At 34.1% G+C, this 332,395-nt stretch carries 290 protein-coding genes, 7 tRNA genes and 1 riboswitch (1 of these 298 only partly in view); of the genes, 184 read left to right on the forward strand and 113 right to left on the reverse strand.

Annotation, left to right across the window (positions count from 1 at the left end):
* The 23 genes from Q0893_RS06425 to Q0893_RS06535 form a co-directional block, all read left to right on the forward strand.
* Positions 1-911, forward strand: the final stretch of a protein-coding gene (locus Q0893_RS06425; protein WP_299273551.1) for a tetratricopeptide repeat protein. It extends 1,186 nt beyond the left edge of the window; only the last 911 of its 2,097 coding nucleotides appear in the window; its start codon lies beyond the left edge, outside the window; it ends in the stop codon at positions 909-911.
* Position 912: 1 nt separating this feature from the next.
* Positions 913-1,539 (forward strand): response regulator transcription factor, encoded by a 627-nt coding sequence (locus Q0893_RS06430; protein WP_299273554.1) that lies wholly within the window; start codon positions 913-915, stop codon positions 1,537-1,539.
* Between the two features lie 185 nt (positions 1,540-1,724).
* The gene (locus Q0893_RS06435; RefSeq protein ID WP_299273557.1) at positions 1,725-2,507 is read left to right on the forward strand and encodes a hypothetical protein; all 783 of its coding nucleotides are present in this window, start codon (positions 1,725-1,727) and stop codon (positions 2,505-2,507) included.
* Between the two features lie 12 nt (positions 2,508-2,519).
* Positions 2,520-3,479, forward strand: coding sequence for a caspase family protein (locus Q0893_RS06440; RefSeq protein ID WP_299273563.1), 960 nt, complete (start codon positions 2,520-2,522; stop codon positions 3,477-3,479).
* The gene (locus tag Q0893_RS06445; protein WP_299273566.1) at positions 3,479-4,045 is read left to right on the forward strand and encodes a toll/interleukin-1 receptor domain-containing protein; all 567 of its coding nucleotides are present in this window, start codon (positions 3,479-3,481) and stop codon (positions 4,043-4,045) included. The genes Q0893_RS06440 and Q0893_RS06445 overlap by 1 nt, the downstream gene beginning before the upstream one ends.
* Before the next feature lie 5 nt (positions 4,046-4,050).
* Positions 4,051-6,759: a hypothetical protein gene (locus Q0893_RS06450; protein WP_299273570.1), complete on the forward strand. Its 2,709-nt coding sequence runs from the start codon at positions 4,051-4,053 to the stop codon at positions 6,757-6,759.
* Positions 6,760-6,761: 2 nt separating this feature from the next.
* A complete protein-coding gene (locus tag Q0893_RS06455; protein ID WP_299273573.1) occupies positions 6,762-7,952 on the forward strand; it encodes a hypothetical protein in 1,191 nt (396 codons plus the stop codon).
* A gap of 225 nt (positions 7,953-8,177) precedes the next feature.
* On the forward strand, positions 8,178-9,227 hold the full coding sequence (locus tag Q0893_RS06460) for a toll/interleukin-1 receptor domain-containing protein (protein WP_299273576.1): 1,050 nt from the start codon (positions 8,178-8,180) through the stop codon (positions 9,225-9,227).
* 12 nt (positions 9,228-9,239) lie between these two features.
* Positions 9,240-9,980 (forward strand): hypothetical protein, encoded by a 741-nt coding sequence (locus Q0893_RS06465; RefSeq protein ID WP_299273580.1) that lies wholly within the window; start codon positions 9,240-9,242, stop codon positions 9,978-9,980.
* 249 nt (positions 9,981-10,229) lie between these two features.
* Positions 10,230-11,498 carry a ThiF family adenylyltransferase gene (locus tag Q0893_RS06470; RefSeq protein WP_299273583.1) on the forward strand — a complete coding sequence of 423 codons (1,269 nt, stop codon included), beginning with the start codon at positions 10,230-10,232 and terminating at the stop codon, positions 11,496-11,498.
* Between the two features lie 11 nt (positions 11,499-11,509).
* Positions 11,510-11,779, forward strand: coding sequence for a ubiquitin-like domain-containing protein (locus Q0893_RS06475; RefSeq protein WP_299273588.1), 270 nt, complete (start codon positions 11,510-11,512; stop codon positions 11,777-11,779).
* Positions 11,780-11,781: 2 nt separating this feature from the next.
* Positions 11,782-12,315, forward strand: coding sequence for a ubiquitin-conjugating enzyme E2 (locus Q0893_RS06480; RefSeq protein WP_299273593.1), 534 nt, complete (start codon positions 11,782-11,784; stop codon positions 12,313-12,315).
* A gap of 2 nt (positions 12,316-12,317) precedes the next feature.
* Entirely contained in the window at positions 12,318-12,917 is a 600-nt protein-coding gene (locus Q0893_RS06485) for a hypothetical protein (protein ID WP_299273596.1), read from the forward strand.
* Positions 12,914-14,539, forward strand: a complete 1,626-nt coding sequence (locus tag Q0893_RS06490) for a Mov34/MPN/PAD-1 family protein (RefSeq protein WP_299273600.1) — start codon at positions 12,914-12,916, stop codon at positions 14,537-14,539. The genes Q0893_RS06485 and Q0893_RS06490 overlap by 4 nt, the downstream gene beginning before the upstream one ends.
* Complete coding sequence (locus Q0893_RS06495; protein WP_299273604.1) at positions 14,540-15,544, forward strand: hypothetical protein; 1,005 nt, start codon at positions 14,540-14,542, stop codon at positions 15,542-15,544.
* A gap of 732 nt (positions 15,545-16,276) precedes the next feature.
* Positions 16,277-21,283 carry a hypothetical protein gene (locus Q0893_RS06500; RefSeq protein ID WP_299273609.1) on the forward strand — a complete coding sequence of 1,669 codons (5,007 nt, stop codon included), beginning with the start codon at positions 16,277-16,279 and terminating at the stop codon, positions 21,281-21,283.
* A 428-nt stretch (positions 21,284-21,711) separates the two neighbouring features.
* Positions 21,712-22,791 (forward strand): MotA/TolQ/ExbB proton channel family protein, encoded by a 1,080-nt coding sequence (locus tag Q0893_RS06505; protein ID WP_299273614.1) that lies wholly within the window; start codon positions 21,712-21,714, stop codon positions 22,789-22,791.
* A gap of 12 nt (positions 22,792-22,803) precedes the next feature.
* Positions 22,804-23,550 (forward strand): hypothetical protein, encoded by a 747-nt coding sequence (locus Q0893_RS06510; protein ID WP_299273617.1) that lies wholly within the window; start codon positions 22,804-22,806, stop codon positions 23,548-23,550.
* Positions 23,540-24,103 carry a hypothetical protein gene (locus Q0893_RS06515; protein ID WP_299273620.1) on the forward strand — a complete coding sequence of 188 codons (564 nt, stop codon included), beginning with the start codon at positions 23,540-23,542 and terminating at the stop codon, positions 24,101-24,103. The genes Q0893_RS06510 and Q0893_RS06515 overlap by 11 nt, the downstream gene beginning before the upstream one ends.
* Positions 24,104-24,112: 9 nt before the next feature.
* On the forward strand, positions 24,113-29,758 hold the full coding sequence (locus tag Q0893_RS06520) for a hypothetical protein (protein ID WP_299273623.1): 5,646 nt from the start codon (positions 24,113-24,115) through the stop codon (positions 29,756-29,758).
* A gap of 166 nt (positions 29,759-29,924) precedes the next feature.
* The gene (locus Q0893_RS06525) at positions 29,925-30,449 is read left to right on the forward strand and encodes a hypothetical protein (RefSeq protein ID WP_299273626.1); all 525 of its coding nucleotides are present in this window, start codon (positions 29,925-29,927) and stop codon (positions 30,447-30,449) included.
* Positions 30,446-31,177: a C39 family peptidase gene (locus Q0893_RS06530; RefSeq protein WP_299273629.1), complete on the forward strand. Its 732-nt coding sequence runs from the start codon at positions 30,446-30,448 to the stop codon at positions 31,175-31,177. The genes Q0893_RS06525 and Q0893_RS06530 overlap by 4 nt, the downstream gene beginning before the upstream one ends.
* Positions 31,178-31,689: 512 nt before the next feature.
* A complete protein-coding gene (locus Q0893_RS06535) occupies positions 31,690-32,550 on the forward strand; it encodes a zinc-dependent peptidase (RefSeq protein ID WP_299273632.1) in 861 nt (286 codons plus the stop codon).
* Here Q0893_RS06535 and Q0893_RS06540 read toward each other — a convergent pair whose 3' ends face one another.
* The 5 genes from Q0893_RS06540 to Q0893_RS06560 all read right to left on the reverse strand — a co-directional run bounded on the left by Q0893_RS06540 (position 32,551) and on the right by Q0893_RS06560 (position 39,280).
* Positions 32,551-33,132 (reverse strand): hypothetical protein, encoded by a 582-nt coding sequence (locus Q0893_RS06540; RefSeq protein WP_298900427.1) that lies wholly within the window; start codon positions 33,130-33,132, stop codon positions 32,551-32,553.
* An 82-nt stretch (positions 33,133-33,214) separates the two neighbouring features.
* Entirely contained in the window at positions 33,215-34,285 is a 1,071-nt protein-coding gene (locus Q0893_RS06545) for a nucleotidyltransferase family protein (RefSeq protein ID WP_299273637.1), read from the reverse strand.
* Positions 34,286-34,338: 53 nt separating this feature from the next.
* A complete protein-coding gene (locus Q0893_RS06550; protein WP_299273640.1) occupies positions 34,339-35,478 on the reverse strand; it encodes a hypothetical protein in 1,140 nt (379 codons plus the stop codon).
* Between the two features lie 14 nt (positions 35,479-35,492).
* The gene (locus Q0893_RS06555; RefSeq protein WP_298900423.1) at positions 35,493-35,654 is read right to left on the reverse strand and encodes a hypothetical protein; all 162 of its coding nucleotides are present in this window, start codon (positions 35,652-35,654) and stop codon (positions 35,493-35,495) included.
* Between the two features lie 80 nt (positions 35,655-35,734).
* Positions 35,735-39,280 (reverse strand): T9SS type A sorting domain-containing protein, encoded by a 3,546-nt coding sequence (locus tag Q0893_RS06560; protein WP_299273644.1) that lies wholly within the window; start codon positions 39,278-39,280, stop codon positions 35,735-35,737.
* Between the two features lie 282 nt (positions 39,281-39,562).
* Between Q0893_RS06560 and Q0893_RS06565 the strand changes: the two genes are divergently transcribed.
* From Q0893_RS06565 to Q0893_RS06665, 21 genes are all read left to right on the forward strand, one after another.
* Positions 39,563-40,642 carry a DegT/DnrJ/EryC1/StrS aminotransferase family protein gene (locus Q0893_RS06565; RefSeq protein ID WP_298900421.1) on the forward strand — a complete coding sequence of 360 codons (1,080 nt, stop codon included), beginning with the start codon at positions 39,563-39,565 and terminating at the stop codon, positions 40,640-40,642.
* Positions 40,643-40,664: 22 nt separating this feature from the next.
* Positions 40,665-41,534, forward strand: a complete 870-nt coding sequence (locus tag Q0893_RS06570) for a sulfotransferase (protein ID WP_298900420.1) — start codon at positions 40,665-40,667, stop codon at positions 41,532-41,534.
* Positions 41,535-41,545: 11 nt separating this feature from the next.
* On the forward strand, positions 41,546-42,739 hold the full coding sequence (locus Q0893_RS06575) for a glycosyltransferase (protein ID WP_299273649.1): 1,194 nt from the start codon (positions 41,546-41,548) through the stop codon (positions 42,737-42,739).
* Positions 42,736-44,160 (forward strand): lipopolysaccharide biosynthesis protein, encoded by a 1,425-nt coding sequence (locus Q0893_RS06580; protein ID WP_298900418.1) that lies wholly within the window; start codon positions 42,736-42,738, stop codon positions 44,158-44,160. Before Q0893_RS06575 ends, Q0893_RS06580 begins: the two co-directional genes overlap by 4 nt.
* The gene (locus tag Q0893_RS06585) at positions 44,160-44,999 is read left to right on the forward strand and encodes a nucleotidyltransferase domain-containing protein (RefSeq protein WP_299273652.1); all 840 of its coding nucleotides are present in this window, start codon (positions 44,160-44,162) and stop codon (positions 44,997-44,999) included. The genes Q0893_RS06580 and Q0893_RS06585 overlap by 1 nt, the downstream gene beginning before the upstream one ends.
* Complete coding sequence (locus tag Q0893_RS06590; RefSeq protein ID WP_299273655.1) at positions 44,996-45,958, forward strand: hypothetical protein; 963 nt, start codon at positions 44,996-44,998, stop codon at positions 45,956-45,958. The genes Q0893_RS06585 and Q0893_RS06590 overlap by 4 nt, the downstream gene beginning before the upstream one ends.
* Before the next feature lie 59 nt (positions 45,959-46,017).
* Positions 46,018-47,097 (forward strand): glycosyltransferase, encoded by a 1,080-nt coding sequence (locus tag Q0893_RS06595; protein ID WP_299273658.1) that lies wholly within the window; start codon positions 46,018-46,020, stop codon positions 47,095-47,097.
* A 94-nt stretch (positions 47,098-47,191) separates the two neighbouring features.
* Complete coding sequence (locus tag Q0893_RS06600; RefSeq protein ID WP_298900413.1) at positions 47,192-47,866, forward strand: class I SAM-dependent methyltransferase; 675 nt, start codon at positions 47,192-47,194, stop codon at positions 47,864-47,866.
* An 83-nt stretch (positions 47,867-47,949) separates the two neighbouring features.
* The gene (gene asnB, locus Q0893_RS06605; RefSeq protein WP_299273662.1) at positions 47,950-49,848 is read left to right on the forward strand and encodes an asparagine synthase (glutamine-hydrolyzing); all 1,899 of its coding nucleotides are present in this window, start codon (positions 47,950-47,952) and stop codon (positions 49,846-49,848) included.
* 7 nt (positions 49,849-49,855) lie between these two features.
* Positions 49,856-51,130: an O-antigen ligase gene (locus Q0893_RS06610; RefSeq protein ID WP_298900410.1), complete on the forward strand. Its 1,275-nt coding sequence runs from the start codon at positions 49,856-49,858 to the stop codon at positions 51,128-51,130.
* Positions 51,127-52,236, forward strand: a complete 1,110-nt coding sequence (locus Q0893_RS06615) for a glycosyltransferase family 4 protein (RefSeq protein WP_299273667.1) — start codon at positions 51,127-51,129, stop codon at positions 52,234-52,236. Before Q0893_RS06610 ends, Q0893_RS06615 begins: the two co-directional genes overlap by 4 nt.
* A 5-nt stretch (positions 52,237-52,241) precedes the next feature.
* A complete protein-coding gene (locus Q0893_RS06620; protein ID WP_298900408.1) occupies positions 52,242-53,393 on the forward strand; it encodes a glycosyltransferase family 4 protein in 1,152 nt (383 codons plus the stop codon).
* Between the two features lies 1 nt (position 53,394).
* Positions 53,395-53,811 carry a DapH/DapD/GlmU-related protein gene (locus Q0893_RS06625; RefSeq protein WP_298900407.1) on the forward strand — a complete coding sequence of 139 codons (417 nt, stop codon included), beginning with the start codon at positions 53,395-53,397 and terminating at the stop codon, positions 53,809-53,811.
* Positions 53,812-53,818: 7 nt separating this feature from the next.
* Positions 53,819-54,991 carry a hypothetical protein gene (locus tag Q0893_RS06630; RefSeq protein ID WP_299273672.1) on the forward strand — a complete coding sequence of 391 codons (1,173 nt, stop codon included), beginning with the start codon at positions 53,819-53,821 and terminating at the stop codon, positions 54,989-54,991.
* A 74-nt stretch (positions 54,992-55,065) separates the two neighbouring features.
* Positions 55,066-57,204, forward strand: coding sequence for a bi-domain-containing oxidoreductase (locus Q0893_RS06635; RefSeq protein ID WP_299273675.1), 2,139 nt, complete (start codon positions 55,066-55,068; stop codon positions 57,202-57,204).
* The gene (locus tag Q0893_RS06640; protein WP_299273679.1) at positions 57,194-58,399 is read left to right on the forward strand and encodes a delta-aminolevulinic acid dehydratase; all 1,206 of its coding nucleotides are present in this window, start codon (positions 57,194-57,196) and stop codon (positions 58,397-58,399) included. Before Q0893_RS06635 ends, Q0893_RS06640 begins: the two co-directional genes overlap by 11 nt.
* Positions 58,389-59,087, forward strand: coding sequence for a WecB/TagA/CpsF family glycosyltransferase (locus Q0893_RS06645; protein WP_298900403.1), 699 nt, complete (start codon positions 58,389-58,391; stop codon positions 59,085-59,087). The genes Q0893_RS06640 and Q0893_RS06645 overlap by 11 nt, the downstream gene beginning before the upstream one ends.
* 24 nt (positions 59,088-59,111) lie before the next feature.
* Complete coding sequence (gene wecB / locus Q0893_RS06650; RefSeq protein WP_298900402.1) at positions 59,112-60,206, forward strand: non-hydrolyzing UDP-N-acetylglucosamine 2-epimerase; 1,095 nt, start codon at positions 59,112-59,114, stop codon at positions 60,204-60,206.
* Positions 60,207-60,321: 115 nt separating this feature from the next.
* Positions 60,322-61,434, forward strand: a complete 1,113-nt coding sequence (locus Q0893_RS06655; RefSeq protein ID WP_298900401.1) for an MraY family glycosyltransferase — start codon at positions 60,322-60,324, stop codon at positions 61,432-61,434.
* A gap of 90 nt (positions 61,435-61,524) precedes the next feature.
* Positions 61,525-62,286: a polysaccharide biosynthesis/export family protein gene (locus Q0893_RS06660; protein ID WP_298900400.1), complete on the forward strand. Its 762-nt coding sequence runs from the start codon at positions 61,525-61,527 to the stop codon at positions 62,284-62,286.
* A gap of 2 nt (positions 62,287-62,288) precedes the next feature.
* Positions 62,289-64,634: a tyrosine-protein kinase family protein gene (locus tag Q0893_RS06665; RefSeq protein WP_299273684.1), complete on the forward strand. Its 2,346-nt coding sequence runs from the start codon at positions 62,289-62,291 to the stop codon at positions 64,632-64,634.
* On the opposite strand, the gene rpe is transcribed toward Q0893_RS06665, so the two are convergent.
* The 7 genes from rpe to Q0893_RS06700 form a co-directional block, all read right to left on the reverse strand.
* Positions 64,635-65,294, reverse strand: a complete 660-nt coding sequence (gene rpe, locus Q0893_RS06670; protein ID WP_299273687.1) for a ribulose-phosphate 3-epimerase — start codon at positions 65,292-65,294, stop codon at positions 64,635-64,637.
* Between the two features lie 318 nt (positions 65,295-65,612).
* A complete protein-coding gene (locus tag Q0893_RS06675) occupies positions 65,613-66,476 on the reverse strand; it encodes a sigma-70 family RNA polymerase sigma factor (protein WP_091423042.1) in 864 nt (287 codons plus the stop codon).
* 94 nt (positions 66,477-66,570) lie between these two features.
* On the reverse strand, positions 66,571-66,945 hold the full coding sequence (locus tag Q0893_RS06680; RefSeq protein WP_298900397.1) for a hypothetical protein: 375 nt from the start codon (positions 66,943-66,945) through the stop codon (positions 66,571-66,573).
* A gap of 58 nt (positions 66,946-67,003) precedes the next feature.
* A complete protein-coding gene (locus Q0893_RS06685) occupies positions 67,004-68,287 on the reverse strand; it encodes a porin family protein (RefSeq protein ID WP_299273692.1) in 1,284 nt (427 codons plus the stop codon).
* On the reverse strand, positions 68,277-68,840 hold the full coding sequence (locus tag Q0893_RS06690) for a sigma-70 family RNA polymerase sigma factor (RefSeq protein ID WP_298900395.1): 564 nt from the start codon (positions 68,838-68,840) through the stop codon (positions 68,277-68,279). The genes Q0893_RS06685 and Q0893_RS06690 overlap by 11 nt, the downstream gene beginning before the upstream one ends.
* A 173-nt stretch (positions 68,841-69,013) precedes the next feature.
* Positions 69,014-69,427, reverse strand: a complete 414-nt coding sequence (locus Q0893_RS06695; protein ID WP_298900394.1) for a hypothetical protein — start codon at positions 69,425-69,427, stop codon at positions 69,014-69,016.
* A gap of 60 nt (positions 69,428-69,487) precedes the next feature.
* Complete coding sequence (locus Q0893_RS06700; protein WP_298900393.1) at positions 69,488-70,456, reverse strand: hypothetical protein; 969 nt, start codon at positions 70,454-70,456, stop codon at positions 69,488-69,490.
* A 117-nt stretch (positions 70,457-70,573) separates the two neighbouring features.
* Here Q0893_RS06700 and Q0893_RS06705 point away from each other — a divergent pair, with 117 nt between their 5' ends.
* Genes Q0893_RS06705 through Q0893_RS06715 form a run of 3 tightly spaced genes read left to right on the forward strand, consistent with a single transcriptional unit; the run spans position 70,574 to position 73,359 of the window.
* A complete protein-coding gene (locus Q0893_RS06705) occupies positions 70,574-71,206 on the forward strand; it encodes a hypothetical protein (RefSeq protein ID WP_299273698.1) in 633 nt (210 codons plus the stop codon).
* Positions 71,207-71,216: 10 nt separating this feature from the next.
* Positions 71,217-72,314, forward strand: a complete 1,098-nt coding sequence (locus Q0893_RS06710; RefSeq protein WP_299273701.1) for an acyl-CoA desaturase — start codon at positions 71,217-71,219, stop codon at positions 72,312-72,314.
* A complete protein-coding gene (locus tag Q0893_RS06715; RefSeq protein WP_298900390.1) occupies positions 72,304-73,359 on the forward strand; it encodes a fatty acid desaturase in 1,056 nt (351 codons plus the stop codon). Before Q0893_RS06710 ends, Q0893_RS06715 begins: the two co-directional genes overlap by 11 nt.
* A 3-nt stretch (positions 73,360-73,362) precedes the next feature.
* Here Q0893_RS06715 and Q0893_RS06720 read toward each other — a convergent pair whose 3' ends face one another.
* Positions 73,363-74,361, reverse strand: a complete 999-nt coding sequence (locus Q0893_RS06720) for a hypothetical protein (protein ID WP_299273704.1) — start codon at positions 74,359-74,361, stop codon at positions 73,363-73,365.
* A 135-nt stretch (positions 74,362-74,496) separates the two neighbouring features.
* On the opposite strand from Q0893_RS06720, the gene Q0893_RS06725 reads away from it, so the two are divergent.
* Positions 74,497-75,240 (forward strand): hypothetical protein, encoded by a 744-nt coding sequence (locus tag Q0893_RS06725; RefSeq protein ID WP_299273707.1) that lies wholly within the window; start codon positions 74,497-74,499, stop codon positions 75,238-75,240.
* Positions 75,241-75,245: 5 nt separating this feature from the next.
* Positions 75,246-76,040 carry a hypothetical protein gene (locus Q0893_RS06730; protein WP_299273710.1) on the forward strand — a complete coding sequence of 265 codons (795 nt, stop codon included), beginning with the start codon at positions 75,246-75,248 and terminating at the stop codon, positions 76,038-76,040.
* Between the two features lie 67 nt (positions 76,041-76,107).
* Here the strand turns inward: Q0893_RS06730 and Q0893_RS06735 are convergent, their stop codons facing one another.
* Both Q0893_RS06735 and rpsO read right to left on the reverse strand, forming a co-directional pair.
* Positions 76,108-78,360 (reverse strand): polyribonucleotide nucleotidyltransferase, encoded by a 2,253-nt coding sequence (locus Q0893_RS06735; RefSeq protein WP_298900386.1) that lies wholly within the window; start codon positions 78,358-78,360, stop codon positions 76,108-76,110.
* 197 nt (positions 78,361-78,557) lie between these two features.
* A complete protein-coding gene (gene rpsO / locus Q0893_RS06740; protein WP_298901508.1) occupies positions 78,558-78,827 on the reverse strand; it encodes a 30S ribosomal protein S15 in 270 nt (89 codons plus the stop codon).
* A gap of 179 nt (positions 78,828-79,006) precedes the next feature.
* Here rpsO and Q0893_RS06745 point away from each other — a divergent pair, with 179 nt between their 5' ends.
* The 3 genes from Q0893_RS06745 to Q0893_RS06755 all read left to right on the forward strand — a co-directional run bounded on the left by Q0893_RS06745 (position 79,007) and on the right by Q0893_RS06755 (position 81,000).
* Positions 79,007-79,840 carry a hypothetical protein gene (locus Q0893_RS06745; RefSeq protein WP_299273713.1) on the forward strand — a complete coding sequence of 278 codons (834 nt, stop codon included), beginning with the start codon at positions 79,007-79,009 and terminating at the stop codon, positions 79,838-79,840.
* A gap of 180 nt (positions 79,841-80,020) precedes the next feature.
* Positions 80,021-80,551 (forward strand): cupin domain-containing protein, encoded by a 531-nt coding sequence (locus Q0893_RS06750; protein WP_298900384.1) that lies wholly within the window; start codon positions 80,021-80,023, stop codon positions 80,549-80,551.
* Positions 80,548-81,000 carry an SRPBCC family protein gene (locus tag Q0893_RS06755; RefSeq protein ID WP_298900381.1) on the forward strand — a complete coding sequence of 151 codons (453 nt, stop codon included), beginning with the start codon at positions 80,548-80,550 and terminating at the stop codon, positions 80,998-81,000. The genes Q0893_RS06750 and Q0893_RS06755 overlap by 4 nt, the downstream gene beginning before the upstream one ends.
* Here the strand turns inward: Q0893_RS06755 and Q0893_RS06760 are convergent.
* Positions 80,989-81,861 (reverse strand): LytTR family DNA-binding domain-containing protein, encoded by an 873-nt coding sequence (locus Q0893_RS06760; RefSeq protein WP_298900380.1) that lies wholly within the window; start codon positions 81,859-81,861, stop codon positions 80,989-80,991. The two genes, Q0893_RS06755 and Q0893_RS06760, sit on opposite strands and share 12 nt — an antisense overlap.
* A gap of 273 nt (positions 81,862-82,134) precedes the next feature.
* Here Q0893_RS06760 and Q0893_RS06765 point away from each other — a divergent pair, with 273 nt between their 5' ends.
* Positions 82,135-83,154 (forward strand): T9SS type A sorting domain-containing protein, encoded by a 1,020-nt coding sequence (locus Q0893_RS06765; protein ID WP_299273717.1) that lies wholly within the window; start codon positions 82,135-82,137, stop codon positions 83,152-83,154.
* Positions 83,155-83,169: 15 nt separating this feature from the next.
* Entirely contained in the window at positions 83,170-85,596 is a 2,427-nt protein-coding gene (locus Q0893_RS06770) for a choice-of-anchor D domain-containing protein (RefSeq protein ID WP_299273720.1), read from the forward strand.
* Positions 85,597-85,809: 213 nt separating this feature from the next.
* Here the strand turns inward: Q0893_RS06770 and accD are convergent, their stop codons facing one another.
* The 3 genes from accD to Q0893_RS06785 form a co-directional block, all read right to left on the reverse strand.
* Complete coding sequence (gene accD, locus Q0893_RS06775; protein ID WP_298900376.1) at positions 85,810-86,667, reverse strand: acetyl-CoA carboxylase, carboxyltransferase subunit beta; 858 nt, start codon at positions 86,665-86,667, stop codon at positions 85,810-85,812.
* 36 nt (positions 86,668-86,703) lie between these two features.
* A complete protein-coding gene (gene fbaA, locus Q0893_RS06780) occupies positions 86,704-87,771 on the reverse strand; it encodes a class II fructose-bisphosphate aldolase (RefSeq protein WP_298900375.1) in 1,068 nt (355 codons plus the stop codon).
* 125 nt (positions 87,772-87,896) lie between these two features.
* Positions 87,897-90,377 carry a BamA/TamA family outer membrane protein gene (locus Q0893_RS06785; protein ID WP_298900374.1) on the reverse strand — a complete coding sequence of 827 codons (2,481 nt, stop codon included), beginning with the start codon at positions 90,375-90,377 and terminating at the stop codon, positions 87,897-87,899.
* A gap of 197 nt (positions 90,378-90,574) precedes the next feature.
* Between Q0893_RS06785 and Q0893_RS06790 the strand changes: the two genes are divergently transcribed.
* Positions 90,575-91,300, forward strand: a complete 726-nt coding sequence (locus tag Q0893_RS06790) for an RNA methyltransferase (RefSeq protein WP_299273727.1) — start codon at positions 90,575-90,577, stop codon at positions 91,298-91,300.
* Here the strand turns inward: Q0893_RS06790 and Q0893_RS06795 are convergent.
* The gene (locus Q0893_RS06795) at positions 91,287-92,000 is read right to left on the reverse strand and encodes a porin family protein (RefSeq protein WP_298900372.1); all 714 of its coding nucleotides are present in this window, start codon (positions 91,998-92,000) and stop codon (positions 91,287-91,289) included. The genes Q0893_RS06790 and Q0893_RS06795 overlap by 14 nt on opposite strands.
* A 33-nt stretch (positions 92,001-92,033) precedes the next feature.
* Positions 92,034-92,765 carry a bifunctional demethylmenaquinone methyltransferase/2-methoxy-6-polyprenyl-1,4-benzoquinol methylase UbiE gene (ubiE, locus tag Q0893_RS06800; protein WP_299273730.1) on the reverse strand — a complete coding sequence of 244 codons (732 nt, stop codon included), beginning with the start codon at positions 92,763-92,765 and terminating at the stop codon, positions 92,034-92,036.
* Between the two features lie 123 nt (positions 92,766-92,888).
* Here ubiE and trkA point away from each other — a divergent pair, with 123 nt between their 5' ends.
* The 5 genes from trkA to Q0893_RS06825 all read left to right on the forward strand — a co-directional run bounded on the left by trkA (position 92,889) and on the right by Q0893_RS06825 (position 96,863).
* On the forward strand, positions 92,889-94,235 hold the full coding sequence (gene trkA / locus Q0893_RS06805) for a Trk system potassium transporter TrkA (protein ID WP_298900370.1): 1,347 nt from the start codon (positions 92,889-92,891) through the stop codon (positions 94,233-94,235).
* Between the two features lie 6 nt (positions 94,236-94,241).
* Positions 94,242-95,735 carry a TrkH family potassium uptake protein gene (locus Q0893_RS06810; protein WP_299273734.1) on the forward strand — a complete coding sequence of 498 codons (1,494 nt, stop codon included), beginning with the start codon at positions 94,242-94,244 and terminating at the stop codon, positions 95,733-95,735.
* Between the two features lie 161 nt (positions 95,736-95,896).
* Entirely contained in the window at positions 95,897-96,151 is a 255-nt protein-coding gene (locus Q0893_RS06815) for a hypothetical protein (protein ID WP_298900368.1), read from the forward strand.
* Positions 96,152-96,320: 169 nt separating this feature from the next.
* Positions 96,321-96,581 (forward strand): hypothetical protein, encoded by a 261-nt coding sequence (locus tag Q0893_RS06820; RefSeq protein ID WP_298900367.1) that lies wholly within the window; start codon positions 96,321-96,323, stop codon positions 96,579-96,581.
* A gap of 12 nt (positions 96,582-96,593) precedes the next feature.
* Positions 96,594-96,863: a hypothetical protein gene (locus Q0893_RS06825; protein WP_298900366.1), complete on the forward strand. Its 270-nt coding sequence runs from the start codon at positions 96,594-96,596 to the stop codon at positions 96,861-96,863.
* Here Q0893_RS06825 and Q0893_RS06830 read toward each other — a convergent pair.
* Positions 96,860-98,044 (reverse strand): pyridoxal phosphate-dependent aminotransferase, encoded by a 1,185-nt coding sequence (locus Q0893_RS06830; RefSeq protein WP_299273740.1) that lies wholly within the window; start codon positions 98,042-98,044, stop codon positions 96,860-96,862. The genes Q0893_RS06825 and Q0893_RS06830 overlap by 4 nt on opposite strands.
* 15 nt (positions 98,045-98,059) lie before the next feature.
* Positions 98,060-99,157 carry an acyl-CoA desaturase gene (locus tag Q0893_RS06835; protein ID WP_298900364.1) on the reverse strand — a complete coding sequence of 366 codons (1,098 nt, stop codon included), beginning with the start codon at positions 99,155-99,157 and terminating at the stop codon, positions 98,060-98,062.
* A gap of 145 nt (positions 99,158-99,302) precedes the next feature.
* Between Q0893_RS06835 and rsmG the strand changes: the two genes are divergently transcribed.
* Complete coding sequence (rsmG, locus tag Q0893_RS06840) at positions 99,303-99,932, forward strand: 16S rRNA (guanine(527)-N(7))-methyltransferase RsmG (RefSeq protein WP_299273744.1); 630 nt, start codon at positions 99,303-99,305, stop codon at positions 99,930-99,932.
* Between the two features lie 44 nt (positions 99,933-99,976).
* Here rsmG and Q0893_RS06845 read toward each other — a convergent pair whose 3' ends face one another.
* Positions 99,977-101,653, reverse strand: coding sequence for a DUF6029 family protein (locus Q0893_RS06845; protein ID WP_299273747.1), 1,677 nt, complete (start codon positions 101,651-101,653; stop codon positions 99,977-99,979).
* A 25-nt stretch (positions 101,654-101,678) separates the two neighbouring features.
* A complete protein-coding gene (locus Q0893_RS06850) occupies positions 101,679-102,164 on the reverse strand; it encodes a TlpA disulfide reductase family protein (protein WP_298900360.1) in 486 nt (161 codons plus the stop codon).
* A gap of 164 nt (positions 102,165-102,328) precedes the next feature.
* Between Q0893_RS06850 and Q0893_RS06855 the strand changes: the two genes are divergently transcribed.
* Entirely contained in the window at positions 102,329-103,648 is a 1,320-nt protein-coding gene (locus tag Q0893_RS06855) for an Omp28-related outer membrane protein (protein ID WP_298900358.1), read from the forward strand.
* Between the two features lie 75 nt (positions 103,649-103,723).
* Here Q0893_RS06855 and rpsU (Q0893_RS06860) read toward each other — a convergent pair whose 3' ends face one another.
* The 4 genes from rpsU (Q0893_RS06860) to Q0893_RS06875 all read right to left on the reverse strand — a co-directional run bounded on the left by rpsU (Q0893_RS06860) (position 103,724) and on the right by Q0893_RS06875 (position 108,382).
* The gene (gene rpsU / locus Q0893_RS06860; RefSeq protein WP_230933958.1) at positions 103,724-103,918 is read right to left on the reverse strand and encodes a 30S ribosomal protein S21; all 195 of its coding nucleotides are present in this window, start codon (positions 103,916-103,918) and stop codon (positions 103,724-103,726) included.
* A gap of 29 nt (positions 103,919-103,947) precedes the next feature.
* Positions 103,948-104,811 (reverse strand): RNA polymerase sigma factor RpoD/SigA, encoded by an 864-nt coding sequence (locus Q0893_RS06865; protein ID WP_298900357.1) that lies wholly within the window; start codon positions 104,809-104,811, stop codon positions 103,948-103,950.
* Positions 104,812-104,955: 144 nt separating this feature from the next.
* Positions 104,956-107,589 (reverse strand): AsmA family protein, encoded by a 2,634-nt coding sequence (locus tag Q0893_RS06870; RefSeq protein ID WP_298900356.1) that lies wholly within the window; start codon positions 107,587-107,589, stop codon positions 104,956-104,958.
* 88 nt (positions 107,590-107,677) lie between these two features.
* Positions 107,678-108,382, reverse strand: coding sequence for a queuosine precursor transporter (locus tag Q0893_RS06875; RefSeq protein ID WP_298900355.1), 705 nt, complete (start codon positions 108,380-108,382; stop codon positions 107,678-107,680).
* 71 nt (positions 108,383-108,453) lie between these two features.
* Between Q0893_RS06875 and folK the strand changes: the two genes are divergently transcribed.
* Positions 108,454-109,593, forward strand: a complete 1,140-nt coding sequence (gene folK / locus Q0893_RS06880; protein ID WP_299273755.1) for a 2-amino-4-hydroxy-6-hydroxymethyldihydropteridine diphosphokinase — start codon at positions 108,454-108,456, stop codon at positions 109,591-109,593.
* 32 nt (positions 109,594-109,625) lie between these two features.
* Here the strand turns inward: folK and Q0893_RS06885 are convergent, their stop codons facing one another.
* A complete protein-coding gene (locus tag Q0893_RS06885; RefSeq protein WP_299273758.1) occupies positions 109,626-110,294 on the reverse strand; it encodes a methyltransferase domain-containing protein in 669 nt (222 codons plus the stop codon).
* A 5-nt stretch (positions 110,295-110,299) separates the two neighbouring features.
* Positions 110,300-110,833 carry an RNA methyltransferase gene (locus Q0893_RS06890; protein WP_298900352.1) on the reverse strand — a complete coding sequence of 178 codons (534 nt, stop codon included), beginning with the start codon at positions 110,831-110,833 and terminating at the stop codon, positions 110,300-110,302.
* 122 nt (positions 110,834-110,955) lie between these two features.
* On the opposite strand from Q0893_RS06890, the gene mutS reads away from it, so the two are divergent.
* The 8 genes from mutS to Q0893_RS06930 all read left to right on the forward strand — a co-directional run bounded on the left by mutS (position 110,956) and on the right by Q0893_RS06930 (position 123,204).
* Positions 110,956-113,568: a DNA mismatch repair protein MutS gene (gene mutS / locus Q0893_RS06895; protein ID WP_299273763.1), complete on the forward strand. Its 2,613-nt coding sequence runs from the start codon at positions 110,956-110,958 to the stop codon at positions 113,566-113,568.
* Positions 113,569-113,671: 103 nt separating this feature from the next.
* Positions 113,672-113,743 (forward strand) — tRNA-Gly (locus Q0893_RS06900).
* Positions 113,744-113,765: 22 nt separating this feature from the next.
* A tRNA-Leu gene (locus Q0893_RS06905) sits at positions 113,766-113,849 on the forward strand.
* A 249-nt stretch (positions 113,850-114,098) separates the two neighbouring features.
* A complete protein-coding gene (locus Q0893_RS06910) occupies positions 114,099-117,515 on the forward strand; it encodes a hypothetical protein (protein ID WP_298900327.1) in 3,417 nt (1,138 codons plus the stop codon).
* Positions 117,516-117,526: 11 nt separating this feature from the next.
* A complete protein-coding gene (locus tag Q0893_RS06915; protein WP_299273766.1) occupies positions 117,527-121,462 on the forward strand; it encodes a DUF6443 domain-containing protein in 3,936 nt (1,311 codons plus the stop codon).
* A gap of 38 nt (positions 121,463-121,500) precedes the next feature.
* The gene (locus tag Q0893_RS06920) at positions 121,501-122,067 is read left to right on the forward strand and encodes a hypothetical protein (protein ID WP_298900324.1); all 567 of its coding nucleotides are present in this window, start codon (positions 121,501-121,503) and stop codon (positions 122,065-122,067) included.
* Positions 122,068-122,282: 215 nt separating this feature from the next.
* Positions 122,283-122,708 (forward strand): hypothetical protein, encoded by a 426-nt coding sequence (locus tag Q0893_RS06925; RefSeq protein ID WP_299273771.1) that lies wholly within the window; start codon positions 122,283-122,285, stop codon positions 122,706-122,708.
* A gap of 109 nt (positions 122,709-122,817) precedes the next feature.
* Positions 122,818-123,204, forward strand: a complete 387-nt coding sequence (locus Q0893_RS06930) for a hypothetical protein (protein ID WP_299273774.1) — start codon at positions 122,818-122,820, stop codon at positions 123,202-123,204.
* 99 nt (positions 123,205-123,303) lie between these two features.
* Here Q0893_RS06930 and Q0893_RS06935 read toward each other — a convergent pair whose 3' ends face one another.
* Entirely contained in the window at positions 123,304-123,687 is a 384-nt protein-coding gene (locus Q0893_RS06935) for a hypothetical protein (RefSeq protein WP_298900321.1), read from the reverse strand.
* A gap of 108 nt (positions 123,688-123,795) precedes the next feature.
* Positions 123,796-125,028 (reverse strand): glycosyltransferase N-terminal domain-containing protein, encoded by a 1,233-nt coding sequence (locus tag Q0893_RS06940; RefSeq protein WP_299273778.1) that lies wholly within the window; start codon positions 125,026-125,028, stop codon positions 123,796-123,798.
* Positions 125,029-125,109: 81 nt separating this feature from the next.
* On the opposite strand from Q0893_RS06940, the gene Q0893_RS06945 reads away from it, so the two are divergent.
* The 3 genes from Q0893_RS06945 to Q0893_RS06955 are packed head-to-tail and all read left to right on the forward strand — an operon-like array spanning position 125,110 to position 128,581.
* Complete coding sequence (locus Q0893_RS06945) at positions 125,110-126,264, forward strand: DegT/DnrJ/EryC1/StrS aminotransferase family protein (protein WP_298900319.1); 1,155 nt, start codon at positions 125,110-125,112, stop codon at positions 126,262-126,264.
* A gap of 7 nt (positions 126,265-126,271) precedes the next feature.
* Positions 126,272-127,294 carry a UDP-glucose 4-epimerase GalE gene (gene galE / locus Q0893_RS06950; protein WP_298900318.1) on the forward strand — a complete coding sequence of 341 codons (1,023 nt, stop codon included), beginning with the start codon at positions 126,272-126,274 and terminating at the stop codon, positions 127,292-127,294.
* A 9-nt stretch (positions 127,295-127,303) separates the two neighbouring features.
* Positions 127,304-128,581, forward strand: coding sequence for an amidohydrolase family protein (locus Q0893_RS06955; protein WP_299273783.1), 1,278 nt, complete (start codon positions 127,304-127,306; stop codon positions 128,579-128,581).
* Positions 128,582-128,631: 50 nt separating this feature from the next.
* Here Q0893_RS06955 and lspA read toward each other — a convergent pair whose 3' ends face one another.
* The 3 genes from lspA to Q0893_RS06970 all read right to left on the reverse strand — a co-directional run bounded on the left by lspA (position 128,632) and on the right by Q0893_RS06970 (position 131,685).
* Positions 128,632-129,150 (reverse strand): signal peptidase II, encoded by a 519-nt coding sequence (lspA, locus tag Q0893_RS06960; protein WP_298900316.1) that lies wholly within the window; start codon positions 129,148-129,150, stop codon positions 128,632-128,634.
* Between the two features lie 5 nt (positions 129,151-129,155).
* Positions 129,156-130,049 (reverse strand): ACP S-malonyltransferase, encoded by an 894-nt coding sequence (gene fabD / locus Q0893_RS06965; RefSeq protein WP_299273787.1) that lies wholly within the window; start codon positions 130,047-130,049, stop codon positions 129,156-129,158.
* Positions 130,050-130,125: 76 nt separating this feature from the next.
* Complete coding sequence (locus Q0893_RS06970) at positions 130,126-131,685, reverse strand: NAD(P)/FAD-dependent oxidoreductase (protein ID WP_299273790.1); 1,560 nt, start codon at positions 131,683-131,685, stop codon at positions 130,126-130,128.
* Positions 131,686-131,930: 245 nt separating this feature from the next.
* Here Q0893_RS06970 and Q0893_RS06975 point away from each other — a divergent pair, with 245 nt between their 5' ends.
* The 5 genes from Q0893_RS06975 to Q0893_RS06995 all read left to right on the forward strand — a co-directional run bounded on the left by Q0893_RS06975 (position 131,931) and on the right by Q0893_RS06995 (position 140,540).
* Positions 131,931-133,478 (forward strand): AraC family transcriptional regulator, encoded by a 1,548-nt coding sequence (locus Q0893_RS06975; RefSeq protein WP_299273793.1) that lies wholly within the window; start codon positions 131,931-131,933, stop codon positions 133,476-133,478.
* 614 nt (positions 133,479-134,092) lie between these two features.
* Positions 134,093-137,206 carry a SusC/RagA family TonB-linked outer membrane protein gene (locus Q0893_RS06980; RefSeq protein ID WP_298900312.1) on the forward strand — a complete coding sequence of 1,038 codons (3,114 nt, stop codon included), beginning with the start codon at positions 134,093-134,095 and terminating at the stop codon, positions 137,204-137,206.
* 10 nt (positions 137,207-137,216) lie between these two features.
* Positions 137,217-138,692 (forward strand): RagB/SusD family nutrient uptake outer membrane protein, encoded by a 1,476-nt coding sequence (locus Q0893_RS06985; protein ID WP_298900311.1) that lies wholly within the window; start codon positions 137,217-137,219, stop codon positions 138,690-138,692.
* A 19-nt stretch (positions 138,693-138,711) separates the two neighbouring features.
* Positions 138,712-139,554: a hypothetical protein gene (locus Q0893_RS06990; RefSeq protein ID WP_299273801.1), complete on the forward strand. Its 843-nt coding sequence runs from the start codon at positions 138,712-138,714 to the stop codon at positions 139,552-139,554.
* An 11-nt stretch (positions 139,555-139,565) separates the two neighbouring features.
* The gene (locus tag Q0893_RS06995) at positions 139,566-140,540 is read left to right on the forward strand and encodes a hypothetical protein (RefSeq protein WP_299273805.1); all 975 of its coding nucleotides are present in this window, start codon (positions 139,566-139,568) and stop codon (positions 140,538-140,540) included.
* Between the two features lie 448 nt (positions 140,541-140,988).
* On the opposite strand, the gene Q0893_RS07000 is transcribed toward Q0893_RS06995, so the two are convergent.
* The 8 genes from Q0893_RS07000 to Q0893_RS07035 form a co-directional block, all read right to left on the reverse strand.
* Complete coding sequence (locus Q0893_RS07000) at positions 140,989-141,918, reverse strand: dihydrofolate reductase (RefSeq protein WP_299273809.1); 930 nt, start codon at positions 141,916-141,918, stop codon at positions 140,989-140,991.
* Between the two features lie 115 nt (positions 141,919-142,033).
* The gene (locus Q0893_RS07005) at positions 142,034-142,579 is read right to left on the reverse strand and encodes an energy transducer TonB (protein ID WP_299273812.1); all 546 of its coding nucleotides are present in this window, start codon (positions 142,577-142,579) and stop codon (positions 142,034-142,036) included.
* Between the two features lie 25 nt (positions 142,580-142,604).
* Positions 142,605-143,429, reverse strand: a complete 825-nt coding sequence (locus tag Q0893_RS07010) for a thymidylate synthase (protein ID WP_298900306.1) — start codon at positions 143,427-143,429, stop codon at positions 142,605-142,607.
* 152 nt (positions 143,430-143,581) lie between these two features.
* On the reverse strand, positions 143,582-145,327 hold the full coding sequence (locus tag Q0893_RS07015) for a nucleoside transporter C-terminal domain-containing protein (RefSeq protein ID WP_299273816.1): 1,746 nt from the start codon (positions 145,325-145,327) through the stop codon (positions 143,582-143,584).
* A 10-nt stretch (positions 145,328-145,337) separates the two neighbouring features.
* On the reverse strand, positions 145,338-145,946 hold the full coding sequence (locus tag Q0893_RS07020; RefSeq protein WP_298900304.1) for a bifunctional nuclease family protein: 609 nt from the start codon (positions 145,944-145,946) through the stop codon (positions 145,338-145,340).
* 115 nt (positions 145,947-146,061) lie between these two features.
* Positions 146,062-147,024, reverse strand: coding sequence for an electron transfer flavoprotein subunit alpha/FixB family protein (locus Q0893_RS07025; protein ID WP_298900303.1), 963 nt, complete (start codon positions 147,022-147,024; stop codon positions 146,062-146,064).
* Between the two features lie 21 nt (positions 147,025-147,045).
* Positions 147,046-147,792 (reverse strand): electron transfer flavoprotein subunit beta/FixA family protein, encoded by a 747-nt coding sequence (locus Q0893_RS07030; protein ID WP_298900302.1) that lies wholly within the window; start codon positions 147,790-147,792, stop codon positions 147,046-147,048.
* A gap of 27 nt (positions 147,793-147,819) precedes the next feature.
* Positions 147,820-148,554 (reverse strand): hypothetical protein, encoded by a 735-nt coding sequence (locus tag Q0893_RS07035; RefSeq protein ID WP_299273821.1) that lies wholly within the window; start codon positions 148,552-148,554, stop codon positions 147,820-147,822.
* A gap of 329 nt (positions 148,555-148,883) precedes the next feature.
* On the opposite strand from Q0893_RS07035, the gene Q0893_RS07040 reads away from it, so the two are divergent.
* Complete coding sequence (locus Q0893_RS07040) at positions 148,884-149,861, forward strand: pyruvate dehydrogenase complex E1 component subunit beta (RefSeq protein ID WP_298900300.1); 978 nt, start codon at positions 148,884-148,886, stop codon at positions 149,859-149,861.
* Positions 149,862-150,016: 155 nt separating this feature from the next.
* Positions 150,017-152,527 (forward strand): DUF5686 and carboxypeptidase-like regulatory domain-containing protein, encoded by a 2,511-nt coding sequence (locus Q0893_RS07045; RefSeq protein ID WP_298900299.1) that lies wholly within the window; start codon positions 150,017-150,019, stop codon positions 152,525-152,527.
* 3 nt (positions 152,528-152,530) lie between these two features.
* Here the strand turns inward: Q0893_RS07045 and Q0893_RS07050 are convergent, their stop codons facing one another.
* The 13 genes from Q0893_RS07050 to Q0893_RS07110 all read right to left on the reverse strand — a co-directional run bounded on the left by Q0893_RS07050 (position 152,531) and on the right by Q0893_RS07110 (position 161,467).
* On the reverse strand, positions 152,531-153,355 hold the full coding sequence (locus Q0893_RS07050; protein ID WP_299273826.1) for a cyclase family protein: 825 nt from the start codon (positions 153,353-153,355) through the stop codon (positions 152,531-152,533).
* A 98-nt stretch (positions 153,356-153,453) separates the two neighbouring features.
* Complete coding sequence (locus Q0893_RS07055) at positions 153,454-153,897, reverse strand: DoxX family protein (protein ID WP_299273829.1); 444 nt, start codon at positions 153,895-153,897, stop codon at positions 153,454-153,456.
* A gap of 10 nt (positions 153,898-153,907) precedes the next feature.
* Positions 153,908-154,360: a carboxymuconolactone decarboxylase family protein gene (locus tag Q0893_RS07060; RefSeq protein WP_299273832.1), complete on the reverse strand. Its 453-nt coding sequence runs from the start codon at positions 154,358-154,360 to the stop codon at positions 153,908-153,910.
* Positions 154,361-154,437: 77 nt separating this feature from the next.
* Positions 154,438-155,010 carry a Crp/Fnr family transcriptional regulator gene (locus tag Q0893_RS07065; protein ID WP_298900295.1) on the reverse strand — a complete coding sequence of 191 codons (573 nt, stop codon included), beginning with the start codon at positions 155,008-155,010 and terminating at the stop codon, positions 154,438-154,440.
* A 15-nt stretch (positions 155,011-155,025) separates the two neighbouring features.
* On the reverse strand, positions 155,026-155,814 hold the full coding sequence (locus Q0893_RS07070) for a GNAT family N-acetyltransferase (RefSeq protein ID WP_298900294.1): 789 nt from the start codon (positions 155,812-155,814) through the stop codon (positions 155,026-155,028).
* Positions 155,814-156,353, reverse strand: a complete 540-nt coding sequence (locus Q0893_RS07075) for a TetR/AcrR family transcriptional regulator (protein WP_299273836.1) — start codon at positions 156,351-156,353, stop codon at positions 155,814-155,816. The genes Q0893_RS07070 and Q0893_RS07075 overlap by 1 nt, the downstream gene beginning before the upstream one ends.
* A 355-nt stretch (positions 156,354-156,708) precedes the next feature.
* Complete coding sequence (locus tag Q0893_RS07080) at positions 156,709-157,044, reverse strand: hypothetical protein (protein ID WP_299273839.1); 336 nt, start codon at positions 157,042-157,044, stop codon at positions 156,709-156,711.
* On the reverse strand, positions 157,041-157,889 hold the full coding sequence (locus Q0893_RS07085) for an FkbM family methyltransferase (protein ID WP_299273842.1): 849 nt from the start codon (positions 157,887-157,889) through the stop codon (positions 157,041-157,043). Before Q0893_RS07085 ends, Q0893_RS07080 begins: the two co-directional genes overlap by 4 nt.
* 118 nt (positions 157,890-158,007) lie before the next feature.
* Positions 158,008-159,270 carry a T9SS type A sorting domain-containing protein gene (locus tag Q0893_RS07090; protein ID WP_298900290.1) on the reverse strand — a complete coding sequence of 421 codons (1,263 nt, stop codon included), beginning with the start codon at positions 159,268-159,270 and terminating at the stop codon, positions 158,008-158,010.
* 93 nt (positions 159,271-159,363) lie between these two features.
* On the reverse strand, positions 159,364-160,002 hold the full coding sequence (locus Q0893_RS07095; protein WP_298900289.1) for a hypothetical protein: 639 nt from the start codon (positions 160,000-160,002) through the stop codon (positions 159,364-159,366).
* Between the two features lie 274 nt (positions 160,003-160,276).
* Positions 160,277-160,495: a hypothetical protein gene (locus tag Q0893_RS07100; RefSeq protein WP_298900288.1), complete on the reverse strand. Its 219-nt coding sequence runs from the start codon at positions 160,493-160,495 to the stop codon at positions 160,277-160,279.
* Positions 160,496-160,502: 7 nt separating this feature from the next.
* The gene (locus Q0893_RS07105; RefSeq protein ID WP_299273847.1) at positions 160,503-160,928 is read right to left on the reverse strand and encodes a hypothetical protein; all 426 of its coding nucleotides are present in this window, start codon (positions 160,926-160,928) and stop codon (positions 160,503-160,505) included.
* Positions 160,925-161,467 (reverse strand): RNA polymerase sigma factor, encoded by a 543-nt coding sequence (locus tag Q0893_RS07110; RefSeq protein WP_299273850.1) that lies wholly within the window; start codon positions 161,465-161,467, stop codon positions 160,925-160,927. The genes Q0893_RS07105 and Q0893_RS07110 overlap by 4 nt, the downstream gene beginning before the upstream one ends.
* A 198-nt stretch (positions 161,468-161,665) precedes the next feature.
* Between Q0893_RS07110 and Q0893_RS07115 the strand changes: the two genes are divergently transcribed.
* The 4 genes from Q0893_RS07115 (at position 161,666) to Q0893_RS07130 (ending at position 166,381) form a co-directional block, all read left to right on the forward strand.
* Positions 161,666-162,193, forward strand: a complete 528-nt coding sequence (locus tag Q0893_RS07115; RefSeq protein ID WP_298900285.1) for an inorganic diphosphatase — start codon at positions 161,666-161,668, stop codon at positions 162,191-162,193.
* Positions 162,194-162,309: 116 nt separating this feature from the next.
* Positions 162,310-164,694, forward strand: a complete 2,385-nt coding sequence (locus Q0893_RS07120; RefSeq protein ID WP_298900284.1) for a sodium-translocating pyrophosphatase — start codon at positions 162,310-162,312, stop codon at positions 164,692-164,694.
* A gap of 82 nt (positions 164,695-164,776) precedes the next feature.
* Positions 164,777-165,328 carry a hypothetical protein gene (locus tag Q0893_RS07125; protein WP_298900283.1) on the forward strand — a complete coding sequence of 184 codons (552 nt, stop codon included), beginning with the start codon at positions 164,777-164,779 and terminating at the stop codon, positions 165,326-165,328.
* Positions 165,329-165,370: 42 nt separating this feature from the next.
* On the forward strand, positions 165,371-166,381 hold the full coding sequence (locus tag Q0893_RS07130; protein ID WP_299273856.1) for an App1 family protein: 1,011 nt from the start codon (positions 165,371-165,373) through the stop codon (positions 166,379-166,381).
* Between the two features lie 2 nt (positions 166,382-166,383).
* Here the strand turns inward: Q0893_RS07130 and Q0893_RS07135 are convergent, their stop codons facing one another.
* From Q0893_RS07135 to Q0893_RS07195, 13 genes are all read right to left on the reverse strand, one after another.
* Positions 166,384-167,175, reverse strand: coding sequence for a hypothetical protein (locus tag Q0893_RS07135; RefSeq protein ID WP_299273859.1), 792 nt, complete (start codon positions 167,173-167,175; stop codon positions 166,384-166,386).
* Between the two features lie 4 nt (positions 167,176-167,179).
* On the reverse strand, positions 167,180-168,208 hold the full coding sequence (locus Q0893_RS07140) for a Rieske 2Fe-2S domain-containing protein (RefSeq protein WP_299273862.1): 1,029 nt from the start codon (positions 168,206-168,208) through the stop codon (positions 167,180-167,182).
* On the reverse strand, positions 168,208-168,621 hold the full coding sequence (locus Q0893_RS07145; protein ID WP_298900279.1) for a hypothetical protein: 414 nt from the start codon (positions 168,619-168,621) through the stop codon (positions 168,208-168,210). The genes Q0893_RS07140 and Q0893_RS07145 overlap by 1 nt, the downstream gene beginning before the upstream one ends.
* Positions 168,622-168,623: 2 nt before the next feature.
* Positions 168,624-168,836 carry a hypothetical protein gene (locus Q0893_RS07150; RefSeq protein WP_298900278.1) on the reverse strand — a complete coding sequence of 71 codons (213 nt, stop codon included), beginning with the start codon at positions 168,834-168,836 and terminating at the stop codon, positions 168,624-168,626.
* Between the two features lies 1 nt (position 168,837).
* Positions 168,838-170,787 carry a thiamine pyrophosphate-binding protein gene (locus tag Q0893_RS07155; RefSeq protein ID WP_299273867.1) on the reverse strand — a complete coding sequence of 650 codons (1,950 nt, stop codon included), beginning with the start codon at positions 170,785-170,787 and terminating at the stop codon, positions 168,838-168,840.
* Positions 170,787-172,022, reverse strand: a complete 1,236-nt coding sequence (locus Q0893_RS07160) for a sodium:proton antiporter (protein WP_299273870.1) — start codon at positions 172,020-172,022, stop codon at positions 170,787-170,789. The genes Q0893_RS07155 and Q0893_RS07160 overlap by 1 nt, the downstream gene beginning before the upstream one ends.
* The gene (locus tag Q0893_RS07165) at positions 172,022-172,768 is read right to left on the reverse strand and encodes a hypothetical protein (RefSeq protein ID WP_299273873.1); all 747 of its coding nucleotides are present in this window, start codon (positions 172,766-172,768) and stop codon (positions 172,022-172,024) included. Before Q0893_RS07165 ends, Q0893_RS07160 begins: the two co-directional genes overlap by 1 nt.
* Before the next feature lie 3 nt (positions 172,769-172,771).
* Entirely contained in the window at positions 172,772-174,385 is a 1,614-nt protein-coding gene (locus Q0893_RS07170) for a glutamate synthase-related protein (RefSeq protein ID WP_298900274.1), read from the reverse strand.
* Positions 174,382-175,062 (reverse strand): Crp/Fnr family transcriptional regulator, encoded by a 681-nt coding sequence (locus Q0893_RS07175; RefSeq protein ID WP_299273877.1) that lies wholly within the window; start codon positions 175,060-175,062, stop codon positions 174,382-174,384. The genes Q0893_RS07170 and Q0893_RS07175 overlap by 4 nt, the downstream gene beginning before the upstream one ends.
* 330 nt (positions 175,063-175,392) lie before the next feature.
* On the reverse strand, positions 175,393-176,007 hold the full coding sequence (locus Q0893_RS07180) for a deoxynucleoside kinase (RefSeq protein WP_230937068.1): 615 nt from the start codon (positions 176,005-176,007) through the stop codon (positions 175,393-175,395).
* 2 nt (positions 176,008-176,009) lie between these two features.
* Complete coding sequence (locus Q0893_RS07185; protein ID WP_298900272.1) at positions 176,010-176,792, reverse strand: hypothetical protein; 783 nt, start codon at positions 176,790-176,792, stop codon at positions 176,010-176,012.
* Between the two features lie 88 nt (positions 176,793-176,880).
* Positions 176,881-177,558 carry a response regulator transcription factor gene (locus Q0893_RS07190; RefSeq protein ID WP_298900271.1) on the reverse strand — a complete coding sequence of 226 codons (678 nt, stop codon included), beginning with the start codon at positions 177,556-177,558 and terminating at the stop codon, positions 176,881-176,883.
* Positions 177,551-179,092: a HAMP domain-containing sensor histidine kinase gene (locus tag Q0893_RS07195; protein ID WP_298900270.1), complete on the reverse strand. Its 1,542-nt coding sequence runs from the start codon at positions 179,090-179,092 to the stop codon at positions 177,551-177,553. Before Q0893_RS07195 ends, Q0893_RS07190 begins: the two co-directional genes overlap by 8 nt.
* Before the next feature lie 124 nt (positions 179,093-179,216).
* Between Q0893_RS07195 and Q0893_RS07200 the strand changes: the two genes are divergently transcribed.
* The 5 genes from Q0893_RS07200 (at position 179,217) to Q0893_RS07220 (ending at position 185,335) form a co-directional block, all read left to right on the forward strand.
* Positions 179,217-179,585 (forward strand): hypothetical protein, encoded by a 369-nt coding sequence (locus Q0893_RS07200; RefSeq protein WP_299273883.1) that lies wholly within the window; start codon positions 179,217-179,219, stop codon positions 179,583-179,585.
* A 9-nt stretch (positions 179,586-179,594) separates the two neighbouring features.
* Complete coding sequence (locus Q0893_RS07205; protein WP_298900268.1) at positions 179,595-180,443, forward strand: GLPGLI family protein; 849 nt, start codon at positions 179,595-179,597, stop codon at positions 180,441-180,443.
* Between the two features lie 168 nt (positions 180,444-180,611).
* The gene (locus Q0893_RS07210; protein ID WP_298900266.1) at positions 180,612-181,502 is read left to right on the forward strand and encodes a GLPGLI family protein; all 891 of its coding nucleotides are present in this window, start codon (positions 180,612-180,614) and stop codon (positions 181,500-181,502) included.
* 59 nt (positions 181,503-181,561) lie between these two features.
* A complete protein-coding gene (locus Q0893_RS07215; RefSeq protein WP_298900265.1) occupies positions 181,562-184,300 on the forward strand; it encodes a TonB-dependent receptor in 2,739 nt (912 codons plus the stop codon).
* Positions 184,301-184,513: 213 nt separating this feature from the next.
* Positions 184,514-185,335 (forward strand): GLPGLI family protein, encoded by an 822-nt coding sequence (locus Q0893_RS07220; RefSeq protein ID WP_298900264.1) that lies wholly within the window; start codon positions 184,514-184,516, stop codon positions 185,333-185,335.
* A 66-nt stretch (positions 185,336-185,401) separates the two neighbouring features.
* Here Q0893_RS07220 and Q0893_RS07225 read toward each other — a convergent pair whose 3' ends face one another.
* From Q0893_RS07225 to metK, 4 genes are all read right to left on the reverse strand, one after another.
* Complete coding sequence (locus Q0893_RS07225; protein ID WP_298900263.1) at positions 185,402-187,228, reverse strand: hypothetical protein; 1,827 nt, start codon at positions 187,226-187,228, stop codon at positions 185,402-185,404.
* A 56-nt stretch (positions 187,229-187,284) separates the two neighbouring features.
* A complete protein-coding gene (locus Q0893_RS07230) occupies positions 187,285-189,123 on the reverse strand; it encodes a carboxypeptidase-like regulatory domain-containing protein (RefSeq protein ID WP_299273889.1) in 1,839 nt (612 codons plus the stop codon).
* Between the two features lie 81 nt (positions 189,124-189,204).
* Complete coding sequence (locus tag Q0893_RS07235; RefSeq protein ID WP_299273892.1) at positions 189,205-190,008, reverse strand: hypothetical protein; 804 nt, start codon at positions 190,006-190,008, stop codon at positions 189,205-189,207.
* Between the two features lie 96 nt (positions 190,009-190,104).
* Complete coding sequence (metK, locus tag Q0893_RS07240; protein ID WP_298900260.1) at positions 190,105-191,358, reverse strand: methionine adenosyltransferase; 1,254 nt, start codon at positions 191,356-191,358, stop codon at positions 190,105-190,107.
* Positions 191,359-191,614: 256 nt separating this feature from the next.
* Positions 191,615-191,736, forward strand: a riboswitch (SAM riboswitch).
* Positions 191,737-192,020: 284 nt separating this feature from the next.
* Between metK and Q0893_RS07245 the strand changes: the two genes are divergently transcribed.
* From Q0893_RS07245 to Q0893_RS07280, 8 genes are all read left to right on the forward strand, one after another.
* Entirely contained in the window at positions 192,021-193,196 is a 1,176-nt protein-coding gene (locus Q0893_RS07245; RefSeq protein ID WP_298900259.1) for a PLP-dependent aspartate aminotransferase family protein, read from the forward strand.
* Positions 193,183-194,265 (forward strand): aspartate kinase, encoded by a 1,083-nt coding sequence (locus tag Q0893_RS07250; protein WP_298900258.1) that lies wholly within the window; start codon positions 193,183-193,185, stop codon positions 194,263-194,265. Before Q0893_RS07245 ends, Q0893_RS07250 begins: the two co-directional genes overlap by 14 nt.
* 5 nt (positions 194,266-194,270) lie before the next feature.
* Positions 194,271-195,272, forward strand: a complete 1,002-nt coding sequence (locus Q0893_RS07255) for a homocysteine S-methyltransferase family protein (protein WP_298900257.1) — start codon at positions 194,271-194,273, stop codon at positions 195,270-195,272.
* The gene (gene metH / locus Q0893_RS07260) at positions 195,272-197,950 is read left to right on the forward strand and encodes a methionine synthase (protein ID WP_299273899.1); all 2,679 of its coding nucleotides are present in this window, start codon (positions 195,272-195,274) and stop codon (positions 197,948-197,950) included. The genes Q0893_RS07255 and metH overlap by 1 nt, the downstream gene beginning before the upstream one ends.
* Before the next feature lie 172 nt (positions 197,951-198,122).
* Positions 198,123-199,079: a methylenetetrahydrofolate reductase [NAD(P)H] gene (gene metF, locus Q0893_RS07265; RefSeq protein WP_299273902.1), complete on the forward strand. Its 957-nt coding sequence runs from the start codon at positions 198,123-198,125 to the stop codon at positions 199,077-199,079.
* Positions 199,080-199,142: 63 nt separating this feature from the next.
* On the forward strand, positions 199,143-201,254 hold the full coding sequence (locus Q0893_RS07270; RefSeq protein ID WP_299273905.1) for an AAA family ATPase: 2,112 nt from the start codon (positions 199,143-199,145) through the stop codon (positions 201,252-201,254).
* Positions 201,255-201,297: 43 nt separating this feature from the next.
* Positions 201,298-202,395 (forward strand): acyloxyacyl hydrolase, encoded by a 1,098-nt coding sequence (locus tag Q0893_RS07275; RefSeq protein ID WP_299273908.1) that lies wholly within the window; start codon positions 201,298-201,300, stop codon positions 202,393-202,395.
* On the forward strand, positions 202,392-203,141 hold the full coding sequence (locus Q0893_RS07280) for a head GIN domain-containing protein (protein WP_299273911.1): 750 nt from the start codon (positions 202,392-202,394) through the stop codon (positions 203,139-203,141). The genes Q0893_RS07275 and Q0893_RS07280 overlap by 4 nt, the downstream gene beginning before the upstream one ends.
* A 92-nt stretch (positions 203,142-203,233) precedes the next feature.
* Here the strand turns inward: Q0893_RS07280 and gldA are convergent, their stop codons facing one another.
* Entirely contained in the window at positions 203,234-204,127 is an 894-nt protein-coding gene (gene gldA / locus Q0893_RS07285; RefSeq protein ID WP_298900252.1) for a gliding motility-associated ABC transporter ATP-binding subunit GldA, read from the reverse strand.
* Between the two features lie 280 nt (positions 204,128-204,407).
* On the opposite strand from gldA, the gene Q0893_RS07290 reads away from it, so the two are divergent.
* From Q0893_RS07290 to Q0893_RS07305, 4 genes are read left to right on the forward strand one after another with little or no spacing between them, the layout of a single operon-like run.
* Entirely contained in the window at positions 204,408-205,235 is an 828-nt protein-coding gene (locus tag Q0893_RS07290; protein ID WP_298900251.1) for a prephenate dehydratase, read from the forward strand.
* Entirely contained in the window at positions 205,232-206,377 is a 1,146-nt protein-coding gene (locus tag Q0893_RS07295; protein WP_298900250.1) for an aminotransferase class I/II-fold pyridoxal phosphate-dependent enzyme, read from the forward strand. The genes Q0893_RS07290 and Q0893_RS07295 overlap by 4 nt, the downstream gene beginning before the upstream one ends.
* 3 nt (positions 206,378-206,380) lie before the next feature.
* Entirely contained in the window at positions 206,381-207,232 is an 852-nt protein-coding gene (locus Q0893_RS07300) for a prephenate dehydrogenase (RefSeq protein WP_298900249.1), read from the forward strand.
* 8 nt (positions 207,233-207,240) lie between these two features.
* The gene (locus Q0893_RS07305; RefSeq protein WP_298900248.1) at positions 207,241-208,323 is read left to right on the forward strand and encodes a bifunctional 3-deoxy-7-phosphoheptulonate synthase/chorismate mutase type II; all 1,083 of its coding nucleotides are present in this window, start codon (positions 207,241-207,243) and stop codon (positions 208,321-208,323) included.
* Between the two features lie 32 nt (positions 208,324-208,355).
* On the opposite strand, the gene Q0893_RS07310 is transcribed toward Q0893_RS07305, so the two are convergent.
* From Q0893_RS07310 to Q0893_RS07340, 7 genes are all read right to left on the reverse strand, one after another.
* Entirely contained in the window at positions 208,356-208,793 is a 438-nt protein-coding gene (locus Q0893_RS07310) for a phosphate-starvation-inducible PsiE family protein (protein ID WP_299273916.1), read from the reverse strand.
* Complete coding sequence (locus Q0893_RS07315) at positions 208,790-209,230, reverse strand: hypothetical protein (RefSeq protein WP_299273919.1); 441 nt, start codon at positions 209,228-209,230, stop codon at positions 208,790-208,792. Before Q0893_RS07315 ends, Q0893_RS07310 begins: the two co-directional genes overlap by 4 nt.
* A 123-nt stretch (positions 209,231-209,353) precedes the next feature.
* On the reverse strand, positions 209,354-210,115 hold the full coding sequence (locus Q0893_RS07320) for a LytTR family DNA-binding domain-containing protein (protein WP_298900245.1): 762 nt from the start codon (positions 210,113-210,115) through the stop codon (positions 209,354-209,356).
* 6 nt (positions 210,116-210,121) lie between these two features.
* Positions 210,122-210,811 carry a sensor histidine kinase gene (locus Q0893_RS07325; RefSeq protein WP_298900244.1) on the reverse strand — a complete coding sequence of 230 codons (690 nt, stop codon included), beginning with the start codon at positions 210,809-210,811 and terminating at the stop codon, positions 210,122-210,124.
* Between the two features lie 646 nt (positions 210,812-211,457).
* Positions 211,458-212,117, reverse strand: coding sequence for a hypothetical protein (locus Q0893_RS07330; RefSeq protein WP_298900243.1), 660 nt, complete (start codon positions 212,115-212,117; stop codon positions 211,458-211,460).
* Between the two features lie 365 nt (positions 212,118-212,482).
* Positions 212,483-213,211, reverse strand: a complete 729-nt coding sequence (locus tag Q0893_RS07335; protein ID WP_299273926.1) for a hypothetical protein — start codon at positions 213,209-213,211, stop codon at positions 212,483-212,485.
* Between the two features lie 17 nt (positions 213,212-213,228).
* Complete coding sequence (locus Q0893_RS07340; protein WP_298900240.1) at positions 213,229-213,882, reverse strand: DUF6515 family protein; 654 nt, start codon at positions 213,880-213,882, stop codon at positions 213,229-213,231.
* A gap of 252 nt (positions 213,883-214,134) precedes the next feature.
* Between Q0893_RS07340 and Q0893_RS07345 the strand changes: the two genes are divergently transcribed.
* The 11 genes from Q0893_RS07345 to rlmN all read left to right on the forward strand — a co-directional run bounded on the left by Q0893_RS07345 (position 214,135) and on the right by rlmN (position 225,227).
* The gene (locus tag Q0893_RS07345) at positions 214,135-214,797 is read left to right on the forward strand and encodes a carboxypeptidase-like regulatory domain-containing protein (protein ID WP_298900239.1); all 663 of its coding nucleotides are present in this window, start codon (positions 214,135-214,137) and stop codon (positions 214,795-214,797) included.
* Between the two features lie 70 nt (positions 214,798-214,867).
* Complete coding sequence (gene rsgA, locus Q0893_RS07350) at positions 214,868-215,818, forward strand: ribosome small subunit-dependent GTPase A (protein WP_298900238.1); 951 nt, start codon at positions 214,868-214,870, stop codon at positions 215,816-215,818.
* A 65-nt stretch (positions 215,819-215,883) separates the two neighbouring features.
* On the forward strand, positions 215,884-216,147 hold the full coding sequence (locus Q0893_RS07355) for a hypothetical protein (RefSeq protein WP_298900237.1): 264 nt from the start codon (positions 215,884-215,886) through the stop codon (positions 216,145-216,147).
* On the forward strand, positions 216,147-216,599 hold the full coding sequence (gene dtd / locus Q0893_RS07360; RefSeq protein ID WP_298900236.1) for a D-aminoacyl-tRNA deacylase: 453 nt from the start codon (positions 216,147-216,149) through the stop codon (positions 216,597-216,599). Before Q0893_RS07355 ends, dtd begins: the two co-directional genes overlap by 1 nt.
* Positions 216,599-217,126, forward strand: coding sequence for a metal-dependent hydrolase (locus Q0893_RS07365; protein WP_298900235.1), 528 nt, complete (start codon positions 216,599-216,601; stop codon positions 217,124-217,126). Before dtd ends, Q0893_RS07365 begins: the two co-directional genes overlap by 1 nt.
* Positions 217,127-217,214: 88 nt before the next feature.
* Entirely contained in the window at positions 217,215-219,116 is a 1,902-nt protein-coding gene (locus Q0893_RS07370; protein ID WP_298900233.1) for a DUF3857 domain-containing protein, read from the forward strand.
* A gap of 15 nt (positions 219,117-219,131) precedes the next feature.
* On the forward strand, positions 219,132-221,150 hold the full coding sequence (locus tag Q0893_RS07375) for a hypothetical protein (RefSeq protein WP_299273933.1): 2,019 nt from the start codon (positions 219,132-219,134) through the stop codon (positions 221,148-221,150).
* 2 nt (positions 221,151-221,152) lie between these two features.
* A complete protein-coding gene (locus Q0893_RS07380; RefSeq protein ID WP_298900231.1) occupies positions 221,153-221,479 on the forward strand; it encodes a nucleotide pyrophosphohydrolase in 327 nt (108 codons plus the stop codon).
* A 29-nt stretch (positions 221,480-221,508) separates the two neighbouring features.
* Entirely contained in the window at positions 221,509-222,735 is a 1,227-nt protein-coding gene (locus tag Q0893_RS07385; protein WP_299273937.1) for a 3-phosphoshikimate 1-carboxyvinyltransferase, read from the forward strand.
* Positions 222,736-222,870: 135 nt separating this feature from the next.
* Positions 222,871-223,920, forward strand: coding sequence for a tRNA preQ1(34) S-adenosylmethionine ribosyltransferase-isomerase QueA (gene queA, locus Q0893_RS07390; protein ID WP_298900229.1), 1,050 nt, complete (start codon positions 222,871-222,873; stop codon positions 223,918-223,920).
* Between the two features lie 266 nt (positions 223,921-224,186).
* Complete coding sequence (gene rlmN, locus Q0893_RS07395; protein WP_298900228.1) at positions 224,187-225,227, forward strand: 23S rRNA (adenine(2503)-C(2))-methyltransferase RlmN; 1,041 nt, start codon at positions 224,187-224,189, stop codon at positions 225,225-225,227.
* A gap of 48 nt (positions 225,228-225,275) precedes the next feature.
* Here the strand turns inward: rlmN and Q0893_RS07400 are convergent, their stop codons facing one another.
* Complete coding sequence (locus tag Q0893_RS07400; protein ID WP_298900227.1) at positions 225,276-226,532, reverse strand: T9SS type A sorting domain-containing protein; 1,257 nt, start codon at positions 226,530-226,532, stop codon at positions 225,276-225,278.
* A 157-nt stretch (positions 226,533-226,689) separates the two neighbouring features.
* On the opposite strand from Q0893_RS07400, the gene Q0893_RS07405 reads away from it, so the two are divergent.
* The 4 genes from Q0893_RS07405 (at position 226,690) to Q0893_RS07420 (ending at position 230,265) form a co-directional block, all read left to right on the forward strand.
* On the forward strand, positions 226,690-227,667 hold the full coding sequence (locus tag Q0893_RS07405; protein WP_298900226.1) for a polyprenyl synthetase family protein: 978 nt from the start codon (positions 226,690-226,692) through the stop codon (positions 227,665-227,667).
* A gap of 105 nt (positions 227,668-227,772) precedes the next feature.
* The gene (locus Q0893_RS07410; RefSeq protein ID WP_298900225.1) at positions 227,773-228,339 is read left to right on the forward strand and encodes an RNA polymerase sigma factor; all 567 of its coding nucleotides are present in this window, start codon (positions 227,773-227,775) and stop codon (positions 228,337-228,339) included.
* Entirely contained in the window at positions 228,326-229,168 is an 843-nt protein-coding gene (locus Q0893_RS07415; RefSeq protein ID WP_299273943.1) for a hypothetical protein, read from the forward strand. Before Q0893_RS07410 ends, Q0893_RS07415 begins: the two co-directional genes overlap by 14 nt.
* A gap of 26 nt (positions 229,169-229,194) precedes the next feature.
* Entirely contained in the window at positions 229,195-230,265 is a 1,071-nt protein-coding gene (locus tag Q0893_RS07420) for a hypothetical protein (RefSeq protein WP_299273946.1), read from the forward strand.
* Positions 230,266-230,339: 74 nt separating this feature from the next.
* Here the strand turns inward: Q0893_RS07420 and Q0893_RS07425 are convergent, their stop codons facing one another.
* Positions 230,340-231,992 (reverse strand): HYR domain-containing protein, encoded by a 1,653-nt coding sequence (locus tag Q0893_RS07425; RefSeq protein WP_299273950.1) that lies wholly within the window; start codon positions 231,990-231,992, stop codon positions 230,340-230,342.
* Positions 231,993-232,116: 124 nt separating this feature from the next.
* Between Q0893_RS07425 and dnaG the strand changes: the two genes are divergently transcribed.
* Positions 232,117-234,084 carry a DNA primase gene (gene dnaG / locus Q0893_RS07430; protein WP_298900221.1) on the forward strand — a complete coding sequence of 656 codons (1,968 nt, stop codon included), beginning with the start codon at positions 232,117-232,119 and terminating at the stop codon, positions 234,082-234,084.
* On the opposite strand, the gene Q0893_RS07435 is transcribed toward dnaG, so the two are convergent.
* Complete coding sequence (locus Q0893_RS07435; protein ID WP_298900220.1) at positions 234,081-234,710, reverse strand: response regulator transcription factor; 630 nt, start codon at positions 234,708-234,710, stop codon at positions 234,081-234,083. The two genes, dnaG and Q0893_RS07435, sit on opposite strands and share 4 nt — an antisense overlap.
* Before the next feature lie 136 nt (positions 234,711-234,846).
* Complete coding sequence (gene nadE, locus Q0893_RS07440) at positions 234,847-235,635, reverse strand: NAD(+) synthase (RefSeq protein ID WP_299273955.1); 789 nt, start codon at positions 235,633-235,635, stop codon at positions 234,847-234,849.
* A 105-nt stretch (positions 235,636-235,740) separates the two neighbouring features.
* On the opposite strand from nadE, the gene gldB reads away from it, so the two are divergent.
* Positions 235,741-236,700 (forward strand): gliding motility lipoprotein GldB, encoded by a 960-nt coding sequence (gldB, locus tag Q0893_RS07445; RefSeq protein ID WP_299273958.1) that lies wholly within the window; start codon positions 235,741-235,743, stop codon positions 236,698-236,700.
* Complete coding sequence (gene gldC / locus Q0893_RS07450) at positions 236,700-237,038, forward strand: gliding motility protein GldC (protein WP_298900217.1); 339 nt, start codon at positions 236,700-236,702, stop codon at positions 237,036-237,038. The genes gldB and gldC overlap by 1 nt, the downstream gene beginning before the upstream one ends.
* Here gldC and Q0893_RS07455 read toward each other — a convergent pair.
* Positions 237,025-237,219, reverse strand: coding sequence for a hypothetical protein (locus tag Q0893_RS07455; RefSeq protein ID WP_299273962.1), 195 nt, complete (start codon positions 237,217-237,219; stop codon positions 237,025-237,027). The two genes, gldC and Q0893_RS07455, sit on opposite strands and share 14 nt — an antisense overlap.
* 134 nt (positions 237,220-237,353) lie before the next feature.
* Between Q0893_RS07455 and Q0893_RS07460 the strand changes: the two genes are divergently transcribed.
* Positions 237,354-237,968, forward strand: a complete 615-nt coding sequence (locus Q0893_RS07460) for a DUF4230 domain-containing protein (protein WP_298900215.1) — start codon at positions 237,354-237,356, stop codon at positions 237,966-237,968.
* On the opposite strand, the gene Q0893_RS07465 is transcribed toward Q0893_RS07460, so the two are convergent.
* Positions 237,963-238,268, reverse strand: a complete 306-nt coding sequence (locus tag Q0893_RS07465; RefSeq protein ID WP_299273966.1) for a rhodanese-like domain-containing protein — start codon at positions 238,266-238,268, stop codon at positions 237,963-237,965. The genes Q0893_RS07460 and Q0893_RS07465 overlap by 6 nt on opposite strands.
* A gap of 10 nt (positions 238,269-238,278) precedes the next feature.
* On the reverse strand, positions 238,279-240,024 hold the full coding sequence (locus Q0893_RS07470; RefSeq protein WP_299273969.1) for an aromatic amino acid hydroxylase: 1,746 nt from the start codon (positions 240,022-240,024) through the stop codon (positions 238,279-238,281).
* Positions 240,025-240,139: 115 nt separating this feature from the next.
* Between Q0893_RS07470 and Q0893_RS07475 the strand changes: the two genes are divergently transcribed.
* From Q0893_RS07475 to Q0893_RS07565, 19 genes are all read left to right on the forward strand, one after another.
* Positions 240,140-240,709, forward strand: coding sequence for a TetR/AcrR family transcriptional regulator (locus tag Q0893_RS07475; protein WP_298900212.1), 570 nt, complete (start codon positions 240,140-240,142; stop codon positions 240,707-240,709).
* Between the two features lie 69 nt (positions 240,710-240,778).
* A complete protein-coding gene (locus tag Q0893_RS07480) occupies positions 240,779-241,852 on the forward strand; it encodes a 2Fe-2S iron-sulfur cluster-binding protein (protein ID WP_299273972.1) in 1,074 nt (357 codons plus the stop codon).
* Positions 241,853-241,923: 71 nt separating this feature from the next.
* Entirely contained in the window at positions 241,924-242,880 is a 957-nt protein-coding gene (gene paaA, locus Q0893_RS07485) for a 1,2-phenylacetyl-CoA epoxidase subunit PaaA (protein ID WP_298900210.1), read from the forward strand.
* A gap of 10 nt (positions 242,881-242,890) precedes the next feature.
* Positions 242,891-243,178 carry a 1,2-phenylacetyl-CoA epoxidase subunit PaaB gene (gene paaB / locus Q0893_RS07490; protein ID WP_298900209.1) on the forward strand — a complete coding sequence of 96 codons (288 nt, stop codon included), beginning with the start codon at positions 242,891-242,893 and terminating at the stop codon, positions 243,176-243,178.
* Positions 243,178-243,933 carry a 1,2-phenylacetyl-CoA epoxidase subunit PaaC gene (paaC, locus tag Q0893_RS07495; RefSeq protein ID WP_298900208.1) on the forward strand — a complete coding sequence of 252 codons (756 nt, stop codon included), beginning with the start codon at positions 243,178-243,180 and terminating at the stop codon, positions 243,931-243,933. The genes paaB and paaC overlap by 1 nt, the downstream gene beginning before the upstream one ends.
* Before the next feature lie 54 nt (positions 243,934-243,987).
* Complete coding sequence (gene paaD / locus Q0893_RS07500; protein WP_298900207.1) at positions 243,988-244,488, forward strand: 1,2-phenylacetyl-CoA epoxidase subunit PaaD; 501 nt, start codon at positions 243,988-243,990, stop codon at positions 244,486-244,488.
* 110 nt (positions 244,489-244,598) lie between these two features.
* Positions 244,599-245,384: an enoyl-CoA hydratase-related protein gene (locus Q0893_RS07505; RefSeq protein WP_298900206.1), complete on the forward strand. Its 786-nt coding sequence runs from the start codon at positions 244,599-244,601 to the stop codon at positions 245,382-245,384.
* Positions 245,385-245,386: 2 nt separating this feature from the next.
* Positions 245,387-246,541 carry a 3-hydroxyacyl-CoA dehydrogenase NAD-binding domain-containing protein gene (locus tag Q0893_RS07510; RefSeq protein WP_299273979.1) on the forward strand — a complete coding sequence of 385 codons (1,155 nt, stop codon included), beginning with the start codon at positions 245,387-245,389 and terminating at the stop codon, positions 246,539-246,541.
* Between the two features lie 92 nt (positions 246,542-246,633).
* Entirely contained in the window at positions 246,634-247,044 is a 411-nt protein-coding gene (locus tag Q0893_RS07515; protein ID WP_298900202.1) for a hotdog fold thioesterase, read from the forward strand.
* The gene (locus tag Q0893_RS07520; protein WP_298900201.1) at positions 247,037-247,558 is read left to right on the forward strand and encodes a hypothetical protein; all 522 of its coding nucleotides are present in this window, start codon (positions 247,037-247,039) and stop codon (positions 247,556-247,558) included. Before Q0893_RS07515 ends, Q0893_RS07520 begins: the two co-directional genes overlap by 8 nt.
* Before the next feature lie 6 nt (positions 247,559-247,564).
* On the forward strand, positions 247,565-248,773 hold the full coding sequence (pcaF, locus tag Q0893_RS07525; protein ID WP_298900200.1) for a 3-oxoadipyl-CoA thiolase: 1,209 nt from the start codon (positions 247,565-247,567) through the stop codon (positions 248,771-248,773).
* Between the two features lie 114 nt (positions 248,774-248,887).
* The gene (locus Q0893_RS07530; RefSeq protein ID WP_298900199.1) at positions 248,888-249,490 is read left to right on the forward strand and encodes a short chain dehydrogenase; all 603 of its coding nucleotides are present in this window, start codon (positions 248,888-248,890) and stop codon (positions 249,488-249,490) included.
* Positions 249,491-249,499: 9 nt separating this feature from the next.
* Positions 249,500-252,037, forward strand: coding sequence for a phenylacetic acid degradation bifunctional protein PaaZ (paaZ, locus tag Q0893_RS07535; protein WP_299273985.1), 2,538 nt, complete (start codon positions 249,500-249,502; stop codon positions 252,035-252,037).
* Between the two features lie 3 nt (positions 252,038-252,040).
* Positions 252,041-252,793 carry an enoyl-CoA hydratase/isomerase family protein gene (locus Q0893_RS07540; protein ID WP_299273989.1) on the forward strand — a complete coding sequence of 251 codons (753 nt, stop codon included), beginning with the start codon at positions 252,041-252,043 and terminating at the stop codon, positions 252,791-252,793.
* A 2-nt stretch (positions 252,794-252,795) separates the two neighbouring features.
* Positions 252,796-253,392 carry a transferase hexapeptide repeat family protein gene (locus Q0893_RS07545; protein WP_298900196.1) on the forward strand — a complete coding sequence of 199 codons (597 nt, stop codon included), beginning with the start codon at positions 252,796-252,798 and terminating at the stop codon, positions 253,390-253,392.
* Positions 253,393-253,412: 20 nt separating this feature from the next.
* Positions 253,413-254,510, forward strand: a complete 1,098-nt coding sequence (locus Q0893_RS07550; protein ID WP_299273993.1) for a hypothetical protein — start codon at positions 253,413-253,415, stop codon at positions 254,508-254,510.
* 42 nt (positions 254,511-254,552) lie between these two features.
* Complete coding sequence (locus tag Q0893_RS07555) at positions 254,553-255,860, forward strand: dihydrolipoamide acetyltransferase family protein (protein ID WP_299273996.1); 1,308 nt, start codon at positions 254,553-254,555, stop codon at positions 255,858-255,860.
* Positions 255,861-255,895: 35 nt separating this feature from the next.
* The gene (locus tag Q0893_RS07560; protein WP_299273998.1) at positions 255,896-257,947 is read left to right on the forward strand and encodes a thiamine pyrophosphate-dependent enzyme; all 2,052 of its coding nucleotides are present in this window, start codon (positions 255,896-255,898) and stop codon (positions 257,945-257,947) included.
* Between the two features lie 58 nt (positions 257,948-258,005).
* Positions 258,006-258,377, forward strand: a complete 372-nt coding sequence (locus tag Q0893_RS07565) for a hypothetical protein (RefSeq protein ID WP_299274000.1) — start codon at positions 258,006-258,008, stop codon at positions 258,375-258,377.
* Positions 258,378-258,430: 53 nt separating this feature from the next.
* Here Q0893_RS07565 and Q0893_RS07570 read toward each other — a convergent pair whose 3' ends face one another.
* From Q0893_RS07570 to Q0893_RS07585, 4 genes are all read right to left on the reverse strand, one after another.
* A complete protein-coding gene (locus tag Q0893_RS07570; RefSeq protein ID WP_299274002.1) occupies positions 258,431-260,110 on the reverse strand; it encodes a SulP family inorganic anion transporter in 1,680 nt (559 codons plus the stop codon).
* A 127-nt stretch (positions 260,111-260,237) separates the two neighbouring features.
* Positions 260,238-260,789, reverse strand: a complete 552-nt coding sequence (locus Q0893_RS07575) for a DUF4136 domain-containing protein (RefSeq protein ID WP_298900190.1) — start codon at positions 260,787-260,789, stop codon at positions 260,238-260,240.
* Between the two features lie 17 nt (positions 260,790-260,806).
* Positions 260,807-262,807, reverse strand: coding sequence for a urocanate hydratase (locus tag Q0893_RS07580; protein WP_299274005.1), 2,001 nt, complete (start codon positions 262,805-262,807; stop codon positions 260,807-260,809).
* Positions 262,807-262,968, reverse strand: coding sequence for a DUF5522 domain-containing protein (locus tag Q0893_RS07585; RefSeq protein ID WP_298900188.1), 162 nt, complete (start codon positions 262,966-262,968; stop codon positions 262,807-262,809). Before Q0893_RS07585 ends, Q0893_RS07580 begins: the two co-directional genes overlap by 1 nt.
* A gap of 131 nt (positions 262,969-263,099) precedes the next feature.
* Between Q0893_RS07585 and Q0893_RS07590 the strand changes: the two genes are divergently transcribed.
* The gene (locus Q0893_RS07590) at positions 263,100-263,339 is read left to right on the forward strand and encodes a hypothetical protein (protein WP_366915870.1); all 240 of its coding nucleotides are present in this window, start codon (positions 263,100-263,102) and stop codon (positions 263,337-263,339) included.
* Between the two features lie 2 nt (positions 263,340-263,341).
* On the opposite strand, the gene Q0893_RS07595 is transcribed toward Q0893_RS07590, so the two are convergent.
* From Q0893_RS07595 to Q0893_RS07605, 3 genes are all read right to left on the reverse strand, one after another.
* Positions 263,342-267,475, reverse strand: a complete 4,134-nt coding sequence (locus tag Q0893_RS07595; protein ID WP_299274008.1) for a CUB domain-containing protein — start codon at positions 267,473-267,475, stop codon at positions 263,342-263,344.
* Positions 267,476-267,503: 28 nt separating this feature from the next.
* Entirely contained in the window at positions 267,504-267,935 is a 432-nt protein-coding gene (locus Q0893_RS07600; RefSeq protein ID WP_299274010.1) for a hypothetical protein, read from the reverse strand.
* 321 nt (positions 267,936-268,256) lie between these two features.
* Positions 268,257-272,633 carry a GEVED domain-containing protein gene (locus tag Q0893_RS07605; protein ID WP_299274012.1) on the reverse strand — a complete coding sequence of 1,459 codons (4,377 nt, stop codon included), beginning with the start codon at positions 272,631-272,633 and terminating at the stop codon, positions 268,257-268,259.
* 198 nt (positions 272,634-272,831) lie between these two features.
* Here Q0893_RS07605 and Q0893_RS07610 point away from each other — a divergent pair, with 198 nt between their 5' ends.
* From Q0893_RS07610 to hemL, 3 genes are read left to right on the forward strand one after another with little or no spacing between them, the layout of a single operon-like run.
* Positions 272,832-273,722, forward strand: coding sequence for a 1-aminocyclopropane-1-carboxylate deaminase/D-cysteine desulfhydrase (locus tag Q0893_RS07610; RefSeq protein WP_299274014.1), 891 nt, complete (start codon positions 272,832-272,834; stop codon positions 273,720-273,722).
* A gap of 5 nt (positions 273,723-273,727) precedes the next feature.
* Positions 273,728-274,540 carry a glucosaminidase domain-containing protein gene (locus Q0893_RS07615; protein ID WP_298900182.1) on the forward strand — a complete coding sequence of 271 codons (813 nt, stop codon included), beginning with the start codon at positions 273,728-273,730 and terminating at the stop codon, positions 274,538-274,540.
* A gap of 1 nt (position 274,541) precedes the next feature.
* Positions 274,542-275,828, forward strand: a complete 1,287-nt coding sequence (hemL, locus tag Q0893_RS07620) for a glutamate-1-semialdehyde 2,1-aminomutase (RefSeq protein ID WP_299274018.1) — start codon at positions 274,542-274,544, stop codon at positions 275,826-275,828.
* Between the two features lie 57 nt (positions 275,829-275,885).
* Here the strand turns inward: hemL and Q0893_RS07625 are convergent, their stop codons facing one another.
* The 3 genes from Q0893_RS07625 to Q0893_RS07635 all read right to left on the reverse strand — a co-directional run bounded on the left by Q0893_RS07625 (position 275,886) and on the right by Q0893_RS07635 (position 278,399).
* Positions 275,886-276,215 carry a hypothetical protein gene (locus Q0893_RS07625; protein WP_298900180.1) on the reverse strand — a complete coding sequence of 110 codons (330 nt, stop codon included), beginning with the start codon at positions 276,213-276,215 and terminating at the stop codon, positions 275,886-275,888.
* 110 nt (positions 276,216-276,325) lie between these two features.
* On the reverse strand, positions 276,326-276,787 hold the full coding sequence (locus Q0893_RS07630; protein ID WP_299274021.1) for a hypothetical protein: 462 nt from the start codon (positions 276,785-276,787) through the stop codon (positions 276,326-276,328).
* Positions 276,788-276,887: 100 nt separating this feature from the next.
* Complete coding sequence (locus Q0893_RS07635) at positions 276,888-278,399, reverse strand: hypothetical protein (RefSeq protein ID WP_299274024.1); 1,512 nt, start codon at positions 278,397-278,399, stop codon at positions 276,888-276,890.
* Positions 278,400-278,550: 151 nt separating this feature from the next.
* Between Q0893_RS07635 and Q0893_RS07640 the strand changes: the two genes are divergently transcribed.
* The 10 genes from Q0893_RS07640 (at position 278,551) to Q0893_RS07685 (ending at position 284,712) form a co-directional block, all read left to right on the forward strand.
* Complete coding sequence (locus tag Q0893_RS07640) at positions 278,551-278,709, forward strand: hypothetical protein (protein ID WP_298900177.1); 159 nt, start codon at positions 278,551-278,553, stop codon at positions 278,707-278,709.
* A 1-nt stretch (position 278,710) separates the two neighbouring features.
* The gene (locus Q0893_RS07645; protein WP_298900176.1) at positions 278,711-279,178 is read left to right on the forward strand and encodes a hypothetical protein; all 468 of its coding nucleotides are present in this window, start codon (positions 278,711-278,713) and stop codon (positions 279,176-279,178) included.
* A gap of 39 nt (positions 279,179-279,217) precedes the next feature.
* A complete protein-coding gene (locus Q0893_RS07650; RefSeq protein WP_298900175.1) occupies positions 279,218-279,700 on the forward strand; it encodes a hypothetical protein in 483 nt (160 codons plus the stop codon).
* Between the two features lie 116 nt (positions 279,701-279,816).
* Positions 279,817-280,140 (forward strand): hypothetical protein, encoded by a 324-nt coding sequence (locus tag Q0893_RS07655; protein ID WP_299274029.1) that lies wholly within the window; start codon positions 279,817-279,819, stop codon positions 280,138-280,140.
* 30 nt (positions 280,141-280,170) lie between these two features.
* The gene (locus tag Q0893_RS07660) at positions 280,171-280,449 is read left to right on the forward strand and encodes a hypothetical protein (RefSeq protein ID WP_298900173.1); all 279 of its coding nucleotides are present in this window, start codon (positions 280,171-280,173) and stop codon (positions 280,447-280,449) included.
* Positions 280,446-281,141 carry a CPBP family intramembrane glutamic endopeptidase gene (locus tag Q0893_RS07665; protein ID WP_298900172.1) on the forward strand — a complete coding sequence of 232 codons (696 nt, stop codon included), beginning with the start codon at positions 280,446-280,448 and terminating at the stop codon, positions 281,139-281,141. Before Q0893_RS07660 ends, Q0893_RS07665 begins: the two co-directional genes overlap by 4 nt.
* Before the next feature lie 6 nt (positions 281,142-281,147).
* Positions 281,148-282,437: a DUF2157 domain-containing protein gene (locus Q0893_RS07670; protein ID WP_299274033.1), complete on the forward strand. Its 1,290-nt coding sequence runs from the start codon at positions 281,148-281,150 to the stop codon at positions 282,435-282,437.
* 3 nt (positions 282,438-282,440) lie between these two features.
* Positions 282,441-282,998, forward strand: a complete 558-nt coding sequence (locus Q0893_RS07675; RefSeq protein WP_299274036.1) for a GDYXXLXY domain-containing protein — start codon at positions 282,441-282,443, stop codon at positions 282,996-282,998.
* 51 nt (positions 282,999-283,049) lie between these two features.
* Positions 283,050-283,928, forward strand: a complete 879-nt coding sequence (locus tag Q0893_RS07680) for an alpha/beta fold hydrolase (RefSeq protein WP_298900169.1) — start codon at positions 283,050-283,052, stop codon at positions 283,926-283,928.
* Entirely contained in the window at positions 283,888-284,712 is an 825-nt protein-coding gene (locus Q0893_RS07685) for an alpha/beta fold hydrolase (protein ID WP_299274040.1), read from the forward strand. Before Q0893_RS07680 ends, Q0893_RS07685 begins: the two co-directional genes overlap by 41 nt.
* Here Q0893_RS07685 and Q0893_RS07690 read toward each other — a convergent pair.
* From Q0893_RS07690 to Q0893_RS07735, 10 genes are all read right to left on the reverse strand, one after another.
* Positions 284,687-285,181 carry a hypothetical protein gene (locus Q0893_RS07690; protein WP_299274043.1) on the reverse strand — a complete coding sequence of 165 codons (495 nt, stop codon included), beginning with the start codon at positions 285,179-285,181 and terminating at the stop codon, positions 284,687-284,689. The two genes, Q0893_RS07685 and Q0893_RS07690, sit on opposite strands and share 26 nt — an antisense overlap.
* 89 nt (positions 285,182-285,270) lie before the next feature.
* On the reverse strand, positions 285,271-287,757 hold the full coding sequence (locus Q0893_RS07695) for a zinc-dependent metalloprotease (RefSeq protein ID WP_298900166.1): 2,487 nt from the start codon (positions 287,755-287,757) through the stop codon (positions 285,271-285,273).
* A gap of 161 nt (positions 287,758-287,918) precedes the next feature.
* The gene (locus Q0893_RS07700) at positions 287,919-289,178 is read right to left on the reverse strand and encodes a hypothetical protein (RefSeq protein ID WP_299274047.1); all 1,260 of its coding nucleotides are present in this window, start codon (positions 289,176-289,178) and stop codon (positions 287,919-287,921) included.
* A gap of 122 nt (positions 289,179-289,300) precedes the next feature.
* Positions 289,301-290,173 carry a hypothetical protein gene (locus tag Q0893_RS07705; protein ID WP_299274050.1) on the reverse strand — a complete coding sequence of 291 codons (873 nt, stop codon included), beginning with the start codon at positions 290,171-290,173 and terminating at the stop codon, positions 289,301-289,303.
* Positions 290,174-290,184: 11 nt separating this feature from the next.
* On the reverse strand, positions 290,185-291,621 hold the full coding sequence (locus Q0893_RS07710; protein ID WP_299274053.1) for an MBOAT family O-acyltransferase: 1,437 nt from the start codon (positions 291,619-291,621) through the stop codon (positions 290,185-290,187).
* Positions 291,622-291,880: 259 nt separating this feature from the next.
* On the reverse strand, positions 291,881-292,714 hold the full coding sequence (locus Q0893_RS07715; protein ID WP_298900162.1) for an endonuclease/exonuclease/phosphatase family protein: 834 nt from the start codon (positions 292,712-292,714) through the stop codon (positions 291,881-291,883).
* A 337-nt stretch (positions 292,715-293,051) separates the two neighbouring features.
* A complete protein-coding gene (gene lysS / locus Q0893_RS07720) occupies positions 293,052-294,743 on the reverse strand; it encodes a lysine--tRNA ligase (RefSeq protein ID WP_299274056.1) in 1,692 nt (563 codons plus the stop codon).
* Positions 294,744-294,846: 103 nt separating this feature from the next.
* Entirely contained in the window at positions 294,847-295,737 is an 891-nt protein-coding gene (locus tag Q0893_RS07725; protein ID WP_299274059.1) for a hypothetical protein, read from the reverse strand.
* Between the two features lie 123 nt (positions 295,738-295,860).
* Positions 295,861-296,268 carry a DUF1573 domain-containing protein gene (locus Q0893_RS07730; RefSeq protein ID WP_298900159.1) on the reverse strand — a complete coding sequence of 136 codons (408 nt, stop codon included), beginning with the start codon at positions 296,266-296,268 and terminating at the stop codon, positions 295,861-295,863.
* Positions 296,269-296,377: 109 nt separating this feature from the next.
* Positions 296,378-297,436: a helix-turn-helix transcriptional regulator gene (locus tag Q0893_RS07735; RefSeq protein ID WP_298900158.1), complete on the reverse strand. Its 1,059-nt coding sequence runs from the start codon at positions 297,434-297,436 to the stop codon at positions 296,378-296,380.
* A gap of 121 nt (positions 297,437-297,557) precedes the next feature.
* On the opposite strand from Q0893_RS07735, the gene Q0893_RS07740 reads away from it, so the two are divergent.
* The 3 genes from Q0893_RS07740 to lipB are packed head-to-tail and all read left to right on the forward strand — an operon-like array spanning position 297,558 to position 299,246.
* Positions 297,558-297,716 carry a YqaE/Pmp3 family membrane protein gene (locus Q0893_RS07740; protein WP_230936973.1) on the forward strand — a complete coding sequence of 53 codons (159 nt, stop codon included), beginning with the start codon at positions 297,558-297,560 and terminating at the stop codon, positions 297,714-297,716.
* A 38-nt stretch (positions 297,717-297,754) separates the two neighbouring features.
* Complete coding sequence (locus Q0893_RS07745) at positions 297,755-298,543, forward strand: hypothetical protein (protein WP_298900157.1); 789 nt, start codon at positions 297,755-297,757, stop codon at positions 298,541-298,543.
* Between the two features lie 4 nt (positions 298,544-298,547).
* Positions 298,548-299,246 (forward strand): lipoyl(octanoyl) transferase LipB, encoded by a 699-nt coding sequence (gene lipB, locus Q0893_RS07750; protein WP_298900156.1) that lies wholly within the window; start codon positions 298,548-298,550, stop codon positions 299,244-299,246.
* Here lipB and Q0893_RS07755 read toward each other — a convergent pair whose 3' ends face one another.
* Both Q0893_RS07755 and Q0893_RS07760 read right to left on the reverse strand, forming a co-directional pair.
* A complete protein-coding gene (locus Q0893_RS07755; protein ID WP_299274066.1) occupies positions 299,247-300,074 on the reverse strand; it encodes a M23 family metallopeptidase in 828 nt (275 codons plus the stop codon).
* 39 nt (positions 300,075-300,113) lie between these two features.
* Entirely contained in the window at positions 300,114-300,632 is a 519-nt protein-coding gene (locus Q0893_RS07760) for a lipocalin family protein (RefSeq protein WP_298900154.1), read from the reverse strand.
* Between the two features lie 115 nt (positions 300,633-300,747).
* Between Q0893_RS07760 and Q0893_RS07765 the strand changes: the two genes are divergently transcribed.
* From Q0893_RS07765 to Q0893_RS07890, 26 genes are all read left to right on the forward strand, one after another.
* Positions 300,748-302,019: a DUF2851 family protein gene (locus Q0893_RS07765; protein WP_298900153.1), complete on the forward strand. Its 1,272-nt coding sequence runs from the start codon at positions 300,748-300,750 to the stop codon at positions 302,017-302,019.
* A 15-nt stretch (positions 302,020-302,034) separates the two neighbouring features.
* Positions 302,035-302,262, forward strand: coding sequence for a PspC domain-containing protein (locus Q0893_RS07770; RefSeq protein ID WP_298900152.1), 228 nt, complete (start codon positions 302,035-302,037; stop codon positions 302,260-302,262).
* 32 nt (positions 302,263-302,294) lie between these two features.
* Positions 302,295-303,305: a TrkA family potassium uptake protein gene (locus Q0893_RS07775; protein ID WP_298901507.1), complete on the forward strand. Its 1,011-nt coding sequence runs from the start codon at positions 302,295-302,297 to the stop codon at positions 303,303-303,305.
* A 97-nt stretch (positions 303,306-303,402) separates the two neighbouring features.
* The gene (locus tag Q0893_RS07780; RefSeq protein ID WP_298900151.1) at positions 303,403-304,998 is read left to right on the forward strand and encodes a sodium:alanine symporter family protein; all 1,596 of its coding nucleotides are present in this window, start codon (positions 303,403-303,405) and stop codon (positions 304,996-304,998) included.
* A 6-nt stretch (positions 304,999-305,004) separates the two neighbouring features.
* On the forward strand, positions 305,005-305,886 hold the full coding sequence (locus Q0893_RS07785) for a helix-hairpin-helix domain-containing protein (RefSeq protein WP_299274072.1): 882 nt from the start codon (positions 305,005-305,007) through the stop codon (positions 305,884-305,886).
* 21 nt (positions 305,887-305,907) lie between these two features.
* On the forward strand, positions 305,908-307,074 hold the full coding sequence (locus tag Q0893_RS07790; RefSeq protein WP_299274074.1) for an acyl-CoA dehydrogenase family protein: 1,167 nt from the start codon (positions 305,908-305,910) through the stop codon (positions 307,072-307,074).
* Between the two features lie 50 nt (positions 307,075-307,124).
* Positions 307,125-308,552: a carboxypeptidase-like regulatory domain-containing protein gene (locus Q0893_RS07795; RefSeq protein ID WP_299274077.1), complete on the forward strand. Its 1,428-nt coding sequence runs from the start codon at positions 307,125-307,127 to the stop codon at positions 308,550-308,552.
* A 119-nt stretch (positions 308,553-308,671) separates the two neighbouring features.
* Positions 308,672-310,048 (forward strand): alpha-amylase, encoded by a 1,377-nt coding sequence (locus Q0893_RS07800; RefSeq protein WP_299274080.1) that lies wholly within the window; start codon positions 308,672-308,674, stop codon positions 310,046-310,048.
* Positions 310,049-310,143: 95 nt separating this feature from the next.
* Positions 310,144-310,338: a 30S ribosomal protein S21 gene (gene rpsU, locus Q0893_RS07805; protein ID WP_230936960.1), complete on the forward strand. Its 195-nt coding sequence runs from the start codon at positions 310,144-310,146 to the stop codon at positions 310,336-310,338.
* Between the two features lie 119 nt (positions 310,339-310,457).
* On the forward strand, positions 310,458-311,348 hold the full coding sequence (locus Q0893_RS07810; protein WP_298900146.1) for a tyrosine-type recombinase/integrase: 891 nt from the start codon (positions 310,458-310,460) through the stop codon (positions 311,346-311,348).
* Between the two features lie 27 nt (positions 311,349-311,375).
* Complete coding sequence (gene raiA, locus Q0893_RS07815; protein WP_298900145.1) at positions 311,376-311,678, forward strand: ribosome-associated translation inhibitor RaiA; 303 nt, start codon at positions 311,376-311,378, stop codon at positions 311,676-311,678.
* A 101-nt stretch (positions 311,679-311,779) separates the two neighbouring features.
* Positions 311,780-311,853, forward strand: a tRNA-Thr gene (locus tag Q0893_RS07820).
* A gap of 54 nt (positions 311,854-311,907) precedes the next feature.
* Positions 311,908-311,989, forward strand: a tRNA-Tyr gene (locus Q0893_RS07825).
* 158 nt (positions 311,990-312,147) lie between these two features.
* Positions 312,148-312,220: transfer RNA gene (locus Q0893_RS07830), tRNA-Gly, on the forward strand.
* Positions 312,221-312,278: 58 nt separating this feature from the next.
* Positions 312,279-312,350: transfer RNA gene (locus Q0893_RS07835), tRNA-Thr, on the forward strand.
* Between the two features lie 58 nt (positions 312,351-312,408).
* A complete protein-coding gene (gene tuf, locus Q0893_RS07840) occupies positions 312,409-313,596 on the forward strand; it encodes an elongation factor Tu (protein WP_298900144.1) in 1,188 nt (395 codons plus the stop codon).
* 63 nt (positions 313,597-313,659) lie between these two features.
* Positions 313,660-313,732, forward strand: a tRNA-Trp gene (locus Q0893_RS07845).
* A 15-nt stretch (positions 313,733-313,747) separates the two neighbouring features.
* On the forward strand, positions 313,748-313,942 hold the full coding sequence (gene secE, locus Q0893_RS07850) for a preprotein translocase subunit SecE (RefSeq protein WP_298900143.1): 195 nt from the start codon (positions 313,748-313,750) through the stop codon (positions 313,940-313,942).
* A 15-nt stretch (positions 313,943-313,957) separates the two neighbouring features.
* On the forward strand, positions 313,958-314,515 hold the full coding sequence (gene nusG, locus Q0893_RS07855) for a transcription termination/antitermination protein NusG (protein WP_298900142.1): 558 nt from the start codon (positions 313,958-313,960) through the stop codon (positions 314,513-314,515).
* A 74-nt stretch (positions 314,516-314,589) separates the two neighbouring features.
* The gene (rplK, locus tag Q0893_RS07860; RefSeq protein WP_298897373.1) at positions 314,590-315,030 is read left to right on the forward strand and encodes a 50S ribosomal protein L11; all 441 of its coding nucleotides are present in this window, start codon (positions 314,590-314,592) and stop codon (positions 315,028-315,030) included.
* A gap of 12 nt (positions 315,031-315,042) precedes the next feature.
* A complete protein-coding gene (rplA, locus tag Q0893_RS07865; protein ID WP_298900140.1) occupies positions 315,043-315,729 on the forward strand; it encodes a 50S ribosomal protein L1 in 687 nt (228 codons plus the stop codon).
* Between the two features lie 20 nt (positions 315,730-315,749).
* Complete coding sequence (rplJ, locus tag Q0893_RS07870; RefSeq protein ID WP_298900139.1) at positions 315,750-316,271, forward strand: 50S ribosomal protein L10; 522 nt, start codon at positions 315,750-315,752, stop codon at positions 316,269-316,271.
* Between the two features lie 59 nt (positions 316,272-316,330).
* Complete coding sequence (rplL, locus tag Q0893_RS07875; protein WP_298900138.1) at positions 316,331-316,708, forward strand: 50S ribosomal protein L7/L12; 378 nt, start codon at positions 316,331-316,333, stop codon at positions 316,706-316,708.
* A gap of 124 nt (positions 316,709-316,832) precedes the next feature.
* Positions 316,833-320,645, forward strand: a complete 3,813-nt coding sequence (gene rpoB, locus Q0893_RS07880; RefSeq protein ID WP_299274091.1) for a DNA-directed RNA polymerase subunit beta — start codon at positions 316,833-316,835, stop codon at positions 320,643-320,645.
* Between the two features lie 62 nt (positions 320,646-320,707).
* Entirely contained in the window at positions 320,708-325,009 is a 4,302-nt protein-coding gene (rpoC, locus tag Q0893_RS07885; protein ID WP_298900136.1) for a DNA-directed RNA polymerase subunit beta', read from the forward strand.
* Between the two features lie 131 nt (positions 325,010-325,140).
* Positions 325,141-325,455, forward strand: coding sequence for a DUF3467 domain-containing protein (locus Q0893_RS07890; protein WP_230936948.1), 315 nt, complete (start codon positions 325,141-325,143; stop codon positions 325,453-325,455).
* Between the two features lie 195 nt (positions 325,456-325,650).
* Here the strand turns inward: Q0893_RS07890 and Q0893_RS07895 are convergent, their stop codons facing one another.
* Together Q0893_RS07895 and Q0893_RS07900 are read right to left on the reverse strand one after the other, a co-directional pair.
* Positions 325,651-325,878 (reverse strand): (4Fe-4S)-binding protein, encoded by a 228-nt coding sequence (locus Q0893_RS07895; protein ID WP_298900135.1) that lies wholly within the window; start codon positions 325,876-325,878, stop codon positions 325,651-325,653.
* Between the two features lie 145 nt (positions 325,879-326,023).
* Positions 326,024-327,613 carry a peptide chain release factor 3 gene (locus Q0893_RS07900; protein WP_299274096.1) on the reverse strand — a complete coding sequence of 530 codons (1,590 nt, stop codon included), beginning with the start codon at positions 327,611-327,613 and terminating at the stop codon, positions 326,024-326,026.
* A 436-nt stretch (positions 327,614-328,049) separates the two neighbouring features.
* Between Q0893_RS07900 and Q0893_RS07905 the strand changes: the two genes are divergently transcribed.
* The coding region (locus tag Q0893_RS07905) for a hypothetical protein (RefSeq protein WP_299274099.1) at positions 328,050-332,395 on the forward strand (4,346 nt) is incomplete at its 3' end.

Genomic DNA, 332,395 nt, shown 5'->3' on the forward strand with positions numbered 1-332,395 from the left:
AACATATATATGATGTCTCAAAAAAAGCAATTATTAGTAATTATGATTATGAAGAAGAACAGCTAGAAAAAAAAGCCTTGGAAAAGGATAAACTAATAGCCCAACAAGAACTGGAAAAGACCAAAATGAAAAACTATGCCCTTATTTTTGGACTTTTTTTGCTCATATTGCTTTTACTTGCGATCTTGAGAGGAAACAAACAAAAGCGTAAAGCCGATAGAGAGCAGATAGAAAAGCAGAAAGTTCAAGAGTTGCTCAAAAATCAAGAGTTGAAATCAATAAACGCAATGATAGAAGGCCAGGAAGGAGAACGACAGCGCATAGCAAGGGATTTGCACGATAGGCTTGGTAGCATGCTCTCAATGGTAAAAGTCCATTTTAAATCGGTTGAAGAAAACATTGAGAAACTTAAAGCTTCCAACAGAAGCCAGTATGAAAAAGCCAATACATTGCTGGATAACGCCTGTGACGAAGTTAGAAAAATATCACATGACATTGCATCTGGTGTGCTTACCAAGTTTGGATTGGTGGCTGCTTTAGAAGATCTAAAGGAAACATTGGAGGAAAGTAATAGAGTAGAGGTTGAGTTTATTGCCCATGGCTTCGATGCGAGACTGGATAATAATATTGAAATTACGATTTACCGAATCGTTCAGGAACTTGTGAGTAACATCTTGAAGTATGCACAGGCAAAACACATTACCATACAACTGATAAATAATGACAATAGTTTGCATATTACCGTGGAAGATGATGGTATTGGGTTTGATTACAACGAAAGTAAAGATAAAGGTATGGGCTTGACCAATGTTGCTTCAAGAGTGTACTCTCTCGATGGGGAACTAAGCATAGATTCAATGCTCAATAAGGGAACAAATATTTCGATTGATATTCCATTAAACAATATATAAAATGATTAAAATAGTTATAGCAGATGACCACGAAATAGTCTTAGATGGATTAACTTCATTAATTAGTCCAAATGATGGTATTGAGATTGTGGGAAAGGCCAATAATGGAAAGGATGTCATTCCTATAATTAGGGAAAACGATATCGATGTCGCTGTGCTGGATATAAACATGCCCAAGATGGATGGTGTTGAACTTACCAATTATATTAGGAGTGAATTTCCCAACGTTAAGATCCTTATCCTTACCATGTACAAGGAAGTGAAGTTTATTAAAAGAGTATTGGAAGTTGGAGCTCACGGTTATATTCTTAAGAACAAAGGAAAAGAGGAGCTGGTAACAGCAATACAAACTGTTTATGAAGATGGAGAATATATAGGTGATGACATCAAGGATGCCCTTATCTCTAGTTTAAGATCTACCAATGTTTATGGTCAAATCAGACTTACTCAAAGAGAGAAAGAAGTTCTTAAACTCATCGCAAAAGGACTGTCTACTCCAAAAATAGCAGCACAGTTGAGCAGGGCTGAGTCTACAATTAATTCCCATAGAAAACACCTTATCGAAAAAACAGGCGTAAAAAACTCAAAGGAACTTATCATTTTCGCCATAGAAAATGGATTAAATTAGTTCTACTGCCTAAATTCAAATGACCATCTTTTTGGTAAACTCCCAACAGTTGTAAACTGTACTGATACTGTGGTGTTAAAACCCATTTATCCCTACTTCTAATGATACGAATATCAATAGTACTACTGTAGTAAATCGTTAGTTTTTAGCAAATATTTGTGATGTTAATTTTTAAAACTCACAAGATGTCAAAACTACAAATTCAGTATTCAAAAGAGCTTGCAAAAGCATTAGGTAAAATTGCGGTTTACCTTCCCGGCGAGCATGTAGAGGTCGGAGACATAATTACGTTTCCTTTTGGGAAATCAATTTTCGGAAAAACCAAACCAATTGGTTCTTTCAAGAAAATCACCAGTTTGGATAAAATTGGCGTGCACTATGAGAAGCCAAAGTTCTCTAACAATCCAGATACCTACCATTTCACAAGTAAAAAATCTATATCATTTGATGTCAACCTAGATACCAATATGGCTCTAGGTGGAAATGGACTACCTGAAAGCGATAATCTCATCGATGTGCAATTTTCATCAGAAGGCGCCATTTACTTTTTAGGAATAGATTGTGACAAAAAAGAGTTGAGCGATCTAATATCACTGGAAAATGAGATCAATGTAAAAGGAAAGCAGATGCTATGGGAAGATACCTACTTAGTGACATCGGTTACAATAGCGAAAAAGGCATTGATCATGCAATCGAGAACCAAATCTTCCAGTCTGGTTTTGGAAGGTAACGTTAAGGGCGTCAAATCAGGGGCAGTTGACGCATCTGGTGGCGCAAAATTTAGTATAAAGAGGCAAAGAGGCGATGTTTTTATCAAGAACTGGTCGGATGATGTCACCGTCTTTATGGATGTCATGAAGTTTGAAAAAGAAGTGTTTAGTAGTGAATCCTACAGAAGTACAGAAGATTTGGAAACTTTTAAGATCAAAATGAACAAGGTCAGCGCAAATGAGCTATTGACCGATTAAACTATAATTATTATGGGGAAAAAAGCACTATTGGTAGGCATAGATCATTATAATCATCATAAGAACCTCAAAGGAGCTGTGAATGATGCGCTCAAGGTCAATCATGCTCTTCGTAGAAATGATGACCATACCCGAAATTTCGGAATTAGGTTGCTAACCGCTACTAGCAAGGATGATTGTATTTCAAGGAAAGACCTAAGAAAGCAAATAGAAAACCTGTTTAACGACAAGCATCAAGAAACGGTTTTATTTTATTTTGCCGGCCATGGACACCTTGGTGCTACTGGGTCTTTTTTAATGACTTCTGATATTGAAGATGGAGAAGCAGGGGTGGCATTGGATGAGGTTTTAACATTGGCCAATGCATCACCCTCAAAAAATAAAATCATAATTCTGGACTGTTGCCATTCAGGGAACGCAGGAACATCCATCGATCTTGGAGGAAAGGCAATCTTGGCAGAGGGAATGACTGTGTTAACTGCATCAGCTGCAGAACAGTATGCAGCCGAAATCAATGAATCTGGAGTGTTCACAACATTGCTCGTAGACGCCCTAAATGGTGGTGGGTCAAATCTGTTGGGACAAGTTACTCCAGGAAGCATATACGCACATATAGACCAATCATTGGGCGAATGGCAGCAGCGCCCTATTTTTAAGACAAATGTTGAACATTTCATCTGTTTAAAAACCACCAAACCTTCAATCGAGCTCACGGATTTGAAGCGTATCACTGCTTTGTTCCGAAATAAAACCGATGCGTTTGCACTCAACCCTACGTATGAGCATATCTCAGAAACAATGATACCAAAACATTCTGAGGAATTTAGAGTTTTGCAGCGCTATAATAGGGTTAATTTATTGATTCCCGTCGGTGCCGAACACATGTTCGATGCGGCCATGCAAAGCAAGTCATGTAAATTAACCGTACTTGGACAACATTATTGGAACTTGGTACATAAAGAGATTATATAATGAAGGAATCTTACAAACACGATGTCGCCATTTCATTTACTGGGGCAAACAGGGATATTGCTCTTTGCATTGCCCAAGCCTTGAAATTGAAGTGTCCAAAAATTCGAACATATTACTATCCAGAGCGACAAGAGACCATGTTGGGAAAGCTTCTAAAAAAGCGCCTGTTGAAAGTGTTTCAACATGAATCAAGGCTAGTGGTCATCATCGTTTCCAAGGATTATATAAATAAGGACAATGCCTTTGTTCAAACAGAAATAGAAGCCTTCATCCCAAGGTATCTAATGGAAAAAGACATGGGTACCTATGTTATTCCAGTAATGATTGATGACACGGATATTTCAGAAGTGCATGAAGCATTGAAAGGCATGACTGGATTCCAATGGAAACACAATCCAGATGAACTAGCAAGTGAAATACAAAAGATACTTGGCATACCCAAAGGAGATAAACAGAACGATGCTCAAAACACTAAAGGAGAAACTGAGAAAAAGACAATCATATCCAACAACAACATAGAAAGGGATGGCATTTTTGGTAATGGTAATACAATCAATAATAATTAGGGGTAATGGAAGTAAGCTATAATGAGGCTGAACAGTCACACGACAATGATATTGATGCTAATGTTCACGATATCAATACTGCTAATGGCGAGGAACAAGAAGACGCAGACAATGCTAATGAAAATAACGTTGAGAATGGGGGAAATGAGGCTATGGATGGCAATGACAACGATAATGATAGTTCAGAACCTAAAGATCCAGTAAAAATTGAAGTTAAGAACAACGATATTGGAAGGGATTTATTTCTTGGAGACAACAATACTGTTACTAATAATAACGATATTGGAAGGGATTTTATCTCCGGAGATGGCAATACTATTAATAATATTAACCTTGATGACAATATTCGTCCAAGACCATTCACTTTTGCTGATATCATATTTGATGTTGAAGAGATCGCAAAGCACCATATAGAGGTTTTACTGGACGAAAACTTTCTTATCATTAATTGCTCCCATGATGGTATTGCAGAAAGTATCAGGCAAGCTATAGCTCAAAATGACAAGCTTAACGCTTTCAAAAAACAACAGATCATATTTGATACCCATACTAAGGATAAACCAGATATAACACATCTTATCCAGAACTGCCGGAAAAAAGATCTAAATGGGAATAACGATAAACTGTTGTTATTTGTTGATGATAACAACATAGATAATCCTTTACTATTACGCTTGTTATCAAAAAAGGGAACCAAGGCAAGAGAAGATATTATTGACAAGTTAAGGGACGATATGTGTATTGCCTATATCACATATCACGAAAACAAAGATTTTTTAGAGTATTCATCCTTTGATTTTCAAACGGTTGATGCCTTTGGGATATACATAAAAAACTATGACATTTCCATGTCTACAAAGGATATTATCCTGAGGGATCAAAATGATGGATACTGGGGAGAAGGTGAAAAAGCGTTACTCAATGATTTGGATAAGATCATAAATGAGTCTAATGTTGAGCAGATCATTATAAACAAGAGGAAAGAAGGAATAAAAGGAATAGAAGACTTTGTAAGGATATTTCAAGATGAGAACAGCCCATTGGGAAAGTATGTGTTGTTTATTGCCTCATTGTTCTCCGAATTGTCATTGGATGTTTTTGATAGCTACCTCAAAGCTTTGATAATAGGCCAGTCTAAAGTATTAATAGGTAAAAAAAAGTGGGCTCTACTCACTTTGTGGGAGGCTAATTCTGATACGATATTACACCAATGTGGTTTGCAGACCTATTTTAAGGACAATCAAAATCAATATTTCATAGATTTTAAAAACACAAAAGAAGCTATTAATTGTAAGAAGGCACTATTGAGGAGCATGACCTTTTTTACAAATCAACAAGCACGCTTGTTTATTGAGAAGCAAGCGCTTTTTAGTCAAGGGTCACCTCGGGAATTGCACGATCAAATCCACCCTGTGATTGCAGATTTAAGCACTAGTTTCAAGAACTACTTTGGAAATGAGATTTTGAAAAATTGGTTGTTGGAATTTGAGCCACAACGCAAAACCCTTGTAAAACTTAAAAAAGACTTTGAACGCACCAAGGCAGATAGAAAGGCAGTCTCCAATAAAATAAAGGAGTTTCAGGACATGAAGGCTATTGAAAATAAAGAAGAAGAACTAAGATTTTTAAAGAGGAGCTCTGCAATAGATTTTCAGCAATTACATCAAGATTGGTTGGAAGAACTGCAAATGGTCAAGTTTTTATTTCATAGGCAAGAAGGTCTACCAGAAGGGGCTTCTGTGACAAGTATTCTAAATCAATTGTATGATCTCGATAATAAGTTCTATAGAAGATTGGTGGATATCAACAACGAGTATGTACCTACACATTATCATCTCGATAGCAATATTCGTCTTTTTGTAAATCTGTTGACAACCATATATGAGCATGGAAGGGACAAAACAGCACAAATTATCAAGGATTTTTTTGAGGACAGGTTTAGGTTTGTTCATCAGCACTATGTGCTATTTGATATACTCACCAAGTTTTATATCAAGAATGAAGACTATATCTCCCTTGAATTCTATTGGCAATGCATAGAGCACAATAACAAATCGATCCACGAAAGTGCCATGGATGCGTTGTGCGAATTGTTTCTAGAACAACCGTATGAGATACAAAAAAGTTTCATTCAAATAAAGCAATGGTTGTCCAATTCTCCAAGTGAAGATAAAAATGTTCAAATCATTATTATTTTCTTCAGGGTTTTTAAGGAGCTACAGTTGAAGGAGCGTAAAATTGAAACCGAGCCCAAGGACAGTCATACGTTTAAAATGTTGTTTGAAAGTAACGAACCCAAACCCAATGCAAAATGCCTTCAATTCATTTTTGAAGGCATGCTCCAACTCTACGATATTAAGAATGACAATACTGTTTTTTATAAAACCTATGGCAATACACTTAATGAATACATTTCCATGGAAAATAGAAATTCCCATTTGCCGATAGATACCATTAAGGAATCTATTGTCACCTTGATATTTCATTGGTATGGCATTGTTGATCATGCTGGTCATGAAGGTAAGCAATTGCTTCTGGATACCATTTTGAAAAAGACCACATCAGCTCAATTGAGAAGCATTATAAAGCACCTTGAAAACTATCGCTTGCTTTTTAACAAGAGACTCTCCAAAATCAATGATAGAAAAGAAAAGGATAAGCTAATAGCCAAAAGAGCAACGCTTGTAGAGCTGACAAATTCATTAAAACTATAGTCATGCAAAAAAAATTCTCTGTTAATTCAAAACAATTTTCTATTAATTCAAACGACACTCTGATGGACACCAGTATATTTCAAAACATCATTCGCCAGGTTGATCCAAAACAGACAGACTTGGACGAAAAATATGAGCAATTGATTATCATTAATGATAAAACAGGAGCGCCTTTTTACCAAAAGAGTATCAATATTAAGTTCAGTACATTTTTGGGGCAAAAATATAGTCACTACATCATTAACTATATCCGGTTTTCAAAGGTTGATGATCTAATGTGCGAATTAAGTGATCCCAGAAATGGTAAGACCATTACCCTAAAACTATCATTAGAAATAAGCTGTATAAAAGAAAAAGGAGTAGAGTTGATTCAATTTCTAAGGAAAAACAAAAGTGCTTTGGAAACCATCCATATCGTTATTACCAGATGGATAAGAAACTTCTTGGAGCTTCATCCTAACTTTATTCATGATTTTTTTATGCTGGAAGGACAACTTCGGAACCATATCATAAGTGAAGCCGAAGATATAGGACTCAAGTTCAGCGCTGTATATTTTAATCCTATTGCTCTCGGTAGCGTCTCAATAACCGATCTAAAAGAGCGCTTTGCAAAGTTGGAATCTAAACGTGGGCTGGTTAAGATTGAAGGTAAATCAAAGAACATCCATTATGATATTAAGTATGGCTTACTGGCTGTTAACGATTGGTATGTCTTTCATAAGAACCATATGGAATATAGTGATAATACTAAACTAGAGTACCAAAGTATAAGTGAATATATGAAGAATGAAATAGAAAGAGAAATCAAATGCTTGTCAGTTGCACGTATAGCAACTATTAGTCCTGGAAATTTAGACGCTATTATCATGGAGTTCTATAATAAAGCCAAAAAGGTTATAAAAGAAGAATTTGGACTAGAGTTGGACAAACCAAGGCTAATAAGAATTTCCAACTTAGATAATGACGACGATGAGATATTGGTAAAAGCACTTCTTAAAAAGCGAAAACAATTGGAAGTTGATTTAAGCAACGCCATAATGGGAGACGATGATGATGACCTGATAGACCAATTAACGGAGAAGTTGAAAAAAATCAAAAAACGCCTGAAGGATATTTCTGGAGCGAGTAATATTACAATCAAGACCTACCTAAATTCAAGCCCAAGATTACCCGAAGGTGGTGAGGAAGAGTGATCAAGCCCATTACAATGTACACATGTTAGTTTATTGTATTTCAAAAGAATTCGGTAGCTATTCAACCTAAGCATAATGGCTAAGTAGCTATTGTGATGAACTCGAGTAGAAATAAAAAGATTTTACCTTTTATCCTTAAAACTAGGGAGAAGAAAATCAATACAATTTGCGACTGTACAAACAATGCTAAGAGTGATATTTGACTAATGGTTTTTATGAGTTGTTATGCATAAACTTAATTATAAATATGATGTGGCTATTTCATTTTCTGAAGCTCAAAAGGATGTTGCTTCAGGGATATATGTAGCCTTGGAAAAACTAAACATTAGACCATACTATTATCCCTATAATGAGGAAGAAAATGCAGGAGCTAATCTCAAGGATAATTTGATAAAGTTCTTTGAAAGTTCTGCAAAACTGTCTATTGCCATAATTTCAGAAGAATATTTGGTAAGCGATTACGCTAGGTTAGAGTTGGAGGTCATTTTGAAAAGACTCGAGAGGGAACCCAATTGCTTTATCCCTATAATATACAAAGAGGTTGAGCTTCCAAATAGCATAAAGGACCTAGCCTATCTAAAATGGAAATCTGACCCAAAGGCAATTGCAGATACCATTTCTAAACGATTATCAAAAAAAAATGATACAAGGCATCTCCCCAAAATAATGGAAGCGCCTAATGTTATAAAAATAGAACGGATAAAACATGAGTCATTTTTGGCAGACCATAGAACAGACCCTATAAGTAAAGGACTTATTAAGGCTGGTGACGAAGTTGTTGTTTGTAAGTCTTGTAAGACTGTTTTTTTCAAAGACATATGGATCATAGCATTAAAAGGGATGCACTGTAACCAAACAAAAACACTTCGCAGTTTACCTGTAGTCAATTTAGATGATGCAAAAGCCATTGTGAGGCGTATTAACCAAATGGCGTCCTATATCGGTTTTGAACTTAATATCAACAGTCAAAATCCGGTATTCAATAAAGTAATTCTGGGGGCAGATAGATTGATTTTTAAGCTCCAGGAAAAGAGTCTTAAGATTATTACTGTGGTTGTTCATCTTGGGCTTTTAAACAAAAAGAACTGCAAACTGGTGTATCGATCTAATAGAGAAGCAGCATTGTTAATGGAATCCATGACTGGCAAGGATGCTATATTCCTTAACGCCACTCCACAAGGAAAGATTGGATTTGTACTAAGTTTTAATGGCGAAAACCTAACAATGTTTAAACAGTTTAACAGTCTAATAATAAGGTTGATAAATAAAGTGTAAGAAATATAAATTATGGGGATTTTATCGGATACAATTACAGTAATAAGGGAAGATTTAAAAAAAGAACAAATCAGTTTTTCCGATGACTTGAACCAAGATATTGAACACTATATTTCAAATAAATTAACAGACAAGGTGAAAGGAAAACAAATCATACAAAATATAATAAGTGAAATGATTGAACATGGAAAAGTACAAATTGATCTTCTGAAAACAGGTGACCGCACCATGTACCGCGTGAGTCAAGAAATTGAAGATTTGAAGATCTTGCTGAGACCTGAGCGGAAACCCTTTCAAAAGGATATGAGAAAATATGGTAACCAGTTTTGGCTGTTTTTTGCTCTTACGATTCTTACAGTATTGGTTTTAGTTTATCTTTTGGTACTACCAGTTATACATAAGGGTTTGATAGAGCATAAGTTGGCTACCCAACTCATTTATCGCATTTCAATCTTAATTCCATTTAGTACCATCATAGCACTACTAATTTATCAATACCAAAATGCTCTAAAACATTACCACAAGGCTTGTGAATCAATTCATGTAATGGGAAGTTATCCAGCAATAATCAATACAATTTGTATGAACCAAAAAGAGAAGGAAAGAGCAAATTCAAGGCTGTTTGATATCCTATTTGGCTGGAATCCACGTCCCAGTGGTTGGAGCTCCAAGGACAAAAAAACACCTGATATAGAACAAGTCCTAAAGCATATGGTAAATAACAACAAAAAGAAAAAAACAAAGGGAAAATAAATTGAATTTCATAACACACATATGGTCCAAGATTATAGGTTTTTTTTCCTCAAAGGAACCAGAACCTCCATTCCAACGTATCGAGACCAGAAATAAAAAAAGATTTGTAATAAATGAAACGAGGCGAGTAAATACCTCAAAAATGAGAGTCATTAATAGCAGCCGCCCAAGAAGCTGCCCACTTTGCGGCTCCACAGGGACAATAATAAAGTATAATGGAAAATGGAAATGCGATACTAATAAAAGAGGATGCGGACACGAATGGTAAAACAAGAATCAATGAAAAGTTTTAATATCATACATACAAAAAATTTCGAAGATAATCCTACCGATAGGCAAGAACGCATTGCCTGGTGGAGTCAGGAAAAATTGAAAAAAGCCAAGGTTATGGTGGTTGGAGCTGGCGCCATAGGCAATGAAACACTTAAAAATCTGGCACTGCTCGGTATAGGAAACATCTTTATAGTTGATTTCGATATAATATCCACATCCAATTTGAGCAGAACAGTACTGTTTAGAAAAACAGATGTGGGCAAGAAAAAGGCTGAGATAGCTGCTAAGCGTGTAAAAGAGATGGCTTTTCACGATGATATCAATGTGGAATGGTTTCATGGAGATCTTGTTTGGGATTTGGGAACTGGTGTTTTTTCGGAAATGGATATTGTATTGGGCTGTTTGGACAATGTCGAGGCCCGAATGGCCATAAATAGACAATGCTGGTTGGCTAAAACCCCTTGGGTGGATAGTGGCATGTACGAACTTGGATTGCGAGTGGAGTTCTATAACCCACCACAAGAACCGTGTTACGAATGTAACTTAACGCCAACGCAAATACAAAACTCAAATAAGCGCTATTCGTGCGATTACACCAAACTCAAGGCTTTTAACGAAGACAAAATGCCTACAACGCAAATAACATCAGCAATTGTCTCTGGTATTCAGGTACAGGAAGCTGTGAAGTTTATCTGTGGAGAAAAGGTGCAAACAGGTAAGCAGATTTATTTTCAGGGAAAGACAAATGACTTCGATATATTTTCAAAACGAGCAAATGCTTCCTGTACGGCACATGCCAGCTATCCTGATGTGACCGAAATTCCGTTGGATGTTTATTGTACCCTGAAACAATTTCTGGAATTCGTCTCTCAACAGCAGTATGCTGGGACCAATGCGACTCTGGATTTTAGAGGTGACCGCACTTTTATAAAGACGGTGTCTTGCCGAACATGTCACAAGACTATCGAGCTCATGAGACCAGTATTTAGAATTGAAGCAGATGAGTTTATTTGTAAGAGCTGTAAAACAGAAGGAGAGTCTTTTTCCAATACAAATACCAATCTAGAAACCGAAAAAGTTGTACAGGACACCTTCAACATTGAAAATACGGATGAAAGCCTATTGAACTTCACCTTATACCAATTAGGTGTGCCCCACATGCATGTCCTGTCTGTGCTGGATTCAAACGGTACCTATAAATATTTCAAATTAATAGATAAAACAATTTTAAAATCAATTCATTAAATACCAAAATTATGGCAGATGTTACAATAAATTTTATGCACCCAACAGATGGAAGAGTAATCAGTGTTACACTAGATAATACGATGACTGGACAAGAAGTTATAGCTGAGTTAATAGCTAACGATTTTGTCCCAGCTAGCAATGAAGGCTACAATATAGCTATCAAAGGTGGTGAACAACTCGAAAACGAAAAGACCTTACTTCAGAATGGTGTTGAGGACAATCAAACAATTAGAGTGATCCCAGCTACTGATGCGGGGCTGTTAATTTTTAAGTCATAGTGATGAGTCCACAAGAAATTAGAAACCTGAGATTGAAAAATGACTATCGGGAAATGGTCAATATTAAAGGAGAGGTCATTTCCTGGGAAGTCTTAAAAGGGACTCCTCCTTATGTAGAGTCCTATAAGGTGACTCTTAATATTAAGGGAGTCATTGGTGAGGGGCCAAGATATAGAGACACACATGTTGTTCATGTAACAATGCCTGCCAATTATCCCAAGGCAGCTCCAGATGTAAGGATGAAATCCACTCCTTTTGTATACCATCCAAATTGGTACAAGGATGGCAAATGGTGCTTTGGCACTTGGCTAATGTCCGAAGGGCTGGGACACCATGTTACCAGGATGGCAAGAACAATTCAATATGATACCGAAATCACAAACGAAAAAAGTCCAGCGAATAGAGATGCGAATGCTTGGTATAAATCTAAGAAGCGTAAAGGCCTGTTTCCATGTGATACAAAAACGCTTCCTGATCCTACAAAGGATAAGATAAGCTTTGGGAGACCTCAAAAAAAGAAATTTGATATCAACTAGATATGCCCAAGCGATTTAAAATAAAGGGAATCACCGATAGTTACACATTAAGGCCAGTAAGTGAAGTAAATCTTCACCTAACAGAAGATTGTATTCTGTCCAATATCCAAATTTTGGAAACTGCAAACAAGCTGTTTATTTCTGATACGGCAAGAAGTACCATATTTGACCATATAGGTTGGTCGGCAAGCACAGGCCAAAACAATGTAGAACAAGGCGGGCTGCTTATAGGACATTCTTACGTGGATGAAAGTGACAGTTCGGTTTTAGGGTTTGTGGAGTATGCCATACCTGCTTTAAGCGCAAAAGGCTCTATGGTTTATTTAGAGTTCAACCATGATTCATGGAAATCTATGATGGACCAATTGGATGAGATGAATGCCACAGTTCCCAATCATGCCGAATTGCAAATAATAGGATGGTATCATACACATCCTGGAAGATTGTCTGTGTTCATGTCTGGTACAGATTTAAATACACAGCGAAAAATGTTTTCAAAGGATTGGCAGTACGCCATAGTCTTAAATCCTCAAAAGCAAGTATGGAGAGCTTTTAACGGAAAGGACTCCAAAGAATGTAATGGGTATATCTTAAAACAATGATTATGCAAAAATTCGATTTAAAACACCACGAAAATAATTTGAAGGCGTTCTTCAAAAAACATGGAATAGAGTTTTATGTTGCTAAGGAGCAGCCGAGTAGACTAGAGATTTTCTTTACACTAAAAATAAGAAGCTTTGTTTCCGAAAACCAACTGTATAATGAATTCAAGTTTGCCATTGATATAGCAAAGCATAGATATAGCACAGCATATGATATATACATTAAAAAAGGAAGCAAAATCCCTTTTCATCCACATTTTCAATCCTATGGTGTTTTAAATCATTTTGCACTATTTGAGAATAAAGCAAAATGGGTCGATTTTATACAAAAGAATGGGGATATAATGACTTATATAAAACGTATGATCTTATCTCTAGAATTTAATGCGAACTATATTAACCCTAATGAAAGTGTAAACAAAAAAGCGCTCATTTGGTATCTCAAAGAGCGGCATTCTGAAGCTTCCAACTTTCCCACAGATTCATTTTTTAGAAGGGTTTCTTCAGAGGGCTCAAAAGTGGGTCAGAAAAAGAAGTTTGACGTAGGTGGAAAGGAAGGTAGCTCATCAACGACAGAACAACGTCCTGGAAGTAGAAGAAAGTTCAACATTATTAAAAAAAAAAGTTATAATGCAGAATCAGGATTGCTAGAGGACAATGATTTTGAGGTTGACTCTGCCTTAAATGCTGATATTGGGAACCTAAACTCCAATTCCATTCTTTATATTGGTACTAAGGCAAAACAGCAAATATGGGATCATGTTCAATGGGGAATCAGCGACTCCAAAATCAATAAAATAGAGCAAGGAGGGATTTTATTGGGGCGTGTTTTTTTTGATAAGCAACAACAAATTCAATATGGAGTAGTGGAAGAGGTGGTCCGTGGGGAAAATGCCAAAGGAAATGCTACATATTTAGAGATGTCTCACCAAATTTGGTCTCAAATGCTCAATGATGCCGATGAAATTATTGATCAAAGGGACAATGATAATATTCAAGTTATTGGATGGTATCACACGCACCCAAATCAGTTGGATGTTTTCATGTCAGGAACGGATCTGAGAACTCAACGAGGCTTTTTTAATCAAAACTGGCACTATGCGATTGTTATCAATCCACATAAACAAATATGGAAAGCTTTTGTAGGTGCCGAAGCCAAACAATGCAATGGGTTTATTCTAAAGGATAGTAACATTGAAGTCACCAAGACGCCACTTGATGATACTGCCTCAAAAAAAAAAGATCGGAGCAAAAAAAATCTGATACTGGCACTGATCCTAGTTAGCATCTACGGGATTTTACAGACTTACCTTACCCAAAGAGTAAAGAGGAATGAACTTGAACTTAAGGAGAAGATATCTCAATATAACAACAACATCATTTGCCTACAAGATTCATTAGATAATACTCAAAGAAAGAATCCCAGTAATTATTTAATGACACTTATAGAACAAGTGGAGCAAAATGAAACATTTGAAAGTAATGAACTTCTGTCTGTTCAGAATGGCCATATCTATTACAACGATTCAATTCGAGTAAAATTTATTATGAATGCTTATAAGCTTGATACGATTGCAGAAAAAATGATAAACTTAACTTTTGAAGGTAGACTATTGAATTAAATGGGTAAGTCTGTAATAATAAATAGGAAAAGGCACGTATCTGTATTGGCCGATCATAGGTTGGATCCAGTTACAAAGCAACTTTTAAAAGTTGGTGATGAAGTTTGTGTTTGTAGTAAATGCAAAACGATATACCTTAAGGATGTTTGGGTTAATCTAAAAAATGGTAAGTGTTGTCATCAAAGCTCAACGTTGTCCGATATACCTAATTTAGAGTATGGCACCAATCCACAGCCAGTTTTAACAAGTAAAAGCTTTAAAAACAGTTTCGTTTTTTTTCTGTTATGTACTGTCATTTTAGGTAGCTTGTCCGTCTATTGGTACTATACTTATGAAAAAGAACATGCAAAGAAGAATAGGCTTCAGTATATTATAAAAACAAAATATATTGGTTTTCAAGACAGAATTGATGAAATAAATAAAAAAGTAGATGAGATCAATTCTGATAAAAAAGATCTTAAATATCAGTTACAAAAGGAAAAATTAACTACGAAAAGATTAAATAATAGTCTATATGAGGTAGAGTTTAATATTGGTAAAAAACAAGGAGATTTTCGAGGATTGTCATATGACAATAATCCAGCAGGTTATGTTTCAGGTTATAAAATGTATTTTGATGTAAAAATGCCAATAGTCATAAAACAACTGTCAATTTTTCCTGAGCGTTCAGGTTATATTACATTACAGTTGTTTAATAGTAATGACGAATTAGTGAACGATTTAAAAAATCATCAAGTAGTGGCATTATTAGATGATTCCACTTTCGATCCCAAGCCAAATATTATTCCATCTTTAAACTTTAAAATAGAAGAAAAAGGGAGGTATTATTTAACAGTTAAGGAAGATGTTGACTTATGGTACGATGCTGTAGAGGGCAACTATGATTATTGCAAAAATGGAATTGTTGAGATTATTGGATGTAGCTCAGAAGGCTATTTTTATGACAAGGATTATTATGCTTATTTTTATGATATTAAGTATTCTTTAAATATTAGTATAGATTAAAACTTAATTATCGAATCAAATTTCCCAGTTTCATATCTGTATATTAAATATTATTATTAACAGATACAATTTAGGATTATAGATGATATAGTTCTAAATTTATTTCAATTGAAAACATTTTTTCATTCTCCTTAGCTTTTGTATCAATTCATTTGTAAGGTTTAGAATAGTTATAGTTTGATTATTTTAGATTTTTAATTTATTTGAAACTTGTAATAAAAAATTAACGTTTCATTATTGTTTCACCAAATCATGAGAATAGCATTAAGGGGTTATAAAGCTTGGGTTTTGAGTTTTGGTTCAAACCTGTCGCGATAAAATTGAAAAAGCAATTCTATTTTTTTAGATTATCTCAGCTCACTTTTACTCATTAAATTATTTTAATTTCATATAAATTCAAAATTCCCCTCTTCTTACTAATAAGAAAAACATTTGTTAAAAAATCTGTTAATCAGTGTGTTACGATTGTTTTTTTTTCTTATATTTAAATTCTCCCTATAAATAATTAGTAGTGTCGTTAGATCAACTAGCACTTTACAGGCTATTAAATTATTTGATTTTCAATTCCTATTGATTTCTCAATATACTCACAATAGAGTCAAAGCTTCTACGTGTTATTTGATAGAATAAACAACATTGATCATAATTAAAATTCTTACAAAACAATTTTTTGTGATTTACATTACATAAGACTTAAGTTAATAGGATTTATTGATTTTTTAGATATTATAAATGAAAAATAATAATAAGACTCTGGTAGTAATTGCTACTTTTCTAAGTTTAAACCTAGCTATTTGTCAATGTGTTAAACCAGTAACTAATACAAATAATGTGTCACAGTGGGATGACTTAATCAATTATAATGTCTCTGGTCAGATAAATAAAAATATTCAATTTGTGCAAACAATAGATGGTTATGGAGAAGGTGATGTTAATATTGATTTTTATTCCATTACAATAGATCGTCCTAAAAATATGACCAAATTTTTGGATGCAATGAGAAAAGATTTAAATCACATCATTTTTAGTCATTCCCAAATTAAAACCTTATTTGGATCATTTAAACCCTACTCTGAAGAGGATAAAGTTAAATGGAATTCCGACAATCCTGAAGGAGCATTAATGTCATTTACTATGGCAAGTGCTGGATTTGCATCAAGAAGGGGTTCTGTGGTGCTATCTTGCCATACACCTAACCAATGGATTTTTACAACCGTTACCACCAATAATGATGGATTTCATCCTGTAAGTGGAAACAGAGCATTTGGGTTTATAGAAAATAATGACAATACTATCACTATTTATACTAAAGCTGCAGATAGGGTTGCTGTTGTAGATCCACTGCAAGAACTCATAGGAGGAGCTTACACAGTTGATGGACCAATTTTTTATTTTGGTAGTAATATATGGAGTTCATTCTTAACAGGATTAGAGCTTAAATACAAAGACTATAAAGTGCATGAAGGCAAAAAGGTTGAATTTAGAAAAGTGATTAAGTATAAGAAACCAAACTCACCTGTGTCAACTGGTGCAACACTGAACCTAAAGGATAATATTCCATTAATGCTTGATAGTCAAAAAGAGGCTTATTTAGAAGGAGTGACCAGTTATCAAGAATTAGATTTGATGTTTGATGAGGCATTGGATGGAGCACAATTAAAGAATGAAATTGCTAAGGCAATAAAGGGAAAAAATGACACACTAATAGCATATTATTCTGGACATTACTTTTCATATTCCCTTAAAAAGAATATATATAATGCCATTAATATCTTAAATACCAACGCTCGGTTTGATAAAAATAAATTAAAATTTGAGTTTGATGGTGATCTTGCCAAATCAATATTTATCAATGAATTAAGAGCGAATTTCAGCAATGGAATGAACCAATCTGTTCTGGATAATTTTACCGGTTCAGAAACCAGTATTTATGGATACAAGGCTAATGCGATAATAGAAATACTTAAAAATCTCAATGAAAATCAGTCTTCATTCAATGATGTTATCGAAGCAATTGGTGAAACTGTAGAAAGCGGTGTAAAGGAAAGCTTAGAAGCAGAAATTGAAAAAATTGAAGATGAATTATTGACCATGGGCTACGATTATTTTAAGGCTCAATTAGACATGGACGATGAAACTGTAGAACAAATATTAAATCTAAATGACTTAATAAACAATAAAATTTCATGGGAAGATTTTGAAACTCAAATGATCCAGAATATTGATCAATTTATTTTTAACGCAGCATTGACAAGTGGTAATTGTCTGTGTAGTCCTCCTAAATGTTCTTACTTTGAAGCTATTTGCACGGGTTATTATTTGAAAAATAGAATTTATGATTGGGATTTGTCATTGAATAGTGTAATAGAACTGTTAGCTGATTTATATCCTGCACTGGATAGTTTTAGGGAAGGTTATGAGTATTATAACAAATTAAAAGAGTATGTTGACGAAATTGAATTTGCTCTTGATTTATATAGAAAAACAGAAAACCTTAATAAAATTGTCAGAGCATTTAAGAATATAAATGAGAATATTGAAGAAATTGGTGATTTGAACCTGAGAGACGCAATTGATGCCGATATAGCTTGGCGATTAGAAAGAAGTAATAAAATATTAAGGGATCCTTCCTTGGGACAATTAGATTTATTCAAATGGAAAATATATAAAGATGATACCAGATTTCCATTAACGAATTTTATGATAGATTTTGAGAAGAATTCAGCAGGTTTAGTTCAAAATTTGCAGATACTGGAATTAGAATTTGCAGATTTTCCTACCATAAGTGCATATCTAGGTAAAATTTCTATCAGTATTTCCAAACTATTGAGCTATATTCAAACTGATGTTAAGCCTTTGTTTGACACCTATAATCGAGAAGTTAATAGAATTGATGAGCTATTATTGAATGGTATATCTGAAGCTAACGATTTGTATGAAATTGCTAAAGATAAAAACCAAATTAACACTTTGAAGAATGTGAGCTTTCTGGCGTTTGAAATGGCTAACGGTGATGTTATGAACCTTTTAGATTCTATTAATAATAGTAATAAGATAGTGATTGATCTACCTGCCAAATTAAATAAACTTAGTGTTAACAGATTTGAATTTGAAAATGTAGAAACTTATAATAAATCGTATTACGCAATTCTTCAAGAATTGGAAAAACTTTACGATTTTCAAGATGAAGAACTTATTAGAAGACGATTAAATGAAACTACCTATCCTTTCTTTTATTTCAGACAATTTCCGCCTTATTTCTATCGGATGTCGTTGGATCAAATGAAACTAGAACCTTCGTTGCAGGATTTTTTAAAATTAACAATGACTTATAGAGGCTTGATGATGGGAGATGCGCATCCTCAAAACTTTGGGACTGTACTGCCTTTAGTTAAAGGAGATACTTTAAAACTTGTTGCGAATGATCCTGATGATGGTGGAGAAGGAAGTTTGTTTTTGGATTTTTTCAGATTTTTGGTTGGCGCAGAATTACTGGAAGAAGAATTGATTAGTAATAATATAGATTTAATATTTGAGTCGTATGTAAAAGGATTAAAAAATGAAGATCACGATTATAGTCAAGCAACAAAAGATTTAATCACCAATATGGATTATTATAAGAATCGTTTGGTTAATGAGCCCTCAAAGATAGAAGGTTCTAAGTTTAGAAAAGATAAATATTTGGTGCCACATTATTTAACCAATCCATTATCAAGTGAAGAATTGGATTTTGCCGAATCTGAGATTAAGAAGTTCTTTCATAAAGAGGCCTTAGTGGAGGATCACTATAAATATAGAAGATTTAAAGGAGGATCTGGAGGTAATTTAAGATGGGAAGTGCTTGTATCATTATCTCAAGATAACATTCGAAACCACTCTTTAAAAAAGAATTACTACTGGATAGAGTTTAAAATGTTAGGAGTCATACCTGGGAATTATCCAGCCAGTTCAATTGATTACTCGGCAATTCCAGAGGATCAATTAGTAGATAATGCAATCAATAGATATAGAACCAATTTAATCATTGGTCAGGGTATAGATGCCATGCCGTTATACCGATTTGTTAAAACTACTGATGGTCCTGCTATGATGAGATACCGATCAGAAGGGAATCAATTTTATCCAATAGAATTTTATAAAGCATTTAATAAAGATTTACTTGAGGAAATGATTCTTGATCAATCTTATCTTCTTGGTAAAGTACACTTAAAAGGTCATGACTTATGGAAAAAAGAAGCAGATAAAAATACGATTGGTGATTACGTTAACTCTTTGAAAAATCTTGATACTAAAGCCTTAGAGACATTTATAAAAAAAATAAAGTCTAACCTTGTAGCAGATTTTATCAAGATAAAAAACTATGATGATGAACTCTTGACCAACTATTTAAGGCTAACACAAATACCAAATGAAAAAGTAGCTCAACTTAAGAAATTAGTAGTCAAGGAGTATTTTGATGCAATGGATAAAGATGAACGGAATGAACTCAATGTTTATGAAAGAGACTATTTAGATACTATATTAAACTTTAAAGATGCTGTCAAAATGTTAATTGTAGTCGAGGAGAAACGTTTAAAAGCGAGTAAAAATCAAAGAAAATTAAAAGAGAATAGTCCAGAATCATTATGTGTGTATGAAATTAATTCGCAACCAGCTAACATTGTTTATGATGAAAAGGAAAGGGGTTGGAGTAAATCTGATTTTGAATATGTACTTATGGCTAACATATCTGGCGACACTATCAATTCAACAGGCTTAAAATTTACGGATGGGATCAATCATGAGTTTAAAGACGATATTGAAATTCCTAAAGACGAGTTTATACTTATAGCGGGAGATATAGAAGCCGTAAAAATGAGATATGATTTCTCCGAAATAAAGATAGCATATGAAGGAGAGTTTGAAAATATTTCCAGTCTCAACAAAACAGGTGAGTTATTAGCTCTCAAAAGAACTTTGATTGATGATTACGGAAGAGAATTAGAAACTACTTATATACAACAACACTATGACCATTCGAATTTTAATAAAAGCGATAACTCAATATTACTAAACACTACATTTCAAAACAATTTAAAGAGTGAAACAAATGTAGATTATTGGATTAGTAGTAATAGAAAAACGCATTATGGGATGTTTACTGATTTGGTTCCGGTGGCAATAAATTATAATGGAGGAAAGAATAAATATGACTTCATCATTTTGAGAAACATAAGTGACAAAACGCTTGATACTAGAGGGCTAGTTTTTTCAAAAGGAATCAACTATATATTTAAAACAATTTTGGCACCTTCAGAAGAGATAATGTTGAAATCAGATACTTCTATAAAGTTACCTGATTATAATTACGCAGATAATGTATTTCAGTATGAGGGTAAGTTAAGTAATTCTCAAGATGAGCTTAAATTAGCAAGCATTTTAAATCAGGATGAACGTAAAATATGGAGATTAAAGTATGATAAAAGTTGGTTTGTCAAGGCTAATGGAAATGGCAATTATATTAAGCCAAAAAATGTGTGTGATAATCTTAGTTTAATGATGGAGCCTTTAGGATGGGAAGAGGCTTCACATTCATCAAGTATGAATAATATTAGTGTCAATTGTGAATACCAAGTGCGCATTAATTTATGCGGCGGTAAAGAAGTAAATGACGTTTGGATAGAGGAAACCACTAAAGGAAGTAAAATGTATAAGTGTATTAAAGATGGAGATAAAGTTTATCCTGTTTCGCTTAACTAATTTAATGTTTTTAATAGGAATACTATATATTTAGGAGTAAAACCGAATCTTATTTATAAATTTTAAATGGTTAGAATACAAATTATAAAACCTTTGCTAAATCACATCTTATTTAGTCACCTAAATATATTTTATGATATGTATTTAATGTAATTTAACCCTACTATTAAAATAGTTTGCGATTATTTAGAGGTCACTTAATAAGAATTTTTTGATCTAATAGGCTATTTTTCATATATTTATATGTTTCCCTGTATTAATTAATACGCTATTATTTCGTTATATTCACTTCTTTGAGTTTTGTAAGAGGTGTAAATATTGTAATAAATTTAATTTTGAAATTTTCGAAAGCTTTTAAGTTAAATATGCAATGCTTATTTAATCAACATTTATATTAACTAAAGGGCATAATAATTAATTAATCAGCCATGACTAAAAAATTCCTCTCTAGTCCAATTTTTCATATTTTACTTTCAATTTTAATTTATCTCTTCTTTGTTTTCATATTTGATCGCTATTTAGATACTGAATCTAATCCATTTTTAAAAAAAGAAGTCAATTGGACAGGTTTAAATGTATTAGATAAAGATGTTATTCCTGGCATTTTTGCATTAATAAATGCCATTGTAAAAGGAATTGTAGATAGCCATATTATAATAATCTTTATGTTCTTTTACATTTTTAGTTTTCTTTCTAAAAGTCATGTTTACAGGAAATTAGCACTAGAACGAAAATTAGATTTATCATATTTTTATAAAGAGTCCATTCGTGAAAGCAAAACAGATGAACGTATTCTTATAGAGGAGGAAAACATCTTTGATAAGACCGAATATGATAAAATTATAGAAACAGTTTCCAAGAGCAAAAAGAACAAGGATAAGAGGTTTGAAGAACGCTATAGTGATCTATATAATAAATTAAACGACACACTTGATAAAAGTAAGGATGAGGCCAGAAAAAGAGTTGAAACGAAAATAGAATCTACACAAAAGACCAAAGAGAATGGGATCGAAACGTTCTCGCATTATCAAAATATGATTGCCCTTTTTGGGTTTTTAGGTACTGTACTTGGACTTATATTGGCAATAGGACTAACTGAGAATATTTTTGGAAAGGAAGTTAGCGCAGATGCCACAACAGAATGGATGCCCAAAATTGTAAAGGGCTTGAGTGTTGCATTTGTGACTACTGCATTCTCTCTAATATTTACTAAAATAATATTACTCTCTAAGAGAAAATTTGAATTTGCACACGATGAATATATAAGAATATATCACTTACAAGCGTCTACAAAAATTGATAAAGAACCAATTCCAGACCATCAAAATATACAATACAAGTTGAGAAAAGTCTCTGGTACGCTAAAAAATATAACAGATCAATTGACCTTCTTAGGGAAAAAGCTTGGAGGTGTATTTGAATGCGCAATAAGCGATCCATTAGATGAAGTAACTGAAACCATTTCGACTTTAAATAGTGAAATTAATTCACTAAATGATTCCGAATAATGATTGCATCAAATGAAAAGTACAAGCAAAAAAAAAGAAATTGAAAATGCCAATCGACAGGATGGATTTATAATTGAGCTTGTACTTGGAGTCACAGGTGCACTTTTTATGATCATGGTGTTTTTTCTGAATGATAAAAAAAGTGAAATTGGGAAAAACTCAGATGAATCAAACTTTCAGCTTATTAGTATAATTTCAACAAACGATTATAGCTGTAACAATTGTGAAATCTTAAATAAAAAGGTTTTAAATAAAGGCACTGAAACTTTTATAAAAAAGAAAATTAATGATACTCTTTTTGTCCATTCAATCGATAAAAAAGGTATAATGGAATTTAGTGTTATCGATCATGTAAATAATACAGATAGACCTCCAGAAAAGAATGTTTATAGTTTAGTTATTACTAAGGATACTATACAAATTTATAATCTGAATAAAGAGAAGCAGAGTTATAAATATCTTAAGCTTAATGCTAATCTGAATGAAAGTATTGAAATAAGTTTTGAGGCAGATAGTAAAATAGACGATGTATTTGAGTTTTATTTTAATCAGGATTTAAAAGGTAAGCTGGAATTAGACCCAAATGGAAGCACATCTTTCAATGTAAGATTTAATAGAAAAGCTAACACTATATTTTTAAAAAATGTAAAAGACAGAAGTAGCGGTTCTATTCAACATTTAACTATTGGTGATAAAAAAATTATATTAACAGATAGCCCTAATAATATTGATCATATAATTATTATAGATGTTAAATAAGTATTTACAAGATGTCTTTTTTGGTGTGTTAGGTACAATAGTTATTCTAATGCTATTTGCCTATATTTTGATGTTTAGTGCCATTCCTGAAAAAAAAGTGTTAATGGCATCTATGAGTACCGAAAATGAAGAACTACAAGATTATATTTCGAAATCCTTTATAAGCTTTGGGTATAATGGCGAGTACATTGACGAAATAGAGAGAAACGATAGTCTATGGGCATTTTATGGAGGTGGTCAAAAAAACAATGAAACAGATCGCTCTATATTATTTATTAACGATACTACAGATCATGCAACTACCATTCATATTTTGAGTGAAAACCGATTATCACTTCGCTCTCCAGAACAATTAACCGATAAGATAAATATAAAACTAAGCTTGTTGGCTGGCGAAATTGAGCATGATACCATATTTAATATATCCATAGAAGATGTTATTAAAACACAAGACTCAATGATTTTAGGTAAGAGTAACAAACTACATTCATTATTTAATGTAGGTCTTGTGAGAATAAGTAACGATAAAATCAAAATAATTAAAAAAAAATGATCGTATAAAATGCGTTATTATCTCATAAATATAGTTGCTGTCGTACTCTTTTCCTCCAATGCTATCGCACAAGATAATTTGTACTTAACTATTTATGATAAAAACCCTAAAATATCTGTTTCAAAATCTCAAATAGACAAGTTAAACGGATTACTAATAGAAGATACTGAAGTCTTAGAAAAAATTAAATGGCTAGATGAATCTATACCTCTTGATGAGATCGAAAGCTTGTCTTATGATTTATTAAGAGAATGCGAAGGAGAGAATGCAAAATGTATTATTAACTTTTTTAAAAGTAAGGTACATGCTTTAGACTCCTTACGAAAAAACCTCTTCAAAAAATATCCTACAATTATTGCCGAGTCATTGCCTTTTAAATACGATTCTCAAGACAAGATTAAAGAAATTGGTTCTGTCATTTCTAGTATAGAATTACTATACAGAGGAATTCTAAATAAATTACCCAACGAATTAAAATTTAGTGAGTCTAACAGTGGGAGTAAAGCAGATCTTTCTAAAGGTCTCAAAGAACTGGATACTCTTAAAGATGACGATATCACAAAAATAAAGACCGTTATAGATCAAATCAAAGCTAAGCTAAAAAAAATGTCGATCAACTCTAATAAAGATGCTGGAATACAAGATGTTAAGGCTCTTTTTGATGAGATAAAGCAAATAAATGTCACAAAAGATAACATAGATGTTTTAATAAAACTCTTAGGGAATCTAATTGAAAAGCACAAAATCTTACTTTGGGAAAAAATAAAAGAGTTGCACCAGAAAGAGCTGGATAAAACCCTTCTAGATGAATACAAATCATTATACGATTCTACCACACATAGTGCAGAAACCTATAAGTCGTTTATAAAAAAACAATACTATTCTATACGAAACTACTTTGAATCTATAGGAATAGATAGTTCTAAAGTTAAAAATGACACTACAATTGTAGAGGTAGATTTAACAGATGCGTCAATAGAAAAGTATGGAGATTTACTATTTAAAAGATGTAAAAATAAAGAGGGTTTAATTTCAAATGCAGAATCTGTTTTTGATGTTTTACATCAAGATTATAATACAGATTCAACAGGAAATAAAATAAGAACGTACTATGACAAGTTTTTAGAAAACAGTGTAAGCGATGACCTTTATAAATTTTTAAAAGAACATTCCGAAAAGGAAATGTCAAAAGCCTATTTAAATGCGCTTAAAACCTTAACCAAGAAGAATTCAATAGTTTATAAAGATTCGCTATATAATATTACCATAGCAGAAGTTCCTACAGAGTTTGATATTACTAAAGATACTATAAGTAACGATTGGATCATTAACAGAAAGTCTATTTTACAGTTAAATATGACACTTCTAAGTGGACGTTCAAAGGTTGAAGGCACTGATTCAATCGTTCCAATTTATTGGAATATTAAAGTCGACACCTTGTTTTCTGAAGTTAAAACAATAAAGTCAAAATTGAATCTGCAAAACATTGAGGGTGCTTTAGAACAGTTAGATTCTACGATGACTAGGATTGCCAATTTTGAAGCAAATCAAAAGAAGACCATCAACAAGTTTTTTTCTGATAAGGTTAAGGAATATGGCTTAGATATTGTTCAAGAAAAGGTTGATGAAATCAGAAGAACTTTTAAAGATTATATTGTTTTTACTACTGAATTTAGTGACGATCCAATAGTAATATATTGGAAAGATGAACCTCAAATTAAAGGTGAAAAATTTCATATTGAAGAGATTGCTAAGAAAATTCAAGATGGTTCATGGAGTGACGCATTATTTAATTTAATTGAGCAAAGATTAAAAAAAGAGTTCCAACGTGAAGTTGAAACTGTAGTCAAACCATATATGGCTCAATTTGAGCAAGCTATTAATAGCTTCTCAGAAAAATTTGATCATTTACAAATAGGTAAACTAAGATTCAATCCAGAAAACACATTCGGAATAGATTCAGTTGCAGTTAATTACCAAGTCTATTACGATAGTCATCATATTGGTTATATAAAAGGTCAGATGAGTTATGGTATGAAGGCACCTTACTTAAATGATCATATCGATTATGAAAAGCTTTTTTATGTGGCTATTGGTCGTAATCTCAAAAAGGAGAGTTTTATAGTTTTAGAAGATTATAAAGCTGTAGAAAACAAAGAATCGTATGAAGTTTACTTACAATATAAAGGCATAAAAGAGCATTTTGCAACCTTAATAATTGCAGATGATACTATTGAAGTCTCTTTGGTTGATGATCTTAAAATTGCCTTTTTGGGCTACGAATTTCTGATTAAAAATTTTGAATATAAATCAAATAAAGTCATACTAAGCGGTAATGTCTTTGAAAGTGGTTCAAGTGTTGGAGAGCATGAAATGAAAATTGGTGAAGACCTACAAATATCATTGACAAATATAAGTGAGGTTTATTTAACAGCGCTTAACAAAAATTTCCACATAAATGTAACAGACATTATAGATATTAAAGAATTAAGTATAAAACGTAATACACTTCATTACAAGTTTAAAATTAATACCGAAAAAATAAACAATACAGATGTTATCGAACTATTAAGTATACTTGGATTAGATGAAACAAGCTTCTATACTTTAAGCGATATTGAAAATGCTTGGGATGCCAATAAAGAACAAGTCTATAAGAAGATCTTAAATAAAGCAGAACAAAAAGGATTAGAATTGTTAATGGCGTATTTGTCAGACGAATTTGATTTTAATATCGATAACTGGGAAGGTCAAATAACATCAAATTTAAGACTAGAATTCATAAATAGTGATTCGGACGATTCCATTACCTTAGCCATATTTATTGATAATTTAACCTCAGGAAGCGACACAAATTGGTTATTAAAAATTACACGTTCTGCTTCTAATCCAGAAGATGTTGATTATAGTGTAAATAATGCGCTTCTATATGGTTTTATGGATGATAATATGCCTGACCTAATTAGCGATTGCCCTTGTAAGTTAGATTTTAAGGACAGTAAGTTTTTTTTAGATATCAATGAAGTTCAATTAGGCGATAATAAATACGATTTAAAATTTGAAATTACTCTTGAAGGTAAAATAACATTAATTAATCAAGATGAGGTAGCAAGGCATATAGCTACTAATGGAATTGATCTGTTATTTATTGAGAATCTGTTTCCAGATTATGGGTTTATCATTAATAACTTTAGACCTAATGCTATTGAGAAGTCTGCACTTTTTGATCTTACTGTGAAATTTGATGATGAATGGTTCAATATCAAGAATATTTCTATTAATTCTGATAAAAGAATCAATTGGAGTAGAGCTGTTTTTAATTTTGACGCACTTGAAAGAAAAATTAACAATCTAGATTTTGTTGAGGAAGGCTCAACAAGAATTAGTCATGTCAAGTCAAAAGAAGAAAATAACCCTGGAGATTTATTAATTGACTATAATATTGTTCTGTTAGATTCAAAAATTCCAGTACGCACCATACTGTCACTCAAAAGTGGAGACGTAGATTTATCTTCGTCTATAATCGATGTGTTATTTAAAAAGATTAAAAGTAGTTTAGATGAACGCAAGAAGGACCTTAAGTTTTTGTTTGGTGATTTTGTTTTAGCGTATAGTAATTCTGAATTAAAAGATGATGGTCTTAAAGTTGACTTTTTATTATCTAATACTGGCTACGATAATGATATTATTGGATGTTTCAGTAGTCTAAAAATCTCTCAAGATATTAGTAAAGAAGGAAAAATTGAAGACCCATCAATAGACTATTCTGAAAAAAGTGTAAGAGAATGTGTCGAAGATTCACTTAAAGGTGAATTAGCAAGTATTATGGAGAAATATCTCGATTTCATAGATCAAAAGTGGGTAAAAATAACAAGTATTGAACCTATCAAAACAGAGGGTAATATACCAACTGGCTTTAAAGTAAATGCTCAGGTTAATGTATTCGAATATTTCAGTATTGGCATTCCACCTGTATTCGTAGATATTAAGAAAGGTATTACAACAGGAGATTTAGATAGAATTTCGTTTACACTAAACCAATCAATACCTATTCCTCCATTTTTGTCTTTGACGGACTTGGGGGGAGAGATATCTAAAAAAGAGATTACTGCAACTGGTAAAATTGTCCCAGTAGATGGTAATCTTAAGAAAATAATTCATTTAAAAGGAGATTTGACAATCCCAATTAAGGAGGATTTTTATATTACACATGAAGGGTCATTAGTATTACTCAATACAATTAGTTTAATGAATAGGCGTGACTCTTTAAGGATTAATCCTTTATATATCAAATCTGAATCAAGTACAAATAAAACCTTTGAAGATATTTTTTATTTCTCGACTAATTTGGAACTAGTTGAAAAATCACTTAAAGGTGATTTGCAAGGTAAATTTCTTAAATACTTTACTATTGATGGTGATTTTGAGGTAGATATAAATAAAAAAGAAATAAAAGCCTCAGCTAATGGTGAGTTAATTATTGCCAATGTTAAAGGCGATCTAATAATAGCTCCGAAGGGTAGCTCATTATATGCAAAGCTTTCAGCAGAAATGAATCTTAAAGTTGGAGATCAAAAGATTTCTAGTGTAAAAACATTTGTAGAACCTAATGCAGCTGGAGTTAATTTTAAATTTCTTGGATTAAATCTTGGAGCTGTTGTTCCGTCTCATCATTCGTTAGACAAAGATTTAATTTGGAATTTGATTAAAGATTTACTTACAGTAGATCTAGACGATATACCTAAACTTATAGAAAGTGTCTTAAAAGGAAATCTTAATATTAACCCTTTTGGAGATTTTGGTTCTGAAGGAGATGGTATAAGTGCTAATAAAAAAAGAGGAGGGCAAGAAGGTTCTGGAGCTAAAGCAAACTCTAATGGAGGAAATAATGGCTATTACCAACAAAATATGAATCATAGTTTTGAAGGATCAGGAATAGATCAAATATCTGCTGGTCAAATTGCATACATGAACAAAACAATGACAGAAAAAGACTTTGAAAAAGCTTTTGAAAACCCAAGTAAAGAAAAAGATGGACTTGCCCAGCAATTGGAGAATGGGATAAAAGTTGAAACATATGGAGGAACTGCTCCTGGTCCATATTATAAATTTAAATATCATAAAGGTTCAAAAACATGGAGTGCAAAAGCTGAAGGCGATGCTACCATAAAAGATCTTTTAATTGATAATAGTATTTTAAAAGTCAACGAAGAATATTTACCTAAGAGATTTAAACGAATCAGACGAAAAGTGAATTCTGGCGTTGTTGCATTTTATGATGCTAATACACTTTATTTCTATTCTGAAAAAAACCCAAAAGGGGTTAAGATACCTGTAAATCTAGTTAGTTGGAGAGCTAATAAAACCAATCCGTTTTGGCTAATTTATGACAATGGTTTAGAAGATTTTATTGCAGACATAACCATTCCTGATAAGCATGATTTTTTTCCAGTCAATGAAGATTATTTGGTGTATAGAGTTTGCGAAAATGAGGATTCAACAAAATGCTATAGTTTTATCTTGAGTAATGATTTGAAAGAATTTATATGTCCTTATGAAAAAAATGTTGATCAACCAAGATTTGAGCCTATGAATAAGGAAAAGTTCAAAGCTGACTTTATTAGAATTTTAGAAAAAAGAGAAAAATGTAAATAAGCGAATTAGTTTGATAAGAATAGGTTTCATATTATTTTTTTGTTTTAGCTCTCTATTATCGTTTGCTCAAAAATGGGATATTTATTTAGATCAATTGTATAAGAATGGCGATCAAGTAATTTATAATTCAGTAATTGTTGATAGCAATATACCTGACAGTGTCTGGATGAATCCACTTATTCAACAACATTTAGATAAAATCTGTGAAACTTATAATTGTGGAGAAGATTCTTATGACGAAAAAACTAATGAAGGTATACTAAAGTATTATTCTGAGCAACGCTTTGTAGAGAAATGGAAAGATAATGTCGCTTTAGTTTTAATAGATGATAACAAACTTGATTATTTTGTTATACCAAAGAATTATGGCATGATTGATGAAGTTCTTGATTTAAAGATTGAAGATGGGATATTTTATAATTCAGATATTATTCTGTATCCTTTTGATGAAAAAATTTACTTTTTAAAAGTAGAAGTTCTAAAGAAAATGCTGAATCATACCGATTATGATGAGATTAAAGAATTTATTGCTAAACTAAAATTAGTTTTTGAAGATAGAAATATTAATACTATTCCAAAAGCGATACCAAATAAAAATAGGGTTTCTTGGCAATCTGTAATTAGATATGCCAGTAAAGAATATCAACCTATAGCATTAAAAAGAACATTAGAAAACCCAAAAGAACCATGAGAATTAAATTATCTATTATTTTAAGTTTTGTTTGTATCTTTTCATTTGCACAAGACAAAAAATCTAAAGTATTGCAAGTGCCTTATTATACGCAGCCTAATGCAGATACATGTCAATCTACCTGCTTAAAAATGTTAGCACACTTTTTGAACGTCCCAGGAAAAGACGATCCTATAACTCAAATTTACGATATTGTTAATTTTCACAATGATCGACCAGACCAAAAAGTTTGTAAAGATGAGAAAGGAAATATTGAAGGATGTAATAGATGGAATAATATTATTTGGTGGTGGAATACACGTTCAGGCTATTATGCAGATAAGCCTAAAGAACCCAAACTGAAAATGAAATGGAGAATTTTAGATGATCAAGCTAAAACTATTGAACATATAGTTTCGAGTATAGATAGTGGTGTTCCATTGTTGGTTAGCGTTAGCAATTCTAATACAACAGGACATTTTGTTTTAGTTGTTGGATATCAAAACTATTTAAAAAATCAATCGTCGCCAGATTTTAATATTGTTTGTCATGATCCTTATGGAGAATTCTTTCCTGAGCTTCAATCTAGATTATTTGGGAAAAAACGATATGAAAAAGGATTTACCAAAGCAGATGGTAGCGAACATGCAGTTGGAGCAGGGGTAGAAATTGGAATTGATAGTTTGGCAAAGTTTAAGGCTAATGATGGAGAATACAAAGACCAGTTTGTTTTGTTCGGTGCTGAGTAATTTTACTTCTAGTTTGTTTTTTAAGGTTTTATAAATAACGAAGTTTAATAGACTAAAGTTGCATAAGAAGTGAATCCTAAATTAGCCTCAATGAGAGAATAGTCTCATGAAGTAGGACAATAAAATTAGTATCTATGTCATATCTGTCCTTTCTGATATTGAATTAAAAAAAGACTCTTATTTTTTTCTTTATTATATTTACCACCAGTAATGAAAAATTGACGTTTCGCTATGGTTTCACCAAGCTTTTTAGAAACGTGGTAAAAGCCCATAAAATATAGTGGTTTCGTAAATAGGTTTAAACCCTCTCGAGGTCACGAATACATCAAAAACCCAAGTGTTAAATCAAGCTCGCTTGAATTTATAATCTTGGGTTTTTGATGTTCAAAGCGGAGCGCTGAGGAGGAGCGACGCTAGGCACTAATCCTGATGTTCAAAGCCACTTAATGCCTCATATTAAAGCACTATTTCCTTCTTATCACCAAGAATGTAATTTTCAGTATATTTAGGCAATGATATTAGCCCTAACTCAAGAAAGCTTGACCATTTCCCCAGGTGCACGTATTGCACTTCTTTCCATTTTTTTTGTGGGTATGGCAGCGGTTGTATTATCTCGCTTTTATAAGTTTTTCGAGCAGCAGTATGCCAGTAAATATAAACGCCCATTTTTTGTTCATTTTTATTTAACAAAAAAGACTTTAGGTAAAGAAGAACTTGGTGTTTTAAAACGAGAATTTAGTTTTTATCGGAAATTGAACACCGTTGAAAAACGACAATTTGAACATCGCATTGCACGATTTATTGATACCAAACATTTCGTAGGAAGAGAGCATTTAGTGGTGACCACAGAAATGAAGATTTTGGTTGCTGCGACATCCGTTATGCTTACTTTTGGTTTTAGAGATTATCAAATCGATTTAGTACATAAAATTATAATTTACCCTGGTCCATTTTACTCAAACGCAAATGAGACTTATCATAAAGGAGAACTTAATCCTAGGTTAAATGCTTTGGTGATTTCGTGGGCAGATTTTTTAGATGGTTATGATGATGAGAACGATAATATTAACTTAGGCATTCATGAGTTTACACATGCTATTCATCTCAATAGTTTAAAAAACAATGATGTAAGTTCTATAATCTTTAAAACTGCTTTTTCAGAGCTTACAGATATGCTTTCTTCAGATGAGAAATTGCGACAACAACTTATAGCATCAAAATACTTTAGAGACTATGCTTTTACCAATCAGTTTGAATTTATTGCTGTGATTGTAGAGACATTTATAGAAACTCCAGAGGACTTTAAAAGGCAATTCCCTAGATTATATCTTAAAACAAAAGCTATGTTGAATTTTGACTTTGCTGGTTATTAGTTACAGTTTAAACACAGCCTGTAACATATACTGGAAGTGATTATTGTCAAATCGATTGTCTTTATGGTTAAAGGCAAATTTACCAACACATTGCAATCTAATACCAAAACTTCCATTAAACCAATAAGCTCCACCAAGTGCGAAGTTGGCCGAAGTATTAAGTTCATCTATAGAGAAAACACCTAATCCCGCTCCAGCATATAAATCAAGCCATAAAGCTTCAGGAAATATTTCATCCGAAAAAAAGTACTTAACATAAGTGTTAGTCGAGTAGTAATTAAATTCTTCAGGAAGCGAACCATTGTCAATGCGAGATGTAATCTTAAATCTATTCATGGTGAAATCTTGTTCTACCGATAAATATCTAGACCACCTATGTTGAATAGCGAATGCAAAGGGACGATTAAATTCAAACTCACTTAATTTTTTAAGAGGATTCCTCGTTCCTAAACTTCCAACAGCATTTACTCCAACACTAATTGTCCATGATTCAATATTTCTTATATCTCTCTTACTTACCTGAGATTGACTATCATAACTAAATAGAGCAACTAATATTAGGAATAGGGTTATCTTTTTCATGATTCAATTATATTGGGTTAATTCAAAGATATACTTTGAACAATAATATTGCAAATAATCGTCAAAGTTATTATATTTTATGTTAGGGCTTAATAAATTTTGATTTTAATTCGCTCCAGATGCGGTGTCTGTCGTTATAAATGGCTTGCCTATATGGTCTACTTACAATAAAAGTGCTTAAACGAGATGGCAACTCACCTATTAGTGCAAAAAAGTGTAATTTTTTCTGATGAAACGAATGACGACGATATGACTTTAGTCTAGATTCGAAAGCGTTTATTCTTGATCGATTCAATTTTACATCTATAAATTCCTTGAAAAACACAGAATTTAAGGAGAAATAAGATGTATGATAACTACTATTTGTTGGTTTTAATAATTTTGGAAATAGCTTTATAAATACCAAAGTATCATAGGTAGAACGCATGCTAATTTTTGAATAATAGTGCGCCTTATCATTAATTTGAAAATTTAAAATATTGTGATTAAAAAGGTCTTCTTCGTGTAAAATATATACCTCATTGATAATTTGTCTTCTACTAAGGAGATTGTTGGTGTCTAATACATGCCGTTTCGAACTATTCAGTAAATACTTATGTAGTTCTACTGCGGCCAACTCATCTTTTAAGGCTAATCTATCTAAATGTTTGTGTTCAAAAAAGCGCGCTTTAATACTCGACGGAAGCCTTGTGTAACCTTGATCTTTTAATAATTTAAAAGCATGTTCTATTTGATCTTCTTTTACCAATATATCAATGTCTCCAATCATGCGCTCTCCAATATCTTGGTAGATGTTTTTAATTAAAAAAGCAGAGCCTTTTACAAAAGCATAGCTGATATTGTGTGCATTAAAAATTCGAGCGATCGCCTTTGATTGTTCAATTAAACTGAGGTTTCGGTTTGTGTTAATTGTATTAATATCTTCAAGGTAATAGGCTAGATCTTTCGAAATGAATTCAAGTAATTGTTTCTGTTTTAATCTGCAATATACTGTTGTCAATACTAAATGATCACTCGCCACTTTTACAAGAGCTTCTTCGTCAAACGATTCATTTAAAAGTGTTTCTTTTAAATCTGGGACATGATGCTCAAAACTTAAAATATTAGCAATAAGTTGTAAGGTGTTTTTATATGTGGATTTTAGTTCTAACAAAAGCTATAATTGAATAGTTCAAAAATAAACAAAGAAAATCCGAAACCGTATTATTAGGAATTAAATAGTGAATTAATACTAGAAACAGCAAATGCATTATCGCTATAATTTAGGTCATAGCATTTTATTTGACCAAGCCAATCTAAAAAAAGACGTGCATGTTTCTCATGGGAAGAAATCCATGAATCTGGTATTAAAGTTTCTAATATTTTTTCTACTGAAATGTTCTTAATATAGGATTCACTGTCTTTATTATAGGTGACATAAACAATATGACTGCATTGACAATGAAACTTAGAATTTTTCGTCCTCGACGTTGGAGGAACATATTTTAGGTTTACTTTTTTCGGACCAGTCTTATGTGTCTCCAAATCTTTAAAGCCATCAACAAGAGGTTCTAAAGTTGAGAAAGCACCTTTTTTAATCGAAATAGATGCTGGATAACTATAGAGGTTCAAATCCTCATATAAGGGTGTAAAATCATCTGCTAGCAAATCTAGTCCGCTAGCCATTAATAGGGCCGATAGCGTACTTTTACCATTTCCAGAATCACCAACTATCATGATGGAAGTCTTTCCATTAGTAATTGTAGAGCCATGAAATGTTGCAATCCATTTTTCGATATCAAGATTGTGAATGGCATTGGTGAGTTCTAGAGCAAATTTACCTTGTAGAAAATGAAACTTTTCAGTTTTATAACTACCAATGTGTTTATTATTCTTTAGAAAATGTAAGTCGTCATTTGTTTTGAAAATAGCGAACCTTATGTCTGGATTCGAAGCAGTATCAGTGTAATGATGAGCTATTTGAGGATGTATTAAACTTTCAATGATTGGAGATTCAAAATGTACGGTTACAATTGTATTATCAAAACGATAAGAACGTTCAATAGATAGCGATGATTTATGTGATGGACTAACCGTTTGATTTATGTGATCTATCGAAGATACTGTATTAGCATCTTCCAAAAAAAATGAAATTTCATTAAAAATATCCTTTCCTTTTAAAGGATCAATGTGCAATGTTTGATCCAGTGCATTGATAAATGCTTTTTTATCTGTAGAATTAAAGTATAAAGTAATTAACGTATATAAACTCTCAGATACGACAACATATCTATTAGACCTATGAAACCACAATATTGCAGTATCATTAATTTTATGCGCGTACTTCGGAGATAAACCCGTTTTCAAAATAAAAATAGAAATTAATCAAAAGGATTTCCTCCTGGATCTGGCGGAGAAGATGCTTGTGCTTTCTTAGGGTTAAGTATAAGAAATGTACCGATCGCTGTAAGCGCAGCGTACTTACCCATTTTTTGAAGGGCTTCCTTACGTGTAATTTGATTTTGAGGACTGTTTTTTTTCATTATGTGCTTTAACGAATGGTCAAAATTAATAAAATATTATTATGTGATTGACAATATCGCGTTTTTAATTTCTGTTACAGTTATTTAATTATCACTTTTTGAGCTCGTTGTTGTGAGTCATTGGTTAACTTAACAACATAAATTCCTGAAGTAATATTAGAAATATCAATAGCATTGGTAATACTTCTACTGTCTAGTTGAGTTGATAAAATCATACGACCTTGAATATCAAATAATTCGGCTTTCGTTTCGTTGTTTAACTCACCTTTGATCACCAATGTTTTTGGTGTTTTTGTCGTGTAAATTTGTATAGAACTAAAATCTTCCTCTGGTGTAGATAGCGCTTCTGCAGAAAACCTTAGGAAGAAACGTCCTGTTCCAGATAAGGTTGTCGATGGCGTAAATACGTAATCAGAAGTATTCAATAAAGTAAAGGTATTAGTTACATTATCTTCTAAATAAACGTCTATATTATCTGGGATGTCGGTATCTAAAATACTAACCGTTAACTGTTCTCCTTCATTAGCATTAATTCCAAGTGGAATGATTACATTATTAAGCGCGTCGTACTGCACAGATTGAACAGCTAAGTCTGCATTATTGTTGTTTTCTACCAGATGAGAATAGATAGCGAAATTAGGTGTATAGTTATTAAACATAACGGCATCGTATCCAGTATCCATACTCAATGAAGCGTTATTATTAAAATAGAAATCAGTATTGAATAAAGAACTTCCGTTCGACATTTGAAGTTTTAAGTGCGCTAATAAACTTGGATCTGAAAATCGTCCAGGAATGAAATCATCATTAGTACCAATAGAACGAGAAGCGGCATTAAAAGTAATTGTACCTCCTCCAGCTTTTGATGATACAAAGAAACCTTGTCCAGGGGCAATAACAGCATTTGGATTGGCATCAGAATAGGCTTGATTCCAGATGGTAAACCCATTGGTTAAATCGCCATCATAACCATAAATTCCAGAGGTAGTAATGTTAAATTCGCTAGAGTTATCAGCCAAGAAGTTAGAAAGCAATATATAAGAAGGATAAGGGTTTCCTATAAGATTGAAATCACTATTTGTTCCTACAGTGATAGGGACAAGATTGTTAGTGGTTTCTACATTACCTACAAACCTGAACGTAGAGCCAGCCGCTGCAGTAGAGGCTGTTCTGTATCCAGTTCCTGCAACGATAAGAGAAGGGTCGTCTGAAGTTGTGTAATTGATATAGTCATTTGCATTGTTATCAAACGGTCCAAATAAGAATGAAGGTACACCTCCAATGGTTCCAGATGGAATATCTGCGTTAGCTGTTCTCAAAGCTAAAAATGTTTGGTCACTATTAGTTACTGGTGCTGCAACTAAATCATTAAAACCAGTGGTAGAGCCCGTAGATGCAAACTGATTGACATGGCGGTTATAAGCAATGTTACCTTCAACACTGTTCGCAATTAAGCTAGAGTATGATGTTGACACCGAATTTAATTCAAACGTACCTCGGTTAACTAAACCAGAATTTGCAGTGATAGATTGTCCTGCTGAAATATTAGTGGTAGCAATATCGCTTACATACATGTTATTCACTTGAATATTAGTTGCAACATTGTAAGTTCCATCAAGAACATAAGCATTGTCAGCACCTGTAGTGCCAGATGGAGGATTAGGAGACCATCCATTATCTACATAGAGTAAACCATCAAAAACACTTACTAATTTGAAGTTGTCAAATCCTGAGAAACCTAAGTTTCCATTGTTTCTAACTCTAATTTCTAAACCTATAGTAGAGACCGTATCTGATATATCTACAGTTACAGTTCCTTGATCTGTATCAATTGCGCCATTTCCGTCTAAAAGAAAAACAGCCGCTTGAGTTACGCCATCAAGAATTAATCTGTATTGAGCGTCATCACTGTTATTTACATAACCATGAACATCCCAGTCAAAAGATAGTTTTACACTTTCAAAGTTGCTGATGTCAACTGTTGCTAATGTCAAGGTTGCAAAACCAGTTGTACCATTATCTCCTTCATCGTTTAAATCGTTCTCTCCAAAAATATTATTAGAAAAAGAAGGATTATCCAATGGAGATGCACTAGCAATATCTATAACGCCATAATAACCATCTGTACCCCAACCGTTGTCAAATGTTGCAACATCGGTAGTGTATGTCCATTCTGGTGTAGCTCCATCAAAGTCCTGAACTGCAATGGTAATTAACGGGCCATTAATGTCAAATGCGGTACTTACCGCAGCAATTAATCCGCCTCCAAAAGTAATTAGCGTCGTTGCAGTTTCTTCTTCATTAAACACAATAGTATCTAATGTGGCTAAACCGTTAGTAATAGTATAATTAATTAAACCAGGGTCTAAAGATCCACCAGAAACAACAGAAACAGTTCCATTAAAATCTAAGTCTTGGTTGTTATTTGCATCAACTGTAATAATTGTAGGAGCAGGGCTCATCGTTTCAAATTGAAATGAATCTACAGGTTCTTGATCAAAAGCTAAAGCTGTAGCTACAACTTCAATTCTATTATCATCACCAACAATTGGTGTTTGAGCACCTCCAGCATTAAAGGTTGTAAAACCTGATCCGCTACCAATGTCTGCGGTTGCAGCACTTATTGTTAATTGAATTTGTTGATTGTCAACGACTGTTGAATTAAATGTTACATAAACATCAAAAGTTTTTGATCCATTATCTGGAGCTGTTAAGCCAGTAAGTCCAACAAAGTTAACCGTACTTGAAACAGATGTGATTTCAGCAATATTTGTGGCGCCATCAAAAATAGCTATGGCAGCAATATTATCACTATTACTTATGTCAAATCCTAAATCGGTAAGTATAGTGTCAACGGTATCGGCGTCTGTAAGGTCGTCTCCACCATCTTGAATTGTAAAATCACCAACTTTAATAGCATTTGCTGTAGTTAATCCTGATGTTGCATTATAAGCGTTATAGTCAATATTGTCTGATGGATCAAAAGTAGATGCGATAATGTTAGACTCTATGTCATTTGTAGCTGTTGTAGTAATGTCTCCTCTTAATCTAAGCCCAGGAAGTGCAATACCAAAATCAGACCATGATGCCTGACCTCTTACACGTAACCAACCTCCATTTGTAGCTGCTCCCCAAGCATATAATCTAAACGTAATGGTTCCGCCAGTACCAGAGTCTATGTTAAGCCCAGTAATATTAGTCACCACATTTGTGTTCTCCGGAATAGCCACAGCTGTATTAACAGCAACTCCTGCAGTTGCAAAATTGTCTAAACTATAAAATAATTGCCAATTGGTTGGACCATTAGGGTTTCTTCTTAATCTTATATCAATACGTTGAATTTCTATATCGTTAATGGCACTAGCAGATGTAGACCATTCCATGTAATCGTCATTAGTTTCAGCATCAGCTTGGGATGTACCTGTCCAGCTGTTTGAAGAAAAATCTGTACCAGCTCTTAAAGCTACACCAGCACCTCTAGTGAGACCTACAGATGAAATAGTTGGATCGTTTCCAGTAGTCGTTGGCCCAATGATGTTATCTCTGTCAATGGTCACAATTGGAGTTTGAGAAAATCCAAATGAAAACAAAAGTAGTGTTACTGCTGCTAAGTAAATTTTTTTCATAACAATAATAATTTAATTTTTTTTCTTAAATCACTTATTTTAAATTCGATCTAAAGCAAATTGAGGGAATTGTCAAAGATAATAAAAGATATGAGTGATAAAAACTAATTCTATGGTTTTTGTACTAATACACTGCAAAAGTTATACCTTTAAGTTAAGTAATTTATGCCTAATAAGAGGCTCTTTTGATAAGAAATAGTTCTTTTTGTGTTACAGTCCCTATTAAATTTTAGAATATATTTGCACACTTACATGTATTAATTAAGATTGCTTAATAACTCTATGATTACTGTTACTAAAACTTTTTTCCCTCCAATTGAAGAATATAAAGCTTATGTGGATGCCATATGGGAAAATAAATGGTTGACAAATAATGGAGACCTTACGCAAGAATTAGCGCGTAAGTTAAAATCACATCTCGACGCAAATCATCTTATATTGATGACCAATGGAACATTACCCATTCAAATTGCTCTAAATGCCTTTGCCGATGAGGGAGAGGTAATTACTACACCATTTTCTTATGTAGCAACAACATCGAGCATTGTTTGGGAAAAATGCACACCTGTTTTTGTAGATATACATCCAGATTATCTTACAATTGATGAGACTCAAATAGAACAAGCAATTACCAGCAGAACAACGGCAATTTTGGTAACGCATGTATATGGTAACCCTTGTGATATAGACGCTATAGATGTCATAGCAAAAAAGCATAACTTAAAAGTTATATATGATGCGGCACACTGCTTTGGTGTAACTTATAAAGGAAAACCTATATTTAACTATGGAGATGTTAGTGTGTGTAGTTTTCATGCTACCAAACTATTTCATACAGGTGAAGGAGGCGCGTTATTTTGTCAAGATGAAGCGACTTATCATCAAATGCTCTATAGACATAAATTTGGACACGATGGACCCTTAAGATTTCATGGTATCGGTATTAATGCTAAAATAAGCGAGCTCCAGTCGGCCATGGGGTTAAGTGTTTTGCCATATATTGACGATATAATCGCCGATCGAAAACGGGTTTGCGATTTATATGATAATTTATTAGATTTTAAAAAACTTAGAAGACTTAAAATTAGAGCGCATACAGAATGGAACTATAGTTATTATCCCATTATTTTTAATTCTGAATCAGATTTGTTAAAAACCGAAAAATTACTGAATGCTAATGACATTATGCCTAGACGTTATTTTTATCCAATTTTGTCATCATTAGATTATGTAAATAATACAAATAACGTCAGTGTTTCGGAAGATATCGCTCCTCGCATTTTATGTTTACCGCTATATTACGGTTTAGAGAATGAGGATGTTAAGAGAATATCAGAACTTGTTTCAAATTCGATTGGATAACCTTAGTTAATAGTAGTTCAGGATGACATATCAAAACGTATTTATTATTGGTAGCCCTAGATCTGGCACCTCATTGTTTAGAATGATGATGAGTAGCCATTCATCTATTGTGGTGCCTCCAGAATGCGGATTTATCCAGTGGTGGTATGAAGACTATAAAGACTGGAATATTGAAAATACACAATCTATTAAGGATGTACAATCTTATATTTCCAACTTAAAAACATCAAAAAAGATTGAAACTTGGAATTTGGATTACCTAGCCTTGGAGACTTTAATTAAAACGAAACAACCCAAGTCTTATCAAGAATTAACATCGCTGGTCATACACCAATATGGTATTCAAAAAGAAAAAGGAGCGTCTATGGTCTTAGGGGATAAAAACAATTACTACATAGATCATCTCGACTTGCTTAACCACATTTACCCCAATGCCAAGTATTTAATTATTGTTAGAGATTCTAGAGATGTCGTTTGCAGTTGTTTAAAAGTGAATTCACTCGCAACAGATTCTAAATACAAGCCAAAATTTCCTGAAACTATCAAGGATATAAGCCTAGATTGGCTCCATAAAAATGAAACTATATTAAGTTTTTTAGAATCTATTAGCCCATCAAATTATGCGCTTATTAGATACGAGGATTTATTGAATGAACCACAAATAGAATTACAAAAGTGTACCGAAGTGCTCAATTTACAGTTTGAAGATCAAATGCTGGATTACTATAAAAATAAGATGGAACCATCTGCGCTTTTAGATTGGAAAAAGAAAACTAATGAGCAATTAGATAAAAATAACACCCAAAAATACCTCGAACAATTATCTGCAGCACAGATTGATGAAATTATGTCTGTTTCTGGACATTTAATGAGTAAATTTGGTTACCATTAGACATTCTTCGCATGGATTCATCTAAAAGTCAAATTAAAAAACTGTACTATATTTCTCCTAGAGATATGCGAAAAAACAGAGCCGATGCTGTCCATATGATGTACAGTTGTGCGGCTTTTTCTAATCATGGTATTGATGTGGAGTTGATTACACCAAAGGTTCAACGCAAGGATTATACCTTGGAGAATAACGATATTTTTAGCCTCTATGATGTTCCTGAAAATTTTAAAATAACAGAATTAAATACAAAAATAAGAGAGGTTAATAATAAGTCCTCGGCTATAGTAGTCTTAATGAATAGGTTTGTGTTTAATTTTATGTTTATACTACAACATCTTTCGGTCTTTAGACATAAACATGTTGTCGTTTATAGTAAATGCTATACGTCTGTTATTCCTTATATTATTCTTAAGTTTTTTGGACTTATAAGATGTAAATTAGTATTCGAAACCCCATTTTTGAGTAATAACAATTATCATAAGTTCATAATGAAACGAATGCATGCTATTGTTGTCATGACATCGCATGTTGAGGAGTTTTTAGTGAATACCTTTAAAATTCCTAAGGAAAAAATAATAAAATCTCCAGTTCGGTTTCAAACAGATTACCAAGATCCAACAGATATTAATAAAGCGAAACATCGCAACTATTTAAACTGGGAGAATGATATCAAATATGTCGTTTATGCTGGGAAGACAGGAGAAAATTTAAAGCGAATACAAGTTTTCGCAGAGGCGTCTGATGCTTTTGAAAATACAAAATTTGTTATTGTTGGTGCTACTGAAGGATTACAAAACGAATATAAAAATAAGGACCATAAAAATCTAATTTTATACCCATTTCAAACGTATCCAGAATATTTGAAATTTGTACAAGCAGCGGATGTTTTAGTCGCTACCTATGAAGATACATTTTATAACAGATATACTTTGAGTCCAGGTAAAGGCGGTGCTTATTTGCAAAGTGAAAATCCAGTAATTTTTACAGATTTACCATGTTTGAAAGAACGATTTCCTAATGACCTAGTATCATTTGTTGCACCCGATGATTCTCAAGATTTAATTGAAAAAATAACCCACATACTCGATCATTATAAAACCTATAAAGAGCAGGCAAAGAAAGGAGCAAATTTTGTATCAAATAAGACATTTACAGATGCTTCTGCTCATATATTGAAAAAATTAAATTATATTCTTTTTAGTTGAGTAAGAGTAAAATCATAAAAGGAGGTTTTTACCTCACAATCGTTAATGTATTATCGCAATTATTGGCTATTGTCGTTAATATTGTATTAGCGCGTCTACTGTTACCTGAAGATTTTGGTTTGGTCGCCTTAACAATGACTTTTATTGGTTTTATAATCTTGTTTACAAGCATGGGATTTGGAGCCTCTATAATTCATGAACGCGAAACAACTCAACAAAAACTATCCTCTATTTATTGGTTGAATTTTGGACTAGCCATTCTTTCGTTCATTATAATTATTTCAACCGCTCAATTTGCTGCAGATTTTTATGATGAGCAGCAATTAACATCAATAGTTTTTGTTGCGGCCATTAATATTTTGATAACGCCTCTTTTTATTATCCACTATAAACTTTTAGAAAGAGATTTAGAGTTTAAAACAATTAGTAAAATAAACCTGTCTGGTACTGTAATAGGTTCTATTGCCGCTGTGATAGGTGCCTATTTAGGTTTGGGCGTCTATGCTCTTATTTTACAATCCTTAGTGTCGTCCTTTATAAGATTGATATTAGTTTTACTTTTTAAGAGATGGAGGCCAAATCTGTATTTTAATTTTAAAGAAATTAAAGGAATGGTATGGTACTCATTAAAATTTAAAGCATCTAGTACGGCATTGTATTTTGAGAGAAATATCGATTATTTAATTCTAGGTAAATTCTTTTCTAGCGTAATTTTAGGATATTATGCATTTGCCTATAATATTATGTATACACCAGTAAAGCGGATTTCGTATATATTTAGCGAGGTGTTATTTCCGTCGTTTTCTTCTTTTAAAGATGATAAAGAAAAAATTATAAATGGATATTTTAAGTCGGTACAGCTTATAGCTATGGTGTCTATTCCCGCTATGACAATCCTAGCTTTTAATGCCGAGTTAATTATCCAAACCGTGTTTGGGCAAAAATGGGATGCTGCAATTCCTATTGTACGAATTCTTTGCTTCGCTGGAGCCATCCAATCTATAAGCCAATTTGGTGGTGTTATTTTTTCTAGTATTGGTAAGCCCGAAGTGACTATGTATGTCTCTATAGGAAGAACTATTTTAACGGTATTAGCCATTGTTATTGGTGTGCAATATGGTGTGCTGTGGGTGGCCTATTTATTGGTTGCGGCTAAAGCAATTGCATACCTGTTGTTTTTGGTTGTGTTAAATCATCATATTCCATTTAAAGGAATACAATTACTAAAAAGTTTGAAAGGACCTATCATTTCATTGGTGACGCTTGCCGCGATTTATATTTTATTCTATTTGCAATATTTAAATGTTGGCGAATGGTCTCTTTTAGGAGTAATGATGCTAATGTCCTTGATCGTTTTATATGTATTTCATAAACAGACAATTATTGATATTTTTAAAGTGTTAAAATCGAAAGCAAACTAATGCAATCAACTAATGAACATCAAGTAATAATTCCTTTATATGATGGGGCGCTTCCATTGGTAAGTCGTATTTCCAAATTGGTCGAATCTAAATATTCTGAAGTTTTTTATGCCGTAATTGTGCATGGTAGTGTTGCTACCAATGAGGTTATTCCATATAGCGATTTTGACGGATTACTCATTGTAAAGGATCAATTTGTAAATTCGAAAGCACTAGAAACGTTTAAAAGAGAAAGTATGGAAATGATGTTGCGTTTTGATCCCTTACAACATCATGGCTGGTTTCAAATTAAAGAAAGTGATCTAGGTAGTTATCCAGAAGATTACCTTCCAGTGAGTACTTTAAGCTATTCTAAATGTATATTTCCGAAGATGTCTAACCTCAAGTTGGACCTCAAGTTGCGCCATGAAATTGACTATAAAAAGGCTTTGGTCAATATGCTAAACCAGTTTGAGTGGCGATCTAAGCATAATTGGAAACCCAAAAATAGTTACCAGTTAAAAAGTATGCTCAGTCAGGTGATGCTAATACCTTGTTTATATTTTTCAGTAATGCATAATGATGGAATTTTTAAAAAGGATAGTTTTAAGGCGGTACAAGAAGATTTTAGTTCTAGCGAATGGATGCCAATAGTGATCGCAACAGATGTAAGGCAGCATTGGGTGTATAAAATGAATGGTTTTCAAAAACTGTTATTGCAACAACCAAATACCCTTATAAGAAAAATAGCAACGCGTTTCTTTGCCCCAAAAATTGCACCACAGATACAAGAAAAATTAGATAATACGTTCTATAAAAACCTTATGATTATGGTTGAAAAAATAAAAAGAGAGGTATGAGGTTAAACTATATAGATCATCCTGTAAGTATACCTGTGACTCAATATGAAGCACTCAAAACAAAATTGGTGAAGACCTTATTGGCAAATGATGCCGTATTGAGTGTTTATCAAATGGGTTCAGTAAAACATCCTGGGATATCAGATTTGGATATTATTTGTGTCTTTAAAAAAGGGGGGCAATGTGCAGCTAATTTGAGACCAGAACTAAATGCAGATGAGCAAAATATCCTCACACATGGTGTGTTTGGTGTTGAAGAGCCAGATTTACAGCAAAGCATGTCCTTCAACCTTATTTCTAATTTGAAGCATTTAGGTGGAAAGAATCTAAATTTAAGCGATAATAATTTAAACACCAGCGAAGATTTAAAAAGGCAAATAGCTCTAGAGTATCTTGTAAAAATGCTCATTACAATTGATGCTCAAGTTACCATGAAGATCATTAAACTTCGTGCATTTTTATTACTTGCAAAGGCCATCGAATTCGATTTGCAATTATTAAATGTTAATCAAGGGAAACTCTACGATTTGGTTCAACAAGTGATTCAATATAGGAACGATTGGTACGCAAATAAACCAAATCAAGACGATGTTTCAAACTTAATTTTAAATTTTAATATTGAATTAAGACAGTTTTTGAAAAAGGAGTTGCAACATGCTCAACTGTACTTGCCAAGAACACTAGTGAGGTTGCCAGGTAACTTCTCCATACAACAACATAAGATGTTTTCAATAGAGCATAAAGGCATGGTGTTACCATATCAACTTAGTTTTTTAGGTAGAAAATATATTAATCTTCAAAATAGACTTAATTCGTTTACCTACAAATTACCTTTTGAAATTCCAGCAAGTGGCTCTATTCATGAAGAACGATTTCAGTTTAGTGAAAATATGGTTGCTACCAATAGAGCGCGTTATCCTTATTTTCTGCCCTTAACAACAAGCTTGGGGATCTATTGAGATTAAGGCATCGCAAAAACAATTAATATATCTACTTTTACATATTATAAATTAAGTTATTGAAAGTAATTCATTACATAGGAAGCTTGGCATTTGGCGGGATTGAACGTTTGGTCTATGATTTGGTATCACAGCAAACTAAACAGGAAGTGATAGAGGTTTCTATTGGAGTTGGTTGCTTAAACGGAGAATTTAAAACACAATTCGAAAGCCTCGATGCCACACTAATTAACCTCAATTTAAAGTCTGGTTATGATCTAAACCCATCAAAGATTTTAAAGATTTCAAAGCAATTTAAATTGTTTGATGTTATTCATCTTCATGCATTTCATCTCAGTATTGTGTTGGCGGCACTTTTGTCTGGAAAAAAGATTGTTTACACGGAACATGGTAATTTCGGATTTGGGAGGACCATAAAAACGTCAGATAAAATTAGTTTTTTTTTACGCAAACTATTTTTTAAAACTACTGGAGTAAATATTTACTGTAACTCAAATTTTACAAAGCGTTATGTTGAATCCCATTTTTATGGCGGAAAACGACTTCATTTATTGTATAACGGAAGCGCATTAAATTATTCAATACATCGAAATCTACTAGCCGATTTGAAACGTAAATATGAAAACAAATACGTTATTGGAACATCATCGCGATTGGCTGGTTTTAAACGAATCGATCGGTTAATTACTGTATTTTCAACCTATGTTAAAACTAATCCTTCGTCAGTATTAGTTATTGTAGGAGAAGGGGTCGAGCGTCAAAATTTAGAACAGCAAGTTTCAAATTTAAACTTAGAGAATCATGTAGTTTTTGAAGGGTTTCAGCAAGAAGTAGCTACTTATCAATCTGTTTTTGATGTATGTGTGTTTTCTTCTACAAATGAGCCTTTTGGTTTAGTAGCTGTAGAATGCTTTAGTAAAAAGAAACCTGTGTTAGTATTTGAAGATGGCGGCGGAATTACCGAAATTGTAGATAAATTTCAACCTAAGGATATTTGTAAAGATACTCAGGCCATGATTAGTAGGCTGGATTACTATAAAGAACATGCTTTTGCTTGGAGTCAACATCATGATGAACAATTGACGTTCTTTAGTTTAGAACGTATGGAAAAGGAATACTATAACGCGTATTGCAAATAACATAAAAGCCCCAAAATAAAATACTATGTTAGAGTTAAGCCATAAAAATAAAAATTACTTTTTTTCAATTTTTCACCACCCAGTATCAAGGGTAATGAAATCTGAACTCTTTATAAAATACATTAAACTAGTTGATAAACGTACATCGGTTCTAGATTATGGGTCTGGTGATAGCCCTTACAAGGTTATGCTCAATGAATATTTTAACGAGTATGTGGCTGCAGATTATCAGGTAACCAATGAAAAGCATAGTGTAAGACCAGATATATTTATTGATGATAATCAACATGTAAATGTTGCTGACCAACGGTTTTCTTGCGTTGTAGTCTCAGAAGTTTTAGAACATATCTATAAACCTCACGACGCACTTCAAGAGTTTAAACGCATTCTAGAACCTAACGGATATGTCATTGGTACAGTTCCTTTTTTTATGTGGGAACATGAACGACCTTACGATTTTCATCGTTATACTTACTTTGGATTAAAACGTATGTTTGAAGACAACGGATTTGAAATCGTTAAACTCGACTATGTCGGAGATATAGTAGGCGTTTTCACCTATTGTTTTAGTAAACTTTTTGGAGTCTTTATTAAACCATTTAGAAAAATTAAACCTTTGTTTTTTGTGCTAAAAACTATTATAAAAATCCCATCTTTGCTATATTATTATGTTGTTAAGATAAAAGCGGTGAAATCGTTTTTTAAGAAATACTTTGGCGAATATCCATTTGGGTTTGTTTTTGTATTGAAAAGCAAATCGAAAAACTAGTATTATACTTTTGTCTATACATAAAATGGAGGTATTTATGATTATTTCTGAAACATCTATAACCAATCTAAAGCACTAATTACATGTGTGGCATAAACGGAATATTTCAATTGTCGTTGGGCAATTTACATTTGAAAGATGCGGTGTCTGGAATGAACGGTCAATTGGCGCATCGTGGACCAGATGATAATGGGATTTGGATTGATGAATCTCATAAACTAGCCTTGGGTCAAACACGATTGAGTATTTTAGATTTGTCTAGTGCTGGGCATCAACCCATGCACGATCATACTGCTAAAAACACCATTGTTTATAATGGTGAAGTGTTTAATTATCAGTTGCTTAATAATGAATTTTTAAAAGAGGAGACTTTTAACTCACATTCTGATACTGAAACAATCTTGAAATTGTATCGAAAATTTGGTATTGACATGCTTAAACATCTCAACGGCATGTTCGCCTTTGCTTTATGGGATGCCTCGCAAGAAGCCTTAATATTAGCTAGAGATCGGTCGGGTAAAAAGCCATTATACTTTTCAGAAATGAATGGTAATTTTTCGTTTTCGTCTGAGCTTAAAGCACTTTTCCAGCTTCCTTGGATTAAAAAAGAAATTGATGATAAAGTATTATATGATTTCCTAACATTTAATTCGGTAGCGACACCACATACCATGTTTAAAGGTATTTCAAAATTTAAACCAGGACATTATATGGTTGTTACCAAATCTGGGATAAAAACCTATGAGTCGTTTAATGATTTAAAGTATAAAAAACTCGAATTTTCTTCTGAGAAAGAGCTTGAGGATATTGTGTTTAATAAGCTGGAGGAATCGGTTAAATTACGAATGATTTCAGATGTTCCTGTTGGTGCATTTCTAAGTGGAGGAGTTGATTCTTCGGCCATTGTGGCTCTCATGAGGGACAATACGCCTAATGCTATTAAAACATTTACCATTGGTTTTGAAGATCAACCCAATTATAACGAGCTTCAATATGCCGATAAAATTGCCAAGCGTTATAACACAAATCACTTTGTAAAAACAGTAACGCCTAATGACCTCTTAGATTTTATTCCTAAAATCACAGATATCTATGATGAGCCTCAGGCCGATACTACCGCAATTCCTATTTATTTTATTTCACAATTGGCAAAAGAAGAAAACATAAAAGTGGTCTTAAATGGTGATGGCCCAGACGAATTGTTTAGTGGCTATAGTAATTTTGAGAAATACGTTAAAACATATCAGTATTTTAAATTGGCAAATAAAGCACCCAAATTTATCAAAGGGATTGCCAATACAGTTATAGATACCATGATGCCAGATAGTCCACTTTCTGAAATGACAAATAGACTATATCATAAGCAAGATTTTTATTGGCCTGGAGCTGCTGGGATGAAAGAAGGTGTTAAACTAGATATCTTGTCAAAGGGGTTCAAAGAAAAAGTTAATGGCCATTCATCGTATAACTACGTAAAACAGTTAAAACAGGAATATCTTAAATTTTTGGATGGCCAAAATTTTGACTATGTCAATTGGTTATGTTATTCGGGCTATAGACATGCGGTGACAGAGCGATTTCTTTTTCGAGCAGATCGATTAGGGATGGCAAATTCTATCGAAGCTAGGAGCCCGTTTTTGAATCATGAAATGGTGCAATTGGCATTGTCAATTCCCGGAGAATACAAAATTAAAAACGGAGTTAATAAGTACATTCTTAAAAAATCTTTAGAACGCATCTTACCAGAAGATATCCTGTATAGAAAAAAAATGGGTTTTAATTTACCTATAAGAGAGTGGGCTAAAGAAACCATTTATAATGGTGTTAAGGATAATATTAAGAGTTTTAATAAGGACACTAATTTGTTTAATTTGGATGAGGTAAACACCCAATTGCGATTGCTAAAAGATGGAAATGATAAATACACTAATAATATTTGGACTATGTATTTCTTGATTAATTGGTATAAAAAGTGGTTTTAAATTAGCGTTGGAAGCATCTGTAAATCATATCTATTGGAATAAAGCGATCTATAAAAAATGGTTTAGCTCAAGACCTATTGGCTATAAGTGGATGCTTATGGTGATTTTAGTTTTTCCAATTTTCGCCTCTACCTGGGAAATGAAAAAAGCAGCTGGATTCTCTCCACTGCAAGTATTGGGTCTATTAGTATTTGCTTTTGCCTTTATATCTAATATTAGAAAAAAAGCTAAGGGAGGAAAACTTATTTTTACACTTTATGTCTTTTTGTTACTGCTATTTTTCAATCTTATTTTAGTACTGCTGTTTGAGTTTTCAATGTCTCAATTTGGAAATAGCATTCGCACACTGTTGCCTTTTTTACTCTTCTTCTATTTTAGAAAGTACATCAACACCAAGCGCGATTTAGAAGGGTTTATGATCACTTTTCTAATTGCATCCATATTTCCATTCGCAACCTTGTATTATGAAATTTTAGTGGCCCCAATTAGAGAAGTTAAACTCGCTGAATCTAGAGGTGGCGGATTACGATTAGGGGGTTTTTATGCAGATTTGTTTGGGTATATGAGTCATATCATCTGCGTATTGCTTACCTATTTATACTTTTATATAAAAACACTTAATTATAGAAAACGACATTTCATTTATAGCAACTATGGTTTTGCTATCGTTTTATTGGTTTGTCTTATTGGTGTTTATAATTTAAGACATCAGGCATCATGGGCAGTATCATTAACCTTATTGCTTATATTTTTTCATTATATCCGGAAAAACATTACTAAATTTCAAATGTTCGTTTTTGTAGCAATGTTTGCTATTTTAGGGGCCTATTTTTACTTTGAAGTTTTTCAAACACTGTACGCTAAAGATATTAACGTGTATCAAGGTGAAGCTCAAGATTCGGCAGCATTAAATGGTCGAATGTGGATTTGGCAACGTTATTTCGCACATTGGGCAGATTTTAAAGTGGTGTCTCAATGGTTTGGGGTTGGGCTAGAGCAAAGTTCTCTTTCTGCTATTATGATGAGCGGCGGAATGCATAACGACTATATTAGATTTTTCTTCTCGACAGGTATAATTGGCTTTATATGTTATTTTTCGTTCTTAATCTTTTTAATTATTAATGCCTTTAAAATTAAAATAAAAGAAATTCGATTTTTAATGCTGTGCACTCTGGTGATAATTATGTTATATGGTATTAGTGCCTTACCTTTATTAGCATCAGGAGCATTAATGTATTTTACCTTAGCCGTACTTTCATTGACTAAAAAAAATATAATATGACAAGGATATTATGGTTGGCACCAAGTTTTAATCACTATAAAGCAAGGTTTTTAAATCGATTAGCAGAAGAAAAAGATGTTGAATTGACCATCCTAGCAGGAACTGGACGTCAAGGTCAAGGGGATTTAGATTTAGATGAGAATTGGAACTTTAACTACCAAAAACTAATGGTTTCAAAAGCTAAATTTGGAGGTTCTAAAGAGGTACGTGCCTATATAAGGAAACACCTTAGTGCTTTTGATTGGATTTTGATTCCTGCTGAAAAAAAGAACCTTCTTCTTTTTATGTTTAGTATGCGCCTAAGAAAAAGACGCAAGTCAAATGTTAAACTGTTTTCTTATAACCATCCATTACTAAAATCCAAACGTGGTAGGTTTAAAGCCATAGACAGAGAGCTTACTAAGTTTTTTTATAAACATTTGGATGCGGTTGTTTTTTATACTGAAGCCAGTTATCACTTGGCTATTGAGGAAAATCTTGTAGACCCCAAAAAAGCCTATTGGGCTAATAATACTATTGATACTAAGGAAATAGATACGTTCTATTCGTTTGTGTTGCCTCCAAAAGATAAGCTAATTCTATTATTTATAGGGCGACTTATTCCATCTAAACGAGTAGACTACTTTTTAGAGTATACAGCCCAACTCGAAACGAAATTGAAACAAGAGATTTTTATTGAGATTATTGGAGATGGACCAGAAAGGCATCATGTTGAAACAGCCTTAAAACAACGAAAAAACGTGACATGGCATGGAGCCGTTGTGGATGAACAGATTATAAGCCCAATCATGTCTCGCTCAAGTTTAATATTTATGCCTGGATTATCTGGGTTATCAATAAATCACGCCTTGGCTTATGGAAGACCCTATGCTACTCTTGAAGCCGAAAGACATGGTCCTGAAATTAGTTACCTAAGGCATAATCATAATGGTTTTATTTTGCCAGAAAACGTAGACCAAGCTAACGCCATTCTTGTGCCTTTTTTATCGAGCCAAGAACAAATTAAGAAGTTTTGTGAGCAGGCAAAGAAAGATAATGAAACAGTGTCCATAGATCTATGGATAAAAAAAATGAAGTCCAATTTATTAATTCAAGCTAGTTCGTAATTACTTTGACACCTAAAAAGAAAAAAATACTGTTTATTGGTCCGTTACCACCACCATATTCTGGCCCAGAATTGAGCACGCAACAACTGTTAAACTCCCCTTTGGTCGATATGTTCAATGTTAGCTTTATTAATACTAATGTTAGAAAAGATAATGTGAAAAAAGGAAAGGCAGATATGACAGCATTACTCGCTGTAATAAAATTTAATATTGCCTTAATAAAAAAACTAATTGCTCACAGACCTCATGTGGCCTATCACTTAGTAACTCCAACTCAAATAGGATGGCTAGGAAGAGATATTTGGTTCTTGTTTTTTTGCTGGTTGTTTAGAACAAAAAGTGTGATTCATTTTAGAGGAAGTCATCTTAAGTTAAATTACAGCAACTTTAATCCAGTTGTAAAGAAGATTATCAAAGTATTATGTAAAACAGTAGACAGGGCTGTGGTACAATCTAAATCATTAACCAATCAATTTGAAGGCTTAGTTCCTGAAGAAAAAATAATGGTCATACCTAATACCATAGACGATAGCTTTTTTGAGTTAGAACGTGACGAATTATCAACACCTCAGTTTTTGTTTTTTGGACATCTTACTAAAGCAAAAGGCTATGTAGATATTGTAAAAGTTATTCCAGAAATTGCAAGAAAATATCCTGATGTGAAGTTTGTGTTCTGCGGAAATATGAAACGCGGTGAGCCAGGCGTAAAATACAATCAGTATTCTGGAGAACGCATTACGTATGAAGATCCGTTTGAGATTGAAAAGGATATCTTAAACTCTCCATTTGCTAAAAATTATTTGAACTATGGCGTTATTTCAGGTCAAGAGAAATTAGATGCTTTGTCACAATCTTGGGCTTTTATTTTACCATCGTATTCAGAAGGGTTCTCAAGGTCTATTTTAGAAGCAATGGCTTCTGGGTTGCCTGTTATTGCTACACCTGTTGGTGCCAATAAAGATTTTATAGAACATGATAAAAATGGTTTGGTAAATTTACCTGGAGATTTGAAACAACTAGAACAAAATATTTTAAATATTTTAGAGTCTAAAGAACGACGTGATTATTTGTCGAAGCAAGCAAAAGCTACTTTAAAAAGAGAATTCGTTGAAGCTATTGTCATTCAAAAATATATAACACTATTTAACACTATATGATATGAAAACTGTAATTAGAAAACTTGTGTTTTATGCAGGTCAAGTGATTCGATTTATCTATTATTCTTTTCTTAGATTTAATGGTGTTGAAATTGGAAAAAACACATTTATTAGCCTTGGAGCAAAGATTGATACACAGTTTGGAAAAGTAGTCATTGGTGATAACGTACATATTACTTCTGGATGTGTATTATTAGCTCATGATGGTGCTTTAAAACAAATGGACCCTTCGGCAAACCCAAGAGGGAAAATTGTAGTTGAAAACAATGTCTTTATTGGTGTAAATTCTGTGGTTTTAATGAACGTTACAATTGGTGAAAATAGCGTTATTGGGGCAGGTTCTATTGTGAACAAGGATATTCCTAAAAATTCACTTGCCATTGGTAATCCTGCAAAAGTAATTAGAAGTTTAGAGTAGTTGAGATATGTTTAAATTCTTAAGAAAACTTGTTTTAGGTCCTGCATATTTTTATCATGTCCATCTGATTAAAAAATCGAAACGCTGGTCTCGTTCAAATATTGAGAATTATCAAGCACAAAAAATAACAACTTTAGATGTCGATTTTACAACGAAAGATGATATTAGAAATAACCCTGATATGTATCTTCGGAAATCTCTTTTCGTTCCTATTAGACAAGTACGAACAGGAGGTACATCTGGCACTCCCTTCAAGTTTTTTCAAGATTTGTTCTTTACAAGACAAAAGGAAAGAGCCTATCTTTTTGATATTTGGCGCGATGTTGGATATAAAGGTTTTGATTATAAAATAGTTGTTAGAGGCAATATGCCCAAAAAAGCGATTGCTTATGATATGATTAATAATTCGTTGGTTATTTCCCAAAATTATTTTGTGGAAGAACATAGAGCACATATTGTTGAGTTGTTTAGCAAAAAGGCATGCTTTCTTCACGTATATCCAAGTACCTTACTGTTTTTAGTAGAGTTTTTTGGAGATGATACGTTTCAAAAATTTCCAATAAAAGGTGTGTTGGCTGGTTCTGAAGCATTTCCCATTGAGCAAATGACATGGTTTAAAAAGAAGTTTGATGTGCCTATTGCGCACTGGTATGGACATAGCGAATATGCAATTTTGGCTCGTTTCTGTCACAACTGTAAAGAGTTCCACTTTTATCCCACTTATGGTAAAATGGACCTTTTAAAAGAAGATCATGACTACAAGATTTTGGCTACTGGATTTCAACGTTATGGTACGCAGTTTAGGCGTTATTTTACAGGAGATTTTGCAAAACCATCCCAAAACGACTGCCAACTTGATAACTATAACAAAGTGCATGCTATTGTGGGTAGAGAGCAAGATTTTATTTTCGATAACAAAGGAGTAAAACGTGCGTTTGGTCCCTATCTTTTTGGTATACATAATGAATTTTGGGATTACATTCTGGATATTCAGTTTATTCAAAAGACAAAAGGAAATATTGAGGTCAAATTTGTAGTTTCTAAAGAATTCAATGAAATAGCCTTTAAAACTATTATTAAAGATAGGTTTGAACTATATAACGTTCAATTTATAAGGGTTGAACAGATAGAAAAGACCGTTTCGGGAAAACACGTTTATTTTAGGCAGCAAGTTCAATAATTAAACTCTTCTTATTATAATTGTTTCTTAAGCAATAACCCTCTATTTTTGTCCCATATAACTTATTATAACACATGCAACAACTCACTCAAAAATTAGGTTCTGGAGATATGATAATTCAAGACGTACCTTATCCTCAATTGGGAAAAGGAATGATTATCGTAAAAAACCACTATTCTATTATAAGTGCAGGAACAGAAGGTTCTACAGTTGTTGCTGCCCGCAAAAGTTTAATTGGAAAAGCAAAAGAACGCCCTCAACAGGTAAAGCAAGTTGTTGATACCTTAAAAAAGCAAGGTCCTATTCAGACGTATAGAGCCGTTATGAAAAAATTAGACGCCTATTCTCCTTTGGGTTATAGTTGTGCTGGTGAAGTGATTGAAGTGGGTGATGGTGTTACAGAATTTGAAGTTGGAGATAAAGTGGCTTGCGCTGGAGTAGGCTACGCTAATCACGCAGAGATTGTTTCAGTGCCTACAAATTTATGTGTAAAATTAGATGAGAACGCAAACCTTAAAGATGCTGCGTATAACACTTTAGGCGCAATTTCTATGCAAGGTGTACGACAAGCAGATATGCGTGTTGGAGAGTCGTGTGTGGTTATTGGACTTGGTTTGTTGGGTCAGTTAGCAGCATTAATACTAAGAGCTTCTGGTGTTACGGTTATTGGTGTAGATGTTTCTGAAGCTGCGGTAAAGCAGGCAGTTGATCATTCAGTTGTAGATCTCGGATTAACTAGAGATGCTTCTGGTATTGAAGAACAAATACAACAAGCAACACAAGGTTATGGGGCAGATGCGGTTATTATTGCTGCGGCAACATCAAGTCTTGACCCTATTAATTTTGCGGGAGCTATAGCTCGAAAAAAAGGAAAGGTTGTAGTCTTAGGTGCGGTTCCTACAGGTTTTGATCGTGATCCATTTTGGTATCGTAAAGAATTAGAATTAAAAATGGCTTGTTCTTATGGGCCAGGACGTTATGATCTCAATTATGAGGAAAAAGGAATTGACTATCCGTTGCCTTATGTACGATGGACGGAGAAACGAAACATGGAAGCATTTCAACGATTGATTGCAACAAAAAAAATTGATATAAATTACCTTACAACACACGAATTTGATTTTGAGAATGCCAAGTCGGCTTTTGATTTGGTGGTTTCTAAAACTGAACCTTTTACAGGAATTGCCTTAAAATACAATATAGATAAAACGGTTTCAAAAGCTAAAATTTCTACATCAGAGAGTTCTAAACCGGGAAAAATTAATGTGTCTTTTATAGGAGCAGGGAGTTATGCTCAAGGCAATTTACTTCCTAATATTCCAGAAACTAATGACATAGGAAGAATAGGGGTTTTAACCAATACAGGAACTACATCGAAACGCGTTGCGGAAAAGTTTAAATTTCAGTTTTGTGCAACGCAGGAAGAAGATGTTTTAGACGAAAAAACAAACACTGTTTTTGTGGCTACACGTCATGACTCTCATGGACCATATGTTTTAAAAAGCTTGGAGGCTAAGAAGCATGTTTTTGTAGAAAAACCACTATGTCTTTTGGAATCAGAACTCAATGCAATTATAGCGATGCAGTCTTCTGTAAATAGAGCGGTTATGGTTGGTTTTAATAGACGATTTTCCCCTTTAACAGAAACCTTAAAGAAAGCGATTGGTAATAATCCAATGACGATGATATACCGAATTAATGCTGGAGCGATTCCTGGTGATAATTGGATCCAAGATTTAGAAATTGGTGGAGGTCGCGTTTTAGGAGAGGTTTGCCATTTTATAGATTATCTTACATTTCTTAATGGCAGTCAACCAATAAAAGTATCGGCAACTGCGCTTCCAGATGCTAACCAATTAAATGATACGTTAAATATTCTTATTCAGTTTGAGAATGGCTCATCTGGAGTTGTTGCTTATTATGCTAATGGCTCAAAGTCTATGGCCAAAGAATATGTTGAGGTGTTTTCTGCAGGATTATCTGCAACGCTCAACGATTTCAAAGAATTGAAAATTTACGGAAAAGGAAAACCTAAAAAGACTAAAATTTTTAATCAAAATAAAGGACAAAAAGAAATGGTTAAGGCATTTGTAGATGGCTTACTTAAAGATGGTAATGCACCAATACCATTTAGCGATATTGTTGCTGTAACCAAAGCATCTTTTAAAGTTTTAGAATCTGTAAAACGTGGAGGGCAACAAGTTGAGATATAAGGTAGCATCAAGTTTTTTAAAACTCAGAACCTATTGTGAGGCTGAAGATTTTAAAGGTTGGGATCCTTACGATGGTCTAAATTCGAAAGTGTTCCAGGCACTACCATTTAAACATTGGGATTTAGCAAGGTTAGCATGGATACAAGGGTTTAAAAGAAGTCCAATAAATTTTAGAAGTTTACTTTTAGTACCTAAAGAGCATAATGCAAAAGGTGTCTCTTTATTTCTATTGGGTTATTGTAGGCTATATCAATTGGCCGAAAATGGCTGTGAAGATTTTGGAACTAAAGCAACTATTTTAGAGCGTATCAATAGCATTACGAAGCTACTATTAAGTTTACGGAGTCATGGATACTCTGGTTCTGCTTGGGGTTATAATTTTGATTGGCAAGCTAGGAGATTGTTCTTATTTCCAAAACATACACCAACTGTTGTTGCCACTTGTTTTTGTGTTGAAGCGTTGTTAGAAAGCTATAAAATCACAAAAAATGAAACTGTTTTAAAAGAAACCTTATCAGCGGCAGATTTTGTTGTCAATGATTTATCTAGAACACCTCATGGTAACGGTGTTATATTTTCATATAGTATTAAAGATGGAAATAATACAGTAATCAACGCGTCACTTTTAGGTGCTAAAATATTGAGTTATTCGTATAAATATTCTGGTAATACCTCTCATGCCAATTTAGCGAAGCAGGCTGTAATTGCAGCATGCGACTTGCAGGAAGAAGATGGTTCTTGGATTTATGGTTTGTTGCCTATTCAGTCATGGAAGGACAGTTTTCACACAGGATTCAATTTAGATGCGATTGAAACGTATCAGCAAAACACTGGAGATTTTACATTTCAGAATAATATAGATAAAGGACTTAAATATTATATCGAAAATTTCTTTGAAGATAATGGTATGCCTAAGTATTACGATACTAAAACCTATCCAATAGATATCCATTGTCCGGCTCAAGTGATTGTAACCTTGTCCAAACTAAATCAATTTAAAAACAATGAAGATTTATTGGCTAAAGTTTTGGATTGGACTATAGATAATATGCAGGATAAAAAAGGCTATTTTTATTATCAATTAAAAAAGGGGATGAGCTCTAAAATATCATATATGAGATGGAGTAATGCATTTATGTTTAATGCGATGGCACATTTCTTGTTAGAAACTAAATCTGGAAATTGTGGAAGCTAAATCTTTAAATGGTGTTATAACCTATGCACCAACATCTAGAGAAGCGTTAATGAAATACGCCTTTGACAACCATAAAATAATGGTCGCTGTGAATGCTGAAAAAATACTTCATGCCACAGATGAAAGTCGCAAACTGATTAATAGAAATTTAGGTTACCCAGATGGAATTGGTGCTGTTTGGGCGCTTCAAAAAAAAGGCGCAAAAGATGTAGTTAAAATACCAGGATGTGAACTTTGGTTGGATGTTGTTGGACAGTATTATACAACGAAATCTTTTTATCTGGTAGGGGGAAAACAAGAGATTATTGAAGACACAGTGACTCAGCTGAAATCTCAATTTGATGGGATTAATATCTGTAATTTTAGGAATGGATATATTAAGACAGATGCTGAGGAGTTGGCATTGATTGAAGATATTAAAATACACAAACCCGATGTTGTATTTGTAGCTATGGGCTCACCTAGACAAGAGAATCTAATGGAGAGAATCCAAAAAGAACATCAAGCTGTTTATCAAGGCTTAGGTGGTAGTTTTGATGTTTACACAGGTCATGTGAAGCGTGCACCAGAATGGTGGGTGAAAAACAATATGGAATGGACTTACAGGTTATTAAGTCAGCCATCAAGAATAAAACGTCAAATACACTTAGTACGTTTTTTTATTAATTTGCATTTAAATCGTTATTAAACGATATTTTAACTAAAAATGAATATGTATAAAGTTACTATAATTGCTGGGGCTAGACCTAATTTTATGAAGATCGCGCCAATTATTCATGCCATTCAAAAAGCAAGACAAGATGATTTTGATATTGATTATAGATTAGTTCATACTGGGCAGCACTATGATAAAAATATGTCTGGAAGCTTTTTTGAGCAACTTGGAATACCAGAACCGCATGTAAATTTGGAATGTAGCGGAGGTACTCAGGCTGAGCAAACAGCAAATATTATGGTTCATTTTGAAAAAGAATTGATGGCCAATCCAGCAGATTTGGTACTTGTTGTGGGAGATGTAACTTCTACTATGGCGTGTGCTCTAGTGGCCCAAAAAATGCATACAAAAGTAGCTCATGTTGAAGGAGGAATTAGATCGGATGATTGGACGATGCCAGAAGAGATTAACCGATTGGTTACCGACAGTATCACTAATTATTTTTTTACGACTTCAGATACTGCCAATTCAAATCTAAGGTCTAGCGGTGTTGATGAAAATCAGATTTTCTTTGTTGGAAATACAATGATTGATACACTGCTAAAGCAACGTCCAAATTTTAAACAACCTAAAGTTTGGAATGATTTAAATCTTAATCAAGGTAATTATATTGTAATGACTCTTCATAGACCCGCCAATGTGGATGAAGAATCTCAATTAAAGGACATGATTGATGAGATTATTGCTCATACACAAGATTTACCTCTGGTATTTCCAGTGCACCCTAGAACGGCAAAGATTTTGGAACGACTGCAAGTGAGCCACCCAAGACTCCATATGGTTGAACCTTTAAGTTATTTAGAGTTTAATTTTTTAGTAGAGTGTGCTAAAGCTGTAATTACAGATTCTGGAGGAATTACAGAAGAGGCGTCAATACTACGTGTTCCATGTTTAACACTTAGAGATAACACAGAACGACCTGAGACGATTACATTAGGCACGAATGAATTGGTAGGTACAGATCCTAAAAAACTAAAACCATATTTAGATATACTTTTTTCGGGACACTGGAAAACTGGTCAAGATATTCCTTTATGGGATGGACAAACCGCAAATCGTATTGTAGAATGCCTAAAAAACCTTGAATCTTAATTTCCATTTATTGCCCCAAGAGAACCTTACGCCATTGAAAGTCAAATGCTTTGGCTTTTTAATTTGTATCTTGCATACAAGAGATGGATCGTTTTAATAATATATCAACTTCCCGATGATAGAAACACTACTTGAAAATTTTAATCCTAATAATAACGCAATTGCGTGGTTAATTTCAGCATTTGTCTTAGCATTTATTATTGCCCAACAAACTTTTCCTACCATTTTATATGTAGCCAAGAAAAAGCACTTAATGGACGAACCAGATAGCAGAAGTATGCATACTAATAATACTCCTACCCTTGGTGGTATTGGGATTTTTCTGAGTCTGGTTGTTGTAATGACCATTGTTGGAGCCATGTTAAACACGAAGGTTTTACTCCTTGTTATGGGCGGATTAACCATTTTGTTTTTTTTAGGGTTGAAAGACGACTTAACAGTGTTGTCAGCAAGGAAGAAGTTTTTGGGTCAATTGTTTGCGGCTTTATTACTTATTGTATTTACAAACACTAGAATTATAGGTTTCTCTAAAATATTAGATATTGATGTTTTGCCATATTGGGTGTCTATCTTTTTTACGCTTTTTGTTTATGTCTTAATAATAAATGCCTATAATTTAATTGATGGCGTTGATGGCTTAGCTGGTAGTATCGCTCTATTGATAAGTGCTATTTTCACCTTTCTATTTTATAATTCTGGAGCCTTAAGTTTAGCTACAATTTCGGTAGCATTAATAGGAGCTTTACTAGCTTTTTTAAGATTGAATTTTTCAAAAAAGAATAAAATTTTCATGGGAGATACAGGGTCCATGATTGTAGGATTTTTGTTGGCTTTTTTTACTATCAGTTTTATATCTCAATCACAAACAACCATAAGTTCTAGGTTTTTTAAGGCATCTCCTGCTCTTGCTTTAGCTATGTTGTTTTATCCGTTAATGGATACTTTTAGAATATTTGTTATTCGAATTTTTGTTTTAAAAAAGAGTCCTTTTGAAGCAGATCAAAATCATATACACCATCGATTTATTCAATCAGGATTTACACATAAGCAAACTACCTTACTTATTGTTTTAATTAACTTTGTGATTATGGCAATAGCCTTTAATATGTTGCATTTAAATTTAAACACACAAATAGGGTTATTGCTAATTTATGGATCTGTTTTATTCTATATCCCTTTTCTATTAAGACGAAGAATGAATAAAACAAATGAAAAAATTAAGGTTTAACTCAATTTTTTAACTGTTAATCCTAACCTGACTAAGACACGAGATTGCCGCAAATACGTTATATTTGCGTCTTCATTAATTAATAGACATATGAAAATTAAGTTTTTAGGATTATTATTACTTATTGTACTTTCATCTTGTGCTTCAAAAAAGCAAGTTTTATATATGCAAGATGCTATGCAAAATAGCAATTCGGAAATTACTTATCAAACGGCAACAATCCAACCTAACGATATTTTAAAAATAACAGTTGAGAGTTTAGTGCCAGAGGCAGCCATTCCTTATAACAGAGGAGCAAATAGTGGTGTTCAGGTAAACTCTTTAGAACTTATAAAACTGCAAGGATATCTCGTGACAAATGAAGGAACGATAAATTTTCCAATTTTAGGTCAGATATCAGTTTCTAATTTAACAACCTTAGAGATTGAGGAAAAAATAAAAGGACTTTTGGTCGATGGAGGTCATTTAAATAATCCAACATTAGAAGTGCGATTAGTAAATGCCAAGATAACCGTATTAGGAGAAGTGAAAGCTCCTGGGACTTACAATTTCACTGAGCAAAATATTACCATTCTTCAGGCTTTGGGGTATGCAGGAGATCTTACTATAAATGGAAAAAGGGATGACATAATAGTAACTAGAGATGTTGATGGTGTTAGAAAGATAACGCACATAGATTTAACATCAACAGCTTTTATGAATAGTGAGTATTATTATATAAAGCCAAATGATGTCATCATTGTTAACCCTAATAATCCTAGAGTTAAGAATGCTGGTTTTGTAGGTAATGTTGGAACCGTGCTTACTATTGCGTCTTTAGTATTAAGTTCAATTATTTTACTGTCTCGATAATTATGGAACCTACACCAAATAACCCATACACATTTTCAGAAGAAGATAATGTAGATTTAAAGCAAGAACTGAGTAAATATCTAAGATATTGGCCTTGGTTTATTATCTGTTTGGCAATAGCTTTTATTGGTGCTTATATTTATTTAAGATATGCACCTAGAATCTATCAAACGACAGCTAAAATGAAAATTTTAGATGAGTCTGAAGGACTAGAATTGCCTACTTCGGCATTTGTTTTTAAAAGAACGAATATCAATTTAGAAAATGAAATCGAAATATTAACCTCTTATCTTATTCTAGAAAGAGTTGCTAAAACATTACAACTTAATACACGTTTTTTTGAAGAAGGAACCATTCAAACTGCTCAAATAGGTGAATTACCATTTACCTACGAGCAAATTATTGACGCTGATAGTATTACATCTCCATTGTCTTACACGATTCAAGTCAAAGAAAACAGCTTCGATATCACTAATGCCAGAACAGAGAAGACTTTCAATATTCCTAATCATAATAGCTTTGAAGCCGATCATAATTTGCCATTTCATTTAAAAATTGAAAATGAGAGACAGCTAAATCAAAATGTAGGTAAGACGTTTATTATTAAGTATGGCCCTTTAAAGAGTGCTGCTTTAGGTTTAAAATCTAGTATTAAGGTTGAGGCTATTGGAGAACAAAGTGATTTATTGAAAATGACCATTAAAGGTGAAAGTAAAGAGCGCTCCGAATGGGTTTTAAATGAATTAATGAATGTTTTCAATAAAGATGGTATCAATGATAGACAGCTTGTGTCTAAGCGAACTTTAGAATTCATTGATGATCGCTTTGTCTTTCTGGCAGAAGAATTAGACTCTATTGAAATAGATAGAAAAGAATTTAAGCAACGTAACAATCTAGTAGACTTGGCTGTAGATGCAGAGTTAGGGTTGCAACAACGCTCTAAATCTGATGAAGAGGTATTTCAAATTGATAACCAATTAACTTTAGCTAATTTACTTCGAGATGCACTTAATTCTAATGCAGATGGCGGTTTATTACCTGCGAATATTGGATTAGATAGTGGTAATATTAATGCGCTTATAAAAGAATATAACACAGCAATACTCGATAGAGATAAATTGGCGAGTAGTGGAGGAGCAAATAATCCAACAGTACGATTTGTTCAATCAAAAATTGACGATTTAAGATCTAATATTACAAGATCACTTAATTCTTATAATCAGCAATTAAAAGTTTCTCAGAGCCAATTGAAGGGAAGAAACAGGAAGTTTATTGGGCAGGTGTCTCAAATTCCTGAAAAAGAGAAATTATTAAGAGCCATTGAACGTCAGCAAAAAATTAAGGAAAGTCTATATCTTCTTTTACTTCAGAAAAGAGAAGAAGCAGCTATAAATTTAGCAATTACGGAGCCGTCAATAAAGGTTGTAGATTATGCGCTTTCGAGCTCAAGCCCAATTTCTCCTAAATCTAATATCGTATATGCTGGTGCAATTTTAGGTGGCCTGCTAGTGCCTTTTGGACTAATGTACTTGTTTTTCATGTTGGATACCAAGATTCATGGTAAAGAAGATATTTCAAAAGGAAATAATAGAATACCTATTATTGGTGAGATTCCAGATATTAAAAAGGAAGAAAGTCGTGTTTTTAGTAATCCTAATGATCGTTCAGCTTTGGCTGAGTCATTCAGAATTTTGAGTTCTAACGTTAATTATCTCTTGCCTTTGAAGGAGAATGAGAACGAGGTAGATAATGAAGGAAAAGTTATTTATTGCACGTCTACTATTAAAGGAGAGGGCAAGACTTATATTAGTATTAATTTGTCACTCGCACTATCTAGCCTTAATAAAAAAGTGTTGCTTTTAGGTGCAGATTTGAGAAACCCTCAAATTCATACACAAATTAATTCTCAAAAGGATGCCTTAGGTTTGTCTAATTATTTACATGATAAATCTTTTGACTGGAAAAGCCACTTGGTGAAAGGTTTTGATAAACATCCTAATCATGATATTTTATTGTCGGGTAGTATTCCTCCAAACCCTTCGAGTTTATTAACCAATGGACGATTTAAAAAACTTATAGAAGAGGCTAGAACTATTTATGATTATATTGTTGTAGATACTGCACCAACGATATTAGTCACAGATACGATGCTTATTTCACAACTGTCTGATGTAACTGTATATATTGCTAGAGCCAATTTTACCGAGAAAAAACTGTTGAGTTTTTCTAAAGATTTATTTGAAACAGGAAAACTTAAAAATATGGCTTATGTTATTAACGGGGTTGGAAACAATAAGTCCTATGGATATAACTATGGATATAACTATGGTTATGGTAGTAAAGGCTAACTAATTGGCCACAGTTTTTAAGTGTTTAATAGTTTCCGTTTGGTTATCACTTTTAAAGATATAACTACCAGCAACTAATACATCTGCACCAGCATCTACCAATGCTTTTGCATTTTTATCTGTAACACCACCATCAATTTCAATGCGCGTATTTAGACCTTGGTCATTTGCCATTTTACGCAATTTTTTAACACGATTATAGGTCATTTCTTCAAATTTTTGACCTCCAAATCCAGGATTAATAGACATTAATAATACCATGTAGCATTCCGGTAAAATGTCTTCTAGAACAGATACAGGAGTAGTAAGATTAAGTACAATTCCGGCTTTACAACCTGCGTCTTTTATTTGCCTCAGTGTTCTGTGTAAATGCACAGTTGATTCGTGATGAACGGTTATAATATCTGCGCCAACTCGAGCAAATTCTTCAATATAGCGCTCAGGTTTTTCAATCATTAAATGCACATCAAGAGGTTTTGTGGCATGTTTTTTAATGGCTTGAATTACAGGCATGCCGTAAGATATATTCGGAACAAAATGCCCGTCCATAACATCAATGTGAAACCAGTCTGCTTCACTGTTGTTTACCATTTCTACATCACGCTGGAGGTTACCAAAATCGGCAGCTAGCATTGAGGGCGCTATAAGAGTTTTAGACATGTTAAAATTATGCTTGGTTTGGGCAAAGATACAGTCTTATTTTGTAATGACTTTATAATTTGCGATATTAGTTTTATGGATGAAAAGATAAAATTATTTTTTACAGAATTGTTTAAACTACTAATACCTTCATTAGTTGTTTTGATTATCGCAACAGGTGTTTTGTTTGGTTTATTTAAGTTGTTTGGTTGGATGTAAGACCTATATAAAAGTGAACCCACGGTAATCAGCCGTGGGTTCTTTCATCAATCAAAAAACGAACAGTTATGTGTAACTGTTTGTTGCTTTAATTTAGTCGTAATTTATATCTAAAAATTACTATCCTAAATATGTCTTTAATATTTTACTACGAGACGTATGTTTTAATCTACGAATCGCTTTTTCTTTAATTTGTCTTACACGTTCACGTGTTAAATCAAATGTTTCTCCAATTTCTTCTAAAGTCATTGGGTGTTGATTTCCAAGACCAAAGTATAACCGAATGACATCAGCTTCACGAGGAGTCAATGTCTCTAATGCACGTTCAATTTCCGTACGTAAAGATTCGTGTAATAAATCTTTATCAGGATTTGGTGATTCTCCACTACGTAATACATCGTAAAGGTTAGAATCTTCACCTTCAACTAAAGGTGCATCCATTGATACATGACGTCCAGAGTTTTTCATAGACTCTTTAACATCGTTAATTGTCATGTCTAACTCTTTTGCAATTTCTTCTGCACTTGGTGGACGCTCATGGCTTTGCTCTAAAAAGGCAAAGGTCTTATTAATTTTATTAATAGATCCAATCTTATTTAAAGGTAAACGTACAATACGCGATTGTTCGGCCAAAGCCTGAAGAATCGATTGACGAATCCACCATACGGCGTAAGATATGAATTTAAATCCACGTGTCTCATCAAAACGCTGTGCAGCTTTTATTAAACCAAGATTTCCTTCATTAATTAAATCAGGTAAAGTTAATCCTTGGTTTTGATATTGCTTGGCTACAGACACCACAAAACGAAGATTGGCTTTAGTTAATTTTTCTAAAGCTAATTGATCTCCTGCTTTGATACGTTGAGCTAATTCTACTTCTTCATCTGCAGTAATTAAATCAACCTTTCCAATTTCTTGTAAATATTTATCTAACGATGCAGTTTCTCTATTGGTAACCTGCTTCGTAATTTTTAGTTGTCTCATTTAATTATCTCCTTTTTTAATTTGAGTAAATGTATAATACTATATAGTTATACGTAACACCAGGTAAAAATGTTACAAGAAAACTAAAAATAATTTAAATTTTGATTAATTTTTTGTCACTCAGGTTAATATCATCTAACATTTCATTTGTAAATTTAAAATGCCCACGCGTAGTAATTAGTCTAAAATGATGTGACTTTAAGTTACTTAACGTGTTTAAAAATATCCATTTAGATTTTAAAAGATTTGGTTGATCACTTTTAAGACTTATGTCGAAGTAATGTTTTCTGCCTTCTTTTTCAGCAACAATATCTGGCGTGATACTAATATTACTTCCTTTTTTTGTGAAAGATTTAGGAGTTTCATAACCCTCGGTATCGGCTTTGATATTTTCAAAACCATGCTGCTCTAAGTAATCTACAGAACTGTTTAAAATGTCTTTATATTTCTCTTTGTCTGAATATATCATAACTTGTAATATACCAATAAATACTGATATATCCAAGTTTTGTTTGAGTGCCTGAGTTTTAGAATCTATACTCAATACCTGTATTAATGGAGAAAATGAAAGGGTTTATGTCGTTATTCTGATTGAATGGTTTTAGTTGATAATTGAAGTTTGGTTCTATGTTGAAATAGAATGTGCTAAATAGTCTAGTCTCTACACCGAGACCTAGATTAAAAGATACCGTAGCTTTGTAATCTAAATTGTTTGTATCACTTGTAACTGCTTTTTGAAGATTGAAATAGCTTAATCCTCCTGTAATGTATGGGTTGATTTTCTTTTTAAATGGAACGTATTTAATATCTAATGGAAACTCAAGATATTCTACTCGCTTTTCTTGTCCGTCAATGGTTTGGTTTAAATCCAATTTTCTTACACCAATGCGTAAATAAGTGTAGTTGGTCATCCGATAGCTTGCTAGAACCCCATAATTAACAGAGAAGTTCTCTGTAGTTTTTGCATTAAAAGCACCATAGGTTGACAAAGAAAGCTGAGGCGTTATACTCCATCTCGATTGGTCTTCAAGTATAGTACTGTCTTTTATTGTTTCTTCTTTAAGGTCTTCTGAAACCAACTGCTTAGATTGACGCTGTTTTTTAATAGAATCTCTTATCTGTGCCCTAATAGCCAACATGCTATCGCGTTGCGCTACTGTTTTTCGTTTAATCTCGTCTCTTGTATTTGCAGTTATAGATGTTGACTTAGTAAGTTTTATACTTGGGTCTTCTGTGTTGTTTTTTGACTTGTTACTTTCTGAAATTTGATGATCGTCATGATGTGTGGTTTTTAATGAAGTAAGACCCGTGGTTCTGTTGCTTTTTGAACTTGCCTTGGCAGATATTGGACTTTGTGCTGGTGTTAATGGGTTTTTGGGATTATGATAATTTTTAGTGTTAACCGTTTTTGTTGTACCGTCACTTTGAGCCGATTCTTTTCTATTGTCTAACGTTCCTTTCTCAAGGTTTTGTTCGTTCTTTAGTGCATTTGAATTCTCCTTTAATTCTGGTGTTTCCTGATCATTAGAGTTAACAATGTTATTAGAATTAGATGTATTACTTCTATGCTCCTCAACCGTATTATTCTCAAAATGTTCAGTGCTGTGAGCGGAAGAATTTAAAGGATTAATCAACCATAACATTGACAATATTAGAGCAAATCCTAGCCCTGAAAACCAAATGATAGCTCTCCTTTTCTTTTTCTTCTTTAATTCGATCTCAATAGTGTCCCAAACCAAATTGTCAGGAGTATCCTTAAAATCTTGTAATCTGTTTTTCACAGCTGCTCCAATATCTTTCTTAGTGTCCATTAGACGTCATGTTTTTATGAGATACATTGGTTGATTGCTGTATCTTGGTTTGTAATATGCGTTTTGCTCTGTGTAAATTTGACTTAGAGGTATTTACGCTTATTTTTAAAAGCTTAGCGATGTCTTGATGAGAATAGTCATCGAGTTCATATAAATTAAATACTATACGATATCTTGGTGGTAAATCTTGAATGTATTTTAAAATTTGATCTAATGGCATACTTTCAATTATGTTAGTCTCAACTAATGAATGATCCCTAAGGATATCATTATTGATAACAATATTTAAATACCTTTCCTTTTTGTATTTATCTATGGCTTTATTAATTGTAATACGTTTCATCCATCCTTCAAATGATCCAGAACCTTTGTACGACTTTATTTTACTAAATATTTCCAAAAAGGCATCTTGTAAATTATCTTGAGCCTCTTCGCGGTTTTTGCAATATTTTAGACATAGTACAAAGAGGTCGTCCTTATATAATTGGTACAACTGGCCTTGGGCTTTTAAGTTTTGCTTTTTACAAGCTTTTATTAGTTGTTTTTGAGTCAAACAGTTTTGGTTGTTTTGATATGTGGTTTAATAATACGGTTTATATTGTTATTCGGCTATGCATTCTTGTGTGAATCTGGCAAAAACAAAGCTTGCGCAATGGTTTTAAAATAGCTTGATTGCTTATAATTACTAACATTCATAGAGTTTCACATCATAGATTCTTTTAAGGTTTAATTATACAACGCAGCCTTGAGCTCTTTTTTATTGTGTATAGTAGAGATCTCCCCAGATTCAATAGTTTTAATAATTGGGAAGTTCATACTAATTGTAAAATTAACGTTCAAGGTTCCCAGCAAATTTCGGAATTCTTCATTCTTTCTAATCGTTGAAGTGTAGAGATATACATCATCTTCGTCAAACACAAATAGTGTGACAGGATAGATAAAATCAAGGCAAACCGAATTTTCATTTAAGCAATCATCGTTGTAAGCAATTTTTTTTAAGTTATCAAATAGTTCTGAATCAACCCTTATTGCTTGATGCGCTTCAAGAGTAGGATCGATAGTCGAACTTTTATTAAGGTTATGAGCACAAGAAAGCATCAAGAAGCTCAGTACAAATAACGTGAGTTTTGAGATATTCATGGTGGTTAGTTTCCCTATAGTCTCTAGAATCTTAAAAAGGTTGCGTACTAAAACAAAAAATTATTCGAAATCTAAAACTTGAGTCGCTTCAATAAGTTGTTTTAATGCGTCGATTTTAGAATTAATACGATTAAAAAAAGTGCGCTTTTCCTTTTCACCAGAGGTGTTGAGTAATTTTGAATGTTGTAGTTGTTGTTCAAGATACGCTCGAGCTTGTTGACAAGTTAAAGCATCGCTAGTTAGATAGTAAGAAAGAATAGAAAAAGGAACATATAATGATTGTTGATGTGGTGTAGAGACCAAAACATTGTTATTCATAAGTAGCAACTCATTATAATATAATTTATAATGTGCTGCATTGTTATCAACTCTATTTGAAATGCCCTGAATTAATTTTTTTAAGGCTTCGCAGAGATTGAGAGCCGCCGCATTGGTAACTTGTCCGGCTTGATTATAAAAATGAATTTGTTTTAACGTGCTATTTATTGTTGTGATATCCCAAATCTCAATAGTGTTTAAATCTTGATATAAACTACTAAGGTTTTTTGCCGATTTTATGAGTCCGACACTTGGTGAAAACGCTTCAAATGTTTTACTATTAAAAGTGTTGTCGAGCAACTTTAGCCAAACATAGATTTTAAAACGACTTAAAATGTCATCTCCAATCGTATAAAATAAGGGAATGTCTTTCGCTGAATATAAAATTTGGCTTTCCTCTTGTTTCAACAAAGGCAATAGCGACTCATATGAATTTATGAAATAAGCCTCAAGCTCATCTTCATTGTGGATGTGCTTTGTTTTTTCTACTGAAACATAACTTTTGTCTGTAGTTTCAAATAAACTATCTAGCGCAATATGATGAGTTTTGGCAAGAATAATACATTCATCTATAGACAGTTTGCTTTTTAGACTTGTGCGTCTGTGAGCCGCATCATAGCTTATATCTAGGGTAGTGGCAATGGCATCAATTAATGACGTGTTCTCTGGTAATTGTGATTGTATTTCTTTTAAAAACTTAGACTGAAACATACTCTAAAGATATTCTAATTTGTGATTATCGCAAAAAATAATTCTAAAACTTGTATATACAGCAACGAAAAATGTGATTATAGCAATAATTTTGAATTGAATTTAAACTTTAGTATGATGAATTGTTATTTCTGGACTACCATTTTATTCTTTTTCTGTTTCTCGCTATTTGGACAAGAGCAGCACGACATAAACCAAGAAGATTCAATACCAACTAAACATATTATTGGATTTTCGCCATCAAAAGCTCAAAAAGTGAACGGGCTAAATATTAATTATTGGTACAATAAATCCCCATCTGTAAGTACAAATGGAATTGAATTGGGCATCCATCCATTAGGTATTCCGTTTACACTATTAACAATAACTCATCCAGTAAAAATGATTTCTAACGCATGGTCTGAAATGGATAATCCTGAAAAGAGAGGCTTAAATAGTCCAGGAAAGATTAACGGCATTCGATTAGGTATTGCATTTCTAGATTACAAAACAATTAATGGTATAGAATTAAATTTAGCTGGTAACTATGCTACTACAGTGAATGGAATCTCTATGACTCCCTTAGTAAATGCGCACTATAATGTTAATGGGCTAGGGCTTGCAATTTTTGGAAACATTGATGCTAGAGTTAATGGAATTCAAATTGGTCTATTCAATAAGTGTAAAAAACTTAGAGGCCTACAAATAGGTTTATGGAATAAAAACGGAAAGCGCTCTCTTCCATTTTTTAATTGGCAATTTAAAGGATAAATATAATATTATGAATAAACTCAAATTCACAACAGACAATGGATCGGCTTTCTATAAAGAATTAAGGCAAAAGATAGATCTACATTTTTTAGTTAATAGAATTGACAAAACAGGATCAAAAAAAATGCTGTTTAAAATTGTATTGTACTTTTCATTAGATATATTATTCTATGTATTAATGATTACCAGTACGTCATTAGTAAGTTTTTACGCCTTTTACCTCTTAATGGGCTTATCCATACTCTTAACAGCATTTAATATTTCTCATGACGCTGCTCATGGTGTTGCTGTGAAAAGTAAATTCTGGAATAGATTTTTGTTTTCTCTTAGTTTCAACTTGCAAGGAAACAATGCCTACGTTTGGGGTAAAAATCACAACGAGTCTCATCATTTATATACAAATGTTGAAGGAAGCGATATCGATGTTTTAAATAATCCTTTGTTTAGAATGACAACCTCACAACCATTAAAATGGTATCATAAGTATCAACAGTATTATGCCCCATTTTTGTATCTCCTGTATTCTATAAATTGGTTCTTATTTAGAGAAACCTTAATGCTTGTTAATTATTCTAGTAGGACTATAAAAATTGAGATACCAAAAGAAGAAGTTGTAAAACTAATCGTTTACAAAATGTTATACATAGGTTATATGATTGTACTACCAATCTATATATTACCATTCGATTGGACGATTATAATTTTAGCTTTTGTGTTTAATCATTTCGTAGTGTCTTTAATATTTGTAGGTGTTTTAGGGGTTTCCCATTTATCTGACTTTGTAAAGCATCCAAAAGCAAACTCTGATAATACCTTGGATATGAGTTGGCCAATGCTTCAAATGTGTACTTCTGTTGATTATAATGCCAACAGTACATTTTTTAATTGGACATTAGGTGGGTTTAATGCACATGCTCTGCACCATTTATTACCCAATGTTAGCCACGTTCACTATTTGGATATTTTACCAATTTTTAGAGAAGTTGCGGAGAAACATAATATAACTTATATGGAAATGTCTTACAGAAAATCCCTCGCGGCACATTTCAGGTTTTTGAAAACTATGGGAACTCAAACTCAATTTATTCCGAGGCCTTATGAAAGATAAACATATTAAAAAAACAACTGACAGTCAACTGCTTGAACTGCTAACTGCTCAAATGAAAAGGTATGTTTCAACGAGTAAGATAAATGTGTCCAGACATGTTATATTGAAATTTTTGTTTTACGGGGTCTTGGCCACTATAGTCTATTCATGCTTATTTATGGTGAATAACCTCTATGTGTTTTTATTGTGTTATGTGGCATACGGATTTATAACCTTACTGTTTGCATTTAATTTCTCACATGATTTGTCACACAATACTGTGTTTAAAAGTAGGAAAGTAAATAATTTGTTTTACATCCTATCATTCACAATTGTTGGAGCTCATGCAGAAGCCTGGAAAAAAAGACATATAAATTCTCACCATTATGCGCCAAATGTTGAGGGCTACGATTCCGATTTAAAAATTACAAAGTTAATTAGGGTAATCCCTAATAGCGAATTTTATTGGTTTCACAGATTTCAGTATGTCTATGCTCCTATAGCGTATATGAGTTATTCTTTATTTTGGATTTGTATTAAAGATCTTGTAATTCTCTTTTCAAAAGACAACTTTAGAAGAAAGAAGAATATAAAGTATTATGCATCCTTTTGCTTACAAAAAGGGATTTACATCATTATAACATTGCTGTTGCCTTTATTATTTTCACAACAGATGTGGTACGCTGTTGTATTCGGTTTTTTAATTATGCACATGACATTGTCTCTTTTTTTATTGTTTACTTTTTTTATGACTCATCATGTAGAATCTACTTTATATCCAACAGTTAATAAAGACGGTTTAATTAATACGTCATGGCTAATGAACCAAATTGGAAGTTCAAACGATATGCATCCATTTAGTCATATCGCAAATTTTATTTTTGGAGGTTTCAATAATCATGTTGCACACCATTTATTTCCGCATATTCATCATGTACACTATCCTAAACTCAATAAAATACTTTATAAAGTGTTAATTGAAAACGGTATTACACCAAACCAAACGTCCTATTTTGGAGGTGCTATATCGCATTTAAGATTACTCAAACGAATGGGTAAGGCTTAAAGGTTATTCAAACCCAGACGGATTGTCGATACTGATTTGGTTTCTAAGTTTATTGATTTTTTGTAACATTTTATTAAAAAACAGTGTGCGATCTTTCTCTCCAGAATGAACTAATAACTTAGAATTAGTCATTTGTCTGCTAAAAAAATCATCCATAATCGCGCAAGTTTCGTCATGTTCAATTTTTAAATACTCTAAAACTGTATAAGGCACAAAAAATGCCTTTTTATGTGTGGTCTTAACCATAATGATGTTACTCATTGTCAATAAATCACTCTTATATAAGTTGTATGAAGCATTGTTTTTTGAATTTATTATACTCTGCTGAATGGTTTGTTTTTCTACATGATGGATTATGTCTTCTAAATCATCACAAATTTTCAACGCGATGCGCTTAGATAAAAGCTGAGATTCAAAAAAGTAGACAATTTGTTGAAGCGTGCCGTTAATGGTATTGTCATTCCAAAATTCGGTAATATTTATATAATTGTAGGTTTGTCCGAGTTCAAAAGCTTGTTCTAATAAAGATGTAGGGATTGTACTGATGAAATCGTCAAAAGATACTTTGTTCTTGGTCATCTCTTTATTTGTGAGTTTCAGCCAAACGTAAATTTTATAACGTGTTATATAAGAGTCCTTGAGTGTATAAAACAACGGAATATCTTTAGCAGAATATAAAATAGACGCACTTTTAAGCTGTGTAAGAGGCTTTAAGTTTTCTATAGATTTTCTAAAATAATCTTCTAAGTCAGATGCATTGGAAATGATAGGCGATTTTTCAGTTAAAATGGTGTTTTGACTCCCAACTTCATATAGCTTATTGAGCGAAATTTTGTAAAACTTCGCCAATGTAATACTCTCTTCGAGGCTTAAATTTGTTTTCATCGTAACACGTCTATAAGCGGCATCATAACCAATGTCTAAAACACTAGCCACTTCATCAACAAATGAAGTTGCGCCAGAGCTTTTGTCTTTTAGATAGGAGATGAATAAATCTTGCATATAATGAGATTTTGTATGGTGTTATTGTCTAATTATTGTAAAAAATACAAAAAAAATACAATAATCTCGACATTTTCGTTAGACTTCACTTAAATATCACAAGTAATTTTAAGCATAATCTAAAAATAATGACTTATGAAAAAATTATGCGTAAAGATTAATTTGTTACTAATATGTGCTTGTTTCGTTTCAAGTTGCAGTATTGATGATGACTCTTATCAGGATGTTCGCCTGAGGGTTATTAGTGAATTTACAGGCGAGCCTGTCTCTGGGGCTGAGGTTCTAATTTTAGTCCAAGATGTAAGAGGATCTGGTCTTTTTTCAAGTACTTATGACATTAGCAGGAAGATTGTCAGAACAGATGATAATGGTTCCATAGATACGATTCTCAAATATGAAAACACGAATAACTTTTTCACAATTTATGTCATTGATGAGGAAATTTGTACAGACATTATAGCACATGTCAATAGTTTTTTCTTTGAAGAGATACAATCGGAAATTCCCTTAGAACTTAAAGTTAGAAAATACTTTCCAATGGAAGTAACGGTCAAGAATATAAACCCTTTCGATGAGAATGATCGTATTTCTGTGAGTTTTTACCATGTTGGTTCTAACTATCATAGCGCTCCGCTATATCATATTGAACACAGGGGAGATGTAAGTGAGCCTTATACGACTCCTAGTGTTGGAATAGATGGTTTACAGCCTTTATGGATAAGTGATAATGTTGACTCAACAATTTTTAAGAGGGTTCAAGAAGGTACTGAGGCGAGGATAAGTTGGACAGTAACTAGAAATGGTGAGGTGTCTACGTTCGAATCAGAATTTATACCAACTGTTCAAGATGGAGTAACCTATTATGAAATTAATTTCTAGAAAAGATGAAAAATAATAAGCAATTAATCAAGTCAAAACGGCATGCAATAGTCGTTGCTATTCTTGGAGTTTTTATGCTAAGTTCATGTGGAAAACGTGTTTATACCAGCGGAACTTATGGAGCCATAAAATCATACACAGCAAAGCCAGAATTTAGAGGAGAAAATGATAAAGGAACTTATGTTTCTATTGATTTAAGTAGGGGAAGTCAAGAGGTTACAAATAACATAACCGACAAAAAAGCTCTAATTTCAATAAGAGGACACAAGAGTATTACCCGTAAATATTTTAATTTTCATTATGGTTTGGGTGGAACATTTGGAAATTATAAATTTGGAGGCCCCATCATAGATGGTGTCAACGATGATTCTAAAGCGTTCTATAGTCTTAATACAAAAACAGGAATCAATCTAAACCTTCCAACCAAAAGGATGGATTGGCGCGTAATTGGCGTAGAACTTGTATACAACTACGAATTTGGACCTTATCAAAATACCTTAGAGAAGGTTAAAAATAGTAGTGAAGATCCTGCTTTATTAATATTCAATAAAAAATCAATATTCTCTTATAATTTTAGTTCTGAAGCTGTTTTTAAGCTCAATAATGATAGGGCATTAGGTTTAGGATTTTATATAGGTGATATACTAAATAAAACAGGAAACTTAAAAGGTGAAAACTCCGAGTTTATTGGTGTTTTTATGAGTTTTAGATTTAAAAAATTTACGTTTATCGTGTTAAATGAAAGTGCCAAGGAAGACATTGGTACATCAAAATTTGGATTAACCTATCAATTATTTTAATGTGACGTATTCATATAAAAAAAGCCTCACTAAATCTAGTGAGGCTTTAATCTATTTAGAAAAGAAATTAATCTTTCTTGTCTTCTCTTGGCTTACGATCATCACGACGATTATCACGTCCGCGATTATCTCTACCTCTATTGTTATCACGTCCACCACGACTGTTATTGTCTCTTGGAGGTCTTGGTTGCCAACCTTCTGGTTTTGGTAAAATAGCTTTACGAGATACTTTCTCTTTACGAGTTCTAGAATCTACACCAAAGTACTTCACATCAAAAACATCTCCCATGTTTACAACATCAGATACATTTTCCGTACGTTCCCAAGCCAACTCACTAACATGTAATAATACTTCGTTTCCTGGCGCTTCCATATATTCTACTACAGCACCAAAATCTAGCATCTTAATTACTTTTACTTCGTAAACACTTCCAACTTCAGGTTTAAATAATAAAGAATCAATTTTTGCCATAACAGCATCAATACCTTTGCTACCAACACCTAATACTTCAACAATACCTTCTTCAGTTACAGGATCTTCATTTATTACGATAGTTGTCTCAGTTTCTTTTTGTAATTCTTGAATTACCTTTCCACCAGGACCAATTAACGCACCAATAAATTCATTTGGAATACGTCTCGTTACCATTGTAGGAGCATGTTCCTTAACTTCTGCATTTGGAGTAGCTATAGTGTCAGTTAATTTTTCTAAGATATGTAGACGACCATCACGAGCTTGTTTTAGTGCATTTACTAAAATCTCATATGATAATCCTTTTACCTTAATATCCATTTGACAAGCCGTAATACCATCTGCGGTACCAGTCACTTTAAAATCCATATCACCTAAGTGATCTTCATCACCTAAGATATCAGATAAAACAGCATACTTTCCAGAATCTGCATCAGAAATTAATCCCATGGCAATACCAGAAACAGGTTTCTTTAATTGAACACCAGCATCCATTAATGCCATTGTTCCAGAACATACTGTTGCCATAGAAGATGAACCATTAGATTCTAAAACTTCAGATACAACTCTTACCGTGTAAGGACATTCTTCAGGAACCATTCCTTTTAAGGCACGTTGTGCTAAGTTACCATGACCAACTTCTCTACGAGATGTTCCTCTTATTGGTCGAGCTTCTCCTGTTGAAAAAGGAGGGAAATTATAATGTAAATAGAAACGTTCTTCACCTTCGTAAGATGGCATATCAATTTGATTAGCTTCTCTAGAAGTTCCTAATGTTACTGTAGCTAAGGCTTGAGTTTCCCCACGAGTAAAGATTGCCGAACCATGAGTTGAAGGTAAGTAATCTACCTCACACCATATGGGTCTAATTTCATCAGTTTTACGACCATCTAAACGCAAACCTTCATCTAAAGTTAGGTTTCTAATAGCTTCTTTTTGAGCTTTCGCAACATATTTATGAATTAGTTTCCCTAAGTCTTCTTGCTCTTCTTCAGAGAACGACTCGAAAACTTCTTCTTTAATTTCACTAAATGCCGCTCCACGTTCGTGCTTTGCGGAACCAGCTTTTGCAATGGCATAGGTTTTATCATAAACCATATCGTGAATTTTCTTTGCTAAGTCTTCATCAGAACGTTCAGGATCGTACTCTCTAACGTCTTTCTTACCAAAGGCTTCTGCTAATTTAACTTGAGCTGCACATTGCACTTTAATAGCTTCATGCGCAAACTTAATAGCTTCTGCCATTTCTTCTTCAGAAATTTCATCCATTTCACCTTCAACCATCATAACAGAGTCGGCCGAAGCTCCAATCATCATATCGATGTCAGATTCTTCAAGCTGCGCTCGAGTTGGGTTGATGATAAACTCACCATTAATACGACCAACTCTAGCTTCAGAAATTGGGCATTCAAATGGGAAATCTGATAATTGAATAGCTGCCGAAGCCGCTAATCCTGCCATAGCATCTGGCATTACGTTTTCGTCATGAGACATTAACTGAATCATCACTTGAGTTTCAGAGTGATAATCTTTTGGGAATAGTGGACGTAATACACGGTCTACTAAACGCATTGTTAAGACTTCACCATCACTTGGTCTGGCTTCTCTTTTGAAAAAACCTCCAGGATAACGTCCTGCTGCAGCAAATTTTTCTCTGTAATCTACTGTTAATGGTAAAAAGTCTACATCTGCTTGATGATAGTTGGAAACAACTGTACATAATAACATACATTTTCCAGATTGCACCACAACACTACCATGTGCTTGTTTTGCAAGTTTTCCAGTTTCAATAGAAATTTCTCTACCGTCACCTAGGTCAATGACCTCTTTAAAAGTTTTTGGAATCATAAATTTTTAATTCTAGTTCTAATGATATAACATATTAGAACAATGTTAAACAATGGTCGTTGTGTTGTTGTAGTTGTTGTGTGACAATTAAATGTCTTGACCAATGAAAAACTGTAATTAGCTTCTTATTTACGACTGTTATACTCTATCGTAAGAGTTAGTTATATAAAAAAAAGAGGCACGAAGCCTCTTTAATATTATTTTCTTAATCCTAATTCTTTTACTATCGCACGATATCTTAAGATATCCTTCTTAGTTAAGTAATCAAGTAAAGCACGACGCTTACCTACTAATTTTACTAATGAACGCTCTGTGTTATAATCTTTACGATTCTTTTTTAAGTGTTCTGTTAAGTGGTTAATTCTGTAAGTAAATAATGCAATTTGACCTTCTGCTGTTCCAGTGTCTTTGACATCTTTACCGTGTTTTTTAAAGATTGCTTCTTTTTCTTTTTGATCTAAATACATGCTAATATTATTGTAAATGATTTTTATGTACGTTGAAAGTCTTTCTTTCAAGCGGCAAATATAATAATTTTTAATCATTTACAAGGTTTTATAAGCTCTAGTTTTATTTTTTATTCTGAAAATTAAACGTTTTCATTTTTGGATAGTCTTAACATCATATTAACATCAAATATTCAATTATGAAAGCAAGAACAAAATTTATGTTAACCTTAGTGGTTTTAGGTTTAACATTTACAGGTTGTAGCAATGAAGATACTGCAACAGAAGAAGAACAAAATGTAGAAATTTCCGAAGTTAGACTCTCTTCAGATATTGATACAGCGGCAAGTGTTATAGGCGATATTATTATCGATGCCTATGAAGGTGAAGAGTCTAATGCTTTAGATAGAACATCGGAACAATCGGGATTACCAGATTGCGTTACAATTACTGTTGTTGCTCAACAAGGGTTTAGAGAAGTTACCGTAGATTTTGGAACAGAAGGTTGTATGGTTCATGGTCATTTACTTAAAGGACAAATTGTATTTTCATACACAAGAAACCCCGAAGCTCAACAGGTGTTAATTACATATGATTTAGTAGATTTTTTCTTTGATGCTAAGCATATTTTAGGAAGCAAGACACTGCTGAAAGAACTATCAAATGAAAATGGAAATCCGCAATTTACTCATACGTTAGATTTAACTGTGATTTGGCCTAATGGTGCACAAGCGAGTAGAGAAGGACTTAAAATTAAGGAATGGGTTGAAGGATTTGGAAGCGGCGTTTGGAGTGATAATGTTTTTGAAATTATGGGCTATTGGACAACAATATTTGTTAATGGCAATGAACATAGTTATGAAGTCCTAACGCCATTACGACGTGAAGTAATTTGCTTCTATTTTGTGAGTGGGAGTGTGGATGTACAACGCACTAACTTTGGAGGGATCTTTGATTATGGATCTGGAGATTGCGATAATCAAGCTACGTTTACTACCAATAATGGAAATGTGATCGATGTGACTTTGAACTAAGTATTTAGTAGATTAAGTTAGTTTTTAAAGCTCCAGAATTTTCTGGGGCTTTTTTTAGTGGTATTAATAACTATCGTGATACCATTCGTCACAAAAAATCATATTAGTTTCCTAATTTGATGTGTTGTAATTAACTTTCCAATACATTAAAACATCTTGTTTACTATTGAGATTATGCTTATGAACGAAGTGATAAAAAATCAGGCCACTGGAGATTGCATAGAATTTCTTCAAACAGCAAAAGAAACGAAAGGCAGAGTTTCAGAATTTATACTCACTCTGGCTCCAAAATCATCATGGGCCAAAACCCCAAGACACAGACATCCATTTCAGGTAGAAACATTTCAGGTTCTTACTGGTGAATTGCATCTCACTAAAGGTGACGAGTATTTCGTTTTAAAACCTGGAAGTAACAAGGTTATTGTAGATAAATTGATGCTCCATAGTTTTTGGAATGAATTGGATACAGAGACCTCCTTTAGAGCAGAAATATTTAATCCGAGGCATATTGAAAAAGGACTTCGATTAACATACAAGTTATCTCAAGAGGGTAAGATTAGTAAGAATAATATTCCATATAACCCATTTTATACATTCATTCTGATGGATTATTTCGATTCTTATTTTAGAATTGTACCTTGGAGACTGCAACGATTTATGTTTAAAGCGGGTTCGTTACTGTCTCAACTATTTGGATATCCTAAGGCATGAAAAATACAATTACTATAAGTCAATCTTTAATCATTAATGCTTCTCAAGAGGCTATTTGGAATTATACCCAAGATTTTGACAACAGACCTGAATGGGATACTGCAGTAATGGAATCTGAGGTGATTCAAAAAAAACCATTCAAATTAGTTCATTTAAAAATGAAGGGCGGACTTCAAACAGACTTAAAATATAAGTTATGTCGTCGCCCATTAAAAACAAGTCTTGTTATGACTAATACAAAGTCGTTGTTGTTTTCGGGCGGAGGTGGATCTTGGGTCTATAATAACGAGGGAGAAGTTGTGGAGTGGATTCAAACAAACACATTAATTGTAAAACACAAGTTTATATATTGGTGTTTTGGTAAATTGATTAAACAAATGATGCATAAACAGACGAAAACTGCAATGATGAAGGCTAAATTAATTATTGAACAGAACTTAAGTACTTAAAATAGCCGTTTTAATCGTTTTTGTATAACTACGAGATACAGGTATGCATTCAGTTACATTTTTAAACCTTAACTGGTAACCTTGCAAGTTCCCTGATACCTTATCAATTTTATCCAGATTAATAATGTAAGAGCGATGGCATCTTATTATGTTTTTGAATTTTTTAAGTTGCTGTTCAACTTTTGATATGTTATTACGTAGTAGCTTTTTTTCAATGGTGTCATCATTTAAAAAATAGAGCTCTATATAGTTTCCAGCTGAAGCAATAAAGATGAAATCATTATTCTTAATTTCTATAACCTCTTTGTTGTTTTCTGAAGTGATAATTAGTTTTTTTTGAGGCACGACGTAATTATACGATTCATTTTTGGCTATAATCTGTGAGTCTAATTGAGCTACTTCTTTCACAATTTTCTTATACACAAAAAGCTGTTTATATAGAATAATAGTTATCGCTGGAATAACCGCAATAACAACAGTACAGGTAAATACGAAAAGAAAAATCTTAAAATTAAATGCATATCCAGCATTAAAAATATAGCCAGAATAGAAGTAGTTTGCAATGGCAAGGGAGAGATTAATTAGTAAAATCCATAGTATTTCTTTATAAATTTTCCAGCCTTTATTTTGTAAACTGTCTTTAAAGATTAAGGGAAGAATAACGATGTATAACCCGCAAACCAAGAAAGAAACTAATCCATATCCTAATCTGCCAGAGGAGTTAAGTTTGTCTAAACCAAAAGGCATAAATAAGTAACAAAAAACAGCTATGAATAGACCTATGGAGAATGAAATTTTAAAGCCTTGTTTTGTGTTTTCATAGAACGGGTAAGGGTAGTTTAAAAATCTTAATAGACGCATTATCTTTTGGTTGATTGGTGGTAAACTTTTCTATTAATAAAACAACTAAGGTGTTCAATTTCCTGACAAGATAATTGAAATTTTCATGATGTTTTAGACTCAAATCAATGCATTTCGTACCAAATCATATGCTGTTAGTACCTACAGTCTTTAAACCACAGTTTTTAGTTTATGGTATTCATCACAAACAGCAATCTTTTTGTACCAATTTTAAATATAGGAAAGATAACATACATCCCGTAAAGTAGATTTGATAAACCAAAAAATCTACTAATGAAAATCTGGCTTCCTTTTTTAACTTTAATTTTTACAACTTACATTCAAGGACAAACAACAGCAATACCTGATCCTAATTTCGAACAACGACTCATAGACATGGGTTACGATTCTCCACCAATTGATGGAGTAGTGCCAACAACTAACATTAATACCATTACGTCTTTAGTAATTCCTTTGAGCAATGTTAGTGATTTAACTGGTATTGAGGATTTTGTTGCTTTAGAAAATTTAGATACTTCTGGTAATCCTATTTCAATACTTGATTTAAGTAATAATACTGCTATGATTAGCATATTTACTGGGCAAAATGAACTTAGCAGCATTGATGTTACAAATTGCCCAGCACTTGAAGTTTTGGTTTGCTCTGGATCATTACTTGGTAATATAGACTTAAGTAATAACACGAACTTGAGACTTCTCAATTGTGTTAACAGTCAGCTAACAGATTTAGATTTAAGTAACAATATCCAGTTAACCCATTTGTCGGCAAATGAAAATTTATTTACATCATTAGACCTTAGTAATAATATAGCTCTAGAAGCATTGGTTTGCCGAAATACACCTTTAACAAGTTTGATCTTAAGTAATGGTAATAATATGGCTTTAGAACATGTTGATGCGAGATTCAACAGTAACCTATTGTGTATACAGGTAGATGAAGAGAATGATGCTAATGCAGAAAATGGAGTATATGCCAATTGGTTAAAGGATGATATAGCCACCTATTCTGAAGATTGTGCTGCGACCTTAAATTTAGAAAATCCAATTTTTGAAAAGCAGGAAGTAAGTATAAATCCAAATCCAAATAAAGGCCAATTTATTGTACGCTGTAACGACAATCTGAAGCTAAAGGCACTACAACTATTAGATGTAAATGGGAAAGAAATTTCAATGATAAATATCCATAACACACATTTTTATCCTGTATCAGTCAACCTTGAAAGGGGTATTTATTTTTTAAAAGTAAAAACCAATAATACTATAACCACCAAAAAAGTAATCATTAATTATTAACCTAAAACATACGTTATGAACATAAAATTATTTTTTATATCCTTAATTTTTACAGGATTATTACAAGCACAAACAACGGCAATTCCAGATGCTAACTTTGAACAAGCATTAATTGACTTAGGGTTTGATGATGTTATTGATGGGCAAGTTTTAACCTCAAACATTGAAAATGAAACTTTCTTAAACTTAGCTTCTACTACTATTGCTGGTTTTATAACAGACTATACTGGGATCGAAGGTTTTAATTCACTTCAACACCTAAATTTAGGCGCTGTAGCAGCAACGGCCTTAGACCTAAGTAATAATGTTGATTTAATTAGTGTTGAAATGACAGAGTTTTACCAAAATAATGCTTTAACATCCATCAATTTAACTGGATTGACAGATTTACAGATGTTTACATGTAGAAAGAGTCAATTAACACATATTGATTTTTCTACTAATTCAGCATTAAATGAAATTTATTTAGGGCAAAACTATCAATTAGAGAATATAAATGTAGATAACTTGAATGGACTTAGATCGCTTAATTGTTTTACAAGTAAGTTATCGAGTATTGATTTAAGTGATAATATTGCTTTAGAATTCTTGAATTTAAGCTTTAATGATCTTACAACAATAGATGTGTCTAGTAATACTTTGCTTGAAATAATAAATGTTAGTGAAAATGAAATCTCTAATATTGATTTAAGTTCTAATACGCTTTTAGATATTCTTTATTGTAATGATAATCCTAATTTAAACGCACTTGATCTTAATAGTAATATTAATTTAACTCAATTGGATTGTTCCGATTCTCCATTAGGGACAATAGATTTAAGTAATAATATAAACTTGGAGATTTTGAGAGTTTTTCGTAGTCAATTAACAACACTTGACGTATCAAATAATCCCGCTTTAATCGAAGTCCATTGCTATTCAAATCATATAGTAAACCTTGACTTAAGCAATTGTCCTTTATTAACAACGCTTAACTGTTCTGTGAACTATGGTCTCTCAATGTTGGATGTAAGTAACAATGCTTTATTAGAAACTCTTTCAGCAACTTTATGCTATATAAGTTCAATTGATTTAACTAATAATTTGAATTTGAATTCTTTAGCTCTGGGAACTAATCCTCTTACAAATATTGATCTTCATACTAATAATTTATTAACTCATATATATCTTCAAAATACACCTGTTTTAGAATTTGTCAATTTAAAAAATGGTGCAAATGATTTAATTTCAAATTTTAATATAACGAATAGTCCAAACCTAAATTGTTTGCAAGTCGATAATGAGGTAGATGCTAATGCTGGTAATGGGATTTATGCAACATGGTTAAAAGATAGTACTGTAAGTTATGGGCAACACTGCCTAGACACATATGTTCCTGATGATAACTTTGAACAAGCACTGATAGATTTAGGTTACGATACAGGAGCTTTGGATGACTATGTACTAACTTCAGATATAGAACCTATCTTATCATTAAATATCGAAAACGAAAGTATTATAGACTTAACAGGTATTCAAGATTTCAGAGATTTAGAAGAGTTGCGTTGTAGAAATAATCAAATTGTAGATTTAGATCTATCTTATAACACCAACCTGACGTTTTTACGTTTAGAAGACAATTTACTAGAGACTTTAAACCTTAAAAATGGCAATAATACCATTTTAACAACAATGCGCGCCCAGGACAATAACCTCTTATGTGTTGAGGTAGATGATGAAATTGCCGCAAATGCAGGTACAGGTTCCTATAGCAGTTGGCAAGTAGATAATGGTGTGGTGTATTCAGAACGTTGTGGTGGCTGTCCTGAAATTAATTTACTCGGAAATGGGATGTCTATTGCTAATGGCGATGATACTCCCGATACAAATGATCATACCGATTTTGGTCTAGTCGATTTTGGAAATTTTGTAGAATATACATTTACAATTGAGAATATAGGAATTGCCGATTTATTATTATCTGGTGCTCCTTTAATTACAATCACAAACAGTACAGATTTTGAAGTGGTAGAACTTCCAGAAGCCACCATTATGGCAAATGGAGGTACAGCATCATTTACAATTCGTTATACACCGAGTATGGTTAATACCATAAATACAGCAACTGTTTCTTTTATGAGCGATGATTGTGATAATGCAACTTATACGTTCGATATTATTGGTCAAAGCCAAGAGGCCTTAAGTGTTGATGTGAATTCGTTAAAAGATGACTTACGCGTGTACCCTAATCCTAACAATGGCGTTTTTGTGTTAGGGTATTCTGGGGATATCCAGTTAGAACAAATGATAGTTTGTGATATCACAGGGAAACAATTGCAGCGTATTCCTTTATTAGATTTTAATCATCAGAAAACACTCAAATTGAAACTACCAACTGGTTTTTACTTATTCAAGATTCAAGCTTATAATCAAAGTATTGTAAAGAAAATTATAATTAATTAACACATTTATAATCATGGAAAACCTATTAAAAAAATACAAACTCGAAGTATTTCTTTGGATATACTATGTGCTGTTAGGGTTTTGTGTGTATCAGTTCTTGATTTAAAATAGTTGGTTGGCCTTATGTTACGTATAGGTTAATAGTGTAACACTTTAAGGCAGAAAAGCGAGCCGTTGGGCTCGCTTTTTTTTATTTAGCTCTGATAAAGCGTATTATGCTCTTACTGGTTGATTTGTAATCAAATCGATATACAAATTCACTTTGTTTTTTAATTCTTTACGATGTGTAATAAAATCTAAGAAGCCATGTTCTAATAAAAACTCAGAAGTCTGAAATCCTTCTGGCAGTTCTTGACCAGTGGTGTCTTTCACAACACGCGGTCCAGCAAATCCTATAAGTGCTCCTGGCTCACTAATATTAATATCTCCTAACATAGCAAACGACGCTGTTGTACCACCCGTTGTTGGATCTGTACATAATGAAATATATGGAATTCCAGCATCTGCCAATTGTGCTAATTTTACAGAGGTTTTAGCCAATTGCATTAGCGATAATGCGGCTTCCATCATACGTGCACCTCCAGATTTAGAAATAATCATAAAAGGTTTTTCATTTTTTAAGGCATAATCTGCAGCTCTCGCAATTTTTTCACCTACAACGCTTCCCATAGAACCTCCAATAAATGAAAAGTCCATACAAGCAATAACAAGATCTTTACCTTTAGACTTTCCAACAGCTGTTCTTACAGCATCTTTAAGTTTGGTTTTTTCTTGAGCGGCTTTTAATCGGTCTGGATACTTTTTTGTATCCTCAAATTTTAATGGATCTTTAGATAGAAGTGATGCGTCTAATTCTTCAAATGTATTGTCATCAAATAAAATCTCAAAGTATTCCTTACTTCCAATTCTAACGTGATAGCCATCTTCTGGACTCACATAAAAATTCTGCTCTAATTCTTTCGTATCAACAATTTTACCTGTTGGAGATTTGTACCACAACCCTTTGGGTGTGTCTTTCTTCTCTTCTGTAGAGGTTTGTATTCCCTTATCTTTCCTTTTAAACCAAGACATTAAACATAGTTTTAATTAGTAGTTAGTAGTGCAAAGTTATAAAGTATTTACATTATTAAGGTCTTCGAACGCCTTTTTTAAGCGTTCAACGAATGCATTTTCACCTTTTCTTAGCCAAACTCTTGGGTCATAATACTTTTTATTTGGAACATCATCACCATCCGGATTTCCAATCTGAGCTTTTAAATATTCAGATTTTTCTCCCATATAATCACGAACACCGCTCATAAATGCATATTGCATATCTGTGTCAATATTCATTTTTATTACACCATAACCTATGGCTTCTCTAATTTCTTCAACTGTTGATCCAGATCCTCCATGAAATACAAAATCAATATGATTATGTGGTAAATTATGCTTTTGAGATAAGAATTCTTGAGAGTTTTTAAGAATTTTAGGTGTTAGTTTTACGTTTCCAGGTTTGTATACACCATGAACATTTCCGAAGGCTGCAGCAATGGTAAACTGATCACTCACTTTACTCAACTCTTCATAGGCATAAGCAACCTCTTCTGGTTGTGTGTATAATTTTGAATCATCAACATCTGTGTTATCTACACCATCTTCTTCTCCACCAGTGATACCTAATTCTATTTCTAGAGTCATGCCCATTTTGCTCATGCGTTCAAGGTAAGACTTGCAAATCTCAATATTTTCCTCAATTGGCTCTTCAGAAAGATCAATCATATGAGAACTATATAATGGCTTTCCTGTGTCTTTGAAGTGCTGCTCACTTGCGTCTAATAAACCGTCTATCCAAGGTAATAATTTCTTCGCACAATGATCTGTATGTAAAATTACTGGAACACCATAAGCTTCGGCCATTAAGTGGACGTGTTTTGCACCTGCAACAGAACCTGCTATAGCAGCTTTTTGGTCGTCGTTGCTTAAGCCTTTTCCTGCATTAAATTGTGCTCCTCCATTAGAAAATTGAATAATTACTGGAGCATTTAACGTTTTTGCAGTTTCTAAAACACCATTTATAGAATTAGATCCAATAACGTTTACAGCTGGCAGAGCAAAGCCTTTTTCTTTTGCGAGGTTAAAAATATCTTGTACTTCTCGCCCTGTAGCAACTCCTGCTTTTATGTTGTGACTCATGTTTGTTTTTTAGTTGAAAATTAAAAGCCAAAAATACGTAAAATTTGACTAATATTTGGGGTTTTTAAAACTTTGAAACAGCTAAAATTAACGAAAACGTTATCGCTATTGAACAAAAAAAGAGCTTAGAATGGATAGTTAACCCCTATATTATAAACGGCATTACTGAAGTTGTAATCTTTAAACCACCTATTGCCTAATTCCCTAGATGGATCATAGGTTTTAAAACCTATATCACCTCTTAAAACGAAGAATCCAAAATCATAACGAATACCAAATCCAGAACCTACAGCAATATCTTTTAAGGATCCAAAACCATCAAATGTGGCTTTGTCGTCTTCAACGTTGTCAAACACATTCCAAATATTTCCAGCATCAATAAAAACAGCGCCATTAAAACGACCTAAAAGATTAAAACGTTGCTCAGCACTCAACGTTATTTTCATGTTGGCTTCGTTGAATTCGTTAGTAGACAGAGAGCTTCCTGGGCCGAGGTTGTATGCTGTCCAAGCACGAACATCGTTAGGTCCTCCTGAAAAGAAACTTTCTGCAAATGGGATACTGTTAGAGTTTCCATAAGGTATGGCAATTCCAAAATAGGTACGAATAGCCAATTCATTTTGCCTTCCCAAATTCCAGTGCTTTACATAATCGATTTCAGTTTTTACATACTGAGAAAAAGGCACCCCAAAAACTTCATATCTACCATCTGCATTTCTTGGTAAATTGAAAGTCTTTGATAGATTAGATAATAAATTTCCTGCTAATTCTAAACGGAACCTTACAATAGAGAAATCTTTATCAAACAAATTTTCTCTTCGATTTTTGACGTAATTAAAACTAGAAGAGAAAATAAGGTTGTCTTCGGTTAGTCTATTTTTACGTTGGTTAATGTTATTAATATCTATGTAATCATTATCACCTGGCATAAGAGAAGTGTTGTTGTTTAAAACATCACTTATAAAGGTATCTGCTGGAGAAAAATCGTTTTGCACGTTTGGGTTTTCTAAACTTTCGTCATTTCCAATGTAACCAATATCGCGTGCAATAGAATTTAACCTATCAAACGACGTTGTATAAACCCCAAAATAATTGCCTGTATTAAGATTTTTTACAAACTGAACATTAAACAAATCAAGATTATTAGTCACTTTTCGTGTAGGGTACCAATTATAGTTAACCGTTCCGGTAAACGCTTGTTTGTCTAATCCGATATTTGTTTGACTCGTAGCACTTAGTGATATTCTTGTGCTTGGAGACATGTATTTTGGTATTAACTTTTCGGTATTAAAGGGTAGAAAAAAACGAGGAATGTTAAGTCTCAAATTTCCACCTAACTCATTAATGTCAAAAAACTGATCTTTTGTGTCAGAGGCATCTCTTGAAGATCCGATGGCACCTAACGCCGAAATTTCTAAAGTTTCTGCACCTCTAAAGATGTTTCGTATAAGTAAACCAGTATTAAAGGCAAAACCCACCGTTTGAATATTACTTTGTGAGATTTCAAAACTGGTGGTAAGTTCAAATTTTTTCTTAGGGACTAGATATACATTTGCGGTTAAAGTGGTATCGTTTTCATTTTCTATATATTCAATTCTTGGATATCTGAAGGCCTGTAATTGACTTAAATAGCGGTAAGTTCGTGTTCTGTCTATGTCTTTAAAAACATCACCTTTATTTATAAAAACGGCGTCGGTAATAGCCTTTGGTCTGTATTTCATTTCGTCAAAACTGTATAAGTTGTAACCTTTAAATTTTACAGAATCACTAATCGTAGAATTTCGATTTTCATTTTTAAAATCGGTGAAAATATTAACCTCTTTAACTTTATATACCTTAAAAGGAACACGTCTAATCGAATCTTCTGTTCTAACAGCTCTGTTGGCAATTATTAAATCGGTTGGCATTTTTTTATTGGTGCCAATAGTGTCAATAGCAAACGTAATATAATCTTGTCCAAAATGATAAAAACCAGAGTTTCTCAGTTGTTCGGTTAATCGGTCGCGTTCAGCAGAAAAACTGGCTTCATCGTATTGTTGCCCTTCTTTTATAAGTGAACCTTGCTTTAAGTGTGCCGTGTATAAGGAGTCAATTATTGGTGTCTTTATGTTTTGTGTTATAGAGTCTAAATAATAGGGATCTCCTGTATTGACTTTGTAAGTGACTCTAGCTCTTTGATTGCTATCTTTTTCAGTTTCAAAAGCAGTTTCAACGTTAAACCATCCTTTGCTGAAGTAATATTTTTTTAGAGCGTTCGCTGTTTTTTCGGCTCTGGCCTCATTGTAAATGGCTGGCGCTTCTCCTGTTTTTTTTAACCAATTGTTAAAGTTCTTTTTCGATTTTACAAAGGCTTCATACTGTTTTAATGAGAGTAAATTTTTAAGACCAGTTCTAGGGTTTTCTGGATTCCTATATTTCTGATTGAGTATCGAATCTATATTTGGACGCGCCAAATTGTATATGTGAACTCGTAAAGGAATTCCTAATAATGTACCGTTTGGCTTTTGATAGATAAGATTATTGACGGTTTCTGTCGTATTTTTTTTGTCATTAACTAAAACCGTATTACTCGTCAATAAATGCTCATTCTTTTTAACGCGCTTCATCACGTTACACGATAAAGTAGTGCATATCAAACCGCAGATTAGTATCTTGGAAAAGTGAAATTTCAAAAAAGAAAGTGTTTGCATTTAAGTTCTATCCAAATTTACAGTTTTATTGTGGTCTTATCATAACAAATAATAGACCAAAAAAGTATTACTTTGTATTTTAGTTAAAACATCACAAAAGTAAATACATTTTAATGTTAACAAAGAGCCACATAAAATTAATTGCTAGCTTGAGTCAAAAAAAGTTTAGAATCCAACATCAGTTATTTGTGGTTGAAGGTATAAAAGGTATTGAAGAGTTTTTGAATTCTAGCTTTGAGTTATACCAATTGTTTTCAACAGAAGACATTTTTAATACTGAAACCGTTTTGATTTCAGATAAGGAGCTTCAAAAAATAAGTCGACTTAAAGCACCTAATACAGCTCTTGCAATGTTTAAAATTCCGCAAAATGAAGATATACCTCATACAGGATTGATTTTAGCGCTTGACGATGTTAGAGACCCTGGAAATCTCGGCACAATTATTAGACTTTGCGATTGGTTTGGTATAAAACATTTGATTTGCAGTAAGGCAACTGTTGATTGCTATAACTCTAAGGTTGTACAGGCTACGATGGGTTCATTGACAAGAGTACATTTGACGTACGTTAATCTTGAAGATTATATTAAAGATAGCGATATGAATGTCTTTGGAACGTTTATGGATGGCGATTCCATTTATACTAATAAGATGCCTAATGCAGGGATAATTGTTATGGGTAATGAAGCCAATGGAATTTCAGATGCTATTGAAGCCCTAGTTACCAAGAAATTAAGTATTCCTCGATTTGGAAATTTAAAAGCGACAGAAAGTTTAAATGTAGCAACCGCCACGGCAATTGTTTTAAGTGAATTTAAACGGAATTCTATTGAAATGTAAAATTTAAGAAGATACCTCTTGTTTTCATGGTTCTTATATTGCTTGTCCATGGACTATTAGGGTCTTCGTCTCTAATGAGTTCATCATTTAATGCAAATACACCCCGAATAGAAGGTGTAAACTTAAACCACTGGTTATAGAAATCGATGCCAACACCTAACTCATAAAAAAGAACATTTTTCTTTGTTCTAAATTGACCAGCAGCATTGTCATCTGGATTTTCCTCATTACTTGATAAGTTGAGTGCCATAGATAAACCACCTATAATAAATGGTTTAAAGTTATTCAAACGTTTTGTAGAGACTTTCAGTAGTAGTGGGAAATGAACATAAGTCGATTTTACCTCTCTTAGCAAATCGGCATCAGTAGATTCAAGACCAACGAAGTAACTTGGGTCATATTGTATGCTTCTCGTGGTAATAAATAAGCCTGGTTCAAACCTCAGATCTAAATGATCGTTTATTCTCAGATTAGAAACCAAGCCAACACTAAAACCTAAACTTGTTTCAACTAGAATTTCTTTAAGATCTCTTTCATAATTAAACTGATAATCATAACTGTTAAGTCCAAGATAAAAACCCCAACTGAGGGTTTTTTTATCGAAATTCTCAATATTTTTTATTTTTTCTCTACTAAATAATTGGGCAGAAACACTCTGCGACATTATAAGTAAGGTTAAAACGATAAGTATTTTCTTCATAAATATCACGATAATGACGTGTATAAACCTTGATTAAGCTTTAGAGGCTACATAAATTGTTGCGACACCTAAAGTTTGAGGTTTGTCTTGCACGTTAATAAACCCAATTTTACGTAAAATATTGTTTAAAACCTCACCATATGGAAAAACAGATGCAGATTCACATAAATAAGAATAGGCAGATTGATCTTTCGAGAAGAGTTTTCCGATGGCTGGTAAAATGTATTTGGTATAGAACTTATAGCCTTGTTTAAAAGGGGTTTTAGTAGGTACAGAAGTTTCAAGAATGACAAACGTTCCGTTAGGTTTTAAGACCCTAAAAATTTCTGAAAGTCCTTTTTCTAAATTCTCAAAATTTCTAACCCCAAATGCTACAGTAATGGCATCAAAGCTATTGTCTTCAAACGGTAAATTTTCAGAATCACCAATTACCATAGAAATAAGGTCATCTAAATTTTTACTTTTAATTTTTTTTCGCCCTACTTCGAGCATACCGTCACTTATGTCTAATCCAACAATTTTTTTGGCTTTGGTTTTTGCCAGACTAATGGCCAAATCTCCTGTGCCTGTTGCAATGTCTAAAATACGCTCAGGCTTATTTTGAGCTATAATATCAACAACCTTATTACGCCATTTAATATCGATTCCAAAAGAAATAACACGATTTAAACCATCATATTCTTTTGAGATATTATCAAACATTTGAGTGACCTGCTGCTTTTTATTCAAATCACTGTCTTTATATGGAGTCACTTTTGACGACATTCTTTTTTTTTGCAAATATACTTAAAACTAATAGCTTTAAATAATTTGAGCCTTACTTTTAAGAGACTCTCAATCACATAATAATGTAGTATATTTGTATGTTTTTTTGAATATACATAATCAATGAAAATAATTATTGCGGGAGCAGGAGAAGTAGGATTTCATTTGGCCAAATTATTGTCTTATGAATCTCAAGAGATTACTTTAATAGATACAGACAAAAATAGTTTAGCTTATGCCAATGATCACTTAGATATTAGGGTCATTAAGGGTGATGTGACGTCGATAGCCATTTTAAATGAAGCGAGAATTAACACATCTGAGTTATTTATTGCTGTGACATCTTCGGAAACGACAAACATTACTGCATGTGTTCTTGCAAAAGAATTAGGTGCTAAACAAACCATAGCTAGAATCTCTAATTCTGAATTTTTAGATCAAACGGAAGTTGGGTTCACAAAATTTGGAATTGATGAATTGATCTCTCCTGAAACTTTAGCGGCTGCCGAAATTGAATTGCTGCTTAATCAATACGGATTTAATGATTCGTACGAATTTGAAGAAGGTAAATTAACAATGCTAAGTTTACGCTTATCTCGAACAGCTAGTTTTGTTGGAAAAACCGTTAGAGAAGCAGCTCAAGTGTTTCCAGAACTCCATTTTGTACCAATTGCTATTCAGCGTTTTGGAACACAATATACCATTATACCTAGAGGTGATACAGAGTTTAAAGAAGGAGATAAGGTCGTTTTTATGACTTCTAAGGGTGGCGATGAAGAATTATTTCAACTGTCTGGAAAAGTGAGAACAGAGCTTAAGAATATTATGATTTTGGGTGGTAGTAAAATTGGTTACAAAACCGCTAGAGATCTTTGTGAAGGCAGATTTAAAGTAAAACTTATTGAAAGTGATAAAGAGGTTGCTTTTGAATGCGCCGATGATTTGCCTAATGCCCTTGTTATTAATGGAGATGGTAGAAATGTGGAGTTGCTAGAGGAAGAAAATATAAAAGAGATGGACGCTTTTATTTCGGTAACCGGTAATTCAGAAACCAATATAATGTCTTGTTTGGTAGCTAAATCTAAAGGAGTGAAAAAAACCATTGCTTTAGTCGAAAACATGGACTACTATCAGCTGTCTCAATCTATAGGTATTGATACGTTAATCAATAAAAAACTTTTAGCAGCCAATAATATTTTTAGATACATAAGACGAGGTGAGGTGTTGGCAATGACCAAACTTAGCAATATGAATGCAGAGTTACTCGAATTTGAAGTCACTTCAAAATCTAAAATTACTCAAAAGGTTATTAAAGACTTAGATTTTCCGCGCTCAGCTATTATTGGTGGTGTTATTAGGAATGATATAGGAATTATTCCTTTAGGGGATTTTCAAATAGAAGTAGGAGATAAGGTTGTGGTATGTTGTTTGCCAAGATCTATAACAAAAGTAGAACGATTCTTTTTCTAATAATACGTGAGACTTAATTATAAAATAATTTTTCATTTTTTCGGATTGCTATGTTTGTTCAATGGTGGTTTTATACTGCTATCTACACTTATTAGTTTGATCTATAAAGACGGCGTAACCTTAGATTTACTCAGCGCAGGTTCTATTGTGTTATTGCTTGGTGGAGTTGCCATGTATCTTACGAAGGAACACAAAAAGGAACTCAACAAAAGAGATGGTTATATTGTCGTGGCTTTTGGTTGGATTGTTATGGCCTTAACAGGAACTTTACCTTATCTAATTACAGGCTCGATACCAAGTTTTACGAATGCCTTTTTCGAAACCATGTCTGGTTATACGACCACAGGAGCAACGATTTTAAATGATATAGAGTCGATTCCTAAAGGCGTATTGTTTTGGAGAAGTATGACACATTGGATAGGTGGAATGGGGATTATTGTACTTGCCATTGCTATTTTGCCCTTACTTGGAATTGGAGGAATGCAGTTGTTTGCAGCCGAAGCACCTGGACCAAATGCCGATAAGCTTCACCCCCGAATTACAGATACAGCTAAGCGATTATGGCTCATTTATTTTGGTTACACTGCAGCAGAAACTATCTTACTCCAAGTAGCTGGAATGTCATTTTTTGACGCTATCAATCATTCGCTATCTACACTATCTACAGGTGGATTTTCTACAAAAAATGCTAGCGTTGCTCATTGGAATGGGCAACCTGTTATTCAATATATTATTATGGCATTTATGTTCTTGGCAGGAACAAATTTTATACTCAGTTATTTCGCGTTTAAAGGACGTGTTCAAAAGGTGATACGTGATGAAGAGTTTAAACTGTACTTTAAGTTCATTGCGTTGTTTACTATAATCGCGGCATTGATCATTTACTTTAGAGCAGATTTTTCAATTTCCTCAATAGATCATCCAATGACATTTGGGAAGGCCGAAGCATCTTTAAGACATGGACTTTTTCAAGTCTTAGCTATTATTACAACTACAGGTTTTGTGACAGCAGACTATACCTTGTGGACGCCTTTCTTGGTGGTGTTTTTTTTCGGACTAATGTTTTTAGGTGGTTCTGCGGGCAGTACTTCGGGAGGTGTGAAAGTTGTGAGACATATGCTAATGATTAAAAATGGTTTCTTAGAATTTAAACGGGCATTACATCCTAACGCCATTTTGCCTGTTCGCTACAATAAAAAATCTGTTTCTGGAGATATTGTTTTTAATATTCTTGGTTTCTTCATTCTTTACATGCTTTCTTTTATTATTGGGGCATTGGTGTTTTCTATGTTTCAGATAGATTTTGAATCTGCAATAGGTTTATCTGCTTCGAGTTTAGGAAACGTTGGGCCTGCTTTGGGTAATTATGGACCAGTAAATAACTATGCCGAATTGCCAAATTTAGCTAAATGGTGGTCTGCGTTTTTAATGCTCATTGGGCGTTTAGAATTGTTTACAGTTTTGATTTTGTTGACGCCTTTCTTCTGGCGAAACAGATGATTTAATAAAAATTTTTAAAAATATTTTTCATTCTGAAATATTAATATTTATAGGTGTTTCGGGAATTTTGTATTGGTTTTTAAAGGGTTACAGAAGATGGTAGTTGTAACAAATACCTCGAATGTACGTCTTATTGGTATAATCAATTAAATTAATCAATCATGGAATTAGTATTAGCATCTCAAAAATTAGAGCCTTCGCCCAAACGTAGATTAGCAACAGAATTTGTTAGACCTGAAGGTCTGTTAAATTCGAACTACAAGTCTGTAGTAAAATGTAATTTAAACAACACAAAGTCAACTTCTATCTTTGGTATTAAGCAACGTGTAAAAAGCAGACAATATCAAATTACTTCAAGTATCGATACTCTTTTAAAACTGTCTGTTTTTGTAACAGTACTGGCTTTTATCTTATAAGCTGGTCCTAATAGACCTTTTTTAACTGATACTACTGAGATTACCCTCATATTATCTTTTACATTTTTAAATTCATACAATTTTGGTAAATATAGATGCCAAAAGGTTTGATATGCTTTAATGTTACCTGTTGGATTTCTGATACGATTTCAGAATAAATAAAGATATTATGGGAATCTCATCAATGAATGCTTCTATTAATTATAATAGGAAACAATTAAAAAACGGGAAACGTAAGCCATTCACTAAAATGAATGGAGGATCTCGCCATAAGAAAGCGTATAAACCTTATATATTACCAGAGGTACCACCTCATGTATTAAGACGTGTAAGAATTAAAACCAAAAGAGAAAATAGACGCTTACTTATTAAGAAAAGCATCATCGGTTTTATAGTTTTAGTAATTCTATTATATGTTATGTATTTTTAATAAAAAAGAGATATGCCATTAGGAGAGTCTATGATAAGCTCGTTAAAGAGTAATAAAAGTATAAGACTTGATAAATCATCAAGGTTTAAAAAAACGCTTGGTGGTTATGGGAAAAACGCAAAAAGTGAATTTGACTTTCCAGAGGCTAGTCCGGAATTATTACATCAAATAAAACAAAAAGCAAAAAAGGATCACAAAAGACATCAAGTGATTTCTTTAGTGTCTTTTATCATCCTTTTTGGTATTGGAATCTATGTGTTAATTTATTTCAATATTATTTAGCTTACAGCGTCTTTAATTCGCCTTATAGCCTCAATAATTTGCTTTTGAGACGCAGCATAAGAAATTCTAATGCAGCTAGGATTTCCGAAGGCAATACCAGTTACAGTGGCAACGTTAGCATGTTCTAATAAGAATAAAGAAAAATCTGTTGCGTTTTCTATATATTGCCCTTTAAGCGTTTTTCCGAAGAAATGTGATATATCTGGAAATACATAAAAAGCACCTTCAGGTACATTTGTTTTAAAGCCTTCGATGTCATTAAGTAACCCTAAAATAAGTTCACGCCTTAGCTTGAATTCATCAATCATATATTGAACACGGGAAGGTGATTCATTGAGGGCAGTAATTACAGCGCGCTGTGCAATGCAGTTTGCGCCACTAGTGATTTGGCCCTGCATTTTGTTACAAGCTCTGGCAATAGCCTCAGGAGCGCCAATGTAGCCTATTCTCCAACCAGTCATTGCAAACGCTTTTGATACACCATTTACGGTTACTGTTCGATCAAACATATCATCAAACTCAGCCATACTAGAGTGTCCGCCAATAAAGTTAATATGCTCGTAAATTTCATCTGAAACCACAATAATGTTTGGATGGTTTTGTAAAATATCGGCAATAGCTCTTAATTCTTTTTTGCTATATACAGATCCACTTGGATTACAAGGTGAACTATACCAAATCATTTTGGTCTTTGGAGTAATCGCCTCTTCTAATTGCTGAGGTGTTAATTTAAAGTCATTTTCAATGGATGTTTTAACTTCAACAGGAACACCGTCGTTAAGTTTAACAATGTCACTATAACTAACCCAATAAGGGCAAGGTAGTATCACTTCATCACCTTTGTTTAATAGTACAGCAGCAATATTTGCTAAGGCCTGTTTAGCTCCAGTAGACACTACAATTTGTGAAGGTGTATAGCTAAGGTTGTTGTCTCTTTTAAATTTTGTTATAATGGCATCTTTCAGTTCACCATAACCATCAACGGGAGTATATGAATTATAGTTGTCATTTACAGCTTGAATTGCTGCTTCCTTAATAAAATCAGGAGTGTTAAAATCTGGTTCCCCAAGACTTAGTCCAATGATATCTTTTCCTTCTGCTTTTAATTCTCGTGCTTTCGCCGCCATTGCTAGAGTGGCAGACGTTGCCATGTTGAGAACTCTATCTGAAAGTTGTGTCATTTAAAATAGATCGTTTTAGCTCATCGCAGGTTTCATTCCCATTTGCTTTAAGAATTTAAAATGGGCGATAATCGCTTTTCTGGTGGTTTTGTATTCTTTATAGGGTAAATTAAATTCTTTAGCTGTTTCTCTAACAATTTTAGAGATTTTTCCGTAGTGAACATGGCTTATGTGAGGAAAAATATGATGCTCTACTTGATGGTTAAGACCACCAGTATACCAGTTGATTATTTTACTTTTTGCCCCAAAGTTTACCGTTGTTTTTAATTGATGAATAGCCCAAGTGTTTTTCATGGTGCCATTTTCTTCAGGTAGCATCATTTCGGCTTCATCCATAACATGAGCTAGCTGAAAAACAACGCTTAAAATTAAGCCTGCCACATAATGCATAATAAAGAAACCAAGTAAAATTTTCCACCATGAAATGTCTAATACAAGCATTGGAATAACAATCCAAATAGATACATAAATGAGTTTAGAGATGACTAATTTACTCCAATTCACTACAGGATTTGGTAATTTACCATAAGACAACTTACGTTTCATATAGCGATACATTTGCTGAAAATCTGTTGTTATGGCCCAATTAATTGTTAGTAAACCATAAAGTAGAACTGAATAGTAGTGTTGAAATTTATGATGTTTGTGCCATTTTGCATGTTTAGAAAAACGTAAAATACGCCCAGCTTCTAGATCCTCATCATGACCATGAATGTTAGTGTAGGTATGATGCAGAACATTGTGCTGAACTTTCCAATTGTATACATTTCCTGCAAGAATGTAAATACTACTTCCCATCAAACGATTAACCCATTCTTTATTAGAGTATGAGCCATGATTACCATCATGCATCACGTTCATTCCAACTCCAGCCATGCCAATACCCATAATTACGGTAAGCAATAATTGAAGCCATCCAGGAATGTCAAGAGTTAAGATTAAAAAATAAGGCAGAAGAAACATGGTAAACATAACCACTGTTTTTAACCAGATTTTCCAATTCCCTGTACGTTTTATATTATTCTCTTTAAAATAATTGTTAACACGTTTATTTAGCGTTCTAAAAAATTTTGCAGAATCTGTTCTAGAAAAAGAAAGTGCTTGCTTTGTCATTGAATTGCTATTTTTCAATTGTAACGTAAAAAATTACATTTTTAATATTTGAAGAGCAAAGATATATAATTAATGCTCCCATTATACCAAATATTTGCTAAAAATATCCACATAAAAATGTCTACTTTTGTGGAAATTTAGATAAATGAATCTTATACAGGACTATTTTCCAGATTTATCAGTAGAACAAATCCATCAATTTGAACAATTAGAAGGGTTGTATAAAGATTGGAATCTCAAAATTAATGTAGTGTCTCGCAAAGATATTGATGAGCTGTACCTGAGGCATGTACTGCATTCTTTGGGTATTGCCAAAGTGGTACAATTTTGTCCTGGCGCTTCTATATTAGATGTTGGAACGGGTGGAGGATTTCCAGGTATACCGTTGGCCATAATGTATCCCGATTGTGAGTTTCATTTGGTGGATAGTATTGCAAAAAAATTGAAAGTTGTTAACGGTGTTGCCGATAGTATTGGGCTAACAAATATAAAAACGACCCATAGTAGAGTGGAAGCTATTGACGAGCAATTCGATTTTATTGTAAGCAGAGCTGTAACGGCGATGCCATCTTTTGTGAAATGGGTAAAAGGAAAAATTGGTAAAACGCAGAAGCATGATATAAAAAATGGAATTTTATATTTAAAAGGAGGTGATTTAACTGAAGAGCTAGAGTCGTATAAAACAACTACAATTTACCCTTTAAGTTCTTATTTTAAAGAAGATTTTTTTGAAACGAAAAAAGTGGTGCATTTACCACTTAAGTATAGAGGATAAAAAAAAGCTCCATTATAATGGAGCTTTTTTTATTAGTTTTTATATTAGAAAGACGTTGATACACTTAGTGAAAACCCGGTGTTTTCAGGTACGAAACGACAAATACCTCCAACACAAACAAGGCCTCCTCTTTGTCTTCCATAGCTTGCCATAACTCGTGTTGCACCTTTAGTGAAACTTCCGCCAAATGTATAGTAATGGATTTGACGATCTTCGTCAGGATTTCCATAGTTCCATATGTCTGTAGCATACACACTAAGTCTACTATTGAAATTATATTCAATGGTACCACCAGCCCAATCATCTGCTCTTTCTGATGTTTCATCATCTGAGAATAAATGAGAAAGTTCTAATCTTAAGGATTTACTGCCTTCAAATTTACGAGTGACTTCACCAACAATCGCTGTCGCATTGACCTCTCCAATTCTGTCCTCAACAAAACGGGCATTATAAAAAGTATTGACAACCGTAAAAATTGAAGCCCACTTTGGGGACCATTTTTTTCTTGCCTCTAAACTAAACTCTTCGAAGTATTTTTCCCCGAATCCTAAGAAATCTGTGTCTTCGTATGATCTTTCATTGATGTTGAAGTTTCCTTTTAAGCCAGACCACGTTGAATAATTAAAAGCCAATTTTGTTCCGTACTTACCACCAAGAGTAGACCCTTTTTTGATGTTGTAGAAAATATCAACTTGTCCGCCTATTTCACCCGATTTAAAAATAGGGTTAAAACTTAATCTCGGTTGTGACTGATATACATAGATATTGGTTAAACCATAATCATGTTGTTTTGTGAGTGCTGGAATAAAGTTGATGTAATTTTGATTAAATACATTTGCCGATTCATCTCGTTCTGAGAAAAATGCCATATTTTCCATACGTCTAAATGTGGCGTCAATTCCTAAACCAGATTTTGCATATCCAAAATTGAAAAGCAATGCACTACCATCAAAATATCTGTTTTCAATAATATTACCTAATTCAGAATAAACATCTTCCCCTTTTTTTACATATTCAATAGATGAATAAATGTTACCTTCAGAGAAATCTAATCGTGCTGAAAATGAATTCGTCAATGATTCGAAATTAGGGTCACTAATATTTAGGTCCTCATCTCTACCTACATAACTTAGGCCAAGATCTAACCCAGTACTTTCAAATTTAAACAATGAGGATAAGCCAATTTCAGCATTAAACCCGTAAATAGAGCCATCTGATACTTCAAAGCCATCACGCTGTCTGCCATACAAAGCCGAAAATTCTAAGGCATTGGTTGGTCTGTATTTCACGTTTGCTCCGCGTATTGAGTTGTTTATTCCTAATTGTCTGTCTTCCCATGACCGAAGGATAAGTCCGCTTCCAAATTGTTCATAAAAATGCCCAAGCGTCGCTTCAAATTTTGAAGACTTGTAACCTACTGCAAAAGTTCCAACATCTGTCCCTTTATATTTTGGATAAAAATTTAGAATAGCGTTGGGTTCGTAAGATTCAACCTGAATATGAGCAAACCAATTCTTGTAATCATAGTTTAATCTTAAGTAGTTATTGGATCTGAAGGGATCGTCTTCTTCAAAATCTCCAGTTTTAGAGTCGTCGATATAATACTGAGAGTTAGATTCTATACCTCCGCTAAGAGTTCCATAATCTTTTTTGCCTTCGTCTTGTGAAAACACAAATAAGGGTGTGCATAGCAATAGTGCTATTAATGTGTAGCGATTCATTTAGTTGTAGTTGTTGGTTTGTGATTTATTTAGAAAATTCTTTGATTTTTTCGTAAAGTTCATCTTCACTTCCAGGTGTGTAACCCGAATGTCTGTATAAGATTTTATTGTTTTTAACTAATAAAGTTAGGGGGATTGTTGGAGCGTTCAATTTTCGTTTTAAATCACTGTTGGTGTCTAGTAAAATGTCAAATTCCCAACCTTTACCACTTACTAATGGTTTTACGCGCTTTACTGTTCTTGAGTCGTCTACTGAAACGGCATATAATTTAACGTTTGTTTCATCGACCCAGTCATCATAAACTTCGCTAATAGCGTCCAATTCATTTTTGCAAGGAACACACCAAGTGGCCCACAAAGAGATAACTACGAGCTGGTCATCACTGGAAATATCTTCTAAGTTAATGTTAGAGCCTTTGAGTGTTTCAAGTTGCATTTTTGGTAAAACATCTTGGGCAAAAGCGGTTGTGGAAATTGTAAGCGTAAGTAGTAGTGAAATTAAAGTTTTCATCGTTAGAAATTTAGGTTTTTTTTGGGCAAAGTTAATTTATTTTAAAAAACACAGTCAATTATGTTGATTTTTTTGCAAACTATGTGCCAATTTGGCAAAAAAATATGAAATATATTTTTATATTCGCAAATCTTAAAATTTTAACATTTAACAACTTAACTATTATGAAAATTAAAAATTACACTAAGGTTTTTCTTTTCGTCGTGGCGGCTGCGCTATTCTCATGCAGTTCATCAGAAGACGGAGGGAATGGCGATGGTAATGGAAACGGAAATGGAGGACCTAACTCCATAACAGTCAATGCGAGCTCATTTTTTGTTGATTTAGGTGAATCTGTAACCTTTACCGTAGCTACAAACGAAGGTGATGATGTCACTTCACAATCTACTTTTTATGTAAATGGGGATCCTATTTCTGGTACTACTTACACGGCGACATCAACAGGATCGTTTTCTATTACTGCCAAGTATGAAGATTTAACAAGTTCTGCAATTACAGTTCAATTTTTAGCTGTTGTTGAATCCATTTCAATGACTGTAAATAATACTGCACTTAATTTAGGTGATAGAATAGAATATACAGTAATGGCAACAGATACTCAAGGTAATGAGTTTAACGTGACCAATGTTGCAAATATCTATATTAACGACCAACAGTCTGTAACAGGAGGTGTTTATATACCTGATGCAACAGGAGATTATAATGCCTATGCTGCTTATGAAACATTTACGACCGAAACAATTTCTGTAACAGTAGCTGATAATGCAGTGACACCTGCAAGTTATAACAGAAGAGCTTTAGTTGAAGATTACACAGGTGACTGGTGTGGATATTGTACTAGAGTATCAGTGGCTATTGAAATGGTTCAAGAGGCGAGTGATGATGTTGTGGTTGTAGCTACACATTTATTTAATGGAGATCCTTATCAAAATCAATATGGTGTTGAAATGTCGAATCATTTAGGAATCACAGGTTTACCTACCGCTTATGTAAATAGACAAGAAGAATGGAATTTTCCAGAAACTAATAATGTAGATCAAGTAACCGATAAGGCGGAAGGAACGATTGGAAGCGGATTAGCAATTAACTCTACGATTAAAGCTAATAACCTTTCATTTATGGTTAGCGTTGGATTTAGTGAAAATCTTAACGGATCTAAATTGGTAGTATTTTTATTAGAGAATGGTTTAGTGCTAAGTCAAGCAAACTATTATCCAGAATATTATGGTGGTCAAAACCCAGTGCCTAATTTTGTTCATAATCACGTTTTACGTCACTCGTTTACAAATGTGTTAGGTGATGCTATTCCAGCAGGTCAGGCAGTTGCAAACAATACTTACAGAGTTAAGTATGATTACACTGTGCCTTCAGGAAACATTGGTAACCCTGCAAACTTAGAAATTGTAGCGATGTTAGTAAACTCTAGCAATGCAATAATTAATGTAAATAAGGCAAGTGCTAATTCGCATGCTGCATTTGATTAATGTTAAACATAGCTTATAAAAAAAGCCTTTCCAATTGGAAAGGCTTTTTTTTATAATTGTAGTGAATAAAGACTATTATATATCTTCTTGATTTCTTAAATCCTGGATATAACTAGCTTTTTGAATTTCACGTCTTCTTTTTACTGATGGCTTAGTGAAAAATTGATTCTCACGAATGTTTTGCATCGTTTTTACGTTACGGTGTTTTCTTTTGTAACGCTTTAAAGCACGTTCTATGCTTTCTCCTTCTTTTACTAAAATTTTAATCATTGTAATACTTGTGGTTATCTATTTTAGGGCTATCCTAAATACGTTTTTAATATTTTACTTTTAGAATCTTGACGTAAACGTTTGATCCCTTTTTCTCTAATTTGTCTCACACGCTCTCTAGTTAAATCGAACGTAGCTCCTATTTCATCAAGTGTCATAGGTGGCTCATTACTTAATCCGAAATTTAATCGAATAACATCACTCTCTTTTTGAGACAATGTGTCTAAGGCTCTGTTAATTTCAACATTGAGCGACTCTTTCATTAAATCTCTATCTGGATTTGGTGATTCACCAGATTTCACAACATCATATAAACTTGATGTTTCTCCTTCTTTTAAAGGTGCATCCATTGATAGGTGTCTCCCAGAATTTTTCAATGACTGCTTCACTTCTGTAACAGTCATGTCTAACTCTTGTGCTATTTCCTCTGCACTAGGAGGTCTTTCATGTGTTTGTTCCAAGAAAGAATATGTCTTATTGATTTTATTTATTGAACCAATTTTGTTCAAAGGTAATCTAACTATTCGAGATTGTTCTGCTAAAGCTTGTAAAATTGCTTGTCTAATCCACCAAACAGCATACGAGATAAATTTAAAACCTCTAGTTTCGTCAAAACGTTTAGCTGCTTTTACCAATCCAGCATTACCTTCATTAATTAAATCTGGAAGTGTTAATCCTTGGTTTTGATATTGTTTTGCAACAGACACAACGAAACGTAAGTTAGCTGTCGTGAGTTTGTCTAAAGCCAATTGATCACCCTCTCGTATTCGTTGGGCGAGTTCAACTTCTTCTTCAGCAGTAATCATAGGCAGCTTACTGATGTCTTGTAGGTATTTGTCTAGAGATTTAGATTCACGGTTGGTAACTTGTTTGGTAATCTTTAATTGCCTCATGTATAAATGTGTATTTTAAAAAGTTTGCAAGAGTACAACATAACTTTTAATTTGACAAAAGCAAATTATTATGCATTTCTTTGCAAAAAAGATTCGAAATCGACTAATTTTTAGTCTTTTTTTAACGAATTGGGCGGTTTGCTGTTAGTTTTTGACCGTATCTTTCTTTTTCTTTCTGTTTTTTAGAAGTCCTCCCAATAAATCTTTAACACCTTCTTTTAATGGATCGGTTGTTTTAGTTGTATCGTTTTTTATCTCGGGAGAATTTTTTGGGGTGTCCTTTTTTGAGTCACCTAATATACCACCTAAGAGATCATTGATTTTATCTTTTCCTTGATTTAAAAGTTTTTCTTGTTGGATTTCAAATAGCTTTTTAGTCAAATTTGAAACTGCACTAGTTAAATCTGTTTGTACCTGAGGATTGGTATAACTTCCTGTGATATTTGCAGATACAGGAATGGTAATAGTGTTAACTTCGGGGTCATTTATTTTACCAATTAATTGGTTTACATCACTACCTAAGTATTTTGCAGGAACATCAAAGACAAGGTTATAATTCAAACTTTTATCAAAACCATGTGATCCAGACACGACAATATCAATATCGTCATATTTCAAATTAAATGGTTTTACGTTAACCATTCCATTAGAGAAATCTAATCTGGTTTTAAGAGCTTTTAAATCGAGTTTATTGAAATCAATAAACTTTAAAGCGTTACTTAATTTGCCTAGTATGGCTTCGTTTTGTGTAATGTTAGATGTTAATAATTCTGCAAAAGCATCTCCCGAAATTGTGTTTAGATTTGGTGTAAATTCATGATCTAATGTTCCTTGCAGCTTTATTACAGTGCTGAGTTTTCCTTGTAAAATTTTAGCAATAGGCGCTAAATTTTGCAACAATTCTAAGTCTTTGAATGATTGAGAGATATCAAAATCTTCAGCGCCCAAATTAAGATCAAAAACTGGTATATCGGTTTTAGTAGATACTTTTCCTGTTAGTGCCATAACCCCATTAAATAGGCTCGACGTTAGATTTTTTAAATCGGCTTCTTGATCTTTTATTAATAAGGTCCCGTTGACGTCTTTTAGTGTAAGATTGTCATAGACTACAGTTTTTGCATTAGCATTAATTGTGCAGTCTAAGAAATCAGGAATTTTGAGTGATTCGCTATCAGCTGTTGTTTTGTTAGAATTTTGACTGGCGGTTTCATCTTCAACCATAAAATCACTCACCACAAAAGTGTTAGAATTTACATTAAACTGTCCTTGCAGATTTTTATCGCTCAATAGGAAACCTAATAAATTTTTAATCGTACCGGTTGCTTTAAAGTCGCTTGTTCCTGTTTTTGCATCAAAGCTATTAAGTTTTACATTACCTGGATTAAAGGTCATATTCGCATTATTAATTTGAATGGGATTTACAATGTCTTCCGAAGAAAAAACAAAATCACTTATACTAACGCTACCTGTGTTTTTAATACGTTGATAAGCATTGGTTTCAATGGCATTCATGTCAAATGACGTATTGAGTTTTCCTTTTAATATACCACTTAGTTGTTTGTCTAATTCAATAGGGTAAGCCTTGGTTAAATTAGCAAGATTTAAAGTGCCATCGACATAGGCGCTAACAAGCATGTTCTTGGCAAGATTTCGTATTTGAGCACTAGATTTAAAGACATCATTGTCAATTTTAAAGTTGAGGGTTTTGATGTCTATATAGGTGTCGTCAGAATTTCCTGTGGTATTTTTTATTGCCGTATTAATGGTAATATTATTGACGCGTTTAGGTAAATCGGGATATTTAAACGATGCGTTGTTAGATGAGATGTTTATATCTAAATGAGGAATTGTTGTTTCTGTTACTTTTCCTTTGATGGTACCATTAACTTTGAAATCGCCCGAGGTTTCTACGTTATCTATATTTTTCGAGTATGCTTCTGGTATGACTGCCAGAAAATCTTTAAACGATGATTCTGGGTTTTCAAAAGTAATAGCAATATCCTGTCCGTCTTCTAATTGCTGTATATAGCCATCAAAAACGAGAGGAAGTTGATTGATAAACCCTTTGTTTTCCATAAATGTATATGTCTGTTCTTTTAGGTTAAGTCCAATAAGAGCATCGAGTTTTATGGTATTCTGATTCAGGTATTGAGTACTATCAATACTCATGCTTACATGGGCTGTAGTATGCGTGTCGAGCTCAGATTTTTCTTCTGAAAAGGAACCGTTGCCAGAATGGTTAAGTTCAGAAATATAAATTTGCGTATTAGATTTTTCGTCTAAAAATGTAAAAGCGCTATTATTAATTTTGTAATCTTCAATATTGAAAGCAAAACCGTTTTCCGAATCTGTCGTTGCGGTAGAGTTGTCTTTTTCCTTGGTAATGTCATAATTGTTATTGCCTAAAGGATCTGTTTTTAGTGTTAAAAGCGCTTGATCTATGGCAATAGAATTTACAACAATGGGATCGTCGTTTGTGTTTTTAAACAATTCTTTCACAGACATTGTAAAGGCTATATTTTTTGCTGTCGCGAAGGTTTCGTTTTCAAAAGGTTTGTAATTTGTAATTACCAAATCATCTACACTCACGTGTGCTTGAGGAAAACTCCTTATGAAACTTAAACTTACATCGCTAAACTCAACTTGGGCGTTTAGATTCTCATTGATAAAGTTTTTCACCATGTCCTTTATCTGGTTTTGAAATGCAAAGGGAATGGCAATTAATAAGAAAAATATGATGAGTAATGTTATTCCTGTAATCTTTAGAGCTTTCTTCATGTGATTGTTTTGTAGTCTATATACGTACAGAATATAGTTTAAGTCTTATTCATTCAAAAGTTTAATAAAACTTTAACCCATTTGATGTTTAAATGAGTTCAATTTCTTCATTTACTTTTAGGTTAAAACGTTTTCTAAAGAGAAAGACACCTAAGTATAAAAACGGAGTGTCAAACAAAGCAACCAGTACCTTAAAAAGAAATCCAGCAACTAATAATCCGCTAAATCGTTCCCAAGCAATAATATCAAAAGAGCACAGTAACAATAAAATGGTCATAGTATCTACAAACTGAGATAACCACGTAGAGAAATTATTACGTAACCATAAGTGCTTGCCTTTAGTGAGACGTTTCCAGAAATGATAAATTTGGATGTCTACGAATTGCGCTAATAAATAGGCCATCATACTTGCAAAGACAGCAATAGAGGTATTACCAAAAACAGTAGAAAACATTTCGTTTCCTACAGGAGACCAAGAGGTGGCGGGTACAGCATTAGACACATAAACGATTAGTAATGAGAATAGCGAAGCAAAAATACCGGCAACTACAACTTGGTTAGCGCGTTTCTTTCCATAGATCTCACTAATTAAGTCGGTTATTAAAAAGGTAATTGGGTAAGGTAAAATACCGACTGAAATTTCGAAAAGTTTCGCACCAAAAATTTCTACATCAACTGGATACCAATAAAAAAACTTTTGAAAAATAAGATTAGAAACCACTAACGACGTAATAAAAAGTGCGGCTAAAAATAAATAAATACGTTGGGCAGCGAGTTTGTCTTTTAAGGTCATAAATTGTGAATAAAAACTTACCGTAAATATACGTCAAAGTGATTTTCTTTTCATTATTTTGACAACTCAATATGAATTCTATTAACCACGTTTACATCGCTCTTGGTAGCAATAAAGGTGACAGATTAAAATATCTGCAGGATGCTGTGGATTTAATTTTCTCTGAAATTGGTACTGTCAATGGTATTGCTAAGGTCTATAATTCGCCAGCTTTTGGGTTTGAAGGCGCCGATTTTTTGAATACCTGTGTTTTCATTTCAACCAGATGTGATGCTGCAACTGTACTTAGTAAATTGCAACATATTGAAACCAAATTAGGTCGTGAAAAAACGAAGTCTGAAACCTATGAATCTAGAACTATAGATTTAGATATCTTGTATTTTAATACCGAAACTTATAATCAAGACCATCTGATTGTTCCGCATCCCGAACTTCAAAATCGACAATTTGTACTGCAACCACTTAGGGATTTAGCATCGAAGTTTGAACATCCTAACTTAAAAAAAACTACCGAAGAATTATTGGAGGAGTGTGAAGATAAAAGCGATTTAGAGACCATTAAAATTTGGTTAAAAAACCCATCTAAACAGTTTAATTTTTCGAACTACAGTTACATTGCGATTGAAGGAAATATTGGCGCAGGAAAAACGAGTTTAGCACATCAGATTTCTAGTGATTTTAATGCTAAACTTATTTTAGAACGTTTTGCAGATAATCCATTTCTTCCCAAGTTTTATGAAGAACCCCAGCGTTATGCTTTTACTTTAGAAATGTCTTTTCTGGCTGACAGGTATCAGCAAATAAGTGATGATTTGTCGCAATTAGATTTGTTTAAAGATTTTATCGTTAGCGATTATGATATCTATAAATCGCTTATTTTTTCTAAGATTACTTTACCAGAAGATGAGTTTAAACTCTACCGTAAGTTATTTTATTTAATGTATAAAGATATCGCTAAGCCAGAGTTGTATGTGTATCTCTATCAAAATACAGAACGTTTACAAGAGAATATTAGGAAGCGAGGTAGGGATTATGAACAAAACATTGACGATGAATATCTGGAGAAAATTAATTCTGGATATTTAGAGTTTTTGAAAAATCAATCAGAACTCAATGTAAAGATTATTGATATTTCAGATAAAGACTTTGTTAATAATCGCAGCGATTATTTATGGTTACTTGGTGAAATTTGCGACGCTGATACTGCCTAAATTTTGAGTTACTATTTAAAGATAAGAAGTGCTTAATTATTTGTTTTAAGCGTATAAAGGATTGTCCTAATCTCACTCTTGTTTTCGTCTGTCGTGATAGTGTTTAAAATACGTTCTTCGCGATTTTTTATATTGAATGGCGGGCACAATAAGTTAACACCACTTTGATGTTTTAGTCTATTCCCTTGTCCTGAGATGATATCTTTATTTGGCGTGAATGTTCTCGATGGAATATGTTCGGTTAAAATGATGTATTTATAATTGTTTAGTTTTTTTACAATGTTTAGAATTTCGGCATTTGATAAATGTTGAAGCACTTGTCTTATAATAACACAGTCTGCTTTTGGAAGTTGGTCTTCTGCAATATTTAAACAATGAAACTCGAGATGATCTTCTTTAAATTGATCTTTATTTCTTTCAATTAGGCTATTTACAATATCAACCCCAATATATGTTTTGGTATAACTGGTTAGGTGTTTTCCTATATTGAAATCGCCACAACCTAAATCGCAAACTGTTAACTTGTTGTTGTGAGATTTTAGAAAAGAAATTACAGCTTCTAAATATGGTTCTGTGATTTTTGGATTATGAGAACCTTCTCCCGAATAAAAATCAAACGTCTTTCCGCCCCATAAATGAGCTTCATAAATTTGATTCATGACATCTTTTGTTGGCCAAGGCGTTTTGTTTTTTTTAGCCAATTGTTTTAGGGTTTTAAGAGCTTACTAAACATATCCCAAACAACCACACCACAGCTTACTGATATGTTCAATGAATGTTTTGTTCCAAATTGTGGGATTTCAATCACAATATCACTGGCGTCAACAACGTCTTGAGACACACCTTTCACTTCATTGCCAAAAATGAGTGCATATTTCTGGTTCATTTCAGGTTGGAAAGTGTTGAGCATGGTTGCCTTTTCAGCTTGTTCAATGGAAATCGTTTTGACGTTTTCAGATTTAAGCATGTTAATAACGTCTAAAGTGTTTTCGGCATAGACCCAATCTACGGTTTCAGTGCTACCCAATGCTGTTTTTCTGATGTCATTATGAGGTGGCGTTGCCGTAATACCACAGAGGTAAATTTTTTCAACCAAAAAAGCATCACTAGTTCTAAATACTGAGCCAATATTGTTTAAGCTTCTAATATTATCAAGGACGATTATTAATGGTGTTTTTTTTGCGTGCTTAAATTCATCGATGTTTAATCGGTCTAGTTCGCTGTTTTTTAGTTTTCGCATGTTAAAATCTTATGCTTTTTGTAAATAACTTATAGGTTTTACGCTTTATAAAACTTCAAATTATAAGTACTTTAGCAGTCTTACAGTTTTGACAAAAATACTATTTAAAAAAGATAAATCCGTTGGCAAAAAAAGCAAAAAAAGAAACACCGTTAATGAAGCAGTATAATACCATCAAGGCTAAATATCCTGATGCGTTATTATTATTTAGAGTTGGTGATTTTTATGAAACCTTTGGTGAGGATGCGGTTCGGGCCTCTAAAATTTTAGATATTATTTTAACCAAACGAGGCGCAGGTAGCCCAACAGAAACAGAGTTGGCTGGGTTTCCGCACCATTCTTTAAATACCTATTTACCAAAACTGGTTAAAGCTGGAGAGCGTGTGGCTATTTGTGATCAACTTGAAGATCCTAAACAAACTAAAACCATTGTAAAACGTGGTGTTACTGAGCTTGTTACACCAGGAGTCGCACTCAATGATGATATTTTACATTCTAAAACTAATAATTTTTTAGCCGCTGTTTGCTTTGGAATAAAAACAATAGGCGTATCATTTCTTGATGTTTCAACGGGAGAGTTTCTAACATCTCAAGGTAATGAGGAGTATGTTGATAAACTGCTTCAAAATTTTAGACCGAGTGAAGTGCTAGTCTCTAAGCCTAATCGAAAGAAGTATAATGATGCTTTTGGAACCGACTTTCATGCATTTTATTTGGAAGATTGGGTGTTTCAAGACGATTATGCCAATGAGGCGCTACTCAAACATTTCAAGACCAAATCGTTAAAGGGATTTGGTATGGATGATTTGTATGAAGGTATTGTGGCTTCAGGAGCTGTTTTGCATTATTTGAATGAAACCCAACATCATAAATTAGAGCATATTACATCGATTCAACGTTTGTCTAAAGGAGAACATGTGTGGATGGATCGTTTTACTATTAAAAACTTAGAGTTATACCATTCTACGAATCAGAACGCCGTGACATTAGTAGATGTTATAGATAAAACGATTTCTCCAATGGGCGGGAGATTGCTTAAGCGTTGGTTGGCTTTACCGCTAGTAAATAGCGAGAAAATTAAACAACGACATGATGTCGTTGAATATCTTAAAGAAGATGCCGAGCTACGTCAAAAGTTTCAGCATCAACTCAAACAAATTGGAGATATTGAACGTCTTATTTCGAAAGTGGCAACAGCAAAAATCACACCTCGAGAAGTTGTTCAGCTTAAAAATGCCTTAGAAGCTATTGTTCCAATAAAAGCTTTGGCAGTTCAAACAAAAAATAAAGCCTTACAGCACTTAGGAGAGCAAATGGATGCTTGCGAGACTTTGCGTGAACGTATTAAAGCGACGCTAAATGAAGACGCACCAGTAAATATTTTAAAAGGTCAGACGATTTCATCTGAATTCTCTACAGAATTGAAAGAATTGAGAGATCTTTCGGCTTCAGGAAAAGATTATTTAGATAAAATGCTGGAGCGTGAGAGCGAACGTACAGGAATCACCTCGCTTAAAATAGCATCAAATAATGTATTCGGTTATTATATTGAAGTACGTCATACGCACAAAGATAAAGTTCCTGAAGAATGGATAAGAAAACAAACGCTTGTGAGCGCAGAGCGCTATATAACCGAAGAGCTTAAAGAGTACGAAACCAAAATATTAGGTGCTGAGGAGCGTATTTTATTAATAGAGCAGCAGCTTTTCTCTGAGTTGGTACATTGGATAGGTCAGTTTATTAAACCCGTTCAAAACAATGCGGCTTTAATAGCGCAATTGGATTGTCTTACAGGTTTTGCGCAATTGGCAACCGATAATAATTACACAAGACCAGTGCTTGGTGATGGTTATGAATTAGATATTAAAAATGGTAGACATCCTGTTATAGAAAAGCAGTTACCTCATGGCGAATCTTACATCGCTAATGATGTGTATTTGGATCGAGAGCGGCAACAGATTATCATGATAACAGGACCAAATATGTCGGGTAAATCAGCAATTTTGCGTCAAACAGCACTCATTGTTTTATTGGCTCAAATGGGTAGTTTTGTTCCTGCGGAAATGGCAACTATTGGATTAACCGATAAGATTTTTACTAGAGTAGGAGCCAGTGATAATATTTCGATGGGAGAATCGACATTTATGGTTGAAATGAATGAAACGGCATCTATTTTAAATAATATATCAGACCGAAGTTTGGTATTGCTAGACGAAATCGGACGTGGAACAAGTACTTATGACGGAATTTCTATTGCTTGGGCTATAAGTGAATATTTACATGAGCATCCAAGCAAAGCAAAAACGTTATTTGCTACGCATTATCATGAGCTGAATGAAATGTCTGAAACATTTGAGCGTATTAAAAACTTTAATGTTTCTGTAAAGGAATTAAAGGATAATGTGTTATTTCTAAGAAAACTGGTAGAAGGAGGTAGTGAGCATAGTTTTGGAATTCATGTAGCAAAAATGGCTGGTATGCCTCAGCAAGTTATTCATCGTGCCAATAAGATATTAAAGCAACTGGAGAAATCACATTCTAGTGAAGAATTAACAGATAAGGTGAAAACTTTAGATAATGAGATGCAATTGAGTTTCTTTAATTTAGATGACCCATTATTAGAGCAGATAAAAGAAGAGATTGTCAATACAGATATTGATACACTAACACCTGTTGAGGCGCTTATGAAACTCAATGAAATTAAACGTATGTTGCTGAAAAAGAAGCGTGCATAAAAAAAGTGTATTTTTTTTATTAAAAGGCTTTGCATTTCTAAGAAAAGTCTTAAATTTGCGCTCGCAATTACAACAAAACGTTCATTTAAATAATTGCTATAATGCGAAAGTAGCTCAGGGGTAGAGCATCACCTTGCCAAGGTGAGGGTCGCGGGTTCAAATCCCGTCTTTCGCTCTACATCTTAAAAATATACCAAGCTGAAGTGGTGGAATTGGTAGACACGTTGGACTTAAAATCCAATGTCCATTAGGACGTACGGGTTCAAGTCCCGTCTTCAGTACAGATGAAAAGCCGAAACGAAAGTTTCGGCTTTTTTGTTTTCAAAAGTGTTGGAAGTTTGCTTCTCAAATGATATAAATCATTGAAATTTAAAGCAAAAACCTTTAACATTTAAAGCAAAACCCCCAATCGAAGTCCTTTTTTAGTCACTAGATTTAATGACCATAAAATAGTTAACAAATTCAGTTACAGTCTTTTCTCAAATCAGGCTATTGATTTTGTTTTTAAGTAACCATTAAATCTAATTTCGATGAAAAATTTTGTAGCTCCCGCTTTAACCGTTCTAACGGTTATGATGTCCATGATGATGTTTGGACAAGAACTCCCAGAAGTCATTCCACCTTCTCCCACTGTAGCTAATTTGATGCAGTTTGAAGAAGTACCTGTAAGTTATTACACAGGGCAACCCAATATTTCAATTCCAATCTATTCTAAAGTATTGGCTGGTGATTTAGGGATGAATATGTCTTTAAATTACAATACCCAAGGGGTTCAAATAAATAATAGATCGGGTTGGACAGGAACCAGTTGGTCCCTTATGGCTGGAGGTTCGGTTTCTAGAACCGTAAGAGGAATTCCAGATGAGAGTACACCCAATGATAAGAAAGGCGCGCTTCATCTCCCCGAATTTTGGAATTATGATAATCTTTCCATTGAAGATAAAAAGCGATTTAATTGGAATTCTGTTGGTAGTAGTACCAATAAGAATGATACTGATGTAGATTTGTATCAGTTCAGTTTTTTAAACTATTCTGGAAGATTTGTTATTGTTATGGAAGGCGGAATTCCAACTCCTAAACTAATTTCAAAGAATGAGAATTTCGATATTACCTTTAGTTATAATACAAACTATGTCATAAGCGGATTTACAATAACAGATACTAAAGGGTATCAATATATTTTTAATCAGGTTGAAACATCCACAACAAGTCCCTTTGTAGGTTCAACACCTCAAGGCGGTGTTATTAGTGTACCTGCTTCAGGAGCGAGTTCAGATTATACGGTTAATACGGCATGGCACTTAACATCTATAAAGAGTAGTAATAATATGGTCTTGGCTACATTAACTTATAGTACCGAGTTAGAGAATTATGTGGCTTCGGTATCTCGAACGTATAATGATATTATAGCGATTCAGGGTAATATTAACAATATGCTTCAAAACCCCTATAATGTTGGAGTTTTAAAACCAGAGAATATAATCTCCTATATAAATGTTACTACACCTACACAAAAACTAGCGTCTATAGAGTTTAGAGATTTAACCAAAGTTTATTTTGATGTTAAACCCAATGATTCACATCCAGAAACAGGCGGAGCCAAATTAGAGAATATTAGAATAGAAGCACCAGATGGCTCTGAATATAAGCGCTATACTTTAGAATATGATACAACAACCGATTTTTTAACAACACCAATATCTCATAGGCTTTGGTTATTGAAAGTTACCGAGAAAGCTGGAACCATAAGTCATGATTATAATTTAAGTTATTACAATAGAGCGAGTTTGCCTGGTTTTGATTCTTACAAAAGTGGTCCTTGGGGCTACTATAGTGGAATAGGCTCTACGACCTTGGCCTGTGGAGGGCCTCAAACTTTTGATGATGATCAAATTAAAACAGGATTGCTAACTGCTATAGAATATCCAACAGGAGGCGTTAAAAGGTTTGATTTTGAACACAATACCTATGCTTTCTATGGTGATCAGTCAATGGGTTATGATGATTATATGAAAAACCCAAGAAATTCGTCGAGTGATAATGACCTTCCATTAGCCTTTAGTTATAACCATCCTAGTCAATCAAGTACACTACCAATTACGGTTAATACCGTTACTTTAGGTTTTGAACAAGATATTTATATTTCTTCGCATCTGGTAAATGGAACTACGGCTACTGCAAGTCAATTGTCAAATTATAGATTAGAACTGGTTAAAAATGGAACGAGTTATAGCGGGCTTATCGAATTAGGAGATGTTTGTCGTATTGTAAAGAATGTGCCTGCTGGTGTTTACCAATTAAAGTTTAGATATGGAGGATCTGGCGGTGTTATATTAAATGAGATTTTTGATATCTATGGGACAACAAGTATAGACTATGTAGTTGCAGATCTTAATCCAGATCAGGAAATGATAGGAGGAGGTGTTAGAATAAAGGAAATTACTTTTAATGATAACCCTACGACACTTAGTTCGGAAAAGAGAATCACTTATAGTTATAATCAGCCAGGAACAGGAGGCTTAGGCGCTGTTTTACCTTCATCTGGCGTGATTGATGCAAAGGAAGATATCTTGGAACGTAGCTATGTTCACAATACTAAAAAATATTTATTTGGTACAGAATATAATAGTCCAACATCATTTACAGACAAAACAGTAACCTATCAAGTTATTGAAAAGGGCGTCAATGTAGAATTGTCTCAAGGGTCATATGTTGGCTATCGTAATGTTAAAGTATCTGAAACGAATAATGGTTATACACGATATAGTTTTACATCAGCTTACGATTTTCCATCAGGAGCCTCAACTTTTTATCTACCACATGCAGCTCCAAAAGAGAACCTAGATTATAAGAGAGGGCTACTCTTGGAGCAGGAAGTATATGACAAGGATCATAGAATATTGAAACGCATTCGAAATCACGATGACCAAGGAAATCACTATTATGATTTTGACCAAACTCCAGTATTTACTTCAAGGTATATATTTAAAGGTGATTTCTGTGAATACATGCAATTCTATGACACTTATGAGTCGTTTAGAGATACGCAACCCAAGCCAGAATTAGTACCAAATTGTTCTAACGGAAAATGCCTCTTGTATTTTCAAAACTGTGGAGGTGGAATAAGTCAATTACCTACTGTTTTTGAATCGGGATGGGTTAAGTTATTACAGACAGATACTACCAATTATTTTTACGATTCTAATGGCAATCAATCTTCAGTTAAAACGATTAAGCATTTAAATTATAACGACGAAAACCTTCAATTAAGTGAGCAGCGTGTTGTAGGGATAATTAACGGAGTTTCTGAAGAATTAAAGACTAAATATTACTATCCAGTTGGGGATACGGCTCCAGACTATAATGATCAGGCTATGCTAACACGTCTCGAGGACCTTAATAAGATTAACGAGGTTGTTGCCGTAGAAAGTTTTAAAGACAATTTAAAACTGTCCCAAACCAATACCTATTATAAAGAATTTGAGAGTGATTTAGTGCTTCCAGAAATAATTAAAGTGTCAAAAGGCACAGGAGCCTTTACCTCACGTATAGAGTTCAATACCTATGATTCGTTTGGGAATCCTTTAGAGGTAAATAAAACGGAAGGTGTACCTATAAGCTACATTTGGGGATACCACAACACATTTCCGGTAGCAAAACTTGTAGGTGTATCCGTTTCAGAGATAGAAACCCTTTTAGGTAATAATTTTGATGCAGGAGCAGATGCTTTAACCACTCAGCAGATTACAGATTTACGATCCAATTTTCCAAGTGCTCAAATTTCAGTTTATGAATACGATCCAATGATAGGTATAACAAAAATGACCGATGCTAGAGAATATTTGATGACCTATTATTATGATGATTATGGTCGATTAGATCATGTCAAAGATAAAGATGGAAATATCCTTACTAAGAACGAATACAATTACAAGAACCAATACTAATACAAAACACAATGAAAACATCACTAATTACATTAGCATTTACTTTAGTGTCATCTTTAGTATTGGCACAGACAGCATCAGAGAATTATGTAAAATCTACCTCTTATAGAGTAGAGACGACAGATGGTATATTTAAAAAAGCAAGTATAATTCCTTTAACAGATGATGATAAGATAGAAACGATATCTTATTTTGACGGATTAGGTAGGGTAAAACAAACCATTGCAAAGCAGGCAGGCGGTAATAAGGAGCATATAGTTACGCCAGTTGTTTATGACCATATTGGAAGGCAAGAAAAGAATTATTTACCCACCATAACAATGTTAACGGGATCTAATGCTCTTAATTTTCTGGATCAGACTAACCTTATTTTAAATCAAGAGAACTATTATAAGTCAAAATATACAGAGGAGAACTGGGCAACGTTATCAGATGTAAATGCGTATTCTCAAAAGCGATTTGAGCAGTCGCCATTAAACAGAGTAATGGAGCAAGGAGCTCCAGGAGCTGATTGGCGTGTAGATACAGGAGCTGATACCGATCATACGATAAAATTTAATTATCAAACCAATTCGAGCCGTGTAGAGTTTTTTAAGGTTAATTTTCCAACGTTAGATACAGAACAGCCACAGTTATATTATGCTGGTGAGTATCAAGCTCATGAACTTTATAAAATGGTAACAAAGGATGAAAATTGGCAGCCTAACCAAACCTATCCTAAAGCCCATACAACAGAAGAGTTTACTAATACTAAAGGGCAAGTTATTTTAAAACGCACCTATGATTCTAAGGCAATAGCTCATAATACTCATTATGTATATGACGACTTTGGAAACCTAACTTATGTGTTAACACCTAAAGGGATAGACCTTTTATTAAAATCTACGTCTTATAAGTCGTTTACCGATTTGGCTAAATATGATGTTTTTATTCCAACAGATAAATTTGGAAAACCAATAACTGGTGGCGATGGAACAGTAGAGGTTACCGTTAATGCCATGAGTAATACAATAAAAGTAGCTTTCGATATTAGATTTAACACCGCTATCGACCTAAAAAATGGAGCGATTTTTAAACTCTCGGAAACCATTCCTAACATGATTATAGGTACCATAGCTAATGGGAGTTATACGGTTTCTATTCAAGATGGATTTTTATTTGTAGCTGGTAGCGGAAATGTAACTAGTGTAGAAGAGTCTATCGATGCGATTCTTCCTAGTAATATTATAAGTCTAACGATACTTGATGACTTATGTTATCAATACCATTATGATGACAAAAACAGGTTAATAGAGAAGAAAATTCCGCAGAAAGGATGGGAATATATAATATATGATAAACTAGACAGACCCATTTTAACTCAAGATGCCTATTTACGTAATCAGAACCCAAAGTTGTGGCTATTTACGAGGTATGACAAATTTGATCGTGTAGCTTATACCGGAACTTATAGCAGTACGGCAACCCGAAAGAGTTTACAAAATACAAGTAATAATCAGCAAGCCTATGATCAATCGGTGAATTCAATAGGGAGTCCAATAACTGTTGATGGTACTGCTATTTATTACTCAAATGATGTGTTCCCAGTATCACCAAGTTTAGTGTTGCATACTGTAAACTATTACGACGGTTATAATTCTAGCTTAACAAACGCCTTTTCAAATCCTAGTTCGGTATTTTCACAAACTATAACCAATAATACAATTGGGCTTGCAACAGGTAGTTTGGTGAGAGTATTAGGTACCAGTGATTGGATAACATCGGTTAGTTATTATGACGACAAGGGGCAGCCTGTATTTGCAGGTAGTGAAAATGCTTATTTAAATACGACAGATAGTTCTAAGTCTGAAATTGATTTTAGTGGCGTCCCAACAAAAATTGAAGTTTATCATAAAAAGGGCTCCAATGCAGCTATTATAGCGACAGATAGATATACTTATGATCATGCCAACAGAATGAAAACTCAGAAGCACCAAATTACTGGAGAAGCAGAGCAACTCATTGTTAAAAATACGTACGACGAGCTAGGGCAATTAGAAGAAAAGGCAGTTGGAAACACAGAAGCGTCTCCGTTGCAGCATGTAGATTATACATATAATATAAGAGGTTGGCTCACACATATCAATGATCCTGTTGCCATAGGAAACGATCTATTTGCCTTTAAAATTAATTACAATACAACTGAGCTTAATCAAGGAAATGCCCAGCTCTTTAATGGAAATATTAGCGAAACCCTATGGAAAACAGCTAACGATGCGGCAGGCACAAGTAGAGGCTATGCTTATGAGTATGATGCATTAAATAGAATAGAATCTGCCGGGATGGCCATAAATACAGGTTCAGGATACGCTCAGGCTAATGGGTATCACCTTTCTGGGCTTAAATATGATAAGAATGGCAATATTATGAGCTTAAAACGAACTGGGCAAACAGCTGTCTTTGACGATCTTATTTATACCTATAGTGGAAACCAACTTACTAAAGTTAAAGATTTGGTATCCAATCAACAAAATGAAGGTTTTATAGATGGAAATTCCACAGGGAATGACTATATTTATGATGATAATGGTAACATGATTGAAGATAAAAACAAAGATATAAGCCTTATAGTCTATAATCATTTGAATCTACCTACTAACATATATGTCGCTGGAACTCAAAGCGGCGTTATACATTATGTGTACGATGCCACTGGCGTGAAATTATCTAAGCAAGTAGTTGATGCTTCTAACGGAACTACCACTACTGTTTATGCAGGTAATTATATTTATGAGCAGGTTGGCTCAAACGAGGAGTTAAAGTTCTTTTCTCATCCTGAAGGTTATATAGAACCTTATGGTTCTGGAGAAGGGAGTGGGTATAATTATATATTTCAATACAAAGACCACTTAGGTAATATTAGACTGTCTTACACAGATAGTAACAGTAACGGTAGTGTTAATGCTTCTGAGGTTTTAGAAGAAAACAACTATTATCCTTTTGGACTTAAACATAAAGGGTATAATAATGTGGTCACTTCTACCAATCCAGCGCTTAAGAAAACTTATAATGGAAAGGAACTTCAAGATGAGCTTGGATTAGATTGGTATGATTATGGTGCTAGAAATTATGATGCTAGTTTGGGAAGGTTTATGAATATTGATAGGTTTTCTGAAAAATATGAGCATATGACTCCTTATCAATACACTTTTAACAACCCTATTCGATTTATTGATGTAAATGGTGATTATGTGTTTGTTGGTATTATGGATGATAATGGGGATCAAGTTAATTCTGTATTATACGAAAACGGAAAAGCCTATAATTATACGAAAGATAAAAATGGTAATATCACAAAAGGAGATTTGTTTGATGGGGATGTTGATTTTGTTGATAAGGCAGTAAATACTTTAAGTAAATTAGAAGGTAGTGGTAAAACAGGAAGTGACTTAGTAAGATATTTTTCAGGAAGTAAATACAATGTAACTATACAAAAAGGCAAAAAAAATCAAGAAACAAATGAGATAGTTTCATTAAATCTTAATGACAAAACGCTAACACCAACTGCTGAGGGAGTGATAGGTTCAGATTTTTATATTTCATTGGGTCATGAATTGGCACATAGACGAGATAAAAACACAAGGGGATATCAAGCAACTAATAGTTTATGGTATATGGATGGTAGTGATAAAATTACTGATTCTGAAATTTATGCTACTCATATTGAAAATATGATTAGAGCAGAAAGTGGTATTCCTTTAAGAACTCATTATGGAGTTGGTGCTGATATTATTAATGGTGAGTTAACTCTTTACGGAGATGAGAAATCTAGAATTATAGATTTAAAAGGAAATAGTCGTTATTATGGTTCCGATGGAAATAGGGTTTCTCCAAACCCAGGTATATCAAAAGATGTTTATGGTGGAGAAATATATAAGAATAGATTAAATTATAATAAAAAGGAATGATTTTTAGAATAAACGTTATATTTAGTAAAAATTCAGTTATGAATTCGATTAAGAAAATATTTTTTATATCAATTACTTTAATATCCTTTATCTCTTGCAAAGGTCAGGAATCTGAAATTGAAAGGAGACTTGAAGTGACATTCAAAGATTACATTATAAAGAGTTGGGAGAAAAACAACTCAAAGACAGAGGCAGAACATTATTTTAATAACGAAATGGAATTCATATTAAAATCAAGAAAGGAATTTTTTTCTAATATTGAACTGATTAAAAATACCGAAATTAATCTGGTTGAATTTTTTGATAAGCAAATGCCAACAATTTATTCGGCAATTTTAAAACTAGGTTCTAAACTTTATTATTTTGAAAAGAACACTTCTTTTGAAACTCAATTTAAAGAAGTCACATTTGATACTTTTAAAAAAGAACATAAAACAATGGCATGTATTCTTTTAGAGATGGACAAACCTACTCCTAATCAATTGACTAGGGATCCAGCCGAATCTAGCTATCATTATTCAGTTTTTATAACGAAAGTAAATAAGAATAATAACATGATTGTATATATTCCAAATGATATTTGCATTCTAGTTGATAAAAAGTAAGACTCCCTCTCTGGTGCAAACGTCTCGCTTGTGCTAATAGATAAATAATAATAAGAGCCGTAATGTAAGTTGCGGCTTTTTGGTTTTGAGCGTATTTAAAATAGAGTATATTTACTATAACGTTTTAGTGTGTTGTGGCACTAGCGAGAGGGAGCACTTGACGGAATAAAATCTAGTTTAGGAGGAGATACAGTAATAATTAATGGAAATTAATAATGGGAGAAGTGAAAATATTTAACTTTAAGGGTCTAAATTTAGTTAATTACTATATTATTATTGGGGTTTCGCTGTTAATTACTTTCGCTTTTACATTTTTGTTTTTTTCAATATTTACAGTTTCAAATAAAAAAAACAGTATCATAATTGGCATACTTATTTTATCTTTTTTACTCTTTAACTTGTTAAAAAAAAAAGCCATTACTCCATTTGTGATTTTATTTAACAAAGAAGAATTAGTGATAAATGATAAAACAATAATCAAAATAAAAGATATAAAAAAAATTAAAGTAAAAATGAAGTGGACAAGCTATGGCGAGATTAGTATATCTTTAAATAATGGCAATGTCATTAAAATAAGATCATTTGATAAATATGGTGAATTTGATGAACTTGTTAATAGACTTAAGTTAATTCAATTATAAGCTGTTAAATTTTTATTCTTTACAAGGTCAATGATCCAAAACAAAAGATAAAGTTGAATATGTAAATGATAGCCAGAGTCTTGAAAAGGAAATAAACACTTTCAGTGGTTTGATTAAAGAAGAATTAAATGAATTTTATAAATCGAATTATAAATATGATTTTTTCGTTTACAAATTTATAAGTAATGAAGATATATGGGTATTTACTAGGCTTTATTTCGACGACTCTAAAAAGGAATGGTTTTTAGTTCAACAAGGAGATAAATCTGTATTGAAGAAATCTATAATCAAAGAATTCGAAACGAATTTTAAGGAAATAGCTAAAGGAGGTTTTTTAATTAAAAATAATAGCAATTCAGGATTTTATAAAAATTATTTAATAAAAAGGGATGGAGTTTTAACTACAGAAATAGCAGTTATTAACCAAAGTTGCTCTTTATTAAATACCGAATTACACTCAGTAGCTGTAATTGAAAATAGATTAGTAAACAATTAAAAGAAAAAAGAGTCTTACTTGTGTTAAAAGTTAATACTATGATAAAACAAAAAAAAGCCCGATGTTTATCGGGCTTTTTTTATCTAGGCAACTATTAAATTAGTTATCTTTTTTCAATTTGTCTGCAGCGTCGTTTAAAGCTTTAGATCCTTCTTCTTTGGCTTTGTCTACAGCATCAGTTGCAGCATCTTTTACACCGTCAACAGCGTCTTTAGCTCCTTCTTTTACTGCGTCAGCACCTTCTTTTACTGCATCTCCAGCAGCATCCATAGCATCTTCAGCACCATCTTTTACAGCTTCAGCACCTTCCTTGATAGCGTCTCCTGTCGCTTCTGCAGCGTCTTCAACAGCATCTCCAGCTTTTTCAGCTGCATTTTCAACAGCATCTCCAGCTTCTTCAGCTCCTTCTTTAGTTTCTCTACATGATGTTACAGACACAACAAGTGCCAATACCAATGCGATGTTTAAAATTAATTTTTTCATTGTAATCGTTTTAGTGTTAATTGTTATTTCACGAAATTAGTAACTTAAATTGAATTTTTTAGTAAAAATTTAACATTTATTAAGATTTCACCATATTCACTCAATGCACTATATACGAATGTAGTTTGCAATTTGGACTACTGCGCCTTTATTTTTAAGGATGAATTGGGCGTTTTTATCACCTTCAGTATGGCGATACTCATTTGAAGTTATCAAAGTGTCCAAAACCGTTTTTAAATCGTTTTCATCTTTTACTGAAGTTACACCCGCCTGTTCAATCATAGCGAAGGCTTCTGGAAATTTATCGTAGTTTTTGCCAATGATAATTGGAACACCAAAAACAGCTGGCTCTAAAATATTGTGTAAACCAGTTTGTCCCATAGCACCACCAACATAAGCAATATTAGCATAACTGTACGCTTTAGAGAGAAGACCTATGGTGTCTATAACCAATACCTTATATGAGGTTAAAAGTTGCCCTTCCTTTTCAGAAAACAAAACCGTAGGAACGTCTAGTTTAGAGGTAATGTCTTTTATGTGCCCAGATTTAATTTCGTGAGGTGCTATGATGAATTTTAAATGTTCCGAAGCATTAGCATTGATATAAGGAATGAGTATAGCTTCATCTTCTTGCCAGGAACTCCCAATAACAACACAAGTACTACCATCCTTGAATTCTGTAATAAAATTCAAAGTGTTGCTTTGTAACAATTGATTACTTACGCGGTCAAATCTGGTATCTCCAGAAACCGTTACATTCGTGTAATTAATTGAGCTTAAAAGTGTTTTAGACTGTTCATCTTGAACAAAAATATGCTCGAAAGAAAAAAGTGCTGTTTTACGTTTACCACCATAAAATTTAAAGTAAGATTGTTTTGATCTAAACAAAGCTGAAATTAAAATAGCGCGACCACCTCTTTGTTTTAACTCATGCAATAGATTGGGCCAAATATCATATTTAACAAAAACTGTAAAATCGGGATGAATCAAGTCTAAAAAACGTTTAGCATTGGCTTTGGTATCTAATGGCAGATAGGTAACCACATCGGCAATTTTGGAATGTTTTCTAATTTCGTAACCAGATGGCGAGAAAAAAGTAAGAATGATTTTATGTTTCTGATAGCGTTGTCGCAATATTTCAAACACTGGAAGGCCTTGCTCATATTCGCCTAATGACGAACAATGAAACCAAATTGTTTTGTCTTTTGAGTCAATTTTTTTCTTAATGTTCTTGTAGGTTTGTTTACGTCCTTTTACACCAAGTTTTATCTTAGGATTAAAGAATGCAAGAACTTCTAGGAAAAAGCTAAGGATATATATGCCTGCTGTATACAATATCAAAACAATTTGTTCGTGCTAAAATACTGTTCTTTCAAATAAATTCATTGCTTAATGCTAATGAATTTTGTAAATTCGTCGGGTATGAAAAAAATTCAAATGGTTGACCTCAAAGGTCAATATAGTAAAATAAAAGAAGCAGTAGATAGTTCTGTTTTAGATGTTTTAGAGTCTACAGCTTATATTAATGGACCTAAGGTTCATGGTTTTCAGAAAAATTTAGAAAATTATTTAGATGTAAAGCATGTAATTCCTTGTGCTAATGGTACAGATGCGCTGCAAATAGCAATGATGGGATTGGGCTTGAAACCAGGTGATGAGGTAATCACGGCCGATTTTACATTTGCCGCGACCGTAGAAGTTATTGCCTTGTTGCAACTTACTCCTGTGTTGGTAGATGTGGATCCTGTAACATTTAATATAGATATCGAGGCAATTAAAAAAGCCATAACGCCAAAAACAAAAGCTATTGTCCCAGTACATCTCTTTGGTATGTGCGCCAATATGGAGGCCATCATGGAAATTGCTAATGCAAATGACTTATATGTTATTGAAGATAATGCTCAGGCTATTGGTGCTTCATATACCTATGAAGATGGACGTAAGGTAAAAGCAGGAACCATTGGTCATGTAGCGTCTACATCATTTTTTCCATCCAAAAATTTAGGTTGCTATGGAGATGGTGGTGCCATTTTTACAAACGATGATGATTTGGCCCACACTATTAGAGGTATTGTAAATCATGGAATGTATGTGCGTTATCATCATGACGTTGTTGGTGTAAATTCGAGATTAGATTCGATTCAAGCGGCGATTTTAGATATTAAATTGCAGCATTTAGATACTTATAATAAGGCCAGACAAAATGCAGCAAGAGCCTATAGCAAGGCTTTTGAGGGACAAGCGAATATTATTGTTCCTTCTGGAAAGAATAAGTGTTCAAATATATATGAATCAGATGATTGTCATGTATTTCATCAATACACATTACGTATTTTGAACAGCGATAGAGATGCATTGGTTAAGCATTTAAATGACAATGGAATCCCATGTGGTGTATACTACCCAATTCCATTGCATCGCCAAAAAGCATATCAAGATTCAAGATATAATGAAGCAGATTTTGAAGTTACTAATCAGTTAGTCAAAGAAGTGATTTCACTGCCTATGCATACCGAATTAGATGACGAACAAATTGAATTTATTACGTCAACAGTTATAAATTTCGTTAATTCATAACATGAACATGAAAAAAGTTCTAGTTACTGGTGGACTTGGATTTATAGGTTCGCATACTGTTGTCGAACTACAAAACGAAGGTTTTGAGGTGGTTATTATAGATGATTTATCTAATTCATCTATTGATGTTTTAAATGGAATTGTTTCTATAACGAACCAAAAACCGATTTTTGAAAAATTAGATTTAAAAGATAAATCTTCAGTAGAACTTTTTTTTAGAAAACATAATGATATAGCCGGTGTTATTCATTTTGCTGCGAATAAAGCCGTTGGAGAAAGTGTGAATAAACCACTTTTATATTATGAAAATAACCTCAATACGCTTATTTATTTGTTAAATGAGATTTTAGGTTTAGAAACGTCTAGTTTTATATTTAGCTCATCATGCACAGTTTATGGTCAGGCCGATGAAATGCCTATCACAGAAAATGCTCCTATAAAACCTGCAGAATCCCCTTACGGAAATACAAAACAAATTGGTGAAGAAATTATAAGAGATACTTGCAAGGTAAATTTAGATTTAAATGCTATCGCCTTACGATATTTTAATCCAATTGGTGCTCATGCTTCATCAAAAATAGGAGAGTTACCCATTGGTGTGCCTCAGAACTTAGTTCCCTATATTACACAAACGGCGGCTGGATTAAGATCGTATTTATCCGTTTTTGGTGATGATTACCCAACACCAGATGGAACATGCATAAGAGATTACATTCATGTTGTTGATTTAGCAAAAGCTCATGTGTTTGCTTTGCAACGTCTAATGAATGGTCGACAAGATTCAAATTTTGAAACCTTTAATATTGGAACAGGGGTAGGAAGTTCGGTGTTAGAAGTTATTAAGTCTTTCGAAAGAGTTTCAGGGAAATCTTTAAATTATAAAATGACCGCTCGAAGAGAAGGTGATATTGTTAGCGCCTATGCAGATACTAAAAAAGCGAATTCAATTTTAGGTTGGAAATCACAATTAACGCTTGATGATGCTATGCTATCTGCATGGAATTGGGAAAAACATATTAGGAATTTATAACCATTTATAATGAAAAAAGTAATACAACTTAGCATTCTTTTACTGACATTCACAGTACTAGGACAAAACACCTATTTACATTGCGGAAAACTTATTGATACGGAAACAGGAACCATTGAAATAGAAAAAACGATTATCGTTTCTGGAACTAAAATTATAGCTATTGAAAATGGATATAGTTCAACGAAATCAGGAGAAGATATAGTGATTAATCTAAAGAATAAAACGGTCATGCCAGGACTTATTGATATGCATGTACATATTGAACAAGAATTTGGGCCAAGAACGCGTTTGGAGCGCTTTATCTTAAACGAATCTGATATTGCTTTTAATTCGGTAGTGTATTCCAAAGAGACCCTTTTATCAGGATTTACAACCGTTAGAGATCTTGGGGGAACCGGAGTTAATATTTCGGTAAGAAATGCCATAAACGGTGGAAAAATTGAAGGACCTAGAATATTTACCGCAGGAAAAATTATTAGTTCTACTGGTGGGCATGGCGATTTTACAAATGGAGCCAAAAAAGGGCTTCTTGATGATCCAGGACCAGAAGATGGTGTTGTTAATAGTGTGGATGATGCCAAAAAAGCCGTAAGACAACGCTATAAAAACGGAGCAGATTTAATAAAAATTACAGCAACAGGAGGAGTGTTGAGTGTGGCAAAGAGTGGTGATAATCCGCAATTTACGGTTGAAGAGGTGACAGCAATTTGTGATGCAGCAAGAGATTATGGTATGCACGTAGCGGCACACGCCCACGGAGATGAAGGGATGCAACGTGCCATTCTAGGAGGTGTTAAAACCATAGAGCATGGTACTTATATGAGTGATGAAACTATGGAGTTAATGAAAAAGCATGATGCGTATTTAGTTCCTACAATTACCGCAGGAAAGGAAGTAGAGGAGAAAGCGAAAATAAAAGGGTTTTACCCAGATATTGTTGTGCCTAAAGCATTAGCAGTAGGTCCTCAAATTCAAGGTACTTTTGGAAGAGCCTATAAAAAAGGTGTGAACATTGCTTTTGGAACCGATGCAGGAGTGTTTAAACATGGTAATAGTGGAAAGGAATTCGGGTACATGGTTGAAGCAGGAATGCCTGCAATGGAAACTATTAAAAGTGCTACGATTACCAATGCAATGCTATTGGGAATGGGAAGTGAATTAGGTCAGTTAAAAGAAGGTTATATAGCCGATATAATTGCCGTTAATGACGATCCTACTAAAAATATATCTACGATGGAGGATGTTGTTTTTGTAATGAAAGATGGCAAAATTTATAAAGACTAATCTAAAAACATATTATAAAAAAAAGGTCTCGTTTAAACGAGACCTTTTTTTTATGCAGTTTGTGTTTTTTTCTTTTTTGAAAAGAATGCAACATAAGCGAGTATGAGCATTCCGAATGTAACCGACATGTCTGCTACATTAAAAATTCCAGTTCTAAAAACACCACCAAAATCTAAATGAAAGAAGTCTGTAACAGAACCAAAAACAACACGATCAAATACATTTGCTATTCCACCTCCAGCAATGCAGCTTAAAGCAATTAAACTGAGTCTGTCTAAAGTTTTAGTTTTTATAATATAGTATATCAGATATACCAAAACGGCAATTGGCAGCAACTTTAATAATAAAAGTTTAAGCGTTGGGTTCATATCACTTCCCATACCTAAAAATGCGCCAGGATTTTCTACATTCATCATAATGAAGGTATCACCAATAACGTTAATTCTTTCGCCAGGATCTGTTTTGGTTCGGGGCACAATATTAGCCCGAACAATAATTTTTGAAATCTGATCTATTGCAACATTAAATGCTGTAAGTAAGAGTATTCCGGCAGTTCTAGATAACTTCATATAAATTAAGCGTTAGATTCTAAAGCTGCTGAAGCTGTTTCTGTCTCTCTATTAATCTTTTTAACAAGCCCTTGAAGCACTTTTCCAGGGCCAACTTCTGTAAAAAGAGTTGCGCCATCTGAAATCATTTGCTGAACCGATTGAGTCCAACGTACTGGAGCTGTTAATTGAGAGATTAAATTGACTTTAATCTCATTTTCGTCAGTCACCGCCGAAGCTGTTACATTTTGATAAATTGGACAGTTTGGTGTGTTAAATTGTGTGTTCTCTATAGCCGCTGCTAGTTCTTCACGTGCAGGTTCCATTAAAGGAGAGTGAAATGCACCACCTACAGGAAGTACAAGAGCGCGTCTTGCGCCTTCTTCTTTTAGTGTTTCACAAGCCGCGTTAATAGCATCAATTTCTCCCGAAATAACCAACTGGCCTGGGCAATTATAATTTGCAGCAACCACAATACCATTTGTCGTAGCACAAACTTTTTCTACGATATCATCATCTAATCCCAAAACTGCTGCCATAGTGCTTGGTTGCAATTCGCATGCTTTTTGCATGGCTTGTGCTCGTTGGGAAACTAGTTTTAATCCATCTTCAAAGTTTAAAGCGCCATTAGCAACCAAAGCAGAGAACTCTCCAAGAGAATGTCCAGCAACCATATCGGGTTTAAAATTATCACCTAAAGTTTTAGCTAGAATTACAGAATGTAAAAAGATAGCAGGTTGTGTAACTTTAGTTTCTTTTAAATCTTCGGCAGAGCCCTCGAACATAATATCTGTAATAGAAAAACCGAGAATATCGTTTGCTTTTTCAAATAGCGCTTGAGCTAATGGTGAGTTTTCATATAAGTCTAGGCCCATTCCAGAAAATTGAGCTCCTTGACCAGGAAAAACGTATGCTTTCATTGTTATCAAATTTTATGCGACAAAAATAGGAATAATATCTTTAAACCAATAAGAATGAGATAAAGACAAATTAAATTTATAAATGACCAGTTGCAGCCTCTGCACAGCGCTCACCATCCATCGCAGCTGAGACAATTCCACCTGCATATCCGCCACCTTCTCCACAAGGAAATAGGTTTGATATCTCAGGATGACATAGTTGGTCGTTTCGTGGGATATTTACTGGAGATGATGTTCTTGATTCTACGCCAATAATGTTGGCTTCTGATGTATAATAGCCTTTCATTTTTTCTCCAAAAGATTTAAAACCTTTTCGTAAAGAGCCTCCAATAATTTTTGGAAAAAGGGAATGTAATGGAGCAGATTTAAGCCCTGGTTGATAAGACGTAGGGTTTAAATTAGAAGACAACTTGCCCTCAACAAAATCTGTTAAACGTTGCGCAGGTGCTGTTTGCGATCGTCCTCCTGCGGTAAAAGCCAAACGTTCTAGATCTTTTTGATATTCTAATCCTTTTAGAGCTCCATGGTTTTCATATTTGTACAAGTCTCTGTCCGCATTAATTTCTACAACAATTCCAGAATTAGCAAATTCGTTATTTCGTTTGGATGGAGACATACCATTAACAACAATTTCTCCATTTGCCGTGGCAGCAGGAACAATGAATCCACCTGGACACATACAAAATGAGTATACACCTCTATGATTGACCTGGTGCACCAAACTATAGGCAGCGGCAGGTAATAATTCATCTCTTTTTTCACCACGACAGTGATACTGGATTCCATCAATAATGTCTTGCGGATGTTCTACGCGAACGCCCATAGCAAATGACTTAGCTTTTAACTGAACCTTTTTCTTATCCAATAAATAATAAATATCGCGGGCAGAATGACCTGTTGCTAAGATAACCTGATTGACATCAAGTTCTTCTCCGTTTTTTAATACAAGCGATGCGATGCGCTTATCTCTTATATTGAAATCGACGACTTTAGTCTCGAAATGTACCTCACCACCAAATTTTAAGATGGTCTCACGTATGTTTTTAACTACTTTGGGTAGTTTATTGGTGCCAATGTGAGGGTGGGCATCAACTAAGATCTGATTAGTAGCTCCATGATACACAAGATTTTCGAAAATTTTTCTAACGTCTCCACGTTTTAAACTTCGTGTATATAGCTTACCGTCACTATAAGTGCCAGCGCCTCCTTCTCCAAAGCAATAGTTGGAGTCTTCATTAACAATATGATCTTGGTTAATGGCTTTAAGGTCACGACGTCTGTCTTGAACATTTTTTCCACGCTCTAGAACGATTGGTTTATAACCTAATTCTAGGCAACGTAAGGCTGCATACATTCCGGCAGGACCAAATCCGATAATATGAATTGGTTTTGCTGTAGTTACATCTTTATAATTGAATTTATATGCTATTTCGTCGGTTGGTTGTTCATTAATAAAAACCGCTACTTTATAGTTTAATATGATGCTTTTTTTACGGGCATCTATCGATTTCCGAAGTATTTTTACCCCAGAAATTGCCGTTTTATCAACATTAAAATATTCAGAGGCTTTGGTGATCAAAATATCTGGTTTTCGCTCTTCTTGAAGTGTAATACGGAGTTGGATTTCTTTGATCATAATGCGAAAATAAGAAAATACTTGTCAAATGCTATCTTAGAGTATTTCTAGGGTTGCCCGATCTAGAGTATTGAGTATTATATTAACAAAATATTAAGAAAATTAAATCCAAAAAGAGTTGAATTTATTGTGAAGATTAGTGTTAAAATGTGTTAAACAAGGTAAATTTACATCGGGATTTACTTCTTTTCCGAAATTGTTAACACTTTTTGTGAGAACTTTAGTAAATTGAAAATAAAAAACCTATGAAGTTCCTTAAAGGCTTTCTGATTTGTGTTTCTTTATTCTGTGTCAATTTACAGGCACAGGAAGGAGATATATTATCTATATTAGAAAGCAATTATGAGAATGGTACTTCAAAAGATATTCTTCCAATTTCGGATAACGTTATTGCACTAAATGTAAATTCTGCAGATTTTTGGTATTTAAAAGCCCTGTGCGAAGATCAAGTAGGTGATTATTTATCGGCAAGAAATAGTCTTATTAAATCTAAGGTTAATGGCTATTACAAAAAATCTGTTCTTTACTTTCATTTGGCAAGGACTGAATTAAACCTTAATAATAAAGAAGCGGCATTGGCTTATGTTGAAAAAGCCTTACAAAGGAATGCTAAGCCAGAAATGTTTAGAAGCGAGGCGTTTAGCGGATTGAGTGATAGCGTGCCTTTTATGAAATTACTGGATTTATATAGACCAAAATTAAATGGATGGACTGGCTTCTTTTTCTTTATTGCACTTCAAGGTATTTTGTTGTTTCTCATCTTGTTCTTTAGAAAAAAGGGGAATACTAAAGCCAATAGAAACTTAGGACTTTTCGTGTTGTCCTTTTCATTTATATTGTTATTCTATGTAGGTTACAAAAGTCGTTTTCTATACGAATATCCACTTATCTATTTCAGAAAACTCTGGATTCCAATCATGTTTGCCCTGGGGCCATTGTTATTATTTTACGTGAAAGATTTATTTAAAATCAAATATTCTCTAAAGTTTAAACTTGCGCATTTAGGTCTGTTTTTAATTGGTTTTGCATTTTATGCGTCATTTCATTTACTCGACCCTGCTAATCAAATCTATAATGTTGCCATGGATATTCTATGGTATGAGTGGGTGAAAAATGCTCAAATGCTTATTTATTTGATCTTAATCTATAAATTGGTGAAGAAAGCTAAAGATCATGTAGGTGCAAATGTTGTGAAGTGGTTAAATTATATGATGTATGCTTATGCAGGATTTGTGCTTTCATTTGTTTTGTATTCGACACTCAATAATTTTGACTTTTTCTATCGCGATGGATGGGACTATGTGATTTGTTTAATTATTTCTGCATCTATTATATTGATTGGCGTGTTTGGTTTAGTACAGCCACAAATATTTTGGGGCTTTAATGTGGTTGGAGCTTTTACAGCCATTAAGTATGAGAAGTCTGGATTAATTCCAAGTTTGGCAGCAGAACTAAAACAAAAGTTGATTGAACTCATGGTTGATGAGAAAGTATATAAAAACAATAATTTGAATCTGGATCAGCTGTCTGAGATTCTTGGTACGACCAAGCACAATACTTCCCAGATTATTAATGAGCACTTTAATGAAAATTTCTTCGATTTTTTAAATGACTTTAGAATTGCAGAAGCAAAAGAACTATTATTAAACGAAGAACAGAAAATGACCGTTTCAGAAATATTATATGAAGTTGGTTTTAACAATAAGGTTACGTTTAATAGTGCCTTTAAGAAAAGAACTGGAATTACACCAACTCAATATAGAGTTCAGGCATCTCAAGTAAGAGCAGTTTAACTTCACTTTTTTATAATACTTATATATATATAAGATAGTAAATAGGCAATTAGCCTATTTTTTTTCTTCGTTTCTTTTCTGTTTAAGTTTATCAAGACGAAATGTGCCACATTTTATGTCTAGTTCTTTTATAATCGGAAAGAATATACCTACCTGTAATCATCATATTAGTGTTTGAATTGACATTAGGTCTAATTGAATACTTATGTAGTAGTAAGAGCCTTTTTTTGCAAGTGTTTTAGAATATCTGTATAGTTTTTCATATAAAATTTGTTCTATTAATAAATCATATAATTGCTGTAAAAAATTGATAATCAATATGTTAATTTAACTTAAATTTTAACATTCTTCACATGGCTGAATTATATAGTAAGAGTGGGTCGGGAAGTGGTAAACTATTATCGGAATTGCCTCTGTTCGTGTAATTCTTCTCTTTTTTTACATCAGCAATTGCAAGGCTAGGCAGTCGTTGCCTTACTATATTTATGAAATATCCATGTTAACTTTAATTTCATACTGAGTAATTATTTTGAATTAGTCTTTAAAAATAACAACGCTGCCTGCCTTTCTCAATTGCACTATAACTAATATCGTAATAATTAAAATTTAAGCTTATGAAAGTAAAAAATTATGGTCTAGTGTTAGTGCTCTTGTTTTTAAGTGTTACATCAAGTTTTGCACAAGAGAGGACTATCACAGGAAAAATTACATCTGCGGATGATGGCTTGCCATTGCCTGGAGCTACTGTAATTGTTAAAGGAACAACAAGAGGTCAACAGACTGATTTTGATGGACAGTATTCTATTAAAGCCAGCACTGGGGAAATTTTGGTTTTCTCGTATGTAGGTTACCAAACTGTAGAAAGAACAATTGGAGAATCTAGTACAATTGATCTTATTATGTCTGCAGACAACACTTTAGATGAAGTTGTTGTTGTTGCATATGGTAATGTATCATCATTAAAAAAGAACACTGCCGCTGTTAGTACAGTAAAAGCTGAAATTCTTGAAGATAGGGCTAATGCATCTGCATTACAAAACCTTCAAGGTCAAGTGGCTGGTTTAAATATTGCAACTGGTTCTGGACAACCTGGTAATGATAGTACTATCATACTTAGAGGAGCAGGATCAATTAATGGTAACATCGAACCACTATTTATAGTAGATGGAATTCCAGTAGATGAAGATAACTTCAGAAGTATTAATCCAAATGACATTGAAACATATTCTGTTTTAAAAGATGCGGGTGCAGCGAATATTTATGGAAACAGAGCGGCAAATGGTGCCATCGTAATTACTACTAAAAAGGGAAGGTACAACGAAAGTTTAAGGTTTAGATATACCTCGGCTTACGGAAATTCTGAATTACAAGATCAACCATTTGAATTAACAAACTCTAGACAAATTCTAGAATTCCAAAGAGCTAATGGCGCAGGAATTGGTGTTGGTTTAACCGATGCTGAAATCGCGGCAATAGCAAGTCAAGCAAATACTAGCTGGACGGATGTTTTCTTTAGAACTGGTAAAACACAATCACATGATTTAACAATTACTTCAGGTGGTGAAAATTCTAATAACTTTACATCGCTTCAGTATTTTAATCAAGATGGTATTTTTGTTGGATCTGACTTCCAACGTTTTTCATTAAGAAATAACTTCAATGGAAAAACAGAAAATGATAAATTTAACTACGGATTTAACTTGTCGTTAGCTTTTTCAGAAACAAACGAACTTGATAATGCAGGTAGTGGAGCTACATTCTTTAACCCATTTAGTGCTGCACTTCAAGGTCTTCCTTATTTAAGTGTATTTAACGCAGATGGTTCTCAAACAATCGATGGTGGTATTACACCTGGTGATGCTGGAGCTATTTTATCTAATGGTGCAACGAACTTCCCTTACGTATTACTTAATAGTATTGCATTAAATACTGACCGTGAAGAGGAAATTAAAATACTAGCATCTTTAAATTCTAGTTGGAACTTTGCTAAAAACTTATACGCTCGAGTTCAACTTGGTGCAGATTTAAGTACAGAAAAACGATTAGAGATTTTACATCCAAATAGTATTCTTGGACCATTCCAAGCAAATGTTATTGGTAACCAAGCACAGTTTGGTGGAATTCATGAAGAAACTTATACTAGAGATTTCAGACTTAATTTATCACCTTCTATTAGTTATTCTAATGTGTTTGATGAAAAGCATGATGTTACGGCAACAGCTTATTTTGAATACTCTAGAGGATTTTTAGATGGACTTGATTTTGATCAAACAGGTATAGATCCAAGACTTGTAGGTACTGGTTCATCATTTATCCCAGGAACAACTACAGAGCCAAACCCGGCGAATGGTGTATTAGTTAATCCTTATATCCCAGTAGTAAACTCATTTACAAGTGAAGTGGGTAACTTATCAATATTTGGAACATTAGATTATGAATACGATGGTAAGTATGCTGTTTCTGCAGGTATTAGACGTGATAATTCATTTAGATTTATTGGTGATAATGCTTGGGGAACATTCTGGTCTGTTTCAGGACGTTGGAATATTAGTGAAGAAGCATTCATGGAATCATCTGGTTTTGATTTATTAAAATTAAGAGCTTCACATGGTTTATCTGGTAATGATAGAATTACTGGTGGATACTATGGAGGTTTAAACTTAACGAGAAGTTTATATACAGCAGGAACTGGATATAATGGTTCTGTATCTACTGTAGTAACTCAATTAGAAAATACTAATCTAAAATGGGAGGAAACTACACAAACTAATATTGGTCTTGATTTCGCAGTGTTGGATAACAGACTTAGTGGTAGTTTAGATGTGTACAATAAAACAACAGACGATTTATTCCAAAACAATCAAATATCTTTAATTAATGCGACAGCTTCAATTCAAGCGAACATCGGTTCATTAGTAAATGAAGGTGTAGAATTAGCATTAAACTATAGAGTTGTAAATAATGATAATTGGAGAGTAACTGTTAATGCTAACGGATCGTATAACGAAAATACTATCGAGCAATTACCACCATCTACAAACGGATTGGTAAACACAGGTGGATCTACAGCTTTAGGTGAAGGACAAGCATTAGGATCTTACTATTTAGTAAGATATGCAGGTGTTAACCCATCTAATGGTAATCCATTATTCTTAAAAGCTGATGGTGTTACACTGACAGAAACATTAGATGCTGCTAACGATAGAGTATTCCTTGACAAATCATTCTACCCTACATGGCAAGGTGGTTTTGGAACAGATATCAGACATAAAGGATTTGAGTTTACAACACAATGGTCTTTTGTTGCTGATGTATGGTTAAATAACTTGGATTATGCAGATTTACAAGAAGTATCTGTAGGTTCGGTTAATAATGGTAGAAACAGATCTGTAACAGTATTTAACGCTTGGGAGCAACCAGGTGATATTACTGATGTACCAAGAGTTGGTTCTACATTTTCAAGTGTGAATTATATCAATTCAACTGATAGATACTTAGAAGATGCATCCTTCTTAAGATTAAGAAACATTACGTTCGCTTATAATTTGCCAGCTAAGTTTCTTGAAAATACTCCTATCTCATCATTGAGATTGTATTTACAAGGAGAGAATCTATTAACATTTACGAAGTTTAGAGGTTGGGATCCTGAGTCTAATTTTAGACCAACAAACAGAGGACAATTCCCTACACCTAAGATTTACACGTTTGGTGCAACAATAAATTTTTAAAAAAATGAATATGAAAAAATATATATTAAAAACACTAGGCATTGCAGCCATATTTATGATTGCTGTTTCCTGCGAAGATGCAACTGATGTTGTACAAGAAGGAGAGCTTAATGAAGAAGTTGCCTTTCAAACTGTAGCAGATTTGCAAACAGGATTAAATGGTGCTTATGCTGCATATGGGCCTGATTTTGGCGGAAATGGTACAGGAGATGCCCTTTATGCCAACGCTATTTTGTCTGACAATTTAAAGGCTGGTCAAGCGAGTAACGGACAAGGTGCTCAAGCGTATGCTTACATTGTGAATTTCGCTGGTGGTACACCTTCTAGCGCAATATGGGCAAACCGTTATGCTACAATCAACCGCGTTAACCGTGTGTTGAGAGCGATGGGAAATTTAACTTTCACCACACAAAGTGACATTAATGAAGCAAACCATATTAAAGGACAATTATTAGGATTACGTGCTTTAGCACATTTCGACTTGTTCGAGTACTATACTGTAGATTATCAAGATCCTAATTCGTTAGCCATTATTAATGTTGATTTTGTACCAGCAACATCAGACGCTTTTGAAAGAAACACCGTGGCTGAAACGGTTGCATTTATTAATGCAGACTTAGCAGAAGCTAATACTTTGTTAGACCCAAGTAACATTACAGCAGCTACACCAATCTTTATCAATAGAGATTTTGTAAAAGCATTGCAAGTTAAACTTGCTGTAAATGTAGGTGACTTTGGAGCTCAGACGATGACTTTAACAAACCAGTTATTAAATGATTACCCATTGGCTAATCAAATTCAATATTCATCAATGTACTTAGGTGCAGATAATACTGAAGTTATTTTTAAACTAGCTAGAGTAAACGGAGATAACGGTGTTGGTGGATTATTTTACTTTAACCAAGTAATGCCAAATGATGCCTTTTTAGAAATTTCTAATCAACTTTTAAATGAGTTGTCGGCACTTCCTAATGACATCAGACGTAGCGTTAACTTAGCACCTGTTAGTACAATTATTGGATTAGACGATCCTGCAAATGAATTGTTAATCAATAAGTACCCTGGAGGTTCTGGTGGTTTACAAGTAAATGACATTATGATTGTTAGATCTTCGGAAATACAATTGATAAAAGCAGAAATCGAGGCTCGAAATGGGATGCTCGGTAATGCGGCTCAAACGGTTCAAGATTTACGTGATGCAAGAACTGGTTCTGCTTCACCTGCGCCTTCTTATGCTTCATTAAATGCGGCACTTACTGATATTTTAAGTGAAAGACGTAAAGAATTCTGTTTCGAAGGAAAACGTTTCTTAGATATTAAGCGTATAGGTTCTGAAATTGGACTTGGTGTGAACAGATTAGCTGTTGATTGTGGTACTTTCGATGCGCCTTGTGATTTAGCTGTAGGTGATTTCAGATTCACATTAGCTATTCCACAAAATGAGCTTGATGGTAATAATGCAATTACTCAAAACCCAGGATACTAACATAATCAATAATATGAACATGAAATATATTTATAAAATAACGTTTGTACTTGGTCTTTTACTAAGTATAACGTCTTGTGATGAAAATATTGATCCTATCCTTTCTAACGGTGTAGAATCAGAAAACAGAACATTTTTATCATTCGCTAATTCGACAGTTAGCTTACCTATCACTATTGATGATACTGGTAGTGTTGATCTTGTCTTAAATTCTAGTACTGTTTCAGCTACAGATAGAGTTTTCAATATTAATTTGGAAACAGAAAGTAATGCTGATCCTGCAACCTATACATTACCAAGTTCTGTGACGATTCCTGCAAATTCTTATTCAGGAGTTTTAACAGTAACTGGTGTAGATAATGGTTTAGTAGATGCTACTGTTAAGCAAATCATATTTTCTTTATCTGGCTTACCAGATAATGTAGATATTGACCTTAATAGATTCGTTATTAATGTCTTTGAAGTGTGTCCTGTACCAGAAACTTATTTGGTTGGTGACTATTTACTAACAGATGACGGTAGTGGTAATTTCTTAACAGGGAATGTAACAGTAAGCCTTGGTGGAACTCCAACAGAGCGCGTCTTTACAACAACGTTTTTACCTGGATCAGGTGTAGATACTGTGTTACCTGTAACTATTAATTTAGCTTGTAACCTTTTCAACTTGGCAGGTGATGTAGATATTTCGGTGTCTTGTACTGCTGGAAACCCTCCATTCTATATTCTATCGAGTGCAGGCAATGCTAATAATGGTACATACTCATTAATGAGTGACGTTATGCATACTATAACATATAGACAGGATCCTTTTGAATCTTGTGGACCAACATCAATACAAGGCTTTACATTAACTAAACTATAAAACAAATACACATGAAACATCTTTTTAAAATAATGTTTTTCTCTTTTGCGTTGTTATTGACTGTTTATAGTTGTGATGATAGTGAAGGTGAAAATGAAGGTAAATTTGATGCTAATCCTACAACAGGTTGGGTACAATTTGTAACCTCAGGAGCATCAAGAGATATTGCAATTGACTCTTACAATACAGATAACTTATTTGAGGTTCCTGTATTTGTAAATGTGCCAATTTCAAGCTCAGAATTAAGAATTAATTATGACTTAGTGTCTGTATCTGGACCAAATCCTAATACTGTATTTAATAATAATGGCGTTTTACTTAACCCTGCAGGAAGTTCAACATTCTTTTTCTTTTCAGATTTAGAAGCTGGAAACTTAGATGTTGCCAATGGAGGAGCTAAAGATCCATTAACTATTGAAGCATTTCCAAAAATACAGTTTGATATTGCGCAAGCTGCGAATATTACTGAAGCTATGGTTTTTGATGTTGTTTTAACATCTACAAGCTCAGCTGACGTTACAGCAGGTGTTGACGGATCTAGTCGTCCAGTATCTTATAGAATTCGTATTTGTCCATCTTTAAATTCTGCTTCAGGTAATTTTGTTGGAGATTACAATTTAACTGTAACATCTGGAGATAGTCTTTTTGGAGGACCTGTTTTTGCAGATCAAACCGTGACTATTAGCGAAGGAGCAAATGGTGCATTTAGCAGACAATTTGACGTTGCATATTTGCCTGGTGGTCCAACAAATACAATGACAGTGACGTTCTCTTTTACAAATGGACAAGTCATAATTGATAACGGACTATCTACTAATATTGGTTGTGCGTCTCTATTATTACTTGGAGGTGATCCAAGCAATATTATTGCTCAACCGTGTGATGACTCTGAAAGCCTAACGCTTAACATGCTTGATTTCCAAGGAGGTTCAGGTGGTTGTGGCGTGTCTGATATACCCTTAGTAGTAGTTTTAACTAAAGTCTAAAGTTAGATGTGAGTTAAGACTAAAGCGAGATGTCATTTTAATGATGTCTCGCTTTTTTGCGAAACTTCCATTCAATTTGAAAACTAAGGTTAGAAAATAGAATTATAAAAGCTAACACCTGTAATTATTAGCTTTTTGGTTTCGTATAAATACTAAGAGTTACAAAGTCTTAAAACGAAATATTCAGTTTGAGCCTTGCTTCTGTTAGCAAGGAATAGATCAAGCTCTTCTTTAATGTAAAGGTCTAACATTAACGAAGTTTCAGAATAAAATTCTGATTAGAATAGTTAGTTTTAAGACTTTTTGCATTGTCAACCTATTGATTATTTTGTGATGTTGTACAATAGGTACGTGTTCTTGTAAAGCTAATTATTACTTTGTGTAAAGACAGTTTGTTGACAACATTAAATAGAAATAGGAATATAATTCCCCTTATTTTATCAGATTATTAGTGTTTAACATAAGTTAAAAACGTAAAAGAAAAGTCGTGTTTGTCATCTTTTTCATGAAATTCACTGCGGGTTTCTTTCCAAATGGATAAGTCTATTTCAGGAAAGAAGGTATCTGCATTTTCGAAACTATGGTGAACACGTGTAATTTCAATTTTATCGGCCAGCGACATAGATTGTTTGTAAATTTCACCTCCACCTATAATAAATGGTTGTTCGTCATTTTTAGAAGCATCTAAAGCGTCTTCCATGTTATTCACAACAATAACACCATCGGGTGCTTTATAATTGTCTTGTCTCGTAATGACCACATGTTTACGGTTAGGTAAGGGCTTTGGGAAACTTTCAAAAGTTTTTCGACCCATAATAATATGATGGCCATTAGTAAGGGACTTGAAACGCTTAAGGTCATCACTTAAATGCCATATTAAATCATTGTCTTTACCAATGGCATCGTTCTCACCAGCGGCAACTATTATAGTGAGTTCAGATTTTTTTTTTTGATCTGGAGAGGCTGGCTTTAAAGTTTCGTTATATACCTCAGATTTTGCAATTTCGGTTTCTTCTTTTAAAAGTTGCTGTTTAAGTTTTTCAATACGTTGTTGCTGCTTTGCAACTAAGGCCTCACGCTGTTGATCTTCCCAGTCTTTACCCATAAAACTATGAGTAATGAAGACCGTCACAAAATGATATACAAATAGGGCTAACCACAATACAATAGCAATAACAAACCAATCGAGTCCAGCAATTGTAAAATCTTTGCCTATTCCTAGAACGGTATTCGCTAGAATTAAAAAGACTGCACCAATTAAGAATATTACAAAATGGACATAAACGCGTTTTTTTTGTTTGATGCGTTTTTCGGCATATTTAATTAACGCTAATTGTTCTTTATCAATTTGAGGTATAGGTTTCTTTTTTCCAAACATAAATCAAAAATTAGTAACGTAAATTTAGTCTTTTTAACTCAAATATTATGATTAAAGTATGTGGAGCTTATCACATAAAGTAAAAAAGAGCTTTCAAACTGAAAGCTCTTTTGTATTAATTTTTTTGACTTCGTCTAAGGCGTCGTCTTTCCTTTTTACTAAGTTTTTTAGAACTATTGTCAATTTGAAAAACAATAGGCAACGAATAAGGTACAATTACAGGTTTGCCTTTTTGATAACCAGGCTTATCCATGTCTGGCATTAGGCCAATGACTCTTATAGCTTCTTTTTCAAGAGCTGGGTGAGGAGCTCTTGCTTGAATATCAACAACTTTTCCTTCTTTATTAATTTTAAAAATCACATTAATTCTTACTCTACCATCTGGCAAGCCTAAATTAGTGGCGATGTCGGTATTGAAATTTACAGACACGTGCTTTACTAATTTTTTGCTCATACAATTTTTGAGATCTGCATTGGATAGTTTTTCGTTGCAACCATAATACACAGGGACATTTTCAATAACAACAAAGGCAACTTCATCGTCATTTTTATCGAGATCTTTAATAATAACGCCTTCTTTATCTTCTTGTTTAGGCCTTTCTTCTTGTGCAAAAATTAGCATACTTGTCAATGCAAATAGCACAGTGAATAGGTATTTCATCTTCATCTATAAAAAGTATTTTGTTTTAAACCGCTACAGCACCTTTAATGTGTGGATGCGGATTGTAATTCTCTAAAGTGAAATCTTCAAATTTGAAATCGAAAATATCATTTATTTCAGGGTTAAGACGCATTTGAGGCAAAGGTCTTGCATCTCTAGATAATTGCAGTTCTAATTGCTCATAATGATTGCTGTAAATGTGGGCATCACCAAAAGTGTGTATGAATTCACCAGCCTCATAACCACATACTTGAGCCATCATCATTGTAAATAAAGCATAAGAAGCAATATTGAAAGGCACACCTAAAAAGATATCTGCGCTACGTTGATAAAGTTGACAAGATAATTTTCCGTCAGCAACATAAAACTGAAAAAAGGCATGGCATGGCGGTAAAGCGGCTTTACCATTGGCAACATTGTCGCTAAATGATTGCGAAGTGTCTGGAAGTACCGATGGATTCCAAGCGGAAACCATCATACGACGACTGTTAGGGTTATGTTTTAAGGCATGAATAACGTCTTTAATTTGATCTATCTCATCGTTATTCCAGTTACGCCATTGGTGACCATATACAGGTCCTAAATCACCATTTTCGTCTGCCCATTCATTCCAAATACGAACACCATTTTCGGTAAGATATTTAATATTAGTATCACCCTTTAAGAACCATAGTAATTCATAAATGATAGATTTTAGGTGTAGTTTTTTTGTGGTAACCATTGGGAAACCTTCACTTAAGTTAAATCGCATTTGGTATCCAAAAACACTTTTGGTTCCTGTTCCTGTACGATCTCCTTTTTCGTTTCCGTGTTCTAAAACGTGCTTTACTAAGTCGTGGTATTGTTTCATATTCCTATTCTGCAAAAGCAGAAATCTCTTTTAAATTCTACGTCATTTTTCAGCAAATAAAAATAAAAATAAGGGTTGAATCTCAATGGCTTCAACCCTTTATAATATTAAAAGTTATTAACTATCCTTAGAAAGTTGGTTTGAATATAGAACTAACCTATAATCATTCCTGCAATAGTTGCAGAAATTAATGAGGCTAATGTTCCTCCAATAAGGGCTTTCATACCAAATTTAGACAATTGCTTTCTTTGGCCAGGTGCTAAAGAACCAATACCTCCAATTTGAATTCCAATAGAAGCAAAGTTGGCAAATCCACATAACATATAGGTTGCCATAATTATTGACTTTTGATATTTTAAGTGTGTTGCACTAGCTGCATCTTTTAAATCGGCCAATTGGATATACCCAATAAACTCACTCGCAGCTAATTTAATACCTAATAATTGACCCATCAATGCCATATCTTCTTTGGCAACACCAATAAGCCACATTAATGGAGCAAAGATATAGCCTAGAATAAATTCAAGGGATAAACTATTGTATCCTGTGTTATTTACAATCCAGTCATTGAGTCCTGTAAAGTAACCTATTTTATCAAAGCCGTAATTTATCATAGCAATAAATGCTACAAAAACTAATAACATCGCACCAACATTAACGGCAAGTTTTAAGCCCTCGGTTGTTCCATTTGCGATAGCTTCTAAAATATTAGAACCTATTTTTTCTTGAGAGACGTGAACATCTGTATCAATTTTTTCTGTTTGAGGGAATAAGATTTTAGAAATTACAATAGCTCCAGGCGCTGCCATAACAGAAGCGGCTAACAAATGCTTTGCATAAAATAACCTTAATGCAGGATCGTCGCCACCTAAGAATCCAATATATGCTGCAAGAACGGCGCCTGCTACAGTAGCCATACCTCCAATCATAACCAAGAGGATCTCAGATTTATTCATCTTTTCAAGGTAGGCCTTGATTAAAAGTGGGGCTTCGGTTTGACCTAGAAATATATTTCCAGCTACACTTAAACTTTCTGCGCCTGAAATCTTCAATACTTTTGATAGTAACCAGCCTAGCCCTTTTACTAATTTTTGAATAAGACCTAAATAAAATAAAACCGAAGTTAAAGCCGAAAAGAAAATAATTGTCGGTAATACTTGAAAAGCAAAGATAAATCCAAAGGTGTCCATATCAACTACTAAACCTTCGAATAAGAACTTACTACCAGCTCGGGTGAACTCTAATACTTGAACAAAAAGTCCACCAATAAACTCAAAAATAGCTTTCACAAACCCTACTTTTAAAACTCCTACGGCAATAATGAGTTGAAATGCTAATCCTAGTCCAACGGTTTTCCAATTGATAGCCTTACGATTACTACTAAATAAAAATGCAATAAAAACGAGTGTTATCATCCCTAAGGCACCACGCCATAAACTATTCATGGAAAACCCTTGACTCGGGATAATATCGGTGGTATTAGCCGTAGTTAAAGGTGTTGTTTCTGATGTGCTACTATCGGCTGATGCAACAATGTCGTTAGTTTTGGCAGCTTTAAATTTATAGATAGTTTCCTTTTCTGAAAATACTAAAGTAGAATCGGTAAGTTCAGAAATCTTATATCTTCTTATGGTGTCGGTTGGCTTAGAATAGTAAAAAACCAATAGGTTGTTTTGGTATAAATAATCGCCTTCAGCTTCTAAATTATCTTTTGCATTTAAAGTGTAATTAAATTCACCTGCCTTTAAATTTAAAATATCTGCCGAAGTGATATTATATAAAGAAGAGCCATCTTCAGATTGAATCGCGTCGAATTCCCATTTTTTTTCTAAGTCTTGACTAAAGCCTGTTGTAATTCCAAAAAAAATAGCTGCAACAGCTAGTAAAAAATGTCTCATGTGAAAGGGATTAACGTTTGGAAATTTCATCTCGAATTTTAGCGGCTTTTTCATAATCTTCGTTATTAACTGCTTCATCGAGGAGTGTATGTAATTCTTGAAGCGACTTATCCATATAATTATCTTGTATGCTTGCTTCAATTTCTTCGACCACCATATCATCAACCAAAATAGAATCTTGATCTTCGGTTTCTTTTTTAGGGTTGACCTTTAGGTAAATTCCGGCTTTATCTAAAATGTTTTTGTATGTAAATATTGGTGCCTTAAATCGTAAAGCCAATGCAATAGCGTCACTTGTTCTGGCATCAATAATTTCTTCAATCTTATCGCGTTCACAAATTAAGCTAGAGTAGAAGACACCGTCAACCAATTTATGGATGATAACTTGTTTAACTACAATGTCAAAGCGGTCTGCAAAATTTTTAAATAAGTCATGAGTTAACGGTCTAGGAGGTCTTATTTCTTTTTCTAGGGCAATGGCTATTGATTGTGCTTCAAAAGCGCCAATGACTATAGGTAATTTACGATCACCATCAACTTCATTAAGAATTAAAGCATACGCACCATTTTGGGTTTGGCTGTATGAAATTCCTTTTATGTTTAATCTCACTAAACTCATAATTTCTAAAACACAAAGAACCGTTTTAATTAGGACTTTACAAACTGCAAAATGCAGATTTATATATAAAGAACCAAATCAAAACAGCCCTTTTCCAACTACAATTTAAAAAAAATTATGCGTTTTGGGCTTTAAAAGCTTTTAATTTTTCAATGAGTGTTGGTACAACTTCAAAGGCGTCACCTACAACCCCGTAATCTGCAGCTTTAAAGAAAGGTGCTTCTGGGTCTGTATTGATAACTACTTTTACTTTAGATGAGTTTATACCAGCTAAATGCTGAATAGCTCCTGAGATACCAATAGCAATGTATAAGTTAGATGCCACAGGTTTTCCTGTTTGACCAACGTGTTCACTATGAGGTCTCCATCCTAAATCTGATACAGGCTTCGAACAGGCTGTTGCAGCTCCTAATACTTCTGCTAATTCTTCAACCATTCCCCAATTTTCAGGACCTTTCAATCCACGACCACCAGACACAACAATTTCTGCATCTGCAATTGTTACTTTATCGGTTGCCTTATCTACAGATTGTACTGTAACTCCAGACGTTGGTATAGAAGGAGAAAAATCTTCCGAAGTTGCATTTCCGCTAGTTTCAACTAGGCCGAATGCATTTTTAGAAACACCAACAACTTTCACATCGGTATCAATAGATGTTAGGTTGAATGCTTTGTTTGTAAATGCTGTGCGTTTTACTGTAAAAGGTGCTGTGTTTGATGGTGTTTCAACCACGTTTGAGGCATAACCTGCTTCCAAACTAACAGCCACTAAAGGTGCTAAATATTTACTATCTGCACTCGAACTTAACACAACAACTTTAGATCCTTCTTGTTTAGCAGCTTGCTCAAGAGCAGCAGCATAGGCATTAGCATTGAATTTGTCTAAATCACTGTTGTTAATCGTTAGTACTTTGTCTACACCATAAGCTCCTAATTCTGAAGCGTCTCCAGCGTTAACCGCTACTGCCGTTACAGTAGTGCCTAGTTGGTCTGCAACTGCTTTGGCATAAGAAGCAACTTCAAAAGCTACTTTTTTAAATTTTCCTTGTTCTGATTCTGTATATACTAAAACTGACATGTTTTTTTCTTTTAAGGTTGATTAAATGACTTTCGCTTCATTGTGAAGTAAGCTCACTAATTGATCGATATTATCTGCATCTACTAAAGTTACTGCACCTTTAGGAGCAGGCTTTTCAAATTGAACCGAATTCGTCTCAGAAGAGGCGTTTGTTGGTTCTACTACAGATAACGGTTTTTGACGAGCCATCATAATTCCTCTCATATTTGGAATTCGAAGATCACTTTCTTCAACCAATCCTTTTTGACCTCCAATAACCAATGGTAAACTTGTGGTTACCGTTTCTTTTCCTCCATCTATCTCTCTCACAGCAGTAGCATTAGAGCCATCAACGTCTAAGCTAATACAGTTGGTTACATAGTTGGCTTTAGTTAAAGCAGCCAACATTCCTGGAACCATTCCTCCGTTATAATCAATAGATTCACGTCCAGCAATAACAAGATCATAAGCACCTTCATTCACTACACTGGCTAACTCCTTTGCCACCTGAAAACCGTCCTTAGCTGCAGTGTTTACACGTATAGCCGCATCTGCTCCAATAGCTAATGCCTTACGAAGCGTTGGTTCTGTTTCAGGGCCACCAACATTAACAACAGTAACGTTAGCACCTTGCTTTTCTTTAAACCACATAGCACGCGTTAATCCAAACTCGTCATTTGGATTAATCACAAATTGAACACCAGTAGTGTCGAATTTTGTGTCTCCTTCGGTGAAGTTAATCTTTGAAGTCGTATCAGGAACGTGACTAATACATACTAATATTTTCATATCGAATTATTTATTTTGAGTGTATATTTATTTTAATTTTTTTGCTTTTTTAATAATCTTAGGAAGACGTTTGTTTAAGTCCTTCATAAGTCGTTCAAGTGCGCTTTCACACATTGGTAATATTTTTTTTGTGCTCATTACAGGAATTCCTTTAACCATTACAGACGTTTTTTTCGAATTAGCACCTTCGTTGATTACGAAAAGTTTTTTTCCTGATTTGTCATACATTGTAATTCTTGCATTAGCTCTCATTTTTACCGTTGCAGTTCCGCCAATTCCAAAACCTTTAGTAAGGTCAAAATGTATTTCAACGAACATAACACCATTGGCTTTATCGCTAAACATCTTTGCCGTTGCTACCTCATTGTCTTTACCAGCAAAACCATCATAGATGTATTTATAACCAGGATAAACAACATAACGCTTGAGTTCTTCAGCGTCTTTTTCATATTTTGGTTTGAAATCTATATAGGCCTGATTTTTCGTAACCTCGTCTTCTGGAAGTAATTCAAAAGGAAACTTCTTTGCGTAGGTGTCAAAAAACTCTGTATGAAACTGTTCTAAAATTGGTGTTAAATCAAAATCTGGATTATCTCTTAATTTTAATACACTTGCTAAAAGTTCTTCACCTCCTGCATCGAGTTCACTAAAACCGATAATTTTATCTGTATAAAAGCTTACTACAGCTACTTTTTTGTCTTGAGCGAATCCTTTGAATGCTATACATAAAGTCACACAAAGTACTATTAAAATTTTTTTCATATTGAAGTTTGTTTTTGATGTTAATTTTTAGAGGTTACGAAGATAATTATAATAATTTGAATTTTACTATGCGTGCATAATAAAATTCATGAAAAATTTGATTATAAGAAGTTTGATTGTCAAATTATCAGAAATTAGCTTGAAAAGTACTAATAATTCAATTTTTTGGGAATCAAATGTATTGGAGTTTGATGAATTTTAATTGTAAAACGTTGAAATTGTGTAAAAATGAGAACTTACAGGAGATTGTTTCTAGTTTTCGGCCTCATTTTTATATTATTTTATTAGCAATAATTATTACTTTTGCTATTCGTTTAAAAAACTGATAGATGAAGACAATTCAATTTAGAGAAGCGATTGCCGAAGCCATGAGCGAAGAGATGCGTAGAGATGAGAGCATTTATTTAATGGGTGAGGAGGTTGCAGAATATAATGGAGCGTATAAAGCTTCAAAAGGAATGTTAGATGAATTTGGACCTAAACGTGTGATTGATACGCCAATTGCTGAGCTGGGTTTTGCAGGTATTGCCATAGGGTCTACAATGACTGGGAATCGTCCCATTGTAGAATATATGACATTCAACTTCTCTTTAGTTGGTATTGATCAAATTATAAATAATGCGGCAAAAATAAGACAAATGTCAGGTGGGCAGTTTAAATGCCCAATTGTATTTCGTGGGCCAACAGCATCGGCTGGACAGCTAGCAGCCACGCACTCTCAAGCATTTGAGAGTTGGTTTGCAAATACACCTGGTTTAAAAGTTATTGTACCTTCAAATCCTTATGATGCAAAAGGTTTACTAAAATCTGCTATTCGTGATGATGACCCTGTGATTTTTATGGAAAGCGAACAGATGTATGGTGATAAAGGTGAAGTACCTGAAGGCGAATATACAATCCCATTAGGTGTTGCCGAAATTAAACGAGAAGGTACAGATGTCACTATAGTATCTTTTGGTAAAATTATTAAAGAAGCCTATAAAGCGGCAGATGAATTAGAAAAAGATGGCATTTCTTGTGAGATTATCGACTTACGAACAGTGCGCCCAATGGATAGAAAAGCCATTTTAGAATCGGTTAAGAAAACAAATCGATTGGTTGTACTTGAAGAAGCATGGCCTTTTGGAAATGTTGCCACAGAAATCACATACCTAGTGCAATCTGAAGCATTTGATTATTTAGATGCTCCAGTTGTAAAAATAAACACTGCTGATACACCAGCACCATACTCTCCTGTATTACTTGCAGAATGGTTGCCTAATAGCGAAGATGTAGTTAAAGCAGTTAAAAAAGTGATGTACAAATAAATAAATCGCAATTATTTGCGTTTTAAAAACTTCATTAGCACGATTGTTGATGAAGTTTTTTAATTAAATGGCCAATACGGCATTTGAATTGCAATACCGGTTTCGACTAAGAAGAATAATATCTGAATACTCGTAGGTTGCAAATATTAAAATTGATGAAACAAAAGCTCCTTATTTTATTTTTATTCTTTGGAATAACTACGGCTTTCTCACAAACTAAAGTGAGTGGTTATGTGTACGACGAAAATAACGAACCTATTGCCTTTGCAAATGTATTATTTAAAGGCTCTACCGAAGGTACCATTACTAATGAAGATGGTAGATTTTATTTAGAGTCTGAAAACACTTGGCAAACCGTAATTGTTTCTTTTCTGGGTTATGAACTTAAAGAGTTTAATTTAGAACAGAAAGTTAACTACGACTTAAGATTTATTTTAAAAGAAGAGGCTGCCGCTCTTAATGAAGTGGTCATAGTTACTGGGAAACAGTCAAAAAAAGCATCTGAAAATCCAGCCATTAGAATTTTAAAGAAAATTTGGGAACGGAAACGACAAAATGGATTGCGACAATTTAAACAATACCAGTATGATAAATACGAGAAAGTAGAGTTTGATATCAATACAATTGATAGTGCTTTAATTAAAAGTAGATTATTTAGAGGTATGGAATTTGTCTTTGATAAAGTAGATACTTCTAGCGTAACGGGTAAAACTTACTTGCCAATGTTTATTAATGAAGCCGTAAGTAAAGTATATGGCGATAATCTACTGAAAAAAGAAAAAGAAGAACTAAAAGGTAATAAGAATTCTGGATTTAGTAATAATCAGGTGATTATTGATTTTGTAGATGATTTATATGCCGATTTCAATATTTATGACAACTATCTTAAATTTTTTGATAAGAGTTTCGTAAGTCCGTTGTCACGAACAGGAATCCAAACATATAATTATGTACTATCTGATAGTGCATTTATTGATAACAAGTGGTGTTACAACATTATTTATTATCCTAGACGTAAAAACGAACTAACCTTTAAAGGTGATTTTTGGGTAAATGATTCGACTTATGCTATTAAGGATATCAATTTACAAGCATCAAAGAGTGCAAACATTAACTGGGTTAAAGAAATTTATATAGAACAGGAATTTGAAGTCCTAAACGACACGCTGTTTTTAATTAAGCGTGATTATATGCTTTCTGATTTTGCCTTGAGTAAAAAAGAAAAATCTCGAGGTGTCTACGGAAAAAGAACGACCTTATATGATAACTATGTTTTTGATGAGGTTCAGGACGAAAAATTTTATGACGAAGAGGTTTATAATTATAATGAAGATGCCTATAATCGTGATGATGAGTTTTGGGAAAAAAACCGAATGGAATCGCTAAATAAGGACGAGAAAGGTGTTTATAAAATGCTAGATACCCTTAAAACCGTCAAAAAATTCAAGCGCCTTTACAATTTAGGAAGTATTTTGGCTTCAGGCTATATTGAGGTGCCAAGCCTTAGTCTTGATATCGGACCCGTATTTTCGGTATTTGGATATAATGAGGTTGAAGGCGTTCGTATACGTGGAGGAGGACGTACTTACTTTGGACCTAATGATTTATGGAGAGTAGAAGGGTTTTTAGCCTATGGATTTAGAGATGACAAGTTTAAATATGGAATCTCAGGAAAGTGGCTTATTGATAAGAAAAACAGATTAATCATATCTGGAGGAAATAGGAGAGATGTAGAACAAATAGGAGCAAATCTCACATCATCAACCGATGTTTTAGGACGAAGCTTAGCCTCTTCTGCCGTAGTTGGAACAAGTACTAATGATAAGTTGACTAATGTGAATTTAACAACATTAGCATTAGAGATTGAACCTAGTAAGAATTTCGTAATTAGAACGAGTGGTACCTACAGAACATTAGAGTCTGCTTCTCCTACATTTAGTCTAGATTATAACGACCCAGAATCTCCAACAGGAATTTCGTCTGAGGTAAAGCAGTTTGAAACAGCCTTATCATTATCGTATTTTCCAAATCGAAAAATGACAGGTTATGGTGTAGAGCGTAGAAATGCCAATGATGGTTTTGCAACCTTATTTGCTCAAGTGACCCGAGGTGATAAGAGTTGGTTTAATAGTGATTTCGATTATACCAAGGTTCAATTTTCATATATTCAACCATGGCAAGTTGGTGGTTTTGGACGATTGACAACCACAATCGAAGCGGGTAAAACTTTTGGTGAAGTGCCGTTAGGATTGCTTAGTGTAGTGCCAGGAAATCAGTCGTACTTTTCAATATATAATACATTTCCACAGTTAGATTTCTATGAGTTTGTTACAGATACATACACGTCACTGCATTTGGAACATAATTTTAATGGACGCATATTCTCTAGAATTCCATTCTTAAAAAAATATAATTTAAGAGCTATAATTGGTCTTAGAGGTGTTTGGGGAGATTTGTCTGACGAAAACATTGCATTGAATACAACAGGAAACCCTGTTGAAACACCTTTGGTTGCTCCTAGTGAAGATATATACTATGAATACAGTTTTGGTGTCGGTAATATCTTTAAAATATTGCGAATCGATTTTAACTTTAGAGGAAACTACCTAACCAACCCAGATGCCCGATCTTTTGGTGTGACTGGAAGTTTTGGATTTAGCTTTTAGAGATTATACCTTATTAATAAGCGCTATAATTCTTAAAGGTGCGCCACTACCACCTTCAATTTTCATAGGTAAAGCAATAATTTCAAACCCATTAGATGGCAGCATACTTAAGTTAGTGAGATTTTCGAAAGCTGGAATATTTTTTTCAAGTAAGATCACATGACTTTTAAAATATTCAGACTGACCATAATCTATACTAGGTGTGTCTATTCCAATGGAATTGATCTGCCTATTTTCAACTAACCATGTTGCGGCTTCAGGAGAAAGCCCAGGAAAGTGTAAGAGCTTCACCGCATGATCTCCGCGTTCGTCTGTACCTAAATATTTTGCTTTGTTCGGGTAATATTTTGAGAAACCTGTTTCGATTAATACAATACTACCATCTGGTATTTTATAACCATGATTTTTCTCCCAGTTCTTGAAATCCTCAATACTTACCAAATAATCTGGGTCGTCACTACTTTTTGAAGACACATCAATTTTAATAGCATTACCAACTAGTTTTTCGAGAGGAATTTGATCTACGGTTTGCGCATTTTTAGCAAAGTGAATAGGCGCATCTATGTGAGTACCACCATGTTCTGCCGTACTAAAATTATTGGCCGCATAATAATAGCCCTTATCTGTTTGACCCTTAAAAACCGTATCTAATTTAAATTCTTTGGCAGTTACCCAATACACAGTTTTGTCAGAATAACTATGAGATAAATCAATAATGGTTTTATCTGAAATTTTTGTAGGTATGGTCTGGGGCTGTTCTTTTTCAGTTTTATTAGTACAACTTATAAGAGTTAAAAAAAAGAACAGATATAAAATTAATGTTTTCATTGTAATGGCATTTTGAAATCGTATGGCGCTATTCTTCGTGAGCGACACTTCATTTATATCTAATGTAATAAATTGAAAATAAACTAGCGCAGAACCTGTTAGGTTTTTAATTCTGCGCTGGCTTTAGAGAACAGCAAATCAAGTTCAATATATTTTTCTTTGAATTGGCTTAAAGCAAATGCTCCCGCCGATGCACTTAGTACCGAAAAGTCTAAAACACCTTTTATGCCTGTTGAAAATGCCATTGACAGCGCAAAGATTAGGAGTAAAAAACCGCTAAGTTTGGCGAAGAACTCAGTTTTAAGTCCAATTAAAAGGAACATAGCAAAGGCTATTTCAAGGACAGTAACAATGACGCCAATTAGTGGTATGACATGATGAGGCAACCACGGATTTATGAGTTGGGTATAGTCTAAAAAATTAGACCAATTTTGCCAGACCGAAATGTTTTCAGGCCAAAGACCGAAGCGATCTGCTACTGCCGATAAGAAACTAAGCGATAGCGCTAATCTTAAAAAGAGTTTAATGATTTTAAGCTTCATAGATATATTATTATTCGTTTGCCTTATAGTTTCCTGGAGTAAACTCAAAAGTTTTCATTAATCGATTCCAAGTATTGCTTTGTGAAATTGCTAAAGTGATATAACAAATTTCTTCTTTGGTAAAGAAACTTAATAGTTCGTTATAGATATGATCTGAAATAGGCTTACGATCTAGCTTGGTAAGTGCATCTGTAAAATGAAGAACGGCTCTTTCATTTTCGTTGAAATAGGGCGTTTCTTCCCAAACACATAAAGAGGACAATCGTAAATCGGTTTCACCCATATGTTTTAATTCTTTATGGTGCATGTCTACACAATAAGCACAACCATTTTTTTGAGAGGTTCTTAATCGGATGATTTCAATCAATTGTTTGCTTAACGAAGAGTTAAGTATGAAGTCTTCAATTGTTCTTAAGTGTTCAAACATTCCATTAGGAATATCGTTATAAGTAATTCGTGCCATTTTTGTTTGTTTTTAATTATGGCGTAAAATTATGTGATCGTTTGAACCTAAAAATTAAGATATCTTAAGAAAGACTTTTAAATGCGTTGTCTTCGCAATTCGCTAAGGTATTCTGGAGTGATTTCTAAATATGAAGCAATCATATATTGAGGTACACGTTGGGCAAAACCTGGCAGTTTTTCGACAAAAAAAGAATAACGTTCCTTACTTTTCATTTGGAGATATATATCACTTTTTCTAAGGTTTGCAATTAACATATTCTCCGTAATAAGCCTAAACATGCGTTCTAATTTTGGATAAGTTTTATAAAGCGTTTCCAAGTTGCTTTTAGATAAACATAATACTGTGGTGTCCTCAATGGCTTGGAGATATTGTGTTGAAGGAATTTGTTGAATAAAACTTTCCATGTGTGTAATCCACCAATTGTCTATGGCAAATTGTGTAATTTTCTCATGACCTTTGGCATCTAAATAAAACAACCTAACAACGCCTTTGACTATAAAAAAATTATAACGACAAATACTATTTTCTGTTAAGAGAAATTCCTTTTTGCGAAACGTTTTTTCTTCTAGCTTAGAATAAATAGCATCTATTTCAGAATCTTCAAATGTTACATATCGGTTAAAATAGGTTTTGATTTGTTCTTTCATTATACGAAATAAGTTTTATGATACAAATCTAAGGTCAAATATGCTATGACTGAAATGGAATCCAGCTTTTTCAATTGCTTTTTTAGATCCTATGTTATCAATTGTTGTTGAGCAAATTGGTTTACGATGTTTGGTTAGTGCTTTTTTGGCGAGTACATGTAAAGTTTGTGAAGCATAACCTTGTCTTCGGAAAGTTGAATGTATCGCTACACCAACATCAGCATATCTAGGTTGGGAGTCGCTTAATCTACATTCTCCTGTTCCAACAAAATCTGAACCATTTTTAACTATAAATAATTCTTGACGTTTTACAAGATTTTCGGTATATCCAAAAGTGTCCTCAAAACCTACTTGAGTTTTATAAAATGATTGTATCATCTCAACATCTTCGTTGGTTGCAACAGTTAATTCAACAGATGTATTTTGCTCAGGTGTGTCGTTTTCAAATTGAAAACAATAGGTGTTATTTTTAACAGATGAAGCATGTATTAAACAGGTATTAAAACCTACAGGTTCAATAGAGCTAAGCTTTGCCGACACAATAAGTTTTAAATCAATAAGCGAGGTTATGGCGTCCTGCATACGAGTTAAATGTGGTTTTTTAATATAGATTTGAGTGAGGCTTTTGTCATTGTCAATACAACAATAACCTATGGTTTTAGTATTAACCTGAATCAAGTAACTTGTGGATGACCCAATATAAAGAGATTCCCACATGCTGTCTAAAGCGGTTGTGAAGGTGTCGTAAAGTTCTTGTCTCAATGGTTGTATTATATTGAAATCGTTGGTTTTTATAAAGTTCATTATTTAGTGTATTTAGCTATAAGTTGTTGTTGTATTTCTTGTAGGGGATAATCTTCAAAAATGGTTAGATAGTTTAATGCGATTCCGTCTAATTCAGCAATAAACATATAACTTCTAATAGTGGCATTTTCTGGGTCTATCAAACCATATATGTGTTTAACATGATTTAAAATATAAGATGATCTTTGGCCTATTAGATCATTTAGAAGTCTTCTTGTTTTAGGTTGAAGAATTAAATGAAGGTTTAGTTGGAACAATGTTTTGTCAATCTCTAACTGAACGAACAATGAGTTAATAATGTTCCGTAATTGCTGATAGGGATCTTCGTTAATGTTATCAATGGAGGATATGTCTGCTACTTTTTTGGTGGTTTCTTCAAAAATGGCACGTAGAAGTCCGTCTTTTGATTTAAAATGATGAAATACCAATCCTTTAGAAACTTTAGCAGTATCGCAGATTAAAGAAACAGGAGTGTTTTCAAAACCGCGCTCTACAAATAGTTGAGTGGCTACTGTTATAAGTTGTTGCTTTTTATCCATAGAAATATATAATCACTGACTGACCAATCAGTCAGTTGCAAATATATATAATTTTTAGATATAAGAAAATGTTCGTTAGTAAAAGTTTTTGTTGTCAAAATGTCGTACCAATGTTATCACGTTTTTAATAAAAGATGCTTTGTCATTGCGAATACGATCAATGATATTTTTCAGTAGTTAAAAAATCGTGATATTCCAGTTTTTCAATCGGTCTGATAAGGCATTAGTGACTATTCCTTCACCAGCGTCTAGAAATTCATTGTAAAAGTGGTAGCCTTTAAAAACAAGGTTTACAAATAAATCTAGTGATAGGCTAATAGGTCGTTGTTTCCAAGATCTTCATAAGTTTTTAAACTTAAAAATCTATAAATGGTGTATAATAATACACCGCATAAGAAAATGTTAGCGTGCAATATAATAGTGTTCCAATAACTAAGAAGGTCCATCTGAAGTGCTGCAATTTTAATTTTCCTTTGAAGTAGTAATCCTCTAAAATTTCAACCAAGATTCCTGTTGAAAAAAGAATATTCGCCAAGATGCCCCATGCCAAGACACCTAGTAGGTCTGTAAATTCAAATTGAGATATACCAGTGAGCATACCTAAAATACCAGATATTCCAACAAGAAAATTAAACCATATACGTTTTGGTTCCCACCATGAAAGAATGGATTTATAGTAGTTGACTGTCATGAAATGAATTCAAATTTGTACTCGTCTTCTAAGCACTTAGGTTGTTTGGTTGCTACTAAATTCTCGCATTTTACAGATCTATAGTTGTGATCTAAAGGCTGTAATTGTTTGTTGTTAATCACTTTATAAATATGAAAGTTTAATGTGTTTAAAAGATTTATAATATCTCCTGTATTATAATTGTAGGTCGCATAATTGTTTTCAAAAGATTCGAAATAAATGAGTTTTGTTTTATTTAAAACATCAGTTGCACCTTCAAAAACATACTTTTCATAGCCCTCAACATCAATCTTTAAAACATCGATGTGATTGATGTCTTTTAATAATTCATCCAATAAGTTCACATCAACTTCAACACCTTGGTTAGAATCTAAAAGTATTTTGTTTGAGTCATCAGATTTGGCATCGCTAAAATGGAGCTTGCCTTTTTCATTTCCAACGGCAGAGTTTAGGAGTTCAATATTTTTAAATCCGTTAAGTTTAATATTGGATTTTAGGACATCAAAAGTTTTAGGGTGCGCTTCAATTCCAATTACTTTTCCTGCGTTACCCACAGCGATAGAACCTGTAAGCACCAACGTACCTATGTTGGCACCAACATCGACATATGTCGCATTAAGTTGAAGTGTTTTTCGCAGAAAGCCTTCGTCTTCTTGTCCGTAATCTTTGTTGCCAAATAAAGTTATTGCCAAATTAGATTGGGATAAATGAATTTTGTACCCACGTTGTTTTATGGTTATATACTTATTTAAACCTGTACGCAGCAATACATAAGCCCAAATAATCTTAAGCGGATTGTCACGTTCCCGAAGAATGGAAAGTACAGTTTTGATATGTCTAAGCATGCTAATTGGTTAAGAAGTTACCTTACAATTAACAATATTTATTTGACATAGAAAAGATTGAAGCTCAAAGCAACTTTATTCTAAAAGCTATAATGCTACTTTAAATGGGTAATGAATCTTACTTTTTTATAATGTACGACGTAAAAGAACTGCGATTTGCAGATACATTTAAAAGGTACATTCCCGAACTTAATTTTGAAAAATCTAAGTTTAGTGTTGAGGTGTTTTTAGACGTGTTTTTGCTAATGAGTTTTCCAGAGACATCAAAAATGAGTATATCAATAACCTCATAATTTGTATTTAAATGTATAGTCAGAAGGTCAGAAACTGGATTTGGAAAAATAATTGAATCTTTTAGTTCTAAGTCTTCTGTGCTTAAATTTGAAATGCTAAACGTCTTTGTTTTCGTATTTGATTTCCCACATTTAGTTACGGTTAATGTTACCATATAATCACCTGTTGCGGCGTACATGTGGATTGGATTAATTGCTGTTGATGTATTTCCGTCTCCAAAATCCCAAAGTAAAGAATCAAAATCATTACTTGTGTTGGTGAACGATATTTGTTCTTCATTGACAACTTCAGTATAATCTGCCATGGCTGGATTTATGGTGAAATCCCAATTAGAAATCTCATCAAAGACTATCGTCTTTGCAGCCATTTTTATGGTATTGGCATCGTTTGTTGATAAACCCGAATTCCAAGTGATTAGAGTTGGGTCTTTTTTATAAACCATAGTGTAAAAAGCGCAGGCAGCAGCATAGGAACCTGCTAATGAAGGATGTGAGCCATCATTGGTGTATAAATCAAGGCTTGGATGGTTATTACGTAAATACCGCCAAACGGCTCCTGCTGGAGATACTTCGGCATTGTTATCATTGGCCATAGTGATATAGGTGCTTCTTATAGCATCATCCATACCTTCGTAGGTACAAACCCAATCTAGGTTGCCGCAATTAGAAGCATCGCCATTTTCTCTTCCCCATGTCATATAAAACATAGGTTCTGAACATTCATAGTTCGCCCTTATAGCATTACTTAGCGACAGAGCATATGGAAATACTTCGGCCTGCATTTGAGTTTGACTCCACGATGTTTCTTGACTCTGTCCTTGTAATACAACGTAATCCCAATTGTCTGAGTTGATTTTATTGAGAGTAGTTGTATTGGAGGCATGATGTATTAAACGATAGCCACCTGGCGTATTAGAATCATAAATTAAAACATCTCCTGTACTTGTAGCCATAGTGTTTACCATAGCTGGTAAATTGTTGACTCCCGTATAGCTATTACCAAGAAAGAGTACTTTTTTTGTGGTTTGACTATGTATTGAAAAGTTAACGCAAAATATTAAAATGCAAAACTTAAATAAATACTTCATGTTGATTTGATTGTTTGGCATTCAAATGTAAGCAAAATAAGAAAACAGTTGATTGGAGTTAATGTTTTGCACAAATAGCTGCTAAAGACGTAGTTATTTTCTAGGGGCGTTTATTTTTTTTAACGTTTTATCATAAAATTCTTTATCAGTAGCTTTAAAAATTGCCACTTTTTTTAATTCTATATTAAGATTTAAGGATTCCAAAAATGAAATGATATCATCAGAGTACAAATCGACGGCTTCACTATCAAAGGTTAATGTGTTTTCACTTTTTGAGATTTTTACTGAATAGTGATCCTTCAAATTTTTAAGTTTTGCACTGTTTTCGGCAATTTTATAACCGTTATCCGAGAGCAAATATGAGTGATACTCATCAGAAGATTTTTTAATTAAAATAGATAAAGAAGTAATTGATTGACCATCATCAGTCCACATTGTTGTCTGTGCTATAAACCTGTTTTCTATTTTAGTTTCTTTTAACCGAAGATAGACTTTACCTTTAGCGTTCACTTCACAAACCCAAATTTTACTTTTGCTGAAATAACCTGCATTTTCAAAATAATAGCACGACTCAGCTTTATTTGTATCGCTATCATAACCAACCCAGTACTGAGTTGATATGTTCGCATTATCACTATTGATATCGGTTAATAATAAGCGTTCTGTAAAAACACCTGAGCAACTTGAAAATAGAATTATTAAAAAAGAATACTTGATTAATTTAAAAGACATAAGCGTTAGAGTTAAAGGTTGTAGACTGCTGAAAATAATATAGTTAATATTTTTTGCTAAAAAAAATATTTTTAAAGTTCACTTAATAAATCTCAAAACATCAGTCATTTTTAAATTCACGAACCTCTAGATAAACAATCACTACAAGAAATATCACAGTTTTCTCTTTTATGTTACATAAATATGAAGATTTAGAATTCTAACGTAAACAAAAAAGCAATCTTTTGTACCAGAACAAGGGATTGCTTAATTGCATATTAAGATTAGAGGATGTTTAATCGGGCAGTAATTTAATGTTAAAACCTCTTGTGTTTGCCAGATTTATAATGTCATTTTGTAAAGAATGTGATACTGCTTCAATTCTAAGAACGTTGTCAATGTCTTCAATGTCTATGGACCATTTTAGGATGCCCGAATGATTATTGAATGACGACCTTATGGATTTGACTTTTGTTTTGGTTTCGATGTCTGTTTGAAAAATTAATACTTCCATAATGTGTTTAATTTAATTCAGAATCTGACTGTGTAGAATTATGTCCTTCGTCTTGACTTGTTTGACGCTCTATGTACCGTTTGTAATAGGCATCACCTTCCTCTTTCCAGAACTTATCGTAATATTTCCATTTAGAAAAATCTGTTTTAGAATTATCTTTGCATTCGTTTTGTGATCTTTTTGACGACTTTTTACCGCCTCCGCCGCCACATCCTCCAAGAAGGAGTTTGAGTAGTATAAATAGGCCAACCGCTTGCCAATACGTTAACAAAGGAAGTCCAAAAATTAATGGCATTAGCCAATTCCATAGCCACATAATAACAAAGCCAAATAAAATGGCTAGTCCTGCTATGGCAATGATACCGAAGATAATCATTCCCGCTATTTCTATAGGAGACTTTTTTCTGAATTTATGAGTGAAAAAATTTGTCATGATTTATTAGTTTTATGTTTGTTTATTTCTATTTCAATTTTTTTATATAATATGCCTATGGCTCTATGTCTTCTCGACATTAAAGTGCCTTCTGGGATTCCCGTTTCTTTCGAAATTTCACTGTATGAATATCCTTCGAAATCAACAGCCAGAATAATATCTCTATAGGCTGGTTTAAGTGTTTCTATACAGGTTTTTAATACAGAGGACATTTCTTCTGACATGTAATTTTCATTAGATTGCTGCAATGTGTCAGATAAATCTACAAGAGGACTATCTGTATCAATAGGTTCTGTTTTTTTTCCGGATCTCATAATATCAACAATCTTGTTTCTTATTGATCTATAAACAAAACCAGCTACGTTATTTATTGGAGCATATCTATCAGCTCCAGAAAATAATTTTAGAGCGACATCTTGAATAATATCTTCTGCATCACGATTTGTGGTGTCACTTATTTTAGCGTTCACGTAAATCTTGAGAGATTGATATTCTCTTCCGAAAAAATCTTTTAGCTTTTTACTGTTTTCTGATTCCAATGTTATTATACCTTTTTAAGAAGGCTCTTCAATATAAAAGACGACATTTTTTTATTCTATTGCATTTTTATTTATAAAAATTTTAAAAGTTTGGAATAGACGCTATATTTTAATTGCTAAACCCAAACAATACATTATCTTTGCAGCCCGAAAAAAGAATAAGAAGCCTCAGTAATAGGCACAAAAATATAAGAAGATATGACAGCAACAGGAAAACAGACCTTTGATGTACTAATAGAAATCCCAAAAGGAAGCCGTAACAAATATGAATATGATTTTGAACTTAACAAAATACGTTTTGATCGTATGTTATTTTCATCAATGATGTATCCTGGTGATTATGGATTTATCCCAAAAACACTGGCCTTAGATGGAGATCCTTTGGATGTATTAGTGATGGGTACAGAACCTACTTTTCCAATGTGTGTGATGGAAGTTAAACCCATTGGGGTGTTTCATATGGCCGATGAAAAAGGACCAGATGAAAAATTAATTTGTGTGCCAGTAACAGATCCAATTTGGAATAGTTATAATGACATTACCGATTTAAATCCGCATAGAAAAAAAGAAATTACACACTTCTTTCAAGTGTATAAAGACTTAGAAAAAAAGAAAGTAGATGTTGGCGGATGGGGAGATGCCAAAGAAGCATATGACATTTTAAATAAATGTGTAGATAGATATGAGAATAGCGAGCACAAAACAAATGGTGACTTTACCATTTAGTTAATACATTTGATTTAAGTGAGAAACCCTTTGTAATAAAAACAAAGGGTTTTTTAGTTTTAATGGTTTTCACTACTTTTGCCCAGCTAAATAACAAATCAAAATAAAATTATAATATGGAATCACTGATGATTTACATGCCAATAGCTTTGGCGCTTATAGGATTAATTTACATGATTGTAAAACAATCTTGGGTTATGAAACAAGACGCTGGAGATGGTAAAATGAAAGAAATTTCAGATCATATCTACGAAGGCGCATTAGCATTTTTAAATGCAGAGTATAGACTACTCGCTATTTTTGTAGTTATCGTAAGTATTTTACTTGCTGTAGTCTCTTTTGTAGTGCCAACAACACATATTCTTATCGTTGTTGCCTTTATTTTTGGAGCTGTTTTTTCTGCTTTCGCTGGAAACATTGGAATGAAAATTGCAACGAAAACAAACGTAAGAACTACGCAAGCAGCACGTACAAGTTTACCAAACGCACTTAAGATTTCTTTTGGAGGTGGAACGGTAATGGGGCTTGGTGTAGCTGGATTAGCAGTTTTAGGTTTAACCGCATTTTTTATTGCATTCTTCTACTATTTTATGGGTGGAGAATGGACCAATACTATGGACATGACTATCGTGTTAGAAACCTTAGCAGGTTTTTCTCTTGGGGCAGAATCTATTGCCTTATTTGCTCGTGTAGGTGGAGGTATTTATACAAAAGCTGCCGATGTAGGAGCCGATTTAGTTGGTAAAGTTGAAGCAGGTATTCCTGAAGATGATCCTCGTAACCCTGCAACGATTGCAGATAACGTAGGTGATAATGTAGGTGATGTAGCAGGTATGGGAGCCGATTTATTTGGATCTTATGTTGCAACAGTATTGGCTGCGATGGTTCTTGGTAACTATGTGATTAAAGATATGGGTGGAGATATTGTAGATCTTGGATTTGGTGGTATTGGACCAATCTTATTGCCAATGGCAATTGCAGGTGCAGGAATTATTATTTCTATCATAGGAACTATGTTGGTGAAAATCAAATCTAACGACGCAAAAGAAGCTCAGGTTATGGGTGCCTTAAATGTTGGTAACTGGACATCTATTATTCTTGTGGCTGTTTCTTGTTTTGGATTATGCTACTACATGCTTCCAGAAACTATGAAAATGGAGTTCTTTGGTGAAGGTTTACAAGAGATTTCTAGTATGCGCGTATTCTATGCAACGCTTGTTGGTTTATTTGTTGGTGCTGTAATTTCATCTGTAACAGAATTCTATACTGGATTGGGTAAAAAGCCAATCTTAAAAATTGTACAACAGTCAAGTACAGGAGCAGGAACTAATATTATAGCAGGTCTAGCAACAGGTATGATTTCTACATTCCCTTCAGTATTATTATTTGCTGGTGCTATTTGGGCGTCTTATGCATTTGCAGGATTCTATGGTGTTGCATTAGCTGCTTCAGCAATGATGGCTACTACAGCGATGCAATTGGCAATTGACGCTTTCGGACCAATTTCTGATAATGCAGGTGGTATTGCTGAAATGAGCGAGCAAGAACCAATCGTAAGAGAACGTACCGATATTTTAGACTCTGTTGGTAATACAACAGCTGCAACAGGAAAAGGATTTGCTATTGCCTCTGCCGCTTTAACGTCATTAGCTTTATTTGCAGCTTATGTAACGTTTACTGGAATTGACGGAATTAATATTTTTAAAGCGCCAGTCTTAGCGATGTTATTCGTTGGAGGAATGGTGCCAGTAGTATTTTCTGCATTAGCAATGAATGCTGTGGGTAAAGCTGCGATGGAAATGGTACAAGAAGTACGTCGTCAATTTAAAGAAATTCCTGGAATTATGGAAGGTACTGGGAAACCAGAATACGATAAATGTGTAGCAATCTCTACACAGGCTTCTTTAAAAGAAATGATGTTACCTGGATTGTTAACTATTGGATTTCCTCTAGCTATTGCGTTCATTCCAATGTTATTTGGTATGGATCACTTGGCTATTGCCGAAATGTTAGGTGGTTATATGGCTGGTGTTACAGTTTCTGGTGTATTATGGGCTATCTTTCAAAATAATGCTGGTGGTGCTTGGGATAATGCAAAGAAATCATTTGAAGCTGGTGTTGAAATTAATGGTGAAATGACCTTCAAAGGATCAGATGCTCATAAAGCTGCTGTAACTGGTGATACAGTTGGAGATCCATTTAAAGATACTTCTGGACCTTCAATGAATATCTTAATCAAATTAACTTGTTTAATAGGATTAGTTATTGCACCAATTTTAGGTGGGCATACGTCTGAATCAGTATTAGTTGATAGCGAGATAGAAGCTGTTAATGAAAGAACTATCGATGTGTCGAAAGAATTAGCACAAACAACACTTACATATACTGAAATAGAAAACGCTAAAGAAGAAACAACATCTGAAGTTGAAGCTGATATGAAAGCCTCTGAAGCTAGTGTTGAAACAGTTAAGGAAGACACTAAAAGAGTGATAAAAGAATAACAACTGTTCAATTATATAAAAAAGAGCCACGTTTATCGTGGCTTTTTTTATGCATAAAAATCAGGTGTTTTTACCTAATTCTATGTCTAGAGATTCGTGTAATTTTATGAGACCAATGAACACTGCACATCATATAACTCATCTGCTTAAAAAAATTCAAGAGTTCCAAGTTATTAAATGTAACATGCATCATGAGCGCGTTGTTTTTAATGCCAATAGAAAACCTGTGTATCGAAAAACAGCTAATGAGTACTTTTTTGATCGTGTGAACCTGTGTGATGCTAAACTAAGAAAACAGCGCTTGGGGTGTGCACATTCTAGCGTCAATCAAAACTTTGCCAAGGTAATAGACGATTTAGCACAGCAGTTGCCAAAGAAAGCACAACAAATATTAAGGTTCAAAAAACAGTGCAATAACATCGTTAATAAGATTTATCAATTGGATCATGAAAAAGGACAATTAGAACATGATCTAGCACTTTGTAAGCTAACACCCGATACACATCAAGAAAACCAATTAGAGGTTGTATCTAAGCTCTTAAAACACCGACATGGCATACTCATGGACGAACTTTCCGTGATGAAGTCTGATATTGAGTTATTTATTAAATCAGTTCTCAATAACACCCACTAAAACTACCTTAGTTTTTTATGATTTTAGTATCTTGAACCTCTAATGTCTCAATTAGTGTTTAAAAAAGACCCTTTACAAATTATTACATTTCAAAGTTATGGTACAGATAACCATTTTTATATGCGCGGACGTGCCTTAGAAGATGAAACCATTAACTTAGAACAGAAAGGGTTGTTTGGTTTATTTATTAATTCATGGAAACGTTTTGAAACAGACGAAATTAAACATACCGAACTTAAAATAACACTTCCAAACGGTACAATCCTGAAAACTACTACTGACGATCATGGCTATTTTAAGGTTGATGAAAATGTAGAGGGCTTGATGAATTTAGCTGATGACGATGGTTGGCTCAATTTTGAAGTGGCCTATAATAATGTAAATATCAAAAGGAGTATCCAAAACTCTAACTGTTTTATTGGAGAGTTGTTAATTCCATCGGCCAAGGCAGATTACGGTGTTATTAGTGATATTGACGATACTATTATTCATACTGGTGTTGTATCAACATTAAAATGGAAGGTGTTACTAAATAGTATTTTTAAAAATGCAGGAAATAGAATCCCCCTTGAGGGCGCTGCCGAATTTTACTTTAAGTTACATAGAGGACAATCTGGTCATAATGCAAATCCTATTTTTTATGTAAGTCATAGTCCATGGAATTTATATCGTTATCTAGAGTTTTTTTTAAGACAGCATACCTTTCCTAAAGGTCCTATACTATTAAGGAGTTTTAAGGATATTTTTAAAAAGAAATCTGGAGATCAACCGCAGAAACAAATTGAGATCATAAATATTTTAAAAACGTATCCAACACTACAATTTATTTTAATTGGAGACAGTGGCGAACGCGATGCAGATATCTATATAGATATTGCCAAAACGTATCCAGATCAAGTTAGTGCCATTTATTTACGAAGTGTAAAACACAAAAAGAAAATGATGCGTGTAAGAGGACTTTTTGAGAATTACAATCAAACACCTGTCTTGCTAGTAGAAAGTAGTGCTCAGGCTATTGAGCATGCAAAAAAGCATGGATTTATAGCATCGTAAGTCTAGTAAATATTTGAAACTTCACTTTTTACGTTTATATGCTCTGGACTTATTTTTAGTAGATACCAGTCTTCCATTTTCTCAATAGTTCCAGTAATTTCCGAAGGCTTCCCAATAAAAGGAAGTATGTCCTGATTTATTGCATTACCATTGAGATCTGTTAGCAAATAATAGGTTGCTATATTATTATCGTCGTTAGTTGCTAAGACAGGAGGAATACCACCAGAAATACAACGTACAGCACAACTTCTGTGAATTTTACCCTTTCCTGGCTTCATGACACCAAAATAACATTTCGGATCTATGATTTCACCTTGTAAGGTCATTTCACTTATAGTTGTCTTTTCGGGTAGTTTAGTATTAGTGTTTTTCGTTAAACTCACTTTTTCATCATTTGTGATTTGAATTAATGTTTTTCCATTATAATAAATCAAATTACCTTCAATGGTTAATGTCTTTCCGTTTAAATCTGGAACCTCATGTTGCAGTTTTTCTAAATACGGATTAGCACTAAACTTTCCGAAACCAAGAAGGAGGATGTTCTTATACGTGTCTTTTGCAACGTGAACGCGTAACATAGGGTATGGGCTTTCATGAAACGTTCCTGTTATTTTTGTCTCACTTAGTAATTCGAAAGTCGCATTTTTAAATTGATTCTGAGAAAAACTAAATACTAATGCAGTTATAATGATAAGCCCAACAGCAGAAAGAACGAAACGCTTTAATGATTGCTTCGTTTTCACTCCTAAACTCCCCTCTATATAGGGCACGTAGAATTCGTCATTTTTTTTCATTTTCTTAATAATTACAGGGTTCAACTTCCGTACCTTCATCAAAAGCTTCTGGGTTAATATAAATCATATCGCCTTCAAGTTTTAACTGATAAGTGGCAACCTTTTCTGTAAAAGGAGGAGGTGATTGACCATTACTTGGTAAATATTGATATCCATGCCAAGGGCAAGTAATGCAACCGTCAATAATCTTACCTTCGCCTAATGGACCACCTTGGTGTTTACATACATTATGAATTGCAGAGAGTTTGCCATTGTATTTGAACACAGCTACACGTTGGTTTTTAACAGTAAAGATTTTGGCACGATCCTCTTCTATTTCTGAAATAGTACAAACTTTTAACCATCCTTCTTGTTCTTCCATTTTCATAGAGTCAATTTTTTGCTCTTTAAATGCTGTAATCAAATGAAGACTCGCCACTGTAAAGAAGCCTATTGCCATAATACCAATAGTAAGTGGAGATGTTTCTTGTTGAAAGGCACCCAAAAACACGTGAGCTATAATTAAAGCATAAGCAAAATACACCATCATGTGTAGTCTTTTCCAGACTTTCGCTGATAGGTTTCCAAGGAAAAAATCATGGCTAGTTGATGCCATCGCAAATAGAATAAGCAAGGCAATAAAACCTAAAACTTGGAACGGAAAATTGGTTAGAGAATTATAATCCATATTGGAAGTGAATATGGAATAGATGGGATTCACATCACCCAGAGCATGAAACTGAAATATTGAAAAACCACCATGAATAAATGCTGCAATAAACATACTAACGCCTAGATGTCTTCGGTTATATAGTATAGGAAGAAAATTAGGATTCAATCTTGCCAACGGACCAATAATTAAAATGATGTTGAGCATAATAATAGCGAGAGACCCGAAGGCACGAATCACTAAGGTTTCTATGGTTGTTTCAGAGTTAAAAATTAGAGTTATGGCAGCAAACAAAATAATATAAAGAAGCATGCTTATTATAATTATTTTGTCATATGCTTTCTTGTACTTATTCCAAAGTACTAATTGATAATCAAGTCCCATTAGAATATAAGTTTTGTGATTTCCGTGCCTTTTAAAGTGTCGAATACTAAAATGCCAGTGGCATCATTATTTAGATAAAAACTATAGGTTTTAGCTTTACTCATTGGCCCTAAAAAGCGACCTTTCTCTTTATTTTGATTAAGCTCATAAACTTCGGCTGAAGATGCTTTTAAAGGTGTTTTAATTTCAATATCTATTTTAATAGAATCCTCATTTTTTAATATAGCGGCTTTCAATACCTCGTTTTCATCTGTTGCTACAATACGATAATCACCTAATTCGAACGACATTTCTTTAGCTTGTTTATCAGTGAAAAATTCTAAATCTTTAACTGAAAAAAACATAATTATTGGCACTGTTATGATGAGAAGTAACCAAATAAATTTATGTGCTTTTCTTAATCCTGAAGTCATAACTAGGGAGTTTTAGATTTAAACAATCGACCAATTAAAAAAGGCCAAGTTACGACGACACCTGGAAACAATAAAAACCGAACTTTTGTTTTAGTGTTTTCCATTAAGGGATCTATTTTGGATGCGCCTCTAAAAAGAAAATAAAATCCAAAAAGTAATCCTATAATAAAGTAAACAGATAGAATTAATAAAAAAATATTGATGATGATTTCCATATTAAATAAGGTTAACGTCTGCAATGATTTCTAAAACTCCAGCTTTAGGTTGGGCATATAATTCTCGCATCGCGTCCTCCAACGCTTCTTGTTTTTCAACTCTTTTTCCCCAAGCACCACATGATTGCGCGAATTCAGCAAAATTTGGATTTGATAACGACGTTTTCCAAACATCAAATTCACCAGCGCGTTGTTCTTTGGAAATTTTACCAAGCTCATGGTTATTGATAACAATTAACTTCACAGGCATATTATACTTTACAAGCGTTGTTATTTCTGCTAAATACTGGCAAACGCCACCATCTCCTGCAACAGCAATTATTGGTCTTGTTTGTCCTACAGCAGCCCATGCGCCAATGGCTGCTGGCAGCGCAAATCCAATAGAACCTAAATATCCTGACATTAAAAAATCTTGGTTTGTAGGCTCAAAATAGCGACCAAAAGAATAAGCGTTATTACCAACATCAACACACATTACAGCATGTTCTGGTGTGAGTCTATTCATGGTTTCAAATACCGCAATTGAACTAATGCCATCATCTGAGGTTTCTAATAAACGCTTTTGTTTCTCGGCTTTCCAGATGTCCCAACGTTCAACGATTTCATGGCGTTGATCGTGAGTGTTAATATGTCCTTTTAATTCAGAATTAAATAACTCTAAGGTTCTCGAGATTTCTCCCCAAACCGCAACTTCAACTTGATGAAACTTACTTAAAACTAACGGATCAAAATCTATTTGGATAATTGGTTTTTTAGGAGTGATTCCAGTATGATTAGAAAATGAGGCTCCAAAAACAATTAGCAAATCGGCTTCATTCATAAACCACGAAGCAATAGGTGTACCACTTCGTCCTAAAACACCACAACCAAGAGGATGATTGTCTGCTATTAAACCCTTTCCTTTAAATGTTGTTACCACTGCAGCATTTAAACTTTCTGCAAAATTAACAACAGCCTTTTTATGTGCTCTGGCGCCATGTCCCATTATGATTAGAGGACGTTTTGCATTTTTTATCAAATTAACAGCATCATTAACAGCTTCTTTAGGTGGCGCAATTTCAAGAGATGTAATTCTATTTTTTGGGCCTTTTGCTTTAGATTTAGGATTTACTTTTTTCTCTTGAACTTCATCTGGAAATGTTAAGTGGGAAACATCACGTTTTAAAATAGCATGTTTCACCGCTAAAGACATGAGTTCTGCATGTCTACTGTCGCTTTGAACACGTTGATTAAATTCGGCGACAGTATTAAACCCTTGAACGAGGTCTACTTCCTGAAAATTTCCAGTGCCTACGACTTGAGTTTTTACTTGTCCTGTTAACGCTAAAATTGGTGCTCGATCTACCTTGGCATCCCAAAGTCCTGTATACATATTTGTTGCACCTGGACCTGCAATAGAAAAACAAGCGGCAGGTTTTCCGGTGAGCTTCCCATAGGCCGAAGCCGCAAAAGCAGCCGCACCTTCATGTCTAATGCCATAAAAATTAAGTCGTCCTTTTTCTTCTTGACGCCTCATGGCATCAGCAAATCCGAGGTTAGAATGTCCAACCATACCAAAGACTTTGTTTACACCCCAATTTACCATCGTTTCGACCATAATATCAGAGACCGTTGCTTCATGAGGTGGTTCTTCTTCTAAACCAACATAGATAGCATCATTTTCTTCTTTTACTGGGAAGGTGTCAATACCATCATCAAATCCTCCTGGTGGTTTACCAGAACAAGGGTCAAAATCCCAACCATGCCATGGGCAACGCAACATCCCATTTTCAATAGATCCTTCACCTAAAGGACCACCTTGATGTGGACAACGATTATCTAAGGCAGAAAATTTACCTTTATAATGGGTTAAACAAATGCCTTTATGGGCAGCTGTTACTGTTTTTACACGACCTTCCGGTAATTCTTTTTTATGACTTAATACTTTGTGCCAAACTACTTTTTTTTCCATTAGTTACGTTTTAATAATTTTGAAACCAGTTTTTCTATACTTAGACCTTGGGCAATAATTGAAAATACCACTACGACATAAGTAGCATATAAAATAATATCTTTTACTTCGCCTTCTGGAAGTGATAAAGCTAGGGCTATAGAAATGCCACCACGAAGTCCAGCCCAAGTTAGTATGATGCGCTCACTTTTGTTTGCTCTATGCGATTTTTTTAAGAATAGATTTGATAATATAATTGCAATATATCGTGCTAGAAGCACAACAATAATAGAAATGATTCCGAGTAATAAGTGATATATGTCAAACTCTAATGTAATCATTACAATACCAATAAGCACGAATAAAACAGCGTTAAAGATTTCGTCTAAAACTTTCCAAAAGATGTTTAAGTGATTTTTTAAATCTTCGGAAACAGTTTTGGCATGTAAGCTATGTCCGATGATAAGCCCTGCTACAACCATAGCAATAGCTCCTGATATATGTAGCATGTTGGAAAGCACATAGCCGCCCATTACAATGGCTAAGGAAATATGAACTGTAATTACCGCTTGTTTATTAACACTTTTAATACAGCGTTTACCTAAATGCCCCAATATAAAACCCATTAAGAAACCGCCTCCAGCTTCTTTGCCGAACTCTGAGGCAATATGTGATACATCAAACTCGTGCATCATTGTTGCCAAAGAAAGTACTGATAAAAATACAACAATACCAACGCCATCATTAAATAATGATTCTCCAACAATTTTAATCTCCATATGTTTTGGAGCTCCAGCTTTTTTTAGCAACGCTAGTACAGCAACAGGATCTGTTGGAGAAATAAGTGCACCAAAAACTAAGCTATATAAATAGCTTATGTCTAATCCAATAGATGATGCAACATAATAGAATACTGTTCCAATTATAAATGTAGATATAATAACACCAAAGGTGGCATAAACAAAAACAGTGATTTTTTCTTTTAATAACCCTTTTAGGTTCACATGTATTGCTCCAGCGAAGAGCAAAATACCAAGAAGAAAATCGAATAAAATGGTTTTAAAATCAATGCGCCTTGCAAACTCTGTGACATAATTGAAATAAGCATGGTCGATAAAATAGCTAGCGGCAAAGAGGAGTGAAACAATTATAGAAAGAATCATCACGCCAATTGTTTCTGGAAGCTTTAAAAATTTTGCATTTAAGTAACTTAAAAAAGCTGCTAGAGCAATTATACCAACAAATATTTCAAACATTATTTTTCAGAATTTATGTACGTATTAATAGCTGTTTGGCAAAAATCCATTGCCGATGATTTATCCAGTTCACTAATAGACATTGCAAACCCTTGCCATCCATCATTATAATAGGTCTTTTTAGTAGAACTATTAGTTATCGTTACATCAATAGGTTGATGACCATTATAGCCGCTTATATAAAAATAATAGTCGTTAATTATGGTGTCAGGAGTAGCCATGCCTAGACCGATAGAGCGTTTTTCTGTAACATTAATAAATGCTCCAGTATCAAAGTGATGAGGCCAGATTCTAATGGGGGATTTGTAATGATTAGCCTCCAGTACATTTGAAATGACATATTGCGCCAGATCTCTATTTTTAATCAAATCGTTTAGTTCATTTTGGTTTGTGATTGCGAAACTTGTAGTTTCAGAAATTGGTGGGTATGGAAGTTCGTAATGTAAGTTATAAGCATACGAATTACGCAAATCGTTTTTAGCGGCCATCTGAGATATCCATTCAACAATTTCTTTATGTTTAAGATTATTTAAAAGTAAATGTTCAGTGTTTCCATTGCTGTATTTCCATTCTAAGGAAAAATGCTCATAATTTAAACCAAGTTTATCTCCGTTAGGAAACGGATGCGTTTCTAAAGCGTGGTTTACCCATCCTAAATTGGTATGGCTATCGTCATCTTTTTTGGGAATAAAACTAATTGCTGCAGTTGCTAGATATTGCGCAGCTAAGTGCATTGTCGATTTCATAAATTAAAAGTTTACACCAGCGTAATTAATACCAGTAAGTTTATGCATGTCTAAATCGAATGTTGAAAGATCATTATGGTTAAATTTTGAAATATTATCATAACCACAAGACCTTGCCACAACTTTAATGAGGTTATTAGTGGCATCAAAATAATTATATAACTGCTTGGCAGAAGAATCAATAATAATTCTACTTCTCAATGATTCTTTTTGAGTGGCAATACCAACAGGGCAATTATTTGTTCCGCAGGCCCGCATACCTAAACATCCAATAGCTTGTAAAGCCGAATTAGAAACGGCAATGGCGTCGGCACCAAGCATCATTGCTTTTGCGAAATCTTCGGCAACTCTTAGACCTCCCGTAATTACCAATGTAATATCAGTAGCGCCTACTTTATCTAAGTACTTTCTAGCTCTTGCTAAGGCTGGAATTGTTGGAACATTAATATGGTCGCGCAATATGGTTGGTGCAGAACCGGTTCCGCCACCGCGACCATCAAGAATAATATAGTCTACACCAGCATCTAAGGCAAATTGAATGTCTTTTTCGATATGACTTGCTGCAATTTTAAATCCTATAGGGATTCCTCCTGTACGTTCTCTTACCTTATCTCCAAAGGCTTTAAAATCTTCTGCTGTACGAAAATTAGGGTTTGCGGCTGGAGAAATGGCCGTTTCTCCTTCCTGTAGTCCTCTAACGTTAGCGATTTCTTTACTTACTTTGCTTCCAGGTAAATGGCCACCAGTTCCTGTTTTAGCACCTTGACCACCTTTGAAATGGAAGGCTTGAACATGGTCTAACTTATCCCATGAGAACCCAAACTGAGCTGAAGCTAATTCATAAAAGTACTTAGAATTAGCTTGCTGTTCTTCAGGTAACATGCCACCCTCTCCAGAACAAATTCCAGTGCCAGCTAGTTCAGCACCTTTGCTTAATGCTATTTTCGCTTCACGCGATAAAGCTCCAAAACTCATATCGCTTACAAAAAGAGGTATATCTAATTCTAGAGGTTTTTTTGCGTTTGGACCAATAACAACTTTTGTGGAGACTTCTTCTTCATCTAATAGAGGAAGTGTTGCTAATTGTGCAGGTAAAAATTGAATGTCATTCCATTTAGGTAATGTATTTCTATCAACACCCATAGACGCCGAAAATCCATGATGACCAATATTTTTAAGTCCGTTTTTAGCTAATTCTTTTATATAACCAGTATATGGTTCGGTGTCTTCGGGATGTGTATCGGCATAGGCCCCCAGATACTCATTGCGATTAAAGGGTTGTGGATTATTTAATAAATACGCGTCTATTTCAAATTCGTCAACCATTAAGTTATCACCCTCAATTTTAGTCGAAAATTTATGCAGTACCTCTTTGTTGTTATATTCAGAAACGCCAGAATCTACTCTATAATCCCAACCATGAACACCACAAATCAAATTGTCCCCATCCACATGACCATCAGACATTAGCGCACCTCTGTGAAGACATCTTCCATAAAGTACAGAAATGTCGTCATCAAATTTAACAACAACTAAATCTAATCCATTGACAAGAGCATGTTCGGGTTGTTTGTTTTTTAAGTTACTTATTTGAGCAATTACAACTGGTTTTTTCATAGGTGATAATTATTTTGATTGTTGTTAATAGAAATTGAGTTTATATCATAATTTATTAAACCATTTTTTCTCATTTGGCTTAATACATTACTAACAGTTTGTCTGGATGTATTTGTTAGGTTAGCTATATCTTTATGAGATAGGAGATTATTAGCAATGTGCTGGCCTTCGTCGTTTTTTTTTCCAAACTCTTCAATGTATTCTAAGATAAACTCTTTAATTCTTGTAGCGCTATCTTTATAGAGTAAATCACTTAGCCGTCTTTCTAATTTTTGAATGCGTAAACCATAAATTTTGAGAACACCATTTTTGAGTGATTTATGCTTTTCCATAAGGTTTTCCATTTGTTCAGATTCTATATAGCATATAATACAATCCTCTAAAGCGTAGGCTTCCTCTAACTTGGCAGCTTCTTTATCATAGAGCGCTAACTCTCCAAATATATGTCCGCGTTTTACAATGTATTTGACTGATTTAGTTACTGAATCTACAATTTTTACACTGCCCTTTTTTAAAAAGATAATACTGTCTTTGTGCTTTTCGGAATATTTAATGGGATTCCCTTTTTCAATATTATCCATTTCAAGAATCTCGCAAATCTTCATCATGCTAACCATTCCAAGTTTTTTGAAAAGGTTAAAGCCTTCTAGAAACCAGTATTTAGTAAGTGCTTTCAAATTGATAAAGTTGGTTAGAAAGTAAATATAGCCAATTAGGTAGTTGTGGGCTTTTTAAATTTTTTCAATAGTTACTTTAGACGACACCTGGTTGCTTTTAAATATTAAAATTTGCAATGATATCTTGAGTACTAAGAAAACCCAATTGAGCTAATTATTTAATTTCATTTAATTGGTTGTTATGATTATGTAAGTTACAACCTTTGGACGAAAAAAAAGAGGACTAATTACAACAATGCCAATAAAGCACAGTTAATCTATAGCTTTAAAAGTATCGCTACTAATGATTGTAATAAAAATAACAGGAGGATAAACCTTGAGAGGAACCTTCTAAAATAATCCGTTAATTTGAGCGTCTATCTTATTAATGATACCGCCTAAATCTTCAGGGTTTGCAACAAAATCCAGATTATCAACGTCTATAATTAATAAGTTTCCTTTGTTATAACCATGTATCCAAGCTTCATAGCGTTCATTTAAGCGACTCAGGTAATCAATGCTGATTGAGTTTTCATAGTCTCGGCCTCTTTTATGAATTTGAGATACCAAGTTTGGAATTGTACTTCTTAGGTAGATGAGTAAATCTGGTCCTTCAACAAAACCTTCCATAAGATCAAAAAGTGAACGGTAATTTTCGAAATCACGATTAGTCATCAATCCCATGGCATGAAGGTTAGGTGCGAATATATGCGCGTCTTCATAAATGGTTCTATCCTGAATAATGTCTTTCCCGCTTTTGCGAATTTGAGCCACTTGACGAAATCTACTATTTAAAAAATAGACTTGTAGATTAAAACTCCAGCGTTCCATCTGGTTATAAAAATCGTCCAGGTAAGGATTGTCAACTACATCTTCTAATTGAGGTTCCCATTTATAGTGTTTGGCTAGTAATTTTGTAAGTGTGGTTTTACCAGCACCAATATTTCCTGCGACTGCAACGTGCATATCTATTTGATTTTTAGTTGGTATTTATGAAGTTTTTCAAGATCGTAAATATACAAGGTTTCATTGGTTAGTAAAAACTGATTTATTAACAATTTGGGTGTTTTTAGCGGAATTATGTCATGACTCTTTTTTGATTTGTAGAATAGCGTGTTTTCTGTTTTAAGAATAATGTTTTCGTTATTAATAGCCAAGGCTGTATAACCTTTGTTTTCTGTTTTTGAAATTAGACTTCCGAAGTATGTATACTGATATAAGAAGTTATCGGTTAACATCCAGCAGTAATTATAATCACTTTTGAGATCTATAACATTAGATTGTACAGGTATCGTAGTTACTCTTACCTTGTCATTTTTATAATCGTATAATTCTAACTGCTGAATATCTTGATTAAAAATCCAAAGCGTGTTATCATAACCTGTTGATACATGTGATACATTTTTATATGCTGGAATAGTATTAAAGTCGATTTTGAAAATTTCTGCTAAACGATTATCTAATATAACCACAGTATTAAAATCTTGATAAAACATATTAATCTTTAAAGGATTAAAAGCATTAACAGATGTAGGAATTCCCAATTGAACATTACTGTAATTTATAGCTGGCTTATCTTTTGGTTTTTTATGTAAAATTGTATTTGTAGTATAATATATGGTTTCAAAATTGTCTACTGCTACGACATTATTAGCTTTTAAATTTGTAGAATCTAGAGCAATAACTTCTATTTGAGTCTGTGCAATTGCAATAGATGTGAAAAGAAAGAAAAGATATTTCAAAAATGCCATGTCTTGTATATAGAAGTGAAAAATACAAAAATTGATCCATTATTTTGAACCTTTCGATATTTAAACGAAGAAACAAGCTATCTATTTTCTAGCAAACAAGTTTATAGCCAAATCCTCTAATATTAATAATTTGAATATGCTCGTCTTTTTGGAGTTTTTTACGAAGTTTAGTGATAAATACATCCATACTTCGAGCAGAAAAGAAATCATCATTTCCCCAAAGTTTATTGAGTATAATTGACCGATCTAAAACTTGATTTTTATTTTTTATTAAATGAAATAAGAGATGGGATTCACGATGTGTTAACTGTTCAGAATCGTTGCCATAGTACAATTGTTGTTTAGGAAAATCAAAGGTGTAAGCTCCAATCGTTAGGACTTCTGACGTTTTTTGAATTTTAGACCTATTGAGTAAATTGTTAATTCTCACAATAAGCTCTTCCATACTAAATGGTTTTTTGAGATAATCGTTTCCACCAATAGTAAATCCTTCAACGACGTCCTGCGTTTGTGACTTGGCTGTTAAAAATATAATAGGAATCGTGTCATCAATAGCTCTAACCTCCTTAGCTAAAGTAAAACCATCCTTTTTTGGCATCATAACATCTAAAACTAATAATTCGGGTGTGTTGTTTTGGTAGGTTTTTAAGGCCTTTTCACCATCATTACATAGCAAGACATTGAAGTCTCGTGTTTCTAGGCTTTCTTTGATAATTTGTCCCAGAGCAGGTTCGTCTTCGGCCAGTAAAATTGTTGTCTTAAGCATGAGGTAGTATTATTTTAAAAGTGGTTAGCTTATTGTTGAGATCAAGAGTAATTGTCCCTTGATGTTTTTCAATAATTTTTTTAGAATAATATAGTCCAATTCCAAAGCCTTTTACGTCGTGAGTATTTCCCTTCGGAACACGATAAAACTTTTCGAAAATTCTATCCTTGTTCACTTTTAACAATGATTGTCCATTATCAGCGATAGAAATGTCAATGTTAGATGCGGTCTTTTTTAGATCTACAAAAATGTTATCACCACCATATTTAAAGGCATTATCAATGACATTATTTATAGCGTTTTCAAAATGAAAGATATCTACGTTAGCTGTTATATTTGGGGAGATATTAGTAGTGATTAATTTACTCGAGTTTTGCATTTTATGTTTTTCTAGAATCACCTCCAATACTTCGGAAATATTATAATTGTCCTTATCGAGTTCTAGATTTTCACTGTCTAAAGTTGCGGTCTCGAGTAGTTTTTCAACCATCGTGTTTAACTTAGATAATTGCGTGCTAGACATATCTAAATAGGTCTTAGTTTTATCTTTGTTATCAATTACATTAAAGTTTTGAATGCTCTCTAAAGCTACTCCAATTGTAGCAATAGGTGTTTTAAATTCGTGAGTGATGTTACTAATAAGGTCATTCTTTACTTCGGCCAATTGCTTTTGATGTTTAATTATTTTCAGTAGATAAAATAAACAGCTTATAACTGCTAACACCAAAAGAGATGAAATTATTATGCCTGAAATAATACGTTTTAAAACTGCCCAGGTTGTATTTTCATATTGAATAGAGAGTACACTATCTAGAGGTAAAAAAGTAGATTTAGATACAGAACTTAAAAAGACTTTGTTATGAGATTCATCCAGATGACTTTTTGAACGCTCAATCCAGCATGTGTCTAACGTGCTTTTAAAATGTTCCTTATAATCGAGGGTGTAGTTTATATCAATATTCTTTCGAATTAAATCTACTTTTAGGAGGCTATCTACCTCTTTTAAATCTAAAGAATCATTGTTAATAGAGATGACAATTTTTGATGTTAACATCTCAATGTTAGACACATCAATTTTAAAGCTGTCGGGATTTTTGTTTAAGGATTCAATACGTCGTTTAAAAGCTTTTTCAGATAATGGTTGATTGTCCCTTTTATCCTTTTTCATCATAGAGTCTACTTTGAGACCTCTTACGATGGTAAATCCTTCAATTGGGTTAAGTTCTAATGAATCTAAGTTTGTAAACTCTTTATTAGTTTCATCAATCTGTTCTAGCAATTTTTCTAGCTCGCTATTTTCTCCAAACGCATTTTTTTGATGCTCACCCTCCAATGAAATCCCTAAAGTGGTTCTGGTCGCTAAAGCAGTATAATAGTCATCAACAGCCTTATCTAAACTTACCTGAACATCGTTTATAAGTTGTTGTTTGTTCGTTAAGTAATTTTTGTAGTTCCAATAGGTTTGAATACCAATGGTAGCAATAATAACAATAACGATAACATATAGAATATATCTGTATTTCGAATCATTCATAGGTCAAAAGTAAATGTTAAAATGGTTAAAAACTAATCGGTTAACACTCGTTAACACTGGTTAACTCAAAAACACAAAAAGGCCAGTTACATTTGTGTCATATTAATCATTAAACATAAAACACATGAAAAACCTATTAACCATTTTAGTGCTTTTAGTTACAGCATTTAGTTTTAGTCAATCAAATGGTATAAACGGAAAAGTAACATCTAATGACATTAAGGTAACAGATTTGAGTATTTCGGTAACTGTTGATTCGGCCGAAGAAGTTAAATCTACTTTTAAGATAGAGGATGTAAAAGAACTTTTAGCAGAAGTTGGAAGCGATGAAAATATTACATTCGAAATTACATGTAATGGAAAAGCGATGTCCAACGGAAAAAAGAGTAAGTTCTCCTATAAAGTTAATGGCAGTAATAAAGACATTGACGGTTTTTTAACTAATGTAAAAAAAATGAGGAAAGCTGCAATTGAATATTATAACAACAAATAAATAAAACCAATGAAAGTTATTATTAAAGTAATTATTGTATCGGCACTTTTGCTTGTTTCAAAAGTTAACGCTCAAGAATTTAAAGGTGAGGCTACTTATAAGTCTAAACGTAAAATAGATATTAAATTAGATAGTACCCAAGTAGATTCTGGTATGCAAGAACGAATGATGGAAATGTTAAAAAAGCAATTCGAAAGAACCTATATTTTATCATTTAATAAAGAAGAATCACTATACAAGGAAGAAGAAACATTAGGAGCTCCACAGCCACAAGGAATGCAAGTCGTTATGATTGGTTCTGGCGGATCTGACGTCCTTTATAAGAACATTAAAGAAAAACGCTTTACTAACCAAAATGAATCTTTTAGTAAGCTCTTCTTAATCAAGGATTCTATACAAAATCATAAATGGACCTTGGGATCTGAGACTAAAAATATTGGAGAGTATACATGTTTTAAGGCTACAATGACCAGAGAGATTGAGGACATTGAAAGCGGTATAAGTTTTAATGGAGATAAGGATTTGAGCAGAGATGAAAATGCACCTCCAAAAATGAAAGAAATCACAATTACCGCTTGGTATACACCTCAAATTCCTGTGAGTGTAGGGCCTGGGAATTATCATGGTTTACCTGGATTAATTCTTGAAGTTAATGATGGCACAGAAACCGTAATCTGTAGTAAAATTGTTCTGAACCCAAAGAAAGCATCTGATATTGTGGAACCTAAAAAAGGAAAAGAGGTAACGCAAGAGGCTTATGATAAAATCATGGAGAAGAAAATGAAGGAAATGGAAGAGCGTTTTAGATCTAATGGAAGAGGTGATGGTGAAAACATTGAGATAAGAATTGGAGGTTAAGACCATACTTTAAGAAAATTTTAACCTTTAGGGATTTAACATTTGGTGTTTTTTTGAGTCTTAGTACTTTAATTAAAGTATTTTTGAACGTTAATGTTATCGTAAAAAATAGCATTTTGTTTAATGCTTGTTTAAATTTGATGAACAAGACTAATTTATTACTCAATTATGAAAACACTAGTATCACGACTTAGCGTTGTAGCAGTATTATTATTTTTATCGCTTAATGTAAACGCGCAAGATTTTCAAGGACAAGCTATTTATCAAACAAAAACCACTCTAGATATGAGTAGTTGGGGTGGAGGACAAATGAGCGATCAGCAAAAAAAGATGATAGCCGAGCGTATGAAAAGTATGCTAGAGAAAACTTATGTGTTAAATTTTAATCGTAGTGAGTCTACATACAAAGAGGAAGAAAAACTTGAAGCGCCAGGATCTGGAGGAAGTCGATGGGGAGGTATGATGAGTAGCTTTACTGGAGGACCGCAATACAAGAACATAAAAGAAAATGTGATTCTTCAAGAGCAAGAATTTTTTGGCAAAGCGTTTTTGGTTAAAGATTCTCTTCCAGCGTTAGAATGGAAACTGGGTAGTGAAACCAAACAAATAGGGCAGTATACATGTTTTAAGGCCACAACTACTAAAAAGGTAGATGAGATGGATTTTATGAGCATGCGTCGAAAAAAGCCTAAGAAAGACGAAGAAAAGAAGGAAGGTGAGGAAACTGCAGATACAACTGCATCAAAATCTGATGATCCTTTTGATGAAGTTGAGGTGCCAAAGTTTGTCATAGTAACGGCATGGTATACACCTCAAATTCCTGTGAGTGCTGGGCCTGCAGATTATCATGGTTTACCAGGTTTAATTCTTGAAGTTCAATCTGATAGAACTGTGATGCTATGTACAAAAATAGTTATGAACCCTCAAGAGAAAGAAGCCATTGATAAACCTGAAAAAGGTGATATTGTAACTCGAGAAGAGTACAATAAAATTATGAAAGACAAAATTCAAGAAATGCGAGAGATGTATGGTGGTAGGAATAGAGGTCGTAGAAATTAAAAAATAATCAAAGTTTCTGTTTTCAGTAGAAAACAAATAAAGAAACAAAATCCAATCAAATGAGAAACATAATTATACTAGCGTTACTGTTAGTAACTGGCATATCTAGTGCCCAAATTTCAGTAAGAGGAGTTGTTAAAGATAGTTTAGGAGCGCCTTTAGAGCTTGCCAATGTAATTGCAATTAATAAAGAAACTAAGGCCATGGCGTCTTATGCAATTACAAACGACAAAGGTCAATTTAAACTCGATTTAGAGAAAAATAAAACCTATAGTATCCAAGTGAGTTACATTGGTATGAAAACGCTTTCAGAAGAACTATCTACCAAAGAAGTTAGTATCACCAAAGATTATAAGTTAATGCCAGATAATGCACTTGCAGCTGTGGAATTAACCTATGAAATGCCAGTAACAATAAAAGGAGATACATTAGTTTATAATGCCGATTCCTTTAAAGATGGTACCGAACGGAAACTCGAAGATGTACTTAAAAAACTTCCAGGTGTTGAAATTAACGATGACGGACAAATAGAAGTTGAGGGTAAAGTTGTTTCTAAGGTTATGGTTGATGGTAAAGATTTTTTTGATGGTGATTCTAAATTAGCCACAAAAAATATTCCTTCAAATGCCGTTGATAAAGTTCAAGTTCTAAAAAATTATTCTAATGTTGGGCAGCTAAGTGGTGTGACTAATAACCAGGATAATATCGCCATTAATATTAAACTAAAAGAAGGTAAAAAGAACTTCTGGTTTGGTGATGTTACAGCTGGAGGTGGTGTTTCAGATGACGAAGGCTTGTATTTGGTGCAACCAAAACTATTTTATTATAGTCCAAAGTACAGCGTCAACCTCATTGGAGATTTAAATAATATTGGCGAAGTAGCTTTTACTAGACGAGATTTCTTTAATTTCTCTGGAGGCTTCAATCGTCCAAGTCAGCAAAGTGGTACGAACCTTAATTTAGGAAATAATAACTTAGGTTTCTTAACGCTTCAAAATAATCAAGCCCAAAGTATTGAGACAAAATTTGGCGCAGCTAATTTTAGTTATTCGCCAAAGAAAACTTTAGATATTGGTGGTTTTGCCATTTTTACAAGCTCTAGAATAGATCTTCAAGAAAACCGTTCTGTGAAATATACCGATTCAGATTTAGGAATTCCTGATGAAGACACCGAAAGTAAAACAGAACAAAAAAGTGATTTGGCATTGTTTAAACTTAATGCCAAGTACAAGCCTAATGCAAATAATCAACTAGATTATGCCATTTTAGGAAGAACATCAAAAGAATCTCAGGATCAAAATTTCTCGTCGTCTGTAGTAGGTAATACCTTGCAATTTGAAGAAAATAGCCCTTACAGCGTTAACCAAACTTTAAATTACTATTACACCTTAAACGACAGCAATATTTTTGCACTAGAAGCACAACATTTAATACAAGATGAAGACCCATTTTATAATGCATTGTTAGAAAACGATCCAACAAACAATGACGCCGATCCACAAGATAGAGACCCTTTTGATACTACAGCACAAGGCTTAGGGTTTGATCAAACATTGAACAACTATAATATAGCACAAGACAAACGTATCAAGTCAAATCAATTAGATGCTAAGTTAGATTACTGGAATGTATTAAATAACAAGAGTAATATTAATTTCACTCTTGGAACCATTTTAAGTCGTCAAGATTTTGATAGTAATATCTTTCAGTTTTTAGATGATAATTCGGTTTTCGATTCGTCTCCAATCTTTAATGATGGTCTCGATACAAACGATATTAAATACAACTTTAGTGATTTGTATTTAGGTGTTCACTACAGACTTAAAAGTGGTAAGTTTACATTTACTCCCGGGTTTTCAACGCATGCTTATAGTGCAAAAAACACCCAGTTTGGAACCGAGTTTAAAGATAATTTCTTTAGAGTATTGCCAGACTTAAACGTGCGTTTAGAATTGAAAAAAAGCGAGAATTTAAACTTAAGTTATCGCATGAATACAGAGTTTACAGATGTGACACAATTGGCAAGAGGATTAGTAATGAACAATTATGATTCTTACTTTACAGGAAATCAAACCCTAAAAAATGGAACATCGCATAACGTAAACCTATCCTATTTCAGCTTTAACATGTTTAACTATACCAATGTATTTGCAAACATGAGTTATAGCAAACGAATAGATCAAATAAGAACACTATCTAATTTCGAAAGTATTATTAGAACAAGTTCGCCTTTTAATTCAGGATTTGCAGATGAGACCTTTAATGCTTTTGGGCGTTTTCAAAGAAACTTCCGAAAAATTAGAGCTACATTAAATGCCAGCTTTACATACTCTAAGTTTAACCAATTTATTCAGGATAGACGTTCTGTAAATGAAAGTTACAATCAAAATTATCGTGCACAATTGCGTACCAATTTTAGAGAGGCTCCAAATGTAGAGGTGTCTTATCGTTACGGAATTAATAACAATAAGCAAGGTGGTACAAATACAACGTTTTTCACGCATGCGCCAACTATTGAGTTTGATGCTTATATCTGGAAAGCAGTGACCTTTAGAACCGATTTCACTTACAACGAAACACGTGATAAAGAGCGTATGCTTAATAACAACGAACTATGGAACGCCTCATTAGCTTACCGAAAAGATAAAGACGCAAAATTTGAATACGAACTCAAGGCTACCAACTTATTGAACACACAATCACGATTTAATAACAGTCAAGGTAATTTCTCTGTAAGTACAACCGAGTATTTTATTCAACCGCGATTCTTAACGTTTAGAGTTATCTATTCGCTATAAACATTAGGGCGTTACTTTTGTTAAGACAAAAGTCAGGCTTTCGGCAGTCGCTCTCTGCGAGGAGCTCCAACAAAGCCTCAATCCTTAACGCATAAAAAAGCCTTCTCATTTGAGAAGGCTTTTTTTGTGGTTTGTTAAATTCTAATAATATCATATAAGTTGTTTAGCTTTTTCGTAAATTTGTTAAACAATTTATAGACTAATTCAAACATTATGAAAACACTAACCACAAAATTCTCTATTCTGGTATTTAGTTTGCTTGTGACATTAAACTTAAGTGCTCAGGATTTTCAAGGTCAAGCCACTTATATCACAAAATCTACAATGGATTTGGGTCGTTTTGGAGACCGATTAAGTGAAGCTCAAAAAAAGCAAGTTAAAGACCGATTAAAAAACCGGCTAGAAAAGACCTATACACTTACATTCAATAAAGAGGAATCTACATTTAACGAAAATGATAAATTGGATGCGATTTCTGGTGCCACCGATTCTTGGGGTAAAAATTTCACACCAGGAGAGCAATACAAAAATGTGAAAACCAATACCCAAATTCAGGATCAAGAATTTTATGGCAAACGTTTTCTGGTTAAAGACAAATTGCAACCCATCATCTGGAAAATGGAGTCAGAAACAAAACAAATAGGGACATACACATGCTTTAGGGCTACGGCTTCTATACCTTCAGACGAACTCACATGGTATAATTTCTCATGGGATAAATTACGACCTAATTCTGATGCCAACAGTGATGAGAAACAAGAAGTCGCAATGACAGAGGTAGAGGCGTGGTATTCACCACAAATACCTGTTGGTCATGGTCCTTCAGAATATTGGGGCTTACCAGGACTTATTCTAGAGGTAAGTGCAGGAAGTACAACAATATTATGTTCTAAAATCATTATAAACCCCGAAGAGAAAGAAAAGATAGAGGCGCCAAATAAAGGCAAAGAGGTGACCAAGCAAGAATATCAAGACATCATTGTTGCAAAAATGAAAGAGTTTAGAGAGAATCGTGTTGGACGCCAACGTGGATAGTTATGATTGAAAATTAAAAAAAGCCTTCTCATTTGAGAAGGCTTTTTTTAATTTTTTACCTTTTGTTTATTCATCTCTTAAGATGTGCACAACACCTGTGAAGGTATGTGAGTTTCCTTCGAAATCTTCATAAGTACCATCAAAGTTAATATCTATATATTCACCTACCTCACCAAAACTAGTAATGTTACAAACAAGCGTATTTGGTCCATCATCTATAAAAATTGGACCTTCTACACCAAAACCAATGTCATTGCCAAATCCATTATGGTTATAAGCGCCTGTATATGGCGGATTATCATTTAACCTAAATTGAAAGAAAAAAGAATTCTGATTTTCATTACTAGAATCATAGCCTTGTATTGATAATCTAGGTATTGAAGGAGTGGGCGGACTAAAATATAGTCCCGCAAATAAGTTTGTAACAATCATTACGCTCTCGTCTTGATCTATTTGATAGGTGATAAACTCGTCAATCGTGTTACACGCTGTTAACGTACCAATATTAGTTATCGGACTAGTGTATGTATATGCAATAGAGTCTGTTTCTTGTAGATTAACATAATCAAAGGCTTGAAGATAAAACGTATCCTCATCGTCACAACGCAAGAAGTTGATTTCAAAGTCACCATTACTCACATATTCTGATGTTTGGTAACTAGCTGAATTTAGAAATACATAACCATCTGTTACAGGGTTACCTGAACATGTATTGAAAACACCAGTGACAGTTTCAAGTTGTATATTGGGGCTTTCTGTAATTTCGATTCCAATTGAAGAGTCTTCTAAAAAAGGCCCAATATTAGCAGTATAAATGCTCTCCGAACTGCAAGTCCCTAAACCTTGTATATAGACGTTCACTTCTAATAGTTCTCCGCTAGGCACCAAACCGCATACTTCTCCACTTCCATTAGTATACCCACTACGAGTGCCATAAACAGAACTCGTAATATCAACACGTAAATTGGCTAAGTCATCATTGGTTGAGTTTGTAACGGTAACACATAAATTTACAGCTTCGGCAGGAATGTCACAGTTCCAAAATGAGAAATGCGATACGGTTCCAACATACATGTTACCAACTAAAGTGGCCTGACCTTCTTCTATCCAATACCCATTTGCTTCGTCAAAATACCACAGCGGAATTGTATTTGGCGCATTAGTTACCAAACTAGGATCTAATGGTACTTTTATTTCTGCTGTTGATCCCTCTGCAAGGTTAAGGTCTTCCCCATTCTCACCACGTAATTCTACCGCCAACATTCCAAAGGTTTGAAGCATACGCTCCTCATTTTGGGAATTAGCAGCATAGAGCATACCTGGCATTTGATCTTCCATGTCTTCGTCTGTAGGATCTAAAAGATGCATAATCACATTAACATTACCATCGTAGGCAGTGCCATCAGGTTTTATATAATCACCTTCCAAACCAACCGAAGCACCATTTGGTAAACTAATCGTTTCTTGAGTACCACTTGCCGTTGTTCCTACAACAGTTTCAGGCAACATCATGATACGTACTTTGTTGGTACCTACACTAGGCACGACGGCTCTAGAAGCATGGATATAACCAGCTTTTTCAGCTTTTACATAACCAAAACGTTGATTAACAGTGGCGTCATTAATTATAAAAATACCATTGCTATCAGTCATGGCTGTTGAGGAGCCAATACTGATCATTACATTTTCTAACGGATTGCCATTGATGTCAATGACAGTTCCAAAAAAGTCTCTTGAGATTTCATTTCCAAAGTTTTCGGAAAATGTGGTAGGGTCTGGACCTTGATTTTGTGGATTTGAAGCCCTGTTGTCATCATCTGTACAAGACAAACATAAAAACAGAGATAGTAAAACAAACATTAAAGGTTTACGGGGCATTTGTAATAATTTCATAGAGTTAAGTTTTGTTGTTATTATAATAACAGTTAATATGATTAAATTCCTAGTGACTAATTGCCTAGATCCCTAAGAACATGGATTGATCCTTCCATAGTGTGTGGTTGACCATTAAAATCGAAATAGTCTAATTCGAAAGTGATATCTATGTATTCACCAACTTCTCCTATACTATTTATATTGAATAATGCTGTGTTATCGAGAGTCATAGCATGACCGCAGTCATTGCCATTAAATGTGATACCCATGTTGTCATTAGGGTCTTGAAAATACCAATAATCATAAGAGCCTACTAATGTGTTAAAATCTTGTGTTAAGATGCCAATTAACCTGAAACAATCTTCTTCAGGGAAATTTCCAAAAGTAGTTTCAATTTGAATTAAATAGGTTTCAATTGGAAAACTTTGATCGTCTAAATTATATTCGAGTTCTGCTACAGAAATTTCAGTAAACAAGAAATTTTGGGTACTGTCAATGGTATACTCTATATATTCGTCAATGTCGCTACAAGTAGAAATTGTACCAATATTTGTTTCCGGAGATGTAAAAGCAACATTAGTTTGACTAGCACTTTGTAGTGTATTTGTATCATAAGCCTCAATTGAAAAATCACTGTCATCAGCACATCTCAATACAGTCGTTTGTAGCATGCCGTTGTTTATGTTTTCAAAAGATGAAAATTCACCAGTATTAATTAGAGCATATCCATTAATAATTGGGTTTTGATCGCAATCCACAAAATTCCCTACTATTGTTTCTGAAATTAAATCAGTACCATCTAGTACAATAGTAATAACTTGTTCTTCTGTTATTGGACCAATAGTATCTTCGTAAGCAATAGTACAAGAACCATTTCCATTTATCGTTAGCTCTAAAGACTCATTTAGAGGCATATAACCACAAACTTGTCCTAGTTCATTTGTAATTCCTGAAGTCGTCTGATTTAAGTTAGAGCTGTGAAGAATAATCTCTTGATTTGGAATAGTATTACCAATGTCATTGACTAATTTAATGCATACAATTTCAGCTTCTCTAGGAATATCATAATTCCAAAATGAGAAATGAGATACCATTCCAATATATTGATTGCCAACTAATGTTGCTTCACCTTCTTCAACCCAATACCCATTAACTTCATCAAAATACCACAATGGAATTGTATTAGGAGCATTAAGTATTAAACTTTCATCTAGAGGGATTTTTATCTCTGCCGAAGATCCTTCTGCTAGGTTAAGGTCTTGCCCATTTTCACCACGTAATTCTACGGCAAGCATCCCAAAAGTTTGTAGCATGCGTTCCTCATTTTGGGCATTGGCAGCATACAACATCCCTGGCATTTGATCTTCCATGTCTTCGTCTGTTGGGTCTAAAAGATGCATAATCACATTAACATTACCATCGTATGCGGTTCCATCAGCTTTTATATAATCACCTTCCAAACCAACCGAAGCCCCATTTGGTAAACTAATCGCTTCTTGAGTACCACTTGCCGTTGTTCCTACTACAGTTTCAGGCAACATCATGATATGTACTTTGTTGGTACCTTCACTGGGAACAACAGCTCTTGAGGCATGAATGTAACCTGTTTTTTCTGCTTTGATATACCCAAAACGTTGATTGACCGTAGCACTGTTAATAATAAAAACACCGTTATTATCGGTTGTTGCTGTAGAATTTCCAATGGTAATCATAACATTTGAAATGGGAATGTTATTAATATCAACCACTGTCCCTAAAAAGTTTCTTGATATCTCGTCGCCAAAGTTTTCTGAAAATGCTGTTGAATCTGGGTTCTGGCTTTGTAAGGTACCTGAACTATCACTATCGTCTAATTCGCAAGAGGTTAAAAACAGAGCGATTAGTGTTGTAAAACATACCTTTAAAATTTTCATAGTAGATTGATTGTTATTTCTACTAAGATGAAGAATATAAAAAAAGGTTGCGTGATGTCTTACAATAAATTTTAACTGAGTCTATTGATTTTGTCTTTTGGTCATGTTAAATGTTCCTTGCCCAGGAGAAAAGAATATTGGAATAAAACCTTTCCAGAAGAATAGCTTCTTCTTAAATTTCCAAGTACCTGTAATGGTTTGTTTACTTCTCGAAAATTCACCTGTATAAAAAAGAGTTGGATGTTTTTTACTTTGATCTAAATGGTGATTACCAGCCGTATCAAAGCTTGCCTTTATGGGCATGTTTTTTGTAAAACGAATAATGTCCTCTCGGTAGGTTCCTTTTACGATTCCAATTCCAGGAGTGCCCCCAGTTGCTAGGTCATCTTCAACAGTTCCGGAAAACTTGTTGTTTTTTACTGTATCTATTGTTAGTGTGAAATTGACATTCATCATAGTCTCATCTTTGTATGTGTCTGGAATGCCATATTGATATTGCCCCAGCCAAGTGCCTTGGAGATCAATGTTGCCCTCTTCTGTCATAGGGTTTAAAATGGAAGCATCTAAAGCAAATGGGCTGCTAGAAATTGTAATCACGTTTTCTCCATATGCTAAATCTTCGAGTTGCTTTAAAATAACTTGGTCTAATTCTTTTGGAGCTTGATTTTTTGGGTATTCATTGGCAACACTTAAAATATACTCTTCTACGGTTTGTTGACCTAGCGCATCTAAGAACACTTTTTGAGGCCATGGATCCATAGTGATAACACGTGGTCGTTCATTATCAAAAACATGAATCATATCATTATTTAACCAATCCCATTTAGAATTTCGGTAAAAATAACTGTCTTTGATTTCTGAGGATTCTAGTGCTTCGAAGGTCATTACAACTAAATATTAGATTTGAGAAGATACAAACTCTCAATAAAATAAAAAACCTCTAAATCATGATTTAGAGGTTTTTTTATAAATTTAATTAGATTATAATCCAAAAGCACTTTTAATCTTATCTACATAATCTAATTTCTCCCAAGTAAACAATTCGACGTCCATCGTAATTGGGTCTCCATTAGGTTGATTAAACGTTTTGCTAACCGTTTCGGTATCACGACCCATATGTCCGTAAGCTGCTGTTTCGCTATACATAGGTTGACGTAATTTTAAGCGTTCTTCAATGGCTGCTGGCCTCATATCAAAAACAGTTGCGATTTTTTCGGCAATTTCTCCATCAGTGAGGTTAAAAGGACAAGTACCATATGTGTCTACAAAAATTGAAGTTGGTTCAACAACACCAATGGCATAACTTACTTGAACTAGAATTTCATTACAAATTCCTGCTGCGACCATGTTTTTTGCAATATGTCTTGTTGCATATGCAGCACTTCGATCAACTTTACTCGGATCTTTCCCCGAGAATGCACCACCACCATGAGCGCCTTTTCCTCCATAAGTGTCTACAATAATCTTACGTCCAGTTAATCCAGTATCTCCATGAGGGCCGCCAATTACAAACTTCCCAGTTGGGTTGATGTGGTAGGTAATATCATCATTAAACAACACTTTAATATGTTCAGGTAATTTTGCAACAACTCTAGGAATTAGAATGTCAACAATATCTTTTCTAATCTTAGCAAGCATTTCTTCGTCATTACCAAAATCGTCATGCTGTGTAGATACTACAATAGCATCAATACGTTGAGGAACATTATCATCGCTATATTCAATAGTTACCTGACTTTTAGAATCTGGTCTTAAATATGTGATGTCTTTGTTTTCACGTCTTAAATCTGCCAATTCTTTTAAAATTCGATGCGATAAATCTAAGGCTAGAGGCATGAAGTTTTCGGTTTCACGAGTGGCATATCCAAACATCATTCCTTGGTCTCCAGCACCTTGCTCTTCCTTGCTCGATCTGTCTACACCACGATTAATATCTTCTGATTGCTCATGAATAGCCGAAAATACGCCACATGAATTTCCATCAAACATATACTCACTTTTTGTATACCCAATTTTATTGATAGTATCTCTTGCAATTTTTTGTACATCCAAATATGTATTGGATTTAACTTCACCAGCAAGAACAACCTGTCCAGTCGTTACCAACGTTTCACATGCCACTTTTGATTCTTTGTCAAAAGCTAAAAAATTATCTATTAAAGCATCACTTATTTGATCTGCTACTTTATCTGGATGTCCTTCAGAGACGCTTTCCGAAGTAAATAAATATCCCATAAATCCCTTTTAAATTTTAATTATTTCTGAAAAATTAATTGAGATTGCTTGGTCGCTAGAGAAGTTGTAAACTAACTGCTTTAGCATTTTTTAATGAGGTTGCAATCAGAACAAATTTTTCCTCTTAAATTGTTATTTGGCAAAAGTAAAAAAATAAAGGGGAAACTAAATTTATTTTAAATTTTTTATGAATTATTTGGATATTAAATTTTTCTGTTGCAATATTTGTACTCACAAAGTTCAATAACTTACTGAAATGTTATCAAGAAAGGCGGAGGGAATAGACCCGACGAAGCCTTAGCAACCCTTAAGCAATTAAGAAGGTGCTACATTCTACTTGAAGCGTGATTCATTTATCACGATTTAGATAGATAACTCAAGCGTAATTACTCATCTGTATTTACGTATTTCTTATAACATTTTTCTATTAGGTACGCTTTTTATAAGCGCATTTGACTTTTGGTTTAATCGTGCTATCTGTTGAGCGAGATTAATGATGAGGGAACAGATAGATTTTTTAATTAGACAAGAAAGAAAAATTTAACATAGTGTTTAGCTACGTTCAATTTTTATTTTGAAGTATAAGTGATAAAAATACTTTTAACTCCATTTATCTTGTTTAACAGATAGCACACATTATTAACTCAAAAAAAATTAGAAAAATGAGTGCAACAAAAATTATTCATTCCATTCCTAGTGATCCACTCACTGGAGCAATTTCGGTACCAGTGTACCAAACTTCAACCTTTATTCAAGAAGCACCTGGCGTCAATAAAGGTTATGATTATGCAAGAAGTAATAACCCAACACGTAAGGCTTTAGAAGATGTCGTCGCCAATCTCGAAGGTGGAGATTCAGCTTTTGCCTTTGCAACAGGGTTAGCAGCTATTGATGCTGTTTTAAAACTATTATCGGCTGGTGATGAAATCATTGCTGTAGATGATATTTATGGAGGAGCCTATCGTTTATTTACCCATGTTTATGAAAAACTCGGCATAAAAGTTCATTATGTCGATACTACAGAGGCTTCTAATGTGGCTAATGTTATTAGTAGTAAGACCAAACTGGTGTGGATAGAGTCTCCTACAAATCCAACCTTGAAAGTGTCCGATATTCAAACGATTAGCATTATTGCTAAAAGTGTTGGAGCCTTGTTGGTTGTTGATAATACATTTGCGAGCCCAATAGCACAACAACCTATTGCGTTGGGAGCGGATATAATTATTCATAGTGGTACCAAGTACATAGGAGGGCATTCCGACTTAGTCGCTGGTTTGGTGGTGACCAAAACAAAGGAACTTTCCGAACAACTTAAGTTTATTCAGAATGCATCTGGTGGGATTTTAGGACCTTGGGATTGTTTTTTAACCATTCGTGGCATCGAAACTTTAGAGTTACGTTATCAAAAACAATGTGAAAATGCCTTTGCAGTTGCTGCCTTTTTGGTAAATCATCATGCCGTTGAAGAGGTGTATTTTCCTGGTTTGGTGACTCATAAGAATCACGATATTGCGAAACGTCAACAAAATGGGTTATTTGGCGGTATCGTCTCTTTTACCTTAAAAGAAGATACACAAGAAGCTGCTAATCGTTTTGTGACCAGCACAAGCTATTTTAAACTTGCTGAAAGCCTTGGAGGTGTAAAGAGTTTACTTTGTCATCCTCCTCAAATGACACATGCCTCAATACCAAGAGAGAAACGTTTACAATCTGGAATCAAAGATTCGTTAATACGTTTGTCTTGTGGAATTGAAGATGCTCAAGATTTAATTAATGACCTAAATCAGGCCTTCGCTGTAGAACATAAGTCTAAAACCAAAAGTTATGTCAAATCCTAAAACCATACATTTAGTCATATTTGGAATTGGAAATGTAGGTAGTACACTTATAAATCAAATTAATGCTTCTAAACAGCGACTAAAGGAGCAACTCAATTTAACTGTTGAAATTCCTGTTGTTACCAATTCAAAGTTGGTGTTTTTTAACGGAAATAAAGACACACATACATGGGAAACTAATTTTGAGAAGTTTTCAGTGCCTTTTAATGTGACCGAGATTATTCAGTATATAAAAGAGCAACATTACAAGCATGTTATTGCCATAGATGCCACGTCTGGTGAAGACCTAGTTAAGAGCTATGTGTCTCTAATTGAAAATGGATTTCATATTGTTTCGGCTAATAAATTAGCAAATACATTACATTATGATTTTTATGAGCGCTTACGATTATCTCTTAAAAAACACAATCGATCATTTTTATATGAAACCAATGTAGGTGCCGGGCTTCCAATTATTGAAACGATAAAGCAACTCTATGACTCAGGTGAGCAGATAGAAAAGATTCGAGGCGTGTTTTCAGGGTCGTTAAGCTATGTGTTTAATAGGTTTTCTGCTGAAAATGAACCATTTTCAAAAGTGTTGTCCAAAGCATCGAATTTGGGATTAACAGAACCAGATGCTCGGGATGATCTTTCTGGTCATGATGTGGCTAGGAAATTATTAATCTTAGCACGAGAATTAGACTTAAACGTAGAATTTCAAAATGTCAAAATTGAATCGCTTGTACCCAAACAACTTAATGGGAAAACAACATTGCATCAATTTAAAACCAGAATTAAGGAGTTAGATCAGCCTTTTTTAAAACGCAAACAGGCCTTATCTCAATGTGAGGTTTTAAGGTATGTAGGAGAATTGAATGTGGCCAAAAAAGTGCTGGAGGTGAAACTTATTTCTGAAGATAAGCAATCGGCATTAGGTCAATTAAAAGGTGCGGATTCTATTTTTGAAATTTTTACAAAATCATATGGAGAGCAGCCATTAGTCATTCAAGGAGCTGGTGCAGGAAAAGCGGTTACAGCACGCGGATTACTATCAGATGTTGTTAAACTTTCAAAGCATTTAAATTAAAATTTATGGGCAATATTAGAGAAGAGATAGAAAAGCGAATATTGGTTTTAGATGGTGCCATGGGAACGATGTTACAGCGATATGATTTTTCTGAAGAAGATTTTAGAGGAACACGCTTTAAGGATTATCCATCGTCTTTAAAAGGGAATAACGACCTATTGTCGTTAACCCAACCTGAGGCTATTGCCGAAGTACATCGCTTATATTTTGAAGCTGGTGCAGATATTATAGAAACCAATACATTTTCAGGAACAACAATTGCTATGGCAGATTATCAAATGGAAGATTTGGTTTATGAGCTCAATTTTGAATCGGCAAAAATAGCAAAACAAGTGGCTAATAAATTTACACTTGAAAACCCCGATCAGCCTCGATTTGTGGCGGGAAGTATTGGTCCTACCAATAAAACGGCTAGCATGTCTCCAGATGTGAATAGACCCGAATATAGGGCAATTACATTTGAAGAATTACGAGTTGCATATAAGGAACAGGTGGAGGCTCTAATTGATGGAGGTGTAGATGTGCTTTTGGTAGAAACTATATTTGATACACTCAACGCTAAAGCAGCGTTGTTTGCTATTGAACAGGTTAAAGAAGAACGGCAAGTTGATATACCAATTATGGTGTCTGGAACCATTACCGATGCTTCAGGACGTACTTTGTCTGGTCAAACTGTTGAAGCGTTTTTAACGTCCATTTCTCATGTTCCTTTGCTAAGTGTAGGCTTTAATTGTGCATTAGGAGCCGAGCAATTACAGCCTTACTTACAACGTTTATCCCACGAAAGCGAATTCTATATTTCTGCCCACCCCAATGCAGGATTACCGAATGCATTTGGTGAATATGACCAATCTGCAGAACAAATGAAAGCCTTAGTAGAAAGCTATCTTAAAGATGGCTTAGTAAATATTATTGGTGGATGTTGTGGGACAAACCCAGAGCATATTAAGGCCATTTCAGAAGTTGCACGACACTATCAACCACGTCAGATTAATGTAGAAGTATAATGGCAAAACGAAATACATATTTAAAACTATCAGGTCTAGAACCACTTGTAGTAACTCCAGAAAGTAACTTTATAAATGTTGGAGAACGAACAAATGTAACTGGGTCTCGAAAATTTCTTCGTTTAATAAAAGAAGAAAAATTTGACGAGGCCTTAGACGTGGCTAGAAATCAGGTTGAAGGAGGAGCCCAGATTTTAGACGTCAATATGGACGAAGGTATGCTTGATGGGAAATATGCAATGGTTAAATTTTTAAATCTCATTGCTTCAGAGCCCGATATTGCACGTATCCCCATAATGATTGATAGTTCTAAATGGGAAATTATCGAAGCAGGATTACAAGTAGTTCAAGGTAAATGTGTTGTCAACTCGATTAGTTTAAAAGAAGGTGAATCAGAGTTTTTACGACAAGCAACTTTGGTTAAACGTTATGGAGCAGCTGTCATTATAATGGCCTTTGATGAAATTGGTCAAGCCGATACTTTTCAAAGACGTATAGATATTTGTAAACGCTCTTATGAGCTTTTAGTTAATGAGATTAATTTTCCTCCTGAAGATATTATTTTTGATCCTAACATTTTTCCTGTCGCTACAGGAATGGATGAACATCGTTTAAATGCCTTAGACTTTTTTAAGGCTACAAAATGGATTCGTGAAAACTTACCACATGTAAATGTATCTGGAGGCGTGAGTAATGTTTCGTTTTCATTTAGAGGCAATACCACAGTTAGAGAAGCTATTAACTCTGCATTTTTGTATCATGCTATACAATATGGGATGACATTAGGGATCGTAAATCCAACCATGTTAGAGGTCTACGACGAAATTCCAGACGATTTATTAGAGCGTGTTGAAGATGTATTGTTTGATAAGCGAGAGGACGCTACAGAACGCTTGTTAGATTTTGCTGAAACTGTAAAAGGGCAAAAAAAGAAAGATGAAACCACTGTTTTAGAATGGAGGAACGCACCTTTACAAGAACGAATTACACATAGCCTAGTTAAAGGAATTGATGCTTTTATCGTGGAAGATGTTGAAGAGGCTCGTGTATTGTCTATTAAACCTATTCAGGTTATCGAAGGCCATTTGATGATTGGAATGAACGTTGTTGGCGACTTATTTGGAAGTGGGAAAATGTTCTTACCTCAGGTTGTAAAATCTGCTCGTGTTATGAAAAAGGCAGTAGCTTATTTGCAACCTTTTATTGAAGCCGAAAAGGATGGGAAACAGGCATTTGCTGGTAAAATTTTAATGGCCACAGTAAAAGGCGATGTACACGATATTGGTAAAAATATCGTGAGTGTTGTTTTGGGATGCAACAATTATGAGATTATCGATTTAGGAGTTATGGTGCCTCCAGAAAAAATTATAGAGACAGCAGTTAAAGAAAATGTTGATGTTATAGGATTAAGTGGTTTAATAACACCATCACTTGATGAAATGGTTTACCTTTCAAAAGCTATGAAAAAGGAAAATTTAACCATACCATTAATCATTGGTGGTGCAACCACATCCAAAGCGCATACGTCTGTTAAAATTGCTCCTAATTATAATCACACTGTGGTGCATATTAATGATGCTTCGAGAGCAGTAACCGTTGTTGGTAATTTATTGCAAAAAGACAATCATATTTTTAAAACTCAGATAAGGGAAGAGTATAATGCATTTAGAGAACAGTTCTTAAAACGCGGAAAGCGAAAAGAATATATTTCTATAGAGGCAGCCCGAAAAAATAAGTATCAGATTGATTGGAATACATCAGAAATTGTAAAACCAAAACAATTAGGAATTCAGGTCATTGAAACTTTTAATCTTAAATTATTAGAACCTTATATTGATTGGAGTCCGTTTTTTAGAAGCTGGGATCTACATGGGAAATTTCCAGAAATATTAAACGATACTATTGTTGGAGCACAGGCTCAAGAATTGTATAAAGATGCGCAACACTTATTGAAACAAATTTTTGATGAACAGTTGTTAAAGGCAAAAGCTATTTATGGATTATTTCCGGCCAATACAGTTAACGATGATGATATCGAAGTCTACGATGAATCTAAAAATGTACAGGCCACCTTCTTAACACTAAGACAGCAGCTTAAAAAGAGAGCTGGCGTTCCAAATCATGCTTTGGCCGATTTTATAGCGCCAAAGAATAGTGGGAAACAAGACTATATAGGAACGTTTTGCGTTACAACCGGTTTTGGAACTCAAGAGCTAGCAGAACAATTTGAAAGTGATAATGATGATTATAACTCGATTATGATTAAAGCTTTGGCAGATCGTCTAGCCGAGGCCTTTGCAGAATATTTACATGAACATGTAAGAAAAGATGTTTGGGCTTATGCATCAAATGAACACCTTAGCAATGAGGAGTTAATTAAAGAAACTTATAAAGGGATTCGTCCTGCTCCTGGTTATCCTGCTTGTCCAGATCACTTAGAAAAACAGACCATATGGCGAATATTAGATGTTGAAAATAGAATAGGGGTTAAGTTAACCGAAAGTTTAGCGATGTGGCCTGCAGCGAGTGTTAGCGGCTATTATTTTGGACATCCAGAAGCAAAATATTTTGGTTTGGGTAAAATTACCGAAGATCAACTTAAAGATTATGCTAAGCGTAGACAAATAACCCTTGAAGATGCCCAAAAATGGCTCAATCCAAACCTCGCAGAAACTTAACAATTTCTTAGAGTTGAGCTTATAATAACATAGAGATTAAATAGTAATCTTGTATTAACCTATAAATTCAAGATGATGAAAAAGTATAAAATAGAAATCAGATTTGCATTACAATTGATATTACTTACTGCAGTGTCATTGCTTATAGCATATCTGACGTCAACACCTTAATATGAAAGTTACCAGACACATAAAAAATGCCAATGGAAATACACAGTTTTCATTCGAAATTTTACCGCCTTTAAAAGGACAACATATTCAATCTATATTTGATAATATTGATCCGTTAATGGAATTCAATCCACCTTTTATTGATGTCACCTATCATCGTGAAGAATACACCTTTAAAGATGTAGGTAATGGGTTGCTTAAAAAGCAAATTGTAAAAAAACGACCAGGAACAGTAGGAATTTGTGCCGCTATTCAGAACAAATATGGTGTTGATGCAATACCGCATATTTTGTGCGGTGGGTTTACAAAAGAAGACACCGAAAATTTTCTTATCGATCTCGATTTTTTAGGTATTGATAATGTCATGGCACTTCGTGGTGATGCCGTAAAGACCGAAACGTATTTCAAACCAGAGAAAGATGGTCATCACTATGCTAGCGAATTGGTGAGTCAAATTTCCGACTTAAACAAAGGGGCTTATTTGGACGAGGAATTGGAAAATTCTTCACCAACTAATTTTTGTATTGGCGTTGGGGCGTATCCCGAAAAACATGCCGAAGCTCCTAGTCTAGATAGTGATATTCACTTTCTAAAAAAGAAAATAAAAAAAGGTGCAGAATATATCGTCACACAAATGTTTTTTGATAATGACAAGTATTTCAAATTTGTTGAAAAATGTAGAAATGAGGGAATAACCGTTCCTATAATTCCTGGATTAAAACCAATAGCAACAAAAAAACAACTCAATTTAATTCCGCATCGATTTCATGTCGATTTACCCGAAGATTTAATTATCGAAATTGTAAAATGCAAAGACAATAAAGCGGTTAGACAAGTAGGAGTAGAGTGGTGTATTCAACAATCTAAAGCCCTTCAAAAAGCAGGAATTCCTGTGCTACATTATTATTCTATGGGAAAAAGTGACAATATTAAAGCTGTTGCGTCGCAGGTGTTTTAAAAGCTTGATTTATATATAATTAATATATTAGAAGTTGTATTTTTAATATATTAATTAGATTGTATGAAAAAGGCTTTGGATATTGAATTGGATTTTGAAAACATCAAAAATTTCAAAAATTACTTTTTAAATGAAAATTCTAATAAACCGATCAGGTTTTTACCAAAAACAAACCATATAAATATTCTTATAGGCTCAAACAATAGTGGTAAAAGTAGGTTTTTAAGATCTTTAATGAATCAAAATAAACTGTTAGGAGTTCATAACATTAATTCACTAAAGCTTTTTATAGAAGAGTATAATGTTTTAATTAATAGTTTTGATTCTGTTTTTTCAGTCTCATCATCTCTAATTTCATATTTAACTCAAACTTATGGAAAAGAAAAAATTAATGATGAATTAAAACTTGTTGCAAACAATACGTTTAAATTGATTCCTATAGACTTTAACTTTCATTTATATAAGTTGTTTCAAGGAATGAAGCAAAATCTTTTACTAATTGATCAAATAGATATGGTTCTTTTTGGAGCAGATGAATTGAGTGTAAGTGGACGAAGGAACTATCTTAGAGGTCTTAATGTTAATAATAATAGATTTATCAGTAATAACTATATAAACGAATCTGCTTTAACAAATTTAAAGGACAAGCTTAATCCAATAAGAAACGTCTCTAATCAAATTAAGCAATATGTTAATGGCTTAGAAATAAAAAGGGGTGGTAGAATTTATATACCAACTCTAAGAACAGCTCACTCATTATTTGAACCTGATATAAGTTCTATTGAAAATGAAAGCTCTGAGAGGGTGAGTAGAAATAGAATAAATAAAGATATTTTTCAGGAAACAATTAGGAAAAACTATGAATCGCTTAGTAAGGATATAGATATTTTTACTGGTTTAAATTTGTATAATGAGATTGTTAATACTAGAAATAGTAAAAAAGAAAATAGATCTAAATTTCATGAATTTGAGGAATTTTTAAGACTTCATTTTTTTGATGGTAAAGAGATTGATATTGTCGCAGATTTTAATATAGAAAAAAACCACTCAGGTGATTATCAAGATAATTTAATCCAAATTTTTATAGGGAATAAAAGTGAAAAACTACATGATTTGGGAGATGGTATTCAATCGTTAATAATTTTAATGTATAAAATTTTTCTTGCTGAAAAGGATTCAATTATATACATAGATGAACCAGAATTAAATTTACATCCAGGTTATCAAAGGCTTTTTCTAGAGCAAATAACAACAAATAAGAATCTGTTAGATAAGAATCTAACATATTTTATAGTCACGCACTCTAACCATTTTTTGGACTTAACATTGGAGAAAGATAACATCTCAATTTATTCCTTTAACTCGCTTGATAAAGAGAAATTTTTAATCCGTAATGTTAACGCTGGAGATAATCAGACTTTAAGAAATTTAGGAGTTAATAATTCATCTGTGTTTTTAGCTAATTCTAGTATTTGGGTTGAAGGTATTTCAGATAGAAATTTTATAAAAGCATTTCTACTAGCTTATTGTGAGAGTAAAAAGAAACCTAGGCCTCGAGAGGATATAGATTTTGCATTTTTTGAATATGCTGGGTCTAATTTGGTTCACTATGATTTTGATAAAAGGAATAAAAATGCTTACAAGGAGGAAAAAGATTTAATTACATCTTATGCATTGAATAATAAGATATTATTGATTTCAGATTTAGATTCTGGTAAAGATACTAAGCACAGTCATATTGATGAGATAGCGAAGTCAACTGAAGGGTTTGAATATAAAACAACTAAACCTTATAGAGAAATAGAAAACCTATTAAGTGATTCAATTTGGAGTAAAGTTTTAATCGAGTTTTGTAATAAGAACGACGTAAAAAAGAATAAAGCTAATATTCAGAAAAGAATTGAAGAATCTTTGGAGAAAACAAAGCCTGAAAAATTTAAAAACAATTATATAGGTGTTTTTCTAAAGGAGTTGAAAATAACAGAATTAAATTCTATTTACAAAGTTAATGATGACAAGTCTCCAGGAACATTCATTCCTAAGGCAGAATTGAGTCAGATTGTATTATCCAAAGTTAGAAGTAAAGAAATTACATGGGGTGATTTTTCAAGTAATAAAACTATAGTTGAGTTAACTAAATCAGTTTATGATTTTATAGAAAAAGCTAAAAACTAAGACTGTCATTTAAAATGTTATTTTTGTGGCATAACTAAATTAAATGAAGCGTTTCAGTGCCTACATTTTTTGCTTAATTTCCACATTCGTACTTGCTCAAGAGAATGACCCTAAACGGTTTACTCTAGATGTAAATACTTACTACGGAACTATTTTAGAGCATAACCCAGATATAGCACATTTAATTACAGACCATCCTTCTGGATTAATTTTAAGTTATAATAGAAAAACATACGGATTTAAAGACTGGGAAAGTCGTTATAATTATCCAGATTGGGGTTTTTCATTTATTTACCAAGACATGAAAAATCGTTTTTTGGGTGAGAATTATGGGCTCTATGCACACTATAATTTTTACTTTTTAAAACGACATTTAAATTTCAGAATCGGACAAGGCATTGCATATACCACAAACCCCTACGATAAAGAAACCAATTTTGTTAATAATGCTTATGGTTCCGATTTGCTGAGTACAACCTATGTGATGCTTAATTACAAAAAGGAGAACATTTTTAAAGGGATAGGTGTTCAGGCAGGTATTTCGGTAATTCACTATTCTAATGCCAATTTTAAAGCGCCTAATAATTCTACAAATACGTTTGTGTTTAATGTGGGAGCTAATTATTTGTTTGATTATGACAACGAACCCGAATATATTCCGTCTTCCGAAGAAAAGAAATATAAAGAGCCTATTAAATATAACTTAGCCTTTAGAAGCGGGGCTAATGAGAGTGATATTATAGGTGTTGGTCAGTACCCTTTTTATATTGTCTCTGCCTATGCAGATAAACGATTAAACCGAAAAAGCGCTGTTCAGGTTGGAACAGATATTTTCTTTTCTAAATTTCTGAAAGAGCTCATTCATTTTTATGCTGTGGCTTTTCCTGAATTGAATGTAAGTGGTGATGAAGATTGGAAGCGCGTAGGTGTTTTTATTGGACATGAATTGTTTATTAATAAAATGTCATTTATATCTCAATTAGGATATTATGTCTATTATCCATACGATTTTGAAGGACGTGTTTATAACAGGATTGGGTTGAAGCGTTATTTTGGAGATAAACTATTTGGGGCAATAACACTGAAGTCGCATGGCGCCAAAGCAGAAGCTGTTGAATTTGGAATAGGAATACGATTATGAGAAAGTTAGTATATATAATGGTTGTTGTGTTGTTTTGTTCATGCAATGGGGAAAATGTGCCCGATTGTTTCCAAAATTCAGGAACTATTATAGAACGCGATTTTGAAGTAGATGCCTTTACTGAAATTACTGTTTTTCCTAGAATCGAACTCATACTCACCGATGAGTTAACACAGAAAGTAACCGTTCAAACGGGCGAATATTTAATGAACGATATTGACGTGGACGTGGTAAACGGCAGGCTCGAAATCCACAATAATAATGCCTGCAATATTACTAGAGACTATGGCATTACCAAAGTGTTTGTAAGCGCTCCGAATATTACAAAAATTAGAAATGGATCAGGTTTAGCTGTACGAAGCAATGGCGTACTTACCTATAATGCCTTAGAATTGATTTCTGAAGATTTTGAAGAGGAAGACGCCGTTAACACCGATGGTAATTTTATTCTCGAAATAGACTGTAACGTGTTTACTGTAACCGTTAATAATCTATCAACTTGCTATATTTCGGGATCTACCGATACGGCTAATATTCGTTTTTTTTCTGGAGATGCTAGATTTGAAGGCCGTCATTTAATAGCCCAAGACGTGGCCATTTTTCAGCGCAGTAGCAATGATATGATAATTAATGCGCAACAATCTCTAACAGGAGAGATACGAAGTACAGGAGATGTTATTGTGGTCAATGCACCTCCAGTTATTGACGTGCAACAATTTTACACAGGACAGCTTATTTTTGAATAAGCACATAAACCCCTACAAGTAAAAAGAAACGAATATCTGCAATTAGTTGCGTTTTTGATTCTATTAAAGTTTTAACAATATCTAATGCGACATCATGAAGTTAATTCTCTAAACAAACTTTCTAAACTTGCATTTTTTTGATTGAGTTGGAGAATTTTTAATTGATTATCATGTGCAAAATCAAACACATGAGAGCGCATGTCTTCTGTTGTAGAGAAGGTGATTTCATAAATAAAATCATGTGTGTTTACGACATTTTTAACATTAGGAAGTTTCAGTAAAAAAGCATCTTCAACGCGATAATCAAACTCTACAATAACGGTTTGTTCACTGTCATCTCTAAGTTCCTTGAGTTTTTTGTCGGCTACAATTTCACCTTTATTGATAATAATGACACGATCACAAATTGCTTCTACCTCTTGCATAATATGCGTTGATAAAAAAACAGTCTTGTCCTTACCAATATTCTTAATAAGATGTCTAATATCTACCAATTGATTTGGGTCTAAACCAGTAGTAGGTTCATCTAAAATTAATACAGATGGATCGTGTAACAAAGCATTGGCTAAACCAACACGCTGTCTGTACCCTTTTGATAACTGACTCATTTTTTTATGTGCTTCGGGAGTGAGTCCGGTTAATTCTATAACCTCATTAATTCTAGATTTAGGCGTTTTATAAACACTTGCGTTGAAACTTAGGTATTCTTTGACATACATGTCTAAATACAAAGGGTTATGTTCTGGGAGATAGCCCACATTATTTTGGACATCCTTTTTATTAATTTCAACGTTAAACCCGCTTACCTTGGCAACACCATTGGAAGCATTGATATATGTAGTTAGTATTTTCATAAGCGTAGATTTTCCTGCGCCATTTGGACCTAAAAAGCCAACAATTTCTCCTTTCTTTACAGAAAAAGAAATGCTGTTAAGGGCTTTTTGTTCACCATATACTTTAGAGATGTTTTCAACTTCAATAGACATATATCAATTTATTTATTCAAAAATAGCAATTATAACTAATGCTGTCCTTTAAATTAAGAATTCTTTAAAACTGAAACGTTAAACTTAAAAATATGGTATAACAATTTTGATTTCTTAAAATAATAATTACATTAGCAATTCAATAACGACATGAATACATTAAATTATACATATTATAACTGGTTTTATTTCTTTTTTAGCGAAAAGAGAGAGACGTTATATGTATAATTTATTAGAAATAAATTTAATGTAAGTCTCGATGAAAATCGAGACTTTTTTTATGATAAAATCAGTAGCCATACAAGGAATAAAGGGATCTTTTCATCATATTGTTTCACAACAATTTTTTGATGCTTCAGTGACCGTTAATGAGTGTTTAACGTTTGATAAAGCTGTAGATAGTTTGTTGTCTCAAAACAGTGATGCCGCGATTATGGCCATTGAAAATTCGATTGCAGGTTCTATAATTCCTAATTATGCCTTAATAGATTCGGAGGACTTGCATATTGTGGGTGAGCACTATTTAGATATTCAGCATCACCTCATGGCCATGCCTAATCAATCTATTCATGATATTGAAGAAGTGCATTCGCATCCTATGGCATTGTTACAATGTAAAACGTTTTTTAAACAATATCCTCATATTAAACTTATTGAAGATAAGGATACGGCAGAGGTGGCCCAACGCATTCAGAAAGGTCAAATAAAAAAAATGGCAGCGATTGCTTCAAAATTGGCAGCTCAATTGTTTGAACTCGACATTATTTCAGAAAGTATTCAAACCATACCACATAACGAGACGCGATTTGTCATTGTAAAGACAAAAAATTCTGAAATTTCAGAAGATAAAATCAATAAGGCTTCAGTTAAGTTTGAATTAGACCATAAAAGAGGAAGTTTAGCGACTATTTTGAATGTATTAAGTGATTGTAAGTTAAATTTAACGAAGATTCAATCACTCCCAAAAATTGAAACCCCTTGGAAGTATGCTTTTTTTGTGGATTTGACTTTCGATAACTATTCAGATTTCGATAAAGCTAAATCCATAATGAACCTTATGGCTCAAGAATTTAAAGTATTGGGAGAATATAAAAACGCAAGACAATGATTCAGATTGCTAACCGATTACAAACTGTTGAAGAATACTATTTCTCCAAAAAATTACGAGAAGTAAGGTTACTTGAGTCTCAAGGAAAACCAATTATTAATTTAGGTATTGGTAGCCCAGATTTAAATCCGCCCGAACGTGTTCTTAATGCGTTGGTAGAAACGTTTAATGAGGAAGCTGCTCACACCTATCAAAGCTACCAAGGCATTCCAGAATTACGAGAAGCTATTACTACTTTTTACAGAAAACATTTTAATGTGTCTTTGAGCCCTTTGAGTGAAGTCCTTCCACTTATGGGAAGTAAAGAAGGTATTTTACACATATCGATGGCATTTTTAAATGCTGGTGATGAGGTATTGATTCCTAATCCTGGTTATCCAACATACGAGTCGGTAACCAAATTGGTTGGAGCCGTCCCTGTACACTACGATTTAACTGAAGAGAACAATTGGTTGCCAGACCTTATTGCATTAGAAAAAAGAGGCGTTGAAAATGTTAAGATAATGTGGGTTAATTATCCGCATATGCCAACAGGAGCTCCTGCTACTAATAAGCTATTTGAAGACCTAATTACTTTTGCTAAACGCAATAATATATTAATTGTTAACGACAACCCTTATAGCTTTATACTAAATAAATACCCAAGAAGTATCCTTAAATATAATGGTGCATCGGACGTGTGTTTAGAGTTAAATTCACTTAGTAAAACGTTTAATATGGCAGGCTGGCGTGTTGGCATGTTAGTAGGCAAAGGTGAATATATTAATGCTGTATTACGCGTAAAAAGTAATATGGACTCAGGGATGTTTTTAGGAATTCAAAAAGGCGCCATTGAAGCATTAAACTGTTCTAATATGTGGTTTTTGAGCCTTAATAGCGTGTATGAACAACGACGACAAATCGTGTGGAAAATTGCTGAAGCACTTAACTGTACTTATGATAAAGGTGCCACAGGACTATTTGTTTGGGCCAAATTACCAGACTATTTGAATGGCGAAGAATATATTGATGTCATACTCAGAGAAAAATCTATTTTCATAACACCAGGAACCATTTTTGGAAGCAATGGTGATAGATATATTAGAATATCGTTGTGCGCATCTCAGGACGAATTAGAAGAAGCATTAGCTAGATTAACGTAACATATGAATAACATTTACATTATTGGCGTTGGATTAATAGGAGGTAGCTTGGCACTAGATGTCAAATCTAATACGAAGAATATTAGCGTTTTTGGAATTGATTCTAACCCCTTTCATTTAGAAGAAGCCTTAGCTCTTAAAATTATTGATGCTACCGCAACTTATGATGATTTAAAACATGCAGATTTGGTTGTACTTTCTATTCCAGTTGATAAGAGTGTTATAGAGTTGCCTAAAATTTTAGACCTTATTTCTGATGATACTTTGGTTATTGATGTGGGCTCTACCAAATTTCCAGTTTGTAAAGTTGTTGAAAATCACAAAAGAAGACGTAATTTTTTAGCTACACACCCTATCGCAGGTACAGAATTTTCTGGTCCAAAAGCAGCAATAAGGTATTTGTTTCAAAAGAAAACTAATATTATTTGTGAGGTTGAAAAAACCGCATTTAAGTTACAAGAGAAAGCTTTAGCGTTATTTTCAGACTTAGGGATGCGTATTCGGTATATGAATCCAGAAGCACATGATAAACATATAGCTTACGTTTCTCACTTATCGCACATAAGCTCGTTCATGTTAGGAAAAACAGTAATAGAAAAGGAGAAAAATGAGCGCGATATTTTTGATATGGCTGGAAGTGGTTTTGAAAGTACAGTACGCCTAGCTAAAAGTTCACCAGATATGTGGACACCAATTTTTAAACAGAATAAAACTAATGTTATTGAAACACTAGATGAATATATTGCTAATTTAAAACGCTTTAAAAATTATATGGAAGCCGATGATTTTGAAGAGATTTATAACGAAATGAAAAATACAAATCATATAAAAGAGATATTAAAAGGAATTGCTTAATAGAAATTATGGAGAATAAGAAAGAATTGAGAGCATGGTTAGATAAATTTGGGTTAGAACATCCGCTTGTTATTGCGGGGCCATGCAGTGCCGAAACCGAGCAGCAAGTTTTAAAAATTGCACACCAATTAAAAGATAGTGATGCTACTGTGCTAAGAGCTGGTATATGGAAACCGAGAACGCGTCCTGGAAATTTTGAAGGCGTTGGTGCACTGGGTCTAAAATGGTTGCAAAAAGCTAAGGAAGAAACAGGGATGATGATCACTACCGAAGTGGCAAATGCGAATCATGTAGACTTAGCGCTTAAACATGATGTTGATATTTTATGGATTGGCGCGCGTACGACTGTTAGCCCTTTTATTGTACAAGAGATTGCAGATGCTTTAAAAGGAACAGATAAAACAGTACTGATTAAAAATCCGGTAAACCCAGATTTGGCCTTATGGTTAGGCGCTGTAGAACGTTTTTATACGGCCGATGTTAAAAACCTTGGGGTGATTCATAGAGGGTTTTCAACTTATGAGAAGACACGTTATAGAAATAATCCCGAATGGCAAATTGCGGTGGATTTACAAAACCGTTTTCCAGACCTGCCTTTGATTTTAGACCCTTCTCATATTGCGGGTCGTCGTGATATCATTTTTGATTTGTGTCAAACAGCACTCGATTTAAACTATGATGGTTTAATGGTTGAAACGCATTTTGACCCAGATAATGCTTGGAGCGATGCAGCACAACAAATTACGCCAGAAACATTAGTTAAGTACACTGAGGATTTAAGAATTCGTAAAGAAGTAGGTGAAGCTACCGAGTTTAAAAATAGGATTAATACCATGAGGACTCAAATTGATGTGATTGATCATCAGTTAATTGAAATGCTAGGAAAACGTATGAATGTTGCCGACGATATTGGTCAATTAAAAAAGGATCATAACGTTGCTGTTTTACAATCAAAACGTTGGAACGAAATTTTGGGTAAAATGATTTTACAAGGGGAAGAAAAGAACTTAAGCGAAGAGTTTATTTTACGCGTCTTTAAAGCCATTCACCAAGAATCAATTAATCATCAAGAAAAAATTATTAACGGATAAATTTAAAAGCCTCAATGTATTGAGGCTTTTTTTTACTTCTTTATTCGCATTCCTTTTTTTATTAAATAATAACCAGATGACAATACTATTATTAGAGAGCTTATGCCTATCAGAGTTAAAGGGGCGAGATGTTTGAAATCTAGATCAATAACGTGTCTGGAGATTCCAATTAAGGCTACTAGTAGTACAATTTCAACATGAACAACATCTTCTTTAAGGTACATTTTAACTGTATGGACTAATTCAACTCCAATCAAGACAAGCATAAAACCTCCAAATATTTTATGTAAATGCGTAAGGATATTATTTTGAGAGAACGAGTCCTGAAATTGAACTATAATACCGCCAAAAAGTAAACTTATAAATACAATAGTCGCGTATAACACAACAGCCAAGAGCGAGAATAGTAAGGTTAATATAATCACCCTTTCTATACGTTCTACAATTTTTATCATGTACAGCTTATTCATTGATTAACATTTTGAGAGTATTTTAACTCAAGTTTGTTAAGTACTAACTCTTTAAAAGTATTCATGATTTTTACGTTTTCACGATACTGTTTTTGGGTTAAAATAGGTTTTAAGTCCGTGTTTGTTTTATCTATCAACACATGAATTTCTTGAACCATTTCATTGTAGCTGTATGTAGAATCTTTATCATCTAAACGCGACATTTTATAAGTATACTTTGATATAATGTAGCTGTATTGTTCTTCAACATCATTAGAGAGTTTTAAGTCTTGAACTTTGTTGTGAAACCAAAAATGAAGATTTGAGAATTCTTGAACGCTAAAGAGTTCTACCTTATTTTTTTGTCGTTCTATTTGCTTTTGAGACAAGTTTTGTGAATTGACATTTATAAATGATAATACACAGATTCCGAATACGATTGATTTGATAGTTTTCATAATATTTTCGTTTTAAATTATACCCCAAAAGTACTGTGGATACTCGCTTTAAAATGAAAAATAAAAGTGAAACGACCTAAATCGGAAGTGAAGTGACATTTAAGTATTGTGAATTAAAATGAATTAGGAATTAATCCAGTTTTTTACTTCACTGGATTTAGCTTTACTCACTACAATACGCTCATTAAAGTTCGGATTAACATTGACAATAAGTTTGCCGTTGAAATAGAATTTGATATTTACAATAGACGCTCTATTTACTATAAACTGTCTGTTGATTCGGTGAAAATTATCCGGATTCAATTCTGTCTCAATATCTTCTAATTTCTTATTTATGATATAAGATTGATTGCTAAATGTGGTGGCCTTCACAATTCCTGTTTCAATATAGAAATATGCAATATCTGTTGTTTTTATAGGAACTAATTCGTCTCTTTTCTGAACCAGATAAGTAGATTTAAATTGTGCTGTTTTAGTCTGTAACATTTGTAGTAAACCATCAATATCATTTGAAGCAGGTTTTGTTGATTTGAAAGTAGCATTAAATTTCTCTAAGGCTTCTAATAATTCTTCTTCATTGATGGGTTTTAAAATGTAATCTACGCTATTTACTTTAAATGCCTGAATGGCATATTGATCATAAGCAGTAGTGAAAATAATGGGCGTTTTGAGTTCTACCTGATTAAAAATCTCGAATGAGATACCATCGGCTAAATGAATATCCATAAAAATTAAATCGGCTTCTGTATGTTTCGAAAAATAGGCAACCGATGATTTAACCGAATCCAGAGTTTTAAGAACATCTATTTCAGAATCTATTTTGCCTAATAAATACACTAGGTTCTCGCTTGCAGCAATTTCATCTTCTACAATAACTACTTTCATAAGATACTAATTTAAGGGTAGTTTTACACTAAACATATGATTTGCGTTGCTTATTTTGATTTCTTTTTCTTTCAGCAAGTCATAGCGCTTTTTAATATTGGCTAGACCTTGACCTGTACTATGTACAAAGGTGGATCTAGGTTGTATTTTGTTTTCTATGATTAACTCATGGTTTTTAACATAGATTCTAACTTGTAATGGTTTCTCTTCTGAAATCTCATTATGTTTTATGGCATTTTCAACCAATAGTTGCAAGGTTAATGTAGGGATGTCCTGATTTAAAAAACTCTCATCAATGTCAATATCAATGCTAAATCGATCTCGATATCTCGTTTTGATTAAGTAGATATAACTGTTTAGAAATTTCAACTCTTCGCTGAGCGCTACCAAATCCTGTTGTCCACTTTGTAAAATATAACGATACATATAAGAGAGCTTATTTACAAATGTTGTGGCTTCTTCATTTTCTCGCACCAACGAGTTTAATGAGTTTAATGAGTTAAATAAGAAATGTGGGTTTATTTGATTTTTTAAAGCCGAAAGTTCATTTTGTAAACTTTGACGTTTTAATAGTTCTTTTTCGGCAAGATCCTCACGATGAATAATTTGAAATCTCAATAGTCTTGATATAAAGATAACAATGACTAAGATGATAAAATAAACGAAATAAGTTAGGCCCTTATCTGAAGAATTCATAAGGTTGCCTGTCGTTTTTTCATGCACAAAAATGAAGCTAAATATTAATATAAAAAACAAGAATATATTTGCTATTACAGTAAGAACAGTGTTTGCTATTTTACTATAATTAAAATATGTAAAACTCCAGCTTGTATTTAGCTGTAAACCAAGCCATGAGTATATAAATAGGAAAAAAGATCTGGTGATAATATCATTGACGGAGACTTGGTCAAATGACTTGCCTAAATTATCTATTATATCATATAAATCAAGAACCCTAGGTAAATTGATTAAAAAAGAAATCAATAGAGCGATATATAATAGAGTAGATTGTTTTACGCTTTTAGTTTTCAAAACCCAATGTCTTATTTCTGTTTTATAAAATGGTAAATTAATCAAAATATATGGTTTTAGATTGTTTATAATTGAAATAAAAGAGACTGCCCAACCCGGTAAGACAGTCTCGAAGTAAATACGCTATTAATCATTCAGGGTTTGTATTGTTTTTATAAGCCTAATTCTAGAAGTTCGATGTCATAACGAAGTTCATCAACGGTAATATCATTTGGATCTATAATTGAATCCGTCTGGTTAGTTTCGAAAAGCTGCCCAAGAGCTTTTTTAATACTCTCAAGCAGCTGTCAAACTAACCAATCAATCTATTTTATTGAATTAACTCCTTAACTAATTTTTTCGAAAAGTCTTTAGATGTTTTTTCTATGTCTTTTGGATTATCCACAACTGAGGTAATTACAGATGATAATTGCTGATGCTCAGGCTGCGTTAGGTCGTAAATTGAAGTTTCTAAAATATATTCTTTACTCGTATATGTCGTCGTCGTTTCTGGTTCTACATTTAAGTAAATGGTTCTGTATGACCTGTAAAGCCTACGATGGTATCCGTCAAAATAATAAGTGGGATAGGTGTTTTGATAGTATACTGTTCCACCTTCGGTATAGGTCTTGGAATATTCGTTAATGTCTTTTAAAACTGTCTTTACAACGATGTTAATGCCAGAGTTGCTAAGTTCTTTTTTTATGTCTCTAAGCTGCTCGTCTGTTAATGTGTCATTTGAATTAAGAAAAGGAAACATTTTAAAACTTTCTAAAGATTTATATCCTTTTTTACTCAATTGTTCTACGATATCTTTTTCAAAAGTTGTTCTAATAACTTGGTTGTTACTTTCGGTTACAATCAATATGTTTTTGTTCTCTATATTTGATGTTCTTACATCTTTCCATGAGTCTGTGACTTTTACAGACGAACATCCAACTAAGAGTATTGAGAGTGTAATGATGCTCAGTGTGATTTTAAATGTTTTCATGATTTCTAAGGTTTTAATGGTATTACTGTTTTTAAATGAATAGGTGACTTTCGTCGTTATTTTGATATAAAGGTTTTAAAGTCAATCTTTTTCTTTTTTCGTAGTTTTTGATTTTAAATAAACCTGTAATTTTCTTTTCTAAATTTGATCTAAATAATTTCATAAAGCGTGATTTTAAGTGTGTTTATATTTTGATTTCTTATACAAATGTAGCCTTGATTAATAGTGTTTTATGAGGTTTTTAAACCGAAACGACCAATTTTAGAGGTGAAGTGTACTAAAGAAAGAGTGAACTATTTTTCTAAAATTTAAGGCATAAAAAAGCCCTCATATGTCTATGAAGGCTTTTATTTTTGACTTTAAAGTTATCCTCTTCGTTTTCTTCGTTTTGTGTCTTTTTCGCTGTGTTCATTTCTGTCGTCACGACGTTCTCTACTGTCCTCCCTTCGTTCTCTCATATCTTCTGACAATTCTCGTTTTGTCGACTCTAGATCCTGTTTCATAGTATTAGCAAAATCTAAAAAGAGTCGTTTGTTTGATACAGCTAAATCTTTATCACTAAAAACAAAATTGTAATTTTTTAAAGTCTCTAAAATGGATGCCTGTTGCTGAGCTCTTTCTATTTGCTGTTCAAAATCTCTAATGTCATCACGTCTATCTCGCTTGTCATCTCTTTTATTGGCTTGATCTCTTGCCATGTCTTTTTTATCATCACGTCGGTCAAAACGATCTTTCTTTGAGTCGTCTTTATTATCTCGAATTTCACGTCTGTCAGACCGTATTTCAGCGGAGCTTTGAGCGATTTCTTTTCGCGCTTTTTTAGCTTTTATACCACTTTGTTGAACTTCTCTTGTCATGTCCTGAAGGATATCCTTTTTTAGAGCATTTGTCTTTTCCGAATTTCCAGAATCAAATGCTTTATTGAGTAGGGCTAATTTTGCATTAAAAGTTTGCAGTTCTTTGGTGTCTCGTTCAAGGTTTTTCTTTCCTTCTTGGATTTGCCTAGTGTTTTGAATACCCTCTTTTACATTTTGAGCACTAGTACTTATACTAAAACAAAGAGCCAGTATTATAAATTGAATTGAATATTTCATTGTTAATGGATTATATGTTAATTATTCGTTTTACTGTAAACCACTTCATAAGTGATGTCTCCTTCTTGGCTTTTGTGTTTTTTATATAAAATGTCATTGTATTCATATAAGGTTTTGCCATCAATAACAACTTCTTTAGAATCTTCAGGAATATGATTTAAAATGACACCAACAGGTGGTTGAGTGACTTCATACTTTCCATCATTGTCCGTTGAAGTGGTTGAAGATTCTATATAGTACACGCCAGAATGATAAAAGTAAATCGAAGGACCTACAACAAGTCTTGTGTAACCTACAGGTAATACTGTTATCCTAAAACCTCTTGGAGGCATTACAACAATATACTGATCTCCATATAAGGTATAGTATATTCCTGAGTAATAGAAATATGATAAGCCTCTAAAACTTATTCTAACATGATTAACAGGCAAAGTTCTTACTATTCTTCTGTGATGTGGATATCTGTAATGCGGATTTCTTCTCACGGGTTGCGTTCTGTACCTACTATCATGTCTTCTGTGAGTTGTGTTTACTCGGTCATTGTTGTGCGATCTCTCAGTTTTTACAGTTCTGTTTTTTGATGTTTGACGCTTTTGGCCCATAGTGTTGTTAGGGAAGAAGAATAAACATAATAACACGCCAATTCCAAATGTCTTTTTTAATGTATCCATCGTTTTTAATTTTAATAGTTTTTCAGCATTATTGCATAATTCTTCAACAAAAATATGTGCAGAAAATCATTTTAAAACGAAAAAAGAAGTGAGGCGACTAAATGCAAAAGTGAAGTGTCTTTTATAGGGAATGAACTGTTCGTAAATGCTGAACACTGTTTTTACTCAATGAAACCTCCCATTCACTCATTGTAGGTTTTGGTTGTTTGCAGTATCAACTAAGTTTGATTCATAAACCAATACCATATAACTATGAAACAGATATTACTATCATTGACAGTGCTTTCAGTATTTCTTTCTTTCGGACAATCAACAATTAAAGGTACAATTTCAGATGCCAACGGAAATGTGCCTTTTTCGAATGTTATTATTAAACATTCTAATAAAGGCGTTTTAACCGATGACAAAGGTCATTTTACTATTGAAGCCAAATCTACAGATACCTTACAAATATCAAATTTGGGATATCGCACAAAAGAGATTGTGGTAGGCAAACAAAAAGACCTTCAAATTGTCTTAAATGATTATGAGTCATTAGAGACCGTTGTAGTTGTTGCGTATGAAGCTGTCTACTGTAGAAAAACAATAAGATGTGGTACGACCAGAGTTTTATGTGATTGTTATGTTGAGAGTGATGAAAGCCAAAGACAAGATAACAGTAAGAAAGGAAACGCAGTTAAGATGTTTCCAAACCCTTCAAGAGATGGCATATTTAACCTAAAGACTACAGATGATGTCTCTGATGTTAATGTTGTAGTGGCGGATTTATCAGGTCGAATTATTTTAGAAGAAACATATAAAAACTTTAACTCAACGGTTAGTGTTGATTTGTCTAATCAGCCTTCAGGACTTTACATCATCAACTTACAATCCAGCGGAAAAACGATAGCTTCAAAAAAAGCAATTCGAATTTAGATGTTTAAAGGCTGGTAACCGACAGTCTTTTTTATTGGTTTAAAAGCTAATTATTAGCATCTTTGTTGTAATGACAGGAATTGTTTATAAATCAACTGGAAGCTGGTACACCATTAAAACCGATTTGGGCGCTACATATCAATGTAGAATCAAAGGAAAATTTCGCCTTAAAGGCATAAAAAGTACCAATCCTATTGCTGTTGGCGATAGTGTTGATTTTGAGTTAGAAACCAATAATGACGAAACTACAGGTGTGATTCATAATATCCATGATCGTAGTAATTATATTGTCCGGAAATCGGTAAACCTTTCAAAACAAACCCACATAATTGCATCCAATATCGATCAAGTATTTTTATTGATCACTATTGACAATCCGCCAACTTTCACCAGCTTTATAGACCGGTTTTTAGTGACAGCGGAAGCCTATTCTGTTAAAACTATTTTACTGTTTAATAAGGTCGATACTTATAATGAAGAGACCTTAGATGAGGTGCGTTATTTAGCTCATGTCTACCGAAAAATCGGGTATGAATGCATAGGGATTTCAGCAGAGACAGGAAAAAATGTAGATAAAGTAAAATCACTTATGATAGGTAAGGTGAGTATGTTCGCTGGCCATTCGGGAGTTGGAAAATCTACTTTAGTAAATGCCATAGAGCCTGGTTTAGAACTTAAAACAAAAGCCATTTCAGCACAACACAGTCAAGGACAACATACAACGACCTTCGCCGAAATGTTCGATTTAAGTTTTGATGCTAAAATTATTGATACACCTGGTATAAAAGGATTTGGTGTCGTAGATATGGATAAAGAGGAGGTAGGGGACTATTTTCCAGAATTCTTTGAATTAAAACAAGACTGTAAGTTTAATAATTGTCTTCATTTAGAAGAACCTAAATGCGCAGTGAAAGATGCACTAGATAAAGATGAAGTTGCCTTTTCTAGATATAGAAGTTACCTTCAAATTATTGAAGGAGAAGACGAACATTATAGAACCGATAACTGGGATAACGAATGAGAAAACTAGCTTGTTTACTTTTAGGTTTTTGCTTGTATTCTTGTGCTTTCGAAGAACCATTTTTTATGACAATCTATATCGATGCTGATACCGATGAAAGAATAGTGATTGACGATAAATACGCAGAACTCTCAGAAATACCTCACGCCTATTACGATAAAACCAAAGACTTAGATTCGCTTCAATTAGCAAAGTTTTACGTTAAACTGAAAATAGAAAAAGGTGCAACTATGGGAATGGTTTCCGATGTTAAGCATGAGCTTCAAAAGTTAAATGTTCTAAACCTGAAATACTATCAAGAGGAATATACAAACAACTTTAACAGATAATGAAAGCAGTTATCCAACGCGTATCAAAAGCTTCGGTAACGATTGAAGGGGAAAAAGTAGCCAATATTCAATCGGGTTTACTCATTCTTCTAGGAATTGTTAATGAGGATACTCATGACGATATTAAGTGGCTATGCAATAAAATAACCAATCTTAGAATCTTTTCAGATGACAATGGTGTCATGAATAATTCTCTAATGCAAGTGAAGGGCGATGCTATTGTTGTTAGTCAATTCACACTGCATGCAAGTACAAAAAAAGGAAATAGACCAAGTTATATCTATGCGGCAAAACCAGATGTTGCTATACCAATTTATGAAGCCTTTATAAAACAATTGGAAAACGATTTAGGTAAAGCTGTGCAAACAGGTCGTTTTGGAGCAGATATGAAGGTTGAACTTCTCAATGATGGTCCTGTTACCATTGTTATCGATACTAAAAATAGAGTTTAATGGCATCAATTTTTGGTCATGGACTCGTCGCCTATACAACAGCAAAAATTTTAGACTCAAAGTCCAATAAACTTTTAATGATACTTGCTATTGGTTCGGCGATACTTCCAGATTTGGATATTTTGGCATTTAAGTTTGGTGTCGATTATTTACATCCTTTAGGACATAGAGGTTTTACACATTCCATACTGTTTGCTCTAATTTGGAGTGTTTTATTATCTGTTTTCTTTGGTAAAACGAGAAAGTTAATTTTCGCTATAGTCCTATTTTTATCCACGATTTCTCATGCCTTATTAGATGCTATGACCACTGGAGGAGAAGGGGTTGGTTTTTTTATTCCTTTTGAAAATTCGAGATACTTCTTTCCTTTTAGAATAATTAAGGTGTCTCCAATTGGTATCGAGAAGTTTTTTTCAGAATGGGGACTTCAGGTTATTATGAGTGAAATAAAATATATCGGGATTCCTTGTATCATAATTTTATTGACATTTTATATGTTTAGAAAGAGAAAAAATTCTATATTGTAGTGGCGTAATGCTTTTCGGTTTTTTACACAAAACGTTAAAATAAAACTGCTATATTTGATATAGCTATTAAACAAAAACTCTAAACTAAATGCCCTTCAAATTTTTGACCACACTATGCTTGATGCTTTTATCATCTGTAGTAATAGCTCAAGATGACGATTTGCTCAAATCGTCTACAATTCCTTTACATTTATATACAAAGTCTAACGCTGTAATTAGATATGATAATGTTGCCATTGAGGTTAAGGCTTACAATAAGTTTTTATATAAAAGAAAACGTATAGTGACTGTTTTTAATGAAGAGGGAATACGTTATCAAGGCACAGTCGAGTCTTATGACGAACATATAAAAATTAAGTCATTGGAGGCAAGGGTTTTTGATAAAAATGGCAAGGAAATCAAGAAATTTAAGGAAAGAGATTTTGAAGATGTAAGTGCTGTTAGCGGCGGAACTTTATATTCGGATAATCGTGTTAAGTATTTAGATTATACACCTATTAGTTATCCGTATACTGTGTTATACGAGGTTGAAGTGGAGTATAATAGCACCGCATTTTTTCCAAGTTGGAGACCCATTGAAGGGTTTTATGCGAGTACACAAAACTCTGAGTATAACGTCACTAATAATTCGGGTGTTGAATTAAAAACAAAAGCTGTTAATTTTGAAGACTTTGATATTGAAACACTTGGTGACTTGCATTATAAAGCTAAAAACTTGATGGCAATAAAGCCTGAAGCCTATAGCCCTGCATTTGCAACATTTGCACCTGTTTTGAGAGTTGCACTAACCGAATTTGAAATGGAAGGTGTTAGAGGAATTAATAACAACTGGGAAGATTTCGGAAAATGGATGTACGATAAGTTACTAACAGGTACAGAGTCACTTCCAGAAGAGATTAAAATCGAAATTAAAGACCTCACTAAAGATGCAACAACAGCTGTAGAAAAGGCAAAAATTGTATATAATTATATGCAAGAAAAAACGAGATATATTAGTGTTCAAGTAGGTATTGGAGGCTGGAAACCTATGCTCGCCGAAGATGTAGAACGTTTAGGTTATGCAGATTGTAAAGGCTTGTCTAATTATACAAAGGCCTTACTAAAAGAAGTAGGTGTAGAAGCCCACTATGCTGTCATTTATGGAGGTAAAAACTTAACAAGTGTTGATAAGGATTTCTCTGCAACCGAGGGAAATCATGTAGTGCTATGTGTACCTAATGAAGATCAAGATATTTGGTTAGAGTGTACCAGTCAAACTAATCCGTTTGGTTTTATTGCTAGTTTTACAGATGATCGTGATGCTTTGTTGATTACACCTGAAGGCGGAAAAATTGTTCATACAACAACCTATGGCGAAGAGGATAATCTGCAACGCACCAAAGCTAATGTGACGCTTTCGGCAACTGGAGAAATTAATGGAGATGTTACAATTAAAACCTATGGTTACCAGTATGCCTTACACGAGGGTGTTCAAAACCAACCGTTGAGGGATCAAGAGTTGTATTTTAAAGAATATTGGAGTCATATCAATAATCTTTCAGTAAAAAACATCGAGTTTATTAACGACAAAGAGAATATCGTATTTACTGAAAAAGTTGACGTATCATCATCTAATTTTGCAACTAAAAGCGGGAAACGTCTATTGTTTCAACCCAATGCATTTAATAGAGTAGAAGGTATACCAACACGTTATGAAAACCGAACACTAGATTTTCAAATTGAAAGAGGTTATAAAGACGTAGATGAGTTCGTTATTAAAATAGACGCTGGTTTAAAGGTAGAGGCTATGCCTAAACCTTTTGAAATCTCTAATAAGTTTGGTGTCTATAAGTTTTCCATTGAAAAACGCTCAGATCACGAATTGGTATACAAAAGAACTCAAATATTAAACAAGGGTTATTACCCAAAAGAAGACTATAATGATTTCCGTGCATTTATGTCTGCTATTGTTAAACACGATAAAACTAAAGTCGTACTTACCTCCAATTAAATTAAATATCTAACCATGAAACAACTATTAACCGCGATGCTCCTTGTAGCATTTACTTTAACTGGCAATGCCCAAAATCACAAATTTGGAAAAGTCTCGAAAGAAGAGTTAGAACAAAAACAACATGCAATAGATTCAACTGCTAGTGCTGCTGTATTGTATAAAAACGAAAATATTTATTTTGAATTTGCGGATGAAAAGGGATTTATGCAGCGACGAGAAGTACATGAACGCATAAAAATATACGATAAAGAAGGTTTTGATTATGCTACTGAGAAAATCTTCCTATATCGTGGAAACGGAGGGAGTATTGAACGATTAAGTGGACTCAAAGGCTATACTTACAACTTGATTGATGGGAAAATTCAAAAAGACAAGCTAAAAAAAGATGGAATTTTTGAAGAAGACGCAAATGAGTTTATTGAAATTAATACGATTACGATGCCTAATGTAAAAGAAGGTTGCATTATAGAGTTTGTCTATAATGTTACATCTCCTTTTTTAGGCATTGATGATATTGTTTTTCAATATAGTATTCCAATTGATAAACTAGATTTAAGAATAGCGAGTCCAGAATACTATGTGTATAATAAAAAAGTGAATCCTAGAGCTTTTTATTATCCAGACATTAAAAGTTCTACAGAAAACAAATCAGCCACTTATAAAAAAACTGTTCAAAACAATCAAGCTTCAAGAAGTGTTAAGAATTATTCTAGCGGCTCGTTTGAGTATAAGGTAAATGTTCTAACGGCCAATGAAACTGATATACCATCCTTAAAAGGAGAAGCATACGCAGGTAATATGGATAACTATAGAGCCAAAATGAGTTTAGAGCTATCAGCCATTTTAAATAGTTATGGTGCTGTCGAGAAATCCTTTTCTTCTAATTGGGAAAATGTATCTAAATCTATATATGATGGGTCCGATTTTGGAAACCAACTCAATAAATCTAACTTTTTTAAGGATGATATTGCAACGCTCATGGCATCGGCAACTGATGATTTTCAAAAAGGATTTATTCTACAATCCTATATAAAATCCAAAGTAAAATGGAATGGGTTATACGGTTTTAGAACTCATAAAGGCACTAGGAAAGCGTATAAAGAAGGCGAAGGTAATGTAGCAGATATTAACCTTTTACTTATTGCTATGCTGCGATCTCAAGGGGTTAATGCATCACCTGTTTTAGTAAGCACTAAAGATCATGGTGTTCCATTGTTTCCTACAAGAAAGGGCTTTAACTATGTGATATGTATGATAGAAAGTCAAGATAGTTACGCTCTATTTGATGCTACAGAAATGTATAGTATGCCTAATGTATTACCGCAACGTGTTCTAAACTGGCAAGGTCGTGTCATAAAGGATGATGGCACATCAAGATGGGTGTCATTAAGGCCAACAGGGAAAGCTAAAGGGTCTACAGCGTTAAATGTGAAAATCAACGATGACTTCTCAGTAAATGGAAAAGTAAGACGAAATATTACAGACCACTTAGCAATGTCTTATCGAAAAAGAAACACTGGAATTAGTGATGACGAGCATAGAAAGCGTTTAGAAAAAAACAACGGGGATATTGAAGTCACTGAAATAGAATACCAAAATGGTACAAATATTACAGAGCCCGTTAAGTTATCTTACAACTATGCACTTAAAGATGGTATAGATGAAATTGGAGATAATTTATATTTTGCACCAATGCTCTTTATGGCAACAAAAGAGTGTCCGTTTAAGTTAGAAGAACGTCAGTATCCTATTGATTTTATCTTCCCTTTTGAAGATAAGTATATGATAAATATTATGATTCCTGAAGGCTATCAGGTAGAATCATTACCAGAGAGTGGTATCTTTGAATTTAAAGACGGTGAATCTAAATTCACATATAGAGTTAAAGAGAATGGTAATTTTCTTCAATTTAATATTGCTTTAGAAATCAATACCTCTTTTATTAACTCGGCAGACTATAAAGTGTTTAAAGAGTTTTTTGAAATGATAGTAGAGAAGCAATCAGAACAAGTGGTTCTTAAAAAAGTTTAGATATGGACATAAAAAATGCGCAACTCAATGTTGATAATTGGATTAAAACTCATGGCGTAAGATACTTTAATGAGCTTACCAATATGGCACAACTTACCGAAGAAGTTGGAGAAGTGGCACGAATAATTGCCAGACGTTATGGTGAACAAAGCGAAAAAGAAAGTGATAAAGATAAAGACCTCGGAGAGGAGCTGGCAGACGTAGTTTTTGTAGTTTTGTGTTTAGCAAACCAAACAGGAATAGATTTGCAAAGTGCTTTCGATAAAAAAATGGACAAAAAAACAAAACGAGATCACGATAGGCATCATAATAATGACAAACTAAAATAAACCATTCCTGCCTAGGCAGGAATTTTTTTATGACTATAAAACTTCATAAATCATCAATTCGTAATACCTCGCATATTACAATAACAGGCTCAAAAAGTGAATCTAATAGATTACTACTTTTAAAAGCATTATACCCAGAATTGGAGATAGACAATATTTCAAATTCAGACGATTCAAAGGTCATGCAGAAGGCTTTAGATTCTGTAGATGATGTTATTGATATCCACCATGCCGGAACCGCTATGCGGTTTTTAACGGCCTATTTCGCACAACAAATGGGTAGAGAAGTTATTCTTACAGGCTCCCAAAGAATGAAGGAACGACCTATCGAAATATTGGTAGATGCCTTAAACCAGCTAGGAGCCGATATTTCTTATCTCGAAACTCATGGATGTCCTCCGCTTAAAATTAAGGGCAAATATTTAGTAAAAAATAAGGTCACTTTAAAGGCTAATGTGAGTAGTCAGTACATTTCGGCATTATTGCTTATTGCGTCTGGTTTAGAAAACGGACTAGAATTAACTTTAGACGGAGAGATAACATCAATTCCTTATATCAATATGACTCTAAATTTATTGAATCAATTAGGAATTAAAACCACATTTGAAAATCAAATTATTAGTGTGAAACCTAAAGCTAATGATTTGAATTCACACCATGTCACAGTCGAATCCGATTGGTCGTCTGCCTCCTATTTTTATAGCATTGTTGCTTTAAGTCCAGTTGATACTGAAATCCAATTAACAGCCTATAAAAAAGAGTCTTTACAAGGCGATGCCGTCTTAGCAGATATCTATAAAACCTTTGGCGTTCAAACCACATTCGAAAATGAATCTATTAGACTTAAAAAAGTAGAAGAGATTCAAGAAAAGGCTGTAGCATTTCAGCTTAATAAATCTCCAGATATTGCTCAAACAATTGCAGTAACTTGTCTTGGCTTAGGAGTTAATTGCCACCTGTCCGGGTTGCATACACTTAAAATAAAGGAAACTGACAGATTAGTAGCGCTACAAAATGAATTAGAGCAACTCAACGCAAAGGTTGATATTTCAGAAGACACCTTAGAATTATACGCAACAGCACATATCAAAAAAGACGTTACCATAAAAACATATAACGACCATAGAATGGCTATGGCATTTGCGCCTCTCGCCTTAAAAACAAGCCTGTATATCGAGGATTTTATGGTAGTTTCAAAATCGTATCCCACATTTTGGGAGGACTTAAAAACTCTAGGTTTTAAAATTTCTAAATAAATACACCAATTTACTTGACAACCCCTATGTTGAGATTGTATATTTGCAACTTGCAAAAAATAAGCACAACTGAACCTTTACGATTACATTAAGGAAATGTTCTAAGTCTTATTAAAATCAATAAAACTATTACATATGAAATTATCACACTTCAATTTTGACCTTCCAGAAGAATTATTGGCCGAGCGTCCTTCAGATATAAGAGACGAATCCAGATTAATGGTTTTGGATAGAAAAAATCAAACAATCGAACATAAACTATTTAAAGATGTCATCGATTATTTTGACGAAGGTGATGTTATGATCTTAAATAACACCAAAGTTTTTCCTGCACGTTTATACGGAAACAAAGAAAAAACAGGGGCAAGAATTGAAGTATTCTTATTAAGAGAGCTAAATGAAGAACAACGACTTTGGGATGTATTGGTAGATCCAGCTCGTAAAATTAGAATAGGAAATAAGCTGTATTTTGGTGATGACGAAACTTTAGTAGCAGAGGTTATTGACAATACAACCTCTAGAGGTAGAACACTTCGTTTTTTATATGACGGATCTTATGGAGAGTTTAGAAGAAAACTAACAGAACTAGGACAGACACCACTTCCAAAATATATTAAAAGAGATGTTGAACCAGAAGATGAAGAGCGTTACCAAACAATCTTTGCTAAAAACGAAGGAGCTGTTGCAGCACCAACGGCTGGATTACACTTTTCTAAACACTTATTAAAGCGATTAGAAATTAAAGGTGTAGAGTTGCCAGAAGTAACATTGCACGTAGGATTAGGAACTTTTAACCCTGTTGAGGTAGAAGATTTGTCTAAGCATAAAATGGATAGCGAAGAAATTTTTGTGACAAGCCCAGCTACAGATATTATTAATAAAGGAATTGCAGATAAAAAACGTGTATGTGCTGTCGGTACTACTGCCATGAGAGCTATCGAAAGTTCGGTATCGTCAAGCGGAACACTAAATGAGTTTTCTGGTTGGACAAACAAATTTATTTTTCCACCTTATGATTTTAGTATAGCTAATAGTATGATTACTAATTTCCATACACCTAAGTCAACATTATTAATGATGGTGTCGGCATTTGCAGGGCATGACTTTATGAAAGAAGCATACGAAGAAGCTGTTAAAGAAAAGTATCGTTTTTATACCTATGGTGATGCGATGTTGATTATTTAATACAAAACAATATAGTATTAAAAGCCTTGTGTTATCATAAGGCTTTTTTTATTTTGGGCATTCCCCTAAAGGGTCGTGCTTTCCGCTATATCTTTTTATGTTAATTCTAATGTTTCGTTTATAGTTTGTTATCTTAAGTGATTAGAATTAAAAGACAAACCTATTAAGAATGCATAAAAAGGATGCCGCTGCAATCACTAATGCTAGACATACATTGAATATTTAGGCATACCATCAGGTAATTTTACCCTATTTTTGCAACATATATGGACATTAAAAAGAAAGACATTCGAGCGCTTACAAAGGAACAGTTGAGAGACTTTTTTGTAAAAGAAGGTGACAAAGCATTCCGAGGAAACCAAGTCTATGAATGGCTATGGAGTAAGGGTGCTCACACTTTTGAGGATATGACTAATATCTCAAAGGCAACCCGCCAAAAACTTGAAACACATTTTGTAATCAATCATATTAAGGTAGACCAAATGCAAAAAAGCGCAGATGGTACGATTAAAAATGCAGTGCGTTTACATGACGGGCTTATAGTAGAATCTGTTTTAATTCCGGCAAAAAATAGAACAACTGCCTGTGTGTCGAGTCAGGTAGGTTGTAGTCTCGACTGTAAATTTTGCGCCACAGCACGATTAAAACGAATGCGTAACCTAAACCCAGATGAAATTTATGATCAGGTTGTGGCCATCGATAAAGAAAGTAGATTATATCATAATAGACCACTTAGTAATATTGTGTTTATGGGCATGGGAGAGCCACTTATGAATTATAAGAATGTGCTCAAGGCCATAGAAAAAATCACATCGCCTGAAGGTTTGGGGATGTCGCCAAAACGCATTGTGGTATCAACATCTGGTGTGCCTAAAATGATAAAGAAAATGGCCGATGACGAGGTGAAATTTAAGCTAGCTGTTTCGTTGCATTCTGCCATCAATGAAACCCGAACATCCATAATGCCTTTTAATGCTACGTTTCCTTTAGAGGACTTAAGAGAGGCTTTAGAGTATTGGTATGCTAAAACAAAAAATAGAATTACATACGAATATGTGGTTTGGGATGGAATTAACGATTCTAAAAAAGATGTGGATGCACTTATTAAATTTTGCAAATTCGCTCCTAGTAAAGTCAATTTAATTGAATATAACCCTATTGATGATGGCGAGTTTCAACAAGCTAATTCTAAAGCCATAGATATGTATGTGTCTATGTTAGAGGCTCATAATATTACGGTTACGGTGAGGCGTTCTCGAGGAAAAGATATCGATGCGGCTTGCGGTCAATTGGCAAACAAAACATAAAAAAAAAGAGCTACAAACTGTAGCTCTTTTTTTATGTTGAAACGTGTTTTATTGTTTTAAAAGTTTTAAGGTTTTCGATTGGCCTTCTATGGTAACTTTAGCTAGATAAACACCATCTTTTAAAGACGACATTTGAACCGTCTCTTCCGTTAGAGATAATTGTTTGTCAATAACTTGTTGTCCTAGAATATTGTATATGGTAATATTATCAAAAGATTGACCCGAAGACTCAAGCGTTAACACATCTGTCGTTTTATTATAAGAATGTGTGAATGCATTCGTTTCAAAATCTTCAACTCCTAAAGTAGCATCTACAGCGATATCAAATAAGATGATAATTCCACTATTTGCTGCTGGAGTGGTTGAGTGAATGGCAAAATAGAAATCGCCATCTGCAGTTGGCGTATAACTTACAGTACTGGTATAAGCATTTTGTATCAAAGACGCTAGATCACCAGCTTGCGTAATACCAGAGTAAGTACCTAATACAGATTGAGAAGCTGCCGCAGAAGACGGAGAGTCTAAAACAACAATATCAAAAGATTCCTCTGCTGCTGGCGCCGGATTATTAAATACATTATACATTACGGTAAATGTATATTCTGCATCGGCTACACCATTAAAAACAGGTAAATATAACCAATCATCTTTTGCTACTCCTGCTGCCTGTGGAAAAATTAAGCCAACACCATCATCCATGGCGTCACCGTCAAAATCATTACCATTGTTGTATCCCCAAGTTGTCGCATCGGCATCAACATTTTCAATAGTATAGCATGCTATTAACGGATTTATGTCTGCAAAATCATAAGAATAAGGACTGTCAGTACTGCAATCTACAGCAGTTTCAGTAAGGATAAAATCAAATCCACCAGCACTCCATCTATCATCCCATGCAAATGTATAGGTAACACCACTGCTTACAAGAAATGTAGCATCAGATAAATAATTTCCACCTACAGCTGCACCATTAATGTCATCATTTCCACCAATACATGTTAATGAGCCACAAGCTCCTTCGTAAATATGTAAACGTGTATCTCCGCCAGCACTACCTGGTAAATCTGATGTAATATTTGCTATACCATCAACAGAAGCAGTGAATGTATACCATTCTCCAGCAGTTCTTGGATCTGGATCTGCTGCGTTTGCGGCGCACTCTGGCGTGGGTATGTCACTACCATCTACACCAGCAACAGTCACTGTTACATCGGCCGACACAGCAACCGCTGTTGCACACGTGTCTTGGGCATTCGTGAAGTTGAATGCGATTAAAGCTAAAAATAATAAAGTAATTTTTTTCATAAAGTTCAGAGTTTTAATTAATTAACAATTAAATATACAAAATAATGCTATAAGCCATTTCTTACATGCTAATTTTAACTAATTATTATCACTAATTAATTTCTATACGGACATTATTAGTAATTTTGTAAAATACATATCTGAATACTTACTTTAATTGAAGATTACCGAACAAATAAAACAACCCATTACCTATGAAATGGAACTTTTTGAACAAAAGTTTCTACTTTCTATGTCAAGTAAAGTGGCGTTGCTAAATAGGATTACACATTATATTGTTAATCGCAAAGGAAAACAAATGAGACCTATGTTTGTTTTTCTCGTTGCTAAAATGGTAGATAATGGCCAGGTGAGCGAACGTACTTATAGAGGAGCTTCGGTGATTGAATTGATACATACCGCTACATTGGTGCATGACGATGTTGTTGATGATAGTAATCGTAGGCGTGGCTTTTTCTCTATTAATGCACTTTGGAAAAATAAGATAGCTGTGCTTATTGGTGATTACTTACTATCTAAAGGATTACTGCTATCAATAGATAATAACGATTTTGACTTACTCAAAATAATTTCTGTGGCAGTAAGAGAAATGAGTGAAGGTGAATTACTTCAAATTGAAAAGGCTAGACAATTAGATATTACTGAAGATGTTTATTATGACATTATAAGGCAAAAAACAGCTACCTTAATTGCCGCTTGTTGTAGTTTAGGTGCAGCATCAGTAAAACCTAATTCAGATCATGTGGAGTCTATGCGGAAATTTGGAGAGCTTATAGGTATGGCATTTCAAATTAAAGATGACCTCTTTGATTATGGAGAAGAAGCTATTGGCAAACCTACAGGAATTGATATTAAAGAGCAAAAAATGACATTACCACTCATTCATGTGCTTAATAATTGTTCTAAAAAGGACAAATCTTGGCTTATTAATTCTGTAAAAAACCATAATAAAGATAAAAAGAGAGTAAAAGAAGTTATTGCTTTTGTAAAAGCTAATAACGGGCTAGAATATGCCATTGATAAAATGAGACAGTTTCAAACTGAAGCACTTTCTATATTAAAATCATATCCAAAATCTGAGTATAGAACAGCTCTAGAGCTAATGGTGAATTATGTTATTGATAGAAAAAAATGATTCTATCTATTTGATAATCAATTGTATATAATTTTTTTTAATTCTTGGGCAACCATTTGCATCATTCTTGCGTCTTTATAAATAGAAGACCAAACGAAAGTTATTTTGAAAGTCATTCAATTACATCACAAAAACAACACAACGCTTATTAAAAAAGCGGCTAAAGGAAAGCGAGATGCTCAGCATACACTGTTTGAAATTCATGCACCTAAGATGCTAAGTGTTTGTAGATATTATATAAAGGATATGCAGCATGCAGAATCTGTGATGTTAAAAGGATTTTTGAAAGCGTTCACTAATCTGAAAACCTTTAAGAATGAAGGGAGTTTTGAAGGATGGTTAAGACGTATTATGGTTAGAGAATCTATTTCTTTTTTACGACAAGAAAAAAATGTTGAATTCTCAGTTGAAGACGAAACATTCACAAACGAGCACTACAATAATGTAGAATCTCAGATTGAAGTGGCTCAAATTCAGCAAATCATTGATGAGCTTCCAGAAGGTTATAAAATGGTATTTGTCATGTATGCAATTGAAGGTTATAAACACCACGAAATCGCTGAGATCCTGAATATTTCTCAGGGCACTTCAAAATCACAATTGTTTAAAGCAAGACAGATGCTTCAGAAAAAAATTAAGGACATAAATACAACAAGTTATGGCACCAATTAAATTTGAAGAAAATATAAAAGACAAGTTAGAAAAACGCTCCATTCGGCCGTCAAGTGATGCTTGGAACCAGTTGTCAGAACAACTTGATGCCCAAAATAAAAAGAGCTCTAGAAGTTTGTTCTTATATATAGGAATTGCGGCAAGTTTTGTTGGTGTTTTACTAGTGACTACGTTATTTTTTAAATCTTCTGAAAAGCAAATAGTATCACCAAACGTAGTAGAAACTGAAGTTAATGAACAGATTAAAAGTGAAGATGCGAATCGTCCTTTTGAGCTAGCAACTGAAGAAAACGTAGCTGTTGACAGCGCAACTAAAAACGAGAGTTTAAATACGAATGCCGTTAATACAGAGAAATCTTTAACAACATCAATTGAAAAAGAACGTATTAAAATGGCTCAAATTTCCGAAGAAAAGAAAGCTCCTATTGTTGAAGAGAAATCTATTATAGAAAATTTAAATACTCAAGATACTAGGGTTGCTTTAAATAAACCGAACAAGGGAATAGAGGATATAGAAAAAGCATCAATAGCTGTAAATACCTTGACGCAGGAAGAGTTAAAAGTACTTAAGGTAGTTAATCAAATCAAAGCATTAGATGCAGATGGTACAGCGGCAACTGATGAAGAAATAGAAGACCTTTTAAAGCGAGCGGAAAAAGATATTTTAAAGCAACGAATATATAACGAAACAACACGAACGGTTGATGCCGATGCACTTCTTCAAGACGTTGAGGATGATCTCGATCAGTCGTTTAGATCCAAAGTATTTGAAGCTCTGAAATCGAGTTACAATACGGTAAAAACTGCAGTTGCCGAACGTAACAATTAAATAATCATCAATTAAAAACAAACATTATGAACACTATTACTAAGTACGTAGTGCTGCTCACCCTATGTCTAATTGCAACGGGTATGAGCGCACAAGAAACACAAAAAGATTCAATTGCATACAGGGAAAATGGTCTTAAGATAGATCGATTAACTGAACTAAAGAAAACAATTCAAGAAGAAGAACGTGAATTTTTAAAGGCTGAGGTTGAAATGATCAACGAACGTTTAGAAAAAGGACTCATTACAAAATCTCAAGCCGAAAAACTAAAGAAAGAAGCTGCCAAAAAACGCGCTTTAAATATTGAAAATCGTATTGCTATTATTGACAATAAAATTGCTCTATTAGAACGTAATGATGCAGAATATAATGATGGAAATAGTGAATCGGTAATGATTGGCGTTAGTTTAGGGAAATTTTCAGGATTTAGTTTTAGTAAAAACAAACCGAAAAAATACGACAAACGAACAACAAGTGATCTTGTGTTTGCCGTAGGTTTTAATAATGCCATTGGAGAAGGTCAAAAAATAGGTGACGAGTATACTTTTATGCAATCTGGATTTTTAGAATTAGGCTGGGCTTGGAAGACAAGAGTGTTTAAAGACAATAATGCTGTACGTTTAAAATATGGTTTTTCATTCCAATGGAATAAATTAACACCTAAAGACGATCGCTATTTTGTACAAGATGGAAATACAACCACCTTACAAACGTTTCCGTCGGAATTAACAGAATCAGAGTTTAGAATTACAAATCTCGTTTTTCCTTTGCATTTTGAATTTGGGCCATCTAAAAAAATTGAACGCAAAAACTACTTTAGATACAGTACCTATAAGCATTTTAAAATAGGTATTGGAGGTTACGCAGGTTTTAATATTGGAACACAACAAAAGTTACGTTTTAAAGAAGATGGTGATCGTGTGAAAGAAAAAATAAGACGTAGTTATAATGCCACCCCTTTTGTTTACGGATTAAGCGCTTATGTAGGTTATGGAAGTATTGGTATTTATGCCAAGTACGATTTAAGTCCGATGTTCAAAGATCAAACATTTGACCAACATAATTTATCTATGGGATTCAGATTTGATTTGGATTAGTCTAATTATATATTCAAATAAAAGCCGATTCAACTTAGTATTGAATCGGCTTTTTTATTCGGTAATAAGTGATCTTATTTTTTTATAAATCGTTTCACTGTGGTATCTCCATTTGACGCTTTAATCTCTATTAGATAAAAGCCAGAAACTAATCCTGAAGTATTTAATGTTTTGTCTTCAATAGTTTGATGAACGAAGTTTACTGCAGTCACTAATCGTCCTCTAATGTCATATATGTTGGCATGTTCTAAAACTAAATTAGAACTGTTTTTAATGGTTAGAATATGATCAACAGGATTAGGTGTTAAACTAATGTTGTTTTCTAACTCAAAATCTTCAACACTTAAATTTTCAGATACGACAACATCAAAAGAACAGGTTACAAAATTTCCCGCGATGTCTGTCACAATAAACGTATTTGTTGTTGTTCCTATAGGGAAGTCACTTCCGCTAGCCAAACCTTCGGTTTGTTCAGGAAGATAATCAACCTCTAACAAATACCTATAGCTACCACTTGCTCCAACGACATCGTTCCAGCCTCCAGAAGATTGCATAACCGTATAATCTTCATTACCTGCATTATTTGGTTCGCCACCATTCCAGTTGGTGTAAGTAGCACTATCACCACTTTGCCAAACAAATGTGCCTTCTGTATCTGTATCACTATAACCGATAAGTATATCTCCTGAACCACCAATCATGGCTATTGCATTTAAAAGAAAGCTCCCATCGTTTGCATCTCTAATGGTGCCAACAAAACCATTTTGGGTTAGGGCATCAGTATAAGCATCTTGAGGCGTAAATGTGTTATTCGATAAATAATAGGCTTTCCCAGCTAAAGTACCTAAAGGCGTAAAATCGGTTAATGGGTTAATAGTAGAGCAATTGTCAGAAGCGCTTACTGTATAATCAACAACAGCTGTGGTTTCGCCAGGATTGGTCTCTGTCATAATGTCTGCAGGACACCCTATAGTTGGGTCTTCATTATCTGAAACGGTTACTGTAAAGGTGCAACTTACTGTATTTCCATCACTATCAGTTACAGAATAAATATTTGTTGTAACACCTAATGGGAAATCGCTCCCAGAATCTAATCCATTGGTTAATGTTGGGGTTAAGGAACCATCTTCAGCATCGTTGGCTGTAACAGCAAAGGAGGTGTTTCCAGTGCATTGTCCCGCATCATTGTTTATCGCAATATCACCTGGGCAATTTAGTACAGGAGCAGTGCCGATAATGCCATATAATTGTACATCTGCAATTTGATTAATACTGCTAGATCCGCAAACTCCAGTAAAGTTAATACGATAGTACGAATAGGCCGTAGCATTGCTAAATGAAAATGTTCTCGAAAAAAAACGATCTGAAGCACATGGAATAGTTCCTGTTGTAATACTTGTAAAGTCGGTTCCGTTATTTGATCCAAAAATCTCATAATCAGTGGGATCGCGTTCTGGAGCGTCATTTGCTGTTACAATTTCTATTGAACTTGCTGTTTGAGCAACTCCAAGTAAATCGACTTCGAAGCCGATGCCATCAAAAGCATTAAAATCTAAAAATTTCGTTGCAGAATTTTGATCAATAATATTCTGAACACCTTCTCCTCCTGGTGAATTAACACTACCGAAAGGAGTTGCTGTATGAATTGATGAATCAAAAATTGCTTGTGCAAAAATGAAGTTTAGGTTAAATAATAACAATAAACTAATAAGAGTAATTTTTTTCATATTGGTTGGGTTATAAGGTTATGCCTAAGATAATATTTTTTCAGTTGACTTTGATTTGTCTTACATTTACATTTTCTAAAATAGTTCAAACAATACGTTTTTTTAACTGTAAACAGATTAGTAATTGATATCAAAATCCACCATAGAACAAGTATTTGACACCGCTCGAGTAGAAGAAGTGATTGGTGATTTTGTGCAACTTAAAAAAGCAGGAAGTAACTTTAAAGGACTAAGCCCCTTTAGTGATGAACGTTCTCCTAGTTTTATGGTATCTCCAGTAAAGCAAATCTGGAAAGATTTTTCTAGCGGAAAAGGGGGAAATGCTGTGACATTTTTAATGGAACATGAACATTTTACCTATCCAGAAGCAATCAAATACCTCGCTAAAAAATACAATATTGAAATTGAAGAGACCGAACAAACTGATGAGCAAAAGCAAGAAGCCAATGAGCGAGAGAGTTTATATTTGGTTAATGAATTTGCCAAGGATTATTTTGAACGTATTATGTTCAAAACAGATCAAGGTCAGGCTATAGGATTAAGCTATTTTAAAGAGCGTGGCTTTACCAATGAGACTATAAAACAATTTAATTTAGGATATTCCCTAGATGAATGGCAGGCTTTTACAGATGAGGCATTAAAGAAGGGGTATCAACTGGAGTTTTTAGAAAAAACGGGATTAACTATTGTAAAACCCGAAAAGAAATTTGACCGCTTTAAAGGAAGAGTGATGTTTCCAATCCACAGTATGAGCGGCCGAGTTTTAGGATTTGGCGGACGTATTCTGGCAGCTGATAAAAAAGCAGCTAAGTACCTAAATTCACCTGAGAGTGAGGTCTATCATAAAAGTAAAATTCTCTACGGAATTTATCACGCTAAGCAATCTATTGCTAAAGAAGATAATTGTTATTTGGTTGAAGGATATACTGATGTTATTCAGTTCTATCAAACAGGTATTAAGAATGTTGTGGCGTCGTCTGGAACAGCCTTAACTCCAGAGCAGATTAGATTAGTTAATAGATTAACCAATAATATTACAGTGTTATTTGATGGCGATGCGGCCGGAATAAGAGCATCTATAAGAGGTATAGATTTAATTCTAGAGCAAGGAATGAATGTCAAGGTTTGTGGCTTCCCTGAAGGTGAAGATCCAGATAGTTTTGCCAAACAAAATACCTTGGAAGAATTAACAACTTATCTAAATGATAATTCAAAAGATTTTATTCAATTCAAGGCATCTCTGTTAATTAAGGAGGCTAATAATGACCCGATTAAAAAGGCAGAAACTATTAGAGATATTGTTAATAGTATTTCTAAAATTCCGGATCAAATAAAAAAGGAAATTTATATTCAAGAATGTTCGCGCATTATGGATATAAGTGAAGATGTCTTGTTTAGTACACTTGCTCAGATTACTAAAAAAGAGATTAAAGAGGCTGGTAAAAATCTCAAAACAGAGCAAAAAGCATTTGACATTATAAAACCACAGGTTAAAGCGCCTAAAATAAATTTACAATATGAATTAGAGCGAAAGATTATTGAAATTTTATTGCTCTATGGAACCGAAATTGAAGATTTCGAAGATCTTGTCTTGAAAGAATCTGAAGATGGAGAATTACAATTAGAACCTGTAATTCATAACGCCAAGGTTTTTGAAAAAATCTACCTCGACTTACAGGAGGACGAAATGCAATTCACAAATCCTAATTTTAAGTTGTTGTACTATACGATAATAGATACCTTAAATCAAGAACCAGAGTTCTCAACAAGAAATTTTGTGAATGGCTTAGATCAAGAATTGGCTAATGACGTCACCACCATTTTGATGAATGATGAGCGTTATAACTTACATGATTGGGAAAGAAATCATATTATTCCGAAGGAAAAAAAGCACAGTATCGCTCAACTTGTTACTCAAACTATTTTAACCTTGAGGTGTTACTTGATTGATAAAAAAGTAGCAGAATACCAAAACGAAACTTTACAAGAGAATGCTAATGCCAGAACAATTTTAGAGGATGTTAAAGATTACCTCGGTCTAAAAATGCTGCTTTCAAGAAAACTTGGTAAAGTTGTTGGTGGTAAAATCTAAGTTAAATCTAGCTGTTTCCCTTGGTTCACCAAATCAATGAGATTAGTGACATTTAATTTTTTAAATAAACGCGCTTTATAAGTACTTACCGTTTTTTCATTAATGTCTAGCTCTTGAGCTATTTCTTTATTTTTCTTACCTGAAGATAATAGTTTTAAAACTTCGACCTCACGAGTTGATAAGCGCTTATAAATCCTGCTTTTTGATTGTCTTGTGTCATTATAATTAAGATGTTTGGACATCTTATTACTAAGATAAATCTCACCGTTATAGGCTGATTTTATAGCTTTAGTAATCGTATCTGTAGACTCAGATTTTGAAACGTAACCAGAAGCTCCGGCCTTAATAGTGCTAATAGCATAAATTTCTTCAGGATGGTAGCTAAACATAATGATGTTTATCTGGCTATGTTCTTTTTTAATAGCTCTAAGTGCAGTAATTCCATTGAGTTCAGGGAGTTCAATTTCCGAAACGATAACATCAACGTCATGACGTCTTACAAATTCGAATATTTCCACACCACTTCCAACGGTTCCAATAACTTGGATGTCGTCGTGATTTTCAAATAATAATTGAAAGCCAGTAGTTACGATAGGATGGTTGTCAACGACTAATACCTTGATCATAATACATAAATTAAATTGGTTAGTTAGTATAGAGTGCCAGAACTTATTAAAATAAATTCAAGAATGTGGAGATTTGCAATGCAAAATTAATAAAAAAATCAACATAACCGCCGTTTGTTAACAGAAAATCCAGTAATTATTTCAATTCGTTAGGAATTTCGCAAATGGGAATAGGGATCATTTTGTGTGTATTTGAGCGATTATATCTCATAAATATTTGAAACACTTGCTTTTGGCGTCCTTCAAAATCGTTTTCGGTTTTGCCTTCATCCTTCATTTTCATGGCCCATTCTAATTCTGGATAAGAAGCTCCAATTTGGTCTTCATCACTCCTTGCATCACCAAAAAGACCATCACTTGGTGCTGCTTTCATGATCGATTCGGGTACTTCTAAATGTTCACCAATGGCATAAACTTCAGATTTTAACAAGTCGGCAATCGGACTTAAATCTACGCCGCCATCGCCATATTTTGTATAAAAACCTACACCGAAATCTTCTACTTTATTCCCAGTTCCCGCAACTAATAGCCCTAAAAGTCCTGCGTGATAATATAATGTGGTCATGCGTAACCTTGCTCTAGTATTGGCTAAGGCCATATCAACAGTTGCTTGCTTTCCGCTAAGTGAAACTTCAGTTTTAAATTCTTCAAAAACAGGCGTTAAATCAACCCTCGAATCTTTAACATTTGGAAAACGTCTTTTTAGTTGCTCAATATGTTCCTGAGCGCGATTTACATGGCTTTCCGCTTGATGAATTGGCATTTCAATACATAATAAATCTAAACCCGTTTTTGCACAAAGTGTAGACGTAACGGCAGAGTCTATTCCGCCAGAAATCCCAATGACAAATCCATTTACCTTAGCATTTGTTGCGTAATCTTTAAGCCAATTTACAATATGGTCAACAACTTTTTCTGTTTGCATTTTAGTGAGTTTTTTATGTAATAATAGTACCTTTGCGTAACAAAAATAACGTAATCACGTTAGTAATAAAAATTTACTAATATTAAGTTATCGTTAATATAACCCATGAAACAATTTGTCTTATTTACCCTTCTATGTGTTAGTGTTTTTAGTTGTAAAAATGAGGACGCCGTAGAAAACGAAATTTCTAAAATTGAAACCGACTTTATTGTAGAGCGATTTGATCGCGCATTTGCCGAGGTAAAACCCGAAGGTTTGTCTGATTTAAAAAAGGCCTTCCCTTTTTTGTTTTACAACCGAATTCCAGATTCTCTGTGGGTTGAAAGAATGCAAGATTCTAATCAGATTATGTTGAATAATGAAACCGATAAAATTTTTGAAGATTTCAAAAATGAAACCCATGAGATCGAACAGCTATTTCAGCATTTAAAATATTATGATAAAAGTTTTACCGAACCGAGAATAGTCACATTGACCAATTTTGTAGATTATAGAAACAAGTTAGCAGTTACAGATACTGTTGCTGTTATTGCAATAGATAATTACTTAGGGAATGACCATGAAGTGTATTCAGGTATCCCTGTTTTTTTATCTCAAAATATGAAACCTTCGCAGATTGTTGTTGATTTGGCTAAAGCGTATAGTGAACGACAGATTTTTCAATCCAGAAAAAAGACGCTACTAGATGAAATGGTATATTTTGGGAAACAACTCTACTTTAAAGATAAAATAATCCCCTTTAAAACCGATGCAGAAAAAATAGGTTATACTCCAGAACAGCTGGAGTTTGCTCGGTTAAATGAAGGTGTAATTTGGACAGAATTTGTTGAAAAGGAAATGTTGTATAATACAGATAGCAGTTTGCCTGCTAGATTTATTGCAGACGCCCCATTTTCGAAATTTTACTTAGAGCTCGATAGCAAAACACCTGGCAGACTTGGACAATATATGGGATGGCAAATTGTAAGAGCTTATATGAAAAATAATGATGTGTCATTACAAGAAATGTTGCAAACAGATGCCAATGAGATATTTAATAAATCTAATTATAAACCACCAAAATAATGGCAGAAAACCATACTTCAAAAATAGAACTTAGTGTAGAACTTGACGAAAACAGAGTCCCTGAAAAACTGCAATGGACAGCAGAAGATGGTGGGATATCTAACGAAGAAGCTAAAGCTATGATGCTCGCAGTCTGGGATGCAAAGGCTAAGGAAACCTTACGTATAGATTTGTGGACAAAAGACATGCCTGTTGATGAAATGAAACAATTTTTTCATCAAACTCTTGTGGAAATGAGCAATACATTCTACAGAGCAACGCAAGACGAAAAAATGACAGCTACAATGAAAGATTTTTGTGATTACTTTGCTGAAAAGTTAGAACTTAAAAAGGAGTAGCATTTTTATTGATAATGTAATTCAAATCATATTCATATTCGGTTTCAAAAACGTAGTCTGAGAACGTTGCTGTAACACTACTTAGTAATTTGTCTGATGTAGTTGGATTAAGGTTGTTCTCTGTAAATGCTGGAGAACAAGAAACTAATACATATAAAAAGACGATTGCAAGTCGATTCATAGTAAGTTGGTTTGTATAATTAACTTACCAATGATCCATTTATTGTTCTTATAGCAAGTGATTTAGACAATATTGTAATCTCGATATCATATTTGCGTCAACATTTTATACTCATATTTTAATTATATTAGCATATGCGAAAAATAATATTCGGCGTTATTATTACCTTAATTATACTCTTTACTTTTAAGTACTGCAGTGATAAGCGGCAAGATGAAATCGTACTTCAAGAGCACACAGCGCTTATAAAAGAACAGGTTAAAAATGTTGGTAAACTTGTAGTTACCGAAGGACATTTTAGTGAAGTATTTACCTATAAAAATTCTAAAGCGGTTTTTGCCGATTTATTAGAAGCAAAAAAACAGGCTATAGTAATTGTTAATGCAGATGTAACGATTGCTTATGATTTGAGTCTTGTGAATTACGAGATCGATGAGCTTTCTAAAACATTAAGAATAACGAGTATTCCCAAAGAAGAAATAAAAATTAATCCAGATTTTGAATACTACGATATTCAGGCGGATTTTCTAAATCAATTTGAAGCCAAAGATTATAATGACATTAAGGAAACGGTAAAAAAATCGTTGATGAAAAAAGTTGAAGCCTCAGAATTAAAATCTAATGCCCAAAACAGGTTGATTAGTGAATTGGCTAAATTTTATATTCTCACTAGTTCTTTAGGATGGACCCTACAATATAATGAAAATCCAATAGACTCTTCCGAAGAGTTATTAGATATTAAGTTATAATTTATATTGAACACTTACCCAGCTACCTCCATTAATTGCATCAATATTATTAAGGTTTAAATATTTTGCAGCTTTTGCAGAACGCACACCACTTTCACAGCAAGCAATTATTGGTTTGTTAAGGTTTTTTACTTCTTTAACTCTCGCATTTAATTCATTCAACGGAATATGAACAGAATTTTCAATATGTCCTTTGTCCCATTCACGCTGTGTTCTAACATCTAAAACAATAGCTCCATTTTTTATGTAACGCTCAACTTGACGCTTTTTAGCTCCAAAAATAAATCCTAATAATCCCATGGTATAACGTTTAATTTGTAATTAATTCTAATCCATTTGTGATTAAATGTGCAACGTTTGGTCGTTTCAGCTTTAAATGCTCCAAATGGTTTAAAATATTTTTACTAAAATCTTTGTCGTAACGATATGCTAATTCATACAATTCTAATGCTAAAAGCCAATCATCATTATGATTATCGGTTAAGGTTTTAAAAATAGTTTTGACACGCTCTTCGTCGTAATTTGATTGCCTTATATCACTCGTATTCTTATAAAGTGACTCGAGTTCTAAAGTGCTACTGTCTTTAAGTTTTCGCACTGTTTTAGTTTCTGATACATGATATAGATTGTCAAAAGATCTGTAGTCTGCCGCACCAGCAAATGCAGAAATTATTGATGATCCTACCGCCAATTTGAAAGTTCCTTGGTTCGGAGAGAATAAAACCCTGTCTTTATATGTTACCGTACAATCTTCAAACTCTATAAGAATTAATTTTCCAAATACATTTCTAATACCAGTTACATTTAAACCTTCAATTGTAATGCCGCTTTCGTATTCAATGGCAATCCTTTTTCCGTCGTAAAAATTATAAGCCTTTAAATCTCTAGGCCTCATGTCTTCAATAGCTAAGCTAATACCTTTAAGTTTTCCAATTGGAGAACTAAATCCATTCGGATTGGCTTGTGCGCCATGACCTATAAGTTCTTTTTCTCTATTAGCCAAAGCAGTTGGGCCTTCGGTTTTAAAGAATACGACGTTATTGTCCTCGTCGGTAATCATTTCGGTAAAAACACCAGAAATTTGCAATCCTGTATTTAATTCTATACTACCAATTTTTCTAGAATCTATAAGTTTTTGTAAACCTCGAAATCCGCCCTTTCTTAATGCCATGGTACTAGAAAATTCTTCAAGCACCTCCATGAGGTAAGCAAAATCTGGAGTTACAAAGAGTTGTGGTTGAGGTTTGGTAATATCAAATTCTATGTCGGCTGCATCAATGCTATATAACCGCTTTTCAACTTGGTCGGTCATACACCATTTACTTTCTCCAATAGATGATAATAGCCCAGCGCCATAAATTTTAGGATTTTCGATAGTGCCTATAAGTCCATATTCAACAGTCCACCAATGTAAGTTTCTAATTTTTGCAATTTCAGAAAGCGGTACTTTTTTATGCTGAAGTTCTTGTACTAAGGCTTCGGCATTTTTAATGGCTTCAGATGTTGATGTTGGAGATTCTTTTAAAATAGAAAGTGATCGAACAGCTTCATACATATCATTGTCATGTGCAGATAAAATAGCCTTCGCTCCAATTTCACCAAAACGCCTTAAATATTCAGCATAATCGGGGTTGGCAATAATAGGGGCGTGCCCAGCCGCTTCATGAATAATATCTGGAGCAGGTGTGTATTCAATATGTTCTAATTGCCTGATATCTGAGGCAATCACCAAAACTTTATAAGCCTGAAACTCCATAAAAGCGTTTGGGGGAATAAAGCCATCAACAGCAACAGCGGCCCAACCTATATCTTTTAAAATACGATTCATGCCATACATACTTGGTATAGTTTCAATAGAAATACCAGTCATATCTAGCCCTTTTAAGTATGAGTGGTGGGCCACCTTACTTAAATAAGATACATTTTTCCGCATGACATAGCGCCAAACCGCTTGATTAATAGGAGAGTAATCATCATAGTCTTGAGGCTTAATAAACTGCTTTAAGTGAGGAGGTAATCTGTCAATTAACGGATTGGTTTCTATTGCTCTATTCATAGTTTATTTAAGTGCATTTTTCTTTAAAACCTTACAAAGTTATGAATTAAAAAATGGCTGTTTAGATTGATTAACATAATGTTTTAGTTTAAATTGAATATGTATATTAGTGCCAATGAAATCAGAAACACGTAAGGACGAAATCATAAATACGGCAGCTAAACTTTTTAAGGATAAAGGCTATAGCGCAGTGACGATGAGGGATTTGGCTACAGCCATGGGAATAAAAGCTGCTAGTCTTTATAATCATATTAACTCAAAACAAGATATTCTTAAAGAGATTATCATTGATATCGCCGAAGCCTTTACAAATGGTATGAGCATTATTATTGCATCGGAGGTTTCGAATATCTCTAAACTTAAGCAAGTGGTCGCCTTACATGTTAATATTACAGCTAGTAATACAAATGGTATGGCCTCTTTAAATAATGACTGGATGCATCTTGAGGATCAATTGGATTACTATTTAAAATTAAGAAATGAGTACGAAAATAATTTTTTAAAAATTATTGAAGAAGGTATTTCTACTGCCGAAATAAAACAAACCAATGCCGAAGTTATAATGTTCTCTATGTTATCTACTTTGCGTTCACTCTATTTATGGATACCTAAAAAAGAAGATCTTAATGCCGATGATTTGGCTAATAATTTAAGTGAAGTTCTCATAGAAGGAATTAACGTCTAATTAAGAATAATATTTTGTATCTTTGTTCACCAAACTAACAAGTGTTAGTTAAATGTTTAAGGTATACACATGGCAGAATTTCATAACTTAAAAGTTGCAGATATTTATAAGGAAACCGAAGATACTTCAGTAGTATCATTTGATATTCCTGTAGAATTACAAGATAATTTTAAATTTAGACAAGGCCAGCATTTAACGCTTAAGGCAGATATAAACGGCGAAGATGTTCGTCGTTCGTACTCATTGTGTTCGAGTCCAAGTGAAAATCAGTGGAAAGTAGCCGTGAAGCAAATTCCTGGTGGTAAATTTTCTACCTATATTAATACTGAAATAAAGAAGGGCGATTACCTCGAGGTTATGACGCCAAGCGGAGCGTTTGGGGTCTCTGTAATGCCTGAGCATTCAAAAAACTATCTGTTTTTTGCGGCAGGAAGTGGAATCACGCCGGTGTTATCAATGATAAAAGCCCACCTGGCTCAAGAACCAAACTCAACTTGTAAGCTGTTTTATGTGAATAAAACGGCAAAATCTATTATCTTTAAAGAAGAACTAGAGCAACTTCGAAACACCTATTTTGGAAGACTAGAAATCTATTACTTCCTAACTAAAGAACGTAGAGATATTGAGCTTTTTAATGGAAGATTTGACGACGACAAAATGGAAGTCCTAACCAAAACTTTCATCGACATTCCTGATACAAGTGAGGTTTTTCTCTGCGGTCCAGAGCAAATGGTGAATTATGTAAGTGACTATTTAATTAATAAGGGATTGCCAAAAGAATTAGTGCATTTCGAGTTATTTGTTACAGGTCTATCAGAAGAAGATATTAAAAGAGCTGAACGTTTGGCAAAACAGAACGTTGAAGGTGTTGAAATAACAATTGTAGATGGTGGAAAAGAATTTGCATTTACAATGACTAAGGAATATGATAATATTTTAGATGCTGCTTTAGGTGCAGGGGCCGATTTGCCTTTTGCTTGTAAAGGTGGTGTTTGTAGTACATGTAAGTGCGAAGTGATAGAAGGAGCAGTTGAAATGAAAATTAATTATGCCTTAGATGATAAGGAGGTAGCTCAAAACTTAGTGTTAAGCTGCCAAGCCGTGCCAACAACAGAAAAAGTAGTAGTAGATTTTGATGTATGATTTTTAAAGACTATACCATCAAACCAACCATATAATGAAAAAGAAAATTTAGTCACCAAAAACTTAAAGTTATGAGTGAAGAACAAATTAAAAATCTCGAAAAACAATTTGACGAGCGTATCGCCAGAGATGAGAAAATCGAGCCTAAAGATTGGATGCCAGAGAAGTATCGTAAAACGCATATTCGACAAATGTCACAACATGCACATTCTGAGATTATAGGAATGCTTCCTGAAGGTAACTGGATTACAAGAGCACCTTCGTTACGACGTAAAGTGGCGTTACTGGCAAAAGTACAGGATGAAGCTGGTCATGGATTGTACCTCTATTCCGCTACTGAGACCTTAGGTATTTCAAGAGATGAACTCTACGAACAATTGCATACAGGTAAAGCCAAGTATTCTAGTATTTTTAATTATCCAACATTAACTTGGGCAGATATGGGTGCTATTGGTTGGTTGGTTGATGGAGCAGCCATCATTAATCAGGTGCCATTATGTAATACATCTTATGGTCCTTATGCAAGGGCAATGATTCGTGTATGTAAAGAAGAGAGTTTTCACCAAAGACAGGGTTATGAAATCATGATCAAATTGGCTAATGGAACTCCAGAACAAAAGGAAATGGCTCAAGATGCTCTAAATCGTTGGTGGTGGCCCAGTCTTATGATGTTAGGTCCAACCGATGATAAATCGGTACATACAGCACAGTCAATGAAATGGAAACTTAAACGTAAAACCAATGACGAATTGCGTCAGCAGTTTATAGATCAAACAGTGCCTCAAGCCGATTTAATTGGTTTAACAGTTCCAGACCCAGATTTAAAATGGAATGAAGAACGACAAAGCTATGATTTCGGAGCAATTGATTGGGATGAATTCTGGCAAGTTGTAAAAGGTCATGGACCAATGAATAAAGAAAGAATGAAAGCAAGAGTGGGCGCTTGGGAACGTGGAGAGTGGGTTCGTGATGCTGCCATGGCTCACGCAAAAAAGAAACAAGAAAGAAAAGAAAAACAAGCAGTTTAAAACTATAGTTATGTCAACAAAAAACTGGCCTCTTTGGGAAATCTTCGTAAGAAGTAAAAACGGATTAGAACACAGACATTTTGGAAGCCTTCATGCTGCAGATGCAGAGATGGCATTAGAAAACGCCCGTGACGTCTACACTAGACGAAATGAAGGTGTAAGTATTTGGGTTGTAGAATCAAAGAATATTACAGCTTCAAATCCCGAAAATAATGGTGAGCTGTTCGAACCAGCACAAGATAAAGTATATCGTCACCCAACATTTTATGATTTACCAGACGAAGTAAAACACATGTAATGAAAAACGAAAATTTATATAATTATATTCTTGGTATCGCAGATAATAGTCTTATCCTAGGACAACGTATGGGAGAACTCTGCGGTCATGGGCCAAATTTAGAAACTGATATTGCTTGTACAAATATTTCTCTAGATTTATTCGGACAAGTACGTAGCTATTTTCAATATGCTGCGAAAATAGCAGGAGATGAACGTAGTGAGGACGATATCGCCATGCTTCGCAAAGAACGTGAGTATAAAAATGTGTTGTTGGTTGAGCAACCTAATACCAATTTTGCTTATACGTTAGGACGTCAATTTTTATTTGATGTTTATCATCTAGCATTTTTAAAAGAACTCCAAAAAAGTACAGATTTGACACTTTCGGCCATTGCCAATAAATGTGTTAAAGAAGTAAGTTATCACGAACGCTTTTCCTCAGATTGGATAAAACGCTTAGGTGATGGTACCGAAGAAAGCAATGCAAAAATGCAAGAAGCTATTAATGATTTATGGACATATACCGATGAGTTATTTCATCAAACAAATGCAGACAAAGCAATGCTTGCTGAAGGAATTGGTGTTGATGTGACAAAACTAAAAGAAGATTACTATAACAGAGTGAATGCTGTTTTAGAAGTAGCAACACTCAATACTCCAGAATCAAAATGGTTTCAAAAAGGAGGGAAAGAAGGTATACATACAGAACATCTGGGATATCTATTAAGTGATTTGCAATATATGCAAAGAACCTATCCAAATATGGAATGGTAATACACCTTTGATTGACAATTCCACGGTTTGTTGCGGAATATCATCAAAATAATTATGACAACCACAGAGCAAAATATAGACAAAAAGTTAATCGCAATATTAGAACAGGTGTCTGATCCAGAAATCCCTGTATTGTCTATTATGGATATGGGTGTCGTTCGCTCTGCAATCATCTCAGATGGTGTTGTACAGGTCGAAATTACACCAACTTATAGTGGTTGTCCAGCAATGGATGTTATTGGTGATGACATCAAAAAAGCATTACTAGATGCAGGTTACAAATCTCAAGTTGAGTTGATTTTGTACCCAGCGTGGACTACAGATTGGATTACTCCAAGAGGTAGGCAAGCACTAGAAAAATATGGAATTGCCGCTCCTTTAGAAGCTCAAGCAGATAAAGATGTGTTGCTCCATGGAAAACGAATGGTTAAATGCACCAATTGTGGTTCACAAAACACACGATTGGTAAGTCAATTTGGTTCAACCGCATGTAAGGCACAATTTCAATGTGATGACTGTCAAGAACCATTCGACTATTTTAAATGTTTAAAATAAATATAGCGTTACCCAAAGGGTCAGGCTCTCGGCAGTCGCTTCCCGATAATTATCGGGAGAGCTCCAACAAAGCCTCCATCCTTAACGCAAATTGAGATAAAATAATAGGTATGAGCAATAATTCAATACAATTAAGAATTGAAAACAAGGTCGCGTATATAACGCTCAATAGACCTGAAGTATTTAATAGTTTCAATCGTGAAATGGCATTAAATCTTCAATCTATTATGGATGATTGTGAATCTAATGATGAGGTCAGGGCCATGGTGCTTACAGGAAACGGTAAAGCATTTTGTGCAGGTCAAGATTTGAAAGAAGTCACAGATCCAGAATTAAACCCAGGATTTAAGAAAATTCTAGAAGAACATTATAACCCAATAATTACTAGAATCCGCGCCATTAAGAAACCTATTGTTGCTGCCGTAAATGGTGTGGCTGCTGGGGCAGGAGCTAATATTGCTTTAGCCTGTGATATTGTAGTGGCACATGAAAAAGTTAGCTTTATTCAGGCATTTAGCTTAATAGGGTTAGTTCCTGACAGCGCTGGAACCTTCTTTTTACCGAGATTAATAGGTTTTCAAAAGGCATCAGCTTTGGCAATGCTTGGAGATAAAGTTACTGCCGAAGAAGCAGAACGTTTAGGAATGATTTATAAAGTTATGCCTCTAGATAGTTTTGAAGATGAAGTAAACAAATTAGCCTACAAGTTAGCACACATGCCTACAAAGGCTTTAGGATTAATAAAGGAGTTATTTAATCAATCCATGAATAATAGCTTAAAAGATCAATTGGCACTCGAGTCTAAATTACAAATAGAAGCAGCGCAGAGTGACGATTATGCCGAAGGAGTTGCCGCATTTATAGAAAAAAGAAAACCAGAATTTAAAGGGAGATAAATATGAACGTAGGTATTATAGGTTCAGGAACCATGGGAAGTGGCATTGCTCAAGTAGCTGCTACTGCTGGTTGTAAGGTGAAATTGTACGATACTAATCAAAATGCTTTAGATAAAGCCAAGGCTGCTTTAGAAAAAATATTAAATCGTCTTATAGAAAAAGGACGAATCGATACCCTCGAAAAAGAGAGAATTCAAAATAACATCGCTTATGTGGATCGTTTAAAAGATTTAAGCGATTCAAACTTGACCATCGAAGCAATTATCGAAAACCTTGAGATTAAAAAGAAAGTGTTTTCAGAGTTAGAAACCTATGTGGCAGATGATTGTATTATTGCATCAAATACGTCAAGTTTGTCTATTGCATCTATTGCAGCATCATTACAAAAGCCAGAACGTTGTATAGGTATTCATTTCTTTAACCCAGCACCTTTAATGAAATTGGTAGAAGTGATTCCTGCAATCCAAACAGCAAAGAATGTTCTGGATATTTCAGTGAAAACTATTTCCGATTGGAAAAAAGTAGTTGCTGTGGCCAAAGATACCCCAGGATTTATAGTCAATAGAGTGGCAAGACCATTTTATGGTGAATCTTTGAGAATTTATGAAGAAGGAATTGCCGATTTTGCAACCATCGATTGGTCCTTAAAAACAATTGGCGGTTTTAGAATGGGGCCATTTGAATTAATGGATTTTATTGGTAATGATGTAAATTACACAGTTACCGAAACCGTATTTACCGCATTTTATTTCGACCCTCGATACAAGCCAGCATTTACTCAGAAACGTTTTGCCGAAGCTGGATATTTAGGACGTAAATCTGGAAAAGGTTACTATGACTATGCCGAAGGCGCTACTAAACCAAAGCCATTAGAAGATAAAGTTCTAGGACAACAAATATTTGATCGTGTATTGGTTATGCTTATCAATGAAGCAGCAGATGCCTTGTTTTTAAACATTGCGTCAGCGGAAGACATAGATAACGCCATGACTAAAGGTGTTAATTATCCTAAAGGTTTATTGGGATGGGCAGATGACAAAGGAATCAATTGGTGCGTGTCGGGATTAGATGCCCTATATAATGAGTATCATGAAGATAGATATAGATGCAGCCCATTGTTGAGAAAGATGAAGAGAGAACATAAAACATTTTTTTAGCGTCAGTTCGAGTGCGAAGTGTATCGAGAACAAGTGAGACTTCTTGATATAATTTTCTATTAAAATATCTCGAAGCAGTTAAATATTAAATTATGAAGGGAGAAGATATTCCACATAAAATGCTAAGTCAAGATGCCTACAGCCAATGGTTAGGTATTGAGATTTTAGAATGCGAAATTGGCCGATGCAAAGTTGCAATGACCATTCGTAAAGACATGCTCAATAGTATGAATAAGGCACATGGAGGTATTAGTTATTCTTTGGCTGATACCGCATTTGGTTTTGCCGCCAATACCCATGGGAAATATGCTGTATCCATTGAAACTAGTATTAATCACATCGAAGCCTTAGATGAAGGAGATTATTTAATAGCAGAATCTGTGATTGAAAAAGTAAATAATAAACTAGGCTTTAATATTATTGAAGTAAAACGCGAAAACGAATTAGTAGCCTTGTTTAAAGGCGTTGTATATAGAACTCAAAAAGATTGGACACATGATTAAATTAAACAAAAAGTACCTCATTGTAATTATTGCAATGTTATTTACAAGCATCGGATTCGCTCAAGAAGATGATGTTATTGAAGAAGAAATTGAGATTAAAGAAACTATAAATTCAATGTTTAGCTCTGTCATAGAGATGGATATTGATAAAAGTATATTTCCAATCACTCAAGGGAATACTCATTTTTCAGAAGATCAGAAATCAGGTATACTAGCAATGCTTGTACCCTCTTCTTTTGAAAATTTAGAAAAAGATTTAGAAAACGAACAATCTAAAGAAGGTATAAAAACACTCAGCAAAGGAGCGCTTAAAACAGATGGTAATCGCATTCTCTTTTTAAAACAATCAATGGATAGAGATGGGCAAACCTATTATATGTTCATCTTCGCTAAAGAGCATGCCAAAGATGCCACCATAATGGTAACTGCCTTTTATGAGGCGGAAAAGGATGAAGACTATAAAAAATACGCAGAAAAAGCTGCGAAATCAGCTAAACTTGTTGAAAAAGAATAAAATTATATGAAAGACGCATATATCATTGATGGTGTAAGAACACCAATTGGAAACTATAAAGGCACATTATCTGCTGTACGCACAGACGATTTGGGAGCCTTAGTCATCTCAGAAGTTGTTAAACGTAACCCAAACATTCCTAAAGAGGCTTATGACGATGTTATAATGGGATGTGCAAATCAGGCTGGAGAAGATAATCGTAATGTGGCAAGGATGTCATCATTATTGGCTGGATTACCGTTTACAGTTCCTGGAGAAACCGTAAATAGATTATGTAGCTCTGGTTTATCAGCTATCATACATGCCAATCGCGCTATAAAAGCAGGAGATGGAGACCTTTTTATTTCTGGAGGTGTTGAAAATATGACACGAGGACCATACGTTATTGCCAAACCATCTACAGGTTTTGGAGGTGATTCTAAAATGTACGATTCTACGTTTGGATGGCGTTTTATAAATCCAAAAATGCATAAATTGTATGGAACCGATGGTATGGGGAATACAGCCGAAAACCTCGTTGAAAAATATAATATTTCAAGAGAGGATCAAGATAAATTTGCATACTGGAGTCAAATGAAGGCAGCAAAAGCCCAAGAAAATGGACGTTTGGCAAAAGAAATCGTAACTGTAGAAATTCCGCAACGAAAAAAAGATCCTATTCAATTTTCCAAAGATGAATTTGTAAAACCAACGACCTCACTTGAAGTGCTTGGAAAATTACGAGCCGCTTTTAAAAAAGAAGGAGGAAGCGTTACTGCTGGGAATTCCTCAGGTTTAAACGATGGTGCTGCAGCAACAATAATTGCATCAGAGGATGCTGTTAAAACATATAACCTAAAGCCTCTGGCAAGAATTGTAAGTTCTGCAGTGGTTGGTGTAGAGCCAAGAATTATGGGAATTGGTCCAGTACAGGCGTCTAATAAGGCTTTGGAAAAAGCAGGATTAACTATGGACGATATAGATATTATAGAGCTAAATGAAGCCTTTGCAGCGCAAGCGCTTGCATGTACGAGAGCATGGGGATTGGCAGATGACGATCCAAGATTAAACCCAAATGGAGGGTCAATTGCTATTGGTCACCCTCTTGGAGTTACAGGAGCAAGAATCGCTTATTCGGCAGCTTTAGAGTTACATGAGCAGCAAAAAAAGTACGCTCTAGTTACAATGTGTATTGGTGTTGGTCAAGGTTATGCTGCTATAATAGAACGTGTTTGATGTTGGGGTAATTTGGGCGTTACCACAAGGGTCGCGTTTTCACTACTCGCTCTCTTTGAGGAGCTCAAACAAACCGTTCAACCGCTAACGCAGTTGGGACTAAAATAAGAGATAATGAAAATATTAATCATAGGAGGCAACGGAACAATAGGTAAAAAGGTAAGTGAACGCTTAGCTCAAAAGCATGAAGTACTCATTGCTGGTCGACATTCTGGAAACGTCACTGTCGATTTTTCAGATTCATCATCAATACAGACGATGTTTGAATCTGTGGGGAAACTAGATGCTATTGTAGCTATTGCTGGAGATGCGAAATGGGACAAGTTGAATAAGCTTTCCGAAGATGATTTTTATATTGGTATAAAAAGTAAAATGATGGGACAGGTTAATACGGTAAGAATTGGTAAAAATTACTTAAACCCAGGAGGATCTATAACATTATCTACCGGAATCTTAGCAGATGACCCTGTAGATATGACAACAAGTGCAGCTATGGTAAATGGCGCTATCAATAGCTTTGCTAAGGCTGTGGCTTTAGAGTTAGAAGATGGAAAACGAATCAACGTTGTGTGCTCAGATTTGGTAGAAGATTCATTCGAGAAATACAAAGACTATTTTCCAGGAAATACACCAGTACCAATGCATAAAATTGTAGACGGTTACGTAAAATCTATAGAAGGAAAAATTACAGGAAGAATATTAAGAATAATGGCATAAGGAGTTATTATGGATAAAATACAACATTACGTTCAAGGTCATTGGACAACAGGAAAAGAAGAAGGCGCACCAATTTATGACGCTATAACCGGCGAAGCATTTACAAGTGTTGCAGTTGAAGGGTTAGATATTCCAGAAATACTAAACTACGGACGAACCAAAGGAGGTGAGCAACTTCGAAAAATGACATTTCAAGAGCGTGGTAACATGCTTAAGAAATTAGCATTGTATCTTACAAAAAGAAAGGATGCATTCTATGAATTGAGTTACCGTACAGGAGCTACCAAAGTAGACAGTTGGATTGATATAGAAGGAGGTTTTGGTAATCTTTTTGCTAATGCCTCTCTCCGAAAATTGTTTCCAAATCAACCTTACCACGTTGAAGGAGATCCTATCGACTTGTCTCGAGGAGGGCGTTTTATGGCTCATCATATTATGGTGCCTAAAAAAGGTGTCGCTGTACATATTAATGCATTTAATTTCCCTGTTTGGGGTATGCTAGAGAAATGTGCAGTAAACTGGATGGCTGGTGTTCCGGCTGTCGTATTACCCGCACCTTCGTCATCTTATCTAGCCGAAGCCGTTGCCAGAGACATCATAAATTCAGGGATCTTACCAGAAGGGGCACTTCAAATTATTAATGGTACAGTAAGAACTATTTTAGATACTGTTGAGTCACAAGATGTTGTCACATTTACAGGTTCGGCGGCTACCGGACGCTTGCTTAAAGCACATCCTAGGCTCATACAGGAATCTGTGCCATTTACAATGGAAGCCGATTCATTGAACGCTTCTATTTTAGGTGAAGATGCCGTGCCAGGAACGCCAGAATTTGATTTATTTATTAAGGAGGTTCGTAAAGAAATGACAGTAAAAGCTGGTCAAAAGTGTACAGCAATTAGGCGTATCATAGTTCCTGAAAATTTAGTTGAAGATGTACAAATTTCATTAGGAAAAGCATTAGATAAGGTGACTATTGGAGACCCAAGATTAAAAGAGGTAAGAATGGGGGCTCTAGTAAGTCGCCAGCAAGTTAAGGCCGTTAGGGATTCTGTAAACGACTTGGCGAAAGAAGCTCAAATTGTATATGGTGATTTAGATAAAATTGAAACTATAGGAGCAGATGCACAAAAGGGTGCATTTATCAGCCCAATTTTATTGAGAGCAGACCATCCTTTTCAAAATACAGTGATTCATGAACGTGAGGCTTTCGGACCCGTAAGTACTATTATGCCTTATAAGAACTTAGATGAGGCTGTTACATTAGCTCAGATGGGTAAAGGGTCTTTAGTATCTTCTATAGCAACTAATGACGATAAAATTGCTAAAGATTACGTAGTTAATGCTGCCAGTCACCACGGAAGAATCTTGGTTTTAAATCGCGAGAGTGCGAAAGAAAGTACAGGTCACGGCTCACCTTTACCATACTTAGTTCATGGAGGACCAGGACGTGCAGGAGGTGGTGAAGAAATGGGAGGAATGCGAGGGATCAAGCATTACTTGCAACGTACAGCAATTCAAGGCTCACCAACAACAATTACTGAAATTACAGGCATTTACCAACAAAATGCAAAGTATAAGGAAGCGGAACAGCATCCATTTAAATACCATTGGGAAGATATTCAACCAGGCATGTCGCTCAAAACGCATAAACGAACATTTACAGATACCGACATAATCAATTTTGCCAACCTTACTTGGGATCATTTTTATGCTCATACAGATATCACATCCTTAGACGGAAGTATTTTTGAGAAAAGAACAGCTCATGGTTATTTCATTATTTCGGCGGCAGCAGGATTGTTTGTATATCCTAATAAAGGCCCAGTAGCTGCAAACTACGGTTTAGATAGTATTCGGTTTTTACGACCATTATATCACAACGATACAATCTATGTGCGATTAACTTGTAAGGAAAAAGTAGATCGAGATGTCGCTTCAGCTGAACATCCAAGTGGTATTGTAAAGTGGCATGTAGAAGTGTTCGATGCCAATTTTGAAGATAGACCTGAAAGTCAAAAAAACGATAAAGATAGTCCTTTAGTGGCGGTTGCAACCATTTTAACAATGGTGCAGAAGAAACAAGAGGTCTTCGTTGAAATGACAGACGCTAAAATAGAGGAGTGTTTAAGTAAACTTAATGAAGACACGAAACCTCAGTGGGGAATTATGACGCCTCAACATATGATTGAACATCTAGAGTATACATATAAAATTGCTGCGGGAGAGATTCAAGATTTTGAAGTGGCTACTCCTGAAAAAATTCTTGAGAAGGTAAAGAACAGTTTATATAATTACAGGAAATTTCCGAAGAATTCAAATTTCCCATTACTAGAAAAGGATACGTTAGATGATTTGAAACATGAAAATCTGGCGATTGCAATTGAGACATTTAAAGCTCAGAGAGCAGCTTATTTAAATTACTTTAAAGAAAACCCAGAAGCAACATTAAGCAATATGGTTTTTGGAGAATTAAATAGATATGAATGGTATTTAATGGAGCGAAAGCACTTAAATCATCATTTTGAACAATTTGGATTATTATAAATTATGACACAACCATACGTTAAACAAACGATAGAAAACGAAGTAGGATATATTGAATTTTTTCATCCTGCCCATAACTCCTTACCAGGAGATGTATTGGCAAAACTAGCTGAAAACATAACTGAAGCAGGTGAAAATGATGCTATTAAAGTAATCGTTTTAAAAAGTGGAGGCGATAGAACCTTTTGTGCTGGAGCAAGTTTTAAAGAGCTTATTAATATAAATGATGCTGTTACAGGAAAAGTTTTCTTTTCCGGATTTGCTAATGTGATTAATGCCATGCGAAAATGTCCAAAGTTTATTATAGGACGAATCCAAGGTAAAACTGTTGGCGGAGGTGTAGGACTCGCAGCTTCAACAGATTATTGTATGGCCACGAAGTTTGCAGCTATAAAATTAAGCGAGTTAAATATTGGAATCGGACCATTTGTAGTTGGACCAGCAATAGAACGAAAAATGGGATTGAGTGCGATGTCACAAATTGCCATTGATGCAAATTCATTTTATCCGCCAGAATGGGCTAAAGAAAAAGGTTTGTTTACACATGTTTACGATAGCACTGAAGCACTTGATGATGCTGTAAAAACAACGGCCGAACATTTATGTACATACAATACAGAAGCCATGTTAGAAATGAAAAAAGTATTCTGGAAGGGAACTGATGATTGGGACGAGCTTTTGGCAGAACGCGCACAAACAAGCGGAAGATTAGTGTTGTCTGATTTTACCAAAGAGAAATTAAAAGGATTTAAATAATAATGATTTACAGTTTTAAAGGATTTATACCAGTGGTTCACAAAAGTAGTTTTGTGCATCCTTTGGCTGCCGTAACTGGTAATGTGATTATTGGTAGAAACTGTTACATAGGTCCGGGAGCGGCTATTAGAGGGGATTGGGGACAAATCATTTTAGAAGATGGTGTTAATGTGCAAGAAAACTGTACTGTACATATGTTTCCAGGAAAATCCATTACCCTTAAAGAAAGTGCGCATGTTGGTCATGGAGCCATAATTCATGGTGCGAACTTAGGTAGAAATTGCCTTATTGGTATGAATACTGTTATTATGGATGATGCCGAAATTGGAGATGAATGTATTGTTGGAGCTATGGCATTTGTAAAGGCTGAGACTAAAATTCCGAATCGAAGTTTAGTGGTTGGGAATCCTGCAAAAATTATAAAGGAAGTAAGCGACGATATGATTGCTTGGAAAACGAAAGGCACGCAGTTATATCAACAATTACCAGCAGACTGTCATGAAAGTTTAAAAGAAGTAGAACCTTTAAGAGAGGTTCCAAAGCATATGAAAATACAGGAAGATGTTTATAAAACACTTCGCGATTTCATGAAAAAATAGAGAAGACAACAACTTACGAAATGAAAAGAATAATTGTTATAGCCTTACTGTTTTTTGCCTCAAAAGGATTGGCGCAAAATGAAATAACATATTTCGCACTTGATAGTAGTGTTGTTTATGTTGATAACTCAAAAGGCGCACATTTTACAGTGAAATTTCCGGGAGATTCTATAAAAACGACGGGAATGTCAAATGCTTATATGATTGGTGACGAATTTGTTCAATTTTTAAAACGAAAATATGACCGAAATAATTATACAAATAAATCTAAGCCAGAAAAGGAGATTGCAGTTTTAAAAGACGCCATGAACTACGAAGTAGATTATTTAAAAGATGAAATTTTCAAACAAGATCTTGATATAAAAGAAGAAGTGTTTTTAAATGATCAAGGAAAGAGATTTCATTTATGGAGTTATGCGATGCCAGAAAAAGCCCTTGAAGAGATGGGAAATGATAAACTGGAGCAAAAAGTGTCGCAGTACTATTTTCTAAACTGTATTGTAAATGATTTTATTTCTGGAATGATGTTAGTATCCTATGAAGGCGAAAGTATCGAACAAAAGATAGAAAGCATTAAAAATATCTCTAATTCTGTCGACATTTTTGGTGGCCCAATTGATATTGATGGCACCTATGCTAAGATGGAAGCTGAGGAGGACAATACTACAATCGAATTCATAAATGAGAGTAAGGGATTTGAATTAGACATCCCAAATTGGGCTAATTTGGTTAAATCGGATTTGAGCTTGTATTGGATGGCAACGATGCCAGACATTAATAATGTGAAGAACGCTATAAGTTTAAATTGGTTTGAAAAAGAGGCATATAAAGGTTTCAAAGATTTTAATAAGGAATTTGTTCTAGGAAAAAAGATAGGAGATGGTTTAAATACAGGAACGTTCTTAATGAAAAAAGAACTTAAAACTGCCGAGAATATGAATGGGGTTACCTATAAAATTCAGGCCATGTTTGGCGGTTCGTTATATGATTGTCAATATGTGACTTTTGAAACTAAAACTCATTTCGTTTTGGTGAAATTTATTGCTACACCAGACACCTATGAATTAAATGTTGAGAAGTTTAATGACTTTATTAGCAACATAAAAATATTAGATTAATAATTTTTAAATTTTAAAACTAGGATAAACTAGTTAATACAAATGTCAAAAGTAGAGTTTAAAATGCCCAAATTGGGCGAAAGTATTACTGAAGCTGCCATTATCACATGGTTTAAAAATGTTGGAGATACAATTGAAGAAGATGAAATGCTTCTCGAAGTTGCTACAGATAAAGTAGATTCTGAGGTGCCTTCAAATGTGTCTGGAGTTATTGAAGAGATTTTATTTGATGCTAATGAGGTGATTAAAATAGGAGAAACCATTGCAATTATTAAAGCAGATGGAGATGTTGCAGAGTCAAAAAAACAATCTAAAAAAGCAGATAAGAAACCAGAACAAAAAAAGACCGAAAAACCTAAGGCACCAAAACGACCAAAATTAGATCCCGTTGCTTCTTCAGGGCAATTTAGCGTTTCTAATTCGAATACATTCTTCTCGCCTTTGATTATAAAGATTGCGAAGGAACACCATATTAGTTTTGAAGAATTAGCTAGAATCTCAGCAACAGGTCATGAAGGTCGATTACGCAAAAGTGATATATTTCAGTATATCGAAGAAGGGAGACCCTATAAATTTGCACAGCCAGTTGCTCAACAAGACCCAACGGCATATCGTATTCCACAGCTAAATTTTGATAAAGGAAAAGGAAAAGTCATTGAAATGGATAGAATGCGTCAAATGATTGCAGATCATATGGTGTATTCAAAACATACGTCGCCTCATGTAACGGCTTATGTTGAGGCCGATTTAACCAATATGGTAAATTGGCGCAATGCCAATAAAAAAGCATTCCAAGAAAAGCATGGAGAGCGTTTGACCTTTACACCATTATTTGTTGAGGCTGTGGCAAAAGCTGTTAAAGATTTTCCAAATATTAATGCCTCAGTTGATGGTAAGAATATTATAGTGAAAGAAGATATTAACATTGGTATGGCTACTGCATTACCTAGCGGGAACTTAATTGTACCAGTGGTTAAAAACGCAGATACAAAAGATTTGAAAGCATTGGCAACCAATGTTAACGAGCTTGCTAATAAGGCTAGAGAAAATAATTTAAAAGCGGATGATATTCAAGGGAGTACCTTTACTATTTCTAATGTAGGAACTTTTGGAAGTGTCATGGGAACACCTATTATCAATCAACCTGAAGTGGCGATTCTTGCTTTGGGAATAATTAAAAAACGTCCTGAGGTTATCACTACAGAAAAAGGCGATGAAATTGCCATTCGAAGTATGATGTACTTGTCATTGTCGTTTGATCATCGTGTTGTTGATGGGTTTTTGGGCGGAAGTTTTGTGCGTCGTGTTGCTGATTATTTTGAGCAATTTGATGTAAATAGAACAATATAAATAAAATAAGAAGGCCTGTATTTGCAGGAGTTACTATGAATAAAGACATATTAAAAAAAGGATTTTCAAAATTGTGTACGGCCAAAGCAATGGCAGAATTATACGAAGCTAATTTTAAACAGGTTTCCAAATATGTACATGCCACCTCTAGAGGTCATGAGGCCATTCAAATTGCTTTGGGGATGCAATTGCTACCTCAAGATTATGCGTTTCCGTATTACAGAGACGATGCTATGTTATTGTCATTTGGATTAGAGCCTTATGATTTAATGTTGCAATTATTAGCAAAGAAAGACGATCCGTTTTCTGGTGGTAGAACTTATTATTCGCATCCAAGTTTAAAGGACGATGATAAACCGAAAATCCCACATCAATCTTCAGCAACAGGTATGCAAGCCATTCCTGCAACAGGTGTTGCAATGGGAATGCAGTATAAAGAACTTCAAGATTTAGATGATAAAACACTTAAAGATGCGCCTTTTGTGGTGTGTAGTTTGGGTGATGCTTCTGTGACCGAAGGAGAGATTGCAGAGGCATTTCAAATGGCAGCTTTGAAGCAAATGCCTATTCTGTATTTGGTACAGGACAACGGTTGGGATATATCGGCAAATGCCGAAGAAACTCGTGCTCAAAATGCATTTGAATATGCTCAAGGCTTTCATGGATTAGATGCTATCTCTATTGATGGTGCCAACTTTATAGAAAGTTATGACGCGGTTGAAAAGGTAATAGAAACCATTAGGACAGAAAGACGACCATTTTTGGTCCATGCTAAGGTGCCACTTTTAAATCATCATACGTCTGGTGTTAGAATGGAGTGGTATCGTGACGATTTAGACGAAGCACGATCTCGAGATCCTTATCCAGTATTAAAACAACAATTAGCTGATAACGGATTCTCGCAAGAGGAGATAGATGATATAGAACGCTTGGCAATCTCGAAGGTACAATCCGATTTTGAAAAGGCATTACAAACTGAAGATCCTAAGCCTGAAGATTTGTTTACACACGATTTTGCACCAACTCCAATTTCCGAAGAGAAAGGAGAACGCACACCAGAAGGAGCAGATAAGGTCATAATGGTTGACTGCGCATTGTTTGCCGTTGAAGAATTGATGAGAAAACATAAAGAATGTTTGCTTTATGGGCAAGATGTAGGTGGTCGACTAGGAGGTGTTTTTAGAGAAGCCGCAACATTGGCACAAAAGTTTGGAGATGATCGTGTGTTTAATACACCAATTCAGGAGGCATTTATAGTAGGGTCAACGGTTGGTATGAGTGCAGTTGGATTAAAACCAATTGTTGAGGTTCAGTTTGCAGATTATATTTGGCCTGGGCTCAATCAATTGTTTACAGAAGTGAGTCGTAGCTGTTATTTGTCTAACGGAAAATGGCCAGTGAGCATGATTTTACGTGTCCCTATTGGAGCTTATGGTAGTGGAGGACCCTATCATTCTTCGTCTGTAGAAAGTGTAATTACAAATATTAGAGGAATAAAAATTGCTTACCCGAGTAACGGAGCAGATTTAAAAGGACTGATGAAAGCGGCGTATTACGATCCAAATCCAGTTGTGATTTTAGAACATAAAGGCTTGTACTGGTCTAAAGTGCCTGGAACATTAACAGCCACTTCTGTAGAGCCTTCTGAAGATTATGTTTTACCTTTTGGAAAGGCTTGGGTACTGCAGGAAATATGGAAGCAAGAAGACGTTGAAACGTGCACAATCGTAACCTACGGAATGGGAGTACATTGGGCTTATAATGCATCTGGAGAATTAGGAATGAGAGATCAAATTGAAATTATAGATTTAAGGACCTTATATCCTTTAGATGAAGATGCTATTATGAACTCGGTTAAGAAAACTGGAAAATGTTTAGTGGTAACTGAAGAGCCATCTAATAATAGTTTTGCTAGAGCGCTTTCTGGAAAAATACAGGAAGAATGCTTTAGATACCTAGACGCGCCAGTGATGACTATAGGTAGTGAAAACATGCCAGCTATCCCGTTAAATTCTACTTTAGAACAAACGATGATTCCTTCTACAGAAAAGGTAAAGGCGAAGATTGAAGTTTTATTGAATTATTAAAAGGGTATATTTAAAAGAAATTCTTTGTATATTGAACCTTTAATTTATCACTCATATCATGAAAAAACAACTACTTTTATTGTGCTTCGCATGCTTTTTATTTGCAGGAAGCCAATTGTCATTTGCTCAAACTACGATTAAGAAACAAAACACAGCTGTAAGTAATGCTGATTATTCTGCTGAAAAAAGTGTACAGACATTAACTAACTTATTAGAACGCGAAGCAAAGTTAGATGCGACGCAAAAGGAAAAGTTATATGACGTGTTTGCTGCAGTAGAGAAAAAAATTAAAGGTATCGCCAGCATTGAAGATGCAACTGAGCGTCAAGCTAAGAAAAAGAAAATACGTGCTTATATTGACCAAAAGATAAAGCAAGTATTAACACCTGCCCAATACGAAATTTATAAAAAGAAGACGGCAGCTAAATAGAACGTACCGAAATAAACTATATAAAAAAAGCGACCTCATAGAGGTCGCTTTTTTTATATCTTATATTCTGAAAGCGGTTTTGTGAACTTTTCAGGATCGGCCGCTAAGTGGTATCGAGGATCGTCAATATCCTCAACGATGACTTCCTTAAACTTAGGGCTTGCCTTATACATCAATGTCTTACAATCTGTACTTAGATGCTTTAATTTGATTGTTTTGCCTTCGGCTTCGTATTTGTTTACCAAGTTAAAGATGGCTTCCATAGCCGAGTGATCACTTACACGAGATTCTACAAAGTCTATTTCAACATGTTGTGGGTCGTTTTTAACGTCGAATTTAGCGTTGAAATTTTGGATAGATCCAAAAAATAATGGACCCCAAATTTCGTACGTTTTTGTGCCGTTGGCCTGGATGCGTTTACGCGCTCTAATCATTGTTGCATTTTTCCATGCAAAGACTAAAGCTGAAATAATTACACCAGCAATAACGGCTACGGCCAAATCTTTCCATACAGTAATGGCTGAAACTGCAATTAAAACAATAGCATCAGACAAAGGAATTTTTCTAATAATTCTAAAACTACTCCATGCAAAGGTTCCAATAACCACCATAAACATCACCCCAACTAATGCGGCAATTGGTATTTGTTCAATTAATGGTGCTCCAAACAATACAAAGCACAATAAGGCAATGGCTGCAATGGCTCCAGATAATCGACCACGACCACCAGAATCTACATTAATAATAGATTGGCCAATCATAGCACATCCACCCATACCTCCAAAGAGACCGTTGAGCATGTTGGCTCCACCTTGAGCAATACACTCTCGATTTCCATTTCCTCTAGTTTCAGTGATTTCATCAATTAGATTTAAAGTCATTAACGATTCTATAAGGCCGATAGCGGCAAGAACAAAAGCTGTAGGAAGGATTGTACTTAAGAAATGACCATCTAAGGTGCCAAATAAACCAAAGATTTGATCTTGAAATGTAGGTAAACTACCTTCTAACCCTTTTCCTCCACCTTCTTGGATAAAAGAACCAACTGTGCTCATTTCGATACCTCCGAAGATAGTAATACAAGCCACAACAATAATGGCAATGAGGGCTGCAGGGATTTTTTTAGTAAGCTTTGGCAAACCATACATAATACCCATTGTAAGTCCGATAAAACCTAACATTTTCCATAACGCCATATTTGAGAATAGGTGAGAGAACCATTCAGATGTGTTGCTCCAAATAGAAATATCTTTAGGAACGGCGTTAGGAAATAGGCCTAATTGTGATAGGAAAATCACAATGGCTAAACCATTCACAAACCCCATCATTACTGGATGTGGAATAAGTCGAACAAATTTTCCAAGTTTAAAAACACCAGCTAGTATTTGGATGACACCAACAAAGAGTAGTGTAATGAAGAGCCACTGTAAACCTAGGTTGTCGATGGGAGTTTCTAAGCTAAGCCCTACTTCATTTCCTTTTTGAATAAGATATACCATTACAACAGCCATAGCTCCAGTTGCTCCAGAAATCATACCTGGTCGTCCACCAAAAAGAGCCGTTACGATGCCCATCATAAAGGCACCATATAGTCCGACTAAAGGGTCAACACCTGCGACAAAGGCAAATGCTACGGCTTCAGGAACCAAAGCAAGAGCAACGGTTAAACCAGAAAGAATATCATTCTTTGGGTTTTGGGTAAAGTTTTTTCGTGTGGTTTGGCCTAGTATCATAATTCTTGCACTTAAAAGTCGGCAAAGATAGGCTTTTAGAAATGAAGCAGAAAATGAACTGGAATAAAGGCATAAAAAAAACACCAGAGAACTGTTCTGATGCTTTTTTTATTCTTGTTAAGATAATTTATTGTGCGATTTGCGGTGGGTATTCTTGCATGATTTTAGTTACAAACTCTTTTATTTTTGCTTCTTTCTTTTCCACACTTCTTTGTGTTAAAAGTCCGGTGCCCATACCTTGCCATACTAATTCCTTTTTATTAGCATCGATTAAGTCAACAAATAAAGAACCTTGAGTTCTTGTAGATACTGTTGGTTGATTCCAACCCCAGCCCCAACCAGGACCAAAGCCTCCCCAACCCCAGCCGCCATAGCCCCAGGTATTGTTGTAAACATTAACACGTTGTTCTGATTTTGTAAAAATACTAACCAAAAGATCTGGATTTTCAGATTTGGTATAGCCTTGAGCTAATAATTCGGTTTCGATAGCGCGCAGAATTCTACGTTTATCTAGGTCACTAATTTCGGCTTTATCGATTCCTGTTTTAAAGAATGCGAACGTCTTGTATTTGCCGAATTCGGCATTTTTGTCGTAATCTGATGCGACTCTAACAGAGCTACAAGAAGTGATAACCAAAGTTACCATCACAATGGGTAATAATTTGAGTAGTTTTTTCATAATTCTTTTTTTTATGGTTATAACGAGTTTAATAAATCATCATCAACTTTATTAGGTAATGTTACCTTTAAATTAGGTTCGTTTTGCATGGCGCGTTTAATGGCAAAAATAGCTTCGTCATTTCTTGCCCAACTTCGTCTAGCAATTCCGTTGTTAACATCCCAAAAAAGCATACGTTTTAATCGTACAGATGCTTCCTTAGTACCATCAAGAACCATACCAAATCCACCATTTATAACTTCTCCCCATCCAACACCTCCACCATTGTGAATGCTTACCCAAGTAGCACCTCTAAAACTATCACCAATAACGTTGTGAATAGCCATATCTGCTGTGAATCTTGATCCATCATAAATATTACTGGTTTCTCTATATGGAGAATCGGTTCCAGATACATCATGGTGGTCACGACCCAATACAACAGTCCCAATTTCACCATTGGCTATGGCTTTATTAAATGCTTCTGCAATTTTCATTCGTCCTTCGGCATCGGCATATAGAATTCTGGCTTGTGACCCAACAACGAGTTTGTTTTCCTGTGCGCCTTTGATCCATTGAATATTATCAGACATTTGTTGCTGAATTTCTTCGGGAGAATTCTTTTTAATCGCTTCTAAAACTTGGCAAGCAATAGCATCTGTTTTGGCCAGATCTTCTGGTTTTCCAGAGGCACAAACCCATCTAAATGGCCCAAAACCATAATCAAAACACATTGGCCCCATAATATCCTGCACATAAGAAGGGTATTTGAAATCTATACCATTTTCAGCCATAATATCTGCACCAGCTCTAGAGGCTTCAAGTAAAAATGCATTTCCGTAGTCAAAAAAATAAGTGCCTTTTGCAGTGTGATTATTGATAGCTTTAGCTTGGCGACGTAAACTCTCCTGAACTTTGGTTTTAAATAATTCAGGGTTTTCTGCCATCATGATATTAGCTTCATCAAACGATAAATCAACAGGGTAATAGCCTCCAGCCCATGGATTATGTAAAGAAGTTTGATCGCTTCCAAGATCTATATGAATATGTTCTTGATCAAATTTTTCCCAAACTTCAACGACATTACCTAGATAGGCAATAGATATCGTTTCTTTTTCAGCTTTAGCCTTTCTAACTCTGGCTACCAATTCATCTAAATCTGTGGTTTTTACATCGATCCAGCCCTGGTCTAATCGCAATTGGGTAATCTTAGGGTTTACTTCTGCACAAACGGTTATGCAGCCTGCAATATTGCCAGCTTTGGGTTGAGCGCCAGACATGCCTCCTAAACCTGAGGTCACAAATAGATTACCTTTGGGCTCTTTTTTTATTTTTCTAAAACCATTCAAAACAGTTATAGTTGTGCCATGAACAATACCTTGCGGACCAATATACATGTAACTTCCAGCCGTCATTTGTCCATATTGAGTAACACCTAAGGCGTTGAATTTTTCCCAGTCATCTGGTTGAGAATAATTAGGAATCATCATACCATTAGTGACAACCACTCGCGGAGCTTCTTTGTGGCTTGGGAATAATCCCATTGGATGCCCAGAGTACATAACTAAAGTCTGCTCGTCTGTCATTTCAGACAAATACTTCATTGTTAACCTATACTGCGCCCAATTTGAAAAGACACCCCCATTGCCACCGTAAGTAATTAATTCGTGTGGGTGTTGCGCTACTGCGTAGTCCAAATTATTTTGAATCATAAGCATAATCGCGGCAGCCTGTTTAGAGTTAGCAGGGTACTCATCAATAGGTCTCGCATTCATTTTGTAATCAGGGCGTAAACGATACATGTAAACCCTTCCGTGCGTGTCAAGCTCTTTTTTGAATTCTGGTAGTAGGGTTGCATGCTGAGATTTATCAAAATAGCGTAGAGCATTTTTAAGCGCTAGCTTTTCTTCATCTGAAGATAAAATACTTTTTCTTTTAGGAGCATGATTGATTGAAGGATCATAAGGTTTGGGTTGAGGTAAAACACTTGGTATTCCTTCTTTTATTTGATCTTTAAATGATAAGGTTGTTGTTGGCATTACTTTTTTTTTAAAGTATTTTTATTAAAACCATAAGGGCAATGTCTACAGCCGCTTTCACAGCAATATCCTCTTTTTAAATGATATTGTTCGGTGAAACAACGATAGCCTTCTGGTGTTACATAATAATCTCCTTCTTCTACAGGAATTATTTTCTTCATCTTACAAAGATAATGTAAATTGGAAAGATTTTTGATTGTTGATTCATATGGTTTTAATTTCTAAATATATTGTACCTAGAGGTTATGTTGGAATAACGATTTTTCCTTTTATTTTCCTGAAAAATTATAACTTGAAAACTAATGCAATATTGGTGAATCATGAGCGTATTCATTTAAGGCAACAACTAGAAATGTTGGTTGTTCCATTCTATGTTTTCTATTGTGTTGAATTTTTAATTCGTCTCATTGTAATGAAAAACTGGCATCAGGCTTATCGTCGTATATCATTTGAACAAGAAGCCTATAGAAATGAAAAAGACCTCAACTATTTAAAATCAAGACCTTTTTACTCATTTTTAAGTTATTTATAGTTTTATTGACGAATAACCACCTTTTGAGTTTTTTGTTTTCCGTTGTTTAATACAACTTTTACAATGTAAGTGCCATCCGATAATGCGGTGTCGTTTAAGAGGAAACCGGACTCGTTAATATTGGATTTTGTAAATATAGATCTGCCTATGATATCGTAAATAGTAAAAGTACTTATGGTTCCAATTTCCGAAGAAACCTTTACGTATTCACTTTTAGGAGCAATAATAGTTATGCCTTCATAACCATCTGTTGGGTTGACACCTAGAGATTGGTTAGTATATCTTAAAATGAATCTATCGTTATGAATTCCAGCTTCTATGGTAAAGGTGTAAGGCGACATCCGAATATCATGTATGATGTTCAATGCAGTGTCTTCTATATATATGGTTTGTTCCTCATCTGAGAACAAACCATCTAATGAATTTATAGCTATAGTATGACTTCCAGTTTCGTTAGAGATAATGCCTAAGGGAACAATGTCATCTTGTAAAAATGGTAATGATCGACCTTGAATGGATAAATTTTCGTTGTTTAAGACTGAATAAAAGGCATTGTTCTCTCCGCTAAAATCATAACCGTCATAAAGACGATCAAAATCGTTGGTCGCATCATTAACATAACCAACTAATATCGTATTAGTAATATCATTTGGTGACAATAAATCTAGCCATATTCTATGGCGTTCTATAGTGTTTCGATTGGTATTCTGATCTGAATCGATAGATCTAAAAAAAGTGTTATTGTTATAAGTTGAAAGCACTTGTCTCATGTTATTATTAAATGTAACAGTAGATCCAGAAGTGGCGCTGTGATTCATCATTACAAAAAATGCCTGACCTGATCCGATAAATAAATCACTTGTGCCAGGGGGATTTGATCCTGTATTGTTATGTTCAATATAGTCATTGCCATCGTAGTTATAAACATAATCTTCATAGAAGGGATCTTGAGTTGCAATGGAGTAACTAGAGTTATGCGGCCAAACATAAACAGTACCATTAATATTGGTGTTTAAATTTGTAAAGGCATTAGCGGAAATAGCCGAAGGGTAAGGGTTTCCAATGAGATTCCAGTTGTCGTCCTCGTTAGTAGCGGTATTGCCTATTCCTGGGTAATTACCTCCATTATAACCTCCATGAAAAATCTGTTTTGTAATAATTCCATTATTAGGAACACCACTAAATAGAGCGGTGTTATTTGCTATGGTATAGGTCGTAGAAGGTATTGTGGTTGGAGTGCCTGCCAATCCTCTTACAATATAACCAGCACCATTTATCATATTTCCTGATGCTGAAAACCATTCGCCGTGGTTGCCTGTTCCGTTTCCAGCAACGGTTGGTGTCCAGTCAAAAATTAAACTAGAAGAAGGAGAAATATTTGCAACTTGATAATTGGCAACAGGTGATGCCCAGTATACATATTCTGAGTTTGCTACAGCACTTTCATCAAAATTGGGAGAGCGTTGCACATGAATAGTTCCAGAGTTAACGGCAGCATCCTCAATTTGAATTAAACTCGAACTACTTTTTAAATTTAAAACACCTGTATTTTGAACATTTACCCATTCTTGAACAATGAGTTCTGTATTGGTTTCAAGCTCGAGATAAGCATTTGACTCTAACGTTAGGCTTCTTGCTTGAGCAGGCTGAGGAGGTAACGGGATTGGTGTTTGAGCTTTATCTGCTAAAGGTGCATTGGGTACAGTGCTATTATCTGGAATTACAATGCAGTTATCTATGGTGGGCACTCCAGTAGGTGTCCAGTTGCTGCCTATATACCAGTTATTATTTGAGGAACCGTTCCATGTCTTTTTATTATAGATAACTGTTGCTGTATCAGTACAGGCGTTGTTATCTGTTGCGGTATAAGTTTGGATACCGTTTGGAGCAGCATAAACTGTGCCTGCAAAACCACCTGCATATGCTGTGGTCAAAGTATTATCTGTGTATAAGCCGGTCGTTGGAGACCATGTGACCTGTGGAGGTGACGGTGTTCCATCGGCCGTAACAATCACGTCATCGATGAACCAATCAAAGAGGTCTAGTGTGTCTCCATTTAGTCTAAATCTAATGTATAGGGTAGTATTTCCATCTAACGCAGAAATATCTATGTTTTCAGTAGTAGCTGCAATATCATTTGGAACATTTAAAGCGGTATACTGGTTTGTCCAGTTAGTTCCGTCTAAAGAGGTTTGCACCCGAATTGAAATATCACCACCTAAAAAAATATTTAATTCATGTTTAAAACTTAATTGAAGGTTGGTTTGGCCTGTTATATCGATAGCAGGAGATCTTAAACGCCAATTACTTACATCATCACCTGTTGTCCATTCTAAATTTGCTTCGTTCGCTGTTCCTCCCGCATTATTTGTAGTGGATACAATCCAATCTGCACTTGGTGCGCCGTTGGTTACGGTCCAACCTGCAGGGAAATTAGTCGCGTTAAAATTTTCAACAAACACGGTAGTTGTAGGCGCAGGAATAGGTGCGTTTGTTGTAAGTTCGGTATAGTCTAAATTGCATTCATCAGCTCCAATAGGATAGTTAGTATCTGTAATCATTAAGTTACAATTATTGCCACAGGTAACATCAGCTACCCATCCGCTTTCGGTTACTGAGCTATCACTATCAAAAACAAAAGTCAAAGATCCAGAAGGATCTGTGGATGTGAATGGTCCAGGAATAGCTGTTCCTGAGAAGGTTCCTAATAATGGATATGTAGCATCAGGCCCATCATATACAAGCAGATCATCGCAGCAAGATTCTAAGTCGAAAGCTGTAAATGTTACCGTTATAGCAGTGCCTGGGATATCTGGAGTTAATGTGGTTGTGCTCAATTCGTTATTTGAGTAATTACCGGCCACACCACCGCTGTCATAAAAAGTAGAGCCGCAAATCACTGGAGGTACGTATGGTGCACAAGTTAAATTCGCTGCCCATCCGCTTTCGGTTACTGAACTATCGCTATCAAAAACGAAAGTCAAAGCACCAGAAGCATCAGATGACGTGAATGGTCCAGATATTGTATTTCCTGCAAAGACTCCTAAAAGAGGGAACGATGCATTAGGTCCGTCATAAATTCTTAATTCGTCGCAGCAGCTTTCAAGATCAAAAGCTGTGAAGGTTGCAGTTACGGCATCACCTGCAATATCTGGATAGAATGTTGTTGTTTGAAGTTCGTTATTGTTGTAATCACCACCTGAGCCACCACTGTCATAGAATGTGAATCCGCATGTTGGTGGTGTTGGAGGAGGTGTACATGTAATATCTGCTACCCATCCCGTTCCAACATTAGCATCCCCGTCTGAAACGAAATCAAACGTAATCTCTCCCGTTGGATTACCTGCAGTATTGGAGGTAAATGAAACAGGTGCAGAAGTTACTGTTCCTAGAATCGGAAACGTGTTATTTGGTCCATTGTATACCGTTAAAACATCCCCAGCGTCAGGAATATCAACAGAAGTAAAATCTACTGTAACTGTTCCGCCAGCAAAATAAGGGCTTATGGTTGTAGATTCATTTCCAGAATATGGACCAGATGTGCCGCCCATGTCATAATATTGACTTCCACATACTGGTAAACTTGCACATGTCGTTGTTCCATTTCCAGAAGTTTGTTGAAAATCAATTATTCCTTGACTACCATTATAATTGGTTATTAGTACAACATAAACCTCGCCCTGCATTGCGTTTAAAATATTCATGGTCTCGGTAGGAGCGATACTAAAGCTGCAATCGGTAATTTGATCGGTTGCATACGGGTAAAACGTTGGGTTGGCGGTGTTGTTTGGACATGTTGGACAATTTGTAAAGGAAATGTTAGCATTCGCATCTGCTATATCTATGAAAGGTCCCCAAGCAATGAAATCAACATCAATTGGAGTGCCACCTGTGTCTTCTTGATTAATCGTGAAAATTAAATCACCTGGTTGATCAATTTGTAAGTAGAAGTAGGCCGCATTTGGTATGGATCCTAGACAGCCAACGGGAGTATTGTCTGGCATTCCAAAAACATTATTGAATGTTAATTGAGAAGTTCCAGAACAAAATTGTTCTGAACTTAAGACGTCTGTTCCTTGAGAAAAGGATAGATTTAAAGTGAAGTAACATATAAAGAATATTGTAATTTTTTTCATGTCGTCATGCTTCTGAGTTGGTTGTTAATTACAAGAAACTAGTAAACTGCCATTCTGTTTTGGTTTCACAATTTGTAGTTGGGTTTAAGATTATGGCTTTCCATTTAATACACTTACAATTCAAATCATTGTACGCTAATGTTTTATTTCCGATGGTGTTTTCTGAAAAGTCAACGATTTTATAAGTTTTTACTTCAGATCTGTTTGTTCCGTTTAATCCATTCCAACAAGCATTTAAGGGTTGAACTTCGAAAGTTAACTCTAGGTTTTGTGTATCGTTTGTTTCAGAAAAATCCCATGAAATTATAATATCATTTACGTTTTGATTATTTCCTGAAATCGTCTTAGCTTCTATTGTAAAATTTTGGATGCATTCATTAGTGTTGGAAGTAATTGTTTGGCTTTCAGCAGAATAATAAGCAAGTATTAAAGCCGTTAAAAAAAGTAATTGTTTAATCATAATCTATATCGTTCTAAACTTAATAGAATAGTATCATTCTAAAGAGATGTTAGTTTTAGTGACTAAAATGTCTAATATAGATTTGAGGCTTAAAGATGATTAATGTATGAAAAAATATTAATAATTTTAATGTTTTATTGTGTAATTAATATGATTTTAGTTAACATGTTGTGAATAGCTAATGATTTTAACTTTTTTGGTTAAGATTATCAATTAAGATTATGTTTTAAATGAAATATGATTACCGAGTCTATGATATCTAAAATAAAAAAGACCGCCTTCGAAATGTATGGCGGTCTTTTTTTATTATGATTCTTAGCTTTATTGCTTAAGAACGACTTTTTGAATTTTTTGTTGGTCATTTAGCAATGTTACTTTTACAATGTAAGCAGAATTTGCTAGATGTTTGGTTTGAATATTTAACTCACTAGCATTTACGTTAGGCTTATCTATTACCATTCTTCCTAATAAATCGTAGACCTTTACATTTTGAATAGGATTGGTCGTTGATTCTATTTTAATGTATTTTCCGTTTGGAGCAATTATAGTAAGTCCGTCTAATGCTTCTGGGTTATCAACAGATAATGTGTTATCTGTATATCTCAGAATAAACCTGTCATTAATAGTTCCAGCATTTGAGTTAAAATTATACGGACTTAAACGTAAATCGTGAATTGTATTTGTATAGGTGTCTTCTAAAAAGATGTTTTGATTGATGTCCTCAAATAAGCCGTCAACTGTGTTGATTGCAATAGAATAATCTCCATTTTGAGAGATTCTGTATCCAAGAGGAACAATATCATTATTGTTAAAAGGAAGCGATCTCCCTTGAATCGACATGCTTTTTTCATCAATAATTGAATAGAAGAGTGTGTTGCCATCACTTAACTGATCACCATCATAAAGTCTGTCTTTATCATTGGTGGCTCCTGAAATATAACCCACTAATATAGAATGCGCGTTATTGTTATTATCAATTAAATCTAGCCATATTCTATGCTTTACTATTACAGTATCACTATCATTAGATGAAGGATTAGCATTTCTGTAAAATTGATTATTACTATAAACACCGTTTCTCATTGTATTGTCAAATACAAGATTCGCTGTTGTTGACGCGGTATGATCCATGAGAACAAAAAATGCTTGACCTGCACCAATAAATCCATTAAATCCTGCTGGAGTAGAACCTGTCAAATTGTAAGCGATGTAATCATTTGGATTATAATTATAAACAAAATCGCCATAAAACGGGTCGGTAACAGCATTGCTTGGAGCTGATTGATGTGACCAAAGATAAACAGTTCCTGCTATTGCCGGATTGGAGTCATCAATGATATTAGAAGCATTCATTGTAATAAAAGTGTCAGCAAAAATTGCCGAGGGAAAAGGATTACCTACAAGATTCCAATTATCATCAATGGCTGTAGCGACAGTTGCCCCAGCACCTGGGTAGTCTACTCCGTTATAGGTACCTCTTAAGATTTGTCTGTTAATTATACCATTACTTGGACGGCCAATAAACTCTGCAGTATTTGGTGTTAAAGTTCCAGATAATCCCCTTATAGCATAACCTTTTCCTGGAGTCATGTTTTCTGAAAGGGAACGCCATTCGCCATAGTTACCAGCACCATTTCCACCAACTGTAGGAATCCAGTCTAAGAGGTATCCTGCACTTGTACCAGGAGATACTGCACTAAGTCCGAAATTTTCAACGGCAGAAGACCAATAAACGTAATCTGAAGTACTTAACCCAGTAACCTCTCGCTGCATTGTGATATTTCCTGTATTGTTATTGGTAGCTACATTGGTCACCTGTACCAAATTAGCGCTGTTTTTTACCATTAATGAGCCATTTGCATCTACATTTATCCAATCCGTAACAGTTAATGATGTTGACGATTCCAGTTCTAAATTGGCATTACTTTTAATGGTTAAATTTCTTGCGTATGAAGGAGTTGGAGGTACCGGTGGTCCTAAAATAGTAGGGTCTGGTAACACACCAACATCATCAATAATAACACAATTATCGCTAGTTGGAACTCCCGTAGGATACCAATTATTTGGGTCGTTCCATGTTGTTGTGCCCTGAGTACCATTCCAGATTTTTGTATTATTAGTAATTGAAATATCTTTACTAATGGTACAACCGTTTGAAAGTGTTGCATTAGCGGTAAAAGAAAAAGTTGGTTGTTGCAGTTGTGTAAAAGTTGGTTTTACATAGACGGATCCTGTGGCTGTTCCAGGAGTGTAAGGTATAGTAGCTGCAGCGTCAGTATAAGCGTCAACTGTGCCAGTCCAAGTAAAAGATGGGCTAAGTGGTCGTGTTCCATGAAGTTGAATGTTGTCTACTGCGACGCCATCACCCCAATCTGCATAATAGTAAATTCTTACCATTAAACTTGGTGCACCATCAAAAGCGGATAAATCATATGTTAAATGACTAAAATTAGTTCCGAACCCTACATCATTAGTAATGTTCGCAATTATGGTTGGCCATGTTGTTCCACCATCTGTTGAGACTTCAATATTTACATATTCCGGAACTGATGGGAAGTATTGCGAAAAATACATATCCAATTCTAATGTGAGGCCCGTAAAAGTAGAGGCATCTAATAAGGGGGAAATTAATTCGTTTTCGGTATGAATTACTCCTGAATCTGAAGTACTCATTACAAAATTATTTGCACCAAAACCAGAGGATATTGCTGGATTCCAAACAAATTGAAATGGTTCATAGGTGCTAGTTTGCGATTGCCATTGAGAAATTCCATCAAAGGGAGCTCCATTAACCTCAATGTTGTTTTGAGTAAAAACTCCTAGTCCGCCAGTTTCAAAATCTTCGTCAATTAAATAAGCAAGTTCTGTGCTTCCAATTGCGGCTATTTGAATAATGTCATTTTCGCCACAAATTTCTGGTATCGCTGGTGTAATAGTAAGTGTTGTTATTGGATTAACAGTTCCTGTGATTTTGGTTCTTACCAAAGATTCGCAGCTACCGTTGTCTGCTGTTACCCAATAGGTAGTTGTATTAGAGATTATTGGAGACCAGTCTCCTGTTGTTGTTGCTACTAAATTGCCTCCTGTTTCGGCATCATACCATTTAAATTGCGTTGTCCCTGCAGAACCTGTTACTTGAAGGGTTACGGCACCTGGTCCACAAGTTGAGCCGTCCGTTTTGCTCGTTATTGTTGCACCACAACTTTGCACTACTGTAAATAAGTAGTCTTCGGCTTCTCCATAATCAGTGTAATCATTATTTTGACCTGGAAAATCATGATTGATAAAGGGTTCACAGGCCGTAAAGTTGTATGACCCCAATTCGGTTCCAAAGCGATCATTAAAGGCATTATGAAATCTTATTCGAATTCTATAATCACCTATGGCTTGATTTGCTGGAATTACAAAGCTAAAGGTCGTTGTTGTTGTTAATGTTCCTGCAGAGTCATAGACGATTTCCGAGGCGTCATTATTAAAGACACCGTCTTTATTCCAATCTACCCATGCTTTATAACGTCCTCGTCCTGTAGCCGATTCTACATAAACGTTTACACCTTCGCCTTGCGCCTGAATACTATTTGTTAATCCTGACCAATCTTGATATCCTGATGGTGAGTTCGAAAAACCACTGCCAAGATTAGAGACGTCATTAAGTGTTCCAATAAATTGAACATCATCTATGTATTTAGTAATTGGCGAATTATTGGTGGCTGGAGTACAGTATGTAGAAGTCGTTGTTGTCGTACTTCCATTTAGAGGATTAATAGTGTTGTATAGAGGTCCATTAGAGCAAACATCATTATATGAAAATACGTATAAGTAGTATGTGGTTGCAGAGTTTAGGCCTGTTGCTGTAAAGTTTGTGTCGTTATCAATATCAACTACCACGTAACCAGCACCTATAGTGTCGCCTATATTGTAAGTTGTTGTATTCACGGGCGTTGGTGCAGTTGCAGAGGTGCTTACAACAACGAGATAATTATCTGGGACAGGAGCAGCATCTGTAAATGAACCAAATACAGTATCTCCAGTTGGGGTTAAATTAAGAGTCGTTGGCTGATTGGGTGTTGTACACGGAGTTAAGGCTATTCCTTTAACATCAATATCATCGATAGTAAATGCTGGAAAACCTCCAACAGAATTGTCATTTTCCCAAGCAAAACCAAGATAAAACTGTTGTCCATCAATTACCGAAAGGTCTAAATTTGTGACATTTTGAGTTGTGCTTTGTCCTTGATAAACTCCAGGAAGCGCAGCCCATGTGGTTCCATCTAACGAATAGATGACAGATCCAAAATCAAAAAATAGTTCACCTTCACATATCCAATTAAAATCTAATGTAACGTTTGTATAGTTGGTAGCATCAATCGGAGTCGTGTAGTACACAAGAGTTGAGGCTACTCTATTGTCTCGATACTCTGGTCTTGTGCCAGTCGTTACAGGATTGTTTATGCTAACGGCCATGGAGTAGTTGCCAGAAATGACATTACATCGCGTGTTGTCTAAAACCCACCAGTAGTTATTATTTGTTGGGGGCGTGGTTGCAAAATCGCCAGTTTGCCAGCCTATATAGGGTGTGGCTTGATTTTCTTGTCCAGTCGCAGTTTCAAAATCTTCTGAGAAGATAGTGACCTGAGCACTCAGTTCCGAGCTTAAAAATATAGTAAATACTGAGGCTAAGAGTAATTTTTTAATCATACATGTTCCATTTTAAACGTAACAAATAAACCATGAAATTCATGATTTTAGCATAGGCTATGAACTGACGATTAGGGGGATTCGCTTTAGAATTCTAAACATGATTGTGCGGTTTTTGTTTACCATGCATAATTATTCTATGATAAATATAGCTTTTTTACCTTTGTTTATATCAATGCAGTTATTATATTCGACTAAATGTTAAAATTTGAAGATAAAGGGGATTTAAGTGTTGATAATCAGGTTTATATAAAGCCCGAATATTTGATTCACCCTCATATTTCTGGTAATAAATATCGAAAGCTAAAATATAATCTTATTGAAGCGAAACGGTTGCAAAAAAAGAGCTTGCTAACTTTTGGAGGGGCATTTTCAAATCATATTGCTGCTGTAGCTTCGGCAGGGCAAGAATTTGGTTTTGAAACAATTGGGGTGATAAGAGGTGAAGAATTACAATCGAAAATTGATTCTAACCCAACTTTGAGTTTTGCTGAGACATGCGGAATGCGTTTCAAATTTGTATCACGTCAAGATTATAAATGTAAAACAGATGACCATTTTTTGTTCGAACTGCATAAAGAATTCGGTGATTTTTATCTTATCCCTGAAGGTGGGACGAATGAATTGGCCATAAAAGGGTGTGAAGAAATTTTAACAAAGTATGACAATCATTATGATTATGTCTGTTGTTCTGTAGGAACAGGAGGGACTATTTCCGGATTAATAAATTCGGCATTACCACATCAAAAAATTCTAGGCTTTCCTGCTTTAAAAGGTGAATTTTTACAAGAAGAAATTGCTAAATTTGCAACACATACAAATTGGGAATTAATTACTAATTATCATTTTGGAGGTTATGCGAAAGTAAGTGATGAACTGATTGCCTTTATCAATACATTTAAGCGTTTGCATCATATTCCTTTAGATCCAGTTTATACTGGAAAAATGATGTATGGTATTTATGATTTAATAAAAAAGAATTATTTCCCGAAAGACTCGAAAATTTTGGTTATTCATTCTGGTGGATTACAAGGAATTGACGGGATGAACCAAAAATTAAAACAACAAAAAAAGCCTTTAATCGTTTGATATTTATGAAAAGATTACTTGTTATTTTATTTACTGGAATTTTAGTTTTTAGCTGTGGATCTAAGAAAAAGATTGTCACTAAAAAGAAAAAATCAAAGCAAAAAACAGAACGTGTTGTTGAGGTTGAACCAACTTCAGAAACCAAGTCTGTACCTAAGACTACGGAAATTCCTAAAAACTCGAATTTAAGTGCTACAGAAAAATACATTTTGACCTACAGCACTATTGCAATGGATGAAATGCGAGTGTCTAAGATTCCTGCAAGTATTACTTTAGCTCAAGGAATATTAGAGTCAGGTTCAGGTAAGGGTAGATTGTCTGTAGAGGCGAACAATCATTTTGGAATTAAATGTCATGGTTGGACTGGAAAAAAAATCTATCATGACGATGATAAATCTCAAGAATGTTTCAGGAAATATGATCACGCCTTCACCTCATTTGAAGATCATTCTAAGTTCTTAACAACAAGAGGGCGTTATTCAAAGTTATTTGAGTTGCGACCAAATGATTATAAAGGTTGGGCTAAAGGGCTTCGTGCTGCGGGTTATGCAACTGATAGACGTTATCCTCAAAAACTGATAAGTTTAATCGAACGCTATGAGCTTGATAAATTTGATGACATGGTACTTGGTAATATTTCTACTCCTAAAAGGGCAGACAAGAAAGACGTGTCAATAAATCATAAAGTTGTAAAAGGGGATACCTTGTATTCATTATCAAAGCGATATCATATGTCTGTTGAAGACATAAAGCGTCTCAATAACTTAAAAAACAATGACCTTTCACTTGGTCAAATTCTTATTATAAAATCAAATTAATATGTTATATCAACGTAGTAGTGCGTTATTTAAGGCTGCGGAAGAGGTTATTCCAGGCGGCGTAAATTCTCCAGTTAGAGCGTTTAAAGCGGTTGGAGGAACACCTATTTTTGCTAAATCTGCAAAAGGGGCTTATGTTTATGATGAAGATGATAATCGTTATATCGATTATATCAACTCTTGGGGACCAATGGTATTAGGACATGCTTATGCGCCTGTTGTTGATGCTGTGATAGAGAGGGCAAAACTCGGTACGTCTTATGGAATGCCTACTGAAATTGAAACAAAAATAGCAGAGCTGGCCGTATCAATGGTGCCTAATATTGATAAAATTCGCTTCGTTAATTCAGGAACTGAGGCTTGCATGAGCGCTGTGCGTTTGGCACGTGGTTATACTGGAAAGGAAAAAATAATAAAATTTGCTGGTTGTTATCATGGACATAGTGATGCTTTTTTAATTCAAGCTGGAAGTGGAGCTGTTACTTTTGGGAGTCCAAACAGTCCAGGGGTAACTCAAGGAACGGCTAAAGATACCCTATTGGCACGTTTTAACGACATTGAGCATGTTAAAGCACTAGTTGCTGCGAATGCTGGTGATATTGCTTGCATTATTATAGAGCCTGTCCCAGGAAATATGGGGTGTATTCCTCCTAAAGAAAACTTTTTAGAAGCACTAAGACTTGTTTGTGATGCGCATGATATCTTGCTTATTTTTGATGAGGTGATGACTGGTTTTAGGTTAGCTAAAGGTGGGGTTCAGGAGCTTTACAATGTTAACGCAGATATCGTTTGCTTCGGAAAAGTAATAGGTGGAGGACTGCCAGTGGGAGCATTTGCGGCACGTAATGAGATTATGAATCATTTGGCTCCGTTAGGAAGAGTGTATCAGGCAGGAACATTAAGTGGTAATCCCTTGGCAATGGCAGCTGGACTTACAATGTTAACTGCTATAAACGCTGATGAAGACTTGTTTAGTCGATTGGCAGATAAGACAGAGTACTTACACGAAGGTTGTGCAAAGGCTCTCGATAAATATGGTGTTGTACATACAATTAATAGACGAGGTTCGATGATATCAATTCATTTTTCTGAAGATGAAGTTGTTGATTTTGACACTGCCGCAAAAGGGAATAATGACACTTTTAAACGCTTTTTTCACGGCTTACTAAAGGAAGGTATTTATATTGCTCCAAGTGCATTTGAGACCTGGTTTATCACAGACGCCTTGAGTTATGCCGATTTGGATGAAACTATTAGAGCTGTAGAAACAGTGGCTCAAACATTATAACAATAAAAAAAAAGCGACTTATAGTCGCTTTTTTTTTATTGTTATCTTTAATCTCTGCTATAGACCTCTTATGAGTTCTAAATAGTTGTGAAATTGTTCTTCAGTAAGTATCGTTTTTAGCTTTTCGTCTAACACTTTTTCAATTTTTTCTAGACGAACTTTATTACCTTCTAGATTGCCACTTATTTTTTTGTATGCTATACCATAGGCTTGATAAGCTCTATATACATCATCCATTTTATTTTGCTCAAACTTAATTTTTTTTCTAAGTTCTTTGGTTTTTGCATTTGCAGTCTCATTGATTTCCAATGTGTTCTGAGCAGTTGCATTTTGTGTGCTGCATAATAATGCAAAGGCAAATAAGCAAAGTGTAATTAATTTTTTCATTGTCTTTTTCGTAAATAGTTCAACAGCCTTAAAATTAGTGATTTTTATGATAAAAAAAAGCATCGACTGTTAAAATCGATGCTTTGTTTATAAATATCTGCGAAATACATTTAATGTTTAGACTTCTTCTTGGCTTTTCCTTTCATTTTATGATGACGTCTGCTTTGCATTTTTTCCCATTTCTCATATTGCTCAGAAGTTAAAATAGATTTCATTTTCTTTTTCATCTCAATTTGGTGATCGAGTTTTTCGTTTAGGATTTTAACGCGTTCTTCTTTTGCGATCTTTTTATCCCCTTTTTCTTTTCCCATTTTCTCACGTTTATCCCTTTTTGCTTTCAAGGTCTCTGCCTGCTCCAACATTAGTTTTTTTACTTGCACTTGCTGTTGGTCCGATAAATCTAAAGCGAGGGTCATTTTTTTTGTGCTGATAGTGGCCATGTCTTCAGCAGACATGTCATGTCTCATATCTATTTTAGCTTTTTTAGCTTCTTTAAGCTCCTTTTTTTCTTTGTTTTGAGCAAAGGCTTGGACCGATACAAATGCTAGAGCAATTAAAATTAATTTTTTCATAATCTGTTTTGTTTTAATTTAATATTATACGTTTTTTTAATCGATGTATCTTTGACCTCATTTGGCAGAAATAGTTTAATTAGGCTTGTAATTTTAACCTCTAATTAACAATTTGTGCTTTTTTTACAAGTTCTAATGTTGTTTCGTATAAGGGTTTTGATTCCATTTTACTTTTGAGCCATGCATAAAAACTCATTACAAAAATGTCTTCTTGTTTTTCATCAATCCAGATAAACGCATTTTCAACTTTATTTTTGAAATCTTTAGATCTAATTGTCTCAGGATTTTTAAAATAAAATGTGACTAAATTTATAAAAATAATTGCTCTTTCTTGGTTAATCTGCTGTAAATAATCAAAATAGGAACGTTTGAAACTTAATAATCTAGATTCAACAAGATCAGTTTCACCCAATTCAATGAAGAGAATTATTTCGGCTAGGTTCTTTTTTATAACCCATTCTTTACCCGCTTTTTCTATGTAATATTTGTCAGTGTGGTAAAATTTTGAGAAGATAGTTTTGGCATTTTTAAAATCGGATTTTTGGATGTAAAACATGACTAAACCTAAATGAATATCTAAAAGCGATTCTATATCGGTGTGTTTTGTTTGTTTCACAGATTCTAAAAGTTTAACAGCATCTTCTTGCTTATTGCTGTAGTTGTAATTTAATGCTGTAAGGAGGCTATGTTTTAATTTAAATGTGGCATAATATTTTCTTCGTTGTTGAGTCATTAATAATTGCATCTCATTTAGATAGTTTAAGGAATGATCGAATTTTTTATTCCTAAATAAGGTGTTGGCAATCATGTAGACCACTTGGATATGATAAACCAATTGCTTGTCTTTGGTTTTATGGTCTTTGATGCTTTGGTAGGTGTCGACTAAAAAGGATTCAATCTTGAGGTAGTCATTGGTTACAAAAGCAGAAAGACTTACAATTGTAATGAGTTGGTATAAAGATTTAAATGATAGTGATTCTGAAACATCAATATTGTGTTCTTCTAGAGTGTTTTTTAGGATTGTTTCAAAATCTAAAACCTTGCCTTTGTAGGTCATATCGCTTAAGGTTTGTCTTATTTTGGCGTAAACCAAATTAAGTTCCTCTTCAATAAAATGTTGCTTTTGATTATATCTAAACTTTATAATAAGGTCGTTAATGTCAATTGATGGGTTTAAATAAGCGTACTGAATCTTCGTGTGATAAATTTCATTGAGAATTGGGAATAAGTGGTGCTCTTTCGCTAGTGTTTCTGCTTTATCTAAAATGTGATAACCAATCTTAGGTTTTTTGTGAATTAGAAAGGTTCTAGATGCCAAAATGTATTTGATGATCTGCATATCCACCGAATTTTCCTCTTCTAAATTGGTGTTGGCTATAAAATCGATAAGCGATTGATAAAGGCGTTTTCGCAAGGCGTGATAGGCATCTTTCCTATAGCTTTTGTAAATGCTAACACAAATCTCTTTGGACGTTAGTTCATTTTGAGCCAATAGTTTGAATAGTGTGATGTTTTTGGTGTCGTTTCTTTTGTTTTTCTTTTCTAAATAGTTGATGAAACGCTGCTCATCTTCCGAAGAAAAGGTTGAAACTATCGCATTTAAATCTGTCATTAAATCGTCAGTTATTATTAATAAATATGTGTAAATATAATATTTATATGTGTGATAAAATATAATATATCGTCAGTTTTTTGTGAAAACTGTGTTTCTGTATTGAGCTAACTGTCGCACATTTGTAGTGTAATCAACAAAACAAAATATTATGAAACGATTTATTCAAACTACAGCTTTTTTAATAGCGATTAGTACAGTGATTATCTTTTCAAAAGAGATTCAAAATGAAATTATAGAAGGTTATAACCATTGCGTAGAGCAACTCGCAAGTCGTACTATAACCAATGCGAATCTTACACGTTTCTAAAATGAAACTCAAGCAAGTCAATACAGCATTTATTGTCACTACTGGAGTATCGGTAGTTGTGTTTGTCTATTTAGTGTTTTTGGGCTATGATGAGATCAAAACTTTAAAGGATGTTATTAAAATTATTGCATCTATTTTGTTCCCATTACCAATGTTATTTTTTGTCCGTTTTCTATTGATTGAACATTTTATACCAGAAAATACAGATGAATACAAACTAAAAAACCAAAAACCAGCTACCATACTTCTTGTAGTGAGTATGCTAATAGGTGTGTTGAGCATGCAGTTTATAGAATGGATGACAGGTCAGAAATTAGAAAACCATCTCATTTTTGCACATCTCATTAACTCCACGACCATTAGCAGTTATGTGCTCAATTACATCTTGTACAATAATTTGAGAGTCAACGGTATTTTAAGCGGTGTCCTACTCTCATTAGCCATTCATATCTTTTTTCTAACCGCTTAATTAATTTAAATAAAGTAAAATCATCAAAAACTTAAAATTATGAATCCAATTATGCAACCTCCGAAACCGAGAACCAATGCAAACAAAAGGGAATTGTTATTTACATTCCAAGCGATTATAGTTACAGCTTTATTAGCATTTACCGCTATAGCGTTTTTTATCTATAATGACCCTCGCATTATTAAGGGGATCAAAGTTATTTTTGCTCCATTTTTATCTGTAGTTCCATTACTTTTTATTTTATCTATTCTTAGAGATTTGAGACGAGGCTTTAAGGAAGGCAACTACACTAAAGATGAGATTGTCAAATTTTGTCTTATTACTGCAGGAATTACAGCCACGTTTACAGGAATAACATTCTTGCTTTCAAAAATAGGGGCATTAGAAATTTTATTAGCTGCTATAATGGCCATTTTAAGTGTCGTGTTCTTTTTAAGAAGTAAAATCAAAGATATTTTAGGAATGAGCATCATCACAGGAATCGCAGAAGGGATTATCGTATATATGATTTTTTTGTTTTGATGATGGGTTGGTTAGTTACCCTAAACCTTTCGGGCGTCATGCCTGAAAGGTTTTAAATAAAGCAAATTTAATATAGAAAAATGTTTTTAAAGCTCAAGAGACAATTCGGTTTTATAATGAAACAACAACTTCACTATGGTCACTTTAGTTTAGTTGCAGTTGTTTTATCAGGTCTTGCTTATATGGTTTTCTTGTTAGGCATTATTTTAAGCTGGCTGTGCTGCATGGAACCTGCAGCAAGTGAACACATGTTTTCAGATTGGACGCTTTTTATGATGTTCACTATAGATTTCATAGTCTTAGAATTGATTCTCTATGGATTTTACTGTGGAGCTCGATTGAAAAGTAAAATACGTAGATGTAAATCGTATTTCGTTTTGGGAATTATTATATCAATACTGTATGTATGGACATTGCTTTATTTTTTGGTTGTTATTTAGATCTCATTCGTTATCCTTATGCTAATTAATATGAAAGACACACATAAAATTATATCATTAATTGTTGCTGGATTTTTAACAGTGATTATGGCCGCAGTTGTTCCTACGGAAACAGGAACATCCATGTTATTTATTATTACGGGACCTTTTTTTATTGTGATAGGCTTTGTATTAGCATTCTTATATAAGCGCTTATCACGAAAAATCCGAGATCGAGATGTAAAAGAAATCACGTTTATGATATTGATGTTTTTTATAATCGTTTTCAGTGTATTAGCATTTCCGTTTAAAAATCACAGTTGGATATGAAAGTGAAGCTCACGAAATATTTGATAGATTTTTCAAACTATAGATTGACGAGACCTATTTCTGATAAAGTAAGATTATTAGAGATCATTGCCGTTGCCTTAACAGGAGCTGGTAAGTTTATATTTATGGATTACCTTAATTGGAGATTGCCTTTTGTAGTTAGTGCAATTTTGGCATGGTCTATTTATGTGTATTATCGCTATAAAAAAGATAAGCATGTTTTAAAAGATTGGGGATTTAGATGCGATAATTTCAAAAAAGCGCTAAAACTAGTACTGCCTTTTGGCGTGATTTCGGTCATTAGTTTTATTGTTATTGGATTAGTTCAGGGTACGTTAAACTTAACATGGCATGTGTTGCCGTTGCTAATCACATATCCTATTTGGGGTACTGTACAACAGTTTCTTACTATAGGTTTGGTGGCCGGAAATTTAAGTACATTAAAGTCTATTAAACTTAAGAATGGTCTTGTTGTACTTTTAACAGCGATACTGTTTTCTGTTGTGCATTACCCTTCAGTTTGGCTTATGATAGCCACATTTATTTTGGCTTTGTTCTACGGTTATGTTTATCTGAAAGTTAAAAACTTATATGTACTGGGCCTTTTTCATGGCTGGCTTGGTGCGTTGTTTTACTATACAGTCTTGAATCAAGATCCATTTGCTGATATATTTTTAAAATTTTTAAATTAAAAAAAAATGAATTCAAAATTTATAAAAGAATTGCCCCATTTAGTAAGCGAGAATGTGATTTCGTCTGAAGTTGCTTCAAAAATTGAGGCTTATTATCAATCTAAAGCATCACCTTCATCCAATAAATTGTTTACAGTTTTTGGGGTGTTAGGTTCCTTATTGGTTGGTTTGGGTATCATTCTAATTCTCGCACACAATTGGGATCATTTTAATAGAATGACAAAGACAACTTTTGCATTTTTACCATTAGTAATTGGTCAGGTTTTCGTAGCATTTTCAATTTTAAAAAAGAAAAGTGTTGCATGGAAAGAATCTTCTGGAACCTTCTTGTTTTTTGCTATCGGATCTAGTATAGCCCTTGTGAGTCAGATTTATAATATTCCTGGTAATTTAAGTACATACGTGCTTACTTGGATTGCATTAAGTTTACCCTTAATCTATTTACTTAAATCTAATACAATTGCTTTTTTAAACATAATATTTGTTACGTTCTATGCCATTGAAATTGGTTATACTAGCTATTTTTCGATGCCTCAAACGCCATGGATGTACTTGGTGGTTATAGCAGCAATTATGCCTCATTATTTAGTGTTGCTTAAAAAGCAAGAAGCCCCTAACATAACATCAATTTTTAGTTGGTTGTTGCCTTTGAGTTTAACCATTGTGATTGGTGCGTTCGTTAAAGATGTGTCTGAACTTGGTTTTTTAATGTATGTATTACTCTTTAGTTTGTTTTATAACATAGGGAAAATACCATTGCTTGAGTCGCAAAAGTTAAGACGTAATGGTTATCTTATCTTTGGATCTTTGGGTATTGTTATGATGTTGCTAATCATGAGTTTTGATAGTTTTTGGCATATTGAGCATTTCTTTTTTGGAGCTCAAGAAAGTGTTGTTTCAGTGGTTCTTTTGGTGGCAAATATATATGTGCTCTTGTATTCTTATTTTAAAAAATGGCTAAAAGAGTTTAACGCATTTCAATACGTATTTATTTTTTGTGCTCTGCTGTATGTGTTTGGATTAAATATTCCTGTGTTAGGCACAATAGCAATTAATTTTAGTGTTTTCGCCCTTGGAATTACAACTATTAAAATAGGAGCCGATAAATTTCATTTCGGAATACTTAACTATGGGTTATTAATTATTGCAGCATTAGTTACGTGTAGGTTTTTTGATACTAATATGAGTTTCGTTATTAGAGGATTGTTATTTGTGTCTGTTGGCCTAGGCTTCTTTTTTACCAATTATGTTATGCTTAAAAAACAAAAATCTAGAGTAGAATCTCAAAATCAATAAATCATGAAAACTAAATATATATTTATAATGTTCATCGTATTGGCCATTGTGCAAATTAGCATTCCTGCACAAATGATTTTTAAACGTGAGTCCGTTTTAAAAACAGGGACGGCCTATAAGTTTAAAACCCAACCTATTGATCCTTCCGATCCGTTTAAAGGAAAATATATTTTTCTTAATTATGATTTGGACAGCGCTATGGCTAATGATGAAAACTGGCAAAGACATCAAGATGTTTATGTATCTATTGCTAATGACAGCTTGGGGTTTGTGAAAGCCGTTTCAGTTCATGCATATACACCAGAGTCGGGAGATTTTGTAAAGGCAAAAGTAAGATGGTTTAGTGATTCAAATAGTGTTTTGGAGTTTAGCCTTCCGTTTAATGAATTTTATATGGAAGAAAGTAAAGCCTATGATGCAGAAGTAGCACATAGAAATGCTCAGCGTGATTCGATTCCTAACAATACGTATGCTTTGGTTTATGTAAAAAATGGAGAAGCCGTTTTAGATAATGTTTTCATTAATGATATCCCTATAGCAAAAGTCGTGGAGATGCAATAATGAAGAATTGGTAGTAATTTTTTGCTATCTTGTTACAACAAAACCTTTTCTATGCCTTATTGGTTGTCTATTGTAATAACAGTTCTTGCTATTTATATTGCTATTAGTATAGCCCTATACTATTTGCAGGATTATATGTTGTTTAAACCCGAAAAGTTACCTGCCGATTTTCAATTTGATTATGAAAATCAAGAGACCAAAGAATATAACTTAGAAACACGAGATGGTGCCATTATTAATGGGTTGCGTTTTTTTCCAAAAGGAGAGAGTAAGGGTGTTGTGTTGTATTTAAAAGGAAATTCTAAGAGTATTAAAGGATGGGGGAAATTTGCCGTAGATTTTACAAGACATGGTTATAATGTGTTAATGGTAGATTATCGTGGTTTTGGAAAAAGTACTGGAAGACGATCACAAAAAGCGATTAAACGTGATTTACAATTGGTATATAATAAGCTCAAAGAACAAACGACCGAAGATCGAATTATTCTTTATGGTAGATCATTAGGCTCTGGTTTTGCCGCGAAATTGGCATCGATGAATCATCCTAAAATGCTTGTGCTAGACGCACCATACTATAGTTTAACCAAAGTCACGGCTAGGTATGCACCATTTATGCCTTTGTCTTTATTAATGAAATATCCTTTGCCAACTTATAAGTGGCTAAAATATGTGCAATGTCCCATTCATATTATTCACGGTACGCATGATAAATTGATTCCGTATAAAACGAGTGTCAAATTATCTCAAGTAAACCCGAAATTAACCAAGCTACATACCGTAATTGGTGGCGGACATAAAAACCTAAATAACTTTGAATCATACCATCGTATGTTAGACGATATTTTAAATAAAGCACCCAAAACCATCGATTTAGAAACCACTAGTATTAATGTCATTCACTCTTCAAAACCGACTAAAAAAAAGGCTTAAAACCGCTATAACGGTAGTTGTATTAATTTATGTTATGATAGGCGCATCACTTCATTTTTTGCAGGAAAAAATACTGTTTTTGCCAACAGTTTTAGAACAGGATTATCAATATGAATTCGATTATCCTTTTGAGGAGCTGTTTTTAAAACCTGAGGAAGGTGTTAGTCTTAATGCCATTCATTTTAAAGTTGAAAACCCCAAAGGCGTTATTTTGTATTTCCATGGAAACGCTGGTGACCTTAGTAGATGGGGTACTATAGCTGAATACTTTGTGGCCAAACATTATGATGTGCTAATTATAGATTATCGTACTTATGGAAAAAGTAAAGGTAAACTCAGTGAAGAGGCATTTTACAGAGATGCTCAATACTGCTATGATTATCTTTTAAATGATTATTCTGAAGATGATATCGTTATCTATGGACGTTCTTTAGGAACAGGAGTGGCGACATATTTAGCTTCAAAAAATAAACCCAAACAATTGATTTTAGAAACGCCATATTATAGTATTTTGGATGTGGCAAAACACCGCTTCCCTATTTTTCCAGTATCTACTTTGCTGAAATATAAATTCCCTTCAAATGAATTTATTGTTGATGTGAGTTGTCCTATAACCATATTTCATGGTACAGACGATGCTGTAGTGCCTTATTCTTCTGCTGAAAAATTGAATACAGTGGCTCCTAGTCAAACAAATTTTATAACTATTAAAGGTGGAGGTCATAATAATTTAGAAGACTTTGATAAGTACCAAATTGTTATTGACGAGATTTTAAATAATTAGATTTTAATTGCATGCCTATTTTATAAAGAAAGTATAGAATTGGGCCTCCAGAAATGGCGGTTAAAACTAACGTAGCCATAGCAAGTTTTCCGCCAATAAATGGGATCTTACTTATCTCTGAAAACACATCAGTCCTGCCCATTATATAATACATAGACATAATAGAAATGCCTATTCCAAATCCAAGTAAAAGATAAGGATAATTAATAATTTTAGAAACAAACAATTGGTATGCCAGAACAATTAAGCCAACAATAATACCCGAGCATACCATTCTTATAATCTGTCGTTGATTTTCGTAAGCACTACTTAATTTAAAAGATTGTCTTAGGCAACTTGAGCAATAGTCGTTGTGTTGATTAATACAGGTGTGACACATGCCTCTTCTACAGCCTTTACAACGCTTTTGAAGAAATAAGTTTGGGTGTGTATGGCAAAAAAATTGAGCTTTAGTGTTGTGTTCGTTCAAGTATTTGTTTGTTATGATATGTAATAATATAAAAAAAGCTCCAGAATTACCTGAAGCTTTTTCATTATATAGTTTTATAACTACATATTTTATCCGTTCGGATTTAATATGGCATCAATACGCTCTAAAGCATCTGCTATATGAATTCTACTTATAGCATCACCTCCTCGCGCGCTACGTAGCTGACTGCGTAGAGATTTTAATTCGGCTCTAACAACAGCTCTAATGTCAGATTGACTGGTATTGACTCCAGTTGTTTTTACATAAGGACTGAAGGTTCTACCGCTCTGGTTAGGAGCTGTCATTAAAAATGCTAATCTGTCTATATAAGCACGTTGTAGATTACGTCTGTAAGTATCAATTTTTCTACCTGTACGTAATTCACTCCATACACCATTACGTAAATCTCTCATCATTTCAGTTAATGAATAAGCATTACTGTCGTAAGTGTTTGCTTCAATTAAACGTTGCATTTTACCAAGACTCATAATGTTATTTAGCGTTCTAGCTTGTAAACCTCTTACACGTTCTACTGATCCTGTGTATTCAATACGGTCAAAAATGTTCTTATCTAATAACCAACTTGGTGTTGTAAATAAGTTATCCTGAATAAATTTCATTGCTTTCTTTTGGTGCTCTTTTGGAACAGCTGTATAAACAGCACCTGGTTGATCTGCAGCTTTATAATGCTCATAAACACCTCCAATATTATTAGATACGTGTCCCATATAACGGTTAAACTGAGAAATCACATGGCCATACATTTCTTGTAAGTCACCGTAATCTTCTCCTGCTTCGGTTGTCCAGTTAATTAAATTTGGAACAATACGTTTTAGGTTTTTAATACCATAATCACTGGCTAACATGGCATCATCACCTAAGTCTTCAGTTTGAGAACTAGGGTCTACGACATCACCCGCTTGTTGATGGCCAAAACGATACATTGGATCGCCTTCGTGGTTTCTAATCCACTGATTTAAAATCACTTTTTCTTCTTCGGCTGTTTTTCCTAAAATAGGCGTGTAACCCCAAGCAATAGCATACTTGTCATAAATACCAATATTTGGCATTAGTGCTACACCTTCATCACCAGGTTGAGCGACGTAGTTAAAACGTGCATAATCCATAATTGAAGGAGCTGTTCCGTATTTTTGAGTAAACTCAGCATCACGCAATTTTTCAACTGGATAAGCCACACTACTTCCCATGTTATGTGGTAATCCTAAAGTATGTCCTACCTCATGAGCAGAAACAAAGCGAATCAAACGTCCCATAACTTCATCCTTAAATTGCGGACTTTGAGCTTCTGGGTTAATAGCTGCGGTTTGTACGAAGAACCATCCACGTAATAATGACATCACATTATGATACCAATTGATATCACTTTCAAGAATTTCTCCAGTTCTAGGGTCACTTACGTGTGGTCCATTGGCATTAGGAATAGGAGAAGCTAAGTAACGCACAACAGAATATCTCGCATCTTCAGGACTCCACTCTGGGTCTTCTTCAATTGAAGGAGCGTCTTTTGCTATAATAGCATCTTTGAAGCCTGCCGCTTCAAAAGCAACTTGCCAATCTTCAATACCTTGTTTGATGTACTTTCTCCATTTTACTGGTGTTGCTCTATCTATATAGTATACTATTTGTTTTTTTGGAACAACCAATTCACCACGCTTAAATTTCGCAATATCCTCATCTCTAACTTCTAATCTCCAACGGTCTAAGTACGTAAGTGATTTACTCTTTTGATCTTCTAAACCATAATCTGTAGTATTACTTGTAAACCATCCTACACGCTCATCAAAATAACGACGCTTCATAGGATTGTCAGGTAACAAAATCATTGAGTTATTTATTTCAATTGAAATGCTTCCTGTACTAAAGTTAGAAGGAGGCCTTCCTGCCGCATATGTTTTTACATGTCGTGCTTCAATATTTCTAGGATAACTTTTTATGTCTTCAATAAAAGATTTGTCACTTTCTAAACGTGTTACACGATAAGGTGTTCTTCTAAACTGAGGTAAACCTAATGACTTTACATCTTTTTGAAATAAAGGCGTTGCATCAATAACTGTACTTGTTGAGTCTTTGCTGTATGCTTTAATAGGAAACGTAAATAAAACAGGTTCGAAATTTGAATTGACTACAGCTTCATTAACAGGAAGAGAGTCCGCAGCTGTTACGTTGTATGACACAACGCGTAAAATAACTTTCTTTCCTTTTTTCTGCCAACGTAGCACTTGTTCGTTTTGTTTTCCTCCACCGAAACCTAATCCGCTTGCAGTTTTAGAAATACGTGTAACCATTAACATTTCTCTGTCAAAAAGAGAATCTGGTATTTCGTAATAGTATTTGTCATCTAAGGTATGAACCGTAAATAATCCTTTATCAGTTTTGGCATCTTTAGTGATGACTTTATTGTAAGGTTTTGGGTCATTTTTTCCAGGTTTTTTTCCAGGAGGTTTAGCGGCAGTAGTTGCTGGTTTTGCTTTGCTTGCTTTTTTCGCTGTTGAACACGAAACCGCAACAAAGAATACGGAAACTACTAAAAGTAGTTTAATAGAAAAGTGTTTCAATGTGGTTGATTTTTTAAAATTAGTCACCTAAAGTAATAAATCTCCCATAAGCATAAAAAGGTTCCAATGGTTTTAATACTATTTTAACTATAAAGGCTAGTAATAAAAACAAAAAGAGCTACTTACAAGTAGCTCTTTGATTATATTTTATGCGTTAGAGATTATTCTATAGTATCTAGGTATTCCAATATTAAGGCAACACCTTCATCATGAATTATTGTTGTTCCATTTAGCGGCATACTAAATCCTTGATTATAAGTTGAAATTCTACTAATAATGCTATTTCTTCTACTTTCAATATTAGAATCGCCAAATGGTCTTTCGTAATCTAAACGCAATGAAGATTGTAATTCGCAAAAACCACCTTCAATATGACAGTGTGCACAATTGATGTCGAAGTATGCTCGAGCACGCTCTTCTAAAGTGTAATTAACATCATCATCCCATTTTGGCAATACACTAACCGAAGAAGGATCTGAAAGCCCATCTATCAAGTCGCTGTTTATCAAGCTCTGAAGTTGATTTAACCCACTCACATTAAAGTTGAGTGTTCTCATTTTTGGCCCTATCGGAGACTTGTCATTACCTATACGATGGCAGGTAAAACAATCTGTATCTGATGGAATTTGATAATTAACATTGTTAGTATCGCCATCTGCATCAATCCATGTTACAGGAACCATACTCCCATTAGGGGCTAAAAAGGCTTCTGTTTGTTCGTCATTCCATTTGTAATCACCAGTTTCCCAAGCACCATTAATTTTAATAAGGACTCTCGTTTCTATAATTTTACGTCCCAATGATAAATCACGTTCATCATTGTTGTAGAAAAAAGTTTTTGCTATAACTGTATTATCTGGAAATAGAGGCAAGCCGTCACCATCATAGGTTAATTTTTGACCTTGAGGTAAGACCATGAAACGCTGTTTGTGGGCATAGTCTGAAAATAATGCTGTACTTAGCTCATACTGAAATCCGTATGTTGTTGGTCGCAGCACGTCTAAACTTTCTCCTCCATAAAGGTTTAATTCTGAAAGCGTAGGTAGAAATTCAGGAACCACAAAAGGAGCTGATGTTGTAAAACTATAGACTTCAGAGTACATGCTTACATTAGTAGCAGTACAAACAGTTTGAATATATACATCGTAAGTGGTAGCTGCGTCTAGATTAATTAAAACAGCATCAGTATCGGTTTCTGAAATTGTTGTACCAGTACCTATTGCAAATCCAGAGACACCATATTCTAAGGTATACAATGCTGAAATATTAGCAGGATCCCAAGTAATGATTGCTGAGTTATTGGTAACGACAGTAGATGTTACATTATTGACTGTTTCACAGGCCACTACAAAATCATCATCATTATCACACGCGAATAACAAACTAGCGAATAGAACGATTAGATAGGCTTTTTTTAACATTTGGGTTGTTTTTTCTTATTAATAGCTGATTGCGAATGTAATAAAAATCTTTTTGACCAAAAAGATTTAATCGTTGTGAAGCACGTTTTGAGGTATTAATTAACGCTTTAAGGTTTTCATTATTAATCTGATTGTTGATCAAATAGTAATGGAATTAATTCCTTTCCTCCTTTGTCGTTTAAATGATCTTGATTAGAAAAGTAATCATTATTGTTAATGAAAATAGTTCTGTAATCCAGAACCTTAAGTCCTTTTTTTGTAAATAATTCGGAAGCACCATGAGACACATTTCTTGTCAATTCTAAATAATCCCTGGTTAAAGGATATTGTATACCAATAAGCGTAATATTATGATCATTACATAATTTTATAATAGCTTCGAGATGAGAAATAAGTTGTTCCGAATTATAAGAATCGGGGTGTTGATATTCAAACCTAATATTAGCATCAGCCAAGCGCTCTACTTCACTTAATTGCTCCCATGATTTTATAGCTCTATTATTAATTTGATTGCTATCACTTTTAAAGTAGGAAGTGATGTGGTTTTTTAAAATTGTACGTTTCTTAGGTTGTAAAAGAGCAATGTTAAACAGTAATTTGTCTTTAAAATATTGAAATGAATTTGGATAATCTTCTTGTGTAGCATAGTAAATCGAACGATCTAAATTATTAGAACCTTCTCTATAAGGACTTAAAGTGTGATCGTCTACAGTAAGATAAATGGTATCTACCTTGGTATACTTTATAAGATAATTAAGTTTTCTTTTCATATCCATATAGGAATCACTCTCTGCCGAAAAATTATAAACCCCATATGTTTCTGTGTGTGTTTTTAATGGTAAACCACGAGAGTCTGATAGTAAATAGGAATGAAAGTCTAATGCATGTTCTTTGTAAGAGCCCAAGTATAATTCATTTCCGTAGTGGTTAAGTATTGTGTTTAAAACCACTAGAATGGATAAAAAATAAAAAATATTGATAATGAATTTTTTCATATAGATCACCGTTAGAATTGAAAATATATAAATTCAATTTCTTCAGAAAAGTTACCGAAAAAATAAATTACGATTATAAGTATAATATAAATTAACCAACGTAAGAATTTGTTTGCAGGAAGACATTCTATACCATATTTGTTTTCTCTTCCGAGCCACTCTACAATACTAAAAGTTATAATAAGTATAATTATATCTGTAGGTCTAATTTCTGGAATTGTAAAAAGAGATTTTGAAAACATCAAAGAAATGTAGCTCCAAGCATGCTGAATACTTTCAGCTCTAAAAAATATCCAAGCAAAGACAGTAAGTGAAAAAGTTAGCAGTATTTGAACTGACGCTTTGAAGGAGGGGAAGTAACTTCCTTGTGCAACAACGTCTAAATTGTTTCTATTGTTTTTTGTAAGAAATAGAGGTAAAAAGAATAAGGCATTTAAGGCACCCCAAGCTATAAAAGTCCAATTGGCACCATGCCAAAAGCCACTAACAATGAAAATAATAAAGACATTTCGTATTTTAATTTGTACAGGACCGCGACTTCCTCCCAATGGAATATAAAGATAGTCTCTAAACCAAGTTGAAAGTGAGATGTGCCAGCGTCTCCAAAACTCTGCAATGTCTCGAGAAAAATATGGAAAAGCAAAGTTTTGTTTTAGATTGAAACCAAACAAACGAGATGTCCCTATGGCAATATCAGAATAGCCTGAAAAATCGCCATAGATTTGAAATGTAAAAAACAAGGCACCTATAGCTAAAGTACTTCCAGAGTATTCAGATGAGTTGTTAAAAATGGCATTGGCGTATTGGGCACAATTATCTGCAATAACGATTTTTTTAAATAAGCCCCAAAGTATTTGTCGCATACCATCAACGGCTTTTGAGTAATCAAATTTCCGTTTAATATAAAACTGAGGCAGTAGGTTGGTTGCACGCTCAATAGGACCAGCTACTAATTGAGGAAAGAAACTTACAAATGCCGAGAATGCAATCAAATCTTTAGTTGGTTCAAGTTTTCTTTTGTAAACATCTATAGAATAACTTAGTGTCTGAAATGTGTAAAAACTGATACCAACGGGTAAAATAATGTTGAGAGAACCTACGCTGATATCTGCCCCAAAGAAGGAAAAAGCAGTTATAAAGTTATCTACAAAGAAGTTATAATATTTAAAGAAACCAAGAAAGCCAATATTAACGAAAATGCTTGTCCATAGAAGCAGCTTTCTTTTAGAAGCGTTCTCTTGTTTTGATAGGCTAATTCCTATGAAATAATCAACTAGTGTGCTGGTTAATATTAATGATAAAAATCTCCAATCCCACCATCCATAGAAGAGGTAGCTGGCCAAAACAATTAGCAGGTTTTGTGATTTTAAGTTTTTGTTTGTGACAAACCAATATAGTATAAAAACAATGGGTAAAAATACGGCAAAGTCAATAGAGTTAAATAGCATTCTTTAGTTTTAACTGTTTAAGATTTTAGACGCTATATTAGATGAAGAATTAAATTTTTGTATAATTCTGGTCGAAATTGGTCAACACTAAAGTAGGAAAAGAAACGGAATCTATATAGAATTAATATTGAATTTTTCAAATGCGATTCATTGGATTATTTTACTTCGATTTGGAGATAAAATAAATGCACTATGCTGAATACTATAGGCTTATTGCCATGAGATTTCCTTGCGCAACTACATATATTATTTAAAAGTGTCAGTTCCTTAGTCTAAAGTCAGAAATGAGCATGGCATGATCAGAGGCATTATGATAATGTTTAGTCAACTTAATTGGCTCGTGTCGCTTAGATAACCAAATATGATCTAGTTCTAATAAGGGAATACCAAGCGGCCAAGTTGCGGTAAAACCATTGCTGAAATGATGAAAACTGGTAAAATTAGATTCGTATGGTTTAAAAAACGTGCTCTCATATGGCGCATTAAAATCGCCAACAATAAGGTCTACATCATTATTTTGGGCATAGTTAACTACAAACTCTAAAGGTGCTTTTTTGTTAACAAAAACATTTGCTGTTAGATCTGTAATCATCAACTTAATATGAGATGTTTTAGTACTAATGTCTAATAAATTGACTTTATAAGCATCTTCTTTTAGGTTAAAATCAAGTAATGTAATATCTCCTTTAGCAGCAACCAACATGGCTCCTTTTAAAGTTATAAAGTTATAATTTGATAATGCTGTTTTTAGGGCATCCAAATTTTTTAATGTTGTATGAGGGGCTTCAACAAATGCTAAAATTTCGGGTTGGTAAACATTAACTTGGTTTGTAATACTAGAAATAGATAATTGTTCTCGCTTTGCGAGATTCCAAAATAAAATTTTAGAATTCCCTTTATTTGCTAGTGGTTTAGAAGATAAATAGTAATTCCCGAGCCAATGGAGACTGAGTAAGCACACCACTATTAATAAGGCAATTCTATATGTTTTTCTTCGGAAATATAAACCTAGTAATAGCAATCCAGAAAGTATTAAAAGAGGTAGAGGGGAAGCATAAAATACAATACTCAATGGAAAGAGATAATCTTTCAAAATGAAATGTGTCAGCAACAAAAAAGCATATCCAATGAGGAAAAATGCTTTGTAGTTTTTTTTAAGTTTTAGAGTCAAGACCATAATACAGGTTCTAAAACAAAAAGTCTTTAGAATTATTGTATGAGATCATTTCAGGGAGGACATTCTTTTCTACCTTTTTTTTGTCTTCACGAATGATAAGCAATTAGGAGTTGTATTAAAGCACAAAGGAAACCTGTACAATGTTATGGCTATTACATAGATGTTCAAAATGGAGTGCTGACCTATCACGAGTTACAATAAAAAAAGATTGCCAACGGGCAACCTTTTTTATTAATCTATAAAATGTATATAGTTATAGTATTGAAACAAATAGACCTTCATCGGTTTTTTCAACTTTAGCAACCTTCTTACTAGTTAAACCCTTGATGGTTTTGTCCCATTTTTTATTACTCAATCCAGATTGAGACTTTAAGCTGTTTAAACCAACTGGAGAGTTAGATTTAAGTAATTCAAAAACAGCTTTTTCTTCTTCGGTCATCTCTACTTGCTTTTTCTCTGGTCGCATTTGCGGAAAGAATAGCACTTCTTGAATTGATTGATTGTTCGTTAAAAACATGATTAATCTATCCATTCCAATTCCCATTCCAGATGTAGGAGGCATACCATATTCTAGGGCTCGAAGAAAATCATGATCAATAAATTCGGTAGCTTCGTCATCACCTTTTGCAGCCAATTTCAGTTGGTGTTCAAAGCGTTCACGTTGATCAATTGGATCATTTAATTCTGAGTATGCATTAGCAATTTCCTTACCACAAACCATTAATTCAAAACGCTCTGTTAAATCTGGGTTTTCTCGATGCTCTTTACATAATGGGCTCATTTCCTTAGGGTAGTCTGTAATAAATGTTGGTTGAATGTAATTACCCTCACATTTCTCACCAAAAATTTCATCTATCAATTTACCTTTACCCATGGTGTCATCAACCTCAATGCCCATATCTTTTGCAGCTTGACGAATGTCGTCTTCCGATTTACCAGTAATGTCAAAACCTGTAAAATGTTTTATAGAATCTGCCATTGTAACACGAGCATAGGGTGCTTTGAAGTTAATGTGGTGTTCACCAAAAGTAGCTTCAGTTGTTCCATTAACAGCCATTGCACAGTGCTCTAATAAACGCTCACAAAAATCCATCATCCAGTTGTAATCTTTATAAGATACATAGATTTCCATGGCTGTAAATTCAGGGTTGTGAGTTCTATCCATGCCTTCATTTCTGAAATTCTTAGAGAACTCATAGACACCATCAAAACCGCCTACAATAAGACGTTTTAAGTACAGTTCATTTGCAATTCTCATATACAACGGAATATCCAAACTATTGTGATGTGTCACAAACGGTCGTGCAGCAGCCCCTCCAGGAATAGGTTGTAAAATAGGAGTCTCTACTTCAAAGTATCCAGAGTTATTAAAAAACTCACGCATAGCATTGAATAATTTTGTTCTCTTAACGAATACCTCTTTAACATGAGGATTTACAACAAGATCAGCATAGCGTTGTCTGTAACGTTGTTCAGCATCAGTAAAAGCATCATGTACTTTTCCTTCACTGTCAACACGTGGTTGAGGTAGTGGCTTAAGCGCTTTACTTAACAATGTGAAATCTTTTACCATAACCGTTTTTTCTCCAACTTTGGTAGTAAATAGTTCGCCTTCAATACCAATAAAGTCGCCAATATCTAGGAGTTTTTTATAAACATCATTGTATTTGCTTTTATCATCTCCTGTACAAATTTCATCCCTGTTAAAATACACCTGAATTCTACCCGCACTATCCTGTAGCTCAGCAAAACTGGCGCTTCCTTGAATACGACGAGACATTAATCGACCAGCAATAACCACTTTTTTGCTTTCCTCAAACATATCTTTTATCTGTTTGGAAGTATGATTTACAGGATATAAATCTGCAGGATAAGGGTTAATACCTAAGTCTCTTAATTTTGCGAGTTTATCGCGTCTTACCAATTCTTGTTCTGAAAGTTGCATTCTATATTTATTTTAGGCAGCAAAATTACATTATTTACAAGAATTAACGTAAAAAAACCACTGGGTTTTATGTTCCTAGTGGTCTTTATAAGTGATGTTTGTTTTATTTTGATTTTAAAGCCTCTAGATTTTCAACGAGGTCTTTGTTGTCTGGAAATAATTTAATTGCCTTTTCTATAACGTCTACTGCTTTTTTTGAGTGGCCATTAACACCTAAAGTATTGGCCAAACTCATGTAAGTTCTTGGGTTGTCTGGGAACAGTTTTGTGTTTAATTTAAATACCTCAAGAGCTTCCTCTATTTCATTATTAGCATATAGGATTCTTCCATAGGTATTGAGTTCAAACATACTAGATACTTTTCCTTCAAAAGACTTAACTAATTTTTTAGCTCGTTTCTTTAAGCCATTTAACCCATCATCTTTTAAGATATTATGAACTTTTGATACGATATGGTAGTTTGAAGTGTAGTTATTTTTAGTGACAATATTTAACATGTCCTTTTCTAAAGTCTCTACTGGATGTTCTACAATACGATTTACTTCAGTGCGATTTTTATAGAAAATAATTGTTGGCACGCGATGAATGTTTAAACCTGCTTCATCATGGTTGGGGCTTTGTTTGTACATGTATGGTTTTCTACTTACAGCAATTACAGTAAGTTGCTCTTTGGGGAAATTGCAGGCCTCTAAAATTTTATAGAAATGGGGTACTTCTTTTTTACTATCGCCACACCAAGTTCCCATAAACAGAGTAATGTTGAAATCACTTAGTTTAGATTTTAATTCTGAAATTGTGGCTTGATCGATTTTATAGTCATCATAGTTTTTTGAAAACCAAGAATTGTAATGACCAGATGTTAATCCAGTTTTGTCAATTTTTCCGAGCAAAAAAGGTGTTTCTCCTTCAATTGTAACTTCATTATTTATGGATTGAGCATGTATATGAAAGGAGATAGCTAGTGTAATTATAAGTGTGGTAATGTTTTTTATCATGATGATGGTTTATATTAATAAGGAAAAGTAACCTACCCTTTTTGAGCATCGTCAAAAAAATTATAATCAAATCCTGACGTGTTTTGACGCTGCTCAAAGCGTAGATGTAAAAACTAAAACGAATTACTTCGATGCGACGATGTTTCCTTTGATTTTAAGAATTTTGTTACCACCTTCAGCATTAGATGTTACAGTAATGGTCTTGGTAAAAGCACCAAGTCTCTTAGTGTCATACTTAATACTTAACTCCCCAGATTCACCTGGCATGATAGGAGTTTTAGAATAGCTTGGTACAGTACACCCACAGCTCGTTTTTACCTTAGTGATTAATAAAGGTGCATCTCCCGTATTTGTAAAACTAAAAAGTCTTGTGCCATCAGAATTTTGAGTTATGGTTCCATAATCAACCGTTTCGGTTTTAAATTTGATTACGGCAACTTTTGTGTCATAGTTGTAAAATTCTGCTGGAGCAGCATTAAATAAACCTAGTGTTAGTACTAGTAAGATTGCAATGTTTAATGTTCGTTTCATAATTGAAATTTTAAATGATTAATATGAAAACAAACATCTAGATTATTGATGTGAAATTTGTGAAAGTTAAGGTTGAAATGAGTACTAGTACCTGGGTTGAAATTTGTAACTAACTGTTAAACAGTGATTTTAGTTCGTCTCTTGAGTTGACGTTTAATTTCTTATAAACGTTGTTTACGTGTGTTTTTACAGTACTTACACTAACAAAAAGGGCGTCGGCAATGTCTTTATTCGTTTTATTGTCTAGTAAAAGGTCTAACACATTTTGTTCTTGTTTTGTAAGTTGCTCTTTGGCTTGGCTTTGTTGTTTTGCTTTTCTTTTTTTTACCGAAGTAATAAACCAAACGTTAGCTAAAAGTGATAGTATTAATAATCCTATTAAGAGATAAGTCCAGTTAAAATCAGATTTGTAATCAGAGGGTGATACAATAAATTTATCGGAGGTTAATTCGGCTTCATACTGTTTCGCATATGACGAATTAGGATAATCATCTTGTAGACGACCAAGTAATTCGTCATAGTAGTTATTAGATTTTAAATCCTCAAGATAATAGTTGTGAAATTGATTGCCGCGATCAGATAAAAAAGCATAAATGTATAGTTCGGCCAAAGGTTCATCAAGTGTTTCTCCAAAATCTTGGAGGGTTTTAAACCATTTTTTGTTATTGAGATCTCTATTGGCTTTACTTCGAAACTCTGAATAAGCAAACTTCATTTCTTCTTTTAGAGAGTCTACCTTAATAAATGCAGCAGTTCTAGGATTATTAGAAATAATATCGCAAAACATTTGAGCATCAAACGAAAGAGGAAATGTAATAGTGTCTGTACGTTTTGCAATAAAGAGAATGTCTTTACTATCTGTGCAATGCCCTTCAAAGTGATTACTGCCTTGATTAAAAGATGTACAGTTATCTACATGTAACTTGTATATTTTTTGATTAGGATCTAGTTGATTACCAGTAAATTGAAAAAAGCCATCGGCGTTTGTTGATGTTTTAGTTATAATTTGCTCGTCATTAATGCCATCAAGTGTACGATAATCTTCAATCACAGAGAGGTAAACCTCGTTTTGCCAGCGGTTGTTGTCAATATAACCTTTAAAATTATGTTGAGCTGTAGCAGCCGTTCCAAAGCAAATAAATATAAGTATATAGAGTAGGTGTCTCACAGCACTAAACTAGTATTTTTTTAATTAATAGGAAATGTGAAGTTCAAATAAATTGAAATGTAACAATTGTTTAAAGATAACGTCCTATAGTTACATCATCAATCATCAAAAAAATTAAATTATGAGTTTTTGGAGAGTAATACTCGCAATCATTTTTCCGCCTTTATCGGTTATTGGAAAAGGATGTGGGTCAATTTTCATTGTTTTTCTACTGTGGATTTGTGGCTGGGTTCCTGGAGTAATAGCAGCTTTAGTTATTCTTAACAATCCTGAAAGATAAATTGTATCTTTGCGTTTCTTAATCAATTATATTTTAAAATGAAACGATATTTATTTGTAGTAGCAAGTCTTTTATTATTAACAAGTTGCAACTTTACTGAAGAAATTACATTTAACGAAGATGGCTCTGGTGAGTTTATCATGAGTTATGATATGGGGGAAGTCATGAAAACCGTAGAAGAGAAAATGGGCGGAGGCCAAAGTGACGAAGGAAAGGAAAATGTAAAGATGGATAGTATTATCTATTTTAAAGATATGTTGACAGAAAAGGCAGATAGTATTTCGAAATTACCTCAAGAAGAACAAGATAAACTCAAAGCATTAGAAAATATTGTAATGCGTATGAAAATGGATCAGGAAGAAGGTCTGTTTAATATTGGCATAGGATCATCTTTTAAGAGTTTAGCAGAACTTCCTGAAACCTTAGAAAATATAGAGAATGCTAAATCTCTAAACTCTAAGGGAGACCCATCATTTTCAAAAATGGGAGAAAGTCAAGTGGCAAAGGCATCTGAAGGTATGTTTGAGTATATCGATTTTTCCTATGATGGAAAAACATTCTCAAGAAGTTTAAAAGAAGGATATAAAAAGTCCGATCAAGATTTTGAAGCTTTGAACACAGAGATTTCTGAAATGGGAGAAGCTAAAGAAATGTTTGAAGCTATGAGTTATACTGTAATTTATAACTTTCCGAAGCCTATTAAATCTGTGACTAATAAAAATGCCGAAATTAGCAAGGATAGGAAAACAGTACGACTAAAAATGAACTTTATTGAAATGATAAAATCACCTGAAAAGATGGTTTTAGACGTGGTACTAGAAGATTAGACTATTGAATAAAAACATAAAACTTGAAGATTTAGGAACTAAAGACTTTAAAGAAACTTGGGATTACCAAGAACAACTTTTTAAAGGGATTTTAGATACTAAAATTAAAAATAGACGTGAGGATGCTGGATTGGAAACAGATAATTACTTTCTGTTTGTAGAGCATCCTCATGTTTATACTTTAGGCAAAAGCGGAGATGTTTCTAATATGCTTTTATCTGAAGAACAGCTTACTCAAAAAGGAGCTACATTCTATAAAATAAATAGAGGAGGAGATATTACCTATCATGGCCCTGGGCAAATTGTGGGTTACCCTATTTTAGATTTAGATAATTTCTTTACAGACATTCATAAATATCTTAGATTTCTGGAAGAAGTTATCATTCTTACCCTAGCAGAATATGGGTTAGAAACCAAACGAAGTCCTGGCGAAACAGGAGTTTGGCTTGATGTTGGAACACCATTTGCACGGAAAATTTGTGCCATGGGAGTACGTGCTAGTCGCTGGGTGACCATGCATGGTTTTGCTCTTAATGTTAATGCTAATTTGGGGTATTTTGATAATATTATCCCTTGTGGAATTAGAGGGAAAGCTGTCACATCCTTAAATGTAGAATTAGGTGTTGATAGGGTTAATGAGGATGAGGTAAAAGAGAAACTGCTCAAACATTTTAAAGCACTTTTTGAAGCCACATTTGTCTAGTTAATTTTTAACTTTATAGCGTTTTCTTTTCTTTAATTCTTTATTTGGATAACCTTCAAAGTATATTGGAATAGCAAGGTCTCTTTCTTTTCTAACTACAAAATGCAAATGAGGCCCACTAGTGAAACCAGTTAAACCTGAAACTCCAATTTTTTGACCTTTTACGATACGATCTCCAATCTTTACAAAACTACCTTTGTAGTCGAGATGAACATATGATGCCATTGTACCATCATCATGTAAAACTACTATTCTGTTTGCTTTCTTAACAAATGATTTGTCGCCATGTAGAGTAAACCAATCAATAACCTGTACAACAAGTCCCTCTCTAGCGGCATAGACTGGTTCACCTATATCCATTTGAAAATCAATAGCGAACAATGACGTTGGTTTGCTGTGCGACGATTTTCCTCCAAAACTTTGACTCACACTATGTTTTTTGCCCTCTTGAAAAGGTAGTCGATACTGATAGCTTGTATCAGGATTTATAAGCGATTTATGTCCATAATAATAACCAACTTTAAGACTGTCATTAAAGCGTTTTGCGATGACTGTATCCGATGTGTTAAGCTCGTAGGAAATAACAACGATACTATCCTGCGCTTTTAGTAATTTAGAAAACAATTCGTTATTTGTTTTTCTATCTCTTATGATAATTTCAGTGGCGATTAACAGTTTGTTTTTAGCTTTAAGTTTTAAGCTATCCCCTTCAGTCTTCCAATAAAATTCTATTTCATCGTCATAAGAAAAAGGTTGGTTTTTTGCTTTTTGCCCGAAACTAAACTTAGATATTAATGTAAAAATGATAACGTAATAAAGTAATTTCATACTACATAGATGTACTGATATCGATTTTGTTACAGGCGGTTACCAATGAAAATTTCTGTTTTTTATCGATACACTATCTGGAACTAACACATCAACAATGGTGCTTTCTTTCGAAGAAAACTGTTTATGTCTAAATTCTAAAACCAATTGTGCTTCACTAAGGTCTAAAATTTTAAAGAATTTATAGTTCACATCTAAATGTAATAACTTTTGAAGTTGCCCTCCTTTAAGCTTTATGTATGGATAACCATCATCTGAGGAGTATAGTGTCCAATTCGTTGTAAGGGTCTCACCGCAATCACTAAAATGGCCGTTATTGTCGTGCATCGTACTGTCGGTTTTATAAGTCACTCTATAAGATAAAAAGCAATCTCCCATGTTCATTCGTACATTATTGTTTGTGCGTTTTGCGAGTTTCCAAACTTTAGCAGAATCTCCGGCAATTAAACGGATAGCATTTTTAGGCATTTTGAAAGGTGCTTTCTTTTCATTAGCACAAGAAGACAGAATAAAAACACTAATAAAGATGCAAAGAATTTGGTGTTTTGAACAAATCATTATTTTATAATTGGTTAGTTATATTTTAGCTACACTTTTCATGCCAACCAGAAATGTTAGTAATTTATAAATGAGATTATATTGATATATAGAAAATTTTCTATATATTTGTTTTATGAAAGAAGAGTTTCTTCATTATGTATGGATGTACAAGAAATTCGATGTTCTCAATTTACAAACTACGCAACAAGAACCGTTGCAAATAATTTCGGGTGGAAGATTGAATTCCAATAGCGGTCCAGATTTTTTCAACGGTCAGTTGCGTATTAATCAGCAACTTTGGGTTGGAAACATAGAGATTCATGTGAAATCTAGTGATTGGTATGTTCATGGACATGAAAAAGATTGTACTTATGATAATGTGATTTTGCACGTGGTCTATGATCATGATACAGAAATTTTCAGAAAAGACAACTCAATCATTCCAACCTTGGTACTCAAGCCTCTTATCAAACCTAGCGTATTTAAAAACTATCAACGTCTTTTGAGTTCAAAGAATGCTTGGATTAATTGTGAAAAGGACTGTTCAAATGTGTCTACATTTGTTTTGAATAATTGGTTTGAACGCCTTTACATAGAGCGTCTAGAACGAAAATCCAAAATGATTGAAGATCTACTTAAATCTTCAAAAAATGACTGGGAAGCTGTATTATTTAAACTACTAGCTAGGAATTTCGGGCTTAAAGTCAATGGTGAATCTTTTTTTAGTTTGGCCCATTCTATTCCATATGTAATTATAAGAAAATCGCACACGCAATTATTAACATTAGAAGCACTGCTATTTGGACAAGCTGGATTATTAGATGATAAAAGTAGCGCTGTTTATTATAATAATCTTCAAAAAGAATACCAGTTTCTTAAGCAAAAATTTGGATTAAATAATTATGGAGTAATCCCATTTCAATTTTTTCGATTACGGCCTTCAAATTTTCCAACGATAAGATTATCACAATTAGCCAATTTATATCATAGAGAGCATGCAGTTTTTTCTAAGGCAATGTCACTTGATAAACTTTCAGACTTTTATAAGTTGTTTGGCACTGAGGCATCATTATTTTGGGAGTCTCATTTTACATTTAGTAAAAGTTCTAAGCAATCAAAAAAACAAACAACTAAAACCTTTATGGATTTACTTATAATAAATACAGTATTGCCCTTGAAGTTTTATTACACAAATCAAAAAGGACATTCAGATCACGAAAACATCTTTAATATTATAAAAGAAATTGCCTCAGAAAAAAATACGATAGTTGAAGGTTTTGGCAAGTTGAAGCTCGTTTCGAATTCTGCAATGACTTCTCAAGCATTAATTCAGCTAAAAACAGAATATTGTGATAAAAACAAGTGTTTAAAATGTGCGATTGGGAATTCACTTTTAAGTAAATAAAGTTTAAATTGCGGTGTGAAACAGTTTTATCAAATACTATATTATTTTCAAAAACGAGGGTATTATGTTTGCCAACGTATAGCAGATCGTTTAGGAATAAGAGCAAAGGTTGTACGAACGTCTTTTATGTACTTGACGTTTGCTACACTTGGTTTTGGTTTCGCATTGTATTTGTTTTTTGCATTTTGGATAAAAATCAAAGACATTATTTATACCAAACGATCTTCAGTATTTGACCTTTAACCTTTTAGCACGTGATAAAACCTATAAATCCTTTGATAAAACTATTTAGAGTTAAAATCTACACAGCAGTTTTTTTGTTGTTGATACTGCTTTTTATTGGGGTTATCGGATTTAAAATCATGTCTAATTATTCATGGGTTGATGCTTTATATATGACCGTAATTACGATTACTACGGTAGGATTTCAAGAAGTGCATCCGCTAGATGATACAGGTAAAATTTTCACTATTTTTTTAATCTTGGCAAGCGTTGTTATTCTTGGTTATGCCATTACGGTAATTACAGAGTATATATTAAGCAAGAACAATTTTGAAGAACTAAAACAAAAAAAGATGCAAAAGAAAATAGACAGCTTAGCTAACCATATCATTATTTGTGGTTATGGAAGAAATGGCAAACAGGCAGCCAAAAAACTTCTAGCTTATAAGAAACCGTTTGTGGTCATTGAAAAGGACAAAGATATTATGGATAAGTTTCAAAGTGAAATGGTACCATTTGTTTTAGGAAATGCCAATGAAGATGAAATACTTTTGCAAGCAGGAATAGATAGAGCAGATACCTTAATATCGGCATTACCAAATGATGCTGATAATTTGTTTGTCGTACTATCTGCTAGGCAAATTAATACGAATATGAACATTATAAGCCGAGCATCTCAGGAAACGTCCTATCAAAAATTAAAACTAGCAGGAGCGAATAATGTGATTTTGCCAGATAGAATAGGTGGAGATCATATGGCGTCTTTGGTTGTTGTCCCAGATTTAATAGAATTTATTGATAACCTGTCGATAGTTGGTAAAGCAAATATTAATATAGAGGAAATATCCATAGAAAAGTTATACGATGCTACCAAAACTAAAACCATCCGAGATTTAGACCTCAGAAAAAAAACGGGCTGTACGGTAATTGGTTATAAGGACGAGGCTGGAGATTATATTGTAAACCCAGAGGCAGATATGAAGTTAGTGCCAAAATCAAAAATTATTGTTTTAGGAAGACCAGAGCAAATCCAAAAGCTTAATTCCATTTACAATATAGACTAATCTCGATTTCATTTTAACAGGGTGTTCTTTAAAAAGTCGATTTTTTTTAGCATCTTGTGACCTTTATTAAAAACTAACTAATTTAAATATATCAAGTATGAAGAAGTATCTTCTTTCCATTTTCACAGTTATTTTACCATTATTAACTTTTGCTCAAGAGCCTGAAAAAGGAATAGACCAAATTATTGATGAAAAATTTGGTGATGCAACAGGCTGGTTTGTAAATTTCATATTCTATCAAATTGATTTTGGTGGAGGCGTTAAGGTGTTTTGGGTGCTATTCCCATTAATTCTGGGAGCACTTTATTTTACATTCTATTTTAAAGGAATCAACCTTAGAGGATTTTTTACTTCAATTAATATTGTAAGAGGAAAATATGATGATATAGATCACCACGAATCTCTTGTAGGAGCAGGTGATTCTACACCTGGAGGAGATGCTATAGAAACAATAGCTGTTGAAGGACACGAAGGAGAGGTATCACACTTCCAAGCATTAACTGCAGCCTTATCTGCAACAGTAGGTTTAGGAAATATAGCAGGTGTAGCTATTGCAGTATCGATTGGTGGAGCAGGAGCAACATTCTGGATGATTGTTGCAGGTTTATTAGGTATGGCTTCAAAATTTGTAGAATGTACATTAGGTGTAAAGTATAGAGATATTGCAGAAGATGGTACTGTTTATGGAGGTCCTATGTATTACTTAACTAAAGGACTTAAGTCTAAAGGTTTTGCGGGCTTAGGAAAGGTTTTAGCTGTGCTGTTTGCCATTTTTGTTATTGGCGGATCTTTTGGTGGAGGAAATATGTTCCAAGTTAATCAGGCTTTTCAATTAGTTGAAAGTATTACTGGTGGAAGTGAATCATTTTTACATGGTAAAGGATGGTTGTTTGGACTCGTAATGGCTGTATTTGTAGGTATTGTAATTATTGGTGGTATTAAGAAGATTGCCAAGGTAACAGATAAGATTGTACCATTTATGGTTGTTATTTATGTTGCGGCTTCACTCTTTGTGATTTTTGCTAATTATAATATGATTGGAGATGCTTTTGCTCAAATATTTAATGGAGCATTTAGCCCAGAAGGAGTTGCTGGTGGAGCAATTGGTGTATTGGTTCAAGGATTTAGACGAGCGGCATTTTCTAATGAAGCAGGGGTTGGATCGGCTTCTATTGCCCATTCAGCTGTAAAAACAAAGTATGCAGCAAGTGAAGGAATGGTAGCATTATTAGAACCATTTATTGACACTGTTGTGGTTTGTACAATGACAGCTTTAGTTTTAATTATAACAGGAAATGTAACGGCTGCAAATGCAGGATTAAATGATGCGCAAGCTATATTATTAACGTCTGGAGCATTTGAATCTGCTATTTCATGGTTCCCATATGTATTAACTGTAGCAGTTGTTCTATTTGCTTTTAGTACAATGATCTCTTGGTCTTACTATGGCTTCCAAGGTTGGGCATACCTATTTGGTAGAACTAAAAAAATGGAATATACTTATAAAGTTATTTTCTGCATGTTTGTAGTTGTTGGAGCGGCAGCAAGTTTAGGCTCTGTTATTGGATTCTCCGATGCCATGATTTTTGCAATGATGGTACCAAACATGGTCGGTTTAGTTATTCTGGCACCTAAAGTACGAGATGAATTGTCTAAATATATGAAAGCGATTAAAGACGGTCGAAAAGCATAGTATAAAATGAAAAATATAAAATCCCACTTCACGTTTACTAAACAACAACGGAGTGGGATTTTTTTGTTGGTAGTACTCATATTGGTGCTCCAAGTTATTTACTTTACAGTTGATTTTTCTTCGGAAAAGTATGATGACAACACAGAAATTGTAGCACAATTTAGAGCTGAAGTAGATTCTTTAAACTTAGTAAAACTTGAAGAAACTAAACCTAAAATATATCCGTTCAACCCTAATTTTATTACCGACTATAAAGGCTATACACTTGGCATGTCTAATGAAGAGATTGACAGGTTGCATACTTTCAGAAATGCTAATAAGTGGGTGAATTCTGCTAAAGAATTTCAGAAAATAACAAAGATATCTGACACCTTATTAGCTAAAATATCTCCTTACTTTAAGTTTCCAGATTGGGTTACAAACCCGAAGTCAAAAATAAAGTATCAAACCTCATATACATACGATTCGAAGCCCAAAGATTATGAACAGAAGATAGATTTGAATACAGCTTCGGCAGCTCAGCTAAAACGGGTCAATGGCATTGGTGAAAAGTTGTCTGAGCGTATTGTTAAATACAGAGACCGTTCAGGTGGTTTTATTGCAGACGTTCAGCTTCAAGAAGTGTATGGTCTGTCTCCAGAGGTTATAGAGCGAGTGCTCAATGAGTTTACAGTAAAGTCTGCAAAACCCATTTCAAAATTAAATATAAATACAGCTACAATTGACGAATTGGTAACCATAAAATATATCGACTACGAGATTGCTTATCATATCATCGAGCAACGTACACTACGAGAGGGATTTAAATCTTTCGATGAATTAACAAAAGTTAAAGGTTTTCCTGTTAAAAAAAGTGAGATAATTAAGCTATATTTGACATTCGATTAATGATCACTAAAAAAGCAGACCATGAGCAGTATGTACTTCACAGAAGAACATGAATTATTTCGACAAAGTTTAAAGGATTTTTTACAAAAAGAAGTTGTTCCACATCTAGATAAATGGGAAGAAACTGGACATATTGAACGTTTCATCTGGAAGAAATTTGGTGAAATGGGGTTTTTCGGATTGGCATATCCTGAAGCTTATGGTGGTATGGATCTCGATTTGTTTTACACCGTGATTTTGCTTGAAGAACTCCAAAAGATAAACTCTGGAGGATTCGCGGCTGCAATTTGGGCGCATGCTTATTTGGCAATGACACATGTTAATAAAGAAGGAGATCATGCAATCAAAGAAAAATATTTAGCACCTAGTATTACAGGTGATAAAATAGGGTGTCTATGTATTACCGAACCTTTTGGAGGTAGTGATGTAGCAGGAATGAGAACTACTGCCGTTAAAGAAGGTGATAGTTACGTGATTAACGGTTCAAAAACGTTCATTACAAATGGCGTATATAGTGATTATCTCGTTGTAGCTGCAAAAACAAACCCTGAACTTGGTAATAAAGGCATTAGTATATTTATAATGGATCGCGATTTGCCTGGAGTTTCTGCAACAAAACTAGATAAATTAGGATGGAGAGCTTCTGATACAGGAGAGATTGCTTTTGATAATGTAAAAATTCCAGCATCTAATTTAATGGGTGAAGAAAATAAAGGGTTTCCTTACATTATGCAGCACTTTGCTTTAGAACGCCTAATCATGGGAATTAATGCACATGCAAGAGCAGAATTTGCTCTAGATTATGCTAAAACTTATATGAGCGAAAGACAAGCCTTTGGAAAGTCTATTAATAAATTTCAAGCCTTACGTCATACGTTTGCAGATTGTTATGCCGACATGACGATGTGCAAGGAATTTAACTATACTGTTGCTAGCAGATTAGATAAAGGAGAATATGTAGTAAAGGAAGCAACAATTTCTAAATTGCGCTCTACTAAAATGGCTGATGAAGTCATTTATCAATGTCTCCAATTTTTAGGAGGCTATGGATATATGGAAGAGTATCCAATGGCAAGATTGTTACGTGATAGTAGATTAGGACCAATAGGAGGTGGAACCTCGGAGATCCTTAGAGAAATAATTGCGAAGATGGTAATCGATGATAAAGATTACAAACCCGCTACCTGATATAATCTCAGGAAGAGATACTGGCTCATCAATTAAATAACATGCTTAGAATGGGAATTAAATTTTTAAAACATTGTTTAGCACTAGGAATATTGCTAATAACAACCACAGTATTCTCACAAACAGAAGTCAAAAATAAAATTGTTGACTTTGGAACGCTCTTACCTATTGAAAGTGCTAGTATTTATGTAAAGAATACAACTATTGGTACCGTGAGTAATTCTGACGGAAAGTTTCTACTTCAAGTCCCACAAGAATTTGCAAAAGATACCTTAATTATTTCATCAATTGGATACAAAAGTTACAAGATACCTGTAAACGAATTTGATAATACAGTTGATGTTTATTTAGAAGAAGATGTGGCGTCATTGGATGAGATTGTTCTTATAGCAGAAACGCGCCCAAAAACAGGGAATGAGATTGTACTAAGAGCCATGGAAAAGCTCTCTAATAATTTGCCAGACTCTGCATACATACAAAAAGGATTCTTAAGACATAAAGAACGAAATAAAATTGAGTTTAAATGGCTTATTGAAAGTGCGATAACGGTCTATGATTCTGGTTATGGTTCTAAAAGTTCAGATTACTTAAAAATTAATGTAGATCAAATGAGAAAGAGCTACGACCTTAGGGATGTGGATAGTATATTTTCATACGTGTCTTATAAAAATCAAAGTACAAGAAGTAGACGTTTAAAACCTAAAGACGTAAGACGGAGTCAGTTGCGTACATCTCAATTAGTAGACGCCATAAAATGGAATGACAATAGAGTGAACGGGCTTCAGAATATCTTTCAAGGCAAATTGAATTTGCTTCGTAATTCAAATGATGCAAAAGCCTTATTTGGAGAGAATATCCTAGATAAACATCAATTTGAATTGGATACAATTTTGGTGGATAATGATCGAAAAATCTATAAAATTAAAATTTCAGAAAGTACAGATTTTGTTGGACTTGGTACTAAAGGTATTTTTAATGAAGGCTACGTTGCCAATGGTTGGTTGTATATCTATTATGATAATTATGCTATAAAAAAGATAGAGTACGAACTTGTAGCTGCCTCAGATGCTCAAAAAGTAAGAAGTAAACGCTTGTTTGACACGCAAACGAATCATAAATTAATTATCACGTATATAGAATACGAAGATAAAATGTATCCCAATTACATTTATTACGAAACTCCTAAATTAGTTAACGTTGGCTTTAAAGCCGATGAAAAAGTAAGTGACGAAGAAAAAGAACGCTACAATAAAGAGGAACGTTATTATTACACAGTTCAAGAAATTCTCTTTTCTGAAATCATCTTAGATAAAGAGGTTATAAAGACAACTTTGGATGGCGAATGGGATATGGATATTTTTTCGCCAAAACCTTATAACAAAGCCTTTTGGAAAAATTATAATATCCTTCTTGAGAGCGAAGAGGATGAAAAAATGATTGAAGATTTAAGTCAGAGAGCATCACTTTTTAAAGATTAGAGAGGTTTTAAGACTTAAAACCACTTACTTATTAACACGAAAACGTTTTCGTAAACTTTTAGATTTTGGTTTAGTTATAGAATTATGTAACTTTTTTACGTAACCAAATCTTAAATCTTATGAAAAACCTTAAATGTTGTGGTATGGCATTAGTAATGTTGTGCCTTTTTAATTGTGAAAAAGAAAGCCTTCCTAGCTCGGAAGACCCTATTCAGCAAAAAGAAAATAATGAAATTGTTCAACGCGCCGGATTAAAACCAATTGGTGAAGGCGTTATGATGCAGGCTTTCTATTGGGATGTTCCGTCAGGTGGGACTTGGTGGAATACCATAAACTCAAAAGTAGCAGATTGGAGTAATGCTGGAATAGATGCTATTTGGCTTCCACCTGCGACTAAAGCCCAAAACGGACCATTTTCAATGGGATACGACCCTTTTGATTATTACGATTTTGGAGAATACAATCAAATGGGAAGCATTGAAACACGTTTTGGATCCAGAACCGAACTCACAACGATGATAAGTACCGCTCATCAAAACGGACTTAGTGTTATTGCAGATATTGTTATTAATCATAACAGTGGAGGAGACACAGAGGCTAATCCTTATACTGGAGGAAATACTTATACAGATTTCAACCCGCTTTCTGGTAATTTCTATAGATCGTCATCAGATTTTCATCCTAATAATATACATTCAAATGACACTGGAATCTTTGGTGGTTTTCCAGATTTGTGTCATCACCAAACTTATGTTCAAGATTGGCTTTGGAAAAACTCTAATAGTGTTGCAAAATATTATAGAGATGTTATTGGTTTTGATGGGTGGCGTTTTGATTATGTGAAAGGTTTTGAGCCTTGGGTAGTAAAAGATTGGAAAAACGAAGTAGGTGGTTTTTCGGTTGGCGAATATTGGGATAGTAATGTATCAACTCTAGATTGGTGGACGAACGCAGCAGAGGTAAGTGCTTTTGATTTTGCTTGCTACTATAAAATGAGAGATGCATTTATGGGTAATAACTTAAATGCTTTAAACGATAATATGCTTTGGAAACAAAATGCATCAAGAGCTGTCACTTTTGTTACTAACCACGATACCGATGAAATCATTAATAATAAGATCTTAGCTTATGCCTATATTTTGACTCACGAAGGGTATCCTACCATTTTCTATAGAGATTATGAAGAATGGTTAAATAAGGAACGTCTAAACAATCTCATTTGGATACATAATAATTTGGCCAGCGGTAATACTACGATCTTGCATACAGATAATGATGAATATGTTGCAAGGAGAAATGGCTATAATGGCCCAGGTTTAGTTGTATATATTAATAACTCAGACAACTGGCAAGAACGCTGGGTAGAAACGAATTGGTCAAATACTGTTATTAAAGATTTTACAGGTCATTCTAACTGGGAGCCAACAACTCAATATGGTAAATGGGTTAAGATACAAGCACCTCCTAAAAGTTATTCCGTTTGGTCTGTGAAATAGTGCTGAGTTAAAATTTATTTTTTTTAGTTGTGCATATTAAATTTGTTCCTATATTTGCAGCCTTAAAAAATCTAAAAGAGAGGAGGTTAAGAACTATGTTAATAATTCCAGTTAAAGAAGGAGAAAATATAGATAGAGCGTTAAAACGTTACAAGCGTAAGTTTGTGAAGACAACGGTTAAAAACCAGTTGCAAGAGCGCAAGCAATTTACAAAACCTTCAATTGCACGTAGAGCACAAATACAAAAAGCACAGTATGTTCAAGGTCTTAGAGATCAAGAAGCTGTATAACACGTGTTTTTTATCATATAAATCCTGCTAAATTTTAGCAGGATTTTTTTTGAGCATTAGTGAAGTTCAAATAAAAGGTTGTACATTTAAGATACACTTCAAGAGTTAATACCATTACTATGACTTTCAAAGCATTTTCAGACTATTTATTACTGGAAAGAAATTATTCAAAATTAACATTGAAAGCCTATATCAATGACCTAAAAGAATTTCAAGGGTTTATATGGTCTCAGTTTGATACAGATAATATAGATACGGTAAATTATCAACAAATTAGAAATTGGATTGTTCATCTTGTCGAAAGTCAAATCACCAATAGAAGCATCAATAGAAAAATATCTTCCTTAAACACCTATTATAAGTTTCTGCTTAAAACGAAACAAATTACTATAAATCCATTAGCCAAACACAAAGCATTAAAGGTGAGTAAAAAAGTTCAGGTGCCATTCTCAGAAACTGAAATGAAAGAGGTTATCGAAGAGTTGCAATCTGCAAAAGATTATGAAGGTTTAAGGAATAGATTAATAATAGAGTTGTTTTATGCTACAGGAATTCGAAGAATAGAATTGGTTCAACTGAAATTATCAGATGTTGATATGTCTAATAAATCGTTAAAAGTATTAGGGAAAAGAAATAAGGAACGAATCATTCCGTTAATTGATTCTGTGATAGATACAATCAAAGACTATTTAGATCAGAGAAAGAGTTTAGAAACTATAGTAGATCATTCCTATTTATTTTTAACTAAAAAAGGGGTTAAAATTTATGAAACTCTTGTTTACAGAATTATAAATGACTACTTTAGTAAGGTATCTACCAAAGTGAAAAGAAGTCCGCATATATTGAGGCACTCATTTGCGACTCATTTGCTTAATCAAGGTGCAAACCTAAATGCTGTGAAAGAACTCCTTGGTCATTCAAGTTTAGCAGCAACACAAGTCTATACTCATAACAGTATAGCAGAATTAAAAAAAGTGTATTCTAATACACACCCAAGAAGTAAAAAATAATATTGTCTAACCAATAAAAGAACGATTATGAAGGTAAACACACAATCTGTAAATTTCAGCGCAGACAGAAAGCTCATTGACTTTATTCAAAAACGAATGGATAAACTAGATATGTTTTATGATAAGGTCATTCAATCTGACGTGTATTTGAAAGTTGAAAACACAAGTGACAAAGAGAATAAAATTTTTGAAGCACGCGTTAAAGTTCCAGGAGATAGTTTTATTGTGAAAAAACAATGTAAAACATTTGAAGAAGGAACAGATATGGCAGTTTCGTCTCTAGAAAGACAGCTAAAAAAGCGAAAAGAAAAATTAAGAGCACATATCTGATAAAATTTTTCAAAAAATGTTTTGAATAAATAAATAAATCTTTACATTTGCAGTCCGTTAGAAATAGCGGGCTTTTTTTATAGCGAAAAAGTTATAGAAAAGCCGATGTAGCTCAGCTGGCTAGAGCAGCTGATTTGTAATCAGCAGGTCGTGGGTTCGAGTCCCTCCATCGGCTCTAAAAAAGTCTAGAAATAACAAGTGTTAGATTTAGCAAAAGTTCTTTAAAATTGGGGAGATACTCAAGCGGCCAACGAGGGCAGACTGTAAATCTGCTGACTACGTCTTCGCAGGTTCGAATCCTGCTCTCCCCACAAACAATTTTTAATAAGGAAGTTGTCAAAAGTTAGCTTTTGATAAAACAGAATTAAAAAATTGCTTGGATTGTTAACTCAATCTAGGATCACCGAACAACGCGAGGTGATCCAATTTGAAATATTGAAAACCTATAATCAGTAAAAAGATTATAAAAGCGGGAGTAGCTCAGTTGGTAGAGCGTCAGCCTTCCAAGCTGAATGTCGCCGGTTCGAACCCGGTCTCCCGCTCAAAAATTCCTGCGAAGGCAGGAATCTCATTTAATAAATGAGGAAGTAAACACTTTACGCCGGTGTAGCTCAGGGGTAGAGCGTTTCCTTGGTAAGGAAGAGGTCACGAGTTCAAATCTCGTCATTGGCTCTTTTCGAATTAAAATTAAATTGAACACTAATATAAATAAGATTAAATAAATTAAACAATGGCAAAGGCAACTTTCGATCGTTCAAAACCACACTTAAACATTGGTACTATTGGACACGTAGATCACGGTAAAACAACTTTAACTGCTGCTATTACTAAAGTATTAGCTGATGCAGGTTTATCTGAAGCAAGAGATTTCGATACTATCGATAACGCTCCTGAAGAAAAAGAGAGAGGTATAACAATTAACACATCTCACGTAGAGTATCAAACATCAAATCGTCATTACGCTCACGTTGACTGTCCAGGTCACGCCGATTACGTAAAGAACATGGTAACTGGTGCTGCTCAAATGGATGGTGCTATTTTAGTTGTAGCTGCTACAGATGGTCCAATGCCACAAACTCGTGAGCACATCCTTTTAGGACGTCAGGTAGGTATTCCACGTATAGTTGTATTCATGAATAAAGTGGATATGGTTGATGATGAAGAGTTATTAGAATTAGTAGAGATGGAAATCAGAGATTTATTATCATTCTATGAGTATGATGGAGATAATGGTCCTGTAATCGCTGGTTCTGCTTTAGGTGCACTTAATGGTGAGCAAAAGTGGGTAGATACGGTAATGGAATTAATGGAAGCTGTTGATAGCTGGATCGAAGAGCCAGTACGTGATATGGATAAGCCATTCTTAATGCCAATTGAAGATGTATTCTCAATTACTGGTCGTGGAACTGTTGCTACAGGTCGTATCGAAACAGGTGTTGCAAATACAGGTGATCCAGTTGAGATCATTGGTATGGGTGCTGAGAAATTAACATCTACTATTACTGGTATTGAAATGTTCCGTCAAATCCTTGATAGAGGAGAAGCTGGAGATAACGCTGGTATCTTATTAAGAGGTATTGAGAAAACTCAAATCTCTAGAGGTATGGTTATTACTAAGCCAGGATCTGTAACACCACACGCTAAATTTAAAGCTGAGGTTTATATCCTTAAGAAAGAAGAAGGTGGACGTCACACTCCATTCCATAACAACTACCGTCCACAGTTCTACGTACGTACAACTGACGTAACTGGAAACATTGCGCTTCCTGATGGAGTTGAAATGGTAATGCCTGGAGATAACCTTACTATCACTGTTGAATTAATTCAACCAATTGCAATGAACGTTGGTTTACGTTTCGCAATCCGTGAAGGTGGTAGAACAGTAGGTGCAGGTCAGGTTACTGAAATTTTAGACTAAATATTTATCAAATAAATATTAATTAAGGTGTTCCGATTTGTCGGAACGCCTTGATTTATATTTACGGGTTTAGCTCAGTTGGTAGAGCACTGGTCTCCAAAACCAGGTGTCGGGAGTTCGAGTCTCTCAACCCGTGCAAATTAAAAATCAAATGGCAGGAATTGTAAATTATATAAAAGAATCTTTTGACGAGTTAAAGAATAATGTGTCTTGGCCAACATTGGCAGAGGGGCAAAGCTTAACCGTATTAGTCGCTGTATTTTCAATCATATTCTCATTGGCTATTTGGGGAGTTGATACTGTTTTTAGTAAAGTCATTGAGGCTTACTTTACTTTAATGAACTAAACAACACAGAAGAGGATGTCTGAAACTAATGTAAATAAAAAATGGTACGTTGTTAGAGCTGTAAGTGGTCAAGAAAATAAAATCAAAGCCTATATCGAAAATGAAATTTCGAGATTAGGGTTAGAGGATTATGTTGACCAAGTATTAGTTCCAACAGAAAAAGTAATCCAGATTCGTAATGGAAAGAAGATAAATAAAGAACGTGTTTATTTTCCTGGATATATTATGATTCAGGCTAACTTAAGTGGTGAGATTCCTCATATTATTAAATCTATTACTAATGTTATAGGTTTTTTAGGTGAAACAAAAGGAGGTGATCCTGTGCCATTAAGACAAGCTGAAGTAAATAGAATGCTAGGTAAGGTTGATGAATTAGCTGTTGATGCAGATGCAAATGTAGCAATACCTTACACGCTAGGAGAAACAGTGAAAGTTATCGACGGTCCTTTTAACGGATTTGATGGTACTATTGAAAAGATAAATGAAGAAAAGCGTAAACTTGAAGTAATGGTTAAGATCTTCGGAAGAAAGACACCGTTAGAATTAAGTTATATGCAAGTTGAAAAAGTATAATAATTGTTACAAATATAGATAGTATATCTTTTTTGCTTCCACAATAAAGGATATACAAAACTAAAATTTTTAAAATGGCAAAAGAATTAGGTAAAGTAGTTAAATTACAAGTTCGGGGAGGTGCTGCGAATCCGTCGCCACCGGTTGGACCCGCTTTAGGAGCTGCTGGAGTTAATATTATGGAATTTTGTAAGCAATTCAACGCTAGAACTCAGGATAAACCTGGTAAAGTTCTTCCAGTTGTAATTTCAGTTTACAAAGACAAGTCGTTCGACTTTGTTATCAAGACTCCTCCAGCTGCGGTACAATTATTGGAAGCGGCCAAAGTAAAAAAAGGATCTGGTGAACCGAACAGAAAGAAAGTAGCAAAAGTAACTTGGGATCAAGTGAAAGCTATCGCAGAAGACAAAATGCAAGATTTAAATGCATTTAGTGTAAACTCTGCAATGAAGATGGTTGCAGGAACTGCAAGATCAATGGGTATCACTGTTAGAGGCGGAGAAGCTCCTAACTAAAAACGATTTGAAATGGCAATAACAAAAAAACAAAAAGAAGCAAGAGCTAAAGTAGAGAAGAATAAATTATACTCTCTAGAAGAAGCTTCGGCATTATTAAAGGAAATTACGTATACAAAGTTTGATGCCTCTGTAGATTTAGCTGTAAGACTTGGAGTAGATCCTCGTAAAGCAAATCAAATGGTAAGAGGTGTAGTATCTCTTCCTCACGGAACAGGTAAAGACATGAAAGTTCTTGCATTAGTTACTCCAGATAAAGAAGAGGAAGCTAAAGCGGCAGGAGCAGATTACGTAGGATTAGATGAGTACCTAGAGAAAATCAAAGGTGGCTGGACAGATGTTGACGTTATCGTTACCATGCCTGCTATCATGGGGAAACTAGGACCGTTAGGTAGAGTATTAGGACCAAGAGGTCTTATGCCAAACCCAAAAACAGGAACAGTTACTATGGATGTTGCTAAAGCAGTATCTGAGGTGAAAGCTGGTAAAATTGATTTTAAAGTAGATAAAACAGGAATCGTTCACGCTCCAATTGGAAAAGCATCTTTTAGTGCTGAAAAATTAGTTGGTAACGCAAATGAGTTATTATCAACGTTAAATAAATTAAAACCAACTGCGTCTAAAGGTGTTTATATGAAAAGTATTTTCATGTCAAGCACAATGAGTCCTAGTATTGCAATTGATCCTAAATTTAGTTAAGTAGTTAAATCTTTAATATTATGACAAGAGAAGAAAAATCACAAGTAATTGAAGAGTTAACTGCACAGTTAGCAGATAATACAAATATCTATTTAACAGATATATCTGGATTAAACGCAGGTAGCACTTCAGATTTACGTCGTGCTTGTTACAAAGCAAACGTACAATTAAACGTAGTAAAAAATACATTATTAACTAAAGCTATGGAGGCCTCTGATAGAGATTTCGGAGAACTTCCTACAGTTTTAAAAGGTAATACCTCTGTAATGTATTCTGAAACTGGTAACGCTCCAGCTAAAGTAATTAAGAACTTCCGTAAAAAATCTGAAAAGCCGTTGCTTAAAGGAGCTTTTATTGAAGAGGCAGTTTACATTGGCGATGATCAATTAGACATGTTAGTTGATATCAAGTCTAAAGAAGAGTTGATAGGAGAGATTGTTGGATTATTACAATCGCCAGCTAAGAATGTTATTTCAGCACTTAAATCAGGTGGTGGAACAATTGCAGGTATTATCAAAACATTATCCGAAAAAGAAGGATAATCAAATAAGTACGCACTTAAACAAATTATATTTTATTAAAATTATTAAAACGATAGAAAATGGCAGATTTAAAAGATTTCGCAGAACAATTAGTTAATTTAACAGTAAAAGAAGTTAATGAATTAGCTACAATATTAAAAGACGAATATGGTATCGAACCAGCAGCAGCAGCAGTAGCAGTAGCAGCAGGTGGCGGAGCAGCAGGTGGAGACGCAGCTGAAGAAAAAACAGAATTCGACGTAATCCTTAAAGCAGCAGGTGGTTCTAAATTAGCTGTTGTAAAATTAGTTAAAGAATTAACTGGTTTAGGATTAAAAGAAGCTAAAGGTTTAGTAGACGAAGCACCAAGTGCTATCAAAGAAGGTGTTGCTAAAGACGAAGCTGAAGCTCTAAAATCTCAATTAGAAGAAGCAGGAGCGGAGGTTGAGCTTAAGTAAGCTTAACAAACCTACAAATTATGGTTTAGGTCTTCCGAAACACTCGGAATGACCTAAACCCTTTTGTGTATAAAAAGGTGCACAAATAAACTAGTAAATTTTTTAATCAAAATCTCGTTCATCGATGTTAGCAAATACAGCTGAAAGATTAAATTTCTCTTCCATAGTAAACAGAACTGAATATCCAGATTTCTTGGATATTCAAATCAAATCCTTCCAGGATTTTTTCCAGTTAGAGACAAAATCAGAAGAAAGAGGAAATGAAGGACTATACAATACCTTCATGGAAAACTTTCCAATTACAGATACTCGTAACCAATTTGTATTAGAATTCTTGGATTATTTTATTGATCCACCTAGATATACAATTGAAGAATGTATCGAAAGAGGACTTACATACAGTGTGCCACTTAAAGCACGTCTAAAACTGTATTGTACAGATCCAGAACATGAAGACTTTGAAACGATTGTTCAAGACGTATATTTAGGAACTATTCCTTACATGACTCCTAGCGGAACTTTCTGTATCAATGGTGCAGAGCGCGTTGTAGTATCACAATTACATAGATCACCTGGTGTATTCTTTAGCCAGTCGTTCCATGCTAATGGTACTAAATTATATTCTGCAAGAGTTATCCCATTTAAAGGATCTTGGATTGAATTCGCTACAGATATCAATCAAGTAATGTATGCTTATATCGATAGAAAGAAAAAGTTACCTGTAACAACACTTTTTAGAGCTATCGGTTTTGAACGCGATAAAGATATTCTTGAGATTTTTGATCTTGCCGAAGAGGTTAAAGTATCAAAATCTGGACTTAAAAAAGTAATCGATCGTAAGCTAGCTGCACGTGTGTTAAATACATGGCATGAAGATTTCGTAGATGAAGATACTGGAGAGGTTGTATCTATCGAGCGTAACGAAATTGTATTAGATCGTGATACTGTTATAGATAAAGACAATATTGAAGAAATTCTTGAAGCAGGTGTGAAAACTATTCTTTTACATAAAGAAACATCACAGCAAGGAGATTACGCAATTATTCATAATACATTACAAAAAGATCCAACAAATTCTGAAAAAGAAGCTGTTGAACATATCTATCGTCAATTACGTAATGCTGAGCCGCCAGATGAGGAAACAGCACGTGGTATAATTGACAAGTTATTCTTTTCAGACCAACGTTACTCTTTGGGTGAAGTAGGTCGTTATAGAATGAATAAAAAATTAGGACTGGATATTGGAATGGATAAGCAAGTGCTTACCAAAGAGGATATCATTACTATTATAAAATACTTAATCGAACTTATCAATTCTAAAGCAGAGATTGATGATATTGATCACTTATCTAACCGTCGTGTACGTACAGTAGGAGAACAATTATCATCTCAATTTGGTGTTGGTTTAGCACGTATGGCTCGTACTATTCGTGAACGTATGAATGTTCGTGATAACGAAGTATTTACTCCAATTGATTTAATTAATGCAAAGACATTATCGTCTGTTATTAATTCATTCTTTGGAACAAACCAATTATCTCAGTTTATGGATCAAACCAATCCATTGGCAGAGATTACGCATAAACGTCGTTTATCAGCTTTAGGACCAGGAGGTTTATCTAGAGAAAGAGCAGGTTTTGAGGTTCGTGATGTTCACTATACGCACTACGGAAGATTATGTCCAATTGAAACTCCTGAAGGACCAAACATTGGATTAATTTCATCTTTATCGGTATATGCTAAAGTGAATTCAATGGGATTCATTGAAACACCTTATAGAAAAGCAGATGGTGGTGTTGTAGATATTAAAAATGCACCTACATATTTAAGTGCAGAAGAAGAGGAAGACATGTTAATCGCTCAGGCGAATATTCGTGTTGATGACAATGGAAAAATCCTTGAAGACAAAATTATTGCACGTCAAGAAGGTGATTTCCCTGTAATTGATCCAGCTAATGTACATTATACAGATGTTGCGCCTAATCAGATTGCATCAATTTCTGCATCATTGATTCCGTTCTTAGAACATGATGATGCCAACCGTGCATTGATGGGATCTAACATGATGCGTCAAGCTGTACCACTATTACGCCCACAAGCACCAATCGTTGGAACTGGTCTTGAGCGTCAAGTGGCTTCAGATTCTAGAGTATTAATCAATGCTGAAGGAAATGGAGTTGTAGAGTATGTAGATGCAAACGAAATCACAATAAGGTACGAACGTACAGATGAGGAAGCGATGGTAAGTTTTGATAGTGATACTAAAACGTATCCACTAGTGAAATTTAGAAAAACGAATCAAGGTACATCTATCAACCTAAAACCAATCGTTGAGAAAGGTGATAAGGTTAAAAAAGGACAAGTACTTTGTCAAGGTTATGCTACTGAAAATGGAGAATTGGCATTAGGTCGTAACATGAAAGTGGCATTCATGCCTTGGAAAGGTTACAACTTTGAGGATGCGATTGTAATTTCTGAAAAAGTAGTTCGTGACGATATATTTACTTCTATTCATATCGATGAATATTCATTAGAAGTTAGAGATACTAAATTAGGTAATGAAGAACTAACTAATGATATTCCTAATGTTTCAGAAGAGGCTACAAAAGACCTTGATGAAAATGGTATGATTAGAATTGGTGCTGAGATTAAGCCTGGTGATATTCTTATTGGTAAGATTACACCTAAAGGAGAATCTGACCCTACACCAGAAGAAAAGTTACTACGTGCTATCTTTGGAGATAAAGCAGGAGACGTAAAAGATGCGTCGTTAAAAGCTTCTCCTTCATTACATGGTGTTGTTATTGAGAAAAAATTATTCTCGAGAGCAATAAAAGACAAGCGCAAGAGAGCAAAAGATAAAGAAGATATTGAAGCATTAGAAAATATCTATTACAAGAAGTTTGATGATTTACAGGCTGTTTTAGTCGATAAATTATTTGCTCTTGTTAATGGTAAAACGGCACAAGGTATCTATAATGACTTAGGTGAAGAAATCATTCCAAAAGGAAAGAAATATACACTTAAGATGTTAAACGCTGTCGATGATTATACACATTTAACTTCAGGAACTTGGACAACAGACGATCACTTAAATTCTTTAGTTGCAGATTTAATTCACAACTATAAAATTAAAGAAAATGACCTTCAAGGATCATTACGTCGTGAGAAGTTTACAATTTCTGTAGGTGATGAATTACCAGCAGGTATTATCAAACTAGCTAAGGTTTATGTTGCTAAAAAACGTAAACTAAAAGTAGGTGATAAAATGGCAGGACGTCACGGTAACAAAGGTATTGTTGCACGTATTGTTCGTCAAGAAGATATGCCATTCTTAGAAGATGGAACGCCAGTTGATATCGTATTAAATCCATTAGGTGTACCATCTCGTATGAACATCGGACAGATATACGAAACTGTTTTAGGATGGGCCGGACAAAAATTAGGTCGTACATACGCGACTCCAATTTTTGATGGTGCTACCTTAGATCAAATTAATGCGTTTACAGATGAAGCAGATGTGCCAAGATTTGGTCATACATACTTATATGACGGTGGAACAGGAGATCGTTTTGATCAACCAGCAACAGTAGGTGTGATTTATATGATTAAACTAGGTCATATGATTGACGATAAGATGCACGCACGTTCAATTGGACCATACTCATTAATTACGCAACAACCTTTAGGTGGTAAAGCACAATTTGGTGGTCAGCGTTTTGGTGAGATGGAGGTTTGGGCACTTGAGGCTTATGGAGCGTCAAGTACATTACGTGAAATCTTAACAGTAAAATCTGATGATGTTATTGGTAGAGCTAAAACTTACGAAGCAATCGTAAAAGGAGAGCCAATGCCAGAACCAGGACTACCTGAATCTTTCAACGTACTTATGCACGAATTGAAAGGATTAGGATTAGATATTAGATTAGAAGAATAATTTGAAAAATTTTGCTAGTAAGGACAGCTTTCGAGCTGTCCATACGGTAACCACATAATATTATGGCAAGAAGACAAGATAAGAATACAGTACAGAGATTTAATAAAATCTCCATTGGTTTAGCATCTCCAGAATCTGTTTTAGCAGCATCTCGTGGTGAAGTTTTAAAACCAGAAACTATTAATTATCGAACACATAAACCAGAAAGAGATGGTTTATTCTGTGAGCGTATTTTTGGTCCTGTGAAGGATTTTGAATGTGCTTGTGGTAAATATAAAAGAATACGTTACAAAGGTATTGTTTGTGACCGTTGTGGTGTTGAAGTAACTGAAAAGAAAGTAAGACGTGATCGTGTTGGTCATATCAACCTTGTTGTGCCTGTTGCACACATTTGGTATTTCCGTTCATTACCAAATAAAATTGGATACTTATTAGGTTTACCATCAAAACGTTTGGATATGATTATCTATTACGAACGTTATGTTGTTATTCAACCTGGTGAGGCTAAAAATGCCGAAGGAGAACCATTACAAAAAATGGATTTCTTAACTGAAGAGGAATATCTAAATATCATGGAAGCTCTTCCTCAGGAGAATAGACATTTAGATGATACAGACCCTAACAAGTTTATCGCTAAAATGGGTGCTGAATGTTTAATCGAATTGTTATCAAGAATCGATTTAAACGAATTGTCATTTCAGTTACGTCACAAGGCCAATACTGAAACATCGAAGCAACGTAAAACAGAAGCATTAAAACGCTTACAAGTTGTTGAAGCATTTAGAGATTCTAATGCTAATAGAGAGAATAAGCCAGAATGGATGATCATGAAGGCTATTCCAATTATTCCACCAGAATTAAGACCTTTAGTGCCTTTAGATGGTGGACGTTTTGCAACATCTGATTTAAATGATCTTTATCGTCGTGTTATTATTCGTAATAACCGCTTAAAGCGTTTAGTTGAAATCAAAGCACCAGAAGTTATCTTACGTAATGAGAAGCGTATGCTACAAGAATCTGTAGATTCATTGTTTGATAACACACGTAAAGCATCTGCTGTAAAGACTGATTCTAATAGACCATTAAAATCATTATCCGATTCATTAAAAGGTAAGCAAGGACGTTTCCGTCAAAACTTACTTGGTAAACGTGTTGATTACTCTGCGCGTTCGGTTATTGTTGTTGGACCAGAATTAAAATTATTCGAATGTGGATTGCCTAAGAACATGGCAGCTGAACTTTATAAGCCTTTTATCATTAGAAAATTAATCGAAAGAGGAATTGTAAAAACTGTAAAATCTGCAAAGAAAATTATAGATAGAAAAGAGCCTGTAGTTTGGGATATCTTAGAGAATGTTCTTAAAGGACATCCAGTGTTATTAAACCGTGCTCCTACATTACACAGACTTGGTATTCAAGCATTCCAACCAAAATTAATTGAAGGGAAAGCAATTCAATTACACCCTCTAGTGTGTACTGCATTTAATGCCGATTTTGATGGTGACCAAATGGCGGTTCATTTACCATTAGGTCCTGAGGCGATATTAGAAGCACAACTTTTAATGTTGGCTTCACACAATATTTTGAACCCAGCAAATGGTTCGCCAGTCACTGTACCTTCTCAAGATATGGTACTTGGTCTTTATTATATGACTAAGCACCGTAAAACAGATAAAGATTATACAGTAAAAGGCGAAGGTTTAACATTCTACTCTCCTGATGAAGTAACTATCGCTTACAATGAGAAGAAAGTTGATTTAAATGCTGGTATTAAAGTAAGAACTCAAGATTTCAACGCAGAAGGTGAGTTAACTACTCAAATTATAGAAACAACTGTTGGTCGTGTGCTTTTTAATGAAAAAGTACCTGCAGCAGCTGGATATATTAATGAAGTATTAACTAAGAAGTCCTTGAGAGATATTATACATGGTATCTTAAAAGTGACTAGTGTGCCAGAAACGGCAGCTTTCTTAGATGAAATTAAAACTTTAGGATATAAATTTGCCTTCCAAGGAGGTTTGTCATTTAGTTTAGGTGATATTATTATTCCTGCTGAAAAGCAAGGTATGATTGATAAAGCTAATGGTTTGGTTGACGGTATTATGGGTAACTATAATATGGGATTAATTACAAATAACGAACGTTATAACCAAGTTATTGATATTTGGACATCTACCAATGCCGAATTAACAGAGCTGTCAATGAAGCGTATTCGAGAAGATCAACAAGGATTTAACTCGGTATTTATGATGCTTGATTCTGGAGCTCGTGGATCTAAAGAACAGATTCGTCAGTTAACAGGTATGCGTGGATTAATGGCAAAACCTAAAAAATCTAATGCAGGTGGTGGAGAAATTATTGAAAATCCGATTCTTTCTAACTTTAAAGAAGGACTTTCAATTTTAGAATACTTTATCTCAACGCATGGTGCTCGTAAAGGTCTTGCCGATACAGCACTTAAAACGGCCGATGCAGGTTACTTAACACGTCGTTTAGTTGATGTGTCTCAAGATGTAATTATCTACACTGAAGATTGTGGAACATTAAGAGGTATTGAAGTTAATCCGTTGAAGAAAAATGAAGAGATAATTGAAACTCTTGAGAAGAGAATCGTTGGACGTACTTCATTAAATGATGTATATGACCCACTTACTGAAGAACTATTGGTTGAAGCTGGTGGTCATATTGATGACGCTATTGCTAAACGAATTGGTGACTCTCCATTAGATTCTATCGAAGTGCGCTCTGCATTAACTTGTGAAGCTAAAAAAGGTATTTGTTCTAAATGTTACGGACGTAACCTAGCTACTGGTAAAATGGTACAAAGAGGTGAAGCTGTAGGTGTAGTTGCTGCTCAATCAATTGGAGAACCAGGTACACAGTTAACGTTACGTACATTCCACGTAGGTGGTATTGCAGGTAACATTTCAGAAGAGAATAAATTAGTAGTTAAGTTTGATGGTGTTGCCGAAATAGAAGACCTAAAAACAGTTAAGAGTACTGATAACGACGGTAAAGAAGTTGATGTTGTTATTTCTCGTACATCAGAATTAAAATTAGTTGATGCTAAAACAGGTATTACTTTAAGTACAAACAATATTCCTTACGGATCGTTTATATACGTGAAGCCAGGTGATAAAGTTAAGAATGGTGATACAATCTGTCAATGGGATCCTTATAACGGTGTAATTATTTCAGAATTTGCTGGTAAAGTGAAGTATGAAAACATCGAACAAGGTGTAACATATCAAGTTGAAATTGATGAACAAACAGGATTCCAAGAAAAGGTAATTTCAGAATCTAGAAATAAGAAACTAATTCCTACACTTCATATTGAAGATTCAAAAGGAGAAACAATACGTTCTTATAACTTACCAGTAGGAGCTCACCTTATGATTGATGATGGAGAGAAGATTAAGGTTGGTAAAATCTTAGTTAAGATTCCTCGTAAATCTGCTAAGGCAGGTGATATTACTGGAGGTTTACCTCGTGTAACAGAATTATTCGAAGCTCGTAACCCTTCTAATCCTGCTGTAGTAAGTGAGATTGATGGTGTTGTGTCTTTCGGAAAAATTAAAAGAGGTAACCGTGAGATTATCATTGAGTCAAAACTTGGAGAGATTAAGAAATACTTGGTGAAATTATCTAATCAGATTCTTGTTCAAGAAAATGATTATGTGAAAGCAGGTATGCCTTTATCTGATGGGTCTATTACACCAAACGATATCTTGAATATTAAAGGACCTGCTGCTGTTCAACAATATCTAGTTAACGAAGTACAAGAAGTATATCGTCTACAAGGTGTGAAGATTAATGATAAGCACTTCGAGGTTGTTGTGAGACAGATGATGCGTAAAGTAAAAATCATTGATTCTGGTGATACTATTTTCTTAGAAGATCAATTAGTTCATAAATCAGATTTCATCGAAGAAAACGATAAGATTTTTGGAATGAAAGTGGTTGAAGAACCTGGAGATTCAGAGAATTTAAAAGCTGGTCAAATTTTATCATCAAGAGAGTTAAGAGACGAGAACTCAATACTAAGAAGAGAGGACAAAACATTAGTTTCGGCTCGTGATGCACAGCCAGCTACTGCAACACCTATCTTACAAGGTATTACAAGAGCATCGTTACAGACCAAATCATTTATATCTGCAGCATCGTTCCAGGAAACAACTAAGGTTCTGAATGAAGCGGCTGTAAATGCTAAAGTTGACGATCTTGAAGGACTCAAAGAAAATGTTATTGTTGGTCATAGAATTCCAGCAGGAACAGGTGTTAGAAAATTTGATAGCATCATCGTAGGTTCTAAAGAAGAGTTCAATGAAATGATGAAAGCAAAAGAAGAGATGAACTATAACTAGTAATCTCATTCCTGCGGAGCCAGGATTTTATAACATAAAAGCCTTCACGCATTAATTTGTTTGAAGGCTTTTTTAATAAGAATATATAATTAATGAGTTTTCGTTTTCACGGAAATATAACAACGTTTGAGATGGCAGAAGAGAATAAAAACAAAAAACCAGGGATAAATATAGAACTGGATGAAAAAATTGCAGAAGGAACATATTCTAACCTAGCAATTATAAATCATTCGGTTTCAGAATTTGTAATTGATTTCGTGAGCATTATGCCCGGAACGCCTAAGAGTAAAGTAAAATCTAGAATTATATTAACACCACAGCATGCTAAGCGCTTATTAAAAGCTCTTGGTGATAATGTGAACCGATTTGAAAAAGCACATGGCGAGATTAAAGATTACGAGCAGCCTCCAATTCCACTGAATTTTGGTCCGACAGGACAGGCATAATATTAAAAAAGCCTTTGAAATTTAAATTTCAAAGGCTTTTTTATTGAAATAATGTAGGTAGTTAAGCATGGTTTTCTTTAGTTCGAAATGCTTCATCCGAATATAAGTTCATTAAGCTATTTTAGAGAGCTTTACTCTTCGCATATACTTATTTCTGAGAAAATTGTATAGCAATTTTAACAAGACAAAAATCATTTAAGCCACTTCCTGATTTACATGAAACTGTAAAGCACCAGATGGACACTTCTTAACTTGTTCAATAATTTTTTTTGTAGATGCTCCATCTAAATCGATCCATGGTATCACAGATTGACGGAATACATTAGAAAGTTCTTTGGCACAACGCTCAGCGTTTATGCACTTGCACGGGTTGTAAGTTACAGTAATATCGCTATTACTGAAAACATTGGGATTTGTTTTCATGAGTAGATCAATTTTGGGGTTTTAATCTATATTAAATTTAGATAACTAAAACGTTATCGCAACCTAATCATCGATTAAAAGTATAAAATCATCGTTAAAAAACAAATTTATTCCGAAATTTTAGACGAATGACACTTTTTTTAACTTAATCAAACTCCGATGTTAGATGAAATGTAATACTTGGATACTTTTGCTGAGTCATTTGCAATGAAAATACCGAATCTGCCAAAAACACTAGCTGTTCGCGCTTATCTTTGGCTAAAAAACGTTGCTTTACTCTTAAAAACTCTTTAAATTCTTCACTTTTTACATCATCAGTCTCTACCCAACATGCTTTATGTACATTTAAGTTCTCATAGGTACATTTAGCTCCATACTCATGTTCCAGTCTATATTGAATAACTTCATATTGTAATGCTCCAACGGTTCCAATCACTTTCCTTCCGTTTAATTCTAGGGTAAATAATTGGGCCACACCTTCATCCATAAGCTGGTCTATACCTTTATATAGTTGCTTGGATTTTAGAGGATCGGCGTTATTTATATATCTAAAGTGTTCAGGGGAAAAACTTGGTATACCTTTATAGTGAAGTATCTCTCCTTGAGTTAAAGTATCCCCAATTTTAAAGTTTCCTGTATCTTGTAATCCTACAATATCGCCAGGGTATGAAATATCAACAATCTCCTTTTTTTCAGCAAAGAAGGCATTAGGGCTAGAAAACTTCAACTTTTTATTATGCCTTACGTGAAGATAAGGCGTATTACGCTTAAATTCTCCTGAAACGATTTTTATAAAGGCCAGTCGATTTCTGTGATTTGGGTCCATATTCGCATGAATTTTAAACACAAAACCAGTAAAATTGTCCTCATCGGGTTCTACCAAACGTTCTTCACTGTTTTTAGGTCTAGGCTTAGGAGCAATATCAACAAAGCAATCTAGGAGTTCTCTAACTCCAAAATTATTTAAAGCCGAACCAAAGAAAACAGGTTGTTGTTGCCCATTTAAATAGGCTTCTTTGTCAAATTTTGGGTAAATACCTTCAACGAGTTCTATTTCTTCACGTAATGTTTGAGCTGCCTTTTCCCCAACTAATTTATCTAGTTCTGAAGACTCTAAATCATTAACCTCTATAGTTTCTTCAATGTCCTTGCGACTATCACCGCTAAACAAATTAATGTTCTTTTCCCAAATATTATAAATACCTTTAAAGTCATAACCCATACCTATAGGATAACTTAAAGGAACAACGGTTAAGCCCAGTTTTTGTTCTATTTCGTCTAATAGATCAAAAGCATCTTTACCTTCTCGGTCCATTTTATTAATAAAGACAATCATTGGGATATTACGCATTCTGCAAACCTCAACTAGTTTTTCAGTCTGCTCCTCTACACCTTTAGCGACATCAATAACAACGATAACACTATCAACAGCCGTTAGGGTTCTAAATGTATCTTCAGCAAAATCTTTATGCCCAGGCGTATCAAGAATATTGATTTTTATTCCATTATATTCAAAAGCTAATACCGAAGTAGCTACAGAGATACCACGCTGGCGTTCTATTTCCATAAAATCGCTAGTTGCACCTTTTTTTATTTTATTACTTTTTACGGCTCCAGCTTCTTGTATGGCACCACCAAAAAGTAAAAGTTTTTCGGTTAATGTCGTTTTACCTGCATCTGGATGGGATATGATTCCAAATGTACGTCGTCTATTGATTTCTTCTTTAAAAGTCATTGTCATTTTTAGTAGGTGCAAATATAATTTTAATAAATTATTTAAAATTAAAAACGACGCAGATAATTTATTATCAGTGGATGATGAGACTCTAGAACACGAGTGAAATTATAATATTTTATCTCATAAATTTTTAAATATTGGTATTTCATCGAAGATTTTAAAAACATGAACGAAAAGAAATTACTTGTTAAAATATTCTTAATAAGAATGATTATTTTTGAAATTACCAAGTCCCTCTATTTGGTTTTCCAATAAATAATATAGATTAATAGCACTATTTTTGAACCTACAAAAAAATAATAATCGCCTATTTTGCATACGCAAGCGTTGTATGTGAGTGGGTTTTTTTTGTTTATAGTTTTAAGGTGATGTTGTTAATCTAGATTTAGACTAATAAGTATTATAGATATAAATAATTTTACCTTAAGATAATATGAAAATCTTTACTCGATTCTCGTTTACAAACGTTTCATTGGTGTCAAAAACTTTAGTTTTTGCGGCCATTTTATTTTCTTGGAACGGTAATTCACAAAATATTTTAACAAACCCTGGTCTCGATCAAGCTGCAGCAGACTGTACTGGCATTGATGCAGATAGAGATGAGCAACCTGATGGTTGGATTAAAACGAATACACCAGACAGATCTACAGAAGGGGAACGTTCTTGGGATGGTACTTATTTTCCTAGAACAGCGTCTCCTAGTGGTGGCTGCTATTTTGGGTTTAGAGCCTTAGGTGGAGGCGAAGAAGGAATTGGTCAAAATGTAACTTTAATAGGAGGTGAAACATATAGTTTTTCTTTTGATTATTTGATTGAAACAAGACCTGGAAGCACACCTTGTACTCCTGAATTACAAATTAGATTGGACGGCGTTACGCTTTTAACATTTGCTGCACCTCCAACCGAAAATGTTTGGACGAGACCTACAGCAACTTTTGTAGCTCCTTCTAGTGGGACATTTTTATTTGAGTTCTTTTCGGGAGGAACATGTGCGAGAACATGGAATTTTGTCGATGCATTAAATTTGTCACTTGTATGTGAGGTTACCAATATTGCAACCTCGAATGAGTCTATTTGTAATGACAATGGAACACCTCTAAATAGTACAGATGATTTTTATACAGCTGATGTGTCTGTTATTTTTGCTAATGCTCCAACAACGGGAACATTAGATTTAACAGGTGACGGAACAGCTTCTGTGGCAGTTGGTAGTTTAGATGATCCAACGTTTCATACTTTTATTGGAGTGCAATTACCGGCTGATGGAGGTGCCATAAATTTAACGGCAGCATTTTCTGATGATGCAGCGTGTACTTTGACTAATACAAATGTGGCAACGGCACCTGCGTCTTGTAGCGTGCCACCACCAACAATCACAGCAGAGGATGATGATTTTAGTGGCACTCCAATTGATGAAACAGCGGGAGGTACGACAGCAAGTGTTTTTGTTGACAACGGCAATGGTACAGATGATTCAGATGGTTCTCCAGCTTCAGATGCCAATATAAATGACAATATCAGCATTACTAATGATGGTGGTTTAACAGGAGTTACCATAAATACTGATGGAACAATTGATGTACCAGGTGGGAGTACTCCAGGGAGTTATACTGTTACATATCAAATTTGCTTGAATGCACCAGATGCTGCCATTTGTGATACAGCCGATGTTACAATAGATGTTGAAGCAACACCAACAATCACAGCGGAGGACGATGATTTTAGCGGCACTCCAATTGATGAGACAGCAGGAGGAACGACAGCAAGCGTTTTTGCTGACAATGGCAATGGTACAGATGATTCAGATGGTTCTCCAGCTTCAGATGCCAATATAAATGACAATATCAGCATTACTAATGATGGTGGTTTAACAGGAGTTACCATAAATACTGATGGAACAATTGACGTGCCAGGAGGAAGTACTCCAGGGAGTTATACTGTTACATATCAAATTTGCTTGAATGCACCAGATGCTGCCATTTGTGATATAGCCGATGTTACAATAGATGTTGACGCAACACCAACAATCACAGCAGAGGATGATGATTTTAATGGCACTCCAATTGATGAAACAACAGGAGGTACGACAGCAAGTGTTTTTGCTGACAACGGCAATGGTACAGATGATTCAGATGGTTCTCCAGCTTCAGATGCCAATATAAATGACAATATCAGCATTACTAATGATGGAGGTTTAACAGGAGTTACCATAAATACTGATGGAACAATTGACGTGCCAGGAGGAAGTACTCCAGGGAGTTATACTGTTACATATCAAATTTGCTTGAATGCACCAGATGCTGCCATTTGTGATACAGCCGATGTTACTATAGACGTAGATGCTGCAATTTCTATCACAGCAGAAGATGATGATTTTAGTGGTGTACCAATAAATCCAGTTTCTGGAGGTACGACAGCAAGTGTTTTTGCTGACAATGGCAATGGTACAGATGATTCAGATGGTTCTCCAGCTTCAGATGCCAATATAAATGACAATATCAGCATTACTAATGATGGAGGTTTAACAGGAGTTACCATAAATACTGATGGAACAATTGATGTGCCAAGTGGAAGTGCTCCAGGGAGTTATACTGTTACATATCAAATTTGCCTGAATGCACCAGATGATACCATTTGTGATACTGCTGATGTAGCAGTTGTCGTTGGAAACTGTTTAGATTTTCCTTCAAACGATTGTGATGGTGATGGTGTTGTTAATTCTTCTGACGTTTGTGAAGGTTTCGATGATAATGAGGATTTCGATGGAGACACTGTCCCAGATGGATGTGATGATGATGATGATAATGATGGTTTGCTAGATACTGTTGAAGCCAACGGAAATGATCCAGACGGTGACGAGGATGGAGATGGTATTCCTAACTGGCAAGATACGGTTGACGACGGTGGTACTGGAGATGGTAGTACAACAGATTATACAGATATTGATACTAATGGTATTCCGGATGTCTATGATTTCGAAGGTGATGGTATACCTAATCATTTAGATTCAGATAGCGACAATGATAGCTGCCCAGATGCTTTAGAAGCCGATGGAGGATACTCATTTTCAGACTTAGATGGCGATAATAGTTTGGGCAACACGTCAGATGCTAATGGTATACCGCAAGTAAGCGGTTCATCGGCTCAACAGAATAACATTTCTAGTCAGGATATTACAGCTGGAGGACCAGAATGTGACGACGATAGAGATGGTGTGCCGAATAATGCAGATATTTGTAATGGATTTGATGATAATGCTGATGCCGATGGCGATTTAGTTCCTGATGGGTGTGATGACGATGATGATAATGATGGACTCGTTGATTCATTTGAAAAAGGACAAACATCAAATACACAACCTGCTTGTGGAACACAATCTGTTTTAAACTTTAGTAGTATTCCAACCGAAGTTTCTGGTGATGGAAATGCCGCAACTTTCCTTGAAGGAGAGGTATTTAGGTTTGCAAATGTATTACCTGGAGTTGATGCCTTAGTAACAATAGTAGATTTTCAAAATGCAACTATAGGAACTTTAGATGATAACTCTGAAGAACCAAATAATTTTAGACCTTCTACAGATTTTATAGGAGCGAACTTAAATGTTGGTGATTTAGCCTACGTAGAATACAATTTTGCTTTCGTATTAGCGGCAGATGATTCACCATTCCCAATAGCAGAATTTTTTGTGAACTTTAATGATATAGATGGTAACACCGACTTATCAGAGAAAGTATGGACGCAATATCCTGCGAGTTATACTGCTGAAACACCGACTCTATTGACGTTTTCCGACGATAATGGCTTTTTAGACGCTACAACTGGAGTAGTTAACTTCCCAGGAACAACCAATGTAAACCCACAAATTAATTTTACGGCAAGGTTTGTAAATCAGTCGTCATTGACATTTAGATTGGGTGCTCAAATTAATGATTCACCTTTCGTCTTTACACAAAGACGTTCTAACCTAGAGTTTGATTGTATTGCTAATTATAGTAACCCAATAACTACGGTTCTAGACTATGATGAAGATGGAATTCCAAATTTCCTTGATACTGATAGTGATGATGATGGTTGCCCTGATGCTATTGAGGCAGATGGAGGATTTACATTGGCCGATTTAGATGCTGATGATAGCTTAGGAGATATCGTGGTGAACAACGGAAATGGTGTTCCAGATGTTATTGCTTCTACTGGTCAGAATAATGTAAGCGCATATGATGAAACCGTAATATCAACTGAATGTTTCGATCCAAGTATAAATTTACTAAAGAGTATTCTTAGTGTGACACCAGCTGGTGCACCTGGTTTGGTTGATGATATTATTAACTATGAATTTGTTGTAACCAACACAGGAAATGTTGATTTAACTGATATTTCTGTAAGTGATCCTTTAATTGGAACGATATCTTGTGTTGCCACAACTTTGACACCTGGAACTAGTACTACATGTAGTGGAACATATACAATATTACAAAGTGATGTGGATGCTGGAGGAGTAGAAAACACAGCAGATGTATATGCAGAAGCACCAGGAGGAGATCTTCTTGATCCTAGTGATGACGTGACCGATGATTCTGATACTGGAACCGCTGGTGATGGAAGCACTGTTACAGATCCTGCTACAGAAGAAACTCCAGATCTCGATACTGTAAATGGTGATAATAATGATGGTGATCCAACAAATGACCCAACAACTTTAGTGATTCCACAGAATCCAATGATAAGTATTGATAAGACCAGTAGTTTAGATTTAGGAGCAGATGGTGTTGTAAGTGTAGG

Origin of the sequence: uncultured Psychroserpens sp., assembly GCF_947494225.1 — a bacterium.
Lineage (GTDB): Bacteria > Bacteroidota > Bacteroidia > Flavobacteriales > Flavobacteriaceae > Psychroserpens.

Bases quoted from the DNA above. Each gene is read 5' to 3' on its own strand.
- Q0893_RS06430 (WP_299273554.1), top strand. From the start codon at position 913: ATGATTAAAATAGTTATAGCAGATGACCACGAAATAGTCTTAGATGGA.
- Q0893_RS06435 (WP_299273557.1), top strand. From the start codon at position 1,725: ATGTCAAAACTACAAATTCAGTATTCAAAAGAGCTTGCAAAAGCATTA.
- Q0893_RS06440 (WP_299273563.1), top strand. From the start codon at position 2,520: ATGGGGAAAAAAGCACTATTGGTAGGCATAGATCATTATAATCATCAT.
- Q0893_RS06445 (WP_299273566.1), top strand. From the start codon at position 3,479: ATGAAGGAATCTTACAAACACGATGTCGCCATTTCATTTACTGGGGCA.
- Q0893_RS06450 (WP_299273570.1), top strand. From the start codon at position 4,051: ATGGAAGTAAGCTATAATGAGGCTGAACAGTCACACGACAATGATATT.
- Q0893_RS06455 (WP_299273573.1), top strand. From the start codon at position 6,762: ATGCAAAAAAAATTCTCTGTTAATTCAAAACAATTTTCTATTAATTCA.
- Q0893_RS06460 (WP_299273576.1), top strand. From the start codon at position 8,178: ATGCATAAACTTAATTATAAATATGATGTGGCTATTTCATTTTCTGAA.
- Q0893_RS06465 (WP_299273580.1), top strand. From the start codon at position 9,240: ATGGGGATTTTATCGGATACAATTACAGTAATAAGGGAAGATTTAAAA.
- Q0893_RS06470 (WP_299273583.1), top strand. From the start codon at position 10,230: ATGCGGACACGAATGGTAAAACAAGAATCAATGAAAAGTTTTAATATC.
- Q0893_RS06475 (WP_299273588.1), top strand. From the start codon at position 11,510: ATGGCAGATGTTACAATAAATTTTATGCACCCAACAGATGGAAGAGTA.
- Q0893_RS06480 (WP_299273593.1), top strand. From the start codon at position 11,782: ATGAGTCCACAAGAAATTAGAAACCTGAGATTGAAAAATGACTATCGG.
- Q0893_RS06485 (WP_299273596.1), top strand. From the start codon at position 12,318: ATGCCCAAGCGATTTAAAATAAAGGGAATCACCGATAGTTACACATTA.
- Q0893_RS06490 (WP_299273600.1), top strand. From the start codon at position 12,914: ATGATTATGCAAAAATTCGATTTAAAACACCACGAAAATAATTTGAAG.
- Q0893_RS06495 (WP_299273604.1), top strand. From the start codon at position 14,540: ATGGGTAAGTCTGTAATAATAAATAGGAAAAGGCACGTATCTGTATTG.
- Q0893_RS06500 (WP_299273609.1), top strand. From the start codon at position 16,277: ATGAAAAATAATAATAAGACTCTGGTAGTAATTGCTACTTTTCTAAGT.
- Q0893_RS06505 (WP_299273614.1), top strand. From the start codon at position 21,712: ATGACTAAAAAATTCCTCTCTAGTCCAATTTTTCATATTTTACTTTCA.
- Q0893_RS06510 (WP_299273617.1), top strand. From the start codon at position 22,804: ATGAAAAGTACAAGCAAAAAAAAAGAAATTGAAAATGCCAATCGACAG.
- Q0893_RS06515 (WP_299273620.1), top strand. From the start codon at position 23,540: ATGTTAAATAAGTATTTACAAGATGTCTTTTTTGGTGTGTTAGGTACA.
- Q0893_RS06520 (WP_299273623.1), top strand. From the start codon at position 24,113: ATGCGTTATTATCTCATAAATATAGTTGCTGTCGTACTCTTTTCCTCC.
- Q0893_RS06525 (WP_299273626.1), top strand. From the start codon at position 29,925: ATGAATCCACTTATTCAACAACATTTAGATAAAATCTGTGAAACTTAT.
- Q0893_RS06530 (WP_299273629.1), top strand. From the start codon at position 30,446: ATGAGAATTAAATTATCTATTATTTTAAGTTTTGTTTGTATCTTTTCA.
- Q0893_RS06535 (WP_299273632.1), top strand. From the start codon at position 31,690: ATGATATTAGCCCTAACTCAAGAAAGCTTGACCATTTCCCCAGGTGCA.
- Q0893_RS06540 (WP_298900427.1), bottom strand. From the start codon at position 33,132: ATGAAAAAGATAACCCTATTCCTAATATTAGTTGCTCTATTTAGTTAT.
- Q0893_RS06555 (WP_298900423.1), bottom strand. From the start codon at position 35,654: ATGAAAAAAAACAGTCCTCAAAATCAAATTACACGTAAGGAAGCCCTT.
- Q0893_RS06560 (WP_299273644.1), bottom strand. From the start codon at position 39,280: ATGAAAAAAATTTACTTAGCAGCAGTAACACTACTTTTGTTTTCATTT.
- Q0893_RS06565 (WP_298900421.1), top strand. From the start codon at position 39,563: ATGATTACTGTTACTAAAACTTTTTTCCCTCCAATTGAAGAATATAAA.
- Q0893_RS06570 (WP_298900420.1), top strand. From the start codon at position 40,665: ATGACATATCAAAACGTATTTATTATTGGTAGCCCTAGATCTGGCACC.
- Q0893_RS06575 (WP_299273649.1), top strand. From the start codon at position 41,546: ATGGATTCATCTAAAAGTCAAATTAAAAAACTGTACTATATTTCTCCT.
- Q0893_RS06585 (WP_299273652.1), top strand. From the start codon at position 44,160: ATGCAATCAACTAATGAACATCAAGTAATAATTCCTTTATATGATGGG.
- Q0893_RS06590 (WP_299273655.1), top strand. From the start codon at position 44,996: ATGAGGTTAAACTATATAGATCATCCTGTAAGTATACCTGTGACTCAA.
- Q0893_RS06600 (WP_298900413.1), top strand. From the start codon at position 47,192: ATGAAATCTGAACTCTTTATAAAATACATTAAACTAGTTGATAAACGT.
- asnB (WP_299273662.1), top strand. From the start codon at position 47,950: ATGTGTGGCATAAACGGAATATTTCAATTGTCGTTGGGCAATTTACAT.
- Q0893_RS06615 (WP_299273667.1), top strand. From the start codon at position 51,127: ATGACAAGGATATTATGGTTGGCACCAAGTTTTAATCACTATAAAGCA.
- Q0893_RS06625 (WP_298900407.1), top strand. From the start codon at position 53,395: ATGAAAACTGTAATTAGAAAACTTGTGTTTTATGCAGGTCAAGTGATT.
- Q0893_RS06630 (WP_299273672.1), top strand. From the start codon at position 53,819: ATGTTTAAATTCTTAAGAAAACTTGTTTTAGGTCCTGCATATTTTTAT.
- Q0893_RS06635 (WP_299273675.1), top strand. From the start codon at position 55,066: ATGCAACAACTCACTCAAAAATTAGGTTCTGGAGATATGATAATTCAA.
- wecB (WP_298900402.1), top strand. From the start codon at position 59,112: ATGTATAAAGTTACTATAATTGCTGGGGCTAGACCTAATTTTATGAAG.
- Q0893_RS06655 (WP_298900401.1), top strand. From the start codon at position 60,322: ATGATAGAAACACTACTTGAAAATTTTAATCCTAATAATAACGCAATT.
- Q0893_RS06660 (WP_298900400.1), top strand. From the start codon at position 61,525: ATGAAAATTAAGTTTTTAGGATTATTATTACTTATTGTACTTTCATCT.
- Q0893_RS06665 (WP_299273684.1), top strand. From the start codon at position 62,289: ATGGAACCTACACCAAATAACCCATACACATTTTCAGAAGAAGATAAT.
- rpe (WP_299273687.1), bottom strand. From the start codon at position 65,294: ATGTCTAAAACTCTTATAGCGCCCTCAATGCTAGCTGCCGATTTTGGT.
- Q0893_RS06675 (WP_091423042.1), bottom strand. From the start codon at position 66,476: ATGAGACAACTAAAAATTACGAAGCAGGTTACCAATAGAGAAACTGCA.
- Q0893_RS06680 (WP_298900397.1), bottom strand. From the start codon at position 66,945: ATGATATATTCAGACAAAGAGAAATATAAAGACATTTTAAACAGTTCT.
- Q0893_RS06685 (WP_299273692.1), bottom strand. From the start codon at position 68,287: ATGGACACTAAGAAAGATATTGGAGCAGCTGTGAAAAACAGATTACAA.
- Q0893_RS06695 (WP_298900394.1), bottom strand. From the start codon at position 69,427: ATGAATATCTCAAAACTCACGTTATTTGTACTGAGCTTCTTGATGCTT.
- Q0893_RS06700 (WP_298900393.1), bottom strand. From the start codon at position 70,456: ATGTTTCAGTCTAAGTTTTTAAAAGAAATACAATCACAATTACCAGAG.
- Q0893_RS06705 (WP_299273698.1), top strand. From the start codon at position 70,574: ATGAATTGTTATTTCTGGACTACCATTTTATTCTTTTTCTGTTTCTCG.
- Q0893_RS06710 (WP_299273701.1), top strand. From the start codon at position 71,217: ATGAATAAACTCAAATTCACAACAGACAATGGATCGGCTTTCTATAAA.
- Q0893_RS06715 (WP_298900390.1), top strand. From the start codon at position 72,304: ATGAAAGATAAACATATTAAAAAAACAACTGACAGTCAACTGCTTGAA.
- Q0893_RS06720 (WP_299273704.1), bottom strand. From the start codon at position 74,361: ATGCAAGATTTATTCATCTCCTATCTAAAAGACAAAAGCTCTGGCGCA.
- Q0893_RS06725 (WP_299273707.1), top strand. From the start codon at position 74,497: ATGAAAAAATTATGCGTAAAGATTAATTTGTTACTAATATGTGCTTGT.
- Q0893_RS06730 (WP_299273710.1), top strand. From the start codon at position 75,246: ATGAAAAATAATAAGCAATTAATCAAGTCAAAACGGCATGCAATAGTC.
- Q0893_RS06735 (WP_298900386.1), bottom strand. From the start codon at position 78,360: ATGATTCCAAAAACTTTTAAAGAGGTCATTGACCTAGGTGACGGTAGA.
- rpsO (WP_298901508.1), bottom strand. From the start codon at position 78,827: ATGTATTTAGATCAAAAAGAAAAAGAAGCAATCTTTAAAAAACACGGT.
- Q0893_RS06745 (WP_299273713.1), top strand. From the start codon at position 79,007: ATGAAAGCAAGAACAAAATTTATGTTAACCTTAGTGGTTTTAGGTTTA.
- Q0893_RS06750 (WP_298900384.1), top strand. From the start codon at position 80,021: ATGAACGAAGTGATAAAAAATCAGGCCACTGGAGATTGCATAGAATTT.
- Q0893_RS06755 (WP_298900381.1), top strand. From the start codon at position 80,548: ATGAAAAATACAATTACTATAAGTCAATCTTTAATCATTAATGCTTCT.
- Q0893_RS06760 (WP_298900380.1), bottom strand. From the start codon at position 81,861: ATGCGTCTATTAAGATTTTTAAACTACCCTTACCCGTTCTATGAAAAC.
- Q0893_RS06765 (WP_299273717.1), top strand. From the start codon at position 82,135: ATGAAAATCTGGCTTCCTTTTTTAACTTTAATTTTTACAACTTACATT.
- Q0893_RS06770 (WP_299273720.1), top strand. From the start codon at position 83,170: ATGAACATAAAATTATTTTTTATATCCTTAATTTTTACAGGATTATTA.
- accD (WP_298900376.1), bottom strand. From the start codon at position 86,667: ATGTCTTGGTTTAAAAGGAAAGATAAGGGAATACAAACCTCTACAGAA.
- fbaA (WP_298900375.1), bottom strand. From the start codon at position 87,771: ATGAGTCACAACATAAAAGCAGGAGTTGCTACAGGGCGAGAAGTACAA.
- Q0893_RS06785 (WP_298900374.1), bottom strand. From the start codon at position 90,377: ATGAAGCGCGTTAAAAAGAATGAGCATTTATTGACGAGTAATACGGTT.
- Q0893_RS06790 (WP_299273727.1), top strand. From the start codon at position 90,575: ATGTTAACAAAGAGCCACATAAAATTAATTGCTAGCTTGAGTCAAAAA.
- Q0893_RS06795 (WP_298900372.1), bottom strand. From the start codon at position 92,000: ATGAAGAAAATACTTATCGTTTTAACCTTACTTATAATGTCGCAGAGT.
- ubiE (WP_299273730.1), bottom strand. From the start codon at position 92,765: ATGTCGTCAAAAGTGACTCCATATAAAGACAGTGATTTGAATAAAAAG.
- trkA (WP_298900370.1), top strand. From the start codon at position 92,889: ATGAAAATAATTATTGCGGGAGCAGGAGAAGTAGGATTTCATTTGGCC.
- Q0893_RS06815 (WP_298900368.1), top strand. From the start codon at position 95,897: ATGGAATTAGTATTAGCATCTCAAAAATTAGAGCCTTCGCCCAAACGT.
- Q0893_RS06820 (WP_298900367.1), top strand. From the start codon at position 96,321: ATGGGAATCTCATCAATGAATGCTTCTATTAATTATAATAGGAAACAA.
- Q0893_RS06825 (WP_298900366.1), top strand. From the start codon at position 96,594: ATGCCATTAGGAGAGTCTATGATAAGCTCGTTAAAGAGTAATAAAAGT.
- Q0893_RS06830 (WP_299273740.1), bottom strand. From the start codon at position 98,044: ATGACACAACTTTCAGATAGAGTTCTCAACATGGCAACGTCTGCCACT.
- Q0893_RS06835 (WP_298900364.1), bottom strand. From the start codon at position 99,157: ATGACAAAGCAAGCACTTTCTTTTTCTAGAACAGATTCTGCAAAATTT.
- rsmG (WP_299273744.1), top strand. From the start codon at position 99,303: ATGAATCTTATACAGGACTATTTTCCAGATTTATCAGTAGAACAAATC.
- Q0893_RS06845 (WP_299273747.1), bottom strand. From the start codon at position 101,653: ATGAATCGCTACACATTAATAGCACTATTGCTATGCACACCCTTATTT.
- Q0893_RS06850 (WP_298900360.1), bottom strand. From the start codon at position 102,164: ATGAAAACTTTAATTTCACTACTACTTACGCTTACAATTTCCACAACC.
- Q0893_RS06855 (WP_298900358.1), top strand. From the start codon at position 102,329: ATGAAAATTAAAAATTACACTAAGGTTTTTCTTTTCGTCGTGGCGGCT.
- rpsU (WP_230933958.1), bottom strand. From the start codon at position 103,918: ATGATTAAAATTTTAGTAAAAGAAGGAGAAAGCATAGAACGTGCTTTA.
- Q0893_RS06865 (WP_298900357.1), bottom strand. From the start codon at position 104,811: ATGAGGCAATTAAAGATTACCAAACAAGTTACCAACCGTGAATCTAAA.
- Q0893_RS06870 (WP_298900356.1), bottom strand. From the start codon at position 107,589: ATGAAGAAAGCTCTAAAGATTACAGGAATAACATTACTCATCATATTT.
- Q0893_RS06875 (WP_298900355.1), bottom strand. From the start codon at position 108,382: ATGACCTTAAAAGACAAACTCGCTGCCCAACGTATTTATTTATTTTTA.
- folK (WP_299273755.1), top strand. From the start codon at position 108,454: ATGAATTCTATTAACCACGTTTACATCGCTCTTGGTAGCAATAAAGGT.
- Q0893_RS06890 (WP_298900352.1), bottom strand. From the start codon at position 110,833: ATGCGAAAACTAAAAAACAGCGAACTAGACCGATTAAACATCGATGAA.
- Q0893_RS06910 (WP_298900327.1), top strand. From the start codon at position 114,099: ATGAAAAATTTTGTAGCTCCCGCTTTAACCGTTCTAACGGTTATGATG.
- Q0893_RS06915 (WP_299273766.1), top strand. From the start codon at position 117,527: ATGAAAACATCACTAATTACATTAGCATTTACTTTAGTGTCATCTTTA.
- Q0893_RS06920 (WP_298900324.1), top strand. From the start codon at position 121,501: ATGAATTCGATTAAGAAAATATTTTTTATATCAATTACTTTAATATCC.
- Q0893_RS06925 (WP_299273771.1), top strand. From the start codon at position 122,283: ATGGGAGAAGTGAAAATATTTAACTTTAAGGGTCTAAATTTAGTTAAT.
- Q0893_RS06935 (WP_298900321.1), bottom strand. From the start codon at position 123,687: ATGAAAAAATTAATTTTAAACATCGCATTGGTATTGGCACTTGTTGTG.
- Q0893_RS06945 (WP_298900319.1), top strand. From the start codon at position 125,110: ATGAAAAAAATTCAAATGGTTGACCTCAAAGGTCAATATAGTAAAATA.
- galE (WP_298900318.1), top strand. From the start codon at position 126,272: ATGAAAAAAGTTCTAGTTACTGGTGGACTTGGATTTATAGGTTCGCAT.
- Q0893_RS06955 (WP_299273783.1), top strand. From the start codon at position 127,304: ATGAAAAAAGTAATACAACTTAGCATTCTTTTACTGACATTCACAGTA.
- lspA (WP_298900316.1), bottom strand. From the start codon at position 129,150: ATGAAGTTATCTAGAACTGCCGGAATACTCTTACTTACAGCATTTAAT.
- fabD (WP_299273787.1), bottom strand. From the start codon at position 130,049: ATGAAAGCATACGTTTTTCCTGGTCAAGGAGCTCAATTTTCTGGAATG.
- Q0893_RS06970 (WP_299273790.1), bottom strand. From the start codon at position 131,685: ATGATCAAAGAAATCCAACTCCGTATTACACTTCAAGAAGAGCGAAAA.
- Q0893_RS06975 (WP_299273793.1), top strand. From the start codon at position 131,931: ATGAAGTTCCTTAAAGGCTTTCTGATTTGTGTTTCTTTATTCTGTGTC.
- Q0893_RS06980 (WP_298900312.1), top strand. From the start codon at position 134,093: ATGAAAGTAAAAAATTATGGTCTAGTGTTAGTGCTCTTGTTTTTAAGT.
- Q0893_RS06985 (WP_298900311.1), top strand. From the start codon at position 137,217: ATGAAAAAATATATATTAAAAACACTAGGCATTGCAGCCATATTTATG.
- Q0893_RS06990 (WP_299273801.1), top strand. From the start codon at position 138,712: ATGAAATATATTTATAAAATAACGTTTGTACTTGGTCTTTTACTAAGT.
- Q0893_RS06995 (WP_299273805.1), top strand. From the start codon at position 139,566: ATGAAACATCTTTTTAAAATAATGTTTTTCTCTTTTGCGTTGTTATTG.
- Q0893_RS07000 (WP_299273809.1), bottom strand. From the start codon at position 141,918: ATGTTTGGAAAAAAGAAACCTATACCTCAAATTGATAAAGAACAATTA.
- Q0893_RS07005 (WP_299273812.1), bottom strand. From the start codon at position 142,579: ATGAAATACCTATTCACTGTGCTATTTGCATTGACAAGTATGCTAATT.
- Q0893_RS07010 (WP_298900306.1), bottom strand. From the start codon at position 143,429: ATGAAACAATACCACGACTTAGTAAAGCACGTTTTAGAACACGGAAAC.
- Q0893_RS07015 (WP_299273816.1), bottom strand. From the start codon at position 145,327: ATGAGACATTTTTTACTAGCTGTTGCAGCTATTTTTTTTGGAATTACA.
- Q0893_RS07020 (WP_298900304.1), bottom strand. From the start codon at position 145,946: ATGAGTTTAGTGAGATTAAACATAAAAGGAATTTCATACAGCCAAACC.
- Q0893_RS07025 (WP_298900303.1), bottom strand. From the start codon at position 147,024: ATGTCAGTTTTAGTATATACAGAATCAGAACAAGGAAAATTTAAAAAA.
- Q0893_RS07030 (WP_298900302.1), bottom strand. From the start codon at position 147,792: ATGAAAATATTAGTATGTATTAGTCACGTTCCTGATACGACTTCAAAG.
- Q0893_RS07035 (WP_299273821.1), bottom strand. From the start codon at position 148,554: ATGAAAAAAATTTTAATAGTACTTTGTGTGACTTTATGTATAGCATTC.
- Q0893_RS07040 (WP_298900300.1), top strand. From the start codon at position 148,884: ATGAAGACAATTCAATTTAGAGAAGCGATTGCCGAAGCCATGAGCGAA.
- Q0893_RS07045 (WP_298900299.1), top strand. From the start codon at position 150,017: ATGAAACAAAAGCTCCTTATTTTATTTTTATTCTTTGGAATAACTACG.
- Q0893_RS07050 (WP_299273826.1), bottom strand. From the start codon at position 153,355: ATGAAAACATTAATTTTATATCTGTTCTTTTTTTTAACTCTTATAAGT.
- Q0893_RS07055 (WP_299273829.1), bottom strand. From the start codon at position 153,897: ATGAAGCTTAAAATCATTAAACTCTTTTTAAGATTAGCGCTATCGCTT.
- Q0893_RS07060 (WP_299273832.1), bottom strand. From the start codon at position 154,360: ATGGCACGAATTACTTATAACGATATTCCTAATGGAATGTTTGAACAC.
- Q0893_RS07065 (WP_298900295.1), bottom strand. From the start codon at position 155,010: ATGAAAGAACAAATCAAAACCTATTTTAACCGATATGTAACATTTGAA.
- Q0893_RS07070 (WP_298900294.1), bottom strand. From the start codon at position 155,814: ATGAACTTTATAAAAACCAACGATTTCAATATAATACAACCATTGAGA.
- Q0893_RS07075 (WP_299273836.1), bottom strand. From the start codon at position 156,353: ATGGATAAAAAGCAACAACTTATAACAGTAGCCACTCAACTATTTGTA.
- Q0893_RS07080 (WP_299273839.1), bottom strand. From the start codon at position 157,044: ATGACAGTCAACTACTATAAATCCATTCTTTCATGGTGGGAACCAAAA.
- Q0893_RS07085 (WP_299273842.1), bottom strand. From the start codon at position 157,889: ATGCTTAGACATATCAAAACTGTACTTTCCATTCTTCGGGAACGTGAC.
- Q0893_RS07090 (WP_298900290.1), bottom strand. From the start codon at position 159,270: ATGAAGTATTTATTTAAGTTTTGCATTTTAATATTTTGCGTTAACTTT.
- Q0893_RS07095 (WP_298900289.1), bottom strand. From the start codon at position 160,002: ATGTCTTTTAAATTAATCAAGTATTCTTTTTTAATAATTCTATTTTCA.
- Q0893_RS07100 (WP_298900288.1), bottom strand. From the start codon at position 160,495: ATGGAAGTATTAATTTTTCAAACAGACATCGAAACCAAAACAAAAGTC.
- Q0893_RS07105 (WP_299273847.1), bottom strand. From the start codon at position 160,928: ATGACAAATTTTTTCACTCATAAATTCAGAAAAAAGTCTCCTATAGAA.
- Q0893_RS07115 (WP_298900285.1), top strand. From the start codon at position 161,666: ATGACAGCAACAGGAAAACAGACCTTTGATGTACTAATAGAAATCCCA.
- Q0893_RS07120 (WP_298900284.1), top strand. From the start codon at position 162,310: ATGGAATCACTGATGATTTACATGCCAATAGCTTTGGCGCTTATAGGA.
- Q0893_RS07125 (WP_298900283.1), top strand. From the start codon at position 164,777: ATGTCTAGAGATTCGTGTAATTTTATGAGACCAATGAACACTGCACAT.
- Q0893_RS07130 (WP_299273856.1), top strand. From the start codon at position 165,371: ATGTCTCAATTAGTGTTTAAAAAAGACCCTTTACAAATTATTACATTT.
- Q0893_RS07135 (WP_299273859.1), bottom strand. From the start codon at position 167,175: ATGAAAAAAAATGACGAATTCTACGTGCCCTATATAGAGGGGAGTTTA.
- Q0893_RS07140 (WP_299273862.1), bottom strand. From the start codon at position 168,208: ATGGGACTTGATTATCAATTAGTACTTTGGAATAAGTACAAGAAAGCA.
- Q0893_RS07145 (WP_298900279.1), bottom strand. From the start codon at position 168,621: ATGACTTCAGGATTAAGAAAAGCACATAAATTTATTTGGTTACTTCTC.
- Q0893_RS07150 (WP_298900278.1), bottom strand. From the start codon at position 168,836: ATGGAAATCATCATCAATATTTTTTTATTAATTCTATCTGTTTACTTT.
- Q0893_RS07155 (WP_299273867.1), bottom strand. From the start codon at position 170,787: ATGGAAAAAAAAGTAGTTTGGCACAAAGTATTAAGTCATAAAAAAGAA.
- Q0893_RS07160 (WP_299273870.1), bottom strand. From the start codon at position 172,022: ATGTTTGAAATATTTGTTGGTATAATTGCTCTAGCAGCTTTTTTAAGT.
- Q0893_RS07165 (WP_299273873.1), bottom strand. From the start codon at position 172,768: ATGAAATCGACAATGCACTTAGCTGCGCAATATCTAGCAACTGCAGCA.
- Q0893_RS07170 (WP_298900274.1), bottom strand. From the start codon at position 174,385: ATGAAAAAACCAGTTGTAATTGCTCAAATAAGTAACTTAAAAAACAAA.
- Q0893_RS07180 (WP_230937068.1), bottom strand. From the start codon at position 176,007: ATGCACGTTGCAGTCGCAGGAAATATTGGTGCTGGTAAAACCACACTT.
- Q0893_RS07185 (WP_298900272.1), bottom strand. From the start codon at position 176,792: ATGGCATTTTTGAAATATCTTTTCTTTCTTTTCACATCTATTGCAATT.
- Q0893_RS07190 (WP_298900271.1), bottom strand. From the start codon at position 177,558: ATGCTTAAGACAACAATTTTACTGGCCGAAGACGAACCTGCTCTGGGA.
- Q0893_RS07195 (WP_298900270.1), bottom strand. From the start codon at position 179,092: ATGAATGATTCGAAATACAGATATATTCTATATGTTATCGTTATTGTT.
- Q0893_RS07200 (WP_299273883.1), top strand. From the start codon at position 179,217: ATGAAAAACCTATTAACCATTTTAGTGCTTTTAGTTACAGCATTTAGT.
- Q0893_RS07205 (WP_298900268.1), top strand. From the start codon at position 179,595: ATGAAAGTTATTATTAAAGTAATTATTGTATCGGCACTTTTGCTTGTT.
- Q0893_RS07210 (WP_298900266.1), top strand. From the start codon at position 180,612: ATGAAAACACTAGTATCACGACTTAGCGTTGTAGCAGTATTATTATTT.
- Q0893_RS07215 (WP_298900265.1), top strand. From the start codon at position 181,562: ATGAGAAACATAATTATACTAGCGTTACTGTTAGTAACTGGCATATCT.
- Q0893_RS07220 (WP_298900264.1), top strand. From the start codon at position 184,514: ATGAAAACACTAACCACAAAATTCTCTATTCTGGTATTTAGTTTGCTT.
- Q0893_RS07225 (WP_298900263.1), bottom strand. From the start codon at position 187,228: ATGAAATTATTACAAATGCCCCGTAAACCTTTAATGTTTGTTTTACTA.
- Q0893_RS07230 (WP_299273889.1), bottom strand. From the start codon at position 189,123: ATGAAAATTTTAAAGGTATGTTTTACAACACTAATCGCTCTGTTTTTA.
- Q0893_RS07235 (WP_299273892.1), bottom strand. From the start codon at position 190,008: ATGACCTTCGAAGCACTAGAATCCTCAGAAATCAAAGACAGTTATTTT.
- metK (WP_298900260.1), bottom strand. From the start codon at position 191,358: ATGGGATATTTATTTACTTCGGAAAGCGTCTCTGAAGGACATCCAGAT.
- Q0893_RS07245 (WP_298900259.1), top strand. From the start codon at position 192,021: ATGAGTGCAACAAAAATTATTCATTCCATTCCTAGTGATCCACTCACT.
- Q0893_RS07250 (WP_298900258.1), top strand. From the start codon at position 193,183: ATGTCAAATCCTAAAACCATACATTTAGTCATATTTGGAATTGGAAAT.
- Q0893_RS07255 (WP_298900257.1), top strand. From the start codon at position 194,271: ATGGGCAATATTAGAGAAGAGATAGAAAAGCGAATATTGGTTTTAGAT.
- metH (WP_299273899.1), top strand. From the start codon at position 195,272: ATGGCAAAACGAAATACATATTTAAAACTATCAGGTCTAGAACCACTT.
- metF (WP_299273902.1), top strand. From the start codon at position 198,123: ATGAAAGTTACCAGACACATAAAAAATGCCAATGGAAATACACAGTTT.
- Q0893_RS07270 (WP_299273905.1), top strand. From the start codon at position 199,143: ATGAAAAAGGCTTTGGATATTGAATTGGATTTTGAAAACATCAAAAAT.
- Q0893_RS07275 (WP_299273908.1), top strand. From the start codon at position 201,298: ATGAAGCGTTTCAGTGCCTACATTTTTTGCTTAATTTCCACATTCGTA.
- Q0893_RS07280 (WP_299273911.1), top strand. From the start codon at position 202,392: ATGAGAAAGTTAGTATATATAATGGTTGTTGTGTTGTTTTGTTCATGC.
- gldA (WP_298900252.1), bottom strand. From the start codon at position 204,127: ATGTCTATTGAAGTTGAAAACATCTCTAAAGTATATGGTGAACAAAAA.
- Q0893_RS07290 (WP_298900251.1), top strand. From the start codon at position 204,408: ATGATAAAATCAGTAGCCATACAAGGAATAAAGGGATCTTTTCATCAT.
- Q0893_RS07295 (WP_298900250.1), top strand. From the start codon at position 205,232: ATGATTCAGATTGCTAACCGATTACAAACTGTTGAAGAATACTATTTC.
- Q0893_RS07300 (WP_298900249.1), top strand. From the start codon at position 206,381: ATGAATAACATTTACATTATTGGCGTTGGATTAATAGGAGGTAGCTTG.
- Q0893_RS07305 (WP_298900248.1), top strand. From the start codon at position 207,241: ATGGAGAATAAGAAAGAATTGAGAGCATGGTTAGATAAATTTGGGTTA.
- Q0893_RS07310 (WP_299273916.1), bottom strand. From the start codon at position 208,793: ATGAATAAGCTGTACATGATAAAAATTGTAGAACGTATAGAAAGGGTG.
- Q0893_RS07315 (WP_299273919.1), bottom strand. From the start codon at position 209,230: ATGAAAACTATCAAATCAATCGTATTCGGAATCTGTGTATTATCATTT.
- Q0893_RS07320 (WP_298900245.1), bottom strand. From the start codon at position 210,115: ATGAAAGTAGTTATTGTAGAAGATGAAATTGCTGCAAGCGAGAACCTA.
- Q0893_RS07325 (WP_298900244.1), bottom strand. From the start codon at position 210,811: ATGAATTCTTCAGATAAGGGCCTAACTTATTTCGTTTATTTTATCATC.
- Q0893_RS07330 (WP_298900243.1), bottom strand. From the start codon at position 212,117: ATGAAAACATTTAAAATCACACTGAGCATCATTACACTCTCAATACTC.
- Q0893_RS07335 (WP_299273926.1), bottom strand. From the start codon at position 213,211: ATGAAATATTCAATTCAATTTATAATACTGGCTCTTTGTTTTAGTATA.
- Q0893_RS07340 (WP_298900240.1), bottom strand. From the start codon at position 213,882: ATGGATACATTAAAAAAGACATTTGGAATTGGCGTGTTATTATGTTTA.
- Q0893_RS07345 (WP_298900239.1), top strand. From the start codon at position 214,135: ATGAAACAGATATTACTATCATTGACAGTGCTTTCAGTATTTCTTTCT.
- rsgA (WP_298900238.1), top strand. From the start codon at position 214,868: ATGACAGGAATTGTTTATAAATCAACTGGAAGCTGGTACACCATTAAA.
- Q0893_RS07355 (WP_298900237.1), top strand. From the start codon at position 215,884: ATGACAATCTATATCGATGCTGATACCGATGAAAGAATAGTGATTGAC.
- dtd (WP_298900236.1), top strand. From the start codon at position 216,147: ATGAAAGCAGTTATCCAACGCGTATCAAAAGCTTCGGTAACGATTGAA.
- Q0893_RS07365 (WP_298900235.1), top strand. From the start codon at position 216,599: ATGGCATCAATTTTTGGTCATGGACTCGTCGCCTATACAACAGCAAAA.
- Q0893_RS07370 (WP_298900233.1), top strand. From the start codon at position 217,215: ATGCCCTTCAAATTTTTGACCACACTATGCTTGATGCTTTTATCATCT.
- Q0893_RS07375 (WP_299273933.1), top strand. From the start codon at position 219,132: ATGAAACAACTATTAACCGCGATGCTCCTTGTAGCATTTACTTTAACT.
- Q0893_RS07380 (WP_298900231.1), top strand. From the start codon at position 221,153: ATGGACATAAAAAATGCGCAACTCAATGTTGATAATTGGATTAAAACT.
- Q0893_RS07385 (WP_299273937.1), top strand. From the start codon at position 221,509: ATGACTATAAAACTTCATAAATCATCAATTCGTAATACCTCGCATATT.
- queA (WP_298900229.1), top strand. From the start codon at position 222,871: ATGAAATTATCACACTTCAATTTTGACCTTCCAGAAGAATTATTGGCC.
- rlmN (WP_298900228.1), top strand. From the start codon at position 224,187: ATGGACATTAAAAAGAAAGACATTCGAGCGCTTACAAAGGAACAGTTG.
- Q0893_RS07400 (WP_298900227.1), bottom strand. From the start codon at position 226,532: ATGAAAAAAATTACTTTATTATTTTTAGCTTTAATCGCATTCAACTTC.
- Q0893_RS07415 (WP_299273943.1), top strand. From the start codon at position 228,326: ATGGCACCAATTAAATTTGAAGAAAATATAAAAGACAAGTTAGAAAAA.
- Q0893_RS07420 (WP_299273946.1), top strand. From the start codon at position 229,195: ATGAACACTATTACTAAGTACGTAGTGCTGCTCACCCTATGTCTAATT.
- Q0893_RS07425 (WP_299273950.1), bottom strand. From the start codon at position 231,992: ATGAAAAAAATTACTCTTATTAGTTTATTGTTATTATTTAACCTAAAC.
- Q0893_RS07435 (WP_298900220.1), bottom strand. From the start codon at position 234,710: ATGATCAAGGTATTAGTCGTTGACAACCATCCTATCGTAACTACTGGC.
- nadE (WP_299273955.1), bottom strand. From the start codon at position 235,635: ATGCAAACAGAAAAAGTTGTTGACCATATTGTAAATTGGCTTAAAGAT.
- gldB (WP_299273958.1), top strand. From the start codon at position 235,741: ATGAAACAATTTGTCTTATTTACCCTTCTATGTGTTAGTGTTTTTAGT.
- gldC (WP_298900217.1), top strand. From the start codon at position 236,700: ATGGCAGAAAACCATACTTCAAAAATAGAACTTAGTGTAGAACTTGAC.
- Q0893_RS07455 (WP_299273962.1), bottom strand. From the start codon at position 237,219: ATGAATCGACTTGCAATCGTCTTTTTATATGTATTAGTTTCTTGTTCT.
- Q0893_RS07460 (WP_298900215.1), top strand. From the start codon at position 237,354: ATGCGAAAAATAATATTCGGCGTTATTATTACCTTAATTATACTCTTT.
- Q0893_RS07465 (WP_299273966.1), bottom strand. From the start codon at position 238,268: ATGGGATTATTAGGATTTATTTTTGGAGCTAAAAAGCGTCAAGTTGAG.
- Q0893_RS07470 (WP_299273969.1), bottom strand. From the start codon at position 240,024: ATGAATAGAGCAATAGAAACCAATCCGTTAATTGACAGATTACCTCCT.
- Q0893_RS07475 (WP_298900212.1), top strand. From the start codon at position 240,140: ATGAAATCAGAAACACGTAAGGACGAAATCATAAATACGGCAGCTAAA.
- Q0893_RS07480 (WP_299273972.1), top strand. From the start codon at position 240,779: ATGGCAGAATTTCATAACTTAAAAGTTGCAGATATTTATAAGGAAACC.
- paaA (WP_298900210.1), top strand. From the start codon at position 241,924: ATGAGTGAAGAACAAATTAAAAATCTCGAAAAACAATTTGACGAGCGT.
- paaB (WP_298900209.1), top strand. From the start codon at position 242,891: ATGTCAACAAAAAACTGGCCTCTTTGGGAAATCTTCGTAAGAAGTAAA.
- paaC (WP_298900208.1), top strand. From the start codon at position 243,178: ATGAAAAACGAAAATTTATATAATTATATTCTTGGTATCGCAGATAAT.
- paaD (WP_298900207.1), top strand. From the start codon at position 243,988: ATGACAACCACAGAGCAAAATATAGACAAAAAGTTAATCGCAATATTA.
- Q0893_RS07505 (WP_298900206.1), top strand. From the start codon at position 244,599: ATGAGCAATAATTCAATACAATTAAGAATTGAAAACAAGGTCGCGTAT.
- Q0893_RS07510 (WP_299273979.1), top strand. From the start codon at position 245,387: ATGAACGTAGGTATTATAGGTTCAGGAACCATGGGAAGTGGCATTGCT.
- Q0893_RS07515 (WP_298900202.1), top strand. From the start codon at position 246,634: ATGAAGGGAGAAGATATTCCACATAAAATGCTAAGTCAAGATGCCTAC.
- Q0893_RS07520 (WP_298900201.1), top strand. From the start codon at position 247,037: ATGATTAAATTAAACAAAAAGTACCTCATTGTAATTATTGCAATGTTA.
- pcaF (WP_298900200.1), top strand. From the start codon at position 247,565: ATGAAAGACGCATATATCATTGATGGTGTAAGAACACCAATTGGAAAC.
- Q0893_RS07530 (WP_298900199.1), top strand. From the start codon at position 248,888: ATGAAAATATTAATCATAGGAGGCAACGGAACAATAGGTAAAAAGGTA.
- paaZ (WP_299273985.1), top strand. From the start codon at position 249,500: ATGGATAAAATACAACATTACGTTCAAGGTCATTGGACAACAGGAAAA.
- Q0893_RS07540 (WP_299273989.1), top strand. From the start codon at position 252,041: ATGACACAACCATACGTTAAACAAACGATAGAAAACGAAGTAGGATAT.
- Q0893_RS07545 (WP_298900196.1), top strand. From the start codon at position 252,796: ATGATTTACAGTTTTAAAGGATTTATACCAGTGGTTCACAAAAGTAGT.
- Q0893_RS07550 (WP_299273993.1), top strand. From the start codon at position 253,413: ATGAAAAGAATAATTGTTATAGCCTTACTGTTTTTTGCCTCAAAAGGA.
- Q0893_RS07555 (WP_299273996.1), top strand. From the start codon at position 254,553: ATGTCAAAAGTAGAGTTTAAAATGCCCAAATTGGGCGAAAGTATTACT.
- Q0893_RS07560 (WP_299273998.1), top strand. From the start codon at position 255,896: ATGAATAAAGACATATTAAAAAAAGGATTTTCAAAATTGTGTACGGCC.
- Q0893_RS07565 (WP_299274000.1), top strand. From the start codon at position 258,006: ATGAAAAAACAACTACTTTTATTGTGCTTCGCATGCTTTTTATTTGCA.
- Q0893_RS07570 (WP_299274002.1), bottom strand. From the start codon at position 260,110: ATGATACTAGGCCAAACCACACGAAAAAACTTTACCCAAAACCCAAAG.
- Q0893_RS07575 (WP_298900190.1), bottom strand. From the start codon at position 260,789: ATGAAAAAACTACTCAAATTATTACCCATTGTGATGGTAACTTTGGTT.
- Q0893_RS07580 (WP_299274005.1), bottom strand. From the start codon at position 262,807: ATGCCAACAACAACCTTATCATTTAAAGATCAAATAAAAGAAGGAATA.
- Q0893_RS07585 (WP_298900188.1), bottom strand. From the start codon at position 262,968: ATGAAGAAAATAATTCCTGTAGAAGAAGGAGATTATTATGTAACACCA.
- Q0893_RS07595 (WP_299274008.1), bottom strand. From the start codon at position 267,475: ATGAAAAAAATTACAATATTCTTTATATGTTACTTCACTTTAAATCTA.
- Q0893_RS07600 (WP_299274010.1), bottom strand. From the start codon at position 267,935: ATGATTAAACAATTACTTTTTTTAACGGCTTTAATACTTGCTTATTAT.
- Q0893_RS07605 (WP_299274012.1), bottom strand. From the start codon at position 272,633: ATGATTAAAAAATTACTCTTAGCCTCAGTATTTACTATATTTTTAAGC.
- Q0893_RS07610 (WP_299274014.1), top strand. From the start codon at position 272,832: ATGTTAAAATTTGAAGATAAAGGGGATTTAAGTGTTGATAATCAGGTT.
- Q0893_RS07615 (WP_298900182.1), top strand. From the start codon at position 273,728: ATGAAAAGATTACTTGTTATTTTATTTACTGGAATTTTAGTTTTTAGC.
- hemL (WP_299274018.1), top strand. From the start codon at position 274,542: ATGTTATATCAACGTAGTAGTGCGTTATTTAAGGCTGCGGAAGAGGTT.
- Q0893_RS07625 (WP_298900180.1), bottom strand. From the start codon at position 276,215: ATGAAAAAATTAATTACACTTTGCTTATTTGCCTTTGCATTATTATGC.
- Q0893_RS07630 (WP_299274021.1), bottom strand. From the start codon at position 276,787: ATGAAAAAATTAATTTTAATTGCTCTAGCATTTGTATCGGTCCAAGCC.
- Q0893_RS07635 (WP_299274024.1), bottom strand. From the start codon at position 278,399: ATGACAGATTTAAATGCGATAGTTTCAACCTTTTCTTCGGAAGATGAG.
- Q0893_RS07640 (WP_298900177.1), top strand. From the start codon at position 278,551: ATGAAACGATTTATTCAAACTACAGCTTTTTTAATAGCGATTAGTACA.
- Q0893_RS07645 (WP_298900176.1), top strand. From the start codon at position 278,711: ATGAAACTCAAGCAAGTCAATACAGCATTTATTGTCACTACTGGAGTA.
- Q0893_RS07650 (WP_298900175.1), top strand. From the start codon at position 279,218: ATGAATCCAATTATGCAACCTCCGAAACCGAGAACCAATGCAAACAAA.
- Q0893_RS07655 (WP_299274029.1), top strand. From the start codon at position 279,817: ATGAAACAACAACTTCACTATGGTCACTTTAGTTTAGTTGCAGTTGTT.
- Q0893_RS07660 (WP_298900173.1), top strand. From the start codon at position 280,171: ATGAAAGACACACATAAAATTATATCATTAATTGTTGCTGGATTTTTA.
- Q0893_RS07665 (WP_298900172.1), top strand. From the start codon at position 280,446: ATGAAAGTGAAGCTCACGAAATATTTGATAGATTTTTCAAACTATAGA.
- Q0893_RS07670 (WP_299274033.1), top strand. From the start codon at position 281,148: ATGAATTCAAAATTTATAAAAGAATTGCCCCATTTAGTAAGCGAGAAT.
- Q0893_RS07675 (WP_299274036.1), top strand. From the start codon at position 282,441: ATGAAAACTAAATATATATTTATAATGTTCATCGTATTGGCCATTGTG.
- Q0893_RS07680 (WP_298900169.1), top strand. From the start codon at position 283,050: ATGCCTTATTGGTTGTCTATTGTAATAACAGTTCTTGCTATTTATATT.
- Q0893_RS07685 (WP_299274040.1), top strand. From the start codon at position 283,888: ATGTCATTCACTCTTCAAAACCGACTAAAAAAAAGGCTTAAAACCGCT.
- Q0893_RS07700 (WP_299274047.1), bottom strand. From the start codon at position 289,178: ATGTTAAAAAAAGCCTATCTAATCGTTCTATTCGCTAGTTTGTTATTC.
- Q0893_RS07705 (WP_299274050.1), bottom strand. From the start codon at position 290,173: ATGAAAAAATTCATTATCAATATTTTTTATTTTTTATCCATTCTAGTG.
- Q0893_RS07710 (WP_299274053.1), bottom strand. From the start codon at position 291,621: ATGCTATTTAACTCTATTGACTTTGCCGTATTTTTACCCATTGTTTTT.
- lysS (WP_299274056.1), bottom strand. From the start codon at position 294,743: ATGCAACTTTCAGAACAAGAATTGGTAAGACGCGATAAACTCGCAAAA.
- Q0893_RS07725 (WP_299274059.1), bottom strand. From the start codon at position 295,737: ATGATAAAAAACATTACCACACTTATAATTACACTAGCTATCTCCTTT.
- Q0893_RS07730 (WP_298900159.1), bottom strand. From the start codon at position 296,268: ATGAAACGAACATTAAACATTGCAATCTTACTAGTACTAACACTAGGT.
- Q0893_RS07740 (WP_230936973.1), top strand. From the start codon at position 297,558: ATGAGTTTTTGGAGAGTAATACTCGCAATCATTTTTCCGCCTTTATCG.
- Q0893_RS07745 (WP_298900157.1), top strand. From the start codon at position 297,755: ATGAAACGATATTTATTTGTAGTAGCAAGTCTTTTATTATTAACAAGT.
- Q0893_RS07755 (WP_299274066.1), bottom strand. From the start codon at position 300,074: ATGAAATTACTTTATTACGTTATCATTTTTACATTAATATCTAAGTTT.
- Q0893_RS07760 (WP_298900154.1), bottom strand. From the start codon at position 300,632: ATGATTTGTTCAAAACACCAAATTCTTTGCATCTTTATTAGTGTTTTT.
- Q0893_RS07765 (WP_298900153.1), top strand. From the start codon at position 300,748: ATGAAAGAAGAGTTTCTTCATTATGTATGGATGTACAAGAAATTCGAT.
- Q0893_RS07780 (WP_298900151.1), top strand. From the start codon at position 303,403: ATGAAGAAGTATCTTCTTTCCATTTTCACAGTTATTTTACCATTATTA.
- Q0893_RS07785 (WP_299274072.1), top strand. From the start codon at position 305,005: ATGAAAAATATAAAATCCCACTTCACGTTTACTAAACAACAACGGAGT.
- Q0893_RS07790 (WP_299274074.1), top strand. From the start codon at position 305,908: ATGAGCAGTATGTACTTCACAGAAGAACATGAATTATTTCGACAAAGT.
- Q0893_RS07795 (WP_299274077.1), top strand. From the start codon at position 307,125: ATGGGAATTAAATTTTTAAAACATTGTTTAGCACTAGGAATATTGCTA.
- Q0893_RS07800 (WP_299274080.1), top strand. From the start codon at position 308,672: ATGAAAAACCTTAAATGTTGTGGTATGGCATTAGTAATGTTGTGCCTT.
- rpsU (WP_230936960.1), top strand. From the start codon at position 310,144: ATGTTAATAATTCCAGTTAAAGAAGGAGAAAATATAGATAGAGCGTTA.
- Q0893_RS07810 (WP_298900146.1), top strand. From the start codon at position 310,458: ATGACTTTCAAAGCATTTTCAGACTATTTATTACTGGAAAGAAATTAT.
- raiA (WP_298900145.1), top strand. From the start codon at position 311,376: ATGAAGGTAAACACACAATCTGTAAATTTCAGCGCAGACAGAAAGCTC.
- tuf (WP_298900144.1), top strand. From the start codon at position 312,409: ATGGCAAAGGCAACTTTCGATCGTTCAAAACCACACTTAAACATTGGT.
- secE (WP_298900143.1), top strand. From the start codon at position 313,748: ATGGCAGGAATTGTAAATTATATAAAAGAATCTTTTGACGAGTTAAAG.
- nusG (WP_298900142.1), top strand. From the start codon at position 313,958: ATGTCTGAAACTAATGTAAATAAAAAATGGTACGTTGTTAGAGCTGTA.
- rplK (WP_298897373.1), top strand. From the start codon at position 314,590: ATGGCAAAAGAATTAGGTAAAGTAGTTAAATTACAAGTTCGGGGAGGT.
- rplA (WP_298900140.1), top strand. From the start codon at position 315,043: ATGGCAATAACAAAAAAACAAAAAGAAGCAAGAGCTAAAGTAGAGAAG.
- rplJ (WP_298900139.1), top strand. From the start codon at position 315,750: ATGACAAGAGAAGAAAAATCACAAGTAATTGAAGAGTTAACTGCACAG.
- rplL (WP_298900138.1), top strand. From the start codon at position 316,331: ATGGCAGATTTAAAAGATTTCGCAGAACAATTAGTTAATTTAACAGTA.
- rpoB (WP_299274091.1), top strand. From the start codon at position 316,833: ATGTTAGCAAATACAGCTGAAAGATTAAATTTCTCTTCCATAGTAAAC.
- rpoC (WP_298900136.1), top strand. From the start codon at position 320,708: ATGGCAAGAAGACAAGATAAGAATACAGTACAGAGATTTAATAAAATC.
- Q0893_RS07890 (WP_230936948.1), top strand. From the start codon at position 325,141: ATGGCAGAAGAGAATAAAAACAAAAAACCAGGGATAAATATAGAACTG.
- Q0893_RS07895 (WP_298900135.1), bottom strand. From the start codon at position 325,878: ATGAAAACAAATCCCAATGTTTTCAGTAATAGCGATATTACTGTAACT.
- Q0893_RS07900 (WP_299274096.1), bottom strand. From the start codon at position 327,613: ATGACTTTTAAAGAAGAAATCAATAGACGACGTACATTTGGAATCATA.